The following is a 325,607-nucleotide window of genomic DNA, read 5'->3' on the forward strand; positions in this document are numbered from 1 at the left end:
GTATAGAACATCCTGCTAGCGGAGGCGGACCGTTTTGACTCCTGTGAGGAAAGCGGAAAGCGTCGTTTAAAAACGTAACAACTGGACCGAAGCAACTGAGATAAAGGAATCACCGTGAGTTTACGAACGGATGATGACTTATCGTAGGGCGCTTTCGGGAAGTTGTCTAGTTTTTGACGCTTGTAGCTGGACAGGGATTAGCACCATCTGAAGATCCACTTTTGCCAAGTGATCTTCTTGGCAAAAGTTAGCTGAAGAGCGTGCCCCTAGGAAAGCAAAACGGTCCGCCGTAGCGGTCGCTTTACACTTTACCTTCTATCTTTGTCAACAGATATATGGAAGAAATGATCACCCCCTGTTCCTATGGATAGGAAGTTACTTTTTAAAGTGCAAAAGTTGAATTATTATATTAAAGCAGACCATTCTACAACTACAATAATTTTCATCAGCATACGAAAATTTCTCCTTTTAAAATAGGCTGTTGAGATATCTCAACAGCCTAAAATAATAAACATTTTTTATTCACGAACTTGTCCGTCACCGGAAACAATAAATTTATTAGATGTTAATGCTTTTAACCCCATTGGTCCTCTGGCATGCAGTTTTTGCGTACTGATTCCGATCTCTGCACCAAAGCCAAATTCAAAACCGTCTGTAAAACGGGTCGAAGCATTATGATATACCGTTGTCGCGTCTACTTTTTGTTTAAAGGCTTCCGCATGATTTGCGGTTTCTGTAATAATAGCTTCAGAATGCTTTGTACCATAGATATTAATATGGTCAATCGCTTCATAAACATCCTTCACCGTTTTTACGCTAATTTCCAGATCAAGATATTCTGTGCCCCAATCTGCTTCTGTTGCCGGCTGTACAAAAGGAATTTTTTCTACCACCCGTTCATCTCCATGTATAGTGATGCCTTTCTCAATCAGGGAAGAAATCAGGTCACTTCCATACTTATCAAACCAATCAGCCTGAATCAGCAGTGACTCAATAGCATTACATACAGATGGACGCTGCAGCTTGGCGTTTAACGTGATTTCTTTTGCCATCTCTGGGTTTGCGGTATCATCAATATAGATATGGCAATTCCCGGCTCCAGTTTCAATAACAGGCACACGGGATTCTCTGACGACTGTGTCAATTAGATTTTTTCCTCCGCGCGGGATAAGCACATCAAGGTAATCATTCAAACGGAAAAGCTCACTCGCTGTTTCTCTGCTTGTATCTTCTATTAATTGGACAGCATCAGGAATAACAGCACTGTCTGCCAGCGCCTCGTGAATCACTTTCACAATTGCTAAATTGGAATGAATCGCCGAGGAACTGCCCCGTAAAATGATGGCATTTCCTGTCTTTATCGCAAGCGTTGCTGCATCCACAGTAACATTCGGTCTCGCTTCATATATCATACCCACAACACCAATTGGAACTCGTGTATTGACTATCCTTAAGCCGTTATCCTTTTCAATTGTTTCAAGCACTTCACCAATAGGATCAGTCAAATCAATAATTTGCAGAATAGCATCTGCAATGTCATTAATTCGCTGCTTACTTAACTCCACACGGTCAAGCAGTGACTCGGATAATCCTTCCTCTCTTCCAGCTTGAATATCCAGATGATTGGCAGCAAGAATCGCTTTTTCATTCGCTCTTAATCCATCGGCAATTTTTAATAATGCATCATTCTTTTCCTTTGTTGTACATATTCCAATTTGATAACTGGCCTTTTTTGCAAGCTTTCCTTTTTCAATGACTTCACTCATGTTAATTCTCCTTTCGTTGTCTCAAACGATACCCATTTGTCACGGTGGATCACTTCAATGGTCGGTACCGTGTGAATATAGGTTGATTCACGCAATTTCATTACTGCTTCTAATTCTTCTGAGGAGCATTTCACCTGCCCTCTACCTAATAAAGCAGACTTCCCATAAACCTCGACAACATCCCCTTTTGCAAAATAACCTTCTACTGCTGTAATTCCTGGAGAAAGCAGGCTGCTGCCATGATGCATTAAGGCTTTTTCTGCTCCTTCATCTACTACTAACCTGCCATCAAGGTGCGAATGCAGGGAAATCCATTGTTTGTTTGCCGGTAAATGTGCTTTTCTTTCACTATCAATATAGGTGCCGTCCCCCTCACCTTTTAAAATCTCTGCCAGCTTCTTCTTCCCGTACCCGCGTCCAATAAATACTGGAATCCCTACGGAAGATGCCATTTTAGCCGCCATCAGCTTCGACTTCATACCGCCTGTGCCAACTTTGGATCCTGTTGCATCCGTCTGTTCAATTAGTTCGGTACTAAGCTTCATTAAATGGTCATATCGCATTGCATCCGGATGTCTATTTGGATTTTTATCATATATTCCATTGATATCCGTTAAAATAATTAAATGATCTGCATGAATTAAGCCGCTCACTAAAGCAGAAAGCATATCATTATCTCCAAATGTCAGTTCATCAATGGCTATCGTGTCATTTTCATTAATAATCGGGATAACCCGCCGTTCCAGCAATTCTTCCATCGTGGCATAAGCATTCCTGTATCTCCCCTGATCTGAAAAGTCACTTCTTGTCAGGAGTATTTGAGCAGCGGTAATACCATATTCCTTTAATTTCTCCATGTATGTTTGAATAAGCAGCCCTTGACCAACCGCCGCTGCTGCCTGTTTCCCTTTTTGTGTAACCGGCCTTGAAGAATAGCCTAATTGTTTAAAACCGGCAGCTATTGCTCCAGAGGATACTAATATCACTTCCATATTAATCTTATGAAGCAGTGCCAGCGCATGGACATGATCCTCCAGCTGCTGCATATCAATTTCCCCATGTGTATTAGTTAATGAACTGCTGCCTATTTTAACGACAATACGTTTTGCTGCCATTGTTATTCCACCTTTCACTATCTAAAAACATTCCACAGGAAATGAAAAAAACTCTTCCATCCCCAATAAAAAACGAAGGGACGAAAGAGTTAACTTCCGCGGTACCACCACAACTTAAATACAATAATTGTATTTCACTTATCCCATGATAACGTTTGGGAAACGCCTATGTTTGCATAGGACTGATGAAGGCAGGTTCGGTAAATCAACAATGAGGAATCTCACAGCATCGGATAAAAGCAAGTAACTTATCCTCCGATTCCATCTCTGACATTGTGACGGCTTACTTACTGGTCCTTCCATAACGTTCAATGTATTGATATTAATTATTAGCAGAATTTCGCTTCTTGTCAATAGGAAAATACATCTTCCATCTTTAAATGCGATAACATTGATTCTAAAATATCAGAAAAGTATACTTAATACAACAATATCATTTGAACCTATATAGTGGGAGGAGTTTGTACGTCATGTGTTTAATTACCTTTGCTTATCACGCCCATCCAAAATACAAATTAATTTTGCTCAGTAACCGGGATGAATTTTATAATAGACCAACACTTCCGGCTGGATTTTGGAAGGACAAACCGGACATTCTTGGCGGGAGAGATTTGCTGCAGCTTGGGACCTGGCTGGCGGTTTCCAAGCAGGGAAAATTCGCAGCGGTCACAAACTATCGGGATCCTGCTCTTCCAGAAGTGAAAACATTTTCCCGTGGTGAACTTCCGGTGGATTTTTTGTTACAGAATATTGACGGCAAAACGTTTTTAGACCAGCTTTCGAAAAATCGTCATAACTACTCTGGATATAACATTCTTTTCGGTGACAAGGACACGCTGTATCACTATAATAATGTGTATAATCAGAGCTCTGAAATAAAAGCAGGTGTTTATGGGTTAAGTAACGATACACTCAATACACCCTGGCCGAAAGTCGAACGTTCAAAATGGGATCTGGCAAATTATATACAATCACACACAGTGGTACACACAGAAGATTTATTGGACAGTCTGCAAAACAGGGCACAGGCCGATGATAAATTTCTTCCCAGGACAGGGATTCGCACGGATTTAGAAAAAGCATTATCCTCTATCTTTATCGAAACACCTGATTATGGCACCAGAGCATCTACTATTTTACTGATTGATCACCGCAACCATGTAACTTTTATTGAAAAAACGTATGATAAGGAGGATATATTTCAGCAGTATGAATTTTTGATTCAACCTGATTAAATCTTCGTACACAGGGAATGTTAAAAAATATAGACTAAACAAAATACATAAGGGAGGTTAACCTATGACCTTATTTGAAGATCCGGCATATGCCAGCAGGATGCTGACGCTGTTGACATTATCATTTCATATTATTTATGCCACCATCGGTGTTGGTGTTCCTTTGATGATTATGATTGCACAATGGATTGGGATCAAAAACAACGATAATCATTATCTGTTGATGGCAAGACGTTGGGCGAAAGGCTTTGTTGTTACCGTTGCAGTCGGGGTAGTGACAGGAACCATCATCGGGCTTCAACTGTCTCTGCTTTGGCCAAGCTTTATGGAATTAGCAGGAAACATTATCGCCATGCCTTTATTTATGGAAGTATTCGCCTTTTTCTTTGAAGCCATTTTCTTAGGAATCTATTTATATACATGGGATCGGTTTGATAACCCGAAAAAACACTTGCTCTTATTAATTCCAGTAGCTGTCGGCGGCGGGATGTCAGCTTACTTTATTACCGTGGTGAACTCATTTATGAACAGTCCGGCGGGATTTGATATTATTGGCGGAGATCTGGTTAACGCAAATCCGCTGCTCGCTATGTTCACTGTATCCATGCCGACAAAGGTTGCACATGTACTGTCTACAGCCTATATGACCATTGCCTTTATGTTCGCTGCGATTGCGGCATTCCGGCTGCTTCAGAAGAAAAACCAGGAATATCACAAAAAATCATTGCATATGGCTATGAAGATCGGTTTAATCTTTGCAGTTGCAACAGCTTTAATTGGAGATTTATCCGGTAAATACTTAGCAGCTTATCAGCCCGAGAAGCTGGCTGCTGCAGAATGGCATTTTGAAACAACGACAGAAGCACCGCTGGTCATGTGGGGAGTGCTGGGAGAAGATAATGAAGCGAAATACGCTCTGCATGTTCCTTATGCATTAAGTATTCTTGCTCACGGGCTGCCGAATTCAGAAGTAATTGGACTGGAGGAGTTTCCGGCTGATGAACAGCCTCCGCTCGTTATCCATTATTTCTTTGATACGATGGTAACCATCGGAATGTTTATGATTATCCTATCCCTGCTTTACTGGTTTGGAATGCGAAGAAAATGGGCTTTCGTTGAAAAAACATGGTATCGCTGGCTGATTGTTGCAGGCGGTCCTCTTTCCTTCTTAGCCATTGAAGCAGGCTGGTGGATGGCTGAAGTCGGCCGTCAGCCCTGGATCCTGAGAGGCCTGATGACAATTGAGGAGGCTGCTACAACCAGTGACTACGTTGGCTGGATGTTTGTGTTATTTGCAGTCCTTTACTTTATTCTCGGAGTCGGCACAGTTGTTGTATTAAGTTACATGTTCCGAAAAAATCCTGTAGAAAAGGATTTGGAGCGCATGCAAGGTGGTGAGTCGTCATGATATTAGAAATCGTCGGTATTTCTGTCCTCTGGTTATTCTTATTTGGTTATATCATTGTCGGATCAATCGATTATGGAGCAGGCTTTTTTAACGCCTATAGTATCGTTACAGGAAGGCAGCATATTCTCTCAAAAATCATTCAGCGCTATCTGTCGCCGGTATGGGAGGTAACCAATGTATTCTTTGTCTTCTTCTTTGTAGGAATTGTCGGCTTCTTCCCGCAGTCTGCTTACTACTTCGGAACCATTCTGCTGATTCCGGGAAGCTTAGCATTGGTTTTATTAGCCATCCGCGGCTCTTATTATGCATTTGAGTCCTATGGAAAGCAGGGGCATAAGGGCTATGCCATTATGTACGGGCTGTCCGGTTTACTCATCCCTGCTTCTCTGTCAATTGTTCTGACCATTTCTGAGGGCGGCTTTGTCTTTTTGGAAGATGGAAATCCTGTCTTAGATTACAGTGCTTTATTTTATAGCCCATTAACGTGGTCAATTGTTGTTTTGAGCATCGCAGCTGTTCTTTATATATCTGCAGTCTTTTTAACCTGGTACGCAAATGAAACTGGAGATAAGGATGCAACGAATTTAATGAGAAAGTATGCATTAAGCTGGTCGGTTCCTTTGATTATTGCCGCATCAGGGATTATTGTGGAACTCTATTTTCATAACGAAACGCATTTTGAAAATCTCTTGAGTCTCTGGTGGATGTTTGCTATTTCCTTTGTTCTGTGGATATTAACCGTTGTTCTGATTTGGAAGCGTCGAAACTACGGAACTGCTTTCTGGCTTCTTACCGGACAATTCGCTTTTGCATTCTTTGGCTATGGAATTGCCCATTATCCATATCTTTTGTACCCTCACATCAGCATTCATGAAGGGTTTACAAATCCGGCAATGGCAATTTCGCTTATCGTCGTCTTTATCTTAGGTATGGCACTCCTGATTCCATCACTTTATCTATTGTTAAAGCTGTTCCTGTTTGATAAAAACTATATAAAAGGAAAGAAGTGATCAAATGTTAAATCAATTTCTGATCTTCATCGCCCCTTTTATCGTCCTGATTGCAGCAATTGCTTTTGCATTTGTCGCTGCGGCTAAGGATAGGTAAAGAAAACTCCCCAGTCTGATTTTAAATAGACTGGGGAGTTTCTGTTTAAAACGCCAATTGCTGACTTTCCAGCTCCTTCATCGTTTTAAAATAACCCTTCTCTTTTCTCATCAGCTCCGTATACGTACCTTGTTCAACAATTTCCCCCTGATTCATGACAATAATCCGGTCCATGTTTTCCAAGCCCGTTAAACGATGTCTGACTGTCACAACCGTCTGATATTTGGTTACCTTGCCGATTTCATCCATGATTTGCTGTTCCGTAATCGAATCAAGAGATGACGTCGGCTCGTCCAGCAGCCAAATAGAAGCTTCCCGTAAAAACAGACGGGCAAGAGCCAGACGCTGTTTTTCTCCGCCTGACAGGTTTGTTCCCTTTTCCAACACCTGATCTTCTAAAGAAAAATGACTCAACTGAACCTTTTCTAAAGCTTCCCGACATAATTCCTCGTTTGCATTTTTATTAGCAAATTGTAAATTTTCATAAATACTTCCATAGAAAAAATGATTATGCTGCAATGATACATTCATCTGCCTCCATAAGCTGTCCGGGGCAATAGTGCTTATATCTTTCCCATTCACTAAAATATGTCCGGATTTTACTGGTGCAAAGGTAAGCAGTGCCTGCATCAATGTCGATTTTCCTGAACCGCTTGGTCCGACAATAGCAATATTCTTCCCTGGTTCTATTTGCAAGGAAGCATGTTGTACTGCCGGTTTCTTTTCATTCGGGTATTGTATAGAAACATCCTTAAAATCAAAATGAAGCGGGAGATCCGGTTCCAATTCATGCACAGCTGCTTCTGGAGGTGCCTCATTTTCCCAAACATCCGTAAGCCGTTTGGAGGAAGATTTACTTTCCTCTAAATGGGCTGGAAGCACAGCCATGGATGGTGTATCTTCAAATACAGTAACAGCAATCATAAACAGCATGGCAAGAAGTGTTCCGGCAAGATTTCCTTCAGCTACATAAAATCCGGCCTGTATCAGAATAAGTATCGCAATGAAAAAAGAAAAGAAAATAACAATTGCTTCCCGAATAGCAAGCTGACGATTCTCACTTGCCTTCATTTCTTCATATTGATTCATCTCATTAAATAACTGCTGTTCTTTTCTTTCCGCCTGTTGAAAAATTGTTAATTCCCGGAAACCATATAGATAATCTGTAAATTCCGAAGACAATACACCTCTTTTTTCCCGCATAGACACTGCTTCCTTTTTCCGAAACAAATAAAATATTGCAGGAAAAACAATCAGCACTACAATCATACCGGCTGTCATTGTAAGTGCCGCACCAACCGATATATACACCGTAAAGAAAATAGTAGCAATAAAAACAGCAGCTAACACAATAGGCGGATAGAATACACGCAAAAAGAAATGCTGGAGGGACTCGACATCCCCTACAATCCTGGCTAATATGTCTCCACTCCGGTATTTTTGTAAAAGCCTGTTTGCCAATGGCTCTATTTGGTCATAAACCTTCAAGCGGATATTTTTTAAAATGGTAAATGTCCCGCGATGGGAAAAGTAACGTTCTCCATATCGGCTTACAGCTGAAGTAATTCCCAAAAGCTTCACACTTGCTACAAGAATCATCAATGTATAGATTGGCGGGGCAAAAGCGGCCTGTGAGATTAGATACCCGCTTGCTGCAAACAGGGAAACAGCAGTAATACCCGCTAAAAATCCAAAGAAGATAGAGAAAAGGATATCCTTTTTTTCTTTCAGCATCATTTTCAACACAAGATTAATATCCTTCATGCTTCCCTTCCTCCTTGCTGTGTGTTTATCATTTGCTGATACATTTTATTATGTTGATAAAGCTCATCATGCGTTCCTTCCCCGACTATTTTCCCCTGATCCAGCAGGAAAATCTTATCAGCATCCCGGACAGTATGAAGACGGTGAGCAACTGTAATCATTGTGGCTTGTTTTTTTAAGGCATTTAACGAATTTTGTAAAATATGCTCCGTCTGAATATCTAAGCCGGTTGTCGGTTCATCAAAGAAAAGAATCTGCGGCTTTTTCAGAAGTGTTCTCGCAATCGCAATCCGCTGCTTCTCTCCTCCTGATAAGCCCCTGCCTCCTTCTCCTATAATTGTATCCAGCCCGTCCGGCAATGCAGAGATCCACTCCCAGATTCCTGCATGTGCTGCGACCTCCTGAATTGTCTGATCACTTTGCTTTTCCAGAGAACCAAGTAATATATTTTCCCGTACAGTTCCAGAAAACACATATGGCTGTTGTGTGAGGTAGCTGATTCTTTGAAACCAGGCTGCTTTTTGTACCTCTTCTTGCGGAATACCGTCAATCAGGATTTTTCCTTCTTCAGCAGGCAGGAAACCGGCAAGTAAATGGAGTAACGTAGACTTTCCGGCGCCTGTTTTACCGATAATGGCTACCTGCTCATAAGACGAAATCGTCATAGAAGCTGGTTCTAACTGAAATTTCCCCTGTTCATAATGAAAAGAAGCTTGTTCAAGCCTTATTTCTGGGGCTTTATCCGTTTTTAATGGTACATCGCCCCAAGCAACGGGCATCGCCTCTTCTTCGAGTGCATCCTCGACTCGTGATGCGGCTCCCATGCTCGCACGCCCGGAATGAAAGGCAGAGCCCAGCTGCTTTAATTGACTGAACAGCTCTGGTGCAAGAAGCAAAACAAAAAAGCCGGTAAAAAAGCTGAGATTTTGAAATATAATCATTCGAATGGCAATTTCCAGAGCAATCAAGCCAATGCTCAGCATAGCAATAAATTCCAAAGCTAAGGAATTTGTAAATGCAACTCTTAAAACACCCATTGTTGCGTCGCGAAAGCTTGTACTGTCCTGATCAATTTTATTTCTCTGTTCAGCTGACCTGCCAAATAATTTAACCGTTGGAAGCCCCTGCAGTGTATCAAGAAAGGTTGCAGAAAAGGCTGCTAATTGCGACAGCTGTTCCTTTGATTTATCTTTTGTTTTCACACCAATAATCATCATAAATATTGGAATAAACGGAGCTGAAATAAGAATAATTAATCCGCTGGTCCAATTTTGGATAAAAATAACAATCCAGACAATCAGAACAACGCCGGTAGATTGAATAGCCTGCGGAAGGTATTGACTGAAGTAGCCATCTATTTCATCTACTGTATCCATAAACAGGCTTGCCTTCTGTCCCGATTGACCTTTATCTGCATCCGTCATCTGCTGACCGGTAAAATGACGGAGCAGCTTTTTCCGTATAGAAATCTTCGCGGTCTGGGCCATTTTAATCCCGGAACCTTTTATCACATATTGAAAAATAGTCCGTAATAGAAGCATACTAATCAATATAAAAACTGACGGAAGAATAGATGAAAAAACCGCATTCTCCAAAAACAGCTGCTGAATAATCGTAACAACCAGATAGCTCTGCCCTGTAACAGCAGCAGCCATACAAACAGAAGCGGCCGCCATCCAAATCGTTCTGGTTCGAAACTGCTTCATAAATTCCTTTAACAACTGAACACCACCTTCAAAGCTGACATCTTAAATGCTAGTACATCATATGTCCCATTATACAGCAGCTGGCTTTCTATAGCTCATCACACAGCCGGCTGTTCCAAAGGAAATGAACATTCTTTGAACATCATAATTGTAGAGTTTTTTTATAAAACACATATATTAACCTATATACAACTGTCCCATGTTTATGAGACAAGAAAAATGATTTACAGGAGTGTCATACCATGTCTAATTTCTTCCTTAACTCACCCGCAAATTTCAATACGAACGAAAAAGGCCTTGGAGATAAATTGCTTTATTATGGCGGAGTAGTTACTACATTGGGAAGTATTATGTCCCTTGTCGGCTCAACCATTTTATATAACGAAGATATAGAAGAAGAAACTACATTCGAAGAAAATGCCCCTGTTACGAACCGGCAGCTTGTTGAAATGCAACAACAGCTTGCTCTGCTGCAGCAAAAAATAGATCGGCTGGAGAATCAAGGGCAGTGAATCGCCAAATTCTGTCCTTGATCCGCATGTTAAAATAGTTTTGTTTATTTTTTTAATCCATCTTTTTTTCTCTTCCCGTCCTGCAATACGAAAGCAGCAGACATTTTTCACATAACGGCGTCTTCTTACAATATTGTTTTCCATGCTCCACAATTAATGCGTGAAATTCCTGATGCATTTCCAAGTCCTGAGGAAATAATTTTTCTACTTCTATTTTAAAAGCATGATATGTTTTGGGAAGATGATAGCCGATTCGCTGAAATAATCTGACGGCGTAGTTATCCGCAATAAACCTTGGCTTATCAAAAGCATAGAGCATCATCGCATCTGCTGTTTCCTCCCCGATACCATGAACAGCTAACAATTCTTTACGGAGAACAGCCTGATTAACCTTTTGAACCTCTTCTATTTGAAAATCATAATTCTGAAACCATTGCAGCCAAGCCTTTATTTTCTTTGCCTTCATTCGATAGAAGCCGCTTGGACGTATTTTTTCGGCAAGCTCTGCCTCCTCCATCTGCATTATTTTACCTGCAGTTATGTCTTCCCCAAGATTTCCTAAAGCTAACTCGACATTTTTCCAATTGGTCCGTTGAACTAAAATTGCACTAATCAGCATTTGAAAATCAGAAGCAGCCGGCCACCACCCTTGGGGACCATAATAATGAAATAATTTTCGATATAATTCCGTATAGCTTATTTTTTCAGTCATCTAAATCTCCTCTATATCTATAAATTGAAAGATTGATAAAGCTGATTTCTTTTCTAATCTGCCTGAGCGGGATACAATTACAATACATTTACGAAAGAAATGGAGAACAACAATGAAATCTGTTCACACTGATATTATACAATTTCGGGGAAGCCATTATCAATTCGGACTTTTTCAAGCGGAAAAACTAAAAAATTCCCCTGTACTTAAGTCCAGGAAAATACTGCTAAGTAAACGATGGAGAAATTTTCTTGTCGATGAAGAGGAAGTGGAAGCTGTATTCAAAACATTTTCTCCGGCTATTTGGGAAGAGCTGCAAGGCTTAAGTGACGGACTGGATATTCCCTGGAATGAGGCTATTCGGGAATTTGGCGGCTACTATTATGAATATGGCCGCAGCGGCTGTTCTATCAATACCAAACAGGATTATCTGGTACGGAATTATGATAATGCCCCTGATTCCTATGAAGGGCGTTATGTGTTATACGCACCATCTGATACTGGATATGCCAGTGCCGGTCCTTCCATGCAGATAACGGGACGTACTGACGGGATAAATGAAAAAGGGCTGACTATGGGCTATAATTTTGTCAACCGTAAAAAATCAGGAGACGGCTTTGTCTGTAATATGATCGGCAGACTGATTTTAGAAAACTGTGCTACAGTGGAAGAAGCTGTTCAATTATTACGTGACGTGCCCCATCGGAATACCTTCAACTATGTGTTATTAGATACATCTGGAAAATCGCTTGTCGTCGAAGTATCTCCCCGCTCATTCTTTGTCCGGGAAGACAATAGCTGTACCAACCATTTCCATGCGTTAACAGAAGAAAACCGGTATCGCTCAGATGAATCGATGGAAAGACTGGAAAGAATAATAACAAAGCAGAAGGATGCTCATACACCTTATGAAGCATTTCGCATGTTAAATGATATCGAACAAGGAATCTTTTCTGAAAAATACGGAGCATGGGCAGGAACATTGCATACAGCTCTTTATTTACCGAAAGAACTCTCTGCATGGATGGCATTGGGCGGCAATCGCCAGCCATTTATTTTCTCCTTTAGAAAATGGCTGCAGGGCAATAAATTACATGCAACAAAGATAAAAGGGCTGATCAACGCAACAGATACATTTATTAACACGTAAGATGTCCACGCGCCGCCATCATTTCAATGGCTTTACAATTAGGTTAGAAAGGATTATTCTAACTACAAAGGAAAAGTTAATACAAGCAGTCAGTACACTATGGTTTTTGCCACTAGCTGGCTGTCTATGAGGAGGACACACAGATGACAATGAAAAAAACATTAACCCTTGCCGGTTCCGATTCCAGCGGCGGAGCAGGAATTGCAGCTGATTTAAAAACCTTTCAGGAGCATAATGTGTATGGTATGACAGCTTTAACTTCCATTGTAACAATGGATCCACAAGGCTGGAGTCACCATGTTACGCCAATCGATGTAGATGTCGTAGAAAAACAGCTTAATACCATTCTTTCTGTCGGTGTAGATGCAATGAAATCCGGTATGCTCGGTTCTGTAGATATTATTAATTTAGGAGCCCGTAAAATTGATGAATATAACATTGAGAAATATGTTCTAGATCCGGTTATGGTATGTAAAGGTGAAGACGAGGTACTTCAGCCGGAGAATACGGATGCTATGCGTGAGGAATTACTCCCCCGCTCTTTAGTGGTTACTCCTAACCTGTTTGAAGCAGCACAATTAGCACAGATGGCTCCAATTAAAACCATTGAGCAAATGAAGGAAGCGGCTAAAATAATTCATGCGCTAGGTGCAAAAAATGTTGTCGTTAAAGGCGGAAAACAGCTGGAGCATGATAAAGCTGTTGACTTATTCTTTGACGGAACCGACTTTGACTTACTGGAAAGTGAAAAAATAGAAACAACCTATAACCACGGAGCAGGATGTACATTTGCTGCAGCAATTACAGCAAATTTAGCTCATGGTGAAAATGTGCATGATGCAGTAAAAGCAGCGAAAACCTTTGTTGCCGCAGCGATTGCAAACGGCTGGAAATTAAATGAGTACGTTGGGCCTGTTATGCACGGAGCTTACAACAAAACAGACAGCAAGAAAGTAGAAGTATTCAGCGTATAGAAAAAAACCTTAGAACAATTGTTCTAAGGTTTTTTTATTATCTATCCCGGTCATGTATAAAAAATGTCAATATCAGTGCAATAATAGAGATGATTCCTGTGACAAGGAAGGAAACATTGACCCCATGCACCATCCCTTCAATCCCCTGTTCAGGAATAGAAGCTGTAGACATAATTGTGATAGGCAATGCCGTTCCAATCGCTCCTGCAACCTGTCTCAACGTATTATTCACCGCTGTACCGTGAGCGATATACTCTTCCGGCAAGGCGTTTAATCCAGCTGTGGTTACAGGCATCATTGCCATGGCAACTCCTAGCATTCTAAAGCCATGAACCGTTGCAATAAAGGCAAAGCTTGTTTCTGGTGTCAATGTACTCAGCATAAATGTGGTCCCGACAATCAGTACCAAACCGATCATTGCTAAATATCTTGCACCATATCGGTCAAAAAGCCTCCCGGTAATCGGGTTCATTATCCCTTGGATAATAGCCCCGCCCAGTAATGCCAGTCCGGAATGGAAAGCATTGAATCCAAGCATCTGCTGCATATAAAGCGGCAGGGTAACAGCAGCACCGATCATCGTCATAAATGTAACCATACCTAATACCGTCGTAATTGTAAATATTTGATGTTTAAATACACGGAACTCAAGTATTGGCGTTTTTAAATGCATTTGTCTGATAATAAACCATGCCAGCATAACTCCGCCAATGACTAAGGAGCCAATAACCTGATAACTTATCCAGCCAGCGTTTCCAGCAGTACTAAACCCATAAAGAATTCCGCCGAAACCTAGTGTAGATAACAGAATGGATAGCTTATCCAATTCAGGGAAGGTTCGTTTCGTCACATTTTTAAGTAAAAAGTAAGCGATAATTATATTTAAAATAGCAATTGGCAGCACCATGAAGAATAAAGTTCTCCAAGGGAAATGCTCTACTATATAACCAGACAGCGTCGGACCAATAGCCGGTGCGAAGGAAATAACTAAACCAAACATTCCCATTGCGCTGCCCCGTTTTTCCTTTGGGTAAATCAAAATTAAAATAGTTTGCATCAACGGCATCATAATTCCGGCGCCGGCTGCCTGCAATACCCGCCCTGTTAAAAGCGATAAAAATTCTGGCGCAAGCCCACAAATAAGTGTACCTGCCGTGAACAGCGACATAGCAGTTAAAAATAAAGTGCGTGTCGTAAACGTACCGATTAAAAAAGCTGTTATCGGAATCATAATACCATTTACGAGCATAAATGCTGATTGCAGCCATTGAACCGTATTTGCATCAAGATCTAAATCGGACATAATATGCGGCAATGCTGTTCCTAATAAGGTCTGATTCAGAATGGCTACAAATGCTCCAGATAATAAAACAACTAGAATCGGTACACGGCTTATACTTTTCGTTTCCATCGAAGATTCATGACTCTCATCCATTTACAACCCTTCTTTCGTTAAGCTTGTTAAGTATATATTGTGGAAAAATCCATATTCATATCAATCCGTGAATCATTCATTTTCTTATATATAGTTCTTTCCCATTTTCTCCTCATCATAAAGCTGTTTTATAAAAAAATTATTTGACGAGTGTCAGAACAGACAAAACCGGTGACTGTAAAAATCACCGGCGTAAAATTATTTCTGTAAAGTATCGCACCAACTGACAAAGTTGTGAACAACAGAATCAAGAAAATCAATTGTTTGTTCATCAGTCAGATTCCCTTGCTCATCTACCTTGTTCTGCACGGAACCAATTAATACTTCATTTCCCGGCAGGGTTAATACCCCAACTCCGCGAGAGTTTAAAATTTGACGAAGCTGTAATTGAGCTTTCACCGTACCAAGAGCTCCCATGGAAGCTCCTACAATCATTCCAGGTTTGTTTACCAGTACTAAATCAACACGTGAGAACCAGTCAATTGCATTTTTTAACATTCCCGAAATAGAACCATTGTATTCAGGTGTAGCAAACAAAACTGCATCACTTTTTTTAATACGCTCCCGTAATTCTTTGACAATCTCAGGCGGATTTAATTCTTCATCCTGATTATAAAAAGGCAGCTTTTCTATCGGTAAAATATCAATTTCAATTTTATCCTGATAACGATCCTTCATATATTTAACAAGTTGTTTGTTATAAGATTCTGCGCGATTACTACCAATCATTGCTGTAACTTTCATCTGTATACCTCCAATATGTCTGCTGTAATTATGTTATGTTTATCACAAATACTTATCGATTGATTTTAAACACAATTAATATTATTACCATAATGATTTATCTACCTCAAGAAATCTGCTCAGGAATTTCCGATATATACACAGAATGAATAATACCTCTCTCAAAAAGCTCCGACACTGTTAAACAAATTGCATTTCTTAATCAGCAATTACTAAGAGTACTTTAAGAAAAGATTTCATCATCTTAGAAAAACCAAGAAAACTACTTGGTCTTTAAAATACTGATATTCTTGCCGCGGAGATGTCCGCTACGGGAAGTCGCTTTCCGCGGGCAACGCCTCAGCCTCCTCGAAAGAAGAGCACTTTCTGCGGGGTCTTCACCTGTTGCTTTTCCCGCAGGAGTCGACTTCCCTCCGCTCCCATCTTTGAAGAAATATGTTTCATTTGCTTTCTTTCAAAGAAAAGAAACTGATTCTAGCGACGCTTTTTGATGGGGCGAGTAATCGCAAGAAGAAATACACGGAGACTCCTGCAGGAATGCGCAAATGTCTTCGGTGGGACGAGTAATCGCAGTCCCAGTCCCAAAACGGAAGGAAGTTCGGTTAAGTTCGCGACGTCCTGTCTCAGGCACCGAACTGACATACGTCCTGTATGCCTCTGCAGGAAAAAAGTGCTCTTCTTTTTTCACCCAAGGGCATAAGTGCGGCTTTAGCTCTGTCTGCGCCTGTCGGCTTGCCAATCGCTAAGTCTTCTTTATCGAGGAGATGAGCTCGGGGCCTACGGAAAGCGTAGTGTATTTCTGGGGCCTAAGATTACTCACCCCATGAAACCTGTTGGAGCGGCTATCCTCAGCATTTTATACTTTCTTACTCTTAAAAAAAAGACTCCTATTAAGAAATCTTTCAGGAGAAGATGCTTTTATCTCCTTGGAAGGCTTTCTCAATAAGAGTTATTTTATCACATTATTAATAATAGAAGAATAATATATCCTCCTATTTAGTGAGGTTACATTGTTTAAAAGAACCAGTTCCGATTCCGGTTACCACAGCAAGGACGTTTTCTTCCACATGAATTGTTTCTGGAACAGCTGTTATTTTCTTTTTGACAATGGTTAGAATGGTTTCCACAATTATTACCACTCCCGCCATTGTTAGAACCACCTACTCTGCGACAATTGCTTGAATTGTTTACATCACTGCCGCAATCGTAATTCTCAACAACCGTTTCGTTCACATTGGATTCTCTGACTGGATAATAATTTTCATTTCGGATAACAGTGCGGTGTACATTTTTAATTTCAGTTGGATGAATGTTTTTCACAGTCTTTACACTGGTGCTGTTACGTACCTCATGTCTTGTTGGATGAACACGGACTTCCTCATCCCTGTTAGAATTACGGCAACGGCTGCATTGACAGTTATTTTGGCTCATTTGAACTCCCTCCTTTCCAATGCATAATACATCTTATGAAAAGAAGTGGATTTGTCCTACACAAATAACTATTAAAACAATAAATGTACGTTTTTTCTATATTATTGTACCGTTCCGCTTCATCGTTATAAATTCCATATCCTTATATTGAAATTGATGCTCTTTGATAAAATGATTCTTTTCATACAAGCGGATTGCTCTTTTATTAAATGAAGCAACAGTAAGTCTGATCGGCTTCCCCTTGTATTCCAGCTCAATAAAGTGAAGGATCCGTTTTAGGAACTGATCGCCATATCCCTTCCCTGTCAGAACAGGATTCATTCCTAAACCCAAATCCACACAGTCCTCTAAATAAGCAGCTTTTCTTTCTCCGGCAGGAATTTTTGCTGAGCGGCCGGTACAAAAGAAACCAATTAATTTATACGATGAATCTACTATTGCATAATAGCTGCCTCCAAGCAGTTCGACAATGGCGCTAGTTGTTAATACATTGTTATAAAAATCATACGGCTTTTCGTACTTCCAGCAAAGTGCCTCAACTGCATATTTTTGTGTCATTCGAGCGATATGTATATCCATTAAGCATCCCCACTTTTCCTTTAGCCTACCTTTATTATTCCATAATTTTCTGAAGAGGGGAATATAGAAGTTCATCATAGATATTATTTTCTTATCAAGCTCAAAAAAACAAGCAGAAAAATTTCTTCTGCTTGTTTCGCTCATCCTCTAATAAAACAACTTCTTCTATTTTTTAATGGAACATACTATCATTTCCACCTGTTAAACCGTCTTCTGCGGTGTTTTGATAAATAGAGATATGATAAAAACCAGTCCAACAAACACGATAAGCAGGTTAAAGCCGGTTTGTATACCAAAGGATTGTGACACTGTTCCGACTACCCAGCCAATAAGTGCTCCTCCAAGCCCGGAAGCTACATAAATTAATCCCTGCAACGAACCAATTTTATCCGTGATTTTCGCTCCGATTCCTTGCGCTGTCGGGAAGAGAACTGATAAAGCAAGTCCAAATATCATTGCTATATAAGCAAACTCAGTGACAAATAAACGTGTAATGATAATCGCAATTAATGCCATCAATGAAAATGTAACCAGCGTACGTTTTTCTCCAAATTTAAAACTGATATATCCACCTGCAAACCGGCCTAAAGTAAACAGGATGGAAAAGCTTGCAATAACATAAGCAGCAACTTCTGCCTTGTGAGCAGCATCCATTCCACCAATATCTAAAGAAGTATAGAAAATCGGGAAGAAGTTAAGGAATCCTGCTTCGGCTGCTACATAGAAAAGAATGAATAAAATAACAAGCATAACCTGTCTATCTGCAAAGAGACTCATAAAGCTTTTTAGGTTTATCTCTTCTCCCTGCTCCACCTTTTCATTTTCCAATGATAATAGGACAAGAATAATCAATGCCACTAAAACTGCTACCCCGGCATAGAAAAAGCGCCAGCTGATATTATTTGCAAACATCGCATTAAGAATAAGCGGTGTAAAAATCATCCCCATTCCAAACAAAGCATTCGCCAGATTAAAAATCGCCCCCGCTTTACTCTGGAAAAAAGTAGGTATAATCGTAGCTACAGAAACGGTCATAGCACCAATTCCGACACCGACTACCAGATAAAAACCTAAGAAAAATGCAACGGAGAATGCAAAGCTTGTACCTGCAAGTCCTATAATCATACTGATTGTACCTGCTAACATCATAAATTTGATGCCTTTTTTATCTACTACAAACCCTGCTATCAAACTGGCTAATAAAAAGCCGATTTGAAAGATAGATACCATCGTTCCAACCTGACCAATATCCAGATTGATATCTGACTGAACCTTTTCTAAAACAATCCCTTTCGTATTTTGAATTCCTCCAAGAATAAACATTGTTGTGAATATCAGAATAAATGCTTTCACGCGTTGTCTGCTGTTACTCATTAGCTGTTATCTCCTCTCCGGTATTGGCCAATGGCATGAAATAGTTCTCTGTCTGCCCAGCCATAACAATAATAAATCAGTTCATCTGCTTCACTTTCATCGGCTGCTTTCACTGCCTCGACCAGCTTTCCTGGTTCAATATTCCACATTTGAATGCCGCTGAATATATGCGTATCCGGCTGTGATTTTTTTCGGACCAGCTTATTTTGTTCAGCAACAAAACGAATTGGGAATCCCTCTTTTTTAAACTGGCTGTAAGATAAATCGTCATATAAATCAAATAATCTGTTAAATGCTTTAAAAGCACTTTCTGATTCATCTGAGCCGTCGGCAAAATAATCTATCATTCCTTGCACATCTGCACCGCCACCTAATTTATGATACGGAAAATGCTTGAGACTGGAGGCATATTTCGTTAATTGGGAATAATCCTGCCCCAAAATCCAGCTATATGCAGGCGGCCACAAATCAAGTAAAAATGCAAAACGGTTATCAACCTGCTTCATACGCTCTGTAAGATTTGCAATAAACGCTGAAACACTGTTTTGTCTGAAACGATGCCAATCCTTCAAGCTTTGATCTTGAGTTAATATATCCACAGCATGATCAAACTGTTTATCCTTTAATAAAGCTCTTATTTCAGCTAATTTTTCTTTTATCTCATTGATATTCAGCTTTTCCTCAGACATTTTCTTTTCACAATGAGGACAAAAGCAGGTTAACAGTCCCCGGGGGTCAACCTTCTCTCCTGCCCAATCGGGATAACGGATACGGTCAATCATATAGGTGGTATAACCATATCGCTGATAAGTATCTGTAAATACTTTTTCCAAAAAATCAATAACATCCGGCGCATTAGGACACAGCCATTTTTCTACTGCTTTTCCTTGGTCATCAACTACCAAATTATTTTGAATTGCTGTTCCTGTAAAATCACCATTTAAAATATTTGCCCACGGAATAATTTGAACATCTGTTTCTTCCGTTTCTTTTTTCAGAATCATTAATGGATCTGCACCGGATGTCAACCCGGCATTCCTTTTTTGATCAATTGCTTCTCCTTCATAGGAAGGCAAAATGACATGCATTTCTCCCTTTCCCTGTACAAATTTATGCTTCGGATTATGCGGAAGAACGCCAATAGGATAAGGGTTCCTTTCAAAAATGGTATTCATTTGCGGAAAAATGTATTTAATGTCTGTCATTTCTCCTATTAAATCCTTTATTTGAGTCACACCTTCGTCTAAAATATCATGCGGATGAATGTGAATTCCTGCCATGTTTTTCGGCCTCCTTTTTAATATAACTGTGCATCCTTGATGAAATTAATAGATGGGAATACAGTGCTCAAACCTAAAACAGCTGCACCATATAGAGGAGCCTGCTCTTTTAAGCTCGAGAGTTCTGCTTGAACCTTTGTATTGGAGAAAGTCTGATTTGCGATTTTTTGATTTACATCCTCCAGGAAAAGCCCTGCAGATTTCGTCACGCCACCCATAAGTAAAACCTTTTCCGGGTTAATCACGGCGTTAATATTTAAAATCCCTATTGCTAAATAGTCACTAAATTTATCAACAATATATTTTGCTGTAAGGTCGCCTTGTGAAGCTAACTTAAAAATAGCTTCAGGAGTGACCTTCTCTCCTTTTAACTTATGGTAGCTCTCTTCAATGCCGGAACCGGCACATAATATTTCAAAATAACCTTTATCCGTAGGGGCATACAGCTGTTCACGATTAAAGAGCATATAGCCCACTTCTCCAGCTGCGTTATTCGCCCCGCGTATGATTTTTCCATCCATAAATAATGCGGAACCGGCTCCTGTTCCAAGACCAATTAATACAGCACTGGATGACGTTTGCGCTTCTTCCTTATATAGCTCTCCAATTAAAGCTGCCCGGATATCATTTTCAATAACAATCTCGATTCCTGTTCTTTTATACAGCATTTCTTTTAAATGGAGGTTAGACCATTCAGGTAAATTCGGCGACCCTTCAAGGACAACGCCAGCTTTGTAATCAACAATCCCCGGGGTTGCTATGCTGATAACTTTCATTTTTTCTTTGGGAACTTGTTTTTCTGCTATAAACGCTTCCATATCTTCTGTAAGTGAATCAATAAATGCTTCACTGCTGTCTGTTTTGTAGGTTGGTGTCTGAAATTGCGCTAATATTTCTGCCTCCAGATTAAACAGGCATATATTAATTTTGGTTCCTCCAAGATCAACCGCAACGCCATAAAACGAATCCTTTGCAAAGCTGAGTTTTGTTCCTCTCCGGCTGGTATCATCATCCGCTTTTTCATCAGTAACCAGCTGTTCCTCGATCAGTTCCGTTACTATCTCTGAAACCGTCGCCTTTGTTATCCCGGATTCCTTTGAGATTTGAGCTCTTGTAAGCGGCCCCTCCTCTCGAATCGTATTCAATACAATTTCTTTATTCATTTTTCTAATCGTGCTCGGCATATTTACAGACATAATCCTTCTCCTTGTTTATGTTATAAACTTAAATTGTAAATAATATTACTTTTTAAATTTGTAAGGGCTTTAATTTTGAATTAAAAATTAAAAACCAATCATTAAGTTTATTTTATGAACTTAATGATTGGTTGTCAATCTTTTTTTTTATTTATTTTTTGATTAAAAGAATATTTGTTCAGGTTTTACAAGGCTTTTATCGCCAGCACCGAATTATCTTGAATGATATCTGTTTCTGCAAAACCAAATGAGGCGTACAATGTTTTAGCCTTAATATTATCCGTGTGGTAAAAGAGTGCTATATATTCTGATTCACCATAAGGCATTGCTTCTATATCCATCAGCATTCTTTCAAAGGCAAGCCTGCCGTACCGCTTCCCCTGATAATGCTTGTCGATCATAATATGCTGAACAAAATAACCCTTCTTTCTATAAAAAGCTTCATTCTCAAATGATTCATGATCCAATGTATCATAAGAATACATCAAAAACCCTACTACAACTCCATCCGCATAGATTGAGAAATGGATCGAAGCAAGAGACTACCTGATGGATAATATGAAAACCATTGAAGACATTGATCCTGACTTCCCCTATTATATTGATACAGGAAAAACAGAATCTAGAAATATAGAGGATATTGCAAATGGAAGATAAGAAAAACATATCTTCAGGAAAGGAGTGTTTTTTTGGAGTACTTACATCCGAGACATTTTATTTTTATATGTATGTAAGCAGGGCAAGTCCATCTATAAAAGAAATACAAACCAAGCTTTCTTCACAGACTTGATTTGTATTTCTTTTCATTTAAACACCCGTAAAACTCTCCTCCCCTAAATCTGATACACTACTTCTAATCTTGCTTCTACCGATTGATTCCCCGGCTCAATTGGTGTAGCTACCATTTTAAAAACCTGCGCCGGACCAACACCAGGTGATGAGGTCTGTTCGTTTATCCTTAATGGAACTGGATTTAAATTAGCACCCAGCTGTTCTGCTAAGCCCTCCGCCTTCCTTTTCGCATCTGAAAGCGCAAAGCTTAAGGCTTCATTATAAAAGTTTTCCGGATTGTCTACGGAGAATTCAATGGAAGCAACCTCATTCACCCCATTCTCGGTAACACGATCAATAACCTCTCCGATCCGGTCCATATCTTCTGTAATAACCGTTATTTCATTCCGCACCTCATAGCCCTGCAATGTCTGGTTGCCATCCTGATAACTATAAACCGGTCTTGCGGAAAAGCTGGTTGTCTGAATCTGTTCTCTGGGAATGCCAGTTTGCTGCAAAACTTCCAGAACCTGGTTCATTCGTCTTGCATTTTCTTCCTGCGCTTCCTGCAAAGAAATATTTGATGTCGAGACAACTAATTGAATACGGGCAATGCTTGGTGAAACGATGACCGTACCGGAACCAGTCACAGTAATCGTACCGGGCTCCTGATTATTCTGGCGTTCCGGCATTCTATACCCATAATTAGGCGGTCCATAAGTATAATACATTGCTAACGTCCCTCCCCTCATACCATTCTATGTTGTATACGGGTCGTACCATTCAATAATTCTCCGGCTAATCCCAATAATTCGGATCCTGCATTTGCAGCTCCTGCACAATATCATCTAAATCCTGAGGAGTAATCGTAAAAATGGGATATTCCTTAGACGTCCGCTTCGTAGCATCATAAAAAAATTTGACGCTGCCGGGGTATTCATCATCGACAAGAAGCAAAGCGGCATCACTTTTATCAATCAGCCACAGGTCTTTCGCCCGGAATTGATAAGCGCCCTGATATTCTCCTTTATACAGCGGCTTAAAAAAATCAGCAGTCATCATCAACTCTTCGTATTTTTCCTTAATCGGATTCGGCCAGCGCTGATCCATATTTTCAAACGGTGGGAAAACACCTATCTGCACATTATACTCCTCTTTTAAATCCATAATTACGTCAGCTGCCCACTGCTCAATACCCATTTGCCCTGAAATAATGACCCATTCTAAGCCTTCTTCTATAAATGCACGCAGCCTTTTCTCTATAGCTGCCTTGATAAAAACAATCCTTGGATCATTTTCTTTGAAGATGCCCAATTCTGTTGGTTTATAGCCTGTTACATGTAATATTTTCACTTTAATATCCTTTCCTGATAAAACATTATAGCTCTTATACGATTTTATTTTCTCATTCATTTATATGCTATATATCATTCTAACGCAGGAATACTTGTTTTGAAAGCCAGTCCCACTCCATAGCAATAAGGCAGTCGTTTACTGCCTTATTGCTACCACATTCCCGGCCTTCTCCATGGAGGAACACCCGGATGTCTTCCCATTTCTCCACGGGGTCCAGGCGGTATTTGTCCTGGTAAACTCATTGGCGGAGAAGGAAATGGCAATCTCAGTCCTGAATGCTGTCTGCCAATAATTGCTTCTTTTCCATACGGCTGGCGATATTGATTTTTTATAGAATGATGATTCACATAGGTTGTGTGTGTGGGATGAATATGATGAACAACAGCTTCTGATGACGTATGAACATATTGATGCTTTGTCGGATGAACAATGGTCTTTTCATTTGGACGCTGCTGGTTAAATGGCCCTTTACCTTGCATACGCTCTGCCTCCTTTTTCTTCTCTCTTTTAATGTATGTTATAAACGTACAGGTCGAATAAGACAGATACCCAATTTCTATTATGATTTTAAAACAGCGGTGGAAAACCTTTTTCTATAGCATTTTAAGGGCGATAACAAATAGCAAAACATTTCCAAATACATATTAAAATAATCTTTCAGCAACTTTTTTCCGAAAAAAGTTGGCATTTTATAATAGTTGTGTGATATACTATAGATAATTATTTAAGTTCGTTAGAAACACAGGATGAGATACAATAAAGAATTGGTCTTTCGTCTTGAGATTCAACTTTGAACTAAATAGTAATAAACAGTGCAACAATTGCACGTGGAGGTAAAAGAATGAACACAGGTTCTGTAAAATGGTTTAACGCTGAAAAAGGCTTCGGTTTCATCGAAGTAGAAGGTGGAGACGATGTATTCGTACATTTCTCAGCAATCCAAGGCGATGGTTTCAAAACTTTAGAAGAAGGTCAAACAGTTACTTTCGACATCGAAGAAGGAAACCGTGGACCACAAGCTGCTAACGTTGTAAAAGGCTAATAAGCAGATATAAAAAAAGCTGATCAAATTTGATCAGCTTTTTATTTATATTAAATCAGCTTCATAGTCGAAATTTTTGGCTTTGAAACAAATTTTATTCTTTCCATTGCTACACTCTCCAGTTAAATAAAACGATGATAATATAACGAAATCAGTGTGGATTTTTACTTTTCTTTTTCGATAAAGACAGCGAGGTTCTCCAGTGTAGACCTTAAACCTGTATCATGGTCCTCTTTTCTTATTCCTTCAGGCACGTTTTCACAAACGATAGTAACACTTGTTCCTTCTGAAACAGCTTCAAAAAGCCAGCTCTGTATCATCTCACCCGAGAATGCCGGGTCCTCGGAATCAAAATTTACTGATTGTACAATTCGTTTGTCTGGAGCCAGCTCCAAAAACCTTCCTTGCGTTACATCCGTATTTTCTGAAGTTTTGCCCGGCTTCGACTCATCCATTTCGTAGGTAAGTGTCATCCTATAAACCCCGCCCTCTTTAGGATCAAATGTATCTACATAACCTGACATTCCATTTGGCGGCAGCCATGAAATCAATGCTTTTGGGTTTACAAAAGCCTGATATATGTTTTGCGGTGAAGCCATAATCACTCTTGATGCAGTATCAATTCGCCGGCTACTTGATTCCTTCGCCATAATAAAACCCTCCTTTCTTTATTAAGTATAAATGATATGAATATGATAAATTTCTTTCCAATTGCTCAAAATACTTCTTGAATTAACAGCCAAACGAAATTTTTCTAACAAATAAGGCAGGAGGATTTTCTATTTGGAAAAAATGATTATTTATATTTGTATATCAAACATCCTTAGACTGAGCTTATTTTTTATCCACTGCATAAAATATAGGAAAACCCTTCTATATCGTATGAGTAGAAGGGTTTTCCTATATTTTTACTTAATTCTTAAAACTGCTCCGTTAAAGCTGTAACAATTTGTTTTTTACGGGAAACAACACCTTTTAATAAAGCACGGTTATTCCCATCTAAAGCAGCATGAAATGCCGTTTCCACTTTATCCTTCGCAGGGCCGACTGCCAGCACCTCTGAATCATTATTCAGGATATCGGTTGCAACGAACAGGAATAAATCTAATCCCTTTTCATTGACTGTTGCTGTAATCTCATTTACCAGATCATCTTGAAGCTGATAGATTTCACTGACATCTACTGCATTTACTTGGGCAATTTCTACCTTCGCCTCGCCCATCGCAAATTCCTTGGCATCCATTGTAATCAAATCTTTCACAGATTTATCACTGATGTCCGCACCGGCTTTTAACATTTCTAAGCCATACTTTTCTAAGTCCACGCCTGCTTTTTCAGCTAATTCATGCGCTGCTTTTATATCTTCCTCTGTGCAGGTTGGTGATTTTAATAATAAAGAATCAGAAATAATGGCGGATAATAATAATCCAGCAATATTTTTGTCTAATTCCACATTATTTTCTTTATACATCTTGTTCAGGATGGTCGCTGTACAGCCGACCGGCTCTGCACGGAAATACAGCGGCTCTTTTGTTTGAAAATTAGATACGCGGTGATGATCAATGACTTCACGGATAACAGCATTCTCAATGTTATCAGCACTTTGCTGAAATTCATTATGATCTACTAAAATAACCTCGGCACCATCTTCGAGTCCTTGAATCAGTGCAGGAGTTTCCACACCAAATTGATTTAAAGCAAATTGTGTTTCTCCATTTACTTCACCTAAACGAGCCGGGCTTACCTCTGCACCGAGTTTTGTTTTTAAATCAGCATAAGCTAAAGCGGAACAAATTGTATCCGTATCTGGATTTTTATGTCCGAAAATGAGTGTTTTTGACATGTTTTATTTCCTCCCTCGACAAACTTTCCATATATAGATTATCATATTTAACCTCTAATGCTCCAGCCCCAATCTTTTTTCTTTCAAAAATACCGGAAATATTTTCATTCTGCCTCAAAATACTGTAAAAGTAATCATTATTAGATTATAATTAATCTCATTGGAGGGATTTATGAAATGACAAGAAAACAGTTTAACTTAACACGTACTGCTTTACTCACCTTTGCTTCAGAATTGGACGATTCTGTTATTGATGTACAAGCAGATTATTTTAATAATACAATCCGCTGGCATTTAGGCCATGCACTTGTAACAATGGAAAAATTCTTATTCCGTTATCCTAAGAAATCAGAAAATATACCTGCAGGATATGCGCAGCTTTTCAGTTCCGGGACAAGTCCAAAGGATTGGCAGGAAGAACCGCCAAGCATAGAAGCATTACTGGAAGCTTTAGAATTGCAGCAACAGCGTATTAATGAATTTAATGAATTATTCTGGAAATCAAATGTGCAGTTTAAAGTCCCGTTCGGCAGTGTAGAAACACAGGGCGATCTGCTGATTATGCTTTCCTTCCATGAAGCAGAGCATCTTGGTAAAATCAAAGCAATGCACCAGGTGGTCGCAAAGGATAAAAATGATTAAACCCTATGTTATTATTGGCGGCGGCATTTTAGGTGCCAGCACCGCCTTTTATCTTTCTAAACAGGGCGCAGAGGTTATCCTTATTGACCGGCATGATGAAGGTCAGGCAACGGATGCTGCCGCCGGAATTATCTGTCCCTGGATTTCCCAGCGCCGTAATAAGAAATGGTATCACCTTGCTAAAAATGGGGCGGCAATATATCCAGCTCTAATCGCGGATTTAGAGAGCCTTGGCGAGAAGGATACCGGTTACCAGCAAGTTGGCGCATTAAGCTTACATACTGATTCTAAAAAGTTAGATGGTATGGAGGAAAGAGCACATAAAAGACGGAAAGACGCTCCAGAAATCGGTGATATTATCCGGCTTAACGCTGAAGAAACACATAGCCGTTTCCCTATTCTGGACAAGAGTTATCAAGCAGTCTTTATCAGCGGTGCCGCACGGGTTGATGGAAGGAAATTATTGCAATCCTTAAAAAATGCAGCCGCAGCAAACGGCGCAATGCTTTTATCAGGAGATGCAAAGTTACATTTAACCGGAAATTCCATAACAGGTGTCTCATACAACAATGAAATCATAGAGTCTGAAAAGGTTATCTTAGCAAACGGTGCCTGGATGAAGGAAACAACAGAACCTTTAGGTATTCAGCTGGATGTGTCTTTTCAGCGTGCACAAATTATGCATCTGGAAATTCCAGGCTTAAATACGGCAAATTGGCCTGTGATCATGCCGCCTGGAACCAAATACTTACTTTCTCAGGATGACAATCGTTTTGTGATTGGATCAACCCATGAAGACAAAATCGATTTTGATTATCGTGTTACCGCCGGTGCTGTACATGAAATTTTAAATCAGGGCCTTGCAATTGCACCAGATTTAGCAGAAGCAACCGTTTTAGAGACCCGTGTCGGCTTCCGGCCATACACTCCCGGATTCTTGCCCATTATCGGAGAACTGCCTGATCATCCAAATGTACTGCTTGCGAATGGACTTGGTTCATCCGGGCTGACGATGGGACCATTTCTTGGACAGCAGCTTGCTAAATTAGCTCTGAATAAAGAGCTCGATATCGTTTTGGAACACTATGACGTGAAATCTGCATTAACAATTAATAGGGCTTCGTATCATGATAAGTGATGAAAAGAGGTGAACCATATGAAAGGATCATATATCGTTATTATTATCCTTCTTTTAGTTATTTTGACAGGTTTCTTTGTCTGGTTATGGATCCAGGGATATAACGGCAACCAAGAAAGTATAACTGCTTCATTCAACAATTTGATTTATTCTGCAGAAAAAGGATCGGTTCACTTATTCTCTTGAGAACCGGTCCTTTTTCTATCCAGATATGTCTAATTTTAATCTTTTTCCGTCTTTATCCTGCCCTTATGAGATATGCTTTTTCTTTCTATTGGCATTTTGACGGTACTCCATCTTTAATACAAAATCCCCCAGCTTTAAATACGTAGCCTGGAATATAGGACTTTGAATGAAGGTGAACACAAATGTAAAAATAAATACCGGCCCGCCAATAATTAATCCTAATACCAGCACGCAGCATTCTGTTATAATTCTCACTCTGCCGATCGGCGCTCCCAATTTATCCGCCAGAGAAAGCATGAAGCCGTCACGCGGTCCGGAACCGACACCTGCAGCATTATACATTCCTCCGCCAAAGCCCATAATACAAATACCTGTCAACATGAAAATAATATCCAGCCATGTATTTGTTGCTGTAGGCAGGATTCCCGTCCAATGATAGATATCAACAAAAGACCCTACCAGAATAGCATTAAAAAAAGTACCTATTTTTATGTATCTTCTGTCTAAAATTAAACACACGCCAATTAGTAAAAAAGAAATAACAATATTCCATGTTCCAACAGTAAATCCGATCTTATCAAACATAGCTACATTTAAAACATCCCAGGGATGCACACCTAAATGCTGCATATTTATAGCAAGGGAAATACCACCGCTAAAAACTAATAATCCGAGCAAAAAAAATAACCATCGAAATGATTTAGCCAAAGTCAAGACCCTTCTTTCTTATAGAAAACTTTGTAATTCAGGCCATTTCAATGCCTTAGATTACCTTAATGAAACACAGTCAATTATCATAATTATACGCTTTTTCGCAATAAATAAAAAGAGCGTTTTTATTATCTTTAAAACAGTATATTCCAATTATAAAAGCAGGCCTACAGAATTCTTTTTCTCCCATAAACCTGCCTTACCCTATATTATAAAACTTTATTTAAAAAGTTCTTCGTCCGTTCCGAAGTCGGATTTGTAAAGATAATTTCCGGTGTATTTTCTTCCATAATAATACCCTCATCCATAAACAGTACCCTGTCGGCAACCTCTCTGGCAAATCCCATTTCGTGTGTCACCACAACCATGGTCATCCCCTCTTTGGCTAATTGTTTCATTACCTCCAGAACTTCTCCAACAAGCTCCGGGTCAAGTGCTGAAGTCGGTTCGTCGAAAAGCATCAGCTTCGGTTCCATCGCAAGTGCACGCGCTATTGCTACACGCTGCTGCTGCCCCCCCGATAATTGTGCCGGATACTGATCTGCCTTCTCTGCAAGACCTACCTTTTTCAGCAAAGCTTCGCCACGCTCTCTTGCTTCTTGTACAGAAATCTTACGGACTTTTCTGGGGGCAAGCATCACATTCTCAATCACAGTTTTATGCGGAAATAAATTAAATTGCTGGAATACCATCCCCACTTCGGTGCGAATCATATTAATATCTGTTGTCTTATCCTTTAGATTATAGCCATCAACAATAACATTTCCGCTTGTAATATCCTCTAATAAATTTAAACAGCGTAAAAAAGTACTTTTACCTGATCCACTAGGCCCAATAACACATACCACTTCTTTTTCTTCTACTTCACAGTTAATACCCTTTAAAACTTCATTATCTCCAAAGCTTTTGTGTAAATCCTGTACAGTTATCATTAGTAATTCAACCTTCTTTCTATATAACGCAGTAATAAGGACAGGCTAAAATTAATTACTAAATAAAACAAAGCTACTGTTGTATAGATCTCGACTGCATTAAAATGATTCGATGCAATATATCTGCCCTGGAACATTAATTCTGGAACTAAAATAACGGACAATAAGGAGGTATCCTTAATACTAATAATAAATTGGTTACCAAGCGGTGGTATCATCCGCTTAAAAGCCTGCGGCCAAATAATATAGCGCATGGCCTGGTGCTTATTCAATCCCAGAGAACGCCCCGCCTCCATCTGGCCCTTATTAATGGAATCAACAGATCCGCGAACAATCTCCGCAATATACGCTCCAGAGTTTATGGCGATAACGACGATCCCCGCAGTAATCGAAGCCATTTGGAATTGCAGAATAATTGGCAGTGCGAAGTAAAGCCAAATAGCCTGAACAAGTACTGGTGTGCCTCGGATAACTTCTACATAAATAGATGCGATAATAAAAAAGAATTTATTTTTAGATATTCTTCCCAGACCAAATATAGCTCCCAATATAAATCCAATTAATAAACCAACAATTGAAATTAATAAAGTATAATATAAACCTTTACCTAACTGCGGTAAAAAATCAATTACCTGACCAAAATCAAACATTCTCTCACCTCTCTAGTCAATAAAATAAGGAGCCGTGCATGGATTGCCAGCTCCTTATCCCATCCTGCAAAGTCAAATGTATCAATAATTTTCGGTTAGCAAATATTTTAAGAAAGTTTTATTTAACAGTCATCACATCACAATTTTAAATTAAATTTTTTATTATGTGTGAAGAAGCAATTAACTCCTATAGAAAAGCTTCCTTTCATCCTTTTAATAACCAGATAATTATCTTTGATATTACTCTGAAGAACCAAACCACTTATCATAAATCTCATCATATGTCCCATTTTCATGTAATGTAGCCAAAGCATCATTGATCGCAGCTACTAGATCTTCATTCCCTTTTGCAATGGCAATCCCATAATCTTCCGCCTGATATGTTTCACCAACCGCTTTTAAACCGTCGCCTGTTGTGGCAATATAATACTCTACATTAGGCAAGTCGTATACTGCTGCATCGGCGTTACCATTTTCAACAGACATATATACCTGATCCAGCTGTTCATAAGGATCAATTTGCTTATCCTCTAAATTTGCTTCCAGAAATTGTGCACTGGTAGATCCTAACCTGGTTGCAATCGTTTTACCTTCTAAATCTTCTAAACTATTAATATCCTCATTATCCTCCGGTACAGCAATAGTAATCCCTGATTCATAATAAGGATCACTAAAATCAACTGTACCTTTTCTTTCTTCCGTAATACTTATTCCAGCAACCGCAATTTCAAATTGGCCGGTCTGCAAACCCGGAATAATACCATCAAAGTTCGTTGTTTGAATCTCTCCATCAATTTCAAACCCGGCTTCTTCTGCAATTGCTGTAATTAACTCAATATCAAAACCGACCAGTTCTCCATCTTCCATAAATTCAAAAGGAACAAACGAGTTATCACTTACAACGGTATACGAATCATTCAAATCATAATCCCCATTTTCCGCCTCCGCATCATCTCCTGAAGAATCATCTCCACTGCCACATGCAGCTAAAACAAGTAATGAAATAAGTGCCAGCATGAAAATCCAATTTTTCTTTTTGCTAAACATCCAAAATTACCCCCTAGTTTTTTTGTGGATAACTCTAATTATAACAAAATTCCATTTTTATTAAAAATTCACTATTAACCCATATTTCTGAAAAAACGCGGGAATTTCGTGATTTTAAGTCTTTACCCATCACTTATTATCTTTAAACTCGGAAATCTTCAAAAATTCTTTCCTTTTCACATAGTTATGGCAAAAGTTCGGTTTCAAAGTAAAAATAAATGAAATCTGTTAAACTGGTTCTATAGATTTCATTTACAAATGAATCAAGGTTAGAGGGGGCATTTTATCAATATGCAGGATAATATCTCTATTCTGGAGTGGAAAGTATTTGTTGAAAAGAAACAGAAGAAAAAAATGTTAGTGAAATTAATCTGGAATGATACGGATAAATTAACATTATTAATTTCTCCAAATATCAAGGTCAATTCGTTTATAATTGATGAAAAGGAAGGTTACCTTTTTTATGATATGGAAGGGAAACAAATAATGAATCCCCTTCCCTCCATTATCCCAGGCAGCGCGCTAATAGATGGACAAATTCCTGTAAAAGCAATTTCAGCTGGAGAGGTAACACTTTATGGAGAAAGATTATCCAAACAGGAAATTGATGAATTAAATCATTCAATACATTAAAAAAGTCTCTGGCTGATAGCTTTTTCTATCCCCAGAGACTTTCTTATTAAGTATTATTTTTTCTCATCATTTTTTGACCAGTACGTTGCAAGAATTGGCCCGGAAATATTATGCCATATGCTGAAGATAACACTTGGTACGGCAGCAATTGGCGTAGCAGAAAAGAATGTTAATGCCAATGTAGACGCGAGCCCGGAATTCTGCATACCAACCTCGATGGATACTGCCTTTTGATCTGAAAAGCTTAGTTTGAAGATTCTGGCAATAACAAAACCAAGCAACAGGCCTAATATATTATGCAGCACAACGACACCGAAGATGAGTAATCCTGATGTTGCAACTGCGTCCTTATTTACGGATACTACTGCTGCTGCAACTGCAACAATACCAATCACAGAAACAAGCGGCAATACAGAAATACTTTTTTCTACCTGTTTACTGAATAATAAACGGATGACAAAGCCTAAAATAATTGGGATAAGTACAACCTGTACAATTTGAATAAACATATCCTTAAATGAAACAGGCATCCACTGGTTCGCTAATAAAAGTGTTAATGCCGGCGTTAATACTGGTGCTAATAATGTGGAAACTGTCGTGGCGGATACAGACAAGGCTGTGTTACCTTTTGCTAGATATGTAATTACATTAGACGCTGTTCCACCAGGCGAACATCCTACAAGAATCACACCGACAGCTACTTCAGGCGGCAGCTGAAAAGCAACAGCTAAACCATATGCTATAAGCGGCATGATAATATATTGTGCAAGTACCGTAATGAATACACTTTTAGGAGCTTTTAATACATCTTTAAAATCTTGAGGTGTAAGCGTTAACCCCATCCCAAACATAATAATTCCTAATAATATACTTACATACGGTGCAATCCAGGTAAATCCGCCCGGAAGCAGAAAACTGATAACTGCAAATAGAATTACCCAAACGGCAAATGTGTTTCCAGCAATACTACTGATTCTTTCTAAAATCTTCACTTTCAAGTCCTCCTAAAATAATTTTGTTAATAGTTCTGTTGTCAACAAAATTCAAACAATTCAATCCACTATTACAGAAGAGCGAAATCAATAGAATTTATCTTTCATTTCTGCCCTTTTAAAAATAAGAGATGTTCTATATCATACCAAAACTCTGACAATTATGTCTATGGTCAACACCCCCTGACTGAAGTCACGGGCTTGTAAGGTTTTGCAACCTTTAGAATTTACAGCGGACAACAAGACCAGTGTCTTGCCCTTTAAATCACGCTAGAGATACTGTATGGGCTCCAAGCAACCCGTTTGTAGGCTTTAAACCACAACAGTTTGTGGTAGAATTTCTTCTTTCGTATAACGTTCTCCGTATTGTTTCAGGTTGAACGCAGCATTCACATCCCGGTCATGATGACTGCCACATGAAGGGCAATCCCATTCTCTTATAGTGGCATTTCCCTTTAGTGCCGTATTCTTATATCCACAGGCTGAACATAATTGTGTAGACGCAAAATCTTTTGGTGCTTTGGTAAAATATTTTCCTTGTTGTTCTAATTTGTATTTTAGATACCGACGGAAATGACCAAAACCATTATCCTGCTGATTTTTGGCATAATACTTGTTTTGTCCAATAGCACGAAGGTCCAGATTTTCTACCACAATCATGTCATAACGTTTCGCAAGCGCATAGGCTTTCTTGTGAAGCCAATCTTTTCGCTGATTGGCTGCTTTCGTTTGTAACCTGGAAACAACAAGACGTTGTTTCTCCCAACGTTTCGATCCCTTCTTTCTGCGTGATAATACGCGTTGTTCTTTCGCCAGACGTTCTTCCATTTCTCGATAATAGTGCGGATAATTGGCTTTCTTACCCTCATTGTCTACGAAAAAATGAGATTGCGAATAGTCTAGTCCCAGAATATTAGCAGGTGTACCAATGCTTTCTATTTCCATTGGAAACTCTATATTAATGGAGACGTTAAATTGTCCTTTCGTGTTCATCGTAACCGTTACATTTTTTATTTTACTGTCTTGTGGTAAAGGTCTATGTCTGTTTAGCTTTAACCCAATTCCTTTTACAGGAGATTTTTGTGCAGATGGAAGATATAATATGTCCTCTTTCATGTAGATAGTTCCGTTTTGATTGAATGTCGTATAACTGGCTTTGCTCCCTTTACGGGAATGAAATGTTGGTATTCCTTTCAAATCACGAAATGTCGGTTCTATCCCTAAGGTCTTTTGACGTTTTAGAGCAGACTTCTTATATTGTTTCTTATATGCCATCTTATTAAAAGCAGTTATTGCCTTATTAAAATGTTGTTTTGCTTCATTGGAAGCATAGGCATCTACAAGATATAAATAAGCTACATTGTCCTCATTGACACATTGTTTTTTGAACATAGAAACAGGAGGCATGTCCATCTTCTTTAAAGACGGTATTTTATCACCTATTTGATAATTATTCTTCTCCAAATAATCGTATAAGTGAGCTACATGTAGATTATATATTTTGCGGTCTGCACCGAAGCATTGATATAAATACATTTCCACTTCTTGAGAAATAGGGGCAGCACCATACACATAACCACGGTTTACTATTTCAAGCATTGGTTTCACCTCCTGTCTATTATACTACGAATCATATCATGTATATAAAGAGGAACATGGAGTTATCAATGATTTTATTCTTTTTTCAAACATCCTCTGTGATTTCAGCCAGGAAAGAGAATGTCGGACAATGGAGTTAGCAGAAGCTAACCCTTGTCCGAAGCCGATTCATCTCATGACTAAAGTCAAGAGGGTTCTCGGCTAAAGTCTAAAATAATCATGTTTGGCAGTCCGGATTTTGAAAAACCAATCAGTAAAGCACATAATCCGATCATCATCCAATCCAGTATTTCAAGCACAGGCATTCTACTTCTCCTTTAAATCTGCCTATTATTCCAGCACATTTATTTGCTTAATAAAATAATATCAGATCAGTTCCATCAGTATAAATAAGCAAACAGAAAAGGTATATACATAATTTATGAGGATATACCCTTTCTGCTATGCTATTATTGATAATTAAATCGATTTAAACGAAAGCTCTCTAAACTTACAGCAGGCTCTTTATCCATCAGCATTTTTGCTAAGCTTTCCCCAATACCACTGCTGAATTTAAAACCATGACCGGAGAACCCGCAAGCAACAAGAACATTATCATATCCTGGCAAATAATCAATAATAAAATCTTCATCTGGAGTAAGCGTATACGTACACACTCTTCCCTCCTTCAGCTCGATATCCTCAGAAAAATACTTATGTGCAAAAGAAAGTGTTTCTTGTTCATCTTCTGGAAACGTCCCAAATGGCTCCAGTTCTCCAGGATTCTCTAAAGGATGCCCTCCATCATGCCTGCCAATTTTCAGACCTGTTCCATCAATACTCGGAAAACCATAATATGTACTATCCTCATCAATATGCCCCCAGCCAGGAAATGTTCCTTCTTCATAATTCGTTTCTTCCCCTGCTTTAAACCAGGAGAATGTTTTACGAACAGGGGTAATTGGTAAAGTAATATCAAGCAGTCTTGTCACTTGATTGGTACCCTTCCCAGCGGAGATAAGCAGCTTTCTCCCTTTGATTTCACCATCTGTTAATTTCACAGTAACTTGATCAGCTCCTGTTTCGATAGCTTGTACGCGACTGTTTATATATAAATCTGCACCATTTTTTTCTGCTAACGTCCGATAAGCCCGAATAGCATTTTCACTGAACAATACACCTGAATTTTTCTCAAAGTAACCCACCATTTCATCCTTTAATTGAAACCCCCGCCAGCGTGTATTAATATCTTCTGCTGTCATCACTTCTAAAGAAAGGTTATATTCCTCAGCCGATTTTTGAACAGTATCTAAAAATACATTACCTTTTGGACCAAAGTTAAGGACACCTGTCTTTGAAAATATTCTCTCTTCTGTTTTCTCTTCCAGCTCTTTCCAAAGTTTTTGTGAATGTAATGCCAGCGGTACATAATTACCACCTTCTCCATAAGCATGACGTATCAGTCTCGTTCCCCCATGATGCGACCCCTCATCATGAGGCGGATCATAAGAATCAATCACCGCCACCGTCTGACCAGATTCCGTTAAATAATAGCCGGCTGACATCCCCATAGATCCGGCGCCAATAATAATAACGTCATATATCATCTTATACGCTCCCTTAGCTCATCTGTGTTATTCTATTCAGCAATTCGTTTAATTTGCTCATAAATCTCCGGATGGGTCTTGCGAAGCTTTACAGGCTTCCATGCTTCATTCACCCACATATGCGTTGTTTTACCAGTTGTCAGCAACTCACCGTAAGGCTCATCTGTCGTAGCGCTTTGTATTCCATTTGCTTTCCAATCCCCTTCTGTAATTCTTCGGGCTTCATATTCAAAAGCCAGCCGGATTGGCGAATACTGTTCGATCCGTGTAAACAATACAACCAAATCATCAAATCTTGCCGAACTTTTATAAACAGCACTCGCGTCCAGCACCGGTAAAAGCAAACCTTGTTCCTCCAAAGCATGGTAAGACATTTCAAAATGCCTCATCCATTCTGTCCGTCCAACCTCAAACCAGGTAATATAATTCCCGTGATGAACTACTCCCATTTGATCTGTGTCTTTGTATTGTACGCGCATTTTATGCTGATGCCATGCTTGTGTCATTTTTATTTCCTCCTGTTTCTTTTCTACATTCCAGCTTTTGTTCCTCTTTTAAATTATAGCATTTTCTCTTCTATTTTATAAAAAAACTGTTAAAGCTTTATTTGGTTTAACTTCAACCCCTCTTGTATTTTTTTTAACTGGCATCATCTCCTATATAACAGCTTTCAATGGATATTTTTACTTTTATTACTCTCAAAAAATAATTTTTAAGAAAATTTAAATTTATCTATTTACATATAACGTCATATGATGTAATATACAAATAACATGATGTTATATTACATCATAAATTAAGGAGGTGCAATTTACCCTTTTGGTAAACGGTTACATTACAGATATGCAAAAAAGAGGAGGAATTTTATTTATGAAAAAAGAACATGTGGAACAGATTCAAAAAGCAATTAAAGCAATTGAAGAAAGACAAATCGACAATATATTCTTTGTAGCATGCGGCGGATCGATGGCATCATTATCAACTGGTGAGTACTTTATTTCCAAAGATACTGCAGTACCGGCATTTGTCTATACATCTAACGAATTTATTCATCGTTCACCAAAAGCATTGGGTGAAAATAGCTTAGTTATCTTACGTTCACATTCCGGGGAAACTCCCGAAACCGTTGAAGCTGCATCATTCGCCCGTAAAAAAGGTGCATTAACCATTGCGATTTCTATGGAAGTAGAATCCCCACTTTGTCAAAATGCAGAGCACATCCTTCATTACAATTATAAAGATGGCTCAGATGCGATTGATGGTGAACTTGGTATTTTTTACACTTTACTTTTCAGAATACTTAAATTAATTACAGGTAATGAAAAATATAAACGGGCAGAAAAGCAGCTTGAAAATCTTGGCTCTTTAATTGAAAAAAATCAGGAAAAATTCAAAGAAGCTGCTGATCAATTTGGAAGAAAGAATAAACGCGAGAAATTAATTTATACAATGGCAAGTGGTGTTTACTATCATCAGGCATATTCATTCACTAGTTGCCTGCTAATGGAAATGCTATGGATTAATTCAAATGCAATACATGCCGGAGAATTCTTCCATGGTCCATTTGAAGTAACAGACTATGATGTTCCTTTCTTGCTGGTTGTTGGCGAAGGGCCAAGTACTCCACTTGATTTAAGAGCACTAGATTTTGCTGAGAAGTTCAGCGATAAAGTAGAAGTTGTTGATATTCGTGAGTTAGATTACGATGGTATTGATCCGGACTTAAAAGAGTATTTTGGAAGCGCTTTATCAGGTCCTGTTCTACGCCTTTATGCAGACGGATTAGCTGAACACACTGGTCACCCTTTATCTGTGAGACGTTATATGTGGAAAATGGAATATTAAGAATAAAATGTTAGAGAAAAGATAAAAATATATTATTTTTATCTTTTCTCTAAACACTATCTGTTAAAAATCTAGTATAAAAATGGGGCGAGAGAATGAAAAAAAGAATTGGTTGTCTAATAGCTGTATTGTTACTCACTGGCATCCTGGCTGCTTGTGGTTCTAACTCTTCTAACGAGGCGGAATCAAGCGGGGATGAAGTAGTTATTGACTTCTTTCATCGTTGGCCAAATGAACCAAGAAAATCTTTCTATGATCAAAAAATTAAAGAATTTGAAGAAGCCAATCCAAACGTAAAAATTAACGTTGATTCAGTTTTGAACGATTCCTACAAAGAGAAAGTACGTGTTCTTGTTTCAAACGATGACCTGCCAGACATCTTTTCTTCCTGGTCTGATACTTTTGCTGAAAACCTTGTTAGTTCAGGCAGAATCAAACCATTAACTGACCTGATCGAAAGTGACCCGGATTGGAGCGGTAAAATTATTGAATCGCAATACGAAGGGTTCACCTTTGATGACACAACGTATGGTATACCATTTACCATTGATGGAAAAGCCTTTTTCTACAATAAGGAAATTTTTGAAGAAGTAGGCTTAGATGTGCCCGAAACCTATGATGAATTCATTGAAGTTCTTGATGAACTGCAAGCAGCAGGCTATGAGACACCGCTTGTGGAAGGTTTAACAGATGCTTGGGCAATCTCACATTACATGGGAACTATCTTTCACCGTGTAGTAGAGCCGGAAATATTAGCACAAGACTATAATCCAGAAACTGCGGCATTTACAGATGAAAGTTATATTAAAGGGTTAGAAATCTTTCAAGAACTGACTACCTATATGGGCGAAGTTTCCACTGCAATCGATCATGAAGCTGCACGTAATATGTTTTCCGCCGGCGAAGTACCTGTCCTTTACATGCAATTTGCAGAAATTTTAATGGTAGAAGATGCCGGGGATGTGGATTTTGGGTTCTTTAATTTTCCTGAAGTAACCGACGGAAACGGCAGTGCTGATTCCTTAACTGGTGCTCCAGAAGGCTGGATGTTAAGTGAAAATGCTCCAAAAGAAGCTGAGGAATTTTTAAAATTCTTAACTTCTGAAGAAACAGCTGCTGAATTCACGGAAGTAGATGGACAGTTAAATGCGATTGAAGGCGGGGTAACGGAAGAAAATGCAAACCCAACGAGCTATGAGGCATACCAAATTGTTTTAGATTCCTCCGAAACAGCCCCTTGGTTTGATAACGCTGTCGATATTACCACCGCTGATATCTTTATGCGGGGAGGACAAGATTTAGCAATCGGTCAAACAACACCAGAACAAATAATAGAAGAAGTTCAAAGTCAAGTTGCAAATTAAAAGGAAACAACAATTAAATAGCTTGCCCTGACATCTGTATGTCGGGGCTTTCCACTTATTTTGAAAAGGAAAGTAGGTTTAATTTATGAAGAAAAAATTTCCTTTAACACCTATTTTATTTTTACTACCTTCTGTTTTCTTTTTAGCTGTTTTCATTTATATACCATTAGTACAAAATTTTTATAACAGCTTTTTTGATTTTAATGTATTTTCCAATTCGAAGGAATTCGTTGGGCTAGCGCAAATACAAAAGCTGTTTCAAGATGACGTAGTTATGGTTTCTATCATGAATAACTTTAAATATGCGATTATATCAGTGATTTTCCAAATTTTCTTTGCATTAATTTTAGCAAGTATTTTAGAAGATAAACTATTTCGGAAAGTTGCTCCTACGCTTAGAGTAATCTATTTTATTCCGGTAATGATATCTATTTCCGTAATTGCTCTGCTATTCAGTTTTATTTATAATCCGCAAATGGGATTATTAAATAGTTTTCTTGAGCTGGTGGGTTTGGATACATTGACGCGTCCGTGGCTTGGTAACTCAACTTCAGCTATTTATAGTGTTATTGCGATGTCTCAATGGCAAAGCATCGGTCTGATTACCATGCTTTTTATTGTAGCTATCCAAAAGATTCCTAACGAATTATATGAAGCTGCTGATATAGACGGTGCCGGACGGATTCGAAAATTTTTCAGTGTTACACTTCCCCAGGTAAAAGAAACGATGTTTGTAAATTTATTAATTACCGTTACTGGATCCATACTAGTTTTCAATGAACCATTTATTTTAACAAATGGCGGTCCGGGAAACAGCTCCATGACACTCGCAGTGCATATGTATCAAACAGGATTCTCCAGAGACAATATGGGGTACGCGTCAACAATCGCAACACTTACCTTTCTTTTATCTGCCATTTTTGCATTAATTCAAATTAAAGTGTCTAAGACCGGAAAGGAAGATTGATAATGAAAGAGAATATAAATTCAAAGCAATATTCCAATTCCCGTCAGAAAGAGCCTAAATCTGCAAAAATCCAAACAAGAATATTTAAATACAGTACATTAATTGGCCTCGGGATTTTTGCATTAATCATTCTTTACCCGCTGTTTTGGATGTTGATTTCTTCATTTAAGAGCTATGAAGAAATTTACTCTGATGTATGGAATCTGCCGGGCACCTGGAATTTTTCAAACTATACATTAGCCTGGGAGCAAGGTATACAAAATTACTTTATAAATAGTCTTTATGTAACAGGTTTTGCTATCCTGATTACTGTCACAATCGGTTCGATGGCAGCATTTACTTTATCCCGTTACCGCAATCGCTGGATTGACATAGCACTGCTGTTTATCATCGGTGGACTAATGATGAACCCGCAAGTAGCGTTAATTCCATTGTTTGAGATATTAACATTTTTTAATTTAATCGATACACGCTGGGCATTAATTTTAACTTATGTCGCATATCGATTACCTTTAACTATCATCCTTATTCGGGCGTTTTTCTTAACCGTTCCAAAAGAACTTTCTGAGTCAGCTTTATTGGATGGCTGCAGTGAATTTGGTATCTATCGGAGAATTTATCTGCCTTTATCCATTCCTGTAGTTGTTACAACAGTTATTTTAAATGCATTCTTTGCCTGGAATGAGTTTTTATTTGCTACAGTATTTATCAACTCCAGTGATTTAAAAACAATTCCATCCGGCTTAATGGTTTTTCGTGATGCATTAAGAACCGACTGGGGTGTGCTGTTATCAGGTATGGTAATTGCTTCCATACCAATGATTATTCTATTAATTTTTTTACAAAAATACTTAGTACGAGGACTTGCAGAAGGTTCTGTGAAAGGATAGTGAAAAATGAAATTAATTACTATTGGAGATAATGTAGTGGACTGTTATTTAGACCGAAAAGAGTACTTCCCCGGCGGAAACTGTGTCAATGTAGCCGTAAATGCCAAACGTAATAGAGCGGAAGAAGTTGCCTATATCGGTATTTTTGCAAATGATGCTCCTGCCAAGCATCTGCAATTTGCGTTAAAGCAAGAAGGAATTGATTATCATTTTTCCCGGATTGCTGCTGGTATTACTGGGCAACCAAAAGTAAGTCTGTCTCCTGATGGAGATCGTATTTTTGTAGGCGGTCCAAAAAACACAGTACAGCATCGTTTTAAAATTCAGCTCACCTTAGAAGAATTGGATTATATTCGGCAATTTGATTTATGCCATGTGAGCTGTTATTCATCAATGGAAAGCGAGCTTCAAAAATTAGCTGAAGTCATAAAAATTGCTTATGACTTCTCTGATAATAAAGCGTTAGATTATATTGAATCTATTGCTCCATATATTTCCTTTGCGTTCTTTTCAGCTGCAGAGCTGTCAGAAGATAATTTGGAAACTTTCATTTCTTCTATACAAGCATTTCAGTTTGAAGTGATTGTTATTACCAGAGGCGGCAATCCAGCTATAATTATTTCCGAGCAGGGTCGTTTCTATCAAAAACTGAATAAAATTGATGTGATTGATACAATGGGAGCAGGAGATAGTTTTATAGCGGGTTTTTTAACGTCATATATAGAGAATAAAAATATCTTATCAGCAATCGAACAAGGTACGAAATCAGCTGAAAATACGTGTCAGGTCTATGGTGGCTTTGGTTATCCTCAACCTTTGATCGATTAGTTAACGAATACCATAGTTTGATGTATAATGTAAGAGAATACTTACATTATAGGAGCTAATTTTATGAAGGAAGATAATTTGAACGGCGGGCAAAACTATTTGTACGAAGAAATTATGACAGGAATTAAGGAATATATTAATGAAAATCAACTCCAGCCCGGAGATCGTATCCCTACTGAAAAAGAATTAGGGAAGTTATTTAAAGCCAGTCGCATTTCTATTAGACGAGCAATCAAAGAGCTTGTAGATGAAGGTGTTTTGAAGATTATTCATGGGAGAGGAACCTTTGTAAACAAGAAGCGTAAAGAAATACATCTGCTGCATTTGCAAGGGTTCTCTGAAGGTCTGACGTCAGATAATGATAAGATATCAAAAGAGATTGTTTCTATGAAAAAAATAAGTAACAATAAAAAAATAAACAGTCTATTTGAGAACAAATATAATGAGTTTATTGAGCTTATCCGCAAAGTATATCGTAACGAGCAAATTTTAAGTTTGGATTATGCTTATCTTCCGACTGCTATTTATCCAAATATAGAAGATAAAATAAAAAAAGAAAGCTCAACTTTTAAAATTATTCACGATGATTATGGTATTGCATTTAAAACAGTTAAGAAAGAACTGGAAATTGTTCCAGCTACGGAAGAATTGCAAAAACATCTTAACATCAGTAGATTAACACCGCTTATATTAGTAGAAAAAATTATTTATAACGAACATCATCAACCTGTGCATTTCTCAGAGTATTACCTTATCTCAGATGCTGTCAAATTAAGAATTGAAAATAACTTGCCTTAATCTGCGTCTATGCCTTAGAAATGCCAAATTATTTTGTTGATAATGCAGGAGCTATCAGTATGGTAAATTTTGATCAGTAAAATAAGCAATGATTACTTAAAATTCTCAGTAAAAACATTGCTTATTTTATATCACTATTTTTATAAAGCCGATTGAATAGTAATCAAACTGATCTGACTCTGATTAAGAAATCTTAACGGTAACGCAGAAGTTCCCAATCCACTGTCAATATATAAATAACGCTCATCGCCTAATGGATATACCCCCTTCTGCAATTCCGGCAATAGCCCCTCATCCGGAGCAACAAGCGCTCCTATAAATGGCAATCTTACCTGGCCGCCATGTGTATGACCGCTTAGTACAATATCAGCATCCACATCCGGATATTTTTGAACAACGATTGGAGCGTGGGAAAGTAAGATAGTATATTTATCTGTATCTAAATCAGCAAAGGCCAAGGTCATATCTTCATGCTCTGTGGATACATCATTCACACCAACAATATTAAATAGCTGGCCGCCCTTTTCAAACTGCGTATTTTCATTATTTAGAATGATAATTCCTCTGTCCTCTAATCCGGCTAAAAATGCTTCTTTTTCAGGATTTTCATGCTCGTGATTGCCAGTGACAAAATACGTATCCGGGTTTATCCGCACTAATTCTTCGGCAAGCTGAAGAGCTATCTCCAGATTTTCTGTTTTCCGGTCAATTAAATCACCTGTCAAAACAATGATATCGGCATCAAGTTCCTTCACTTTTTCAAGTACTGCAGCGTTCTCCGTTCCAAACACACGGCTGTGTACATCCGTTATTTGCAGCACCTTCAGCTCTGTGCCTTCCTCCAGCTTATTACTTTGAAACTGCTCTTTATTCACCTTAAATGTAGCAGTATCAAAATATATTTTAATTGTTATGGACAGTGCTGCCAGCAGCAGAATAATAAAAATAATCCGCTTTCTTAAACCACTTTTGATTTTTCGCTTTTTCTTCATTCACTTTTAACCTCTTTATTCATATAATTCTTCCATCTATGCTCTAGGGTACTCCTGTAATTATACAACAGTTTGCTTTTGTATATGGAAAGCGAACGCTTTTAATATTGTTTTTCCAATAAAAAACACCAGTATCTTTATTATACTGATGTTTTAATACTTTTAGGAAAATAATTTTTTTAAATAATATGGCATTTGCTTTCTCCACCAGATCCAATCATGAGAAACATCTTCGCCCCATTCATCAAACCAGGCTGGAATTTGTTTTTCTTCAAAAGCTTCTTTTAATGAACGGTAAGAAGGCAGACCATCCTGCTCCCAGTCACCTAATCCTGTACACATAATAATATTTGCAGAGCGGTAATGATCAATAAACCAGCCATCATTTTGATTCCAGATATAATCATTTGGTGAATTTTCATATACGAGCGGATCATTTCCATAATCTCCGAAAAAGAAACGCGCATCATATACACCGCTGAGCGCAACCATTGTCTGAAATACATCGGGGTGTCTCAAAAAAAAGTTCAGTGCATGATAAGCACCCATACTGCAGCCTGTGGTCATCATTGGCTCAAACCAGTTTGTTTTATGTTGAATAAATGGAACTGCCTCTGAAATCACGTAACGATCATACGCCTCATGAGCTAATGCACGGTCATGGGGCGGCTTTGAATCATGCAGCCAGCTTTCACTATCCACACTGGCTAATGCAAAAAACTGTACTTTTCCTGCTTCAATGAACTCCCGACAGGCATCAATCATCCCGAAATCATAATATTCAAAATGCGATCCGCCGGATGATGGAAAAACAATAATCGGCAGACCATTGTGCCCATACCTGTTTAACGGCATCTCGCGTCCTAATTCACCACTCCAATGGCTTAACTGTTCTATATGCATCATCCAATCTCCTGTCTCCGTTCTTTATTTTTTTCGTTCATGCACAAAGCGGGTGACCTCATTCACTTCTTCCTCTGTATCTGCATTAATGGCATAAAATTGATTTCCTTGAAGATGTGCAAATGCTTCCGGCATACGCTCGGCAAACTTCACTCTGTTTCCAAATTTATCACGTATTGCTTTGGTATCATTTTGATATTGGTAAGCATCACGCTGTGTAACCCCAATACAATACTGATTTGGAGCATCCGGCTCCTTAAATTCTCCTCCAGTCACCAGAGAAGCATACTGCGCAAATAAATCAATAGAGTAAGCATAGTTATACATATCGATTGTATAACCCCCAGCCAGACGATTATTATACTCCAAAGCCACATAATCTCCATTTTCCAATTGGAAAAATTCAATATGGAAAAAACGTTCCTTCATTCCAAAGGCTTTTACAATTGCCCGTCCATATTCTCCAAGCTTCGGATCAATTTCTTTTTGAATCACATAAAATAAATCCAGCTGACCTTGGACAAGCTCCAACGTCGGTACATTATATGTAAAGCTTGTCTGAAAAACAATATTTCCTTTTTGATCAGTTAACCCATCAAATGTGCAAAGCTTTCCACCTTCAACATAAGGCTCCAGAAAATAAGCTGTTGCTTCCTTCCATTCTACTTCAAAACGGTGCACATCATCTTTCGAGCTCAGTTTAAAGGTAGCGGCGGAACCAACTCCATTATCCGGTTTCGCAATAACTGGCAGACCCAATTTTTCAATAGCTTTCACTAAATCCTTCTTGTTTTTGACAACGCGCCCCTCAACTACCGGTACTCCTGCTTTTTTGAACAGTTTCTTCATTTCAGATTTAAATTTTACTTTTTTCAGGTCTTTTGATTTATTTCCAAATACATTAAATTGCTCACGAAGCTGGGCATCGAGCTCTAACCAGTGTTCATTATTTGATTCAATCCGGTCAATCGGACCATGCTTATAAAATAAAAATGCAACAGCGCGTTTTACTTCGTCAACATCTTCTAAATCATTGACACGATAATACTCTGTGAGTGATTTTTGTAATTCAGAGCCTAATTGATCATAAGGCTCTTCACCAATTCCTAACACGTTGACACCTGCATCTTTTAAACGGTGGGCAAATGGCTGAAAATTATTGGGATAATATGGTGATATCAAAATATAATTCATCATCATTCTCCTTTCCTGATCCCTGCAAAAATCAGTAGTTTAACTGTTAAAATACCATTTTTTCAATTTAAAATCAATATAATTTTTCGAAAATTGTCAAAAGATAATAAATAAATATGTCTTCATAAAATATTTATCTGTTTCGCACTGGTGATAAACGGTTCAGAAAGGATGTATCACTATGGTCTGCAACACTCTCAGTAGAAAATTGTTTTGTTGTATAAGGGTCCTTATCCCTTATACAACAAAAGCTTTATAGTCGTACTTTGGAAATATATGATTCAGGACCATTTCTCACTTAAAAACCGGAAACATTCTGGTAAATGGCTTGACCAGGCTTCCTCGTTATGCTCTTCATCCGCAAAAACATTAAGGTGAATATTATCAACAGGGATTTCTCCCATTATCAGCTGTTTATAATATTTCAGCGAGCAATCGATATATGCCTGCTTCATATTTCCGTACATTAACTGGCGATCCGCATCATCACCTTCTTGTGTTCCGACCTGAATATATACACGTTGCTCTGGATCCAGTGTTTCCCTGCTGATATAATGGTCAAAAGCCTTGCTTGTAATCCAATTAGCTAATGAAAAAATGCCCAAACCGCCGATCTGGTCTTTATATTCAATTCCCATAAAAGCAGAAATATTTCCGCCAAGCGAGCTGCCGATCATTGCTGTATGATATTTATCTGACTTAGTCCGGTAATGCTGATCGATAAAAGGCTTCACGACTGTCATGATAAATTCCGCAAATTCCGCACCTCTTCCTCCGAGTTCAATATCCTCCGGAAGCGGGCTTTCAGTGATTTTCCATGGCGTATACTCATTTATGCGATCCTGCTCTCCATTATCTATACCGACAACAATCATCTTAGGCAAATCCGGATTCCTTTTTATTGCAGGGATTACTTTCCACGAGTAGCCACTGTATGCTTCACTGCTGTAAAAAACATTTTGCCCGTCATGCATGTAGACAACAGGATAATGCCGGTTCTTCTCTTTTCCATAATTCTTTGGTAACAGGACACGTATACGACGTTTTTCATTTTTATAACCCATAGGCAGTTCATGCATTTCCAGCTTTAAATAAAAATAGGATTGTCTCATTTCAAATTCCTCATTCCATCAAGATTCTATAGCTTATTCCTTTATCATAGTGCATTGTTTTTCTGTGGGACAAGTAATAACGATCCCAGTCTTAAGCTTTATAAAACCTGCGATAATCACATGCTGTTATTCCATTTTATTAAATTTATGGGAATAGCTCTCGATTTCTCTCATAGAAGATTCAATTTCATTAATACTCTGCTGGTTTTCTTCCAAAGATTGCTGAATATGGCTGCTGTTCTCTAAAATGAGTGTCATTGATTCGGAAACCCGGCTTAAAATATCTTCTGTTTTCGCCGTTTGTTCACGGACTGCTTTTACTTCCCCTTGTGTTTCCTTAATTGCTTCACGGCTATTCGCAACCTGTTCATTTGTTTCAAGAATTAAATCACTCACTTCTGCTACTGCTGCCGCTGACTGTACTGCTAACTTACGGACCTCTTCAGCAACAACCGCAAATCCTTTCCCCTGCTCTCCCACTCTCGCTGCTTCAATAGAGGCATTTAATGCTAATAAATTCGTCTGTCCAGCGATAGACTCAACAATAGAAATAACGGATTTAATTTTCTCCGCGCTGTTTGTTAACTGCTCCAGCTGCTCTACAACAAGCGCCATTTGATTATCTAAATTAGACATTCCTGTATTTGTAGTTTTTGTTTGCTCCATCCCGAGCTGAGCTGACCTGCTTGTTGTAGCAGCAATCTCTTCCCCTTGTTTGGAAACCTGATTTATCCGGTTTGCCTGATCTACCATTTTCATCACAGACTGATTTGTTTCTGTCGATAAATAACTTAGGCTTTCTGCTGTTTCTCTCATTGAGCTTATTAGATTTTGTTTCGTTTCATCCATCACTGCTCTTTTTTCTTCTGTATCTATCTCAAAAGCTTCCAAAACCATCTGCTGCTCAAAATTTAACAGCTTATTCGTTACCTGAATAGCATGGAGAAAGTTTTCCTTATCCTTATATGTATCGGCCAGCAGCTTGGATATTTGAAAGAAAATCTCTTGAAAAGAAGCAATATACCATTTGGGCTTCAGGCCAATATGGACATGAACTCTAGCAATTCTGCGGCGTTTATCAATAAAATTCTGGTTTATTTCTCCAGAAAACATCTCTATAACGTGCCTTTTCAGCGTTTGTTTTAAACGGCTGATCGAACTATTTGTTTCAATAATTCCTATTAATTCAGGAACTAAAGATAAATTATCGTAGAAAGCATCAATAATTGTTTCAATATTGTCTTTGATAATAGGCTGCAGTATCTTCGCAACAGCCAGATCCTGTGCTGTTATTTTTGATATTTGCAACTGTAAGGTTAAATCCATTTGCTGCAGCTCATCTAAAACCACATTCATCTCTTTACTGCTTTCCAGTAAATTTTCCTCTGTCATATCCTTGCGAAAAATACCCCTCATCCAAACCACTCCCGATGCTTATTTTTAAAAATTAGCGTTGTCTATAACCCTTTGAAAATATTAATGTCTAAGCACAATACACTTAAACAATGGTTATTCGTCCTTATTAAAATACGTATTAGACGATGGATATAAAATCAAAGAATATGGACTCTTTCTTTCTCTATAAAGAAAAAAACACTATACATATGTATTTCATCTCTTGTCAATTTGTTCATTAATTATTCCTTATATTCAGTTAAACCTTTATCCCTTTATCTAATTATCATTATACAAGATGCCAGTATAAAAATGCTCGAAAATATATATAAATTTGCAATTCCGAAATAAAATTAAACCAATAGTCCTGTGATAAATCCCTGATTATTTCCTCATTATTGAAAATCCAATCATATTATAGGTATTTTAAAGGAGGACTATGATAATTCCACTGTCGCTCCATGATTGAATCAAATTGTGATTCACTCTTCCAGCAAAATAGCAGCTATTGTATCTTTATATAGGAGATACAATAGCTGCTGTTTAAAACTATATAGAATTAAAAATATGCCTATTTCAATAATAAGTTCGGTAAAAATAAAGCAACCTCCGGAATATACGTTACAACTAACAATGTCGGCAGCCACGCAAACAGGATAATTATCAGTGTTGGTTTAATCATCTCATTGATTGGCGCCTTCGCTAATTGTCCACCAAAATATAACAGTGGTGCAGTTGGCGGTGTGATATTCCCCATCCCCAGGTTTACTGCTAAAATTGCAGCAAAGTGAATTGGATCAACACCTAAGTTCGTAATAATCGGTAACAATATTGGTGTTGTTAGCAGTACTCCGCTGACATCATCCATTAACATTCCGATAATAATCATAAAAATATTAAGCATAATTATTAGGAAAAAAGTATTTTCAGTTATAGAGAACAGTGCTTCTGTGATAAGATTTGGTATATTCTCCATCACATAGATTCTGCTTAAAATCATAATCGCGAAAACCATAACCATAATAATTCCAGTTGTTGTTGCTGCATTGATAAAAATCGTTTTAAAATCCTTCAGCTTCAATCCTTTATAAACCCAAAAACCAACGGGAATAGCGTAGAATGCTGCAACTGCAGCTGCTTCTGTTGTTGTCATAATTCCGCTGTAAATACCACCTAATACAAGAACCGGCATTACTAAACCAGGAATTGAAACAAAGGTTTTAATACCAAATTTCTTTGCTCTATACTTCAGGGAACGATTTAAATCTGTTTCAAACTCCTGCTCTGGACGTAATTCTCTTTTTCGCATATACAGGATATTGATAATACTCAAAAGAGTAATTAAAATCAATCCCGGTACAATCGTGGACAAAAAGCTGGCTAACACGGATTGGTTACTGAGCCAGGCATACAGAATCATAATACCGCTTGGAGGAATTAATAATCCCAAAATCGATGCGTTCGATACCAGTGCTGCTGCATAGCCTCTTGGATATCCTTTTGCATCAAGCTTTTTAAACATAATCGATCCAATGGTTGATAAAGCTGCCATCGCACTTCCAGAGATAGAACCAAATATAGCACAGGCAAATATCGTAACAATTCCAAGCCCGCCTTTTATTTTCCCTACTAGTATTTCCGCCCATCCTATAATGACGTTTCCAATTCCTCCATATTCCATCAGCTTGCCCGCAATAATAAATAACGGAATTGCCAATAATACAGTTGAACTTAATTGACTATAACCGTACGGCAGTAAAAAACTCGGATCATAATCAAGCGTCATAACTAAAAATATTGTTGCGGCCAAAAAAGCAAAAACAGCAGGAACACCAATTATCAGTAAAATAATCAGCAATAGCACAGCTATGATTAGAAATACTTCCATATAAATAACCCCTTACCTGAAATAATTCACGAAATTCTTTGCATCCTTCAGAATGTTTACCAGCAGATAAAAAGACATTAATACAAACCCTGCCAAAATTGCAGTTTGAGGGATATAAACGGGGTAATTCCATACGCTTGATGTTGCTCCGCTATTTATATTCCACAAAACGAATCCACTCGCCCAAACGCTTAAAATAATTGCGATAACAAAGCATATGAACTTGTTTAATAGTTGAATACCATCTCTTAATTTATCACTTTTAACATATACATTAGTAATATCTGCTGTAATATGTTCATTCTTATAGGTACCATAGGATGCCCCCATAAAGTACATCCAAAATGCAGGTATCAGAATTAATTCTTCCAAACCGAATAAATCAGTTTGGAAGACATACCTTAAAATAACCGTTGCTACTAACCCTAATAAGATAAAGCCGCTGGATAAAATCATAATTATCTTTTGAATGCTCAACAGAACTGCCCAGCACCCATTTAATATTTTTTTCACGCAGGCCCCTCCTATTGAATATTATCAACTAATTCATCAAGCAACTCTTTGCCGACTGTATCCTCTGCATGCGGCCAGACATTTTCTCTGACACTTTCAGCTAATTGCTCTAATTCCTCATCTGTAAACTCAAAAACCTCAATACCTTCATCTTCCATTTTCTGACGATATTCCGCCTCTGCAGCTTCTGCAGTATCAAAGCTTTCATCCGTTAATACCTGTCCTGCCTCCAGGATAATTTTCTGGTCTTCTTCACTAAATCCATCAAATAAATCCTTGTTCATCAATAAATGTGTTGCTTCAAAGAAATCGTTATATTGATAATAATGTGTAATAATATCTCTAAACTGCAAATAGTTTACTACCGGGTGTCCGCCGGTCCATCCTTCTGCTGTCCCCGATTGTAATGCTGTGTACAATTCTGCATAAGGAATGGAAACGGTATTGAAACCTAATTCTTTTGCTGCTTCAGTAATAATATTTACTTGCGGAACACGCAGAAGTACCCCTTTGTCCGCCCCATATTCTAATGGATCTGTAATTGCTTTGGTTGTCCCTATCCCGCCAAAGCCTTCACCAAAAAATCCGATTGCTTCAATATTTTGTTCATTATGAAGCTCCTGAAGCTTTTGTCCGTAATAAGCATCAAGCTGGAAATTTTCCCGAGCCTGCTCGTAAGTAGTAAATAAAAACGGCAGGATATTTATTTCCATTCGGCTGTCTAATTGAGTCGGTGTTGAAATTAATCCCATATCAACAGTACCCTTACTTATTTCTTCATACATTAGCGTATAGTCACCCAGCTGGTTAGCCGGAAAAATCTCCATTTCAATTCTTCCATCTGTTTTTTCAGCTACTGTTTCTGCCATTTTTCTTAAAGCTACTGTATTTGGATGATCTTCATTATTTTGACCAGCCACTCTTAATGTAACTGTTTCCCCATCGGAATCTTCATTATTATCTGCAGAGTCATTATTTCCACCGCAGGCTGCAAGAATTACTGCAAGGGTTAGCAATACCAGAGCTGTTATCTTCATTCTTTTCATTTATTTCACTCCTGTTAGTTATGTCTTATTTTATTTTTTAAAACGGTTTGGATTCATATGATTAATGTCATGCTGTGTTTGATCCTGAAGTACGATTTCTGCTGCGATTTCTCCCATAATTGGAGCTAATTTAAAACCATGTCCCGAATAACCGGATAAAACAATAATATTTGATTTATCTTCTATTCTTCCTACAAGTGCATGTTCATCAGGTGTATAGGCATCCATGTGGACACTTAGACGTACAGGATCCGGGTTTATTCCATGAAAGAAGGACTTTACAATTTCAGTCTGGTTCAGCACTTCCTGATAAGGGATGTTATGCTCCAATTTATTTGGATTGGCAAAAGGCTCATCCGATCCGACAAGCGCTATTTTCACCATGCTCTGATCCAATGTAGGAGCTCCAAAGAAATCATACTTTTCCGTGGTACGTGCGAACACTGGAAATACATCTTTTTGAAAGCCAGCTAAATCCTCTGGAATAAACCAGGACATAATAATTCTTCTCGGTTCAATAATTTCCTTAAACTCAGGCAGCAGTTCTTTTACCCATGAGCCTGCTGATACAATAACTTCATCAAATTCATGAACCTTACCGTCTGACTTAATTTCCACCTTTTCGTCCTTCTGATTAATAGAATCAATCTTACTATGCCGATAAATTTCAGCGCCATTCTTCTCAGCCAGATAGCAGGCAGATACTACAGCAAGCTCAGGCCGTAAAAATCCGGATTCTTTATCAAGAATCACTGCATCTTCTTCAGAAAATTTATGTTGTGGAAACAGTTTTACCGCTTCCTTTATGTCAAAAACTTCATGATTAATTTGATAGTCATAGATACTTTTCAATACATTTTTGAAATTATCCGAATTAGCTCTGTCAATTGTCAATCCGCCATTAAGCGTAAGCAGCTGATTGCCGCTTTCCTTCTCCAGCTCACGCCATAACTCTCTTGACCTTTTTAAGAGCGGAACATATTCCGGCCCCTCACGGTAAGCTGTCCGGAATAACCTTGATTCGCCCCCCACGGCAGAACGATCGTGCCCAACACCAAACTGCTCAAATCCAGTTACATCCACACCCTGCTGAGAAAGCTTCCAAAGCGTCATACTCCCCATTGTACCTAATCCAACTACTGCTACTCTTTTCCCCATCGAATACCTCATTTCTAAATATACTGAAACAAAAAGGAACGATTCCACTCTAAAAACAAAGAGAGTGAACGTTCACTTTCTAATATGATAGCAATTTTCTGATGATTGTCAATACTTAATGATTAAATTTTTTAATTTTTTCTAATATAAACGCAATATAATTTCTGTTATTAGGAAAAGAAGCTTTAAAATATAAAGAATTATCAGTTTTAAAAGTAGTTAAGCTGATAAAAAAACTGCTCTTATATCAGAACAGTTTTAGTTGCTATTTCAAAATTGGGGTAATGGATTGAAGAATAAAATTAATTTTGTCCTGATTCGTTAAAGCCTCCTCTGGCTTCTTATGTAGAAAAAAACGAAACCGGATTTCATGGTAATTGGAAATCAGTGAATTCAGAAAAAGAATAAAATAATTATCAAGCAGAAAGGACAGCTCCTTATCATCTATAGCAAGCTTTATTTCACCTTTTTCCCGAGCTTCCTGAACCATATTATAAACATAGTCTGCTGATTCCATAAAGGGCTGATTAAGCTTATCAGACAGTAAATCGGCTTCAAATGACCCTAAATTTGAATATATTTTTATGTAATCAGGGTACTTCTGATGAAGCTTTATAATTTGATTTAAATAAGCCTCCACTGTTTGTTTCAGTGAATTTTCAATATGTGTGTATTTTTTATATAATTCTTCCTCTAAAATTTCCTGACATCTTAATAAGACTTCTAAAAATAATTCTTCCTTGTTATCAAAATATTTATAAAGTGCGCCATTAGAGATATCTGCGTTTTCACATATATCCTTTATACTTGCTCCATAATATCCCTTTTCAGCAAAGCATGCTGCTGCACCATCAAAAATAGTATTCTGTTTTTCTTTTGATAGTTTTTGAAATGTCTTTTTTGCCATACTAATCTCCTCTTTTATTCCTATTATTAAGCTTAATAAAAAATTGGTTTCTTGTTATTAGAATGACACACATCTAAAATTTTGAAAACAAAAAAGGTTAAAAATATATATAAAAAGAGTCGCCTAAATTGATTACGGCAACCCTTTTACAACTTTATTTATTTAATTTGCCAGTCCAAATTTCATTTACAGGTCTAATTAACCTTCCTGCGGTTTTTCAGCATATGTTTTTTCAGGATCTTCACTATTCGCATCAAGCGCTTCTTTGATTGCTTTACGCAAATCACGCTCCACAGCCCATTGCTCCATCGATTCTGTTTTTGCAATGATCCGTAAAGTTATTTCCGCTGAGCCAAATGTTTGTACTCCGAGAACATCCGGACCCTCCACAATTTTAGGATTGTTTTCTTTCATTTCATCACATACTGTTTGCAATATGCCAACTGCATTATCAATATTGTCACTATATGGAATTGCAATATCTACTAAAGCCTGCATATTCCCGCGGGAGTGGTTACTTAAAGAGCTGACTTCTCTATTAGGAACATAGTTTAAAGTACCGTCAAAGCTCCGGATTTGCATGGTCCGCAGACCAACTTCTTCGACAACACCATCATATCCGGCAGCCGTAACATAATCACCAACATCAACCTGCTTCTCTAACAACAGGAAAAAACCTGTAACAATATCACTTACCAGCCCCTGAGCACCGAAGCCAATTGCCAGACCGACGACCCCGGCCCCGGCAATCAAACCAGTAGCATTAATATCAAAAATACCAAGAATAATTACTAACGTCACAAAAAATAAAACATATGAAAATGCACTGATTGTTAAAGACTGCAGGGTCTTTGTTCTGCCTGCGGACATTTTCTTCTTAACCTGTGCTTTGGAAAACGAATTCCGGATAAACCTTTTTCCAATAGCACGTGCAATATAAAATACAATAAGTGTCGCTATAAGTTTTAATAAAATAATTCCGCTATCTAATAAAATTTGCTCCCAATTGATATTTTCTATCCAATCCATTCTTCCATCTCCTTCTGAACTGCTCTCAATGATTGATGATTATATCAAATGAAGAATCCAATGTAAAATAAGAAAGGATTCGATATAAGAGGAAATTCTAAAATAAAATTAGCAGTCGATTGGATGAATTACATCCCACCAAGCTCAAGTGATAGAAAGAGTCCCTCCAGATCTTATATAGTCAGGCAAATTACTTTCTTTTAAAAATTCACAGATTTTATCACTTTAATATGATAAAATATTAACGTATTAAACAATTTTATTATACTGAAATTATTTACGTGGAGGAATTATCTTGAAAAATATTGCTATCATAGGAAGCTCCGGCGGCAACCTGTACAATTTAGGAGGAAAAAATCCAAGGAAATTATTAGATGAAATTAAAAGTCAATGTCATGCTGCTAATTTTAATATTGCAGCCATTCAATTTATCGCTTCAGAAGTTTCCATGGATCAGGCAAAAGCAAATTCAAAAACAAGCCTTTTTAGTCTGGATGAAGAAGGACAAATCATACAAAGCGCTACAAATACATTAGAAAAAATAAACGAACAAGCAAAACAGACAGACGAAGAGATCGCCGCTCATATTCTTAATAAAACAGTGGATGGGTTAATCGTCATGAGCGCGGATGCCGAGCATGTAAATCAAAAGGTTGTTAACGCAGCTGTCGGTATGGGTATCCCAATCCTTGGAACAGGCGGCACATCCATGGCAACGATCAGTGCAAAAGGGGCAAACGTTATAGCTAAATCGGGAACAACGGGTACTACAAATCGAACACGAGCTATCTCCTTCGTTGCTGCCATGGCTAAATTTTGGGGTATAAAATATAAACCAACGATCGGAAATACAAATAAAGGGGATGCAGAAAATAGCGGGAGCATCTGGAAAAACATTAATATCCGCGGCATCATGGTTTCCGCATTGCCAGGTTTTATTGCAATGGCTTTAGTTCTTGCCCTAAGTAAGATCCCTCTATTTAGCGGTCTGCAAGATATTTTCGATATTATGATTGGGGCACTTCCAATTGTTATTGCAGTGATTGCAGCAAAACAAGTGTCTAATTTAGATGAAGTGTCTATCGTTGCAGGGGTAATAGCCGGTGTGCTATCCGTGGACGGAGGAATTATTGGCGGTATCATCGGTGGTATTTTAGCCGGTATTTTCGTGCATTATTTCTTTCAAAAGTGCATTAGCTGGAAATTCCCAATGACAACAGTAAATATCGTCACGGGAGGAATAGCCGGTTTACTTGCAGGTCTATTAGTCTATTTTTTATTCGCACCAATCGCATTGTTCATTGGGGATGGAATTAAAACTGTCATCGAAGCAGCCATTGGCTTCAGCCCAATTCTAGCAGGACTATTAGGCGGTCTGCTTATTTGGCCAGCTATTTTAGGAGGAATATACCACGCAGCTATTCTGCCTATCGTATTACTCGAAATGGAAAAAACAGGAGTAAGTTTCCTTGGTGCTATTGATATGGTTGGTCTGGTGATGGTGTCTGCTGGAATTAATTTAGCAAATATCATTGCTCCAAGAGAAAAAGGGGATGCAGCTGCTGCAACTCCAGGTTTCTTAATCAATATGGGATTCGGAACATTTGTGGAAGCAGCCTATCCATTCATGTTCTCAAATAAAATCGTCTTCGCCGGTGCAATTCTATCTGCCGGAGTCGGCGGCGCACTGGTTGGACTGTTCGATGTGCGCGGTACTGCCTATGTCCCAACATTCACTACACCTTTTTTATCTGATAATCCTTTAGGGTTTGTTATCGCTATGCTCGCATCATTTATGCTAACTTTTGCCATTACATTGATTGCAAATAAGAAAAAGAGAGTGGAAGAAGTCAGAGATAAGGGAATGAATGCTTAAAAGAAATATTTTGAATAATAAATATGTGGGGAATAAAATGAAGCGGCTAGAACGGCATCCATTCGGTAAAGAAAACATTGCAGTCAAGAGAAGCTGATGTTAATTTATTGCATGGGATGAGGTGAAGCCGCTTTTTTGTCGCATACAGCTGGTTGCAGCAATTCATGAATAATAATTAATTCGCAAAAAATTTTTTCATCATAGAAAAAAACGCCATAGGCCTAAAATTAGGTTCATAGCGTTTTCTAAAATTATATTATATAAATTCCTTCTGCTCCTTCAACAATACCGATATCCCCTGCTCATCCTTCTCCACCTTCCAATTAAGAGAAAGCATCTGCTCTAACTCATGAAGGGAGGCTGCATCCAATTTCAATCCCTTAACACCTGTTTCCAGCTTCTGATAATCCTCCCCGGGTTCTTTTTGAAACTTCAGTCTTAATAACCTCTCCAAGCCGCCTACAGTAACAAATTTAACAGCATACCCTGCATTAATTATTTGTTTAAAAGCTTCAAAATCCTTCTCAGCTAACGTAATCAACTGCTCATAATCATACTTTTCATGAATTTGTTTCCATTTTGATACATCTTTTTCTTTCACATCATGTATTATTTCTTCATTCGTTATTCCGTTCACACGCAATGTTTCAATTATATATGCTTCCATCTGAGAAATTTTTGGTCGTTTCATCTGCAAATATTCCTTTCTTCATTCAAAATTAATTACTGACTGCTGGCAATTGTTTCTGTTTCCTGCGGGTAAAAACAAGCAACCTGATGATTAGGATTATTACCATCCTTTTCTTCTAAAACAGGGATGTGCTGCTTGCAGGATTCCTGTGCAATCGGGCATCTTGTATGAAAAATACATCCCGTTGGCGGATTAGCAGGAGACGGCAATTCGCCTTTCAGCATAATCCGCTGCCGTTGTCTCTCTTTCTCTGGATCTGGTAACGGGATCGCTGACAGGAGCGCATTTGTATATGGATGCTTGGAATGATGATACAATGTATCACTGTCGGATAATTCCATCACCTTACCAAGATACATTACCGCAACTTTATCTGCGATATGCTTAATTACCGATAAGTCATGGGCAATAAATACATAAGTCAGCCCCAGTTCCTCCTGCAAATCTTCCAGCAGATTAATTACCTGCGCCTGTACGGATACATCCAATGCACTTACCGGCTCATCCAGAATTAACAGCTTTGGATTCAGAGCAAGAGCCCTGGCAATGCCGATCCGCTGCCGCTGTCCTCCGGAAAACTGATGCGGAAACTTTTCTGCATCCTCTCTCTTTAGACCAACCAGATCTAATAATTCATAAACCCGTTCATTTAAATTACTTGTCATTTTAAATGCCTTCAACGGTGCTGCAATAATCTCACCAGCCTTCATTCTTGGATTCAGACTGGTGTACGGATCCTGATATACCATTTGGATATCTCTGCGTAATTCATGCATCTGCTTTTTATTGTACCCCAGAATACTTTTGCCCTCAAAAAGTATGTCTCCGGAGCTCGGTTCTAAAAGACCGACAATAGTACGGGCCAATGTACTTTTCCCGCAGCCGGATTCACCCACAATTCCCAAAGTTTCTCCCTGCCGGACAGTCAGACTGACTCCGTTTACTGCTTTTACATGGTTCACAGGTTTTTTAAATACTTTTTCTTTTATCGGAAAGTACATTTTTATATCCTTTAACTCCAGTAACAGCTCAGACATTATTTTACAGCTCCCTTCTGAGCATTTACTTCAAACTCTTGCTTCTTATTAAAAAATTCCTCTTCAGACAATATACAGGCAGCCCAATGTCCTTCTCCACGTTCTGTTAACGAAGGATCAATTTCTAAGCATGCTTTTGTAGCAAATGGACATCTCGGGCTGAAATGACAGCCTTTTGGTCGATCGATTAAATTGCTCGGCTGTCCTTGAATTGGTATCAACCGATCTGATGTATCTGAATCAATACGTGGCAGAGACCGCAGTAAAGACCAGGTATAAGGCATCGTGGAACGATAAAATATATCTGACACGCTCCCTTTCTCAACAATTCTGCCTGAATACATGACAAGCACTCTGTCCGCAATTTGTGCAACGACGCCCAGATCATGTGTAATTAAAATAATCGCAGTTCCATATTTTTTCTGAATCGAGCGCATTAATTCCAGGATTTGCGCCTGTATGGTCACATCAAGTGCTGTCGTTGGTTCATCAGCAATTAATACTTTCGGACGGCCTGCCAGTGCAATCGCAATTAAAACACGCTGGCGCATCCCTCCGGAAAATTGATGCGGATAGTCATGCAGTCTACGCTCGGGATCAGGAATACCAACATCTGTTAAAAGTTCTAAAGCTCTTTTTTTTGCAGCTTTTTTAGATACCTTCTCATGAGAACGAATTGCTTCAATCAGCTGATCTCCAACTCTAAAAACGGGGTTCAGGCTGGACATAGGGTCCTGAAAAATCATAGAGATTTCATTTCCTCTCACTCTGCGAAGCTCTTTTTCACTTACATCCAGCAGATTTTTCCCTTCAAAAAGTATTTCTCCTTCTGGATGAAAGACTGGAGGAGAAGGGTTTAACTGCATAATAGAATGTGCTAATACACTCTTCCCGCTCCCGGATTCACCTACAATACAGATGGTTTCTCCCGCTTTAATTTGAAAAGATACATCATCTACCGCTTTTACCGTTCCGTTTTCTGTATCAATGTAGGTTTTTAAATTCTTTATCTCAAGCATGAATACCGCCCCCTCTCTTAAGATGCTATTTTCGTTTTAACGAAGCACTGTTTTCTTTTTTTGTTTTTTCTTGCATGTGGATCAAATGAATCACGTAATCCGTCGCCAAGCATATTTAAGGCAAGTACTGTAACAACAATTGCTAATCCTGGAAAAATGGAAATCCACGGTGCGATGGAAATATAAATTTGTGATTCCTGAAGCATATTTCCCCAGGTTGGCGTTGATGGATCTACCCCAACACCTAAAAAGCTTAACGCCGCTTCTGCAAGAATGGCTTTCGCAAAGATAAACGTTCCCTGAACTATAATAGGAGACAAAACATTCGGTAAAACATATTTCGATATAACTACCGGATCACTGACTCCTGAAGTTTTGGCCGCTTCAATATACTGAACCGAATTTATTTGCAGAACCGCTGACCGTACAATACGCGTCATTACCGGCCAAAATGATAAAGTTAGCGCAATAATAATATTTGTTACACTTCCTCCCAATGCTGCAACAAGCGCCAAAGCAAGAAGTAAAGAAGGAAAGGCAAGCATACCATCAATAACACGCATAATAATAAAATCTGCTTTTTTATAATAACCGGCGATTAAGCCTGTGACTGTTCCCAGAATGGTTGCTAATACTGCAACTGTAAAACCGACAGTCAGAGAGACTCTAGCCGCTACCACCGTTAATGCAAAAACATCTCTTCCAAAATGGTCCGTACCGAACCAGAATGTCCCGGATGGAGGAAGCAGCCGCTGCGCAGCATCTATAAAACCAGGAGAAACAGGCAGCCAGACATTAGCTGTTATTGTTGCAATTGTCAATAATAACAATATAGAAAGAGCAACAAGATTTCTTTTTTTCTTCAGCATAGGGATATCTCCTTTTTCTCAATAGAGTAAATCAATTTCATATATGGTGCTGTACTTCCGCCTCAGTCATAACGGATTCTCGGATCAAGCAGACCGTAAAGCAGATCAACCAGTAAATTGATAACGACATAGATAACAGCGATAAATAAAACAACACCTTGAATTACCGGGTAATCTCTCCGGTGAATCGAATCAATAAGCAGCTGCCCAATTCCCGGTATGGTAAATATCGTTTCAATAATAACTGTCCCGCCTAATAATCCAGCAATCGTTACACCAATAACTGTAGTTGTCGGGATTAAAGCATTCGCAAAAACATGCTTCATCAGGACAGCACTTTCTTTTATTCCCTTCGCCCGGGCTGTTTTCGTATAATCCTGGTTTACTGCCTCTAACATTCCGTCACGTAGCATTCTGGATATCAAACCTATCTCTACTGTTGCCAGAACAAATGCCGGCAGGATTAAATGGTGCAGCCAAGACAGAAATCCTTCTGCAATTGGTATATAACCTGCTACCGGAAAAATCGGGACACTCACTCCCAGTCCTAATACTAATAACATAGCAAACCAGAATTCCGGAATAGATGCACCTAATAAAGACGCTGAGATAAATAGCGGATCTAAAACAGTCTGCCGTTTCCAGACAACAAAAATCGCAATTGGTATCGCGATCACTAACGTAAAAATCATAGAAACCAGCATCACGCTGAAGGTAGGTCCAATTCGATCTAATATAATAGATAGAACTGGTTCAGAGGAATAAACAGACTCTCCCAAATCTCCCTTGAAAACATTTATAACCCAGTCAAAAAACTGGACAACGATGGGCTGGTTCAACCCAAGCTGCTCCTCCAGCTGCTGGACAGCCTCTGCTGAGCTATCTTCTCCCAGAATCAGATAAGCCGGATTTCCGGGCGTCAAATGGACAATCATAAAAACAATAATACTTACCACTAACATGACTGGAATAATAGATATAAGCCGACGAATTGTATATTGTAACAAACCCCATTCACCTCATTTGCTGTTTTACCATATCGGCTCCTGATAAGCAGAAGCTTCCGGTACCGAAATAGTAATATTTATCACTTTAATAGAAAAAGAAGCCAGATCAGCATAATAGACGAACATGGCTTCTAATTCTCTTATTTATTGGTTCTTCCAGGCTCCCCAGAATCTTGGCCCAACCCATGTTTCTTCTAATTGAACCTGTTCTCCTTTAATATCAAGCCTTGTTTCATTAGCCACTTTAATAAATGGAAGCTCTTCCCATACGGTTTGATTCATTTCTGATAAAATATCTAATCTTGCTTCATCGTCAGAAGCTACCGCCCAGTCATCAATCAATCCTCTCCAGCGCTCACTGTCATACCAGCCGCTGCTGTTGGTATCATTGACAAGCATACCAAGTTCGTTCGGAGAGAATCGTGTGGACCAGCCGACAACGACAATATCCCAATTTGCCGGGTCGGACCACTGCTCTAAATAGGTCGCCCATTCCAGCGGTACGATTTCAATCGTAAATCCAACTTCCTCTAACTGCTGCTTCATCACCTGTGAAATTCGTTTATATGTCTCTGAGTCATTAGAATGCATTATTTTAAGTGACTCTCCATTATAATCAGATTCCTCTAATAATTCTTTAGCCTGCTCCGGATCATAATTTAAATAATTCTCTGTACCTTCTTCAGAATAAAGTTTCGTCTGCTCTGGATCAAACAGTGCACCGTCAAAGGAATAGAAATCGCTGTTGCCATAAGTAGCTTCTGCAATCGCTTCTTTATCTAATGCCAGATTTAAGGCTTCTCTCACTTTAATATCGTCAAACGGCGGCTCTGATTTATCCGGTGTGATTGTAGAATATCCATTGATATAGCTGACTGGATCAATTGAAGGATCCGTTTCTACCACATCATATAGATCATTCGGAATGGATAAAGCATAGTCATATAAATCTGTCTTAATACCGTTAATGGCAACCTGCGGATCTTTTACAATCTGAAAATCCAGCTCATCAAAATATGCAACCTTTTCCCCTGTCAATCCTCCTAAATCAGTTTCATCACGCGCAGCATAATCTTCAAATTTAGTTAAAACAATTTCACTGCCACGGTTCCAATTATCAAATTGATAAGGACCTGTTCCTATTAACTGTTTCGGTGTTAATGGCTGTTCTCCTGCTTCTTCAGCAATTTCTTCAGGAATAATCATCAAGGCATTTTTTGGTGCAGCCATATCAGATAAAAAGGCGTTATATACTTCTGACAATTGAATTTCAATTGTTTTATCATCTACTTTTGTAACGGATTCTATGAATCTGTCAGACTCTTTCCCGACTGATGAAACGGTTCTCCATCTGTCTAAAGATGCAATTACATCTTCTACAGTTACATCAGAACCATCATGAAATTTCACACCATCTCTTAATGTAATCGTATAAAGTGTTTCATCATCGCTTACTGTAAAATCCTCTGCAATCATCGGCTGTACCTGATAATCATTGTCCAGGGCAAGCAACGGTTCAAAAATATGCCAAGCAATATCTCGGGTGGGTGTAGCTCCTGTTGCCATCCAATCAAGCGTATCCGGTTCAGAAGGATAGGCAACCGTTAATGTTCCACCCTCCACAGGGTCCCCTGCCGGCTCACTATTATCTCCTGCTCCACCTGCTGACTGATCCTGGTTTCCGCAGGCAGCTAAAATGAATATTGTAAAAATTGAAATTAATAATAAAGTAAAACGCTTCTTCATTCTGCATTTCTCCTCGTTGTAGATTAATTTTTTGCCACCTGGCTAATGCGTTTCTTTTTAAAATAAATAATGACTAATAATGGACACAAACGATTTTTCAATATTTACTAATGCACGCTCATCAATATCGAATCTGGGATGATGATGCGGATAGTGTGTTGCTTCATCCTCGTTTTGTGAACCGACGCGGAAGTAGGTTCCGGGTTTTGCTTCCAGAAAATAAGAAAAGTCTTCCGCTCCCATTGTTGGAGAAAACTCGACAACATTATCCTCTTCAAAAGCTTCTTTAAAAAGCTCTCTGGCTAAATCGGTTTCTTTTTTATGATTAAATAATGCCGGATATCCTCTTAGATAATCGAGTTGATAGGTTGCATGAAATGCACTCGTAATTCCATCTAAAATCGAACGAACTTCTGCTTCCACTTTATCCCGAACGTCTGGGTCAAAAGTACGGACTGTTCCTTCAATACGGGCAGTGTCTGGTATTACATTAAAAGCGTTTCCTGCTTGAAAAACACCGATTGTGACAACTGCTGATTTCAGCGGATCAATTTGCCGGCTGACAATTTTTTGTAAAGCTTCGACAATACTTGTGCCAATCACAAGTGAATCCCTCGTCTGATGCGGACGGGCTCCATGGCCGCCATGACCTTTAATGTCGATAGCAAATTTATCTACCGCCGCCATTTGATAGCCTTCTCCTACGCCTACTTTCCCAATTGGAATATCTGAAGCCAAATGTGCTCCAAAAACATAATCTACGTCGTCTAAAATCCCTTCTTCAATCATAAATTTAGCTCCGCCCGGGGGAGTTTCCTCAGCCGGCTGGAAGACAAAAACAATGCTGCCTTTTAAATTTTCTTTATATTTGCTGACTACTTTCGCTACACCCAGGAGAGCAGCTGTATGCCCATCATGCCCGCAAGCATGCATCACCCCCGGATTGGTAGACTTGTATGGGGTTTCTTTTTCATCATTAATCGGCAGTGCATCAAAATCTGCCCGTAATGCAATTTTCTTTCCAGGCTCTTTACCTTCCAAAACACTAATTAAACCATGGCCGCCGATGTTTTTTTGAACCTCTAGTCCAAAGCTTTTTAATTTTTCTTCAATGTACGCTGCTGTATGTACTTCCTGAAAAGATAATTCAGGATGCTGATGCATGTATCTTCTCCAGCCCCTTACTTCTTCAAATGACTGATCAATTTTCTCAAAAATGGAATCCATTGTTTTTTCTTTAATATTACGCATTCTCCCATCCCTCACTTACTTTCCGATTTTATATGTCTGTTTGTTTTCACCTTTGTAAATAACTAAATTGATGAAATTTTATATTAGTTTAAACTCATTATTCCTAGTTGTCAACTAGGTTTAGAAAGATTATATGTAAAAAAAGAAGAAGTTGTGCCTAAAAAGACATAACTTCTTCTAAAAAACTATTTATTTCCCTTAAACCAATCCGCTTTTTCCATATGGGCAAATGGAATTACTGTGTCTATGGTTCCTGTGATTTCAGAAACAGGAAAGTCCTCTCCATTCAACCAGGCAGCAAAATCAAATTTCACAGGCTGCTGGTCACCGCCGAGAGCAAGCCATGCTTCTAATTTTGATGGGAAATATGCAGAGGTATGTATTGTTCCTGCCCATTGACCGTACAGTTTGGAAAACACACCATTCTCTGTTCCATTTAATAATTGAAAAGCATCTTCTCCACGAAGAGAACTTGATTGATTACTTTCCATAATTTCCAGTCGTCTTTTAGAATCCTTCAGATAATGGCGGTTTTCCTCCTTCATTATTTGAAAATGATTCGTACAGGCCTCGCCCTTCCTTATCTCAATATTTCTTGGTGAGGCTTCCACAATGGTTGAATCCGTATGATTTTTATCAAACAATACATAACTAAATGATCCTCGATGAGGTATATTCTTTAGTAATAAAACAGCTTCATCAATATTAGCGCAAGTTTCTAAAATAATTCTTCCAATCATATGACAGACAAAACCATCTCCAGGCCGTTTACGATGCATAAAAGTATATCCCATCGCCAAGCCTTTTTCGTTCATCCCATCACATCTTCCCGTTACTTTCTGCGTAACGCCTGTCACTGCATAGCCTGAATCAGTGGGCTGAAACACCGAATAAAAACCATCATATGTTTTAGGATGATAATCATAATTACGGATCAAATAATCCTTTCCCGTTAAAATCGAACACCCTGAACGATTCAATTTAACCCGATATCCTCCGAATTCCAGCAAAACTCTCTCCATCGGCCATTCAAGCGCTTCTGCAAAACCAGATAACTCCTCCCATATTGCTGGAGCTATTTCTTGAAAAATCCGTTTTGTTTCATTGATATCAATAGAAAATAAAGGTTTTCTTACCTTCCATTGATTGGCGCGATTCTTTAATAAGATTTGATTTTTCACTAAAGTACCTTGATGATAACCGAATTCATAATGTGTTCCCCGAAATTGAATGACATTTGTTGATATTTTTTTCAAACTGGCTCCCCTCTCACACTTCAATCATTCATAAGTCTCATTTCTATATACATTAAGTGTACAGAGCATAATCAGGAAAAGAAATGATTTTGCTTATTTTATTATCTTCCGAAAACATACCAGCCGATTAAAAAGCCTGGCTTCTAATTACTACATGTTAATACTATTTCCGTATTCCTTCTTCCAGTCTGTTCCGTGTTCTGCTATATATTTTTAACCCATTTCACACGAATAAAAAAAGTATAGTAATGGGGCTTCACCGACTCTGCGTGAAAGAATATATTGGTTTGGAAGACTGTGTTTTTTCACAAATGCTTTTGTTTGCAATATTTATAATAAATAACCGACTTCTGATACAATCCGTGATCTTTTAATTCATTTGCATAATAAAATAAGTCTCTGAGGCTGAATTCTTCTTCCCTCTCCGATCTTTTTTCATAAATTATTAAATTACGGTCATTTGCTGTATTCACAACAGATTTCTCAGACTGACGGTGTGTTACAGAAATATCTGATGAAATAATATTTCCAGACATCTCTAAATACTCATGAACCGGTCCAATCCATTTAAAGTTCCTGTCACGTTTTACCAGACAATTCCTCCGATAACTGAAAGCCCGGTTACCAAATTCATCAAAAGCAATATGATACAGCATCGAAACAGAATCTATCGAACCATCCAACTCTCCTTTCAGCTTTTTAAATTTTTCTGACCCTTTTCTTCATTTTTTACAATCATACAAAGGCTTACTTTTATCATATCTACACCACCAATACACAAGATATAATAATATATGTTACCTCGGTATTATCTGAAACGAAGAAATGAAAAATGGTTGTATGAACCTTTTCAGATCAATTATCAAAAATATTTAATGAAAGATTCACCGTTCCGGATAAAAATAGAATGACTTCATATATATAAATAGAAACATTATAAAAGAACGGAGGCATTCTATTGAAGGATATTACTGCGATTCTCATTCTTTATCCTGATGCGGCAGCAATTCATAAAGCTTTAGAATCTTTAAAAAGGATCGACTCCAGATTACATTCTGTTATTGTTCTCCATGGAAAGGATATGTCTTTAACAATAGCTTCTGACTATACTCATTTTAAACAAATTCAATCGATTATAGTAAAAGAAAATGACCCCGGGAAAACATTGAATGATATAATCCAAAAAATCAACAGTTCCTATGTATTATTTCTTCATGATACAGATTATCTTTCTCCTGCTATTCAAGCCCGTTCCCTTCACCTTATTCAATCAGATTCATTTTTAACAACCACCTTTCATAATCGAAACATTACTGTTCAACGCCCATTGCTTGTGTCTGCCACTTTTCTTAAAAAGCAGCAATTCCTGTTAAACTCCCAGCTCCCGTTTAAGGAGGCTCTTCTTCCTGCCTGGCTTTCCGATAAATCAAGTTCAGAGAAGCTCTGTAAAGAAGGTCTGGTGTTGCAGTCAAGAAGGAACAGCTCTGCCACAACACTGGAAAAACAAAAATTTATGCAGAAGTATCAGTTGAATAAAATCAAAACGACAAATCTCAGCCTCTCTATTCTCATTTCGAACTTTAATATGGAGCAATATGTAGAAACAGCAATTGCATCTTGCCTGCTTCAGAATGAACTGCCGGAACAGGTACTAATTATAAATGACGGATCAACTGATAACTCTTCAAATCGACTTAACCGGTGGGACGATGGAAACCTGGTGAGGATTTTTGAAAAAGAGAACGAGGGAAAGGCAATCGCTTTAAATCATTTATTACCTTACGTTACATCTGATTTCATCTTAGAACTTGACGCTGACGATTGGCTGGATCCTGATGCTGTTTCTGTTATCAAAGAACTCTTGGCTGACCTCCCTCTGCATACAGCTGTACTATACGGGAATCTTCGAAAGTGGAAGCAATTAAAAGAGGATATTCTTTTTAAAGGCATAGCCAAAGGGAAAATTATCAATGGTAAAGCGGACATACTCTCCTATCGCCTTCCCCTGGGTCCAAGAATATACCTTACTTCTGCTTTAAAAAAAATCGGCGGCTTTCCCGTGATTGCATTTAAAGATGGAAGGCTTTATGAAGATGTCAGTGTGTTAAATCAGCTAATCAAGTATGGCCGTTTCCAATATCATGACTTTACAGTATATAATGTACGAGAACATAAGGAGAGTATCACCAAAACTAATCGTCCGGAATGGAATGAATTCTTGAAATCAATTAAGGAACCATAAATAATAATGCTGCTGTACACTATCCCATTTTCAAAAATTCAGATGCTTCTTTGAGCACCTGAATTTTTGAAATAATCCAGACTAATCTATCCCTTCCTTCTCCAGGATCTCCGATATTTTTTTCACATCCACTACAAGGTTTTGGGTGACTTCATGCTTTGTAGATACAGGGTTAGCCTTTCTGCACTTCAAAAAACGATAATCCAAATCCAGATATTGTCCAATTTTTACGAATTCGTCCGACGTAGATGTGAATAACTGAATGATTTTTGTTCCAGGCTGACAGAACATTAAATTGGCGAACCCGGCACCGTTTGTACTTATAATTACCTTTGCTGAAGCAAAAATATTAATTTGTTCCTCCACAGTTAAGGTACTTAATACAATTTTTTTAAATCCTTTCTTAGTTAATAGCTCCATGAGTTTTCCTTCATTGGCAACTTTTCTCCACGAAGCATCTTCACGGCTGATATAGATTCGATCATAGTGATTGGCGGTTACATTGCGATTTTCCTTCAAAAATGAGCTACGCAGGAATTCAATTGTCCATTTCACACAGGTGCCTGCGTTAAATGGTACAGATGGCAAAATCAATTGGTCGGCTTTTACACGCTCTCCCGGCATAAGCTGTAAAATTTTATCCTCAGGGATTCCAAGCATTTTAATTGTTTCCTGCTGAAATGGCAATGTTAAAGGAGGCAGAACATATTTATCTATCTTAAATCCGCTGAGCTGCAGTAAATGATAACGTCCCAATGTATCATGCAGCCAGTGCCAGTAATTGGTATGCCCGGCCCAGGCCAGAACCCCTAATGTTCCTTTAAAAGAGGAAGCAGAAGGGATAGTTTTGGCTGCGATCTTCTCGAAATAATTCCAATATAAATGAAAAACCATATCGCGATAGTATGTGTGGTCAGGTGCTAGTGCATAAACCATACCTTCCCCTTTATCACACATCCATATGCTCCCTTTTTCTATCTTCGCTACATAGGATTTATCAAACTTGTGAGTTTCTCCAAACTTTGGCGGCTTTACCCAATCAACCCATTCCGGCAGATCCCCTTTGGGAAGTGTATATGTTACTGTTTCATCCGTATAGAATTCTTTGTAAGCATCATGTATATCCGCTTTTGGCGTTGCTTTTTCAATCCAATCCTTTGTATGAGTATATAAATCTGACATATATACATCCCCTCGTTTTCAATTAACAACCTTGCCTATGCCCTATTTTTTCACATTTCGCCGGATACTCCATAATATGTAGAAAAGTATTCAAAGGTGTTGAACAATCGTCTATTCACACCGATTGAGTACAAACATGGGTAATAGAAACTGGAGGTTCATAACATGATAAACGTAACCGTAACCGGTGCAGGGGGATTTATCGGCAAGAATCTGATTGATAGACTGCGCAGGGAAAAAGGAGTCAAGCTCAAACAATATCGTCATGGGGATGACCTGTCATTACTGCATGCATATTTAAATGATTCGGATATCATCTACCATTTAGCGGGAGTAAACAGACCACAAAATAAGGATGAATTTGAGAGTGTTAATAGAGGACTTACGGAATCCATAGTCAGCTATTTAATAGATCATCATAAAACCCCAAAAATCGTTTTCGCCTCATCCGCTCAGGCTGCGCATGATAACCCTTATGGTTTGAGTAAAAAAGCTGCAGAAGATGTTCTTAAAACTTATCGTATGAAGACCGGTGCAGATGTGTGCATTTACCGTTTACCAGGCGTCTTCGGCAAGTGGTGCAAGCCGCATTATAACTCAGTGGTGGCTACCTTTTGCCAGGAAATTGCTCATGATAAAGATATTGAAATCCATGATGCGGACAAAATGCTTGAGCTCGTATATATTGATGATGTCATAGATAGTTTTATCCATTGCCTTGAACAGAAAAAGCAGGAAAAGAATCTCTATTATTCTATTCCTCAGACCTTCCATACAACGGTGGGCGAGCTGGCCCAAAAACTATACGAAATAAAGAAAGTACGGGAATCTCTGATTATACCTGACCTGTCTGATAAATTAATGAAATATCTGTATACGACCTATCTATCTTATTTAGACACTAATAATTTCTCATATGAATTGCCTGTTCATCAGGATGACAGAGGCAGTTTAGTTGAATTAATTAAATCACACCAGGCCGGGCAGGTTTTTATATCAACCTCACACAAGGGCGTCATAAGAGGAAACCATTACCACCATACAAAGGTAGAGAAATTTTGTGTCCTCAAAGGGGCAGCAGCCATTAAATTAAGGAAAATGGATTCTGATAAACTGATTACCTATCACGTGACAGATCAGAATATTGAAATTGTAGATATCCCTCCAGGATATACACACTCGATTGAAAACGTCACAGACGGTGAGATAATTGTTATGTTTTGGGCAAATGAATTGTTTGATCCGGATAACCCGGATACGATCTATTTGGATGTTCAGCCAAATGAAGCTGATGAAAAGAAAGGATGATACCACATGTCAACAAATAAAACATATACATGCCAGGAAGATGATATTTGTCTAGTCGCCTATCCAAAATCCGGTAACAACTTTTTACTATTTCTCGTTACTGCGCTGTTATATCGAAAAAAAATGGACTGGGCCACGAAAGGCGAAATGATTCAAAACGTGGCAAGTGAACCAATTGAAAATTTGCCTTCCCCGCATCTTGTATGGAGTCACAATGGTTATGACGCATCCTACCCAAAGGTCATCTACCTGGTAAGGGATCCTAGGGACGTCGTTATTTCATATCATCATCACTTCCAGAAGTATTATAATGAAAGCCGGCATTTCGATGCATTTTTTACAGCTTTTATGGATGGCGAGATTGATCCCGGAATGTGGGATGCTCAAGTAGAAAGCTGGCTGGATAATCAGGACAAAGTGAAAAATGGTTTCCTGCTTATAAAATATGAAGATCTTCTTGCAGATACTGCGAAAGAAGCAAAAAGATTGATAACCTTCCTAAACTTAAACAAAACGGAACAGGAAATCAACGAAGCTGTTCAGTGGGCTTCTTTTGATAATATGAAAGCATTGGAGCAGAAACAAAAGAAACATTTAAATGGTCCTTCGCAGTCAGCCAATCCTGCCCTCCCATTTGTAAGAGAAGGCAAAGCAAATAAATGGAAATCTGTTTTAAGCAAAGATCAGCAGCAGCAAATCAAGCAAACTTTCAGTAAAACTTTATCAAAGCTCGGATATATTTAAAAAGCTCTATGTAGACGGGGGCAGGACAAAAAGTAAGTGTTTCATTCCAAAACTGAACAATGCACAAATGTAGCGCAGGAAACATACTCGTTCAATCTATGTTTGGATTTTGTCAGATTAAAATACTTCTGTCCCTGCCCTGTTTTCACTTCAGAAAGGTGGGAAAATCGAATGCTAAAATTACTTCTGATTGCAGCAGATACTTCTCATTTTACGAACAGTAATTATGCTGCTTTAGAGCAGGAACTGGCAAAGGTGACAGATTTGATGGTTTCCCGCAAATCCGGCCCTATTAAAAAAATATTGTATAAGCTTCCTGAAAAACCGGATTTCATTTTAATAATAAATGATGTAGGCAAAACATTCGCCCCTGTTGTGACCGGACTGGCTGATATTGGTATACCTGCAGGCCTGATGGTAAATGACGCACATCGTTTTGTGGAGCAGAGAAGGAGATATATCGAACGAAGTAAGATTCAAACATTCTTTGTTATATGCCGCCATAATTTTTATCATCACTATCCTCTTCAAAAACATGATCAGGTGTTTTTCCTCCCCCAATTTGCAAATACCTCCATCTTTAAAGACTATAGCAATGAAAAAACAATTGATACGATGATGCTGGGAGAAGTTTCGCTTCCAAAAATCTATCCTTTAAGAGAAAAAATATTACAGCATTATAAAAACACCTGGGGGTTTTTCAACCAGCCTCATCCCGGATGGCGGGATTTTACAAGCGAGCAAGCAGGAGACGCTTTAATTGGAGAGAATTATGCCAGAGTCATTAATCAGGCAAAATTGTTCTTTGCATGCGGCTCTATACGCCAGGTGGTGACTTTCAAATATTTTGAGGTGCCGGCGTGCCGAACATTACTGATGGCCCCTGCCGTACCGGAACTTGAAGAGATCGGCTTGATACCGGGAGAACACTTTGTGGATATAAATGCAGAAAATTTTTCAGAAAGAGCTGCGTACTATCTTAAAAATACAAAAGAACGGGAAAAAATCACGGAAGCCGGTTTCCGTTTTGTTCATAACCATCATTCAACCATGCATCGGGCAAGCAAATTAGTCGGGCAGATAACAAGTGTTTTATAAGAGGATATTCAAAATTCACACGAAAAATAGTGAATCCCCTATAAATGGAGACTCACTATTTTTGATTTTTCTGGGGGTTGTCCCAGTTCCATTCCTGAAATTCGTGTTTGTTTGGATATTTTCAATCCTTTTTTGTGCCTCTTCACGGATTATTGCTTAAAAAAGCTTACTTTGTAATAATATCTGCTTTCTTAAGAATTTGTTCAATGTCATTGGACTCCATTAATTCATCATCAGATTGGTATCGTGTAAAAGCAACCATTGGTAATTTCTCGTACCTTTTCTTTACCTTTTCGGAAACATTATCTGGTAAAATAACATAGTAATTTTCATCAAATTTATAAGCATTCCGGGCTTCGGCATTTGATACTAATACCTCATGAATTTTTTCACCCGGGCGGATGCCAACCTCATTTATTTGGATTGCTTTTTTCGCAAAATGCTTTTCCAGAACACCAATTAAATCGACAATCCGGCATGCTTTCATTTTCATAACAAATATTTCTCCGCCTACTGCTTTTTCAGATGCGTATATCAATAGATCAATGGCCTGAGAAACAGTTAAAAAGAAGCGTGTCATTTCTCTGGAGGTAAGCGGAACTGCATGATGAGCAGTAATCTGTTCTTTAAAAAATGGGATAACACTGCCATTTGTTCCAATAACATTGCCTCCGCGGATACAGACAAAACGTGTATGATTGCTTAATTGATCAGCCTGAATGATCAGCTTTTCTCCGATTGCTTTTGTCAGTCCATAAAAGTTGATTGGTTCAACTGCTTTATCTGTGGAAACATCAATGACCTTCTTCACCTTTTGGTTTAAACTTGCTTTGATAATATTCTCTGTTCCGTTTACATTCGTTTTTAATGCTTCTAAGGGCTGTTCTTCACATATTGGTACATGCTTCAGTGCTGAGAGATGGAATAAATAATCAACATTTTTTGCCGCTTCATTTACCGCTTCAAAATCTCTGACATCTCCAATCACAAATTTCAGGCAGGGATGATCTGAAAACTCTCGTTTCATTTTTACCTGGGCAAATTCATTACGTGAAAAAATTCTTATTTCCTCCGGCTGAAAGGAAAGCAATTTTTTGACGAGTTCATGGCCCCAGGAACCTGTTCCTCCAGTAATTAATATTGTGGTATTTTGAAACACATTTAAACACTCCTCCAGGAATAATACCTATTAGTAATATCAGCAGGGTAATAGTCCGCCCACATCCTTCAATGGATACATGCGAACATAGCTCATGATGACTTGGATGACAGAAACTCTCCTCAAACAGGTCCGCGAATTCCTTTATTTATTTCCTGTTTGGCAACTGACATCAATACATTCAAATAGGTTATACCTCAATTTATGAAAAAACTAGTAGACTGTACATGATAGTCGTTTAAATAAAGGTAAAAGAGGCAATTGGTGCGCGTCCAAATGTTGTTTGCATATATAGTAAAAGTCTTACAAATAAGCCGAATCTTTTACACTTGCTTTCTAATTATCAACATGCCGGTGCATTTTCAATTAATCAGATTAACAAGACTATCAAATTTTATAGATTTTATAATGAAACAGGATAATGTGCTCATCTTATGAAATTTTTGAATCACCTTAACGCTTCACTAAAAACCAGCCATTTTTCAAATTCTCCTGGTTATAATAAAAACGCTCATGATCCTCATAACGCAGCATTGTTCCTCCTGCAGCTTCAACAATTGCCTGCCCTGCCGCAGTATCCCATTCCATCGTTGGAGCGTAACGTGGATAATAATCTGCTTTCCCCTCTGCAACAAGACAGAATTTCAGGGAGCTCCCGGCTGCTGCCACATCGACTACATGGTCATTGCGCAGCTTTTCAATAAATGCTTCCGTTTCTTCTGACATATGTGAGCGGCTCGCAATAACGTTAATAACGTCTCCAGAGTCAGTAATCGGCAGCTTTTTACTTTGTTCAATCAGCGCTTTATCATCAAAAGGGGCTGCTCGTGAGGCAGCTTCCAATTTAAATGTGCCCAGGCCGGACTGTCCGAAATAAAACACATCCAGTACGGGAGCATAGATGACACCCAGCACAGGGTAGCCATCCTCCATCAATGCGATATTCACCGTAAACTCCCCGTTTTTGCTGATAAACTCTTTTGTACCATCCAGCGGATCTACCAGGAAAAACACAGACCAATGCTTGCGTTTAGTATACGGAATCTCACTTCCTTCTTCACTTAAAATCGGAATCTCTCCATACGCGTCCTGAAGCTGTTTGATAATTGTCTGATGGGAACGCCGATCAGCCTCAGTCAGCAATGAACCGTCTGATTTCGTTTCAATCGAATAATCCTTATCATAAACTTGCAAAATCTCCCGGCCCGCTTTCAGTGATATATCCAGCATGATTTTTAAGCTCACGTTAATCATTAATGAGGTATCCTTTCGTTTTCAAATAGGACATAATCGCCTGAACTGATTCTTCAACGCCAGCCACATCTGTATTTACAGTTATTTCCGGCTTCACTGGCGCTTCATAAGGTGCGTCAATCCCTGTAAATCCTGTAATCTTACCAGCACGTACTTTTTTATAAAGCCCTTTTGGATCACGCGATTTACATGTCTCTAAACTTGCATCTACAAATACCTCAATGAATTCATCATGATTCATCATTTTACGTATCTCATCACGATCTTCCCGGTACGGTGAAATAAATGCCGTCAAGGTAACCAGCCCGGCTTCTACCATCAGCCTGGAAACCTCTCCAATACGGCGGATGTTTTCTTTACGGTCATCTGGACTGAAACCAAGGTCTTTATTTAATCCATGTCGGATGTTATCTCCATCCAAACGGTAAGTCCGTACCCCCATTTGATGAAGTTCTTTTTCCAGTTCAACAGAAATAGTCGATTTGCCGGAACCGGACAGTCCGGTGAACCATAACACGACACTCTTATGGTTATTCAACTGTCTGCGATGTTCTTTCGTTACTTTCGAATAATGCCATGAGATATTTTCTGATTCAGTCATAAATCCCCCTCCTAAAACCATATATGATAAACAATTAAAACAGACATTACCATTACTATCAGACTTAGCGGAAGCCCTGCTTTCACGTAATCTATAAATCTGTAGCCGCCAGGTCCATATACAATTAAATTGGTCTGATAACCGATTGGTGTCACAAAACTGGCTGAAGCTGCCATCGCAATAAGAACCGCTATTCCCATTGGATCAACACTGAGTGTGTGTGCCATTTCAATCCCGACCGGGAGCACCATAACAGCTGCTGTGCTATTGCTGAGCATCTCCGTAAACAAATTGGTCAAGAGATAAATCAGAAATAAAATGACCAGCAGCCCTAATGGTCTGCCAAAGTCCAATAGCATATCTGCACCCCATTCCGCCAATCCTGTTTTTCGCATTGCTGTGCCTATCCCAAATGAACTGGCAATCAACAATAAAACGTTAAAATGAATATATTTCTTAGCTTCTTGAGGTGTAATAATTTTTGCAGCCAAAAACACCAATACTGTAAGTGCCATCGCTTTAAACATACTGAGCCACCCAAATGTCACCACTCCAATCATCCCGAACAACATAATGATGGAAAACCAGCCTTTCATTACACTCTGTTTCAGAGTTGGCGGTGTATCCAATGGAGACACAACAAAAAAATCATTCGACCGGTCGTATTTTTCAACAAAGTCGGTGCCTGCCAGAAGCAATAATGAGTCTCCAGGCTTTAAAATAATATCTCCAATCTTACTCTTAATCCGTTCATTATTCCGGTGTACTGCAATGACGCCCGCATCATACCGTGAACGAAACCGCAACTGTTTAATGGACTTGGATAAAAGTGACGACTGGTCTGATACGACAGCATCCACTAAATGTGTTGTTCCATCCCTAAGATCCTCAAGGCTAATATTCGTTCCTGTTTCCAGTTCCAGACCTTTCATCTTTTGCAAATCAGCAATGGTTGAAATCAAACCAGTAAAAATCAGACGATCTCCACTTTGAATAACTGTTGTCGACCTGACCGGTGAAATCCGTTCATTTCCGCGGATAATTTCAATCAGGTAAAGCCCTTTCAAATCACGCAGTCCTGCCTGATCAACTCGCTTGCCAAGCTGCCCAAAGCTTTCTGTAACCTGCATTTCAGCAATATATTCTTTAGGTTCTTCTTTCCTTCTCTGACTAAATCCTTTGTTATCCGGAAGCAATTTATATCCAATAGTAAATAAATAAATGAGCCCGATTAAAGTGGCAGGAATACCAACTGCAGCTAGAGTGAATAATGAAAATCCCTCCAGGCCAAAGTCCAGCAGTAACCCGTGGATGACGAGGTTCGTGGATGTTCCCATTAAGGTTATCGTCCCGCCTAAAATGGTGGCATATGACAATGGGATCAAAAACTTGGAAGGAGCAATCCCGCGGTCTTCACACCATTTTTTTATAATTGGAGTAAGTGCCACAACAATCGGGGTATTATTTAAAAATGCTGAAAATGCGGATGTGGGCACAAAGAATCGCATCATAGCACCTCTGGGTGAGCGGCTGTTCTTCAGCCATTTTTCCATCATTTGATTGATCAAGCCGCTTTTCTGTACAACACCGGCAACGATAAACAATAATGCAATCGTCAGCATTCCCTCATTAGAAAAACCGCTCAATGCCTCATCAACTGTCAATATACCGGATAGCATCAAAATAACGAGCACGGAGAAAATAACCATGTCTGGCCGGGCCGCTTCGAGAATCAGAACAGCAAACATAGTCAGAAGTAAAATCAAAACAAACATCATTTCCAATGTCATAGAGTATCAGATCCTCTTTTAGTGCGTATTCAAAAAGAAACGCACAACACTTTTTGAACAGCAATTATTATTTTTTATTCTTCATTCCTTTTATCAGCACATCGGCAACCTCCGGACGTGAAAATTCTTTTGGCGGACGTTTACCTTTCCGAAGCATTTCACGCACCATTGTACCGCTTAGATGGACATGGTTTTCATCGCCATGCGGACAAGTTTTCGCTGACGCCATATTTTCACATGCTTTGCAGTAAAACGCATGTTCAAATTTAAAAATTTGAATGCCTAGTTCTTCTTCATATTTTCCAATCAGCTCTTGTGCATCGTACGTGCCATAATAATCTCCGACACCGGCATGATCACGTCCTACGATGAAATGCGTGCAGCCATAATTTTTACGTACGATAGCATGCAGAATAGCTTCTTTCGGACCGGCATAACGCATTGCTCCCGGATAGATAACAAGGCGTACACGATTTCCCACATAATAGTTTTTCAAAATCACTTCATAGCTTTTCATCCGGACATCGGCCGGAATATCATCAGACTTGGTTTCACCAACAAGCGGATTCAACAGTAATCCATCCACCGCCTCAAGAGCAGTCTTTTGAATATGTTCATGAGCACGATGAACCGGATTCCGTGTCTGGAAACCGACGATGGTTTTCCAGTTCAGGTCTGCAAACATTTGCCGCGTTTCAGCCGGATCCATATAATATGCTGCAAACTGATTATGATCCGGACGTTGAAGCAATGTAACCGGCCCGCCAAGGTATATATTTCCTTTCTCATAAACTTTCTTCACGCCTGGATGAGCTGTGTCAGTCGTCCCATAGATATTTACCGCTTCCTTCTTTCTATCATAAGCATACTTTTCCTCCAGGATGATTGTCCCATAAATAATACCGTCTGTTCCTCTAAGGGCAATCTGTTCACCAATGTTAAGGTTTTGAGCCTGTTCTTCTGTTACAGGCAGTGTAATCGGTATACTCCAGATTGTGCCATCCGCAAGGCGTGTATGCTCAATAACATTTTCATAATCAGCCCGGCCCATAAATCCTTTCAGCGGACTAAATCCTCCTATTCCAATCAGTTCCAAATCAGAGAGCACCCAGGAATTCACAGATAGGGTGGGAAGCTTTTCAGCATTCCTGATTGCTTCATCTTTTTTCTTTCCAGTTAATTCACGGCAGATTAATCTTCCGCCATGTGGTTGATTAACCATAAAACCGCCTCCTGATTCCAGTTTTCATTACGCATGACTCCATTTCATGTCACAAATGATTTAGAATCATGTTTCATAACAGAATACCCCGGCTATCAAGCCAGGGTATCTTTTTTCTTCTTCTTTACGCTGCTACAGGGAAACGGACAAAGTTGATAGCATCTACTGAAATATATAATTTGACATTATCTCCATAACCGCTTGAAACATCAATAACCAGGGCTAAATCTGCAGTAACTGTTGAAAGAATACCTTCGATTAAATTATTATCCGTAGCTACTTCAACTGTTGATCCAATTCGATTGGCCAGTTCTGTAGAAAACTTTGCTGCAAACATTTAAACTCCTCCTTTACGTATTACTGACAAATTCAATTTTTTCAATTTGGACCAATACTTGTGCGCCAGAAGCTTCAATAATTATAATATAGTCATCCTGAACTGAAAGCAGTGTTCCAGATATTGTGTCAAAAGGAGTAGTGACCTGCACTTGTTCGTTTACTAAACTCAACAGGACCTCTCTAATGGTCGTTGGCGTACCAGGAGTTCCTCCGCCTCCCCATTTACCCAGACTTAAATTTAAATTCTGGCCGCCACCTAAACTGAATCCAGGTAAATTCAGAGAAAAATTATGACTTAGTGAACTGCCACTGTTCGTATCATTGGCGCTATTGGCTGTAACTAAGTTTTGTGACATCTGGTTTAACAAATTTAATAAATTTCTTTGGCGATCTGTTAAATTAGCCAAGCTTATTCATTCCTTTCCGTGGTGTTTTTTTAGGGTCTTTTTTATTTAACAAAATAAGGAAACCCCTAAAACAACTAAGAAATTAGCTGTACCATATTAACAGCTAATATCCCTTGTCTTTTATCCCTTTTTCAGGCCAATACCCGGACCGGTTGTAATTACTGTCAGGATACTGGTTTGCAAGGAATCTGTTATTCGTGTTTCCACGCATGAATTTTTGACGTATTCTGGAAATTTAATGATAATTGATATTATCGGGTTTTTGTGCGTTTATCTCGAGCTGCTTTATGCTACAATCTCATCATTTTGTACGTTATCACCATAATGTTTGTCCCAGTATTTTGAATCATCATTGCTATCTTTCGGAGCAAAATCCGTAAAAACTTCTTTTCCTCTTATCGTAAAAGCTGTAATTAGTGAATGGATTTTCTCAGAATAACGTCAATTTACTGTTATAAATGACACTCCTTTCATTTAGATATAAGGTAATTTATGCTTTTTTTATTAGCAGGATTGTACACATTCATTAAAATATCGTTTTCTAAACATAAAGGGCTGGACTAAAAACATAAAAAAAAAGAAAAATAGTAATTCCGCATATTTTTGAGCAGAAAACTACTATCTTTCATGATATTTAAATATTTTTGCAAAGCTCTACAACAGGAATAAGATATTAAAAACAGGAAATCAATAATAGATTATTCATGAAGCCTTCATTATAAATACTTTTAAGAATTTGTTGATTCTCCCCCGTCTACATGGAGCACTTGCCCGGTTACATGTCTGGAATCATCAGATGCCAGATAAACAAAAGTCGGTGCCACTTCAAAAGGCTGAGCCATACGATTAAATAAATTCCCTCCGGTCAGAGCATTTTCATCCGCAGAAAAGCTTGCCGGGATAAGCGGCGTCCAAATTCGTCCGGGAGCAATGGCATTAACCCGAATCTGACGTTTGGCAATATTTTTTGCCAGGGAACGCGTCCATCCGACAACAGCTGCTTTTGTAGCTGCATAATCCATTAATAAAGGCTCTCCCGCGTATGCAACAACAGAGGACGTTCCAATAATGGAACTTCCCGCTTTTAAATGAGGCAATGCAGCTCTGGTTGTGTAAAAGTGAGAATAAATATTCAATTTAAAGGTTTGATCAAATTGTTCATCTGTAATTTCAGTTACGTCATTTTGCTGAAATTGGATGCCAACATGGTTACATAAAATATCCAATTTATTAAACCTTTCAATTGTTTTTAAAACAATATGTTCGCACTGCCTTTTTTCACGCAGATCTCCGGGCAGTAATAAGCATTCCTGACCGAGTTCTTCTATTCTTCTTTTTGTCCGGTCAGCATCCTCATGTTCATTTAAATAAGCAATTGCAACGTTCGCTCCTTCCTTCGCAAAAGCAATTGCCGCAGCAGCTCCCATCCCGCTGTCTCCGCCGGTTATTAATGCAACTTTCCCCTTTAATTTTCCACTTCCTTTATAGTTTGGGTTTTCAATAATCGGTTTTGGCACCATTAATCTTTCGAGTCCCGGCTGAACGAGCTGTCTCTGCTCCGGCTGTGTAAGAGGTACCTCTTCATACTGGGTAATTTTACCGTATATAGGGTAATACGGATAAGGATCTTCTATTTTATTTTCTTCAAACCATTTTTGATATACTCTGATTTGCTCCAATTCTTCTTCAGTTAACGACGGATCACGATCATTATTTTGGTTCTTCATAACGATTTTCCCTCCCCTTTCATAGAATATGATTAGGCTTTTGTATATGTGAAGCATAAGCATCATAAATGCCGTTGCAATAATTCAGATTGATTTACCATAGGCCCCTCTTTGCACGATGCCTTGTTTTAATGGAAGGAGGTACTAAATTGAAATTTGAATTTTATCCGCAGGTTAGACGTTTATTAGAAAATAATGAAGAAGTGCTGGAAATGCATTATTTAAGTTACAGCTGGAGTACACCAACAATTAAGATAAGACCGCCATATTACACCGATCCTATATATGAGCCTTTTTATCCGGATATGGATTGACCTTTCCATATCTTCGGAAATAATCATTTAACGAACTAGTATATTGAAAAATCCGGGCGGCAATCAGCAATTCACCTGGGCTTAGCTTACTTTATTAAGTTATATGTCCTTTTCAGCCTGGTAACACTGCAAACAAACTATATAAAGAGCTGAATGGATGAACTGATCAGCTAAAAAAATAGTTTATTCAAAAGTAAAATGGTGTTACATATCAGAACTTTGAACGTATGTAACACCGTTTATTCTTTGTCTCATCATCATGGAGAAATTGTCTGAAAGCCCTCGGTATAAAACAATTCAGATTGGGGTAAGCTCAGAAGAATATAACCGGATCAGCAAATATCCCGGCAGCAGAGCCTGAATAAAATGCTGCTCCTATTACTTTAAATACGGTAAAATGACATCGAGCGCTTTTTGTACCTCCGCTGCCTGTTTGGCATATAATTTCTTAGCCTCCGGATTATCTGTCTGAAAGGAATATCCCTCCAAATCTGCTTGTATTTTTTTAAGAGATGCTGCTAACAACGGCCTTTCTTCAACCCTCTTTTTTGTATATTGGTCCTCATATAGATCAACATACATGCTTCCTCGTGAATCAATTTGAGCCAGGAACACATCCTTTATACCTCCAGCGCCCTGCTTCTGTATTTCTCCTGTAAGCCATTCCTCTGAGTAACCAATATTCTCTAGGCTTTTTTTCATTATTTTCCCGTCTATAATTAAGACAGCCGGACCATGCTCCTGTTCCAGCGGAATCCCTAATGTTTGCGGGGTAACTGGCTGCTGTTCCGTTTTCAACATAATGCTCAGTTCACCATTTGTTTCTAAAACAGCCATTTCCACATCAGAAACTTTAAAGGTCCCTTTCTCCCTTAGCAGCATTAATAATTCATTAATTGTCAGTAAATTCTTTTTTAAATTTTTATCTAACACTTCTCCATTTCGAATGACTATTGTTGCTTTCCCGTCTGTTATTTTTGAAAAAAGCATTGATTTCAAACCCAGATATGCCAGAATAATCGGAAAAAAACCCCAAATAGTTAATGACACTAATCCATTAACTATTTTAACGTTTTGATCAACAGACAAAGTTGCCGCTATGGAACCGATAGTGATTCCGACACAATAATCAAAAAAAGTGAGCTGTGAAATTTGCTTCTTGCCCATAATCCGTGCCATTAAAAATAATAAAAAGAATGCAGTTATTGAACGGATTAGAATCAATACAATCTCAGGCATTATCCAATTCCCAACCTTTCTAAGATACGTAATATATTCGTATTATGGGGCAATCTATGTATAACCATTCATAAAACAGAAAGGGATTAAAATGAAGAAGATAATAATCTTTTTTACACTTATATTTATCATACTTTCAGGGTGCTCCAATCAAGTTGGCGGTGATCATTTCTTTCAACAAATTGATAAGCTTGAACAGGCTATCGAGCAACCTGAATGGAGTAAGATTACGTCTCAGGCCGAAGAATTAAAGAAAATGTATAAGAAGGATAAGTGGAAAATCCAGCTGGTAGGTGACGAAGATGAATATGAAGGACTGGATGAGAGCATCAGTAATCTGATCGCAGCAGCTAAGGAAGAAGATTCAATAAATACCAGACTGGAGCTGGCAACGGTTAAGTCTATTTTTGAAGGAATTTATTCATTGTAGGTTTATACTGGCATACAAGAAAAGTTAAGTATACAAAAACATGCACAAAATACCTTCTTATTCTAATAAGAATCGAGCTATTACTAAGATCAATGAGACCTGAATAAAAAAGCCCCTCACCAGGGGCACATTCTTTAATGGAAAGGTGGATTGTTGGATTGAAGCACAGCGGGTGCATACCCCTCTTGCATCTGCATCATATCTTGTGCTGCAAGTTGTGGTACTTGATAGTATCCATGTTTATTTTGATACAAAGAAATTTCATAAGCCATCTCAATACAGTTTGGAATAGAGTCTGCAAGAACTCTTCTTACAACAGGATTCGTTGTTTCCAGTGCTGCTCCGGCTTTGGCTGGTGCACTTGCTTTAACAGCGCTTAACATACTGAGAGATATCGCTTCATCATTTATTTCTGCAGGTGCTTGCATCGGTTTTTGTGGCTGGGCAGCTGTTAACCCGTAGGTGAACTGGTTATTCTGCTTCATTTTATAACTTTGTGTCGGCTTTGAAGGAGGCTGTCCTGTTTTAAAACATTCTAAAGTAATGTTATATTCCTCTTGCATAAATGTTTTTTGACGCTCTAAAATATCGCGAAGCTCTGGGTCGCTTATATGCTCATTTAACATCGTATAAGTGTTCATTGTATTAATTGCCCCAGATAATACCTCATGAACGTCAAACATTTCATGTCCACCATGGTTCATTTGCGGCGGCACAGCTTTTGCATTCATTTGTTGGTTTTGCATTTGATTATTTTCCATAAAATCCTCCTAGTTCCTTTTCCTTCAATAATATGGTGCTAAAATAATGGTCAAATATACGCTTTTTTGAAAAGGTTCTAGAATTTACAAAAGGAAATTGATTTTGTTGTTCAAACTTCCATTTTCGGCGGCTCCTCCATCCAGCCATTATTGAGCATAATCGTTAGCCCTTCTCTTGCGTATTGATAGATATCTTTAGCCTTTATTCCAAGACTCGCATTCAAATCATTACGCATACTGAAATTAGCACCAAAGCTTTGGGCTCCAAGAGATACGTTACAAAAAAAGAAGGTAGTCATCATCATGAGTTTATCTGAAAAAGGTGCGGACATTGAACTTGTCACAGTGCCTCCAGGGGTAGCTGGTGATTGAATATCATCCCGTAGAAGGATTTCCCCAGTTTCATTTAAAATTTCTTTTGAAAGTTCCTTCCCTTTTGTAAAATATTTTTGGACTTCTTTATTCTTGGCACATTGTGCAAAACCTGCCATCAATTGCATACCGGTAATATTAACCTCGATATTTTGATAAAGATATGAAAACTCTACCGTATTCAGGACTCGTTTATTGCCAAAAATATTTGTCCCTTTTGTGTAATTTTTGTCCGTAATGTAATCAACCGACTTTGGCATAGAGATATAATTTGGACGGGGAAGAAGCCCTTCCTCCAGTAAATATTGAGTGAAATGATTATAATAGGCCTGCGAAATATGAATAATATCCATATAAAGCTTAATAATATCTTCACGGTAAGAAACGGTTATATGGAGAGCATACATAGACAGGCTGAGCTTTTTTAATATTCGGCAAAACATAATATCAAAACCATTCTCGTATAACCTGGGCGCTTCCAAATTCACATCTTCATGAGTAAATCCTTTGGGAGCTGCTGCGCCTTCCGCTTGAATCATCGATTGCATTTCTTCGACTTTGGGATGGAGTTTTTTCCATAACCCTGACATTAGATTTCGGGCTTTTTCATTCTCTGCTGTCTCAATAAAATATTCCAAATATCTCAGAATTAATGTTTTCTTCTGGTACGTCATCCATAGAGCACCGAGTTCTGATGAAGTCATTTTAGGTTTTTTGGGCATTAGCGCTTTGCCTCCCTATATTTATTATTCACTTTAAAAAGTAGTATTAGTTTTTTTAATGAATGTATACATAGCGCTGCACTAAAAAATCATAGGATATTAGCGCCATGATAAAGTCTCTATCTATAATAAAAAAAGAGCATTTTTAAAATGCCCTTTTTTTCTATTATGTTCTATTCCAAAAACGTTGTTTTGCAATGGCTGAGACAAATTCCTCCCCAAAGTTTTGATTATTAGCAGCAAAAACAACACCAGCTAAATTATTGCCATCTGACGCTTGGATGTAAGACTCTCCGGTAGAGGCAACGCCAATTGGTTTGTAATGTTTATAGGCTATATGCAGATATTCTATTACTTCCGAGTCAAATTTTGTTTGATTTGCGGAGCTCCCGCCTACAATGTAAAGGGAGTCAACGAGATAAGGGCTTGTTGTAAGAAAGGTTTTGTCAACTTTAAGTTTTGTGCCGTCAGCACCGGTAACTGTCCCAAGATTTTTACTTACAATTTCAATAAAAATCCCTTCTTGCTTTAATATATGAAGCGTATTTGTTACTTCATTGCCGAAACCATCGCCAATCAGTACCCCTACTTTCTGCGTATATGCGTAACGAGGAGTATTGCTTTGACTGAGAGAAGGATAGCTTGTAGATACTGGAACATTGGTCCCGCTTGGGCGATTGACACCAATGTTATCAGCAACAATAGAAGCCATCTCTTTATCAACATGAACCAGCTGCTTATCAACCATTTGCTGTCGGACAGATTTGCTTTTCACCTTTCCAATCTGATAACTTAGCCCCTCAATCGTATGTTGCTTTTCGATAGGCGTCAAACTATTCCAAAAAATCCTCGGCTGCGAATAATAATCTTTGAACGAGTCACTTCTGGCTCTAATTTTATAGCCATCTACTTTCCCCGGGTAATCTTTGTAGCCGCCTTCTTCCGGAGGTACCGTGTATGGGGTGTTATTTGCCAGCGAATTTTCATGATAATTTACCTTATCCACATCGATACGTTGCCTCATAAAACCGCGCCGCTGATTATTATGAAACGGACAGATTGGCCTATTAATCGGTAATTCAACATAATTGGAGCTGCCAAGTCTATGCTGCTGTGTATCTCTATATGCCATTAATCTTCCCTGTAGAACGGGGTCATTGGAAAAATCAATTCCCGGAACAACATTTGCAGGATTAAATGCGACTTGTTCTGACTCTGTAAAGTAGTTATCAATATTTCTATTTAACGTTAATTTACCGATCATTTGTACCGGCACAAGCTCCTCTGGCCAAAACTTGGAAGGATCAAGCACATCGAAATCAAATTTAAACTCATCCTCCATCGGGATTAATTGTACGCCCAGCTCATATTCTGGATAAGCTCCTTTATCGATGGCCTCCCGAAGATCCTTTCTATGAAAGTCAGGGTCGAGCCCTCCAATTTTAAGTGCTTCATCCTGCAGCAGGGAGTGCACTCCAAGAACCGGCTTCCATACGTATCTTACAAAAGTTGCAATATCTTGTTCATTAACAAACAGGTACGTATTAATGGACCATGACTCCATCATTCGATAGCTTCTTAAAATGCCTCGGTCGGACATAATCCACAGCACCATATGGAGTGCTTCATCGTTATTAGCAACATAATCCCAAAAACGGTCATGAGCCCCGCTTGCGGTTGGTATATCATCAGCTTGCTTAGCCTGGTAAGCATGCATTGCATCCGGAAACTTCATCGCGTCTTGGTTAATTAATACGGGCATTGCAATCGTCGTCAGGTCGACATTTCCTTCTTCGGTATAAAGCTTGACACCTTTGCAGCGTAAATCTCTTGCAGTATCATAAGATCCTTTAGCTCCTTGCACTGTAGAAAAACGAACGGTTAAGGGCGTCTTTTTACCCGCTTCCTGTAAAAAGCCGGCTTTTGTCACATGCTTCATGGATTGATAACATTCAAATTCACCATGTGCACTATAACCTCTCGCATGAACCACTCTTTCAGGTATTTCTTCATGGACAAAATGCGACATTTTTTCAAAGAAATCATAATCTTGCCGTAAGCTGGGGCCGCGTATGCCGGCTTTTAATTGGTCCTGGTCCTGTGACCTTTTTTTCCCTTCCTGGGTCGTCATTGGCTCTCCGGAATCCCGTACACGAAACTGATCTAGTTGATCTTGTTTAGCATCTCTATTATCAGGATGTTGATTTCTTGATGATTTCTCATCCATGTAATCACCCTTTCGAACGTTTAGATATACATACCATTTCTATATTTACGCTTTTGTGCTTAAATTAGAACATTACTTTTATTAAAGCGTGAAATTCTCAATCATGAATTGCCTTAAAACAGATTATATATTTGGGTCATTGAACTAAAAGATATATTAGAACGCCTGCTAAACGCTAAAAGGAGGCGCGATGGTGTACGTTACTTTGTTTGCCTTATCAACGGAACGTAATTCCCTGACAGAGTTTTTTATATTTATGCAAACAAGAAAACCTTCCTGTCCTCCAAAGTATAGCTATCCCGGCATAATTTTTCAGCCATTTCATATAGTATTAGGAATCTATAGGAGGAGGTAATTTAGATGGATGATGCAAACTTTATAAGGCAGGGGTTACATTTACAGGGTTTGCCGTTTTGCGAGACAGATATTCCATATATCTTGCAGATACGCTGCACGATGACATTATCACAAAACGCACTTTCCGCATTTCCATATTTAAATATGGAGACACCTATTACAATTGTTGACAAGGAATTACTGACATGACGGACATATCCTTCTTAACTGCTACAGAGCTCGGCCCGTTGCTCAAGTCACGCCAGCTGTCCCCCATAGAATTGACAAAACACCTGTTGAATCGAATCAATACATTCGATTCAATGCTCAGAACGTATATTACACCCCTCCATGATTCAGCTCTGAAACAAGCAAAAGAAGCAGAAGAAAATATTATGCGCGGGAATTATATAGGCCCACTCCATGGAATCCCAATTGGGGTCAAAGACAATTACTACACAAAAGGAATACGGACTACTGCTGGTTCCAAACTTTTTATAAATTTTATTCCTAAAGAAAATGCGACAACCGTAGATAAATTGTTAAATGCAGGCGGTATTATGCTGGGAAAACAAAATTTGCATGAACTTGCAGCTGGATCAACTGGTACAAATCCATTCTTTGGTAATACACGAAACCCATGGAATATCCAGTACATGCCAGGTGGATCAAGCGGCGGCGGAACTGCTTCCTTAGCAGCTGGTCTGGCAATACTTGCAACTGGATCGGACACATTTGGGTCCATACGTTTACCCGCTTCTATGTGCGGTGTATACGGTTTAAAAACAACCTATGGATTAGTCAGTACGCATGGAATTTTTCCTACAGCTATGTCTTTAGATACTGCCGGTCCAATGGCAAGATCGGTTTCTGATTTGGCATTAATGCTTCATTATATGGCAGGTTTTGATGCCAATGATCCTGTAAGCCTGGATGCACCAGTTCCGAATTATATGGCAGATCTAAATAAGGGGATCAAGGGAATCAAAATCGGCCTCCCTGCTTACTTTCTCCAAGACCTGGCTCCGGATGTAGAAAGCCTTTTTAAAGGTGCTATGGAAACACTCCAATATTTAGGAGCTGAAGTAGTGGATGTAGAGATTCCTGAATTAACTTTGTCAACCTTTTCCGGTTATACGATAGCGGCCGGAGAAGCATCAGCTTTGCATCATAAATGGCTACAGACACATTCAAGCGATTATTCTGCGGACATACGGAGTTTCTTTCTGGCCGGTGCATTAACCGACACACCGCAATATCTGCAGGCTCAACAAGCCCGAAGAAAACTGGTTAAAGGTTTTCAGGAAGCTTTTAAGCATGTTGATTTATTGCTCGGTCCAACCATACCGATTACCCCTCAAATCTATAGTGAACAATGGGTAAAGCAAAACTTAGAAGTTATTAGGAGTTGTCTGCCATTTACTGTTCCGGCTAATTTAACCGGTACCCCAAGCCTGGCCGTTCCAATGGGATTGGATAGTGAAAATCTTCCGGTTGGTATGCAATTTATCGGGACACCTCTCTCTGAAAAATTGTTATTACAGGCAGGCAAGGCCTGGGAAAGTACCATGCCGTTACGCTTTCGTGCTTAGAATTAAGTTGAGAATTTTTCATTCTAAATACTTAAAATAGTTTTTCGTTTATATTGAATTGCTTTGTAGATAATTTTAACGAAATTGGCGCTTAAATTAATCACATTTTTAAAATAACAAAATATGGCTCATCAAAAAGCGAGTGATTTTTTGATAAAGGGATAAAATATAATTCGAGGCCGGCATTTATGCTGGAAGCAGCTGACTAAAGCAAGGTTCCAAAAATGAATGTTTTCCTCATACAGAATATTGGGAGGGTTTTCAATGGATAACAATAAACGTAATTTTAACCGCAATGAACGTAAAAACCGTAATAATGAGAATAACCATAACCAAGAAATCAATAACGTGGAATTTGCAAATGAAAATGAGTTTATTGACGAAAATACCTTCAAGGAAAATAACAACCGCAATAATGAACGACGCAACAACCGCAAATAGGTAACATTACTTTTAAGATACCTGAACCGTTGGAAGACTAAAAAACCCGGTTCAGGTATCTTTCTTATAAATAAATCCTAATGTGCACAGCGTCTTTAATTAAATAATTCGTAGTACTTATTGTTTATTATGTCATTTGTAAAAATGAAGAAAAAAATTAATCAGCATCCCCTCTTCCTCTCTCCAAAATTTTCATGTATCCGTATATGATAAAAAAATTCTTCTAGTAAATAATAGATATAAATAATATTAAAGATTAATTTAATTTTTGGAAATGAGAGGTGTAAAATGAAGAAAAAAATACTTTATACGATTACTTATCTGCTTCTTACTTCTTGTTTATTCTTGTTAATCCAGGAACAGGTCTATGCGAAAGACCGGTTTGATTTTGAGGAGGACGGGGATATTTTCTGGGATGCAAAAACAGAGGAAAAAGTGATTGCTTTAACCTTTGACGACGGCCCGCACTCAAAATATACGCCTGCAATATTGGATATTTTAGCTGAATACGAAGCTAAAGCTACTTTTTTTGTAATGGGAGCTCATGCTGAAAAATTCCCGGATATCATCCAACGGCAAGTAATGGAAGGACATGAACTTGGCAATCATACTTATGACCACACCACGAAACTCAGCAGACTCAGTCAAGAAATGAAAGAAACCTCAGATATTCTATATGCCATCACCGGGAACCGCCCGACGCTCTTCCGGCCGGTTGGCGGCAGTTATAATGATGCGATTGTAAAGCGAGCTGAAGACAACCAGCTGCATGTTGTGCTATGGTCCTGGGATCAGGATACAAAAGACTGGGACGGGACAGATTATAAAACTATTGCAGATAATGTTATCAACAACCTTTCTCCGGGAGATGTCGTACTGTTTCATGACGCAGGAGGCAATAGGGAACAAACAGTTAAAGCTCTCCCGCTTATTCTCGATTATTTAGCTGAAAACCAATATAAAACCATTACAGTATCTGAAATGATGGAAAAAGACCAAAAGTTAAAAGAAAATTAACAGATACAGGCTATATAACCGCTGTCCCTAAACATCAAACTTGAGCGGACAGCTGTTTTATTCCCCTGTAATGAATTTAATTTTAATAATCACCCATCTCCTGTCTGGAAAATGTTTTATCCATTTATTTCCCTCAACATTAAAAAACGGATCATTTCTATTATATTCAAAGCTTTTTATAGTAAATAGCAATCATTTCACGCTCACCCCTTCTCATCATGAATAATCACGTTATTCTCCACTTTATGCGTTTTGACGTTATTTCTGCTTATGTTAATCTAATATGGTAAGTAAAAAATCCACTCAGGAGGTGAGAGCATTAACACAAACACAACAAATGAAACGACATTAACTGTTGAATTTGAAACCGATTTTTATTTTCGCAAGCCTGTAAAGGATGATGGAGCTGCTGTTTGGGAACTGATTAAAAATTCCAAGGTACTCGATCTCAATTCATCTTACAGTTATTTAATGTGGTGTGATATTTTTTCTGAAACCTCGATTGTTGCGGAAAAAGACGGGAAAACGCTCGGTTTTATTTCCGGGTATAAAAATCCGAATAATCAGAATAAACTGTTCATATGGCAGGTTGCTGTAGATGCTTCCGCTCGGGGTAACGGATTAGCAACGAAAATGCTGCTTCAGTTATTAAAGCGCAAAGCCTGTAAAGATATCGATTATGTTGAGGCAACCGTTTCACCGGCCAATCAACCTTCACAAGCTTTATTTAAAGGTCTTGCTGAAAAGCTTGATACAGATTGTCAAATCAGTGATTATTTCATCGCGGACGATTTTCCGGATGAAGAGGAAGAACACGAGGATGAGTTACTGTTTACGGTTGGACCAATTGCTGCAGAAAATAAATAATAAAAGGAATGATTTCATTGACAACAGCAACATTAAATGATGCGAAAATGAAAACGTTTGAAAGTTTAGAATCAGAAGTAAGAAGCTACAGCCGGGGGTGGCCTGCTGTTTTTGAAAAATCAAAAGGCTACAGGCTGTGGGATACAGATGGAAAAGAATATATTGATTTCTTTGCAGGTGCAGGTACATTAAATTATGGCCATAATGATGATACGATGCAGGAGAAATTAATTGAATATATCAAAAATGACGGGATCATCCATAGCCTCGATATGGGAACTCCCCCAAGAGAAAATTTCCTGAAACGATTTAATGAAGTTATACTCAAACCGCGCAACCTTGATTATAAGATTATGTTCCCCGGCCCTACCGGAACAAATACAGTAGAAAGCGCGCTGAAAATTGCCAGAAAAGTAACTGGCCGAGAAACTGTAATCAGCTTTACCAATGCTTTTCATGGGATGACTATTGGATCGCTTTCTGTAACTGGAAATTCCTTTAAGCGTCATGGAGCCGGCATTCCACTGCATCATGCTGTATCTATGCCATTTGATAATTATGTGGAGGATCATGATTCCATTGCTTATCTGGATCGCTTTTTAGAAGACAGCGGAAGCGGCGTAGCGTTGCCTGCTGCAATTATTCTAGAAACCGTTCAGGGAGAAGGCGGAATTAATGCTGCACGAATGGAATGGCTGAAAAAAGTAGAAGCACTGTGCAGACGCTGGGATATTCTCCTGATTGTCGATGATGTACAGGCAGGAAACGGCCGTACCGGTACATTCTTCAGCTTTGAGCCTGCAGGGATTGAACCAGATATTGTCTGTCTATCCAAATCCATCGGCGGAATCGGCCTTCCAATGGCAATTACATTGATTAAATCGGAGTTTGATCAATGGGGACCCGGTGAGCATAACGGAACCTTCCGCGGCAACAATATGGCTTTTATTGCTGCAACTGAAGCTCTAAAGAATTGGGAGACAGATGATTTCAGTAAAGAAATACAAGAAAAAGGTATGTTTTTGAAAAAAGCAGTGAATAAGCTGATTGAAAAATATTCTGAATTACAGGGAGAAGCCAGAGGCAGAGGCTTGATGCAGGGTATTGCCATAGAAAAAGATGGATTGGCAGGCGAAATTTGTGCCGAAGCTTTTAATCGCGGACTAATTGTAGAAACTTCCGGTCCAAATGATGAAGTAGTTAAATTCCTTCCGCCGCTGATTATTGATCAAGAAGGACTCGAAAAAGGACTGGAACTGCTGGAAGACAGCATAAAACATGTACTTGAACGATAAAAATGAATAGAGACTTATTAAGAGAGAGGAGAAAGAATAAATGATCGTAAAATCACTTGAAGATTTGCTTGGAACAGAAGCTGAAACAAAATCCGAAAACTGGGAGAGCCGCCGCTTTATTCTAAAAAAGGACGGCGTCGGCTTCAGTATGAACGATACCATCATTAAGGCAGGAACAGAAAATTTCTTCTGGTATAAAAACCACGTTGAAGCAGTGTACTGCATCGAAGGCGAAGGAGAAATTGAAAAGGTATCGACTGGAGATGTGTACCAGATTAAGCCCGGTACAATGTATCTTTTAGATGAAAATGATAAACACCATCTCCGCGCACGTACAGAGATGCGTATGGTATGTGTATTCAACCCGCCGCTAGTGGGAACAGAAACCCATAATGAAGAAGGGTTCTACCCTCTTTTAACTGAATAGCACATCTTAAAACCACCTGATAGAAAAAATTCTATATCAGGTGGTTTTCCAGGCTTTAAAGAATTTTACATAATTATCGACTAGCGCAGCTGCACCAAACCCGACTTTTTCAGATTGTTACACACACGGAAAGAAAAGACGAATAAACTGGGTATAGGTTGAAAGGAGGTTAGCGGATGTCTTTTCATAATCAACCCTCACCAGGCTGGCATTCTTATCATCAAAATCAGAGAGAGAATATGCAGCAGGATAATAATCAGTATCCCGCCGGCAGCAGAAACAAATCGGGACATCAAGATAAGGAAACACAGCTTCAAGGTCCTGAATATGGAGCAGGTATGTTAACAGGATACAATACGTTTCCTGCCCGGGATACAAATAGTCAGAGGCAACATAATACCTATTCAACATATCCTGCCAGCTCCTATCATGGTATAACACCGGATATGCAATCCATGATGCAAATGATGATTCATCTCAAAAATCAAATGGATCAGCTTAACCAATTGATTATGCAGAACAATCGTCTGTTACAATCAATACATGACCAGGAAGATACGAAGTGTGTTCAGGGAAGCGGCGGCGGAGCAATTATTGTACGAATGTGATGAAAGTAAAAAAGGATTTCTCGAATTGTTATTAAATTATTATCTGTTATCAACACGTATTCCATATATTTAGCGGACTTATTCCAGGAGCTGTATTATCCCGGTATAAGCCCGCTATTATTCGTTTATTTGAAACTACTTGATATGGTCGGAATCACCGTATAATTATAAAACTGAACAGCCAGAGAAAAACAATCTTATTCGATATAGTTTTTCCCTATAGCAAACGATACATTTTTACAATTACCTTATAACTGCTGTTTCATGATAACATTCTGTTTAATCATTTACATTGTGAAAATTAAATAAACGGAAGGAAGTTTAAAATTATGCGGACCGTTCAAACAACGCAAGTTTTGGGTAACAGTAAATTTAATAAATTTCATTTGCTTATTTTTCTCTGGTGCTTTTTCGCTATCGGCTTTGATGGCTTTGACGTGGCTATATACGGAATTGGATTACCATTAATGATGGAGGACTTTAATATCAGCAGAGTGGAAGCCGGGGCAATAAGCAGCTACACTCTTATCAGTGCCATGGTGGGTACATTTCTGTTAGGCTCCATTTCAGATCTTATTGGCCGTAAAAAAGCAATAGCCATTTGCTTAACCTTATTCAGTTTTTTTACCTTTTTAGCAGGTTTTGCACAGAACCCTACCTTATTTATGATTATGCGGATTATTGCCGCACTGGGTTTAGGTGGGATTATGCCAATCCTTGTTGCAATTATGGGAGAGTATTCTCCAGTGAAAAAACGGGCATTGACGATTGCTACGATGTACTGCGGTTATTCTATTGGAGCAATTATCGCTTCTTTAATTGGAATGTATTTGATGGAATTGACGAGCTGGAGGTTATTATATTGGATTAGCATTATTCCTCTTATTACGCTGCCCTGGTTCTTAAAGCAATTTCCTGAATCTGTTTCTTATTATCTTAAAAAGAAAAAAGGGGACAAAATCGCAGAGATTCTTAATAAAGTTAATCCTGGCGGCAACTATCAAGCGGCCGATAACTATGAATATGAAACGTTTAAAGAAAGCACCAGAGAATTCCCAATTAAAAAGGTTTTCTCAAATAAACGGACCAGCAGTACCCTTGCATTTTGGATTGCAGTCACTTGCTCGATGCTCGTTATATCCGGATTAACAACCTGGCTGCCGCAAATTATGGTTGAATCAGGTCACGGCCTTACATCCAGCCTATCCTTTAACCTGATGCTTGCTGTCGGACAAATATCCGGTTCGATATTTGGCGGGATGTTAGTAAGCCGTCTCGGACATCGTTCTGTCTTAATCCTGATGTTTTTTATCGGATCACTATGTTTTGTTATGTTAAGTATAACAACAAATTCCCTTCTGCTATATTTTATCATTACCTTAACAGGTGCTTGCACAGTGGGAACACAAAACTTAGTCAATCCTTATATTTCGGAATTTTACCCAAGAGAGATCCGAACAACCGGATTAAGTATAGCTGTCGGTGTCGGACGAATTGGGGGCATCATGGCACCGGTAGCCATTGCACTTTTACTCACAACCAATTTAGACCCGCAGCATGCATTTATGGCCTTTGCTATACCCAGCCTGATTGGAGCAATTGCCTTCATTACAGTCCGGGAAAAGCATGCGAGCTTTGACCATATTGTGCCAGTGAAAAAACATAAAATTGCTTGAAAGTAATGCGTCCTACTATAAAATATTATCATTGCTATACACTAGTAAATAATAATTTTTCATAAATCAAGCCGGCTGTTTCTCCATCTTTTAGAAACAGCCGGCTTAATAAAATGAACTGGCTTTTTTACCTTCAAATATTGTGCTGACTCCATTCTAAAATTATTCTTGAAGATTTTTAAAAACACCTTTTCCTCCCACCAGACTTTTATAGTCATTTCACAGCCATAATCCCTTTTAATATATCCGATTGCGTCAAACTGATAATCTGTTCTTTTTCAAGCGATACTTCAGGCTGCTCTAATAATCTTTCAGACTGCACCTGAATAATTGATTCAACAATTTCTTCCGGCCATTGCATGATACGCTCATCTACGGATATCGGATAATTGTCGTTAATAGATTCTTTTAGAAAGGCTGAATCAAAAACAAATTGATGCTTCACTAAGATTTGACGGACAATTTCTGCTGCTTCCTCAGCTGTATAGAAATCAAATACAGCTTCATAGTTTAATTGCTCCATCAATTTTGGAGCAACTATTTTCAATCGATTAATCTCTGCTTCTTTCCCCGAAATAATGATAACAAGTTTTTGATTAAAAAATTTATTTTCTAATAGTGCCATCAGATTTGTCTCATTTTCTATTTTCTCCAGCTGATCTATCCATAATAAACCGCTATTTATCTGATCTAAATCGCTGAATGAAGGCATTTCAGATAATCTAAAACCTTCCTTTTCTTTTATTAGTTCTGCTTCAGCAAGCAGGTCCCGGGCTTGCTCAAAGAAAGGTGTAAGATCCTTCATTCCTTTTTGAAGCCACAGCATTCCCCAGTGCTGATCCATTGAAATTCCTTGGGTAGTCCGGACCTTATACAAAGTGGTTTCTTTCAGAAGTTTTTTCATCATTTCTTTATAAGCTGTCGGGCCAATCAAGCTTTCCACCTGAACCGTTTCTTTATCCTTAGGCTGCAGCTCTTTCTTTTCAAATGAAACGGCATCATTGAGCGGTACTGATCCTGATGTTTTCCCCGTAAAGTCATACGTTAACACCATATTCGGAGAGTGTATTAAATTAGATGAAAACCGGCTGCTCTTATCCTTCTGCAGCCACACTCTAACGCTCGGATCATCAAACTGAACCTTGGCAGCAGTTCCTCTTAATAACTTAAAGTGAACAGCTTCTTTCTCTATATTCCTGAATGTCAGATAGGAAAAATCAATAACACTATCCATCGAAAAAACCCCTCCAGAAAGCTGCAGTGAACTTGCATTTAGACTGCTTCGCTCCCGTAAAGAAATGGCTGCCGTCTTATCAATTACCTCAACACTATTCAATGCTACCTTGGCATTAGCAATGGAAATAGCAGCATCTACTGCTTTTGGTATATCTGAATTTTTTTCGTAGGTTGCCGAACTGTCCAGATTATTATTTTCTAAATAGCTGTTGCGAATATCTGCCTCGCCATCCTGAAGTATCAAAGCATTTTTATAGCAATTTTTTATCGTCAGCTGATTGGCATTTAAAATAGATTTTTGTATATACACTCCTGTATTTACTGCATCAAATATCACGTCATCTAAGTATGTGTTTTGAACTCCGTCCAAATAGACAGCATCATGAAGAGAACCCTTAATGGTGGTCCCTTCCAGGTGTAGACTTCCTTGTTCCTTTATAAAAATAACCGGATAATTTTTTTCGTGTTCATCTACACAATGATCAAACATGCTATTTTTTATTACCACATTCGATTGTCCCGCAGCACTGACAGCATTGTATTCCAGCTGGGTCATTTCAATATTTCCCAATTTGACGGTAGACTGTTCGCGAATATAGATACCCATAAACAATTTTTTCAAAAAAGCGTTAGAAAGCTCCAATTGAGACTGATAGACTTGAATTCCGTCAAATAGAGAATCATGTATATGCACATCATTCAGTCTTACAACGGAACGATTTTTTATATAAACAGCAGGGTAGCCTGCCTTCTCATCTTTTCTTTTTATTTCACAGAAGTTTTTCATATCTGCTTTTTCAACGGTCAATTCACTGTGATCCACCCGCAGCACATCACGGTATGTATGATTGGTTGTCAGGGAGTTGATATAACCTTTACTATCCTCTAAGATGACAGCTACACCACCGCCAGTCATACTTACTTCATGCAGATCAAGCTCTGCTTCTTTTGCAAAAATTCCATAGTTGCTGGGATTTTTTATTGTCAGATTCTCAGCAGTCAGCCTGCTGCCTAAGCCCGCATATATCCCTACCCCTTTCACATCACAATTCTCTAAGGTCACCACAGATTCTTCTGCATGAAGAGAATTGGATGTATGACCGATAAGAGTGCTGTTTTTCACATGTACCTTTGATTCCAGACCAATCCATAGAGCCGGATAAGTTGTTTTTACATCCCGGTAATTTTCCCCTTCAATCCTGCAATTCTCTATGCTGATCTCCGAGGTTTCTTTTACATAAATTGCATTAGTATGACCTGTCTGCTGAAATGTAATTCCTTGAAGTGTGACAGCTGCATCTATTGTTTTTAATAATGGAACATCCGAGGAACCAGTAATAACAACTTGTCCTTTTCCCTGAAGTGTTATATTCCTGCCGTCAACTGCCAGGTTTTCTGTATATTGGCCATTCTCGATATAGACTGTACCGCCATCTAATACGGCATCTATTCCTTGTTGAATCGTACGATATTTATTAAATAGTCCACCTTTTTTTACTACTACTGACTCTTCCATATGATGTCTTTCCCTTCTGAGAAGTTTAACTATTAAAAATCATTTTAAAAGAAATAGTGTACAGATACCAGAATATACATCCATTTTCTTCGCAGTATTTATCACACTTCCAGACTCAAATGCAGAATCGGATAATTTCTTCCCTGATCATCCTGTTCTGATTCACTTATTATTTGAAATCCATTTTTATAGTAAAAAGCAGCTGCCTGCTTATTATCCTTATTTACATCTACGAATTTAACACCATCCTTCTCTATTAAATACGTTAAAATACTGCTGCCAAATCCATTACCTATATGTTCAGGATCCAAAAACAGCATTTCTAAATGGTTTTCATGTACACCTGAAAATCCTATGAAGCTGTCATCCTGATACCACATCTTCATATCCAGCTGCGGAAAATATGAAGGAATTTCTATTTTAATTGCTTCTCTATCTGCTGAATTTAAAAAATCATGTGTTGCCAACACAGACTTCTCCCATAAATCAATTAAGCTGGTATAACCCTTTTCAGTCGCTTTTTTCCATTTCATTATCTTTTCCCTCATTTCCAAAAAATGAACCTATTCCTAACCCGGAAAATATCTTTATTTTTTATTTTAATATAAAAAGCAAACAAAAACATGCCTCGCATCATCTGCAAGACATGTATTGTTACACACTGATATTTGATTCATATTTATGTTTTGTAAGCTTTGATAAGAAGAACGCTGCTAACACAAGTAGTACAACAGTTAATACAACAGTCCACGGACTGCCGGTCAATCCCGCCACTACGAAACCGATTAAAGCAATGATGGCATTGGTTAACGCATATGGGAACTGGGTTTTCACATGATCAATATGATCCGCACCTGCTCCAGTGGATGACAGAATGCTTGTATCAGAGATTGGAGAGCTGTGATCTCCAAAAATACCGCCTGATAATACAGCACCGATACAGACAAGCAGCTGGGCATCCAGTGCAACTGCCATCGGAATAGCTACAGGAAGCATAATCGCAAATGTTCCCCACGAAGAACCGGAAGCCAGTGAAACAATGGCACCAATAACAAAAAGTAAAGCAGGTATAATAAATGCCGGGACCCTCCCCTGCATCAATTCAACAATATAATTTGCTGTCCCCATTTCACCGATTACTGTTCCGAGTGACCAAGCTAAAACGAGGGTTGTTGCCACATAAACCATCTTTTGCATGCCTGTGGTATAAATATCAAAAATCTCTCCAAATTTTTTCAAACGGAAAATAATTAATAAAATAAAAATGGTAATTGCTGCAAATAAGTAGGCTGTTGTCAAAGAAACACGGAAATCATTTCCGTCCACCGGCTCAAAAGGGAATCCTTTTGTTAATAATAGGCTGAACAAAGTAACGAACAACACTAATAAAGGCAGCCATATTAGAATAGCTTTACTTTCCTGATGATTGGCCTCCGTTTGATTATCTGATCTGCGCAGCGGTTTTGAATCCTTCCAATACAATTCACCAGTCTCTCTGACTCTGCGTTCTGCCTTAGCCATCGGACCAAAATCCAATTTTAATACAGCCATCAATGGTACCATCAAAACTGCGGAAATAGCATAAAATTGAAAAGGGATGACTTGCACAAATGTATCGAATTCTGATGCCGTTATTCCTAAACTGTCAAATTCACTCTTTATCAGCCCCATGATATAAACACCCCAGCCGATAAAAGGAATTAACACAGCTACCGGAGAGGACGTGGAATCAATGATATAAGCCAGTTTTTCCCTTGAAATTCTTGCTTTATCAAAGATTTTTTCAAAAATAGGACCGATAATTAAAGGAGTTCCTAAATCTGAGAAGAAAATAATCAAACCGCCTAACCAGGCAGATAATTGTGCTTTAACCTTCGAATTAATAGATTTGACAGTCTTGGCAGCAAGCGCAGCTCCGCCTCCTGACTTTTCCACCAGAGCAACAAATCCGCCGATAAAAAACAACAGAACAAGTACAGCTGCGTTATAACTGTCCGTTAATTGCGGAAACAGAAAATTCCCTATCGTCTCCGTTGTTGCAGTTAATGGATTTCCTCCTACAATGATGAGGACGCCTGTAAAGGTTCCCAAAAATAATGAAATAATAACGTTTTTTGTAATAATCGCTAAAATAACTGCCAAAATCGGCGGAATAAGCGACAGCCACCCCATATGTTCCATTTTCGTTCTCCCTTCTTTCCTGCTGTACCAATTTTATCATTATGATGCAGTTATGTTATAAATATCCACCAGCCCTTGTACATTTAATCTGGAATATGAAAGCATCAATAGATAACAATTCATTTTAACGAATAATTATACAGAACTGTTCACTCCATTAGGATGGAATTTAGTTTACCATATAAAGCAACAGAAAAGAATATATTTTCAGATTTTAATTTTATCATTTTAAACTTTACTATAAAAATGTCAGTCATAGCCTGCGCGTTCTTATTCTGAAGAAAATATAACAGTTCATTTTTTAACTGTCTTCAAATGAATATTGCTTTTATCAACATCATGAAGAAGACCCTCAGCTGCTGGGCTCAGGGTCTTTCCTTACCTTCATTCCTTTTCTGCCTGTACTTTCTTTCACTTTGTGAATCATCCTTCGATTTTGATTTCTTTTTCTCATCCTGCGCTTCTATTTTTAAATCTTCCATTGGTATATCATCTACAAATTTCTGTTCCTCATGTTCATCCAGTTTCGTTCTTCTTTCTTCATTCCGATTCGGCTTCCCGCTCTTTGAAGAACGCTTATCTTTATTACTCATTCGCCTCTCACCTCACTATTCCTTTTTTATCTCTTTTCCTTTCTTTTTGTATTACTAAACATGTGCCATGTAAAAATTTCTAATTGGTAAAAGATAAATTTCTATGTACATTATGTTCACTCTTCCTCCATAAAACGAATCTTTTAGACGGTTATCTGTGAAAAAAGAATCAAATAAAAGGAATAAGTACAGTAAACCTGTTAAAAATACAGATGTATAAGTACAGAGTAAAAAGGAGTGATTCAATTGGGCAGAGATGAGCACAAGAAGAGAAAAAATAATTATTTATCACAGACCCCTAAAAATCAGAAAACAGATGGCATAGACGTCGAATTTTCTGATGAACTGGCTGATGCAGATGATAAAGAAGCACAAGCAAGAAGCCGTGCTGCTGATAAACGGGCACACGATAAATAATTCATACAATGAAGCGGTTCCTTTTAATTATGGAATCGCTTCATTATGTAAAGACTTTTATATCTGCTGTACTTAATTGATATGGATAAATCATAGCTCCCGTACCATTAAGCAGAGCTTCTGGGTATATGAAAAATGTAACCAGCTTTATACCGAATCGGGTTATCTTGCAATGTATCCTTACTTTTACTGAGTTCCTCTGCATATTATTGTTAAATTCAGGAGAAATTATACGCAGGAGGGGTTATTCTATGGAACATGATTTTTTATCAATTGAGGAGTTTAATACCTTGATTCAGCAATGGAGCGGAAGAACAATTAAGATTACAAAGCATGAAAACAACGATATCGATCAAACAGTAATTCATTTGGAAAGCGTATCCTATGACCAGAACACACGCCGAATCGATGACTATGTACCGAGGCATAGTTTGTTTTTGAACGGGGATGGCCAAATAGAAACATTGTCAGCAATGAATAATGAGCCGCTCCCATCATCTAATTATGAAATCCCTCTGGAGGATAATTCCCTGTACGAATTTAATGGGAAAAAGTTTTTTATTACTACTGATCGTGGAGTTTATAAGATTGAATTAGCTTAAAAGACGATAAAAGGGCTGCAATAGCCTTTTTATTGTTATTATTAACATATAATTACGCCGAAAAATAAAGGTATCGTCCATTTTTACAGGCCGTTCCCGTTTATCTTAAGAATTCACAACAAAGGGAAATTATATTTTTTTAAGCATCTCTGTTTATCCTCCTTTAAAAAATTCCGATTGAAGAATACTCATTCTTAACCGGTCCACAAATCCGTCACTTCTTTTACGGTCTTCGCGCAGAATACCTTCTTCTATAAAACCAGATCGTTTATAGGATTTAATCGCTCTGTGATTATCCATATCCACCCGCAGCCAGACTTTATGAAGATGGAATTCCCGGAACCCCCATTCCAGCATCTTCTTCATCGCTGCTATACCATACCCTTTCCGCCAAAAAGCTCTATCCCCAATCGTTATTCCCAGTTCAGCATGCTGATTGAACCTGTCAATATTTTTTAAATCAATCCAGCCAATATGCTTTCCATCTTCAGTGAGAATTGCTTTTTGTTCATAACCGTTTGATTTATCCATACATTTTTGGATCCAATTTTTCGTCTCTTCCATAGTGAAAGGCGGGTATGTATCCAGAACATTTAAATACTTTGTCACCTCTTTATCCAAACACCACTTATAGCGATCTTCTGCATCCTCCAGCTTTAACTCTCTTAATTTCACGTTTGGCAATTTCAATTAGCAATTTCCTCCTTCTTATTTTAAAATGAAAAAATATTTCTTTCATTGTAGCATTTTGAACCGGGAAGCTCCAGAATATCTGTACTGCCGCATTTCAGGCTATGAACTATTAAACTGACATTCCATTTCTTACAAAATAAGAATGTCTCTGCTACAATATAGCTAATTAGATTATAGAATAGTATTGATTTCTGACAGTTAGGATAAATCATCTGATATCAGGAAAACGGATGAAATGAAGGAAGGAAAAATTCGATGTTACATAAACAAACCAAACGGCCTGTTGTACTTACAGCCCTGATATTATCTATGTTTATGGCGGCAATTGAAGGAACCATCATCGCCACTGCAATGCCAAACATTGTTTCTGATCTGGGCGGGTTTACATTATACAGCTGGGTCTTTTCCAGTTTTCTATTAATGCAGGCAGTCACTACAATGATATATGGAAAACTGGCCGACTTATTTGGCCGCAAGCCCATCTTTGTCATAGGGGTTATTATCTTTCTGATTGGTTCCTTATTATGCGGATTAGCAGAAACAATGACTGCTCTTGTCGTATTTCGGCTTATCCAGGGTCTCGGCGCTGGTGCTATTCATCCGATGGTAACTACGATTGTTGGAGATATGTATAGCTTAGAGGAGCGCGCCAAGGTACAGGGATATTTAGCCAGCGTCTGGGGTATATCTTCCGTTGCCGGGCCACTTTTAGGCGGTATGATTGTTCAATACGTTGATTGGGCATGGATTTTCTGGATTAATATTCCGATTGGCATCATCGGATTGGCTGGAGTTGTTCTGTTCTTCCATGAAAAAGTGGATAAAGAAAAGAAAACCATTGATTATCTTGGAACAAGCTTCTTTTTCATAGCGATATCGTCACTAATTATTGTCTTTGTACAAGCAGGGACAAATTGGGCCTGGACATCACCTGAAACACTCGGACTGCTTGGTCTCTCTTTCATTTGTATCTCCTTATTTATTTGGCAGGAGACAAGATGCCCCGCACCAATGATGCCTTTATCCTTATGGAAGAATAAATTAATGGTCGTTGCTAATATCGCCACCTTACTTTCAGGAATGATTATTTTAGGCTTAAGCAGCTTCCTCCCTACTTATGTACAGGGAGTCATGGGCGAATCAGCTATTGTGGCCGGCTTTACCTTAAGCACCTTATCGATCGGCTGGCCAATCTCCTCTACTATCGCCGGACATTTAGTATTACGGATTGGCTTTCGTAAAACAGCATTTCTTGGCGGAATTGCATTATTTGCTGGTACATTTCTCTTTTTCCTGCTTGATGCTGAAAAAGGACCAATTTATGCCGGCTTCAGTTCTTTTATCGTTGGAGTAGGAATGGGACTGACTTCAACAACCTTTATAGTAGCGATCCAAAATAGTGTATCCTGGAAAGCAAGAGGCTCGGCCACATCTTTAAACATGTTTATGCGTATCATCGGCAGTGCAATCGGTACTGCGCTGCTCGGCGGTATCCTGAATCTGCGTCTGCAGCAATATTATCAGCAGCAGGCAATCGATGATATGCCAAGTACAGATGCTGTCTTAAATGAAGGAATGCGAGAAACACTTTCGCCGGATACGCTTGCTTTGATGCAGGATGGATTAGCATATGCGTTCCATACAGTGTTCTTCGGTCTATTCTTAATTGGCACACTTACCTTTATTATTCTGTGGTTTTTCCCAAAGGAAACAATAGCCGGTAAATAAGAAAACTTCCGCCGGTGTCAAAAGGATACTAAAGCAGCTGCTTTAGTATCCTGCTTTTCATCATATAAATAATAGTGATTTCTGTTTCCAATGTTTTTTATTTCTCCTAGTTTTCAAAGAGGAATTGCCACATTTTATTTTTTCTGTTAATATAGTGAGTGATTACTCACTATATATTTTAAAGAGAGGAGAATAACAAGAATGATTAAATTATCCAATATATCCAAAAGCTTTGGAAAACAGACTATCCTACAGGATATTTCCGTAAATATTGCCGCAAATCAAATTACCGGACTGATTGGTCCATCAGGCACAGGAAAAACAACTTTGATTAAATGCTTAATGGGAATGGAAAAATACGATGCCGGCTCTATCCAGATAGATAATACGACCGTTCCAAACCGTAAGCTCTTAAACAAAACCGGCTATATGGCACAAAGTGATTCCCTATACCATGATTTAACCGGGCTGGAAAACATTCAGTTTTTTGCCCATATGTATGGAAGAAAAATTTCCAATAAAACAGTTCAGTCCACGCTAAATCTCGTCCAGCTTGAACAGGACAAAAAGAAATTGGTACAGCACTATTCCGGCGGGATGAAACGCCGCCTCTCTCTGGCGATTGCCCTGATCAATCAGCCCAAGTATCTGATTTTAGATGAGCCGACGGTAGGGATTGACCCGGTTCTCAAATTAAGCATCTGGGATCAGCTGCATGATTTAAAAAAGGACAGTACTCTGTTAATCACCACACACATTATGGATGAGGCCATGAAATGTGACCAGCTTTTATTAATGAAAAATAAAGGAATTGCAGCAAGCGGCACCCCTCAGGAAATACTGGAGAACTTTGGTGTCAGTGATATTGATCAAGTCTTTTTAAAATTGGAGGAACAAGAATATGAGAATGCTGCAGCTAATTAAACGGATTTGCAAACAAGTCCTTCGTGATAAACGAACCCTTGCACTTTTGTTTCTGGCTCCTATTTTTGTGATCACATTGCTGAATTATATTTTCCCAGACCCGGATGACGAGGTAACTATTGCTGCTGTCAATGTCAGTGATGATGTGATCGATATTTTGGAAGACAATGATATGATTGTAAAGCAAGAAAATGAGATTGATATAAAGCCTTACCTGGAAGATGGAAATGCCAGTGCTGTTTTAGAGGAAAAAGACGGAGAATGGACATTGACCATTCTAAATGATAACCCGATGGATGAAGGGCCGGCTATCCAGGGAAGCTCCCAAGCAGTAATGGAATCAAATTTAAATGACCTTTCCGATAATATTGATGACATGATAAATAATATGGAAGACATGTCAGCAGGTGTAAAAGATATGATGGAAAGTATCAATGAAATGATGACCCAGCTTCCTCCTGAAGTCGCTCAGAACATGGATATAAATATGGATATGGATGTAGATACTGATATCGATACAGACATAGATTCTGAAATCGATATGGATGAAGACCCAATTACCGTAGAATATATTTATGGCGATGAAAGCTATACTTTTTTTGAAATTTTAAATCCGATTTTAGTCAGCTTTTTCGTATTCTTTTTTGTCTTTTTGATTGCCGGCATGTCTATGCTGAAGGAAAGAAGCAGCGGCACATTGGAGAAATTGCTGTCTACACCAATTAGAAAGTCCGAGATTGTATTCGGTTATTTATTCGGATATGGCATCTTTGCTATTCTGCAGACAGCTGTTATTATTTTGTATTCAGTGTATATTTTAGATATGGAAATCGCCGGTTCCATCACCAACATGTTTATTATCAATATTTTATTGAGTCTCGTAGCACTTGGGCTCGGCCTTTTACTATCTACATTTGTCAGCAGCGAATTCCAGATGATTCAATTCATTCCGCTTGTGATTATTCCGCAGATATTCTTCTCTGGCATGCTGAATGTAGATACAATGGAACCCTGGCTGCAATGGATTGCACCGATTATGCCATTGTACTATGCAGGAAATACGATGATTGATGTTGTTTTAAAAGGATTTACGCTTGGGGAGATAATGGTTCCATTATCTATTTTAGTTTTGTTTATTGTTGTTTTTGTTACGTTGAATATTTTAGGTATGCGGCGGTATCGGAAGGTGTAGGAATTAGTTCTTATTGGAATGTAAGATTAAATTCAAATTGCTTATAAAAAGCAATAACCAGTTATAAAAAACTCTTTCTCCATTTTTACGGGAAAGAGTTTTTTTATACGTTAGCTCTAGATTTCCTTCGAGTTCATGACCGCTAATAACTGCATGAACTGGTTTGGTTTAGTCGAATCTAAAAAACTGCCAATTATTTGGCTCAAAAATAGATTCCTGCGACGATTTTTTACAAACCATCACTCTCTAATCCTTTCTCACCTCTCGTTTTTTGGAAGTTTGATGCAAAAATCTACCCCCTGTGGGGAAAGATTCTCAACAGTAATTTCTCCTTTATGTTCTTCAGCAATTTGTTTTGCTATAGAAAGCCCTAAACCATAGCCGCCTGTTTCTTTCGCACGGGATTTATCCTCCCTGTAAAAACGATCAAAAATATGCACCTGTGCTTCTTTTGAAATGGATGGCCCAGTATTTGTTACATGGACTTCCCAGCTTTTATACTCTTTCGTAGAAATTACCTGAATCTTATCTCCCGGCTTGGTATACTTTAAAGCATTATCTAGCAAAATCACAAATACTTGATATATTTTCTTTTGGTCAAAATGAACTGTTAATGTATTTTTCGTTATTAAATCGAATGTCTTATCATCAATTTCTGCCATTTCTTTGAAAGGGGTGACTAATTCTGTTAAAAATTCTGTTGTGTCTGTTGCTGTTTTATCCAAAGTCAGTTGATTGGCATCACTTCTGGCGATGGTTAACAAATCCGTTGTCAAACCAGTTAATCTTCTGGTCTCGTTTAAGGCCTGAGCGATATTTTCTGATTCGTCAATAATGGTATGATCTGGTTTACGAAACAGCCCTTCCAGACGATTTTGAATAATTGTTAATGGTGTTCGTAATTCATGCGAAGCATTTTCAACAAACTCTTGCTGCTTCTGCCATGCTTTTAGCACAGGTTTCATAGAATTGGTGGATAACCAATAACTCACGCCAATGGAGAATAACCAAAAAACAATCATACAACCTATGACAATGATGCGGAAATTCTGTAAGGAGTGCTGGATTTGGTTAACATTTGAAACGATTTGAACATATGCAATCTCATTGTCATCGTACGACTGTGTGATGGAATGAAAAATTAATTCTTCATTTTCAACAACGCTTTGTAAAGCAAGGGTTTCAACCTCCTCCAGATTGGCTGTTTCCAAACGAAGGTTCTCCAGTTCAGAAAAACGTCCGCCTAATGCTTCCTTGTTTAAAATCTCTCCTTCTTTCGACCATAAAATAATCTGTGTGTTGAATGAATTACTGGACGGACTTCGAGGCGGTTCCTTCGGCTGTTCACTTGTCGGAAAAATCAACGAATCTGCTTGATAACGGAAAATTTCCTGTTGAATAAATTCTGACCTTCGGGTCATTTCTACTAAGGTTTCATCGGTTTCACGATAAGCTGTTTGACTTAATACTTGCAAAATAATGATTCCCAGAAGAACAAAGATGATAGCAAAAGCACTCAGGTTCATGAAGAAAAATGCACTTCGCTGTTTACTGGAAAGGTTTTTATTCATTGTTCGCTCCCTTCAACATATAGCCTACATTACGCAACGTACGAAATTCTTTATCCAAACCGGTTTGCCGCAAATGTTTTCGTAGATTACTCATATATACTTCCACCACAGTTAATGTCGTCTCTGAATCAAAGCCCCAAATCCGGTCAAAAATTTGTTCTTTTGTAAGAATCATCCCTTGATTTTGGAGAAAATAGGTTAGTAAATCAAACTCTCTTCCTTGAATCGGTAAAACTTTTTCACCAAAACACACTTCTTTTACTGCTAAATGACATTCGATATTTTTGTAGCTTAATGTATTTTCATCGAATAAACCCAACGAGCGTTTTAATATTGCCTTGATTCGCACGAGGAGTTCTTCCCGATGGAACGGTTTAGTCAAATAATCATCTGCTCCTTTTTCAAAGCCTTCGATTTTATCCTCCAGACCGTCCTTTGCGGTTAATATAAGTACAGGGGTTTGTGCTTGTTTTCTTAATTCTGCCAGCACTTTATAGCCATTCATTTCAGGCAGCATCAAATCCAAAATTACTAAATCGTACACTCCCGATACAGCTTCATAGAGCCCTTCTCTGCCATCATAAATTTGGGTTACCTCGCCTAATTCTAATACAATTTCCTTAATCGTATCAGACAACACCACATCGTCTTCTATCAGCAGAAAATTAATCATTAACTTCACCTTCTTTAGCTGTATCATATCATTTTTAACTTAAAGAAACCTTAATACAAGGGATAGAAAAAATTTTTATCTGTTTAAGCTAACTTTAAGGTTCGTGAATTATTCTTTTATCACACCAGCAAACAAGGAGGAATTCACATGAGCTTGAAAAAAGTTTTTCAGCGAAAAGAAACCAAATATTTATTGAATCAAACACAGTTCTCCAGCTTTTTTGAAGAATTGCAAGCACATATGTCTGTAGATCAATACGGATTGCATACCATCCGCTCCCTCTATTATGACACAGCGGATTATCGATTCATTCGACATTCTATGGATAAGCCCATATATAAGGAAAAATTCCGGATTCGCAGTTACGGTACACCCAGACCTGATAGTGTTATCTTTTTAGAAATTAAAAAGAAAATCAAAGGGATTGTCTATAAAAGACGATTACCAATCAGTTATGAAACATACCTTTTTTGGCAGCATACAGGAGCTTTACCAGAAAATATCGATCAATCTCAAATTGGACAAGAAATTGCCTGGCTGTTTTTCAAACATCCAGATTTGTCACCGAAAGTTTTAATTTCCTACGATCGTTTCTCTCTTTTTTCCGAAGTCGAAGAGGATTTCCGGGTAACTTTCGACCAAAACATTCGTTATCAGGATAGAAAATTAAATTTAGATGCAGCACGGGGTGCGTTCGTTGCTCCAGAGTTGGATGTTTTAATGGAAGTTAAAGCAATGGGAGCCTACCCTTTATGGTTTGTGGGATTATTAACAAAATATCATATTCAAAAAGGAAATTTTTCAAAATACGCACAAACTTATCAACGTCATTTATTTAAGGAGGAACTATTCCATGTTATCTAGTCTATTTACAGAAGGCGCAACATCCATTCCCTTGAGCGAGCTGCTAATCTGTATTCTTGCTTCTATTATTTTAGGCCTTTTAGTTGCCTTCACGCATATGTATCGTAATGTTTACACAAAAAATTTCGTGATTACCTTAGCAGTACTCCCTGTCCTAGTCCAATCCGTCATCATGCTGGTAAACGGTAATATTGGAACAGGAATTGCCGTACTGGGAGCATTTAGTCTAATTCGTTTCCGTTCCGTTGCTGGGGGCGCCCGGGAAATTGCAAGTATCTTTTGGGCCATGGGTATTGGTCTGGCAACCGGAATGGGCTATGTTTCTTATATCGCTGTATTCTCCGTGATTGTCGCTGCCTTTTTATTACTTATCTATCACACTAAATTTGGTAATATCAAATCTGCAGAACGAGAGCTGAGAATCACTATTCCGGAAGATTTAGATTATCCAAATCTATTCGATAATATTTTTGACGAATTTGCTTATGACCACCATTTAGATTCTGTTCGTACTACAACGATGGGCAGTTTATACGAAATACGTTACATTGTACATTTAAAAGATCAACAGCAGGAAAAAGCGTTCATTGATGCCATTCGTGTCCGCAATGGCAATTTACCAATCATTTTAGGAAAAGTCGCTGCAAACCGCGACGAATTATAAAAAAGGAAGTGGAAATTGATGAAAAAAATAATTTGTGTTTCTCTTATAACTGCTCTAATATTAAGTGCCTGTTCTCAGAATACGACAGTTACAGGAGATAACAGTCTATCTCAAGCATCCGATGAAACTACTGTCTCAACCAGCCAGGAAGCAGCGGCTGGCGATACCTTTGGAAGCTACGAAGAGGAAGATGTAGACACCAGCTATGATGATTCTGCCCCCACGATCGAATTATCAGAGGATATGACAGCTTCAGAAGGTATCAACGTTAACGGGCAAACTGTAACCATTACGGAAGCAGGTACGTATGTTTTAAGCGGAGAGCTTGCTGACGGTCAGGTCATTGTAAATGTGAACAAGGAAGAAAAGGTTCATTTAGTACTGAAAGACGTAACCATTACCAATTCTCAAGGACCTGCCATTTTAATTGAACAGGCAGAAAAAGTTGTTACAACTTTAGCAGATGGCACATCGAATATCTTAACAGATGGCACAGATTATCAGCTTGCTGATGACGAAACAGAATTCGATGCAGCCTTCTTTAGTAAAGAGGATCTGGTGATTAATGGGGAAGGCGAACTGATTGTCAACGGGAACTACAATAACGGGATTCGCAGTAAAGATGACTTAATTTTAATTTCTGGCAGTTATACAGTTAATGTCAAAAACAATGCCTTAAAAGGAAAAGATTCTGTACAAATTTTAGATGGCATCTATACGCTGACTACAGAAGAAGGAGACGGGATCCAAGCGAATAACAGTGATGACGAAACAAAAGGATTTATTGCCATCGACGGCGGTAATTTCACAATCACTTCCGGACGGGATGGCATTCAGGCTGAAACGGTGGCCCGTCTGCAGGCAGCTGATATAACCATCCAAACAGGTGCAGAAACTATTTCCAGTGAAGAAAGCTACAAAGGTATCAAAGCCGGAACAGAGCTGTTGCTTCAAAGCGGCAATTACGACATTAATTCTGCAGATGACAGCTTGCATAGTGATAGGGATATTACGATTGAAAGCGGTGATCTTCTTTTAGCTTCTGAAGATGATGGGATTCACGCCGATAACAATTTGACGATTAATGGCGGAGATCTTACGGTGACTGATTCTAATGAAGGCTTGGAAGCAGGTGTTATTACCATCAATGATGGTGATATTCAAATTACTGCCAGCGATGATGGATTGAATGCCAGCGGTGATAGCGGGACAACAGAAGAATCAGAAACGTCGGTTAGTGATTCTTTTGGTGGCCCTGGTGGTGCTGCTGGACAGGCAGATGATAGCAAAATGATTATCATTAACGGCGGAACCTTGGCAGTCGATGCACAGGGTGACGGATTGGACAGCAATGGAAACATAGAGATGTCAGGCGGAACCGTTACAGTAGATGGACCAACGGATAATGGAAATGGCGCGTTGGATTACGATGGCACTTTTGAGTTAAGTGGCGGTATATTGATTACTGCTGGAAGTAATGGTATGGCAATGAATGTTTCAGAGTCTTCTTCCCAAGCTTCTTTTGGGATTTACTTTACCGAAGCACAAGAAGCAGGAACAATTATCAGTCTGCAAGACAGCAGTGGAAATGTGATCGCAACCTATCAGCCAAGTAAAGCATTCCAGCATCTGGTTATTTCCTCCCCTGAATTAAAATTTGGTGAAACCTATACGCTTATTCAAGGAACGGAAGCCGATAATTCGGAGAAAAATGGCTACTATGAAGATGGAAGTATCGTTAACGGCATAGAATTAGGTTCCTTGACGCTTTCAGATACAATCACCAATGTAACGGACACTGGTGAAGAAGCAACACAAAGAAGCATGATGGGCGGTGGACCTGGCATGACGCCAAATGATGGTGAAATGCCTGATGGCGACGAACTGCCAAATAGCGACAGCCTGCCAAATAACGGCGAAATGCAAGATAAGGATGCAACGTCAAATGATGGTTCTCCCCAATAGTATATAATTCCAAGGCAAAGCCTGGTAAAACAGAAAAAGTGACTTCCACATTTAAATCAGGAAGTCACTTTTTCTTGATTATTCTTATATTCCAAGAATGTTTTCTGACTGTTTGATATTCTTTGTTGCCTTACTTTTTTTGTTTAGATTAAGAGGCGATGTGTAAACTTTTAAAACTGTATTAACACGTTCCTCTTTTCACATTGAATAGACGGGACAATGTAGAACTTCTATAATTCATTAGTTACTTTTAACCACCTTGGAAATACCCCATATCACTCCTCCTAAAAGAAGGGATAACCACCAAGTAAAACGGAAAGACGGACCGACTTCAGGCAGCCATACACTGATTAAAATAAAAGCTCCCATACCTACAGCTGCTACTGCCCCTACTTTCACAGAATCTTTCCATTCTGCATGATTCTTTTTAAAAACAGAACGATGGATGACATTCATAATATAACGTACTACTCCCATTGCCATGACACCTAATAATATAGCTGTAATTAACAATTTAAAAATATTCACCTGGTCATTTACTTCTGTAAATAGCGGCAGCACCAGTAATACCACGCCTCGAATAATCAAAACATATGGTACGATTTGAAAAAGAAACACGGAGGCAAAAAAGGTAAACCATGACCTTTTTTCCTCTTCAGGAAGCTGCTCAATCAATTGGTCAGCATATTCTTTAGGTTCCTCGCCAAATATATCGATTGCGGTCTTCCCTTCTTGCTGTCCTTCAAGTAAATGATTAAGCAATTCAAGAAGTAACTCTTCTGTATGCTGTTCGGATACTTGCCAATTCGTTCGAATATACAGCATAAGATCCGAATAATATTTTTCGTTATCCTCAGTTAATTGCTCCCGCTTTTGATTATTCTCCTCAATCATCTGTTTCGCGTTCATTTATTTTCCCCCTTTGCAATAATTCGTTGACTGGATCTACTAAAATCCTCCATTCCTCCTGAATCATTTCAAGCGCTTCTTCACCTTGCGCGGTAATATCATAATATTTACGATTCGGACCAGAATCGGAAGGTCTCATCTCTCCTTCAATCATGCCATTCTTTTGCAGGCGTAATAAAACAGGATAAATTGTCCCCTCACTTACATCGTTTAATCCGACCTGCTGTAACTTCCTTGAAAGCTCATAGCCATATACTGATTCCTCTGCTATCACAGCTAAAATACAGCCATCTAAAATCCCTTTTAACAGCTGACTCCGTATCGACATCACATCAACTCCAGACACTATATTGTTTAACAAGATAGCTATTTGTAAAAAAAGCTAATGATCTGTATATCCATTAGCATAATAAATTATTTTGTCACTACTTTGTAAAATCAAGTAGTTACCTTTATTTTATATATTATCGTTTTTATTGTCAAGTCTTTATAGAAAGCATTTTTTCTAATAATTATCTTCTAAGGTTTAGAAAATGCCAGACTAGTATGTGAAATATTCTTTGAGAAAAGATCGGAATAACCTGTTTTCTTCTGTGTCCTCACGAGTAATGATATAAGTAGATGCCCTTGGAAGCTTTAATTCCGGTGTTCTTACTTCCAGCAGACGCCCTTCCATCAGTTCCCGATTCAGAGATATTTCTGGGAGAAAAGAAAAACCCAGCCCCTCTTCAATAAATCTTTTTGTAATATGAACCTGTGTAACGACCATGGTACGCACCTTAGGATACTTTGCATGGATGGCACTCAATAGATCCTCCCAGTACTCCGGGTGATTATAAGTGAATAATGTCTGATTTTCGAATAGGTCGCGGATATCAATCGGCGGACTGCTTTCCAGATCACCGCCATCATGCGGACATACACAGACTACCTTATCTTCCTTTATTTTTTCCACATATAATGTTTTTTGTAAAGGCTTCATCTGCAGCAGTCCCAGATCAGCTTCTCCTCTTTCAATCATTTCACTAATTTCTTTGGAATCTTTTACTTGCACGATAACTTCAACATCTACATGCCGCTCCATAAATTGTCTAACAATATACGGGAGAATCGTGGCTGCCAGTAATGGAGAAACTGCAATGTTCAGTTTTCTTTTATACCCCTGTTCCCAGGCCAGCAAATCATGCGTACTCCGGTCATAAGAGGATAATATCGATCGGGCATGGGGCAAGAATCGGCGGCCGGCTTCTGTAAGAACGATACTGCGTCCAGATTTCCTAAAAAATTGTGTACCTATATCTCTTTCAAGCTGCTTAATATGTGCTGTTACGGTGGGTTGAGCCATGTACAGTTTTTCTGCTGTTTTTCTGAAATTTTCATTTTCTGCAGCTATGATAAAAGTCCGTAACCAATTAATATTCATATTATCACCTCAATTGATTATGTTTTTTAATCAATTATTAACTAAATAACTAATATTCATTATTATATATTTCATTTATAATATAAACAACAATAAAATTGGAGGGTTTTTATGAGTTTCCGACCTGGTCTTGAAGGCGTTATCGCCGTGCAAACCAATTTAAGTTCTATAGATGGTGAGAATGGACGTTTGATTTTTCGCGGCTATCGTGCGGATGAATTAGCTCGCAAGCATGCATTTGAAGAAGTTGTCCATTTACTTTGGTATGGCTATTTACCCGGCAAAAATGAATTAGAAAAGTTGAAAAAGCAGCTTCATGAAGCAAGGAAATTACCCGCAGATATTGTTCGCATTATCGATGAATTACCGGAAGATATGGAAATGATGGCTGTTTTAAGAACATGTATATCTGCATTAAAAGCAAAACCGGAATGGCCGCCAACATTAGAAGAGGCAGTCCATATAACTGCTGTGATACCAACGATACTTGCTTATCGTTACAGATCTTTACATCATTTAGAATTTGTTCCGCCGAATAATCAATTAGATCATGTTGCCAATTATTTATATATGCTTACTGGCAAAAAACCAAAAGATGCACATGTAAGGGTGATGAATGCTTATTTTGTCCTTACAGCAGAGCATGGCATGAATGCTGCCACCTTCACATCAAGAGTGATTGCATCTACTGAATCTGATTTGTTCTCTGCAGTTACCGGAGCTATCGGTGCCATGAAGGGACCGTTGCATGGAGGTGCGCCAACTGGTGTCATATCCATGCTAAACGAAATAGAAACAGTGGAAGATACTGAAGATTGGTTAAGGAAAAAACTGAATAACAAGGAAAAACTGATGGGATTCGGTCACCGTGTTTATAAAACCAATGACCCCCGGGCTGAAGCATTGAGAGATGTAACGGAAAGTTTATCGGCCGATGACGATTGGTTTTTACTTGCCAGACATGTGGAGGATACAGCTATCCGTCTGTTGGAAGAGTACAAACCTGGGCGAAGACTTTATACAAATGTTGAGTTTTATGCAGCTGCTGTATTCAAGGCTGTAGATCTGCCTAAGATGCTGTATACTCCTACATTCACTGCCAGCAGAGCTGCCGGCTGGTGTGCTCATGTTCTTGAACAGGCTGAAAATAATCGGATTTTCCGGCCACTTTCTGAGTATATTGGGCCGGGGAGTATTTAATTAAAATAACACTAGGTCATTGGCGGATCTTTGATACTATTAACTTCCGTTGAAGTAACATTATGGTTGAATGACATTTCCTATGCCTTGACAGCTCTATTATTATTCCTTCCTGAAAAAGAGAATATTAACAAAGAAGCGATTCCTTCTTTAACTGTTTCACAGATTATAGGTGATTTTACAATTGTTCAAAGGTTCATGAAAGAAGAAGATTATTGAATAATTGTTTTGCTATAAAAATAAAACCGGTTTGAATACTGTTAAGCTAACGAATGCTTTCCAAAAAGAAGGAGAAGTATTCTTTCTTGTTGAAATTATTATATTAAGGAATTATTTTATTACATAACAGAGGTGTAAATATGATCATACGAAGAGCTCAATTAGATGATGCAGCAGGCATTGCAAAAGTTCACGTTGACAGCTGGAGAACGACTTATAAAGGCATTATTCCAGATGACTTTTTAAATAATTTAACTTATGAAGACCGGACAGAATTATGGAAACGTAATATTGTGAATGAAGAAAATTATATTGTAGTTGCTATGAATGAAATAAACCAAATAATAGGTTTTGGAACTGCAGGGAAAAAGCAAGATAATAATGAAGATAATACAGGAGATCTAACGTCTATTTACCTGCTTGAAGACTATCAAGGAGAAGGAATAGGTAAAAAGCTGCTTCAAGAACTATTTAAGCATTTTCAACAATTGAATTATGAAAAGGTATTTGTTGAAGTCCTTGAAGAAAACAAAACACGTTACTTTTATGAATATTATGGTGCAAAATTAGTTCAAACACTTCAAATTAAAATTGGCGAAAAAATATTAAACGAATTAATTTATGAATGGAATAATATTGATGAGGTTATTGAAAAATTATAACTCTTTGATTATCTTGTAAAATCGGCTGATATTCCGGTTATTTCCTGTTCAATTTAAGAATGCTTATGTGTAAGGTTTCATATTATGTAAGAGCGCGTTACAGCTGTTATTAGCCGTAACGCGCTCTTTGATTAATCTTTATCATAAGGCAAAACCGCCGTTACGATTGTACCCTTATCTTTTTCAGATTGGACAGAAATCTCTCCCTGATGCAGCTTGGCAATTTGTAAAGCAATACTCATGCCAAGCCCTGTCCCTTCATTTCTCTCCTCTGTATTGGTTCCGCGGTAATAGCGGGTGAACAGATGCTTTTGTGTTTCTTCATCCATCCCGGTTCCATTATCAATAATTCTGATTTCCAATCCTCTTTCTTCTTCCAATTCAACTGTTTCTATTTTAACAGCTGTTTCAGGCGAATTATGCTTCCAGGCATTGTACACCAGGTTATCTATCATTCTTTCAAATAACCGCTCATTAACTTCAATTTTTCTATCTGGATGAATGGGTTTGTATACAATCTGATAATCTTTAAAGGCTACATCCTTTTGAAACTTCTCCAGAATCTGTTTCATAAATTCATTGATGTTCACCAGACTGAATGTTAAGCTATCGGCATCATTTTTCAGCCGAAAGCTGAGCGTAAAGTCTTCGATTAAATCGACCATATAATCACTTTTATCAGTAATGGTATCTCCAATCTCCTGAAGCTCCTGCTTGGACCAGTCGTATTCCCTATTTCCCAGCAGGCGGCCATAGCCCTCCATGGTGGTCAGCGGTGTACGGAGATCATGGGAAATTCCTGCAACCCATTCCTCTCTGCTTTTTTCCAGCTGTTCTCTTTCTTTTCGCGAAGCATCCAGTTTGGCAGCCATATCATCAAATGCCTGGAATACCTCTTTATATAATTTATATCGTCTTTTTAATTTACCATTTTTACGATACACTTTTTTTCTCTCCTGCTCTGTTAACACTTCTTTATAGTTTCCATTTCCCATCCGGTTCAGCCAATTTGAAAAAATAAACAAAGGGCTTCCATAACGGAAGCTGTTCCAAAAAGCAATTAGCAATGTTATTAGTAAAATACCTCCAGCTATACCAGCAACTATAAGAATAGGTTTTTTTAACACCGGTGATGGAAGCTTCTGCTTTTTCTCATTTGGTGAAGTTAAAATCCATGTATTCCCAGAATCACTGTCCCAAAAGGTGTACTGATTCTCAGAAAAATGATCTGGAGAGGTTTCTCTTTCAATCATTTCTAATGGCGGCTTCTTTATATGCTCATTACTTCCAAATTGCTGTATAATATCCCCTTTATTATTATAAACAGCCAGTGTTCCTCCAAGTTGATTCAGTTTTTCCTCTACCTGGGATTGGTTTTCTTCCGCAATCCTGCCATCAGAATTAACATTTTCTATAAATTCACTCAAAATTAGAGCACCAGGATCTTTATAACCTAATACAAATAAATAAGAATCTTCGAATAAAGGCTGTTCTAATGTATACTTTATAGAATATTCCTCTAACTGCTTCCGTTCCTTCATATGCTCAATATCAATACTGTTATAGCTCTCCTTCAAATTTCCAGGTGCATTTCCAGATATAATAACCTTTCCCTTTTCATCAATAATCTGCAGCCACATGCTCTTTGGTAATAAATCATCCATATCTTCATTGCTCTTTATATATTCGAGCGGATCGCCAACTTCAATGACAAGCTCATCTAACTGGTACTGATAATAATCTGCCTCTCTCTCCAATTCTACAAGAAAATAACCGCCTATAAGTGTGGCAAGGACTGCAACAACTATCATTAACAAAGAAATAAAACCAAACTGAATCGAAAAATGAAAAAACAACCGGCTCCGTAATTTCTTCATGAGGCATTCCCTTTCACCAATTTATATCCCAATCCCCGTACAGTCAGCAGTAATTCCGGTTTACTTGGATTTGCCTCAATCCTTTCCCGGATTCTTCTAATATGTACCGAGACCGTATTTTCATCTGCATAATGCTCAAATCCCCAAACAGCCTCCAGTAAATCCGCTTTAGAAAAAATTCTGTTCGGATGCTTACATAAGTAAAGAAGCAGTAAGTAAACCTGCGTTGGACACGGAACGCTTTCTCCATTAACCTTCAGTTCTCCTGCATTTTCATCCAATATAAAACGGCCAAAGTCATATTTACCGGATTTTTCAAATGCACAGGTTTCTTTTTTAGTTGATTTCCTTCTTAAATACGCTTTGATTCTTGCCGCTACTTCTAATGGATTAAATGGTTTTGTAACATAGTCGTCTCCGCCTGTCGCAAAACCTGTTAACACATCTAAGTCAGATACTTTTGCCGTTAAAAAGAGAATATAGGCATCCGTAAGCTCTCTGATCTTCGGACAAAAATCAAATCCGCTTCCATCCGGCAGCATCACATCCAAAATAATAACTTCTATTTTATGTTCCTTTAATATATGTATGGCTTCCTGCCCTGTATAAGCTTTATGTACATGCTGGAACCCTTCCTTCTTCAGCATCATCTCCAGCATACTCACAATTGCTTTTTCATCATCGACGATTAAAATATCTGTCTGTTCCTCCACGTACAACACCTCCAATAGGTAGCTTAACACAGCAAGTTTACGAACAGTTGAACAAATCAGAGCTTTTTTTATTTATTGGTAAAGTTCTGTTCAAATACAAGACAGCTGTGTTTGCTAGAGTAAGAATCAAGAAACAGGAGGAGGAGAATATGAAATGAAGTATAAAACAGAAACCATTTTAACAGCCATTGGTATTTTATTGTTTGGGATTTTGTTCGCAGGCAGTATCCTGCTGTATGGCAACCTTGAGGGAAGTCCCGAAACATTGGAGCTTGTCCAGTCTTTTATGGAGGACGAGAATATAGATGAATTCAGTGAACAGCAGCTTATCAGTTATATAGGCTATCTTTTTATCTATTTATCTGCAGTTTCATTTGCCTGGATGATCTTAGGGGCAGTTGCCATTTTCTTATTCAAAAAAGAAAATAAAGGAAAAACTGCAGGAATTTTGTTGATAGTGACAGCAATCCTTGGAACACTTTCAACAATCGGTTTAGGAATTTTCAGCGGTATTTTCTATCTGACAGCCGGGGTTATGGCAATGACCCGCAGTCGTTCTGCCAGCTAATATATATAGAAAAAGAGGAGATTGATTTATGCTTACAGTTGGTTTTAGAGAATTTAAAAGTTTATTTTCGAGCATCCGCTCTATTGTAATTATTGTCGTCCTTTTTGGAGTAACTATCGGTTCTGCAAGATTAGTCCGTCAATTCGAGGCCCCCCTGCAGGAATTAGGCCTTGGAAATGATGCTTATGCCATGGGATTAATGCTTTTATTAATTTTAGCTGCTCCATTGTTTGTAACCAGCTTATCCCACAACATCGTCAATAAAGAAATGGATACACGGACCATCCGATTTTTAGCAACAAAGACAAGCCGGAGCAACATTATCCTTGGAAAATTTATCGGAAGCTTTTTATTTTGGGCAGTATGTATCACTGTTGCATTATTGCTTATCATCCCATTTTCAAAGTCATTTTCCATTGTAAACCTGGTTCAATCGATTATTTTCGTGTCTTACTTCGTCGGCTTGACACTTTTTCTATCCACCATTATCCCTAAGCCGTCTTTAAGTATGTTTTTAGGAATTATTATCTCAATTGCTTTACCGGTGCTTGGTTTATGGAGTGCAGGAACAGACAACCTTTTTATTAAAGCGGTCGGCTACGTGACACCTTATTTTTATTACATGCAGGAAGAATCCAATAATTATTACGCTTATTTCGTAGCATTTTTCCCCATTTTATTTATTTTACTAAGCGTATTTATTTTTAGAAAGAGGGATTTATAATGGAAGCTTTGCAAACTAATCAGTTAACAAAAACATATGGCAAGAAAACGGTTGTCGATTCTGTTGATTTACATATTCCTCAAGGATCCATTTTTGGTTTCCTCGGTAAAAATGGAGCCGGCAAATCAACCCTGATTAATATGGTAACCGGACTGATTAAACCCAGCTCCGGCTCATTCGAGGTTTTGGGACAATCAGGAAACAGACTCGAATCTCTTCAAAAAGAAATCGGAGTCCTGCCGGATTACTCCACATTCTACGACGATCTTACTGCGTTCAGCCATTTAAACTATTTTCAGAAATTATTAAAGCAATCTCTTTCCAGGCAGGATATTCACCGTGTTCTCACACGGGTCGGATTAGAGGACGCTGTCCATGTAAAAGTGAAAAAGTTTTCGTTTGGAATGAAAAAGAAATTAGGAATTGCTCAGAGCATTATTCACCAGCCGAAGCTGCTCTTCCTTGATGAACCCACATCAGGTGTTGATGCCAACGCTGTTTTAAATATCCATTCTTTAATCAAAGAAATTGCCGCACAAGGAACGACCGTTTTCTTAACTTCACATAATTTAAATGAAGTGGAGAAGCTATGTGATGAAATTGCCATTATGAACAAGGGAAGCATTCAAACACAGGGAACGATGAAACAGCTGCGTGAACAGTATCAGCAGGCTATTATAGTCCATATTCATCACCGTTCCCTCTCTGAAAAAGAACAGACGCAATTGAAAAATTCTCTCAAAGATCTTGCTGCGGACACCCAAATTGCTGAGAATACTTCAGAAATTACCGTCCAGGCAAATGAGCTCATTCCACAGGTAAACAAAAAATTTGTACAACAGGATATCGGTGTATTTCGGCTGGAGGTAGAAGAGCCGTCACTTGAGGAAATTTTTCTTAATTTAGAATAGCGCTGTGACTTAACCGATCATTTTACGGAAGTATCTATTTAAAATAACTGTACAAATATCAGTAATTATTTATACCAGATTAAAAAGTGCTTTATTGGAGCACTTTTTAATCTGGTGAAATTTGCTTCTGCAACAAACGCGTCAATTACATACTGCGGATGGCCCACTGCAATGTATCAATTAAAAATTCCAAATCTTCCTCTGTACTGGTTAATGGAGGTGCAGCAATAATAACATTATTGTGACCCGGGATGGTATCTCCATTCTTGCCGATAATCAGTCCTTTTTCTTTACACAATCCAATTATCCTGGCTAATTTCTCATCAGCTAATGGTATTTTGGACTGTTTATCTTCTACCATCTCAATCCCCAATAGAAAACCAGTCTGCCTGACTTCCCCCACATTTTTATGATCGATTAATTGATGCAAGTCGGCCAATTTAGTTTGCGCAAGGTTATTTACACGCTCAATGATATTCTCATTTTCAATGATTTCAATATTTTTCAGCGCTACCGCACACGCTGCCGGATGCCCGCCGTATGTGGAAACATGCCGAAAATGCGAGTCCTTCCCGTCCTTTTGAAATACATTATATATTTCAGATTTAACCGCAGTAGCACCCAAGGGCAGATAACCACTGGTCAGTCCTTTCGCCATTGTTACAATATCAGGCTGCACTCCTGCCGCATGCTGAAATCCAAACATTTTCCCGGTGCGTCCATAGCCTGACACAACCTCATCCATTATTAAAAGGATATTGTGTTGCTTGCAAATTTCAGATACGCATTGAATATATTTCATCGACGGGATAATAACCCCGCCGCCGGAGATAAAAGGCTCCATAATAAATGCAGCTATGGTTTCTTCGCCCTCCCAGTTAATCATTTCTTCCAACAGCTGTGCTGCTTTCAAATCCGACTCCTCTGCACTTCCATTAAAAATGGAGCGATAGCTGTACGGCGGGTAAACATGCAAAAATCCCGGCACTGTCGGATCATATTTGACTCGTCTGTTAGCCTGTGCTGTTGCACTAAGCGCCCCCAAGGTTGAACCATGATAAGCCCGGTAGCGGGAAATAATTTTATATTTCTGCGGATTGCCGGTCTGGTTATGGTATTGCCTGGCGATTTTAAATGCCGTTTCATTTGCTTCCGAACCACTATTTGCAAAAAACGTCTGATATTTCTCACCAAGTAACTCGCTAATCTTAGCAGCCAGTTTGATGGCAGGCTGATGGCTCATTGTTAACGGAAAATAGGAAAGTTTTTTCATTTGCTCCGCTGCCGCTTCAGCTATTTCCTCCCGGCCATGACCAAGATTTAAACACCACAGCCCGGAAACCCCATCCATATACCTTTTACCAGATTCATCTGTAAACCATGAGCCTTCCCCTCTCACAGCAACTACCTGCTCTGCTTCCGGATTAAAACGATGCATCGCATTCCACAATAACGATTCTTTTTTCTCAAGCCGATTGTTCATTTCTTTTTCAACTTTCATCCTTGTTACCTCCTCATTTATCTAAGATTATCAATCTGAAAAACTATAAATTTAAGAAGAAACTGGAAATTCCAAGAACCGGTTGAATCGACTGTTATGCCATTTTGTGTACGGTACAATTATTCTGAGTTTCAAATAACCAGTCCTATAGCATATGAGGGAATGTCTCCAGGTTATACATCCTTTATCGGAGCAGCTTATTTATTATGAATCCAGTCCAGTGAAGCATTCACACAATAAAAAGACCGCTCCCCTTTAATGAACTATTCTAAGCATCCAGTGTCTCCCTTAAATACTTCAAAATAACATTAAAAAAAGCCGTCACAACACAAAAGTCATTATATTTTACCCCGTTTGCAGCATCAACAACTACTTTCTTTGTTTCCTCCCTCCTGCTTCGAATTTTTAAAAGACAATCTAATCTCTTCATAAAGATTCTGACGTCCGAACCAGTTGTAATATAATAGGTCTGCTCATAGTATAATCCAGCTTAACCCCTAATTCAATATATTCAGTTATTTAAAATAATAATAAGTCTTATCACTGTTTTTAATAACCCCCGCATTCGAGCGTTCAACGAGTCCTATTTTATATCAAAACTTTCTAACATGAAAAATAAGCCTAATCACCACCATTTTAATTTACAATTTTCAGCTGCTCCCTCTACCCAAACTTACGCGACAGGTTTAATTTAAATGTATACAAATCACTTCTATAAAATGCCTTTTCCATTTCAATAATTTCATTATTCCGATCCTTAATAATACGTTCAGCAATCAGGGCATTGGTCCCATCTGCCAATTCCAAATTCTCCTTATCCTCATCTGAAAATGCGCCGCTGCTTATGGTCTGCCCTGCTTCGGCAAGTATGATTCCCAAATCATTTTCCAACAAATCGTATAAGGTGACATCATTTAGATCATATTTTATTAATTTCTCACCAATATTGACTGGATAGTAATGCTGTTCTATACCGATTGGCGTGTCATCGGCATAGCGAATTCGTTTAATAAAATATGCCTCTTTAAGGCCGGTCTTTTCCTGAATGTAGTGCGGAGGTTCCATCAAATAAGATGCAATTAACTTGGCTCCCGGTTTTTTTCCCATCTGTATAATAGTTTCCGTCGTACTGCTTAAATTCCCCAGCCAATCTTGAATCGGTTTTAAAGAAACAAATGTACCTTTTCCATGTCTCTTCTCCAATATTCCTTCACGAACTAAAAGATTAACAGCCTCTCTGACAGTACTTCGGCTCGTATTATAATCTGTCATAAGCTGTCTTTCACTTGGAATCTGGTCTGTAAATATCCCCTTTTCAATTTTCTTCTCAATAATATTTTTTAATTGTATATGTAAAGCAATGGAATTATTGTAATCAAGCACAATAATAGCTCCTTTTCGTTTTTTAGTTGTATTTTCAATACTGAAATAACAGGCATTCTTGCTTTCTATGTGATAAAGCATAACAGATTTTTATATTATCTCAAACTATAAAAAAGCAGACTGCCCATTCCAACAAATGAGGTCAGTCTGCTTTCCATAAACTTGGCTTATAAAAGAAATCCTTTTATTTTTTCTTTATGATCCCACTTTCCAGTATTTGAATAATTCTTTCCGTTTCAACCTCTTCTTCATCCCAGTTTGCTTCCGGAAGAAATACATAACGCGCTACAATATACGATAAAATAGAGGAAGCAACTGTGCGCATAATTGCATCTGCCTTCATATCAACCAGCTGGCCTTTATCTTGATAATACTTGATAATCTCTCTCAGCTTATCAAAAATATCCTTCCCGACATACTCAATAAACTGTTCCTTCAATTCTGGGTGAAAAGGAATTTCCTGAACTAATATTTTTAACATCGGCAAATTATTATGAATAAATTCTTTCCGGTTCTCAATCATGGCACGAATAAAATCTTGAATATATTCAAATTCCTGATCAAGCACCTTGTCCAGATCATTTTTTATCATTGGCGCAACCAATTTCACCATCATTGGAGAAACAATCGCCAGCAGCAGGCCTTTTTTCGATTTAAAATGCTTAAAAATTGTTCCTTCTGCTACCTCTGCTTTATTTGCAATTTCGCTCGTTGAGGTCCCTGCGTACCCTTTCTCTGCAAATAAATCCGTTGCCGCCTCTAATATCGCTATTTGCTTTTTTGTCAGTTTAGGTTCTTTATTTGTCATCTTATCTCGCCTCTTATCACGTTAGACATGTCTCTATTTATACTATATAGGATATACATCCGGTTTGTCATGAATAATGAAATTGCAGTCTGGAAGTATTTTATTCGATTTGAGGCACAATCAATTTATAATTGTATGATATGCTTCATTTAGGAATCGGTATCAAATTTTGATTTCTATAAGGGGGCTATTTTTTGAATTTTATCGAAATCAATGGTCAAAAGGTTGAAATCCTATCCAAAGGAACAGCAAAACCGGCAATTCTCATATTATCAGGAATGGGATCTCCCTTCTATGAATGGGAAGAAATCTCTTCTGAACTTGCTGAAACTAATCAGGTTATTATGTATCATCGTCCGGGATTAGGAGAAAGTGAATACATCGATAAAAAAAGGACTACTGAAAACGTTACGAAGGATATCATACAAATACTGGAAAAGTTGAATATAACAGAACCGATCATCCTTGCAGGGCACTCTTACGGGGGTTTATGTGCACAGCATTTCTCAAAATTATATCCAGATCGAATACGAGGATTATTACTATTAGACTCCACCTCTGTTGATTTATATAAACTGGATCAATTAGATTTACCTTATCTAAACGAAAATGATTCAGATGCTGCATGGATTGAAACCTGTAAAGAACACGCAGCTCTGTCTCCCACAGAACTTTTGAAACTATTAGATCCTGTTTTAACAAAAGAACAGCAAAAACTGCCAAAAAAAACACAGGAAAAATTAATTGCATTTTATACAAATCCTTCATTATATAAAACCATGCTTCAAGAAATTTCAAATTGGGAAAAAGATACTGAAACTATTAAATCCTTATCATTTACAGGAGATTTTCCAGTAACTATTATTGGCCGTGATAAGGAGAAATGCATATCAAACTATATCAATGATGGGGTTCCAAAAGCGGAAGCAGAGCTGTTAGAAAATACCTGGCATCAATTGATTATCGAACAAAAGGATATTTATAAAGATGCTAAGCTGTTTTTTGCTGTGAATTCCAGTCATAATATTCATTTAGATCAGCCTCAGCTGGTTATTGACGAAATCATCCAGCTGATTAGTGATTCTTAATCAAAAAGGCATATCAACCAATTATAGCCCGGTTGATATGCCTTTTTGTTTCAGTCATTTATTTAAAGTGCGTGTTCAAAAAGTCCGATAAATAGGACCAAGAAGTTCAAGGCGACTGGCATTTTCCGAACGGACTTTCACAGGATGTGATGACTTCTGTGTTGACCACAAATGTTTTCGATGGGACGAGTAATCGCAGTCCCAGGACGTGGACGCTCTTAACAGAAGTTCCTCTATGCTTTATAATACGTGAGTAACGCTTTTGGTGGGGCGAGTAATCGCAGTCCCATCGAAAAATGCCAGTCAACGCACTTCCGCAGGATGCGGTGGCTTCTACGTTGCCCACACGACGTGGGCGTTCTTAGTAGAAGATCCTCTCATCGCCGTGTCATCTTTATTGGACTTTTTGAATATCCTCTTAAAGTGAGCTGGTAGACCCGCCATCAATCGGGAACTCAGCACCTGTCGTATAAGATGAATCATCAGATGCCAGGAACAGCACTGTTTTCGCCACTTCCGCCCGTTTACCCAACCGGCCCAGCGGGTAAGTTTTACCTACTTCATCAGTGGTTTTCCCCTGCGATTCTGCTCCATAATCCGCCATTTGCGTATCAATATAGCCCGGATGAATAGAGTTCACACGAATCTGATCTCTGGCAACCTCCATCGCAACATCTTTACTCATAATACGGACTGCACCTTTACTTGCACCATATAAAGCATGTCCAGGTGCTCCGCCAAGACCGGCTACAGAAGAGGCGTTAATAATCGAGCCGCTTTTCTGCTTCTGCATGACCGGCAGCACATGCTTCATGCCTAAGAATGTACCTGTCACGTTGATATTCATTAATTTATTCCATGTATCTAATTCAATCTCTGTAACTGGTTTGATAATATATATGCCTGCATTATTAAACAATACATCAATGGTTCCAAATTGATTAACCGCTTCTTTGACAACCACTTGCCAGTCTTCTTCCTTACTGACATCATGCTTTATAGAAATAGCTTCTGCTCCAAGCTCTTTTACTTCTTTTTCTGTTTCTCTTACACCTTCTACATTCACATCTGTCAAAATAAGCTTTGCGCCTTCTTTTGCAAATAAGTGAGCTGTTTCTTTTCCAATACCTGTACCAGCTCCTGTGATTAGTGTAACCTTATCTTGCACTCTCATCTTAACTCCTCCTTGAACTACTACAATAAATCATGAAATTTACATACCTTATATTAATTCCCTTTATTTAGGTATTTAAACATCCTGATAAATTAAAATTTAACCAAGGAAAGAAAAAACTGAATAAAAGATAACCGTTTGACTGCTGTTTTAATTCTATCTATTATTATTTACTAAAAATTAGACTTCATCTATACCTGTATATTACGAACAGAAAATTTTGTATTGTCTTATTCATACGATTTCTTAGGTATCCACAATGTAACCTCTGTCCCCTCTCCTGCTGTACTTTTGATATCAATTCCCTGGCCAAACAGTTTCTTCCATCTCTGCGCAGTATTCAGTAGCCCGACACCATTTTTTTCATCATTTTTATTGAATAGTGTTGCCAATATTTCTGACGGGATACCTTTGCCATCATCGATAATTTTAATTTGGTAGCTGTTTTCCAGCTGCTCGCCTTTAAGCCATAGTGTACCTGGTTTATTTTGTGAGATAATTCCGTGATTAATAGCATTTTCAACTATTGTCTGAATAGATAACGGCGGTACGAGGATATGCTCAGCGTTATCAAACTCCTTATGCACTGTCAGCTTCCCCATAAATCGCTGTTGCATAATATAAATATAGGAATCTACTAACTCCAGCTCCTCCCGCAGCGATACTAATGGCTTCGTATTACTGCTATGGAAACTTTTGGAAAGATATTTACCAAACTCATTCAGCAGTTTAATCATCCGTTCGATATCTATGTTGCTTAAGGCAGCGATCGCATTCAAGGTATTAAACATAAAATGCGGTTTGATTTGCGCCTGCAGCCAGGCTGCCTCCATCCGCAATTGTTCATCAATGGAATGGCTTAAATCGGTTAATGCTTTCACCCTGACCTGTAGTTCTAAAGCCTCGACAGGCTTTGAAATATAATCATTTGCACCGGATATAAAGCCGGTATAGATATCCTCGGTCTGGTTGCGGGCTGTTAATAATAAAACAGGTAATTCAGAAATAGTAAAGCGTTCTCTGATACGCTTTGTTAATTCATAACCGGAGAACGGCGACATCATCACATCCGAGATAACCAGATCATAGGGTTGCTTCTCCAGCCATTCCATGACTACCCCGGGGTCTGTTGTGCTATGCAGCTGATAATCCGGCTCTAAAAGATTCTCCATTACCTTTAAATTAACAGGATCGTCGTCTATAACCAGCAGCAAAGGCTTGTCTGATGCAGACGCCTGTTCATACCGTCCAATTGTATGATTAGCAGAATCATCATAAAATATGTCTTGTTTCGTAATTTCTGTCTGTGTAAGAGACAAACCTGTCTTAGAGGCCAAAGGCATACTAAAGGTGAAGGCCGTTCCTATGCCAAGTTCAGAATCTACACTAATTTCTCCACCATGCAGTTCAATTAATTGTCTGCAAATATTCAGGCCTAATCCGATCCCTCCGCTGTCTACGTCAGACTTGCTGAGCTTCTCATAAGGAAGAAAGATTCGTTCCAGAGCGTCTTGAGCAATTCCATTTCCTGTATCCCGGACAGTAATTGAGGCCATATCTCCCCGTTTCACTGCAGAAATAATTACGTTCCCTTGTTCTGTATACTTTACCGCATTATGAATCAGATTAAACAAAATACGAATCAGCCGGTTTTCATCCGCATAGAGAGATGGAAAGTCTCTATCGATTTCGTTATGTAATGTAATGGACTGTTTGGGAGATGTAAATTGCACCATCTCGATGACACCATTTGTTATGGAGTGCAGGGAAAGCTTCTCCTTCTGTAACAGAATCTGCTGTTCTTTTAATCTTGTGATATCCAGAATGTCGTTTAATGTAAATGTTAAGCGATGTCCAATTTGAGCTAACAGCTGTAAATTACTGACCGTTTCCGGATTTAAACTGTCTTTATGTTTATTAATAATGGATTGCGCAATATTAACCATTCCATGTAAGGGATTGCGGATCTCATGAGAGGTATTAGCTAAGAATTGGTCTTTTTTCTTGTCCTCCTCTATTAATCTTACAGCCTGCTCCTCACTCAGCTGTGCTAGTTGAATATGACGCTTAATCAACAGGATAGCGATGATAACAATTGGCACAAAGAAGTCAAATGGGTAGAAAGGAAAGTCTGCCTGCCCGGTTTGTATTGCTGCTCCCCACGCTAAATTAGAGGTGTAGCTGCAGATCAAAAGTAAAATCAGAATGCCGTTCTTATCGCCCTGGACAATTTGCCTGAGTGTGATAATAAAAAGATAAGAAATAACAATAGCATCGTATACAAACAATATGATTGATAAGACTGTAAAATGCTCCAGTGAAAAGACAGTCAAAGTCAATACAGCCATTATAATCGTCCCGGCACCTAACGCCTTTATAAACTTCTGATGCATCTGGTATAAATGCTGAATAAATTTTATTAAAACAAATAACACCAGAATATATATAGCGATCAGCAGCCGAAAGGAGATATCTGCGCTGAATGGCAATTGAACAAAAACTTCATCGTCAAATAAATTACCTATGGCAATCAGCAACGACATGAAACCAAAATAAATTAATTCTGTTTGCCGTTTGCCTTTATTCATGAAGAAAATTGCAAAGGCATATAGGGCATGCAGAAACAGAATGATAATAACCGTTAACTGAAGGAACCGGGATAGATTCGTTTCCTGATTGACAGCATCTGCTGTCCCAAAAGAAATCGTCCGCTCCACCCCACCCGTAAATGGAAGCTCATAATTAGAAACCTGCAATATAATTTCCAGCTCATTATTATCCGGGTCTGCATAAAATAGACTGGTAACCGGACCACGTATATGAGATTGCTTCATTTTCTCCACAGCCGGCTGGTTCATAGATTCAACCAGCTGATCATTGACCCTAATATTAAAAGCTGTTTGTATATTATTCACACGCAGCCCCCAAAATGAAGGGCCTGAGTCCGGCAATAACACCTTTAAATAATAACTGCCATACCCATAACTGTCTGAAGGCTCTTCTTTATCTGCTCTTAGTTCGTTTCGCCAATTACCGGGGACCTGAATCAATGTTTGATCCCCTGCCAAGGATATATCCGATGCATCTATAAATTGATTCGGATAGAATATCCACTCCCCATTTAAAGCAATTGTCTCTTCGTCGGAGAAATCCCAATCTGTTAAATTAAGGACACCATCTGTAATAACAGGCTGATCATCCTTGTTATAGTAATTAATCCACACAAAACGTAAACTAATAAGACCAGTCAAAAATAGTAATAAAATGCTAAAAACCTTAAGGTATGTTAAGTTATTTTTATTTTTCATAGCAGCAACCGCCTTGCCATTCATTAGTAAATAGCAGCTGCCTTCAGCAGAGTTTACGCTCGCCCCTGCTGAGGGCGAACCAGACTGCTCAAGCGCTGCTCCGTCATAAATGCATCGTATATTAACAAAATTCTCTCTTTTTCTTGTATTATAGCAAATAACAATACAAAAATCCCTGTAAAATAAATGGACACCGTAAAAAATACCTAGACAGCACAAAAAAGAAGAAAAGCATCTGTTAACTGATACTTTTCTTGTTACATTTCATATTTCACTTTACTAATATAATATTATCCTCAATATCCTTTTTGGATATCTACCTTATTTTCCAACGTCTGTCCCGACTCTACTTTTTCCAGCGTATCAACAAAACAATTCACTGCTTCCTTTGCAGTTGTCACAGCTGAAATATGCGGTGTTATTGTGATAGCAGGATGCTCCCAGAACGGATGGGATGCAGGCAGCGGCTCTTCCTGAAAAACATCTAATACAGCAAATCGCACCTGTTTTTTTTCTATTGCCTCCATTAAAGCTGCTTCATCTACAGATTTCCCTCGGCCCACGTTGAGAAATCCAATCCCTTTTACTTGTTCAAAAAAAGCTTTATCAAATAAATCAGCTGTCTTATCTGTTAACGGTAATGTATTAATTACATAATCCGCTTCTTTGATAACCGAAAAATGTGAATCAACAGCTGCTACCTGATTAAAAGCAGCTTTTGGTTTTCCGCTTAAAGATATGCCATACACATTCATTCCAAAGGCTGATAGAATCCCGGCTACTTTTTGACCAATTTCACCAGTTCCATAAATAACGGTCTTCTTCTTACTCAATAATTCAGGAGTAATTGCATTCCAGGCTTTCTCATGTTGCTGCTCCGCAAACTTCTGATGAACTTGTGCATCCCTTAAAATATAGCTTAAACAATATTCTCCGATCCGTTGTCCAAACGAGCAGACCGTCCGTGTTAACAATACATTCTCATCCCAATGTCTGCCGGATAAAAAACCGTCCACACCGGCACCTAAAGAATGCACCCACTTTACTTTGCTGTAGTCTGTATTTTTCTTTATTTGAAACCCGCAGAAAGTATCTGCCCATTCCAGGTCTTCTTCTGTTAATTTGTCTTCTGTCAGGTAACGGATTTCTTTATCCAGATTATACTGTTCTATGTATTCTTTTAATTCGTTTATCATTGGACTGACAATCATTATTTTTTGAATATCCATCTAGCCTGCCTCCCCTTTTTTATTTTATATTATACAGTCTACTTACCAATTTGCTAAAAAGCCAATAGTTGAAACAAGTTGACTTTTTATTTTTAATCGTTTACTATTATTGTTAATTTAAAATCTAATTCGATGACGGGAAAGAGTAATTATCCCCCTCTTATCTACAGAGAGTTGACCATGTGCTGAAAGTCAACGTTAAGAAAGATAATGAAAATCCTCCCTGAGAAGCAAAGTTGAAAAAGTAACGGTAAGTAATTGAAGGCTTAACCGTACATTAAACTTTGACGGCATTCTACCGATATCCGGAACGCGTATGATAGTACGTAGTGAAAATCCATTCGAAACCACTACTATGTTGGTTTTTTTTATTTTTATGAAGAATGTAACCATCCCGATTCTCTCTGCGCAGAATCGGGATTTTTTAATTTAATGAGGTGAGAAAAATGAAGGAAGCAAGTGCAGCACGTGAATTAAGAATTCGGAAAGAGTGGGAAAAGAATCATACTTTCGAGCACTCTATTTCCAACAGAGAAGGCAGAGAAACCTTTGTCTTTTACGAAGGACCGCCGACAGCAAACGGTCTGCCACATGCCGGTCATGCTCTTGGCAGAACAATAAAGGACTTTGTAGCAAGATATAAAACCATGTCCGGCTATCAGGTTTTACGGAAAGCAGGTTGGGATACTCATGGTCTCCCGGTTGAATTAGAAGTCGAAAAGCAATTAAACATCCGCGGGAAGGATCAAATTGAGGAGTATGGAATCGAAAACTTCATTGAGCAATGTAAAAAAAGTGTCTTCACTTATGAAAATGAATGGAAGCAATTTACTGAGGCACTTGGTTATTGGGTGGATATGGATAATCCTTATATCACACTGAATAACGATTATATTGAATCAGTCTGGCACATCCTTTCTCATATCCACAAGAAGGATTATTTATACCAGGGCCATCGTGTTGTTCCCTACTGTCCGCATTGTGAGACCTCCCTAAGCTCTCATGAAGTGGCTCAGGGGTATAAAGATGTAATTGATTTATCTGCGACTGCCAAGTTTCAGATTGCAGGAAAAGAAAATGAGTATCTGTTAGGCTGGACCACGACACCGTGGACACTGCCCGCCAATGTAGCTCTCGCTGTAAACCCGGAAATGGATTATGTACGTTTGCAGCAGGGAAATGAAATATATATCGTAGCAAAATCGTTAGCCCAGGATGTGATGAAGGAAGATTATAAAGTCTTAGAAGCTGTCAAAGGACAGAATTTAATTGGTATTTCTTATCATCCGCCATTTGATTTTGCAGATGTTTCCAACGGGCATGTAGTGATTGGTGCAGATTTTGTGACAGATACAAGCGGTACTGGAATTGTTCATATAGCGCCGGCACACGGAGAGGATGACTATAAAGCTGTTCAGGAGAATCATCTTGATTTTATTCATGTTGTCGATACAAAAGGACGCTATAAAGATGTGATTGCGCCGCTTGCAGGAAAATTTGTCAAAGACTGTGATGTAGATATTATCAAAATGCTTGCTGAAAAAGACCTTCTATTTGATAAAGAAAAATATGAGCACAGCTATCCGCATTGCTGGCGTTGTGACACTCCCCTTCTCTATTATGCAATGGAAGGCTGGTTTATCAAGACAACGGCAGTAAAAGAAAAGATGATAGAAAATAACCAAAAGACGGAGTGGCTTCCTTCTCATATGAAAGAAGGCAGATTCGGCAACTTCTTGGATAATATGGTCGATTGGAATATCGGGCGAAACCGCTACTGGGGAACGCCGCTTAACGTCTGGGTCTGTGATGACTGCGGAGCACAGAAATCACCGGGCTCCATCAAAGAATTACGGAAGCTGTCTGTCGATCCGCTCCCCGAGGATATTGAATTGCATAAGCCTTATGTAGATAACATCCATTTTGCCTGTGACTGCGGAGGTAAGATGCACCGGACCAGTGAGGTGATTGATGTCTGGTTTGACAGTGGATCCATGCCGTTTGCCCAGTATCATTATCCTTTTGAAAATGAAGCGTTTTTCCAGAGCCAATACCCTGCTGATGTTGTTATCGAAGGTGTTGATCAGACACGAGGCTGGTTTTACAGTTTATTGGCCGTTTCCACCTTATTCACCGGGAAACCACCATACAAACGCGTGCTGTCACTAGGACATATCTTAGATGAAAACGGACGGAAAATGTCCAAGAGTAAAGGAAATGCCCTATCACCCATTGATTTAATCAATGAATTTGGCGCGGACGCACTCAGATGGGCTTTACTTGCCGACAGCTCCCCGTGGAATAATAAGCGTTTTTCCAAAAAGACCGTCAGCCAGGCAAAATCAAAAGTGCTGGATACACTTTTAAATGTGTATTCCTTCTATCAGATGTATGCCAAAATCGATAACTTTCACCCTGAAAAAGATTCAGAGGGCAGACAGACCATGCTTGATAAATGGGTGATCTCCCGCTTGAATACGGTAATTCAGCAGGTCACGCAAAGCTTAGATGCCTATGATATCACCAAAGGGGCAAGGGAGATTTCATTATTTATCGATGAAGTCAGCAACTGGTATGTCAGACGTTCCAGACAGCGTTTCTGGAGTACAGGAATGACAGAGGATAAGCGGGCAGCATTCCATACCTTATTTGAAGTGCTGAAAAAGCTCGCGCAAATCATGGCGCCTTATACACCATTCGTAACGGAGGAAATTTACTCTGATTTAATTGGCTCAAGTGTCCATCTGTCCGATTTCCCGGAAGCTGATAAAGCACAAATTGATGCAGAACTCGAAAAGGATATGGATGCTGTACTACAAATTATCGAGCAAGGACGTTCTCTGCGGAACACTGCGGGAATAAAAACAAAACAGCCTTTATCTCAACTGGTTGTGATGCCAAAAGAGGATATTGATTTTGATGGATTAGAAAACTATAAATCCATTATCAAAGAAGAGTTGAACGTAAAAGATGTACCATTTAAGCAATTGAATAATCGGCTTGTACAATTAGCTTTTAAACTAAACTTCTCTGTTGCCGGTCCGAAAGTCGGCAAAGCTGTCGGTCAATTAAAAAATAAAGTAGAAGCATTATCTGACGCCGAAAAAGAAAAATTCATCGCAGATAAGGAATACCCTTTTACCCTGCAATCTGGTGAAACAATTACTTTAACAACAGAGGATGTGCTTATTGAAAAGAATGGTACAGATGGATTTGCATTAACGGAAGGAAACATGTTTATAACTTTGTTAGATATCCGTTTAACAGAAGAACTAAAAGAAGAAGGCTTTGTCAGAGAATTTGTCCGTGCTGTCCAGACCTACCGCAAAGAATTGAATTTGCCAGTCGAACAGCGTGTGCAGTTATTTGTGGATACAGATGCTGCTTCCCGGCGCATTTTAACTAAATTTAATAAGCTGGTGCATAAACATCTTATTCTTGACTCTGTCCAGTTTGAGAAAAAGGATGGTATGAAGTCATTTGAAGCGGAAGGACATGTAATAGAATTATTTATACAAGGTTAAGAGAGAAAAGCAGATCGAACATTGTGTTTGATCTGCTTCTTTACTTACTTAATAAACTTTATAAGCCTGCCCTGTCTGCGCACCAAAAATGCTTTTCCTGTAGGCTAATCCAATCCGTTTGGAGGAAACGGGCTCAAACCCTTGGAACAGCTTACCATATTTTTCTTTCGATTTCTCAAGCATGGACGGGCTGACATGATTAATCCGGATTCCACGCGGCATTTCAATCGCTGCTGATTTAACAAATGCTGATACACCGCCATTTGCCATTGCAGAAGAGGATGCTGTTTTCAATGGATCGTCCATTAATACACCTGTTGTCAGTGTAATACTTCCATTATCTTTCAGATAGTGCAGGCCGATTAATACCAGATTCACCTGTCCCAGCTGCTTGCTATTTACAGCAATCATATTCTGCTCCGGTGTCAGCTCATCCACCGTTGCAAAGTGTGCCGAACCAGCTGCACAAATAATAGCATCTACCTGACCGACCTTTTCAAAAAGTGCTTTTATGCTTTCTTCAGAAGTAATATCTACTGGATATTCTGAAGAATTTCGGCTTGCCAGAATAAATTCTGCATCATTCTTCAACTCTTCATATACGATTTCTCCGATTGATCCTGTTGCTCCGACTAATAAGATTTTCATATTCTGCCTCTCCTCATTTCTGAAAAATTTTATATATTTTCTTTGTTATAGTATCTCATGAATTTATAAAAGATGTAAAACATCCTCTTTTTGATTCAGATAACAAATCAAAAAGAGGATGTTTTAAGTGAGTAATATTTATTTTTCTATTTTAACTTCCGGATTATCTCCAGAATCTTCATCTGTTATTTTTGCAATACCGATACCTGTGTAACCCAGAATAATCGCAAAAATAAATCCAATATAACAAAGAATCGCCCATGGCGCATAGCTCAACGTTGAAACTCCCAATGTTCCGGCCATAAATACCCCGGCTGAGGACCAGGGAACAAGCGGAACAACGACGGTTCCCGAATCCTCCAGAGTTCTGGACAAGTTTTTAGCCTGTAAATTATTTTTCTTATATGTGTCCTTAAAGGTTTCCCCCGGCACAATAATAGAAAGATATGAATTCCCGGTAACCAACGCCATCGTAATACATGAAAGTACAGTGGTCAGGATTAAGTCTCCTGTACGTTTCACCACTTTCATAAGTGCTTGAATAATTACTTCCAGTGATCCTGATTTCGTCATGATTCCTGCAAAAATAAAAGCAGAGAAAGCAATCAGAACTACACCTGTCATGGATTGCATTCCACCCTGATGCACGAGACTTAGCACTTCGGGTATAACTGTATTAGGATCAAAATTTGTACGGTTTACCATAGCTACATCGAATCCGGTAACCGTCGAAGCAAAAATATCTGTTACACTGAATCCTTGGACAAATTTACTTATAATCCCGGCAACGATAGATGAAACAATAATGGTTGGCAGGGTCGGCTTTTTTCTGATTGCGCCATATAAAACAATTGCCGGCGGAATCAGCAGAAGAATATTCCAATCGAACATAGCTGTCAGTGTTTCCAGCATCACATTCATCGTTTCTGGAGTAGAAGCTTCAGCTGAAGAAACATTGAAACCTACAAATAAGTATACAATCATACTGATAACAGCAGCAGGAATGGTCGTCCAAAGCATGTGACGAATATGTTCATACAGCTCACTGCCGGCAGCTATAGGAGCCAGGTTGGTTGTATCTGAAAGCGGAGATAGTTTATCGCCAAAATAAGCCCCGGCTACAACCGCTCCGGCAGTTGCTGGCAGGCTTGCTCCAAGTCCGGTTGCAATTCCCATTAACGCAACTCCAACAGTACCTGCTGATCCCCATGAGGTTCCTGTCACAATAGAAATAATTGCCGAAACGACAAAAGCTATCAGGACAATAAATGTCGGGTCAATAATTTTCAATCCATAATAAATCATCATTGGAATCGTACCGGCAATCATCCATGTTCCGATAAGAATACCAATCGAAATTAGAATCAGAATAGCAGGCATGGCCTGTTTAATTTTTTCCTGGATCCCCTCCATCATTTCATCCCATGTGTACCCTAACCTCCATGCAATGAACCCTGCATATACAGAAGCTAAAATCAACAAAGGTTCTGGACTGAAGCCATACACACCAAAACCGATAGCAAGTAATAGCAGCATCACAACAATTGGCGAAAAAGCTTCAAATAAATTAGGTTGTTTTCTCATCTGTAAAATCCTTTCTCTTTTTATTTTTCAAAGGTTCCTTTCACAAGAAGCTTTTTATTTTCTAACATATGACGCCCTTTCGCAAATACATGCTCAAGCGACAGTGTTTCTTTATCTAAAATAAGTACATCGGCATCATGATCCTCTTGAATCCTGCCCTTCCTATCCATTTTCAAAGCAGCGGCAGTATTACTTGTCACCAGCGGAAGAACTTCCTCTAAAGACATTGCCTGATTTTTCACTGTTGCAATGACTTGCTGATACAACGTTTGTGTGCTTGCGACTCCAAAGCCGATCAATTTTCCTCCTTCATCAAACTTCGGCAGACTGCCATTGCCGTCGGAAGAAATAGTCAAATGCTGCATATCCCCGTCATTCTTTTTATAATACGCAACCCACTCACCTGTTTCATCATCAGCTGTGATATCGACATAGCTTCCCTTGTTTGCCAGACGTATTGCATCATCCAGCAGCTCCTGACTGCGGGTAATATGTGTAGCATATAGATTCGAGGCAGGCAATTCATACTCCTCTAAAAGCTGATGCAGCAGGGATAAATATTCCTTCCCGGGACCAGTGTGAAAATGTGTTACTCCAGCTTTTCCGCTGAGCATGCCGCCTACACGTGCTTCTCCTGCGATTTTAGCCAATTCATGCAGGGAAGGCTGTCCGGAGCGGGAATCGGAAATAGCAATCTCAGCCGCTCCAATGATTTTATCGAACAGAATAATATCTTCTTTTACACTAGCTGTAATTGTTGTTGTAGGAACGGCATAGTTCCCTGTATAAATAAATGCGGTCATTCCTTCCTCTTCCAGTCCGCGTGCTTTTGCAAGAAGGGAGGTCATATGACGGGTTGTTCCATCCGTTCCTAACAGACCGACAACTGTCGTAATCCCAGATTGAATCATATCGCTCAGTTGTATTTCCGGGGTCCGGGTCGCAAAGCCCCCCTCTCCGCCTCCGCCAATTATGTGAACATGCGGATCAATAAAGCCCGGCACAGCATAAGCGCCGTCAACATCCACTATTTTATAGTCAATACCTAATCCTTTTACCGCTTCCTCATCCACTTCACCTATTTTGGCAATTCTTTGATCAACCAATAAAATAGATGCTTTCCCTAATGACTCGGGAGCATAAACTTCTGCATTTTTAATTAATGTAATCATGCATCTGACCTCCATTTGCTAAATAATACTTATTTTCTGAAAAAACACTTAACAGTTATTGTGCTGTTTTCAAATAAAATGCTATAGTGTACAATATGCAAAAAACATGCCAATTAATTACAAAGCTTCATATAGCTGTTTTTCAAAAAATAAATAAATTTTAGGAGTGTTTATAGAACCAAAACAATCCTATAAACACTCCTAAATTTAAATAGCCTCTATAATTTTTGCTCCCAGCTTCGTTATCCTGGTTCCCTGCTTCTTTATTCCAGTTTCTATTAAACCGTATTTTTTCAGCACTTCCAATTTTGTACGCAGTCTGCTCTCAGAAATTTTGTCAGAAAGCATTGCCTGTAATGTCGAACGGCCAATTCCTGTATTTTCACTCTGTGTAATAGATAAGCATTCTAAAATATCCTTAAAAACATTTGTATCTCCTGAATGCTCAAGCAGTCTTATTATTTTTTCTGTCTGTAAATCGGGCAGGGAATTCTCCTTTATTTTAGATGGTAAATCAGTCAGGCTCACTTCCGGTCCGTTCACAATAACTGACAAATAAGTAACCAGACTTTCCAATTCCCTGACATTTCCCGGCCACCTGTAAGAGGAAAGCTGATCCATCACATCCCGCGGAAAATGCAGCTGGCTATTTTTCTGTGCTAAGAAATAATTAATTAAATCGGGAATATCTTCCCTTCTTTCAGATAAAGAAGGTATTCTTAAAGGCAATTGATTTAAACGGAAAAACAAGTCGTCACGGAACTCTCCATTTCTAACCATCTCCTCTAAATTTTTATTGGTTGCAGCAATAATCCGGACGTTAATCGGAATAACTTTATTTCCTCCGACCCGCATCACCTGTCTTTCCTGCAACACCCTTAAAATAGCAGCTTGAATTTTCAGCGGCGCGTCCCCTATTTCATCCAGAAAGATTGTCCCGTTTTGTGCTAATTCAAAAAGACCTGCTTTTCCTCCTTTTCTTGCTCCTGTAAAAGCCCCTTCCTCATAGCCGAATAATTCACTTTCCGCGAGCGATTCAGAAATCCCGGCAAAGTTCACTGCTACAAACGGCCCCTTATTTCTGGAAGAATACTCATGAATAGACTGTGCAAAAATTTCTTTCCCTGTTCCGCTTTCTCCGGTGATTAATATGGTATAGTCACTTTTGGCTAATCTTTTCGCAATATGCTGTGTCTCCGTAATCATCTGGCCGCTGCCAATGTTATCATCAAAGGAATACTTTGTGGTTAATCCCGTTTGCAGCTTCTTTTTCCGTATCTCCTGTTCCATCCGCTCTACATGTGTCACATCCTGAAAAACAAGAACAATACCTGAAAAAGCTTCATCAAGCAAAATTGGATTTAGTGTAACTAACAGATTTAAACCGCGTACCTGAACCAGTTGTCTGGGAATCGGCTGTTTGGTCTCCATAACTTTATCCATTTGAAATTCATGTAATACATCCGCATAGTGCTTATGTAAGATATCCTGTCCGTCTATCCCTAAAATATTGCCTGCTTCTTCATTAAATAAGGAAACATGTCCTTCACTGTCAATAAAAACAACACCATCCTGCACGGCATTGAGAACAGCCTGCAAACTGGAGTTAAAATAATTCTCATTCCGGACAGAATTGGCAAGCTCTCTGCCAATACGGGCAAAATTTTTCACATAACCCATTGTTATATGATGAGCATGATCAAAATTACGCTTAAGTATTTTTGAAATATCAAAAAGTGTACTTAGATCAAGGCGTCTGTTTCCTAAATCAATAACGGATTCCAAATCTGCCGGAACAAGATTTGCCAATCCATGTGTAATCGCCACATCTATATTTTTCAAATCAGGTAAATGCTCCATATCAGGAGAGTACGCGTAAAAGTCTAAGTAGTCGAACCCCAAATACTTCAGCATCGTTACAGATTCATAAGCAATAGCCTCATCATTGCTGACAAGCAGACATCGTGTGGCTTTAGGCAATTCAAATAATTTTTCCAGCTTTTTAAAATCAATAGATCGATTGGCAATCAGCATAGGTGCCTTTGTCTTTTCAAAATCAATAAAATCTTCAACCAGGCTATCCGGGGCCGAAGATAGGATTAAATCCACATCCTCCAGATGAACCGGTAAAAAATGATTGCTGCGCAGCCGGATTTCATTTCCGAAAACCTCCCGAATATTATCACGAAACGTATAATAAAGATCAATTTCTTTGGTGAGTATCAGGATAACCGGTTTACTCATAGGTGTTCACTCCAATCAGTTGTTGCGATAATTTAACAGTTAAAATCCTTGAATCAATTATGTAATATAAATCATTAATATCACAAAAAATAACAAAGTCTCCACATTGGTTACATACACATTCGGTTTTGCTTTAGCAAACAGCTTTACGGGGGTTATTAAAATACCGATCCAGCCTAATATAATTGTGGGAATCGTCATATTTTATCTCCTTCCACCTGTGTAGATTTTTTCCCTATCTTTTGTTCAGCCTTTTTTAATTGCTGTATATCCATATCCATATGCTATACACCTGCAATTCATTTTCTGGCGAGTATCGTAAATTCCCAAGGGATATCCTCCCCATTCCAGCCGCGATGCTCATCAAACTTTTCCAATTGAAAACCGGAACCGATAACAGCATTAATAATGTCACTCAATGTATATAAACGAATAGAAACGCTCGGAAAATCAGTCTGCTCCGCTTCATCAAAAAAATTTTTATAAGCTAAGTCACCTAATTGGAGATTCTTATTCCCAAAGTAACTTCCCTTTTCACTATCCGTCAAAATACACTTCCTTAGCGGATGAAAATCACTCAAAATCATTTTCCCATTCGTTTTTAACAGCGCATAAAGAATACTCAGCAATTTTTCAATATCAGCAAAGTAATGCAGGATTCCGCCTTCAAGATATAAGACGTCAAAATAGTTCTGATACGCAGATAAGTCAATTTCATAAATATCAGTCACAATATAATCAATAGTGGTTTTGGCATACCCGGCAAGCTCCAGAGCATACTGCTTATTTTCTTCTGAGATATCAAATACAATAACGTCTGCTCCAAGTAAAGCAATTGGAACTGCTTTTCTCCCATTAGATCCGCAAAGATTGGCAACCTTCTTCCCCTCTATATGTCTAAAATATTGCTTATGCTTCTTCAGATGAGTAATGGGATTCTTTATTATCTCTTCAGCTAATTTTTCCGGTGCTCCATATCTTTTATTCCAAAACTCATATGCCCGATGCTCCCAGGCAATTTTATTTCTTTTACTCTGCTCATTCATTTTTCTCCCCCTAAAATAGAAGAATTTTTATTTGTAATAAGGTTTCAATCTGGTTTCATTTTATGTATATTCTTAATCGTATCAAAGTTTTTAACGGATTTACCGCTTAATATGCAGACAATCGTTGAAATACGGTGATGCCGCCATACATATAGCCTCTTTGGCAATTATATATTTTATTTCATAATACTTGAAATAAATCTGTAACTTTTTTTAATATGAAACGTGTTATGTGTAGACGGAAAGGAGGAACACATGAAATCAATTGATCAAGTTTATCAATTATATTTTCGAGATATTTATCACTTCCTTCTTTCTCTGAGTCGCGACCATTATACAGCCGAAGATCTGGTGCAGGAAACATTTTTACGGGCTTATCTGTATCTGGAATTTTATCATAATGAAAATGTGAAATCCTGGCTATTCACTGTAGCTTATCGTACTTATATTGATTACTACCGGAAGCATCGAAAAAGCATCGTTACCGAAACAGATTTCTTTCAACGATTACAGAAAAATGACGCAGACATTCATCATCAGATTATTTTAAGTGAAGAGGTCAAAGAAGTTTTGACACTCATTGACCAGCTGCCGGATAAACAGCGGACTGCTATTATTCTTCATGATATTCATGAGCTGTCTTATAAAGAAGCTTCTCAGATAATGGATGTAAAACTCGGCCATTTTAAAATAATATTGTTTCGCGGAAGACAGGCAATCAGGCAGAGAAAGGATGAAAATCAATGAAAAGAACATTTGAAGAAAAATTGCACGCCTATGAAAAAGGTGAATTAACAGAGGAAGAGAAGGAAGCATTTGAAAAGGAACTAGATACACTGGAAAACATCTTTGAAAATGGAGAGAAGCAGGAGAATAGGCCTTTCAATAAAAAAGAGCAGAAAATCCTGCGGAGAGGAAAATGGAAAGCCCGGATTCAGACAACTTTTTTCGTGTTTATTATATTTATTGGTATTTTATTTATTAGCATGATAGGTACCGGGATCTATTACTCCTGGGGGACACCGGACAAATCAGAAATCATCATGAATGTTAAAGATTATACTGCTGCACTGACAGATCCCTATGGCAGCTTGTCCTATTCTTCAGCACAGGGCGGTTTATTCTTCGGACTGGATGTAGAAACAACGATGCGAAAACAGGTTGGTGATGAAATATTTGAAGTCGGTGAATCTGAATCGTCCTTCTTCTTTTCTTATTTAAGAGAGCAGAATGATACTTTATTTACAAATGACAATTCCGCATCGCCTGGTTTTTATCTGCCTGGTGAAGAAGAAGCACAATACTCAGATTGGGAACATCTGGAAAATTTACCGGAAGGAACAGTATCCTCTGCTTATATTTCTTTTGATGAGTTTCTTAATACAGATGAAGTGTTTGAGCTCTTCGATAACTATAATTTAGAAATTCTTTGGTTTGGAGTTCAAAAAGGTGACATGTCAGATGAGTATGAAATTAATTTTATTTCTAGTTCAGATCCATTCTTTTTTGGATTTCCAGCAGCTCCCATCTGGCTGGATGAGGATATGTATACCGTAGAAAGAGAGGAAGAAAAAGGCTTGTTTGGCTCAGGGACTGTTTCTGAAACCAACTCTTCCCCCACTTATGAAGATGGAGACAGTGAGATGCTGCATGAGCAATTTTTTAAAGTGCTGCATTTCCTGTCAGACCACGAAAAGCTGGCTAATAAATATGTTTGGGATGATTTGCATATCGACGATACCATACAATATTTTGAAGAAAACGGGATTAACCACTACGGTGTGGTGGTTACAGGGCCGACAAAAGAGCTGCTAAAGCTGCGGGAAAATGATGAAGTCTATGCCCTACAGCTGGATGAAACGCGACTTTGGAATTGGACTGACCGAGAAAATTAGAACTGCATTTATTGAGACATCCTTTAATTGGTTAACGGCTTTTACATCGGGCCAATTAAAGGATGTCTTTTATTATTTAATTTTCAAGAAAATAATTCTAAGACAAATTCCCACAATTCTCTCTTTTTTTATGATATATTTATCTGTATTCTAAATTTTTTCATACAACATTAGAAAAATCAATCATGAGGAGAGACAAGAATGACTACGATTTTATTTAAAAATGCCAAGGTATTTACCGGCAAAAACACAGATTTTGAAGCAATTGACTTTGCGGTGGATACAGAATCAGGTCTATTTATCAATCGAGAAACAAAAGAAGCAGATAAAATCATTGACCTGAAAGGAAAATATGTGATGCCCGGTTTAATCAATGCCCACACACATATTGTTTTAGATCCTTTCTTCAAAATTGGCGGTCTATCCTCCGTTAATGCTGTCAAAACAGGTGCAGTCGTAAATACGTATATTGCGGTAGATAACTTAAACAAACTGTTAAAACATGGAGTCACATATATACGTGATGTTGGTTCTTCTGACGACATTGATTTACAATTATCTAAATTAGAAAAAGAAAATAAAATTACTGCACCGGGAATTATCGGATCCGGCCCGGCGCTTGTGATGACAGGCGGACATGGTGTTGAGTTGGGACTGGAATCTGATGGTGTTGACGAACTTCGTAAAAATGCCCGTGCCAATATTAAAAATGGCGCACGAAACATTAAATTAATGGCTACCGGCGGTGTAAGTATTGATGGAGAAACACCGCAAGATATTCAGCTCAGTGTTGATGAAATGCGCGCTGCAGTGGATGAAGCTCACCATAAAGGTTATACAGCCTGTGCCCATGCCCAAGGGACAGAAGGAATCAAAAACGCAATTCGTGCAGGTGTAGATTCTATAGAGCATGGTATTTATCTTGACGATGAAGCGATACAAATGATGCTGGATAACGATACCTACCTAGTGCCAACGCTAATGGCTCCATGGGCGATTAATCAGCATCCGGACAAATTACCTGATTTTATGGTTAAAAAATCTCTCGCTGTCCAGGAAGCACACATTGTAAGTATCGGCAAAGCGGCAAAAGCTGGAGTTAAAATTGCAATGGGAACAGATTCCGGCACTGCTTATAATGATTTTGAAAATGGATCTTCCCAGGAGCTTCAACAGATGGTCGATGCCGGCTTAACACCATTGCAGGCATTAAAATCCGCTTCTGTTAACGCAGCAGAGCTGTTGAAAATCGACGATCATGCAGGATCTATTGAGGAAGGCAAACTCGCTGATTTTATCATTATCGAAGAAAACCCAATGGAAGATATAAAAGCTGTCCAAGCTGATAAAATTGTTTACAAAAAAGGAAAGAAAGTGGAATAAGTATAAGAGAAATCCGACTGGACCTGTGTAAGGATAAGCTATATCCTGCAGGTCCAGTTTTAATTTATGATTACCACTCTTTCTTCGCTGCTTCCAGATCAGCTAAGCTGACAAATTTCTTTTGCAATGGCGCCGGACAAATTCGGTTATGCTTTTTAATCTGCTTGTTAATTTTTTTGATATCCCCTTCTGTCTGCGCTTCCTGCACTAATAAGCTGATTTCTTTTTGCAGCTTCAGCCATGGGGGCAAATAGCCGGCATCCTTCGCTATTTTTTGAAATTGTTGAAAAGTATCCTTTTGAATATAATCTTTAGCCAAAGGCTTCCCCTTGCCTGGTAAATCTTTTTCATAGCTGTAGTCATTTTCTTTAATCATATCTCCAATTAAATCATTATACTTCCTATCCAATCGTATAGCCTCCCCTCTATTGTGTTGTGAATGACAATCTGATAAACTTTTGAAATCCAGAAAATTTAAATAATAAATGCTACTTTTTAGTATACTGCCTTTTTACACAATCTGCTATGTGAAAAGGAATCATTTTTAAGTATTTCAAATTTACCTATCAGCATGACCCTATACGGCGAGAGGTAAAACAGATTGTCAGTTTACTATATCCGCCAAGACCCGGCGATTTCATTGATCTTCTTTATGATCCTCGAAACGGGAAGGTATATTCTTGGAGAGATTAAGCAATATTTTCAGTTAAAAGAGACATAATTTCTAAGCATATGAATTCAGATAAAAAGCTGCCCTATGAAGTGACATCACCTCATGGACAGCTTATCTGATTACCAAAACATTTATTGTGACATTTTTTTCTTTTCAGAGAATAGCTTCCCTCTCTCCAGCCATTTTTGTTTAGCTGCTTTTCTTCTCTTTACTTCCTCTTTTAATAGCCTTGGGAAGACATCTTCAGCAAAATCCTGCACACTGTCCCAATCCGAAAAAAATAGAACTATCGTGTCCCGTGTACCATCACTATTTCGCCGTTTATTCAAGCATACTCCAAAAATCCGGTCCGATCTCTCAATCATCCTTTGAAATAAAAGGGGATGTTTTTCCTGATCTCTGTACAGATCTTCAACCATTCCCATATAATGCGAATCATAACGGTGGAATGGCGTATCGGCATCAATGCTTTTACTGCTGCGGTATACTTTACGGTTATTTGCGTAAATCCATATTAATGTACCATAATCCAGATTTTCCTTTGTGCTTACGATAACCTTTTTCATGTTGGGCATCCTGTCTAGAGGAAAATTTAGCATGGTAAATACAATTCTTTATATCTCCGTTTATTAAAATAATGCTACCTCTGCTTCCATTATACACTATATCCCGGCTAAAAGCTTGGAAACTTGGGAATGCGCACATCCATCACAGGTTATTTCACTTGGAAAATTCCATTTTCCAGCTATAATAGTCATTTTCCTTATTCTTCTCATAGCTTAAATAAGCATTGAATTTCTTGCCTTTTTTACTTGTCAGACCCTTCACAAAGACTTTCTTCTCTTTCAATAGTTTTTTCACCATTGTTTTCGTCGGTTTTTTCCGCATCGAGGCTAAATATTTATCATTTTTCCAAATCGCAAAGGAACAGCCCTTTTTCCAATTACTGCAGTTAAAGGCTTTATAACCATCTATCACCTTGCCGCCGCATTCCGGGCATGTCCCCAATACTTCATTGGTTGCCCGTGTGGAGGCTACTTTATTAATAATAATGTCTTCTCCATCTTTAATTGTTTCAACTGACTCCGTGGTGAAATCAAAAACAAGCCGGAGAAACTCCTGTTTACTCGCTTTTCCTTTTTGAATATCTGATAATCCTTTTTCAAGACGTCCAGTGAATTCTAAGTCAAACAGATTTTTCACAGGAAAGATCTCAACAAGACGATTGCCAAGCTCTGTGCAAAGCAGATGCTTGCTTTCGGTTGTAATATAGCCTACATCTTTTAATTTTTTAATGGTTTCCGCTCTTGTTGCAGCTGTACCAATACTAAAACCCGTTAATATACTGCCCAGCAGCTCTTCACTTTCATCCTCTTTGTAGCTTTTTCCGCATGTTTCCATGACACGCAGCAGGGTTCTTTCCGTATGATGCTTTGGCGGCTTGGTTACATGGGAAGTGACCTCAGCACCTGTTACATCTACAAGCTCCTCCTTGTTCACCGCAGGCAGTAATGTATCTTTTGATTGGATTTTCTCAACTTTTTTCCAGCCTTCCACAAGCTGAACCTTTCCTTTTGAATGGAACATACCTGGCAATTCCACTTCCAGAATTTTCGTAGTCAGCTTTGTTTCCTCATATTCAGCAATTGGCATAAATTGCATAATAAAGCGGTTTTTAATTGCTGTATACACAATTCCTTCATCCGCTGAAAGTCGTTTCGGCTTCATATAGGTTGGAATGATTGCACTATGACTTTCCACTTTTGCGTTATTAAAAACACGTTTTGTTTTCATAAATTTAATTTCATCTTTATAAGGAAGCTCTTCAGCATGTACCTTTAACACATGGGCTGTTTTTCCAACTAAACTCTCTTCCAGTGCAATACTGGACGTTCTTGGATAGGTAATCAGCTTTTTCTCATAAAGTGACTGAGCCACCTTTAACACCTTATCAGAAGTCCATCCCTTGTACTTATTCGTTATAACCCCCTGCAGATTGGATAAATTGAATAAAAACGGAGGAAATTCCTTTTTCTTCTCCACCTGCTTATCTGTAATGACAGCCTGCTTGTTTTGAATTGCCTCGTGAATTGGCTCTAATAATTCTTTTTTCTTAAATTTATCCTCTTTCTTTTCTGTATAAATACCTTCATATTCCTGTTTATCTGCTGTCTGAAAGGTTGCAGTCAGTTTAAAATAATCCTCAGGTTTGAAATTTTTTATCTCCTGATCGCGGTCATAGATGATTTTTAATGTTGGCAGGAGTACTCTTCCTATATTGAGTGCTTTACTTTTCCCCTGCTGATATTTTAAAGTTGCTACGGAGGTCAGATTAATGCCGATAACCCAATCAGCCCATTGCCTGCTGACCCCTGCATCCCGCAACGGCTGCATCTCCGCATTCAGCTTGAGATTTTCCAGCCCCTGCAGCACCTCATTTTGCGTCCATTCATTCAAGAGCAGGCGATACACCGCAGCCTTTGGTTTCTTACCGCCCCGGTAGATGATACTGTCAGCAATCAGCTGCCCTTCCCGGTCATAATCACATGCCGAAATAATTGCTTCTACATCATTCCGTCTCATCAGAGTATGGATTGTTTTTAACTGCTTTGCAGCTCCGCCATCTGTCTGTGCCCGGTTTCTGGGACTGCTTTTTATCTTATATTTAAATTCAGAAGGGATAAAAGGAAAATTATCCATTTTCCAGCTTCGCATTTTTCCATCATAGTCCTTTGCATCATATAACTCGACCAGATGGCCAAATGCCCAGGTAATGACATAGTTATCCCCTTCAAAATAACCATCTTTCTTGGTTTTTATTTTTAATGCGTCTGCAATATTTTTTGCGACGGATGGTTTTTCTGCTAAAATTAACCGGACTCCCATTTCGAATTCATCGCCTTTCCATTAAAGCCATATTAATCAGTTTTCAACTATTATTTTCACTTATTAGAAACATTCGTTCGATATACCATTATGTCATAAATTCTATTTTTTTTCTAATAGATACCTGCTTCACAATTTATATTTATGGTACACCTATAATTTTTAAATGTATGGTTAAACTAATTGTATAAATTATCATGAATATTTACAGGAGGTGCCATCATGTCTGAACAAAATAAAAATCGCAACAAGGATAAAGGAAAACAAAATAATCGCAATAAGCATAATAAAACAGGTCATGATACGGAATTTGCAAGTGAAAACAGCGAGTTCCTGAACTTAGATAATAAGAAAAATAAAAGAAAAAGATAATATTTATCTAAAAAAGCTGAATCAAGCTGCTAAAGCTCGACTCAGTTTTTTTGTACATATAATTTCTCAGATACTGCTTTTTCAGCATTAATTCTTTTATTCTAAACGAGTTTATTGTCTGTAATCCTTGCTTTCAAAAGCTTTTTCTTGTCCAATAAACCAGTTCGTCTTTATTATGCGTTTTATCAATTCGGATTTTCATTTTTTAGTATATTTCTTCAATTATCCATTTACTTTGATTATCGAAGTTTTACAAGCCGCCCAGAATACTTTATGATTAATTTATCATATTTATTGAATTGGCATTCATAGCATAACAACTATTTTTAATTAAAAGAAAGGAACGGTCATAAAATGAAGAAACAAATAAAGTTTACCAGTTGTATCCTTCTCCTGCTTTTTATCACCTTTGTACTGGTTGCCTGCTCGGATAATACAAACGAGAGTGATAATAATGATTCTGCAACAAATGAAGCGGCTGAAGAACCTGGTACAGCAGAAGATGACAATGTGACAGATGATAATAAATCTGATGAGAGTACTGCAACAGACGAGTCTGATGAAAATTCCAATGAAAATGATACGGATAATAATTCAAGTGAAGAATCGGATACTGATTCTTCTGACGACAGCTCAGTTGAAAATGAAGAAAGTAATGACAGCTCTTCAGAAGATGATGATAATGCATTATCCAGCTATTCCTCCGAAGAAATTGAATATGCCCGCGTTTGGCTGCAGCTTGGACCAAATCAGGATATCGATGAATTATATGTAGATCATGTTCCTGCAGGCACACCGCTTGATCCAAATGATGAGGAGAATGATGTCAGTTATCCGGAGGATGTTATTCAGGTATCCGGCTCCCGTATTGTAGATGGTATGGTAACATATAGCGGCAATGGCGACGGCACCATCAATGTCTATAACATTCCATACGGAAATCGCTGGTATGGAGGCACTCCCCGTCCTGACGATATTGATTTAGAAGACGTTAAGGAGGAAATGAGAGAGATGCTTGAAAATCCAGAATTAGTCTCTATTGATCCCGGCGATGATGAAAAGGTTAAAAATATTATTGAAAAAATGTATATTATTGATTGATAGACGGTCAATCAATAATATATAATAAAGCGGATAGAAAACGTTAATTCTATCCGCTTTATGTTTATCTGCAGCAATATTCATCTTTTCACATTATACTACCCACAATACACATTCCTATATAGATTTGTGCTCCTCCAAAATTCCCTTCACAATATTCACCATATTCGTATTCCCCTGAATCTCAAATAAAGTCTTTGCTGTTTGGATATAAGCTAAGCCTTCCTCTTTTCTATTTAATTTCACCAGATTATTACCAGTCTGATAATAGCTGTCCGGAAGCATATAGAGTGTATTTCTTTTCACACAAATAGATATCGCCCGTAAGCTATACAATTTTGATTCGTTGTATTCCCCTAAATAAGTCAGCGCCTGAGATAAACCGAACAGAATTTTCAGCTCTGTTTCAAAATCATCTGTTTCTTCCATTTCTTCTAACTGATCCCAGGCTTCTTTGTATAGCTGGTGAGCTTTATGATAGTCTTTTTCATCCTGATATATGGTGGCAATACTTGTTTTTACATTAATATTCAGCAATTTATCAGAATCGGTGTTTTCTACACTTAATAAATCCTCAAGCATCCGGACACTTTCTTTAAACTTATTTGTTAGATGATAAAGTGAAATCCCTTTATGCCATAATAAATAGCGATGTTCATAAGAAGAATATCTATTAATATTAACTGTCAGCTCATTGTCTACAATATATTTAATGGAAGTATAGTTCCTTTGCGCTTTCAACTGGTGTATCATGTTTTTTATTTCATTAAAATGCCCGTTGGAATTTACAGGATTGGTGTCAAAGAAATAATTCATATCAACCAGTAACCTTTTGCTGAGTTCAAACAAAACAAGACTGGAAGGATTCAGCACACCTTTTTCAATATTGCTTATTTGTGCCTGTGTGCATATACCTGACGCAAGCTCTTTTTGAGTAAGACCTAACTCCTGACGTCTTTTCTTTATATTTGTACCCATATTTAATTCCATCCGTTTTCCTCCATTATCATGATAGAGATGCTTTATAATAAAAAAATATTCATTACCTATTATTTATATCATATAGTTATAGACAGTTCAACAAAGACAGGGCTGCTGGTGCTATGTTGAAGGAAATCAAAAGGAATAAAAAAATGCTTCAAACGCAGGTGCTTTTCTCTAAATTAAGCAGCTGTATTGAAAGCATCTCTAAAATACATGAGGTTTTCTATCTTTTTAATACTGTCTTTGAGTGGTTACGCCCATTTTTTTAACGATACGACCAGCTGAAACTTATCTCCAGTGACATTTGCATCTATTTTTCCCTCCAGCTTATGAACCAATTGCCTGACAATATGCAGACCCAATCCAAGCTGGTCTCCCGTTCGACTGCTATCCATCCGGTATGTCCGGTCAAAAATCCGCTGAAGTTCGGTTTCAGGAAAATCAGTGATATCATTCTCTGCCTGAAGAAGGATAAATTCCCCATCTTCCTTCAGCTTAATAGTGAAGTAAGTTTCCGCATATCTTAAAGCATTTTGAACAATATTGCTGATAATCCGACCGACTGCTTTTTTATCAGCTAAAACAGGAGATACAGGAGTTTCATCTATCTCAATTTTCAGCTCCTTTTCTTCAAAATCATGATAGAACATCAGCATTGTCTCCACAATCAGCTGATCCAAAGATACCCGTTCCATACTTAATTGCTGATCAGAGGAATTTATTTGAGAGAGCTCGTAGAATAAATCAACCATCATAGTCAGATTGCCAATCTTCTTTTGAATAATAGATAAAAACTCTTTTTTCTCTGCATCTGACAAAGAGGGATCTGTCAGCAATTCTGAAAATCCTTTAATCGAGGTTAAAGGTGTTCTTAAATCATGCGAGAGATTGGTAATTTCCTGCTTTAATTCTTCTTCTCTCTTCTGGTTATTCTGCTGGTCCTTCTTAAATAAATGAATCAGCTGATTGATATTGGTAATAAACCGAATCAGGCCTCTGCTGTGTGTATTTGTACGGATTAATTCATTTGTACCAAAGTTTTCATTAATATCTTTGAGCTGGGCAGTTATCCTTCTGATATCCCAATGAAGTAACAACAGCATGCCGATACAAACAATTAATAATATACTCAATATAACAATAATCAACCAGCTGTTCACTTCTAGCCCTCCATAAATCAACCAATATCCTGTTTCGTAAACGTTGCCGCTCCGATGAATAAAGCAATAACACTGATTACAATACCTGTCACCCAATAATGATAATCTAATTGCACAGATTGATGCATAAAACTCATTAAATTGTCATTCAGCTGTGTGCTTGGGGCAAATAAATAAAACTCATTCCATCCATTCATTTGACGAAATACGAAATACAGCAAATCACCTGAGAAAATATATATAAATGCAATAATAATGATATTATATATATCACTGATTTTCAGCATTTTCAATGTGTGTATCAATATAAAGCCACTAAGTACAATCGGCACCATATTAAAGCTGGCAATTAAGAAATTGCCGGTTGTCTCCGGCTCTTTAGCAAAAAGGATCTCTCCTAATCCAATCATCAGGAGTATACCAGCTATACAAACGAACATAAAATAACATAAAGTCAGCATTAATTTTGACCAGAAAATACTACTTTGGGAAATACCAAAGGAGACAGCTTGTTTAGTAAGAGATATGTCCTTCCCTGTCAATGTTGCATTATACACAAAGGAAATAATTATAATCAGCACACCCATACCAAGAACATTTGAATAAAAAAACGAACTTGTGCCATAAGGAAAATGAGAATCTGCTTCATTAAAATAATACAGAACAAATGCTGCTGCAGTAATTAGAATAAAGCAAATAGCCGTCGTCAAATAAAGGCTTTTTTTACGCAGTAAGCGGTAGTTCTCACTTTTCAGGTAGTTGATCATTTCTCTCCTGCCCCCTCCACTAATCCTAAGAAGTATTCTTCTAAATTCAGCGCTTCCACACGGAATTCCATCACAAGTACATCATTTTTGATTAAAAGGCGGTTTATTTCCCCAGCCTTTTCTATATGATTTTGTATGGTGATTATTTGATCAGGAAGGGATTTATATTGGATATCCTCATAGGCACGTTCTAAAAGTTGTGCGGTCTTTCCTGTGTCATCCACCTTTAAATGGATTTGTTTCCTGCTTTTTTCATCCAGAAGCTGCTTGCTGACATCCTCGACAATCACACCATTCTTAATAAATACAAAACGGGTTGCTACCAGCTGCAATTCCGTCAAAATATGGCTGGAAATCAAAATGGTTATTTGCTTTTCCTGATTTAACTGAATTAATAGTCTGCGAATTTCCATAATACCTTCTGCATCTAAACCGTTAATTGGCTCATCAAGCACTAAACAATCCGGGCTGCTTAAGAGAGAAAGAGCTATTCCCAGCCGCTGCTTCATACCCATGGAGTATTCCCCAAATTTTTTCTTCTTTTGATTTGCCAGCCCGACAATTTCTAACACTTCATTTATCCGCTTTTTTTCTGCGACTCCTCTTTGAATCCGGAAGTACTCCAAATTTTGAATTGCTGTAAAATCCGGAAAAAAGACAGGTGTCTCAATCATAAATCCCATTCTTCTTTTTGCTTGAATCATATCTTTGCCTGACTTTCCAAATAAGTAAATTTCTCCAGTTGTCGGCGTTAACTGGCCCGAAAGCATTTTAAAAATAGTTGATTTTCCGGCTCCATTTTTACCAATTAAAGCACAAATCTCTCCTTTCTCCACAGAAAAATCCAGCGGTTTAATAACTTCATCCTGCTTAAACTTCTTCGTTAATGTGTACGTCTGAATAACAGCACTCATCTTCTCGGCTCCTTCACTAAATGTTCTTGCTACCTAGTTTAGCGCAGGACTCTTTAAAATCCTTTAAGCAAATCATAAAGAATTCGTAAAGAAAAACAAATTGGGATTAAACCAACATAAAGCCTACTCCCCAAATTGTTTTGATGTACTCTTCGGGGGTCACCTCAGCCATTTTTCTGCGCAGATTGGAAATATGGACACTAATAGTATTATCATCCCCTACATACGTGCCTTTCCAAATTTTTTCATATATTTCTCTTTTAGAAAATGCGTGCTCTGGATGATCGATTAATAAGCTCAAAATATCAAACTCCGCATTGGTTATCTGCAATGATTTGTTCTCCAATGTGACAGACAGCTTCTCTGGAAAAATTCTCAGATTGCGCCATACTTTTTCGTCTTCTTGGGAGGGTTGGACAACCGATTTTCGCAGTTGCACTTCCACGCGGGCCTCTACTTCTTTCTGGTGAAATGGCTTCGTTATATAATCATCGGCCCCCATCTTCAAGAGTTGAACTTTATCATCAATACCGACTTTTGCGGAAATCACAATAATGGGGATTGTACTCTCGTCCCTGACCTGTGTAATAAATTCTTCTCCGCTTATTCCCGGCAGCATCAAATCTAATAAAATCAAATCGAATGTACTACTTTTCAGCTGCAGCAGACCTTCTGTACCCGAATAAGCAGATATTGGCGTCAGACCCATTTTTGTTAAAATAACGTGCAACAGTTTGCTGATTTCCTGATCATCCTCAATAATTAAGATTCTTTTCTCCTTATTCATGTTTACCACTCACTTTTGATAACATTCTTTAAAACAGGCATATTTTGCGTATTTAAATTCTGTCCTTCTATAACCATCGCAGTCATCTGAGAATCCGTTCCAGCAGCATGAAATTCTCCCTTTTTCCAAAAAGCCGCTTTTCCAGAGGTTACAGGAAGTTTATTCTTATCTCCATCACAGACCCAGCCCGTTCCCGTTACAATCATAAAAAACTGATCTGCCTGAGCCTCGTGAAATGGAATTTTATCATCTTTTCCAAGGTACATATATCCCATTCGGATATCACTGGCATCCAGCAAAATCCGGCTGGCAGTAAATCTTGCTGACTCAGTATCTACAGATGCTCCAAATTCTTTTTCAAAAGAAATAATTTTCAAAGCTGCCATCTCCCTATTTAGATTAAAATTAAAAATTATTCCGCCTCATAGCGAAGCATCGTCCACATTCCAATATCCTCAAATCCCAATCTTTTATAAATATTCCCGGCTGCCGGATTGTCATAGAAAAGACAAAGTGATTTTCCTTCTTCTAATAAGGTAAGACATAGTTTTTCCATACATTTCGTTGCAAAACCCTGCCGTTCATATCCCGGCCGTGTGCATACGCCAACGATCATTGCAGAATGAGAATTCTCAGCAGTCGTGGATGCAGATGCAGCCATCGTACCTTTTTCATCACGGATAAAATAGGTACGGCCTGTTCTATTTTTCTCCTCATTCTCTCTTGTTTCTATTGTTATATTACTGGATGAAAATTCAGGTATAGAGGCCAGCATCTTTATATTCTCTTCATAATCAGCGGGTTTCAAATGCTCAACCTGCTTTATTTGTTCTGCATTCACCGTATAGCTTAATTCTTCACAAGCTGCATAATACATTTCTCTATATACACGGGTAACTTTATCAATATATGGTAATAATGGCTCCACAATATACTTCAGACCACTAAAATTACATCGTTGCTTATAACTGTTAATAATCTCCGCAAACCCTTTCAGATCATATTCCGTTTCGCTATAAATTATGTAATTCTCACGATAGCGCAGGAGAATAGCGATTAGATTATCCTGTTCCCACTGTCCCCAGACGTCCTGCACATCAGAATCGTAGCCAAACGCTTCAATATCACCGATTATAAACAGGTTTTCTGCAGCTTTCGGCTCAATCAGCTTCATTACTTTTGTGTGATCCTCTTTTGTCAGTTTTCGTATCATTTAATTTCCTCCAATTAATATAGGCATTTTTACAAGGACTTATATCAGCTCTTTTTTAAACAAAACTCTATCATTATTCAATCCATCATAATTCGCCTTTACAGACACCCCGTCTACTATTTTATTTCCATGTTCAATAACAAATCCCATTCTTTGATGAAAGGCAATTGACGTTTTATTTACTGGTGAAGTGATGCAGCGGATGACACTTCGATTTGCCATTTTAACCTTGGCGAAAAATTTTTCATAAAGTACTTTTCCAATATTTTTCTTCCTGTAATCCGGATGTACACCAACAAAATGAATATAGGCTTCATCTAATTGATCTTGGGACAAAAAACCGATTATAAAACCTATAATTTCACTATCTTCTTCTGCCACAAAGCTTGTATTTTTAAAATGATTGAAAAATAATTTAGGCAGCATACCTGCCATATCACGGCCGCCCCACCAATCATTTATCCTTGGAGCCAAGACATCATAATCAGAGCTTATTAAACTGCGAATCTCCATTTTATACCACCTTATTAAGTTATATTATTCATTTAAAAAGGAATAAAAATAGCTGAATATTCTTATTGTACATTTCTAATATATCAAAAAATGATATTAATGTCTTTCCCTGTTCAAAATAAGCGCCGCTATAAACATATGTAGAATGACATTAAAAAGGAGACTCGGAAAGATCCCCTCTCCAAATCCCCTTTTTCTAGTAAAATTTATTTCCACACTTCTTCCGCTATTTGAACAACATGGCGGATTTTTTCCCATTGCTGCGCCTCAGTCAGCAAATTCCCTTCTTCTGTGGAAGCAAACCCGCATTGAGGGCTCAAACAAAGCTGATTCAACGGTACATATTCCGCAGCTTCTGCTATTCTTGCTTTAACAGCCTCTGGATCTTCCAGTTCACTGAATTTAGAAGTGATAAGCCCAAGCACAATATATAAATCATCGCGGTTCACATGACGCAGCGGTTCAAATCCGCCCGAACGATCATCATCAAATTCCAGGAAAAGTCCATCAACCTGCAGACCTCCAAAAATGGTTTCTGACATGGCTTCGTAACCGCCGCTTGACATATAGGTAGACTGAAAATTTCCCCGGCAAATATGCATCGTCACCAGCATATCATCCGGTCTGTTTGCAATCGATTCATTAATTGCTCTTGCACATAATTCCGCTGTTTTCTCGGGATCTCTTCCTTTTTCAATCAAAGAGTTTCTCCCCTTTTCTGAGAAAAAGGTTGCCCAGGAAGTATCATCCAGCTGTAAGTAGCGGCAGCCTTCATCATATAATGCCTGGATGGCTCCTTGATAAACAGTAACCAGATCATCGATAATTGCTTCATCACTTTCATAAATACCCTTTTCAAAATCCGCCCGGAAAAAGAGCATATTCGGACTTGGAATCGCAAATTTGGCAACAGCATCTCCGGCAATACCATGAAGAAATTTATAATGCTCAAGCATATAATGGTCACTGAAACCAATTTTACCTGTTACTTTAATACCCCGCTTTTTGGTTTCTACTCCCGTAAACTGTAAACCTTGTTCAGCGGTGTAACCTTCTACACCATCTAAGCCTTCCAGAAAATCAAAATGCCACCAGGCACGGCGAAACTCGCCATCTGTCACTGATTGAAGACCGGCTTCCTTCTGCTGCTCTACCAGTTTGATAATTTCCTCATCTTCAATCTGCCGCAATTGTTCAGGACTGATTTCTCCTTTTGCTTTTTGCGCGCGAGCTTCCTTTAAACGCTGGGGACGGAGAAAGCTCCCTACATGATCTGCTCTGAACGGAGCTCGTGTATTTTTTGTTTCTGTTGATATTGTCATCGAATACCCCTTCCTCTCTACCTGCTATCTTCATTCTATAATCCAATTAAAAAACCCCTTCTGAAAATAGAAGAGGTTTGGTATAGTAAAATCTCTTCTTATCTTCAAGCAAAAATGCTTCTGGAATTAGCACAGTACAAATTAGTGTCTGCTGCTAAGGCTTCAACGGGCCAGTCCCTCCGCCTTTCTGGATAAGAATATATGGAATTATACGAATAATTACAGATTACTTTACATGGAAGCGTTGGATTCGTCAAGGAAAATCCCAAAATATAGGGATCCTGCTGCAATTGATTTAAAATCGAGATAGTGTCAGCTTTTTTTATCAGAAAAAATTTTATAATCTTCGCTGATAACAAAAGCAGACAAATACAAGCAGAAGAATAAAATGGCTGTTCCTTCCCATGATATATTAATTCTCGTAAATAGAGGCTCGATAAAGTTTTTATAAAATATAACACTACATAGCAGCTGCACCATATAACTCAGAAACATTACTTTCTTCGTTTCTTTCATCTTTGCCAATTTAAGAATAAACTGATATAACAGATTAAAAATTATTCCTACAAGATAAGAAAGAAAAAGCAAGCCGCCAAAATAAAGAATATTAATGAAAATATTATCAAAGAATCGTATTTCAATAAGATTCCAGCCTGCTAAGATATTTGATAAGCCATATATTATCATAATGGGGATGGCCACAATAACTGCTGCACTAACAATTACGAGGCCGGCAAGAAGCAGATTAGCAATAAGGTTGGAATAGTCTATTTTTTTCTTGTTCAAAATTTATAGGACCGCCTTCCTTTGTATAAACCTTTACTATATATAAGTTTCTAAAAAAATATTTTAATCGTTCCAAATGAGGCTACTTACAATTGTATCATAAATGAAGTACAATACAGTTGTTCGTTACTCTACTACAGGATTATTATGCAGGAATACTCTTTAATTGTTCTACAACAAAAAACCACAGCACTATCTAATATTAGATACACTAATGGTTTGAAATAATCTATGATTTATTTATTATTCTATCAAACAATAAATTTACTTTATTTGGAAAATATGTTCACTTAGCTTTCTTCAAAATATTCACGTCTGCCCTGGTAGATAATAATTCTGTTGATAAAACATCTAATTTAGAATCTACTTTGTCTACCTTTTCTTCTAATGAAGTAACCCTTGAATCCAGTCTGTCTACTTTTTCTTCTAATGAAATAACCCTTGAATCCAGTTTATCTACTTTTTCTTCCAGTGAAGTGACCCTTAGATCCAGTTTGTCAACCTTTTCTTCCAGCGAAATAACTCTTGAATCTAGATTATCTACCTTCTCTTCCAGTGAAGTGACTTTTGAACCCAGATCATCTACTTTTTGTATTAATTCCTTTATAGCGAGCATTAAAGCTTCATTTGTCACTTTTACTTCTTTACTCATGCAAAATCGCTCCTTCACCGCATAAATACGATATTTTTATTATACAATATGTGCTGTTTTTTTTCATCTCCTCTCCCGGAAATTTTATATTAAAAAGTCTTCTATCAAAAAGGAAAAGAAAACTTTTAATAAATAATTTAAAATGAACATACTTGCTCTGTTAGACCAAAACCTGCTTTTGAAAATAAAACCTTCAGATCAACCTCAACTTGTATAAAACCCTTTTTTAAACATTTGATACCATTCTTTCAATTCAGCCTGCTCCATAATCTCAAAGTATTTTAGAATTTCTCTCGCAAACTCAACTGCAGCTGTTCCGTTAGCGGTAATAAAACCTGTTGTTGAAACAGCTTGTTTTCCGATGAAATATTCTTTGCCTTTGTATCCCGGAGCACCTTTTATTAAATGAGCAGTTGAATTTCCGGTATGTTTTATATGATTTAAATATCCTTTGTCTGCCAGGAAAGTACAAGCATCACATATTGCCGCAATCGGGATTTTCTTTTTTACGCACATATCTACTACCGGTTTAATAGCTTCATTTTGACCCTTCGCCCAGGATGTACCTCCAACCATAATAAGCATATGAAAATCTGTGGGCATTTCATTGATTGTATAGTCCGGAATCACAGTAAATCCGCCCATTGATTTGACCGGGTTCTTGCTGAATGATAATGTTTTCACAGCATATCCGGTTTCCGGGCTATTCAATTCGGAGCAAATATATGCCCCTTCCCAATCTGCATAATTATCTGACAGAAAAATTAAGATTTCTTTTTTCATACATTTACGCTCCTTTTTGATAAGTTTACTTTATCTTTTTTTATTATAGCTAATTCAACTGTCTTCCATTGTTCATCTATCTCAGCAAAAATATATTTACCATTTCAAATATTCAGCCATTAAATATTATAAAATCCTTAATCTAGAGTAAACATAAATATTTGGGCAACGATAACTTTTCTAAACAGATATTATAGCGTGTCGTTTCATTTTGGTTCATCGTAAATCAAAACTTTCAACCTTATATCAAGGTTACCAAACAAACGTTCCTAATACAAGTTATTTTTCTAATAGTTTATTCTATATTAAATACTGTTTTTCCATATCAAAATGTCAAAGTAAGTGAAGATGGAGTTACTATTTTAAAATAACGCTCAGACTAAGGAATACTCCCGTCAGTCTGAGCGGTACTTTTCTACAATCTATGCGCTATTTTATTATTGCTTTATTCCAACGATCTAAATCTCCTAGCTTCCTAACTTACTGCCAGCCAATTCATCAGCCTGAATAGGCTTAAAGTAATGACTCTTTTGTGATAACAATGTTTGATGACTTCCTTGTTCCACCAGCATTCCCTTATCTAACATAAATATTTAATCTGCATTTTTAATCGTAGATAGAAGAAGTTTTTAATAATCTGAATTCAGTTGAAATAATTGTATGCATGCCATTTTTCCTTATATCATTTATTTTTAAGGTTAAGATAAGGCTTCATATAATTCTTTGCTTCAAACGTTAAAGTGTCCGGTAAATCATCTGTATGGAAATATCTAAAATCGATAGATTCATGTTTATCTATATTCATTTCCCCCTGTATATCATTGGTCAAATAAACAGCAGTCACGGAATATAGCTCATCACCGTTGGAAACTTTAAAATAATAGTCCGGGCCGGAAAATACATCAAGCAGCTTCAGAGCTCCTATTGTAAGACCTATTTCCTCTTTCACTTCTCTCCTTGCTGTATCCTCCAGACTTTCTCCCAGTTCCATTAACCCTCCTGGCACTCCCCAACCTCCATCATGCCTATGCTGAAGTAGAATTTGATTATCATTATTAAGCATAATTACAACAGAACCAGGTAAAATTAATGGTCTGGTGCCGACTAATTTCCTTAATTCTTTTACATAATCCATTAAATCCCCTTCTTTTATCAGATTTTAAAATACGATAATTTGCCTGTACTAGACTCATCCACTACTCTAGAATAGAAATTCCAAACATCACTTGTCATTAATATAACCAATTCATCCTTCTCTTTAAGAAACTTTTTAAAACTTAAATCTTCCATACTGTTTCTCCTAATTAACAATGAATTTTCTTTCAGTCTTTGCTCCTTTACATTACTACACTATATAATGACTATTACTTTAAAGTTTTTTCTTTAAGAGGATGTTCAAAAAGTCCAATAAAGATGACACGGCGATAAGAGGATCTTCTACTAAGAACGCCCACGTCGTGTGGGCAACGTAGAAGCCGCCGCATCCTGCGGAAGTGCGTTGACGAGCTTTTTCCGATGGGACTGGGACTGCGATTACTCGTCCCACCGAAAACATTTGTGGACAACACAGAAGTCATCACAACACGCGCAAGTCCGTTCGGAAAAAGCTCGTCGCCTTGAACTTCTTGGTCCTATTTACAGGACTTTTTGATCATGTACTTTAATAGATTCGGCAATAACCTTACATTTTTTTATTGCCCATATGTAATGTTTATAAGTGTTTGCAGCAAAATAACTATATAAATTACTTGTTTTTGTCCACTTATAATATTTCTTAGTCATAATTTCTTCATTCGTATGTGATTGAACAAGATTCATTACTCTTTCATGACTCAGCTTCAATTTTTTTATAGCTTGATGTATCGTTATATCCTGGTAGTTCTCCCAAATCTGCATATTAAGCTGCTTGATTGTTCTCCACATATACCCCGGCGCAGGCATAGAAGGTGTATCTCCATCCATTCCTTCTCTATACCATCTCTCAAGCATTGCATGCCATTCGTAGAGATGCATCAATACATCTCGGAAATTTTTATCTCTTCCCTCAATCTCAATGGTAATTGTTCTTTTTCTGACAGGTACGGATTCAATAATTTCAATTAATGCACTAAATTTCTTTTCACTTTCCATCAACAGAATTTCTTTTCCGCTTTTCCCTGCTATGATAATTACCCCCTTTTTTACTATATTTTAACATAGATATTCACACGATTGTGCTAATCTTCAGATAAACATTCTAGTAACTGTTCAAATGAAAATTAACCCATCTTAAATTCATAGCCTGTATAATTAAATGTATTTCTAAATCCGAGATTCTCTGCCACAGCAATCGAGGGCTTGTTAGAATCCATGCAATCCCAATATGGAATAAGATTATTTTTCAAACATTCCTTCACATAAGTTAAAGCTGCTTTTTGCGCCAACTTTTTACCTTGATGTTCTTTTAAAGTTTCAATCGCAATAGCGTGTGTATTATCAACTGCAAAATTTGAAAAACAGATGCTTACAATTTTACTTTTATATATCACACAATAACCAATACCTTTTTCTAAAAAGCTGTTGATGGAAGACCAGGATTCTAATATCCTTGATTGTAAAAAATCAATATTTCCAACTGATTGATCTCTTTTTTGAAAAAGACTCTCAGAAATTTTGACTACACTATAACTTGCTTTAATAACTGGTTCAAAGCTGTTTCCTTTATAATCCTCTTTTTGCAAAGTATAAACTCTCTGATCCCAGCTTCCTAAATGACGATTTTCAAACACCCTTTTTATCGTCTCATCCCATTTATTATGATCACCAATCCCTTCAAACCAAGTTAGCTCAATCTTTCTCGCTTCCGGTACGATAACGGTATCAATAAAATAATTTAATTCACTATTAAATGCTTCATTACTCTCGTTACCAATAAAGAAAAAACCATCGTTATTACCTAACCAGATAAGCCCTGAAGCAGGAGTCTCGGCATTATCAACAAAAATACGGCCAGGATTTACTCCTTCCACGACTGCTTTTGCTTCTAATTGACCTTGCTCATGTAATAACGCTTTACATTTATAGAATTCTGAACTTTTTAATTCTGTTATCATTATTAATCCCTCTTTTCTTCTCTTACTTAAATTTATCAAAGTATCTTAATATCTTATTACCAGGCTCAAATCTTTTGATTAATTACTATCCCTGAATGTAAAAAAGCTCTAAAGCTGAATCTGTCAAATTTTCCAGGTCCTACACTATAACCTAACTTAAAAAATAAGATGATATATGGTTGTAACCACGAAATAAGTGAGAAAACCTGCCAGGCCAACTAATATAGCTTTCTTTTTTGTCATACTTATAAACCTCCTTCCTTTTATTTGCACATGTACTAATACAAAACACAGATAAATTATCTATTCATCAGATTTACTCAATAAATTCTTTAATTTTAATTCCGTATCTGTATTCATTACCGGAGTATATACACTGCACCGTAAATCAGAAGCCCCCTGAACCTGTAAAGAGGTCAAATTAAATAACATTTTCCCGGCCTTTGCATGACGGAATTCAATCAAAACATCTGGTGCTGAGCTGACCTCTTCCTCATCCCACAGCTTCTTAAATTCCGGAAATTGCTGTTCCATTTTCTCGATAAATTGTTTATACCATTCATCAGCCACATATTGCCCATAGTAGGATCTAAAGATGGAGAGATACCCTTTTACAAAATGCTCCCAGTTTACTGCGAGACTTTTAAATTCTTTTCTCGAAAATAATAAAAAGATAATATTCCGATCCTCTTCAGGTATTTTATCAAAATCGATAAAAACCATTGCCGCTGCTTTATTCCAGCCGACAATTCGGCAGTATTTATCCGAAATAATAGTGGGGCAATGCCGCAGTTCCTGGAGAATTCTATTCAAGGAAGGGGTCATCAAGGATTTCTCTGCTTCATTTATAGCAGATGCATTTCCCACTGCTCTTTCGCCGGAAGCAAGTGCATACAAATATTGCTTTTCATCTTTATTTAATCTTAAAGCATTCGCAACAGCATCTAATACAGAGCCAGATACCTTAATATCTCTTCCCTGTTCAAGCCATGTATACCATGTTGTACTTACTCCGGCTATTTGAGCTACCTCCTCCCTCCGCAGTCCGGGAGTTCTTCTTCTGGTTCCTGCCGGCAGGCCAACCATCTGCGGATGAAGCTTAGCTCTTTTACTCTTTAAGAAATTGGATAGCTCTAAAAGCCTTGTTTCTTTTTCCATTCGTTCTGCCTCCTCTTACATAGTATTAATTATACTATGATAAATGCCAACTTGTAATGGGATAAAGTTTCCGTAAAATAAAAAGTAGATACAGTAAGGAGGAATTCTTTTGAACAGAGTAGTCATTACCGGCGCAGGTATTATTTCACCTTTAGGTAATAACGTTCATACATTTTGGAATCAGTTAAAGCAGGGAAAATCAGGGATTTCTATATTAGATGTGGATGAAGATTATGGAAAAACCGCTGCTGGTGTTGTACATGATTTTGATCCTGTAGAGATATTTGGTAAAAAACAGGCCAGAAAAATGGATCGCTTCACGCAATTTGCTCTGGCAGCAACAGAACAGGCATTGGAAAGCTCAGAGCTGGATTTGGACAAAACAAATAAAGAACGGCTGGGCGTTTTTGTAGGCTCTGGCATCGGTGGTATAAATACGCTAATTGAAAATGTGAATATCCTGAATAAAAAAGGATCAAGCCGGGTCAGTCCAAGCTTAGTTCCAACCATGATACCCAATGCCGCTGCAGCACAAATCAGTATTCGGCTGGGCGCACTAGGCCCATCAATTTCACCGGTCACTGCATGCTCAATCGGAAACACATCTATTGGGGAAGCTTTCAACACGATAAAACACGGAGATGCAGATATTATTTTTGCCGGCGGAACAGAAGCTGCCATTAATAGTTTATCATTATCAAGCTTTAGAAATGCCCAGGCTTTAACTAAAAATTTGGACCCTGCCTCCGCTAGCCGGCCATTTGATGAGGAAAGAGATGGTTTTGTGATCAGTGAAGGTGCCGGGATATTGGTTCTTGAGTCATTAGAAAGTGCTGTAAAGAGAGCAGCACCTGTTCTTTGTGAGGTTATTGGATATGGATCCAGTTCCGATGCGTATCACATGGTATCTCCAAATCCAGAAGGAATCGGTGCTTACCTATCGATGAAGAAAGCTTTAGAAAGCGGGAATGTGACACCAGACAAAATAGATTTGATTAGTGCACATGCAACCAGTACAAAAATTGGAGATATCTCTGAAACGCTTGCCATCAAAAAAGCATTTGGTGAAAAAGCTTACGGCGTACCAATTACAGCTAATAAATCCATGCTGGGTCATATGCTCGGTGCTTCAGGGAGTGTAGAGGCAATCGCTTTAATCGAAAGTATAAAGCATGGCATTATCCCTCCGACAATTAACTTGAATAATCCTGATCCGGATTGTGATCTGGATTATGTTTCAGAGGGAATGAGAAAACAGCAAATAAATATCGGTCTGTCTAATTCATTTGGATTTGGCGGGCATAATGCTACGATCATTTTGAAGAAGTATTCGTGATTTATAAATGGATAATGGAGAGGGTTTTCGCATCAGTTTTATAATGCGCAGTCCTCTCCTTTCTTTAGTGCTATTGAATTGAGCCCATTATTTTATCTGTAAGCTTTTATCCCGTTTTTAAACGCCTGCTGATCATTATTTTCAATTCCGTGCAACGCTTCCTGTAATGCGAAGGTACTTTGATAAAATTTCACCCGTTCCGAAATTTCATTTCCATTTGGATACAATTCGATACACATATTAAAAAATCCTTCACCATAACTGGATAATATTCCGGCAAAATCATATGCCGGATCTCCCAAGCCTGAACTGCCAAAATCGATTATCCCAGAAATGCTGTCCAATTTGGGATCCCACAAGATATTAGAAGCTCCGAAATCTCCATGTATCGGTGTTGTTTTTAAATTTAAAGCTATCTTGCCATTCAAGAAATTTTCAAATGATTGGATTATTTTATCCTGTGCTTCTCCTCTAATAAAAGGAAATAACTTATCTTGCATCCGGTTGAACAGATTTGACATTTCCTCAATAGGATTACTACTCTTAAGTTTTAGATCATTTCTTAGTTTTTCCTTAGATATAGAGTGAAGCTCCACCAGAAAATTTACCAGCTGTGAAGCCAGTCCTCTCAATAATTCATCACTCTTTATAGCTTGCAGGCTTTCTTTCCATAATGGAACGCCAGCAATCAATTTATACCCTGTAAATACTTCTCCCGGATCTGTATTTTCTAAAGATTGATATGTTGGATGTGGAATTGGGATTGTGATTATATTTTTTATGTACTCCAGCACTTTTGTTTCTTTTTTTAATTGGATGATTCCTTGTTTATATTTTGGAAAGCGGAATACCAAAGAATTATTTACAATTAGTACATCGTTGTTTTGACCGATTTCATTAGGATAGTAATTTTGTATGGTAAGATCAGAATATTTCTGCTTAATACTTTCTATATATGGATGAACCATTTCCAGCACCTCTTTTTCAGCGTTTTATGATAATTTTTGAATGGATTACATTAATTAATCATGTCTCAATAACTAATTATTTATAGTTGGCGTTTATATCTCAAAGTTATGTAATTATTCTCTTTCTTATCATGATACCCTTTTTGTTCATGTTGGAATTGGAAACCCTTTGCTTCATAAAAAGGAATTCCTTTTTGATTCCCTTTTTGAACAGAAACCCACTGTTCTATCGCTCCAAACTCCTCTTGTTGATAAGTGATTGCCTGAAGCAGCTGCGTCCCAATCCCCTCATTCCGTCTATCAGGGGCTAAATACAATACAAATATTTCACCAGCAGTATCATTAATCATTCCTCCTCCGCCAGCACCTACAACCTCATCATTTTCTAAAGCAATAAAATATCCTCCCCATTCCTTTGATGCATGGATAACCTCGTTTAAGATCCTTTGAGTATTATAAAAATCTCTTATTACTGTCTCGATATACTCTTTTGAGTAAATATCACGGTACGTTGACCAATAGCCATCTGTACAAACCTTCGCTATCCCCTCAACGTGGTCAGAATTTGCTTTACAGATTTTCATCCTGAATAATACCTTCTTTCTCCATTGGTTTATGCTATAACGAATTCATTAAACATTTGAAGTCCTAAACCAAGAGTATCACATAAACAGACAACCAAACTATGTTTATATGAAATGTAAAATAACCTCATAATATATTTAAAGAAAAAGTTTATCGCATTAAAAAAGGTACCAACTTTAACGCTGGTACCTTTTTTAATGGATGCTAATACTGCTTAACGGCTTGTATATCCGGCATCAGCATGAATCACTGTTCCGGTAACATAAGAAGCCTGGTCAGATGCTAACCATAAACTTGCTTCAGCAATTTCTTCAGGTTGACCAAATCGGCCTAATAAGCTAAGCTGTGGAGCAAATTCTTCTTTTGTTTGGCCAGTTTCTTCTAATGAACCTCTTAACATTGGTGTATCAATTGCTCCAGGAGCTACTGAGTTCACTCGAATGTTTTTATCTCCGTTTTCCAATGCAGCAACCTTTGTCATGCCTACTACCCCATGTTTTGCGGCAACATAAGCGATGTTATTAGGTTGCGGGCGAAAGCCGCTGACAGAAGAGATATTAACGATACTTCCGCCATTCCCTTGTTTAATCATTTGCTGCAGCTCATATTTCATACATAAAGCTGTTCCGGTCAAGTCAATGGAAATTAGTTTATCCCAATAGGCTTCATCAAACTCAGCCGCAGGAGCATTGTCAGGTGTTAATGCAGCATTATTAACCGCTACATCAAGACTGCCATATTTTTCAACTGTTTCTGCAACCATAGCTTGTACCTGATCGGATTTAGAAATATCTACTTTTACAAAGTGGGCAGTACCACCATTCGCTTCGATTTCAGCAACGGCTTCTTTTCCTTTTTCTTCATTAAAATCGGCAACGACAACTTTTGCCTTTGCATCTGCAAACAGTTTGGCTGTTGCAAGTCCCATTCCCATTGCTGAACCTGTTACAATTGCTACTTTACCTTCTAAAACAGGAAATGTCATAAAAAAAATCCCTCCAAATTTTATTTATTTTTAAACGGATGTTGCCCCTTGACCGCCGTCTATTCTGTAATATGATCCACTGATAAAGGATGCCTTCTCAGAGGATAAAAATACCATTAAATCAGCAATTTCTTCAGCAGTTGCATAGCGATTCATCGGAACAGAAGCTTCAAATGCTGTTCTTGCTTCTTCTGCCTTGTCTCCCATCGCATTTTTCTCAATGCTGCGCATCATTTGTGTATTAACACCGGATGGAGCTACTGCATTGACGCGGACACCAAACTCAGCCATTTCTAATGCTGCTGTTTTGTTCAAACCAATGACTGCATGTTTAGATGCAACATAAGCACTCATGCCTGGTGCTCCTAGCAATCCGCCATTGGAAGCTGTATTAACAACTGCTCCTGATTTTTGCTCTTTCATTATTTCTAATACATATTTCAAGCCGAAGAATACTCCCATTGTGTTCACACCGAATACATTTTTGAAATTTTCTTCTGTTTGTTCAGTTATATTTTTAAATTCACCATTGATTCCAGCATTGTTTACAAATACATCAATTCTTCCGTAATGCTCTTTCGTTTTTTGAACATATGCTTTCACTTCATCTTCTACAGAAACGTTTGCTGTCAGCAACAGCTTGTCCTTTGCATCCACAGATGCCGCTGCTTTTTCTAAAGACTCCCGCTTTAGGTCAACCAAAGCTAATTTTGCCCCTTCTTTCGCAAATGCTTTTGCAGCTGCGGTACCAATACCACCAGCTGCACCAGTGATTAGAACGACTTTATTTTCAAATTGCATTATAATAATTCTCCTTTGTACTGATTATAAGACTGTCATCAACTGAAATGGGAGTTGTATGGATAATATGTGTGTTTAATCAGAAAACAATCTGCTATAGTCAACATTTTTTGTTTTCATATATTATTCCCTTTAAAAGAAGTTATAAAACATATATTCATTCGGTCCGGTATATTGAGGAAGTGTAAGAAGTTGTTGATGATAAGTTGATTAGGTTGAATGAGAATACAAAGAGGATGAATTGGCAAAAAATATTGATATGAAAAGGATAAATAATCCCCCACTTTTTAAAAGATTAGCCAGTTTGTTGAAACACTTACCCTAAACAGTCATATTTCATTTTAAAAAACTCAAACTGGCTTCCGTTTATATCTTGCATATAAGTCCCATCGGTTTCAAAACCAGCCCTTTGATAGACTTTTATGGCTCTTTCGTTAAAAGTAGCAACCGCAAGTTTTATTTCATTGGGATTATATTTTAATATTGCATAACGCATTCCAGCCCTTAAAAATTCTAATCCCATTCCGTTTCCGGTTAATTCTGGTTTCATTCCTAACCCAATAACAACAAAATCTCCTTCATTTTCAAAATAAAAGAACCCTACTTCCTCATCGTCTTTTTTGACTGTGTAATATTTTTCTCCACGTTCTTGAGGGCTCAAAAGTTCTGCCAGATCCTCTTCATCAGCTTCAAAATCATAAAAAGAATATTCCCCTTCATAATGCCAGTTTAAAGCAATTTTTTCAGCCTGTTTTTGTGACATTTTTTTAAAATTATACTTCATGATATCTCCTCCAATTATCTCTCTCTATTCTTCCACAATCTTGTCCAATCGCTCTGTTAAGTCTGTTGATACTGAATTTAACTTCACTCAGAAAAAATGTATACTCCTTTTCAGGAAATTTAACAGCTCCGCATTACTGTAAAATAGACTTAAGATGATAATTTAAAGTCGCAATCATTTCTTCACGTGTAAACTGCTCCGGATTTAATAAGTGATGCATCGCCATCCCATCGACAATTGCATGGAGCCGGTTAACCTCCAATCCCAGGTCAAGCTCCTTCTTGGCAATTTCAAATAATTGCAATGCCTGAACAACGTTTTTCAATCCTTGGTGTATGTCTTGGTATACTTTATTGCTCAATTCCTGTAGCGTTTTATCGACCAGAACCTTTGCGGAAAAAGCCAGCCATACCTCCATTTCTATTTTTCTCTCTTCATCAACAGGCAGTATTTCACATATCCCTTCTGTCACAAATTCCAATGGATTCTGTTCTTTTGAAAACTTCCTTTCTTTAGCTCTTTGCATTACTCTTTCTGATACAAGCTCCATGGAAAAATGCAGCAATTCCGACTGTGATGCGAAATAATGTCTTACAGCACCAACCGAGAAATCAGAAGCCTGCGCGATTTTTCTCACTGTTGCTTGCTCAATCCCTTCTTCCACAATGACCTTCCATGTTGTTTCTGCGATTTGAATTTTACGTTTTTGATGATCTACTTTTTTTGGCATATTTTTATTTTAGCACTCTTGTATTAAATAAACAATTATGCTACATTTAATTTAATACAGTTGTACTAAATTAAGTGGTGAGGATGTGTTTTATATGATCGGTTGGCTGATTATAGCCTGTGAGATTGGATTTTGGTTCTTTGTTTTAGCTGGATTGGGATCCAGATATATAATGAAAAAGAAGAAATTGGGGACATTTCTGCTAATATGTACACCATTTGTGGACCTTATATTGCTTATTGTAACTATATTTGACTTAAAAAATGGAGCTGTTGCTACTGCGATGCACGGATTAGCTGCAGTTTATATTGGGGTAAGTATAGCCTTTGGCCATCGGATGATTCAATGGGCAGACGGCCATTTTAATTATCGGTTTGGAAATGGGAATAAACCATTAAAAATTAAGTATGGAAAAGCGCATGCCAGAAAAGAACGTAAAGCATGGTACCGTCATTTGCTCTCCCTGATAATTGGTGGAGGAATCTTAATAAGTATTATTTTCTATATTAACAATTCTCATCAAACGGAGGCATTAATGCAGATAATGCTGCTCTGGTCTCTGATTGTGGTCATCGATTTTTTCATAAGCTTCAGTTATACGCTTTTTCCGAAGAAGCAAAAGACATGATAAAGTATTGAAGAAAAGATTACTGGTGGGAATAGGCAGCATATTGTATGAGTGAATCAATGATGCTGCGGATATTAAACACCAAAAAAATATTCATTACGGGAGGATTTAAATGGATATAAATATATTGATTTGGTCTTTTTTAATTATTTTCATGCTTCATAACTTTGAAGAAATCATCATGATAGAAAACTGGTTTCATAAAAAGTATCCAAAAATCCGTGAACGTATACCACCTTTTGTCATTAAAGAATTAGAGAAAACAAAAAATACAACAGCCGTTCAATTTTCTATTGTGGTGTGCCTTCTTTCTATAGTGGCAGCGGCCATCGTATTAGTTACAGTTATTACAGACCAATATTTTTTATTTTTTGGTTTAAACATTGTTTTTGCTTTAAATATCTTTACTCATCCCCTTCAATCCATATTGCTGAAATGTTATGTCCCGGGTTTATGGACAACATTATTACTCATTATTCCCTATAATATTATTGTTTATATGCAGTTTTATGCTCAAGATATCTTGAATTTAACTACGGGTGTTTACTCATTGTTCGTGATTATACCGTTTATTCCGATGTTTCTTTTAAGCCATTGGGTTGCGAAAAAGTTGGCGTTCCACTTAGAAAGATAGTTTTTTTGAATAATAATTTTATAATCAATTATTTCCACAACAAATAGCAAACCAATCCAAACATAAAAAAATAACGGACTTCTTAAAAATACAAAAAGCCCGTTATTTATTTATGGAGACTTATTTATTTACCAGAAACTCGTTCCCGGCAATCCCAGGTGTAGTCATCTCTTTTGGATCCAGGATCGTATCCAATTCCTTCTCTGATAAAAGGTCATGTGCCTTGCAGATTTCTTTAATAGTCAGGCCTGTTTCAATTGCCTGCTTGACTACCTTGGAAGCTGTTTCATATCCTAAATGTGGATTCAATGCAGTGATGATACCATAGCTTTCTTCCACATACTCACGGCATTTCTCTACATTGGCTTCTACACCGCTTATTGCGTAGCGCGTAAACACATCTAAGCCATTATCCATTATTTTAAGAGACTGCAGCAAATTAAAAATGATAACAGGTCCCATCACATTTAACTCAAATTGCCCGGCCTCGGATGCCATACAAATCGACTGGTCATTACCCGCGACTTGAAAAGCGACCTGATTTACCACTTCAATCATGACCGGGTTTACTTTCCCAGGCATAATGGAAGAACCCGGCTGCTTTGCTGGAAGAATGATTTCCTGAAGACCTGTCATTGGCCCGGATGCCATTAAACGTAAATCGTTACAAATTTTGGACATATTCATTGCCGATACTTTCAGTGCCGCTGATAATGCTGTATAAGCATCTGTATTCTGTGTACCATCCACTAAGTTTTTCGCTGAATGGAGCTTTACTCCAAGCTGTGCGGATAACTGTGTGACAGCCTTTTCCATATATTCAGGTTTTGCATTAAGACCTGTTCCGACAGCTGTTGCACCAATGTTGACCGTGAGCAGTGCCTCCGCCGCCTGCGTAATTCTTTTAATATCGCGGCCGACCACTTCTGAATATGCGCTGAATTCCTGGCCTAACAGGATAGGTACTGCATCCTGCAGATGGGTTCTTCCCATTTTCAATACACCCTGAAATTCCGCTTCTTTCTTCAGCAGTTCTTTTTCCAATCTCTTTAAGGTCGTGACCAATTCCTGAGCCATACGATAAGACGCTATTTTTAAAGCGGTTGGTATCGTATCATTCGTAGATTGGGACATGTTGACATGCGTATTAGGCGAACAGAAATTGTACTCGCCTCTTTCTTTCCCCAATATTTCCAAAGCACGATTGGCCAAAACCTCATTCATGTTCATATTAATGGAGGTGCCTGCTCCCCCCTGGATAGAATCCACAACAAACTGATCCAGCAGTTTTCCTTCCATCACTTCATCGGCAGCGCTTACAATAGCTTTCCCAATAACTTCTGGCAGCATTTCAGTGTGCATATTGGCCAGTGCCGCTGCTTTTTTCACCTCAGCAAGCGCAAGAATCAGCTCTTTATGAACTGGAATTCCCGTAATAGGAAAATTCTCTAGAGCGCGTACTGTTTGAACGCCATAATAGGCATCCTGAGAAATCGTTTTTTGACCCAAAGAGTCTTTTTCCGTTCTAAATCCTGTTTTTTTCATTATCTACACTTCCTGTACAAATACTAATCTATCACGTTCATTATACTATCAAAAACAAATAATTCCTACCATCCTTTTTAATCATATCCTTTTCGCACGGCCTGCTTTATTCCCGTCTTTTTTTAGAATACGATACATTATTAATTCACATGCGATAAAATAAAATCACTACATTTCTGTTTGATTTCCTGAATAATTGACCTCGTTACCCTTGTTTATATTTTTTTGGCTTCAATTAATTTTATTTGATATCTGTCCACTTTTTTCACTGTAAAATGGTAGTTATCGTATTCAATCGTTAAACCGGTTTTTGCTTCACCCAGCTGGTTAAAAATCCAACCGCCAATCGTATCGAGTTCATCATCATTAATTTCCGTCCCCAGTAATTCGTTTGTATCCGAAATGAGCAGCCTGCCATTCAGTAAATACGTATCCTCGCCTGTTCGCTGCATCATTGGTATTTCATCTGTATCAAGTTCATCCTGTATCTCACCAAAAATTTCCTCGATAATATCTTCAACCGTAACAAGACCGGCTGTTCCACCGTACTCATCGACAACAATGGCCATATAACTGTGTTCCTTTTGCATTTTAGTGAGTACTTCATGGACCGGTGTATTTTCAGCAACGTGAACAATTGGTTTAATATACCCTTTAAAATCCTCTTTTGGTGTTTCATTAAGAAAATCATTAAAAAATTCTTTCGTGTTTATTACTCCGATAATTTGGTCTTTATCCTCTTCCGCAACAGGATATCTTGTATATTTTTCTTTTTTTAGGACCTCCAGATTTTCTTCGTACGTATTGTCGTTATAAATACAGGCGATTTCTGTTCTCGGAACCATGACTTCCTTTGCCACCCGTTCGTCAAAATCAAAAACATTTTTTAAGTAACCCATTTCCGAAGCATTAATTTCCCCGCTTTGATAGCTGGATGATAAGATCGTGCGAACTTCCTCTTCTGAATAAACCTCCCCATTTTCCGTTGCAGGCGGCAGGCCAAACAGACCAACTAAAAAACGGGAGGCTCCATTTAATGTCCAGATGAATGGATACATAACCTTATTAAAAATAATTAATAACGGAGAAACCAATAAACTGACTGCCTCTGTTTTTTGGATGGAGAATGATTTTGGGGCCAGCTCACCGATGACAACGTGCAAGAAGGTAATGATACCAAATCCAATAATAACAGACACTGTAGATACAACTGCATCTGAAAGTCCTAGTAAAGCAAATAATGGACGAATCAGATGAGCAACTGCCGGCTCCCCTAACCAGCCAATCCCAAGCGAGGTAACTGTTATACCTAATTGACAGGCAGCTAAGTAACCATCTAGATTACCTGTAACCTTTTCAACAGCTTTTGCCCCTGGCTTGCCCTGCGCTACTAATTCGTCAACTCTTGACTTTCTCACTCTGACGATTGCAAACTCTGTTGCAACGAAAAATGACGATATTAAAATCAAAATAATAACCATGATAAGACTGAATATATCCAAAATGCTCCTTACACAGAAATATGTAAGGATTTCACCTCCGAATGAAATAGATTTAATTAACAATGTCACTTATTATTAAGTTTAATAAATAGATAAATGAGCTTTGCACACACCTATAAATATTTTTATACCTGTTTAATTATTTTACATTCTTATCATCATATCGATAATTGGAAGAAGAGCGTTTTCCTTTTAACGGCTTCCACTTCCATTACCTGTACTTAAATTATATAGTAAATGTAAAAAAGCTCACAGTATAACGTAATTGTTTAAAAGCATTTCCAACATTGTACAATACATACACCAGCACGCTTCTTATTATTTATAATTCTCATATAAAGCTATTTTCCTTATTCTTTATTCCATTAATTTGGAGCTTTTGATTTTTTTTTAAAATTTGATACAATGGCGTTGCCAAGCCGGAATTGCGACACTTCAGCCGCCGAATGATTTTTGCGGAAAAGAGAGGAGAATTTGTTGGTTAACTTATTGGAAAACATATACCAATTATCTGGATTAGCCTTATTGATTTGTGCCATTTATTATTATTTCCATTTAAAAAAAATCAAAAAGGAAAGAAAATTAACGCCTGTTGAACTGACGGTTTACATCGTAACTCAAATAGCAGGTATTCTATGGGCAGTAAGTAATTTGCTTCTTTTTTTAGATAGAAATTATTAAAGGACGGTTATGGCTTCATTATGCCATACCGTCCTTTTATTGAATAAACTACTTATTATATTCGTCCAAAAAACATTATAAGTTTTGTTCACTTTCAAACCCGCTAATTTTATTTTGAAGATATCTTAGTCCTTGTTCTTTATTGTATATGCGTCCATTTGTATGATCTTCCTGGCTCTTTTGTACTTGTCGAATAAGTTCCTTTCTTACAATGTAGTAATAATCGGCCCTTCCTTCGTCAGAATAATCGTATGCTCATATTGAGCCACAAAGCTTTCATCTGTAAAAAAGGTCCAGCCATCATCAGATTGTAAAACTTCCTCTTCCAATGTAGAAATAAACGGTTCAAAAGCAATAACCATTCCATCTTTTAAAATTTCATCATCCCAGCGGGAATAATAATTAAAAATATGGTCCGGTGCTTCATGAATGGAACGTCCAACACCGTGACCGGTAAGATTTTTGATAACCGTTAAATCATGCTGTTTTGCGACATTGTGTACCGCTTTTCCAAGCGCACTTTTTTTCGAGCCTGGTTTTGCTTTCTGAAGTCCGGCGTCAAATGCTTCCTTCACTACATCACATATTTTCTGTAATATTTCATCTCCCTTGCCGACTACAATAGAAATTCCGGTATCCGCAAAATAACCATTTTTCGAGCCTGAAACATCAATATTAACAAGGTCTCCTTCTTCAATAACCCGTTTCCCCGGAATTCCGTGTGCTACTTCTTCATTTACACTGATACATGTATATCCCGGAAAATCATATTCCCCTTTCGGTGCAGATTGAGCACCTGCTTTTTCAAACATTTCTCCTGCAATTTCATCCAGTTCTTTCGTAGTAATTCCCGGTTTGGCACGCTGGACTAATTCATTTCTGATTTCCCCGCAAATTTTCCCAATTTCTTTTAATCCGGTAAAATCCTCTTCTGTTTTTGCAATCATTATATATCCTCACTTTTCATTTATTTTATTATCCGTATACCTTATAGATTTTATCACAAAGTGCATGTTTATTTCTTTAGCAAAAAATCCATAAAAAAATAGTTTGTAAATTTTTTTAAATAAGATAAGCTCACAAAACAAATCCCTTTGAATATTTGATCAGGTTCCATGCAAACTAATAGAAATAGGGGTGAACCATATGAACTTTATAAAGGTATTTATCTTCTTCACTTTTTTATCATTTCTATTATTTCCTATCAGTGGGATAGCATCAGCACTTGAAAAATTGCCATCATCGGAGAAAACGGATCAATGGGAAATATTGATTGATAAGCCTAAGAATGAAGATGTTGAACCGAAACCTGATGTCTACAATATCTACAGTATGGATGTTCAGTATATTGGTAATGAAAATATCAAATTGGAAAGAGTGGAAGCTTACAGAGATGATCCAAATTCTTCGTATGATTTTGAATTGTTTACTGTTGCTGATATGGATGATGTAAAAATTGATAAGAATAGTAAACAGCCAATCTTTAGTCATCAAAATTTTCCATTCTCAGTTCAGGCTAAGAAATTGAAGGTTATTATTACCTGGGCAAATGAAGGAGATTCTGCCCGTAAGTACAGAGAAGAATTTATCTTTAAACAGTAAATAGCAATTCAGGGGAACTCGCACTTTTTTTGAGGTTTTCTTAAGTGTCTGATTCATTGTGAAAGTAAGAGCTGCAGACATTCTTACTTTCACAATTTTTTTTGGTAACTGTCAATAAAATAGTCATTTCTTTCTGATTGTTTATAATCTATCCCGAAAAAAGATTCAACATCCTGTCTGCAGTTTGGTACTGCTATTCAATAACCAGTCTCCCTGCATATTTTGCACTGCCTTGATCCGTGAGAAGTTCTAGTCCAATGATATATTCACCTTCATCTTCCGGTAGTTTGAAGGTTTGATTATTCACTGGTAACTCCGTCTTTTCATCGTTCTGACTTACATAAACTTTTAACTCTTTGATTTCATAATCTTCATGCTCAAATAACACGTTCAATTGTTGTCCGGATGCATATTGCAGCGTTTTTTGTTCACTTATAAATGAGGACATATCATCTGTCTCTTTTGTGTACGCACCATCCGATAACTGCCAGTCTGCTTTCATTAATTCCAATTCTTTTTCATCAGCATCATTCTCAAGCGAAACGGCTGGAGGATAAGGATTAGTGTCTCTTTCTTCTACAATAAGATTTCCGACATATTCAACACTGCCTTGGTCTGTGAGGAGGTCTGCGATAATGACATATTCTCCCTCATCTTCTGGCAAATGAAATGTTTGTTCATCTACCGGCAATTCTGTCTCTTTGCCGTTCTGACTTACATAAACACTTAACTCTTTGATTTCAAAATCTTGATGCTCAAATAATACATCTATCTGTTGTTCAGAATAAAACTGCATCGGTTTCTGTTCTTCCGCAAACGAGTAAATATTGTCCGTCGTTTTGGTATACTCTTCATCAGAATTCCAATCGATATTTGCCGCTTCCAATTCTTCTTCCATTAAATCAGGATAACTAAGAAGCGAGGCAACCGGAGGAGAATAATCATAATCCTCGCCTATACATCCTGCCAGTAAAAAAATAAAGAATAAACTCGCAGATACTTTTATAATCCATTTCATATAAAACATCTACCTTTTTTAATTTTATTATTATGTTAATCATACTAAAATTTATTTTTTACTAATCATTAATTAAGTCCTCTGAAATAAGTTTAACAAATTGATCCATGGTCGGTTTATAATTTGTTTCGCCGATCACTTCTTTTTGCAAAGATAAAATAACTAAAGAACGAATCATACTGACGATAATAGCTGGTTCTAGTTGTTTCATAATTCCTTCTGCTTGCCATTTTTCAATATATGGAACTAAAAAAGCGATATCCCCCTGATGATTACTTTCTAGTTTTTTCTGAGGCAGTTTGCGTAATAACTGCTCCATCGTTGATTTATCATACAGTTGTTTGATAATTGGACTTTCATCCAGGAATTGTAAAGCTTGTTGTAAAAAATTACAGAAGGTTTCCTTTGTCACCTTTCCTTTCAACAATACATTATGAAGCAGTTCTTCTCTGATATAACGTTCTTCCTGTTCCAAAATTTCAAAATAAAGCTCTTCTTTCGATTCATAAAAAAGGTAAAAGCTTCCTTGTGCAATATGGACCTGCTTCGTTAAATCGCTGATACTTGTTTTCTTTAAGCCCAGGTCTCCAAATAACTGCCTTCCATGTTCTAACAATCTGCTGCGAATATATTCTTTTTCCTGCTCGTTAAATTTACCTGCCAATATTCCCCGCTCCTTTATACACATCATGCTTCTCTTTTTCTTTAATATAAACGAACAAACATAGGAAAGAAACAATTATATCTTACATTATTCATTCTACAAGAAACGACTCATATATTTTATCAGGTGGATTTACGGTTGAATTTTTTTAACAAAACATATAAATACATCCCCTGTACACCAAAGCCGATCCATACGTAAAAATTACTAAACAATGCTATTTCATTACTCTTTATAAATGCTTCTGACATCCAAAATGTTGGAAAAACCCCTAACAAAAAAAGCCAATTTGATTTAACAAAGTATGTTAGAGCAGGGATAACTACAATGATTCCTACTGCTTTCCCAATAGCTAATCCTTCGACTTTATTATTTGCAAAGCCTGCCAGAAACAATGCTATGATCGGTGTAAGCAGCGCCGCCTGTAATACTGCCGGTAATAGATCCATAGTGAAATCAACAAGCCCTGTATACATCATAATAAAAATCGTTAAACTGGTACTGCTTAACATAGGAACTATTAACCGGTACAGTAAATAACCTGACTTAGACACCGGTGTAACAGCAATATAAGACAAAATATGATCGTCCATTTCTTCTAAAATCATTAAACCCGCCATTACTCCAAGCATAAATGGTGGTAATAAGATGACAAAACTCATGATAAAAGGAAAATGCTGCTCTATAGAAAATGCGTACATTGCATGGAGGTCTTCTGAAAAGTAAGAAATAGCGTATTTGACGAATAATGCCAAAGCGACAGGTGCTAGTATAGCTCCAAACAGCATAGCATCACGTGTGATATTTTTAAAATCTCCAACAAGGAAGGCAATAAATGCTCTCATTTTTTATCACTTCCAATATGCAGGATGATTGATTTATAAAAGGAATGTTTCGCAAAAATATAAGCAATTCCAATCCAAATAACAAGCATGCCCACAGCGTATACTATCTCCCACGCCGATATATTTAACATTCCGCCTTTTATAAGGATAAGTGTGGAATAGGAAGGGATGAAATAAAAGATCCATGTATGAAAAATGTTAAGATAATCCAGTAAAGGCAGAAAAAAAATGATGGAATAGAGAGAAGAAATCATAAAGTATGTATTAAGTGTTTTCGCACGAACAGCCAACATAAATCCGAAAAGTGTAAAAAAGACAGCGCTTAAAAATCCGCCCAATAAAATAGGCCACACATTTATTTTAAATCCAGTCGTAAAAAAGATAATGCTAAGACAGACTGCTACTGTCAGCAGCGTCAGCGAACTCACCTTGCTGATAATATACTCTTCTATACGAAAGGGAGTTACGAATAGGCTATCAAACGTATTTTGTGACTTTTCTAAGAGGATGATTCCTCCTATAAAATAGAATCCAAGGACAACCGGGTCTGTAAATATTACTAAAATGCTTGCTGTATCAGACACTGATTCCGGCATCATATGAAGAAAAAAGATATAAAAAATAGTGAGCATGAGATAAGCATGGACGATGCGATACCGGTAGAGAGAAAGTATATCAAACTTCAGAGCAGATAAAAGCCTCATGTAATTGCCCTCCCTGTCACCTTTATAAATATATCCTGCAGCCTGGCCTCTTGTGTGTGCATCCTTTCTATATCTTTGAACTTGATTATATTCATAAATTCTTTATTATTTCCCAGTCCTTCCATTGTAAAAACAGATGTCTTCGTTTGATTTTTTTCCCTGTATTCCACCTGCAGTTTCTTCTGGCCATATCGTAATTTCAAATCACGCGGAGAATCAATCACATTCATTTGACCATCCACCACGAAAGCAACCCGATCACAAATATCCTCAGCAACATTCATATTATGCGTCGTTAAAAAAATCGTTTTGCCTTCTGCTTTTTTTGTTAATATGATACCTTTTACCTTCTCCATATTGACTGGATCCAGTCCTGATGTCGGTTCGTCGAGAAAGATAAGCTCTGGTTTATTCAAAAGAGAACGCACGAAGTTCAATCTCATTTTCATTCCTTTTGAATAATTGGAGACCCTTGTCTGGGCATCCTGTTCCAGCCCGACCATTTCCAGCAGCTGCTTCGGGTCCTCTTTTGCTCCAGAGTAGAAAGAACTGAAAAAATTTAAATTCTCTATTGCCGTAAATTTATTGTACAAATTAGGCAATTCAAAAGACACGCCGATGTTCTCATAGTAATCCTTACCAGCATCACGAATCTCTTTCCCCATAACTCTTACACTTCCTGAATATCCCTTAAGTATCCCGATTAATATCTTTTGTGCCGTACTTTTTCCTGCACCAGAGGGGCCTAGAAAACCAAATACTTCCCCTTCTTCTATTTTAAAACTCATTCCTTTAATGGTTTCATTCTTATTTGCCGGGTAAGTAAAATGTAACTGGTTTACATGGATCATGCGCTTTCCCCCTTCCTTTCTCCAATGAGCAGCATATTGGTTATAAATATCGTTCCATCGATTCTATGAATACATTTATTTTATATTCATATAATACAATATAAATTCCGCTTTGTAAACCCGGCTATTTACCATTCATCTTAGTGGCTTTCATCACTTGTCTGTAAAGTATTTAAAGTAATAAGAATAACAATGGTTACAGGTACTACATCCTAAATTTCTTTATTTACTTCATATATGGATTATCATTGCCATTGTTATTCAGCTCAGACCGTTAAATCATTTTCTGATTTCATATCTAAAGCATTTCTTAATAATCTCTGTAGAACCTCGGCAAAAACTGCAATAACAGCAGAAGCAAGGATAATTGTCAGCCCGATAAGTGCAATCCCCGGGTGCATGGCATTTAATAACAGAAGTGAGACAGCTCCGATTATATATAAGGCACTGATAACAATTGCATCGTATTTTATATTTTGTAAAGCCTTTACGGACAATTCAGAGAAAGCATTGTTATTATCAATGCAGCTTAAAAGTCTTAAAGCCTGATAAAGAGCGATAAAAAACGGGATTGCAGTTACATACAAACCGATTAAAACCGGATATTGTAAATAAGCATATTCCGGAAACATTTTTACCGAATAATTTGCCAGCCAAGGTAATAAAAAAATACATAAAGCTAGTACTGTAGCCCCTATAAGCAAAACAGTAATCTTCAAAAAAACTGTTGTTCCTCTTTTCATGAAAAGCACCCCACTTATTTATTGATAATTTTATATCAATACATAATTTATCGTTTTGCAATAAAATATTATTATTTATCATTAAATTATTGTTGTTATAAATGTACCTCTTTCATTCCAGACAGAAATTAAAACATCCGTTATTATATTGGAATGCTCCATTTGGTGACGCTGTTCGAAAGAAAGCATATGCGAGATAACCTTACTTAAATAACGCATGTTCATAAACTTGTAGATCTTTTACAAGAGAAATATAATGAATACGTCAAACATTATAATAAAGAATGTACATAAAACCTGGAATTTAACGTCAACGAATAACAGTAAAAATACATTTATAAATGGCAAACCAGCAGAAATATCTAGCATATAACCATAAAAAAGCAGGTGGAAACATGGAGAACATTCAAATTCTGATAGCGGATGATGAGAAAGAAATAAGAGATTTACTAAAAAAATATTTAGATAGAGAACAATATCAAATTGATTTAGCTGTCAATGGTGAAGATGCTCTACAATTATTCGATAAAAAACAATATCATCTTGTTATTTTAGATTTGATGATGCCCAAATTGGATGGGATAGAGGTATGCAGGCGGCTCAGAGCAAAAACAAACGTCCCTATTATGATGCTTACTGCGAAGGATCAGGAAGTGGACAAGCTTTTAGGCTTAGGACTTGGAGCAGATGATTATATTACAAAGCCTTTCAGTATCCATGAAGTTGTCGCCAGAGTCAAGGCTCTATTGCGAAGGTCTTTTATACGGGAGAATGATGACAGCTTTCTTGAGAAAACATCCATCATCTTTAAAGACCTGACGATTAATCTAAAAAACTATACACTAACCATTGCCGGCAAAGAAATTCTGCTGACAGCAAAGGAATTTGAACTTCTTAAATTTTTTGCATCCCATCCCGAACAGGTTTTCACGAAAACACAATTATTCCGTAATGTCTGGGGAAGTGATTTTATTGAAGATGATAATACCGTAATGGTACATATCCGAAAGCTCAGAAAGAAAATAGAAGCAGATCCCTCTAATCCTAGATTCATTCAAACGGTATGGGGAATAGGCTATAAATTTGTTGGTGAACCAGATGAAAATTGACAGGGTTATCCTTCTGATTTCACTTCAGATTATCGTTTTGACGGGTCTATTTATAACAGATATCCAGAATCAGTATGCCGGCATATTAAAGTGGATTTTATATACTGCCTTATTTTTTATATCCATCACTTTGTTCATCTTGAGATTTCGTTATCTCACGCAGCTAAAGCGGATGAACATAGAGATAAGGCGTGCTGTTGATGACGAAAACGTAAAAACCAGGATATTGACTAATCAGGACAGAGAGCTGAATGAATTTATTTTTTCTATCAATGAATTAGTGGAACAATTAGAAAAAATAAAGGTTCAGTCAATAAAATCAGAAAAAGCAAGAAAAGGCATCCTCTCTGGAATTTCTCATGATATCCGTACACCTCTTACGTCTATTATCGGATATGTAGACGCTCTAAAGGACGATGTCGCTGCTTCGGAAGCAGAAAAGAAAGCCTATATTGACATTATATCCAGAAAAGCAAATGGTCTAAAGCATTTATTAGATGAACTCTTCCAGATGGCAAAAATTGATGCGGATGAAATCACATTCAAGGAAGAAGAATTGGACTTTGCTGAAATTACAAGGGAATGCTTCATTGAGTTCCTTCCTGATTTAAAAACAGAGAGTATTGAATTAAAAACCGTTATTCCGGAAGAAAAGTGTATCATCTATGCAGATCGTCTGAGCCTTAAACGAATCATAGGTAATTTAATCAAAAATGCCTTACACTATGGCAGAGAAGGAAAAATATTGGGGGCAGAGCTTACAGAAACCGCTCACGAATATCAATTGCTGATATGGGATCGGGGGCCGGGAATTGCTGAAGACGATGTGATGCATGTATTTGAGAGAATGTACCGTGGAGAACAGTCGAGAAATCAACTATACGGCGGTAGCGGGCTTGGTCTGTCTATCGCAAAAGCCCTGGTAGAAAAACATCACGGCAAGATTTGGGTGGAAAGTATTCCATGGGAAAGAACTGTCTTTGGCTTTTCTATTCCCAAACAACCCCTCCAGCTTGAATTAAGAAACAATTAAGAAACGGTTAAGCCCGAATTAAAATCTGCTCGTTATAATCTAATTATAGACTCAATTGAAAGCAGGTGTTTCAAATAAGTGAAATCATTAAAACTACAAATCTGACGAAAGTTTATGGACAGCAGAAATCGGTGGATCACCTTAATATTACTGTAAATCAGGGAGAAATTTATGGCTTTCTCGGCCGAAATGGCGCCGGGAAAACTACTACAATTCGAATGCTATTAGGGCTGATCAAACCTACTTCCGGTCAAATTGAATTATTTGGTGAAAATCTGTTTAAGAATCACAAAGGAATTTTAAGAAGAATTGGTTCAATGGTGGAAGTTCCGGGGTTTTATGAAAATCTTACGGCAAGGGAAAACCTTTTAATCAATGCTAAAATCATTGGTGTGCATAAGAAAAATGCAATAGAAGAAGCCTTAGAGATTGTTGATTTACATCATGAAACGAAAAAACTTGTCGGCAAATATTCTTTAGGGATGAAGCAGAGATTAGGCATTGCCAGAGCGCTGCTTCATTATCCGGAGCTGTTAATATTAGACGAGCCGACGAATGGTTTAGATCCCATTGGCATCAAGGAAATGCGAAACCTTATCCAATCACTGGCTAAAGAAAGAAATATAACCATTTTTGTATCGAGCCACATATTATCAGAAATCGAACAGCTGGCAGATCATATGGGAATTATCCATGAAGGAAAGCTCCTGGAAGAGATCGCTTTTGAAAGCCTCAGAAAACGGAACCGCAAATATTTAGAGTTTCAAGTTTCTAATGATAATAAAGCAGCAATGCTCCTGGAAAGCCACTTCGGTATTTCAGATTATGAAGTCCATGATGAAGGAAATATTCGTGTCTATTCTCATTTAGGAAGTCAGGGTAAGCTTAACAAGGTTTTCGTTGAAAATGATATTGACGTGTTAAAAATAAAAGTAAGTGAGGACAACCTGGAAGATTACTTTGCAAAATTAGTCGGGGGTGGAGCAATTGGCTGATTTATTATTTACGGAATTTTTAAAACTCAAACGCTCCAGCATGTTTTTAATCAGTCTGCTTGGGTCGGCTGTCGCTCCTTTTGTAGTAGTAATCGCTACCTTTATCCACGAGCCGGCCACTCCTTTTCAAGACCTGTTTTACAACGTTAATCTCTATACAGTACTTATCATAGGAGTTCCCTTATATGGTGTAGTGACAACATACCTTTTCAATCGTGAATACACGGAAAATACATTGAAAAATTTATTAACGATTCCTGTGTCACGGGTGAGCTTTATTATCAGTAAAACGCTTCTGCTGTTTTTGTGGATTATGATGCTCTCGATCATAGCCTGGGGACTGACGTTATTCCTAGGGATGTTAACACAGTTTGATGGGTTAAGCAGCTCTTTATTGCTGGATTCATTGAAACAATTTAGTACAGGAGGAATATTATTATTTGTCCTCTCTACTCCCATTATCCTGGTGACATTAGTGACGAAAAATTATGTACCAACTATTATTTTTACAGTGGTAATCACACTGATCAATGTTATGGCTGGAAATTCGGAACATCGGGGCCTATTCCCATGGGCAGCAGCAGGAGATATTTCTAATCAAACGCTGCCTCCGACTTATCCGGTAGAATATTCGTATATTATTATTGCAACTACAGCACTGATAGGATTTATCAGTATGTTTGTTTATTTTAAAAAGACGGATATTCATTGATATTAATAATTAATAGCAGCTTCTATTCTAATGAATCATAAAATTAGTAAGCTTTCCTAATGTATTAAAGAAAAAAGGAAGAGATTTCGCACATAAATCAGATATGAAATCTCTTCCCTATTCCAATACATATTTAATTATAATGGTGTTGGATTATTAATCTGCTCATCAAAATCTATCTTTAACAACTGGCCAGCATGCACTAAACCAGAACCAAATCCGTACATAAGCACCTTATCTCCATTGTTTACTTTTCCTTCCCGGATTCCAAGGTCAAGCGCCAGAGGGATAGTTGCTGCTGAAGTGTTTCCAAATTTCACGAGACTATAAAGTGTTTTTTCGATTGGATGTCCTATTTTTTCACAAATTGGTTCGATCAATCTCAGGTTTGCACTATGCGGAATAAACCAATCCACTTCATCCAGGCTGGTTTCTGCTTTCTCTAAAAGCTGTCTGATACTCTTTGGCACATTCCTTACTACCCACTTAAAAACTTCTCTTCCATTTTGGACAAGATATTGAGTATCAAACAGCTCTACTCCATTAACTGCTTTGGATAAGCTTGTTCGATAGACATGCTGTGCCCCGCTGCCATCACTCCCTAAATGAAAGCCGGCAAAATTATCGGATTCCTCATCCTTTTCCACCAGTACTGCTCCGGCTGCATCACCAAATAAAATGCAGGTGCTTCTGTCTGTATAATCTGTAATTTTTGACAGGGCATCCACGCCAATTACAAGCACTTTTTTATGAAGGCCGGAACGGATCAAACTATGTGCCGTATGCAATCCATAAACAAAGCCTGCACATGCTGCACTTAAATCAATTGCTCCTGCCTGTGTAATATTCAATCGGTTCTGTATGATGCTGGCAACAGACGGAAAAGGAAAATCCGGTGTGCTTGTTGCCACAATAATCATATCCACATCTTCTACTGTCTTATTGTATCTGTGTATTAAATCTTGCACCGCAGAAACACATAAATCACTTGTAAATTCGTCGGCACGCGCTATTCGGCGTTCATGAATTCCCGTTCTCTGAACAATCCACTCATTTGTTGTATCAACCATTTCTTCCAAATCAAAATTGGTTAATTTTTTCTCAGGTACATAGCTTCCAATTGCAGTCACTCTTGTTCCTAACATCGAACCCCTCCAATATAATTAGAAGTTAGTATTATTACTTGGTACTAATTATAGCATAAAAAATATTTGGCTGCTTGTGATAATATATAATTCCCCTTCTTTTTTATATGAGTGGTTCTAAAATTTTCAAGGAGCTAGAAATGATAGAATGGAGTTGCAGATTCTAATGAATTGTATAGACTTCTCCATTCAAGTTTGAGGAGGATGCTGGAGAGTATTACTCATCGCATCCTGTCTAAACATGAAAAAGTTCAGATATGGAAAGAAATTTGATATAAATTTAAATTGTGCATCGTCACACAATTGTCTTCAACTGCATGTTATCTAATATGGTGAAATATTGTATAATCAACACAAAAAGGAAAGCGCTATCATTTCTGTTCATTTTATCTCATAACAAATGAATAGCTGGATATATCTCCTCTACTATATATGCTATGGGGATGAAATGTTTTTCGGGAGGTTTTATATGGGCTTGGGAATGAAGGGATTTGATGTGAAAGCCTGTTTTCTTCCTTAGCTAACTTATCAAATAAAATATTGTAAATATTCCCTTAAACAAAATAATATGATCAGTTTATCATTAATTCACAATCTATTCAATAAAATGTAAATATATTCCTCGGAAAATCATTACAATTTTCTAAAAAAGGGATTAGATATACTCACTTATGTTCAAGTTCAAGTCCAATTCCAAAATCTATCCATTATAAAACAGCGCCAAGGATACCCTTGGCGCCATTCCAAATTTCAACTCATTGTATTTTATCTTGCTCCATGAGCTGTCTGCTCTTCTCTTTCATCACGCTGCACATGACTCTGTTCTTCTTCAGGTGCATTGCCATTCTTGATAAAAAAGCTAATTACCACCCCGACCAGTGAGAGTACTGTAATGACCATAAAAGCAACATTGATACCATGAATCATCGGATAGGCTATTTCGGGATTCAGCTCCGCGGATGCTTCCGTCGTTGTCATTACTGTAATGACAATAGCTGTACCAATTGATGCCGAGACCTGACGCATGGTGTTCGTCATGGCCGTACCATGTGAAATCAACTCTCTAGAGAGTTGATTTAAACCTGCCGTTGTTACAGGCATCATAACCATGGAAAGACCGAACATCCGGACCGCATATAAAATCATAACCATTACCATCGATGTGGAAGGACCAAGGTTGGAAAGTGCAAAAGTGGAAACTGTAATAATAGCAAGCCCGGTAACTGCAAGCCATCTTGCACCGAAACGGTCAAATATACGCCCCGTAATCGGAGACATTATTCCATTCACAAGCGCACCGGGAAGAAGAGCAATTCCTGCTTCTGTCGCTGTAAAACCACGTGCATTTTGCATATATAGCGGAATTAGTGTCTCTGCACCAATCAACCCCATAAATGCGATCATAGGAATAATCGTTGACAAGGTGAAAATTGGATTTTTAAATACCCTGAATTCCAGCATAGGTGTTTCGATACGAAGCTGTCTGATAATGAAACTCAACAAAGATACGGCACCAACAAGCAATGTTGCAATCGTGATGATACTGTCCCAGCCATTGTTGCCCACACTTGTAAATCCATATAACAATCCTCCAAAACCGAAGGAAGACAGGATAATCGATAACATATCCATTTTCGGATTAGTTAATTCTGTAACATTTTTCATTACCTTAGCGGCAAGCAAAATAACGATAATCGCGATAGGCAATATTATAAGGAATACAGCACGCCAGGAATAATTGGTGATAATCCATCCAGACAAAGCAGGTCCAATCGCCGGAGCGAAAGATATTACGAGGCCCACCAGCCCCATCGCCATCCCGCGGTTTTTAACAGGAAAAATTAATAAAAATACAGTCTGCATCAGCGGCATAATTACGCCTGCTCCACTGGATTGAATAATTCTTCCCAAAATCAACATACCAAAGTTAGGAGCAGCAGCAGAAAAAGCTGTTCCAACTGCAAATACTGTCATCGCAGTAATAAACAGCTGTCTTGTTGTAAATCGCGCCATTAAAAATGCTGTGATAGGGATCATTACTCCATTCACAAGCATAAAAACAGTGGTCAGCCATTGCCCTGTATTGGCGCTCACATTCATTTCTTCCATAATTGGCGGAATGGCAGTAATCATCGTTGTCTGATTTAAAATGGAAATGAATCCGCCAATAAGAAGAACTATTATGATAGGTTTTTTATTAAATGATTGCACGTTTCAGTGATTACCTCCTTCTATATAATAGATTGCAATAGTGGATATATTACAGGAATCATTACGTTTTGTCGATGATTGTGCTTTTTATCCTATTTTTCACTATAAACAATTGTCCATATAAAAGAACTTCACAGGTTTAGTTACCGTTAGTGAGGTTCTTTTATATTTTTCTTTTGTATATTCATTTAACAAGTCAACATCTCACTCTAAAATCATCATTAGATGCATAAGTAGACCCCGAAGCTGAGGAAAGCTGTTCCTGTAATAATTACTGTACTCTTGATTATTGATACCGGCAGCTTTCGTAACAAGGTTGTGATAAATTCCATTTCAAAAAAGATATTTGCAAAAAATCTGCTCTTAGCTTTAAAATCATGTTCATTCATTCTGAAAATACCGTTAACGAGAACAATAATACCCCAGATACAGAAAAGTCCTCCTATTATATAGCCCAACTTGCACACCCGCCCTTCCTGCATATGTTTAAGATAAAATAAGAGTCTCCTCTTAGATGCCCTTTTTTCACAAATCCATAACATTTGATTTTCTATCTTTATTCAGCAGTTTACAGCGTTATCCTCTTATTTTATATATAGTCGATTTAAATTTTCCAAAACTGAATTCGCTTTAAACTGACTGTAAAAGTAGTGTTTTTAAATGGTACACTATCTAGAGAAATTGTCCCTTCCATCTGCTCAACAAACTTTTTCGTAATCGTCAACCCCAATCCGCTCCCCTGGTATTGACTATTTCTTGAGTCCTCCAGTGTATACATACGTTCAAAGACACGATTTCTATGTAATTCACTTATACCTTTTCCTTTATCAGACACTTCTACATACACTCTATTATTCGTAGCGTGGATTCTAAACCTTAGCATTTTTCCATCCGCACCATACTGAATCGCATTTGAAATTAAATTATGCAGAACACTTTCCAGTGCTTCTTCATTTCCCCATACATAAAGCTCTTTCTCAGGTATATCGCTGTTAATCAGCTGATCAAAAATTAATGGTTTAGCACTCCAAAATCAAAAAACGCATTAGCCAAATTACTAATACGCTTTTTGTTTTGCTGTTATTATTCAATTAAAATAAACCATTCTTATTTTAATTGGCAATGAACGATCATGGAAGTACTATCTTTCATAAAAGTATCTTTTTTCCAGGACCCATATAAGCTTATTAATTCAAAACCATGTGAGTCTAAGTCTACTAGTCGATACAGCTCCATGGGATAAACATAACGCAGTGAAATGGAATCACTTGCCGTATGAATTAATTGTTGGTTTTCAATAATTTCAGTATGCGTTGTACAGTCCAAAATTTGCGTTTGATGATTATACGCTTCACAGTGTTTTTCGATTACAGTCTGGTTTTCAATATTTACATGAGACTCCTCAAATTCACTGACAACTGCTAATTCATCTATATTGGGATTTCTTGTATCAAATATAAATTGTCCATTCGGTAATAAATGCTTTTTCACCGATTGGAATAATGCATCTTGACTTTTATTGGTTAAAAAATGTTGAAATGAATTACCTGTCATAAAAATCAGTGGTGATTTATAATCTAAATCCAACTCTGTGCAATCTTGCTGTTCAAAAATAATATTTACCTGCTCATCATCTGCTTTTTGTTTTGCCCGGCTCAGCATACCGCCATGTAAATCTACACCGACCATATGTAGTCCTCTTTTAGCCATAGGTATTGTCAGTCTGCCTGTACCGCAAGCAAGATCAATGATTGGTTTATCAATTCCGCTTACAGACTCCATTAAATACAGTAAATCATCTTGGTATTTACTATACATTTCATCGTATTTCTCAGGATTTTCATATTTCTCAAAATTATTTTCAAATATCTCCTTCAAAATTTTGCTCCTCCTTCAGTTTAGAAGCAAAATATATGTGACTTGTTATTTTGCTTCACCCCTACATAATTGATGGAAGTTATTTATATTTTTCATTCGTATCACACCTTTCAAAGTAATATACTTATTATATCAGATATTGAAAATTCAGGATGTATCATTATTGATTTTCAGCGCCTGCAAAAATGCCTAATTTATTATTTTCCCTTCAAGCATGGCAGGCAGATTTTCCTTTCCTCTGAGCCACTCAGCAAAGAACAATTCATAAGGAGCACAATCTCCACCAACACCAATCATCACACTTAAACCTTCGGGACAATAAACAACTGTGTGTAATGTACCAAAATATTCTTTATAGTGTTTGAAAAACAATGGGGAGTGTTCACTGTTAAAAATATGATAAACAGAGCCTGGCGTCAGCTTTTCTTTTTCCAGTGCTGATAAATATTTTTTTCGGTCCAGTGATCCATTAATGACTGCTCTATTTTTCCTGTTTAACTGCTCTGATTCAAAGTGATTCGTACAGATAAGCTGAGTATTTTTACGAACAATCTGTTTTTCAGGTGATGCTTCCACAATGGCATTATTCCCTTTTTTGTCCATTATCGAAAAGTTAATACAATATTGATGAGACATTTGTTTAATAAGTAATACCGCTTCATCTGTATCAACGCATTGTTCCAGCACCAGGCGGCAAACTATTGTAGCCAAAAACCCTTTTTGGCTGATCTTTTCATTTACTAAATGCAACCCAATCACAAGCCCCTTCTCATTCATGCCATCCAGTCTGCCTGTAATCTGCTGGCTGAACCCGATGCTTGCATATCCGTTATCCGGCCTGATTAGAACAAGTCTGGCGTCATATAATTCATCATTGAAATCATAATTTCTTACATAGAAGGAATCATTGGCCAGTGTGGTGCAGCCCATGGAAGGCATCTGCGTATTATAGCCTCCAAACAGCTTTATTGCAGTATTTATATTGATTTTCATTCCTGCAGCCAGACCTTCTATTTCTTTCAAAAAGGTTGGGGAAACTTTCTCTATCTGCTTCCTTGCTTCTACCGTATCCTCATCTGTCTGTAATTCTTTCTGTTGTCTCCATTTTGGATTTAATTTTAGTGCAGCGCCCTGTTTCACTCCTATATCATAAGCAGAACCTTTTAACTCAACGACTTCTACCTGCAGATCTTTTCTTTGGCTCATGGCTTCCCTCCTATATGCGTAACAGGTATAATAATATCCGCTTCATCCATCTGATCACCGCGGTACCATTCAAGAATAGAACCGGCAGGAGCCCAGTTATTTGTCATGCAATATTGAATTAATTTGCGGTAAGCAGCTTCAATCTTGGAAAAATCCTCTTTAAAAGCAATGCCGATACAGAAGCTCCCTCTCATTTTTTCTGAAAAAGATTCTGGAACAGACGCAGTATTTATATTAGCTGGTACACCAAAGCCAATTTCTGCTTTAACCTGTTTGCTGTTTCCGGACAAATACCGTAAGTACGTATTCTTAACTGGAATATGATGCTGCTTCATCTGTTTACGTCTTAACTCAAATTCCCCGCTAAACTGTCCTGGAGAAGCTTCCGCCTCAAACCAGATAACCTTCTCTGCAGGTTTTTCAAACATATAAATCTCTTCTTCTCCATAATCACTTTCTAAATAGCGGAGACTGATTTCCAGCTGTCTCTGATTTTCTTTTATTGTCTGAATCCATTTCCGCTTCATCTGCTTCTGTCTTTTTTCATCCGCTTTTAAGTAGAGCTGGATGTCACGAATAGGAACCTTCGCTGTCCGCAAGCTTGCAATCATCTTGGCAAGAGGGACCTGATCCTCTGCATACATGCGATAGTTACTATCCCCCTGCCGCACTGATGTCAGCAGATGCTTTTCTTCATAAAAGCGAAGTGTGCTTTTGGGAATTCCAGTTTTCATTGAAAATGCCTGTATTGTCATCAACATGCTTTCCTCCTGTCGCCCTCTCTATCTATCAGCATAAACGTTAAAGTAACTTGAATGTCAATAATAATTTTTCATATTAAAACACATTTAAATTTTAAATGTGTTTTAATAGTTTATTTTTAATTTATATAATCAATCTATTTATACTCCCCGAACCTTTTTCCACTTTCTAATTTTTGTCCGAAATGTTTTAAATGGTGCAACTGTATTAATATGAATCCATTTCCAAATCGGCCAGCTGGAAGGTGTCGTCGTGGCCCATTGTCTGCCTCCCTGCCCGAATAATTCTTTATCCTTATAGCTTTCTACTAAATGGATAATACGGTCAACATCATGATTAAACTTCTCCATCAGCATCTCGAGCGAATCGTCAGCATACTGATTATAAAAGCTTTGGTAGAGACCTCCAAGATTATTCCATTTATAGTCAGGAGTTGGTGTAATAACATCCTTTCCATTCTGATTATCCTGCTCCCAGGATAAGATTAGATTCATCCAGCCCAGCTGATAGGCAATCATTTGTGCGGGTGTTCGGTCGACTTCGCTTACGGAGATATCTTTATCTGAATTATTAATTGGTTCAAATTCACTGATAAACAGATCTGCTCTTTTTATAATTTCATCAATTAGAGCTTGTTTATTCTCGTATGCCTGCATTATAAAATCGTCCTTTCTTATAGATATTGCTGAAGAATACTTTTCCCTCCAGGATGCATAGCTATTGTACGTTTATATAATCCTGAATCAGTCTGCAGCTATAGAACAGGTATAAAAGGCACATCATTTTCAATTCGAAACCGCATTTTTTCCAAATGACTTTTTACTTTTGTACTTATTTCATTGCCCTTAAAGGAATTATTGAAAAATAAAAAGGAGTATAAGAGTCTGTATTCCAGAAATTTAGGGATCAGTTTTAATTGATCCTCAGATAAAGCAGTTTCTTCTGCATAACCTTCAAAAAATAGATTGGTAAAATTTTGATAGATTTGCAGCTGCTCTAATTTAGTATGATTTCTGTTATTTTCCATAAAATGAAAGCTTGGAATCGCAGCATCATACACATACCAGCTTCTGCGGACATCACCAAAATCTAAAACATACATATCTTTATTTGCAATCATAATATTCTCATTATGGAGATCATGGTGGACGATTCCATAATTATTTTCATTCTTTGAGAGCGCAGAAAACGCGTCCATATATCCCTTCCACTTCTCTTCAATTATTTTACCGTGACCCTTAGCAAAATCTTCATTTTTAATATCGTGATTCCATTCTAAATAATTTTGCTTCATTGCATGACTGCTTAATTTGGTTATTTCATGCATTTTACCAAGCAGCTTACCCCAGGCTTTTATTAAATGATCTTCTTTCAAACTTGGAGACAAAACCTCTCCGTCAATGTATGAATATGCCATTAAATAGAATTTTTTCTCTTTCCCTTCGACTAATTCTATAGGCGTTCCATTTTTTGAAGGGATAAGACTGGATGTTTTTATTCCATGCGGAAGCATTAAATTTATTATTTCCTGTTCATTGAGTAAATTAATTTTTCTATATGTTTCCGCGTCCAATATTTTTATAACCATCTTCTGATTACGGCTGAGAAATACATTATTATGAAAGCCACCCAGCAATTCAAGAGGCTCTATATTTTCTGTATATAATGATTTTAATTGTTCCAGAATAATTGGATTCATCATGAGCTTCTACTTCCTTTCACAAATAAAGTTTATTATTTCTTTAATCTGTTAACTGCCTCTTTTGATTAAGAAAAAATTGAACACCAGCCTTATCAACAAAGCTTAATTTATCTTCCTTAAGTAAAATAGCTAATTTGTTTCTTGTAATCCATTTAATATTGTCTGTATGATCTCCTTTTTCAAGAAGTTTACCAGCAGCTTTACATTTAAAATATATCCCAAAAGAATCTACTGGTCCCTCTATTGTTTGATAGACTGCAAAAGGAGCCATGCATTCGACTTTAAATCCTTCATTTGTAACCGTTTCCACTCTGTCAGTTGGATCTACTACCTTCTCCAGCTCAAGCCCTGTTTCCTCTTTTATCTCTCTTGCCAAACAATCCAACAAAGTTTCGAACTCTTCAAGTCTTCCTCCTGGCAGTTCTATCGGGGTTCGCTGTTCATCTGATCTGATACGACGTTGGACTAATACCTCTTCCCCTTGCTCTGTTTCTCTTATAATGAAAGCTCTAACATTTGTATAAATCATTATTCCTCTCCACCTTCTAACTGTTATCACAACTATCTTGATTGTCGAATCTGAATCTTACCTGAAATGTTTTATCTATTAATAAACTATTTTAATTGGGATCAGCTAAGCAGATATGTATAAATGCTCCCTTTGTTACTTACATATAGTTGTTTTATTTATTCGTATCATTCCAGACTAAATCCTTATCCAGCCTATAAAAACAAGTAAATCTAAATTTCAGCCATTCTGATAATGGAGCGGACACACCTGTATTTTTTATGTAATTTTCAATCTCTGTAAGAGGAACCCATTTTATATCTGTAATTTCTCCATCTGGATCATTTATTTTAAGTTGTTCCTGATGCTTAACGGATACATTACAAACAGTGACTAAGCTCTGAGCAGCATGTTCAGGTATACAGCTTTCGTGGATATAGGCTATTTCAAAATTTGTTACGCTTAATCCTGTTTCCTCATACACTTCTCTGGACAATGCTTCTTTAATCGTTTCTCCCGCTTCAATTTGCCCGCCGGGAAGGCTCCAGATATAGTTCGCATATTCATCTTTATTCTGTACTAAAAGAATATTTTCATTTTCTAAAATGATGGAAGAAACGATTCGATATAATTTAAAATCATTTAAACGGACCATATTTTTCCCTCCAATAGCTGCTATTTTATGATAAATGCAGGCCGGATTCCTTATTGTAACCCAGCCTGCACTTCCTTAGATAGATTTTATAGAAATAATATTCCGCATAAAACGCAATATCTAAACTGCTTTTCGTTTTCTGACAAAATAGAGGAATAACAGCTGCCCCACCAGAACAACGACAAAAAAACCTCCCAAAATAATATATGCCAGCATTTTTAATTCAGGAGTCTGCGCTACTCCTGCTCCATCTACATTTCGAACTCCAATAACAACCGAAGCCCCAGTGAAAAATATTACCCAAAACACACTTGTTACCCACCATATTTTCATCATCTACATCACCTGTTCCTTTTCTTAATCAGCTCCAGCGTTTTCGTTGCAACAGAATCTACAAAATGCTCATTATGATCTACGCCGATCATTGTAGGCTTATATTTATTTATCGCTGCAATTAATTGATCAATCACCATCATATCTAAATAGTTTGTCACTTCATCCCATACAAATAAAGAATGATTCCCCAGCAGGGCATTTGCTAAAAACACTTTTTTCTGCTCTCCCGAACTCCAATGGTCACTTGAACGATCAGCAAAACTGGATCGTTTGGAGCCTAGCTGCCGCAGCAAATGCAGATAAGCTTGTTTTTCCTCTGCTGTTAGCTGCTGAAGAATAGAAGCATGATCCTCTTCCAGCTGATTTTGCTGCTGTAAGAGAGAGATTTTTTCCGGCAGTCTAATTTGATAATCCCCAGTAACCTCAAACTGACCATTTCCAAAGATAAAATTCAGCAGGGTTGTTTTTCCTGCCCCATTTTTTCCGGTAATAAATAAACGTTCAGAGGGATAAACATCTATATTGACCGGTTCAAACAAGCACCTGCCATTTTGTAAAATAGAAAAATCCCGAAGTAAGAGTACTTGTTTATGAGGCTGATCAACCCGCATTTTTAAAGTTTCTACGGTCTCTACATTATGAATCAGAGCCTGTTTTTCCACTATCTTTTCTTCAGTTCTTTTTTTGATTGCTTTGGAACGCTTCATCTGTTTCGCCGCTAGCCTTCGCTCGGCGGCATCCTTGGAGCTGTTTTCTCTCATCTGTCCCCATGAACCGACTCTTTTTGAAACAGTTTCCAGTCTATTAATCTCATGATGAAGTTTTTGATTTTTTTCTTCAGCAAGCTCATCCGCATTCTTTTTCTCATAGGCCCATGTATCGATATCACCTTTTACAACATCAATGCTTTCTTTATTGATTGCCATCGTGTGGTCAACAAACTGATTGAGAAAATGCTGATCATGACTGACAACGATAAAACCCTTCTTCCGATTCAAATAATCTCCTACAACCTTTCTGCCATGAACATCTAAATTATTTGTCGGTTCATCTATTAGCGGGAATGCGCTCTCATTCAGAAATAACTCTATTAATAAAATTTTTGTCTGTTCACCGCCGCTTAAGGCATAGAAATCCCTGTCCAGCACTTCTGATGGTAAATCCATATAGGATAATTCCATTTCCAGCTCCCAGCGTTCAATTATCGGATTTTCCTTAAGCAATACCTCTTCCGCACTCATCTGATTATCCGGCGCAGGAAATATCGGGAAGTACTTAAATGTAAGGGAAGATTGAACATTCCCCTCATAATCCAGGTCACCTAAAAGGATTTTAAAGAAAGTAGTTTTGCCGCGGCCGTTTCTGCCGAGCAGCCCCAGCTTCCATTTTTCATCAATATTTACTGTGATGTTTTCAAATAAAGGATGAATCATAGATGGATATTTAAATGTTAAATTACTAATAAGTATATTACCGGCCATATACGTGACCCCCTTTCCTTATTTTTATTAACTATCTACTTTGAAGAAAATACTTCTTTTCTATTATTTCCACGCATTAATATTCGATTGAATAGAATTAATAAAAACGGCTATAGGAATGAAATAAAGAAGCGTAAAATTCGTGATAACCCGGATACCAGTATATTCACCACCGCTGGCGAGAAGAAAATGATATGTAGAAATAACAACAAACATATAAATAACAGAAGTATTTTTGAAAAAGTCCAAAAATGGAGTTTGCTTCTTCCTAAAATTTATTATAAAGCAGCTCCATAAGAAGGTTATTGAAACCATCAAATTTGTTTAATAGTGCTGCAGAGATAATGATGTTATATGTATAAATCTGAACACCTGCCTATATACATAATTCACCATATTTAACATTTATCCTGCTTTTATAGCTGTATTTTCTATATGTCTCCCAAACAGACTGCCATTCTTATCAGAACACCTCAGTTATCCATCGAAACAAACCTCTGAAGGACCAAAAAAGAAGACGTATTGGAAATATAATAATTTCGGGAATCCAGAAGAAAATATCGAGCAGAAAATCTCTTGTTGTGTAATCTCCTTTATTCTTTCTGCTTTTTCTTGTTTTTGACTTTTTCTTTCTCCACCATTCATTCATAGATTTCAGTTCTCCCTTTTTATATTGTTATATTAGCTTACGAATTAAAGCCTGCAAACGTTTCAATTATCCAATTATTTGAAGAAAAAATATCTTAACTGACAAATTTGCAACTTTCCGCATTTCCCCATTGCAATTCCCATTGAATGCAATAAAATAATAACAAGAGACAAAATCAAGGTAAGTAACTGCGGAGGGATAAAATGAGCGAGTTAAAACAGATGGATCATTCCAGTCTGCAAAATCTTTATAATAAAGCAAAACAAGAATTTGAATCTATTAAAAAACAGAATCTGGCTTTAAACATGGCCAGAGGAAAGCCTAGCGCTGAACAGCTGAAATTATCATTGAAACTATTAGACAGTGTGAATTCTGAAAATATCGGTGATCATCTTTCTGTTCTGAATTACGGTCTGGTTGATGGGATACCGGAAGCAAAAGAATTGTTTAAGGAAATGCTGGGAGTTAACACAGAAGAGATTTTAATCGGAGGCAACGCCAGTCTGAATATCATGCATGATCTTATTTCAAAAGCATTGATTAAAGGTGTTGTCGATAGTGAAGCTCCTTGGGGCAAAGAGGATAAAATTAAATTTATCTGTCCGGTCCCCGGTTATGATAGACATTTTACGATTTGTGAACAGTATGATATCGAAATGATCTCCGTCGATATGCTGGAAGATGGTCCGGATATGGATAAAGTGGAGGAGCTTGTCCGAAATGATGCATCCATCAAAGGTATGTGGAGTGTTCCAAAATACAGCAACCCTGATGGTGTTACATACAGTGATGATGTCGTGGAACGCTTAGCTAAAATGGAGACCAAAGCAAAGGATTTTAAAATTTTCTGGGATAATGCTTATGTTGTACATGACTTAACCGACCATTCTCCAAGATTAAAAAATATTTTGGAAGCATGTAAAAAACATGGTAATCCGAACAGAGTATTTATGTTTGCATCCACTTCGAAAATCACTTTTCCTGGAGCTGGTGTCGCAGTAGTAGCAGCAAGCAAGGAAAATATAAATTTTATTAAGGAACAGCTCAGCGTGCAGACAATCGGTCCTGATAAAGTAAATCAGCTGCGCCATGTCCGCTTCTTTAAAAACTATGATAATATCCTGGTACATATGAAGCAGCATGCGGATATTATGAAGCCTAAATTCGATGCAGTATTAAATATACTCCATTCCAAATTAGATTCCTATGGTGTTGCCACATGGACAGAGCCTGACGGCGGCTATTTTATCAGCCTGAATACCATGGATGGCTGTGCTTCTGAAGTAATCAGACTTGCCAAAGAGGCCGGAGTAACATTAACCGGAGCTGGAGCAGCCTTTCCATATGGAAAAGATCCGCGCGACAGAAATATTCGCATTGCACCATCCTTCCCAACGTTAGAGGAAGTAGAGCAGGCAATGGAGGTTTTATGTATTTGTATTATCCTCGTAAGTACGAATAAGCTTTTATAAAATAAGGAAAAAATCATTTGGCGTTAAAGCGTTAAATGGTTTTTTCCTTAAATTAAGATTTAAAAGCAGGGGTCAAAAAACCGATCCTGGTTCTGCACAAGAGCAGTAAACATAAAGGTTACAGCAGAAAATAAATTACAAAGAGAATTAAAGTAGTCCAAACAAAAGAAAACATAATTTTATTTTCATTCGGGATTGTATTCCTTTTTGCTTTATGGATAAATGACAAAACAATTATATTTATTAAAAACAGCATATAGTAAATCATGATATATATTATCCAACGGTGATTCTCTATGAAATCACTTACTGAATCTATCAAAAAGAAAATCAAAACGAAAGAGACAGCAAATACAACAGGCATCAGGACGTACATTTTATCCCATAACGGATGCTTTAAGAATGTGTGGCTTTTCTTCGTTTGAAAATACATTAACAGGCTTAGCAAACCAATAACAGCTGTTATAAACAAAAACGTCATCAACATAGATCCACTTACTTCCATACTTGAAGAAGCAGGTATAGCAATCTCTGTTTTAAACAAATCTGCTATATAGGCAAGCACTGCCAAAGAAATAATTATAATTCCTTGAAATAATGTCCATCGTAAAAAAAACATAATCAATTAAACTCCCTGCTCCATTTTTGCTTCAACATTCCCTGCATCTGAAGATTACCTGTCAAACCAATAAGCCAAGAATTTATACACTCCCCACTCTTTATATAACTGATACAGCTGTGCTTTAGGAGGAAGTTCCCCTGCGAAATATTTATTTTTCACATGCTTCTTAAATTCACTGTCTACCGGCAAGTAGTCATACCTCCCTAACAGCATTAAAATGTTGCTGAGCGCATATGGTCCTACCCCTTTAATTTCTTTCATTCTATGAACAACTTCTTCTGTTGGAATTTCCGGATTTTTGAGTACGTCTAGGTCATAGACGCCATTTACTATATTTAATGCAAGCTCATAAATATAATCGCTTCTATATCCCAATTTAACAGTTTGGTTTAGAAATTCCCTATCTTTCTTTAAAACTGCTTCAGGTGTGGGAAACGTAAATAATCCTGAATCGTCCGAATATCTTTCGCCTAAAAGCGTTACAAAATTAGTTGTCATGGAAATCGTCCGGCTCCAGGTAGTATTGGTAGTAAGAATCGTCTTTACAATATCCTCAAATATACTTGGGGACCGTAATAGCCTGCCTCTATTTTCTGTCACGATTTCCTGCATGTCCTTGTTTTCTGCGCACATTTTATAAAAGGCGCTATAATCCTCATCCAGCCGGTACATCCAGCTGATTTTACGAATTATCTCTTCACTTTCTTTATTTGTTAAGGTCTTCTTGTCCTCTATTTCAATAATTAATTTATTATTATCTTGCTTGATGTGAAGCATAACGATCTTACCGGTTGATAATTTTTCCACTCTGTTCAAAGCACTCATATCATCATTACTGTGGAAGGGAGGCAGCATATACCAGCCATGATCTGTAGTTGCTGCTTTGAAATTAAATTTTTCTGGTAATTCAATGACCTTTTTCAAGATAATCTCCTCCTGATCAAAGGGTGGTTTTAAAGTAATGCTTTCACCATCATGCAGTAACTGCTTCCAGGCGGATATCCTTCTATTTCACCGACAACCTGATATCCATTCATTTCATAAAAAGAACGGGCTTGAAATTCAAAAGTTGTTAATAATGCCTTCATTGCTCCCGTTTCTTTACCAATCTTCTCTGCTTCAGAAAGAATTCTCTTTCCTAAGCCTTTTCCTCTATGCTTTTCATAAATCCAAAAATAATCAATCTCCAGCCATCCCCAGTAAACCTCTGCACTTAAACCGCCAATCCAATTATTATCGTTATCAGAAACAATAATATTTATTGGACGTACTGCTTCTTTTTCTCTTATTCGCCTATGGTGGGGGGAGTGCTTATTATTATAATCTCTAATCTTCTGGTGTAAAAAATCGGTAAATTTGTTGTCTTTTTCTAAACAAATATCAATTTTATGCTCCATTTTTTCAACTCCTTATCCTATGATAACAGCTTTTTAAATCAACCATTTAGACAAAAGAATTTCATCCCGAATCGGAATCCCATCATTCCCTAATTGCGGTATTTCCGGCTTGCGTTCTCTTGCTCTGTCCACTGCTCCTTTAAGTAGGGCGCTTAAACAATATCCACGCTTCTGATAAAATTTTAATGCATGTAAATTATCATTTGTAGTAATAAGTTTGATTTTCTGACAGCTTCTTTCCTTCGCCATATGTTCTACTTCCTGAATTAAAGCTGATCCAATTCCTTTGCCTTCTTCCATACTGTCTAAAGAAATTACTTCACACTCACTTTCAGTTATAACATAGGAGATATAACCGATTATCTCTCTGTCTTTATTTAACACTGCAAATCCTTCCAGGGTGGTACAATCAAAAACACCGCTGGAAATAACCATTTCCGGGCTTCCCCATTGCTTTATAAAAAAGGCATTAATTTTATCTTTCAGTATCTGTTCAGATCGTTTAATTTCCACGTTATTTCTCCTTTGATTCAAATCATTTCTAACTCATTTATTGAGCTGCTATCTACCGGGATGCTTTAATCCTTTATCATCACATTTAACTCATTAACAAAAACCGCACTTCCCGTAATTTGAACATCATACGATTCGCCATTCTTAGAGACCTGAACACCAACTCTGCCATCCCTGCCAATTTCATTCCCCTGTTCAACCACAAGCTTCAAAGCGTCTTTCGTATCTTTTCTTATGTATTTGGCATAATAAGCACCCATTACTCCTGAAGCAGTCCCAGTAACTGCATCCTCAACAGTCCCTGAATATGGGGAGGAAAAATGCCGGGCATGCATATCAGCTTCCTCATCATATGCTTCCATACAAAATGGATGAACAGATGACTTAGGCATTTCTTTTAAAATAGAAGGGATATTTTTATTATTAACTTTCATTCTATTAAAAGCTTCCAATTTTTTAATTGGGATTAACAGTGTCCATGTGCCAGTACTCCCGTATAAAATCGGGAAATTATCATGTATGTCGTTTTCCTCCAGCCCGATCGAATGTGCTAAATCTTTTTTTGAACCATGAAATGCTTCAAATATTGGCGCAGTCTGATTCATTGTTATTCTAATTTCTTTTTTAGCAGTCGAATGAAGCTTTATGGGTAAAACTCCAGCTCTTGTTTCAATCGTTAAGTCTGTCTTTTTACCTAACAATCCCTTTGTTTTTAACGCATACACTGTTGCCATTGTCGCATGCCCGCATAAGTTCATTTCATGTCCCGGTGTAAAAAAACGTATGCCGAGGTCTGCTTCTCCCGATTTAACCGGGAAGGCCGTTTCATTAAATCCTACCTTAAATGCAATTTCCTGCATTTGTTTATCTGTTAATTCATCTCCGTTTAGTACAACTCCAGCCGGATTTCCTTTATCAGGTACTTTACTGAACGCATCATAATGATACACTTTCACGGATTTCATGATATATTCCTCCAATGCTGATATTAAAATTCCCGATGAGTATTCATATTCTTTCATCGGGAATTTTAATATATTGTTCTGCTTACACTTTTCTTTTCCTGTAAATAGGTTCAACCTTGCTTAATTTCACACCAAATTTTTCGTAGCTGATCAGGATAAAAGCCGGGATTAAAAGGATACACGCACCAACAATCAAAGCAATCTTTCCATCAAATAATTCCGGAATAGCTCCTGCTAAAAAAGTACCCAGCATCGTGAATATTCCGCTAATAACATAGGTTGAGCTCCGGACTCTCGATAAAAATTCATCCGGAGTAATCCCTTGATGCACAGCTCCCTGTACAATAAATGCCATGGAGAGAGCACAATCAAAAATGGCCATGCCAATGCACATAATAAGAAAAGTATCTGTGGCTGTAATCATCACTATACCTATTCCGGAGATAACCATTAATAAGCTGATCAGTGTAACCCAATTTTTATGTTTGAATTTATTTATCAAAAAGATGCCTGCAATATTACCAACACCGGCACTTGATAGTAAAATACCAATTAACCCTTCCGATAATTCCATCGTTATTCTGGCATAAAATATAATGGTTAATGTAATAAATACCGTAGTGAAGCCTAAAATACACATTACTAAAGTGCTGATCAGCTGTTGCGGATTATCTATCAAAATCTTCAAGCCATCTAATGACTTTCCTAAAAACGCATTCAATTTATTTTTTTCTGACTCTTTCGTTTCTATTTTTTTAAACTCTTCCGCGTTACGGATAAAAGCAATAAATATAGCAGATAAAAGTGATAACACTGCACAAATAACCAATGTTAATACGGAATCTGTTTTTGCTAATAATACTCCGCCCAATGCCGGTCCGATTACGGTGGCAATAGCATCAGCAGCTTCGATATTTGTATGTGCTCTTAATAAGTTTCCTCTTCCTGCAACAGCAGGTATCATCGAAGTAAAAGCTGTCCGGCTGATTAATGCAAGTAACCCCATTACGAATAACAAGGAAGCAATAATTACTGCATTTACATTATTTGTTGCTATCAGAAAAGCAAGTATAAAAATACCTGTTCCATATAGGAAGTGACAAACCCCAGCAACTCTGACCTTATTCTTATTTTCCACCCATGTTCCAATAGGTATAGCAAACAAAATCGTTCCTATTTGCTGTGATAAAGCTACAAGCGCTGTAACCAGCGGCGAACTGGTTAATCCTAATACAACTAACGGAATCACTAATTCTCTAAATCTGCCATTTAAAATAGAAAGAAATTCTGATCCCCACATACATCTGAAATTTCTATTAATCAATAATGTCTTCAATTTAACTCTCTCCTCTATATGGGAGAAACACTGCTTTCAGGAAACATATTTGTTTTACTTAATTATCTCTTTTCAGTAAAAATTCTTATTCAGTTTTACAGTTTTCTCCCTGTTTCATATTGGTTAACTATTTGAACAGAGAGAATGTTAGATTGGATGACTCATTTTTATTTAGCTCCTTAAAATTACTCAAAATTATTCTTTACATATCAGACAGACTATACTGATTCTCAACTTCTATTTTCTAGACCTTTACCCATTTATTCTGCGAGCTTATACTAACAGGAAATAAATATTCAAAAAATCAGACTAATTATAATTTGTCGTTATATGCATATGTATTCTATTTACATGCCCACGCATCCGTCCCCTTCCTTGCATTCTTTTCCTTTTATAACCTTATACTAAATCAGCAAGGATAATTATTCAATATAAATATATTATCTTTAATTATTATTTACTATATTATTTTCGGCTTAAAGCATGGCCAGACGGAACCTTTTTTGCTTCTTTTAAGTACCTTTTTATCTGACAGCCGAGGAAGATTTCACTTTATTCCTCATCTGTTTCTTCCACCACAAAATACGGAGAGGCTTCCGCATCAAATATAATTATACTAGGTGACTGACCTTCACCATCCACAGTAATTTCAGCTTTATTGTCTCTTATCCAGCGAACATTCGCATTTGATTCATTCAGTGATTTCAAACCATTATTTACTTCGGTATCTACGTGTTCCCCATCATACTTTATTCGAATAGTATAGGGTCCAAAAAGGAACGGTTCTCCTTTTTCAACAATTTCAATTGTGTTTGTTAGTTTTGGAGAAGTACTAGTTAGAAGTGTATCCTCTTTAAAATTCAATTGGTAAAGGAATACCGCAGCAATCAAAATAAAAGGTCCAAATAACAGCAATAATCCCCATGCCAGGCAGCCTAACTTCCTTAAAAATTTCTTCTTTTCTAACTCTACTTCCAGCGCAACATTTTGATCCATGATTTCACCAGCTTTTTGACTGTAGTAAAGGCAATTCTTTTTATTTATTTCATGCCCTATTCTAAACCATACTTCTTCCAGTCTACAATGCTGGAGATAATTTGAATTATAAATAGAACTAATAAAAAGATTCCAATGGAAAATAAGGCTACATATCCGCTAAATAGCAAAAGTCCGGCAGACATAATTTGACCCGGTATGTGCCTTTTAATAAATGCTGCGAGACCTGCCAGTACCCCTGTGGCTATAAGAGACCAATAAACCCATGGTGCTGCTAAGGTTATTCTACCCTGTAAAAGGTAACCAAGAAAAATAACGAGAATCAAGAGAAAAAGTACACCGTTTAGAATAAGGAAAATAGTTGAGGTTAAACTCTTTTTCTTTCGCACATCACTTACGGCAGCCAAGAATGATACAAACAGCATTACTATTGACAATATCGGCAATACATCAAGTAAAAACACCACGCTTCATTCCTTCCCTGAAAGATATTAAACCCATTATACCACAGGAAAATTATGAATATTCCAAACTGAATTTGTCCTCTTCAATTATGGTGCTTCTCTTTCAACGATCATACCCTCCTTCTTCTCTTCTCTGACCACTCGAATCAGCGATAACGAAGAAAGGCTCACAATAGCACCAAATAGCATTAAAATCACAGCCGTCGAGTACTGTTCTATAATCAAGGATCCAAATAATTGACCCAAAGGGACAGAAGCACCTAACAGCATGGAAACTAAGCTCAATACTCTTCCCATCATCTCTTTCGGAATCATAGTCTGGTACATGGTATTTAAGCCTACGCTTGCGAAGCAGACTCCTAATCCTAATAAACCAGCTGCAACAACTGTTGCATAATAATTTAATGCAATTCCCATAATAAGCAGCGCAATGCCTTCAAGCAGCAAGCCTGCCACTGCCATTCTGTATTTATCTTTAAATACATTGAACATAATCATTAGTGATCCGCACATTGCACCTGTGGCAAGAATAGAATTAATAAACCCTAAACCAGATGCACCTACATCAAATACATAATCACTCATATACGTGAAAAATATCGTCAGCGGCGCTAAGAAAAAATTAATAATAATCCCGCCGACAATAACCAGAAATAATAATGCCTTGTCTTTTTTCACATATTGAAAACCATCCAGCATTTCGGAGACAAATGATTGTTTCCCATCTTTTTTATGGTTATTTATACGCGGAACCTTTATCCATGATTCTGTTATTGCTGATAGGATAAATGCAGCACCGCTGATAATTAATAAAAAGCCAATATTTCCAACGAATCCAATCAAAACGCCCGCGAGCGCCGGTCCTAAGATATTACTCCCTTGTGTACTGAGCTGGTTTAATGAATTCGCTTTTGTCAGCTGCTCTTCTTGAACCAGTAAAGGAATACTGGAATTTGCGGAAGGATTGAATAAGGCCATAGAAGCTGCTAAACAGACTAATAAAGCATACAATAAAGGCAGTGCCAAAGAGCCATTTAACATCAATATCGCAATAATTAGCATTGTACTTCCAGTAAAAATATCCGATAGAACCATGATTTTCTTTTTATCAAAGCGATCTGCTGCGACGCCTGCTAATGGTTGAATAATAATTGTTGGCACGGTAAAGCACAGCACCGTCATCCCCAAGGACAACGCAGATCCGGTTTCCTGCATTACAAACCATAGAATAGCAAGATTAAAAAAGCGGTATCCAAATCTTGATACAGTTAACCCTGCCCACAGCAGTATATAATTACGATTAACAAACAATTCTCTCAATTGCCTTACCTCTCTTTCGCTATCAACATATCGGACATACTTTGCAACGCTTCTTCAATCAGCTCCTGATTTGCCTGATAAAAAATTTTATTTTCATATCTTTTCGCTGTAACTAGACCTAAATCAGATAATTTTGAGATATGATGCGAAATGGTCGGGCTGGACAGATTTAATTGCTTTGCCAGCTCAAAGCCATATCGCGGCTGTTGATTTAATTCTTTTATAATTTTAATTTTCGTCCGGTCAGAGAGCGCTTTTGCCAGATCAATCACCTTATCCTCTTCCCTGCTTTCGTCCATTGTCTGTTCAATAAGCTCCGCACCAATAAGATAAATAGCTATGTCACTTTCAGAGCTATAAGAAAATAAAGAGCTGGTATGATAAAAGTAAGACGGAATCAATATAATTTTATTTGGTTCATTTGCGTCAGAAGCATCAAAATGCGGATTAGTTATTTTGTTCAATTGTTTCCTGTTCATTCCCGATAGTTTATGAATACTGTCTTCATGATACGCGTTTATTTTCTTTATGAAAGGCTGGTATATCTTCTCGTTGATTTCTGCTACTACCTTTAAAAAACGTTGCTTCGTATTTCCCTTATCAAAATATAAATAAAATAACTTTGCCTGTTCAGAAAACGGTAACGCAGAGGATTGAATATATGAAAATACTTCCTGCCCATCCGTATAATCCTCTATTTTTTCTGGTGACGAATAGCCACTGCTTAAAAATGCGGAGATGATTTCTTCAAACTCTAATTGCTCCAGAAAACTTAAAAAGGCTGGTATATCATGCCATTTATTATGCCGATAAAGAAGCTGAACAAATGTTAATCCAAAAAAACTATCCTTATGAAAAAAGCAATCCAGTTCCTTTTTCGTTTCATCAGATAGCAAAGAAAATGAATCCTGTATAAACTGGTTAAAGCTTTCTTTTGTGCGATGCTTTTCTGATTGCATGTATTCATAATTATTTAAACGGAACATGAGCGCGAGTAATTCAAATACATCAGATTGTTCTACATAATAATTATCGGACAAGTTTTCCATAACATTTAACCTCCATCAAATATGTTGTTTCAAGTATATCTAATATCGGAATAATTACAAGTTATTTTTTTGTCCTTTACCCTTTCCATGATGAAATTTATTTGGACGTTTTCCTAACCTTGTCCATTTCTATTCCAAACTTTTATTTAAAAATAAGAAGGAGTTTCATACTTATAATTAGTTAAAAGAAGCATTATATTTTGATTTTTCGCTTTATTAACCTCTATTCTCCAGTCTAAAAAATATTGAATAAATATGGACGTTATTATATAATGTTTGTAAATAACCAAACAAATGAAAGGATCGTTTAACATGTCATATGAAAATCATTTTTGGGATGCCACAGTTGAGGATCTTTCAAAAGGTTATTTTTTTGATGAGAGTACCGACAGCTATGGATGCGTGCTATGTAATGAACATTTTGAAGATGGAATAATTTTTCCCATAGACGGCGTATTATACGAAGCAAAAAAAGCAGTTATTAAGCATATTGAACAGGAGCATGGTTCTGTCTTTGATTATTTGATTCGACTTGATAAGAAATACACCGGCTTGACAGCCCATCAAAAAAAATTACTTACCTTTTTTTATCAGGGGTTAACCGATAAAGAAATCGTCAAAGAACAAGGCAGCGGAAGTCCTTCCACTATCCGGAGTCACCGCTTTAACTTAAAGGAAAAGGAAAAACGGGCAAAGGTTTTTCTGGCATTAATGAATCTGTTAAATAGAGAATCTCATCAGGAAAACGATCATAAATTTATTCCCTTTCACAAGGGAGCAAAAATGGTGGATGATCGTTACGCGATTACGGAGGACGAAAAAAAGAAGGTTTTATCAACTTATTTTAAAGACGGCCTGAATGGTCAGCTGGACAAATTCCCAAGTAAAGAAAAAAGGAAGTTGATTGTTCTGCAAAATATTATAAACCATTTTGAATTAAACAGGATTTATACGGAGAAGGAAATAAATACTGTATTAAAGCCTGTCTACAGCGATTTTGTTACGATTAGAAGATATTTAATTGAGTATGGTTTTATGGAGCGCAGTAAAGATGGTATGGAATATTGGGTAAAGAACTAAGGAGGATACAATGTGAACGAAAATAATGCGCTGCTAAATAACATTACATTTCAATTTAGTATCTCTAAACAGCTGCTGGAATATCATCTTACTTCACTGGAGCAGGAAGAATACAGGTGGCTGTCACCAAATGCCGGGCTTTATCTTAAAGAGGCAAACGGAGAATGGTATGCTGATTTTCCTGAAACGGAAGCTTATCATATTGGAACTCCCAGCCTCGCCTGGACATTATGGCATGTTACTTTCTGGTGGGAAATGGTATTGGATCACGCTTTCGGAGCTGGCACACTGACGAAAGAGGAAATTAAAGTTCACGAAGATGTTGAATCGGTAAAGACATCTATCCATTCTCTTATCACAAAATGGGAAGAGGTCTTATCAAATATAAAGGAAGAAGACCTTTACAACAAAGCATATACTGCATTTCCATTTAATAATGAGGTAGAATTTCATCAATTAGCTTCATGGTTAAATCTCGAACTAATGAAAAATGCTGCCGAGATTGGCTATGTCCGTTTTGAATATGCCTCTGCTAAAAAATAGCTTTATGGTAGAGGAAAGCTATTGTGGAAAGCTTCCCCTCTACCTTTTCAGCATTCTTCTAATTAAATAAATAACAAGAACAACAACGATAACAGCAATAATCATTCCTGGGATGCCGATGTTTCCCATCATATATATCAATCCCTCCTCTAATTTACTATGATTTAGATTGAAAAATTATCCATTTCAGTACTTTCATTTTAACCTGTCTTTTAGTTTGGAATCAATGAACGCAGCAATAAAAATATATTTTTCATGGTTTGATAAATTCCCTGCATAACCAAACTTACTGAACTCAGTTAATTTGTCTCTGTTCTATTAAATAGTTTCACATTGTCAATACTTGGAAGTTTCCGTAAAACAGAGCTGCCTAACCAAAAAATACTGAAGATAATCATGGAAGCACCGCAAATTATAACCGGGATTTCCGGTGCAAATGTTTCGCCGAGGAAGCCTCCAACCAATGCTCCTACAGGCATCCCAATTGATGCTGCACTTGTTATTAAGGTAACTACCCTGCCTATAAACGCTGTCTCTACCTGTTTCTGTATGGATGAAAACACAAGGATATTCAGGACTCCAATTGAAATTGCGCCAATACCGAATAAAATCATAGATGCTGCTAATGGCAATGTTGCAGTGCCTATCCACACCAGTCCTGTACCAATATATGAAAATATGATTAATTTCCCAAAATCAAAGTGCTTTAGCTTTGGTGTAAGTATCGTACCGAGCATGATTCCTAAGGACATGGAGGCAAGATAAAATCCATACATCGCTTCTACTCCATTTCCTTTTATAAGGGAGAAAGCAGGTAAATTTGTTGTCATGATAATCATAGCTATATTTACAAAGATAATTGAAAAAATCATTTTAGGAATTAGTGAATTTTTTATATAGTTAAAGCCTGCCCGAAGATCTATAAAATAAACGTTAACTGCAGAGCCTATCGACTGAGCTCTATCTCCAGAAAGAGCCGGCTGTTGAAAATTAAAAAAGGCATAGGATAGGCTTACTAATAAGAGACATACAGCAGTAATTGTAATAGCTGGAACTGTACCAATTATAGTTATAATAATCCCTGCGCCAGCAATAAAAGCAATATCCATTGCTTCCCGAATCGTTTGTAAAAAGGAGTTTGCTTCCACGATATTATCTTTGCCAACAATGATTGGCAATATCGTCGATTCGATCGGATACGTATATTGTGTAAATAATGCAGTGATAAATAATAAAGCAATAACATACCAGACATGTAATCCAATTGTGTAATGCAGCAACGGGATTGTGAATAAAATAAGTGCTTTTATCAGATTGCTATAAATCAGGCTGCTTTTATATTTCGCATAGTTCGCTAACGGAGCAATTAAAAAAGACAATGCGCCGGCAGAAGTTATCGCAAAAAATGCAAATCCGGAATAGAGAACACTTCCACTCAAATTTAACACGAGCAGCATCCCCGCAACGGAGTATATTCCATTTCCTAAACCATTCATAAAAACACCTATAATTAGGATTAAAAAATTTCTTTCTATCATAAACGGCTTTAATTTTTTCATTCCTTTTCCTCCCCGCTGAATTCTTTTATAAGGAATTCTACCGAATAGGATAACTGCTCTTCTGTATCCTTTTCCTTGTATGATAAATGACCATATTTATAAAAAAGATTTTCAAGATCCTCACTTAATTGGGCAACAAGTTTTTTAGACAAATAAATATTAGCGGTTCTGCCATCTACATACCCTGGCGGAGATGTTTGCTCCGGGTTCTTAAATGATATCGCTTTAGCTCTGTAGAATTTTTCAACAATTCCTTTTTCTGTACGGACACTTTCCACTTCTAAAATATCGTGTTTAACGAGCTGCTGAATATGATAATAAATCGTCCCTGGATTTTTACCCATTAAATCTGCAGTTTGTTTAGGTGTCATTGGCTGCTCATAAAGCAAAGCTATCAACCTTGATCTTAAAGGACTGGATATTGCTTTTTGTTGCTCCCAATTTATTTCCATAATTTCACTTTTATCAAAATCCTTATTCATTATTATCCTCTCCCTTTTTTTATATTTATAAATCGATTTGGATTTACAAATCATATATTTGTATTTATCATACGATTTGGATTTACAAATGTCAATGATTTTTCTGATTTTTTTAAAATTAATTTTAGAAAGGAAGATTAAAAAACGTTAGGAATTCCTGTATAATCTTTAAATAGTTACTAATATATTGTTACATTTACCTGCCCTTTTAACTTTGAATTTAGGAAGGAATCAAATAAAAAACGTTAGAATATCTTACTTTAAACAAAACATAAAGTGATTTTTATACAGGATTGTGAAGCTATACCTGATATATCAAAGCAATTACATTTGAAAAAATATTTAAAAGAAAGGATGCTATAAATGCCGCCAATTACCTCAGAAAGACTATTATTTCGCCAATATCATGATAATGATTTTGATTTTCTGATGTCTTTATTATCAGATCCTGAAGTAGTCCGTTTCATTGGAAATGGAGAGACACGGGATGAAAATGGAGGAAATAAATTTTTGAACTGGATATACAGCACCTATGAAGCCGGTGAAAATATATGTTTAAGGCTTTTAGTCCGTAAAGAAGATAATGCACTAATCGGGCATGCAGGTATTGTCCCCAAACAATTGATGGTACCATGGAAATGGAAATAGGCTATTGGATATCCCGTAAATATTGGGGTAAAGGATACGCTACTGAAGCAGCTGAGGCACTGTTAGATTACGGCAACAACCAGCTTGATACTCAAAAATTTATCTCATTGATTCAGCCTGATAATATTTCTTCCCAAAATGTGGCGAGAAAAATTGGAATGGAATTAGATAAAGAAATTGTGCTGGACGGCAGAAATGTAAATCTATATTCTACTAAATAACCAATGCTTCTTCAGTTATATGGTACTCTAATTTAATAAGAAGCAAATAATATTATTTAAACAGGTGAAAGAATGAATAAAACGAGGAATTTTTTTCTTATATTTGGTTACATCTTGCTTTTCCTTATTACTTCAACTATTTGGGCAGAAGCTTTTTCACGTCCATTACATCCCTCACCCGAGGATGGGCCGCTTCCTATTGGTATTTTACATAAAATAGGATTGAGAACATCCTATGCACTTTTAATAAGTACAATCTGTTTTATCCTGTCTACTGTATTAACTGCAAAAAGAATGAACAGCTTTATCATGTTTATGTCGATTTCAGGCATGTTTCTATCCACATCAGGTGTTGTAGGCGTCCTTCTATTCGGAGCTTTTTAGCAGATAACAATATAGAGCCAGCTTCCTTTGCTTCAGAAGCTGACTCTTATCATGAAATCTCTGTATTTCTTTTTAATCTTCTTCATAAATCTCAACATCCAGGAAATCCTCCATCATCTTATTTAACGCTTCTGCGCTCACATCAGCATCATCAGATAGATGTAATTTAATATCTAATTTAGAATCATCATTAAATTCAACATCAATATTTTTAAGATTATGTTCATCCAGGTAATCTAAAATCATATCCTCCATATCTATTTTTAACCTTTCAGTTCTTTGCTCTTCATCTGAGGTCTGTTTAATTTCCAGTTCATACTTCTCCAACAAGCCATGATTATCTAATCTTTGTGTAATATCTTCCTGAAATTCATGATAATCCTCTGTATCATCAATCTCAAAATATAACCAGTCATCGTCACCTGTATAAGCATATATTAAATAATTTTCAGATGCATACTCGATAATTTCCAATACTATCTCAGATTCATCTTTTTCCTTTGTAAAGAATTTCCCGGCTGCAAAGATTGCTATTAAAATAGCAAAAATACCAATAGATAAAAATATTGTTTTCTTATTCATGCTTTTCCCTCTCATAACGTCATTATTAAAGCTAATACTATTGATGCAATAGCAGCCGTTTTTCAGCTTCTTTTAATGTATCTAGCCATAATTTCACATATTTCTTTTGCATCAAGGAATCTTTTACATCTAACCAGTTTTTAATTTCTCTGGATGCTATAAGTAAAGCATCTCTGTATAGTTCCATGAGACCCCAACAGCTGTCTAATTTATCAAATTGTGATAAGCGTTGCACAGGACAACCTGAAAATAACAAGAATAATGCAGTATCATAAGTGTCAGGACGTAAACCAGCCCACTCCCAGTCAATTATATAATATTGGTTCCGATTTTTTATTATATTTGTCGGGATAAGATCTCCGTGACTGAAAACAAGCTTCGCACTTTGATTCAGGGTACCGATTAAATGTTCTGTACTTCTTCTCGTTTCTGCATCTAATTCTTTATAGATCATTTTAAAATATCCTTCAGCCTTGCTGTCTCTGTTTAAAACGCTGACATTTTCAGGGTATTCTTTTAGCTTGCTAATATTTTTAATTTCTTTTAGTACATTTTTTGAATCTATATCCTTTTGCATCGTAAAATCATTTCTGTTTGCAGCTAATGTGCTCCCCGTAATTTTTTCTAAGATAAGAACGATATACCTTTCATTTTGAAAGTAATCTACTAATTTAGGGATTTGCAGAATATCGGAACTCAGAAACTTATACATTTCTATTTCATTTAATAACGAAATGTAGAATGCTTTTTCTTTAGCTGTGCCAACCTTTATAAAATACTTTTCTGTTAAAAGGAATGCACGCTGCTTACTTTTTAGTTTGCTTTCTAAAGCCTTTATCTCCAGCTTATTTATATAAGTATGAATCCCGGGTATCTCAGATAGTTTATTAGATATATTCAATTTATGGGCCTCCTGATCTATAACCAGTCTTATTACAAATTAGTACTAGCATATGGCAACAAATACTTCTTAAAATACTCTATCGGCCTTGATGAACCATCGGTAAAATCACTTGTAAAAACAGCTGTTAATTTATAACTTGGAACAACAAAGATGTACTGTCCATTTTTGCCGAGAGCAAAAAAAGTTTCAGGTATAGGAAACTCTTGATCATTCCCTGTTAAAACCCACCAGTGATAACCATATGAAAATGTATTATCTATTTTAACACTGGCAGCAGTAGATTCCTCAACCCAATCACTTGGCATAATTTGTTTTGATTTCCATCGACCATTGTTCATATACAATATCCCTATTTTTAATAAATCCTCTGTTTTCATATTCAAGCCAAAGCCGCCAATTGCTATTCCCTGTGAATCACGGTTCCATCTATATTGGCTTATACCCAACGGCATAAATAAATGCTTTTGCGCAAAGGATACGGTATCTAAACCAGTTGCTTTTTGTAAAATAGCACTTATTAATTGGGAAGAGCCGCAGCTATATACCCTCTCTTCTCCTGGCTTATATTGAACCTGCTGGCTCAGGACAAATTTAACCCAATTTTTACTCGGTATCATCGCTGGATTGCCTGGCCAATGAAGCCCTGAAGTCATTGTTAATAAATGCTTGATCGTAATTTCATCGCCAGCTGGTGCCTTCCTGCTGTCTGGAAAATATGTAGTAATCGGCGTATGCACATGTGGTATATAACCTTTATCAATTGCAATACCGACAAGAGCAGATAAGATGCTTTTCGTAACAGAATATATCTTATGCTGCCTTTCCTTCATTTTATTATTTCGATAATACTCAAATACAAGCTTGTCATCATGCTGGATGAGACAGCTGTCAATTTTATCTTTTGTCACTTCTTTTTCAAAATTCCTCATAAGACTTTCGCTCATGTTGAAGTCCTCCTAAAATTGGTATTTATTTATTATAAATCGATCCAATATCTTCTCTCTTCTTTCATAATTTCAAAGCCAAGAGACCTGTAAAGTGTTAATGCTGATTCATTCTCCGTTTCAACGAGAAGCTGCACCTCACCCAGATTGCAGCTTTTTAAATAGTAGAGACCCTCTATTATCAGCTGACTGGCAAGACCATGATTTCTCCACCTTGGAGTAACGAACACATTCTCAATGGTCCCTATATCCTCCTTTTTTTCCTTCCAAGCCATGATACTGCCAATTATCTCGTTGTTACAAAAAGCAGTAACTGCTTTCCAAAATGGATTACTTTTATACTCAAGCAATTTTTCGAAACTGGTTGGATCATCCGTCCAGATTTCCTGCTCTGCCTGCAAATACGCTAATTCCTCCGCTCTAGTTTCCATATACCAATGCTTCACGGAGACACCTGGAATTTTAAAGTTGATTGCGGAACCAGGTTATCCAATTTACAGCGCATCCAATACAGACTTTTGAAATGCTCAAAGCCCGTGGATTTCAGATAAGCATTTTCTTTTGCTTCTGATGCAAAGTTTCCGGCGCATAATTTTACAGGAAATAGAGAAGGGAGTTTCTCTTTCTTTAATTTTGCTTTTTCAAGAATTTTTTTGTAAAGAAGCTTCCTCAGGTCATTATCATCTTCCCATTTCGAGTGCAATTTCATATTAAAAAATATTAAATGACTTGCATTGGTGGAATGATCTGCCGGAATAATATTAATTGTTTCTATCTGTGCTTTTGCAATCATTAAATCCTTATAAAAAAAACAGCAGACATTCTCCCAATTATTCTCCGGGCCAGGCCACCAATAGATAATGTCTGAATGGTGCTCCATCAAATTTTTATATAATTGAATTGCAGCTGGTTTGTCTTCAGCTTGATAGCTTCTAATTATATAACCGCTTTGCATCATGCATTCCTCACCAACTTATTAGTTTTACACTATATTTTCACAAAACCAAATAATTACTTACTTGTAATTACATCAGCTGTTTAAAATAATTTATTATTTCATTATCCCTTTTTAATCGATACTCTTTAGATATTCATCTCTTTCTTCCGGGGTCCTTTTAATATCTCCTGTATCAAATCTTTTCCAAACAACATTATCCAATTGTTCTATTTACTAAACAATTGGATTTACACGAAATCTATATAATCCAATATTACCATAATACTTTATACTTTTATTGTAAATTTCTGAAATTACAACGATTTTAGTATAGAAAAAAAGACATTATTTCAATGCATCAAGGACTGAATTGCTTTTTTCTCTCAGCAAAGATTATTAGGAATTGCCGCGAGTATATATTCGCCTTAAATCTGTTCATAAAAAAATCGGGCGTGCGTCTGCCCGATTTTTCTTCATTATTACACTGACTGTATTGCTTCCTCAACAGGTATTTGTCCACCTACTGCCCGAAATCGTTTGCCGATGGTTGTATCATTTTTCAAGCTCGTATAAATTACTTTAGCAATATCTTCCCGGGGCACTTCTCCCCGCTCCACAGTGGCTCCAAGATTTACTTGATTCGTACCAGGATCATTCGTCAACATGCCTGGATGAACGATGGTATAGTCTAAATCAGTGTTTAACAGCCACTCATCTGCATAATGTTTTGCTACGACATAAGGAGCAAACGATTCAGGAGCCGCTTGAATAGCTTCGCGGCTGGTATCAAACGAACTAACCATGATAAAACGTTTGACATTCGCTTTTTCTGCTGCCTGAATGGTCTTTACAGCACCGTCCAAATCAATCATTAGGGTTTTATCCTTGCCAGTTTTAGGACCAGATCCGGCTGTAAATACAACCGCATCTACTCCTTCTGCCGCTTTAGCAATTGCATCGACTTCATCCTCTAAGTTAACAATGGCCGTTTCAGCACCCAGATCCTTAAAATAATCGGCTTGTTCCTGCTTACGGATAAGTGCACGGGCCTGATCTCCATTTTCCTTAATCAATTTGACCAGATGCTTCCCTATTTGTCCATTTGCTCCAACTACTAAGATATTCAATACCCTCACCCTTTCATTTTGACTTCTTCTGTTTATTGTAAAGCTTTGAACTGAAGATGTTAAATAATTGGATTGTGTAAGAGAACAGCTTGGATAATCCTGGCTCAAGTCTTCAGGTTAATAGGACTTTCTTTTGTTCCTAATTATTAAGCAGGGCTTATCCTCATGTTATGCAAGAGGATAAGCCCTGTCCGCTATTTAATAATCGTGTTAACTTGAATAAGCTCTGGCTTCGCTCCAAGTACTAACAGAAATACTTGTGAATAGGAGACTTGTTCCAGATGCTGGAGTACAGCTAGCAATTCCTCAAAATCCTTTTGTTCTTTTAATAAATTTACTTCTTTTTGATAAAGCTGTAAAACAGATTCCCGAATAAATGGCGGTCTGGCTGCCTCTTCTTCTGCTGTCAGCAGCTCCCCTAAATATTTATAAGGTATCTGTAGCTGTCTGGTCAGACTCACCAGATGCTGCAAATGCTCATACAATTCTTTGTAATTGCGTTGAAGCCGGTCAAGTTCTTCCTCTATTAGATATAAACTATTTAGATCCACAAACATAGATATCTCCTCTTTCCCATGGTTTTTCTAAACCAATAATTTGTGTCAGCTCTTTACTGTGCTCTCTTCTTTTTCGACGCATCGCTGCCCGCTTCTCACCAGATTCATATAAGAATTTTTCCTCTGCTGATTCTGGTACAATGCTTGCTACTTTTATAGCCTTCTTATTCATGTCCAAGGCTACAAAGGTAAGAAAAGCTGTTGCAGCTATTTTTCTTTCTCCTGTCATCATATCCTCAGCAATCACCTTACAAAAAATTTCCATCGATGTATTACCCGTATAGGAAACAAATGATTCGATACATACTGAATCAGATTGACGGATTGGATGGAGAAAATCAATCGAATCAGTAGATGCTGTCACGCATTCCTTGACTCTGGCATGTCTTCTGGCAGATAATGTGGCATTATTATCCAACTTCTTCATCAATACACCTCCAAAGAGGGTATTGTAATTATTTAAATCATTAATTAGTACCTGATCTGTACTAACTACTCTGCTTTCGTTCGGGTGTTTAAAACTATTCATATTACGTGCGTTCCCTTCCTTAATAAGATTGCTTTATTTTTGCTCTTTATTTATCTTAAAGGCTATCGCTCCATAATAAAAATAGTTATTTGTCATTTAACATATAGATGAAATCTATGAAAACGCCATATCTAATTTATATTTCCACGCAGGAACATCAATTGCTCCTGCATAAACTTCAGCCACTCTTTTGTAACATAAGAGATATAGCTGTTCTTCTTCCAGATAATTGCTAATTGCCATAAAATCGAAGGATCCTCAATTTCCACACTGACAACATCTTCTTTCAGCATATCAATAATACTTTCCGGCAGGATACTTACTCCGAGACTTGCACTAATCATCTGTTCGATAAAGTTCCATTGAGAGCTCTCTGCAACCACATCAGGAATAAAACCGGCAGTCTTACACGCTTCAGTTATACGATCATTTAAGATAAAGTCTTCACTAAATAAAATAAAATGATCTTCCTTTAATTCAATAAGCTTTATTCTTTCTCTCCCGGCAAATTTATGAGAACGCGGAATTACCAGCTTTAACTGCTCCTCAAGCAAAAAGAATTGATGAAAGGTTTCCGTATCTGTCGGCAGTACCGTAATACCGACATCAACCTCATCATTAATGATACTTTCCTCAATTCTTTTACTGCCATTTTCTAATAATTCAAAGCTGATATCTGGATAACTCTCATGAAACTCTCCAAGGGCATGAATAAACAGCCTCACATTCATAATCGGAGGTAACCCTATTTTAATATGCCCCTGCCTGATACCAAGCAAATTATTCATTTCTGTCGGGAGATTTTCATATAACCTGACAATTTCTTTTGCTTGCTGCAAAAATGCTTTACCTGCATCCGTAAGAACCATTTGCCGTTTATGGCGATCAAATAGTTCCACTCCTAATTCTGCTTCCAAATCCCGTAAAAGCTTACTAATCGTGGGCTGTGAAATAAACAGCTTTTCTGCTGCTTTCGTCATACTGCCCGTTTTGACGATTTCTATAAAATAAATCATATGTTTGATCTCCATCGTTTTCCCTCTTTCCTAAGCAAGATAGTTACTTTAAGTTTATCATTTAAAAGTACAACATAACCATACATGAATATTACACACAGTAATTGCATTTATCTGGAGGAAGTGTTTCTACTTCTTTTGAAGAGACTATCCCTTGTGATATCCCTTTTACAATGATTAGAATAAAATTATAAGCATTATAAAGAAACAGGTTCTAAAGAAGCTTTATGCTGATTTAAAGTGTGTTAACTATTCCATCGACTTATGCTGAATAAAGGAATAGGCACTAAATTTGTATCAAGGAAAATCTCTCCCCTATTATCCCCTTAAATTTTCTCGGAAAACAAAAAAACTCATAAACGTTGTTATATCAACGTTTATGAGTTAAATGAATTGCTATTATCTTGTGTTATTGTAACCTTAGAATACCGGTGGTCGGGGTCGAACCGACACGTCCCAGAGGACACGGGATTTTGAGTCCCGCCAAAGTACCTCGAAGTGCTTAAGCGTATATTCCATGCGGATAGCAGATGATTCAACTTCGCTAAACTCCTAACCGCTTCACAAGACCGTACATATTCACGACTATAGCGCCTAGTTACATTATAACATTGGCGAAAATACTCCGTCAATTACGTTCGGATTTCGTCCAATTCCCTCCGTAATCTCTTCGAAATATGTACGAAATAATTATGTAAAATTCCCCGGCAATATGGTACGCTATATTTAACGTAAAATTTAACAAAAATGCTAAAGGAGTTCGATCGGATGGCGAAAGAGAAAAAGAAGCTAACCCCTACTCGAATTATTATCGGGTCAGCTATATGGGTTATCGCAATTGCATTCATCATTATTAACGTAAATAATTCGGACAGTAAAAAGGAAGATAGTACCGCAGAGGAGTCCGTAAGTACAGGCGAATCAGCTTCCGGAGATCAGGAAGCAAATGCCGAAGAGGAGGAGTCCGAAGAGCCTGCATCGGTTCAGATTGACTTAGGCGATGATTCCACGTTCCAGTTCGGAGACTTTTCGTTTGAATTAGAAGAAGCGGAAATAACCGAGAAAGATGGCGGAGCTGTACTTAAGCTTGATACGCTTTACACTAACGACAGTTTTCCGGATGAAACCTCGTTTATGCAAGCCGCTATCTTCTACGTAAAACAAGGTGAAGAGGATCTCGACGAAGTTACCGGAGTTATGTCCGACCCAAACAGTGATTATTATTACAAAAACGATACAGGAATTTGGGTTCCTATCGAGTTCGAATTCGAACTAAAAAATCTCGAAGATAATATCACTATTAATGTCGAACCAATGAACGAGCATGAGGGCGTATCAGTTTATACAATATCGCTTAACTAATTTCAAGCGCTAATCTTAACGGATTGGCGTTTTTTTTATTCGGAATAAATTGCCATCATATTCTCGTTGTTATTTTCGAATGTTTTACGTATACTAATAATACGAACGTATATTCTATATAGAAAGGAATGACGAATATGGGAACGTTTAATATTACGAACTTCACACCTGAACAATTTGGATATAAAGACAGAGGTATTATGAAATGGCAAGGTATGATTCTTGCTGATCAGACGGACGCCTTAAAACGGATAGATAGCGAGATTACAGAAATCGCAGGAAAAGAAGAAATGTCGGAGATAGAATTATCTCAAATACTCCATAACGCTTTTGTGTCGGAATCCCCTCTTTTGATTCAAGCGAATGTTATCCGAAATGGAAGCTATTATCGGGACTTGGAATGCAAGGTTGCTGGGTACTCTAACGGAAGAATTCACTTGCGCTTAAAGGACGGAAGAAAAACGAGCTGTAGGCTCGAAGAAATCCGAAACGTGGAGTATATGGAACCGTTAGCTTGGTACGATAAAAAGGCATGAAAAAGACGCTCGTAATTGAGCGCCTTAATGAGCGGAAATGAGAGTATCCGCCTTATACCGTATATTATTATATCAGTACGTGTCAAAAAGTACCAGCATTTAGTCTACGCTGCATCTCTTTAACGACGGTACTCGGACGACTTAACACACCATCCTGCGGAGTACCTAAATATCGCTGCAACGCTCGTACTGTCTCCGGACCGAGTACGCCGTCATCTCTAACGCCGACTTTCCGTTGTAACGCTCTAACAACGACACTTCCTCCGCCATCAAAACGTGCCGTGTTTCCGTATAGAGCATTCGTTACAGAGTTTCGGTTCTGTCCGCTAAGGATTCCGTCAATTGGTGTGTTGAGCGCTTTTTGTAACGCTCTTGTGGTCGAATTCCCCCACTTTCCGTCTACGTCAAGAGACACGCCATTTGAAGGCGAAGATTTAGTGATCTGTTCAGATCCTGTTTGAGTTTCCTTAGGCTTAGACACTTTAACGCCCTTCACCATATTAAGAAAGTCGCTCCAGGTAATTCCGTCCTTTCCTGCTCGGATTTGTGCCGGACAGTTTTTCGGATACCAGTCGTGGTGTTGCCGTACCTTATCGACTGACAACCCGTGTTTGTCGAGTAAATAACGAACTAATTCCGCCCCATTCTCGACTGCTTTACGATAATTACCGTCGCTGTTAATACAGATTTCCACGGCGATAGACTGCGTATTACCCGGACCTTTGCCGTCGGAACTATGCCAGCATTGCGCTGTATCTTCGAAGGATTGGTACACCTCTTTATCATCAACGGAATAATGCCAAGATGCCGCTCTACTGTTTCCGTTCGACTGTAATTTAGCGTGCATCTTAGCGTTTGCTCCGCGAGAGGTGTTGCCGGTTTGGTGTACGGTAATATAATTTACCGGATTCTTTCCGCCGTAAGTTACTTTACTCTCGATAGCTTTCGAAACTATTTGCCGTTTTATTTTAACCATCTTATCTCCGTCCTTTCTGCGCCTTTTTAAGCGCTTTCTTTTTCGCTTTTTTAGCTTTCATTTCTTCGTCCGCCTGCTTCGCTTCTTTGGTTAGCGAGTTGTTCTTCCAATAAGCAGCACCCATCGCTATGAAATTAAAAACGACCGTTATAACCGTTTCGACGTCCTCTTCGGTAAAAGGTAGAACGTCGTAGCCCGCTAACTGCAAAGCGCTATTTAATAACGCCAATACTAATAAGCCCCCTCGAATGAGCGCGCCTTTAGAAATCCCTTTAAATTTTTCGAACATGTTTTTCTTGCTCCTTTCTTTAATCGACTCCGTAAAACTTCGCAATAATCGGAAGGGTCGCAACCATTACAGTTACGACTAATCCGAGTAACCAACGGGTACGCACCTTCTCTTCTCGCTCACGTTCGTCGATGCGCTGATCTGCCCGCTTTGCAATCCGCAAAGCTTCGTACGCTTTATCCTCGGCGATGTCCGCCTTGTCAAGCGCTTTTTCCGCTCGCTTGTTCAACGATTCTAGTAGCTGCGTTTGGTGCGTCTGATTGGCGTCAATTCGCACGAGCCACTCTCGGACTTCTGCGTAGCTTCTATCGCCCCTTGCGTCCTCCTTTTGATCGGACATAATAATCCTCCTAATTTACGCCATAAAAAATAACGCTTATTCAGCGTTTTCTTCCTGTTCTCTGGCTGTCAATCGCTCCAGCACTTTATCCTTAATTAATTGCGGCAGCTCCCCATTCATCCCAGCTTGGAAATAGTCCATCATCGGCACGATAATCGCACCATCAATATTGAGTCGTTCCCTGTCATCGCCTTCAATCGGTGAATTACCTCGAAAACTGACTAATCTAACCCGCTCTCCGTCCCGTTCAATGTTGCGTGAGCCGGTTTCCTTAAATTCATAATTACTCATCATCCTTATCCTCTCCTTCTGTATTTTCTTCCTCTGCATTTTCAAATGCTTCTGCAAGTATGAAATGAGCCTCCGCCTGTTGGCCGGATAACTCTTTATCAAAGTCATTTACTAACTTCTCGACTGTCTTCAATGCTGATTCAAGGTTCTTGTCATCCAGCACAAACTCCTCTTCAAACAACGCCTTATGCGCTTCATTGAATTCTTTCTTTTCTTTGATTATTGGTTGGCCATTATCAAGGAAGATAATCTCCCCATCATCGTCCGACTTGGCGTAGTCTTTAAGAAGCGTAACTTCTTCCTCTTTCACCTCCTTGTCCTTATCTGCAATCGCCTTAACAACCCGCATCCGATGTACGTTTTTCTTTCCCTTTACGGATACCGTATTTTTTAGAAAATCAGCTACGTTTCTCAAATCTTTATTCTGTAGTTTAATTGTCATGCTGCACTCTCCTCTAATTGTTTAATTCTTTCACCCTGTTCAATCACTTTATCTTCCAGTTTGGTTACTTTGTTTTTCAACGCTTGATACTCGATTCGTTGCCAGTTAATTTCTTCTTCCAGTTTCCAATCCAGTTCCTGGACTGCTTTGATGGTCGGAGCAATAAGTTGTTCATATTGCATTCCGTACATGCCATCCTCGCCAATACGAAGTATCTCATAATCGTTAATATCTACGTTGTGTTTTTCAAGCACGCTTCTGAAATCCTGCGCCACAACGCCAAACTGCTTAGACCGTTTTTCTTTATTATCTCCTATTGGTTTTAATCGGAATGTCACTGTTTCAATATCTTTTATAAAATCTAATCCAAGTATATTATCATTAATATCCTCTTTTAGACGTTTATCGGATGGTGTTTGCAAACTGGATTGAGAATAAATATAAGCCCATCTATGATAAGACGTTCCCAAATCGTAATACAATTCTCCGCCAAACTGTGGTCTAAATGCTGGATTCCTGTCGGATTTAACAGTGTTCTCCATAACGTACCCCAACCTACTACCGCTGTGGGGGTAATTAAACAGGATGTTGTCACCGGCAAAATTATCAGCATAGACTGTATGAAATCTTGCTCCGGCTAATCCTAAGTTATAAGCATACGATGCTGTGTTATATCCATACAAAGAACGATATCTATTGCCGTTCCATTTATTTTCAAAAATCCATCCCCCTCCTGAAAACTGAGGGTCTTCATTTAACCATAGATTATTGGATACAATGTTCGTCATTACGCCATCTGCGTTGTTCTCTACCCAGCCACTGTGGATACGAATTCCGTTAAACGAACTGTCGTTTGCGTTTAATTGGTTATCACTGACCCCCATTGCCACAAATGGTCTACCATCTCCTCGTAAAGAGTTACCAAATAATAACCCTGAATATACGCTTCGATTTGTGTAGTATAGCCAGTTGCCACTATCCGTAAAATTAATCATAGCACCATTACCAAGCGTAAACTCTGCGTTATTTCGCATTTCAAATGTGCCACGGTTTAAATTGAAATCGAAATTGTTGTTACTGCTACGTATGATTCCAGCAGTCACTGTACCGAGATTAGCACTAATAGCTGATAAGCTCGCCGCATTAACCTTGTCCGCATTGATACTGGCTATCTTTGCATTTGTGACAGCTAAATCGTCAATCTGTGCCGTACCGATGATGGCACGACCCAACTTAGCGCGCTCTATTGAACCATCGGCTATATGAGCGTTTTGTATAATCCCATCGTCAATAAGCGTTAGACCGTCTAAATGGATAAGGCTACCTTTTAAACGCAGTCCTTCTTGGGATAAGTTAATCTGCGCCACTATACCGTCTACATCGACTTTTAAATCGATTTCATCTGCCAGCTGCCTTATATCCGATTCAGCAATTGACATACGTTGGTCTACATCTTCAAATGCCGGTTGCCAATCAGTTGCCATCGTTCCGCGCTCTAATTGCACATTTGCGACAGCTATCCATGTATTACCGGACCCCGTTGCAGTCGTACCGATCATAATTGCACTAGTTACTGATGTGTCTAACGCGTACTGGAAGGTTACCTCGTATTTATAGATGGTCTTAGTGTAGCCAAATACATCAGCACGAGCGATTTCAGTCCGTTTAATGTCGGTTAGCCTTGGAGCGAATAATCCATCCACCAATACACCAGAATAGTTAAAGTTTGAATTGGAAAAGTCGCTAGTTACACCTATCCAAGATAGCGTGTAGTATTGGTCTTTTTCCAAGTAGTAATCGTAAGCTGTCCTTATCCGCACAAAACTTCCCGGAGTTGCTTCAGAAACACGTGCATACGCAAAATCATAATCTCCGAAACGTTGACGGTTTAACGCAGAAACAACTCCCCAGTATATCCACTTATCAACGTTATCCGCTTTACTAAAATCTGTGTAACGTAATAAGTTACGCCCGCCAATACGAATGTTCCTAACTGTACTACTAATCTCATCGTACCGCAGATTCACTTGAGCCATATCGTATTCATAGCTACTCGTAAAATCATCAAATATACCTTGCTCGACTTTTGTGCTTAGTGATCCGTTAATGTCATCTATTTCTTGAGTGATAGTTGTAAATTTATCCCCATACTCACCAAAGATAATCTCTAATTCATCCCTGACAGTGCCGATTTCCTCATCGGTATATTCCCGGGCTTGCTGATTAATTAAGTCCCTCGCTTCCTCGGCTATCTGGTCAAAGTCAACGCCATTTTCACCGATAATATCGCTAATCCTATGAAGTTCTCGCATTCTTTCAGCAAGTTCTGGACCCCACATGATATCCTCTGTCAATACCCTGTGAGTTGCCGTTCGGACCTGCACGCTCCAATCAGACGGTCGTCCATGATAGTTGACTGCCCTCACTCGGTAGTACCAGACTTCATCTGTACCGACAGTGTGGCTAAAGGCACTGACATCACCGCGCCATAATAGATGCTGTGCATCTGGAACAAAGTCCTCTGTGCGTGATCCGTAGACCTCGTAATGCTTGATGAACATTTCGTCGGCATACTGCCAATAGAGTTGAATGACTTCCATACCACCATAAGCTTCCAAGTTAACAGGTGTTGAAGGCTTTCGGTCTGGATAACTGCCTTCAGTAATTTGTTGTTTAGGGGGATTATTTTTTATATCCTCTATTTTCTTATTAAGGTCGTTAAAATCGTCTCCTAAATCTAAATACTGCCCCATTTCCACAACCATTGTGCCTTCAATATCCATTAGGTCGTATTCCATGGCGATAATGCGGGCTTGTATCTCGATTGGTCGCGCAAATTTACGGTCAATGGCTTGGCATGTATCTCCTAAGCTGACTTTTTCGTCAAATAAATCGACCTCTAAGCGATAGTTAACTTCAGGCTTTTTCGCCTGTTGCAACGCTTCCCATGTCGCATATAAGAGTAAGCCTTCGTCTTCGTAATCTTGATTACTAAAGATGCCGAAGCGATGTTTTTCTCCGCCCTCATATCCGTAGGCGTCTAACGCTTCCGGGTCACCTACCCATTTTTGCCCTTTTGGTTTGTCGACGGGGTCACCATTCGATACTTTCCACTCTACATCCGCAAAGTCGATGTAACGCGTATAGCCTCCAGTGTGTTCGCCATCTTCGTCCTCAACCTCAAGGCTCGAACCTCTTCCGTAGAGAGCCGTTTTAGGATATGACAAAACGGTACGCCCTATCTCCGTCGTATTGTTGTCGATTTCGAAGCGTTGTCCATGCTCGCTCCCGTGTCGTTGAATAAGCTTAATGTAACAGCCTTTAATTTCGTTAGTTTCTTCGTCAAAATCAACTACATCCTTAAATTCGCCTCCCCAAACGTCAAGGACTTTCCAAACTGCTTCTGTACTCGTTAAGTAGTAAAAGCTGGATGTTGCGTTCCCTAGTTCGGATTCAACGGAAGGTTTCCAGCGCGTACCTTGAAGCGCAGCCTCTAAAGCTCTAGTCGCAGGTTGTTCGGAGAAACGTCTTTCTTCTATTATATTGTCGTTCAGCTCGGCGATAGAAACCGGCTCACATGTAGCGAGAGTAATCGGACCATATAAGTCGTTACTGTCGTCAACTTCACGAATAACCATTAAGCGCCAATCCCCTTCATGGTCGCGAAAGATTACTTTGTTTTCTTCTTTTACGTATGCTGCGGTAGGGTTATCGGCTTCAACCGAAAAAATAAAGGGTTCGTCGGGGATTCCGTTAATTTCGATGCGGTAATGCGTGTCGATAAGTCCGGTTTCTTCAGATAGTACCGTAAGGGGTTGTTCGTCTTGACTAAAAATATATAATTCCATAAGTTTCCTCCTCCCTCTAAAAATAGCGTTCGTCGTATTTCATTTCGCAATCTTGCGAAGCTCTGACCGTGACATCTCCCGGATAGAGATAGTCGAAGTTAGATTTCAAGCGAATAGAATGGCGTAAGTCTCTGCCGTTTAAGAGAACCTCACGCCCTTCGTACTTAATCGTTAAGCTATCTCCTTCGACGAATTCGTAACCTAAAAGAAGATACAATCCGGAATTCGTGGTTAACTCGAATTTATCCGTATGCTCGCTAAATCGAAGCGAAATCTCCCACGGTGTTTTATCCTGACCGGTTATTACGTGCGTTGTATTCGAGGTAGTCACATTAAACGTCTGCTCTTCGCCAAACATGCGCTGATCTTCGCAAGCTATGACGATATTACCATAAGCGTTGTGATAGTATTCTTCCGTAATTTCAAGTGCAATGACTTTCGCTCGGTAGTATCGGCTAGGATTTCCGTGAGCAAACGAAATGCGCTCGAATTCTCCTGTATATAAAATCGAAGTCAATTCTTCGATAATCTCGTCCCATGTTTCGCCCTTTTCCTTGTAAAGCGTAACTGGAATCGGAAACTCCTCGGCGTCTAACCGGAAACTCCCAAGACGAGCGCCTCCCGAACTTCGGGAAGATGACGAGTAAGTGTAGCGAGCAGGGTTCCGAGCAAAAGAACTCGAAACCTCTACGCGATTCAATTTTTGTCCGTTAATCATCATGTAACTAGCGCCCCTCTTCCGTTCGGATATCGTTTTCTCCGACTATTATCTCTACTTTGCTTTCGGGAAACTCCCGGCTCTACCATGCGTCCGACTACTTTTCCGTCCATTTCCATCTGCATCTGTGCAATTTCTCTTCGGATTCCGTCGATAGAAGCAATCAGCGCTCTATCTCTACCTTGCGTATTAACTGATACAGCTCCACTAACCGCAGAGGATAACGAGCCGTATGCACCGTCAGGTGTTGCGTAAGACATATCAACGTTTGGCTTCGCTGCCTCCGCTAATCCATCCGCAGCTTTAAGTACAGCGTTTCGAGAACGAAGTAATCCAATTTCTAACCCTTCTCCGGTAAATCCTCCGATTGCTCTAGTGATACGGGACGGAGAATGTACTTTTAAAGCTTTTCGCATCGTTGAAGCAACATTATTGGCAATTTTGCGAGCCGTTGCCATTACGTTTCCTGAACGAGAATTTAATCCCGATTGCAGTCCTGCCATAGCGTTAACCCCAGCGCTTCTTAACTGCCCGTTAAGGCGGTTAAAGATAGAAACGATTCGATTTCCTGCGCTTTGAGAAATACTAGCATTCCGATTCATTCCGCTAGAAAATGCAGAAGTAACGGAATTCATTCCATTCCGAGAAGTGTTGACTATCCGAGTCATATTCGAACTTGTTGCTCGGTTGATCCGGTTAAAACCTTGCGTATAAGTATTAAGCATCCGCGAGATACCTTGACTTACAGTCGAGTTCATACGAGTTGTACCCGCAGCAATCGCCGAATTAGTCGCAACCATTCCGGTTGTTGCTGATAAAGTAACCGATCTCATTCCGGATTGAATGGAATTCGAAACTTCTTGCATTCCCGATTTAATAGCGCTGGATATATCGGACATACTTGAGCTAAAATTCGAAGCGAGTCCGGATAGAGACGACGAAGCCGTACTCTCGATGCTCGACATTTCCGACTCAATGGTCGAAGACATTCCGGAAAAGCTTGACTCGACCTCTGACTGCATGTTCGAAGCGCTTGAAGTCATATCAGATTCTAAGCCGCTAAAGTCCGCACTACCAGACGATGCTAACGATTGAATCTCCGCCATTGACATACTTGACATATTTCCCATGTCGCTCGTAACGCTAGAGTTTAAGCTCGCAATGTCTATAGAACCGTTCGATTCTAGGTCGGCAAGCATCGCAGATATATCGGAATTCATAAGGGAAACTGAATCTATAGAACTGACGGACATACTACCCACATCACCTGTAACGCTGGAACTCATTGAACCAATAGCGCTGACTGCTCCCGCAGACATGTCAGACATACTTGATTGCGCAGAAGTAGATAAAGCACTAACGTAGCCGGAGCCGGCTGTATTTAATCCGGAAAGTTCCTGTGAACCTGCTAAATTTAAATACTGCATCTGTCCTACTCCGTATTGACTCATTCCCCCAAAGTGGGAATTAACATTCTCGTGCATTCCTCCGATATTCGTCTCGGCTGATTGAGCTGCGTCTGTTGTAGCCTGAGCTGTTGTTGTCGCTAAGCCGACAATACTATCTCCGGCTGACACTGCGGTTTTTTCCGTTTCAAATCCGAGCCAACCAAGAAATCCTGACCAAGCATCGGACATCCATCCTGTGACTGAATCGACAATATTTCCGATCCACTCAAAATGTCCACCTAGCCATACTATGACTCCGCCAACCGCGGTTGCGATTCCGATTATTAATCCTAGCGGGCTAAGAAATAGCCCGAATACAGTAGTAACTACTCGTACTACCGTAAATAAAATACGGAATACTTTAGCGACAAAAGTTACAACAGTCCATACGGTCTTTAACACCGTCCATACCATCGTAAAGACTTTTACTATGCCGGCGACAACTGGAATACCGACTGCTAGTGCGCCAAATAGAGCTATAGCGATAGTAACTAAGTTAGTTACCCAGGAATGTGTCTCCATCATCGTGACAATCCATTCGAGAAACGAGACTGCCACTTCCGCCACTCGTGCTATAACTGGCATCATTGCAGTAATTAATTCCATCAATACGCCAATAAATCCGACAATGGCTCCGGAAATAGTTTCGAGAACCATTGAAAAAATCTGCTTGACGTGTTCCCATATAATCTGAACGTTATTTCGAAATTCTTCGTTCGTCTGCCAGAGTTGATAGACTGCCGCACCGACCAGCGCAAGTACTGCAATAATCGCAAACATTGGCGCTGCCGTAAGTCCAAAAGTTCGTCCTAGTAAAGCGACTGCACCCGTTAGTCCGGATACTAATCCCCTTACTGTGCCGAGTATTGCCGATGCAGCAAGTAAAATACCTAAAGATGTAGCCACGCCAATAATAAGAGGTGCGATTGGTTTTAGTGCATCTCTCCAGCCGTCTATAGCGCTTATGACGTTCGGTATAGCTTCGGCAATTTTCTTCAAAGTAGCTTCGAAAAAGCTACCGAATTCCGCTACCATATCACGCATGGAAGGTAGTCCGTTATTCGCAAGCAAATTGTCAATAGCTTCGATTATACTCGTTACTCCACGCGCTACGGCAGCTCTCATATTATCAAAGGCTGCGCCCCACGATGCTCCGGCTTCTTTCGCAGCGCCCCCAATCCCGGCAAAGTTTTCAGTTCCGTTTTTAAGGGCGTCGTTCATAACCGTCATGAATTCTTCGGCATCAAGAGCGCCTTCCGACATAGTCTCTGCTACTTGTTCAACGGATTGCCCTGTAGCATCAGCATAAATCTGCATGGCTGGAATACCAGCTTCCGTGAGCTGATTCATCCTGTCCATTTGCACCGTACCCTTAGACGTCATCTTTGCGAGAGCGTCGGTCACGCGTCCAAACTGTTCGTTACTCCCGTCGCCATAAAAGGCTACAGCATCGCCCCACGCTCCAATTGAATCGGTCGCTTTATCAACGTCCATACCAGACGTTACGAAGTTCTGCGTTGACTTAGCAGCGACATCAAGACCGTAAGCTGTTCCGACTACTGTATCGTTAACAGTGTCTAGTACTTGCGCAGCCTTTTTAGACGAACCAGTCATCGTTGTCATGACTCGATCAAACTGCTCCATCGTGTCAATCCGTCGAAACGCTTGAGAAATTGAGTCTCTTACCATGTTAAATCCGGCTGATAACAATTTGATTCCGCCAACGGCTGCGACAAGTTTTCCAATAGTAAGCGCACCTTTTTCCGTAGCTCTTCCCATCTGTCCCGCCTGCTTAGCAGCATCGGACATACCTTTCGAAAAGTTCGATATATCAGCGCCAACTTTTACTAAAATATCGTTCAATAGTTTCCTCCTTTCTCCGAGTATGAACGCCTAACTATGCGCCTATATCCGCACCTTGGAATTGCTTAATTCGAGACATCCACTCGGTAATTTTCTCTTTCTTGTCGACATGCTCATTCGCCTTTTGTTTCGCCGCATCTTCGGCAGTTGGGCGTTTAAAGAGGTCTTTTTGCTTAAGCTTTTTAGCGTGGTAACCTTGACGGTTCATCATCGCCATAATAGCCATCCGTTCGTAATCGTCATAGATACGCTCGACATTCGCCCGCATCTCTATCGCAAACTCGCGCGGTGTCAACGATAGGACTTGCGGGGACGATAAGCCAAGGTATCTCCGTCCGTCGAAGATAGCCTGCTCGACCTCGTCTAATTCGCCTAGCCCCTCAACTGTTCGAGTGCTTTCCCTAGCTCCGGATTCTGCTTGATCATCTTCTGTACCGTCGCTCGATAGAAAAAACTCTGCGTTACAACCTCGTCACAAATCCGCATAATATCCTCAAGTGAAAGCTTTTCTTCGGAAATTAGTTTTTCGATTTCTGCCTCGACTTTTTTCAACGGGATTTTTTCGTCCGTGTGGAATAAGCCTGCGTGGACGATATGAGGGAACGTTTCGAAGTCCCCTTGAATCGCCTTTCCGATCAGTCCGTAAGAGCCACCCTCTTGCGTTTTGTTTAAGTATTGAATCGCTTTATAATTAAGTTTGAGTTCGTATTCCTTGCCCTCAATTTCGAAATTTGCCATTTATAAATTCCTCCTAAAATCTAAAATAAAGGCGAGCCTAAGCCCGCCGTGTTATTCGCTCTCTCCCTCGGTGAGAACTATTTCTTCAATCTTTACCAACCGTTCGATAATGTCGTTATATTGAGATTCTGTTCCGAAGCCGTCTTTTCCGTCTTCACCGTCAGAACCGTCGCTACCAGCAGGTCCGGGATCTCCTTGTGGACCTTGTTCGCCTTCTACTCCGTCAATCAACTCCGAAAAGTCGTCTCCTGTCGGTACTTTTCCAGTGCTAAATTTCTCTTTCAACTCTTCTTTTGACGCCATAATATAGCTCCTCCCTTCGTTAAGGCTCTATCCAACTGTAAAATCCTTTCCGATTTCCGCCTCGCCGATTGCGGGCGGGTCGCTAGGGAGTTTCGTTGCCGTCGTCGTTTTCGTCGTCCTCTTCCATTCCTTCTAATGGAGGTGCGCCTTCTGGTAGTTCATCCAGTTGAATTTCTTTTGTCGTACCAAATAACGTACCCTCTAGAGAATAAGTAGAGTTGTCACCGTTTTCATATTCACGGTCAAACGTAGATACCATGTACATTCCGTACTCACCTTCGTTTGTCCGCGTATCAATTTCGTAAATTTTTACGTACTCTTTATTGCGAATCATTCGCACCATAGCTTTAGGAAACGGGTCGCCTTCGGTGATATTTCCTTCGAGAGAAACTGTTTGTGTCACTTTTCCGTGGGAACTTCCAGACCTGTCTTTGGTGTCGATTTCTATTTCGTCCGTTTCAATTGACGTACTTCCGCCAGTTTGGTCAAACGGACGTACTAATGTAGATCCGTTTTGTCCTGTGATTTCAACGAGGTATATAAATTCTTCGCCCTTGTATATTTCTCCTACTGCCATTAACTTCCACTCCTTTTTAAAGTTGCTATCTCAATATCAAAATAGACTCGATGATAGCTTGATTTTTCCGATTTATCTTCCGGATGTATCGGAGTAATCCCAGTTAATTCACATAAAAAAGACCCTGTCGGTTGAGAGCCTTTTAACGTGTCGTAAAACGTAAATTTATCGAAATGGAAAATGTCCGTTAACCTTTCCTGATTGACCGATAAATTTACACTGTTTAAATCTATTAGCGCAATTTGGTATCGGTATATTGCTTGGATACCTTCGCGCTGCTTGCTTATAATTTCGTGATTGCTAGGCATTTGTTCGACGATAATTAGGGGACGGGGTGATTCGGGAATTTCGTATCCATCGAAGTGGAGATCGACTTTTGCATCGGGGAGTTTATCTCGTAGATGTAAGAGGAGGGAGCGATTAAGTCCGTGTTGGTGGAAGCGAGTCATTAATCCGCTACCTCTCGCTTAATCGCTCGCTGATAATCCGCCTCATTGTCCCAAATGGACTTACGGATAAATCCTTTTTTCGAACGGTGAGTAAATTCCTGGATTCCTGCGTAGTCTAATGTACTACCGTATTGCCAGGACGCTTTTCCTAAACGTTTAGGGCTTGCAGCAATGTCTGCTCGTAAATCCCCAGTCTTGACCGGCGCATTTCCGGACGCCTCAATCGCCATCTTGCGAGTATAAGTTTCTGTAACCTTATCCGCTCTGTCTTGCGCTCGCCGTCCTCTGCCCGAAAAATCATTCATTACTTTGTCTAATCCCTCTACGGTAACTTTAAATCCACTCACGTTATCACCCGCCCTATAAATTCGATTCTGTTCCGCCTGCCGATGCCTTTTTTATTGCTGCCGAGTATTTCGTAGGTATTATCATCGTAATAAATCCGTTCTATTTTTGCTCCGATGTCTCCTAAATCCGCTAGTTTAATGTCAAACTTAGCATCGCCGGATTCGTACGTAATACCACCGGTAATAGTGCGAGTCTCTTCGGAGATTTCCGTTACAACCGCTTTAATTTCAGTGGATACCTCACGCTCTCCAATGACTTCTTCCGTAATCTCGTCGTATTGTTTCTCAACGTAAGAAACGGTGATAGGTCGATATCTTAAAACGTAAATCTCGTCTTGACTATCTCGCATAAATTCGAGGTCTTTTTCCGTAAGCATCTTATAACCACCTCTCGTTTAAAATGTAAGTGATATAAGACGTACAATTCGGATGGGGGAGCCAAATATCGGAATCGGTAGGCTTAAAAATCCCCTTGCCTTCGCCATATCTGTTTTCCTCTGAAAGAACATGGCATTGGTGATGATACGCACCTCTACTTGCGGCAACTCCTTCATGCAAGCGAACCCAATCAACAATATCGGATTCTTGAGCGTTAAAGCTCGTTGCTGCTCGTTTTGCGGTTACGGATTCAGTCCTGGCGAGCCGATTAATCTTCCATGTTTCATTTGCGTAGACTTTACGAATTTTAGGAATCATAGCGCTAATACCTTCGCCCTTGATAATGCTTGACCTAAGCGTAGAGGCTATCTTATCCCGAATCTCTCCGGACATTCCCCAGACTCTGTCTGATAAGACAAGACCGTCGGATTCAAACCGTTTAACCATGTAATCGAAAACATGCCGATTAACTCCGAGTTGTACGGAGGAACCAACGCCAATTGCACCGGCTAGTTGCGCAGTTGTCCACTCGCTCGATTCTTTGATAATACTTTCGAGGGTATCTACACCAGTTTTCCGGATTGAGGCTTCGATAGTGTCCAGATCCCGTAATACCCGACCTAATCGCTGTCGCTTAATTACGCCGTCTGTCCCGGAGAACTCCGCTAACATATCCGCTATCTCTGCTCGTATTCTCCCGATTTCACGGACTGCATACGCCTGTTGTTTTTTACTTAATGCGCCATAGTCGCGTTCTAATCGTTTGAATACCTCGTCTAGTTCCGCTTGGGTCGTTAGTATTTCCGCCAAGGGAATCCCCTCCTACTTTCTCCCGTAGGGGGCGAAGTTAATGGGCGGTCAATCCGCTTCATAATTCGAAAACTAGCTTCATGCCTTCTACCCTTTTCCTCGTCATAGTCGGACTGCAAGTCGTTCGCTAGTTTCCGGTAATTGTCCGAGATCATTGACTTATCGACTGATTCCTCGCCATCCGTAAATTTAAAGTAGTGAGCGACAGAAAATGCGATTTGCCAAGCTGCCTGAACCTGTGCGTATAACATTACGAGGTTTATGTCTTCGGAAAAAACGCTATCCTCCGGCGCATAGTCGTGCGCTTGCATAGCGTCTTTAACCAGGTCACTTGCGTCCGCCTCTTCGAAGCCTGGAACGCCTTTAAATCGCCTTAACAAACGATCCGTTAATTCTTGCGCCGTCAGTTTCATAGCGCTCCCTCCTTTACTCCTTCGGTTTGGCTTCCGTCGTTGCTTCCACCTGTTTCCCTTTTGCTTGCGCAGGCTTTTTCTGCGCCGGCTTTCGCTTCGGCTTAACCTCTTCGATAATTTCGAGGTACTTAAGAGCCTCATACTTTGACGCTAGAGTTTCGTCCATCTCTAACGTTGTACCGACCGGCTCTCCGTTAAATACCGCTTTAGTCTTAACTCGATAGACCTTCGCCATAATTACGCCTCTAGTACGTCAGCGTATAATAGCAAGCCAGGATTTTCGATAACAGGGAAACCGGATGCTGCCGTACGTAAGATAGACTGGATAGGTTCGTCCTTATCCTTCGCTTGAAGCACGATTCCCGGCTGGAAGTTGTTTTCTACGGTAGGTCCCAACTTGAAAGTACCTACGCCAGAAGAAACGAATACGACTCTGTTCTCTGGGAAAAGCTCGATAGTTTCCGTAGCTCCAGTAAGTGCGTTCTTAACAGTTGCACTAGTCTTTTTGACTAAACGTACTGGCGGCAATCCGTAAGCACCTAAAACGGAGTTAAGCTCGTCGTTATTAACTCTAGTTCTGCCACTATTAGAGCCGGTTGCTTCACCAACGATTACAGCGTTTTTAAGTAACAACGCTTGCACTTTACGAGTTAGGTAAATCGCATCTGCTTTCTTTCCGTTAGTCTCTTCGTACTGATTGCTATACTCGATTAAATCGCCAATAACATCGTGATCTGGGTTAGCCCAGGTGTTATCGCCTGTTAAAACGACTTTATGCTCGTCTGGAATGTAATCAGTAAAGTCGATTTCTAACTTAACGTTGTTATCGTTGTAAGTAACCTTCCCTGTTCCGATAGCTTGCAACTTGGAAACGTTGATACGGTCGCGAGTCTCTTTTACCATCTTCGCGCCGTTCGTCGAGATTGCATCTACTAACGCTTTAAACTCTTGATCATTCCGTGGGTTATGCAGCTTTAAAAGCTCATTTTCGGTAATAATGTCCTTCCAGCCAAACTTAGCAACTTCGCCCAAGTGTTTCGCAACTTGATCACGGTCACGGATTGGAGGCTCTGCGCCGAACCCAATCATTGCACCCATTTGCGATGTAGTTTTAACGATATTAGCTGCGAATTCTAAATCGTAAATTTGTTCGTCAGGCATAAAACCTACTAAATCGTCCTGTGTTTCTAATGCTGCGCGATCAACCTCGCGAGCTAATGCGCCCAATGCTTCGGGCTTTAATTCTGTGATATGCGTAATTCCCGCCATTTATAAATTCCTCCTAGTTTTGTTTTGTAATCGCTTTCATTTTTATCCACGACAAATAAGCGTTAAGTTAAACGTGCTTAACGTATCTGATCATCGGATTTGCTTCTTTAAATGCGTCCGGTACTGACTGCGGAAGCTTCTCTTCGTAGACTGATCCACGTACGATAACTTCTCCGACGATTAAGTCCTGCTCTGCATCATTAATAAAGTCCTCGTTAAGTACTGCATGATTGTCGTATTCAGGTGCGTCTTCGCCAGTTTCGAAAGGCTCAAACTTACCTGTCGATAAGTTACGTGCGATAATTTGCCCGACTTCGTTAAATCCTGTGGCAAATTTTGTGTAATCTAAAGTGGCTCCTCCTTCGATGTACTGAAGATGCTCACTCGCTAAAATATTCTTTCCGCCGGAAAATCCGACCTGTTTAAAAATTGGACCGTATGCCATTAATAAATCGCTCCTTTTAATTTGTTTTTGCGGAATATCTCCCGCTTAAAAAATCTTTCCTTTGATTCGTTCGAATACTTTCTTGCCAATCTCGTCCTTATCGGTAGGAGTCGGCTTATCTCGTTCTGTATTTCCGAGAGGAGGGTCGACGTAAGATTGTTTCGGAGGAACAATCTGTTTCAAATCCTCGACGGATTTTTCCAAAGCTTCGTCAGTGTCACCAGAGACGTTTTGCGATAAGATAGCGACTTGTTCTTCGGTATAGCCAGCTTGAGTAAGTAACGATTTTTTCTTCGCTTCCGCTGCTTCTGCCTTCTGAGATTCGATAGTCTGTAACGCCTGCTCATACAGTGTTTTATACTCGTTCTGCTCTTTTAGCTTCTCTGTTTCCTCCGCTTGTTGCTTATGCTTAAAGGCTTCAATTTCCGCCTTTAATTCGTTAACCTCGTCAACCTTCTCTTTAAATCGGTCGTAAGGGATTTTTTCTTTCGGAGTTTCCGTCTCCGTAGACGTTGCTCCCTTTTCCGATTCTGCTTGCGCCTGTCCTTGCGTTCCTTGTTGTTCTTCGGGATTTTGTTTCTGCTCGTTCTGTTCTTCTACTGGCATCTAAATTACCTCCGTTTTTACGCCTCGTCGGCGAAGTGTTATTTTCGTATATTGTCTATTCAGCGCTTTCTAACGCTTCAACCCTTGCGACTAATGCGTCCCACTGTGCTTCGCTAGGGAACCCGTCCGCTCCATCGTTTCCATCGGAGCCGTCGCTTCCTGCGGGTCCTGGTTCTCCTGGGTCGCCTTGTGGTCCGGGATTTCCTTGCGGTCCCTTTAAATTAAGCTCGAGCGCCCATGTTCCGTTTTTATTCGTATAGAGATCACCGCTATTCGTATCAAGATAAACGTCTCCTGGAGCGCCTACATCTGCTCCCGGTTCTCCTTCGCCTGGAATAAATCTCATGTTACTTCCGCCACCTCCTTCGCCGCTTCCGTTAATAACTACGTGATAAGGTTCTTTCGATAAATAAGGCTTAGCCATCTTCTTCCTCGACCTCCTCTCCGAATATGTCCTCGTTAACGTCGCTATCTCCGTAACTTGCTGCGCTACTTAAGCGTCTACGACTTCGCTCCGCTTCGATTTCCTGTACTTTCGCCTGAACGTTTTCTTCTCCCAGACGTTCCATTGCGCCTCTGACGCTTTCAAAGCCGGCTGCTGTTTCCATATCGAGTAATTCAACGAGTTCCTTACGGTTGTCTGGTAACGGAAGGACAAATCGCATCTCATTTTCGTAGTTGTCTCCGATTCCCTTAACGACGGATTTGTCGTAAGCAAACTTCGGACTGTCAACGCGAGCTTGTAAGTATCGGATAGTTTTTTCGTGAAGCTCTGACAAACTATAACCCCACGATAGCCAATGCTCTTCGGTGTCGGTTATGATGTCGTGGAAAAGCACCTGAAACGCTTCTCCGTTAAGCCCTCCGAAATTAAGTTCTTGCGGAACCACTTGCGGCAGTCCGCTAATTTCGTGCATAGCGCCTTTTACACGCATATATTGATCCTTAAATGCTTCGCGCCACTGGAAACGGCTTTCTACTTTTTTCATGTCAGCCGATTTTGTATCACTTGCGCTGCTAATTTCGGCAAGTGACCCCGGAGCTATTGCGATTGAGTCCGAAGCTCCTTGCGTTGCATTTGTAACGACCGTCATCGGAAACATTTCGAATTTCATCGAATCTATTGCGTCCTCATTCATTTGGTTAAGGACATCGTTCTGTTCTCGTAGAGCAGCGATTTCGGATTCGCCTAGAGTTTCGGAAATCAATTCAGAAACGGAGAATTCTTGAAGAGGGATAAAGTCGATCCCTAATGAAGCCTCTTTTTGGATGGTTTTAATTAACTCGAGGTCTGATTCGCGGTATAATGCGACTTTCAAATAAGCTTCGTCATTAATTAGTCGGTAACTTTCGATTTCAATTGCGTCTACTTCTTCGCCTTTATATTCGTGCTTTACTCGTTTAACTAAATTCGCTCCGATTAAATCTTCAAAATCGTCCTCGGAATAAATCGGGATATATTCGGTATCTGGGCGAAAAATCCAGCGAATCTTTCCTGTACGCTGATGAAACGCAATCTTACAAACGACCCTATCTGCGATTAATCTATCGCGGGCTGCTTGCAGCAGCTTCGTACGCATTCGGTTTTCTTCCCATAGCCGGTAAAGAAGTCGTTCATAATCCTCTGATCGCTTATTTTCCGCCCTCTGTGCGTCGGATGGCTCGTAGGCTGCGTCTAACGTTTCCTCAAGCTCGTCAATCTGCTTTCGTGGAACTTTAATGCCATGCTTTGCACCCATTTGCCAGCGTGCTTTCCTATCGACAATCGCTTTAAAATAGTTCGTTGCGTATCGCGTGGGGTCGTAATCTATGCCTGGCGGGCGTGGTACGTCTTCCGCTCTTACAAGCTGACCGTATTCATTCCGGTGTTGCTTACCGGTGTAATATTCGTAGTTGTCGAGTTGCGTTTGGATTCGTTGCCAAGTTCGCTCTCCCAGAGCCTGTCTAAATGGGGAAAATAATAATTCGTCCATATCTTCGGCAGTCATTATGTTGTAATCTAAGCCAATTCCTCGTGATCTACTTTTTGTCAAGTGTGATCGCCTCCTTTCGCTTTTTAACGTTACCTCCAGCGATTCATTCGTTTTACTGTACGGACTTTCCCGCCAGTTTCTCTCGCAATTTTATAAGCGTCGGCTAATGCGTCGGGTCCGTCATCGTGGTTATGGTTCGGGAAGAGTTCAAGCATTTCTAGTAGTAAGCGCTGCTCCCGCTTAAAGCGAATTCTTCCAGCGTTTATTTCCGGTTCAAGCGCCTCTATCCGCAATTCCTTCCGCATTTTCTGCTTAACTTGCTTTAAGCGAGTATGTGCCGGATAACCCCGGGCTTGTAATTCCTCGCCAAGCTTATCCGAAAACCATTCCTGGAATTGCTGCGATTCTACCGCCAAAGACTCGTACTGATAATGAAAAGTACGCTTGATTATCTCCTGCATAAACTCGTCGGGTTTTATTTTCGCAAGATAGGCGTCCACTACGTAGACAACTTGCGAGTCAGGTTTTTTCGCTAAGGTAATAATCGCTGAATAGTCGCCCCTTGCCGATTTCCCCATCGCTAAGTCAATCGCAGCGTAATAAGTTAACTGTTCATTTTCGAGATCTTCTTCGTCAAAAAATCGGAAATTCTCGGGGTTAAATATCTGCGATTCTTCATCGACTGGATTTCCGAGGTATTCTTGGTTAAAAGCTCTCGCGCCCATTTCTTCGCGCTTTTCCATAAAGTATTTGTACGAGTACATTTCGTCCCATAATACAGATGTTCCGGCAGTCAGTTCGTCTTTATTCGCTTCGTAAAAGGCGTCTGCGTTAGCCTTAGCTTTTGGGTCATCTGCGTTATATATGGAGCGCCATTCTTCCCAAAGCTGCTCGTTATCAGCCCACGACAAAATAGCGGGAAACTTCCTCGACGTGAAGTCCTTCCGCTTGTTAATAACGTGATTGAGGAGGGAATCGTAATGCACTATCGTTCCCATATAGATACACATGCCGCCAAATCCTAATGCTTCGAGCATTTCAGCGCGAAACCAATGTAAGTTCTTCGCTCGCATTTCCGGAGTGTTCGTATTGTCCTGCGATTCCAAGTCGTCGAGGATGAATAAATCGGGGCGTACGGATAAGTAGCGCAATCCCCTCATTTGGGTTCCGACGCCTTTTGCGGTTACTTTCGTTCCAGAAGACGTGATGAATTCGTACTTGTTATCGAGTTCATTCATTGTAGATCGGGGGTTTAGTAATTCGCCAAAGTCATCGCGAAGTTTCTCGTTAAATTTCAGTTGGTGACGTGTCCATGTAATAAAGTCGCCAGCTACATCAGTTGTTTCCGAAACCTCTACGATATATCTCTTCCGCCTATACACGACTTGATGGCAAAGGAAGGCGTTAGATAGGTAGGCGGTCTTAGCATGCCTCCGTCCCACCGAATAAGCTAAGTTCGTAACTACCTCGCCTTTTGTTACGCTGTCCAGAATCGAACAAAGTTCCCGGTGGAAATCCGCAGCGTTTAAGTAATGTTGCCCGATGGGGATTAAGTTCGAATCGTTGTCGGGATTGTCTTCCGCAGAAAAATACTGATACGTAAAATAAAGCACGTCATATTCTCCGCGGTGGACTCGTTGCACTCTTTCCAGTTCGTCCAATACGTATTCCAGCCGAACTATGTCGACCTCGATTGCGTTTCCTTGTTCGATCAATTTAACAAGCAGCGCCTTTTCCTCTTCTAAGTCGGCGAGGTATTGCGCCCTTGCTTCGTATTCTAGCCATTCTCCATTAACATAGGCCAAGCGTTTCCTCGCCCCCTTTCGGAAATTTATTTGCGTTTATCTCTCGCTCTCTTCCTCCGATTCTGCTGGCTCGCCTTGTCCCAGCCGCTCAAGCAACGCGGCTTTTCTGTCTTCGAAGGATTCGTCTCCTCGATTGTCCGTTAAGGAAATCTCGGACTTCGTATCAAGGTCGCCGATCCGTTTAAGGAACAACTCGATTCCTTTCGTGTTTCCGTCCTTTTCGATTACCTCAATTAACTTCGAGTAGACTAGCGATAAATGCGAGTCCATAACTTCGCTCGCAAGGTAATTTTTGTAAGCGATAAAGTTAGGGTCGTGCTTATCCCACTTGTACAGGCCCATTCGCGACATACCCAACTCGTCCGCTATTTCTTTCAGAGTCTTACGCTCCTCTTTCGGAGCAAACTCTCGCTCGACCAGCATTAGTGCGGCTTCGCGCTGTTTAGGGCGGAATTTAGTTTCGTCAAATTTAAATCGTGCTTTATTCGCCATTTATTTCGCCTCCTTTTCCTTCGGTTTAAAACGGACAATTACGTCCATGTGCTTGTAATCGTGGTGTCCGTTTTCATCGCGGTCAGTCTTTCCGTCATAGATAACTTGATCGTATTCCCATGCGCCGTTTTGCATGCCGAGGATACTCGCTATTGCTTCCGTTATATTCTCTCGCACAACTAATCGCCTCCTTATCCGTCTATTTATGCGCCTTTATAATCGTCAAATAGACGATATTGTAAGCGTTTTTACTTCTTCGCAATAGAAAACCCTTGCGCAGCCTTAAAACGGCTGAGAAGGGCATGTATGCGCTTTATTTGCGTACGATGTCGGGATAATGTTCGTTGGGGTTCCGGTTAGAGGGTTCGTGAGGGGTAACGGAAGGGGTTGCGGATTTAAAATATTGTAAGAAATTTGAGTGCGCCTGGGGAGCGCCAGCCAGCGCCAACCGCCCCGCCCCATTCGCTCAAAAATGAAAGCGCCGTCATTTTCTTTTTCGTTTCCAGTTCGAAATGTATATCGGTGTATTTATATTCGTAGTTCATTACGGATAATGTTGATTTTACGTAATAATGTCGTATATCATCGCCGTTAAATCAACGCTTTTAAGTCGTTAAATATTATCCGAATACACACGTTTTATGCATCGCCTATAAACGTTGATTTAACGCTATTCTTACGCCTTCCCTATCGTTCCCATTTATTCCCTTACATAACCGGAATGTATAAACGGATAATGTGCGAACTGGAAATCAAATAAGAACGTTCATTCGCTCGCCTGCGGATTTTCGAGGGATGTCCGTCGTGAACGCTGAGGCTGGTGTAACGGAATCTATTCGGAGCCTATTCCGTTTCAATCCGAATTCAATTCGAATCTAAACGGAACTCATCCGAAGCATAAGCCAATCCGAACCTATTCGCAGTCCTTTCCCCTCCGAAAGTATCCCGAACAGTAAACGAGTGTGTATATCGCTTATACACGGTCAGAACCGCTACTATACGTATTCCTTCCTTATTATATAAACGAAGAATGATCGTACCCTTTTCGGAGTATTTACGAGTGTACTAACGGTTTACATAGTACGTATATATTCGGATATATTACGCTTTATTTGCGCCTTCTTTAGCGCTTCCATTTATTTCCGTTTTATAACGTTCTCTTTATTATCCGTTCTTTATGTATTTACCGATATATCTTTTACATACGTAGTATAACGTTTTAATAGATACTACTTAGAAAGTCAATGTAATTGATTGACTTTCTGCAAGTCGAAGACTTGCTAATATATTTAGTTAACGTTCTATAACGTATATTAAGTAATTAACGGATATGTATAACGAGGACATATTATCGAGGATATGTATTCTTGTCGGACATATCCGCGTATACCTCCGTTATCCCTTTACTAACTAGGTTACGAAAAAACCCCTTGTTGCATAGGTAACCTAAACTTTTTTTCGAAAGGGAGTAATTTAGAGGAAATCGAAGGAAAATGACGATAATCGAAGAAAAAGTTTTCGTAGATTAACCGCCTATAATTTAACAATCGCGGAATCCCTTATGTACCAACGGATTAGAGGTTATATACTCGGAGTAGTTAACGAGGTATTTTCGCATAACGGTCGAAAAATCGGATTAAATGACCGAATATCGCCGAATTTAAGGGTGGGAAAATTACCCTTTTTCATATATTCACCGAAAATAAACTACGAAAAAGCATTAAAAATCGTTGACTTTACGTAGTTATAATGGTATAATTAAGATAGAAAGTTAAGGGAGGTGATAAGAATTGTTAGACGCAATTGTTAAAGTAGCAGAAGCACTAGCCACCGTCATAACAGCAAGTGCCTCGCTACTAACCGCAATAGTCGCTTACCTATTGTATAAGCACAAGTCGAATGATTCGAAGTCAGACGACGAGTAAGTAAGCAACGGAAAGGAGTTAGCGCTCCTTTCCTCCAATATATCATTTATTTAAGGAGGAGTCAAAATGGCTATTATTATGGCAACCGCATCTTTTGTAACGTCACTAGCAGTCTTACTTCTCGTAATTAGCAAAACTGATAAAAACGATAGTAATAAGAAATAACAACGGAGTTAATTACGGAAAGGAGACGAAATATCATGTTTAAAACACTATTTATTGCGGGTTATCTCGGAGCCTGTGCGCTAACCGGTTTAGGAGGCGTACAGGTACAAGCGGATGTTCCCGAAGTACCATCAACCGCTGCGATTCTCGAAGCAAAGCATATGACTGTAGTAGCGGAGGTATACCGTTTTGACGAAACCGGATACTGGCTAGCTAACGTCGACGATCCGGCTCATACTGCGATTTACCTGTCGAAACAGGATTATCCGCATCACGTTCAGATAGGCGATAAATTTAAGATTACTTATCGACTGGATGCCGTTAAAAATGTGGTAGAATATGAGTAGCGGAAACAGAAGTGCAAAGTAGAAAGGAACATTACGCATGATTATAGTTGAAAACGAACAAGCTGGACGGAGTTACCACTTCCACAGCCTTGACGCCAAGCAAGCGTTAATTATCACTTACGCAGACGCCGAAATGAAAGAAATAGACATCGCAACCAGGCACGAAGAACTTTTCAGTAAGTACGATAACCTGGTCGAAGCTGGCGAAGCAGAGACGCTAAAAATCGGAAATTGGGTAGCACGTGAGCTAATATAGCGAAAACGCCTCCGTAATTGGAAGGCGTTTTTCTTTCGCTTATTTTCGCTTCTTATTTCCGGTAAATCCGAATAGGTCTTCGGTAATTTCTTCCGTTCGTAGCTATGGTACTCGCTAGACCTAGCGGAACCTCTCTCGCCCTATATGCGCTCTTTCTGACGTGCCTGCCTTCTCTTCTGCGGGCGAGTTGGTACGTACTCAAAAAGTCGATGCCCTTTTTATGCTTGCTGCGGAGGTCGTCGCTTAATATGACGTTAGTTAAGCGGTACAATAGGCTGCCGTTCATTCTCATTCCGAAGATAGCAAAGTATTCTTCCGTAATCTTTTCGACTTTCTCTATTCGCTCCTGTACCGTATATTCCTGCGCAGTCTCTTCCAATTCCTCTATTTTTTCATTCGCCCACGAATGATTAGGCGGAATCGGTTCTCCATATAAATCTATATTCGCTAGCATAATGATATCTCCCCTTCCGTCCAGTATTCCCAACGTTTAAAAACAGCAGCAAGGCGTTTCAAAGCGGCTTTAAGGGAGCGGTTAACGGTCGACCTATCTACGCCTCTTAGATGCGCAATCTCCTGCTGGCTGAGTCCCTCTACGTAATATAGGCGGATACAAGTTCGCTGAATTTCCGTAAAATCCGCCTGTTCCAGCGCCTTATTTAAATCGGTGAGTAGTTCGTATAATTCTGCGGAGTTAGAGCGTTCGTATTCCGCTTTTAGCGATAAGTATAACTCTAGTAATAATTGCGTTTTCTTTTCGTAAAAATCTGTGAAGTTTAATTCTAGTTGCACTTAATTCCTCCTTTTGCTCGTTCTTTTTATAGTTCGTGTTGCCTTGACGGGTCGATGCGATTGAATTACGATAGGTTTAATTAAATTCGAGGATTGGAAAGGATATGGTTGTATATGGCAAAGAAAGGTAAAATTGGAATGGAGAGTGTGACGTGGATTTCGAATGATGCCTCGCGAGGGGCTTTTATTACTATCGATAAACAAAAGCGTCTATTTGTATCCACTGAGGCGAGGCGCTTGCTAAATGTCCTTAACGGATATTTCGAGCTGATTATAGGATATGATCACGTTAATAAACGCATGGTCGTAGCAAAACCGGACGTTGTCAGAGTCCCTGACGTTAAGCCGTTTAAATTCGATAAACGCTCTTATGCTAAATCGTTAAAATTCGTTAATAATACGAAAATAAGCGAAAGCGACTTACCAGTGCGTTTTAATTACGTAGGTAAAGACTACGCAAGCTATAAGGGAGCGCACGCATTCCAGCTTGAAGATTACGAGGCTCCTGACGCTTAATTAGCTTTGCAATTCCGCAACCTCTTTAAAGGATTCGGCTAATTCGTCGAGTTCTTTTTGCATTTCCTGGTTCGCCTCGATAGTAATATCGAACATAAGCTCTCTGTAATCCGACGCCATTGTTCTCGCTTCCTTATAGTCGTGCATAGAAAGGGCGTCAGCGACAAAGTTGGCGAAACTGGACGTAAGCTGCCCTTCCCTTTCGATTGCGCCTAACTCCGAATCCATAATCGACTTGTATTGCGCTTCCCATCGGTTGTATCGTTCGGTCATGCCTTCCGGATAAGAAGGGGCTTGCTGTTGTTCGGGGTTATGTTCGGCTGTCATACGTATATTTCCTCCTTTTCCTCTTTTCGTTCAAGAAGTGGAAGCAATTTCGCTCCTATTGCTTCGATAACGTTAACTGTAACGGCATTACCCGCCATTTTATAACGTTGGCTATCGCTGATTCCTGCGTCTACTAGTTTTTGGTGAGCGGAGTCGGGAAAACCTTGGAGACGGAAACATTCGAGAGGGGTTAATTTGCGGATTCGGTAGCGTGGTGGGTTTTTGGAGGGACTCGGCTGTACAACACCTTGATTAATTCCGCTTGCTTCGAGAGTTTGCGCCATTTGCTTACCAACCCTTCCTCTGCGGGTTTTGCTGCTAGGAAACTGGATATTTACGGCGTCGCCTTCGCAAGCTACGGCGTACCCCTTTTTTGTTGCTTCTCTGACTGCAATCCCGTGGCGATCTTGTGCGGTTAAAGTGAAGGAAGGTTCGTCAGTCTCTTTAAAACGGCGTCCATTTTGGCGTTTAGTTAAACGGTCGGGAGTCAGTACGGGGCGAATTTCTTGCAATTCCGCAACCTTTGGCTCACGATGTCCTCCGCTCATTGTCGTAAGGGTTGGCGAAACGCCCTCCGCGCTGTAAACGCGCTTGAGTGCGTCGTGACCCTTAATATCTACGTGACCGAGCATCTGCGTCTCAATAACGCCCGTCTTTTCTTGATTTCCGAATCCCTTATAATCCCTTGCCATTATCGTTCCGCTTTCATCCGTTAATCTTGTAACCTCTTGCGCTTGTTTGCGTAATCCAACCCCTACTGATTCCGAGGGGCTTTGCTCTTCTAGCTGCGCAACTAACTTCGCCGTCTTTTCTTCGTTCAAGTAATACTTTTCATCAGTTGTAGTCTGCAAAACATCCCGAAGTCTTGTCGTAACTTCTTCGTTTTGAGGAAAATCGAAATTAAACGTCTTCACGTCCTCATATCCGCTAATCCTTCGTTTCCCCTTCGGAATAATCGTAGTTCCTTCGATTACCCACGGCTCATTTTCGACCAAGTCCTCTCTGACAGCTACGATGAATATTCTCTCTCTATTCTGGGGAACTCCGAAGTATTTCGAATTAAGAATCTCGAAGTCTACTCGATAGCCGATGTCATTCAACGTTTTAACGATAGTATCTAGCGTTTTTCCTTTATCGTGGGAAACTAAGCCTTTTACGTTCTCTAAAAGCAATACGTTAGGTTGCTTTTGAGAAGCAATACGAGCGACCTCGAAGAATAGAGTTCCTCTAGCATCGTCAAAGCCTCCCCGCTTTCCTGCTACGGAGAACGATTGACAAGGAAAACCAGACGCTATTACGTCATGATCCGGAACATCCTTTGCTTCAATTTGCGTAATGTCTCCGAAAGGCGTGTCCCCGTACATTGCTTCATAGGCTTGTGAGGCAAATCTATCTATTTCAGAAGAGAATACGCAAGTTCCGCCGTTAGCCTCTAACCCTCTTCGAAATCCTCCGATGCCTGCGAATAAATCTATGAAAGTGAAAGAACTCATTGAACCATCTCCTTATAAGGTCTTTTAATGAATTGGTTGCTTCCGGTACTAAACAGACGAGCATGGTCTGACTTGCTGTATAGCTCTAAATTAGAGATATCGTTATTACTCCTGTCGTGGTCTTTATGGTGGATATCGTGATTTTCCGGAATTTTACCGTTATAATACTCCCATACATATCTGTGCATTAGCTTTCGGTCTCCGTCTGTTCGGGAGTAGTATCCGTGATTTCTCAAGGAGAATTTAACTCCGTCGAACATCTTAAATGGGCGGCATTCTTTAGAACGAAGCGTAAATCCTCTTCTTTTAAATCCAGAGTAAACTGACTGCCTAGTGATTCCGTAAATTTCTCCTACTTCCGATAAGGAAAGACCTTCCTGGTACTTCTCATACATCTCCGTGTACAAGGAATCTTTCGTCAATTACTCGTCCTCCTCTTCGGAACCATCTTCTAAATGCTTTATAGCGAAGTCTATATATGCGCGGCTCTTCTTGAGGTCTTCCGTTGGGGTGGCGTGCTTATATGGCGCACGATTGAGGTATTTCGTAGCAGTTCCTACGCTGTGAGCAACGAAAGGGTCGTCGTAGCCTGCGACAGTTTGCTTGATGATGTCGATAACTTCGATTTCTCCGGCGGTATAGTGCGAGGGGTGGGAGACTGCGTCTGAAGAAGGAATTTCGTCCGCAATAACTTCGCAATTATCTCCGTGAACAAACCTAGGACCTTGACCCGGTCTCTTACGTTCTACGATATACTTAAGTTCGCCTGAGCTACTATCTATCTTATGAACTTCAAATACTGCGCCTTCTAATCCTTCATACCATCCTTGACCTGTCGTAATTCTAATTTTCATCATTACACTAACGCCTCCTCTACTTTTTCCGGAATTCTACTCCGTGCTATACCACAATATTCTTCGGAAATATCTATACCTATATACTTACGGTCTAGTTTATAAGCCATTTTCGCAGTTGTTCCGGAACCAACAAACGGGTCTAGGACAATATCTCCCGGATTAGACCATGAAACGATATGATCTTCGGCTAGTTTTTCGGGGAATATTGCCGGATGATTATAAGCTATTTTATCTTCGACTCCTGTTACGTACTCCCATATAGCGCCTCTTGCTTGCCAATCTCCTCGCCGTATAACTCTGTCTTTTCTAAATGAACCATCTGGTAATCTTTGTTGTACGCGGGTTTTTTGCCCTGAACTTTTTACTGGTACGTCTTTAATAGGGATGAATGTTTTTGGTTTTCCCTTAGAAAAAATAAACATATATTCGAAATCATTTTTATATCGGTGATGTCGCGGGTCATATACCGGTACTTTATTCTTTTTATAGATCATAGTATCGTGAATGTTAAACCCTAATTCTTTAAAGTGTAAGGCTTGTCTAAAGGATGTCCCTGTTTCACTTCCGTTTATAGTGGCGTCGCCTACGACCCAAACAACGACCCCTCCATCTTTTGTGACGCGGTATAACTCTTTTGCAATTCCTTCGAAATCCCACTCAAAACCACCGTAAGTCCGCAAGTTATCGTACGGAGGACTCGTGACAGTTAGGTCAACGCTGTTGTCCGGAAACTTCCTTAAAACTTCAACGTTATCTCCGCAGATAATTTCATTTATATATTTTTCCATTTACGCATAACCTCCTCTTGCTAATATACGTACTTCTTTCGGTTCTCCTTCGCTTTCTTGCGCCTTTTCGCCAGTCCTAGCCTCAATAATCGGAATATATTCGTCCGTCAATTCCACGCCTACAAATCCGAATCCTTCCCGCTTAGCAGCCGCTAAGGTACTGCCGGAACCTGCGAACGGGTCTAATACGGTTCCTTTCGGTGGGGTTACAAGGCGTACTAGCCACGCCATGAGGTCGAGGGGTTTCACCGTGCTATGCGAGTTTCCTATCCTTCCTTTTTCGCTTATTCTCAACAGCGTTTCTAATACAGCAAGCGCGACACCATGACGAAACTCCGTCTCTTCTCTTGTAATACTCGGTATCGACCGACTTAGACTCTCCACATTTTCGGCAAGGTTTATACCACTCGCCTGAATCGTCCTGATAACATCCGGAATGTATTCGTTTGTGAGTAAGAGTGTCAACAAGCTGGAGGTTTTCGATTCTGTTATCGTGCTTGATTCCGTTGACGTGGTGGATTTGATAGCCAACGGGGACTTTTTTTCCGTAATACTCCTCCCAAATAACAACGTGCTCCATTCGTGCCTTTCCGTACCTTGCGTAATATCGTCGGATATAACCTTTAGCAGTTGGCTTAACTCCTCTAATTCTTCCGTCATCTTCACATCGTCCCATGTAATGACCTCCTTAATCTCCTCGCCCTGCCAATCGCTATTGCGGTCGCTCTTCGAAGCTTTCTTCGATAATTCTTGAGGGGTTATGTTAGGGGTTACGTCGGAGTATTTCGAATAAAAGGCGTCATCTTCTACCGTTACGATATTTGCGGGGAATCGTTCTCCAATCCGACTATCATCAATATTAATCGCACTTGTTCCGTATTCTTCTACGTTACCAGCAACCGTTCCTTCTAACGGCTTTCTAACGACGATAATCGGCTCATGTGCGGGCTTTAGTGCCGTTCCCCATCCGTCCCATTGCTTGGCTAGGTCGGTAGCTGGGGCGGTTATATCAACGACTTTAGACTCGCTTACCCATACGCCGTCGCCGAACGCTTGACCAATACCGGAAGTTTTTTCGCCGACTTTTTCTCGTTCTGCCGCCTCCATTAAATCGTCGTAAGTATCGTCTAATTCGAGGATTTCTTTTATTTTGAAATACTCCGCTAGTTGTGGAAGTCTGACACCCGCCGGACGCCCTTCAAACCAAGAATAATTCGTACTCCCTCCGCATACTTCGCTGTCCATGTACGACAATGAAAGGCCTTTCTGCAGACGCTTCTCTTTAATAACCTTCGAAAATACATGGACAAACGACGCGCCTCCTTTGCGCTTATCAAACGCCTTCCCTACGTCATGGCTTTTCGGAAATCCGCTGAAATAAAGCCATTCGATAACGTCTCGGACTTCGAAGCCTGCAAGGCGAAGGCTAATCGTCATTAAATCTTGTGTGCGGGTTCCAGCGAATATCAGCGCATGTCCGCCGGGTTTGAGAACCCGATAAACTTCTCGCCAGATATCCGGATGAGGGACGAAACTATCCCACGATTTACCCATGAAGCCTCCGTGACCGTGATCGTACTCCTCACCCGCAAGCCACTTCGTCAAAACTTCCTCGATTTTCGGCTCTTTCGATAAGCCGTAGGGAGGGTCGCTCACAACTGAATCTATCGAGCTGTCGCCCAACTTCTTTAATTCTTGTAAACTGTCACCGTGTAAAATCGTATATTTTCCCGCCATTCAACCGTCCCCTTTTCGTTAATTAAGTTTCACTGTCCTAAAATCCGTACATCTACGTCTTGCCTTCCGTACTCCAGCGCCTCTGCTTCCGACTCAACCAGAAGGTCAAGTCTGTTTCCGTTAATATCGCCACCAGAATCGAGGACAACCGCTTGGAACGTGTTTCCTCCGGAGGTGATTTCGATAATGGTTCCGAAGGGAAGTACACCCGGGTCAGCGGCTACTATACGAAGCCCTTCCGGAGAATAAATCGTGCTGCTAACGTCGTATCCGGTTGCTGTAACGCCAGTGCAGCCGGTATCGCAAAAGGCTACATATGCGGTCATTTCGAACGTGCCTACGTCCTCCCCTGCTGTTTGCGTAGTTTCTTCCGGAACTTCCGTAGCTCCTTCGTCCTCTGCTTCTCCGCTTTCCTGTCTCCCCGCTCCATGTCCGTTACTATCGCTGTCAGCATCATTTTCGCGTACATTTTTAGAATCCACTTCTCTATTCTCCTCAAGCTCTTTCGCCTCCTTTTCCGCTTTTATTTGCACTTCTTCCTCCTCTTCAATCGCCGTAAGGGAAGCGGATAATCCCCCACTTTCCCACTCCATAGCTCTTTCCGCCTCTAATTCCGAAATGTTTTCGGAATGGAATCGGACTGTTATCGGAGGCACGTCGTACTTTTTAGCTTCGTTATAAGTTCCGATCGTGAGGACGGAAAGGGTTGCGCTTATTATAATGATCGTGAATAAACGTTTTACCTTATCTATTAACCTAGTGTGAATATTTAGCCTCCTTGAAAATAAGACGAATTAACCTAACTTTTCCGAAGTTAGTCGAAATCATCGAACTTCCGAAGAGCGGTAAAGAAACCAACTCCAACCGTAGCGAGGATAATTACGTAAATAGCTGCGGAAATGATGACCGGAAGTAGCACGAGCCACCAACTCCAAGCAATAACTCCGAATAATTTTAATGCGATAAAAATAAGCGTTAATACCTCTAAGAATCCCATTTAGACGCCTCCTGTTTCGTAAGATTGTTGGATATAGTCGATACACTCTTCTTCCTCCACGACTTCAAAACCGGTTGCCTTTACGATAAGTCCCCCGTGATGGCTGCGCCCTCTCTTGGCGCTTGCCAGCGAATCGTATGCCTTCACGCGAGGAGCAGTCGAACTTCCTCCACCTTTTGGAAAACCGATGACCGTACCTTCTTCGTTAACTTTGGCTAATACGTATAATTCCGCCATTTATTCGACCTCCTCTACCCAATTTTTGCCGTCATAGTATTCCGATTTGATTTTTGAAGAAGCCATTTCCGACTCTACTCGACGCTCTAGCTCGGATTTACCGACTAACAATTCCGCTGTTTTTCGCTTGTGCCAAGACTGAAAAGTAGCGCTTTCTATGCATCTCCGAAGTGCTCTTTCTTTATTGACGTGCTGTGATCGCTCTTCTCTGCTCTCGCCGATGGCTCCGCTTTCGATATGTGTAATCCGTACTCCCGAACTCGTTTTATTCTGCTTTTGACCGCCTTTTCCTCCGGCTCTGAACGTATCTACTCGAAAGTCTTTCTTCGTTAGGGAGAACAGTAACTCTCTTTCTGCCATTTAATCGCCTTCCCCTCTTAATTCATCTGCGATATATTCAGCCGCCATAGCTACGTCCATAAATTCGTCCGCAAAGATGTCCATAACCTCCGCAGCTGATTCACGGCTTAACCCCAACTCTGCAATCGAGTCTAAGCTGCCTAGAACCTCGCCTGTAGCCTCCGACAATGACTGCCGAATCATTGCTACGTATAACGCCTGCATAGGGACAGAAAGTGTCTTACGGACATCCTGTTTTAGCGCATCCCTGTCGAGCTTTTCTTGCTTGTACTGCCCGAAATCTATAACTCTACTCATCTATTCGTCCTCCTTTCGTTCGCCTGTACTTCCGAATCCGTTCGAACCTCTCTGCGAATCATCCAATTCCGGAACCTCTACCGTTTCAAACTGCGGAAGGTACTGAACGACTAGCTGGGAGATTTTATCGCCTTTTCGTATACGGTAGCCGTTGCAGTACCCTCGCAATGATTCGTCATAAGAGTTATCGAGAAAACGAGGAGCATTCGACCAGTTATCCCTTGAAATATTATCGACAATAACGCCAACCTCTCCGGTATATCCGTTGTCAATCGTACCTAACTGCACACGGAGTTTCGTTTTCGACGTAATCCCGCTGCGAGGGCGGACTTGAGCCTCCGTTCCTTTCGGAAGCCCAACCGCTACGCCAGTCGGAACTACCTTCGTCTCTCCCGGCTCGATAATTACGTCCTCGCTTGCGTATAGGTCGAAGCCGCTATCGCTTGGGTGCGCTTTAGTCGGAAGGATTGCCGAGTCATGACGGCGCTTGAATTGTACTTGTTGTTCACTTTTCTGATTCATTTATCTCGCCTCCTCGAAATAAAAGTCTTCGGTTTTAATCGGTTCAACAAGCGCCTTTTTATACGAGTTTCCTTTCGTAGAAAAGAAGTCGTGTGACTTAGACTTCGTATCCAACCCGTTAATAATAATCGGATTAACTTCGCTGACTTCGTATCTTGCGTCAAATCCGAGGTTATTGAGCGCCTTGTTGGCGTTGTATTTAACGAATTCTATTACGTCCTGCTCAATACCGAGACCCGCGTAAACATCCCTTGTATACTCGATTTCATTTTCGAGCAGCTCATCGAATAAGGAATGTGCGAACTTTTCTGCTTCCTCCCTATACTCCGGATGATTAGCGGATATCTTATCGCGAAGTTGTTGTGCTAATAATCCGACATAGACTCCGTGAATTGATTCATCGCGAATTATTAGATTGATAATTTCCCCGCTGGCAATCAACCGACCCTGACCCGCTTGATATAACGGATAATAGAATCCGCTATAAAAGAGAAATGATTCTAGCGCTACGGATGCGACCATTGCTTCATACAGCGTGCTATTTTCTCCCGTGATCGCATCGTAATAACCTCTTATGATCGAAGCTTTACGCTGTAGGTACGGGTTATCGGTAACCCACTCGAACAACTCGTCGATTTCGGCGCCGCTAGCTAACGTTAGGAATATATTCGAATAGCTTCGAGCATGAACGAGGTTTTCCATCCCGCCCATAAACGTTAGAACCGCCTTTTGCTGGTGCGAGGATAGGGGCGCAGCTATTTGCGCCATCCCTACGTCTCCTTGAATCGTGTCTAACAACGTCAACCCTGCGAGTACCTTCTTGTACGCTTCCTTCTCCGCTGGAGCTAAGTGCTTCCACGTTAATAGATCGCTAGTTAACGAGATTTCTTCCGGAAGCCAGAATTGGCGGAGGTTTTGTAAGGCGAACATTTCGGAGAAGCTGTCGTCCGATTCGTTCCAATTTGCTGCGGTTAATGGCGTAGTCATTTCTTCTTCTAAACCGTGCATGAAACACACTCCTCGTTACTTGTGTCTTTTTGCCGTACATAGTACAACGTTTTAATCCCTTTATGATGGGCGTACAACTGGATGCGAGTTAACTCTCTAGTAGTAATCGAATCATTTACGAATAAAGTGAACGAAATTCCTTGGTCGACGTGGCGTTGTATAGTAGCGATTAAGTCGATAACCTTATACATCGACATATCGTAAGCCTCTTTGTATAGGAACCACGTATACTGCGAAAGTCCCGGCATCGGATAGTACGTCTGACTATCTCCGTAAGTCCGGTCCTCAATACGCTCCATAATTGGCATAACTGACGCCGTAGCCGACTGTACATAAGAAATCGAACCAGTAGGCGCTATAGCTAATCGGTAGGAATGATATAATCCGTTCTCCATTACGCTTTCTCGCAATTCTGCCCAGTCCTCTCGGGTCGGTAGCTCAATCCCTTCGAATATTTCTATCAATTTCGGAAACTCTGGTTTTATACTCTCCTCAACGTATTGATCGAAATATTCTCCGGTCTGATAAGTGCTTCCCTCGAATCCTTTAAACGTGCTACCTCTCTCCATAGCGATTTCATTTGACCGCACCAGTGAGTAGTAGTTAAGAGCTGAAAAGAATACGTCTGCAAATTCGATAGCTTCTTCACTCTCATAGGAGATTCCGTTTTGCGCTAGGAATCCGTGAAGGTTCATCGCACCAAGCCCTACGCTATGCATTTCTTCGTTTGCTTTACGAACGGCTGGAGCGTTAGCGATTGCAGAGTCATCGGATATTCTCGTTAAGGCGTCCATTGCTCCAAATACTGCGCCCTTAATATCGCCTTTTTCCATTACGGAAACGATGTTAAGGGAGCCGAGGTTGCACGAAATATCTTGACCGAGAATGTCCTCTTGGCCGTAATCGGAGTACTCGGAGACTTCGCTGTATTGAAGGATTTCGGAACAATTTCCGGTTACAATTCCGTTAAATATTAACGAATGATAATCCGGCTGATTCGTGTCGAACACATCTTCCTTACCTTCGTAAGTTATAGCAGAAACTTCCGCACTAAATTGGTGCTTAGGTCGACGGGATTTAGGTTGAAGAGTATCAGTAAGCAAAACAAACTTCTTCATGTCGTACTCTTTTAGCTCTATTACATCTACGAAGATTTCCCTTGAAACTCGATCTTGTACAGATAGTTTATAGATTGGATTAACTTCGTAAGGCTTTTCTCCGCCTTTTCCGTCCGGCATTAAAGTCAGACTTTTTCCTCTACCGTTGTAAATAGTGCTATAAACACCCATATTAAGAAGTAAAGTCTGTATTCCTCTCAACCCTTCTCGATTGGTTGAAGACAATTCTACGGTAAGTGCCTTACTTGCGAAGTTTGCGTTAACTGTTCCATCCATCTGATAGTACCCGGAAAGGTATGCTGCTTGAGTTTCCTTATCTGCCTCCTCAATAAATTTAGGAACATCGGTTTTATTCCCTTTGTGGAATCCGTAATCTGCTAAAATATCGAATAGAACGGTGCTAGATAAGCTTAATCTGCCTTGATACTCTGTGAAGGTAGGAGAAAAAGAGGTATTGTGCTTATACTTCCGTTGGATAGCATAGGAAGAAATCACAGAAGAAATAGCTTTCTCTACTCGACTTCTCAACCCGACTTTGTTATCGTAAAGGTAAATTTTTACCGCCTTGTCTGTGAAGGTCCCATCTCCCGCGATAATTCCCATAAGATATGCTAACTCCGGATTATGAGATGTTCCATAAGAACCTTCTCCGGATTGTACGAGAACGCGATCCCCCTCCTTTATTTCTGCTAACGGAATTTTTAACAACTCTCCGGATCGTTTGACATAAAATTTATGCCATTCCGTCGCTCTAATCTCGAATCCCTGCCTCGTCTCTAACTTGAAAACGTCAGCCTGTTGCTTAGTCAACTGCATTGGGATTGCGTCAACCAGTGTCGTTCCCTCGTCTTCAAGGTCCATGCCTTTCGTTCTGTCGTCGATAACTACTTTTAAAGGGATTCCGGAGTGGAACAGAGTTTCAGCCGTTTCGTATCCATTATCGGTTAGCAGTTTCGTATCACCGGTAACGCAAAGGTTTGAAAAAGTTACTTTTCCGAGGTTGTTAAGTGGGTGAGCGCGATTAACGTTGCCTTCGAACATGATATATGGATAACCAGACTCTAGCTGCACGATAGAAATACGCTCTAGCAGATTACGAGGGTCAATGCGCTCTTTCCGGATTTTCGGGTTATTAAGCAAGTCTTCGTATTCCGAATCAAAGTCAATTTCATCGAGGTATTTTCCGGTAACTTGACGAAGGTTATGCGGATAGAATAAATACATCGGTTTGTTTTCACGCGCCAATTCAATCATCTTATCCGGAATAACTACGCCTATGCTCAACGTTTTAACTCGGACGTCCTCATCTGCGGAAATCTTCTTCGTATCTAAGAAATCGTAAATATCTGCATGGAATACGTTAATGTAAACGCTACCCGATCCGTTCCGTTGCCCAGCTTGGTTAATGTGCCGGAAGGATTGGTCGAGGTTTCTCATAATCGGAACAACTCCGGAAGTAACATTCTCGTATCCCATTAATGATTCGCCTTTCGCTCTAGTTTTCGAAAGGTTTATCGAAATGCCTCCGCCCCTTTTCGAAAGTTGACGAGCCGTCGAATTCATCATGTTAATGTCGTTTAAACTGTCGCCACACTCAAGCAGGAAACAGGAAACGAATTCGCCCCGACGCGCCTTCCCTACGTTAAGAAAGGTCGGAGTTGCAGGCTGGTACTGCTGCGTAATTAGAAGCTCGACGAACTCCAGCGCCTTATGGAAATCTCCATCGCCGAAGTATAGGGCGACAATGCTTATGCGATCTTCGTACCGCTCAAGATAAAGCTTTTTGTCGTTCGTTTTGAGGGCGTAATTTTCGTAGAATTTCTTTGCGGACATGTAAGAAGGAAAACGGAACTCAAATGAGTAGGCGTATTTATAGACCTTCTTTATATCGTCCATTTCGTACTTATCCGTCAATTTCTTATCGTAGTAATTTTCGCTGATTAGATAAGATAGCTTCTCTTCCAGCGAGTGGAACCATTTCATATTGTCGTTAATGTGGTCGACGAAGTACGCCCGTACAGCCTCCTTGTCTTTATCAAAGCGTAAGGTTCCGCTATCGTCTCTCGTCATAATTTCGTTATTTAGCGTGATGTGTTTCGGGGTTGCCAACTTATCAGCTCCTCTTTAATTACCTCGTAATCTTTTTCCGTACCTCTGAGCTCAATCTTTCGGAGAAGAGGTACGTTGTATTCTTTCGCTATAATATCGCCTGCATTTGCGAACTTTTCGCCCCAGTTTCGATTGCCAAACGCAATTACTCCTTGCAACTCTTCGGAAAAGTCCGTAAGGAAATCGCTAACCTCTTCGGGAACTTTTCCGAAATTATAAGTCGGTGTAAGGAGGACGAAAGGTTCCGGAACAATTACCGAATCTATTGGAGCGGAATTGAATCCGTCCTCTGCGAACCTTTCCGCAAATGCCTTCGTATTTCCTGTTAACGAATAATAGAATATTGCCACGCTCATACCGTCTGCTCGGCTTTCCTTAAATCTTCGATATCTGCGTCGATCCTCCGTAGTTTTAGGAGTAGGTCGATTTCCTCCGCATCTAACCTCGACTTTTCCTCTAAGGTTTTTCGCCGGTCATTACGCAATTCTCGCAATTCCCGTTCGTAATCGTCCCGTACTTTTTCTAAATCGGTGATTAACGGAATACCTTGCGTCATTACTTTTCATCCCCTTTAACGCCTGCAAGTAGGAACGCGTAACCGATAACTCCTAACAGCGTTAACCAAGCGAATATTGTCGGCAACATTTCCGGAGTTAAAAATGGCACTCCAGTAAGAAACGCATTGATTCCCGGAATGATTGCAAAAACCATCCCGAAAAAATATCCGACTACAATTAAAACTAGCGCTAGTACAAATAACATTAATAGTCCTTGTAAAAATTTCATCATCTATTCGTCCTCCTTCGTTATCAATCCTTCATTTATTGCAAACGCCAAGGCTACTGCCGTAGCGTCAGATTCATCGCTATCCGCTCCACCAAGTTCGCCAGTATACGAGGTGATCTTCCTTACAGCTTCCTCGACCTCTTCCTTTTCCGCTCGCCCCTTACCTACAACCGTCTTTTTGACGCTCTGCTGGGCGATTGGCTTGCAGGAGTCGGGCAATAATCCGAAGTCGTGGAGCGCCCTATCCGCCGCAGCGTGTGCCGTAAATATCGAGTGATGTCCGAACTTTCCGGCGTATTTTTCCCGGCAGACGTAGTCGACCTTCTCGCCCTTATTTTCCGCAAGGAAAGTTCGGAGCTTTGATTCGATAACCCTTCCCCGGACAGCATAATCGTGTTTGGCGTTAGTTTTGACGTGGGAAACGGCGATAATTTTCGCTTTTCCTTTGGCGATTTCAACGAGAGCAAAGCCCGGACTTGCTAAACTAAGGTCCAATCCCAACACAATTGACTTAGACATAAGACAACGCTCCTTCCCAATCTACTTTACACCTTGCGGTTAACTCTTCGAATTGTTGACGAGTATTACCTCCGTATCCATATAACTCGTGAAAATCCTTATGACAGTCAACGCAAAGAGTTACTCCGTTAGAAATGTCGAGTCGTTTTTCTGGGAAAGAATCATAGCTGTCTAAATGGTGAGATACTAAGTTCCCTCCTGTATCATCTTCACAAAATACACAAGTAAAATTATCTCGTTTCTTAACCTCATATCTCCACAATTTCAGAGACCTGTCATACCGTCCCTTCTCTCGGTATTCCTCCGAAAGTTCAGGTTTGTAGTTATAATGAAGATGTCCGCTTATTCTTCGAAAGGCGCACGACTTACATCTAACGCCCTTTTTAAAGTTATAAAAGTTTGTACATCCGAATTCTCCGCAGGAGCATATAAAATCCATGTAATCAGACGACCGTTTATAATCAGATTTACGTACCAGTAGTACGCATCCTTCTGATTCCATATAAGAGCGTACTTCTTCGTAAGGGATTGTCCTCTCTTTTCTACGCTTATAACCGCATGACTTACATTGCTGTCCTTTTCGTATATTTTTTAAAGTAGGGTAGTAAACTTCACCACAAACGCAACGGACTTTAAGGGGGCGACTTGACCCGAAATATTCTTCGAAAAGAGGTTCCATTCCAAATTCTCTAACCTCTTGCCCTGCCTCCTCGACAGTAAGTTTTACCAAACCATGAGGCTTAGCTGTCATTTGATTCGCTCCTTAACGATAAAATCTCTTCGAAAGCTTGTCGGTAATTATCCTTAATGAATTTCTTCGCGCTCGAACCCTCTACCGCAAGGACTTCGCTTTCTAACTCACTAACCTCTTCCGCAGATAAATCCAATGCACAAGCTTCCTTAAAGTTGTTAAATGTGAATTTGCTAAGATCAAGCTTCGGAGGGTCATTCTCGTCAACTCTGCGAAGTAACTCCGCAAACTTTTCGAGTAAGGCTTGACGGTCACTGTCCGTCACTTTAACGTCAAACGCCCTAACATCTGGATTCTTTGCGTAAGCTTCTTCGTCCAAGAACCAGCCTTTTTTCGATGCGTTAACGTAGGTGATTATAAAATCGTTAATTCCGTACATAGCGCTGTATGTGACGCACTGTAGTCGGTGATCTTCTTTAGGTTCGCGCATCTTGAAATGACCGGTCTGTTGTGCGGTAGTTTGCTTCGACTTGATTTCCAAGCCGACCGTTGCTCCACTCGAATGTTCTAGGATTCCGTCTGGCTTTCCGAAAAGTTTAAACTTGCGAACTTCTCCATTTGAGTCGGCGGCTTCTACGGTAACGCAAGCCTGTACCGCTTCTTCAAACGCTGGGTAGCCGTTTCTTGTGCGTTTAAACTTGAACGGAGCATTTTCGAGGTGTTTTTCGATGAAGAATAAGTCTTTCTGTAGCGATTCCCCTATTGCGGTTCCGTGGCGTTGCCAGCGTCCCTGATGCGGTTGCGTTTCTCTCCTATCTTTTTTCGCCCGCTTAAGCTTGAGATAGAGCGACCGCGGACAGGCGTTAGCTGATGACGGGGAAAAGTACGGAAGCCCTCCGAAGTTTGGTCGGGTATCTGCTGCCATCATTTCGGAGAGAATTCGGTAGAAGTCTGCGGATAGCTTATCGTCGTAGATTTCGGGTTTTCCGTGGTATTGGTCGAGCATCTTTTCGAATTGGTCTGCGTAACTATTTTCGGGAGGGGCTAACGCCTCAAGCGCTGCGCCTCCGGTTATAATTCCTTGGCTCAATTAATCGTCCCCTTTCATGCGATTTACGGGAGATATTAACGCTATCTCTTCCGACCTTACCTTTACGATAATTCTATCGTCATAATCCCTTAGAACGGAGAAAATACCTTCTTCGTTTATTGTATATACCTTATCAAATGTGTTTATTTTTCCGTCATTGAATCCGATAAGAACTTCGCCTTTTTTACCTTCCCATTGTTCTCGTTCTAGATTCTCTACTTCCCTTTCGAGCCTATCTATGGATGCTTTGCGATCAGAAGATACTGCGTTTGCAAAAATCGCCCAACTTACGGAAACAATTACCGCTATACATGCGATAAATTCGAACATTTACTCTGCCTCCTTTAGTGCTTTTAAATCCTTTACGACATCGTATAGCGCAGAATATTCTCCCTCGATATCCCCGTCATATCGTCCCATTTCGTAGGCATCGTCGAAATTGCCTCCGCTAGCGTCTGCGGGGTTAAAGTCGTCTTCGCGCATCTCTTGAATTTCCTCTAAAGACACTGTAATAACCGCAAGCTTTTCCTCATACTTTTCGATAATTTCGTTTAACTTTTCGTTCATCTTAATCGTCCCTCCTATCGATTCCTTCGCTATCTAATATCGCCATACATTCGTTAAAGATAGGAAGTCCTCCCCTATTCTCCTTAACGGAAGTTATCTGCGGATAAAGTTTTATGCGTATATCAGAACGGTCAGAAGTGCTAGTTGCGCCTATTGCGGAAGTAATAACGACCAATTCTTCTAGCGTCAATTCCACCTTGATTTTCCGATCTAAATCTATCGCTTGCTTTTCTTCGCCTACTTTTCGCATTAATCCTCGCTCCCCTTCTGTACGTAAATTGTCTGCGTAACCTCTTTCGGAACAACTTCTCGCAAGGAGTACGAGCAGTCCATGTCTTCTTGAGACTCGGTGGCTGGGACTTCTCGTTCTACTTCGAAGTACGCCGTTTCCTCTCCATCTATTACCTCGTAGACAGTTGTTTCGTAGTTCGACCATCTTCCGCCTTCCTCAAAAGAGCTGTCGACAACACTAGCGATAAATCCACTAGGAGTATAGAGATGTAGGCAATCCTCGTAAATTTCCTCGAATTTTTCATCGTCCGTATCGCCGTCTCCGCAAAGTCGGCGTAACCTTTCGATAACAGAAGGAGCTTGCTCGTCAACGAATTCGAACTCTACGTCTACGCCATCCTTGCCCGCTTTATATGCGGCTTTGACAACGTCGATGATTCCGTAAGCTCCAGCTAAATCCCGGAAGAATACAGCGTCTTCCGGTTCTCCCGCAGCTACCCATGCGGATGCTACTTTATCTCCCTCGTTATTGTAAGCCTTGATAGTCAGCGTGCCTTTTCCGCTATCTTCGTATCCGTCATTTTCGTGTATGTCGTGCGTTTCAACGATTTTCATTCTGTCGCCTCCTTGATTGCGCTAATAGAGCTAATGTGCGATAATTCCATTCGGCTAATAGTTGCGATTGCCTTATCGTCGTAATCCTTTAGAACGACATATTCCGTATCTTTTATGGAGTAATGCACTCCCTCATAAGTAATGCAGGCTCCAGTCTTAAACTGAACAACCACTTCGGTTCCACCTTCGTGAAGTTTTCGATTGAGTTGCTCGTTCTCCTCCTCAACTTCTGCTAAACGTTCTTTTAGTGACTTCTTACTTCGAGGGGAATCCGTAATTAAAGACGCAGCCATAAGAATCAGGCATATAGCAGCACTCGCTCCAAATATTACTAAAAATATATCGATCATCTACACAGCCTCCTTCGGTTGATTTCGTTCAAAGTCCCACGCTTCTGGTGGAACCCCTTCGCCCCATTTGCGCATTATCTCTAAATCTGTACCGTTCGGAACGGAATCGCCCCACGGATAAGCGTAAAGCATTAAATCTTCGATAGCTTTTAAGTCTTCTGGCGTAAAGTCTTCGGGAATTTCGAACAGTAATTCGTCATGTACCGTTCCCCAAAGCGCCCATCCTTCTCGGGTTTGGCAGTACTCATGCGCCTTAACCATCGTCACTTTCGTTTGAATAGACGAGCTTCCTTGTACCCTGGCGTTAGTAGCTTGGCGCATTGCTCGATTAATGCTGGCGTTGTGAAGTCGATACCCCTTATAAGCTGGGTCGTTCCATTTTCCGTAAGGGATGCGCTTTTTGCTTAACTTCGCATCCGGAAGTCGGCGCTTGCGAGCTTTTTTATCCGCCCAAACAAATCCGTATTTCCGAACAAAGTCCTCATTCTCTTTCAGCCAAGCGTTTAACTTCGGCATACTTCCGAATATCTCTTCCTTAAATTCCGTCGCTTCCTTCCGGCTAATTCCGAGCGTATCGCCTAGTGAAAAATCAGACATTCCGTATAAGGTAGCGAGCCATACCACTTTCATTTTCTTACGTTCAGGCGTGTCACTTCCATCCTCATTCTTGTAGACTTCTTCGTAAGGTCGCTTATAGAAAGTCGCTGCCATCATTGCGTAAGGATCGCGTCCGGTTCGAAATGCTTCGATAAGAACAGGCTCTTGCGACATGTAAGCAACACATCGAATCTCCTGCGCCTTGAAATCCGCACCTACGATTACTTTTCCTTTAGGCGCAACGAACATCGGGCGGGCTTCTGGAGGCTGATTCTGTACGTTGAATTCCCGTCCGGTTTCGTTTTCTTCGTCCTTACCAGAGCTAAATCGCCCCGTAACTGTTCCCATCGGATTAAACCGAGAGTGCCAGCGCTTGGTAGTCGGATTCTGTTTAGTAGGAAGAGTATCGATATAAGTACCGGACAACTTCGTAACGGTCTTATATTCGAGCAACTTGTCGATAATCGGGTACTTATCTCGCAGAGGTTTTAACGTCTTTTTAGCGTCCATATTCGGTAGATTCACGCCAATACAGGCGGATAAGGCAGGCTTCATCTGCGCTGGAGAATTGAGGTTAAGAACGAGTTCTCCTTCATGATAAGGCGTTAAAATTTCGATTAATTCCGTACGTAACTCCTCTGCTCTATCGTGCAATTTCTTCCCGTATTCTTCTGCGAAATCCAAGTCGAGGATATATCCGTTAGCCTCCAAGTCTACAATGACGTAAAGTATCGGAACTTCGACCTCTCGGTAGTATTCGAGGATAGACGGCATCTTTTCGAGGTGTCTAAGCTGGAACTCGTATAAATCCCACGTTAAATGCGTATCTTTTGCTGCATAAACTAACGCTATATCTAACGGAATCTCCGAGAACAATTTTCCTTTGAATAACTCGTCGAAGGTGTCTGATTCTACTCCTAAATACCTCGGCGCTAAATCCTTCAACTTAAACGAAGGTTCATTTTCGTTAAGAATATGCATGGCGGTCATAGTATCCCATGCAACGCCTTTTAGATCGTAACCATGTCGTCTAAACATCGCTATATCAAACATGGCGTTATGGAGAACCTTTCCGATAGATTCCGAGTAAAGGAAATCACGTAACCCTTTAATGACGTAATCTCGACCTAATTGCGATCCTTCCTCGTGAGCAACCGGAATATAAACATGCCAGTCAGCGTTAGGTAGAGTTATAGATAAGCCGACCATTTCATCGGTGTAGACATCGACGCCTGTCGTCTCCGTATCAATAGCAACAATCGTTTCTGATTCGAGAACTTTGATAAGCTTATGAAATCGCATTACATCCGTAATTAACTCGTAATTCTCCGGGGTATTATCGACCATTTCTTGAAGCTTGCGTTCCCTGTTCCGCTCATTGACTACTTTCCATAATCGCTCCGCCTCTGCTGCGGAAAACTTACCTTGCTTTTTCCCTTCCGGAACGGGTTCGCGACCAATCTCTCCGGCAAGCATGGCGCTTCTGACTTCCGTTAGCCTCCGCAGTTTGGTCGGGCTGTTTTGTACGCCTTTAGAAGACAGGATTCGCTCCCAGGCTTCCTCCAACGTTTCCGTTGCGGATTGTTTCCGTTTTTCAGCGTCCTTGACTTGAGCCTTAACGGAAGCTTTGGCGGAGCTGCCCCCGCCTTTTAGCTTTATCTCGCCTATTTCTAGCGTCAATAGCTCCGCCCTCCTTTACAAATCCGGAATAGTCTTGCTCATGCAATCCGCCTCCGTTCCTTCTATTGTAGTGAATTCAAACTCGTCAATATCCGCCTCATATTTCGAAGTAAACATCGCCAGGCAACCGACCGAATCAAGGTAAACTTCGAAGTCTACGAAATCTCCTCGCCAAACTTCCTCGCCTACTTGAATATCCCGCATACATTGAGCGCATTGGAAGCCGGATAATTCCGGCTCCTGCGCTTGTGGGTCGTACTTATCCATCGGATGCGTTCCGTACTCTCCGCTTACTATTTCGTCCTCTTTACGCATAGACCCGTTAGGCATATACATCCGCAGCCTTTGCGATAAGTTCTAGTTGCGTATCCGGATGCATATAAACGAATCCTCCCCAAGATCGCGTACCGTCTTCGAAGGTGCTGTATACGTACCCTTTATCACTAACCTCTTTAACGATAAAGTGTGATCCTTCCGGAAGTGCGTTCGGAGAGGAGATAACTTTAACGAGGTCTCCTACTTCGATAGCGCCTTCCTCGACTTTTTCTTCTTCTTGCGCAGGCTCTTCGACAATCTCTAAATGCTCCTTGTCGTATACATCAGCGAATCCACCGTCCAACTCCTCTGTGTAGTAAGGGAAAAGTCCGCTACCATCATTTTTAGTAACTCGTAAAGTCTCGCCATAATGTCCGTTACCTTTTTGTACGACTTTTACGATAGTTCCGATTGGAATGTCATCCGACGGAATCAACTCTTCCGCTTCGACGTCTTCTTCCGTAGAAACATCAGCGTGCTTTTTCACCTCTTCTTTCGGTAATACGTCGAACTGTTCCGTACCTAACCAGCCAGAGTCGTTCGTATGGTCATAAGCTGTTCCGTATCCGCCGCAATCGTCGCAATGCTTTCGGCGTCCCGTAATTTCAGCGATAGTTCCTTCTAAAAACCCTTGATTAACTCGGAAGAACGTCCCTGGAAGCAAGTCGCCGTTATCCGCAACCTTGATAAGCTCGGATTCTTCTGCGCACCAACTTTTTTGATTCGGGAAATCTACTCTAATAGACCCTAAAAAATCTGCATCAGTAACTACGCCAACATCTCCGTTATTAACTCTGCCCCAGCCATGCTCCGATTCTTCACCGTCCGTTACAACGACCTTAACCTTATCTCCTACGCTGATTTCTCCGTAAGGTGATGGAGTTTCCTCGCTTTGAGCTGACGCAACTTCTTCTGTTCCGCCAAGATATTTCGCTTTCTCTTCATCTGTAGCCGGGCGCATTTCGTCAAATAGCGTCCAGTTAGCCATAGTAGGTCTTCCTGCAACAAAAACTCTCGCGTCGTGTATGTCTATTTCGCCAACCTTTCCGATGTCTCCGATTTTATTCCGGCTACCGTTCGTATTACCGGTAATAACAACGATGTCGCCTTCTTGCGGGATGTACCCTTCTTCCGTTTCTTTTTCGCCTTCTGAATCGCCTGATTGTGCGTCAGTAAGTACGATAAATTCCTCCGCAGCAATGAAGCCTGTACCTACTCCGTGAATATCACCATCAGAGTCGACGTGTTTAACCGTTACAATGTCGCCATTTCCATATCCGGAATGAATAAAGTCTTCGTCGACAATCAGAACCTTATCGCCTATCTTCGCCTTTTGTTCCGCTTGGGGTTTCGTATATTTAACGAAGATTGCTTTAATAGGGCGCATATGGTTAAATACGTCAAGATTGTCGCCCTCGTCGTCAACCACGCTCAAATCGAACACACTATCCAAGACTACCTCGTACGACTTTCCTTCCGTAAAATACGTCTCTCTATAATCCGACAAGTCAAACTCGATGAAATCTCCGACGATAGGCTCGTTATTCGGACGGTTAACTTTTGCGAATAAAGGCTTCGGAGAAAGTTTCGGCTCCTCTTCCTTTACGTAGAAAGTCGGGCTATGCCAATGTAATTTGTTATCATGGCCATCTCCTTTATCGTCTGTAAAACGGAAATCATTGTCATCATATACGTAGATAATCTCATACGCTTTCCCGGCAGTTGTATCGAGGAAGTCTTCGGCGAATACTACGCTACCACCAACGACCGGTCCGTCGACTTTCTTTAATCCGGAAGGCTGGGCGTCTACTTTGCGGAAGGTATCGTATCTAAGCATTCCGTTGTAATCGCCGTCTTCGTCGTAGAACATTCCAGTTCCTTCATGTTCGGTAGTATCGTTAATTCCTATTACTTCGAAAAACGATAACTCGTCAGCAACGATAGGGATATAGCCTGCGACAATATCGCCAATTTGGTCGGTACTGCCATCCGCAACCTTTTCGTAAATTGCTCCATCATACTCAATCTTCGCATTCTCTCCGCTATCAACTCTTAATGATTTTACACCTTCTAATTTCGCCATATATTAAACGCCCTCCTCGATAATTTTAGGTTCTTCTTCCGACTCGCTTACCGCTCCATCTAAGAGCAAATCCCGATCTAATGCGATGGACATTTCAATCCAATCGCGGCTTGCGCCTGCCTCTGTTCGCCAATACTCTTTAAGTCCGGTATTGCGGAACATGAATACTCTGGGCGTTTCTCCATTTTCGCAAAGTACACCAACTATAAAGTCAATGTCATCGGGGGAATATGCGTCCCCTTTGCCGTTCTTTGCGTAAACAACGAGCTGCCCTTCTCTATCGCTTCGTTTTCGTACCGTTTTACATTGAGCTGTCAGCCATGCACGGCTTAACGGGTCGCGGATAACGAAGTCGTAACTTTCGTCAGTCTCCGTTTCCGCCACTTCCCAGCCGGAAGCGATTAGCGCAGCTTTGGCGATTATCTGTGAATACTTTCCTGTTGTTTCTGATATGTGCGCCAAATTATCGTATCTCCTTCCGTGTCTAATTCGTCCTTATAATCGCCTAGAAAGGTAAATCATCCGAACTAATTTCTAACGGCTCTCCTGCCGATTCCTTTTCGCCTTCTCCGTCCGCCTCTTTTGGCTTCGGGATTTCGTAGCCGATTTTAGTAACGTCAAAACCTGACTGTACTAATCGTCGAAGCATTTCATCCTCGTCAGCCTCGAAATTAACTCCGTGGAAATCCTCGATTTTAAACTCTTCAGGAGCCTTATCGAAGTTTTCTTGCTGCTTCGAAGTCAAGTCGTCAAGGTCAACGATCGGTGTCAGCGATACGGAACCGTCAGATTCTTTCTCAAGCTCGAACGCTACTTTCCCTAGCTTGCCTTTCTCCGCCTGTTTAAGGAGAGGCTTGCGAATTGCGTTCGCTTGGTTCTTGGAAACGTCAATTACGATTCTCTCTCCGCTGTCTAAGTCAAAGAACCCAAGTGCAAATCGAAGTTTTGGCTTGTATTTATAAGCTTCATTCGATTCTTTGTCGCCGAACTCTTTAGAATTTTCGTAGTGGTGCAAGAACGCCTTATCCCAGATTGTTAAGTCTTCTTGTGGGAATCCTTTATCGGATTTCTTCGAAGGTTTTTTCGCTACAAACGAAGGCACTCCTCCGCCACCTTTACTGTATATACCGTAGTTATAAAATCCGAACAGGTCGTTCGTCCCAATCGCTTTAACTACGTACTTACTACCGCCTTTGAATGAGGAAAACTCTTTATCATTTCCGCCAGTATTGCCGCTTGATTCTAGCGTGTCTAATGCATCTTGACCGCTGATAATTTCTGCCATTTAACGCATTCCTCCTGTAATTTCGTAATTAATTCGGAACTGCTTCCGGCAAGGGTGCGACCCCACCGCTCTCTAAGCAAGCTCGTGTCCTGCCTCCGGGCTATCGCCCTCTATGGCGTTTCCGGAAGGCTTACGTTCCTTGTGTCTTTCCCTTCGCGTTGTCAACCCTTGCTTACGTCGGCTTCCGCCTGTGGATCGGAAGGAAACGCTACAAGGACGGAAGGGAATTTCTTTCGCCAACGCTTGCGAATGCGTTGGCTTTTTAGAAGGCGCGCTCCTTCCCGACGATACACGTACAAGCGCTTGGGCTTTTTTAGGCTGCTTGGGCAAGCACGTATACCGTAGGCAAGGGCGGAACTAACAGCTCCGCTAAAAGTTAACCACGTAGAGCTTTAGACCTCTACGCCGAATCCTTCTGCCGCTCTTTTCATTGCGACTATATCCGTTTCTAAATTCGCCTTTTCATCGGTTAGTTTCGTTAACTTCTCCGTAATACTTCGAATAGTATTCGGATTTTTAGCTTTAAGAAAGTTAATCTGCGTCTCTAATACCGCAATGCTAATTTTCTTTAGTTCCGCCTTTTTCAGGCGCAAAAACTTCCGAGCTTCCTTTTCGATTAACGATTCTAAACGCTTAGAATGTTCGTTAGCTTCAAAGGATGGCTTAACCGTGACCACCTTGTCGCCATCCATTACGATGACATAAGCATCCGTAAAGTAGTGCGTTTGGTGTCCTCTATTTTGCTTCCGTTTAGAACGTTCAATGTTCGTTCGGACCCACGCTATGCCTGCGTCAATATCCTCTATACCGATGCGTTGGCGTAAGCGTTCTTTGGCGTGGCTGGTTAGCGTAATTATGCCGTTAAATTGCTTTGCTTGGCGGGCTGTTGGCTGATTCATGCGATAACAACTCCTCTCACTGATGGGCGAATGAAGTCGTATTCGTCTTCGTATCCGTGCCAGCCTCCGTTGTAAGTAACGGAAGGTTCTGGCGTTTGGTGTTCGTTTATAAGGTCGATTTGTTCTATCGTTAAAGGCGTTGTAGCCGGGATAATTTCGATTGCATTTCGTAGCATTTTCGGTTCCTCCTTATTTTGTAATCGTATTGTAAATACAGGTTACTAGTTGACTAGTTGACTGACATAAAAAATAATCGTATAATTGAGTAGAATCGGTCCCATTTCATTTAGGAAATGGCAATAGCAAACTAAGCCGTTTTAATACTAACGGTCGGTACGGTAAAATAATCATAAATAGACCCGTACTCGGTAGTGTTGAATTGTTTGGCGACTTTCTCAACTCTCCGTTTTGCTGCTGGATGACTGATTCCGAGCTGTTTGGCGATGGCTCGATAAGAATTTGATTTTGAAAGGGCTGCGACTGCTTGCTGGCATTTTTCGTCAGCCCTTTCTAATAACGAAGTGAGTAGTTGATACTGCTCACTTTCTTTCTGTAAATACTCGATGGCTTCTTCCTCCGCATTGGCGTGCGGTATAAACGGAATGATAGACGGATCGTCTTCCATCGAAGTTTCGAACGAGGATACGTTAGCATTGGCGTGTTTGTTGTTCTCCTTCGCTCTTTGCTTGCAAGCATTGGCGATACTTGCAGATAAATAATGGTAAAAGTGTCCTTGTGACGTATTAAAAGCCTTGATTACGTCTAAAATCTTAATGTTTGCGATACTAAGTACTTCATCTGCATCCAAGCGATATTTGTAAGCCAGGGAGCCGATAACTCCTTTACTCGACCAAATGTCGCTTAACTCCAGGTAAAAATCGGTGAATAACTCGTCGTACTGTAGTTCGTCATCACAAGATTGTAAGGACTCTACGTAACTATTTAATTTTTTGTAATCGTGCAATTTGCATCCTCCTTTATTAACTTACAATACTATTTAGTAGTTTACCGAGGTGAGTGGAACGTTTTTTATTTAAAAACTTTATTTATTTGAAACCTTTATCCATCAGCCTCGTATTACATTATATGAGCTTAACTACGAAAAGTCAATACATTCAATTGCTTTTACGCAGTTATTTAAAATATACGCAAAGGAGCTGTTTTATATGACTGAATCATTCAAAAAGCCGAAGCGTGACTACACCGTACCTATAAGTTATAAACCTTTACATAAGACGCTTATTGATAAAGGACTAACAACAACGCAACTACAAAAAGATTACGGTGTTTATGGTACAAGTGCTATACGTAAACTCAATCATCACGAACCGGTTAGCTTAGATACAATTGCTAAAATATGCCGTTTCCTAAACGTTCCCATCGAGGAAGTGGTCGAGGTTCTTCCTCCAGACAAGTCGGACGAGTAGTAAGAACCTCGTTAACGTCTTTTATTCCTTCAGGAAAGACACGGCGATAAATCTGTAACTCCGGAAAGGCTTGGTGGATTTGCTCCGCTACCTTTTCGCCTGCTTTATCTGCGTCCGTAGAAATTACCAATCGTTCGATAGGCGTCCGCTTAATAGCGTCTATCTGTTTCCGGCTTATGCTCGCACTTCCGAGCGCTATAGCCGGTTTTTTTACGCTCCATAAGCTCATAGCGTCGATTTCTGCTTCGCAAACCTCTACGTCTGTCAATTCGTGCTTTATGACCTTATCTAAGCCGAAGACTAGCTCTCGGATTGGATTAGCGCCTCTTTTGTACCAGAACGCCTTTCCTCTAATTTTTCGAAACTTTATATTCGCAAGCTGTCCGTTAGGGTGACGCCACGGTATGACAACCGCTTGACTTGTTGGGGCAAAGCGAGTGTTAAAGAACGCCTCTACTTTCGGGTCAATTCCTCGGGAAGAAAGATACGTATGTCTTTGCTTATATTGCGTAAGCTCTTCTTCCGGCAGAACGATACGTTTCCTCTCACGCTTTAATTGCGGCAGCGGCACACGATAATGGTCGGCTAAATCTAACAGCCCGTATTTTCCGAGAAGATAGTCGACTGTTTCTTCGTAGGTTTCCGATCGCAAGAACGAAAGTAATTTTACGAGATTACCAGACTCATAATCTGCGTCATATGCTCCGCTGTCTTTCCAGCTTCCGGCGTATTCTCCCTCAAGGCTAACGAAAAATGAAGGCGTGTTATCGTAACGAAACGGGCTTGCTGCGATTAATTTATCCGAAGTCCAGCGTGGTCGTATCCATTCAAACTCGGATAGTTCCTCGGCTACATTTACGTCTAATTCGATTCCCGCTACTTTTACGTAAGGCATAATCGCTCTCCTTCCTAGACACTATCGCTAGAACCCCTCGATTGCATCGAGTAGCTCCGCATCCTGTATCGACAACTCTTCGATAATTCCGTATTGCGGAAGGTAGATGATTTCAGCCTCTTCGCCTTCTCCTCCGTCACGTCCTTTATTTAATCCGATTAAGCCTCGACCTTGCTTGTAATCGGTATCTACTCCGATTAATAAGTAAGCGTCTTCTAGGAGCTGCTTCGTTTTCTTGACGTCTTTACGTTGCGGAATTTTTAGCTCTCGGCTGCCATCGTCTTCCTTTTGTTCGTCCTCTTCATCGGCTTGGGTTATTGCAAAGATAACCGTTTGTGTTTTACCGGCAAGTCTGCGGAGCTTTTTCGAGGTATTGGCTGCGTCTCCTCCGGTAGTCTTCGAAGTGTTGCGCTCATAGTCGAGGTAGTAGAAGGGATCGACGACGACTATATCCGCCTCCGTTGCGATAATATCCGACTCCAACGCTTTTAAGCTTCTGTCGTCAAAGTCCTCGTCATCGACGCCTCTTACGATAATGTTTCCAGGTAACAGTTCGTTAATCTTCGTTATAAACTCGAAAAACTTTTCCTCGAAGTCTTCTGACAATTCTCCTCGGCGTAATTCTGCGGAATCAAATCCGATGTCCATATTAACTCCGTTTATTTCAGCGGTAGCAAAGTCGCCAACCGTCCGAGAGTAATACGTAAATATCCGCACCATCAACTCGTACCATCCCATTTCCATCGCCCATATAAGAACGTTAGCGCCTTGTCTAGCGAGATTAATCGCTTCTGCTAACGTAATAGCCGATTTCCCTCTCCCGGACTTACCGTAAGGGACGTATAGATTCGAAGAGGTATATCCGCCAACTACATTGTTAATGAACGCAAATAGGCTGTTATATATCCGGAAGGACTCTCCCCTTTTCCTCCGCAAATACTCCTCTTTAATTTTCGCTGCATCCTTCTTTATGTCCGTTCCTACTTTACTTCGAACGCTTGTTCTTATTTTAATATGTTCTAGCTCGGAAATCAAGGTTTCTATCGCAGAAATTCCGTCTTTTTCATTTATTACCTGTTCTACAGTTTGCTTAGTCGGCTTGCCAGATGCGTCCGGCGTGCCTGCGAACATCTCGACTACTTGGCGTTTAGCAGCTTGCGACTTGACCTCTTTCGCCAGATAACCGAAGTCATCGACGACTCCTTCCCGGTAATAAAAGTCTGGAAACTTTTCGACAACTGTTCGATAATCCGGCGCTTTTCCTCCGTAACGCTGTCCGTACGATTCGATAAAAGAATACACATTACGTTCTGTCTCCGTGGAGAAATCCGATTCTTTTAAATCGTACTGGCGAGCGAGGAGTGTTTCTCCGTCGTCTAATATACGTGATAGTAATTGCTCGCCGTGATTTGCCATGCGCTACCCCTCCTTTCTTATTTGCGTTAATTCTCGCCTATTCTCTGCTAATTCCGATAACCTTTCCTCGGCTTGGAGGCGCTCCTGATAATCCGTGCTATGCCGTAAAGTATCGAGCCAGTAGTCGATTTCAGCGGTCAATTTCTGTTCAACATCCCTTACGATAATTTTCTCAAATGCGTCCACATCGGACGTAACCGTAGGAAGCTCTTTAGTTAGTCGAGGCTTCGTAGCGTAATCGAGCCATTCTTCCGCTACCCATTTATCGGAAAAAGATGCGTCATCATGCATCGTAGTATGGAGTTTATACCGATAGGTTTCGTCATCTTGATCGAATCGGCTTGCTTTAACTTCATACAATACCGGTTCCATCGGATTATAAACTCCGCCCCAATAGTCCGATGAATTCGTTATATAGACGAAATCTCCTTCGTCGAATAGCGGCAGTAATTCGTCAGATAAGTCCGTCTCACCGAGCCATATAAAGTCCGAATCTTCCGATTTCTTTTCACGTGAAGCATATGCTGCTCCGATCGTAAAGGCACATATTCCCGAGATTGCAGCGCCCAGAATTACTGATTTAAGGCGTTTCATTGGCGTTCCTCCTTGACGGTGATATAACTATACACCACGATTTTCTACTCCGCAAGATTTTAATTCGGAATCTGAATTTTCAATTATCTATAACGTGCAGAGTCGTCGATTATTTTCCCGCAATCCGAAATAATTGAACCTAACTCTGCATTACCTAAATGAACGTCTCTCCATGACACTTCGATTAACCTATATGACTTTCCTTCGTATGATACTATATCGCCAATCTGCTTCCCTTCCGGCTGTGGAGCGTTCAAGTATTCGTACATAACGGGATTTCCAAAGGCTCTTCTAAGCGCAATAGCCTTTCCGATATATTCGTTAAAGCAGTCGTTAGGGTCACATTTAGCGATTCCTCTCGAGCGGACATATCCGGTAGAATTAAACTTAACGAGCGCAACCACTGTCCGTTTTTCAGCGTTAACTACGAATTCTACGTATTCTCCCGATTTAGAAAGTATTTCTTCGACGAGGCTTATATCGCCTTTTGCAAGCGCAACAATTTCGTCCCTTGACATTGTAACTTTGTCGACCGCTAACATTGCGCCAACTTCCTCGTGAAAGTCCCGCAAATCTTCCTCCGACAACTTCGCTAAAATATCGGTAAATAATTCCTTTAATTCCGGATAGCTTATTTCGACTGTACTTGCGTTTTGGCTTTCGGTCTGATTCGGCATTTAATCGTCTCCCTTTCGTTTATTTAATCGTTAATTCCTTCGATTTCAATTCCGAGCGTGTTTAAAGTAAATCGGACCCCTGCGTCATATCCTTGATCAAATTCGTTATCACTCGAAGCTTCGTAGTGTGCCCGTAATTTTTCGTGAGGTGTCTCCTCGACATCATATCCGTAAGCTAATGCGGAGACGTAATCGACTGGATTTTCGATATAGTAATCTATAAGTGTCGGCTCATACTCCGGAAATTCTTCGTCTAAGGTTCGCCAATTTGTAAGCCAAGTAATCTTGTTAGAATCTTCCGGACCTAACTTTCCTGGAATTTCGCTCCAAACTTCCTCGATTGCTTCCGCAACTTCCTTCGGTAATATTACTTTTTCCATTCCGCTTCCTCCTTTAATTTAGTCTGCTCTATACGTTTTTTATATAATAAGTAGAACTCTCTAGTTATTCAAGCAGACTTTTAAAACATTTTATTTTAAGTTAGAAAATCCGATTAATAAGTCCATCTTTTCGTCAGCTGTCAGTTTGCTCCACGTTCCCGCTTTAATTTTCATCCTGATTCACTCCTCTGTATTGATTACCTCGTCTTCGGTAAAACTCTGAATTCTTCCGCCTTTCCCGTATTCAAGTAAAAATTCGCCAGTCTTATCACTTCGAGCAATTACCACTCCTTTGATTCCGCTCTTTAGTCCAACAACCTTGCCGAATTCATACTCGTTAATCGGTTTACTACTCATCCTCATTTCCTCCTCTACTTACGTTTGCCTCGGCGCGATTCCCCAGCGAAGTGAATCTCCTGGCACATATCGCGAACCCTATCCGCTAACCTTTCCTCGCCGAATACGTCCGGCAATTCGCTAATCAATACGTTGGAAGTATAAACTGTAGGCAGTCGATTACTAACACGATGATTGATAACGCTATGCAAGTCTCCTCGCCATCCTTCCGTAGATTCCCTTACGCCGATGTCGTCAAGGACAACGAAATCGGTATATTTCGCCTTTTCAATCGCCCTGTAATATGCTTCTGCTGCTCGCTCCGCGAGGTCTTGCGGAACCTTTGGACGATTAAACTCTGTATACTTCGTCTGCAACTCGTTAACGTCCAAGAAGTAGCATGGACGCTGTTTCGGCGTAACTCCTCGCTTTAAACTTCCGATGTAGTGCGTAACTAAGTATTCGTTAAGCAATGCGCTGGCAGTCGTCGTCTTTCCAGTTCCGGGTTCTTCCGAGTAAAGATAAACGGACTTTATGCGAATCTCATTTTCCGATTGTCCCTCTAAGCGTAAGCTCTCACGGACATCCTCGAACTGTTTGCGAAAGGATTCCGCATAGCTCGCTAGTGAGGTGTATACCTTCGGCTGGGCTTCGCTAACTGGAGAATCAGAAAGCAATACGCCGGAATAGTCCGCAGGCAATCCGATATTAGCTGCACGACCTCCTTTTCCGTTGTGACCTTGTAAGCCGATGTATAGCGGATTAGAAGGTTCGCAGAGCTTATCGGATACATTTCGTAATAAACAAGCGGTCATTCATTCGCCCTCCTTTTCGTTCGTTTCCTCTAAAATTCCGATGACTACATTTCGCATAGCATCATCGTATATTTTTCCTACGGTCATAAATCCGATAAGGAATCCGACTATTACTCCGAGCATTAGTCCGCTGAAAAACGTCATTTAGTTATCCTCCTCGTAAATCAGCAGAGCTTGCGTATATCCGTACGTATGCTCCGTCTCGGGTGTCACATAGTACTTCACGTCAATTAACTGCCTGTTTTTCGTCAGTAAGAAATTATTAATTTGGTCGGATATCCGCTCATCTTCTTCGGATTCTATAAACTCTTTCACAAGCCGCATTCCTCTCATTTTACCGCCTCCTTAAAAGAATCCTTCGTCTATTTCCGTTGATTTCGCAGCCTCTTGCTTCCGCCTTTCTTTCGCACGCTCTTTCTCTATCTCCGCCTGTACAACCGGCATATTTTCCCGCATATAACTCCAAGCGAATGTAAACGTCATATACGGGTATTGAGGCTTTGGCGTATACTTTTCGATGCAGATTTCGATAAACCGTTTAAGCTCGGCTGCTCCGTAATTAACGATTGCCTGCTTAATCATGGCGTTTTCGCGTATCCAACGCTGATTTTTTGAGCCTGCGCCTGTAGGTTCGTAAGTGACTCCGAATTTTTCTTCGGTTAGATGAATGAGGTACGTTCGGATAGTTGTCGTATTCCATTTTTCTATCGGGAGATTGCGCCAGTCTTTCGTAGATACTTTAGCGTCTGCCATACGTATCGTCCTCCGTTCCTGTTGCGTTGTGGTATGATCGGTATAATATGCGTACTTTGTCGGCGTCTTTTGCGTCGACGCATTGAATTCCTACATGCTTCGCAAATCTATCCGCAAAAGGAGCATGAATTGCTAACTTTAAACGTTCGGGAACTGCGCTTACTACAATCCCCGAAAAGTGATGCGTACTCTCGTTCTTAACTTCTACGACATCCCCTACGCCAACTTTATCGAGGTCGAATACTTTTTCCGTGATTTGTTTCGCTAAGCTCTCGCTCATTCAATCTCTCCCTCCTTTACAGGACGCAAACCGTATCCAATTACGTACAGTTTGCCGTCGTCCCCTTCGTCGAATCCGTTAATAGGACGACTTTCTCCATAACTTCCTATCGTATGGATAACAGTGTCCTCCGAGAATCCGTAATGTTCGACTAAATCGTCCATCGCAGCTCTTACGTCATTAATCGTCATTTAATCGCCTCCGTTTAGTTTAATGGACTCTAGGGGTATAGGTTTCTCTCCTCTTAAAACGGCATTTTCATGCGTTAAACTACGAATTATCTTCTTGCTCATTTCAACGCTCTTACGTAGCCGTTCGATTTCTCCGTCCTTTTCTTCGATAATGTCCGTAAGATAATCTTTTTCTGTCCGAAGAGAGCTGACGATATCTAAATCTCCGATAGGACATAGCGATTCAATTTCTGCAATAAGCTTTGGAATGTCTTGGCGTGCATTTGCGATGAAGGTAGCGTCCTCCGTTCTTGCAGGGTCAGCAACTTCGTACCCTAATTCGCCATCATATACTTTATAAACCGACCTTGTCCACGGACCCTTTGTCGCTTTTTCGCAGCGTTCCTTGATAGCTTCGAATTCTTGCTTCGTTATCATTTCGTAACCTCCTCGTAAGTTTGTATCGTTCTACTCCCGAATGGGATTCCGAGAAATCGCCTTTTAACACGTTTTTCTCACGTCGATTTATAGTACCGATCCTCATAAATTGCGACCCATTCCTCGTGAATGTACGAAACTATCTCGTCACTTCTATCCATTTCGACCTTTAGCACACACGGAATGTCTGCATGTACATCTACGATAGTTCCTTCGCTTTCGATCGGAAATTCAGCCGAATATCCGTCGTATACGTACTCGACTCTATCGCCTACTTTCGGTTGTCTATCGAGATAAATCCTTTCTCGGAATATGTCGTTACCTATATAGCGCATATTACTTTCCTCCTTTCCGATAGTTTTTAGTAAGCGAAATATAACGTTAATAAAGTACTCTTAAGCTAAGCAAAGCTTAGCTGCAAGGCAAAGCCTTGCTAAGGGTTTTTATTAATCGTTATTACTTTTACGAAAATAACTTACAATACTACTTAGTCGTATTTATAACGTAGTGGAACGTTTTTATCGAAAAAAGTTTAAATTAATTTTGCGCATAAAAAAAAGAACGCCCAAAAGGACGCTCTTTATACGCTATCTTATTCGATTTAAATTCTCCATCGGACTAAAACGTTTATGTGATTCGAAAACTTCCGTACTAAATAGGTTAACGTAGACCCGAACCATATCCAGCGAAGAATGTCCGAGTATCTTCTGCAATTCGAAAACGTTAGCGCCATTCCTAACACTCATTTTCGCAAAAGTGTGTCGGAAGGTGTGCGGGCTGCTTCTTACGTTTTTTATATTCGCCATCCTCCCATACTTTTCAATCCGATTCTGCACGGCTCGGCGGGACATCTTCGTATCATCATGAGTTATAAATAAGTAATCTGTTTCTGAGCGTCCTCTTATCCGCATATATTTACGTAGTAGCTTCGCCGTTTTTGCCTGGAACGGAACTAAACGATCATTACCGTTTTTACCGTGAATAAGAATCTGCGAATCTTCCAGTCTCACATCGTTAATTTCAATATCGACAAGTTCTCGCAATCTAATTCCCGTCTCCAGGAAAACGCCCATTATAACGTAATCTCGTAACCCTACGAAAGTAGAAAGGTTAGGTTGCGCAAATAGTTCGGAAATTTGCTCCTTCGTGAACGTTTCAATGTCCGTTGTTTTTGCTCCTCCTATCTTAATATCTTTCATCGGAGAATTTTCGATAACTCCCTTCTTAACGCACCAATTAAAGAACGCTCGGAAAGCCCTTAGATTCGTTCGAATAGTCGTATCCTTAAGTCCTTTCTCCTCTTTCGAGTACAGAATATACCCATCGCTTAGAATGTCCTCTGTAATACTCCTAATCCTTGTTGAATACCCTTGTTGCGATAGTACTTTTTCGAGATTCCGCAATTTGTCTCGATAGTAAAAAATCGTATCCTCACTTCGTTGGTTTAACCGTACAGAACGCAAAAAAGCCTCGACATTTTCGTCGAAGCTATCATCTATTACGTTCGTATTCTGCTTAAGTTCTTCCGTAGTATCAGATATAAACGTTCGCCTTTTCGCCATCTTACTCGCATCCTTCTTCGCGCTTTAATTTAGTCCTGCGAAGTGTATCGAGTCTTGCGAAGTGCTTACCGCATATTCCTTCGAAATAGAAAACGCCGAACCCTTGCGTAGCAAGAGATTCAGCGCTTCTAAGATACCGGTGGTCGGGGTCGAACCGACACGTCCCAGAGGACACGGGATTTTGAGTCCCGCGCGTCTGCCAATTCCGCCACACCGGCATGTTTTGGAGGCGGTAACCGGATTTGAACCGGTGATAAAGGTTTTGCAGACCTCTGCCTTACCACTTGGCTATACCGCCATTTCTTCTGGAGCGGAAGACGGGATTCGAACCCGCGACCCCCACCTTGGCAAGGTGATGTTCTACCACTGAACTACTTCCGCAAAAATGGCTGGGCCACTAGGATTCGAACCTAGGGTACACGGGATCAAAACCCGATGCCTTACCGCTTGGCTATGGCCCAATGATCAAATATTAATTTATGTATTAAATAAAAAAGGGGCGACCGGTGGGGATCGAACCCACGTATGCCGGAGCCACAATCCGGTGCGTTAACCACTTCGCCACGACCGCCATATTGGCAGGGGTAGTAGGAATTGAACCCACATCAAAGGTTTTGGAGACCTTCGTTTTACCATTAAACTATACCCCTATAAAATTTTATAAATGGTGGAGGGGGGCAGATTCGAACTGCCGAACCCTGAGGGAGCGGATTTACAGTCCGCCGCGTTTAGCCACTTCGCTACCCCTCCACGAAGATTAAAAAGGTGGCTCGGGACGGAATCGAACCGCCGACACAAGGATTTTCAGTCCTCTGCTCTACCGACTGAGCTACCAAGCCATATACTGTTTTCAATCTTTTAATGGCGGTCCGGACGGGACTCGAACCCGCGACCTCCTGCGTGACAGGCAGGCATTCTAACCAGCTGAACTACCGGACCATTTTGGTTGCGGGGGTAGGATTTGAACCTACGACCTTTGGGTTATGAGCCCAACGAGCTACCAGACTGCTCCACCCCGCGATATGAACTTATGAATCTTACATGGTGGAGGATGCAGGGCTCGAACCTGCGACCCCCTGCTTGTAAGGCAGGTGCTCTCCCAGCTGAGCTAATCCTCCATAATTGGTGACCCGTACGGGATTCGAACCCGTGTTACCGCCGTGAAAGGGCGGTGTCTTAACCGCTTGACCAACGGGCCATGTGAAAGTTTTAATGGCGGAGAGCGAGGGATTCGAACCCTCGAAGCCGCGATAGCGGCTTACACGATTTCCAATCGTGCTCCTTCGGCCTCTCGGACAGCTCTCCATATGGCTCCACAGGTAGGATTCGAACCTACGACCGATCGGTTAACAGCCGATTGCTCTACCACTGAGCTACTGTGGAATAATCCATAATATTAAATAAAGAAGTAATTCGCTTGTCCTTAAGGACTTAATAAGAGAATACTCTTGCCTGGCGACGTCCTACTCTCGCAGGGGGAAGCCCCCAACTACCATTGGCGCTGAAGAACTTAACTTCTGTGTTCGGCATGGGAACAGGTGTGACCTCTTCGCTATCGTTACCAGACAAGGATTTTAAAAATCAGTAACAATCAATATTATAATCGTTTTTGAGAAAAAATCAAGTACTAATTTTAAAAAATATGTATAATTTTGCACCCTGAAAACTAAATAAGAGTAACATGACATCAAAAAACTTAGATAAGTCCTCAATCGATTAGTATCCGTCAGCTGCACGTGTCGCCACGCTTCCACCTCGGACCTATCAACCTCATCGTCTCTGAGGGATTTTACTCACTTGAAGTGATGGGAAGTTTCATCTTGAGGGGGGCTTCATGCTTAGATGCTTTCAGCACTTATCCTTTCCACACGTAGCTACCCAGCTATGCTCCTGGCGGAACAACTGGTACACCAGCGGTGTGTCCATCCCGGTCCTCTCGTACTAAGGACAGCTCCTCTCAAACTTCCAACGCCCACGACGGATAGGGACCGAACTGTCTCACGACGTTCTGAACCCAGCTCGCGTACCGCTTTAATGGGCGAACAGCCCAACCCTTGGGACCGACTACAGCCCCAGGATGCGATGAGCCGACATCGAGGTGCCAAACCTCCCCGTCGATGTGAACTCTTGGGGGAGATAAGCCTGTTATCCCCGGGGTAGCTTTTATCCGTTGAGCGATGGCCCTTCCATGCGGAACCACCGGATCACTAAGCCCGACTTTCGTCCCTGCTCGACTTGTAGGTCTCGCAGTCAAGCTCCCTTCTGCCTTTACACTCTACGAATGATTTCCAACCATTCTGAGGGAACCTTTGGGCGCCTCCGTTACCTTTTAGGAGGCGACCGCCCCAGTCAAACTGCCCGCCTGACACTGTCTCCGAACCGGATTACGGTCCTGGGTTAGAATGGTCATACAGTTAGGGTGGTATCCCACGGGTGCCTCCACGTAAGCTGGCGCTCACGCTTCAAAGGCTCCCACCTATCCTGTACAAACTGCACAAACATTCCATATCAGGCTACAGTAAAGCTCCACGGGGTCTTTCCGTCCTGTCGCGGGTAATGCGCATCTTCACGCATAGTATAATTTCACCGGGTCTCTCGTTGAGACAGTGCCCAAGTCGTTGCACCTTTCGTGCGGGTCGGAACTTACCCGACAAGGAATTTCGCTACCTTAGGACCGTTATAGTTACGGCCGCCGTTTACTGGGGCTTCGGTTCAAAGCTTCGCTCCGAAGAGCTAACTCTTCCCCTTAACCTTCCAGCACCGGGCAGGTGTCAGCCCCTATACTTCGCCTTTCGGCTTCGCAGAGACCTGTGTTTTTGCTAAACAGTCGCTTGGGCCTATTCACTGCGGCTCACTCACAAGTGAGCACCCCTTCTCCCGAAGTTACGGGGTCATTTTGCCGAGTTCCTTAACGAGAGTTCTCCCGCTCACCTTAGGATTCTCTCCTCGCCTACCTGTGTCGGTTTGCGGTACGGGCACCTATGATCTAACTAGAGGCTTTTCTTGGCAGTGTGAAATCAGGAACTTCGGTACTCTATTTCCCTCCCCGTCACAGCTCAGAAATATATCAGACGGATTTGCCTGTCTGACTTCCTCGCATGCTTGGACGCACATCCATCAGTGCGCACTCCTTATCCTCCTGCGTCCCCCCATTGTTCAAACGATCATGAGGTGGTACAGGAATATCAACCTGTTGTCCATCGCCTACGCCTGTCGGCCTCGGCTTAGGTCCCGACTAACCCTGAGAGGACGAGCCTTCCTCAGGAAACCTTAGGCATTCGGTGAAAGAGATTCTCACTCTTTTTTCGCTACTCATACCGGCATTCTCACTTCAAAGCGCTCCACCAGTCCTCACGGTCTGACTTCTCTGCACTTTGAACGCTCTCCTACCATTGTTCGTAAGAACAATCCGCAGCTTCGGTAATACGTTTAGCCCCGGTACATTTTCGGCGCAGCGTCACTCGACCAGTGAGCTATTACGCACTCTTTCAATGATGGCTGCTTCTAAGCCAACATCCTGGTTGTCTGTGCAACGCCACATCCTTTTCCACTTAACGTATATTTTGGGACCTTAGCTGGCGGTCTGGGCTGTTTCCCTTTCGACTATGAACCTTATCACCCATAGTCTGACTCCCAAGTTGAAGTAACTGGCATTCGGAGTTTGACTGAATTCGGTAACCCGGTAGGGGCCCCTAGTCCAATCAGTGCTCTACCTCCAGTACTCACTATCTTGAGGCTAGCCCTAAAGCTATTTCGGAGAGAACCAGCTATCTCTGTGTTCGATTGGAATTTCACCGCTACCCACACCTCATCCCCGCATTTTTCAACATACGTGGGTTCGGGCCTCCAGTCAGTGTTACCTGACCTTCACCCTGGACATGGGTAGATCACACAGTTTCGGGTCTACGACCGCATACTCCTTCGCCCTATTCAGACTCGCTTTCGCTACGGCTCCGTGTCTTCCACTTAACCTTGCATACGATCGTAACTCGCCGGTCCATTCTACAAAAGGTACGCCGTCACCCATTAACGGGCTCCGACTACTTGTAGGCACACGGTTTCAGGTTCTATTTCACTCCCCTCCCGGGGTGCTTTTCACCTTTCCCTCACGGTACTGGTTCACTATCGGTCACTAGGTAGTATTTAGCCTTGGGAGATGGTCCTCCCGGATTCCGACGGAATTCCACGTGTTCCGCCGTACTCAGGATACACTCCGGAGGAAATTCCTTTTCAACTACAGGGCTGTTACCTTCTTTGGCTGACCTTTCCAAGTCGATTCATTTAAAGAATTTCTTTGTAACTCACGTTAGAGTGTCCTACAACCCCAGGAAGCAAGCTTCCTGGTTTGGGCTCTTTCCGTTTCGCTCGCCGCTACTCAGGAAATCGATTTTTCTTTCTCTTCCTCCAGGTACTGAGATGTTTCAGTTCCCCGGGTCTGCCTCATCTACCCTATGTATTCAGATAGATGTCCTGTNACCGCGGCTGCTGGCACGTAGTTAGCCGTGGCTTTCTGGTCGGGTACCGTCAAGGTACGATCAGTTACTATCATACTTGTTCTTCCCCGACAACAGAGTTTTACGATCCGAAAACCTTCATCACTCACGCGGCGTTGCTCCGTCAGACTTTCGTCCATTGCGGAAGATTCCCTACTGCTGCCTCCCGTAGGAGTCTGGGCCGTGTCTCAGTCCCAGTGTGGCCGATCACCCTCTCAGGTCGGCTACGCATCGTCGCCTTGGTGAGCCGTTACCTCACCAACTAGCTAATGCGCCGCAGGCCCATCTGTAAGTGACAGCAAAAACCGCCTTTCAACTTATCATCAGGAGATCATAAGTATTATCCGGTATTAGCTCGCGTTTCCGCGAGTTATCCCAGTCTTACAGGCAGGTTGCCTACGTGTTACTCACCCGTCCGCCGCTCGTTCCACGAACGTCCCTCCGAAGAGTTCTGTCCGCTTCCCGCGCTCGACTTGCATGTATTAGGCACGCCGCCAGCGTTCGTCCTGAGCCAAGATCAAACTCTCCATAAAAGTGTTTGTATTCTTTAGCTTTCAGAAGTCAACTTCTGACTTAAATATTCAAGAAAAACGAGGTGTTTTTCTTCTTTCGTACTGGTTGTTTTGTTCAGTTTTCAAAGAGCAATTTCTTTGTCGCCTTATCTCAAGCAGCGACTTTATTAATATAACATAAATCAAAGTTTGTTGTCAACTTCTTTTTTTATATTTTATTAACTGAGCGCTTGCTCGAATCAGCAACGAGATTAACTTTACCATGCTAAAAAAAGAAAGTCAACGATTATTTTAAAATTTGTTAAAAGCAAATTTCAGACCCATTAGAGTTCACCTTGAAACAGCGCCTTAGACAAAAGAGATACAATAATGTAAAACATTAGTATATCAACTTTTCTTAAGTTTCTGTACTTCATATACAAACATGAAGAATACCATTCTAAAGGCATTAGTTATTTTTAATACGCCTTTTTATTTTCTTTCTTTCACAGGCGATAATTCCCTTAAGATACTTGCATAAAAAATTTATTACTATTTAAAATTTCCACTCTAATCATAAAAAGTTTATACCAAGAGTTAAATATCCCCCTATTATTTCAAATAAAATAATATACATCCGTTTTTTAATTATAGATATATTTTGAAGCTTCACTGTGTACAGTAAAAAATGTAGGTTCGATATAAATTAAAATCTGACCCTTTTCACATATTATTATCGCAAAGTATTTGCTGCTATTTTTAAAATAAATTTTCTCTATGCGTGTCATAAAAAGAGACTTCCTTCTAATACAGTTTCAGTTATTCTCCCCTCCAAAAGGAGAAATAAAGTTCTCTACTATATATAATTTGCTGAATTTACTTTTCTCCCTAAAATCATCTTCTATAAGTAATAACTGAAACCTGCTGCAGTTATAATAACATAATTACAAAGCAGAAACCAAAAATTACTTATTCTACAATTTCACAAAAATTGTAGGATAAGTAATTTGATTTCCCTCCAAAGCTTCCGTTTCAGATACCATTATCATACTTCCTCTAGTTCCTTCACCTTATACATTCTCTGAAATACATCCGGATTTTTAGTAGGAAGCAGTTTCATATCAATAATATCCTTTTCTTCTAAATAAGATACAATCGCATGTAAATCTAAGGTATAGTGTTCTATCTCTGGTAAAGCTTTAATAGAAGCATATGACCAATAGCCATCTTCTTTACTTAATAAATTTAACAGATGGGCCGAGGCAGACTCTGCTTTATTCAGCATGACAAAATCCATTGCAATCAGCATTAATTCAATTCTCTTTTCTAAATTCTCTGTGCTGTCCATCAATTTTTCATATAGTTTGTATACTTCTAAATCAATGTTCTTTACCTGATTCCACACAGTTACTTCCGGATAATAGCCTTGATCAACAACAGATAATCTCGCTAAATAGTGCAGAGCATTTAAAATTTTACTATAAGAATCCATAACCTCTCTTGATTCATATAACGCTTTTCCTTCACTAAAGTTTTTCAGCAGCTTTCCGAAATCAATTATCTTTCTAAGTGTACGTTTATCCTCTGGAAAAGATTGAAGCTCATCCTTTAATCCTTTTATAAACTCATTTCTGTCATAAGCTTTTCTTCCATAAATAACCCATTCTGCTGCACGCCTGTAACCGCTTGTATCAATCCAATCCATCAGAATTGATTTCGTTACAATATGCATAGCAACCGTCTGCCCATTTATTTCATAATGTTTTACAAACCAATCCACTTCTTGGTTTTCGACAATAATCAGTAAAATGCTATCAAATTCATCCGTAATCGGACGATCAAATTGCGTTTTCTCAACAACTAGTATTCCTAATGTATTTGGATTACTCGCATGCTCTTGATAAATCATTCTTTGAAAATTTTCCATGTTAACAGTTGCCTCCCTGTTTTTCCTCTAATTAAACATAATTCTATATATACTTTTAAAAAACCTTTTTTGAGCTATAGGAAAGTATAAAAATTTAATGTAGGATAGTAATCATAATCCCGTTATCTGTCCAAGATAGGTGTTCAATCCCATGCCGTTTTAAGGCTTGAATTGCAAAGTTTTCTTTAATATTCATTCTTCTAATATTCTATGATATACTAAATTTGAATCTTAAGGGGGATTTAAATGGCACAACAAATAACTTACTCAAGTAAAATAAATAAAATCCGTACCTTTGCCTTAATCCTTGTGTTCGCTGGTATCTTAGTAATGTATGGTGGAATTATGGTTCGCCGCATTGAATGGTTAATGCTTATCCTGTTTATAATAGGTGTACTGATGATTGTACTTAGCTGCGTTGTATACATATGGATTGGCACCTTATCCTTAAGAGCAGTTCCTGTTATATGTCCAAACTGTGAAAAGCCTACAAAAATGCTGGGCCGGGTAGATGCCTGTATGCACTGCAAAGAACCGCTGACATTAGATAAGAATCTAGAAGGTAAGGAATTCGACGAACGGTATAATCATCGCAAATTCCGTGAAGAAAATAAATAATTAAAAAGCACCATGCCTGCGTGAGATAGATTTTCACTTTAGGTATGATGCTTTTTTGATAATAATTGAAAAGCTTGTATTCACTTGTTTTTTAGCAAGTCTGAAGTTCCTTATACTTACTTATACTCAATATATTTAAATTTTAGTTCGCAAAAAAGCCAAAATATTAAGCCATTGCTATAAAACAAAAAAATGACTGGAGATAGTATAAAAGCCTAAATAAATACTATCTCCAGTCATTTTTTACATATTAATATGTCTCTTATTTTGCCGCGTGCTGCTCCTTGCAGGCATTGCATGTACCATAAACTTCCAGACGGTGATGACTGACATCAAAGCCTGTTACCTGCTCCGCAAGCGATTCTACTTCATCTAATGAAGGGTAATGAAAATCAACAATCTTTCCACACTGATTACAAATGATATGATAATGATCTGACGTATTACAATCAAACCTGCTTGAGGAATCTCCATAAGTGAGTTCTCTGACCAGCCCGATATCTTTTAACACACGCAAATTATTATATACTGTTGCGACACTCATATTTGGAAACTTTCCTTCAAGTGCTTTATATATATCATCCGCAGTCGGGTGAACCATTGAATTAAGCAAATACTCCAGTACGGCGTGTCGTTGTGGTGTAATGCGGACGCCTGACTGCTTTAATGTATCAATTGCTTGCCGTAATTTATCTTCAGACACCCTAAACACCTCTCTTCCCAATTAATAAAATTATTAGATTATAATTCTTATAATTAGTTTATCGCCCTGTGTGCATAATGTCAATTAATTCACGTAAATCAAACATCGGCGTGAAGATGCTTTTCTTCTCCTCCTAATTGCTGGTTTACATATCTGGCAGCAACAAATAAATAATCTGATAACCGGTTCAAATAACCGAAAACAAGCTTATTCTCTACTTCATCTTCCAAACCAACTGTTAAACGCTCTGCCCTTCTGGCAACTGTGCGTGCATGATGCAAAGCACTGGCTGCCCGATGGCCTGATGGAAGAATAAAATTCTTCAACGGTTCAAGAGATTTATCCCATTCATCAATTTGTTTTTCCATCTCATCAATATGCTTTTGTTCAAGCTTCCAATAAACTTCTTTATCTTTTGGCGTGGATAATTCAGCACCAACATGAAAAAGAATTGTCTGTACACGTTGTAACTGGTCAAGAAATGCAAGCTTACCATCCCAATTTGTTTCTTCAATATAACTTGTCACCAAGCCAATGCTTGAATTCACTTCATCACAGGTCCCATACGCTTCCACTCTTAAATGATTTTTCGGTACACGCTGACCATAAACCAGCGATGTCTGACCTTTATCTCCAGACCTTGTATAGATTCGCATGCTATTTCATCCCCAATCCTGAAATACTTAGTCCTCATTATTTTCCTTTAAATAATTTAAAGCATCCAGCACATGATCTTTCACTTGGACCTTTCGATACTCTTTGACAAGATTTCCTTCTTTATCAAGAATAAATGTGGAACGTTCAATACCATAGTATTCTTTCCCAAAATTTTTCTTCAGCTTCCATACTCCAAATTGATCGGCTACCTGATGATCTTCATCTGAAAGTAAAGTAAATGGCAAATCATGCTTATCTATAAATTTTTGATGACGTGCTTCCGGATCCGGACTGATTCCAACAATTACTGCATCCAACTCAGCAAAGCTTTCATGATGATCTCTGAAGTCACATGCTTCTGTCGTGCACCCCGGTGTCATATCCTTTGGATAAAAATATAAAACAACGTACTTTCCTTTAAAATCAGATAAGCTTACGTTTTCACCGTCCTGATTTGGTAATGTAAAATCATTTACTTTTGTTCCTAATTCAATTGACATCTAATCCCTCCATTTAATGAATACTGCTTCTCTCTTAAATATAGCATATCGCTGGATCAGATTCATTTATCACTGTCTCTGCTGCTGATTTGTACCACTTTTAATACAAAAGCAGCCGGCAGAATATATCCAATCAATGCTTCAGAAATTGCAATAATCCTCCCAATACCAACCGGTGCCAGGTCACCATAGCCAAGTGTCAGTATAGTTACGCCGCTAAAATAGATGGAATGGACTACTGATCCCCATATAGTTACCTCTCTGAGTTCTCCATGCTCTACGATTACAATCCCTTGAAATGATAAAATAAAGTAGATCAAACCATAACCGACCATTGTAATGCAATAAACAACAAGCATTGCTATAAAAATTTCTAAAGAAAAATGCCCTTCCTTCATTTGTAAATGTGAATGAATTGATTTATATTGAATAAAATCATAGATGCTTTTGCCGATTAAAACCATAACCAGGATAAAAAATATCCAAGGGATAGCCATTTCTTTTACTCCTTCCAAATAATCTTTTCTATGGAACGGCTGCTAACAATGAACTTAAAGGTAAATACGGTATACGATTAACAAGCCCTCCGATATCGTAAGAGGTAACTTTACACCCTCCCAAATCCAGCTTCAGATCTCTTCATCTTTAAACAGTCACTCTTCACTATTTAATATATATGCGGAAATTGAAACAGTTTGTACAAGTTTTCCATTCATTTTTTTGTTATATTAGTAATTGGGGTGAAAATAAACAGAGAAAATCTGCTTTTTACCTTTTTTAGATGAACTTGTAAGGTGACGGTCAGATACTTTACAGGTTGGGCAGAATGAGGAGGAAAACGAAATGAAATTTACAAATTCTGAAAAGCTGCATGAGGAAGCTTTACAACATATTGTCGGCGGAGTTAATTCTCCATCCCGCTCCTATAAAGCTGTTGGCGGAGGATCTCCTGTATATATGAAAAGAGGTCAGGGAGCCTATTTCTGGGATGTAGATGATAATAAATATATTGACTATTTAGCTGCATACGGGCCAATCATAACTGGTCACGCACATCCGCATATTGCAAAAGCAATTGCTGAGGCAGCAACAACCGGGGTTCTTTACGGAACACCTACTGAACTTGAGAATACATTTGCAAAAATGCTAAAGGAAGCCATGCCTTCATTAGAAAGGGTTCGTTTTAATAATTCAGGTACAGAGGCTGTGATGACTACCATTCGTGTAGCCCGCGCCTATACAAACCGGACAAAAATCATTAAATTTGCCGGATGCTATCATGGACACTTTGATGCTGTATTGGTTGAGGCGGGATCTGGACCATCAACACTGGGTACACCAGATTCAGCAGGTGTTCCTGCTTCCAGTGCGGCAGAGGTAATTACCGTTCCATTTAATAATTTAAAAGCTTTTAAAGAAGCATTAAAAGCCTGGGAAGGTGAAATTGCAGCTGTAATTGTTGAACCGATTGTAGGTAACTTCGGAATCGTAGAACCTTTTGAAGGATTCTTAGAAGAAGTAAATGAACTTACCCACCGCGCCGGTGCGCTTGTCATTTATGATGAGGTGATTACTGCATTCCGTTTCACTTATGGAAGTGCACAACAGCTCTACAATATTGAGCCGGACTTAACAGCAATGGGTAAAATTATTGGCGGCGGCCTGCCAATTGGCGCTTACGGCGGTCGAAAGGATATCATGGAACAGGTTGCGCCACTCGGGCCAGCTTACCAGGCAGGAACTATGTCGGGAAATCCTGCTTCTATGGCCGCGGGGATTGCCTGCTTAGAGGTTTTAAGAGAAGACGGTGTATATGAAGAATTAGAACGACTCGGAAAACGTCTGGAAGAAGGTATTCTGGAAAAAGCAGAAGAAAATAATATTCATATTACAATTAATCGTCTCCGTGGAGCTCTAACTGTATACTTTGGAGTCGACAAAGTCACAAACTACAGAGAGGCCGAAGCTTCAGATGGGGAAGCCTTCGCAACGTTCTTCCAGCTTATGCTGAGAGAAGGCATTAACCTGGCACCTTCTAAATACGAAGCCTGGTTCTTAACAACAGAGCATACAGATTCTGATATCGAAAATACAATTGATGCAGTCGGCCGTGTATTTGCAGAAATGGCAGAAAATCAATAATAAAGATAACACACTAAAATGTCTTCTGGGGATATAGACTATATCCCCAGAAGACATTTCTTGTATTTGTTAAGTTAATGGAATCCAAAATCTTCGAGTTATATTTCCTTTCTCGTCTTTAAAAGAATCCCCCTCCACTCCCCCACAATTCATAATAACTTTAGCAGAGAAATGATTTTTTTGATTACAGGTTATGAGAGCTTCATGAACTTTCATCTTTTTTAAATAGACTAAGGAATACTCTAATATTTTTGTTGCATATCCTTTATTTCGTTCATTTGGGGCTACCCCATAGCCTATATGTCCACCAATTTCTTTTAATCCTTCATTTAACTCATGCCTAATATTAGAAGCACCAACAATCTCATTTCCAACGAATAGGAAATATGTAGAATTAGGAACAAAATTGTGATTGAAATCAGCTTGTTTACTGGAAAAGATATTTAATAAAATGCTGATAGTTATTATAACGCTGTATTTCTGTAGCTGTTGGAATGACTGTTTCTTCTTTTAAATGCCATTGATTAATATAACGGTAAAAAGCTGCTTCATCTTCTGATTTCAACTCTCGAAAAGTTTGCATCAAAACCCTCCCTTGTAGTTTTATACAAAAAGGAGGAAAAGAGAGATCCTCTCCCTATTCCTCCAAGTTCTGAATCTGATACAAATCATAATAATGTCCACGGAGCCGCATTAATTCTTCATGAGATCCTATTTCTACAATTTCTCCGTTTTCAACGACAACAATACGATTTGCATGGGTAATTGTTGCCAGTCGGTGAGCAACGATAAAGGTGGTCCTATCAGAAGCAAGCTTTTCCAGTGTTTCCTGAATAAGGTGCTCACTTTCTAAATCCAGTGCGGATGTTGCCTCATCAAAAATCAAGATTGGCGGATTTTTTAAGAATACGCGCGCAATTGCAATCCGCTGCTTCTGTCCACCCGATAATTTCACACCGCGTTCTCCAACCATCGTTTCGTAAGCCTCCGGCATTTCATTAATAAAGTCATCGGCATTTGCTGCTTTTGCTGCACTGATAACTTCCTCATCTGTTGCATCCGGGTTACCCATGCGAATATTTGTAGCAATCGATTCGGAGAACAGAATATTATCCTGGAGCACCATTCCAATATTGTCACGCAGTGAACGTGCTTTCATATCTCTTAAATCCATTCCATCAATTTCAATGGAACCACCAGTCACATCATAGAAACGGGGAATCAGACTGATTAATGTTGATTTTCCTCCTCCGCTCATTCCGACAAAGGCAATAGTTTCCCCTTTTTGAACGTGAAGATCGATATCTTTGAGCACAGGCTCTGTATCCTCATCATATTGAAAAGAGACCTGGTTAAAGGTTACTTTTCCTTGCAGCCTTCCAGGATCAACTGCATCTTTTTTGTCGGTAATATCATAGGGCTCATTCATTAATTCAAATACCCGGTCAATAGACGCAATTGATTGTACTAAGGTTGTAGAGGAGTTAATAAGACGGCGTAACGGACTGTAAACTCTCTCCATATACCCGACAAAGGCTACCATTGTACCAAGCGATGTATTGCCCATAACGACCTGATAGCCTGCAAAAGCTATAACTAATAACGGTGCCAAATCAGTAATTGTATTTGTAACTGCAAAAGTTCTGGCGTTCCAATCTGTATGCTTTAAAGCCCGATCCAGAAAATGGCTGTTTCTCTTTTCAAACTGCTCATCCTCATAATCCTCCAGCGCAAAGCTTCTTGTCACCGGTACGCCTTGAATGCGCTCATGTAAATGGCCCTGCACTTCCGCTAAGGCCTGTGATCTTTCTCTTGTTAATCGCCGTAAGCGTCCAAAAAAGAATTTAACAGAAATCCCGAATAACGGGAATAAAATAATTGATACGAAGGTAAGTGGTACGTCCATTGTAAACATAATAATAATTGCTATTAAAATGGTTGTTACGTCCAGCCAAATATTCATCAGCCCTGTCATAACAAAATTTTTCGTTTGCTCCACGTCATTGATTACTCTGGAAATGATTTCACCTGTTTTTGTCTGCGAATAAAATTTCAGGCTTAATTTTTGAAGGTGGTCGAATAATTTTCCTCTGATATCAAAAAGAATTTTATTTCCTACCCATTGAGCCAGATATTGCCGGATATATTCAACCGGCGGGCGGACAATTAAAAATACGACAAAAGAAATCCCCATTATCCAGAATAAGCGTGTTATCTTTTCTGACTGGGTAAAGTCCTCTACCGTGATAATATCATCAATAACAAATTTCAAAATTAACGGCATCAATAATGGAATACCAAATTTAATAACACCGATAAGTAATGTCCATATTATTTTCCATTTATATGGTTTTACGAATTGCATATACTGCTTAATACTGCTCATTTATCATCTTCCTCTGCTTGAAAGGTATTACGGAATATGTTCGTCATTTCACATCCATTCTCTAAAATGCAATATAAAAAATCCTTGCCACTCCATCTCGTAACAAGGATACCCTTTTATTCATTCTAATTGCAATTAAATCGCTTTGAAGTTTTTTCACGTCTCTGTACTCTTCAGCTTAGTGGTATGTTAAGTACATTTCATACCAGTCATCAACGAATCCCGGGGAAAATGGACCTTTTCCCTGACGAATCCAATGAATTAAGACATCTAACTGCTGGTAAAGAATGCGGTCAATTTCTTCCGGATAATGCATTAAAGCTTTATTTTCTTCATACTCATCTTCATCAAGGAGATGAAAAGTCATATCTGGAAATACCTTCACGTCCAGATCATAGTCAATATACTTCAAAGCTTCATCCTTTTCATCATAGACAAACGGGGAGCTGAGGTTGCAGTAATAGTGTATTCCATCATCCCGGAGCATGCCAATAATATTAAACCAGTGTCTCGCATCAAAATAACAAATAGCAGGCTCTCTCGTCATCCATGAATGACCGTCGCTCTCAATAACCTTTGTACGATCATTTGCCCCAATTATAACACTTTCCGTCCCTTTTAATACCACACTATTTTTCCAGACTCTATGAAGTTGTCCACTATGCTTATAACTTTGTATCATCATTTTCGAACCAGCGTTTGGAGAAACCATCCAAAATCTCCCTCTCCATTTTCATACAGTGATTTATGTATTATGTTTTATTATAAGCCTTCAGCTTAAAAAGTTAAAGGATAACTCCTTTTTAATTGAAATGCTTCTGTTTATTACAATCATTTTTAGGATGTAAAATTATAGAGATGCTGTTTTTTTGATGTGACAGCAGCTGATAACTGCCGTGCATGAAATGTATTATGCAGGAAATTATTCTCGTCTATATCCATTATTAATGCATTTGCATAAAGTATTCATATGTTCAAATGATAATCGTATTTCGGGGATACCTTTTTATAAATAAACATTTATTAAATGATTAAAAGGGTTTCCGTATTTGGAAACCCTTTTTTTGGGTAAAACAGATGTTATTGCTTATTTTGTTGAGATTGTTGATTTTGTTTTTTCACTTGCTGTGCATCTGTTTCTGAAGCAAACTCAGTACCATATTGTCCTTGAGCTGCTTGTTGGTTTTGTTTTCTTACTTCAGCTGCGTTAGTTTTTGCAGGATTTTGTTGGTTTTGTTTTTTAGCCATCAATATCACCTCCGCAATAATTAATGTTTCCCGAAGCGTCTTTCTTTATCCAAACTTTTTTAAGAAATATTTTTAACAACTATTTAACCCCGGAAAACAAAGCATTACAGACGCTTTCTTGATGATGTGAATTTTTAACAGGCTTCATAATTAACATGATGCCAGCATTCATAATTTATTTTTTTCTAAAAATGGAATCATTTTTTGATGTGGAACCGGAAAAGGATATTCCTTCAGCTCTTCTATGGAAACAAATTTTAACCGGCTGTCCGATACAGTTTCCTGATTTGTTATTGCTTTTCGGACATCTACATTCCAAATTATATGGGAAAAAACATGCTTAATAGCCGTGCATGAACCTTTTATCTCCGCATCTATCCCATAATTTTCTAAAAGCCAGCCATGCCAATCATTTTCAACAATTTCATCTGCAGGTATCATTGGAAATTGCCATAATCCAGCCAGCAATCCAGAATCCGGTCTTTTTTCAATAATATATTTCCCTTCTTTATTTTGGATAAGTAGCGCAACATATTTCATTTTCTTCTGTTTTTTTGCTTTCTTTTTGACCGGAAGGCTTTCCTGTACTCCTTCCACATACGCCTGACAGTGTTCCATCACAGGACAAAACATGCATAAAGGCTGTTTTGGTGTACAAATTGTCGCTCCTAAATCCATAATGGCCTGATTAAAAGAGGATGGATCTTCCTTTGAAATCATTTCTCCCACATAGTATTCGAATAATTTTTTTGTGGAGCTTAGCGAAATATCTTCTTCAATATGTAAAACCCGGGAAAAAACACGCATCACATTGCCGTCTACTGCCGGTATCGGCTGGTTATAAGCAATCGAAAGAATTGCTCCTTTTGTATATGGTCCTATTCCCTTTAAGCTGCCGAGCTGCTTCGGATCATCGGGAATTTTTCCGTCATATGCTTCCACAACTTCACGTACTGCTGTTTGTAAATTTCTTGCGCGGGAATAATAACCTAAGCCTTCCCATTGCTTTAAAACATCCTGCTGCTCTGCTTCAGCTAATTCATATACAGTTGGATATTTCTCCATAAACCGATTAAAATAAGGGATAACCGTATCTACTTTCGTTTGCTGCAGCATAATTTCCGATACCCAGACGCGATAAGCATTATTATTTTCACGCCAGGGCAGATTTCGTTTATTTTCTTCATACCATCTGAGCAGGTCTTCTTGAAAAGCTGAAATATTTATATGTTCTAGCCTTTTATCGTTCATGTTTTCACTTCCTATGTGTTAAAATAGTATTGGATTGCTTTGATGGAAGCAACTTAAGGAGGATATATAGCTATGGATACTGGTACGCATATAGTTATGGGTGTTGCACTGGGCGGTTTGGCAACATTGGACCCTACTGTGCAAAGTAATCCTGCACTATTTCATGCTGTATTAGTTGGAACAGTCGTGGGATCACACGCTCCTGATTTTGATACAATATTTAAATTAAAAAATAACGCAACTTATATAAGACAGCATCGAGGAGCATCTCATTCTCTTCCTGCTATTCTTATGTGGAGTCTGCTCGTATCTGGAGCAATTTATTTATTTGTTCCAGAAGTAAGCTATCTGACTCTTTGGTTATGGACACTGCTGGCTGTGTCTATTCATGTATTTGTCGATTTATTTAATGCGTATGGTACTCAGGCCTTCCGTCCATTCACCAAAAAATGGATTGCAAAAGGGTTTATTAATACATTTGATCCGTACATTTTTTTCCTGAATGTCGCCGGTATCATAGCCTGGGCATTAGGCGCAAATCCGGGTTATACCTGGCTCATTATTTATACGGTCATTGTATTATATTACATTAAACGCTATATGGACAAAAGGGAAATTGTTCAGAAAATCAAAGAATATTTTCCGGATACAGAGGTTGTCGCTACCTCCCCTACACTCAAACAAAATTACTGGCGTGTCGCAGTAACAACCAGCGACCGTTATTATGTAGGCAGCGTTGAAAATCGGCACATCGAGATTGTTGATGAATTTTACCGTGTTCCATTACCTGATACAGATGTTATAAAAGCTGCTAAAAATGATAAAAACATCTCTTCCTTCCTTAATTTTTCTCCAGTGTACCGCTGGGAAATAAATACAGATGAAGATGATGTCACGGAGGTCCGATTTATTGACCTGCGTTATCGCAGCAAAGGATATTATCCATTTGTTGCCGTTGTGAAGCTGGATAAAAATCTGGAAGTAATCACTTCCTATACAGGCTGGATCTTCTCAGAACAGAAGCTTCAAAACAAACTGGTTCCAAGTGACTCAACCCCTTAGCAAGGAAAGGATAAATAACCTCTATATTATCTAAAACCTTTGCAGAAGCTTGTCCTTCGATAAGGACGTTTTTAGCAGAAGTTTCCATTCTCTATATGAAAAAGTAACAACTCAGGTGAAACTTTACATCACCTGAGTTGTTTTTTATTCAGCTTACCTTTTTTCCTAATAAAGAAATTGGCAAAGCTTCTATATCTTCACTTTCTTCATCTAATAAATCAATCCGGTAGCCCCAGGCAAATACCCCGTTAACATAGGATATTTTGAATTTATAGCCTGTTTCCATTTTAAGCTGATAAATTTCCTCTTTTTTAAAATCATCCGGACTCATTGTATATGCAAGAGCTACTTGCATTTTCCGTTCACAGATTTGTACCTCCGAAACATTGCCAAGCTGCTCTGCTTTCTGAGCCTGCTCCTTTAATTTACCAATTTCCTGATGTAATTGTTCAATCGAATAATCACTGTAACGAAATTTCATTCTTCTCCCCCCTGGCTTTCGATTCCTATTGTACCAAAATAATATAGAGTTAACTTGAATTTATTCTTGATTTTCTATATATTCATTCACAAACTGCTGGATTCTATCAAAATGGAAGCCTTTTCTGTACAATCCTTCCATTACTTTTTGCTTCAGCTGGAAGCCTTCATATTTTTTCACATGCTTCTGGTACAGCTTTTCTCCCTGGAATTTCAAGGCTTCCCATTCCTGATCTGCATTCTCCTCCTGATTCATCGTCTGAATAGCCTCAAGAACAAGCTGTTGATTAAACCCTTTTTGCAAAATCATATTTTTTGCCTGGTTTATTTGCTTTTGAAAAGAATCCTTCGAGGTTTGCTTTATTTTCTTTCCGAGCAGCTTTTGAATTTTTTCTTTCTGTAATGCAGATGTATATTGTTCCAAAGAATTTGCAGCTGTTTGTCCAACGATTCCCTTTTCAAATAATTCCTGCTCTATGATCTTTGGACCTTTTGAGCTCGTATTCATACGCGAGCGTACAAACATATCTGCAAATTGCTGATCATCGAGGAGTTTTTCCTTCTTTAAGCGCTGCATAATAACAGCAATTTGTTCATCCTCTACCTCTTTTTTCTGCAAATACGTGACAATTTCTTTTTCTGAACGTATTCGATAGCTTAAAAAGTGTATAGTAAGGGTATATACTTTATGGAGATTATCTTGTTCTTTTAGTGTTTTGATGAGCTCATCGTCTAATTCCATTCCCTTTTCCAGCCGGAATTTAATTAGAATATCTTCATCAACACTAAACCCATATTCATCACCAGTTGGTGTACTTAAAAATATATTATAGCGATGCTTCTGTTTTTTTTGAGTTGTTATCCGGGTAATTTTTTTCAACATCTTTCACCTCTCTTAACATCATAGCAAAATTTCCAGCCGTCAGATAATAATAAAAATATAATCAAAGGAGGTTTCTTAATTATGAACATATTAATTACCGGAGCTACGGGATTTTTAGGCAGTAAATTAGCTGTACATCTCGCAGGTCTAAATCATAACTTATATATTCTGACCCGTTCTCCAGAGAAAAGGTCGAATACATCACATATGACTTTTGTGGATTATAATACGACTGTAAACGAACTTCCTCACATAGATGCTGTCATTAATCTCGCTGGTGAATCATTATTTGGATATTGGACAAAGAAAAAGAAAGAAGCCATTCTCACAAGCCGGCTTCGCGTCACCAAATATCTCATTCAGCTGATGAAAGATATGAAGAAGAAGCCAGAGGTATTTATCAGTGGATCAGCGGTGGGTTATTATGGGATGTCAGAGGATTTTATCTATACTGAGGCAACTGCACAGCCCGGGAATGATTTTCTTGCCTCCGTAGCCAGACAATGGGAGCAGGAAGCAAGCGCGGCAGAAAAAATGGGTATCCGTATGGTTTACGCGCGATTTGGTGTACTGCTTGGAAATGACGGCGGCGCCTTTCCGCTTATGTCATTACCTATTAAATTATATACCGGCGGGCATATCAGCGATGGCGAGCAATGGCTATCCTGGATTCACGTAAAGGATGCTGTCAAATTAATCATCTTTTGCCTGGAAAATCATACCTTAAAAGGCCCTATTAATGTAACTGCTCCAACCCCAAAACGAAATAAAGATTTTATGAAAAAAACAGCACAGGTTTATAAACGGCCTAATTGGCTGCATGTACCGGCAGTATTCTTTTATCTGGCTCTGGGGGAAATGTCACTGCTCCTTGTAAAAGGGCAGTATGCGTATCCAGGTAAGGCGCTCGAACACGGATTTACGTTTGATTTTCCTTCCCTTGACCTGACCTTATTGGACCTGAAAAATAATTAAAATAGCGAGTACGGAATGATAGCTTTCTATTACAAAGGCGCATGTCTCCCCTTTTTCCATCAGCATGCTCCTTTGTTAATTTCGCTTTTATTACTTTATTGCTGTTTTATTTTTTATCTTTTTTTGCTTCCTGCAGGATTACATCTAATTGTTTTTCTGTGAATCCAGCTGCGTGCATAATAGCAGTATGCTCCACCCCCTGCTCTAACAAGCGCAGTGCCATCTGTTGAGCGGATTTCTCCAAAGCAGATTCAGCCTCTTTTCTTCTGGTTTATTCTTCCATTTTTGCTCTAATTTCTTGATTCCGCATTTTTATTTCTTGGTTACGTTTCAATATTTCCTGATTCTGCTTCTCCATTTCATATAAACGGAAGATATTATGATAGGCGTCCGTTTCCTTCAACAAATTGAAATGCATGATGTTAATACTGATAACCGGATACAATGCCTTATAATTTTGTCCTTCCTTCAGCTGTTCCGAGAAAATCGGCGACCAGTAATATAAAGCTCTGTTAACCATATTGTACTCATTGTTGATTTGAATTTCTATGTTTACAATTTCTTTATTTTCTGTCTCGATAAGAAGATCCAACCTTGATTTTTTATCCTCTTCATACTCGCCGCCGATTTCAATATTTTGAAAGAAAAGCTGTTTGACCCGACTTCTTCCTGACTTTGTTAAAATCGCATTGAGAAAAACAACTGTAATTTCCTTATTCTTCTCGCTTCGAAACAATTGCTTGAAGGCATAGTCCACTTTTAAATCCATTAGTTGAATATCTTGTATTTGTTCTAATGCTTTCTTTGTTCTACCTTTTCTCTTTTGGTACTTATTATATGACTTTGAGTCTTCCAGAACACATAAAGATGATGTTTCTCGTGAGGAGTATACTTTGCGAAGGTAAATTTGAGGCATAAAAACACATCCTTTTATTTTATTATTATGAGGAAATCTTCTGAGGTGAGATTCTAATTACATTATATAGAGCAAACGTTCCTGTATCAAGTAATTTTTTCTCCTTTATTACTTCGCAGTAATTACTATCTTCTACTTTTTGCATGCTTCGATTGTATCTTACGCTGGCCAACGACTGCTTCTAAGGGTTAAAAAAATCATATAAATTTTAAGCTTTTTTTACAAAAAAACACTTGCATTTTTTCGGGAAAATCATACAATAAAATTATTAAAAATAAATTTGAAAAGAGCTGATTAGCAACCTCTTTCGGTTGTGCAGAGATAAGATTAATTAAATAGGGAAGGCAAATGGTGCGCCACCGGGGTTTCCTGGTTCTAGTGGGTTCGATTCCCACCCCGAATTTTTGTTTCAATGCTACTTTTAAAATAAAAATTCGAGGGTGGGTGACTCACTTACTGCGTTTATTTTGCATGTAAGAATACCCGCCTGGAAAAAGGAGGGTATTTTTATGCTGAAAATGCGTGATTTACTTGAAGTACCTATGTTATTTGAATTTATGATTGACCCTGAAGTGTTTCCATATGTAAGGCAAAAAGCAACAACTGTTGATGAATTCTATTTCCTGACAAAACAAACGATCGAAGCAGAAGACCGGGGCGAATTAATTTCACGGACCATTCTAGATGAATACCAGCAGGCGATTGGCACCATTAACCTATTTGATATAGAAGATAATTATGGTTTTTTAGCTACGTGGCTCGGAAAACCGTATTTTGGTAAAGGCTATAACCGTCAAGCTAAAGATGCCTTCTTTCATGAGCTTTTTACAACCAAAGGGATTGATGGTATCTTTATGAAGGTGCAAAAAAGCAACAAGCGTTCATTGAAAGCCGTTGTAAAGCTTCCCTATGTCACTGTTGCTAATGAGCTGTACGAATCTATGTATGATCGGATTAACGCAGCTTCCGATGAAGCAATGTATGATTTATTCGTAATTACAAAGGAACATTATTTATCCTATCAGCAATTCCAGATGGCAGCTGCTGTTGGCACTGATGAGGAAGTGTCTTAATATAAAAAAATAAGCCTTCAGAAATCAATTATCGATTTCTGAAGGCTTATTTTGAGAGTAAATCATAAATATTTAATCTTCCCCTATTTTCTTATCATGCTTTTTTGGAAGCCTTCCCGCCTTTTTGGCAGACTCTCTAAGCAAGAATTCAACATGACTGTTGACACTCCGGAACTCGTCCTTTGCCCAGCGCTGTAAAATATCATAGAGCTCGGGATCTATACGTAATGGAAAGTTTTTCTTTTTAGCCATAGTAAGCCCTGCTTATTGGTAAAGCGATCCTGTATTGATTACCGGCTGTGTTCCTTGATCAGAGACAATGGCAACCAGCAGATTATTAATCAATGCCACTCTGCGTTCATCATCTAACTCCACCATATTATCTGCTTCCAAGCGGGCTATTGCATCCTGCGCCATACCAACTGCCCCCTGAACAATTTGCTCCCTGGCAGAGATAATTGCACTCGCCTGCTGACGCTGCAGCATTGCCTGGGCAATCTCTGTTGAATAAGCTAAGTGTGTTAACCGGGCTTCAATTACTTCCACACCAGCGACCTGAAGGCGATCTTGAAGCTCTGCTGTTAACTGGTTGGATACTTCATCTGCATTTCCGCGCAAGGTTAACTCTTCATTAGTAAATGAATCATATGGATATGTTGTCGCTACGGCCCGGATAGCTGTTTCACTTTGAATTTCAATAAAATCCTCGTATTGGTCCACGTCAAAAACTGCTTTTGCTGCATCCACCACTTTAAAAACAACAACTGCTGCTATTTCAATTGGATTTCCGTTCACATCATTTACTTTTAACCGGTTACTGTTAAAGTTACGGACCCTTAAAGAAATTGTTCTGCGCACAGAAAATGGCACAGTTACCAAAATTCCTTCACGACGTACTGTCCCCATATACTTTCCTAAGAAAATAACAACAATGGATTGGTTAGGCTGTACAATCGTTATCCCGCTAATGAGAATAGCTGCGATCAGAATCAGCACAACACCTAAAACAATATACTGTTGATAAATACCGAATATCCCTAAAGCAAGCAATACAATGATTAATCCTATTCCAAGAATGCCATTAATGCTCCAAGCTTTCCGCTCCTGCATGAGATCCTCTCCTTTATATCTTTATCATACTATAATGATATCATTTTTGTATTAAATTGTAAAATGATATATCATCAGCTTACTTGCTCTTCTATAAATTTCTGAATCGGATTCATTTTAGGATTTACCATTATTGTATCGCCATCTGTTTCAATTGTAATACTGTCCAGCGCTGCCGTAGAATAAATCCGTGCATCTATTTCATTTAAATGGTCAATAACGCGGGAAACAGGATGTCCATAGTTATTATCTTTACTGTAGGTTAAAACAGCAATTTCAGGGTCTACTGCTTTCAGAAAAGCCAACGAGGAGCTTGTATTTGAACCATGATGTCCTATTTTAATCACTTCTGCATTTACATTATGCTTTTTCTGTATCTCCTTTTCTTCCTTTTTACCGACATCGCCCATAAGAAGCATATCTGTTTCTCCATAATTCAGCTTTAATACCAGAGAGGATGCATTAGGAGAGGTTAATGGCTGTGCAGCATTCCAAATGTCCAAAGAAATGGTCGGGTCTATTTCAATTGGTGTCTCCTTTTCAGCAATTGTAAACGGGATTTGTAAATCACGGATACGATTCATATAAGAAGCAAAGGTCTTTGTCGGATGAAGCTTTCCTGTATCAATAACACTCCCAACCTCCAATTCATCTAATACATTTACTAAGCCGCCAATATGATCGATATCCGGATGTGTCGCAATCATTAAATCAATTTCATTAATCCGCAGCGCTTTTATATAGTTAACGACAGCATTACCAGCTTCCGGAGGCCCGCCGTCAATTAAAATAGTCCGATCTAAAGGGGTTTCGATTAAAATACTGTCTCCTTGACCGACATTAATAAAATGCACCTTCAGCGCAGGCATTTCCTGTTCCGCATGAACAGGTGAAGAGTGATGTATACAAACAACTGTCAGCAGTAATAAAAAAATAAAACCTCTTTTCCACAAACTTCAAACACCTCCCCTTCTTTTTTGTTAGTGTAAACAAAATAAAAGAATGCTATGAGGAAAGATGATTGGAAATTGTTGAAAAAAGGTTTTATCAGCTTCTTGTAAATCAGTTTAAAAATTGTTGAATCAAATAAACCTATATACGAATAATTATTCATTTTTAAATCAAAATAAAGATATGACATACCTGTTAGTTTACTGTTTCTAATTTGTCTATTTTAAAACTTTAAAAAAGCTATTTTTAAAAATCTTTACTCATATTCGACGAATCGTCTGAAAGAGCGAGATTTCTTGTTCGTAAAATCTGTAAAAAATAAATCAAATTTTGATTTTTCATTTGCGCTATCCAAAAACTGGCGAACTTCATGCAATGGTATACCCAATTTTTTTGCTTCTATCATTAATGTAATCCACTCTTGATCATAAGCAGCGTTTTCAATTATCTTTTTCACAATTTCGCCCCCATCATTAATCCAGATAATTTTGCAATGTTCCAACACTTGTGTTGCATAAGCAATATACTACTTTGTATAATTGGATGAATCATTTATAAATAATCAGACTGAGTATTCCGAATATTTATATCCTGTTTATTTCAAAAAATAATCAGGATATAAAGAACAGTATATATCTAATGAGAATAATAAACTATATTTACACATTTGCATATTGAGGAATGTTAATAGTTTATATATTATTTTTTATTAAATTTGATTTCTTGCGAATAATTATACTTGATTTCATATTATATGTAATCAACCCTAAAAAACAAAAGATGGAGCTGGGGGGTGGAGATGATTTAGAAGATACCTGCCGATAAATTAGAAAAAAGGAGCTATTACCGAATATTAGTAATAACCCCTTTTTCTTCATTAAATCTGTTTTACCTGTCAGATGAACGGTTACGGAAGCGGTTGACAATAACTAAAATTGCACCGGCTGCCAGTAAGCCTAAGCTGATAAGCAATAAGTTGAACATAGATGTTGCTGTACCCGGCAATGTTTCACCATCACCTTTATCTGTTCCTTTAGAATCACCTGAATCTGTTTTACCTGCAGCTTCAGCTGATTCTTTACCTGGATCTTCTCCCGGTTCTTTACCTGGATCTTCTCCCGGTTCTTTACCTGGATCTTCTCCCGGTTCTTTGCCTGGATCTTCTCCCGGCTCTTTACCTGGCTCCTCTGGTTCTTTACCTGGTTCCTCTGGTTCTTTACCTGGTTCCTCTGGCTCCTTACCCGGCTCTTCTGGATCTGCTTTTACAAAACCAAAGTCTAATGTCGGGTCGTGTTCTCCGTCTTCTGTTAAATGACGGGATACTGCAAACCATAAGGAGGAATTAATGGAATTATCATCGCCTGCTTCTTCCAGGGTCGGTACATACCCTTTCAAGGCTTCTTTGGATGCTTCCCGATCAATTCGTACAATGTACGTTTTATCGATTGGCAGATTTTCAAAGATATAATATCCATTTTCATCTGTTGTTACCGGTCCTACTGGATTTCCGTAAACATCTGTTACTGGATTGCCGTCTTTATCCTCGATCGTTAAGACGACTCCTTTAATCGGGATGTCAGTTTCATCCTGTAAACCGTCTTTATTTTTATCGAACCATACGTAGTCTCCTACACTTACTTTTGCCGGACGATTGGTGATGGTGAATCCATCTGCCGCATTTCCTTCTACATTATCAGTTACATACCCTTTAACTGCTTCTTCTTGAACAGTATAAGTAACCTCTGCTCCAGCAGCAAACTTAGGCATATTTGTAAACTCAAATGTCCAATCCATATCCGCAGTGACTTCTGCTGAATCCACTTTTTCTCCATTTGCTAACAAGTTAACAGTGATGGAATCTGGGCGTTGATCCGTATAATTATTATCATCCCAGGTTTTAGAAACATTAACACTAGTTTGTGCTGGTTCGTGATGGTTGGTTAGTATGATATTTCCATGATCTGCATCATTTACAGAGACTTCATAGCCTTCTGGAATAGAAATTTCTTTGACTGTATAGTCAATTTCTTCGCCGCCATTTTGGTATGCGTCCAGGTCTGACCATGTATGCATCCAGTCATTTTCTGCAGACAGGATTACCTTATCTCCAACTGCCTCTTCCCCTGCATACAATTGAACCTCAACCTGTTCAGGGCGAATGCCGTCTTGATTCTCGTTATCGTTCCATCCTTTTGAAACGGTAACCGATGTTTGTTCTGGCGTGTAAGCATTAGTGACAGTCACATTGCCATCTTCACCGGTTTCCAGTTTGGTTGAATACTCCGCAACGGAATCTTCCGTCACACGATATCCAATTTCTTCTCCATTACGATTTTTCGGCAAATCTTCAAACGTATGCGTCCAATCGTTTTCTTCATTCAATTCTGCTGTTCCAACAATTTCCGATGCATCATTGATGACATTTACAGTCACGCTGTCTGGGCGGACGCCATCCTGATTCTCTGCATCATCCCATACTTTGGTAACAGGAATTTCTACTGTATCTGGTGTACGGTTGTTTGTAATCAAAACGAATCCATTTTCTTCTTTTACAGTCGGCTCATCATAACCGTCCGGGATATCTGTTTCTTTTACCGTATAATCGATTGTCTTACCGCCGTCATGGTAAACATTTAATTCTGTCCATGAATAAGTCCAATCATTTTCTTCCGATAAACGAACAGGTTTTTTAACAGGTTCTCCATCAGCGAATAATTGAACTGTTACATTATCGGGACGGATACCATCCTGATTGCTGCCATCTTCCCAGCCTTTTACAACTGTCATAGAAGTTTGCTCTGGTGTATAACTATTTGTAACAACAAAGCTTCCATCTGTTTGTTTTGCAGTAGTTGCAGTATAGCCTTCAATAGCATTCTCTACAACTCGATACTGAATTTCACTGCCCTCATGGTATTTTGGCAGACCTTCAAACACATGAGACCAATTGCCATTTTCATCAGCTGTTACTTCTGCTGTTTTGACAATTTCAGAGTTTCCATCGATGACATTCAGAGTAATACTATCCGGTCTGTTGCCGTCTTGATTATTCGCATCATCCCATTCTTTTAAAACTGGGATATCAATCAATTCCGGCTCATAGCTGTTGGTAATTGTAATTGCTCCATGGTTTTCATCGTTTATTACCGATTCATATCCTGCTGGAACATTTACTTCTTCCACTGTATACTTAATTGCTTCTCCGCCATCACGATTCGCATCTAATCCGGACCATGTATAGGACCAGTCATTCCCTGCAGTAATGAGTACCTCATTTCCTAATGGCTCCCCGTCTGCAAGTAATTGAATGCGAATATTGTTCGGGCGTTGACCATCTTGATTATTCGCATCATTCCAGAGTTTATTTACAGTAACAGATGTCTGCTCTGGAGTATGTTCATTCGTTACTGTAATTGTGCCAGTACCGTTGCCTGAAATATTAGCGGAATAATTTTCTACTGTATCCTCAGCTACTCTATACTCAATTTCATGTCCATCACGATATTTTGGTAAATTCTCAAAAACGTGAGACCAATTTCCATCTTCGTCAGCAGTTATTTCCTGTGTGTCTACAACCTGAGAACGGTCGTCATATAGATGGATTGTAATACTATCCGGGCGTGCTCCATCTTGATTTTCAGCATCTTCCCAGACTTTTTCTACTGTAATGTTCGTCAGTTCTGGTGAGTAACTGTTTGTGATGGTATAGCCATTTTCAACACTACCATTAACAACACTCTCGTATCCTTCTGGAACATTTGATTCTTCAACGGTATATTCAATCCGTTCTCCATTTTGATATTCATCTAAACCGGTAAATGAACCTTCCCAATTATTAGATTCATTCAAAACGATAAAGTATAGTGTTGCTTTTCCATCTGCAAATAGACGTACTGTAATGCCGTCTGGGCGGGCACCATCCTGGTTATTTGCATCTTCCCAGACTTTTTCTATCGGGATATCTATTTTGCCTGGTGTATAGCTGTTTGTGATAACAAATCCGTTTTCTGCATCTCCGGCAACACTACTCTCATACTGCTCCGGTACATTTACTTCTGCAACAGTATAAGTAATTTCAGTTTCACTATTATCATACACTGGCAAATCTGTAAATGAACCTTGCCACTCATTTTCATTGCTTAGCGTGATATTTCCCGTATCGGTTTCCTCACCATTTGCAAATAATGCAAATTCAACAGATTCAGGACGATTGCCATCCTGGTTGTTCGCATCCTTCCAAGCTTTCTCCACTGGAATTTCAGTAGTTGGAGATACGAATTCATTTGTAATCGTTAATCCATCATCAGAAATAGTTTTTTCATAGTTTTCTGGGACATTTACTTCATCGACTGTATAGTCATACTCATTACCGTCGATATCAGTTTTATCCAAGTCCGTCCACGTATATTCTGTTTCACCGTCTTCCAAGGTTACCGGATCTCCAACTGCTTCTCCATCTCTGGATAATTGCAGTTCAATGGATTCCGGTCGGTGATTTTCGCCGCCTTGCCATTCTTTCGTGCCTGTTACATCAATTTTTTCTTTGGTGTTTTCGAAATTAACTTCAAAAACTTTTTCATTGCTGCCATATGGCTCATCTACATTAATTTCGATTTCTTTATCGGATAACACGTAGCCATTTGGTGATTCAATTTCTACCAAGATATAGGTCCCTAAGAATAAGTTTCCTACTTCTAAAATACCATTCTCAGTAGTAAATTCGCCCATTAATACTCTCTCTTCATTTACAACTCGATATAATTCAAAAGTTGCTCCTGAAGATTTGATTACTTCTTTAGTAGCTGAATCAACTTTAGACAGTTGGATAGCTCCACGATCTTTTCGGAATTCTCCACCAACCCAAGAAAATTGTCTTGCTGTGATTTCATTTGTTTCTCTCGTTACTGTCTCAATTCCTTTACCCTTAAGGTCTACTGTATTATTAACAGTTTGCCCATTTTCGGCAATAACGATAGTGGTATAAGTGATTGTTAGAGCTTCAGTTAAATCCTCATCAAAAGAGATATTTAAAATTGTTTCGCCATCTTCAGTAGTTTCTGTTTCAAGCGTATAACCAATCTCTTCACCACTACTTGTAACAATAGTCAAGCTGTCTTCTACAAATGACAGACCCGCACTAATTGTATCTGTAAGTGTTGCATCACTTATTCTTGAAAGACTTTCGTTAGCAGTGATTTGCCATTCAAGTTCTTCACCAATATAAACTTCGCTTACATCAGGCAGAACTTCTTTATTCAACACTTTATCCCATCTGTCATAATGCACAGATGAAGAATAAGGATATTTTCCTTCTTCTGTTGTTACTTCCGCATGGTTTACATAATTTTCTTCTGAAATGTCTGGAACTCTTGTTTCAAACTGAATGACATATCTTTCAGTTACTTCACCATTAAAGTTAACAGTAAGTTCATTACCCTCAACTTCTACAGTATAATCATCATTAAGAGTTAATTCAGTATCAGTAATTGTTGTATTACCACCTGCATCTACTTCATAAACAGATACTGTGATACTGTCTTCAATGATTTCTCCCTCATAACCTAATGTATCAGTAACTGAAACATTTTCCCCAAGATTATGTTGATGATAGTTAAAGTACACTTGCCAAGCGATTCTTCTATCAGATGCATCGGACCAACTATCTGAATCAACAAGATTCCCTTCTTTAAAGCCACTATTCCAAGCGTTTTCTATTACACGTTGGCTAGCATCGTCTTCTTCGTTAATTTCACGATTATTTTCCGTTGTTCCTCCAAAATGTGCGTGGTTTCTATAAAGACCAGCTTCATCTTCATTAGAATGAGGAATCAATGAATTTCCGTCTTCATCCACAAATTGCTCGTCATAAGAAGTAGTATAGTTCACTACTAATTCTGCTTTCGCTATTTCCCGGTGGAATTCAATTGTAAAGCCATTTTGGTATCCACCATCAATTGGAGCAAGTGTATAATCGTCTCCTGAAACAAGATTTTCATTACCAAGAGTAATTTCAACTGTCCCTGGCAATAAGATTAGTCCATCATTTGTGAAGTTATCAGTAATGGTAAAACCTTCATTGATGTCTTCTCTCGTAGGATCGACATTTAAACGCCAATTAATTGTTTTCTCATTATAGTTAATTCCATCAAAACTCTTTTGATACGTATTTGCATGTGGACGGATTGTAGCATCTCTATCTCCGCCACCTTCACCAACACCGTCACCTTCCATACCTACAGTGTTTGTAAATACATCCGCATTATTGAAATTATCAATACTAGTCGTATATTCAATTGTAATTGTTTCCGTACCAACATCTGGCAAATCAATTGTTAATAAGCCATCTTCTTCATCATGAGTCGCTCCAGGGAATTCATTACCATTTTCACCTGTAATTGTAATGTTTGTTAATGTTAATCCCTCTGGCAATTGGTCTGTTACGGTAACATCGCCCAATAGATGTTTTGCTTTGTTTACAGTAACTTTCCAAGTAATTGTACGATTTTCATAATCAATATTGCCCGCTTCTACTTTCTCAAGAATCGGACCTCTATCGAACTGAACTGTTGCATCATCATCGTTCAATTCTTCATCACCATCAAAAAGAATGGCTGTATTTGTGAATCCGTTCTTCTGTTGATATTCTCCTTCATTAACTTCTGACCAATTAATATCAGTCAGGTAAGTGATTGTATATGTTTGATCCGGGCTTACTTGACCTAATTCGATTGGAAAGTCATCAGCTTCAATACCAGAATCTCCACCATTCAAAGAGATATTAATAGATCCTGGAACAATTGTTAAACCGTCTGGTAATTGGTCCTCGACTCTTGCATTATCAACAGACATACCATTTTCATTAACAATAATAGTCCATTTAATCTGATCTCCCGATTCTGAATCAACTCGATTTCCTTCTTTCTGAATCGGATTACTTCTTTCACCTCCAGAAACGGTTGCTTGTGCTTCCAAGTCAATATTGTCACTTACAAATGTTGCATCATTGGTGAACTGTGCTACATTAATATCTTCAATTGACGTTGTATATTTGACCTGATAGCCGCTTCTTCCATCGATAGAATCGAATGTCATTTTAAATCCATCGTCAGTAAGAGTTGGGGCATTAAAATCGTCAATTGGATCTCCTACGATTTCATTACCATCCACATCAATAGTGATTTCTCTAACTTCAAAATCACGTGCTTCGCCAAGACCGTTTGGAATAACATCGGCCAGCGTTCCATTCTCTATTGCCTCGTCAGCACCATTAACAATATTAACTGTCCAATAAACTTCTCTTGCATTGACAGGGCTATCCGTACGACCTGATTTATCTAAATCTGTATTAACTTCTGTCGGTGTAACTTGAACAGTTAAATCTCTTTCACCATCGCCATCAAAATCAATCTCTTGCTCCCATTCCTCAGTGAATATCTCTTGGTCAAAATTTAATTGGAAACCTACGTACCCATTTTGAACACTTTGATTCTCAATTCTCTCATCGAATGTAAAAATCAATTCACCATCATTAATGGTAAATGTTCCTACTTGGGTACCTTCTACCATTATAGGTTGATCTGGCGTATTTACCCAATGTAGAAATACATCTGGCAATGGCATAGATGCTGTATCTCCAGCTTGAATGGTTTCATCTGTTCCCCAGCTATATTGAACCTCATAAGTTCCATCAAAATCAACTTCATGACCGTCTTCAACATCTTCACCACCTAGTCTAAACCACTCAAAGGTAAAGATATTTCCTAACTCAGCCTGTGGTCCAACCTCAGATGCAGCAGAAGGCGCAATATTTTCTTCTTCAGCCACTTCTTCCTCCACTGCTTCCTCAGTTCCTTCTTCTTCAGCCGCTTCTTCCTCTGCTACTTCCCCGGCACCTTCTTCAGCCATTTCTTCCTCTGCTACTTCCCCGGCACCTTCTTCAGCCATTTCTTCCTCTACTGCTTCCCGGGTCCCTTCTTCAGCTGCTTCTTCCTCCACAGCATCTTCCCCGGTTCCTTCTTCCGTTGACCCCTCTTCAACAGATTCTTCAGTAGTTACTTCTTCCTCTACAACTTCCTCTTCCTCTAAAGGCACCTGCAGCTTTAATGTCCCTTTAGCTTCCGGATGCTCCAGCGCCGCTTCACTAAACGTGACACTAATCACATTTTCTGTTGTTTCAAAGGAGGCAATTTCCACAGCTTCTCCATCCGAAGAGATGGTGCCATTCTGCGCTGCTAATTCTACAGGTGAATCGAAATCTACAGGTTGGCTTACATCTTCTAAATCATAATCCGCAAGCGACCAGTCTATATGTAGAAGCCGACTATCTTCTTCCTCGGTAAAAGAGCTTTCGGAAATGCTTTTAAAATCAAAGAACGTATCATTTTTATTTCCTGCTGCATAGGCCGTTTGAATTGGTGCAAAACCTGTTGCAAATGACTGCATAACAAGAAGGAAAATCATAAATATACTGACTCTTTTTGCTCTTTTCTTCAATTAGTCCAGTCCCCCTTTTCTTTTTTATTTTTATTGACTGATGGAATAGTGAAACCCAACACCTCCCAATGTCTTTATATCTTTAAAATAATTTCTGTTCTGCAGAAAAAGCGTAAAAGAACGTTATCTAATAGATGAATAGATTCACTATTTATGAAAACGCCCCAGCACTCCTCTTATCCAACTGACAGAAACATCTTAAAGTCTCTTCCGACTACATACTCATCCTCTATACAGCAGCTTTTTACTAGTTTCTATAAAGAAAATTACAATTAATATCGAGTTACTGGAAATGAGACTCTGTAGTCATTTTTATAATAACTTACTGCATATGTCCCAGAGAATAGTGTGTATATATACAAATTCTGTACATCCTGATAATCTAATTAATTCCAATTTTTGGATGTATTAATTCAGCAAAAAAATCATTTGATGAAGGCATTGTTTCTGCTTCACAAAATGATTTTTCATGAGTTTCTGATATATATTTTAAATTTCCGGGCACCATCCGGCTGAAATGTCCGCCTGTCTTCCATTTCTCATAAACTTAACTTAAATACAGCTCCCCCGCTTTAATATCAATACCATTTTTTGAACACCCTCTCTAAACTCTGGATCTTTCTTTTATAATATCTGCTGCTTTTATATCAAACCCTGTTACATCCTTTATTTTCGAAATATTATAGGATGTTGGTTCTTCATGGAGATATAAATGCTCTGATAATTCGTTAATTAACTTAAGCCATAATTCTTTCAGCATTTTTCTCTTAGCAACTGCCCATGGATAATTCAATTCTGCTAAATACTCTCCTCCGTACGCCTCCAGCACTGCAAAATATTGTTCAACATCTACTTTATTTTCTTGTAATAAATACTGGGCATCGAGCTTAAATTCGTGAGATTGAATCTGTATGTCACCACCCATATCAATTTGATAAAATTCTTTCTGGCTGACAATTTTAATAGGAGCATTTATTTGCCGCATAACCTTCCTGATCTGATATACAGCGGTGTACAGCTGAGCATTTGCTTTTTCCCAGGGAAGGCTGTTCCACAGCAAATCAATTAATTCGCTTTTCCGGATCGTATTTTGATGATTATGGATAAAATAAGCAAATAATTCTTTTGCTTTAGACGTTCGCCACTTCACTTCCATCCATTTATCCCCCTGGTAAATTTGCAGCATTCCTAAATCCTTAATAACAAATGTTGATTTAAATGATTCAAATTCCTGTTCTGCCGTCTTTCTTTCCATTATCCGTTGGATGGTTAATGCTAAACGTTCCTGCTTGACAGGCTTTAAAATATAATCTACTGCATTTAATTCAAAGGCTTTGACCGCATACTTGTCATAAGCCGTAACAAAAACAATATGTAAGAAAGGTTTAATATCCAACAATTGTTCAGCTAAATCAGTTCCTTTTATAACGGGCATATGGATGTCGATAAATACAGCATCTACATCGGTTACCTGCACATGTTGAATTAAGTCGCCAGCGTGTATATATTTCCCTGTAACCCGTACTCCTTCTATTTTATTCAACAGTAAGTCCAAATATTGTAATGCCAAATGTTCATCATCAACGATAGCAATATGCAGCATAGAATCCCCTTCCTGATTATTTTCATGAAATGTATAATTCAAGCATACATGACAATAAATATTAGCTATCTATCTTATTCTGAACAAATTCTATACAATAATCTGATTTACAAATTATCCTTCTTCCATTTACCTATATTTCTTTTAATACTTGAAAATACTATATGATGGCTCAATAAAAATAAAACTCCATTTGATGAGTATGCTAGCTTTTCCCATCAAATGAAGTTACATCTTCTATCTGGTCATACACTGGATAAATATTTTAATTATCTTTTAAATCTACTTCAAAATATACCTTTGTCCCCTGGCCGGGTGAACTGACAATCGTCAAACCTTTTCCATAATGCTGATGCAATCTTTTTTCGACATTTAAAATACCTACTCCTGATTCACTGCCTGAATTCCCCTGCAGGATGTTTGGAATATTTTCTGTTTCTATCCCTGCTCCATCATCTTCTACCGTAATGATTGCTTTTGATCGGGCAGTATCTTTTTTTAATCGGATTACTACTGTGCCTTTTCCTTGTCTATTTCGAATGCCATGCTGTACAGCATTTTCTACTAATGGCTGAATCGATAAAAATGGAACACTTATCCCTTGATAATCCTCCAGCTTCCATTTCACTTGAAGTGCTTCTCCGAATCGGACCTGTTCAATGTACAGATAGGAACGAATAATGTTTAATTCCTCTTCTAAAGGAATCAGGTCTTTCATCTGCTGGAACCGGAATTTACTTCTCAAGAAATTACTGAGCTCATTGAGCAGCTTTCTCATTTCCTCTACATCCCATTCACTCAGCGCCAAAATAGAATTCAGTGTATTAAATAAGAAATGCGGCTGTATCTGTGCCTGCAGCCATGCTGTTTCAAACTGTAATTGCTGCTCTGCCACCCGCTTCATGGTTATTAACGAATCCATTCTTGCTTTCAGCTCTACCGGCTCAACGGGCTTGGTAATATAATCATTTGCTCCTGCTAGAAATGCTGCTTGTATATCTGCATTCCCGCCGGTAAGTAAAAGGACAGGAAGCTCTGTCAGCGAATAGTGTTCACGAATCATACCGGTGAGCTTATAGCCCGATATTTCCGGCATCATTATGTCTGAAACAACAATGTCCCATTCCCGTTTTTTCAATTCTTCCAGTGCTTGATTCGCATTGGAAACAGGTACAGTATCATACATATCCCCAGATAAAATTGAATTTAATGCTAATAAGCTGGCCGGATTATCATCAACCAGTAATACTGCTGAGGCCCGGCCGTCATTTAATTGCGGTAATCCGGATTCCACCTTTTCTTCGCCCTTTCCAGCAGTCCGCACAGTCTGCACCGGCATCTGTACAGCTTCTTTCGGAGAAGCTAATTCCAACGTAAATGTAAAGGTTGTCTTCTCTGCGTCTTCCGAGGAGACCCAAATTCTCCCTCCATGAAGCTCAACCAGCTGCTTAGTGATACTCAATCCCAGACCAAATCCGCCTTCCTGCATGCCGCTTGTTGCGTTGTCCTGTTCATAAGGAAGAAATAACCGCTTTTTCATCTCTCCACTAACCCCAATACCTGTATCTGTCACATGAATTTCCGCATACTTTTCTTTCTTCGCAGCGGATATAGTTACCCCGCCTTTACTGGTATATTTAACGGCATTACCAACTAAATTAAATAAAATCTGCGTAACACGATTTTCATCGGCATAGACTGCCGGGAATTCCTTTGGAATCTTATTAATCATCTCCAGCTGTTTCATATCTGATGAAAGCTGCAGCAAGTCAAGAACTCCTGTTGCAATTGGTTCAAGTGAAATTACCTGTTTATTTAAACGCGGTTTCGTACGATTTAAATTTCTTGCCTCCAGCAGATCGGTTAATAACAGATTCATTCTCTTTCCGACATTCAAGACCGTATTGAGCTCACTTACACTCCGCTCTGACAACACTGTTTCTTCTCTGTCCATGACAGCCTTGGAAAGTAATAAGATACTATTCAAAGGATTACGGAACTCATGCGATGTATTAGCAAGAAATTGATCCTTTTCCTTATTCATCCGTTGTAAACTATCAGCCAATTCTTTGGTCTCCTCATGCATTTGAAAATAACCTTTGAACCAGACAGTAATATAGCACACCACCGCAACAATCAGATCAAATGGATAAAATGTTAAATAGATACTCTGTTCCCTCCATCCTATATCCCAGATATAATGATGCACAACCGCAAAAAAACTAAGGACAAGGAACAGATTTGTCGCCGGGTTTTGTCTATACATCCGTGCAATCGAGCAAAATGTAACGACAATCACTATAAAAGCAAACAGATAATAAACAGGAAATAAGAACAGAATCTGCGGTATAGATAAGAATAAGGTTATTCCCATCACCCCAAATATACTCCATTTATAAAAAGGAAATACCCTTCTCCAATATGGCAGCTCCAGATGATTCGTACATTGCAGCAAAGCATAACAGCCCACCAAGAGCAAGGTGTTTGCCAGACGAAAATCAAAATCATAGGATATATTTAAAAACTGATGAATTAACTTATCTCCATTACTTAAAAGAGAAGTTACGATTATCGATAACATTAAAACGGAAAAATAGAATAGGTATTTATCCCGGTTTCCTATCAGATATAAAATAAATGTATACACTGCATGAATTAAAAAGATAACAATGATACTGATTTGAAAATAGCTGGATATCTGTGTTCCTCTTGAGATTGCCTGCTCCGTTCCAAATTTCACAGAACGGATGAGACCGCTGCTTCTAATGTCTTTATAGTTGGCAGCTTGTATAACAATATCAATATTTCCTTCTTCATCTGCTGTAAAAACTGCACTTTGTGGTAAATTTTTTGCTGTATATTGCTCTTCATTTGCAGCTATCTTACCAGAGGATGACAGTTTTCTTCCGTTGACATAGACCTCTGATGAACTGCGGATACTGGGTATGTATAATTCATAGTTTTGATCAACGTCAGGGTTAACCTTGATTTGTAGTCGGTAAGTGCCGTAGCCGAAAGAAGAATTTAAAATATCATTCCAGCCTTCGGGCACTTCCAAAACTTCTGACCCGCTGCCTGCCATATCTGCTTCTTCCATAATAAATTGGGAAGGATAGAACTCCCACTCCCCGTCTAAAACAAGTGTTTCTTTATCCCCCAGATCCCATGATTGTATATCCAGTACACCCTTTTGAATATCAGGTTGTATCTCATTTTGAAAAAACCCCATCCAAATCATGCGGAAAGTAGATAAACAAATAATAAAAAGGAGCAGAATAACCCCCAGCCGAATATAATTTTTCTTCATTCCTATCAACTCTTCCACATACAATTTTCAACCTCTATGCCACAGCCGGCATAGAGGTGTTATTGGAGATAAAACCCTTCCTAATGTTGCAATTTTTTATTCAGTAACATTGCAGCCTCTTTATCAGAGCTTACAAGCGCACTTAATTTGGAAGCATTATACGACGAAGGATTCTCGTAATATATGATATGTTTCACTAAATTTTCTACTAATTCCAGCCATATTTTTCTCATGCTGTGTCTTTCCTTTAGAACCCATGCTGCTTCAATCTCCTCCAAATAATCTCCCTGGTATGCTTCTAACAGTTTAAAATATACAGCTGCAGATACATTGCTATCTCTCAATACACCCAATGCTGCATGCTTCCACTTAACGGATTGAATTTCTACATCCTCTATAGTTATATGGTAAAATTCATCCTGGCTGGATATTTTAATCGGCATTCCGATTTGCTGTGTCACCTTTCTAATTTGATAAACGGTGGAGTATAATTGTGAATGAGCTTTCTCCCAAGGAAGATTACTCCACATTAAGTCTGTTAATTCTCCTTTTCGAATGGTATTCTCATGATTCTGTACAAAATAAGCAAATAGCTCCTTCGCTTTGGAGGTCCTCCACTTCACTTCGATTGGATTATTTTCTTTATAAAAGCGGAAAGCTCCTAAATTCTTAATCCTATAATTTACTTTAACAGAATCGGATTCTGATGGTGCATTCAATTTTATGTAATTACTTTCTTTTATCCGCTGAATCGTTAACTCTAAGCGTTCTTTTTGAACCGGCTTTAAGATATAATCCAAAGCATTTAATTCAAATGCTTTAACTGCATATTCATTATAGGCCGTTACAAAAACAATCTGTAAGGAAGGCTGTATGTTTAACAGTTTTTCCGCCAAATCAATCCCTTTTATCTCAGGCATGTGTATGTCCATAAATACAGCATCTATTCTTTCTTTTTGAACATGATCGATTAAATCTTCCGGATTAATGTACTTACCAGTAACTTGTACTCCTTCTACTTTATTTAATAAAAAATCTAAGTATTGCAACGCCAAATGTTCATCATCAATTATACAAATCTTAAGCATTCTTACCCCCCCAGTTATCTATGTTTTGGTTTTCAGACTAAATCAAAAGAATCAACTTAACCGATATCATTTAATATTTTATTATTTATGTGAGTATAATTAATCTTACATAAAAACGAATACTTGGTACCTCTTCGAAACCTTTACAAATTCTATACATACTGTCATCATGTTAAATATCTCAGTTCAAGTATAATTATATTCTATTCAACTTCTAAACATACACAATATTGACTTTTCTATAAATATAAAACCCCTTCCTTGCTCCTCTTATATTAACAAGGAAGGCGAAAGATAATTGTCGTACCTTTACCAGGCTTGCTATCAATAGATATTCCCTCTCCTGCGTATTGCTTCAGTCTTTTTTCAGTATTCAATAAACCAATTCCAGTCCTATCCCGACCCCCATTCATACGCAGCCATTCTTTTACTTCTTTTGGGAATCCAATGCCACTATCCTTTATCCGAATTTCACACATTTCTTCACAATAAACTGCCTCAATCATAATTTCCCCACCTTGTTGATGTTTTAATATACCATGTTTCACAGCATTTTCAACTAATGTCTGAAGAGAGAGAGGCGGAATATAGATAGCAGAAGTATCCACATCGATGCGTGTGTGAACTTGGATTCTATCTCCGAAACGAGCTTTTTCAATACCAAGATATGCATCGACTAGATTCAATTCTTGCTCCAAAGAAACCAGCGCATTTGCATTTTGAAAATCAAAACTTGTTTGTAAGTAATAAATAAAATGGCTTAATAAATCCTTCATCTTCTCCTGGTCCATTTCCATTAAGCTAAAAATAGAATTAATTGTATTAAATATAAAATGTGGATTAATTTGAGCCCGCAGCCAAGCAGCTTCCATACGCAGATGTTCTGTGACAGCTTCTTTTAAATCTGTTAAAACCCGGACTCTCGCTTGCAATTCCAGGGGTTCAACAGGTTTCACAACATAATCATTAGCTCCAGCCATAAAACCAGCTTCTAAATCCTCTGGTCGAGCCCGTGCTGTAAGCAGCAGAATAGGCAGTTCAGATAAATTGTATTCTTTCCTTATTTCCCTTGTCAGGTCAAAGCCAGACATCCCGGGCATCATAACATCACTTATTACCAAATCAAATTGCTGTTTACTTAAATAGGCCAACGCCTCTTCTACATTATCAGCAAAAATAATTTCATACCGGTTTCTATCTAGTAATTTTGATACCACTGTTAAATTTATTCTTTCGTCATCTACAAGTAATAACCTAAAGCGCTGATTCACGGGTTGCTGTACTTCACCTGAATGCTCAACAACACTTTCAATTACCGGCTCCTTCTTATCTGCAAGTGCATCTATAGAAATGTTGCCCTCAAATAAAGCAATTGTAAACCGAAAAGTTGTCCCTATTCCCAATTTGGATTTAACATGAAGAGTTCCACCTTGTAACTCAACCAGCTCCTTAGTGATAGCCAGACCAATGCCTGTCCCCGGATGATCTGATGTATCATCACTGGTTACTTGCTCATATGGAAGAAAAATCCTTTCAATATCTTCTTTATCAATTCCTTTGCCGGTATCTGTTACCTCTATCACTGCCATACCCTCTGTTACTTCTGCCTGAATGATAATTACACCTAATTCAGTGAATTTGACCGCATTATGCAGAAGATTTAATAATATTTGATTCAAGCGGTTTTCATCTGCATTAAGTAGTGGAAAAGATGCTTTTACTTTATTGATAATTTGTATTGGTTTACCTTCTATGACATGTGCCAGCATATCCAAGACAATCTTGATTTGCACATGAAGATCTACGGCTTTTTTGTCCAGCCGTAAATTATGCTCCTTTATTTGTGAAAGATCAATTAAATCATTGATTAGCATGGACATTTTTCTACCTACTTGAACTAACAAGATGAGATCGTTGCGATCTGTTTTCGTTATTTTATTCTCCGGGTTATCTAACACATATTGTGCAATATGCATCATACTATGCAATGGATTTCTCATTTCATGCGATGTATTAGCCAGAAAATCATCTCTGCTCTTATTTGCTAAACGTAATTTTTTATTTTTTTCTTCAATCTCTTCGGTATATTGTAAAAATAAGCATATCCAAAAGCCTGTAAAAAGAAATAAAGCTATAAGCAGGTCTAAAGGGTAGAAATCTATTATCAGGTTCATTCTATGCTTTATAAATGCCCATACCACATTATTTAATACAGCAGCTGCAGCCAATAATAATAAAAAAGAATTCGGTACTCCGCCTACATTCGCCCTTACAATCTGCATAATAACAATTAAAGCATTAATTATTTGAATAATACCAAGTATAAATTGATATTCCAAAATGATGGAAACAGGCAAACTTATGACAAGCAAACCATATATTAAAAACAAGATAGAAAAGATTCGATAGAGAGATTTTGGCGCATAGCCTGGTAAAAAATTCTCTACGAATTTAAGTAAAAAAATAGCTATAAAGATATGTATCAATAGTGTAAATTTTGTACGCACAACAGCATCTATCGGCAGTGTTAACAAAGCAGCTCCATCAGGATCAAATAACACCATAAGTGATATCCCAGCCATAAGCAGACCGAAATAAAGTGCCAGTTTGGTTTTAAATCTCAGGAAAAACAAGAAAATCACAGCAATTGTGAGTAAAAGTGTAAACACCATGACAATAATTTTTGTCAGCATATTAATTTGTACCATAGTAATAATATCATCTGCCTGACCGAACAATATAGGCTGCTCTCCAAATTTAACAGGCTTACTGTCATGGCTGACTTGAATAGAGATATCCAAATTCGTCGATTCTGTTTGGAAGATAACATAGTAAGGTAATGTTCTTGATGAAAATTCTTCTAATATGACTGATGGGGCCCCTGCTTGGCCAACTAATTCTCCATTCACATAAATTTTACTTGCTGATGGAAACCTGGGCATATATATGGCTAATGGATGGTTAACTAGTGATTCATCAATGGTTGCATGTAAGTGAAATGTGCCATATGAGAAACTCTGATTTTTTATATATGCAAACCATTGATCAGGAAAATGCCTATATACCTTATCTTCCGTAACTGCTGTATCATTCATTTCCTGAGGGGGAATTAATTGTTCAGGAAAAAAACTCCACTCCCCCTCAAGCTTCATAATCTCTTGACTTTCCATTCCCTGCTCTACTAAGTCAACCTGTCCATTTTCAATGAAAGTGGCTTGTCCCCTATCAAAAAGGTGTAACCATGAAAATCGTAAACCTGTGAGAAGTAAAAGAAATAGCAAAATAAGGACTATCTTTTTTCGATTCATTTTTGGGTATAATCTCCTTTAACAATCTTCATAGTTCTAAATGAACTTTATTTAAAAACCTGCTATATATCCTTGCTCCTGTAAAAACTAAATTATAATATTAGGTTTACACCGTCTTTGATACTAAGTAAGAAATCTGTCCTTTCTTCGTACTATAATTCAAGTTTATTATTTTGTTAATTTTCTATACTTCTTTTTAACTTTATTTAATTATACTTGACCGTATAAAATCTATACAATATAATTTTCAGTAATTTTGATAACTTTCCATCTCATTCTTACACGATAAGATATCATTATTAAACTAAGCTATTTATGAATAATATACTTACCCGCTTAGGTGATCTTTCGAACAGGATATAGACAGCCATGAAATTATTTTCTATCCTAAAACAAAAAACCAGCTAAACCAATAATTGGTTAGCTGGTCTTTTTTCCTTTATTTTATTTGATATGCCTTACGCAATTATTTTAACTTTTTATTAAGATGCATTTGAAACAACAATTTCTTCTTCATCTACATCCACATGAACTGCTGTTACATCTTCACCTTCAAGAATTAAATCAGTTAATTGATCCTCTACTTTATCCTGGATAACACGGCGTAATGGACGTGCACCAAAACGTGGATCATACCCTAATTTAACCAGACGCTGCTTAGCATCGTCAGAGATAGTGATGCTGATTTGGTTTTCCTTCATGGTTGCTTCTAAATCATGCAGCATAAGATCAACAATTTGTAATAAATCTGCTTCTTTTAATTCATTAAAGTTTACAATCGCATCAAAACGGTTCAGAAACTCTGGTTTGAAATAGTTACTTAGATTTTCTAATGTGGAAACTGATTCATGTGTTTTGCTGTTAAAGCCGACATTCACTTGTTTTTCGCCAGTTCCGGCATTACTTGTCATAATAATGACTGTATCCTTAAAGCTTACTCTTCTGCCATGAGAATCTGTTAAATGTCCGTCCTCCATAATTTGTAAGAACGTATTTTGCACATCTGGGTGTGCTTTTTCAATTTCATCCAGTAACAGAATAGAGTATGGGTTTCTGCGGATGCGTTCGGTCAGCTGTCCAGCTTCCTCATGTCCTACATATCCTGGAGGTGAACCGATAATTTTAGACACCGCGTGTTTTTCCATATACTCACTCATATCCAGACGGACCAGAGCATCTCTTGTACCGAATAATTCTTCTGCCAGTACCTTCGTTAATTCTGTTTTTCCGACACCCGTAGGGCCGACAAATAAGAAGGAGCCGATTGGACGTTCTTTTGCTTTTAATCCGGCACGGCTGCGGCGGATTGATTTAGCAACTTTTGCTACTGCTTCTTCCTGTCCGATTACTTTGGCACGGAGATCATTAGCCAGATTTTTCATTTTTTCTTTCTCATCTTTTTGCATTTTAGTTACTGGAATGCCAGTTTTTTCTTCTACAATTAATTGGATATCAGAAATATCTACATCCAATACTTTCTCACCGTCTTCTGCTTTTTCCAATTGTTTTTGTAATTGGATTTCCTGATAACGAAGATTTGCTGCACGCTCATAATCTTCTTTTTCTGCTGCTTCCTGTTTTTGTGTCACAACTTCGTCTAAACGCTGTTGTAAGGATTCAGAGTCTTTCTGAGCGTTTTCCAAATTCAATCTGGAACCAACCTCATCCATTAAGTCGATTGCTTTATCCGGTAAGAACCGGTCTTGGATATAGCGGTTGGATAAGCCGACAAAAGCTTCAACTACTTCATCAGAATAACGGACTTCATGGAATTTTTCATAACGGTCTTTAATCCCTTTCAGAATTTTCACCGCATCTTCTAAGGATGGTTCTTTTACGATAATCGGCTGCAAGCGTCGTTCTAACGCTGCATCTTTTTCAATTTGACGGTATTCTTTTAAAGTTGTTGCACCGATTACCTGCAAATCACCCCGTGCAAGAGCCGGTTTTAAGATGTTGCCGGCATCCATTTGAGAGCTTTCTGCTGTACCCGCACCGACAAGAAGATGAATTTCATCGATAAATACGATCACATCATTACGTTCCTGTAATTCAGCAATCAATTTATTCATCCGCTCTTCAAATTGACCGCGAATACCAGTGTTTGCAACTAAAGAAGCTACATCCAGCAGATAAATTTCTTTGTTTAATAATTTAGCAGGAACATTTCCTTCAACAATATTTACTGCCAGCCCTTCTGCAATTGCGGTTTTACCAACACCTGGTTCACCGATTAATACCGGGTTGTTTTTATTTCTTCTATTTAATGTTTCAATAACTCGTTTAATTTCTTTATCTCTACCAATGACAGGATCAATCTTCCCTGCTCGTGCTTGATCAGTAATATTTTTTGCTAACTGATCAATCAAGCCATTTCCATTGTTTGATTTTTGTTTTGTTCTTGTGCGTGCACTTGCACCACTTTGCTGATTACCTTGGAAAAAGTTGTTGGCAAATGATTGATCCATATTGCCAAATGGAGAATTAGAGAAAAAGTCACTGTTCATCATATTTCCTTGTATTTCTTGTAAGCACTCATGGCAAAGATGCACTTCCATACGTTGTCCATTCATTTGCATTTGTGCATTAATTGTTGCTTCATTTTGTCCACAGTTTTGACATTTCATTTCTCATTCCTCCTTTTAAATTAGTCAGATAGCTTGTTTATCGTTGTTTTGACTTTGACTATCTTTGACTATAATTACATTATACTCTGACCTTCTTTGACTTTCAAGTATTTTAGTCAAATTTTTTTATTTTTTTTTGACCTTTGGCTTTTCTAATAGTTTAAATATAGGCTAAACCCTGAATTTATAAGTTTTTTTGCAATACATCCATTGATCTGATTTTAGTCAAAATGGGTAAACTTCTTATAAAAGGAATCTTTTTCTTATCTAATTAACTCAACTTTCGCACCTAAGAATAAACATATAAACCTTGCTGTTCTAGGATGTTCATGGTCTCTATTATCATGCTTTCTTTTAATCAACTCATCTTTTTATTTTTTGAACAGGTTATTGTGTATAGCTTCCGCTCCGGCCAACCACTCCGCTTTCCATGGGGACGGCTTCAGCTAACTTGAAAAGAAACCCGCTTTTCAAGTGGATCTTCAGCTCGCCCTATTCCCATAGGAGTCTACGTGGTTGGCCTGCGCTCTAATAGGATTCTACAGCGTATGGAAGAAATAATATCCTGATGAAGTTAGATGAAATCATCGTTTTAGCCTAAATAAACAATCATGCTGGTGTTTCAAATGGTTTTTAACAGTTCAAATCATGACAGCATGAATAATTCATATCGAGAATAGCTTTTATGCACCAAAAATAAGGATCTCTGAGCATGTTTTACCATGGAACACGAAAATTTGTTCAGTTATTTCAGTATAGAATATCCTGCTAGCGGAGGCGGACCGTTTTGACTCCTGAGGGATTAGCACCATCTGAAGATCCACTTTTGCCAAGTGATCTTCTTGGCAAAAGTTAGCTGAAGAGCGTGCCCCTAGGAAAGCAAAACGGTCC

At 39.0% G+C, this 325,607-nt stretch carries 330 protein-coding genes, 14 tRNA genes, 1 rRNA gene, 2 pseudogenes, 1 riboswitch and 1 other annotated feature; of the genes and pseudogenes, 80 read left to right on the forward strand and 267 right to left on the reverse strand.

What is annotated here, in order from left to right; genetic code table 11:
* Positions 1-518: 518 nt before the first annotated feature.
* Positions 519-1,766: a glutamate-5-semialdehyde dehydrogenase gene (locus tag BN1068_RS13620; RefSeq protein ID WP_077603394.1), complete on the reverse strand. Its 1,248-nt coding sequence runs from the start codon at positions 1,764-1,766 to the stop codon at positions 519-521.
* Positions 1,763-2,881: a glutamate 5-kinase gene (gene proB, locus BN1068_RS13625; protein ID WP_077603395.1), complete on the reverse strand. Its 1,119-nt coding sequence runs from the start codon at positions 2,879-2,881 to the stop codon at positions 1,763-1,765. The genes BN1068_RS13620 and proB overlap by 4 nt, the downstream gene beginning before the upstream one ends.
* Before the next feature lie 470 nt (positions 2,882-3,351).
* Here proB and BN1068_RS13630 point away from each other — a divergent pair, with 470 nt between their 5' ends.
* The 4 genes from BN1068_RS13630 to cydS all read left to right on the forward strand — a co-directional run bounded on the left by BN1068_RS13630 (position 3,352) and on the right by cydS (position 6,631).
* Entirely contained in the window at positions 3,352-4,116 is a 765-nt protein-coding gene (locus tag BN1068_RS13630) for an NRDE family protein (RefSeq protein WP_077603396.1), read from the forward strand.
* Positions 4,117-4,180: 64 nt separating this feature from the next.
* Positions 4,181-5,524 carry a cytochrome ubiquinol oxidase subunit I gene (locus BN1068_RS13635; protein ID WP_077603397.1) on the forward strand — a complete coding sequence of 448 codons (1,344 nt, stop codon included), beginning with the start codon at positions 4,181-4,183 and terminating at the stop codon, positions 5,522-5,524.
* Positions 5,521-6,534 (forward strand): cytochrome d ubiquinol oxidase subunit II, encoded by a 1,014-nt coding sequence (locus tag BN1068_RS13640; protein ID WP_077603398.1) that lies wholly within the window; start codon positions 5,521-5,523, stop codon positions 6,532-6,534. Before BN1068_RS13635 ends, BN1068_RS13640 begins: the two co-directional genes overlap by 4 nt.
* A 4-nt stretch (positions 6,535-6,538) precedes the next feature.
* On the forward strand, positions 6,539-6,631 hold the full coding sequence (gene cydS, locus BN1068_RS24425) for a cytochrome bd oxidase small subunit CydS family protein (protein WP_371863279.1): 93 nt from the start codon (positions 6,539-6,541) through the stop codon (positions 6,629-6,631).
* 45 nt (positions 6,632-6,676) lie between these two features.
* Here the strand turns inward: cydS and cydC are convergent, their stop codons facing one another.
* Together cydC and cydD are read right to left on the reverse strand one after the other, a co-directional pair.
* Positions 6,677-8,395: a thiol reductant ABC exporter subunit CydC gene (cydC, locus tag BN1068_RS13645; RefSeq protein WP_077603399.1), complete on the reverse strand. Its 1,719-nt coding sequence runs from the start codon at positions 8,393-8,395 to the stop codon at positions 6,677-6,679.
* Entirely contained in the window at positions 8,392-10,116 is a 1,725-nt protein-coding gene (gene cydD, locus BN1068_RS13650) for a thiol reductant ABC exporter subunit CydD (RefSeq protein WP_077603400.1), read from the reverse strand. Before cydD ends, cydC begins: the two co-directional genes overlap by 4 nt.
* Before the next feature lie 227 nt (positions 10,117-10,343).
* On the opposite strand from cydD, the gene BN1068_RS13655 reads away from it, so the two are divergent.
* The gene (locus BN1068_RS13655) at positions 10,344-10,613 is read left to right on the forward strand and encodes a hypothetical protein (protein WP_077603401.1); all 270 of its coding nucleotides are present in this window, start codon (positions 10,344-10,346) and stop codon (positions 10,611-10,613) included.
* Positions 10,614-10,665: 52 nt separating this feature from the next.
* On the opposite strand, the gene BN1068_RS13660 is transcribed toward BN1068_RS13655, so the two are convergent.
* Positions 10,666-11,325, reverse strand: a complete 660-nt coding sequence (locus BN1068_RS13660) for an endonuclease III domain-containing protein (protein WP_077603402.1) — start codon at positions 11,323-11,325, stop codon at positions 10,666-10,668.
* Between the two features lie 112 nt (positions 11,326-11,437).
* On the opposite strand from BN1068_RS13660, the gene BN1068_RS13665 reads away from it, so the two are divergent.
* Together BN1068_RS13665 and pdxK are read left to right on the forward strand one after the other, a co-directional pair.
* Positions 11,438-12,475: a C45 family autoproteolytic acyltransferase/hydrolase gene (locus BN1068_RS13665; protein WP_077603403.1), complete on the forward strand. Its 1,038-nt coding sequence runs from the start codon at positions 11,438-11,440 to the stop codon at positions 12,473-12,475.
* A 143-nt stretch (positions 12,476-12,618) separates the two neighbouring features.
* Positions 12,619-13,449 carry a pyridoxine/pyridoxal/pyridoxamine kinase gene (gene pdxK, locus BN1068_RS13670; RefSeq protein ID WP_077603404.1) on the forward strand — a complete coding sequence of 277 codons (831 nt, stop codon included), beginning with the start codon at positions 12,619-12,621 and terminating at the stop codon, positions 13,447-13,449.
* Between the two features lie 37 nt (positions 13,450-13,486).
* Here the strand turns inward: pdxK and BN1068_RS13675 are convergent, their stop codons facing one another.
* The 11 genes from BN1068_RS13675 to BN1068_RS24195 all read right to left on the reverse strand — a co-directional run bounded on the left by BN1068_RS13675 (position 13,487) and on the right by BN1068_RS24195 (position 24,094).
* On the reverse strand, positions 13,487-14,884 hold the full coding sequence (locus tag BN1068_RS13675; protein ID WP_077603405.1) for a DHA2 family efflux MFS transporter permease subunit: 1,398 nt from the start codon (positions 14,882-14,884) through the stop codon (positions 13,487-13,489).
* 198 nt (positions 14,885-15,082) lie between these two features.
* Positions 15,083-15,628, reverse strand: a complete 546-nt coding sequence (locus BN1068_RS13680) for an NADPH-dependent FMN reductase (protein ID WP_077603406.1) — start codon at positions 15,626-15,628, stop codon at positions 15,083-15,085.
* 1,014 nt (positions 15,629-16,642) lie between these two features.
* On the reverse strand, positions 16,643-17,059 hold the full coding sequence (locus BN1068_RS13685; RefSeq protein WP_077603407.1) for a spore coat protein: 417 nt from the start codon (positions 17,057-17,059) through the stop codon (positions 16,643-16,645).
* A 96-nt stretch (positions 17,060-17,155) separates the two neighbouring features.
* Positions 17,156-17,638 (reverse strand): GNAT family N-acetyltransferase, encoded by a 483-nt coding sequence (locus tag BN1068_RS13690; protein ID WP_077603408.1) that lies wholly within the window; start codon positions 17,636-17,638, stop codon positions 17,156-17,158.
* A gap of 201 nt (positions 17,639-17,839) precedes the next feature.
* Positions 17,840-19,012 carry an MFS transporter gene (locus tag BN1068_RS13695; protein WP_077603409.1) on the reverse strand — a complete coding sequence of 391 codons (1,173 nt, stop codon included), beginning with the start codon at positions 19,010-19,012 and terminating at the stop codon, positions 17,840-17,842.
* Entirely contained in the window at positions 19,012-20,292 is a 1,281-nt protein-coding gene (locus tag BN1068_RS13700; protein WP_077603410.1) for a hypothetical protein, read from the reverse strand. Before BN1068_RS13700 ends, BN1068_RS13695 begins: the two co-directional genes overlap by 1 nt.
* A 17-nt stretch (positions 20,293-20,309) precedes the next feature.
* A complete protein-coding gene (locus BN1068_RS13705) occupies positions 20,310-21,488 on the reverse strand; it encodes an ROK family transcriptional regulator (protein ID WP_077603411.1) in 1,179 nt (392 codons plus the stop codon).
* A gap of 185 nt (positions 21,489-21,673) precedes the next feature.
* On the reverse strand, positions 21,674-22,018 hold the full coding sequence (locus BN1068_RS13710) for a GNAT family N-acetyltransferase (protein ID WP_368483292.1): 345 nt from the start codon (positions 22,016-22,018) through the stop codon (positions 21,674-21,676).
* A 303-nt stretch (positions 22,019-22,321) separates the two neighbouring features.
* Positions 22,322-22,990 (reverse strand): SIMPL domain-containing protein, encoded by a 669-nt coding sequence (locus BN1068_RS13715; RefSeq protein WP_077603413.1) that lies wholly within the window; start codon positions 22,988-22,990, stop codon positions 22,322-22,324.
* Positions 22,991-23,057: 67 nt separating this feature from the next.
* Positions 23,058-23,612, reverse strand: a complete 555-nt coding sequence (locus BN1068_RS13720) for an SLOG family protein (protein WP_077604075.1) — start codon at positions 23,610-23,612, stop codon at positions 23,058-23,060.
* Positions 23,613-23,764: 152 nt separating this feature from the next.
* Positions 23,765-24,094 carry a CotD family spore coat protein gene (locus BN1068_RS24195; protein ID WP_077603414.1) on the reverse strand — a complete coding sequence of 110 codons (330 nt, stop codon included), beginning with the start codon at positions 24,092-24,094 and terminating at the stop codon, positions 23,765-23,767.
* Between the two features lie 362 nt (positions 24,095-24,456).
* Between BN1068_RS24195 and cspD the strand changes: the two genes are divergently transcribed.
* Positions 24,457-24,657: a cold-shock protein CspD gene (cspD, locus tag BN1068_RS13730; RefSeq protein WP_077603415.1), complete on the forward strand. Its 201-nt coding sequence runs from the start codon at positions 24,457-24,459 to the stop codon at positions 24,655-24,657.
* A gap of 164 nt (positions 24,658-24,821) precedes the next feature.
* Here cspD and BN1068_RS13735 read toward each other — a convergent pair whose 3' ends face one another.
* Together BN1068_RS13735 and BN1068_RS13740 are read right to left on the reverse strand one after the other, a co-directional pair.
* A complete protein-coding gene (locus BN1068_RS13735) occupies positions 24,822-25,307 on the reverse strand; it encodes an SRPBCC family protein (protein WP_077603416.1) in 486 nt (161 codons plus the stop codon).
* 269 nt (positions 25,308-25,576) lie between these two features.
* Positions 25,577-26,500 carry a manganese-dependent inorganic pyrophosphatase gene (locus BN1068_RS13740; protein ID WP_077603417.1) on the reverse strand — a complete coding sequence of 308 codons (924 nt, stop codon included), beginning with the start codon at positions 26,498-26,500 and terminating at the stop codon, positions 25,577-25,579.
* Between the two features lie 177 nt (positions 26,501-26,677).
* Between BN1068_RS13740 and BN1068_RS13745 the strand changes: the two genes are divergently transcribed.
* Genes BN1068_RS13745 through BN1068_RS23660 form a run of 3 tightly spaced genes read left to right on the forward strand, consistent with a single transcriptional unit; the run spans position 26,678 to position 28,466 of the window.
* The gene (locus BN1068_RS13745) at positions 26,678-27,142 is read left to right on the forward strand and encodes a DinB family protein (protein WP_077603418.1); all 465 of its coding nucleotides are present in this window, start codon (positions 26,678-26,680) and stop codon (positions 27,140-27,142) included.
* Complete coding sequence (locus BN1068_RS13750; RefSeq protein WP_077604076.1) at positions 27,138-28,280, forward strand: NAD(P)/FAD-dependent oxidoreductase; 1,143 nt, start codon at positions 27,138-27,140, stop codon at positions 28,278-28,280. Before BN1068_RS13745 ends, BN1068_RS13750 begins: the two co-directional genes overlap by 5 nt.
* 18 nt (positions 28,281-28,298) lie before the next feature.
* On the forward strand, positions 28,299-28,466 hold the full coding sequence (locus tag BN1068_RS23660) for a hypothetical protein (protein ID WP_175637149.1): 168 nt from the start codon (positions 28,299-28,301) through the stop codon (positions 28,464-28,466).
* Between the two features lie 63 nt (positions 28,467-28,529).
* Here the strand turns inward: BN1068_RS23660 and BN1068_RS13755 are convergent, their stop codons facing one another.
* The 4 genes from BN1068_RS13755 to BN1068_RS13770 all read right to left on the reverse strand — a co-directional run bounded on the left by BN1068_RS13755 (position 28,530) and on the right by BN1068_RS13770 (position 31,806).
* The gene (locus BN1068_RS13755) at positions 28,530-29,174 is read right to left on the reverse strand and encodes a YczE/YyaS/YitT family protein (protein ID WP_077603419.1); all 645 of its coding nucleotides are present in this window, start codon (positions 29,172-29,174) and stop codon (positions 28,530-28,532) included.
* A gap of 212 nt (positions 29,175-29,386) precedes the next feature.
* The gene (locus BN1068_RS13760) at positions 29,387-30,109 is read right to left on the reverse strand and encodes an amino acid ABC transporter ATP-binding protein (RefSeq protein WP_077603420.1); all 723 of its coding nucleotides are present in this window, start codon (positions 30,107-30,109) and stop codon (positions 29,387-29,389) included.
* Positions 30,109-30,759, reverse strand: a complete 651-nt coding sequence (locus tag BN1068_RS13765) for an amino acid ABC transporter permease (protein WP_077603421.1) — start codon at positions 30,757-30,759, stop codon at positions 30,109-30,111. The genes BN1068_RS13760 and BN1068_RS13765 overlap by 1 nt, the downstream gene beginning before the upstream one ends.
* Positions 30,760-30,999: 240 nt before the next feature.
* A complete protein-coding gene (locus BN1068_RS13770) occupies positions 31,000-31,806 on the reverse strand; it encodes a transporter substrate-binding domain-containing protein (RefSeq protein WP_077603422.1) in 807 nt (268 codons plus the stop codon).
* Positions 31,807-32,097: 291 nt separating this feature from the next.
* Here BN1068_RS13770 and BN1068_RS13775 point away from each other — a divergent pair, with 291 nt between their 5' ends.
* Positions 32,098-32,439, forward strand: a complete 342-nt coding sequence (locus BN1068_RS13775; RefSeq protein WP_077603423.1) for a hypothetical protein — start codon at positions 32,098-32,100, stop codon at positions 32,437-32,439.
* 53 nt (positions 32,440-32,492) lie between these two features.
* Here BN1068_RS13775 and BN1068_RS13780 read toward each other — a convergent pair whose 3' ends face one another.
* From BN1068_RS13780 to BN1068_RS13795, 4 genes are all read right to left on the reverse strand, one after another.
* Positions 32,493-33,431 carry a bile acid:sodium symporter family protein gene (locus BN1068_RS13780; RefSeq protein ID WP_077603424.1) on the reverse strand — a complete coding sequence of 313 codons (939 nt, stop codon included), beginning with the start codon at positions 33,429-33,431 and terminating at the stop codon, positions 32,493-32,495.
* Positions 33,432-33,743: 312 nt separating this feature from the next.
* Positions 33,744-35,030, reverse strand: a complete 1,287-nt coding sequence (locus BN1068_RS13785) for an RNA-guided endonuclease TnpB family protein (protein ID WP_077603425.1) — start codon at positions 35,028-35,030, stop codon at positions 33,744-33,746.
* Positions 35,031-35,479: 449 nt separating this feature from the next.
* Positions 35,480-36,616 carry an N-methyl-L-tryptophan oxidase gene (solA, locus tag BN1068_RS13790; RefSeq protein WP_175637150.1) on the reverse strand — a complete coding sequence of 379 codons (1,137 nt, stop codon included), beginning with the start codon at positions 36,614-36,616 and terminating at the stop codon, positions 35,480-35,482.
* A 32-nt stretch (positions 36,617-36,648) separates the two neighbouring features.
* Positions 36,649-37,122: an acyl-CoA thioesterase gene (locus BN1068_RS13795; RefSeq protein ID WP_077603426.1), complete on the reverse strand. Its 474-nt coding sequence runs from the start codon at positions 37,120-37,122 to the stop codon at positions 36,649-36,651.
* Positions 37,123-37,486: 364 nt separating this feature from the next.
* Here BN1068_RS13795 and BN1068_RS13800 point away from each other — a divergent pair, with 364 nt between their 5' ends.
* The 6 genes from BN1068_RS13800 to BN1068_RS13825 all read left to right on the forward strand — a co-directional run bounded on the left by BN1068_RS13800 (position 37,487) and on the right by BN1068_RS13825 (position 43,308).
* Positions 37,487-38,461, forward strand: a complete 975-nt coding sequence (locus tag BN1068_RS13800) for an SIS domain-containing protein (protein WP_077604078.1) — start codon at positions 37,487-37,489, stop codon at positions 38,459-38,461.
* A gap of 95 nt (positions 38,462-38,556) precedes the next feature.
* Positions 38,557-39,825, forward strand: coding sequence for an ABC transporter substrate-binding protein (locus BN1068_RS13805; protein WP_077603427.1), 1,269 nt, complete (start codon positions 38,557-38,559; stop codon positions 39,823-39,825).
* A gap of 85 nt (positions 39,826-39,910) precedes the next feature.
* Positions 39,911-40,792, forward strand: coding sequence for a carbohydrate ABC transporter permease (locus BN1068_RS13810; RefSeq protein WP_077603428.1), 882 nt, complete (start codon positions 39,911-39,913; stop codon positions 40,790-40,792).
* Between the two features lie 2 nt (positions 40,793-40,794).
* Complete coding sequence (locus BN1068_RS13815) at positions 40,795-41,682, forward strand: carbohydrate ABC transporter permease (RefSeq protein ID WP_077603429.1); 888 nt, start codon at positions 40,795-40,797, stop codon at positions 41,680-41,682.
* Between the two features lie 6 nt (positions 41,683-41,688).
* Complete coding sequence (locus BN1068_RS13820) at positions 41,689-42,510, forward strand: PfkB family carbohydrate kinase (protein WP_077603430.1); 822 nt, start codon at positions 41,689-41,691, stop codon at positions 42,508-42,510.
* Between the two features lie 63 nt (positions 42,511-42,573).
* A complete protein-coding gene (locus tag BN1068_RS13825) occupies positions 42,574-43,308 on the forward strand; it encodes a GntR family transcriptional regulator (RefSeq protein ID WP_077603431.1) in 735 nt (244 codons plus the stop codon).
* Positions 43,309-43,448: 140 nt separating this feature from the next.
* Here BN1068_RS13825 and BN1068_RS13830 read toward each other — a convergent pair whose 3' ends face one another.
* The 11 genes from BN1068_RS13830 to BN1068_RS13880 form a co-directional block, all read right to left on the reverse strand.
* On the reverse strand, positions 43,449-44,300 hold the full coding sequence (locus BN1068_RS13830; protein WP_077603432.1) for a metallophosphoesterase: 852 nt from the start codon (positions 44,298-44,300) through the stop codon (positions 43,449-43,451).
* 162 nt (positions 44,301-44,462) lie between these two features.
* On the reverse strand, positions 44,463-45,203 hold the full coding sequence (locus BN1068_RS13835) for an esterase family protein (protein WP_077603433.1): 741 nt from the start codon (positions 45,201-45,203) through the stop codon (positions 44,463-44,465).
* Between the two features lie 24 nt (positions 45,204-45,227).
* On the reverse strand, positions 45,228-46,397 hold the full coding sequence (locus BN1068_RS13840; RefSeq protein WP_077603434.1) for an ATP-grasp domain-containing protein: 1,170 nt from the start codon (positions 46,395-46,397) through the stop codon (positions 45,228-45,230).
* 281 nt (positions 46,398-46,678) lie between these two features.
* Positions 46,679-47,509: an alpha/beta hydrolase gene (locus tag BN1068_RS13845; protein ID WP_077603435.1), complete on the reverse strand. Its 831-nt coding sequence runs from the start codon at positions 47,507-47,509 to the stop codon at positions 46,679-46,681.
* A gap of 126 nt (positions 47,510-47,635) precedes the next feature.
* Complete coding sequence (locus tag BN1068_RS13850; protein ID WP_077603436.1) at positions 47,636-48,925, reverse strand: globin-coupled sensor protein; 1,290 nt, start codon at positions 48,923-48,925, stop codon at positions 47,636-47,638.
* 550 nt (positions 48,926-49,475) lie between these two features.
* The gene (locus tag BN1068_RS13855; RefSeq protein ID WP_077603437.1) at positions 49,476-50,792 is read right to left on the reverse strand and encodes a TRAP transporter large permease; all 1,317 of its coding nucleotides are present in this window, start codon (positions 50,790-50,792) and stop codon (positions 49,476-49,478) included.
* Between the two features lie 12 nt (positions 50,793-50,804).
* Complete coding sequence (locus tag BN1068_RS13860) at positions 50,805-51,305, reverse strand: TRAP transporter small permease (RefSeq protein ID WP_077603438.1); 501 nt, start codon at positions 51,303-51,305, stop codon at positions 50,805-50,807.
* An 11-nt stretch (positions 51,306-51,316) separates the two neighbouring features.
* Positions 51,317-52,351, reverse strand: coding sequence for a TRAP transporter substrate-binding protein DctP (gene dctP / locus BN1068_RS13865; RefSeq protein WP_077603439.1), 1,035 nt, complete (start codon positions 52,349-52,351; stop codon positions 51,317-51,319).
* A gap of 30 nt (positions 52,352-52,381) precedes the next feature.
* The gene (gene solA / locus BN1068_RS13870; protein WP_175637151.1) at positions 52,382-53,509 is read right to left on the reverse strand and encodes an N-methyl-L-tryptophan oxidase; all 1,128 of its coding nucleotides are present in this window, start codon (positions 53,507-53,509) and stop codon (positions 52,382-52,384) included.
* A 265-nt stretch (positions 53,510-53,774) separates the two neighbouring features.
* Entirely contained in the window at positions 53,775-54,416 is a 642-nt protein-coding gene (locus tag BN1068_RS13875; RefSeq protein WP_077603441.1) for a TetR/AcrR family transcriptional regulator, read from the reverse strand.
* A 198-nt stretch (positions 54,417-54,614) separates the two neighbouring features.
* Positions 54,615-55,445 carry a mechanosensitive ion channel family protein gene (locus tag BN1068_RS13880; protein ID WP_077603442.1) on the reverse strand — a complete coding sequence of 277 codons (831 nt, stop codon included), beginning with the start codon at positions 55,443-55,445 and terminating at the stop codon, positions 54,615-54,617.
* A 295-nt stretch (positions 55,446-55,740) separates the two neighbouring features.
* Between BN1068_RS13880 and BN1068_RS13885 the strand changes: the two genes are divergently transcribed.
* Positions 55,741-57,321 (forward strand): PTS sugar transporter, encoded by a 1,581-nt coding sequence (locus BN1068_RS13885; protein WP_077603443.1) that lies wholly within the window; start codon positions 55,741-55,743, stop codon positions 57,319-57,321.
* A gap of 256 nt (positions 57,322-57,577) precedes the next feature.
* Here BN1068_RS13885 and BN1068_RS13890 read toward each other — a convergent pair whose 3' ends face one another.
* The 9 genes from BN1068_RS13890 to BN1068_RS13930 all read right to left on the reverse strand — a co-directional run bounded on the left by BN1068_RS13890 (position 57,578) and on the right by BN1068_RS13930 (position 66,880).
* Entirely contained in the window at positions 57,578-58,012 is a 435-nt protein-coding gene (locus BN1068_RS13890; RefSeq protein ID WP_077603444.1) for a hypothetical protein, read from the reverse strand.
* Between the two features lie 32 nt (positions 58,013-58,044).
* On the reverse strand, positions 58,045-59,049 hold the full coding sequence (locus BN1068_RS13895; protein ID WP_077603445.1) for an ABC transporter ATP-binding protein: 1,005 nt from the start codon (positions 59,047-59,049) through the stop codon (positions 58,045-58,047).
* Entirely contained in the window at positions 59,049-60,068 is a 1,020-nt protein-coding gene (locus BN1068_RS13900; RefSeq protein WP_077603446.1) for an ABC transporter ATP-binding protein, read from the reverse strand. The genes BN1068_RS13895 and BN1068_RS13900 overlap by 1 nt, the downstream gene beginning before the upstream one ends.
* 17 nt (positions 60,069-60,085) lie before the next feature.
* A complete protein-coding gene (locus BN1068_RS13905) occupies positions 60,086-60,937 on the reverse strand; it encodes an ABC transporter permease (protein WP_077603447.1) in 852 nt (283 codons plus the stop codon).
* Between the two features lie 62 nt (positions 60,938-60,999).
* A complete protein-coding gene (locus BN1068_RS13910; protein WP_077603448.1) occupies positions 61,000-61,944 on the reverse strand; it encodes an ABC transporter permease in 945 nt (314 codons plus the stop codon).
* A 144-nt stretch (positions 61,945-62,088) separates the two neighbouring features.
* Positions 62,089-63,690 (reverse strand): ABC transporter substrate-binding protein, encoded by a 1,602-nt coding sequence (locus BN1068_RS13915; protein WP_077603449.1) that lies wholly within the window; start codon positions 63,688-63,690, stop codon positions 62,089-62,091.
* 57 nt (positions 63,691-63,747) lie between these two features.
* Positions 63,748-64,941, reverse strand: coding sequence for a M20 metallopeptidase family protein (locus tag BN1068_RS13920; RefSeq protein ID WP_077603450.1), 1,194 nt, complete (start codon positions 64,939-64,941; stop codon positions 63,748-63,750).
* A 185-nt stretch (positions 64,942-65,126) separates the two neighbouring features.
* Positions 65,127-66,197 (reverse strand): C45 family autoproteolytic acyltransferase/hydrolase, encoded by a 1,071-nt coding sequence (locus tag BN1068_RS13925; protein ID WP_077603451.1) that lies wholly within the window; start codon positions 66,195-66,197, stop codon positions 65,127-65,129.
* Between the two features lie 305 nt (positions 66,198-66,502).
* Entirely contained in the window at positions 66,503-66,880 is a 378-nt protein-coding gene (locus BN1068_RS13930) for a hypothetical protein (protein WP_139344840.1), read from the reverse strand.
* Positions 66,881-67,155: 275 nt separating this feature from the next.
* Here BN1068_RS13930 and BN1068_RS13935 point away from each other — a divergent pair, with 275 nt between their 5' ends.
* Entirely contained in the window at positions 67,156-68,439 is a 1,284-nt protein-coding gene (locus BN1068_RS13935; RefSeq protein ID WP_077603453.1) for a glycosyltransferase family 2 protein, read from the forward strand.
* Positions 68,440-68,520: 81 nt separating this feature from the next.
* On the opposite strand, the gene BN1068_RS13940 is transcribed toward BN1068_RS13935, so the two are convergent.
* Positions 68,521-69,621 carry a glycosyltransferase family 61 protein gene (locus BN1068_RS13940; protein ID WP_077603454.1) on the reverse strand — a complete coding sequence of 367 codons (1,101 nt, stop codon included), beginning with the start codon at positions 69,619-69,621 and terminating at the stop codon, positions 68,521-68,523.
* A gap of 165 nt (positions 69,622-69,786) precedes the next feature.
* Between BN1068_RS13940 and BN1068_RS13945 the strand changes: the two genes are divergently transcribed.
* The 3 genes from BN1068_RS13945 to BN1068_RS13955 all read left to right on the forward strand — a co-directional run bounded on the left by BN1068_RS13945 (position 69,787) and on the right by BN1068_RS13955 (position 72,771).
* On the forward strand, positions 69,787-70,929 hold the full coding sequence (locus BN1068_RS13945) for a polysaccharide biosynthesis C-terminal domain-containing protein (RefSeq protein ID WP_077603455.1): 1,143 nt from the start codon (positions 69,787-69,789) through the stop codon (positions 70,927-70,929).
* A 6-nt stretch (positions 70,930-70,935) separates the two neighbouring features.
* A complete protein-coding gene (locus BN1068_RS13950; protein ID WP_077603456.1) occupies positions 70,936-71,673 on the forward strand; it encodes a sulfotransferase domain-containing protein in 738 nt (245 codons plus the stop codon).
* A 171-nt stretch (positions 71,674-71,844) separates the two neighbouring features.
* Entirely contained in the window at positions 71,845-72,771 is a 927-nt protein-coding gene (locus tag BN1068_RS13955) for a glycosyltransferase (RefSeq protein ID WP_077603457.1), read from the forward strand.
* 166 nt (positions 72,772-72,937) lie between these two features.
* Here the strand turns inward: BN1068_RS13955 and BN1068_RS13960 are convergent, their stop codons facing one another.
* From BN1068_RS13960 to BN1068_RS13995, 8 genes are all read right to left on the reverse strand, one after another.
* Positions 72,938-73,930: a polysaccharide biosynthesis protein gene (locus BN1068_RS13960; protein ID WP_077603458.1), complete on the reverse strand. Its 993-nt coding sequence runs from the start codon at positions 73,928-73,930 to the stop codon at positions 72,938-72,940.
* 453 nt (positions 73,931-74,383) lie between these two features.
* Positions 74,384-75,184, reverse strand: a complete 801-nt coding sequence (gene cysQ, locus BN1068_RS13965) for a 3'(2'),5'-bisphosphate nucleotidase CysQ (protein ID WP_077603459.1) — start codon at positions 75,182-75,184, stop codon at positions 74,384-74,386.
* A complete protein-coding gene (gene cysC / locus BN1068_RS13970; protein WP_077603460.1) occupies positions 75,177-75,785 on the reverse strand; it encodes an adenylyl-sulfate kinase in 609 nt (202 codons plus the stop codon). Before cysC ends, cysQ begins: the two co-directional genes overlap by 8 nt.
* Before the next feature lie 11 nt (positions 75,786-75,796).
* Positions 75,797-77,575: an SLC13 family permease gene (locus BN1068_RS13975; protein WP_077603461.1), complete on the reverse strand. Its 1,779-nt coding sequence runs from the start codon at positions 77,573-77,575 to the stop codon at positions 75,797-75,799.
* A 67-nt stretch (positions 77,576-77,642) separates the two neighbouring features.
* Positions 77,643-78,797 carry a sulfate adenylyltransferase gene (sat, locus tag BN1068_RS13980; RefSeq protein ID WP_077603462.1) on the reverse strand — a complete coding sequence of 385 codons (1,155 nt, stop codon included), beginning with the start codon at positions 78,795-78,797 and terminating at the stop codon, positions 77,643-77,645.
* A 124-nt stretch (positions 78,798-78,921) separates the two neighbouring features.
* The gene (locus BN1068_RS13985) at positions 78,922-79,134 is read right to left on the reverse strand and encodes a hypothetical protein (RefSeq protein WP_077603463.1); all 213 of its coding nucleotides are present in this window, start codon (positions 79,132-79,134) and stop codon (positions 78,922-78,924) included.
* A gap of 13 nt (positions 79,135-79,147) precedes the next feature.
* Positions 79,148-79,543 (reverse strand): DUF2642 domain-containing protein, encoded by a 396-nt coding sequence (locus BN1068_RS13990; protein WP_077603464.1) that lies wholly within the window; start codon positions 79,541-79,543, stop codon positions 79,148-79,150.
* A 728-nt stretch (positions 79,544-80,271) separates the two neighbouring features.
* Positions 80,272-81,270: an SDR family oxidoreductase gene (locus tag BN1068_RS13995; protein WP_077603465.1), complete on the reverse strand. Its 999-nt coding sequence runs from the start codon at positions 81,268-81,270 to the stop codon at positions 80,272-80,274.
* Positions 81,271-81,419: 149 nt separating this feature from the next.
* On the opposite strand from BN1068_RS13995, the gene BN1068_RS23665 reads away from it, so the two are divergent.
* The gene (locus tag BN1068_RS23665; protein ID WP_175637152.1) at positions 81,420-81,584 is read left to right on the forward strand and encodes a hypothetical protein; all 165 of its coding nucleotides are present in this window, start codon (positions 81,420-81,422) and stop codon (positions 81,582-81,584) included.
* A gap of 378 nt (positions 81,585-81,962) precedes the next feature.
* Here BN1068_RS23665 and BN1068_RS14000 read toward each other — a convergent pair whose 3' ends face one another.
* A complete protein-coding gene (locus BN1068_RS14000) occupies positions 81,963-82,823 on the reverse strand; it encodes a DUF421 domain-containing protein (protein ID WP_077603466.1) in 861 nt (286 codons plus the stop codon).
* 91 nt (positions 82,824-82,914) lie between these two features.
* On the opposite strand from BN1068_RS14000, the gene BN1068_RS14005 reads away from it, so the two are divergent.
* On the forward strand, positions 82,915-83,253 hold the full coding sequence (locus BN1068_RS14005) for a DUF4363 family protein (protein WP_077603467.1): 339 nt from the start codon (positions 82,915-82,917) through the stop codon (positions 83,251-83,253).
* A gap of 134 nt (positions 83,254-83,387) precedes the next feature.
* Here the strand turns inward: BN1068_RS14005 and BN1068_RS14010 are convergent, their stop codons facing one another.
* The 3 genes from BN1068_RS14010 to BN1068_RS14020 all read right to left on the reverse strand — a co-directional run bounded on the left by BN1068_RS14010 (position 83,388) and on the right by BN1068_RS14020 (position 87,335).
* Positions 83,388-84,014: a spore coat protein gene (locus BN1068_RS14010; protein ID WP_077603468.1), complete on the reverse strand. Its 627-nt coding sequence runs from the start codon at positions 84,012-84,014 to the stop codon at positions 83,388-83,390.
* Positions 84,015-84,124: 110 nt separating this feature from the next.
* On the reverse strand, positions 84,125-85,108 hold the full coding sequence (locus BN1068_RS14015) for a DUF3231 family protein (protein WP_077603469.1): 984 nt from the start codon (positions 85,106-85,108) through the stop codon (positions 84,125-84,127).
* Between the two features lie 166 nt (positions 85,109-85,274).
* Positions 85,275-87,335, reverse strand: coding sequence for a catalase (locus BN1068_RS14020; protein ID WP_077603470.1), 2,061 nt, complete (start codon positions 87,333-87,335; stop codon positions 85,275-85,277).
* A 360-nt stretch (positions 87,336-87,695) separates the two neighbouring features.
* Between BN1068_RS14020 and BN1068_RS14025 the strand changes: the two genes are divergently transcribed.
* The 9 genes from BN1068_RS14025 (at position 87,696) to BN1068_RS14060 (ending at position 95,594) form a co-directional block, all read left to right on the forward strand.
* Complete coding sequence (locus BN1068_RS14025) at positions 87,696-87,881, forward strand: hypothetical protein (protein ID WP_077603471.1); 186 nt, start codon at positions 87,696-87,698, stop codon at positions 87,879-87,881.
* On the forward strand, positions 87,878-89,263 hold the full coding sequence (locus BN1068_RS14030) for an amidase (protein ID WP_077603472.1): 1,386 nt from the start codon (positions 87,878-87,880) through the stop codon (positions 89,261-89,263). Before BN1068_RS14025 ends, BN1068_RS14030 begins: the two co-directional genes overlap by 4 nt.
* A gap of 264 nt (positions 89,264-89,527) precedes the next feature.
* On the forward strand, positions 89,528-89,704 hold the full coding sequence (locus BN1068_RS23670) for a hypothetical protein (protein WP_175637153.1): 177 nt from the start codon (positions 89,528-89,530) through the stop codon (positions 89,702-89,704).
* 288 nt (positions 89,705-89,992) lie between these two features.
* On the forward strand, positions 89,993-90,721 hold the full coding sequence (locus tag BN1068_RS14035) for a polysaccharide deacetylase family protein (protein ID WP_077603473.1): 729 nt from the start codon (positions 89,993-89,995) through the stop codon (positions 90,719-90,721).
* A 318-nt stretch (positions 90,722-91,039) separates the two neighbouring features.
* Complete coding sequence (gene ectA, locus BN1068_RS14040) at positions 91,040-91,588, forward strand: diaminobutyrate acetyltransferase (protein WP_077603474.1); 549 nt, start codon at positions 91,040-91,042, stop codon at positions 91,586-91,588.
* 8 nt (positions 91,589-91,596) lie between these two features.
* Positions 91,597-92,883 carry a diaminobutyrate--2-oxoglutarate transaminase gene (gene ectB / locus BN1068_RS14045; protein ID WP_077603475.1) on the forward strand — a complete coding sequence of 429 codons (1,287 nt, stop codon included), beginning with the start codon at positions 91,597-91,599 and terminating at the stop codon, positions 92,881-92,883.
* Between the two features lie 40 nt (positions 92,884-92,923).
* Complete coding sequence (locus BN1068_RS14050; protein WP_077603476.1) at positions 92,924-93,310, forward strand: ectoine synthase; 387 nt, start codon at positions 92,924-92,926, stop codon at positions 93,308-93,310.
* Positions 93,311-93,486: 176 nt separating this feature from the next.
* Positions 93,487-93,918: a hypothetical protein gene (locus tag BN1068_RS14055; protein ID WP_077603477.1), complete on the forward strand. Its 432-nt coding sequence runs from the start codon at positions 93,487-93,489 to the stop codon at positions 93,916-93,918.
* Between the two features lie 329 nt (positions 93,919-94,247).
* Positions 94,248-95,594, forward strand: coding sequence for an MFS transporter (locus tag BN1068_RS14060; RefSeq protein ID WP_077603478.1), 1,347 nt, complete (start codon positions 94,248-94,250; stop codon positions 95,592-95,594).
* 214 nt (positions 95,595-95,808) lie between these two features.
* Here the strand turns inward: BN1068_RS14060 and BN1068_RS14065 are convergent, their stop codons facing one another.
* From BN1068_RS14065 to BN1068_RS14080, 4 genes are all read right to left on the reverse strand, one after another.
* Positions 95,809-98,346, reverse strand: a complete 2,538-nt coding sequence (locus BN1068_RS14065; protein WP_077603479.1) for a right-handed parallel beta-helix repeat-containing protein — start codon at positions 98,344-98,346, stop codon at positions 95,809-95,811.
* Between the two features lie 101 nt (positions 98,347-98,447).
* Positions 98,448-98,879, reverse strand: a complete 432-nt coding sequence (locus BN1068_RS14070; RefSeq protein ID WP_077603480.1) for a GNAT family N-acetyltransferase — start codon at positions 98,877-98,879, stop codon at positions 98,448-98,450.
* Between the two features lie 121 nt (positions 98,880-99,000).
* Positions 99,001-100,527 (reverse strand): Na+/H+ antiporter NhaC family protein, encoded by a 1,527-nt coding sequence (locus tag BN1068_RS14075; RefSeq protein WP_077603481.1) that lies wholly within the window; start codon positions 100,525-100,527, stop codon positions 99,001-99,003.
* Positions 100,528-100,892: 365 nt separating this feature from the next.
* Positions 100,893-101,120, reverse strand: coding sequence for a hypothetical protein (locus BN1068_RS14080; RefSeq protein WP_077603482.1), 228 nt, complete (start codon positions 101,118-101,120; stop codon positions 100,893-100,895).
* A gap of 246 nt (positions 101,121-101,366) precedes the next feature.
* Here BN1068_RS14080 and BN1068_RS14085 point away from each other — a divergent pair, with 246 nt between their 5' ends.
* The gene (locus BN1068_RS14085; protein WP_077603483.1) at positions 101,367-101,537 is read left to right on the forward strand and encodes a YfhD family protein; all 171 of its coding nucleotides are present in this window, start codon (positions 101,367-101,369) and stop codon (positions 101,535-101,537) included.
* Positions 101,538-101,788: 251 nt separating this feature from the next.
* On the forward strand, positions 101,789-102,139 hold the full coding sequence (locus tag BN1068_RS14090) for a protein YmzB (RefSeq protein WP_077603484.1): 351 nt from the start codon (positions 101,789-101,791) through the stop codon (positions 102,137-102,139).
* 153 nt (positions 102,140-102,292) lie between these two features.
* On the opposite strand, the gene BN1068_RS14095 is transcribed toward BN1068_RS14090, so the two are convergent.
* A complete protein-coding gene (locus BN1068_RS14095; protein ID WP_077603485.1) occupies positions 102,293-102,829 on the reverse strand; it encodes a GNAT family N-acetyltransferase in 537 nt (178 codons plus the stop codon).
* Between the two features lie 258 nt (positions 102,830-103,087).
* On the opposite strand from BN1068_RS14095, the gene BN1068_RS14100 reads away from it, so the two are divergent.
* The 3 genes from BN1068_RS14100 (at position 103,088) to BN1068_RS14110 (ending at position 106,676) form a co-directional block, all read left to right on the forward strand.
* Positions 103,088-104,560, forward strand: coding sequence for an MDR family MFS transporter (locus BN1068_RS14100; RefSeq protein ID WP_077603486.1), 1,473 nt, complete (start codon positions 103,088-103,090; stop codon positions 104,558-104,560).
* Between the two features lie 201 nt (positions 104,561-104,761).
* Positions 104,762-105,484 carry an ABC transporter ATP-binding protein gene (locus BN1068_RS14105; protein ID WP_077603487.1) on the forward strand — a complete coding sequence of 241 codons (723 nt, stop codon included), beginning with the start codon at positions 104,762-104,764 and terminating at the stop codon, positions 105,482-105,484.
* The gene (locus BN1068_RS14110; protein WP_077603488.1) at positions 105,462-106,676 is read left to right on the forward strand and encodes an ABC transporter permease; all 1,215 of its coding nucleotides are present in this window, start codon (positions 105,462-105,464) and stop codon (positions 106,674-106,676) included. The genes BN1068_RS14105 and BN1068_RS14110 overlap by 23 nt, the downstream gene beginning before the upstream one ends.
* Before the next feature lie 257 nt (positions 106,677-106,933).
* On the opposite strand, the gene BN1068_RS14115 is transcribed toward BN1068_RS14110, so the two are convergent.
* Together BN1068_RS14115 and BN1068_RS14120 are read right to left on the reverse strand one after the other, a co-directional pair.
* The gene (locus BN1068_RS14115; RefSeq protein WP_077603489.1) at positions 106,934-108,247 is read right to left on the reverse strand and encodes a sensor histidine kinase; all 1,314 of its coding nucleotides are present in this window, start codon (positions 108,245-108,247) and stop codon (positions 106,934-106,936) included.
* The gene (locus BN1068_RS14120; RefSeq protein ID WP_077603490.1) at positions 108,240-108,920 is read right to left on the reverse strand and encodes a response regulator transcription factor; all 681 of its coding nucleotides are present in this window, start codon (positions 108,918-108,920) and stop codon (positions 108,240-108,242) included. Before BN1068_RS14120 ends, BN1068_RS14115 begins: the two co-directional genes overlap by 8 nt.
* 147 nt (positions 108,921-109,067) lie before the next feature.
* Here BN1068_RS14120 and BN1068_RS14125 point away from each other — a divergent pair, with 147 nt between their 5' ends.
* Genes BN1068_RS14125 through BN1068_RS14135 form a run of 3 tightly spaced genes read left to right on the forward strand, consistent with a single transcriptional unit; the run spans position 109,068 to position 112,413 of the window.
* On the forward strand, positions 109,068-109,784 hold the full coding sequence (locus BN1068_RS14125) for a polyphosphate polymerase domain-containing protein (RefSeq protein WP_077603491.1): 717 nt from the start codon (positions 109,068-109,070) through the stop codon (positions 109,782-109,784).
* A complete protein-coding gene (locus BN1068_RS14130) occupies positions 109,774-110,448 on the forward strand; it encodes a DUF4956 domain-containing protein (RefSeq protein WP_077603492.1) in 675 nt (224 codons plus the stop codon). The genes BN1068_RS14125 and BN1068_RS14130 overlap by 11 nt, the downstream gene beginning before the upstream one ends.
* Before the next feature lie 18 nt (positions 110,449-110,466).
* The gene (locus tag BN1068_RS14135) at positions 110,467-112,413 is read left to right on the forward strand and encodes a carbohydrate-binding domain-containing protein (protein WP_077603493.1); all 1,947 of its coding nucleotides are present in this window, start codon (positions 110,467-110,469) and stop codon (positions 112,411-112,413) included.
* A gap of 240 nt (positions 112,414-112,653) precedes the next feature.
* Here BN1068_RS14135 and BN1068_RS14140 read toward each other — a convergent pair whose 3' ends face one another.
* From BN1068_RS14140 to BN1068_RS14150, 3 genes are all read right to left on the reverse strand, one after another.
* Positions 112,654-113,322 carry a DUF1129 family protein gene (locus BN1068_RS14140; RefSeq protein WP_077603494.1) on the reverse strand — a complete coding sequence of 223 codons (669 nt, stop codon included), beginning with the start codon at positions 113,320-113,322 and terminating at the stop codon, positions 112,654-112,656.
* The gene (locus BN1068_RS14145; RefSeq protein WP_077603495.1) at positions 113,300-113,650 is read right to left on the reverse strand and encodes a PadR family transcriptional regulator; all 351 of its coding nucleotides are present in this window, start codon (positions 113,648-113,650) and stop codon (positions 113,300-113,302) included. The genes BN1068_RS14140 and BN1068_RS14145 overlap by 23 nt, the downstream gene beginning before the upstream one ends.
* Positions 113,651-113,863: 213 nt before the next feature.
* Positions 113,864-114,745, reverse strand: coding sequence for a LysR family transcriptional regulator (locus BN1068_RS14150; RefSeq protein ID WP_077603496.1), 882 nt, complete (start codon positions 114,743-114,745; stop codon positions 113,864-113,866).
* Positions 114,746-114,856: 111 nt separating this feature from the next.
* Between BN1068_RS14150 and BN1068_RS14155 the strand changes: the two genes are divergently transcribed.
* Both BN1068_RS14155 and BN1068_RS14165 read left to right on the forward strand, forming a co-directional pair.
* A complete protein-coding gene (locus BN1068_RS14155; RefSeq protein ID WP_077603497.1) occupies positions 114,857-115,945 on the forward strand; it encodes a citrate synthase/methylcitrate synthase in 1,089 nt (362 codons plus the stop codon).
* 359 nt (positions 115,946-116,304) lie between these two features.
* Complete coding sequence (locus BN1068_RS14165; RefSeq protein WP_077603499.1) at positions 116,305-116,826, forward strand: GNAT family N-acetyltransferase; 522 nt, start codon at positions 116,305-116,307, stop codon at positions 116,824-116,826.
* A 131-nt stretch (positions 116,827-116,957) separates the two neighbouring features.
* On the opposite strand, the gene BN1068_RS14170 is transcribed toward BN1068_RS14165, so the two are convergent.
* Both BN1068_RS14170 and BN1068_RS14175 read right to left on the reverse strand, forming a co-directional pair.
* Positions 116,958-118,703 carry a sensor histidine kinase gene (locus BN1068_RS14170; RefSeq protein ID WP_077603500.1) on the reverse strand — a complete coding sequence of 582 codons (1,746 nt, stop codon included), beginning with the start codon at positions 118,701-118,703 and terminating at the stop codon, positions 116,958-116,960.
* Positions 118,700-119,416 carry a response regulator transcription factor gene (locus tag BN1068_RS14175; protein ID WP_303046896.1) on the reverse strand — a complete coding sequence of 239 codons (717 nt, stop codon included), beginning with the start codon at positions 119,414-119,416 and terminating at the stop codon, positions 118,700-118,702. The genes BN1068_RS14170 and BN1068_RS14175 overlap by 4 nt, the downstream gene beginning before the upstream one ends.
* A gap of 154 nt (positions 119,417-119,570) precedes the next feature.
* Here BN1068_RS14175 and BN1068_RS14180 point away from each other — a divergent pair, with 154 nt between their 5' ends.
* Genes BN1068_RS14180 through BN1068_RS14190 form a run of 3 tightly spaced genes read left to right on the forward strand, consistent with a single transcriptional unit; the run spans position 119,571 to position 121,619 of the window.
* The gene (locus BN1068_RS14180; RefSeq protein ID WP_077603501.1) at positions 119,571-119,984 is read left to right on the forward strand and encodes a DUF4064 domain-containing protein; all 414 of its coding nucleotides are present in this window, start codon (positions 119,571-119,573) and stop codon (positions 119,982-119,984) included.
* Between the two features lie 28 nt (positions 119,985-120,012).
* A complete protein-coding gene (locus BN1068_RS14185; protein WP_077603502.1) occupies positions 120,013-120,708 on the forward strand; it encodes an ABC transporter permease in 696 nt (231 codons plus the stop codon).
* Positions 120,708-121,619, forward strand: a complete 912-nt coding sequence (locus BN1068_RS14190) for an ABC transporter ATP-binding protein (RefSeq protein WP_077603503.1) — start codon at positions 120,708-120,710, stop codon at positions 121,617-121,619. Before BN1068_RS14185 ends, BN1068_RS14190 begins: the two co-directional genes overlap by 1 nt.
* A 145-nt stretch (positions 121,620-121,764) precedes the next feature.
* Here BN1068_RS14190 and BN1068_RS14195 read toward each other — a convergent pair whose 3' ends face one another.
* From BN1068_RS14195 to BN1068_RS14205, 3 genes are all read right to left on the reverse strand, one after another.
* The gene (locus BN1068_RS14195) at positions 121,765-123,120 is read right to left on the reverse strand and encodes an aminotransferase (RefSeq protein WP_077603504.1); all 1,356 of its coding nucleotides are present in this window, start codon (positions 123,118-123,120) and stop codon (positions 121,765-121,767) included.
* Between the two features lie 663 nt (positions 123,121-123,783).
* Positions 123,784-124,503 carry a GntR family transcriptional regulator gene (locus tag BN1068_RS14200; RefSeq protein ID WP_311200273.1) on the reverse strand — a complete coding sequence of 240 codons (720 nt, stop codon included), beginning with the start codon at positions 124,501-124,503 and terminating at the stop codon, positions 123,784-123,786.
* A gap of 184 nt (positions 124,504-124,687) precedes the next feature.
* Positions 124,688-125,311 carry a TetR/AcrR family transcriptional regulator gene (locus BN1068_RS14205; protein WP_077603506.1) on the reverse strand — a complete coding sequence of 208 codons (624 nt, stop codon included), beginning with the start codon at positions 125,309-125,311 and terminating at the stop codon, positions 124,688-124,690.
* A gap of 194 nt (positions 125,312-125,505) precedes the next feature.
* Here BN1068_RS14205 and BN1068_RS14210 point away from each other — a divergent pair, with 194 nt between their 5' ends.
* The gene (locus BN1068_RS14210; RefSeq protein WP_077603507.1) at positions 125,506-126,399 is read left to right on the forward strand and encodes an alpha/beta fold hydrolase; all 894 of its coding nucleotides are present in this window, start codon (positions 125,506-125,508) and stop codon (positions 126,397-126,399) included.
* A 418-nt stretch (positions 126,400-126,817) separates the two neighbouring features.
* Here the strand turns inward: BN1068_RS14210 and BN1068_RS14215 are convergent, their stop codons facing one another.
* The 3 genes from BN1068_RS14215 to BN1068_RS14225 form a co-directional block, all read right to left on the reverse strand.
* Positions 126,818-127,573 (reverse strand): SDR family NAD(P)-dependent oxidoreductase, encoded by a 756-nt coding sequence (locus tag BN1068_RS14215; RefSeq protein WP_077603508.1) that lies wholly within the window; start codon positions 127,571-127,573, stop codon positions 126,818-126,820.
* A gap of 230 nt (positions 127,574-127,803) precedes the next feature.
* Positions 127,804-130,881: a hybrid sensor histidine kinase/response regulator gene (locus BN1068_RS14220; protein WP_175637154.1), complete on the reverse strand. Its 3,078-nt coding sequence runs from the start codon at positions 130,879-130,881 to the stop codon at positions 127,804-127,806.
* A 296-nt stretch (positions 130,882-131,177) separates the two neighbouring features.
* The gene (locus tag BN1068_RS14225; protein WP_077603510.1) at positions 131,178-132,110 is read right to left on the reverse strand and encodes a D-2-hydroxyacid dehydrogenase; all 933 of its coding nucleotides are present in this window, start codon (positions 132,108-132,110) and stop codon (positions 131,178-131,180) included.
* A gap of 446 nt (positions 132,111-132,556) precedes the next feature.
* Between BN1068_RS14225 and ileS the strand changes: the two genes are divergently transcribed.
* Positions 132,557-135,634 (forward strand): isoleucine--tRNA ligase, encoded by a 3,078-nt coding sequence (ileS, locus tag BN1068_RS14230; protein ID WP_077603511.1) that lies wholly within the window; start codon positions 132,557-132,559, stop codon positions 135,632-135,634.
* Between the two features lie 48 nt (positions 135,635-135,682).
* On the opposite strand, the gene BN1068_RS14235 is transcribed toward ileS, so the two are convergent.
* The 6 genes from BN1068_RS14235 to BN1068_RS14255 all read right to left on the reverse strand — a co-directional run bounded on the left by BN1068_RS14235 (position 135,683) and on the right by BN1068_RS14255 (position 142,328).
* Complete coding sequence (locus BN1068_RS14235; protein WP_077603512.1) at positions 135,683-136,282, reverse strand: short chain dehydrogenase; 600 nt, start codon at positions 136,280-136,282, stop codon at positions 135,683-135,685.
* Positions 136,283-136,420: 138 nt separating this feature from the next.
* The gene (nhaC, locus tag BN1068_RS14240) at positions 136,421-137,866 is read right to left on the reverse strand and encodes a Na+/H+ antiporter NhaC (RefSeq protein ID WP_077603513.1); all 1,446 of its coding nucleotides are present in this window, start codon (positions 137,864-137,866) and stop codon (positions 136,421-136,423) included.
* Positions 137,867-137,886: 20 nt separating this feature from the next.
* Entirely contained in the window at positions 137,887-139,038 is a 1,152-nt protein-coding gene (iadA, locus tag BN1068_RS14245; RefSeq protein WP_077603514.1) for a beta-aspartyl-peptidase, read from the reverse strand.
* Between the two features lie 207 nt (positions 139,039-139,245).
* Complete coding sequence (locus tag BN1068_RS14250; RefSeq protein ID WP_077603515.1) at positions 139,246-141,282, reverse strand: sigma-54 interaction domain-containing protein; 2,037 nt, start codon at positions 141,280-141,282, stop codon at positions 139,246-139,248.
* Between the two features lie 57 nt (positions 141,283-141,339).
* Positions 141,340-141,483, reverse strand: a complete 144-nt coding sequence (locus BN1068_RS23675; protein ID WP_175637155.1) for a hypothetical protein — start codon at positions 141,481-141,483, stop codon at positions 141,340-141,342.
* A gap of 98 nt (positions 141,484-141,581) precedes the next feature.
* A complete protein-coding gene (locus BN1068_RS14255; RefSeq protein ID WP_077603516.1) occupies positions 141,582-142,328 on the reverse strand; it encodes a class I SAM-dependent methyltransferase in 747 nt (248 codons plus the stop codon).
* A gap of 255 nt (positions 142,329-142,583) precedes the next feature.
* On the opposite strand from BN1068_RS14255, the gene BN1068_RS14260 reads away from it, so the two are divergent.
* From BN1068_RS14260 to BN1068_RS14270, 3 genes are all read left to right on the forward strand, one after another.
* Positions 142,584-143,075: a sigma-70 family RNA polymerase sigma factor gene (locus tag BN1068_RS14260; protein WP_077603517.1), complete on the forward strand. Its 492-nt coding sequence runs from the start codon at positions 142,584-142,586 to the stop codon at positions 143,073-143,075.
* Positions 143,072-144,223, forward strand: a complete 1,152-nt coding sequence (locus tag BN1068_RS14265; protein ID WP_077603518.1) for an anti-sigma factor — start codon at positions 143,072-143,074, stop codon at positions 144,221-144,223. Before BN1068_RS14260 ends, BN1068_RS14265 begins: the two co-directional genes overlap by 4 nt.
* A gap of 201 nt (positions 144,224-144,424) precedes the next feature.
* Positions 144,425-145,606 (forward strand): metal-dependent hydrolase family protein, encoded by a 1,182-nt coding sequence (locus tag BN1068_RS14270; RefSeq protein ID WP_077603519.1) that lies wholly within the window; start codon positions 144,425-144,427, stop codon positions 145,604-145,606.
* Between the two features lie 70 nt (positions 145,607-145,676).
* Here BN1068_RS14270 and BN1068_RS14275 read toward each other — a convergent pair whose 3' ends face one another.
* The 3 genes from BN1068_RS14275 to BN1068_RS14285 form a co-directional block, all read right to left on the reverse strand.
* On the reverse strand, positions 145,677-146,015 hold the full coding sequence (locus BN1068_RS14275; protein ID WP_077603520.1) for a DnaJ family domain-containing protein: 339 nt from the start codon (positions 146,013-146,015) through the stop codon (positions 145,677-145,679).
* Between the two features lie 395 nt (positions 146,016-146,410).
* Positions 146,411-146,845 (reverse strand): hypothetical protein, encoded by a 435-nt coding sequence (locus BN1068_RS14280; protein ID WP_077603521.1) that lies wholly within the window; start codon positions 146,843-146,845, stop codon positions 146,411-146,413.
* A 154-nt stretch (positions 146,846-146,999) separates the two neighbouring features.
* Positions 147,000-149,165, reverse strand: coding sequence for a DNA topoisomerase (locus BN1068_RS14285; RefSeq protein WP_077603522.1), 2,166 nt, complete (start codon positions 149,163-149,165; stop codon positions 147,000-147,002).
* Between the two features lie 222 nt (positions 149,166-149,387).
* Between BN1068_RS14285 and BN1068_RS23680 the strand changes: the two genes are divergently transcribed.
* Both BN1068_RS23680 and BN1068_RS14290 read left to right on the forward strand, forming a co-directional pair.
* Positions 149,388-149,537 (forward strand): hypothetical protein, encoded by a 150-nt coding sequence (locus BN1068_RS23680; protein ID WP_175637156.1) that lies wholly within the window; start codon positions 149,388-149,390, stop codon positions 149,535-149,537.
* A gap of 354 nt (positions 149,538-149,891) precedes the next feature.
* Positions 149,892-150,638: a hypothetical protein gene (locus tag BN1068_RS14290; protein ID WP_077603523.1), complete on the forward strand. Its 747-nt coding sequence runs from the start codon at positions 149,892-149,894 to the stop codon at positions 150,636-150,638.
* Positions 150,639-150,755: 117 nt separating this feature from the next.
* On the opposite strand, the gene BN1068_RS14295 is transcribed toward BN1068_RS14290, so the two are convergent.
* The 17 genes from BN1068_RS14295 to BN1068_RS14370 all read right to left on the reverse strand — a co-directional run bounded on the left by BN1068_RS14295 (position 150,756) and on the right by BN1068_RS14370 (position 164,769).
* Complete coding sequence (locus tag BN1068_RS14295; protein ID WP_077603524.1) at positions 150,756-151,628, reverse strand: helix-turn-helix domain-containing protein; 873 nt, start codon at positions 151,626-151,628, stop codon at positions 150,756-150,758.
* 245 nt (positions 151,629-151,873) lie between these two features.
* Entirely contained in the window at positions 151,874-152,782 is a 909-nt protein-coding gene (locus BN1068_RS14300; protein ID WP_077603525.1) for a sensor histidine kinase, read from the reverse strand.
* 17 nt (positions 152,783-152,799) lie between these two features.
* Positions 152,800-153,549: an ABC transporter permease gene (locus BN1068_RS14305; RefSeq protein ID WP_077603526.1), complete on the reverse strand. Its 750-nt coding sequence runs from the start codon at positions 153,547-153,549 to the stop codon at positions 152,800-152,802.
* The gene (locus tag BN1068_RS14310) at positions 153,546-154,463 is read right to left on the reverse strand and encodes an ATP-binding cassette domain-containing protein (protein WP_077603527.1); all 918 of its coding nucleotides are present in this window, start codon (positions 154,461-154,463) and stop codon (positions 153,546-153,548) included. The genes BN1068_RS14305 and BN1068_RS14310 overlap by 4 nt, the downstream gene beginning before the upstream one ends.
* Before the next feature lie 106 nt (positions 154,464-154,569).
* Positions 154,570-155,250 carry a response regulator transcription factor gene (locus BN1068_RS14315; RefSeq protein WP_077603528.1) on the reverse strand — a complete coding sequence of 227 codons (681 nt, stop codon included), beginning with the start codon at positions 155,248-155,250 and terminating at the stop codon, positions 154,570-154,572.
* Between the two features lie 2 nt (positions 155,251-155,252).
* The gene (locus BN1068_RS14320) at positions 155,253-155,627 is read right to left on the reverse strand and encodes a cupin domain-containing protein (RefSeq protein ID WP_077603529.1); all 375 of its coding nucleotides are present in this window, start codon (positions 155,625-155,627) and stop codon (positions 155,253-155,255) included.
* A gap of 35 nt (positions 155,628-155,662) precedes the next feature.
* Complete coding sequence (locus BN1068_RS14325; RefSeq protein ID WP_077603530.1) at positions 155,663-156,463, reverse strand: GNAT family N-acetyltransferase; 801 nt, start codon at positions 156,461-156,463, stop codon at positions 155,663-155,665.
* Between the two features lie 39 nt (positions 156,464-156,502).
* A complete protein-coding gene (locus tag BN1068_RS14330) occupies positions 156,503-156,976 on the reverse strand; it encodes a GNAT family N-acetyltransferase (protein WP_077603531.1) in 474 nt (157 codons plus the stop codon).
* A 206-nt stretch (positions 156,977-157,182) separates the two neighbouring features.
* Positions 157,183-158,298 (reverse strand): 5-methyltetrahydropteroyltriglutamate--homocysteine S-methyltransferase, encoded by a 1,116-nt coding sequence (locus BN1068_RS14335; protein WP_077603532.1) that lies wholly within the window; start codon positions 158,296-158,298, stop codon positions 157,183-157,185.
* A gap of 95 nt (positions 158,299-158,393) precedes the next feature.
* Positions 158,394-158,496, reverse strand: a riboswitch (SAM riboswitch).
* Positions 158,497-158,610: 114 nt separating this feature from the next.
* Complete coding sequence (locus BN1068_RS14340; protein ID WP_077603533.1) at positions 158,611-159,084, reverse strand: hypothetical protein; 474 nt, start codon at positions 159,082-159,084, stop codon at positions 158,611-158,613.
* A gap of 286 nt (positions 159,085-159,370) precedes the next feature.
* Positions 159,371-159,736, reverse strand: a complete 366-nt coding sequence (locus BN1068_RS14345) for a hypothetical protein (protein WP_077603534.1) — start codon at positions 159,734-159,736, stop codon at positions 159,371-159,373.
* A 204-nt stretch (positions 159,737-159,940) separates the two neighbouring features.
* Complete coding sequence (locus BN1068_RS14350) at positions 159,941-160,519, reverse strand: type 1 glutamine amidotransferase family protein (protein WP_077603535.1); 579 nt, start codon at positions 160,517-160,519, stop codon at positions 159,941-159,943.
* Positions 160,520-161,201: 682 nt separating this feature from the next.
* On the reverse strand, positions 161,202-161,654 hold the full coding sequence (locus tag BN1068_RS14355; protein ID WP_077603536.1) for an NUDIX hydrolase: 453 nt from the start codon (positions 161,652-161,654) through the stop codon (positions 161,202-161,204).
* 17 nt (positions 161,655-161,671) lie between these two features.
* Positions 161,672-161,809: a hypothetical protein gene (locus tag BN1068_RS23685; RefSeq protein ID WP_175637157.1), complete on the reverse strand. Its 138-nt coding sequence runs from the start codon at positions 161,807-161,809 to the stop codon at positions 161,672-161,674.
* A gap of 345 nt (positions 161,810-162,154) precedes the next feature.
* Positions 162,155-162,682: a ClbS/DfsB family four-helix bundle protein gene (locus BN1068_RS14360; RefSeq protein WP_077603537.1), complete on the reverse strand. Its 528-nt coding sequence runs from the start codon at positions 162,680-162,682 to the stop codon at positions 162,155-162,157.
* 95 nt (positions 162,683-162,777) lie between these two features.
* Positions 162,778-163,611 carry a GNAT family N-acetyltransferase gene (locus BN1068_RS14365; RefSeq protein WP_077603538.1) on the reverse strand — a complete coding sequence of 278 codons (834 nt, stop codon included), beginning with the start codon at positions 163,609-163,611 and terminating at the stop codon, positions 162,778-162,780.
* Positions 163,612-163,914: 303 nt separating this feature from the next.
* Positions 163,915-164,769, reverse strand: a complete 855-nt coding sequence (locus BN1068_RS14370; protein WP_077603539.1) for a helix-turn-helix transcriptional regulator — start codon at positions 164,767-164,769, stop codon at positions 163,915-163,917.
* Positions 164,770-164,878: 109 nt separating this feature from the next.
* Between BN1068_RS14370 and fabF the strand changes: the two genes are divergently transcribed.
* Complete coding sequence (gene fabF / locus BN1068_RS14375) at positions 164,879-166,105, forward strand: beta-ketoacyl-ACP synthase II (protein ID WP_077603540.1); 1,227 nt, start codon at positions 164,879-164,881, stop codon at positions 166,103-166,105.
* A 92-nt stretch (positions 166,106-166,197) separates the two neighbouring features.
* Here the strand turns inward: fabF and BN1068_RS14380 are convergent, their stop codons facing one another.
* From BN1068_RS14380 to BN1068_RS14405, 6 genes are all read right to left on the reverse strand, one after another.
* Positions 166,198-167,073: a phosphotransferase family protein gene (locus BN1068_RS14380; protein ID WP_077603541.1), complete on the reverse strand. Its 876-nt coding sequence runs from the start codon at positions 167,071-167,073 to the stop codon at positions 166,198-166,200.
* Between the two features lie 80 nt (positions 167,074-167,153).
* Positions 167,154-167,657: a GNAT family N-acetyltransferase gene (locus tag BN1068_RS14385; protein WP_077603542.1), complete on the reverse strand. Its 504-nt coding sequence runs from the start codon at positions 167,655-167,657 to the stop codon at positions 167,154-167,156.
* Positions 167,658-167,872: 215 nt separating this feature from the next.
* Positions 167,873-168,643: an SDR family NAD(P)-dependent oxidoreductase gene (locus BN1068_RS14390; RefSeq protein WP_077603543.1), complete on the reverse strand. Its 771-nt coding sequence runs from the start codon at positions 168,641-168,643 to the stop codon at positions 167,873-167,875.
* A 30-nt stretch (positions 168,644-168,673) separates the two neighbouring features.
* Complete coding sequence (locus BN1068_RS14395; RefSeq protein WP_077603544.1) at positions 168,674-169,444, reverse strand: SDR family NAD(P)-dependent oxidoreductase; 771 nt, start codon at positions 169,442-169,444, stop codon at positions 168,674-168,676.
* 316 nt (positions 169,445-169,760) lie between these two features.
* Positions 169,761-170,228, reverse strand: coding sequence for a GNAT family N-acetyltransferase (locus BN1068_RS14400; RefSeq protein WP_077603545.1), 468 nt, complete (start codon positions 170,226-170,228; stop codon positions 169,761-169,763).
* Positions 170,229-170,361: 133 nt separating this feature from the next.
* A complete protein-coding gene (locus BN1068_RS14405) occupies positions 170,362-170,958 on the reverse strand; it encodes a TetR/AcrR family transcriptional regulator (protein ID WP_077603546.1) in 597 nt (198 codons plus the stop codon).
* Between the two features lie 94 nt (positions 170,959-171,052).
* Here BN1068_RS14405 and BN1068_RS14410 point away from each other — a divergent pair, with 94 nt between their 5' ends.
* Together BN1068_RS14410 and BN1068_RS14415 are read left to right on the forward strand one after the other, a co-directional pair.
* Positions 171,053-171,586 carry a 2TM domain-containing protein gene (locus BN1068_RS14410; RefSeq protein WP_077603547.1) on the forward strand — a complete coding sequence of 178 codons (534 nt, stop codon included), beginning with the start codon at positions 171,053-171,055 and terminating at the stop codon, positions 171,584-171,586.
* A gap of 112 nt (positions 171,587-171,698) precedes the next feature.
* Positions 171,699-172,220 carry an HXXEE domain-containing protein gene (locus BN1068_RS14415; protein WP_077603548.1) on the forward strand — a complete coding sequence of 174 codons (522 nt, stop codon included), beginning with the start codon at positions 171,699-171,701 and terminating at the stop codon, positions 172,218-172,220.
* 120 nt (positions 172,221-172,340) lie between these two features.
* On the opposite strand, the gene BN1068_RS14420 is transcribed toward BN1068_RS14415, so the two are convergent.
* Both BN1068_RS14420 and BN1068_RS14425 read right to left on the reverse strand, forming a co-directional pair.
* On the reverse strand, positions 172,341-173,765 hold the full coding sequence (locus BN1068_RS14420; RefSeq protein WP_077603549.1) for an aspartate ammonia-lyase: 1,425 nt from the start codon (positions 173,763-173,765) through the stop codon (positions 172,341-172,343).
* Positions 173,766-173,980: 215 nt separating this feature from the next.
* Positions 173,981-175,267, reverse strand: coding sequence for a hemolysin family protein (locus BN1068_RS14425; RefSeq protein WP_077603550.1), 1,287 nt, complete (start codon positions 175,265-175,267; stop codon positions 173,981-173,983).
* Positions 175,268-175,744: 477 nt separating this feature from the next.
* Between BN1068_RS14425 and BN1068_RS14430 the strand changes: the two genes are divergently transcribed.
* On the forward strand, positions 175,745-175,948 hold the full coding sequence (locus BN1068_RS14430; protein WP_439822981.1) for a hypothetical protein: 204 nt from the start codon (positions 175,745-175,747) through the stop codon (positions 175,946-175,948).
* Between the two features lie 206 nt (positions 175,949-176,154).
* On the opposite strand, the gene map is transcribed toward BN1068_RS14430, so the two are convergent.
* Complete coding sequence (gene map, locus BN1068_RS14435; protein WP_077603552.1) at positions 176,155-176,895, reverse strand: type I methionyl aminopeptidase; 741 nt, start codon at positions 176,893-176,895, stop codon at positions 176,155-176,157.
* A 199-nt stretch (positions 176,896-177,094) separates the two neighbouring features.
* Here map and BN1068_RS14440 point away from each other — a divergent pair, with 199 nt between their 5' ends.
* The gene (locus BN1068_RS14440; RefSeq protein WP_077603553.1) at positions 177,095-177,550 is read left to right on the forward strand and encodes a hypothetical protein; all 456 of its coding nucleotides are present in this window, start codon (positions 177,095-177,097) and stop codon (positions 177,548-177,550) included.
* A gap of 193 nt (positions 177,551-177,743) precedes the next feature.
* Here the strand turns inward: BN1068_RS14440 and BN1068_RS14445 are convergent, their stop codons facing one another.
* From BN1068_RS14445 to BN1068_RS14470, 6 genes are all read right to left on the reverse strand, one after another.
* Positions 177,744-178,568 carry a hypothetical protein gene (locus BN1068_RS14445; RefSeq protein WP_077603554.1) on the reverse strand — a complete coding sequence of 275 codons (825 nt, stop codon included), beginning with the start codon at positions 178,566-178,568 and terminating at the stop codon, positions 177,744-177,746.
* 61 nt (positions 178,569-178,629) lie between these two features.
* Entirely contained in the window at positions 178,630-179,232 is a 603-nt protein-coding gene (locus BN1068_RS14450) for a TetR/AcrR family transcriptional regulator (protein ID WP_254846777.1), read from the reverse strand.
* 122 nt (positions 179,233-179,354) lie between these two features.
* Positions 179,355-180,077, reverse strand: a complete 723-nt coding sequence (locus BN1068_RS14455; RefSeq protein WP_077603556.1) for a hypothetical protein — start codon at positions 180,075-180,077, stop codon at positions 179,355-179,357.
* Positions 180,074-180,781, reverse strand: a complete 708-nt coding sequence (locus BN1068_RS14460; protein WP_077603557.1) for a fluoroquinolone export ABC transporter permease subunit — start codon at positions 180,779-180,781, stop codon at positions 180,074-180,076. Before BN1068_RS14460 ends, BN1068_RS14455 begins: the two co-directional genes overlap by 4 nt.
* Positions 180,778-181,632 (reverse strand): ABC transporter ATP-binding protein, encoded by an 855-nt coding sequence (locus BN1068_RS14465; RefSeq protein ID WP_077603558.1) that lies wholly within the window; start codon positions 181,630-181,632, stop codon positions 180,778-180,780. Before BN1068_RS14465 ends, BN1068_RS14460 begins: the two co-directional genes overlap by 4 nt.
* A gap of 266 nt (positions 181,633-181,898) precedes the next feature.
* Positions 181,899-182,375 carry a DUF2975 domain-containing protein gene (locus BN1068_RS14470; protein WP_077603559.1) on the reverse strand — a complete coding sequence of 159 codons (477 nt, stop codon included), beginning with the start codon at positions 182,373-182,375 and terminating at the stop codon, positions 181,899-181,901.
* 395 nt (positions 182,376-182,770) lie between these two features.
* On the opposite strand from BN1068_RS14470, the gene BN1068_RS14475 reads away from it, so the two are divergent.
* The 4 genes from BN1068_RS14475 (at position 182,771) to BN1068_RS14490 (ending at position 186,224) form a co-directional block, all read left to right on the forward strand.
* Positions 182,771-183,484 carry a response regulator transcription factor gene (locus BN1068_RS14475; protein ID WP_077603560.1) on the forward strand — a complete coding sequence of 238 codons (714 nt, stop codon included), beginning with the start codon at positions 182,771-182,773 and terminating at the stop codon, positions 183,482-183,484.
* Positions 183,474-184,517, forward strand: a complete 1,044-nt coding sequence (locus BN1068_RS14480) for a sensor histidine kinase (RefSeq protein WP_077603561.1) — start codon at positions 183,474-183,476, stop codon at positions 184,515-184,517. Before BN1068_RS14475 ends, BN1068_RS14480 begins: the two co-directional genes overlap by 11 nt.
* Positions 184,518-184,591: 74 nt before the next feature.
* Entirely contained in the window at positions 184,592-185,512 is a 921-nt protein-coding gene (locus BN1068_RS14485; RefSeq protein ID WP_077604080.1) for an ABC transporter ATP-binding protein, read from the forward strand.
* The gene (locus BN1068_RS14490; RefSeq protein WP_077603562.1) at positions 185,505-186,224 is read left to right on the forward strand and encodes an ABC transporter permease; all 720 of its coding nucleotides are present in this window, start codon (positions 185,505-185,507) and stop codon (positions 186,222-186,224) included. The genes BN1068_RS14485 and BN1068_RS14490 overlap by 8 nt, the downstream gene beginning before the upstream one ends.
* A gap of 137 nt (positions 186,225-186,361) precedes the next feature.
* Here BN1068_RS14490 and BN1068_RS14495 read toward each other — a convergent pair whose 3' ends face one another.
* The 12 genes and pseudogenes from BN1068_RS14495 to BN1068_RS14555 form a co-directional block, all read right to left on the reverse strand.
* Positions 186,362-187,369 carry a ketoacyl-ACP synthase III gene (locus tag BN1068_RS14495; RefSeq protein WP_077603563.1) on the reverse strand — a complete coding sequence of 336 codons (1,008 nt, stop codon included), beginning with the start codon at positions 187,367-187,369 and terminating at the stop codon, positions 186,362-186,364.
* Between the two features lie 765 nt (positions 187,370-188,134).
* Entirely contained in the window at positions 188,135-189,580 is a 1,446-nt protein-coding gene (locus BN1068_RS14500; RefSeq protein WP_077603564.1) for an MDR family MFS transporter, read from the reverse strand.
* A gap of 604 nt (positions 189,581-190,184) precedes the next feature.
* Positions 190,185-190,568, reverse strand: a pseudogene (locus BN1068_RS14510) (ATP-binding protein); the annotation flags it as partial.
* A gap of 119 nt (positions 190,569-190,687) precedes the next feature.
* Positions 190,688-191,458: a class I SAM-dependent methyltransferase gene (locus BN1068_RS14515; RefSeq protein ID WP_077603567.1), complete on the reverse strand. Its 771-nt coding sequence runs from the start codon at positions 191,456-191,458 to the stop codon at positions 190,688-190,690.
* 189 nt (positions 191,459-191,647) lie between these two features.
* On the reverse strand, positions 191,648-192,664 hold the full coding sequence (locus BN1068_RS14520) for a C45 family autoproteolytic acyltransferase/hydrolase (protein ID WP_077603568.1): 1,017 nt from the start codon (positions 192,662-192,664) through the stop codon (positions 191,648-191,650).
* Complete coding sequence (locus BN1068_RS14525) at positions 192,661-193,425, reverse strand: MerR family transcriptional regulator (RefSeq protein WP_077603569.1); 765 nt, start codon at positions 193,423-193,425, stop codon at positions 192,661-192,663. Before BN1068_RS14525 ends, BN1068_RS14520 begins: the two co-directional genes overlap by 4 nt.
* A 141-nt stretch (positions 193,426-193,566) precedes the next feature.
* Positions 193,567-194,082, reverse strand: coding sequence for a ClbS/DfsB family four-helix bundle protein (locus BN1068_RS14530; RefSeq protein ID WP_077603570.1), 516 nt, complete (start codon positions 194,080-194,082; stop codon positions 193,567-193,569).
* Positions 194,083-194,180: 98 nt separating this feature from the next.
* Positions 194,181-195,128 (reverse strand): phosphotransferase enzyme family protein, encoded by a 948-nt coding sequence (locus BN1068_RS14535; protein ID WP_077603571.1) that lies wholly within the window; start codon positions 195,126-195,128, stop codon positions 194,181-194,183.
* Between the two features lie 40 nt (positions 195,129-195,168).
* The gene (locus tag BN1068_RS14540; RefSeq protein ID WP_077603572.1) at positions 195,169-195,657 is read right to left on the reverse strand and encodes an NUDIX hydrolase; all 489 of its coding nucleotides are present in this window, start codon (positions 195,655-195,657) and stop codon (positions 195,169-195,171) included.
* A gap of 154 nt (positions 195,658-195,811) precedes the next feature.
* A complete protein-coding gene (locus BN1068_RS14545) occupies positions 195,812-196,291 on the reverse strand; it encodes an NUDIX domain-containing protein (RefSeq protein ID WP_077603573.1) in 480 nt (159 codons plus the stop codon).
* 120 nt (positions 196,292-196,411) lie between these two features.
* Positions 196,412-196,624: a DUF3923 family protein gene (locus tag BN1068_RS14550; protein WP_254846778.1), complete on the reverse strand. Its 213-nt coding sequence runs from the start codon at positions 196,622-196,624 to the stop codon at positions 196,412-196,414.
* Positions 196,625-196,632: 8 nt separating this feature from the next.
* A complete protein-coding gene (locus BN1068_RS14555; RefSeq protein WP_077603575.1) occupies positions 196,633-198,108 on the reverse strand; it encodes an ATP-binding cassette domain-containing protein in 1,476 nt (491 codons plus the stop codon).
* Positions 198,109-198,960: 852 nt separating this feature from the next.
* Here BN1068_RS14555 and BN1068_RS14565 point away from each other — a divergent pair.
* Complete coding sequence (locus BN1068_RS14565; protein WP_077603577.1) at positions 198,961-200,229, forward strand: aspartate aminotransferase type Ic; 1,269 nt, start codon at positions 198,961-198,963, stop codon at positions 200,227-200,229.
* 118 nt (positions 200,230-200,347) lie between these two features.
* Here the strand turns inward: BN1068_RS14565 and BN1068_RS14570 are convergent, their stop codons facing one another.
* The 10 genes from BN1068_RS14570 to BN1068_RS14615 all read right to left on the reverse strand — a co-directional run bounded on the left by BN1068_RS14570 (position 200,348) and on the right by BN1068_RS14615 (position 208,891).
* A complete protein-coding gene (locus BN1068_RS14570; protein WP_077603578.1) occupies positions 200,348-200,848 on the reverse strand; it encodes a hypothetical protein in 501 nt (166 codons plus the stop codon).
* Positions 200,849-200,902: 54 nt separating this feature from the next.
* Positions 200,903-201,775 (reverse strand): DNA-3-methyladenine glycosylase family protein, encoded by an 873-nt coding sequence (locus tag BN1068_RS14575; protein ID WP_077603579.1) that lies wholly within the window; start codon positions 201,773-201,775, stop codon positions 200,903-200,905.
* 29 nt (positions 201,776-201,804) lie between these two features.
* Positions 201,805-202,248, reverse strand: a complete 444-nt coding sequence (locus BN1068_RS14580) for a GNAT family N-acetyltransferase (protein ID WP_077603580.1) — start codon at positions 202,246-202,248, stop codon at positions 201,805-201,807.
* A 33-nt stretch (positions 202,249-202,281) separates the two neighbouring features.
* On the reverse strand, positions 202,282-202,761 hold the full coding sequence (locus BN1068_RS14585; RefSeq protein WP_077603581.1) for a GNAT family N-acetyltransferase: 480 nt from the start codon (positions 202,759-202,761) through the stop codon (positions 202,282-202,284).
* A gap of 65 nt (positions 202,762-202,826) precedes the next feature.
* A complete protein-coding gene (locus tag BN1068_RS14590) occupies positions 202,827-203,726 on the reverse strand; it encodes a PhzF family phenazine biosynthesis protein (protein ID WP_077603582.1) in 900 nt (299 codons plus the stop codon).
* Between the two features lie 82 nt (positions 203,727-203,808).
* On the reverse strand, positions 203,809-205,062 hold the full coding sequence (locus BN1068_RS14595; protein ID WP_077603583.1) for an MFS transporter: 1,254 nt from the start codon (positions 205,060-205,062) through the stop codon (positions 203,809-203,811).
* Positions 205,063-205,614: 552 nt separating this feature from the next.
* Positions 205,615-206,058 (reverse strand): hypothetical protein, encoded by a 444-nt coding sequence (locus BN1068_RS14600; RefSeq protein WP_077603584.1) that lies wholly within the window; start codon positions 206,056-206,058, stop codon positions 205,615-205,617.
* 56 nt (positions 206,059-206,114) lie between these two features.
* Positions 206,115-206,525, reverse strand: coding sequence for a hypothetical protein (locus BN1068_RS14605; RefSeq protein ID WP_077603585.1), 411 nt, complete (start codon positions 206,523-206,525; stop codon positions 206,115-206,117).
* A gap of 84 nt (positions 206,526-206,609) precedes the next feature.
* Positions 206,610-207,842, reverse strand: a complete 1,233-nt coding sequence (locus BN1068_RS14610; protein ID WP_077603586.1) for an MFS transporter — start codon at positions 207,840-207,842, stop codon at positions 206,610-206,612.
* A 5-nt stretch (positions 207,843-207,847) separates the two neighbouring features.
* Complete coding sequence (locus tag BN1068_RS14615; RefSeq protein WP_077603587.1) at positions 207,848-208,891, reverse strand: ArsR/SmtB family transcription factor; 1,044 nt, start codon at positions 208,889-208,891, stop codon at positions 207,848-207,850.
* 312 nt (positions 208,892-209,203) lie between these two features.
* Between BN1068_RS14615 and BN1068_RS14620 the strand changes: the two genes are divergently transcribed.
* Positions 209,204-209,971 (forward strand): DUF2087 domain-containing protein, encoded by a 768-nt coding sequence (locus BN1068_RS14620; RefSeq protein ID WP_077603588.1) that lies wholly within the window; start codon positions 209,204-209,206, stop codon positions 209,969-209,971.
* Positions 209,972-209,983: 12 nt separating this feature from the next.
* Positions 209,984-210,514 (forward strand): DinB family protein, encoded by a 531-nt coding sequence (locus BN1068_RS14625; RefSeq protein ID WP_077603589.1) that lies wholly within the window; start codon positions 209,984-209,986, stop codon positions 210,512-210,514.
* 299 nt (positions 210,515-210,813) lie between these two features.
* Here the strand turns inward: BN1068_RS14625 and BN1068_RS14630 are convergent, their stop codons facing one another.
* Positions 210,814-212,073, reverse strand: a complete 1,260-nt coding sequence (locus tag BN1068_RS14630; protein ID WP_077603590.1) for an MFS transporter — start codon at positions 212,071-212,073, stop codon at positions 210,814-210,816.
* On the reverse strand, positions 212,070-212,555 hold the full coding sequence (locus BN1068_RS14635) for an ArsR/SmtB family transcription factor (protein ID WP_077603591.1): 486 nt from the start codon (positions 212,553-212,555) through the stop codon (positions 212,070-212,072). Before BN1068_RS14635 ends, BN1068_RS14630 begins: the two co-directional genes overlap by 4 nt.
* 363 nt (positions 212,556-212,918) lie before the next feature.
* Between BN1068_RS14635 and BN1068_RS24010 the strand changes: the two genes are divergently transcribed.
* From BN1068_RS24010 to BN1068_RS14645, 3 genes are all read left to right on the forward strand, one after another.
* On the forward strand, positions 212,919-213,203 hold the full coding sequence (locus BN1068_RS24010) for a GNAT family N-acetyltransferase (protein ID WP_254846779.1): 285 nt from the start codon (positions 212,919-212,921) through the stop codon (positions 213,201-213,203).
* Entirely contained in the window at positions 213,194-213,424 is a 231-nt protein-coding gene (locus BN1068_RS24015) for a GNAT family N-acetyltransferase (protein ID WP_254846780.1), read from the forward strand. Before BN1068_RS24010 ends, BN1068_RS24015 begins: the two co-directional genes overlap by 10 nt.
* 72 nt (positions 213,425-213,496) lie before the next feature.
* Complete coding sequence (locus tag BN1068_RS14645) at positions 213,497-213,808, forward strand: hypothetical protein (RefSeq protein ID WP_077603592.1); 312 nt, start codon at positions 213,497-213,499, stop codon at positions 213,806-213,808.
* A gap of 72 nt (positions 213,809-213,880) precedes the next feature.
* Here the strand turns inward: BN1068_RS14645 and BN1068_RS14650 are convergent, their stop codons facing one another.
* The 9 genes from BN1068_RS14650 to cidR all read right to left on the reverse strand — a co-directional run bounded on the left by BN1068_RS14650 (position 213,881) and on the right by cidR (position 220,419).
* The gene (locus tag BN1068_RS14650; protein ID WP_077603593.1) at positions 213,881-214,390 is read right to left on the reverse strand and encodes a YolC/YozM family protein; all 510 of its coding nucleotides are present in this window, start codon (positions 214,388-214,390) and stop codon (positions 213,881-213,883) included.
* Positions 214,391-214,427: 37 nt separating this feature from the next.
* Positions 214,428-215,291 carry a phosphotransferase gene (locus tag BN1068_RS14655; protein WP_077603594.1) on the reverse strand — a complete coding sequence of 288 codons (864 nt, stop codon included), beginning with the start codon at positions 215,289-215,291 and terminating at the stop codon, positions 214,428-214,430.
* A 32-nt stretch (positions 215,292-215,323) separates the two neighbouring features.
* Positions 215,324-216,238 (reverse strand): serine hydrolase domain-containing protein, encoded by a 915-nt coding sequence (locus BN1068_RS14660; RefSeq protein WP_254846781.1) that lies wholly within the window; start codon positions 216,236-216,238, stop codon positions 215,324-215,326.
* Between the two features lie 32 nt (positions 216,239-216,270).
* Entirely contained in the window at positions 216,271-216,669 is a 399-nt protein-coding gene (locus tag BN1068_RS14665; RefSeq protein WP_139344844.1) for a GNAT family N-acetyltransferase, read from the reverse strand.
* An 11-nt stretch (positions 216,670-216,680) separates the two neighbouring features.
* On the reverse strand, positions 216,681-217,196 hold the full coding sequence (locus BN1068_RS14670) for a hypothetical protein (protein WP_077603596.1): 516 nt from the start codon (positions 217,194-217,196) through the stop codon (positions 216,681-216,683).
* A gap of 458 nt (positions 217,197-217,654) precedes the next feature.
* Positions 217,655-218,302: an SDR family oxidoreductase gene (locus BN1068_RS14675; protein WP_077603597.1), complete on the reverse strand. Its 648-nt coding sequence runs from the start codon at positions 218,300-218,302 to the stop codon at positions 217,655-217,657.
* 194 nt (positions 218,303-218,496) lie between these two features.
* On the reverse strand, positions 218,497-218,859 hold the full coding sequence (locus BN1068_RS14680; RefSeq protein WP_077603598.1) for a hypothetical protein: 363 nt from the start codon (positions 218,857-218,859) through the stop codon (positions 218,497-218,499).
* Positions 218,840-219,388 carry an acyl-CoA thioesterase gene (locus tag BN1068_RS14685; RefSeq protein WP_077603599.1) on the reverse strand — a complete coding sequence of 183 codons (549 nt, stop codon included), beginning with the start codon at positions 219,386-219,388 and terminating at the stop codon, positions 218,840-218,842. Before BN1068_RS14685 ends, BN1068_RS14680 begins: the two co-directional genes overlap by 20 nt.
* 131 nt (positions 219,389-219,519) lie before the next feature.
* The gene (gene cidR, locus BN1068_RS14690; RefSeq protein WP_077603600.1) at positions 219,520-220,419 is read right to left on the reverse strand and encodes a cidABC operon transcriptional activator CidR; all 900 of its coding nucleotides are present in this window, start codon (positions 220,417-220,419) and stop codon (positions 219,520-219,522) included.
* Between the two features lie 753 nt (positions 220,420-221,172).
* Here cidR and BN1068_RS14695 point away from each other — a divergent pair.
* Both BN1068_RS14695 and BN1068_RS14700 read left to right on the forward strand, forming a co-directional pair.
* Positions 221,173-221,766, forward strand: coding sequence for a hypothetical protein (locus tag BN1068_RS14695; RefSeq protein WP_077603601.1), 594 nt, complete (start codon positions 221,173-221,175; stop codon positions 221,764-221,766).
* A gap of 137 nt (positions 221,767-221,903) precedes the next feature.
* Entirely contained in the window at positions 221,904-222,302 is a 399-nt protein-coding gene (locus tag BN1068_RS14700) for a hypothetical protein (RefSeq protein ID WP_077603602.1), read from the forward strand.
* A gap of 82 nt (positions 222,303-222,384) precedes the next feature.
* Here the strand turns inward: BN1068_RS14700 and BN1068_RS14705 are convergent, their stop codons facing one another.
* The 26 genes from BN1068_RS14705 to BN1068_RS23690 all read right to left on the reverse strand — a co-directional run bounded on the left by BN1068_RS14705 (position 222,385) and on the right by BN1068_RS23690 (position 243,299).
* The gene (locus BN1068_RS14705) at positions 222,385-223,278 is read right to left on the reverse strand and encodes a peptidoglycan recognition protein family protein (RefSeq protein ID WP_077603603.1); all 894 of its coding nucleotides are present in this window, start codon (positions 223,276-223,278) and stop codon (positions 222,385-222,387) included.
* 1 nt (position 223,279) lies between these two features.
* Positions 223,280-223,567 (reverse strand): phage holin, encoded by a 288-nt coding sequence (locus BN1068_RS14710; protein ID WP_077603604.1) that lies wholly within the window; start codon positions 223,565-223,567, stop codon positions 223,280-223,282.
* A 19-nt stretch (positions 223,568-223,586) separates the two neighbouring features.
* Positions 223,587-223,907 (reverse strand): hypothetical protein, encoded by a 321-nt coding sequence (locus BN1068_RS14715; RefSeq protein WP_077603605.1) that lies wholly within the window; start codon positions 223,905-223,907, stop codon positions 223,587-223,589.
* 36 nt (positions 223,908-223,943) lie between these two features.
* On the reverse strand, positions 223,944-224,201 hold the full coding sequence (locus tag BN1068_RS14720) for a hypothetical protein (RefSeq protein WP_077603606.1): 258 nt from the start codon (positions 224,199-224,201) through the stop codon (positions 223,944-223,946).
* Positions 224,191-224,640 carry a hypothetical protein gene (locus BN1068_RS14725; RefSeq protein WP_077603607.1) on the reverse strand — a complete coding sequence of 150 codons (450 nt, stop codon included), beginning with the start codon at positions 224,638-224,640 and terminating at the stop codon, positions 224,191-224,193. The genes BN1068_RS14720 and BN1068_RS14725 overlap by 11 nt, the downstream gene beginning before the upstream one ends.
* Positions 224,637-228,488 (reverse strand): phage tail spike protein, encoded by a 3,852-nt coding sequence (locus BN1068_RS14730; RefSeq protein ID WP_077603608.1) that lies wholly within the window; start codon positions 228,486-228,488, stop codon positions 224,637-224,639. Before BN1068_RS14730 ends, BN1068_RS14725 begins: the two co-directional genes overlap by 4 nt.
* Positions 228,489-228,504: 16 nt before the next feature.
* A complete protein-coding gene (locus BN1068_RS14735) occupies positions 228,505-229,209 on the reverse strand; it encodes a distal tail protein Dit (RefSeq protein WP_077603609.1) in 705 nt (234 codons plus the stop codon).
* Positions 229,206-232,517 carry a tape measure protein gene (locus BN1068_RS14740; RefSeq protein ID WP_077603610.1) on the reverse strand — a complete coding sequence of 1,104 codons (3,312 nt, stop codon included), beginning with the start codon at positions 232,515-232,517 and terminating at the stop codon, positions 229,206-229,208. The genes BN1068_RS14735 and BN1068_RS14740 overlap by 4 nt, the downstream gene beginning before the upstream one ends.
* Positions 232,518-232,551: 34 nt before the next feature.
* Positions 232,552-232,812 (reverse strand): hypothetical protein, encoded by a 261-nt coding sequence (locus BN1068_RS14745; RefSeq protein WP_077603611.1) that lies wholly within the window; start codon positions 232,810-232,812, stop codon positions 232,552-232,554.
* Between the two features lie 77 nt (positions 232,813-232,889).
* Positions 232,890-233,255 (reverse strand): tail assembly chaperone, encoded by a 366-nt coding sequence (locus BN1068_RS14750; protein ID WP_077603612.1) that lies wholly within the window; start codon positions 233,253-233,255, stop codon positions 232,890-232,892.
* Between the two features lie 51 nt (positions 233,256-233,306).
* Positions 233,307-233,558: a collagen-like protein gene (locus BN1068_RS14755; protein ID WP_217697323.1), complete on the reverse strand. Its 252-nt coding sequence runs from the start codon at positions 233,556-233,558 to the stop codon at positions 233,307-233,309.
* An 82-nt stretch (positions 233,559-233,640) separates the two neighbouring features.
* On the reverse strand, positions 233,641-234,135 hold the full coding sequence (locus tag BN1068_RS14760) for a phage major tail protein, TP901-1 family (RefSeq protein WP_077603613.1): 495 nt from the start codon (positions 234,133-234,135) through the stop codon (positions 233,641-233,643).
* Complete coding sequence (locus BN1068_RS14765; RefSeq protein ID WP_077603614.1) at positions 234,135-234,584, reverse strand: hypothetical protein; 450 nt, start codon at positions 234,582-234,584, stop codon at positions 234,135-234,137. The genes BN1068_RS14760 and BN1068_RS14765 overlap by 1 nt, the downstream gene beginning before the upstream one ends.
* Positions 234,584-234,931: an HK97 gp10 family phage protein gene (locus BN1068_RS14770; protein WP_077603615.1), complete on the reverse strand. Its 348-nt coding sequence runs from the start codon at positions 234,929-234,931 to the stop codon at positions 234,584-234,586. Before BN1068_RS14770 ends, BN1068_RS14765 begins: the two co-directional genes overlap by 1 nt.
* Positions 234,928-235,308, reverse strand: coding sequence for a hypothetical protein (locus BN1068_RS14775; protein WP_077603616.1), 381 nt, complete (start codon positions 235,306-235,308; stop codon positions 234,928-234,930). The genes BN1068_RS14770 and BN1068_RS14775 overlap by 4 nt, the downstream gene beginning before the upstream one ends.
* A 1-nt stretch (position 235,309) precedes the next feature.
* On the reverse strand, positions 235,310-236,119 hold the full coding sequence (locus BN1068_RS14780; RefSeq protein WP_077603617.1) for a structural protein: 810 nt from the start codon (positions 236,117-236,119) through the stop codon (positions 235,310-235,312).
* On the reverse strand, positions 236,104-236,532 hold the full coding sequence (locus BN1068_RS14785) for a hypothetical protein (protein WP_077603618.1): 429 nt from the start codon (positions 236,530-236,532) through the stop codon (positions 236,104-236,106). Before BN1068_RS14785 ends, BN1068_RS14780 begins: the two co-directional genes overlap by 16 nt.
* Before the next feature lie 13 nt (positions 236,533-236,545).
* Positions 236,546-236,767, reverse strand: coding sequence for a hypothetical protein (locus BN1068_RS14790; RefSeq protein WP_077603619.1), 222 nt, complete (start codon positions 236,765-236,767; stop codon positions 236,546-236,548).
* Between the two features lie 2 nt (positions 236,768-236,769).
* A complete protein-coding gene (locus BN1068_RS14795; protein WP_077603620.1) occupies positions 236,770-237,801 on the reverse strand; it encodes a major capsid protein in 1,032 nt (343 codons plus the stop codon).
* A 67-nt stretch (positions 237,802-237,868) separates the two neighbouring features.
* Positions 237,869-238,246, reverse strand: a complete 378-nt coding sequence (locus tag BN1068_RS14800; RefSeq protein WP_077603621.1) for a hypothetical protein — start codon at positions 238,244-238,246, stop codon at positions 237,869-237,871.
* 45 nt (positions 238,247-238,291) lie between these two features.
* Positions 238,292-238,852, reverse strand: coding sequence for a hypothetical protein (locus BN1068_RS14805; protein ID WP_077603622.1), 561 nt, complete (start codon positions 238,850-238,852; stop codon positions 238,292-238,294).
* A 55-nt stretch (positions 238,853-238,907) separates the two neighbouring features.
* A complete protein-coding gene (locus BN1068_RS14810; protein WP_077603623.1) occupies positions 238,908-239,276 on the reverse strand; it encodes a collagen-like triple helix repeat-containing protein in 369 nt (122 codons plus the stop codon).
* A complete protein-coding gene (locus tag BN1068_RS14815) occupies positions 239,269-240,885 on the reverse strand; it encodes a phage portal protein (protein ID WP_254846782.1) in 1,617 nt (538 codons plus the stop codon). The genes BN1068_RS14810 and BN1068_RS14815 overlap by 8 nt, the downstream gene beginning before the upstream one ends.
* Before the next feature lie 29 nt (positions 240,886-240,914).
* Positions 240,915-242,630, reverse strand: a complete 1,716-nt coding sequence (gene terL, locus BN1068_RS14820) for a phage terminase large subunit (protein WP_077603624.1) — start codon at positions 242,628-242,630, stop codon at positions 240,915-240,917.
* A 36-nt stretch (positions 242,631-242,666) separates the two neighbouring features.
* Positions 242,667-243,122 (reverse strand): phBC6A51 family helix-turn-helix protein, encoded by a 456-nt coding sequence (locus tag BN1068_RS14825; RefSeq protein ID WP_077603625.1) that lies wholly within the window; start codon positions 243,120-243,122, stop codon positions 242,667-242,669.
* Complete coding sequence (locus BN1068_RS23690; protein WP_175637159.1) at positions 243,123-243,299, reverse strand: hypothetical protein; 177 nt, start codon at positions 243,297-243,299, stop codon at positions 243,123-243,125.
* 1,948 nt (positions 243,300-245,247) lie between these two features.
* Here BN1068_RS23690 and BN1068_RS14830 point away from each other — a divergent pair.
* The gene (locus BN1068_RS14830) at positions 245,248-245,559 is read left to right on the forward strand and encodes a hypothetical protein (RefSeq protein WP_077603626.1); all 312 of its coding nucleotides are present in this window, start codon (positions 245,248-245,250) and stop codon (positions 245,557-245,559) included.
* 37 nt (positions 245,560-245,596) lie between these two features.
* Positions 245,597-245,815: a hypothetical protein gene (locus BN1068_RS14835; protein WP_077603627.1), complete on the forward strand. Its 219-nt coding sequence runs from the start codon at positions 245,597-245,599 to the stop codon at positions 245,813-245,815.
* Between the two features lie 52 nt (positions 245,816-245,867).
* On the opposite strand, the gene BN1068_RS14840 is transcribed toward BN1068_RS14835, so the two are convergent.
* Positions 245,868-246,269: a hypothetical protein gene (locus tag BN1068_RS14840; RefSeq protein ID WP_077603628.1), complete on the reverse strand. Its 402-nt coding sequence runs from the start codon at positions 246,267-246,269 to the stop codon at positions 245,868-245,870.
* Positions 246,263-246,607 carry an RNA polymerase sigma factor gene (locus BN1068_RS14845; protein ID WP_077603629.1) on the reverse strand — a complete coding sequence of 115 codons (345 nt, stop codon included), beginning with the start codon at positions 246,605-246,607 and terminating at the stop codon, positions 246,263-246,265. The genes BN1068_RS14840 and BN1068_RS14845 overlap by 7 nt, the downstream gene beginning before the upstream one ends.
* Positions 246,608-246,721: 114 nt before the next feature.
* Here BN1068_RS14845 and BN1068_RS14850 point away from each other — a divergent pair, with 114 nt between their 5' ends.
* A complete protein-coding gene (locus BN1068_RS14850) occupies positions 246,722-247,123 on the forward strand; it encodes a hypothetical protein (RefSeq protein ID WP_077603630.1) in 402 nt (133 codons plus the stop codon).
* Here BN1068_RS14850 and BN1068_RS14855 read toward each other — a convergent pair whose 3' ends face one another.
* The 33 genes from BN1068_RS14855 to BN1068_RS15020 form a co-directional block, all read right to left on the reverse strand.
* Positions 247,124-247,450 carry a hypothetical protein gene (locus BN1068_RS14855; RefSeq protein WP_077603631.1) on the reverse strand — a complete coding sequence of 109 codons (327 nt, stop codon included), beginning with the start codon at positions 247,448-247,450 and terminating at the stop codon, positions 247,124-247,126. It lies immediately after the preceding gene.
* The gene (locus tag BN1068_RS14860) at positions 247,447-248,943 is read right to left on the reverse strand and encodes a DNA cytosine methyltransferase (RefSeq protein ID WP_077603632.1); all 1,497 of its coding nucleotides are present in this window, start codon (positions 248,941-248,943) and stop codon (positions 247,447-247,449) included. Before BN1068_RS14860 ends, BN1068_RS14855 begins: the two co-directional genes overlap by 4 nt.
* Positions 248,940-249,365, reverse strand: coding sequence for an HNH endonuclease (locus tag BN1068_RS24020; RefSeq protein ID WP_077603633.1), 426 nt, complete (start codon positions 249,363-249,365; stop codon positions 248,940-248,942). Before BN1068_RS24020 ends, BN1068_RS14860 begins: the two co-directional genes overlap by 4 nt.
* Positions 249,366-249,800 (reverse strand): DUF3310 domain-containing protein, encoded by a 435-nt coding sequence (locus tag BN1068_RS14870; protein ID WP_254846783.1) that lies wholly within the window; start codon positions 249,798-249,800, stop codon positions 249,366-249,368.
* A complete protein-coding gene (locus BN1068_RS14875) occupies positions 249,800-250,588 on the reverse strand; it encodes a DNA-methyltransferase (RefSeq protein ID WP_077603634.1) in 789 nt (262 codons plus the stop codon). The genes BN1068_RS14870 and BN1068_RS14875 overlap by 1 nt, the downstream gene beginning before the upstream one ends.
* Positions 250,589-252,325 carry a DNA methyltransferase gene (locus BN1068_RS14880; RefSeq protein WP_217697324.1) on the reverse strand — a complete coding sequence of 579 codons (1,737 nt, stop codon included), beginning with the start codon at positions 252,323-252,325 and terminating at the stop codon, positions 250,589-250,591. It abuts the gene before it with no gap.
* A gap of 29 nt (positions 252,326-252,354) precedes the next feature.
* Positions 252,355-252,918, reverse strand: a complete 564-nt coding sequence (locus BN1068_RS14890; RefSeq protein ID WP_077603635.1) for a 3D domain-containing protein — start codon at positions 252,916-252,918, stop codon at positions 252,355-252,357.
* 221 nt (positions 252,919-253,139) lie between these two features.
* Complete coding sequence (locus BN1068_RS14895) at positions 253,140-253,322, reverse strand: hypothetical protein (protein ID WP_077603636.1); 183 nt, start codon at positions 253,320-253,322, stop codon at positions 253,140-253,142.
* Positions 253,323-253,559: a hypothetical protein gene (locus BN1068_RS14900; RefSeq protein ID WP_077603637.1), complete on the reverse strand. Its 237-nt coding sequence runs from the start codon at positions 253,557-253,559 to the stop codon at positions 253,323-253,325.
* A complete protein-coding gene (locus BN1068_RS14905) occupies positions 253,560-253,901 on the reverse strand; it encodes a peptide chain release factor family protein (RefSeq protein ID WP_368483293.1) in 342 nt (113 codons plus the stop codon). It abuts the gene before it with no gap.
* A gap of 18 nt (positions 253,902-253,919) precedes the next feature.
* Positions 253,920-254,216, reverse strand: coding sequence for a hypothetical protein (locus BN1068_RS14910; RefSeq protein WP_077603639.1), 297 nt, complete (start codon positions 254,214-254,216; stop codon positions 253,920-253,922).
* A complete protein-coding gene (locus BN1068_RS14915; protein ID WP_077603640.1) occupies positions 254,217-254,738 on the reverse strand; it encodes a dUTP diphosphatase in 522 nt (173 codons plus the stop codon). It abuts the gene before it with no gap.
* Positions 254,739-255,725, reverse strand: a complete 987-nt coding sequence (gene nrdF, locus BN1068_RS14920) for a class 1b ribonucleoside-diphosphate reductase subunit beta (RefSeq protein ID WP_077604086.1) — start codon at positions 255,723-255,725, stop codon at positions 254,739-254,741.
* An 8-nt stretch (positions 255,726-255,733) separates the two neighbouring features.
* Positions 255,734-258,934 (reverse strand): ribonucleotide reductase N-terminal alpha domain-containing protein, encoded by a 3,201-nt coding sequence (locus BN1068_RS14925; RefSeq protein ID WP_077604087.1) that lies wholly within the window; start codon positions 258,932-258,934, stop codon positions 255,734-255,736.
* An 11-nt stretch (positions 258,935-258,945) separates the two neighbouring features.
* Entirely contained in the window at positions 258,946-259,323 is a 378-nt protein-coding gene (nrdI, locus tag BN1068_RS14930) for a class Ib ribonucleoside-diphosphate reductase assembly flavoprotein NrdI (protein ID WP_139344846.1), read from the reverse strand.
* A 2-nt stretch (positions 259,324-259,325) separates the two neighbouring features.
* On the reverse strand, positions 259,326-259,529 hold the full coding sequence (locus BN1068_RS14935; protein WP_077603642.1) for a hypothetical protein: 204 nt from the start codon (positions 259,527-259,529) through the stop codon (positions 259,326-259,328).
* Positions 259,529-259,762, reverse strand: coding sequence for a hypothetical protein (locus BN1068_RS14940; protein ID WP_077603643.1), 234 nt, complete (start codon positions 259,760-259,762; stop codon positions 259,529-259,531). The genes BN1068_RS14935 and BN1068_RS14940 overlap by 1 nt, the downstream gene beginning before the upstream one ends.
* Positions 259,763-260,278 (reverse strand): crossover junction endodeoxyribonuclease RuvC, encoded by a 516-nt coding sequence (locus BN1068_RS14945; protein WP_077603644.1) that lies wholly within the window; start codon positions 260,276-260,278, stop codon positions 259,763-259,765.
* Positions 260,271-261,029: an HNH endonuclease gene (locus BN1068_RS24300; protein WP_077603645.1), complete on the reverse strand. Its 759-nt coding sequence runs from the start codon at positions 261,027-261,029 to the stop codon at positions 260,271-260,273. The genes BN1068_RS14945 and BN1068_RS24300 overlap by 8 nt, the downstream gene beginning before the upstream one ends.
* The gene (locus tag BN1068_RS14955; protein WP_077603646.1) at positions 261,019-262,059 is read right to left on the reverse strand and encodes a hypothetical protein; all 1,041 of its coding nucleotides are present in this window, start codon (positions 262,057-262,059) and stop codon (positions 261,019-261,021) included. Before BN1068_RS14955 ends, BN1068_RS24300 begins: the two co-directional genes overlap by 11 nt.
* Entirely contained in the window at positions 262,060-262,389 is a 330-nt protein-coding gene (locus tag BN1068_RS14960; RefSeq protein ID WP_077603647.1) for a hypothetical protein, read from the reverse strand. It abuts the gene before it with no gap.
* A complete protein-coding gene (locus tag BN1068_RS14965; RefSeq protein ID WP_077603648.1) occupies positions 262,390-262,626 on the reverse strand; it encodes a hypothetical protein in 237 nt (78 codons plus the stop codon).
* A 1-nt stretch (position 262,627) separates the two neighbouring features.
* Positions 262,628-262,876 carry a hypothetical protein gene (locus tag BN1068_RS14970; RefSeq protein ID WP_077603649.1) on the reverse strand — a complete coding sequence of 83 codons (249 nt, stop codon included), beginning with the start codon at positions 262,874-262,876 and terminating at the stop codon, positions 262,628-262,630.
* Positions 262,876-263,472: a hypothetical protein gene (locus BN1068_RS14975; RefSeq protein WP_077603650.1), complete on the reverse strand. Its 597-nt coding sequence runs from the start codon at positions 263,470-263,472 to the stop codon at positions 262,876-262,878. The genes BN1068_RS14970 and BN1068_RS14975 overlap by 1 nt, the downstream gene beginning before the upstream one ends.
* The gene (locus BN1068_RS14980; RefSeq protein ID WP_077603651.1) at positions 263,469-263,822 is read right to left on the reverse strand and encodes a hypothetical protein; all 354 of its coding nucleotides are present in this window, start codon (positions 263,820-263,822) and stop codon (positions 263,469-263,471) included. Before BN1068_RS14980 ends, BN1068_RS14975 begins: the two co-directional genes overlap by 4 nt.
* The gene (locus tag BN1068_RS14985) at positions 263,823-266,099 is read right to left on the reverse strand and encodes a DNA polymerase (protein WP_254846785.1); all 2,277 of its coding nucleotides are present in this window, start codon (positions 266,097-266,099) and stop codon (positions 263,823-263,825) included.
* A gap of 15 nt (positions 266,100-266,114) precedes the next feature.
* Positions 266,115-266,366 carry a hypothetical protein gene (locus BN1068_RS14990; RefSeq protein ID WP_139344848.1) on the reverse strand — a complete coding sequence of 84 codons (252 nt, stop codon included), beginning with the start codon at positions 266,364-266,366 and terminating at the stop codon, positions 266,115-266,117.
* Between the two features lie 55 nt (positions 266,367-266,421).
* On the reverse strand, positions 266,422-268,497 hold the full coding sequence (locus BN1068_RS14995; RefSeq protein WP_077603653.1) for a hypothetical protein: 2,076 nt from the start codon (positions 268,495-268,497) through the stop codon (positions 266,422-266,424).
* A 3-nt stretch (positions 268,498-268,500) separates the two neighbouring features.
* Positions 268,501-268,959 (reverse strand): hypothetical protein, encoded by a 459-nt coding sequence (locus BN1068_RS15000; RefSeq protein WP_139344849.1) that lies wholly within the window; start codon positions 268,957-268,959, stop codon positions 268,501-268,503.
* A 43-nt stretch (positions 268,960-269,002) separates the two neighbouring features.
* Positions 269,003-269,782, reverse strand: coding sequence for a hypothetical protein (locus tag BN1068_RS15005; protein WP_077603655.1), 780 nt, complete (start codon positions 269,780-269,782; stop codon positions 269,003-269,005).
* Positions 269,783-270,174: 392 nt separating this feature from the next.
* Entirely contained in the window at positions 270,175-270,681 is a 507-nt protein-coding gene (locus BN1068_RS15010) for a hypothetical protein (protein WP_077603656.1), read from the reverse strand.
* Positions 270,678-270,857, reverse strand: coding sequence for a hypothetical protein (locus BN1068_RS15015; RefSeq protein WP_077603657.1), 180 nt, complete (start codon positions 270,855-270,857; stop codon positions 270,678-270,680). The genes BN1068_RS15010 and BN1068_RS15015 overlap by 4 nt, the downstream gene beginning before the upstream one ends.
* A 131-nt stretch (positions 270,858-270,988) precedes the next feature.
* A complete protein-coding gene (locus tag BN1068_RS15020; RefSeq protein ID WP_077603658.1) occupies positions 270,989-271,645 on the reverse strand; it encodes a sigma-70 family RNA polymerase sigma factor in 657 nt (218 codons plus the stop codon).
* Between the two features lie 202 nt (positions 271,646-271,847).
* Between BN1068_RS15020 and BN1068_RS24305 the strand changes: the two genes are divergently transcribed.
* Positions 271,848-272,108 (forward strand): helix-turn-helix domain-containing protein, encoded by a 261-nt coding sequence (locus BN1068_RS24305; protein ID WP_077603659.1) that lies wholly within the window; start codon positions 271,848-271,850, stop codon positions 272,106-272,108.
* On the opposite strand, the gene BN1068_RS15030 is transcribed toward BN1068_RS24305, so the two are convergent.
* The 30 genes from BN1068_RS15030 to BN1068_RS15175 form a co-directional block, all read right to left on the reverse strand.
* On the reverse strand, positions 272,032-273,003 hold the full coding sequence (locus BN1068_RS15030; protein WP_077603660.1) for a toprim domain-containing protein: 972 nt from the start codon (positions 273,001-273,003) through the stop codon (positions 272,032-272,034). The two genes, BN1068_RS24305 and BN1068_RS15030, sit on opposite strands and share 77 nt — an antisense overlap.
* A 27-nt stretch (positions 273,004-273,030) precedes the next feature.
* Positions 273,031-274,419: a DnaB-like helicase C-terminal domain-containing protein gene (locus BN1068_RS15035; RefSeq protein ID WP_077603661.1), complete on the reverse strand. Its 1,389-nt coding sequence runs from the start codon at positions 274,417-274,419 to the stop codon at positions 273,031-273,033.
* Positions 274,420-274,422: 3 nt separating this feature from the next.
* Entirely contained in the window at positions 274,423-275,013 is a 591-nt protein-coding gene (locus tag BN1068_RS15040) for a hypothetical protein (protein WP_077603662.1), read from the reverse strand.
* 83 nt (positions 275,014-275,096) lie between these two features.
* Entirely contained in the window at positions 275,097-275,690 is a 594-nt protein-coding gene (locus BN1068_RS15045; RefSeq protein ID WP_077603663.1) for a hypothetical protein, read from the reverse strand.
* Between the two features lie 23 nt (positions 275,691-275,713).
* Positions 275,714-276,070, reverse strand: coding sequence for a hypothetical protein (locus tag BN1068_RS15050; protein WP_077603664.1), 357 nt, complete (start codon positions 276,068-276,070; stop codon positions 275,714-275,716).
* Between the two features lie 180 nt (positions 276,071-276,250).
* Positions 276,251-276,427: a hypothetical protein gene (locus BN1068_RS23695; protein WP_175637160.1), complete on the reverse strand. Its 177-nt coding sequence runs from the start codon at positions 276,425-276,427 to the stop codon at positions 276,251-276,253.
* Between the two features lie 14 nt (positions 276,428-276,441).
* Positions 276,442-277,221 (reverse strand): ATP-binding protein, encoded by a 780-nt coding sequence (locus tag BN1068_RS15055; protein ID WP_077603665.1) that lies wholly within the window; start codon positions 277,219-277,221, stop codon positions 276,442-276,444.
* Entirely contained in the window at positions 277,222-277,365 is a 144-nt protein-coding gene (locus tag BN1068_RS23700; RefSeq protein WP_175637161.1) for a hypothetical protein, read from the reverse strand. It lies immediately after the preceding gene.
* Complete coding sequence (locus BN1068_RS15060) at positions 277,366-277,554, reverse strand: sporulation protein Cse60 (protein ID WP_077603666.1); 189 nt, start codon at positions 277,552-277,554, stop codon at positions 277,366-277,368.
* A gap of 12 nt (positions 277,555-277,566) precedes the next feature.
* Positions 277,567-277,974: a hypothetical protein gene (locus tag BN1068_RS15065; RefSeq protein WP_077603667.1), complete on the reverse strand. Its 408-nt coding sequence runs from the start codon at positions 277,972-277,974 to the stop codon at positions 277,567-277,569.
* Positions 277,961-278,254: a hypothetical protein gene (locus BN1068_RS15070; protein WP_077603668.1), complete on the reverse strand. Its 294-nt coding sequence runs from the start codon at positions 278,252-278,254 to the stop codon at positions 277,961-277,963. The genes BN1068_RS15065 and BN1068_RS15070 overlap by 14 nt, the downstream gene beginning before the upstream one ends.
* Complete coding sequence (locus tag BN1068_RS15075; protein WP_077603669.1) at positions 278,251-278,445, reverse strand: hypothetical protein; 195 nt, start codon at positions 278,443-278,445, stop codon at positions 278,251-278,253. The genes BN1068_RS15070 and BN1068_RS15075 overlap by 4 nt, the downstream gene beginning before the upstream one ends.
* On the reverse strand, positions 278,446-278,862 hold the full coding sequence (locus BN1068_RS23705; RefSeq protein ID WP_175637162.1) for a hypothetical protein: 417 nt from the start codon (positions 278,860-278,862) through the stop codon (positions 278,446-278,448).
* 587 nt (positions 278,863-279,449) lie between these two features.
* Entirely contained in the window at positions 279,450-280,424 is a 975-nt protein-coding gene (locus BN1068_RS24310) for a tyrosine-type recombinase/integrase (protein ID WP_077603671.1), read from the reverse strand.
* A gap of 134 nt (positions 280,425-280,558) precedes the next feature.
* Positions 280,559-280,642, reverse strand: a tRNA-Leu gene (locus BN1068_RS15095).
* Between the two features lie 6 nt (positions 280,643-280,648).
* A tRNA-Cys gene (locus tag BN1068_RS15100) sits at positions 280,649-280,722 on the reverse strand.
* Positions 280,723-280,730: 8 nt separating this feature from the next.
* A tRNA-Gly gene (locus tag BN1068_RS15105) sits at positions 280,731-280,805 on the reverse strand.
* A gap of 5 nt (positions 280,806-280,810) precedes the next feature.
* Positions 280,811-280,885: transfer RNA gene (locus BN1068_RS15110), tRNA-Gln, on the reverse strand.
* Positions 280,886-280,922: 37 nt separating this feature from the next.
* Positions 280,923-280,995, reverse strand: a tRNA-His gene (locus tag BN1068_RS15115).
* 5 nt (positions 280,996-281,000) lie between these two features.
* Positions 281,001-281,074 (reverse strand) — tRNA-Trp (locus BN1068_RS15120).
* Positions 281,075-281,089: 15 nt separating this feature from the next.
* Positions 281,090-281,174, reverse strand: a tRNA-Tyr gene (locus BN1068_RS15125).
* A gap of 16 nt (positions 281,175-281,190) precedes the next feature.
* A tRNA-Phe gene (locus tag BN1068_RS15130) sits at positions 281,191-281,263 on the reverse strand.
* 23 nt (positions 281,264-281,286) lie between these two features.
* A tRNA-Asp gene (locus BN1068_RS15135) sits at positions 281,287-281,363 on the reverse strand.
* A 4-nt stretch (positions 281,364-281,367) separates the two neighbouring features.
* Positions 281,368-281,444, reverse strand: a tRNA-Met gene (locus BN1068_RS15140).
* A gap of 22 nt (positions 281,445-281,466) precedes the next feature.
* Positions 281,467-281,542, reverse strand: a tRNA-Val gene (locus BN1068_RS15145).
* A 5-nt stretch (positions 281,543-281,547) separates the two neighbouring features.
* Positions 281,548-281,622: transfer RNA gene (locus BN1068_RS15150), tRNA-Glu, on the reverse strand.
* A 15-nt stretch (positions 281,623-281,637) separates the two neighbouring features.
* Positions 281,638-281,729, reverse strand: a tRNA-Ser gene (locus BN1068_RS15155).
* A 3-nt stretch (positions 281,730-281,732) separates the two neighbouring features.
* Positions 281,733-281,807, reverse strand: a tRNA-Asn gene (locus tag BN1068_RS15160).
* Positions 281,808-281,874: 67 nt separating this feature from the next.
* Positions 281,875-281,990 (reverse strand): 5S ribosomal RNA (rrf, locus tag BN1068_RS15165).
* Between the two features lie 130 nt (positions 281,991-282,120).
* Positions 282,121-285,450, reverse strand: a sequence feature (most likely nonfunctional fraction of RNA operon).
* Between the two features lie 1,003 nt (positions 285,451-286,453).
* A complete protein-coding gene (locus BN1068_RS15175; RefSeq protein ID WP_077603672.1) occupies positions 286,454-287,335 on the reverse strand; it encodes a nucleotidyltransferase-like protein in 882 nt (293 codons plus the stop codon).
* Positions 287,336-287,581: 246 nt separating this feature from the next.
* Here BN1068_RS15175 and BN1068_RS15180 point away from each other — a divergent pair, with 246 nt between their 5' ends.
* The gene (locus tag BN1068_RS15180) at positions 287,582-287,953 is read left to right on the forward strand and encodes a YgzB family protein (protein WP_077603673.1); all 372 of its coding nucleotides are present in this window, start codon (positions 287,582-287,584) and stop codon (positions 287,951-287,953) included.
* A gap of 262 nt (positions 287,954-288,215) precedes the next feature.
* Here BN1068_RS15180 and perR read toward each other — a convergent pair whose 3' ends face one another.
* From perR to BN1068_RS15200, 4 genes are all read right to left on the reverse strand, one after another.
* Complete coding sequence (perR, locus tag BN1068_RS15185; protein ID WP_077603674.1) at positions 288,216-288,656, reverse strand: peroxide-responsive transcriptional repressor PerR; 441 nt, start codon at positions 288,654-288,656, stop codon at positions 288,216-288,218.
* Positions 288,657-288,754: 98 nt separating this feature from the next.
* Entirely contained in the window at positions 288,755-289,312 is a 558-nt protein-coding gene (locus BN1068_RS15190; protein WP_077603675.1) for a cob(I)yrinic acid a,c-diamide adenosyltransferase, read from the reverse strand.
* Positions 289,313-289,339: 27 nt separating this feature from the next.
* Positions 289,340-289,813 carry a thioredoxin-dependent thiol peroxidase gene (gene bcp, locus BN1068_RS15195; protein ID WP_077603676.1) on the reverse strand — a complete coding sequence of 158 codons (474 nt, stop codon included), beginning with the start codon at positions 289,811-289,813 and terminating at the stop codon, positions 289,340-289,342.
* Positions 289,814-289,875: 62 nt separating this feature from the next.
* On the reverse strand, positions 289,876-290,310 hold the full coding sequence (locus BN1068_RS15200; RefSeq protein WP_077603677.1) for a potassium channel family protein: 435 nt from the start codon (positions 290,308-290,310) through the stop codon (positions 289,876-289,878).
* Positions 290,311-290,656: 346 nt separating this feature from the next.
* Here BN1068_RS15200 and BN1068_RS15205 point away from each other — a divergent pair, with 346 nt between their 5' ends.
* On the forward strand, positions 290,657-291,955 hold the full coding sequence (locus BN1068_RS15205) for a glutamate-1-semialdehyde 2,1-aminomutase (protein WP_077603678.1): 1,299 nt from the start codon (positions 290,657-290,659) through the stop codon (positions 291,953-291,955).
* A gap of 69 nt (positions 291,956-292,024) precedes the next feature.
* Here the strand turns inward: BN1068_RS15205 and BN1068_RS24315 are convergent, their stop codons facing one another.
* From BN1068_RS24315 to mutY, 6 genes and pseudogenes are all read right to left on the reverse strand, one after another.
* On the reverse strand, positions 292,025-292,423 hold the full coding sequence (locus BN1068_RS24315; RefSeq protein WP_077603679.1) for a GNAT family N-acetyltransferase: 399 nt from the start codon (positions 292,421-292,423) through the stop codon (positions 292,025-292,027).
* A complete protein-coding gene (locus BN1068_RS23710) occupies positions 292,383-292,538 on the reverse strand; it encodes a hypothetical protein (protein WP_175637163.1) in 156 nt (51 codons plus the stop codon). The genes BN1068_RS24315 and BN1068_RS23710 overlap by 41 nt, the downstream gene beginning before the upstream one ends.
* A gap of 54 nt (positions 292,539-292,592) precedes the next feature.
* Entirely contained in the window at positions 292,593-294,341 is a 1,749-nt protein-coding gene (locus tag BN1068_RS15215; RefSeq protein WP_077603680.1) for an ABC transporter ATP-binding protein, read from the reverse strand.
* A gap of 178 nt (positions 294,342-294,519) precedes the next feature.
* Positions 294,520-295,053, reverse strand: a complete 534-nt coding sequence (gene ntdP / locus BN1068_RS15220) for a nucleoside tri-diphosphate phosphatase (RefSeq protein WP_077603681.1) — start codon at positions 295,051-295,053, stop codon at positions 294,520-294,522.
* 371 nt (positions 295,054-295,424) lie between these two features.
* Positions 295,425-295,589: pseudogene (locus BN1068_RS15225) on the reverse strand (gamma-type small acid-soluble spore protein); the annotation flags it as partial.
* 168 nt (positions 295,590-295,757) lie between these two features.
* On the reverse strand, positions 295,758-296,840 hold the full coding sequence (gene mutY, locus BN1068_RS15230; protein WP_077603683.1) for an A/G-specific adenine glycosylase: 1,083 nt from the start codon (positions 296,838-296,840) through the stop codon (positions 295,758-295,760).
* A 72-nt stretch (positions 296,841-296,912) separates the two neighbouring features.
* Between mutY and BN1068_RS15235 the strand changes: the two genes are divergently transcribed.
* A complete protein-coding gene (locus tag BN1068_RS15235; protein WP_077603684.1) occupies positions 296,913-297,902 on the forward strand; it encodes a metal-dependent hydrolase in 990 nt (329 codons plus the stop codon).
* A 148-nt stretch (positions 297,903-298,050) separates the two neighbouring features.
* Here BN1068_RS15235 and BN1068_RS15240 read toward each other — a convergent pair whose 3' ends face one another.
* On the reverse strand, positions 298,051-298,383 hold the full coding sequence (locus BN1068_RS15240; protein ID WP_077603685.1) for a YfhH family protein: 333 nt from the start codon (positions 298,381-298,383) through the stop codon (positions 298,051-298,053).
* Positions 298,384-298,443: 60 nt separating this feature from the next.
* The gene (gene recX, locus BN1068_RS15245) at positions 298,444-299,265 is read right to left on the reverse strand and encodes a recombination regulator RecX (RefSeq protein ID WP_368483285.1); all 822 of its coding nucleotides are present in this window, start codon (positions 299,263-299,265) and stop codon (positions 298,444-298,446) included.
* An 81-nt stretch (positions 299,266-299,346) separates the two neighbouring features.
* On the opposite strand from recX, the gene BN1068_RS15250 reads away from it, so the two are divergent.
* Entirely contained in the window at positions 299,347-300,240 is an 894-nt protein-coding gene (locus BN1068_RS15250; RefSeq protein WP_077603686.1) for a TIGR01777 family oxidoreductase, read from the forward strand.
* Positions 300,241-300,346: 106 nt separating this feature from the next.
* Here BN1068_RS15250 and BN1068_RS23715 read toward each other — a convergent pair whose 3' ends face one another.
* Both BN1068_RS23715 and BN1068_RS15255 read right to left on the reverse strand, forming a co-directional pair.
* The gene (locus BN1068_RS23715) at positions 300,347-300,484 is read right to left on the reverse strand and encodes a hypothetical protein (protein WP_175637164.1); all 138 of its coding nucleotides are present in this window, start codon (positions 300,482-300,484) and stop codon (positions 300,347-300,349) included.
* Positions 300,485-300,511: 27 nt separating this feature from the next.
* Positions 300,512-301,156 (reverse strand): Rpn family recombination-promoting nuclease/putative transposase, encoded by a 645-nt coding sequence (locus tag BN1068_RS15255; RefSeq protein ID WP_077603687.1) that lies wholly within the window; start codon positions 301,154-301,156, stop codon positions 300,512-300,514.
* A gap of 509 nt (positions 301,157-301,665) precedes the next feature.
* Between BN1068_RS15255 and BN1068_RS15260 the strand changes: the two genes are divergently transcribed.
* On the forward strand, positions 301,666-302,229 hold the full coding sequence (locus BN1068_RS15260) for a GNAT family N-acetyltransferase (RefSeq protein ID WP_077603688.1): 564 nt from the start codon (positions 301,666-301,668) through the stop codon (positions 302,227-302,229).
* A gap of 72 nt (positions 302,230-302,301) precedes the next feature.
* Here BN1068_RS15260 and BN1068_RS15265 read toward each other — a convergent pair whose 3' ends face one another.
* The 11 genes from BN1068_RS15265 to BN1068_RS23850 form a co-directional block, all read right to left on the reverse strand.
* Positions 302,302-302,481, reverse strand: a complete 180-nt coding sequence (locus tag BN1068_RS15265; protein ID WP_077603689.1) for a type II toxin-antitoxin system antitoxin — start codon at positions 302,479-302,481, stop codon at positions 302,302-302,304.
* Between the two features lie 12 nt (positions 302,482-302,493).
* The gene (locus BN1068_RS15270) at positions 302,494-303,339 is read right to left on the reverse strand and encodes an SPFH domain-containing protein (protein ID WP_077603690.1); all 846 of its coding nucleotides are present in this window, start codon (positions 303,337-303,339) and stop codon (positions 302,494-302,496) included.
* 74 nt (positions 303,340-303,413) lie between these two features.
* Positions 303,414-304,292, reverse strand: a complete 879-nt coding sequence (locus BN1068_RS15275; protein WP_254846786.1) for a ComEC/Rec2 family competence protein — start codon at positions 304,290-304,292, stop codon at positions 303,414-303,416.
* 254 nt (positions 304,293-304,546) lie between these two features.
* Positions 304,547-304,747, reverse strand: coding sequence for an anti-repressor SinI family protein (locus BN1068_RS15280; protein WP_077603691.1), 201 nt, complete (start codon positions 304,745-304,747; stop codon positions 304,547-304,549).
* Between the two features lie 431 nt (positions 304,748-305,178).
* Complete coding sequence (locus tag BN1068_RS15285; protein ID WP_077603692.1) at positions 305,179-312,783, reverse strand: Cna B-type domain-containing protein; 7,605 nt, start codon at positions 312,781-312,783, stop codon at positions 305,179-305,181.
* Positions 312,784-313,387: 604 nt separating this feature from the next.
* Positions 313,388-314,386: a response regulator gene (locus tag BN1068_RS15290; protein WP_077603693.1), complete on the reverse strand. Its 999-nt coding sequence runs from the start codon at positions 314,384-314,386 to the stop codon at positions 313,388-313,390.
* A 265-nt stretch (positions 314,387-314,651) separates the two neighbouring features.
* Positions 314,652-317,693 (reverse strand): hybrid sensor histidine kinase/response regulator, encoded by a 3,042-nt coding sequence (locus tag BN1068_RS15295; RefSeq protein ID WP_077604091.1) that lies wholly within the window; start codon positions 317,691-317,693, stop codon positions 314,652-314,654.
* 80 nt (positions 317,694-317,773) lie between these two features.
* Positions 317,774-318,781 (reverse strand): LytR/AlgR family response regulator transcription factor, encoded by a 1,008-nt coding sequence (locus BN1068_RS15300; RefSeq protein WP_077603694.1) that lies wholly within the window; start codon positions 318,779-318,781, stop codon positions 317,774-317,776.
* A gap of 275 nt (positions 318,782-319,056) precedes the next feature.
* Entirely contained in the window at positions 319,057-322,089 is a 3,033-nt protein-coding gene (locus BN1068_RS15305; RefSeq protein ID WP_077603695.1) for an ATP-binding protein, read from the reverse strand.
* 482 nt (positions 322,090-322,571) lie between these two features.
* Positions 322,572-324,716 (reverse strand): ATP-dependent Clp protease ATP-binding subunit, encoded by a 2,145-nt coding sequence (locus BN1068_RS15310; protein WP_077603696.1) that lies wholly within the window; start codon positions 324,714-324,716, stop codon positions 322,572-322,574.
* Between the two features lie 683 nt (positions 324,717-325,399).
* Positions 325,400-325,607, reverse strand: a 208-nt coding sequence (locus BN1068_RS23850; RefSeq protein ID WP_217697325.1) for a hypothetical protein, incomplete at its 5' end; no start/stop codon positions are given.

The organism is Oceanobacillus sojae (assembly GCF_900162665.1).
GTDB classification, from domain to species: domain Bacteria; phylum Bacillota; class Bacilli; order Bacillales; family Amphibacillaceae; genus Oceanobacillus; species Oceanobacillus sojae_A.

Coding starts and splice junctions, on each gene's coding strand:
- BN1068_RS13620 (WP_077603394.1), bottom strand. CDS start 1,766: ATGAGTGAAGTCATTGAAAAAGGAAAGCTTGCAAAAAAGGCCAGTTAT.
- proB (WP_077603395.1), bottom strand. CDS start 2,881: ATGGCAGCAAAACGTATTGTCGTTAAAATAGGCAGCAGTTCATTAACT.
- BN1068_RS13630 (WP_077603396.1), top strand. CDS start 3,352: ATGTGTTTAATTACCTTTGCTTATCACGCCCATCCAAAATACAAATTA.
- BN1068_RS13635 (WP_077603397.1), top strand. CDS start 4,181: ATGACCTTATTTGAAGATCCGGCATATGCCAGCAGGATGCTGACGCTG.
- BN1068_RS13640 (WP_077603398.1), top strand. CDS start 5,521: ATGATATTAGAAATCGTCGGTATTTCTGTCCTCTGGTTATTCTTATTT.
- cydS (WP_371863279.1), top strand. CDS start 6,539: ATGTTAAATCAATTTCTGATCTTCATCGCCCCTTTTATCGTCCTGATT.
- cydC (WP_077603399.1), bottom strand. CDS start 8,395: ATGAAGGATATTAATCTTGTGTTGAAAATGATGCTGAAAGAAAAAAAG.
- BN1068_RS13655 (WP_077603401.1), top strand. CDS start 10,344: ATGTCTAATTTCTTCCTTAACTCACCCGCAAATTTCAATACGAACGAA.
- BN1068_RS13660 (WP_077603402.1), bottom strand. CDS start 11,325: ATGACTGAAAAAATAAGCTATACGGAATTATATCGAAAATTATTTCAT.
- BN1068_RS13665 (WP_077603403.1), top strand. CDS start 11,438: ATGAAATCTGTTCACACTGATATTATACAATTTCGGGGAAGCCATTAT.
- pdxK (WP_077603404.1), top strand. CDS start 12,619: ATGACAATGAAAAAAACATTAACCCTTGCCGGTTCCGATTCCAGCGGC.
- BN1068_RS13675 (WP_077603405.1), bottom strand. CDS start 14,884: ATGGATGAGAGTCATGAATCTTCGATGGAAACGAAAAGTATAAGCCGT.
- BN1068_RS13680 (WP_077603406.1), bottom strand. CDS start 15,628: ATGAAAGTTACAGCAATGATTGGTAGTAATCGCGCAGAATCTTATAAC.
- BN1068_RS13685 (WP_077603407.1), bottom strand. CDS start 17,059: ATGAGCCAAAATAACTGTCAATGCAGCCGTTGCCGTAATTCTAACAGG.
- BN1068_RS13690 (WP_077603408.1), bottom strand. CDS start 17,638: ATGGATATACATATCGCTCGAATGACACAAAAATATGCAGTTGAGGCA.
- BN1068_RS13695 (WP_077603409.1), bottom strand. CDS start 19,012: ATGAGTAACAGCAGACAACGCGTGAAAGCATTTATTCTGATATTCACA.
- BN1068_RS13700 (WP_077603410.1), bottom strand. CDS start 20,292: ATGGCAGGAATTCACATTCATCCGCATGATATTTTAGACGAAGGTGTG.
- BN1068_RS13705 (WP_077603411.1), bottom strand. CDS start 21,488: ATGTCTGTAAATATGCCGAGCACGATTAGAAAAATGAATAAAGAAATT.
- BN1068_RS13715 (WP_077603413.1), bottom strand. CDS start 22,990: ATGTATTATACTTATGGACCGCCTAATTATGGGTATAGAATGCCGGAA.
- BN1068_RS24195 (WP_077603414.1), bottom strand. CDS start 24,094: ATGCAAGGTAAAGGGCCATTTAACCAGCAGCGTCCAAATGAAAAGACC.
- cspD (WP_077603415.1), top strand. CDS start 24,457: ATGAACACAGGTTCTGTAAAATGGTTTAACGCTGAAAAAGGCTTCGGT.
- BN1068_RS13735 (WP_077603416.1), bottom strand. CDS start 25,307: ATGGCGAAGGAATCAAGTAGCCGGCGAATTGATACTGCATCAAGAGTG.
- BN1068_RS13740 (WP_077603417.1), bottom strand. CDS start 26,500: ATGTCAAAAACACTCATTTTCGGACATAAAAATCCAGATACGGATACA.
- BN1068_RS13745 (WP_077603418.1), top strand. CDS start 26,678: ATGACAAGAAAACAGTTTAACTTAACACGTACTGCTTTACTCACCTTT.
- BN1068_RS23660 (WP_175637149.1), top strand. CDS start 28,299: ATGAAAGGATCATATATCGTTATTATTATCCTTCTTTTAGTTATTTTG.
- BN1068_RS13760 (WP_077603420.1), bottom strand. CDS start 30,109: ATGATAACTGTACAGGATTTACACAAAAGCTTTGGAGATAATGAAGTT.
- BN1068_RS13765 (WP_077603421.1), bottom strand. CDS start 30,759: ATGTTTGATTTTGGTCAGGTAATTGATTTTTTACCGCAGTTAGGTAAA.
- BN1068_RS13770 (WP_077603422.1), bottom strand. CDS start 31,806: ATGTTTAGCAAAAAGAAAAATTGGATTTTCATGCTGGCACTTATTTCA.
- BN1068_RS13775 (WP_077603423.1), top strand. CDS start 32,098: ATGCAGGATAATATCTCTATTCTGGAGTGGAAAGTATTTGTTGAAAAG.
- BN1068_RS13785 (WP_077603425.1), bottom strand. CDS start 35,030: ATGCTTGAAATAGTAAACCGTGGTTATGTGTATGGTGCTGCCCCTATT.
- solA (WP_175637150.1), bottom strand. CDS start 36,616: ATGATATATGACGTTATTATTATTGGCGCCGGATCTATGGGGATGTCA.
- BN1068_RS13795 (WP_077603426.1), bottom strand. CDS start 37,122: ATGACACAAGCATGGCATCAGCATAAAATGCGCGTACAATACAAAGAC.
- BN1068_RS13800 (WP_077604078.1), top strand. CDS start 37,487: ATGAAAAAAGAACATGTGGAACAGATTCAAAAAGCAATTAAAGCAATT.
- BN1068_RS13805 (WP_077603427.1), top strand. CDS start 38,557: ATGAAAAAAAGAATTGGTTGTCTAATAGCTGTATTGTTACTCACTGGC.
- BN1068_RS13810 (WP_077603428.1), top strand. CDS start 39,911: ATGAAGAAAAAATTTCCTTTAACACCTATTTTATTTTTACTACCTTCT.
- BN1068_RS13815 (WP_077603429.1), top strand. CDS start 40,795: ATGAAAGAGAATATAAATTCAAAGCAATATTCCAATTCCCGTCAGAAA.
- BN1068_RS13820 (WP_077603430.1), top strand. CDS start 41,689: ATGAAATTAATTACTATTGGAGATAATGTAGTGGACTGTTATTTAGAC.
- BN1068_RS13825 (WP_077603431.1), top strand. CDS start 42,574: ATGAAGGAAGATAATTTGAACGGCGGGCAAAACTATTTGTACGAAGAA.
- BN1068_RS13830 (WP_077603432.1), bottom strand. CDS start 44,300: ATGAAGAAAAAGCGAAAAATCAAAAGTGGTTTAAGAAAGCGGATTATT.
- BN1068_RS13835 (WP_077603433.1), bottom strand. CDS start 45,203: ATGCATATAGAACAGTTAAGCCATTGGAGTGGTGAATTAGGACGCGAG.
- BN1068_RS13840 (WP_077603434.1), bottom strand. CDS start 46,397: ATGAATTATATTTTGATATCACCATATTATCCCAATAATTTTCAGCCA.
- BN1068_RS13845 (WP_077603435.1), bottom strand. CDS start 47,509: ATGAGACAATCCTATTTTTATTTAAAGCTGGAAATGCATGAACTGCCT.
- BN1068_RS13850 (WP_077603436.1), bottom strand. CDS start 48,925: ATGAGGGGTATTTTTCGCAAGGATATGACAGAGGAAAATTTACTGGAA.
- BN1068_RS13855 (WP_077603437.1), bottom strand. CDS start 50,792: ATGGAAGTATTTCTAATCATAGCTGTGCTATTGCTGATTATTTTACTG.
- dctP (WP_077603439.1), bottom strand. CDS start 52,351: ATGAAAAGAATGAAGATAACAGCTCTGGTATTGCTAACCCTTGCAGTA.
- solA (WP_175637151.1), bottom strand. CDS start 53,509: ATGGGGAAAAGAGTAGCAGTAGTTGGATTAGGTACAATGGGGAGTATG.
- BN1068_RS13875 (WP_077603441.1), bottom strand. CDS start 54,416: ATGGCAAAAAAGACATTTCAAAAACTATCAAAAGAAAAACAGAATACT.
- BN1068_RS13880 (WP_077603442.1), bottom strand. CDS start 55,445: ATGGATTGGATAGAAAATATCAATTGGGAGCAAATTTTATTAGATAGC.
- BN1068_RS13890 (WP_077603444.1), bottom strand. CDS start 58,012: ATGAAACGACCAAAAATTTCTCAGATGGAAGCATATATAATTGAAACA.
- BN1068_RS13895 (WP_077603445.1), bottom strand. CDS start 59,049: ATGTCTGAGCTGTTACTGGAGTTAAAGGATATAAAAATGTACTTTCCG.
- BN1068_RS13900 (WP_077603446.1), bottom strand. CDS start 60,068: ATGCTTGAGATAAAGAATTTAAAAACCTACATTGATACAGAAAACGGA.
- BN1068_RS13905 (WP_077603447.1), bottom strand. CDS start 60,937: ATGCTGAAGAAAAAAAGAAATCTTGTTGCTCTTTCTATATTGTTATTA.
- BN1068_RS13915 (WP_077603449.1), bottom strand. CDS start 63,690: ATGAAGAAGCGTTTTACTTTATTATTAATTTCAATTTTTACAATATTC.
- BN1068_RS13920 (WP_077603450.1), bottom strand. CDS start 64,941: ATGCGTAATATTAAAGAAAAAACAATGGATTCCATTTTTGAGAAAATT.
- BN1068_RS13940 (WP_077603454.1), bottom strand. CDS start 69,621: ATGTCAGATTTATATACTCATACAAAGGATTGGATTGAAAAAGCAACG.
- BN1068_RS13945 (WP_077603455.1), top strand. CDS start 69,787: ATGATAAACGTAACCGTAACCGGTGCAGGGGGATTTATCGGCAAGAAT.
- BN1068_RS13950 (WP_077603456.1), top strand. CDS start 70,936: ATGTCAACAAATAAAACATATACATGCCAGGAAGATGATATTTGTCTA.
- BN1068_RS13955 (WP_077603457.1), top strand. CDS start 71,845: ATGCTAAAATTACTTCTGATTGCAGCAGATACTTCTCATTTTACGAAC.
- cysQ (WP_077603459.1), bottom strand. CDS start 75,184: ATGATTAACGTGAGCTTAAAAATCATGCTGGATATATCACTGAAAGCG.
- cysC (WP_077603460.1), bottom strand. CDS start 75,785: ATGACTGAATCAGAAAATATCTCATGGCATTATTCGAAAGTAACGAAA.
- BN1068_RS13975 (WP_077603461.1), bottom strand. CDS start 77,575: ATGACATTGGAAATGATGTTTGTTTTGATTTTACTTCTGACTATGTTT.
- sat (WP_077603462.1), bottom strand. CDS start 78,797: ATGGTTAATCAACCACATGGCGGAAGATTAATCTGCCGTGAATTAACT.
- BN1068_RS13985 (WP_077603463.1), bottom strand. CDS start 79,134: ATGTTTGCAGCAAAGTTTTCTACAGAACTGGCCAATCGAATTGGATCA.
- BN1068_RS13995 (WP_077603465.1), bottom strand. CDS start 81,270: ATGAAGAACCAAAATAATGATCGTGATCCGTCGTTAACTGAAGAAGAA.
- BN1068_RS14000 (WP_077603466.1), bottom strand. CDS start 82,823: ATGCCTGAGATTGTATTGATTCTAATCCGTTCAATAACTGCATTCTTT.
- BN1068_RS14005 (WP_077603467.1), top strand. CDS start 82,915: ATGAAGAAGATAATAATCTTTTTTACACTTATATTTATCATACTTTCA.
- BN1068_RS14010 (WP_077603468.1), bottom strand. CDS start 84,014: ATGGAAAATAATCAAATGCAAAACCAACAAATGAATGCAAAAGCTGTG.
- BN1068_RS14015 (WP_077603469.1), bottom strand. CDS start 85,108: ATGCCCAAAAAACCTAAAATGACTTCATCAGAACTCGGTGCTCTATGG.
- BN1068_RS14020 (WP_077603470.1), bottom strand. CDS start 87,335: ATGGATGAGAAATCATCAAGAAATCAACATCCTGATAATAGAGATGCT.
- BN1068_RS14025 (WP_077603471.1), top strand. CDS start 87,696: ATGGATGATGCAAACTTTATAAGGCAGGGGTTACATTTACAGGGTTTG.
- BN1068_RS14030 (WP_077603472.1), top strand. CDS start 87,878: ATGACGGACATATCCTTCTTAACTGCTACAGAGCTCGGCCCGTTGCTC.
- BN1068_RS23670 (WP_175637153.1), top strand. CDS start 89,528: ATGGATAACAATAAACGTAATTTTAACCGCAATGAACGTAAAAACCGT.
- BN1068_RS14035 (WP_077603473.1), top strand. CDS start 89,993: ATGAAGAAAAAAATACTTTATACGATTACTTATCTGCTTCTTACTTCT.
- ectB (WP_077603475.1), top strand. CDS start 91,597: ATGATTTCATTGACAACAGCAACATTAAATGATGCGAAAATGAAAACG.
- BN1068_RS14050 (WP_077603476.1), top strand. CDS start 92,924: ATGATCGTAAAATCACTTGAAGATTTGCTTGGAACAGAAGCTGAAACA.
- BN1068_RS14055 (WP_077603477.1), top strand. CDS start 93,487: ATGTCTTTTCATAATCAACCCTCACCAGGCTGGCATTCTTATCATCAA.
- BN1068_RS14060 (WP_077603478.1), top strand. CDS start 94,248: ATGCGGACCGTTCAAACAACGCAAGTTTTGGGTAACAGTAAATTTAAT.
- BN1068_RS14065 (WP_077603479.1), bottom strand. CDS start 98,346: ATGGAAGAGTCAGTAGTAGTAAAAAAAGGTGGACTATTTAATAAATAT.
- BN1068_RS14070 (WP_077603480.1), bottom strand. CDS start 98,879: ATGAAATGGAAAAAAGCGACTGAAAAGGGTTATACCAGCTTAATTGAT.
- BN1068_RS14075 (WP_077603481.1), bottom strand. CDS start 100,527: ATGGAACATATGGGGTGGCTGTCGCTTATTCCGCCGATTTTGGCAGTT.
- BN1068_RS14080 (WP_077603482.1), bottom strand. CDS start 101,120: ATGAGTAATAAAGATAAGCGTTCTTCAAAGAGCGGGAAGCCGAATCGG.
- BN1068_RS14090 (WP_077603484.1), top strand. CDS start 101,789: ATGGAACATGATTTTTTATCAATTGAGGAGTTTAATACCTTGATTCAG.
- BN1068_RS14100 (WP_077603486.1), top strand. CDS start 103,088: ATGTTACATAAACAAACCAAACGGCCTGTTGTACTTACAGCCCTGATA.
- BN1068_RS14105 (WP_077603487.1), top strand. CDS start 104,762: ATGATTAAATTATCCAATATATCCAAAAGCTTTGGAAAACAGACTATC.
- BN1068_RS14110 (WP_077603488.1), top strand. CDS start 105,462: ATGAGAATGCTGCAGCTAATTAAACGGATTTGCAAACAAGTCCTTCGT.
- BN1068_RS14115 (WP_077603489.1), bottom strand. CDS start 108,247: ATGAATAAAAACCTTTCCAGTAAACAGCGAAGTGCATTTTTCTTCATG.
- BN1068_RS14120 (WP_077603490.1), bottom strand. CDS start 108,920: ATGATTAATTTTCTGCTGATAGAAGACGATGTGGTGTTGTCTGATACG.
- BN1068_RS14125 (WP_077603491.1), top strand. CDS start 109,068: ATGAGCTTGAAAAAAGTTTTTCAGCGAAAAGAAACCAAATATTTATTG.
- BN1068_RS14130 (WP_077603492.1), top strand. CDS start 109,774: ATGTTATCTAGTCTATTTACAGAAGGCGCAACATCCATTCCCTTGAGC.
- BN1068_RS14135 (WP_077603493.1), top strand. CDS start 110,467: ATGAAAAAAATAATTTGTGTTTCTCTTATAACTGCTCTAATATTAAGT.
- BN1068_RS14140 (WP_077603494.1), bottom strand. CDS start 113,322: ATGAACGCGAAACAGATGATTGAGGAGAATAATCAAAAGCGGGAGCAA.
- BN1068_RS14145 (WP_077603495.1), bottom strand. CDS start 113,650: ATGTCGATACGGAGTCAGCTGTTAAAAGGGATTTTAGATGGCTGTATT.
- BN1068_RS14150 (WP_077603496.1), bottom strand. CDS start 114,745: ATGAATATTAATTGGTTACGGACTTTTATCATAGCTGCAGAAAATGAA.
- BN1068_RS14155 (WP_077603497.1), top strand. CDS start 114,857: ATGAGTTTCCGACCTGGTCTTGAAGGCGTTATCGCCGTGCAAACCAAT.
- BN1068_RS14165 (WP_077603499.1), top strand. CDS start 116,305: ATGATCATACGAAGAGCTCAATTAGATGATGCAGCAGGCATTGCAAAA.
- BN1068_RS14170 (WP_077603500.1), bottom strand. CDS start 118,703: ATGAAGAAATTACGGAGCCGGTTGTTTTTTCATTTTTCGATTCAGTTT.
- BN1068_RS14180 (WP_077603501.1), top strand. CDS start 119,571: ATGAAGTATAAAACAGAAACCATTTTAACAGCCATTGGTATTTTATTG.
- BN1068_RS14185 (WP_077603502.1), top strand. CDS start 120,013: ATGCTTACAGTTGGTTTTAGAGAATTTAAAAGTTTATTTTCGAGCATC.
- BN1068_RS14190 (WP_077603503.1), top strand. CDS start 120,708: ATGGAAGCTTTGCAAACTAATCAGTTAACAAAAACATATGGCAAGAAA.
- BN1068_RS14195 (WP_077603504.1), bottom strand. CDS start 123,120: ATGAAAGTTGAAAAAGAAATGAACAATCGGCTTGAGAAAAAAGAATCG.
- BN1068_RS14205 (WP_077603506.1), bottom strand. CDS start 125,311: ATGACAAATAAAGAACCTAAACTGACAAAAAAGCAAATAGCGATATTA.
- BN1068_RS14215 (WP_077603508.1), bottom strand. CDS start 127,573: ATGAGAGTGCAAGATAAGGTTACACTAATCACAGGAGCTGGTACAGGT.
- BN1068_RS14220 (WP_175637154.1), bottom strand. CDS start 130,881: ATGAAAAATAAAAATAACTTAACATACCTTAAGGTTTTTAGCATTTTA.
- BN1068_RS14225 (WP_077603510.1), bottom strand. CDS start 132,110: ATGGATATTCAAAAAATAATGATTGTCAGTCCAATGATAAACGAATTA.
- ileS (WP_077603511.1), top strand. CDS start 132,557: ATGAAGGAAGCAAGTGCAGCACGTGAATTAAGAATTCGGAAAGAGTGG.
- BN1068_RS14235 (WP_077603512.1), bottom strand. CDS start 136,282: ATGAAAATCTTATTAGTCGGAGCAACAGGATCAATCGGAGAAATCGTA.
- nhaC (WP_077603513.1), bottom strand. CDS start 137,866: ATGAGAAAACAACCTAATTTATTTGAAGCTTTTTCGCCAATTGTTGTG.
- iadA (WP_077603514.1), bottom strand. CDS start 139,038: ATGATTACATTAATTAAAAATGCAGAAGTTTATGCTCCCGAGTCATTA.
- BN1068_RS14250 (WP_077603515.1), bottom strand. CDS start 141,282: ATGAGTAAACCGGTTATCCTGATACTCACCAAAGAAATTGATCTTTAT.
- BN1068_RS23675 (WP_175637155.1), bottom strand. CDS start 141,483: ATGACGATTCCCACAATTATATTAGGCTGGATCGGTATTTTAATAACC.
- BN1068_RS14255 (WP_077603516.1), bottom strand. CDS start 142,328: ATGAATGAGCAGAGTAAAAGAAATAAAATTGCCTGGGAGCATCGGGCA.
- BN1068_RS14260 (WP_077603517.1), top strand. CDS start 142,584: ATGAAATCAATTGATCAAGTTTATCAATTATATTTTCGAGATATTTAT.
- BN1068_RS14265 (WP_077603518.1), top strand. CDS start 143,072: ATGAAAAGAACATTTGAAGAAAAATTGCACGCCTATGAAAAAGGTGAA.
- BN1068_RS14270 (WP_077603519.1), top strand. CDS start 144,425: ATGACTACGATTTTATTTAAAAATGCCAAGGTATTTACCGGCAAAAAC.
- BN1068_RS14280 (WP_077603521.1), bottom strand. CDS start 146,845: ATGAAAAAGGTTATCGTAAGCACAAAGGAAAATCTGGATTATGGTACA.
- BN1068_RS14285 (WP_077603522.1), bottom strand. CDS start 149,165: ATGGGAGTCCGGTTAATTTTAGCAGAAAAACCATCCGTCGCAAAAAAT.
- BN1068_RS23680 (WP_175637156.1), top strand. CDS start 149,388: ATGTCTGAACAAAATAAAAATCGCAACAAGGATAAAGGAAAACAAAAT.
- BN1068_RS14290 (WP_077603523.1), top strand. CDS start 149,892: ATGAAGAAACAAATAAAGTTTACCAGTTGTATCCTTCTCCTGCTTTTT.
- BN1068_RS14295 (WP_077603524.1), bottom strand. CDS start 151,628: ATGGAATTAAATATGGGTACAAATATAAAGAAAAGACGTCAGGAGTTA.
- BN1068_RS14305 (WP_077603526.1), bottom strand. CDS start 153,549: ATGATCAACTACCTGAAAAGTGAGAACTACCGCTTACTGCGTAAAAAA.
- BN1068_RS14310 (WP_077603527.1), bottom strand. CDS start 154,463: ATGAGTGCTGTTATTCAGACGTACACATTAACGAAGAAGTTTAAGCAG.
- BN1068_RS14315 (WP_077603528.1), bottom strand. CDS start 155,250: ATGAATAAGGAGAAAAGAATCTTAATTATTGAGGATGATCAGGAAATC.
- BN1068_RS14325 (WP_077603530.1), bottom strand. CDS start 156,463: ATGATACGAAAACTGACAAAAGAGGATCACACAAAAGTAATGAAGCTG.
- BN1068_RS14330 (WP_077603531.1), bottom strand. CDS start 156,976: ATGGAGATTCGCAGTTTAATAAGCTCTGATTATGATGTCTTGGCTCCA.
- BN1068_RS14335 (WP_077603532.1), bottom strand. CDS start 158,298: ATGACAATATCAACAGAAACAAAAAATACACGAGCTCCGTTCAGAGCA.
- BN1068_RS14345 (WP_077603534.1), bottom strand. CDS start 159,736: ATGAGTAAAGAAGTAAAAGTGACAAATGAAGCTTTAATGCTCGCTATA.
- BN1068_RS14350 (WP_077603535.1), bottom strand. CDS start 160,519: ATGAAAAAAGAAATCTTAATTTTTCTGTCAGATAATTATGCAGATTGG.
- BN1068_RS14355 (WP_077603536.1), bottom strand. CDS start 161,654: ATGGATTATGTAAAAGAATTAAGGAAATTAGTCGGCACCAGACCATTA.
- BN1068_RS23685 (WP_175637157.1), bottom strand. CDS start 161,809: ATGGAAGATTTAAGTTTTAAAAAGTTTCTTAAAGAGAAGGATGAATTG.
- BN1068_RS14365 (WP_077603538.1), bottom strand. CDS start 163,611: ATGATAACAGAATTAAAAAGTTCAGAATTCTATAAATGTAAAGCGTTA.
- BN1068_RS14370 (WP_077603539.1), bottom strand. CDS start 164,769: ATGGAAAAAGAAACAAGGCTTTTAGAGCTATCCAATTTCTTAAAGAGT.
- BN1068_RS14380 (WP_077603541.1), bottom strand. CDS start 167,073: ATGGTTCATCCATATATAGAAAGTATTAAGCAGAAATATTCTGATCTT.
- BN1068_RS14385 (WP_077603542.1), bottom strand. CDS start 167,657: ATGAAAATCTGTAAAGCAAATTCTGACCACGTTGAGGGGATAGCGAAG.
- BN1068_RS14390 (WP_077603543.1), bottom strand. CDS start 168,643: ATGACATTTCCTGTTTTAGAAGGTAAAGTAGCAATTGTAACAGGTTCA.
- BN1068_RS14395 (WP_077603544.1), bottom strand. CDS start 169,444: ATGCAATTTGAAAATAAAGTCGTTCTAATCACTGGTGCAGCTGGTGGT.
- BN1068_RS14400 (WP_077603545.1), bottom strand. CDS start 170,228: ATGAAGTATAATTTTAAAAAAATGTCACAAAAACAGGCTGAAAAAATT.
- BN1068_RS14405 (WP_077603546.1), bottom strand. CDS start 170,958: ATGCCAAAAAAAGTAGATCATCAAAAACGTAAAATTCAAATCGCAGAA.
- BN1068_RS14410 (WP_077603547.1), top strand. CDS start 171,053: ATGATCGGTTGGCTGATTATAGCCTGTGAGATTGGATTTTGGTTCTTT.
- BN1068_RS14415 (WP_077603548.1), top strand. CDS start 171,699: ATGGATATAAATATATTGATTTGGTCTTTTTTAATTATTTTCATGCTT.
- BN1068_RS14420 (WP_077603549.1), bottom strand. CDS start 173,765: ATGAAAAAAACAGGATTTAGAACGGAAAAAGACTCTTTGGGTCAAAAA.
- map (WP_077603552.1), bottom strand. CDS start 176,895: ATGATTGCAAAAACAGAAGAGGATTTTACCGGATTAAAAGAAATTGGG.
- BN1068_RS14440 (WP_077603553.1), top strand. CDS start 177,095: ATGAACTTTATAAAGGTATTTATCTTCTTCACTTTTTTATCATTTCTA.
- BN1068_RS14445 (WP_077603554.1), bottom strand. CDS start 178,568: ATGAAATGGATTATAAAAGTATCTGCGAGTTTATTCTTTATTTTTTTA.
- BN1068_RS14455 (WP_077603556.1), bottom strand. CDS start 180,077: ATGAGAGCATTTATTGCCTTCCTTGTTGGAGATTTTAAAAATATCACA.
- BN1068_RS14460 (WP_077603557.1), bottom strand. CDS start 180,781: ATGAGGCTTTTATCTGCTCTGAAGTTTGATATACTTTCTCTCTACCGG.
- BN1068_RS14465 (WP_077603558.1), bottom strand. CDS start 181,632: ATGATCCATGTAAACCAGTTACATTTTACTTACCCGGCAAATAAGAAT.
- BN1068_RS14470 (WP_077603559.1), bottom strand. CDS start 182,375: ATGAAAAGAGGAACAACAGTTTTTTTGAAGATTACTGTTTTGCTTATA.
- BN1068_RS14475 (WP_077603560.1), top strand. CDS start 182,771: ATGGAGAACATTCAAATTCTGATAGCGGATGATGAGAAAGAAATAAGA.
- BN1068_RS14480 (WP_077603561.1), top strand. CDS start 183,474: ATGAAAATTGACAGGGTTATCCTTCTGATTTCACTTCAGATTATCGTT.
- BN1068_RS14495 (WP_077603563.1), bottom strand. CDS start 187,369: ATGTTAGGAACAAGAGTGACTGCAATTGGAAGCTATGTACCTGAGAAA.
- BN1068_RS14520 (WP_077603568.1), bottom strand. CDS start 192,664: ATGAGCCAAAGAAAAGATCTGCAGGTAGAAGTCGTTGAGTTAAAAGGT.
- BN1068_RS14525 (WP_077603569.1), bottom strand. CDS start 193,425: ATGTTGATGACAATACAGGCATTTTCAATGAAAACTGGAATTCCCAAA.
- BN1068_RS14530 (WP_077603570.1), bottom strand. CDS start 194,082: ATGCAGGCATACGAGAATAAACAAGCTCTAATTGATGAAATTATAAAA.
- BN1068_RS14535 (WP_077603571.1), bottom strand. CDS start 195,128: ATGATGAATCCAATTATTCTGGAACAATTAAAATCATTATATACAGAA.
- BN1068_RS14540 (WP_077603572.1), bottom strand. CDS start 195,657: ATGATTTATACAAATGTTAGAGCTTTCATTATAAGAGAAACAGAGCAA.
- BN1068_RS14545 (WP_077603573.1), bottom strand. CDS start 196,291: ATGGTCCGTTTAAATGATTTTAAATTATATCGAATCGTTTCTTCCATC.
- BN1068_RS14550 (WP_254846778.1), bottom strand. CDS start 196,624: ATGAAAATATGGTGGGTAACAAGTGTGTTTTGGGTAATATTTTTCACT.
- BN1068_RS14555 (WP_077603575.1), bottom strand. CDS start 198,108: ATGGCCGGTAATATACTTATTAGTAATTTAACATTTAAATATCCATCT.
- BN1068_RS14565 (WP_077603577.1), top strand. CDS start 198,961: ATGAGCGAGTTAAAACAGATGGATCATTCCAGTCTGCAAAATCTTTAT.
- BN1068_RS14570 (WP_077603578.1), bottom strand. CDS start 200,848: ATGTTTTTTTTACGATGGACATTATTTCAAGGAATTATAATTATTTCT.
- BN1068_RS14580 (WP_077603580.1), bottom strand. CDS start 202,248: ATGGAGCATAAAATTGATATTTGTTTAGAAAAAGACAACAAATTTACC.
- BN1068_RS14590 (WP_077603582.1), bottom strand. CDS start 203,726: ATGAAATCCGTGAAAGTGTATCATTATGATGCGTTCAGTAAAGTACCT.
- BN1068_RS14600 (WP_077603584.1), bottom strand. CDS start 206,058: ATGGATCAAAATGTTGCGCTGGAAGTAGAGTTAGAAAAGAAGAAATTT.
- BN1068_RS14615 (WP_077603587.1), bottom strand. CDS start 208,891: ATGGAAAACTTGTCCGATAATTATTATGTAGAACAATCTGATGTATTT.
- BN1068_RS14620 (WP_077603588.1), top strand. CDS start 209,204: ATGTCATATGAAAATCATTTTTGGGATGCCACAGTTGAGGATCTTTCA.
- BN1068_RS14630 (WP_077603590.1), bottom strand. CDS start 212,073: ATGAAAAAATTAAAGCCGTTTATGATAGAAAGAAATTTTTTAATCCTA.
- BN1068_RS14635 (WP_077603591.1), bottom strand. CDS start 212,555: ATGAATAAGGATTTTGATAAAAGTGAAATTATGGAAATAAATTGGGAG.
- BN1068_RS24010 (WP_254846779.1), top strand. CDS start 212,919: ATGCCGCCAATTACCTCAGAAAGACTATTATTTCGCCAATATCATGAT.
- BN1068_RS24015 (WP_254846780.1), top strand. CDS start 213,194: ATGGAAATAGGCTATTGGATATCCCGTAAATATTGGGGTAAAGGATAC.
- BN1068_RS14645 (WP_077603592.1), top strand. CDS start 213,497: ATGAATAAAACGAGGAATTTTTTTCTTATATTTGGTTACATCTTGCTT.
- BN1068_RS14650 (WP_077603593.1), bottom strand. CDS start 214,390: ATGAATAAGAAAACAATATTTTTATCTATTGGTATTTTTGCTATTTTA.
- BN1068_RS14660 (WP_254846781.1), bottom strand. CDS start 216,238: ATGAGCGAAAGTCTTATGAGGAATTTTGAAAAAGAAGTGACAAAAGAT.
- BN1068_RS14665 (WP_139344844.1), bottom strand. CDS start 216,669: ATGGAAACTAGAGCGGAGGAATTAGCGTATTTGCAGGCAGAGCAGGAA.
- BN1068_RS14670 (WP_077603596.1), bottom strand. CDS start 217,196: ATGATGCAAAGCGGTTATATAATTAGAAGCTATCAAGCTGAAGACAAA.
- BN1068_RS14680 (WP_077603598.1), bottom strand. CDS start 218,859: ATGTTTGTGGATCTAAATAGTTTATATCTAATAGAGGAAGAACTTGAC.
- BN1068_RS14685 (WP_077603599.1), bottom strand. CDS start 219,388: ATGAATAGTTTTAAACACCCGAACGAAAGCAGAGTAGTTAGTACAGAT.
- cidR (WP_077603600.1), bottom strand. CDS start 220,419: ATGGAGATCAAACATATGATTTATTTTATAGAAATCGTCAAAACGGGC.
- BN1068_RS14695 (WP_077603601.1), top strand. CDS start 221,173: ATGGCGAAAGAGAAAAAGAAGCTAACCCCTACTCGAATTATTATCGGG.
- BN1068_RS14700 (WP_077603602.1), top strand. CDS start 221,904: ATGGGAACGTTTAATATTACGAACTTCACACCTGAACAATTTGGATAT.
- BN1068_RS14705 (WP_077603603.1), bottom strand. CDS start 223,278: ATGGTTAAAATAAAACGGCAAATAGTTTCGAAAGCTATCGAGAGTAAA.
- BN1068_RS14710 (WP_077603604.1), bottom strand. CDS start 223,567: ATGTTCGAAAAATTTAAAGGGATTTCTAAAGGCGCGCTCATTCGAGGG.
- BN1068_RS14715 (WP_077603605.1), bottom strand. CDS start 223,907: ATGTCCGATCAAAAGGAGGACGCAAGGGGCGATAGAAGCTACGCAGAA.
- BN1068_RS14720 (WP_077603606.1), bottom strand. CDS start 224,201: ATGATGAGTAATTATGAATTTAAGGAAACCGGCTCACGCAACATTGAA.
- BN1068_RS14725 (WP_077603607.1), bottom strand. CDS start 224,640: ATGACAATTAAACTACAGAATAAAGATTTGAGAAACGTAGCTGATTTT.
- BN1068_RS14730 (WP_077603608.1), bottom strand. CDS start 228,488: ATGGAATTATATATTTTTAGTCAAGACGAACAACCCCTTACGGTACTA.
- BN1068_RS14735 (WP_077603609.1), bottom strand. CDS start 229,209: ATGATGATTAACGGACAAAAATTGAATCGCGTAGAGGTTTCGAGTTCT.
- BN1068_RS14750 (WP_077603612.1), bottom strand. CDS start 233,255: ATGGCAAATTTCGAAATTGAGGGCAAGGAATACGAACTCAAACTTAAT.
- BN1068_RS14755 (WP_217697323.1), bottom strand. CDS start 233,558: ATGGCGTCAAAAGAAGAGTTGAAAGAGAAATTTAGCACTGGAAAAGTA.
- BN1068_RS14760 (WP_077603613.1), bottom strand. CDS start 234,135: ATGGCAGTAGGAGAAATATACAAGGGCGAAGAATTTATATACCTCGTT.
- BN1068_RS14765 (WP_077603614.1), bottom strand. CDS start 234,584: ATGACTCGCTTCCACCAACACGGACTTAATCGCTCCCTCCTCTTACAT.
- BN1068_RS14775 (WP_077603616.1), bottom strand. CDS start 235,308: ATGCTTACGGAAAAAGACCTCGAATTTATGCGAGATAGTCAAGACGAG.
- BN1068_RS14785 (WP_077603618.1), bottom strand. CDS start 236,532: ATGAAACTGACGGCGCAAGAATTAACGGATCGTTTGTTAAGGCGATTT.
- BN1068_RS14790 (WP_077603619.1), bottom strand. CDS start 236,767: ATGGCGAAGGTCTATCGAGTTAAGACTAAAGCGGTATTTAACGGAGAG.
- BN1068_RS14795 (WP_077603620.1), bottom strand. CDS start 237,801: ATGGCGGGAATTACGCATATCACAGAATTAAAGCCCGAAGCATTGGGC.
- BN1068_RS14800 (WP_077603621.1), bottom strand. CDS start 238,246: ATGGCATACGGTCCAATTTTTAAACAGGTCGGATTTTCCGGCGGAAAG.
- BN1068_RS14805 (WP_077603622.1), bottom strand. CDS start 238,852: ATGCCAGTAGAAGAACAGAACGAGCAGAAACAAAATCCCGAAGAACAA.
- BN1068_RS14810 (WP_077603623.1), bottom strand. CDS start 239,276: ATGGCTAAGCCTTATTTATCGAAAGAACCTTATCACGTAGTTATTAAC.
- BN1068_RS14825 (WP_077603625.1), bottom strand. CDS start 243,122: ATGGCGAATAAAGCACGATTTAAATTTGACGAAACTAAATTCCGCCCT.
- BN1068_RS14830 (WP_077603626.1), top strand. CDS start 245,248: ATGTTTAAAACACTATTTATTGCGGGTTATCTCGGAGCCTGTGCGCTA.
- BN1068_RS14835 (WP_077603627.1), top strand. CDS start 245,597: ATGATTATAGTTGAAAACGAACAAGCTGGACGGAGTTACCACTTCCAC.
- BN1068_RS14840 (WP_077603628.1), bottom strand. CDS start 246,269: ATGCTAGCGAATATAGATTTATATGGAGAACCGATTCCGCCTAATCAT.
- BN1068_RS14850 (WP_077603630.1), top strand. CDS start 246,722: ATGGCAAAGAAAGGTAAAATTGGAATGGAGAGTGTGACGTGGATTTCG.
- BN1068_RS14855 (WP_077603631.1), bottom strand. CDS start 247,450: ATGACAGCCGAACATAACCCCGAACAACAGCAAGCCCCTTCTTATCCG.
- BN1068_RS14860 (WP_077603632.1), bottom strand. CDS start 248,943: ATGAGTTCTTTCACTTTCATAGATTTATTCGCAGGCATCGGAGGATTT.
- BN1068_RS14870 (WP_254846783.1), bottom strand. CDS start 249,800: ATGATGAAAATTAGAATTACGACAGGTCAAGGATGGTATGAAGGATTA.
- BN1068_RS14875 (WP_077603634.1), bottom strand. CDS start 250,588: ATGGAAAAATATATAAATGAAATTATCTGCGGAGATAACGTTGAAGTT.
- BN1068_RS14880 (WP_217697324.1), bottom strand. CDS start 252,325: ATGGCGGGAAAATATACGATTTTACACGGTGACAGTTTACAAGAATTA.
- BN1068_RS14890 (WP_077603635.1), bottom strand. CDS start 252,918: ATGGAGTGGGAAAGTGGGGGATTATCCGCTTCCCTTACGGCGATTGAA.
- BN1068_RS14895 (WP_077603636.1), bottom strand. CDS start 253,322: ATGGGATTCTTAGAGGTATTAACGCTTATTTTTATCGCATTAAAATTA.
- BN1068_RS14900 (WP_077603637.1), bottom strand. CDS start 253,559: ATGGCGGAATTATACGTATTAGCCAAAGTTAACGAAGAAGGTACGGTC.
- BN1068_RS14910 (WP_077603639.1), bottom strand. CDS start 254,216: ATGAGTAGAGTTATAGATTTCGGGCAGTACAAGCAAGAAAAGCTCGAC.
- BN1068_RS14915 (WP_077603640.1), bottom strand. CDS start 254,738: ATGAATCAGAAAAGTGAACAACAAGTACAATTCAAGCGCCGTCATGAC.
- nrdF (WP_077604086.1), bottom strand. CDS start 255,725: ATGACTACGCCATTAACCGCAGCAAATTGGAACGAATCGGACGACAGC.
- BN1068_RS14925 (WP_077604087.1), bottom strand. CDS start 258,934: ATGACGAGAGACGATAGCGGAACCTTACGCTTTGATAAAGACAAGGAG.
- BN1068_RS14935 (WP_077603642.1), bottom strand. CDS start 259,529: ATGACGCAAGGTATTCCGTTAATCACCGATTTAGAAAAAGTACGGGAC.
- BN1068_RS14940 (WP_077603643.1), bottom strand. CDS start 259,762: ATGATGAAATTTTTACAAGGACTATTAATGTTATTTGTACTAGCGCTA.
- BN1068_RS14945 (WP_077603644.1), bottom strand. CDS start 260,278: ATGTCTAAGTCAATTGTGTTGGGATTGGACCTTAGTTTAGCAAGTCCG.
- BN1068_RS24300 (WP_077603645.1), bottom strand. CDS start 261,029: ATGACAGCTAAGCCTCATGGTTTGGTAAAACTTACTGTCGAGGAGGCA.
- BN1068_RS14960 (WP_077603647.1), bottom strand. CDS start 262,389: ATGTTCGAATTTATCGCATGTATAGCGGTAATTGTTTCCGTAAGTTGG.
- BN1068_RS14965 (WP_077603648.1), bottom strand. CDS start 262,626: ATGAACGAAAAGTTAAACGAAATTATCGAAAAGTATGAGGAAAAGCTT.
- BN1068_RS14970 (WP_077603649.1), bottom strand. CDS start 262,876: ATGCGAAAAGTAGGCGAAGAAAAGCAAGCGATAGATTTAGATCGGAAA.
- BN1068_RS14975 (WP_077603650.1), bottom strand. CDS start 263,472: ATGAAAATCGTTGAAACGCACGACATACACGAAAATGACGGATACGAA.
- BN1068_RS14980 (WP_077603651.1), bottom strand. CDS start 263,822: ATGATCGATATATTTTTAGTAATATTTGGAGCGAGTGCTGCTATATGC.
- BN1068_RS14990 (WP_139344848.1), bottom strand. CDS start 266,366: ATGGATAAGTACGACCCACAAGCGCAGGAGCCGGAATTATCCGGCTTC.
- BN1068_RS14995 (WP_077603653.1), bottom strand. CDS start 268,497: ATGGCGAAATTAGAAGGTGTAAAATCATTAAGAGTTGATAGCGGAGAG.
- BN1068_RS15005 (WP_077603655.1), bottom strand. CDS start 269,782: ATGGCAGAAATTATCAGCGGTCAAGATGCATTAGACACGCTAGAATCA.
- BN1068_RS15010 (WP_077603656.1), bottom strand. CDS start 270,681: ATGAATCAGCCAACAGCCCGCCAAGCAAAGCAATTTAACGGCATAATT.
- BN1068_RS15015 (WP_077603657.1), bottom strand. CDS start 270,857: ATGCTACGAAATGCAATCGAAATTATCCCGGCTACAACGCCTTTAACG.
- BN1068_RS24305 (WP_077603659.1), top strand. CDS start 271,848: ATGACTGAATCATTCAAAAAGCCGAAGCGTGACTACACCGTACCTATA.
- BN1068_RS15030 (WP_077603660.1), bottom strand. CDS start 273,003: ATGCCTTACGTAAAAGTAGCGGGAATCGAATTAGACGTAAATGTAGCC.
- BN1068_RS15035 (WP_077603661.1), bottom strand. CDS start 274,419: ATGGCAAATCACGGCGAGCAATTACTATCACGTATATTAGACGACGGA.
- BN1068_RS15040 (WP_077603662.1), bottom strand. CDS start 275,013: ATGAAACGCCTTAAATCAGTAATTCTGGGCGCTGCAATCTCGGGAATA.
- BN1068_RS15045 (WP_077603663.1), bottom strand. CDS start 275,690: ATGCCGAATCAGACCGAAAGCCAAAACGCAAGTACAGTCGAAATAAGC.
- BN1068_RS15050 (WP_077603664.1), bottom strand. CDS start 276,070: ATGGAAAAAGTAATATTACCGAAGGAAGTTGCGGAAGCAATCGAGGAA.
- BN1068_RS23695 (WP_175637160.1), bottom strand. CDS start 276,427: ATGAGTAGTAAACCGATTAACGAGTATGAATTCGGCAAGGTTGTTGGA.
- BN1068_RS15055 (WP_077603665.1), bottom strand. CDS start 277,221: ATGACCGCTTGTTTATTACGAAATGTATCCGATAAGCTCTGCGAACCT.
- BN1068_RS23700 (WP_175637161.1), bottom strand. CDS start 277,365: ATGACGTTTTTCAGCGGACTAATGCTCGGAGTAATAGTCGGATTCCTT.
- BN1068_RS15060 (WP_077603666.1), bottom strand. CDS start 277,554: ATGAGAGGAATGCGGCTTGTGAAAGAGTTTATAGAATCCGAAGAAGAT.
- BN1068_RS15065 (WP_077603667.1), bottom strand. CDS start 277,974: ATGGCAGACGCTAAAGTATCTACGAAAGACTGGCGCAATCTCCCGATA.
- BN1068_RS15070 (WP_077603668.1), bottom strand. CDS start 278,254: ATGAGCGAGAGCTTAGCGAAACAAATCACGGAAAAAGTATTCGACCTC.
- BN1068_RS15075 (WP_077603669.1), bottom strand. CDS start 278,445: ATGACGATTAATGACGTAAGAGCTGCGATGGACGATTTAGTCGAACAT.
- BN1068_RS23705 (WP_175637162.1), bottom strand. CDS start 278,862: ATGATAACGAAGCAAGAATTCGAAGCTATCAAGGAACGCTGCGAAAAA.
- BN1068_RS24310 (WP_077603671.1), bottom strand. CDS start 280,424: ATGGCGAAAAGGCGAACGTTTATATCTGATACTACGGAAGAACTTAAG.
- BN1068_RS15175 (WP_077603672.1), bottom strand. CDS start 287,335: ATGGAAAATTTTCAAAGAATGATTTATCAAGAGCATGCGAGTAATCCA.
- BN1068_RS15180 (WP_077603673.1), top strand. CDS start 287,582: ATGGCACAACAAATAACTTACTCAAGTAAAATAAATAAAATCCGTACC.
- BN1068_RS15190 (WP_077603675.1), bottom strand. CDS start 289,312: ATGCGAATCTATACAAGGTCTGGAGATAAAGGTCAGACATCGCTGGTT.
- bcp (WP_077603676.1), bottom strand. CDS start 289,813: ATGTCAATTGAATTAGGAACAAAAGTAAATGATTTTACATTACCAAAT.
- BN1068_RS15200 (WP_077603677.1), bottom strand. CDS start 290,310: ATGGCTATCCCTTGGATATTTTTTATCCTGGTTATGGTTTTAATCGGC.
- BN1068_RS15205 (WP_077603678.1), top strand. CDS start 290,657: ATGAAATTTACAAATTCTGAAAAGCTGCATGAGGAAGCTTTACAACAT.
- BN1068_RS23710 (WP_175637163.1), bottom strand. CDS start 292,538: ATGCAAACTTTTCGAGAGTTGAAATCAGAAGATGAAGCAGCTTTTTAC.
- BN1068_RS15215 (WP_077603680.1), bottom strand. CDS start 294,341: ATGAGCAGTATTAAGCAGTATATGCAATTCGTAAAACCATATAAATGG.
- ntdP (WP_077603681.1), bottom strand. CDS start 295,053: ATGGTTTCTCCAAACGCTGGTTCGAAAATGATGATACAAAGTTATAAG.
- mutY (WP_077603683.1), bottom strand. CDS start 296,840: ATGAACGATAAAAGGCTAGAACATATAAATATTTCAGCTTTTCAAGAA.
- BN1068_RS15235 (WP_077603684.1), top strand. CDS start 296,913: ATGGATACTGGTACGCATATAGTTATGGGTGTTGCACTGGGCGGTTTG.
- BN1068_RS15240 (WP_077603685.1), bottom strand. CDS start 298,383: ATGAAATTTCGTTACAGTGATTATTCGATTGAACAATTACATCAGGAA.
- recX (WP_368483285.1), bottom strand. CDS start 299,265: ATGTTGAAAAAAATTACCCGGATAACAACTCAAAAAAAACAGAAGCAT.
- BN1068_RS15250 (WP_077603686.1), top strand. CDS start 299,347: ATGAACATATTAATTACCGGAGCTACGGGATTTTTAGGCAGTAAATTA.
- BN1068_RS15255 (WP_077603687.1), bottom strand. CDS start 301,156: ATGCCTCAAATTTACCTTCGCAAAGTATACTCCTCACGAGAAACATCA.
- BN1068_RS15260 (WP_077603688.1), top strand. CDS start 301,666: ATGCTGAAAATGCGTGATTTACTTGAAGTACCTATGTTATTTGAATTT.
- BN1068_RS15265 (WP_077603689.1), bottom strand. CDS start 302,481: ATGGCTAAAAAGAAAAACTTTCCATTACGTATAGATCCCGAGCTCTAT.
- BN1068_RS15270 (WP_077603690.1), bottom strand. CDS start 303,339: ATGCAGGAGCGGAAAGCTTGGAGCATTAATGGCATTCTTGGAATAGGA.
- BN1068_RS15290 (WP_077603693.1), bottom strand. CDS start 314,386: ATGCTGCATATTGCTATCGTTGATGATGAACATTTGGCATTACAATAT.
- BN1068_RS15295 (WP_077604091.1), bottom strand. CDS start 317,693: ATGAAGAAAAATTATATTCGGCTGGGGGTTATTCTGCTCCTTTTTATT.
- BN1068_RS15300 (WP_077603694.1), bottom strand. CDS start 318,781: ATGCTTAAGATTTGTATAATTGATGATGAACATTTGGCGTTGCAATAC.
- BN1068_RS15305 (WP_077603695.1), bottom strand. CDS start 322,089: ATGAATCGAAAAAAGATAGTCCTTATTTTGCTATTTCTTTTACTTCTC.
- BN1068_RS15310 (WP_077603696.1), bottom strand. CDS start 324,716: ATGAAATGTCAAAACTGTGGACAAAATGAAGCAACAATTAATGCACAA.